Genomic DNA, 450,850 nt, shown 5'->3' with positions numbered 1-450,850 from the left:
CGAACTCGTGGTCGCGCTCATCGTGACCGGGCACGGCCATGATCGCGCCGGTACCGTAGCCGGTGAGCACGTAGTCGGCGATGAACACGGGTACCTGCGCGCCGTTGACCGGGTTTGTGGCGTAGGCACCGGTGAAGACGCCGGTCTTCTCCTTGTTCTCCTGGCGTTCCAGGTCGGTCTTGGCCGCGATCGCGGACCGGTAGGACGCCACGGCGTCCGCCGGCGTCGCCGCGCCGTACGTCCAGCGCGGGTCGACGTCGTCGGCGTAGGACGCACCGGCGACGAGCGCGTCGACGAGCTCGTGCTCGGGGGCGAGCACCATGTAGGACGCACCGAAGAGCGTGTCGGGGCGGGTGGTGAACACGCGGATCCGGGCCTCGGACTTCGGTCCGGCCAGGGAGACGGCGAAGTCCACCTCGGCGCCGCGGGAGCGTCCGATCCAGTTGCGCTGCATGGACTTGACCTTGTCGGGCCAGTCCAGGTCCTCGAGGTCGTCGAGCAGGCGGTCGGAGTAGGCGGTGATGCGCATCATCCACTGCGACAGGCGCTTGCGGAAGACGGGGAAGTTGCCGCGCTCGGAGCGTCCGTCGGCGGTGACCTCCTCGTTGGCGAGCACGGTGCCCAGCCCGGGGCACCAGTTCACGGTGGAGTTGGAGCGGTACACCAGGCGGTGTGCGTCGAGTTCGGCCTGCTGCGCGGCGGCGTCCAGGTCGGCCCAGTCGTCGCGCTCGGCGGCGAGCTTCGCCTCGAGTTCGCTGATGGGGCGGGCCTTCTGGGCCTCCACGTCGAACCAGGAGTTGTAGATCTGCAGGAAGATCCACTGAGTCCAGCGGTAGAAGTCGGTGTCGGTGGTGGCGACCACGCGGCGGCGGTCATGGCCCAGCCCGAGGCGTCCCAGCTGACGCTCCATGTTGTCGATGTTCGCGCTGGTGGTGGTGCGCGGGTGCGTGCCGGTCTGCACGGCGTACTGCTCGGCGGGCAGGCCGAAGGCGTCGTAGCCGAGGGTGTGCAGCACGTTGCGTCCGAGCATCCGGTTGAACCGGGCGTAGACGTCGGTGGCGATGTAGCCCAGCGGGTGGCCGACGTGCAGGCCCACGCCGGAGGGGTAGGGGAACATGTCCTGGACGAAGAGCTTCTCGGATCCCTGCAGGTCGGCGCCCTCCTCAGCGAGGTCGCCTACCGGGTTCGGCGCGTTGAAGGTGCCGTTGTCCCGCCAGTACCCCTGCCAGCGACTTTCGATGTCGCCGGCGAGTTGCGGGGTGTATCGGTGGGAGGTGGACTCGCTGGAGTTAGTCATGTCCAGTCATTGTAATAGACTGGTCACCATGATCGTTCTCTCTGTCCTGCTGTCCGTCCTGGGTGTCGCCGTGCTGGTCACCGGTGTGCTCGCCGTCACCGGGAAACTGCCGGGTAACCGGTGGGTGGGCCTGCGCGTCCCGGAGGTGCGCAAGAACAAGGAGATGTGGGACACCGGCCACCGAATTGCCGGTCCCACCTGGGCGGGAGCTGGCGTGGCACTGATCGCCGCGGGCGTGGTCAGCCTGCAGGGCGGCTGGCTGTGGGCCGTCACGGCGCTGCTGGTCGTCGGCGCACTGTTCCTTATTGGTGTGGGCGCGGCGCTGGCGGCGCAGACCCTGGCGAAGATCGACCACGTCAAGGCGCAGCAGGCCGAGCAGACGCGTGCGGCGGCGGGCTGCTGCTCCTCGGGTAAGACAGAATCGGCCGAGACCTCCGGAGGCTGCGGCGGCGATTGCGGCGGCCATGACTCCGCGCCGTCCATCCCGGTCGAGCTGGACCTGGACGCGGCCCGCCGCGCCGTGGCGTCCCGCGACGACAGCTAGTATCGGTGCCCATGAAAACAATGGGCACCGTGGTGGTCTGCGGCAGCGTCAACATGGACACCTTCGTCGGTGTCGACAGGTTCCCGTCGGCGGGGGAGACGGTGATCGCCGCCCCGAATGGGCAGGCCCTGGGCGGTAAGGGGGCGAACCAGGCCGTCGCGGTCGCGCGCTACCAGCAGGGGCAGGACGCCCGGGCCGTCCTGCTGGCCACCGTCGGGCAGGACGCCGACGGAGACACCGCCCTCACCGGCCTCGACGACGCCGGGGTGGACGTCTCGGCGGTGGCGCGCACCACGGACGCACCGACGGGCCGGGCGTTCATCATGAACGACCCCGACGGGGAGAACATCATCGTGGTGACCTCGGGTGCCAATGAGCTCACCGATCCGACAGCCCAGGCCGACGGGACCGCGGACGTCCTGCTCGCCCAGGGGGAGCTGACCCCGGAGCACTCCGCGGCCTTACCCGGCCTGGCGGAACGACTGGGAGCCCGGCTCGTGCTGAACCTCGCACCGGTCACCACGCGCGATAGGGACCTGTTGGCCGCGGCGGACCCGCTGGTCCTCAACGAGTACGAGGCGGAAGCACTCGGCGATCTCAGTGATCTTGCCCGCTCCGTCGTCGTCACCCTCGGCGCCCGCGGCGCGGTGCTGTACGAGGGCGCGGGACGCACCGAGGTCGCGCCGGTACCGGCCGAGGACGTGGTGGACACCACCGGCGCGGGCGACGCCTTCTGCGGCACGCTGGCCGCCGCGTTGGCAGAGGGGGAGTCGTTGGCGGACGCCGCAGCGATCGCCACGGCGGCGGGCAGCCTGGCGGTGCGCTCGCGCGGTGCCGCGGCGTCCTACGCGGGGAGGGACGCTGTGCGCGGGGCGACCGTCCTCTAAACTGTCCCACCATGAGGAACTTCATCAACCGTATCGTGGGATATCGTCCGGACCTGTTGATCGTGCTGATCGTCCTCGGTGTGGTGCTCGCCCTCATCTTCCCGGCGCGCGACGGTTTCGCCGAGGTGATGGACTGGGTCGTGAAGATCGCCATCGGCCTGCTGTTCTTCCTCTACGGTGCGCGGCTGTCGACCCGCGAGGCGCTCAACGGGCTGAAGCACTGGCGTCTGCACCTGCTGATCCTGGCATTCACTTTCGTGGTCTTCCCGCTGATCGGGCTGGCGCTCACCCCGCTGAAGTACGCCATCGGCGACGAGCTCTACCAGGGCATTCTCTTCCTGTGCCTGGTGCCGTCCACGGTGCAGTCCTCGGTGGCGTTCACCTCTATCGCCCGCGGCAACATCCCCGGCGCGATCGTCAGCGCCTCGGCATCAAACCTCATCGGCGTCTTCGCCACCCCGGTACTGGTCCTGCTGCTGATGAGCGGTGCCGACGGCGGCCTGCACGTCGACACCTCCGTCTTCCTCAACATCGCCCTGCAACTGCTCGCCCCGTTCGTCGCTGGCCAGGTGCTGCGCAACGTGCCCGGGGTGTCGAAGGTCGCCGGCGCGAAGCCGACGAGTTACGTGGACAAGATCTCCATCGGGCTGGTCGTGTACGTGGCGTTCTCCGAGGGGATCGTGATGGGCGTGTGGAGTTCGGTGTCGTGGGTGGCGATCGTGGGTATCTGCATCGGCTCGGTCATCGCGGTCTACGCGATGCTCTGGCTGACCTCGTTCACCGCTCGCCGCCTCGGCTTCGACTACGGCGACCAGGTGGCCATCCAGTTCTGCGGCACGAAGAAGTCGCTGGCCTCCGGGCTGCCCATCGCCGCGGTGCTGTTCAGCGGGGGAGCGGGGCTGGTGATCGTGCCGCTGATGATCTTCCACCAGGTCCAGCTGATGATCTGCTCCGGACGCGCGGCGACCTACGCCGCCAAGCGCCCCGAGAACACCTGGTAGACCGCTAAACCGTCCCCGGCACCAGCGCGGCGACGCGGTCGGAGAACCGCCACTCATCGCGCCGGCGGGCGGTGCGCTGCAGCACGCCGCGCTGCGCCAGCCACGTCATCAGCGAGCGGGCGTCCGGCTCGCTGGCCTGCTGCAAAATCGCCGCGACCTGCAGGTCCACCGTGCCGGCGGACATCAGGTGGCGCAGCACGACCAGCGTCGCGGCGTCCCGGGCGACCCCGCGACCGTACTCGGCGCGCACCGCGGTGAGCAGGCCGACGAACTCCATGTCGGCCTCCCCGTTGAACAGGGTCACGTCCACCGCGTCGTCCTTGGCATCCACCACCGGCGGCTCGAAGCCGGACGAGAGCATCGCCAGCCACATCCGGTCGAAACCGCGCGAGGACCAGCGTTCCAGACCCAACAGCTGCATGGCGTTGAGCAGCGTCGGGTTGCGCGGCTGCGAGGGCCCGGACAGCAGCCGGTCATCGGCGGTGCCATCGGGCAGCCCGCCGGGGGAGTGCACGCGGATCAGGTCCGGCGACTGAAAAACCACCACCGGGTCCGGACGCATCCAGTCGCGGTGCACCAGGGCATTGGTGATCGCCTCATCGGCGGCCGCGGCGGGCACCGAGGAGTCGTCGTGGGCGCGCACCAGGTCGCGCAGGCCGCCGGCCTGCAGCACCAGGGGCAGGTCAAGCACGGTCTCCGTCGGCGGATTCGCCGCATCGGTCGCCCCCGCGCGGTAGAGATGACGCACCCCCGGCGCGCGGTGGAACAGCAGTTCAGCGGCCACGGTGGGCCGTCCATCGGCAGTGAGCAGGTCCAGTGCGGACAGCAGATCCGGGCCGGACGCCCCGTTCGGCAGCGTGCCGGCGCGCTGCGCGGCGGCCAGCAGGGAGCGTCCGGCGTCCAGCGCCTCGGCGTCGAAACGTTCCACGGGCACGCAGGACGCCGCGGACGTGGCGTCCGGGTTGCCGCGGGCGCGGCCCAGCTCCGCCAGCGGCTCGCCGGCGAGCGGCAGGCAGGCGTCCCCCACGCGGTGGCGCACCACCTGATCCGGGCCGGTATACACCGCCAGACCGGCGGGCACGCGGATCACCACGATGCGCGCCCCATGGGCATAAGCCGCCCAGGCGTCCACCGTCAGGTGCGGGCGGGTGGCGGTGAAGATCTGGTGCGCGATCTGCGCCGGGTCACGCTCGGTGCCGTTGAAGGCGTCCGGCCCCGGAGTGCGGTCGGCGATGCCGAAGACGATGAAGCCGCGTCCGGCAGAACCATTGGCAAAACAGCACGCCGTCTTGACCAGCATGTCCGCCGCCTTCTCATCCGGCCGACGAGTGGGGGTGTGCGACGGGTCCTCCTTGAAGTCCAGCACGCCGGACTCAAGGTCATCGGCCACCGCGCCGTCCAGAATCCGGTCCAACGCCTCGGCCACATCCCGGGGGAGGGCGCGCTGACGACCGGCAGGTTCCATGACCGAAAGACTATATCCCGCGCAGGTCCCCGGCGACCGGACGCGAGCGCTTGACGTACCCCATCCGCGGCCGGAAGCCCGCCGGATGCTTCAACTGCGCCACGCAATCGGCCACCACCAGGCGGAACCGTGGATCCATCGCCGGCAACTGCGCCACCGGGAACCAGCCAACCTCCACCGACTCCTCGTCATTCACCCGCGGCTCGACGGCACTGTCCGCGGTGACGACGCAGCGCACCGTGGTGTCCATGAAACTGCACTCGTCGCCATTCGGGTAGGTCACCGGCCCCACCGCACCGGTACCGATCAACGCGTCGACCTCCACGGTCAGCCCCGTCTCCTCGGCGACCTCGCGCACCGCGGCGGCGGCGACCTCCTCGCCCGGATCGATGATGCCGCACACCGGCGTCCAGCGGCCGTCGTCGGCGCGCCTGACAAGCAGGACGTCCGGCGTCGCATACGCCGGGGCGTCCGGCGGGACGTCACGCACCACAACGGCGGTCACGCCCGGCAGCCACAACGGCGCATGGCCGATCTGCTCGCGGAGCTCCACGATAAAAGAGGGTGTACCCATGGGAGAGGAGTCTAATACCCACGCGCTGTCCGTGCTGTTCACGCTGTTCATGGGGCTACTCTTACGGTATCTTTACACCATGAGACGCTCACTGCTGCGCATCGCCGCCGCCACCACTGCCCTGGCCACGGGCATCGCCCTGGCCGCCTGCTCCTCCGACGACAACGACGGCGACAGCACGAGCGCCACCGCGTCCGACGGGGTCTTCCCGACCTCGGTGGAGACGAAGTTCGGCGAGGTCACCGTCGACGAGGCACCGCAGCGCGTGGTCGCCCTGGGCTGGGGCGACGCTGAAATCGCCCTCGACCTCGGCGTCCAGCCCGTCGGTGCCACCGACTGGCTCGGCTTCGGCGACGACGGCGTGAGCCCCTGGAACGACAACTCCTACGACGAGTCGCCCGAGATCCTCGGCACCGACGAAGTCGAGTACGAGAAGATCGCCGCCCTGGAGCCCGACCTGATCCTCGACACCCGCTCCGCCGGTGAGCAGGACGTCTACGACCAGCTCTCCGACATCGCTCCCACCGTCTCCGTGCCCGAGGGCGGCGAATCCTTCACCACCTCCTGGGACACCCAGGTCGAGATGATCGCCGCAGCCCTCGGCGTGCAGGACAAGGGCGAGGAGCTCGTCGGTTCGGTCAACGACCGCATCACCGAGGCCAAGGACGCCAACCCGGAGTGGAGCGACAAGACCGCCTCCGTGGTCACCAAGTTCGGCGCCGGCTGGGGCATCTACCCCGAGGGCGATGCACGCATGGACCTGCTGGTCGCGCTCGGTTTCACCCAGACCGACGAGGTCACCGAGATGGCCGACGGCAGCAACTTCTACATCGACATCTCCGAGGAGAACATCGACCGGGCGGACGCCGACGTGGTCGTCGGCTTCCCGATCGGCTTCACCACCGAGGAGTTCGAGAGCGACAGCACCTGGGAGCGCATCAGTGCCGTGCAGGATGGCCGGGGCATCGTCGCCGACGACGACCTGAGCCAGGCCATCTCCGTGGGCACGCCGGACGCCATGATCTGGGCCGTGGGCGAACTCGAGCCGAAGCTCGCCGAGGCCGCCGCGAAGTAAGCTCCCGCCGCGCCCCACTCACCACCTCCGTGACCCCCACATTGCGGAATAGTCGCCCTCCCAGGCAGCGAATCACCCCGATTCGCTACCTGGGAGGGTGATCCTCTTAAATAGGGCGACGCTGGCGCGTGCAATCGTGTTTGATCGGGGGCATGGGGAATTTCGGGGGACCCGATTGGGACGCAGCTCAACGCGCGCACCGCATCACACCGGGACGGGGACCGCTGTACGCGCGCCGCGTCCTACCGACACGCAAACCGGAGCTGCGGGTGGATGCCCTGGCCCGCGGCGTCCCGCGCTCTGCCGTGGACACGTGGGACGCACCGGTGCGTCGGGTCGTCCTGCCGCCGGCGCCCGACTACGGCGGGAATATCCGGCTCGGCCCGGGCGGCTACGGCGACGAACCTGGACCGTACCGCTGGGACATCATCACCCGACTACGCGCATCGTGGCTGATCAACCAGCACACCGTCGTCGCCGGGTGGGCGGCCGCCGCACTGCACGGACTGCCGTATTGGGCAGACAGCGAACGCGTCGTCCTGCTGTCCTCGCGCACCCGTCGCAACGCCACCGGGCCCTCCACCGCGGTCTTCCGCACCCTGAAACCCGACACCACCACCAACCCCGCCGACCCACTGTTCCCGCAGATGAGGGTGCTGGACGCCGCGACCGCCACCGCCCAGTGCCTCGCCACGATCCTCCAGGGGAAGAAAACCTGGCACGTCCCGCACGTGCCCGGAATGGTCGAGAAGCACGTGCGCGCGGTGCAACTCATCGACGCGATGTTCCAGTGCAGCTTCCTGACCGCGCGCCAGATCCTCGACGCCGCGCACGGCATTGTGGACCGTCGGGTGCTGACCCGGCTGCTGGCGATGGCCGACGAGGGTGCGCAGTCACCGATGGAGACCGTGCTGCGCCTCATCGTGCGCGACGAACTGCCGGACGCTCACCAGTGGACTTCGCAGGTGCGGATCAACCTCGCCGACGGGTCGGTCGGCAAGGGTAATGGCGATCGGCGCAAAGGGGGCGGGCCGCGCTCGACGGTCCCTGACCTGGCCTGCAAAACTCTCGGGGTGGCGTTGTACTACGACGGACGACACCACGACGAGCTTGCTCAGACCGACACAGACTTCACGTTGTTCCAGAAACTCAGGGGAGTGGGGTGGGAGGCGGTGCGGGTCAACCGGAAGCTACTCGCGGACCTGCCGGAACTGTTGGAGCAGCTACGCGCTGCGGTGCGTCGGGCCTGCGAGGCTCGCGCGCGCTCGCGGTCCGCAACGATGTAGCCCGATCACCCTCCCAGGTCGCGAATTGGGCAATTTGCCTACCTGGAGGGGCGACTATTTCGCTCTCGAGGGGCGCAACCAGGGTCAGAAGACCAGGTTCACCAGCACCATGTAGACCACCGTGCCGAAGAGGATCGACATCGTGGCCGAGCGTCGCCACAGGTGCAGTGCGGCGGTGGCGACCACGGCGATCAGTGCGGCCCACACGCCACCGGGGTTCTCCGTGGAGCCGGCCAGCGTGTACATCACCAGCACCGTCATCACTCCGGCCGGCATGGCGATGCCCAGCCACGCCACCAGCGCAGACTCGCGGAAGTACCGCATCGCGGCGAAGGGCAGGGCGCGCAGTAGCACGGTCACCAGACCCACGGCACCGAGGATGAGCAGGGTGTTGGTCAGGTCCACACCCGCGGGCAGGCCGCTAGACATCGCGACCACCCCGAGCACCCAAACCACCCCGCCGCTCCCACAGGAACCGCGCGACCAGGTACACGAAGTACAGCGACAACCCGATCAGCAGCATCTGCTCCTGGCTCACCACGTAGCCCACGGCACCGGCGACGACGGCCACCACGGGCAGCCACACGTCGCGGCTCACGTCCAGCGCCTCGATCGCCAGCACCACGAACAGGGCGGTCAGCGCGAAGTCCAGGCCGACGAGGTCCAGCGGCAGCGCGGAGCCGACCAGGGCACCGACCACGCCGAAGACCACCCAGGCGGACTGGCAGAACATCTGCACCGCCATGACCCGCGGCTGCGTCCACACGGACTTCTTCTTCGTCGACAGGATCGCGTAGGTCTCGTCGGTCAGCGAGTAAATGCCATAGGCCTTCGCCGCCGGGGAGCGCACGGCGTCCACCGGGTAGCTCAGGCCGTAAAACACGTGGCGGAAGTTCACCAGGAAGCCGTACAGGGCGGCAGACAGCGGGGCGACACCCCCGGTGACCAGGCTGATCGCGAGGAACTCCATGGATCCGGCGTAGAGCACGATGCTGAACACCGGCGTCCACCACCAGGCGAACCCGGTCTGGGTGACTAGCAGTCCGAAGGCGAGGCCCAGGGGCACGAGCCCCAACGCCACCGTCCAACTGTCCTGGATGCCTTTCCTGAACTCCGCCGGGGCGGTGGGGCTCACTGCTGCGCCTCCCACCAGCGGGTCAGCTCGGCGACGGCCTCGTCGCGGTCCATGGGGCCACGGTCCAGGCGCAGTTCCTTGAGGAACGCCCAAGCCTTGCCGACCTCGGGTCCGGGCGGCAGGCCGAGGACGGTCATGATCTCGTTGCCGTCGAGGTCGGGACGCACCGCGTCGAGGTCCTCCTGCTCGCGCAGCTCGACGATGCGCGTGTCCAGGTCCTCGACGGCGTGCGCCAGGCGTCCGGCCTTGCGCTTATTGCGGGTGGTGCAGTCGGCACGCACGATGACCTGCAGCTGGGGGAGCAGGTCACCGGCGTCGGCAACGTAGCGGCGCACGGCGGAGTCCGTCCACGCGCCTTCGCCGTAGCCGTGGAAACGCATGTGCAGGAACACGAGCTGGCCGATGTCCTGGATCTGCCGCTTGGGGTACTTCAGCGCCTTGAGCCGGCGGCGCGCCATGCGCGCGCCCACGACCTCGTGGTGGTGGAAGGTCACGGCCCCGGTGTCGGTGAAGTCGCGGGTGTCGGGCTTGCCGATGTCGTGCAGCAGGGCGGCCCAGCGCAGGACGAGACGATCGTCCTGCGTCGCGTCCTCCATGCGTCCCTCCAGCTCGGTGGCGTTGCGCAGCACCTGCAGGGAGTGGGCGTAGACGTCCTTGTGCTGACGGTGTTCGTCCTGCGTGAGTTTCAGCGCGGGCAGTTCGGGCAGCACGTGGTCGGCCAGCCCGGTGGCGGACATCATCTCCAGGCCGGTCCACGGTTCGGCGCCGAGCATCAGCTTGTTGAGTTCGGTGGCGACGCGTTCCACGGTGATCCGCTCGATCTGGGCGGACATCTCCGTCATCGCCTCACTCACCCGCTCAGCCACGGTGAAGCCGAGTTGGGAGGCGAAACGGCAGGCGCGCAGCATGCGCAGCGGGTCGTCGTGGAAGGACTGTTCGGGGGCGGCCGGGGTGTCGAGCACGCCGGCGACGAGGTCGTCGAGCCCGTTGAGCGGGTCGCGCAGGTCGTGGTCGCCGTCGGCGGAGAGTTCCAGGGCGATGGCGTTGCAGCGGAAGTCCCGACGCACCAGGTCGCCGTCCAACGTGTCACCGAAGGTGACCTCGGGGTTGCGGGACGCCCCGTCGTAGGAGTCGGCGCGGAAGGTGGTGATCTCCACGACCAGTCCGTGGAACATGGCGGAGACGGTGCCGAACTCGATGCCGGTGTCCCACACGGTCTCGGCGACGTCCTCGAGGATGCCGGTGACCACGTCGGGACGGGCGTCGGTGGTGAAGTCGAGGTCAAACTCGGCGCCGTCGCCGAGGCGTCCGAGCAGGGCGTCGCGGACGGATCCGCCGACGAGGTAGAGGCTGTGGCCGCGCGCGGCGAAGGCACCGGCGAGCGCGGTGAGCGTCCGGTCCGTCCTATCGCCGTCCTTCACCGCCGACCACGCGGTGGCGAGCATCGTTGCGGCGTCCTTGTTCTCCTGTGTCACCCCCCGGATTTTACAGTTCCCACAAACCGCCCCGCAGGCACTACCCTTGTTCTCCATGAACCAACGGCGTCGCCGCTCCAACGGGAGCCCTTCACGGCCGGACCAGCGCCGGTCTCCGGCACGCTCCGTTCAGCAGCGTGACCACAGTGAATTGCCGACCTCGGTGGAGACCAGCGCCGGCGGGCTGGTGTTGTCAGGTCTGGCGGAGGCGGTGCGCGGCGACGGGTCGGTGGACCTGTCGCGCATGTACGTGGCGTTGATCGGCCGGCTGGACCGTCGTGGGCGGTTGCTGTGGTCGATCCCGAAGGGTCACATCGAGCCGGACGAGTCGCACCACACCACCGCCGAGCGTGAGGTGTGGGAGGAGACCGGTGTCAGCGGCGAGGTGGTCAGCGACCTCGGCACGATCGACTACTGGTTCGTCTCGGAGGGTCGGCGCATCCACAAGACGGTGCACCACCACCTGCTGCGCTACGTGGACGGTGACCTCAATGACGAGGATCCGGAGGTCACGGAGGTGGCGTGGTTGCCGGTGAGCAACCTGGTGGAGCGTCTGGCGTACGCCGATGAGCGCAAACTGGCCCGCCAGGCCCATGACCGGCTGCCCGACCTCGCCCGCGCCGAGGCGAAGGCCGGTCGGCGTACGCCGCGGTAGCGATGGGGGGTTTCTCGGGAGCGGTCCGGACGCTGGCCTGCGTCGCTGTGGCGGCGGTGGGTCTCGCCGCCGCGCCGCTGGCGGCTGGGCAGGACGGGCAGGACGCACCGGACGCGCCGGACGCGCAGGGGGCCCAGGCCGCCGCGTGGTCGAATCCGGAGGCGCGGTCGGCGGACCCGGACAGTGGTGTGGAGCTGGAGATCCTCGGCCAGCAGCCCGCCACGGTGACCGGCGACGGTGCCCTCGACCTGCGCATCCGGGTGACGAATAACTCGGATCAGGACGTCTCGGGCCTGCAGTTGCGCACCCAGCACCAGAATGCGGTGGCCGCCCCGGAGGGCGTCGCGACCTCGCTGATCGCGAACCAGGGCGAGTACCCGTGGGTGGGTGCCTTCCAGCAGTTGGACGGCCAGCTGTCCCCGGGTGAGAACCGACAGTTCCGGCTGACCGTCCCGGTCGACGGTCGGGCGGGCAGTCTCAGCGGCCTCGGCCTGGACGGGCCCGGCGTGTACCCGCTGCTGCTGAACCTGAACGCGGATCTGGGGGACGCCGGGACGTCCTTCGTGGCGGCGACGCGCACCACGGTCACGGTGACCGGCGAGAACGCCGAAAATAATGAGGACGCCGAGCGTCCCTCCGGGCTGACGGTGCTGTGGCCCCTGTCGTCGTCGGCGACGGTCTCCGCCGGGCAGGTCGGCGACGCCCCGGAGCCCAATGAGCTTTACCTGCCGGACGAATCCTTGGCCGAGGAGCTGCAGCCGGAGGGCCGGCTGAGCGCGCTGGTGTCGTCCTACCGCACGGCGGCCAGCGAGTCGGATGACCTGCGGCAGGCGACCTGCATCGCCATCGACCCGGATCTGCTGGAGACGGTGTCCCGGATGAGCCAGGGTTACCGGGTCGGTGAGGCACCGAGTCCGGTGGAGGAGCCGGTGCGTCTGCGTGACCGCTGGTCGCAGAATCGCAGCACTGACGATTCCGTGGAGGGCACGGGCGCGGATGATGCGGCGTCGTGGTTGGCGGATCTGCGCGAGGTTGTTGACGGCCAGTGCACCGTCCCGCTGCCCTTCGCCGGGGTGGACGTGGACGCGGTCACCGAGTTGGACGACGAGTGGGTCGAGGAGTTGGCCGCCCGCGGGGCGGAGACGATCGAAGATGTGCTGGACACCGACACCGCCGACGGTGTCGTGGTGCCGGGTTCCGGCTACATCACTGAGGCGACGCTGCAGCGCCTCGGCGACTCCGACCGGGAGACTCCGGCCACCGTCGTCGTCGCCGACGACACCGTAGAGGGCACAGAGAGCACAGAGAACAGCCCCGTGACGACGCTGCCCGGCGGCACGCGCGCGCTGCGTTTCCCCGCGGCCCTCGGCGCCGCGCTCGCGGCGACGGGGGAGGCGCCGGCGACGGCGGCGTACGGGGCGACGTCCTCCCGGCGTCCCCTCGCCGAGGACAGTCCCGCCGAGCGCATGGCCGCCGCTGTCGGCGTCCTTGACCTGGAGCTACGCGGCGACAGCAATGTGCTCGCGGTGCCGCCGGCGGAGTGGTCGGTCGACGGCGCCGACGCGGAAACCTGGCTCGAGGCCGTCGCAGGACGCCTGGAGGACGGTTCGGCGCGCGCGGTCTCCTTCGGTGCCGCGCTCGGCGGCGCGGCGTCCGACGGAACCTTGCGCGACACGGTCGCCGACCCCGCACCGGTATCCGACAGCGAGATTGCGGCCGGCCGCGGGCTTGTCGAGGAACTGCACAACTTCACCAGCATCATGGTCGACAATGACAATGTGGCGCTGACCCCGGCAATCTTCACCCGGCCCATGTTCGACGACCTGCTGCGGTCGTTCACGGACAACCGGCGTCGCGTCGCCGTGGAGGCCGACCGGGCGCGGGACGCCGCGGAGCAGCGTCGTGGCCGCGTCCGGGGCCTGTCGGAGGAGTTGCGCGCCTCGGTGTCGCTGCTGCCGCCGGGGAGTGTGTTCACCCGCACCAGTGACTCCTCACCGCTGATCGTGGTGGCGCGCAATGGTCTGCCGCTGCCGGTGCGCGTGAGTGTGGACTACGAGTCGCAGGACGGGGTCACCCTCAACACGCCCGGGATGCAATTGATTCCCGCACAAGGCAGCGTGACCCTCCAGATGACGACGACCTTCCCGTCCGAGGTGACTGGAACGGACCTGACCATGTTCCTGGAAACCCCGGATAACCTGCAGATATCCGAGCCGGTGACGATCCGAATCTCCTCCGGCCCGGGCTCCGGGGCGCTGGCGGTGACAGTCGGTGTGGCCGTGGTGTTCGGCCTGTTCGCGGTCATCCGAACGGTGAAAAGACGCCGACAGTTAGCGAACGGCCGGGGGAGTGCACGAAGATGGAGCGGTGACTGAATCTCGAGAAGACTCCGGCGACGCCGCCCATAGCGGCGAACGGGGGCGGTTCCGCGCCGCAACCCCGCCGGCGAAGGCACCGTCCGCCCGTCCCTCACGCGCCCAGGACGGTGGCGACGCCGTCGGCACCGACTCCGGGACCGACCACTCGAAGCTGAACCTCTCGCCCGCCGAGCGGGCGGCGACGGACCCCCGGCAGGAGAAGGCGGGCGGCGCGTCCGGCACGTCCGGCGCGACCACCACCGCCACGGACGGCAGTGGCGGGAACGGCGGCGGTAACGAGGGCTCCGGGGCGACGAACGCCTCCGACACCGACGTGGTGCGCGCCACCGGGTCGATGGCCTTCGCCACCCTGCTGAGCCGCATCACCGGCTTCGTGCGCACCGTGATGATCGCCTCCGCTCTGGGGCTGGGGGTCTCCAGTGCGTTCAACACGGCGAATACCCTGCCGAACCTCATCACCGAGCTGGTGCTCGGTGCGGTGCTCACCAGTCTGGTGGTGCCGCTGTTGGTGCGCGCCGAGAAGGAGGACGCCGACCGCGGCGCGGCTTTCATCAGACGGCTGCTGACCATCACCTTCACCCTGATGATGACGGTCACGATCATCGCGGTGATCGCCGCCCCACTGCTGACCCGGATCTCGCTGGACTCCCACGGCGAGGTCAACATCGGCATGTCCACGGCCTTCGCCTATCTGGTGCTGCCGCAGATCGTGTTCTACGCGATGTTCGCCGTGATGATGGCTGTGCTGAACACCAAGGGCATCTTCAAACCAGGCGCGTGGGCGCCGGTGGTCAACAATGTGGTGACCCTCGGCGTGCTGGGCATCTACTTGATGTTGCCGCAGGACACGAAGCTCAGCCCGAGCGACACGGTCACGATCACCGACCCGCACATCATGCTGCTGGGCCTGGGCACCACCCTGGGTGTGGTTGTTCAGGCCGGAATTATGGTGCCCTACCTGCGTAAGGCCGGGGTCGACATCCGCCCGCTGTGGGGTCTGGACAAGCGACTCAAGCAGTTCGGCGGCATGGCGCTGGCGATCGTGGTGTACGTGCTGATCTCCCAGATCGGCTGGATCCTGAACAACCGCATCGCCTCCGGCTCGGGCCCTGGCCCGACGATCTACATGCAGGCCTGGCAGTTGCTGCAGGTGCCCTATGGCGTGATCGGCGTGACCTTGCTGACGGCGATCATGCCGCGCCTGTCGCGCAGCGCCGCCGACGGCGACGACAAGGCCGTGGTCAAGGACCTGACGATGGCCACCCGGCTGACGATGCTGGCGTTGATCCCGGTCATCGCCTTCTTCACCGCCTTCGGCACGCTGATCGCCCCGGCCCTGTTCGCCTTCGGCCAGGTCGACATGGCCAGTGCGAACGTCCTGGGCTGGACGATCAGTTTCTCGGCATTCACCCTGATCCCTTATGCCATCGTGCTGCTGCACCTGCGCGTGTTCTATGCGCGTGAGGAGGTGTGGACGCCGACGTTCATCATCGGCGGCATCACGGTGACCAAGGTCGCGCTGGCGTACCTGGCCCCGCATATCGCCAGCGAGCCGCGCCTGGTCGTGGTGCTGCTGGGTGCCGCGAACGGCATGGGTTTCGTCGCCGGTGCGATCATCGGCCACCGTCTGCTGCGCCGCTCGCTGGGGCATTTGGGCATGCGCAGCGTGCTGAAGACGTCGCTGTGGACCGCCGGTGCGTCCGCCGTGGCGGCGTTGATCGTGTGGCGCCTGGACGCGCTGCTCGATCGATTCCTGATCCCGGACGGCTTCCGTTTCGGGCACCTCGTGCGCCTGATGATCATCGGCGTGATCTTCCTGGTGATCGTGATGCTGATCATGTCGCGCTCGAAGCTTCCCGAGGTACAGACGATCGGTGCGTCCTTCGCACGCCTGCCCGTCGTCGGACGCTTCTTCGCCGGTGCCGTGCCCGAGGACGGGCAGGACGCCCCGTCGGCGCTCATCACCGAGATGCCCATCGCGGGCATGGGTGGCATCACCGGGCAGGACGTCGCGGGCCCGGCGATGCCGCCGCTGTCGGCGGGTCGGGTGCGCGGGCCGCGCCTGGTGCCCGGTGCGCCGATCCTGCAGGGCCGTTTCCGGCTGCTCTCGGACCACGGCGGCTCGCCTGCTGCGCGTCTGTGGCAGGCCCGCGACAACGAGTCCGGTGACCTGGTGGCCCTGACCATCCTCGACCCGCAGGTCGCCGGCGTTGGCTCGCGCGAGCTGCTGGACCGCAGTGCGACGCTGGCGAAGGTCTCCTCGCCGGGTGTGGCCCGGGTGCGCGAGATCTGCGATGCCCGCACGCTGGTCGTCGTGGTCGCCGATTGGACCGAGGGCGCGCCGTTGACCCGCGTGGCGGAGTCCGGTCCGGACCCCTTGGCCGCCGGCTACGCGATGTCGGACCTGGCGGACGCGGCGGCGGACGTCGCCGAACTCGGCGGCTCCTTGGGCATCGACCACCGCAACCGGCTACGCATCAGTTCCGGAGGACGCGCCGTGCTCGCCTTCCCGGGCGTGCTGCCGGGCGGCTCGGCCCGGCAGGACGTCCACGCCGTCGTCGTATCCCTCGATATGCTGCTGGCGGCGGTGCCGTCCGACCGGATCCCGGCGGAACTGCGCACAATCATGGAGGACGCCCGCAGCGCCGACGGCGTCGGCGCCCGGCAGCTCGCCTCGCGCCTGCGCGCGGCGACGACCTCGGAGTCCCCGGACTCCGACCTGGTGACCAGTGCCGATGTGGCGCCCGATCCGGAGCAGCGCGCCGGTTTCGGCGCCGCCCCGGAGAAGCCGGGGCGCACCGCCCTGGCCGTCGGTCTGACGATCGGTGGGCTGCTGCTCGCCGTCGCACTGATCGTTGCAGCGGTGGCGTACTTCGGCGGGGATCGTCCGGATTCGCCGGTGACCACGGACTCAATCCGTGGTGGACAGTCGAGCAGTGCGCAGGCCGCTGCCCCGGAGCCGGAAGTCATCGGCGTGACCGATGCCGCGGAGTGGGCCACCGCCGACGACGGCGGATCTCTCGACAACCCGGAGGACGCACCGCTGGTCATCGACGGCGACACGGGCACCACCTGGAGTTCCGCGCAGTACCTCGACCAGCTGGGCGACGGGCCGTCCTCCCTGAAGCAGGGCATTGGCCTGCTGCTGTCGCTGGACGGCGAAACGTCGGTGACTTCGGTGGATCTCGAGGGCGTGCCGGAGGGCACGCGGATCGAACTGCGCACCGGCTCCGGCGATATCACCTCGATCGACCAGACCGAGGTGCTGGACGCCGAGACCGCCTCCGGGGACACCTTGACGCTCACCGGTGAGGACGCCCCGGCCGGCGACCGGGTGCTGCTGTGGATCACCGAACTGCCCATGCCGGACGCCGCCTCCGTCGGCGAGGTCGTGGTGCACGGCGTGCGGGAGTGACGAGTGACGGAGTGACACCGTAGCCGAGATCACCCAAAGTATCGTGCCGTATCCAGTTTTTTGGATACGGCACGATACTTTGAGAGTTATCCACAACCCCGCCGCCGGGGCGCGCGGCAGGCTAGGGTTGTGCACAGAGGCTTCCTCCGCGGGGACGGCAGGGGGCCAGGGGACACAATTCACCGGGGGACTTTTCCGTGACAACATCGACCGCGCCAGAAACCACGCCAGAAACCGCACCGTCGGACGCCGAGCTGCTGCGTCGGCACCTCGCCGGCTGCGCCACCTCCTTCACCGACCTACTCACCCGGCATTCCGGGCTGCTGGGCTGGGCGCTGCACCAGGCCGGCGTCCCGCCGGAGGATCGTCCGGACGTCCTGCAGGACGGACTGCTGAAGGTGCACCGCACCGCCGCGTCCTTCCGCGGGAAGGACTCCGCGGCGTCCTGGCTGCACACCATCATGCGCAACACCGCGCTCACGCATCTGCGTGACAGCCGTCGACGTACCGACGAGCTCGCTCAGTCGGTCGACCTGGGGGAGCGGTTGCGCACTCTCCCGGACAACCGCAATGTGGACGCCGTCCGCACCATCCACCGCATCCTGTTGGATGAGGCAGTCAATCAACTTCACCCTGGCTTGCGCGACGTGATCGTCCTCACCGACGTCCGCGACTGGTCACTCAATGAAACGGCCGCTCACCTGGGAATACCCACCGGGACGGTGAAGTCGCGTCGAGCGCGTGCCCACCGTCACCTGCGCGAGCGCCTCGCAGAGGCCGGGGTAGCACCTGCGGTGTCCGTGGCGTCGCTAGAATCGTCGGCATGAGTGATACCACCCCGTCTGTCCACGACGTCGTCATCATCGGTTCCGGCCCCGCCGGCTACACCGCCGCCATCTACGCCGCCCGTGCCGAACTCAAACCCCTGGTGTTCGAGGGGATGGACTTCGGTGGGCTGCTGATGCAGACCACCGAGGTCGAGAACTACCCGGGGTTCCCGCAGTCGATCATGGGCCCGGCGCTCATGGACGACATGCGCAACCAGGCCGAGCGCTTCGGTGCCGATCTGCGCATGGAGGACGTCGTGAGCGTGGAGCTCGATGGCGACCTGAAGAAGGTCGTCACCGACGATGAGGAGTTCCTCGCTCGCACCGTGATCCTGGCGACGGGTGCCGAGCCGCGCTACCTGGGCGTCCCCGGCGAGGAGGCCCTGCTGGGCCACGGTGTGTCCGCCTGCGCCACGTGCGACGGCTTCTTCTTCAAGGAGAAGCAGATTGCCGTGATCGGTGGTGGCGATTCCGCCATGGAGGAAGCCGACTTCCTGACCAAGTTCGGTGACCGGGTGACGATCATCCACCGCCGCGACGAGTTCCGCGCCTCGGCGATCATGGAGGAGCGGGCCCGCAATAACCCGAAGATCGACATGATCATGAATTCCCGCGTTGTCGAGGTCCTGGGCGAGGGCACTGTGCAGGCTCTCAAGCTTGAGGACACGGTCACCGGTGAGGTCCGCGAGGTGCCGATGGACGCGATGTTCGTCGCCATCGGCCACGACCCGCGTACCGCCGTCTTCGACGGCCAGGTCGCGCTGCAGGACAATGGGTACGTGAAGGTGGACGAGCCCTCCACCCGCACCTCACTGCCCGGCGTCTTCGCCGCCGGTGACCTGGTGGACTCCCATTACCAGCAGGCGATCACCGCCGCCGGCTCGGGCTGCCGCGCCGCGCTGGACGCTGAGGGCTATCTGGCCGCTCTCTGAGTGTCGCACTCGGTTGCGCCTTATCCGGAACGTGACCGTTCCGTGACCCCTCCGTGACTGTTCAGCGCATGTTTCCGCGCTGCTACTCCCGCGGGTATTGTGGTGTGGACACTCTAGCTCCCACCACCCCCCAGGAGATTGCGACCATGGCTGACCCCGTGACCGTCACCCAGGACACGTTCCGCAGCACCGTCATCGAGTCGGACGTTCCCGTCCTCGTGGACTTCTGGGCTGGCTGGTGCCAGCCATGCATCCAGATGGAGCCGGCGCTGAACAACATCGCCGACAAGTACGGCGACTCGGTGACCGTGGCGAAGGTGAACGTGGAGGAGGAGCGTGGCCTTGCCGCCATGTTCCAGGTCATGTCCATCCCCGCCCTGTTCATCTACCATGAGGGCCGCAAGGTCGTGGAGCTCCACGGCCGACAGTCCGAGGCCGACCTCTCCGACGCCCTCGACGCGCTCGTCTCGGCGTGACCTCCACCAACCACAACCGACCTGAGCCGGCAACGAGAGGATGACGTGCACCGTAATTCACTGAAGATGGGCGACCGGAGTCCACGTGTGGCCGAGGTCCGCGGAACGCTCGCCCGGCTCGGTTTCATCGACGGCTTCACCGGGGACACCTCCGGGGATGCCGGCCAGCGGTGGACCGCCGAGGACGAGCTCTTCGACGCGCACCTGGACATAGCCCTGCGCGCATTCCAGCAGGGGCGCGGCATCATCGCCGACGGGCACATCACCGACGGCACACTGCGGGCTCTCCGGGAGGCGTCCTACACCCTCGGTGCCCGTGTGCTGTCCCTGCAACCCCCGGGGCACTTCTTCGTCGGTGACGACGTTGCCGAACTGCAAGGACAGCTGCACGACCTCGGCTTCTACACCGACCGTGTGGACGGGCAATTCGGTCCTTATACCCACGAGGCAGTTCGCAAGTACCAGCTCAACTACGGGCTCACCAACGACGGTGTCTGCGGTCCCGTCACCTTGCGCGCCCTGAGCTACCTGGGCCGCCGCATTACCGGTGGGTCGCCACAGGCGCTGCGTGAGAAGGAGCAGATCCGTGCGGCCGGCCCGCAGCTGACCGGCAAGCGCATTGTCATCGACCCGGGCCTGGGCGGGGACGTCTCAGGACGCACCGTGAATGGCCCGTACGGCACCATCACCGAGGAGGAGATCCTCTGGGACCTGGCTACCCGTACTGAGGGCCGCATGATCGCCGCGGGGATGGAGACCATCCTCTCACGGCCCCGCAGCGGTAACCCTTCGAGTCTGGATCGTGCCTCCCTGGCCAACGCCTTCGGGGCGGACCTCGTGATCTCCCTGCGTGCCGATGTCTACCCAAATGAGCTGGCCAATGGTGCGGCGTCATTCTACTTCGGCTCCGAGGCCGGCTCCTCGTCGGTGACGGGGGAGAAGCTCTCCGGTTTCATCCAGCGTGAAGTCACTGCGCGTACACCGCTGACGAACTGCCGGGCCCACCGACGGACGTGGGACCTATTGCGCATGACGAAGATGCCGGCAGTCCAGTTCGTGGCCGGCTACCTCACCAACGGGGACGACGTCTCGGTGCTCACCGACCCGGACAATCGTGACACCATCGCCGAAGCGCTCGTGGTCGCCGTCAAGCGGCTCTACCTGCTGGACGCGGATACTGCCCCCACGGGCACCTTCCGGTTCTCCGACGTGCTGGAGGCCGAGAAGCTGGCCTGAATCACACTGCTGTGATTCAGGCCTTCTGACCACCAAGGACCGTGCTCAGCGGTCCTCTGCCATTCATCAGCTCATGCGCGTCGGTCGCGAAATTGCTGAACAGGGATGAGCCTTCCGCGAGTTTCTTGCGGTATCGGGGGAAGCGGGGGTGCTTTCCTACGATCGTGAACCCCTGCTGTTCGAGGATGTCAGCGGAGAGTACTGGTGCTGCCTCAAGGTCGGCGTCCGGACCATCAGGACGCTCCTCCCACCCGTGGTAGCCCTCCGGGAAGTAGCCGGACGGTACCCCGTCCTCGTCATTGCGCCCATAGGCCTCGACGGCCGCAATACCGCGGCGCTCCGCCTCGGTCAGGATCGTGTCGATCAGACTGTGCTCGAGGTAAAGGCCCATATACGGCGGCTCCACGAAGACCGTGGAGATCTGAATGGCGTCACCAGACACCGGGCCCGACGGCATTGCCGCAGAGCCGGGGAAGTTGGGTGGGGGAGCGAAGAATGCTGTGGCGGCCGGACGCTCACCGCTACCCTCGTCGCCCGTCCCGACGAATGCGGTGTATCCACAAGTGCCCCAGCGATAGAGGACCGACTGGATCCACATTTGTTTGTCGAACGCTGAGTCGGCGCTCGTCACCCTCGGCGACAGTTCCCAGAACATGTCTCCACCTGCAGAAGGTGCCACCACATCACCGCTGTCGTGCCGCAGTGCGCTGTACCTGATCTCCACCGATGTCCTCCTTCGTCGGTGGCGATTCTACCGTGCCGACACCTGGGTCGCCGGGCTACGGCGTAACCCGGCCTGGTTTCACGTGAAACCTAGCGATCTCAGCCCTCCTTGGGGAGCTTCAGCAGGTCCGTAATACGTGAAAAGTCCTCCTCATCGCCGAACTCGACGACGATCTTCCCCTTCTTGGCGCCCATCTGCACGGTCACTCGGGTGTCCAGAGCATCTGCGGCGGACGATGCCCACTGCGTGACCGCCTGAGGCTGTTCCCGCGGCGCCCGGGGTGCCTTGGGGGCGACTTCGTCCCCGCGATTCAACAGGACAACGGCCTCTTCAGTGGCACGGACGCTCAGGCCCTCGGCGATAATACGATCGGCAAGGCGGTCCTGGGCCTCGTGACCAGCCTTAACGCCCAGAAGTGCCCTCGCGTGCCCCGCGCTCAGCACGCCTGCGGCGACCTTGCGCTGTGCCCCAACGGGCAGCTGCAGCAAGCGAATCATATTAGTGATGAGTGGGCGCGAGCGTCCGAGCCGTCGGGCGAGTTCCGCCTGAGTCACATCGAACTCCTGCAGCAACTGCTGGTAGGCGTTCGCCTCCTCCAGCGGGTTGAGCTGAACACGGTGAATGTTCTCGAGCAGGGCATCGCGGAGCATGTCCTGGTCGTCCGTCTCCCGGACGATCGCCGGGATAACCTCGAGGCCGGCGAGCTTGGAAGCGCGAAGTCGGCGCTCGCCCATGATCAATTCATAGGATGACTCACCCAGCGGACGGACGACGACCGGCTGGAGAAGCCCGAACTCCTTAATCGAGTGGACAAGTTCGTTGAGGGGCTCCTCCTCGAAAGTCTCCCGCGGGTTCTTTTGGTTCCGCGTGATCAGGTCGAGAGGCAGTTCCTGATAGCTCGCGCCGACGCTCTCGACACTTTCCTGAGACCTGTCGACGGCCTTACTCGACCCCTCGTCCTTTACGTCACTGTGACGCTCGTTCGCGGGTCCGTTGGGACGCTGGCCGGCAGGGCCAAGAATCACGTCGGCGGCACCTGCACCGAGACGCGGCTTAGAAGGACTCGTGGGAATAAGGGCCGCGAGACCGCGACCGAGTCCGCCGCGTTGGGTTTCGGTCTGAGGGAGCTGGGGGAGGGTCGGCTTCTTCTCTGACATCAGTTGTTGCTTCCTGTCCGGAATTCAGGTGCCACACCGATAGGGGCGGTCTCGGGGAGGGGGAGGTAGTCGCCACGTTTCGCGAACTCCACGGCGGCATCGAAGTAGGCCAAGGCCCCACGGGAGCCCGGATCGTACTGGAGGACGGTCTTGCCGTAGCCCGGAGCCTCGGAAACCTTCACACTGCGGGGAATCTGGTTGTCCAGGACCGCGCTGCCGAAGTGATTGCGCACCTCTCCAGCAACCTGCTCCGAGAGTTTCGTGCGTGCGTCGTACATGGTGAGCAGGACGGCGGACACGTGAATCTCCGGGTTCAGGTGCTCCCTGATCATGGAGATGTTGTTGAGCAACTGCCCAACACCTTCCAGCGCGTAGTACTCGCACTGGATGGGAATCAGAACCTCAGAGACTGTGTTCATCGCGTTGATGGTCAGCAGGCCGAGCGAGGGCGGGCAGTCAATGAAGACGTAGTCGTACCCCTGGCTCGCGAGGTAGTCGGCACTGAGCGCGTCGCTGAGACGGTACTCCCGGCGAACCATGGAGACCAGTTCAATCTCGGCACCGGCGAGGTCGATCGTGGCCGGGATGCAGAAGAGATTCTCGTTCTCCGAATTCTGCTGGGTCACTTCGGAGGCCGACTTCTCGCCGATGAGCAATTCATAGCTGGAGGGGGTACCCATCCGGTGCTCCGCCCCGCACGCGGTGGACGAGTTCCCCTGGGGGTCGAGGTCGACGACCAGAACCTTCATCCCGTGCAGCGCCAGAGCCCATGCGAGGTTCACCGCCGAGGTGGTCTTGCCTACGCCACCCTTCTGGTTCGCGATCGTAATCCTCCGCGTCCGGGGCGGGCGGGGGAGGGACAGTCGCTCCGGGTTCTGAATTCGCGCAGCGCGACGTGCCGCGTCGGCGATAGGGGTGTCATCCCAGTCGGGAGGAATCATGTACTTCCTTTGCATGACGGAGTGGGCGGTGCGGCGGAGCGGGTTTCACGTGAAACACTGTGCGGATCACCCTGCACAGTCAGTTTAGTCTCCCCGGGTCCGTGTAACAACGGAGGTTTCACGTGAAACCCCGGGGCGAATCAGATCGTTGTGATTCAGCGTAGGCGTTCGACATCCACCACGAAAGTGGGACTTCCGAGCGCGCGACGTCCGACCTCCAGGACCTCTCCAGGGGAGCCTCCAGCCCGTGTGAGGTCCTTGGCGTCCCGGACCAACTCCTCACCCGCAGAAGAGCCCTTGAGAGCCTTCACATGGCCTCCCACGCGCGCCAGAGGCAGGGACCACGTAATAAGGCGCCCGACGGGCGCGACGGCGCGGGAGGTGACGACATCAGCTCGTCCGACCGCCGAACGAATGTCCTTCTCCTCGGCACGCCCACGGAAAACCTCGACATTGTCGAGCCCAAGGGCTTCGACGACCTCGTTCAAAAAAGTGACGCGCCGAAGGAGCGGCTCAACCAACTGCACTCGGAGATCCGGGCGGGCGATCGCCAGGGGGATCCCAGGAAGGCCGGCACCCGAGCCGACATCGACAACACGCTGCCCGTCGTCGATAACCTCGGCCAGCACCGCGCTGTTGAGGATGTGACGGTCCCAGAGTCGCCCGACCTCACGCGGACCGATAAGGCCACGGACGACTCCGGCGTCCCCCAGCCAACCGGCATAATCAACCGCGAGGCCGAGGCGGTCTCCGAAGACCGCCTCGGCTTCCGGGGGAGGGGAGGGGACGTCGTTGGACGGGAGGTTCTCTTCTGACTGGCTCACACTCCCAGTGTAGCGAGCGGGCGGACATGAAAAAGACCCCGCTCCCTCAAGGAGGGAACGGGGCCAAAACGAGAGGGGAACTACTTCCCGTCGCGCTTCTTCTGGTTCTTCGGTTTAGCACCGGGCTTGGGGGCGGTGGAGCGCTTGGCCTCGATCTTGGCGGCCTTCTCCTCCTCCTCTTCGCGGTCCATCTTGTTGAACACGAGGCGCTGCTGGACGTACATCCAGGTAGTGTTCGCGGCCATGTAGACGGCGAGACCGACCTGCCAGAGGAAACCACCGGCGAACATGAACACAGGGAGGACCCAGAGCATCAGCTTCTGCATCATCATCATCTGGTTCTGCATCATGTCTTCTTGCGCAGTCGCGTTCTTCTTCTTCGGCTGCTCAGCCTGACGCTTCTTCTGGCGGTCCATCGACATGCGGGCGTTGAAGTGCATGAGCACGGAGGCGATCAGCATCAGCGGGAGCACCACGACCACGATGTTCCACTGGGCGAAGTCCACGTTTCCGTCACTGGAGAACGCACCGTAGGAGTCCTTCTCCATGGTGATGAACGCCGAGAGCGGGGTACCAAAGAGTCGCGCATCCAGGAAGGACTGAACCTCGTCTACTCCGAAGAAGTAGTTCGGGGTTTCCCTGGTCTCCTGGATCGACATACCGAGCTGGCCCGTGCCAGTTCCGGTGCGGTTGAAGGAGCGCAACACGTGGAACAGACCAATGAAGATCGGGATCTGAACCAACATCGGCAGGCAGCTCGCCAGCGGGTTGACGCCCATCTCCTTCTGGAGCTTGCGCATCTCCAGAGCCTGGGTCTGCTGATCCTTGGCGTACTTCTTCCGGATCTCCTGCATCCGGGGCTGCATCTCCTGCATCTTCCGACTGGAGCGCAGCTGCTTGATCGTAGGTCGGACGAGGAGGCCACGGATCGTGACGACCAGGAAGATGATCGCCAGGGCCCAGGACAGGCCGGAGTCTGGACCGAGCACAAAGCCGAAGACTTTGTGCCAGAACCACAACACCGCCGAGATGGGGTAGTAGATGAAGTCAAGCACTTGTGGTGCAATCTCCTTGTTGTAGGTGGACGGTCACCTGCGTGGCCGTGTCCGGAGTGGGGGAACCGGATCCCAGCCGCCGGGGTGCCAGGGACCGCATTTGGCGAGGCGGGCAACGCTGAGGACAAAACCCTTCACCACGCCATGACGAGAAAAGGCTATCAGGGAGTAGGCGCTGCACGACGGCTCAAAACGGCAGGACGCTCCCAGTTTAAGGGGTGAAAGATAGTTCTGGTAACCCAGAACCAACCTTCGCAACGTCCGCGCGCGCCCATGGGACACGTCCCAGGCGTCAGTCGGTGAGGCGTCGGAGTGCTCGGCGCACATCAGAATCCAACTCCGCGGACGTGGCATCCCCCGAGGCGGGCAACGCCCGAATCACCACGGTGTGCCACGGTTCCAGAGGAAAGTCCGCCAGTAGACCGGCTGTGACATGGCGAAGCCGACGTGAGACGGCGTGCCGAGTAACGGCGTTGCCGACCGCCTTGGAAACCACGAGGCCCATTCGCGGGCCCCCCGTGACCACGTGGTCCGTGCGGGCATATAGATAAACCACCACCGTGCGAGACCCCTTCTTCCGACCTCGTCGGACGGTCTCACCGAAGAGTGAGGTCGACCGGAGCCGGTGTTCCGAGGGAAGCACGGTGGTGGTTTGTGTGTAGCGGCGCGTTACGCGGTGACGCTGTCACGGCCCTTACGACGACGGGCCGACACGATTGCGCGGCCGGCGCGGGTGCTCATGCGGGCACGGAAACCGTGCTTACGCGAACGACGACGGTTGTTGGGCTGGAAAGTACGCTTGCCCTTGGCCACGGTACTCACTCCTTCTTTGTTCTACGCCGCGGTCGACCGAGTTCGGTCCGCTCCGCGGACCGGGCCCGGCCCATCCACCGCGACTGCGGTCTGGTGGGTCGGAAGACCGGATAGGATCATGCGATCCCAGGCCATCCATCCGTTCTATGACGGGGGTGAGAGTCAGGGACGCCGGAATCCGGGTTCAGTGACACTCGAAGACGGTGACGAGCCTACGTGCTCGGCCACGTAAATCAAAATCCCGGTTCATCACAGGCGTGTCATTCAACGCTCAGCCCGGTGCAGGTCACGGTCCCAAACGCTCAGCACGCACATCCCCGCCTCCCGCGCAAGGTGCACAAGCTTGTCCACAGGAAAACTGCCAGGTCGCTGGCAATCCTTGCAGCTCACGCAAAGGGGCTGTGGACAACTCTATCCACCCCCGAACCCTCGACTGGAGATTCACCCCGGTCTTTGCAGGTCAGGACACTGACCGCGCGATTGTTGGGGTTGTCCACAGCACTGCAGTAACCTGTTGACAACTAGCAGGACAGAGTTATCCACAGCTGTGCACAACACTGTGGATACGCAGGCCAACACCGCTTCGGTGTTGTGCACATGAACGTCAGATTCCTGCGCATGAACAAGAGACGAACTCCGAGACCCAACCCACCCACCGAAAGGTGACCCGACATGCCCGATGCTGTGGACTTCAAGGAGGTCTGGGGCTCCCTCCTCGACAGGTGGATCAACGCCGACGAGGACTCCGCAGAGTTCCCCCGACTGAGTTCTCGGTCACGTAGCCTGCTGCGCCAACTCAGTCCTGTGATCGTCGTCGACGGCATCGCCGTCCTGAAGACTCCGTCGAAGTGGGCGCGCACCGAGACCGAGAACAATCTCTCCGGTCTGATCTGCGACGTCCTGGAGGAACAGCTCGGACACAGCGTCTCCCTCTCCCTCAGCGTCGACGAGTCCGTCACGGAAGCAGAGGCCGCACCCACGCCGGCTCCGGCACCGACGCCCACGCCCGCGCCGTCCCCCGAACGTCAGCGACAGCACTGGGAGGACCTCACCGGCGGCGGCTACCAGCAACGACAGGTCCCCGCGCGCAAGGAAACGGTGCCGGAGGCACCGAAGAAGGCGCAGGACGACGCCACAGAGAACCGTCTGAACCCCCAGTACACCTTCGATACGTTCGTCACCGGGTCGTCCAACCAGTTCGCCAACGCCGCCTGCCGCGCGGTCGCCGAGAAACCTGCCTACGCCTACAATCCCCTGTTCATCTGGGGGGAGTCCGGTCTGGGCAAGACTCACCTGCTCCACGCCATCGGCCACTACGCCCGGGAACTGCGCCACGGGATGAAGGTGCGCTACATCTCGAGTGAGGAGATGACGAATGAGTTCGTCAACGCCCTGCGTGACGGCCGGGGCGAGCAGTTCAAGCGCCACTACCGCAACCTCGACATGCTGATCGTGGACGACATCCAGTTCCTCCAGGGCAAGGAGAGCACCCAGGAGGAGTTCTTCCACACCTTCAACGCGCTGCAGCAGAACCACCGGCAGATCGTGCTGTCCTCCGACCGTCCTCCGAAGCAGCTGACCACGCTGGAGGACCGTCTGCGCACCCGCTTCGAAGGCGGGCTGATCACCGACGTGCAGACCCCGGACCTCGAGACTCGCATGGCGATTCTCTCCAAGAAGGCGCAGATGGAGGGGACCTACCTGCCGGACGACGTTCTGGAACTCATCGCCAGCCGTTACGAGACCTCCATCCGCGAACTTGAGGGCGCGATGATCCGCGTCACCGCCTACTGCTCGCTCAGCAAGGAGCCGGTAACCCGCCAGGCCGCTGAGATCGCGCTGCGCGACATCATGCCGGACCCCAAAGACGTCGAGATCACGCCGCAGATCATCATCGAGGTGATCACCGGGTACTTCGACGTGACCGTCGATGAAATGGTGGGTAAAGGCAAGGTGCGCCGCCTGGTCACCGCACGCCAGTTCGCGATGTATCTGTGCCGCGAGCTCACGGAGCTCTCCCTGCCCCAGATCGGCAAGGTTTTCGGTGGCCGTGACCACACCACGGCGATGTACGCGGAGCGCAAGATCCGTAAGTCCATCCAGGAGGACCGCAAGACCTTCCAGCAGATCCAGGAACTCACCCAGCGCATTAAGTCCCGCGCGAGACAGTAGTACACAGCGCCGCCGGGCTGTCACCAGCCGGGGACGGAAGTTGTGCACAGTTTCCACAGCCTTGTCCACAGCCGTGTAATTACAGTCTTGTAATTCAGTGACCTTGATCACATTTCCGGTCCATCGGACGTTTTCCGGAGTCTCTCCACCTGCGGTTCTTTCCAGCGACCTGGGGATTACACTCTTGTCATTTCGCAGGTCAGCGCCGCATCCCCGAGCTTGGGACTCCGGAAAACCCCAGGTCGCTCCTGTGGATAAACTCCACAAGGCGGGGGAGTGGCGGTGCAGCCGATGTGGACAACTCACACCCACGGAAAGTTATCCACAACCGCCCACAGTTATCCACAGATTCATCCACCGGCTGTGAACAACTTACAACAATGTCGTCCGCCGCTCCGACCAGCACACCACCGCCCATTCCATCGTTCCTCCACAGACTGCACACCCCCTACTGCTACTACCGGTTTCATCCATGGAGAATCCAAAGAAGAAATAACCGGTGTGCACAACCCTCACCGACCGGTACGCCGGACCTCCGGCGGACGAGGTGAGCACCGGTACCGTCCGACCTCGGCGTCGGCTAGGGTTACGACCTAGATTCACCAAGAGCCAGCACCAGCGAAAGGATCCCAGGCGTGGACCACCCGTCCGTCAGTTTCACCGTGTCCAAGGACGAATTCTCCTCGGCACTGGCCTGGGTCGCTCGCACCTTGCCGAGCAAGGCCTCCCAGCCGATCCTCCGGGGCGTGCTCATCGAGGCCACCGACGACGGCCTCCTGCTCTCCGGCTTCGACCGCGAGGTCTCCACGAAGGTCCGCGTCTCGGCGGACGTCTCCGAACCCGGCAAGGTTCTCGTCGCCGGGCGCTTGGCGTCCAACATCATCGGTGCTCTCCCGGACAAGCCAGTCCGGCTGGACTACGACGGCACCAAGGTCCTGGTCAACTGCGGTAGTTCACACTTCGAGCTCCCCGCCATGACCATCGACGACTACCCCGTCCTCCCTGATTTCCCTCAGATCGCCGGATCCCTGGATCCGCACCTGTTCACCGAAGTCATCAGCCAGGTCGCCATCGCCTCCAGTCGTGACGAAACCCTGCCCATGCTGACCGGTATCCGCATGGAGATCGACGGCGAGCACCTCGTCCTCGCAGCTACCGACCGCTTCCGCTTCGCCGTGCGCACCCTGGACTGGGTTCCTGCCCGGGCCGACATCTCCGGCGAACTGCTGATCCCGGCCCGCACCCTGGCCGAGACTGCACGTTCACTGGACTCCACCGGCGACCCGGTCGAGATCGCCCTGGATCAGGACGGCGGACGCCTGTTGGGCATTTCCACCGCCGACCGCAAGACCACCACGCGCCTCATCGACTCCGACTTCCCGAAGTTCCGGTCGCTGTTCCCGAAGACCCATACCTCCCTGGCCAGCGTGGAGATCACCCCGCTGCTGGACGCCATCCGTCGTGTCTCCCTGGTCACCGACGGCAACTCCCCGGTGAAGATGGACTTCGAGGAAGGCACGCTCACCCTCTCCGCCGGCGGCAGCGACCTCGGTGTAGCCAAGGAGCAGCTGCCCTGCGCCTTCGCCGGTGAGCCCCTGGTCATCGCCTTCCACCCCGGCTACTTGAAGGACGGCCTGGGCTCCGTGCACACCGACCGGGTGGTCTTCGGCTTCAACCAGGCATCCCGCTCCGCGGTGCTCGTCCCCGAGCCGGACGAGCTGCCGGAGGCCTCCGCCGACGGAACCTTCCCCACCCCGGAGAGCTCCTTCACCTACCTGTTGATGCCTGTCCGCCTGCCGGGCTGACCGGATGTACATCCGCTCGCTCCACCTGGGTGACTTCCGCTCGTGGCGCCAGCTCGACCTCGAGTTGGCCCCCGGGGTCACCGTCTTCACCGGCCCCAACGGCAACGGCAAGACCAACATCGTCGAGGCCGTCGGCTACCTCGCCCACCAGGGCTCCCACCGTGTCAGCACGGACGCGGCCCTCGTCCGCGAGGGATGCGACTCGGCCCGCCTGTCGGCTACCGCGGTCAACCATGGCCGCGAACTCACCGCCCACCTCGTCCTCAATGCCCGTGGGGCGAACCAGGCGGCGGTGAACCGGACGCAGGTCAAGAACCAGCGCGGCATCGCCGGCATCGTCCGAACGACGTTGTTCGCCCCCGAGGATCTCGCCCTGGTGCGTGGGGAACCCGAACAGCGCCGCGCCTTCCTCGACCAGACCATGATCGCGCGTTATCCGCGCCTCGCCGGCGTGCGCACGGACTACGACAAAGCCCTCAAGCAGCGCAATGCGCTGCTGCGCCACGGCGTCGACTCCGACACCCTGCCCACCCTCGACGTGTGGGACGCCCGCCTGGCTGCCCTCGGTGGCCAGATCATGTCGGCCCGCGCGCAGCTCGTCCACGACCTGGAACCGCATGTGCGCGAGACCTACGCGCGTCTGGCACCCGGGTCGCGTCCTGCTCTCATCACCTACGCCACCAGCATCGACCTCGGTGAGCCGGGCAGTCCGCAACTGCTCGACCCGGACGTGGCGGAAGCCGTCCTGCTGGAGGGCTTCGCCCGACGGCGCGACGCGGAGATCGAACGCGGCACCACACTCACCGGCCCGCACCGCGACGACCTCACTCTCGTGCTCGGCACGCAGCCGGCGAAGGGCTTCGCCAGCCACGGCGAGTCCTGGTCCTTCGCGCTCACCCTGCGCCTCGCCGCGCACCGCATGCACCGCGCCGACGGGACGGAACCCGTCGTGATTCTCGACGATGTCTTCGCCGAACTCGATCGCCACCGCCGGGCCGCCCTCGTCGACCTCGCCGCCGAGGCCGAGCAGGTGCTCATCACCGCGGCGGTGGGGGACGATATCCCCGCTGACCTGCGCTCGGTCGCCGCGGTGCACACCGTCGTTGCGCACGACACCGACGATGGCCGGGTTTCGGAGCTCGACAGTGAGTGAGCAGGGGGGCGAGCCCGAGTCCGGACCCGAGCCTGAGCGCGACCCCGTCGCCGAGCGCATGGAGATGCTGCGCGCCGCGGCAGGACGCCCCGGGCGTCCCGTCCGGCGCAAGGGGCGCCGTCCTCGCACGATGAAGACCCGCTACGACGGGCGCCTCGACCGCAGCTACCGCGACCCCGGCGAGTTCAGCGAACTCGTGCAGCGCGAGATCAAGCGCAATGGCTGGGGACGAAACTTCGCCGCAGGGTCGTTGCGCAGCGCCTGGCCGGAGATCGTCGGCGAGAACATCGGCCGGCACACCCACGTGGTGATGTACAACGAGAAAAAGCGTCAGCTGCACGTGGAGAGCGACTCCACGGCCTGGGCCACGAACCTGCGGCTGATGCAGTCGACGATCCTGAAGACCATCGCGGCACGCATCGGGCCGGACGTCGTCGCGGAGCTCAAGATCTACGGGCCGAAGGCCCCGAGCTGGCGTCACGGGCCGCTGCACGTGAAGGGACGCGGCCCCCGGGACACCTACGGCTGAGCCCTTTCACCTGGTACAATGTGGGGGTTAACCCATTTGCCGAGAAGGAGCTGAAGCGACTGTGGCCGAGGCCGATAACATCCCCGCCGAGAACACCCCCGCCAACGGAGAGTACGGCGCGGACTCCATCACCATCCTCGAGGGCCTGGAGGCTGTCCGCAAGCGCCCCGGCATGTACATCGGCTCCACCGGTGAACGAGGGCTGCACCACCTGATCTGGGAGGTCGTGGACAACTCCGTGGACGAGGCCATGGCAGGCTTCGCCACCCACGTCGAGGTCATCCTCCATGACGACGGCTCCGTGGAAGTCACGGACAATGGCCGTGGCATCCCCGTGGAGATGCACCCCACCGGGCGTCCCACCGTCCAGGTCGTGATGACCGAGCTCCACGCCGGCGGTAAGTTCGACTCCCAGGCCTACGCGGTCTCCGGCGGTCTGCACGGTGTGGGCATTTCCGTGGTCAACGCCCTGTCGACCCGTGTCGAAACCCAGATCACGCGCGACGGCGTCATGTGGCGTCAGGTGTTCGACCACGCCGTGCCCGAGGAACTCGAGCAGGTCAAGAAGGCCCGCGGCACCGGTACCCGGCAGCGTTTCTGGGCCGACCCGGACATCTTCGAGACCACCGACTACAACTTCGAGACGGTCTCGCGTCGACTCCAGGAGATGGCCTTCCTGAACAAGGGCCTGACCATCACGCTCACCGATGAGCGGGTCAAGGTCATCGAGCAGGACGTGGAGGCCGAGGTCGCCGCGGAGTCCGTGGAGGACGCCGCCGCACCGAAGCCGGACGAGGACAACCGTCCCGTCCCGAAGGAGCGCAAGAAGGTCTTCCACTACCCGGATGGCCTCAAGGACTACGTCACGCACCTTAACCGGACGAAGACCGCGATCCACCCCTCCATCGTCGGCTTCGACGCCGAGGGCGATGACCACGAGGTCGAGATCGCGATGCAGTGGAACTCCGGCTACTCCCAGTCGGTCCACACCTTCGCCAACACCATCAACACCATCGAGGGTGGCACCCACGAAGAGGGCTTCCGCGCCGCGCTGACGTACCTGATGAACAAGTACGCCCGCGACCACAAGCTGCTCAAGGAGAAGGACACCAAGCTCTCCGGCGACGACTGCCGTGAAGGTCTCGCCGCGGTGATCTCCGTGCGTGTCGGTGACCCGCAGTTCGAGGGCCAGACCAAGACGAAGCTCGGCAACACCGAGATCAAGAGCTTCGTGCAGAAGATGGTCAATGAGCACGTCTCCGGCTGGTTCGACGCGAACCCGGCCGAGGCCAAGGCCATCATCAACAAGGCCGTCTCTTCGGCTCAGGCCCGCGACGCCGCCCGGAAGGCCCGCGACCTGGTGCGTCGTAAGTCTGCCACTGACGTCGGCGGACTGCCCGGCAAGCTGGCCGACTGCCGGTCCAAGGACCCGGTGAAGTCCGAGCTCTACATCGTGGAGGGCGACTCCGCCGGTGGCTCGGCGAAGTCCGGCCGCGACTCGATGTACCAGGCGATCCTCCCGCTGCGCGGCAAGATCCTCAACGTGGAGAAGGCGCGCCTGGACAAGGTGCTGAAGAACAACGAGGTCCAGGCGATCATCACCGCCCTGGGCACCGGCATCCACGATGAGTTCGACATCACGAAGCTGCGCTACCACAAGATCGTCCTGATGGCCGACGCCGACGTGGACGGCCAACACATCGCCACCCTGCTGCTCACGCTGCTTTTCCGCTTCATGCGCCCGCTGGTCGAGGAAGGCCACGTCTACCTCGCACAGCCGCCGCTGTACAAGCTGAAGTGGGGCAAGGGCGAGCCCGGTTTCGCTTACTCCGACGCTGAGCGCGATGCACAGCTGCAGGAGGGCCTGTCCAAGGGCCGCAAGATCAACAAGGACGACGGCATCCAGCGTTACAAGGGCCTTGGCGAGATGAACGCCAAGGAGCTGTGGGAGACCACCATGGACCCCACTGACCGCATCCTGAAGAAGGTCACCCTGGAGGACGCCGCCAGCGCCGACGAGACCTTCAGCATCCTCATGGGCGACGACGTCGTCGCCCGCCGCAGTTTCATCACCCGCAACGCCAAGGACGTCCGGTTCCTCGATGTCTGATCTCGCGATGCTCGATGTCGCGATGCCCGACGGCAGCACCTCCCCGGTGCGGCTCTTTCCCGGCGCAGACCGACCCCTGGTCATGGTCTGGCCGGGTCTCGGCATGGGCGCGCGCTACTACCGTCCTATCGCCGAGGACCTGGCGGCACGCGGGTTTCCCGTGGCCGTCGGCGAGTTGCGCGGCCAGGGCGACAGCACCGCCCACGCGAGCCGGACGGCGAGCTGGGGCTACCACGACATGGCGTCCGGCGATTACCCGCGGACGATCCGCGCGGCGAAGGAGGCGCTCGGCCTGCCGGTCGAGCACCCCACCGTCCTGCTGACGCACTCGATGGGTGGGCAGATCGGCTCGCTGTTCCTGGCCCGCCCGGAGGCGCGTGAACTCAACGTGATCGGCATGTTCGGCGTCGGTAGCGGCTCGCCGTACTACCGGACGTTCGACAATCCGGAGCGCTCACGCCTGCATTTTGGCGGCTACCTCATGGGTGGTGTCAGCCGGCTGCTCGGCTACTGGCCGGACGGACGCCTCGACGTCACGAATTACGGTCGCCAGTCCGGCGTCCACATCGGGGAGTGGGCCCGTTTCGGGCGTCGCAATGAACTGCGCAAGCTGCGCGGTGCCGACCTGGACTACATGGCGGCAATGCGGGACGTGACCGTCCCGGTGCTGCTCACCCGCTACAGCGACGACACCTACTGCACCCTCGCGTCCTGTGAGGCTCTAGGGGAGCTGCTTCCGGCGCAGGTGGAGGAGTTCCCCGGCACGCTCGGGCACAACCGCTGGGCGCGGGAGCCGCAGGACGTCGGCGAGCGCCTCGAGCGCTTCGTCGCTGCGCTGTAAGTGCTCTATGCGGCCAGCGGGTCCTGCCACAGACGGTGCAGGGCGGTGACAGCTGCGGCGCGCGAGAGGATGCCGTCGCCGGCGCGTTGGATGCTGAGCTGACGTCCCGTCCCGCGCAGCCCCTCGGCGATGATGCGCACGGTGCCGGGGTCTGCGGTGAACGTCTCACCGGCGAAGACGACGGTGGACGGGTCGACCACGTCGACGGCCAGCGAGATGATCCGGGCTAGCAGCGCGGCACGTTCATCGAGGATCTCCCGGCCCACGGGGTTGCGCTCTGCGAGCGCAACCAGGTCCGGCACAGTAGACACGTTCAGGCCGCGCCGCCGCGCGACGTCCAGCACCGCCGTCGACCCCAGGGGGTGCCCGTGGCGGTCCGAGAAACTGCCGGACGCCGCGATGTCATTGAACGCCGACGGCGCGGATCCCGTATACGGCTGGTGCACGGCACTGCCCACAATCCACGCGTGGCCGACGAGCTCACGGGCGTAGACGTACAACGTGGAGGCCAATGGGTCTCGGCCCAGGGAGAGGGGGGAACTGCTGAGCTCGGAGCCGGCCATCGCGCCGACACCGGTGGAGACCGCGACGGGAATGTCGGTGTCGAGGTGGGCGACAGGGTCGACGTCCTGCCAGCCGTAGGACGGTGAGGTGATGCGTCCGGCGTAGTCCACGTGCGCGGAGAAGGCGACACCGAGACTGACCGGGGCGGGGAAGTCGCGGCCGAGGGTCATCAGGGCGTGATGAACGGCCTCCATGGCGTCCTCCGGGCCGAGTTCGGCGACCGGGAGGCGCAGGGTCCGCTTGCGGAGAGGACGGCCCACGCCGTCGACGGCGACGAGCTGGGTGCTGCGCAGGCCTACGTGCGCGCCGAGCGCGGTGAGATTGCGCCCGTCGGGTTGCAGGGTGGAGCCGGGCCGGCCCACGCCGCCACCGCTGGTGGGGGAGACCTGTTCGACCAGCCCAGCGTCGATGAGGGCGCTGACGTGGCGGGTTACCGTGGGTTGGGACATGCCGAGATCTTCGTGCAGGCGTCCACGGGTGATGCCGGGGGACGTGCGGATCTGGTGGAGGCACTTCGCCGGGCCGGTGGCGGGGGCGGTGAAGTGCGCAGTCGGAGAGAGTTGGACGGCGGTCATGGCACTCAGCGTAATTCAGATCACGCTGAAAAGACAGACCGCTCGGTCTATCAATTCGTGGTGAGTAAAACGTTCGCCGCGCCTGCAGACTGGATGGTCTACTCAGCGGTCATGACACAGAACATCACACTGCACTGGTTCCTACCGACCTCGGGCGATTCCCGGAATATTGTGGGCGGCGGGCACGGTGCCGGCCCGGAACGGGGGGAGCGGCCCGCTGATCTGGACTACCTCTCCGAGGTGGCGCACGCTGCCGAGCGCAATGGCTTCGAGTCCGTACTCACCCCGACCGGCCGGTGGTGCCAGGACGCCTGGGTGACCACGTCTGCGTTGTTGGCCACCACCAGCCGTCTGAAGTTCCTCGTGGCCATCCGCCCGGGCCTCATCGGTCCTTCACTCACCGCGCACCAGGCCGCGACCTTCCAGGATCTTTCCGGGGGACGCCTGCTGCTCAATGTGGTGGTCGGTGGAGAGGACTCCGAGCAGCGGGCCTTCGGCGACTACACCACCAAGGCGGAGCGCTACGGCATCGCCGATGAGACCCTCGCCGTCGCCGACCACCTCTGGACGTCCGATGAACCGTTGACGTTTCACGGGAAACATCTCAGCGTGGACGAGGCTGCACTGAAGCAGCGTCCCGAGGTGGTCCCTCCGGTCTACTTCGGTGGATCCTCGCCCGAGGGAATCGAGGTGGCGGCGAAACGATCGGACGTCTACCTCACCTGGGGCGAACCTCCGGAGCAGGTAGGCGAGAAGCTGGAGCGCGTCCGGGAACGGGCCTCCGCCCACGGTCGGACGCTGGAGTATGGCGTGCGTCTTCACGTGATCGCCCGGCCGACCGCCGAGGAGGCGTGGTCGGTGGCCCAACGACTCTTCGACTCCCTTGACCCCGAACGTGTGCGGGCCGCACAGGAGGGACTCGCGACCTCACAGTCCGAGGGGCAGCGGCGCATGAGCGAGCTCCATGGCCGCGGCGCAGACTTCGCCCCGGGGCAGGACGCCCGGACGTTGGAGGTCTCGCCGAACCTGTGGGCCGGTATCGGTCTAGTTCGTGGTGGCGCGGGTACCGCTCTCGTTGGATCCTACGAGGAAATCGCCGAGCGGATCGACGACTACCGTGCCGTCGGTGTAACCCACTTCGTCCTCTCCGGGGTTCCTCATCTCGAGGAGGCCTATCAGGTGGGGGAGGGGGTCGTCCCCGCCATCCGTGCTCGCGGCGTCACTGTGACGAATTTCGACGCATGAGGAGGGTACCTCTCCATCTCCTGACATTCGCCGGAGTTCTCGCTATCTGGTGGCTCCTCGCACGTTTCACGGGAATCGATCCGGTCCTGCTACCCGGCCCCGACGACGTAGCCCGACAACTCGTCGACACAAACTTATGCACAAGCACCTGTGGAGTTCAGGACTACTTCCTCTGGCAGCATCTCCTCGCCACCTTGCAACGTATCGCGGTGGGCCTCACCGCCGGCATCGTCGTCGGTGTGCTGCTGGGATGGTGGCTCGGTTCCAATGCGACGGTCCGCAGTCTCGTGGAGCCATACCTCTCCTTCCTCCGGGCATTGCCGCCTCTGGGCTACATCGGTCTGCTAATCGTGTGGTTCGGAATCGGGGACCTGTCGAAGGTGATCCTGCTCTTCCTCGCGGCGTTCCCGACGGTGGCCGTGGCCACGCTGCTCGGTGTCACCGGTGTGCGCCAGGACTGGATCCGTGCGGCGACTTCTCTGGGCGCTTCCCGGGTGCAAGTGTTCCGCACCGTATTGCTGCCCGCCGCCCTCCCGGAGATCATCAGTGGCTCCCGAGTGGCCGCCGGACTGTGCTGGTCCGCCATCGTCGCCGCGGAGATGAATGATGGCATCCCCGGCATCGGCGGGCTCGCCTATATCTCGGGCACGCAGCTGGACACCTCTCTGACGATCGCCTGCATCATCGTCATCGGTGTCGCGGCACTGATCGTGGACAAACTACTCCTGGCCGTCGAAGCCCGGTACTCACCCTGGAGGACGAAACAGTGACCATCCGCAGAACGGCCGCGCTGTGCGCGGCGCTCCTCCTCACGTCCGTCGCCGGATGTGTGGGCCCGCCGGCGAGCGAGTGGGACGACAGGGGAGAGGACGCAACGTGTCCCGTGAAACCCTCCGATGCCTCCGGCTCGGTCCGTGTCGCCTACCTCGGGGGCCCGGCCACGGACCTCTATACCGAAGCGACCGGACTCGCCGAGGCGTGCCTGCCGAATGCGGAGATCGACTGGACGCGCTACCCGACGGGTCAGGACATCGTCCAGGGATTCGCCGCCGGCTCAGTGGACGTTGCCGCGTTGGGTTCGACCCCCACCACGAAGGCGCTCAGCGAGCCGCTCGATCTTGATGTATCGGTGGTCCAGGCGAACTCGGTGATCGGGACGACTGAGGCTTTGGTGGCGAAGGATGCCAACTCGATCAAGGACCTCAAGGGCGCTCGTATCGCCGTGCCGTTCTCCTCTACGGCGCACTATTCGCTTCTCAACGCGCTCATCGATGCCGGTCTTGACCCATCGCGGGACGTGGAGATCACCAACATCTCGCCGGACAAGTTGCCGGCGGCGTGGAAGTCCGACAGGATCGACGCCGCCTATGTGTGGGATCCGACGTTGCAGGAGTTGAAGGACGGTACCGGTGGAACGACCCCCGGTACGGTGCTCACGGACTCCGAGGAGCAGGCGGCTGCGGGCCATGCGACCTACAACGTGTCTCTGGCCTCCAACCCGTGGGCCGAGGCGAATCCGGACCTCCTGGCCACATGGTTGGAACTGGAGTCCTGGATCGCCGATCGTACTGGAGAATTGGATGACTTCGTGTCGGTGAATGCGACTGCGTCCGGGATGGACGAGGACGCCGCGGAGCTTCAGGTCGACGGTCAGCAGTTCATCCGTGGAGACGAACAGACCGACTATCTCGACGATGTCGCGGAGGCCTTGCATTCCACCGCTCAGTTCCTCGTGGAGCAGGGCGACATTCCGAGTGCGAAGCAGGACTACTCCGACGTGGTCCGCACAGACCTGTGGGAGGACAGCAAATGATCGAGTTGAAGAGTGTCGGTGAGATCTACCGGACGCAGAGTGGGGGTGAGGTCGAGGCATTGCGGGACATCTCTCTGCGCTTCGAGGACGGCGAGATTGTCTGCCTCGTGGGGCCGTCCGGCTGTGGCAAGTCGACGTTGCTGCGACTGCTGGCCGGATTCCTGGATCCGAGTTCCGGGGTGGTGGAGGTCGACGGGAGCAAGGTTCGTGGACCGGGTACGGAGAGGGGAGTGGTCTTCCAGCAGCCCACGTTGTTCCCGTGGTACTCCGTACGGGAGAACACGAGGCTGGCCCACCGTTACTCAGGCAGTGAGGAGCAGTCCGCGCGTGCCGATGAGTTGCTCGCACTTGTCGGTCTCGAGGATGCGGCCGATCGGCTGCCTCATGAACTGTCTGGCGGCATGCAGCAAAGAGCCCAGCTCGCCCGGGTTCTGGCGGCTGGACCGGAGCATGTATTGATGGATGAGCCTTTCGGCGCGCTTGATCCCTTCACCCGCGAGCAATTGCAGGCAGAGCTTCTCCGGGTGTGGGCCACGGCGTTCCCCTCTGTTGTCTTCGTGACGCACAGTGTGGAGGAGGCGCTCTTATTGGGCCATCGTGTGGTCGTGATGGCGGGCGGTCCGGGCAGGGTGTTGGAGGAAGTCGCGGTCCCTAAATCGCTCCGAGCCGATGTGGACGCAGATGTTCCACGTGAAACCATCCAGGCTCGCCTTCGGGAACTGTCGACGAATCCGGAGATCGTGGATCTTCGCCGCCAGGTCACCGAGCTCATATCCTCGGTCAGTCAGATCTGATTCTCAGAACTGGTCCGCCAGCGGTAGTGGTGTAGTGGCCGTTGTCTGGGCCGATCCAGTGGATGGTGATCCCGGCGTCCTCGGTGGAGCACGTCCACCGTCTCTGCGTTTTCAACTTATGGTGGTGTCGGCAGAGCAACTGTCCGTTCGCCACGGAGGTGGGACCATTGCTCGTGGAGTCCGTGTGCGGACTGTTCTCGATATGGTCGAACTCGCACTGGGATGCGGGCACGGTGCAGTTGGGGAAGCGGCAGTGAGTATCCCTCCCCATGATTGCGGCCTTGTGTTTCACGGGAAACGTGTAGGCCTCCACTGGGTCAAGAGTTCCGGTGAGGAGTCGTGGGGTATGAGCCCGGGACTCCAGCATGTCGGCCGCCGCGGTGGACACCCAGCCGACTCCGGGGACGAATCCGGGGCCGTAGCCCGTGTGATCGTCCTCGGTCAGACGGTAGAGGTTTACCGTCACAGTGATGTTATTCGCCCCATCTCCAAGTGCCTCGAAAATGACCTTGGCACGGCAAGCTGACAGTGATTCCCGGACGTCCGAGATCTCCGTGGTTTTCTTTAGCTCCTGGAGCTCTTTCCAGCCGGCCGTGTTGACTGCATCCCAAATACGGGTCGCGGCGGCCTTGCTGCCGCAGTCGAGCACGATCCGGTTGTCTCGGCGGAAGACGCGGGCCTGGCCGGTCTCGAACTCCTCCGTCTCGGTGACGAGGTCCGAGTCGAGAGCGAGGATGACTTCCTCGACGAGGTCCCCAAGTGCCTCGAGCGGCACGGGGGAGGGGTAGGTGATTCCCTCGATCCACTCGACGACCGCGCACTCGACGGCGAGGTCCAGTGCCCGGCGTACTGGCTCGGCCTCCCGGGAGGTGAGGGGCCGGAGATGGCGGTTAATGATCAACCACACGAGATCCAGGTGTTCGACACTGAGCCGCCCGTCCTCGCCGGCGATGTCGAAGAGATCAGGCATACGCACGCCGAGTTCGCCAGAGTGAGCGAACCGGCGTGCTTCACCACGTCCCCGTCCTCGGCGGGCCAGTGCGGTACTGTGGCGTTGATCCCCGGCAATGGTGGCCAGGTAGGCAACCAGGGCCATCTCGGCCCTGTTGATAGGATAGACCAGTAATTCAGCGTCCGTCGGCATCTCAACCAGGTCAACTGCCATGGTCCCCACCCCTTGTCCGGAACTGCACTTCGGAGATATTTTCCTTTGTTGGTGAACACTCTACACAATGACTCGGACATGGTCAACCACCTGTTCGAATAGATCGCACAAGGGGTCAAAATGGGGGCACCCGCAATATAGACCGCTTGGTCTGTATAATATTCATGGTGTGACCTGCGCAAATACTTCCCCGCCATGCAATGCCCCTTGCGCTTCTGCAGACAGACTGGTCTACTGGTCATCATGATCACAGCACACACGGACACCGCGTCCACACCCCGTCTTCCCCTGGCCGTCCTGGCAGCAGAGGTCAACGGCACCATGATGTGCGTGGTCATCGACTCCTACTTCGACGAGAGCCTGGCCCCCGGACTCGTCTCCGTGCGCATCCCCTCCGACGACCTCACCTGGCGCCAGCTGCGAACCGCCCCCCGCCTGGGCATTTCCGTACTCAACCCGCTGCAGACCATGGGCGTGGCGAACATCGCCCACTCACTGTCCGCCGAGGACGGTGCGGGCGTCGTCGACGGCGCGGCGGTGCACCTGACCACCCGTCTCTATCAGGAGTTCGACGCTGGCGACCACATCGTCGCCCTGATGCACGTCACCGGACGCCGTACCGGCGACATCGCACCGGAACAGCGCGACTACCTGTTCGCCGCCGCCTGAGCCTCGTCCGCCTCGATCTCCTCGGTGAACTCCCGCTTGCTCGCCTGCCACTCGTCCTCGACCATGCCGAGACGCCAGTAGCCGGAGATCGAGACGTCCGACTTCGGGACACCGCTGTCCACGAACAGGTGACGGCGCAGGTCACGGATCATTTCCGCCACCCCGTGGATGAACCACTGGGTCTCGCCGGACGGTACACCCGCCGCGACGACGGCGCGGACCAGTTCCGTGCCGTGCGTCGCGCCATCGCGCTCGACCCAGTGGATCGTCGTACCCGGGTGTGACGGGGCGGGCAGGTGCGCGTCGGCGTCCGACACCTCGACCCACGCCTCCGCCGTGACGTCCTGCGGCAACGCCTCGATACCGGCGAAGATTGCCGGGGCGGCGGCCTCGTCGCCGGCGAAAACGACGTGCTCACCCTCGGGGCGCCACGCGCCGCCGGGGCCCATGAAACCGATGCCGTCGCCCGGACGGGCAGCGTCCGCCCATGGCCCGGCCAGTCCCGAGTCTCCGTGGGAGACGAAGTCGATGTCCACGGTCTGTGCCTCAGCGTCCCAGGAACGCAGCGTGTACGTCCGCGTCACCGGCCACTCCTCCCGCGGGAGCTCCTCGCGCACCTGCGCCGGGTCGAACGGCCAACTGTAGGACGCCCCCTCCGGCGGGAAGAGCAGCTTCACGTAGTGGTCGGTGTGCGCCAGGTCGGCGTAGGGCAGGGAGTCGCACGCGAGCGTGACGCGCACCATATCGCGTGAAATCCGGGAAGAACCGGTCACGGTGGCGGAGTGGACGGGACGGGCGGGACGGGGCATGGACAGGCTTTCCTTCTACTGCGGTGTCGGTGGTCGTCGACCATGGTACGCACCTGACCCGGATATGGGTCATGAGGTGGTAAGATTGCCAGGTCTATACCTAGTCTTCTGGAAGGGATCGCACCGAAGTGAGCGACGACAACTACGGCGGCGGCGAGACGCTGTTCGACCGCATTACCCCCATTGACCTCAATGAGGAGATGCGGAACAGCTACATCGACTACGCCATGAGCGTCATCGTCGGCCGTGCGCTGCCCGAGGTCCGGGATGGGCTGAAGCCCGTCCACCGCCGCGTCCTGTACGCGATGTACGACTCCGGCTTCCGCCCGGACCGCAGCTACGTCAAGTCCGCGAAGCCGGTCGCCGAGACGATGGGTAACTACCACCCCCACGGCGACACGGCCATCTACGACACCCTCGTGCGTATGGCGCAGCCCTGGTCGATGCGTTATCCGCTGGTCGACGGGCAGGGCAACTTCGGTTCCCGCGGTAATGACGGCCCCGCCGCCATGCGTTACACGGAGTGCCGGCTGACCCCGCTGGCGCTGGAGATGGTCCGCGACATCCGCGAGAACACCGTCGACTTCTCCCCGAACTACGACGGGAAGACGACCGAGCCGGACGTCCTGCCGTCGCGCGTGCCCAACCTGCTCATGAACGGTTCCGGCGGCATCGCCGTCGGCATGGCGACGAATATCCCGCCGCACAACCTCAATGAGCTCGCTTCGGCCGTCTTCTGGCTGCTGGAGAACTTCGAGGCGGACGAGCAGACCGCGCTGGACGCCTGCATGGAGCGCGTCAAGGGCCCGGACTTCCCGACCTCGGGCATGATCGTCGGCGACACCGGCATCAAGGACGCCTACACCACCGGACGTGGCTCGATCCGCATGCGCGGCAAGACCACCATCGAGGAGGAGGGCAACCGGCAGATCATCGTCATCACCGAGCTGCCCTACCAGGTCAACCCGGATAACCTCGTCGCCTCGATCGCCGAGCAGGTCCGCGACGGCAAGATCGCCGGCATCGCGAAGATCGACGACGAGTCGTCCGACCGTGTGGGCATGCGCATCGTCGTCACCCTGAAGCGCGACTCCGTGCCGCGCGTGGTGCTGAATAACCTGTACAAGCACTCGCAGCTGCAGACCAGTTTCGGTGCCAACATGCTCTCCATCGTCGAGGGCGTGCCGCGCACGCTGCGCTTGGACCAGATGCTGCGCTACTACGTGAAGCACCAGATCGAAGTTATCGTCCGGCGCACCCAGCACCGGCTCGACGAGGCTGAGAAGCGGGCCCACATCCTGCGCGGTCTCGCCAAGGCGCTGGACGCCTTGGACGAGGTCATCGCGCTGATCCGTCGTTCCCACACTGTCGACATCGCCCGTGAGGGCCTGCGCGACCTGCTCGACATCGACGACGTGCAGGCGGACGCGATCCTGGCGATGCAGCTGCGTCGCCTGGCCGCCCTGGAGCGCCAGAAGATCGTCGACGAACTCGCCGAGATCGAGAAGACGATCGCGGACCTGAAGGACATCCTGGCGTCCCCCGACCGTCAGCGCACGATCGTGCACGACGAGCTCGCCGAGATCGTGGAGAAGTTCGGCGATGAGCGCCGCACCGAGATCGTCGGCGCCACCGGCGACGTGTCCGAAGAGGACCTCATCGCCCGGGAGAACGTGGTCGTCACGATCACCTCCACCGGCTACGCCAAGCGCACGAAGGTGGACTCCTACCGCTCGCAGCGCCGCGGCGGCAAGGGTGTGCGCGGAGCCGAACTGAAGCAGGACGACATCGTCCGGCACTTCTTCGTGTGCTCCACGCACGACATCATCCTGTTCCTCACCAACTACGGACGGGTCTACCGGCTCAAGGCCTACGAACTGCCTGAGGCCAGCCGGACCGCCCGCGGCCAGCACGTGGCGAACCTGCTGGAGTTCCAGCCAGGCGAGCAGATCGCCCAGGTCATCCAGATCCAGTCCTTCGAGGACGCTCCCTACCTGGTGCTCGCCACACAGCAGGGCCGCGTGAAGAAGTCGCACCTCACCGACTACGACACCGCCCGCTCCGGCGGCCTGATCGCCATCAACCTCAACGAGGGCGACAAGCTCATCGGTGCGCGCCTGTGCACCGGGGAGGACGACCTGCTGCTGGTCTCCGAGGAAGGCCAGGCGCTGCGCTTCACCGCCGACGACGACACGCTGCGTCCCATGGGACGCGCCACCGCCGGTGTGAAGGGCATGCGCTTCAAGGGCGACGACCAGTTGCTGGCGCTCACCGTCGCCGATGACAACTCCTACCTTCTGGTCGCCACCTCCGGCGGCTACGGCAAGCGCACCGCGGTGGAGGAGTACCCCGTGAAGGGGCGCGGCACGCTCGGCGTGATGACCTTCAAGTACGACCCGAAGCGCGGCAAGCTCATCGGCGCGGCGACGGTGGGCCTCGACGACGAGGTCTTCGCCATCACCTCCGCCGGTGGAGTGATCCGTACCCCGGTGAAGCAGATCCGCAGCTCCTCGCGGGCCACCATGGGTGTGCGTCTGGTCGATCTGGCCAAGGGTGTGGAACTACTCGCCATCGACCGCAACGTCGAGGACGAGGGTGAGGAAGCCGTCAACCAGACGGCGGAGCAGTCATGAGGGCCTCGCTCCGGGAGATCGCGCCGCTGAGCGCGCTGAAGATCGGTGCGGTCCTCAGCGCGTGCATATTCGCCGCCTGGATGGTCGCTGCAGCCCTGATCTACATCTTCCTGGGTCTCGGTGGCGTGTGGGACCGGATGAACAACCTCCTGGCCGACCTCATCGGTGCGGACCGGATCTCCGCCGGCCTGTACTTCGGTGTGGCCGCCGGTGTGGGGCTGCTGGAGTTCATTGTGGTGACTCTCTTCGCTCCCGTCACGGCGCTGCTCTACAACGCGGCGACCGGTCTCGTGGGCGGACTGCGCGTGACGATCACGCCCGAGTCAGTGGACGAGCGGCAGGACGCTGAAAACATAGCCTGACCACACGGTTTGTGTGTTCGGGGCTGTGTGGGTAAAGTTCTGTCTCGTTCGAGGGCCTATAGCTCAGGCGGTTAGAGCGCTTCGCTGATAACGAAGAGGTCGGAGGTTCAAGTCCTCCTAGGCCCACTAGTAAGACCCCCCTCGGGGCTGTAGCTCAATTGGTAGAGCATCTGCTTTGCAAGCAGAAGGTCAGGGGTTCGATTCCCCTCAGCTCCACTAGAGAAACAGCAGGCAACGGGCACTTTCCGATAATTCGGGAGGTGCCCGTTCTGTGTTTCAGTAAGCAGTCAGTAAGCACGGCATTCATGTCCGGCCGGTGCCGCGACTGTCGGATCGTTGCGGCTGTGCAGAACGGAGAAGTGGGACAATGCCACTGATACCGCCGTCGGACAAGCCCGTCTGGGTTGATGAATACGAAGACACCGCCTGGGCGTCCTCAACGACCGTGACCGGAGAGACAGCAAGGGAGGACAGGAATGACGCCGATCATCATCGATGCCGAGACCCGCAGGGAGCTGTGGCGCGTCAATGAGTGTGCAGGGCACTGCGACCTGACACCGTCGTCGTGGCGTGCATACAGCTCCAAAGGCCGCACGCCTGAAGCAGTCGGGAGCCTCGACGCGAAGACACCGTTGTGGGACGCCGAGGCTGTTCGTGAGTGGCAGGCGTCGCGTCCGGGGTCGCCGGGGCGGCCTCATCACCGACAGTAGGACGCTGGCCGCGCGGGGTTTTCTGGAAAACCACGTAGGCGCGCACCCGGGGGGTACGCGCCTACGGCGAAAGGTAGTGCACCATGCCAGGTGCGCCATCGGAGGGTTCATCACGCCCACCGCGATCAGTATAGAACGGGCGTTACAGAAACACAGGATGAGTAACTCCCCGTGAATAGAACTACCCCCGCACGGTGGTGAACTCACGACGTCCTTCACCGTAGGTAGATAATGTCCGGGTAGGGACCGCCGGAAAAGTGAGGGTGTGATGAAGCGTCTACGCACCACGGGCATTGTGCTGATTCTCTTCATCGTGCTTGCCGGCATCACGGTCACCGTGACGGCGAACTTTCAGCGGACCTTTAGTCCCGGTGCGTCCTGCGGTAGTTCCAGGGGCGTCACCGACGCGCAGTCGGCGAAGGGGGACGAGAACGCCGGTCTTGTTGTCACCCCGGACCGCTACGCCTCTGACATCGCTTGCCGCGTCCTGGCGGCCGGTGGCACCGCAGCGGACGCCGTCGTCGCGGCCCAGTTCACCCTTGGCCTCACCGAACCCCAGTCCTCCGGACCGGGCGGTGGGGCCGTGGCCGTCTACTACGACGCCGGGACGGACGAACTCAGGACGTGGAACGCCGCGGTGCCTGCCCCGCAGGACGGTGGCACCCGCTCGGGCGTGCCCCAGACCCCGCAGCTCATGCGCTCCATGCAGGACGACTTCGGGGTTGCGGACTTCGATACGGTCCTCGCCACCGTCGCCGAGCTGGCGGAGGACGGTTTCGTCGCCAGTGCTCGATTCGCCGGTGCCCTTGCTCGGCGGGTCGACATTCTTGAGGCAATGCCGTGGCCAGGGATCGACGCACAGAACCTCCCGCGTGCGGGGGATGAACTGACCAACCCCGACTATGCCGCTTATCTCCGCGATCTGGAGGTCACGGGGCGTATCGAGCCCGAGGAGCCACTGTGCACCGGCTACCGAGGGCACCAGGTCTGTGGGTCGGGTTCCACCGGCACAGGGATGATGGTTGTCGGGGAGGCGCTGGGAATCCTGGACCGCGCGGATATCGGCGATGACCTGCGGCACGTGGTCACCGAGGCCGAGCGTCTGGCCCTGGCCAACGGCAATACCTGGATGCAGGACCCGGAGGTCGACCCCGCGCTCTCGCAGGCCTATCTGGACTCGCTCGTCACCGACCCCGAGCACTTGCAGCGCCAGGCCGACCGGATCGATCCGGACGCGACACTGGGGCACATCGAACCGGACCGTCTGGTGGGCAACCAGGGGACGTACTTGCCGAATCTGGAGGAGGGCACCTCGCAGATCACGGTGCGTGACGGCCACGGCAGCATCGCCAGCGTCACAACCACGCTGCACCAGCACTTCGGTACCGGCGAGCTCGTCGACGGCTACTTCCTGAACAACTCGCTGAACAATTTCAGCCCGGGGTCCAAGACGACCAACCAACGGGCCCCCGGGGTGCGTCCCAAGACGGCGATGAGCCCCGTCATCGTGTTTGAGGACGGCGATCCCGTCCTCGCGCTGGGCAGCCCCGGCGGCGGGGCGATCCCGTCCTACGTGATCAAGACGATCGTGGGGTTCCTCGATGCGGGTATGTCCGCGCGGGATGCGGTGGATTCTCCGAATTACGGTGCTACTGGACGTGACGCGACTTACACCGAGGGGGATGGTGTGGGCCACGACAGTGGATTAAGTGTAATTTCACGAGAAGGGCGTTATTTTCGGGCTGAAGCCGATGAACGCGCAGGCGGAACGGCGCGCGCAGCAGGGTGATAGAAGTCGGATTTATGGACTATAAAACGGCTAGGGGAACTGTGAAATTGCTGCTGGTGTAATGCTCATATAAGTATTATTCTCGCAGGTAGACGGCGCAGACATCAGCATCATAGTTGCCACCACGGAAGTGGTTTGGTCATGCATGTCTTGAGGGAACATTGCCGTGTCCCCATTTAATTTCGGGTATCTGAAGGAGATCTACCCATGCTCGCTTTTTTGTCCCTGTCCGCACTTGCTGCGACCACTGGGATGGCGGCTTTTCATCGTAAGGAAGTCCGCCACCGGCGGCGAATGGACAGTCTGGAAATAAACGTCCACGTCAACGGAATTCGGGGCAAGTCCACGGTCACCCGCATGATTGGGGGAGTGCTTCGCGAAGCTGGAAAGACCACGATCTCCAAGACCACCGGAACCTACGCCTGCGTGATCGACAGTCAGGCCGGTGAGCACCCCATCAAGCGCACCGGCCCGGCGAACATCAACGAGCAGTACCGCTTCCTCGCTGAGTGGATCGACGGTGCCGACGACCCGGTCGAAGCCCTGGTCGTGGAGTGCATGGCGGTGAAGCCGAAGTACCAGACACTGTGCCAGGACGTGATCCTGCGCTCACCGATCACCGTGCTCACCAACGTCCGCCTGGACCACCAGGAGGACATGGGCGACACGCTGGAGGAGATCGCCGCGTCCCTGTGCTGCACTGTCCCGGAAAATGGACTGGTGATCACCGGCGAGCGCGACCCGAAGCTGATCGCGATCATCCGCGAGCACTGCGAAGCCCGCGGCTCCCGCCTCATCGTCGCCGAGGAGACGGACCTCTCGCGCAGCCTGTGCGGCAGGTTCGACTACCGCCAGTTCGAGGAGAACGTGGCGGTCTGCCTCGCCGTCGCCGCCGAGCTCGGTATCGACACCGACGCCGCAGTGCGCGGCATGATCGCCGCCGAGCCGGACCCGGGCACCACGCGGATCGCTCACGTCCGCGACACGGAGACCGGACCGTTCTACTGGGTGCCGATGTTCGCCGTGAACGATTGGGAGTCCACGACCCGTGTCTTCCGAGACGTTGTCGACGATGACCTTCCGTCCTGCAAGAAGGTCGTGGCGTTGAACAACCGCGCCGATCGCACCGACCGGGCGGCGATGTTCGTCGACCTCGTCGCCACCGACCTCGCCGACGACATCGATCGGGTCGTGCTCTACGGCGAGATCCAGGACGTGGTCCGGCAGAAACTGCTCAACGCGGGCATCGATGACGACAAGATCGTCACCACCAGCGACCTCGACGGCGAGCAGGGTGCGGACGGGCGCGACCTCGTCGCCCGCGCCCGGGCAGGTTTCGAGGGCGAGGACGTCGCCATCTTCGGCATGGTCAATATCCACACCGACCACGTCACCGCCATGGAGCGGTACGTCGGCGAGCTCGCCGAGGAGCAGGAGCGTCTCGAGGTCGTGGCAGCATGAGTTACCAGATCATCGGATCCACCGGATTCCTCACGGACTACGTGCACGTCACCTTCCTCTTCGGCCTGGTTATCAGCTACCTGTACTTCCGGCGTCGGCAGATCTCGGTCGGCGGTTCGCTGGCCGTGGGCTACCTGGCGTCCTCGCTCTACATGCCGCTCAATGTGTTGGCGACGCTCATCGCCGCATTCATCGGTTTCGTCTTCATCAAGTACGTGGTGCTGAAGGTCTTCCTGCCGCGTCCGCGCCAGATCTTCGCGATCGGCCTGGCCGTCGGCGTGGCCTGCGGCGCGCTGTGGATGGCGCTGTCCAGCTGGCTCCTCGGCGGACTCTCCCTCGACGGCCTTTCCCTGGTCGGCGTGATCGTGCCGGGCATGCTGTGCAACTCGCTGATCAAACAGGGCGTGGTCCGCACGGCGGTCCCGCTGGCCTGGATGGTGCCGGCCGCGGGCCTGGCAGGGCTCGCAATCACCATGCTGACCTCCACCATCCTGCCCTGGTCGTTGTCCTCTACTCTTGTTGACGTCAACGTCCGGCCCCTTCCGATGCTGTTCCTCATGAGCGCCCTGTCGGTGCTGTTCGCCGTCCTGGTGCAGGAGGGCACGGTGCGCTCGCGCAAGCTGCGTACCGGCGGGTACGTCACCGCCGGCGTTATCGTCAGCGTGTTGACCAGCCCCGAGTACCTCGTGGTGCTCGCCGCCGCCACGCTGCTGGTGCTCGGCGTGTACGTGCCGTACTCGCGGAAGGTTCCGCTGTTCGGCAAGGACCGTTTCGTGATCCTGTGCACCATCTCGTTCGTCATGGTCACGCTGGCTGAGCTGGTGATGGCGGCCCTGACGGGTATGCGGTTCAACGGCCCGGCGAATGTGGTGTTCTGCGTGCTGCCGGCGATCATCGCCAATGATCTTGTGCAGTACGGGGTCAAGCGCACGTCGGTCGGCATGGGACTGTCGATCGCCGGTTGTGCCTCGGTCGCGGTGCCGGTGATGGTGTGGGGCTGAGACGTCGGGCGGCGGTTGCTCCAGTCGCCCCGTTCGTGGTCCTGGCGATGGTCACGGGATGTTCAACGCCCGAACCTGAGCCGCTGCCAACCGCCTCGCCGGACGCCTGCTTCCACGGCGGGCTCGAGGCGCGTGGAGCCTCTCGCGGTGGCATGGTGTCCACCCCGGATCCGGACGCGACGCGCGCGGCGTGCACCGTCCTCGCCGAGGGCGGGACGGCGGCGGACGCCGTGGTCGCCGCCCAGTACGTCCTGGGCCTGACCGAACCGAACTACTCCGGCCCCGGTGGGGGCGGATTGGTGGTCTACTACGATGCGCAGACGGGTGAGACCTCGAGCTTCGACGGAACGGTCTATGCGTCGGACGCTGAGGGATCCATCGGTGTGCCGCAGACCGACCGGCTCATGGACTCCCTGCGCCAGGCACATGGCGTGAAGAGTCTGGCGGAACTCACGGAGCCGGCACGGACGCTGGCGTCCGACGGGTTCGTCGTGACCGAGCGTCTCGCCGCGGCGATGAATGCGCGCCACGGGATATTCGAGGAACTCCCGGCAGCCGGGGACGTGCTCACGAACCCGGAATACGCCGAGTACCTGGCGGACCTGGAGGGCACGGACGAGCCGATCGAGGCATCCGACCCGTTGTGCGTGGACTACCAGGGACATTCGGTGTGCGGGTCGCACTCCACGGCCACGGGCATGATGGTCGTTGCCGAGGCGCTTGGCATCCTGGACCGGCTGGATCTGGCCCGACTGACCCCCAAGGACGGGGTGCCGCGGGCGACCGCGCAGCACCTGGTGATGGAGGCCGAACGCATCGCATTTACCGACGCCAACACGTGGATGGGCGACGGGACTGAGCGGTACGTCGACCAGATCGTCACCGACGACGACCACCTTGACGACGCCGCCGATTCCATCCGGCAGAAGACCACGCTCAGCGACCTTGAGCCGACAGATCTGGACGGCCTCAGCGGTGAATACGAGGACAGCGATGACCAGGGAACCTCCCAGGTCACCGTGCGTGACTCGGCGGGGAGCATGGCGAGTCTGACCACCACGCTGCAGCGCAGCTTTGGCAGTGGGAAGCAGGAGAACGGCTACTTCCTGAACAACTCACTGGACAATTTCAGCGCCAACGCCGATGCTGGCGATCCGAACTACCGCGAGGACGGTGCGCACCCGCGCACGATGATGTCGCCGGTGCTCGTCTTCGACGGGGACGACCCGGTCATGGCGTTGGGTTCGCCGGGTGGACGGAAGATCCCGTCCTATGTGGTCAAGGCGCTGGTGGCGATGGTCGACTGGGATCTGAGCCCGGACGAGGCGGTGGCGATGCCGAATTTCGGTGCCACCAACCGCAACAGCGTGTACGCCGCGCGTGGGGATGCCGAGCAGGCCCGGATGCGTGGGCTGTTGGAGGACTGGGGCCACGACCTCGAGCCCGGACGCTTCGACTCCGGGCTTAGCGTGATCCGTGTCCGAGACGACCAGGTCGAGGGTGCTGCGGACCACCGACGCGACGGTTCCATTGCCGGGGTGGACCTGGACTGAGCCGGGGCGAGCCGGTTATGTGCTCCGGCTCGGCCGGGTGTACGATATCCGGTGTTGTCTCCACGTGAGACTTCGGGGCTATAGCTCAGTTGGTAGAGCGTCGCGTTCGCAATGCGAAGGTCTGGGGTTCGATTCCCCATAGCTCCACAGAGAGCGGTTCACGAACTGCAAGGGCCGGAGGTCACGAACTCGAAAGGGTTTGTGACCTCCGGGTTTTCGTTGTCGTGGTCGGGGTGCACCTGAGGATTGAAGGGTGTTGGGATTTCGGCGAAACACGGCAGTTTCCCTATGGAATCCCAACCGCCCGGCTCTCCCGAGGGGTTCCGGGTGGGCAGGTCACGAACTTCTCCGGCGGGCTCTGCGAAAGCGACCTTCCACATGCCATGGACGCAGTTGGGGATCCTCAGGGGCGGCCATACGTCCATGAGGATCGTCCATTTCAACCAGTGCAGGTCGTGGATGTTCTGGGTGCGGTTGAGGATGACCTTGAGGGGGATGTCGGTGGACCGCGGGTCGCTCAGGTCCACGGGGGCCGAGGCAGTGATGCTCGTCGAGCCGGTCCAGATGTTCGGGTAGGGTGACGGCCCAGTGGAGGCGCCGTCGAGATCATAGAGTGCGCCGGGAGGACGCAACCACACTCGGGAAAGGCGTAGGGAATCCGGAGGCGCTCACGGCCGACGTCCGTGCGCTACTCATCATGCGGAGACAGGGGCGGACTACCGCCTGGTCCTCGGGGCTGTGTTGTCCTTGGTGAGTTCCACATCGAGGATGTCGGGATGCTCGGCGAAGTACTGGTCCACCACTGGCGGGGTACCAGTGTCCGGGGTTTCGCGGTTGGTGGTCATGGGCTCTCATTTCTCGTCCGGGATCTCGTCGCGGATCCTGGCGACCGTGGCCAGTTGCTTGGGCGTGAGATCTTCCATCTGTTTACGGTCGGTCATCAATGCCCACCACACTGTGGCGTCGATCCCGCAGTGCCCGCAGGTACGCGGGGAGACCACACCCCACGCGTCCATCTGCGGCGGATAGTCCCAGCCGGCGTCGTGGGCCTCGGAAGAGGTCAGCGACTCGGTCTTGCCGCAGGCCTCGCAGGCGTGGTTGAAGGGGACGTCGGCCGGGATCAGGCGGGGATCGGGATAATCGGGGTGAACGCTCATGCCGATGCTGCGTTCCTGCGCAGGTTTTCGCGGCTGATGTTGAGCTCGTCGGCGACGCGGGACACCGCGCCGCGGGCGGCGTCGAGGTCCGCCTGGGCGTGCAGGGGCAGTTCGACGGCTCCGGCTTTGAGCTCGGAGGTGTACTTCGAGGGCACGGGGATAACTCCTTTCGCAATCTTGTTCCCTCTATTAAACCCGGGTCGAACCAAGTCAGACCGCGTAGGAAATGATGGGAGATCCTGATCATGCTGGAGGTACTCTAGGAGGTGCTCTTGGTGGAGCCGGGATGGGTACAGGCGGGTGCCTACGCTGGCGTGACCCTCGGAGCTTTCACCGGTCCAGCAGCACCAGTGATGATCCTTCTGGGGGCTGCATATCTCGGCTACCTTGGCAATGAAGTAGGGCAGAATATCTTCGAACCAGTCGGTCAATCCATACAAGATTTATTGAAATAGGGTCTATCTAGGAGCATAGGATATGGACGGCTTAAAATTATGGGCGATATTTACAGTGTCCGTATATACAATAGGAATCGTATCGGTGTTTTATATCTTCGGACAAAGAAAAAGGTGCCCCATAAGTCATCAGTTATCCGAAGCGGTATTCTTGAACTTTTCGATTCTTCTTTTTGTCCCTATCACTTTTTCGGTATTCACTGAAACATCTGTTGTGAGATATGCCGGTTTTTGTTTTGGGATGTTTCTGTTGTTTACGTTGTCCCGTTACTATGTAAGTATGACCGTAGTTCCACCATCGCCCAAGTATCTATGGAATGCAGAGAAGGTGCTTTGGAAATACATTTCCAGAAAGGCGTCTCGATGACTCGGCGGAACTCGTATCGGCGGGTCAGTGTCTAATCAACCATCGTATTCTCACATAAACCACCCGGCGGGGGAATGAACGGCTACAGCGGGGCGCCATGGCACTCGGCATGAACTGCGATATGGCAGTATGCGTTGACCACGTTGCGTAGCACTTCCTCGCTCTTCCCGCGTACTAGGATTCTCCCCGCCCTTCGCGGCCTACGGAATACATCGCAATATCAACGATCCATCCTCATTGTATCCTGCCCTAGTTGCGGCATTGGCCCTAGAACTCGACACTCCTGAATACCGCATCACCGCTGTCACGCCGGAGGGTTGAGTTCATTCCGATTCCACCGCTAGAAGGTCCACTTCCTATATGGCGGATGACAATTCAAAAGTTGAAACCAAACAGTACTTGTATCATGATGTCAATGGTCACGTAGTCTGGGTTGTCATGGAGATTAACGCTGCCGATGAAGGCAGGATTGTTCTGGACACATTACGCAATCCTTAAACACATACGGGCTGACCAGAAAATCGTGGACAGGTAATTGGGCGAAGAGCCGCTTTAATCTTCATTTTCACCTTCCTGCGAGGCGGTCAGTTTCCGGGTCAATTTCCGCCATCGGCGGGTGCGCTTATCCTGGATAATATCCCAACTTCTACTCGTTGGAGGTTTGTAATTTACGATCGGCCAGGGATTCGGAATCTTCAATGGAATTGCGCCGCCAGTGATGCGATGTAGCATCCTGTTAAACAACCATCCTACCGCATGAATCGGACCAGCCGTGACTGTGTAAATATCCGCAAACAGCCGAGGAACTGTAACATGGCTTCTATAGTTGGCGAAAATGAAGATCGGTAGGGATAGGTAAAATAAGCCAATGAACCCTAGTAATCCTCCTTCTGGGGCATTGTAAATATAAATTCCTATCGCTGCTGACATTGCTGCGAGGATCCACAGTAAGGTTGTCCAGAAGCCGAACATGTCAAGGCCTTGTGAGGCCAATAATCCAAATAGTAACATCGGAACTAGACAAGCTACCGCAAAATAATCCATTTGTTCTTCCTGGCGCTCCTCTTCGCCTAGCCAGTTTCACATTTTCTCGCCAGGCCGGTCACTATCCAAACCTCCGACACTACCTAGCCCGATTTGTCGCCGGACCGAAAAATACCTTTTCGCTGGCGTTTTCTATTCTCTTTGGTCGACCAGTAGTCGATGCCCCATAATGGACTGACGAAGAGAAAATATATCACGTTGAACGCTGAAGCGGGAGTTACTGACGAAAAGAGTTCATCGTCCGGTTCCTTCAGGGCGATCGATCTAACTGATAGAAAATGACCGAAGATGGCTGTGGCGGTGAGTGAGGACGCAATCCAGTTGGTTACCGGTATCGAGAAGAACAGTAACGCCACAAACAGGTAGATTGATTTACATGAACCCCTGATATAGCGACCGAGAAAGAAATCCTGGCCGCCAGCGATCGCGCTCCATACAGCGATCTTGTAGGTACGCGACTTCGTCCGTTGGACCCGTTGATTGCCGATGGTTTCCGGGTCGAGATCGTCGTACTGTTCTGGCTGGTATCCAAAGATTCCAATCGCTCCTTGGTGGTGTCACAGGGGTGGGCACCGGAGATACTACCGGTCTCCCCAACACCTGGGAGTGGCAGCTGTCATGATGGCATTGATTCGGACACCGTCACCGACGGCGAAGGCGCTGTCAGCTCGACGTCATTCGTTCTGTTCGGCCGCCTGCGAATCAGACCCACGCTGCTAGCCAATCAGCGCAGCGATCCCACCGCGGATGGAGCGGAGGACCGCGGAGAGCAGCGATGCCACGCCGATCAGCCAGAATATGACTAGCCCAAACACTGGCCCGTCACCCCGCAATGCGAAGAAGATAACCAGGGTGACCAGTCCGACGGCCAAGAGTAACGCTGACTGCCTAGCCCGGCGGGCTCGAGGGATGTTGTCACATGCTGCAGAGATGAGACACGCGAGGAAGCCGCAGATTGCGACGTTCCTGTTCCACCAATCGGCATCCCCGAACCCCGTGTTCTCCAAGGTGCCAACCAGACCATAGGCCCCAAGGAGCATCACGACCGCTTCAAGTACGGGCAGTCACAATAGCATCGAGGAAAAGGGGGAGCGTCTCATCACACACCTTCTGACATTCGACGCGATTCTTGGACCGTTCGCAAACAAAGAAACCCGCCGGTCAGCCGGCGGGTTTCTCTGTGCGTGGGGGCGTTGTTACTCGTTGTCCTCCACGTCGGCCTCCCAGGTGCCGTCCTCGTCCTGCATCCAGGAGATCGTGCCGTTCTCGAACTGCTGGGTCCAGCCCTGCATGGCGTCCCCGGACTCCGGGGCGGTAGGCAGGCCGATCTCGTTGTCCAAGCCGCCGTCGTTCGCCCAGGTCTCACCGATCATGCCGATGAGTGGCGTGACCTCGCCGCTGTCGTTCTCCACGGCCCACCCGTTCTCGAACGTGGCCAGTGTCGCGCCGTTGGCGCTCTCCACGCTCTGCACGGCACCCCACTCGCCCTGCTCGCCGCCCGCCTCGTCGTAGGCGGCCTGCAGGCCCTCGGGGAGCTCGGTGTCGCCTGAACCATTCGAGCCCTCGGCATCGTCAGCACCGTCGGTCTCGGTGGACTCCGCCTCTGTGGAGTCGGAGCCGCCCATGGCGTCGGACGCCTCGGCGGCGCCGCTCTCCGCGGCCGAGCTGGCGTCCGAGACGCTGTCGGAATCGTCGTCACTGCACGCCGCCACTCCGAGGAGGAGGCCGCTTGCGGCGACGGCGGCGAAGGTGCGTTTGAGATTGGAATTCATGATGGAACTGCCTTCCGTGTCAAATCGGGGGAGTAGTTCACCTCCCCTTTCTACCTGACAGCGACGTAGCCTGCACGGCTATGCTTGTCGCTGTCACGCCCCTCCCACGGAAAGGTCCCCTCATGGATGCCCTGTTCGAACCCATCCTCAACCTGCTCAGCTCCACTGTCGGCCTGGGCTCGTCGATCGCCACCGGCACCCCGATCGGTATCGGTTCCTCCACCCTGGAGCTCGGCTCCTCGGCGATCGAGCTGAGCACCGCCGGCTCCTCGGTCCTGGAGGCACAGGACTGATCGGGTGGGGGTGAGGGCGGCACGACTTTCGGTATTTTCCCTTTACGGGGGAAACGTTCGCCTAGTGTCATGCCCGTCACTGCGTCATAGGACGCTCACACTACCGAAAGGTCCTTCATGGAATCTCTCATCACCCTCATCGAATCGGTCTTCGCCTTCGGCTCCTCGGCGCTGGAGCTCGGCTCCACCGTGCTCTCCGGGGACGGCTCACTGGCCGTCGGTTCCGGCGTCCTCGACCTCGGGTCCTCGGCCGCAGAGCTCAGCGGGGCCGGTTCCGCTGTCATCGAGGGGAGCTGACTGACGGCGCACGCCTGATCAGGCAGGGGTGACGGCGCGGCGGTTCTTGAGCGCCGCCGCGCCGACCAGCGCACAGCCGATCGCGACCCAGGCGAGCAGGACCCACACGGAGTGGGCGATGCCGGCACCGTCGAAGAAGGCCACCGAGCGGGTCGCGTTGCCCGCCGCACCGATCGGCAGGTACTGGCCGATCGCGCCCCAGGGGGAGGGGAGCCACTGCCAGCCCGTGGCGATGCCGGACAGCGGGTTGGACACGAACAGGGTCAGCAGAGCGCCGATGCCCAGGCCCGGGACTCCGATGAGTGCCTCCAGGCCGAGGACGAACAGCGATGTACCGGCGATGCCGAGTGCGAGCACCCCGGCGGTCTCCCAGTAGTTGCCGTCGAAGGTGCCGAAACCGAACTGCAGGATCGCACCCACCGCCAGGCCTGCGGCCAGCGAGAACGCTATCGATCCGACGATGCGCAGGCCGTAGCGCTTCTTCATGGTGAGCGACAGGACTGCCGCCGACACCATGCCGCCGAAGGCCAGCGGCAACGCCAGGGCGCTGAGCCCGCCGGCGCTCGGATCGTCCTGCGTGGTCGGTGCGACGTCCTCCACCGTGGCGTTCATGCCCTCGGCGACGCCGGTGAGCACCTGCGTGTAGGGGGTGCCCGCGCCGGAGGCGGTGTAGACCGTCGCGCCGTCCGCCGCGACGGTGACGGCGCCGACGGCGTCGCGGGAGAGGACGGCGTCCCGGGCGTCCGACGGGTCGTCGTAGGTGGTGACCTCGAACTTCTCGTCGAGCTGGCTGGCGACCGCGTCGGGCGCGGAGACGGCGATGGGGATGTCGTCCGGGCCGGAGTTCATCTGCGGGGAGAGGAAGGCGAGCAGCATCAGTGTGACCGCGGCCGTGAGGCCGAGGATGATGCCGCCGAGCTTGAGCGTGGTCTTCATGAGGGACTCCTGCATGGTAGCGTGATAAATGGAACAAAGCGCTCCGTTTTTGTGGAGCGTAATCCTCCGGTTACCGAGATGCAAGAGGAGAGCCGATGCGAGCCGATGCACGGGAGAAACGGGCGGCCCTGCTCACCGCCGCCTGGGACCTATTCGCCGAGGACGGGCCCGAGGTACCGTTGCGCACCGTGGCCGCACGGGCCGACGTGGGCATCGCCACGCTCTACCGGCACTTCCCGACCCGGGAGGACCTCATGGTCGGGCTCATCGAGGACATGGCCGGACGCGTGCTGGCCATCATCGAACGCCACGTCGCCGACTGGGATGGGGGATCGGAGGGGTGGCGCAGCTTCGTGCATGAGATCGCCGCGCTGAAGGTCGCCGCGCTGGCAGAACGCTCCATCGCCGTGATCCCGGTGGACGGCCGGGTCTGGGTCGAGACCGAACCCGTGCGCGAGGGATTCATGGGGGCCTACCGCACCATCCTCGACCTCGCGGCGTCCAGCGGTTTCGTGGAGGACGACCTGTCGCCGTGGCGCTTCCACCTGGGCCTGGCGGCGGTGTCACGCCCCATGCCGGAGAAGGCCGAGCGCTTCGCGCCCGGTCAGGCAGACTGGCTGATCGACACCTTCATCGACGGGTTGCGGGGTAGGCGCGCAGCGCTCGGCTGACGTCGCGTTGCGCCGTCGCGCTGAGCTCCCGGAAGGGCTCCACGTTGGCGGAAGACGAGGACGACCACGTCGCGATGAATTTCCCGCCGCGCACCACCGTCCGGCGGAACACCCCGCGGTTGCCGGGGGCGACCTGCTCGTGGTGGTCGGACGCCAGGAAGGCCAACCGGTCGCGGTAGCCCAGCATGACCTCGTCGAAGGCGGGCAGGGCGAAAGTGCCGTGCGCCCGGCGGGAGACCGCGGCGAGTTCGTCGTACAGGCCCGGACGGTGGTGCAGCCCGTCGGTGGTCTCGACCTCGCCGGCGATCTCGGCGAAGGCGTCCTTCACCACCCGCTGCGGCAGCTTCGTCCACCACGCGAAGTCGCGCAGGTCCGCCGGGCCGTGGCCGGTGAGGTATCGCAGCAGCAGCTCAGCGGTGGGGGAGCGGTCCGCGGTGTACGGCACCGCCGTGGCCGGGACGATGAGCTGGTCGGCACCGTCGAACGGCCCGTAGACGGCGGTGCCGTGCAGCATCATGTCGCGGATCATCATGTAGCGAAAACCGCGGTCGTCCGGGAAACCGTGGCGGGCCCACAACTCGCCCAGCCCGGCACGGGTGAGGCCCGGGGAGCCCAGGAAGACGTCGTGGGCGCGGGTCACCTCAGCCTGGGAGATCCCCTCCTTCTCCCAGTGCCGGGCGGACTCGCGTCGCTGCTGGCCGGCGCACAGTTCGGTGACCCAGCCGACGTCGCGGGCGGACAAGGCGAACACGGTGGAACGCATCGGATAACCGCGAACGACCTCCCCGGCGTCGAAGGCGGCGCGTACGTCTGTGACGTCTGTACCTTTCGGCAGCCGCAACGCCAACGACGCCAACACCCCGGTGAGGTCCTGGCCCTGCATCGGGCCCATGGCCTCCAACAGGCCCACGGCGGAGTCCGCGGGGGAGAGCAACCCCTGCGCGACCAGCCGGGCCTCGACGAGCGAGGGCATTTAGACGGCGCGGGACATCCGGTCGGCGATGAAGGTGGAGCCCTTCAGCGACGGGTGAATCATCATGTTGTAGTTCGGGGTGGTGGTGTCGATGATGCCCGCCACGTACCGGTTCTGGTCGGGGGAGCAGGTCGCGTTGCCGGCGGTCTCGGTCTTCAGGTCCACGAAGGACGCACCGATCTGGCGGGCGGCCTCCTGTTGGTTGCCGCGCAGCCAGATCTCCACGTCGCTGAGCACCGGGATCGGCAGACCAGCGGGGAAGTTCGGGATCACGTTGGCGAAGCAGAACATGCCGTTGGAGGTGATCGACATCTGCCCGGCCATCACGATGCGCGCACCCGGGGCGGCGGAACGCACCTTCGCCGCGGCGGCGCGCACATCCGAGAGGTAGCGATTGCGCACGTCACCGGGGTTGAGGAAGTCAGCACCATTGTCGGTGCCGCCGGGGCCGAAGTTGTTCATCCCGTAGTTCAGCACCACGGTGCGGGTGCCGCGGTGGATGTCGCCGGCGTTGACGGCGCGGTCGATGCGGCCCAGGGCGCTGTGGGAGGTCATCCCGGAGCAGGACCAGTCGGTCACCGCGAGGCCGTGGCGCTGCTGCATCAGACGCGGCCAGTTGTTCGGTGCCTGCAGGCAGTTGCCGCCGACCGGGTAGTTGTCGGGGACGAAGCCGTCGATGCCGCGCAGCGTGTTGTAGTACTGGTCGGGGTTCGCCGCGTAGGAGTCGCCCATGATCACCACGTTGCCGGCAGGGGCCGCGGCCGCCATGGGTGCGGTGGCGAGCCCGAGGGCCACGGCGAGTGCACCGACCACCGCCGTCGTCGCTCGGAAGAGTCGGGTGCGGCGGGGCTTGGCACGGTGGGTCGTCACGTCATTGGTCCTCTCGAAACGCGTGCGGGCACGCGGGTGCGCTTGAAACAGTCTGCCTAGTTCTAACGGTTCGCTGTGAGTTGCCGTTACTTTTGCTGCCGACACTAGCAGGGTCCGTGGAACAATCAGCGGTATGACGGAAATCGCCGACGACACCACCACCGCCGACCGGGCGCTGCGGCACCTGCGCACCGGCGACACGCTGCTGTGGACGGGCGACTTCCACAACGCCCGCCAGCTGCTCAAGGCTCTCGACCGGCGGCTGACGAAGCGGGCCGGGAGACGTCGGGCCGGAAACGAGGGGGACGCCGCCGACGCCGCGACGCTGTTCCTGCGCCAGCGCGCCGAACGCGCCGAGCGGGCGGACGTCCTGGGCCGCGTCCTCGTCGATCTGGGGGAGGACTACAGCCTTGACCTGCGCCGGGCGCCGGACGTGCGCGAGGCGTGCCGGCACGCCTACGGGCAGGACGGCCCGCGGCGCGTGCCGTTCACCGAATTGCAGGGCGTCCTCGGCGCCTGGCAGTGGCACCTGCGCGGGGTGTGGGTCGAGGAGCTCGGCGACCACGTCCACCCGGACTACGGCGTCTTCTCGCCGACGCGCAGCGAGTACGTCGGCCTGGTCGACCGGCTCGCCGACGAGACGTCCGGACGCGACGTCCTGGAGATCGGCACCGGCACCGGAGTTCTCGCCGCCGTCCTGGCACGGCACGGGGCACGCGTGACGGCGACGGACGTCAGTGCGCGGGCCGTGGCCTGCGCGCGCGCCAACCTGGAACGCCTCGGGGTCTCCGCCGAGGTCGTGGAGGCCGACCTGTGGCTGCCCGGGCAGCGCGCGGACATCGTCGTGTTCAACCCGCCGTGGCTGCCGGGCACGCCGACCTCCGAGCTGGAACTCGGCATCTACGACGATAAGTCGGACGCCCTGCACCGCTACCTCGCCGGGCTCGCCGAGCACCTCACCGACGGTGGGGAGGGCTGGCTGGTGCTCTCCGACCTGGCCGAACACCTCGGCCTGCGCACCCGGGAGCAGCTGGAGGGGTGGATCGCCGACGGTGGGCTGCGCGTGGTCGGGCGGGAGGACACCGCCCCACGCCACCCGAAGGTCCGCGACGCCGACGACCCGCTGCACGTCGCCCGCAGTCGCGAGGTCACCTCGCTGTGGCGGCTGCGTGCCTAACGCTTGCGCCGGTAGTACACCTGGCGGCGGACCGTGGCGACGGTGTCGCCGGCCTCGTCGGTGACGTCCACCTCGAACCAGTGCAGGTACTTGCGCCCCTCGGTGGTCTCCTCGCGGATGCGTTCGTAGGTGGCGTCGTCGATGCGCATATCGGCGGTGAGGGTGCCGCGCCCCGGTTTGAGGAATGAGACCTCCGCGCCGACGTCCCACACGTTGAACCCGCCGCCCAGGCGCGCCATGGAGGCGAGCATGAAGAAGGGGTCGGTCATCGACATGATCGTGCCGCCGAAGGCGGTACCCACGATGTTCCTGGTCAGGCGGTTGGGACGGTGGGTGACGAGGACGCGCGAGCCGTCCTGCGCGAACTCGCGGATCTTCACTCCGGCGCCGAGCAGGGGCGGCCACAGGGGCATGAAACGTCGGAGCTGGGTGGTGTTGATGTCCATGCTCTCCGTGTCTAGCACGATAGGCAACTGGTTGCTTAAGTTTCGGTGAACCTTCGGCAACATCCCCTGCGGCGGGCGCGGCGGGCCGTTACGGTCAGATCGCCTACCGACACAAGCCCCCGACAACAGCCCAGGAGAACCATGCCCCGCACCCCTCACATCGCTGCCGCCGTCTCCGTCTCCGCCGTTCTGGCCGTGGGGCTCGCCGCGTCCCCCGCCGCCGCCTCGGTGACCGGCAGCCTCGGCCTGCCGACGGTGCCGCCGGCGGTGACCTCTCCGGCGGACAACCTGCCGTCCACCTTCGACCTGCAGGCCCACCGCGGCGGACGCGGCGAACACACCGAGGAGTCGGCCTCCGCCTTCGACCACGCCCTCGACCTGGGCGTGACCACCCTCGAGCTGGACGTCCACCTGTCCGCCGACGGCGTCCCCGTCGTCTGGCACGACGCCTCCATCCAGGACGACAAGTGCACCGGCGAGCACGTCGGCGAGGACGTCCACGACCTCACCTTTGAGCAGCTGCAGACCCTCAACTGCAACCTGGCGCTGGAGGACTACCCCGACGCCGTCCACGCCGACGACAACCGCATCCTCTCCCTCGCCGACGTCTTCGACCTCGCCGCGCGCGACCCGCAGGTCTACTTCAACATCGAGACCAAGATCGAGGCGGAGCAGCCGGAACGCTCCGCCCCCGCGCAGGACTACGTGGACGCGATCCTCGACGCCGCGCAGGACGCCGGGACCACCGACCGCATCGCCGTGCAGTCCTTCGACTGGTCCAGCCTGCCGCTGGTGCGCGAGCGCGCACCGCAGGTCCCGCTCATCGCCCTGTTCGACGCGACGACGTGGGTGCCGGACTCGCCGTACCTCGGCCCGGTGGACTACGGCGACGGTGACGTCGTCGCCGCCGCGCAGCAGCTCGGAGTCGAGGTGCTCAGCCCCGCCTACAAGGACGTCGACGCGGCGTCCTTCATCACCCGGGCGCACGACGCGGGCCTGCGCGTGGTGCCCTGGACCATCAACGAGGCCGCGGACATGCAGGAGTACATCGGCGCCGGCGCCGACGGCGTGATCACCGACTACCCCACGCGCCTGCGCGACATCCTCCAGGAGCGGGGTGTCGCCTACCGGTGATGGAGCTGCCTCGAACTACACCGATCCATGTTTGCGGGCGAACAGGATCCGGTACGGTTCTGGATCATGTTACGTTTCAAAACCAAGGGTGCCGTTGCTGCGGTGGCCACCGTCGCGGCCGTGACCGTCTCTGCCGCCCCGGCCGCGTCCGCCGCGCCTGCTGAGCCTGCTGCCCCGTCCAACTTCGTCGACGCCTTCGTGCAAAGCTTCCACGACCCGCTGCGTTCCCCGGCCGGGGCCAACGACTGGGACTGCACCAGTGACCACAACCCGGTCGTCCTGATCCACGGGACGTGGGAGAACGCCTACGACAACTGGTCGGCACTGGCGCCGGCACTCGCCGACGACGGGTACTGCGTCTTCGCCCCGAACTACGGGCGCGCGGAGATCCAGGACAAGGGCGGCGTCGGCACCGTCCTGCCGAACACCTTCGCCACCGGCGACATCGCCGAGTCGGCCGCCGAGGTCGGCGAGTTCGTCGACCGCGTCCTCGAAGCCACCGGCAGCGAGGAGGTCGACCTCGTCGGCCACTCCCAGGGCGGGCTGCTGGCACGCCAGTACCTCACCTTCAACGGCGGGGCGGACAAGGTGGACAAGGCCGTGACCCTCGGCGCTACGAACCACGGCACCACCCTGTCCGGCATCGCCAACCTCAACCGGTTCATCGGTGGCCTCGGCCTGGACCTCGATCCCGCGCTGGACTACGTGATCGGCGAGGGCGGCACCCAGCAGCAGTACGGTTCACCGCTGCTCGAACGGCTCAACGCCGCCGGCGACACTGTGCCCGGCGTGGACTACACCGCGGTCGGTACGAAGTACGACGAGGTCACCACGCCCTACGATTCGACTTTCCTCACCGCCGGTGAAGGCGCGAGCGTCACCAACGTCACCGTGCAGGACGGGTGCGAGCAGGACCATTCGGACCACATCTCCATGTCCTACTCGCCGCGGGTCGTCGACATCGTGCGCGACGCCCTTGACCCGGGCAGCGTCCCCGAAAAGCGCTGCACACCGAACTCACCGATCATGGGTGCCGGCACCACGGAGATCACCGAAGGCCTGGCCGGCCCCTTTGGCTGGTTGTCGGAGAATGCCCGCCCGCTCGCCTGATAATAAGGATTGCCTTCCAAAAGTTCTCCCCGTAGATTGAGATCGTCCGGATAGGCCGGACCGTTCCTCCGAGGAGAACCCCATGACCGTCACCTCCCGGCGTCGCACCGCTGCGGCCCTCCTGTCAGCCACACTCGCGAGCATGGTGCTCAGCGCCTGCTCATCTGACGACGGGGAGGACGCTGCGGCTTCTTCCTCCTCGTCGGACGGCAGCTACCCCGTCACCTTCACCTCTCCGTGGGGAGAGTCCACAGTGGAGGACAAGCCCGTGCGCATTGCCTCCCTCGGCTACAAGGATGCCGACGTGATCGCGGCGCTCGGCGAGACACCGGTGATCATGGCGGACTCCACGCAGAAGCAGGAGTTCTACACCATGGACGCCATGCCGGGGGAGCCCGAGTTCACCTTCACCTACGACGAGAGTGACATGGCGCCGATCGAGGAGATCGCCGCCGCCGAGCCCGACCTGATCGTCGCCAGCCAGATGGACCTCAGCGACAACTACGCGAAACTGAGTGATATCGCCCCGGTCATCGCGGCGGAGACCACGGAGGACATCTCCGGTAACTGGCAACAGACGATCACCAACCTCGGTGAGGCGCTCGGCAAGCAGGAGCAGGCGGAGGCCGTGATCACCGAGACGGCCGACACCGCCACGAGGATCCGGGAGGAGCACCCCGAATTCGACGGTCGCTCGATCACGATGGTCAACTACTTCGGTCTCGACCAGATGTTTCACCTCAATCCGGACGGCACCGACCTGGCCACCCTGCTCTCCGATATCGGATTCAGCGGCACGCCCGGCGACCTTCCCGAGGGGGCCATTCCGGAGGAGCGGATCTCCGATCTTGACGCTGACGTCATCGTCATCCTCGACAACTCCGACGGCCAGGCTGCGGACCTCACAGAGAATCCCGTCTTCGAAGGCTTGCAGGGGAACACCCTGGTCATCCGCAACCACGCCTTCATGACACCGTCGGAAGCGGCCTTCGACGTGGACGGGGAGAAGCACGAGGGCAACCTGGCCTGGGCCCTTGGCTACCCCGGCCCCCTGTCGACGCAGTGGGAGCTGGAGACGCTCGCCCCGCTGCTGGCGGAGACCGTCGCCGGTGAGTGATCGGCGACGGTGTGGCGTCCTGCTGCTCTGTGCCGCCCTGTGCACCGCCTCGTGGGCGGGCACGGTGCCCGCCGCGGCGGGTACAGCGGCGAGTACAGGGATAAGCACCGAGGACATCTCCGACGTGCCGGACGCCGGGCTGCGCGGCGCCGCGGCGGTGCACCGCCTCACCTACTCGTCGGTGGATGCCCAGGGCGCGGTGGTGGAGACCCAGGCGAACCTGTACGTGCCCGAGCGGGCGCGGGAGGACGGGACCGTCCGGCTGATGGCCTACAACCACGGCACCGTTGGGCTCGGCGCGGAGTGCGGCGTTGGTCTGCGACTGGGCACCGGCGGCGGGTACGACGACTGGTTGGGTCCCTGGCTCGACGCCGGATATGCGCTCGTCGTGCCGGAGTACGCGGGTATCGGACAGGAAGGTGTCGGTCACGCCTACAACCACGGGGAAACCTCGGCGATGAACTCCCTCGACGCCGTCCGGGCCGCCCGGTCCGTCTACCCGGGACTCACCGGGAAGGAACTCGCGCCGGGATTCGTCACGGACGGCGGCTCCCAAGGGGCGCATACCTCGGTGTGGGTCAACCGGATCGTCGCCGAGTACGCCCCGGAGGAGATACTGGTCGGCAGTTCCGCAGCCTCGCTGCCGGCGGATATCGGCGGGTATGTGGGGCTGCTGGCCCCCGGTGTCCCCGCCCTGCCCCAGGTGACGGCTCCGCTGGTGACCTACGTCAGCTACCTACTGGCGGGCATGGAGAACGCCGGCACGGGCATTGCCGATGGGGCGGTATTCACCGACCGGGCGCGTGACCTCGCGGACGTCGGCCAGGAACTCTGCTACCCACAGATGGTCGATCACGCCGAGGGCACCGCCCCCGGTGACCTCGTGACCCGGCCCTTGGCGGGGACCACGGAGCTCGACCGTCTCCGTGCCTACGCCGCGGTTCCCGACGACGGGTTCTCCGCCCCGTTACTCGTCCAGCAGGGCGACCTCGACGTGGTCACCCCGCGCGTCCAGGTCGACCCGTGGGTGGCGCGTGTGCGGGCAACCGGCGCCTCGGTGGACTTCCGGACCTACCCGGGGCTCGGGCACGGTCTGTCGGCGGATGCGGAGCAGGTGTCCTTGCGCTGGTCTGAGGCGCAGGACTGGCCTCTGTAGCGAGTTGGACCTTATTTTTCCGATTGCAATGTATCTATGTTCGACCCCTGATAGATTGCGCCCTATGAACAACACGAAGAGCATCTTCATCTCCGGCGGCGCCGCCGGAATCGGTCGTGAGGTCGCACTGAAGTTCCGCGACGCAGGCTGGACCGTCGGCGCCTACGACATCGACGAACAGGGCCTCGAGCTGCTCAAGGAGCAGTTCCCCGACATCATCACCGGGCGTCTGGACGTCACCGACTACGAGTCGTGGGAGGAGGCCCTGGCCGACTTCACCTCGCACACCGGTGGCCGTCTCGACGTCCTCGACAACAACGCCGGCATCATCGGCGACCACGACGTCGCCGACCAGGCCCCGGGCCTGATCGCCAAGCAGATCGAGATCAACTGCACCGGCGTCACCTTCGGCGCCCGTGCCGCCCACCCGTACCTCAAGAACACCAAGGGCTCGCACATGGTGTCGATGGGGTCGGCGTCCGGCATCTACGGTCAGCCGCACATCACCCCGTACTCCGCCTCGAAGTTCTACGTGCACGGTTTCACCCAGGCGATGAGCCTGGAGTGGCGCAAGGACAAGATCCGCGTGGTCAACATCATGCCGCTGTGGGTCAAGACCAAGCTCGCCGACGTCGAGGCCGCCTCCACCAAGCGTCTCGGTGTGCGCATCAAGACCGAGGACGTCGCCGATGCCGTGTGGAAGTCCGTGCACCCGAAGAACTGGCTGGAGCGTCAGCGCCAGGACTACTCGGTGTCCTTCCCCGACCTGGCCCTGCGTCTGGCCGCCCGGTTCTCCCCGGCCCCGGTCGCCCGCGAGTTCAACAAGATCATCGCCGGCTGATCACACATGACAACTGTCATGGTGATGTCGTGACCGTTGCCCCGGGCCTTCGGGTCCGGGGCACGGTTGTGTTGGGGGCATGGAGAACACAGTCACCACAACACCCACAGCCATCAACGCACAGGGGCTGCACAAGTCCTTCCGCGGCGGCGTCAGTGCCTTGCAGGACGTCAGCCTGACCATCACCACCGGGGAGATCGTGGCCCTGCTCGGCCGCAACGGCGCGGGCAAGACCACCCTGGTTGACCTGGTCCTCGGCCTCACAAAACCCACCGCCGGCACGGTCAGCGTGCTCGGCGGCACACCGCGCGCCGCGATCACCGGCCAACGGGTCGGGGCGGTGATGCAGACCGGCGGGCTGCTGCCCGATATGACCGTGGAGGGCACGGTGGCGATGATCGCCGCCACGATGCACCGTCCTCGTCCTGTCGCCGAGGTGCTGGAGCATGCCCGGCTCACCGACATGAAGAAACGCCGCGTGGGACGCTGCTCCGGCGGCGAACAACAACGCCTACGCTTCGCCCTCGCCTTACTCGGCGACCCGTGGCTGCTCATCCTCGATGAGCCGACCGCGGGCATGGACCCCGCCAGCCGCCATGACTTCTGGGAGGACATGCGTGTGCAGTCCGCCCGCGGGGTCACCGTCCTGTTCGCCACCCACTACCTGCAGGAAGCGCAGGACGTCGCGGGACGCATCGTCCTGCTCGACGGGGGTGCCGTCGTCGCCGACGGCACCGCCGAGGAGCTCGACGGCGGCGGGGACGTCGTCGTGGAGTATGACCTGGACGGCCACCACTCGGTGACCACCGGGGAGTCGGACGCGCTGGCGCGCGACCTGCTCGCCCGCGGCGCGTCCAACCTGCGTATCAGCGGGCGGACGCTGGAGGACACGTTCATCCGGCTGACCGGGGGTGCGCGATGACCACGCTACGTTTCGCCCTGCACGACCTGCGTCGGCTCTCCCGCGACGGCGCGATGCTCTTCTTCTCCATGGGACTGCCCGTGGTGTTCTACCTGGTCTTCGGCCAGGCGATGGGGTTCGGCGATGAGTCCGTGGGCCGAGGCGATGTCTCGGCGTACATCATGATCGGCATGGCGCTCTACGCCGGCGTGACCGGCGCGGTCGCCGCCGCCGGGCAGGTCGTGGTCGAGAGCACCACCGGCTGGGGACGCCAGCTCGCGCTCACCCCGCTGACCCACGCCCAGCTGGTGGCGTCGCGTCTGCTGGGCATCACCATCCGCGCGGTGCTGCCCGTCGCCGCGGTGTTCACCGTCGGTGCGGTGACCGGCGCGTCGATGCCGGCTGTGGCGTGGGCGGCGTCCTTCCTGCTGTGTGTCGTCGGCGCGGTTCCCTTCGGTTTCTACGGTATGGCCTGGTCGCAGGCGTGGCCCACGGAAACCTCGGTGAGCATCGCCGGGACCAGCGTGGTGGTGCTCGCATTCCTCGGCAACCTGTTCATGCCCCTGCCGGAGACGATGATGACCGTGGGACGCTTCAGCCCGATGTACGGGGCGGTGTCGCTGGCCAGGTGGCCGCTGAGCGAGGGCTACCAGTCCGTCTCGTACGAACCGTGGCTCGTGCACGACCCGCTATGGTGGGCGGTGGTGAACTTCCTGGTCTGGACGGCGGTCCTCGTCGCCGTGGTCCTGGCCCTGCACTCCCGGGAGAAGGGACGGCGATGAAGAACTTCGACGGCGCCTCCAGCCTGATGGCGTCCATCTGGTTGGTCGTGCTCGTGGTCCCGGCGGTGGTGCTGGTCGTCACCGAGGGATTCACGCCACGCACGGTGGCCGGTGTCACCCTGTTCGTACTCTTCAGCGCGGTGTATTCCATCGCCTTCGGCCTGGTCGACCACTGGCCGGCCGGGATGTCGATGCTGCGGCGTTACCTGTTCTGGTTCTCCCTGCTCGCCGTCGTGGCGGTGGTGACTGCCGTGGTCGTCGGCGCGTTGGCGGCCTTCCTCGTCCCCTTCTTCGTGGCGGTGCTGTCCTTCCCGCTGCCGGTGCGGTTCAGCCTGCCGGCCACCGTGGTGCTGGTGGTTGTGTCGACGGCGCTGGTGTGGCTGCTGGAACCGGCGGCGATGCCCGGGGTGCTGGGCGGCACGCTGGTCTCCCCGGCGATGGTCTACGCCGTGGCACTGGTGACCCGCCGCTACGAGGAGCGCGCGGAGCTCGAGCACGACCTGGAGATCTCGCGGCAACGCGAGTCCATCGCCGTGGACGTCCACGATCTGCTCGGTCATTCCCTGACCGTGGTGACCCTGAAATCCGAGCTCGCCGGACGCCTCGTCGACACCGACCCGGCGGCGGCGAAGGACGAGCTCGAGCAGATCACCCGGATCTCCCGCACCGCCCTGGCCGAGGTGCGCTCCACGGTGACGCGGATGCGCTCGCCCGACCTCGCCGGCGAGGTGGAGGCCGCGCGCCGGGCGCTGGGCACCGCGGGCATCCGCGCCGTCCTGCCCCACGATGTCTCGGTGGCCGGGGTGAACGCCCACCTGTACTCGTGGGTGGTGCGTGAGGCGGTGACGAACGTGGTGCGTCATTCGCGGGCGCGCACGTGCGAGGTGACGATGAGTGCCGACCGGGTCCAGGTCAGCGACGACGGTATCGGCGGGACGGACGCGGCCCGGTGGGGCAACGGGCTGACCGGGCTGGGGCGCCGCGTCGCCGATGCCGGCGGCATACTGACGGTGGACGGCACCGGCGGCACCACCGTGCTGGTGAGAATGGCAGGTCAGTCATGATCCGGGTACTTATTGCCGACGACCAGGACCTGGTGCGCGGCGCCCTCGCCGCGCTGCTCGGCACCGAACGCGACATCGACGTCGTCGCCGAGGTCGGACGCGGCGACGAGGTGGTCGACGCAGTGCGGGAGCACCGGGTCGACGTCGCCCTGCTCGACATCGAGATGCCCGGCATGACCGGCATCGAGGCGGCGGAGGCGCTGCAGGCGTCCTGCCGTTCGGTGATCGTGACGACGTTCGGACGTCCCGGCTACCTGCGCGCCGCGCTCGCCGCCGGCGCCACCGGTTTCGTGGTGAAGGACACCCCGGCGTCCCAGCTGGCAGAGACGGTGCGTCGGGTGCACCGCGGGCTGCGGGTGGTCGACCCCGCACTGGCGGAGGAGTCGCTGTTCACCCCGGACTCGCCGCTGACCGCGCGCGAGGTCGAGGTGTGCCGCGCGGCGCGCTCCGGGGCGGGCGTCCGGCAGATCGCCGCCCAACTGCACCTGTCGCAGGGCACGGTACGCAACCACCTGTCCTCGGTGATCGGCAAGACCGGGACGTCCAACCGCTTCGAGGCCGTGGGCGTGGCCGATCAGAACGGGTGGCTGTGACGTGCGGTGACGAGCACCGACACCGCGCAGACCGCCGCGCCGACGCAGAACACCGGCACGTAACCCACCGTCGGGGCGATCAACGAGACCACGAACGGCATGAAGAAGCCCAGGTACGTCAGGGCGTAGAAGACCGCGGTGAGCGAGCCGAGTTCCCCGGGCCCGGCGATGCGCTGCACCTCGCGCAGCCCGGAGACCATCATGATGCCGTAGGCCGTGCCCAGCACCACCGCGGTGGGCACCAGGAACCACACCGCCTGGGTGGTCACCACCACGATCGAGGCGACCATGCCCAGCCCGGCGGTGCCCAGCGCGTACATCGGCGGGGTCACCCGCGTGTGCACCGGCAGCCGCCCCGCCCACGGCTGCACGAACGTGCCGGTCAGCATGGTGACCCCGGCGATGAGCCCGGTGTAGGCCACCGGTGCCGACACCTGTGCGGTGACCAGCGGGGGCAGCACGGCGAAGGACGTCGTGGCCAGGCCGAACGCCCACGGCGCCCACAGTGCCACCGTGAACAGGAACCGCGGTGAGCGCGCCGAGGGCGGGATGCGCAGCCGGGCGTCCGAGCGTCGGCCGGCCTCCGGGGTCACCCACACCAGCGGGGTGACGACCAGCGCCATGACCAGGTGCAGGATCAGCGGGGTGGTGTCCGGCCCCGGCAACCACTCGGCGACCGGGCCGCTGACCAGCGGGCCGACCCCGAAACCGGCGGACGTGGCGGCGGTGGCGCGCCGGGCGGCGGCCCCGTCGGTACCATCTGCGTCCGGCGTGACCTCCTTGAGCCACGACGCCCCGGCGGCGAGGACCAGGCCCACCGCCACGCCGGTGAGCATGCGTCCCGCGCTGAGCAGGACGGGGCCGGCGGCTGAGCTGGCACCGGTGGTATCGGTTGCGAGGTGCGCGGCGAGGGTGACGAGCGTGCCCGCCACGGAGAACAGCAGCGCGGGACGCACCACGGCGCGGCGTCCACGACGGTCCGACAGCGGCCCGCCGACCATGAGCGCGGGGATCAGGCCGAGGACGTAGACGGCGAGGATGAGGTTCACCGGTGCCTGCGCGAGACCGTGGACGTCGCGCATCACCGGCAGCAGCGGGGCGAAGAGGTTCGCGCCGTAGGAGACGGCGAACATGCCCAGGGCGATGCGAACCCAGGGTGGCAGTGTCATGAGTCACATTGTGGCATGCGCTTCGCGGGCTTATGGATACCGGGCTGTCTCTGACGCAGAAAGGTCCAGTAGAACAGCGCTGAAAGGTACAGTAGGGGAGGTAAATGCAGGTCAGGCGATTTCATCAGTGACACGTCCGATGGGGGATCAGGGCCTCACGGAGCGGCTCACCGCACGACGAGGCCGGTCGTGGAACCGCCCGTGGCGCACTGCTCGGGAAGGCCGTCCAGGTCCTCAAGCTGCACCGACACCGCCTCAACACTGATCGGCTCGCCGACGTAGACGGTGTCCTGCCCCGGTGGGGTGACCGACGGGCGGCCCTGCTCGGTCACCGACTCCGTCCCGGTGGGGAAGACCACCGGCCGTGGAGCCTGGTCGGTGGACCCGTCGACGATCGCGAAGCAGGAGCCCTGCCCGGTGACGAGGCGGCCGTCGATGCTCTCCGCTGTGCCGTCGGTGCCCTCTACGCCGTCTGCGCCGTTGGAGGTAGACAGCGCGATCGGGCCGCGGCCGGCGGCGTCGATGGTGAGGGCGCTGGTTTCGGTGGTTGTCTCGGCGGCTGGCTCGGCGTCCTCGCCGCAGGCGGTGAGGGGCACCGTGACCAGGACAGCCAGCGCGCCGAGGGCGGTGCGTCGCGACCTCATGCGTCGTCGCGTAGGTCGACGGCGACGGCGCGCACGGCGTCGGCGAAGCTGCCGGCGACGTTCGTGGCGGGCACCGCCATCATCAGGTTCACCGCGAAGCCGAAGTCCTCCACGAAGCGGCCCTCCGGGTCGGTGGGGCGCTCGCCGGGCGTGACCGGACCGTGGAAACGCTCCACCCGCTCCACGGTGGTCGCGCCCTCGGAGTAGACGTACAGTTTCTTGCCCAGGGCGTGGGCGAACCCCAGTTCGAAGCAGGTGCCGGAGTCCGGTTCGGCGCCGCGGAAGTGGTTGACGTTGGCGATGACCGCGTCCGCGCTATGGATCTTGGCGATGTTCTTGTCGAAGATCCGCGTGGCGTCCGGTGCTGCCGGTTCTGGTGCTGCTGTTTCGTCCAGTCCGGCGTCCAGCGGGGCGATCGGCGTCAGCCCGTTGTCGCGGCAGACCTGCTGCATGCGCGCGACCACGTCGGCGGCATCCGGCAGGAACACCTCCGGCCCTGCCAGGTAGACCCTGTACTCCTGCGTGCTCAACTATCCTCCTGTGATCGGTATCTTGCGGCCCTCTGATGGTAGTTACACTGGCCGGATGACCGCGAACCCCGTATTTCTGGACTGTGACACCGGCATCGACGACGCTCTCGCCCTGGGCTACTTGCTCTCCGCGCCCGCCGGTCTCGTCGACCTGGTCGGCGTGGGGACGGTGCACGGGAACGTGAGCGCCGCCGGCGGTGCCGAGAACACCCGCCGCCTGCTGGCCCTGGCAGGACGCGACGTGCCCGTCGCGACCGGTGCGTCCGACCCGTTGGTCGGGGCCTTCGCCGGCGGCGCGGTGGAGGTGCACGGCACCGACGGGGTGGGGGAGGTGCGCGAGCGGCTGCTGCCGCCCGTCAGCGGGCAGGACGCGCAGGACACCGCCGCGCAGGACGCCGCCGACCTGCTGATCGACCTGTCGCACCGCCATTCCGGACGCCTGCACGTGCTGGCGATCGGGCCGCTGACGAACCTCGCCGTGGCACTGGAACGCGACCCCACGCTGGTCGACCGCGTCGCCCACGTCACCGTGATGGGTGGCGCGGCGATGGTCGCCGGCAACATCGGCCCGGTGACCGAGGCGAACATCGGGCACGACCCGGAGGCCGCCCAGGCGGTCGTTGCTGCCGGTTGGCAGGTCACCCTGGTGCCGCTGGACACCACGATGGAGAACACCTTCGAGGCGTCCGACATCGCTGCGCTGCAGGCGTCCGACGTGCCCTTCGTCGCCGCAGTAGGGGAAATGCTGAACTACTACTCCGACTTCTACCGCGACATTTACGGACGTCAGTGCTGTGCGCTGCACGACCCGTTGGCCGCGGCCGTCGCTCTCGGCGAGGTGGAGCTGCTGCGCGCGCCGAAGGTGCCGGTCGTCGTCGACACCACCGACGGGCCGGGGCGTGGGCAGACCGTCTGCGACCTGCGGCACCAGCGTCCCGCGGCAGGACGCTACGACGTGGACGTCGACGGTGCGACCGTGCGTGTCGTGATGCGCTGCGCCGACGGTTTCGCCGACCTGCTGCGCACCCGGCTGCTGGACATGTGACACGGCGGGGCCGGTACGACGGTTTCTGTCGATTGCGGAGGGCGAAGTGCCTACTTCGTCGGTGATTCCCGACAGAAACCGTTCAGTGTTGGCTGCGGAACCTACCCCAGCAGCCGGCGCAGCACCTGCACCACGCCGTCCTCGGTGTTCGCAGGAGCCACGTAGTTCGCCGCGGCGGTGATGCCGGGGTGGGCGTTGGCCATGGCGAAGGACAGGTCGCCTTCGCCGACCATCTCCAGGTCGTTGAGGTAGTCGCCGAAGACGGCGGTGTCCGCCCGCGAGATCCCCAGTTCCTCCTGCAGGTTGTGCAGGGCGGAGCCCTTGTTCGCCTCCGGCAGCATGATGTCGATCCAGTTCGCCCCGGAGATCACGACGGCGTTGTCGGCCTCGACCTGGCTGGCCAGCGCATCCTCGCCGGTGAAGAGCACCGGGGCGGCGTCCTCCGCGGAGCCGAAGGCGAAGACCGCGACCTTGACCACGGGGCCCTCCACCGTGGTCAGGTCCTCGATCTGCTTCAGGGAGTGGTAGTACTTCGCGGCTTCGTCGAGGAACTCGCGGTCGGTGCTCTCCACGTAGGCGACCTCCGGGGTGCACACGACCAGGCCCAGACGACGGTCCGTCCCGCGTACCGCGGCGATGCACTGCTGCACCGTGTCGCCGGACAGGGGAGAGGTGGCGACGACCTCACCGTCGTGCACGACCACGGTGCCGTTTTCGGCGAGGTAGGTGCGGATGCCGCGGTCGCCGAACATGTCGTGCAGGGTGGCGTACTGGCGTCCGGACGCGGGCACCACCACGATGTCGCGCTGCTGCATCACCGGCAGCAGGTCCCAGAATGCCTCGGGGACGGTGCCGTCCTCGCGCAGCAGGGTGCCGTCCATGTCGAGGACGACGAGGCGGAGGTCGGGGGTCGCGGCGAGGTCGGTCCAGGGGCGCGTGGTGGTGTCGGTCATGGGCACCATGGTTTCACATGACCCCTGCGCACCGGGCACAGCAGGTGGCCGCAAGCGGTGGGGGATCCTTCTGTGATCCGCGGGGAGGGCGCCACGGACCCGGTAACCGACGGCGAGGATGGCGTCCAGGTTGTAGTGGGCGATGTCCCGACGGATGGTTCGGTCGCACTCAGGTCGAACTGTTTGGAGTTTTCTAACAGTTCGATCCCTGGTCAGCTCCCCTTCCTCGAAGATGTTCTTGAAGTGAGCGCTGATCGTAGGAACGCTTACCCCGAACAGTCGGGCAATCTGTGCCTGGGTCATCCAGGCCGTCTCGCCGACGCCGACCGCGTAGTTTCACATGAAACATCGCCGCACCGGCACGCACCTCAGAGTTGATCCGGGGTCTCCGGCGACTCCCGCCGCGCCGCCGCGCCCAGCGCGGTACGGAACACCCGCACCCCGGGATGGTCGGCGTAGCCTTCGCGCACCGCGGTGAACAGCTGGCGGTGCGGCGAGCCGGGCATCGCCAGCGCTTGGGTGTGGTCCAGGTGCGGGCCGGCCAGCATCGCCGGGATCACCGTGACCCCGTGCCCGGTGCGCGCCATGTGCGCGCGCAGGATCGGGTCGGCGGTCTCGCACTTCACCCGCGGCTCCACCCCGGCTTCGCGCAGGACGGTCCGCTCCCAGCGTCCCTGCGGCATCGTCGCCGGCTCCAGGATCCACGGGTATTCGGCAAGGTCCGCCAGTCCGTCCAGCTCCTCGGCGGGCACGGCCCACCGGCCGGTGGTGGGCAGGACCAGCAGCATCGGGTCGGCGAAGAGTTCCTCGCGGTGCAGGCCGGGACGCACCGGTTCCGGTTGGCCGGGGAATTCGTCGCCGATGACCACGTCGTAGGAGTGCGCCGCCAGGCCCTCGAAAGCCTCGGCGACCTCACGGTGGTAGACCTCCACGTTCAACGCGGGGTGACGCTTCTCCAGCATGGTCAGCGCCGTCGGCAGGATCGTGGCCAGCGCGGACTGGAAACTTGTGACCCGCAGCGTGCCCTCTGCCCCCGGGCGTGCGGACGCCAGTTCCGCCTCCGCGGAGTCCAGGATCGTGAGTACTTCTTCGGTGCGCGCCACGAGCCGCAGGGCCGCGCCGGTGAGCCGGACGCCGCGTCCCACGGTCTCCAGCAGCGGCACCCCAGCCTCGCGTTCCAGCTGACTGAGCTGGTGGGACACCGCGGACGGCGAGTAGTGCATCTCGCGGGCCACCGCGGCCAGGGTGCCGCGCTGGTGAACCTCGCGCAGCAGGGTCAGTCGTTGAATGTTGAGCACAATTCACCATTATCGTTCAGATACCTGAGATAGACGAACCATTGGTGCGGGCCCCACAATGAGTGCCATGAGCATCACCCGTTCCTCCGCACTCGTCCTGGCGTCCTGCGCATCCTTGCAGTTCGGCGCCGCGACGGCCGTCGGCCTCTTCGACACCCTCGGTACCTGGGGCGTGACCTTCCTGCGCCTCACCATCGCCGGCACGCTGCTACTGATCGTGGCCCGCCCGGCGTTACGCGCCTGGAATCGCGGCGACTGGCGCGCCGTCGTTTTCTTCGCGGTGATGATGGCCGCAATGAACGGGTTCTTCTACGCTTCTCTGGACCGCATTCCGATGAGCGCGGCGGTCGCCGTCGAGTTCATCGGCCCGCTGGTCTATGCCGGGCTGACCTCCCGACGACGCGGCGACCTCGTGTGGGTCGGCCTCGCCGCCGCCGGCATGGCCGTGCTCGGTTTCGAGGCCCTGTCGGACGCCGCCCTCGACCCGATCGGCATGCTGCTCGCGCTGATCGCCGGCGTGTTCTGGGTCGGTTACATCGTCGGCTCCGCCGCCGTCGGCCAGCGCATCCCCGGCACCGGCGGCCTCGCCGTCGCCATGCTCCTCGGCGGGCTCATGCTCGCCCCGGTCGGACGCGCCGGCGTGGAGGGCATCACCGCCGACCCGTGGCTGATCGTTCCGGCGGTGGTCACCGCCCTGATGGCGTCGGTGATTCCTTACTCCCTGGAACTCGCCGCGCTGCGTCGCCTGCCGTCGGCCGTCTTCAGCGTGCTGATCAGCCTGGAACCCGCCTTCGCCGCCCTGGCCGGGTTCGTGTTGCTCGACCAGGAGATGACCCCGCTGCGCGCGGTGACCATCGTGCTGGTGATCTCCGCCTCCGTCGGGATCACGTGGTCGGCGCAGCGGCGTGAGAATCGGCCTCTGCAGTCTGAACAGCAGACGCAGGAAGCACGCGGGCGACGGCCACGGCTGCGTCGTCGAACACCATCTCCTCAGTGAGGTCACCGCGCGCCAGCTCCGGCCATTCGCGCAGGTAGTCCTGCCGGTACAGCCACGGTGACCGGTCACCCTGGCGCGGAGTCACGTGCTGCGAACGTTTGATGTAGCCGGCGTCGAACTCCAGTAGCGCCCGACGCTCCACGTCCGCCCCGGGGAATACCGGTGCGGCCAGTGCCTCGCCCCGGTTCACCATGTGGTGCCACAGACGCACCATGTAGCGGGCCGTGAGGTCCGCCCGCGTAGTCCACGACTGGTTGAGATAGCCGACCGTGAAGCTCAGGTTCGGCAGCCCCGAGATAAGCACTCCCCGGTAGGCCACCGTGTTCGCCAGATCCACCGGTTCATCGTCCACGGTGAGCTGTGCGCCGCCGAACAACTGCAGCTGCAGCCCCGTCGCCGCGATCACCGTGTCCGCCTCCAGCACCGTGCCGTCCTGCAGGCGAACCCCTTGTGGCACCAGACGGTCGATCGTGGAGGTGACCACCTTCGCTCCGCCGTCCTTGATCGCGGCGAAGATGTCGCCACCCGGAGCCTTGCACACTCGCTGCGCCCATGGCCGGTACGGCGGGGTGAAGTCCCGGCGGATCTGCGAGGGGGAGAGCCAGCGCAGCTGCAGAGCATGCAGGAACCCGCTGAACAGGAACGGAGTGCCCTTGGCGAGGTACCACTGCACCATGTCGCGGGTGATGTGATTGGTGCGGGCGATCTTGTGTGCGAGCCGCTTATTCGGGATCAGCGATGTCCAGATGGTGGTGATGGTGTCGAACCGGGGCAGCGCGGCGACCCACGTCGGCGTGCGCTGCAGCATCGTCACGTCCGCACCGGCGCGCGCCAGCGCCGGCAGGAGGGTGACGGCGGTGGCACCGGAACCGATGATCACAATGCGGCGTCCGGCGACGTCGCCCTGCTCCTCAGGACGCCACTGCTGGGCGTGCACGAGCTGCCCGTCGAAGTCCTCCTCGCCATCGAAGTGCGGCTGGTACCCCGCCCGGTGGTCGTAGTAACCGCAGGCCAAGTGGAGACGCCGTGTGCGGGTGACCGTTTCTGCGCGGTCGGCGTCCGTGGCGTCCGGCCGGTCGTCGGGGCCGTGACGCCACGCGCGCACCGTGGTGACCTCCCAATGCGGGCCGTGGGCCTCGGCCGCGGGGCCGGTGGTGACGAAGTTCGCCCGCTTCACCCAGGTGCGCAACTGGATACGCTGCAGCACGCCATCGTCGCGGGCGGCATCGCGCAGGTACTCGCGGATGTCGGCGCCCTCGCCGAGCGTGCCCTTGTGGGGCCAGTGCCGATACGGCAGTCCGAAGCTGGCCATGTCCGAGTCGGAGCGGATGCCAGGGTAGGTGAAGGTGCTCCAGGTGCCGCCGAGATCGTGGTTGGAGTCGACGATCCGCCAGTTCCAGCCGGGGAACTCGTCGACGACGTGGTGGGCGAGGTCGATGCCGGCGACACCTGCCCCAACGATGAGCAGGTCCAGAACGGTGGAGTCGGTGGAGTCGGTGGTGTCGGTGGTCATGTGAGTCAGCCTACTGGCTAACTATCGTCTTCGGAATGAAATCTTATGTATCCAACGGGCCGCCGGGACGCAGAAAACCCCCGGACGTAACGTCCGGGGGTTCACGCGGGGTCAGGGGAGACTACAGGCGGTGCTTTCCGCCGTCGTCCTCCGGATCCTCGGGGTTGGTGCCCTTAGCGTCCGTGGCATCCTTCTTGTCTGCCTTCGGGGCGCCGGGAGCACCGGGGGCGCTGGGGGCCGCGGGCGCGTTCTTCTTCGCCTGCTTCTTGTCGGCCTCCTTCTTCACGTCCTCGGCCTTCTCCTGGACCTTGTCCTTGGCCTCCTCGGCCTTGTCGGCGACCTTATCGGCAGCCTCCTTGGCCTTCTCCGGGGCCTTGTCGGTAGCCTCGTCAGCCTTCTCCTCAGCCTTGGCAGCAGCAGCCTTCGGCTTCGCGGCGGCACCGGTGGCCGGGGCACCGTTGGTGCGCGGGGCCTTCGCCGGGGCGGACGGGGCGGCGGATCCGCTGCCCTTGGCCTTCTGCGCGACGAACGCGACCGCGGCGGCGATGATCGCCAGCAGCAGGATATTGCGTCCCGTGTGCTTCTTGCGGTTCGCCTTGGCGGCCTTCTTCAGCTCCTTGGCGCGGACCTTCTCGGCCTTCTTCGAGGCCGTCTTCTTGATCTTGCGCTGCGAACGGGAGAGCTGCTTGTTGGCGGTCTTCGCATTCTTCTGGGCGAACTTCTTCGCCTTCTTTGCCTGCTTGGACGCCTGCTTACGGCCCTTGGCACCCTCCTTCTTCGCGGTCTCGCCGACCTCGGAGGCCACCTCGGACGCCTGCGACCAGGCGCTCTCCAGGGACTTGCGGGCGGAGCTACCGGCCTTGTTGGCCTTCTTCTTCGCTGCCTTCAGGTCCTTGCCGTGGTTCTTCTTGAGCTGCTTCTTGGTCTTCTTGGCGGTCTTCTTCGCCGACTCCTCGGCGTCCTTGCTCGCCTTGCGACCGGCCTCGACACCGGTGGCGGCGAGGGCCGCACCGGCCTTGCCGAGGTGGTTGGCACGGTCACGCGCGTCGTCGAGAGCATCGCTCACGGCGTCCGACTCGAGGAAGGCCGAACCGCGCTCCTGCGCCTGGGAGAACAGCTCGCCGCCGCGCTCGGCGGCGCTGCGGCCCCAGCGGGTGACGGTATCGGTGAGGTCAGCGTCCGGCGCGTGACGCACCTGGTCGGCCAGGACGTTCGCCCGGTCACCGGCGGCCGAGGTGACCGCGGAAACCCGCTTCTCCACGAAGTCGCGCGGGGACTCCTTGCGACCGGCGGCCTTCTTGGCGACCTTGTGCTGACGCTTCAGGGCCTTGGCCTGGGTCTTGTCCGCCTTCGCACGACGCTTCTCGGCCTTCGAGGAGATCTTGTCGGCCTTCTTGGTGGCCTTCGACGCCTTCTTGCTGAGCTTCTCGGCCTTGCTGTCCTTCAGGGTGTCGAGAGCGTTCTCGGCGTCCTGAACGGCCTGGTCGAGGCCCTGAGTGGTGTCGTTCTTCGTGGCGTTGCTCACCGTTGTTCCTTTCGAGGCGGTTTTGCTGTCATCTTTGTCGGACGTCGGGGAGGCCGGCTGCCGGGCCGCTCGGTTCTCGGCGAGGAGCTGCTCCACGATCAACCGGTGGTGGCCCGGGGCTGAGGACAAGTCCTGCGGTCCCCGTGCACGTGCCCCGCTCCCGGCCCGGGGCCTCAGGGCGTTGAGGCCGGAGACGTCACGGACGTCCCCCTTCTTGCGCTTGCCGTTGCCGCCGAGACTCGACGAGACCTGCCGGGCGGCACGTAACGCGGTGAACGCGGTGTTGGGGTCCATGGACCGTGCATCTCCTTCAACATCCTCGACGGACCGGCCGGTAGTCGGTCACTTCTCTGGCACTTCACTAACGGTTCTTCTGTCGACACAAAATGGGTCGTCATCCAACGATAACCAAATCTGTCCCCGAGGGTAGTCGGAATCGGGCGATCAGGGGTGCCCGCCCAGCGTCCGGTAGCCTTGCCCCCATGACCGTTCAGAAAACCGCGACAGCGACCCTGCACACCAACCACGGCGACATCATCATCGACCTCTTCGGTGATCAGTCCCCGGCCACCGTGAACAACTTCGTCGGCCTGGCCACCGGCGACAAGGAAAAGGCCCCCTACACCACGGAGAACGCCTCCGGTAGCACCGAAGGCCCCTTCTTCGACGGTGCGATCTTCCACCGCATCATCGACGGCTTCATGGTCCAGGGCGGCGACCCGACCGGCACCGGCCGTGGCGGCCCCGGCTACGAGTTCGCCAACGAGAACCACCCGGAGCTCCAGTTCGACCGTCCGTTCCTCGTCGCCATGGCCAATGCCGGCCGCGACACCAACGGCTCCCAGTTCTTCATCACCGTCGGTGCCCACCCGCACCTCAACGGCGGCTACACCATCTTCGGCGAGGTCACCGACAAGGAGTCCCAGAAGCTGGTCGCCAAGATCTCCCGCGTCAAGGTCAACCGTATGGACCGTCCGGACGAGGACGTTGTCATCGAGTCCGTGGACGTGGCCTGATCCTCCGCAAGTTCTTCACCGGTGCCCCCGCCACGGCAGGCCTGATCCTGGCCTGCCTGGTGGTTTATGTGGTCACCGGTCTGGATAGTGGGAGCCTGGCGCGTCCCGCCTCGGCCCCAGGCGTGGCCTGGGACCTCATGGTCGACCCGCACGCCATCACCGCCGACGGTGAGTGGTGGCGTCTGCTCACTGGGGCGTTCATCCACCTGGACCCCGGCCATCTGCTGATGAACATGCTGCTCATCGGTCTGATCGGCCGGGAGCTAGAGCGGGCCTACGGCACGCTCACCATGGTGGTGTCGATGGTGCTCTGCGCCATCGGCGGGGGCTTGGCAGTGATGTGGCTCCAGCCCGACAGCCTTGTCGGCGGGGCGTCGACCATCGGCTATGGCATGTTCGCCATGCTGGTGGGACTGTCCCTGGAGCGCAGGACGGACGTACGGGCACCGTTGGTGCTCATCGTCGTCAACCTGCTGTATTCGGTGACCGCGGGCGGGGTCTCCCTGCCCGGTCACCTTGGCGGCCTGGCCGCCGGTGCGCTCGTCGCGGTCGTGCTGACCGTGGTGCGCCGGGGCCGTGGCGGCCGGTCGGACCGGGCTACTTCCAGCCCATGGTCATCAACAGACCCACGATGAACAGGCCGAAGCCGATCAGGTAGTTCCAGGCGTTGAGCTCCGCCATGAAGGGGATGTGCGGGCCGGCGATGTAGTTGACGACCAGCCAGGCCAGGCCCAGGATCATCAGGCCGAGCATCACGACGATGTACCAGCGCGGCGTGCCGGTCGCGTTCAGCTTGACCGGTGTGCGGCGGTCGGCGGCCGAGGAGCCGACGGCGCCGTTGTACTCCGGTGAATCGGAGATCCGAGACTTCGGCATGTATATCCCTCACTGACATGGTGACGTGTTCGAACTGAACCAACCCTACCAGCACGAACCCCGGATTCCCCTACGGGTTAGGATGAGCAGCATGCGCATCCTCGTCATCGACAACTACGACAGTTTCGTCTACAACCTCGTGCAGTACCTCGGGGAACTCGGCGAGGACTGCACGGTGTGGCGCAACGATGCCGAGCAGCTCGGAACGTCGGACGGTGACCTGGTCGGCGCGCTGGACGCCTTCGACGCCGTCCTGATCTCCCCGGGCCCGGGGGATCCGTCCTCGGCGGGGCGCACGCTGGAGGTCATCGCGCACTGCGCCGCCCACCGCGTCCCCCTGCTCGGCGTGTGCCTGGGCCATCAGGCGCTGGCGCAGCACTTCGGCGCGTCCGTGGTGCGCGCCGACGAGATCTTCCACGGCAAGACCAGTCCCGTCACCCACGATGGCACCGGGGTGCTCGCCGGGATCCCCAGCCCGTTCACCGTGGCTCGCTATCACTCCCTGACGGTCGATCCGGCGACGGTGCCGGACGAGCTGGTGGTCACCGGGCGTGTGGCGTCCGGCATGATCATGGCGATGCGCCACGCGAGCCTGCCGATGCACTCCGTGCAGTTCCACCCGGAATCCGTGATGACGGGCAACGGGCACCGCATCCTGGCTAACTGGTTGTCGGATGCAGGACGGCCCGTCGACGAGTCCGAGCTGGCGCGCCTGGCCGAACGCCACGCCGCCACGCTCGCCGGCGCTACCGCCACCGGCGTGTAGCGTCCCCCGCTGGTTCCCGCGACGACGAAACCCGGCACCCTGAGGGGTGCCGGGTTTCTCGCTAGTCACACAAGGACGGTACTCAGGAGAGTGCCTTGGCCTTGAGTCGGTCGAACTCTTCGCGGGTGATCACGCCGTCCTGCAGCAGCTGGCTAGCGCTGGAGATCTGCTCGGCGGGTGAGGACCCGGCGACGTGGCGGATGTAGTCCTCCGCGCCGCGCTGCGCCTGGGCGGCGGTCTCACGCTGGCGCTCGGCCATGCCGCGGCCACGGGTCACGAGGTAGACCAGGACGGTGATCAGCGGGATCAGGATCAGGAAGATGATCCAGACGGCCTTCCACCCGCCGCCGAGTTCGCGGTCACGGAAGAGGTCGGTGATGATCTGGAAAAGCACGATGAGGTACGAGATCAGGAAGAACGCGTAGATCATCAGCCAGAAAAAGTCCCAGAACTGCATGGGGTGGTTCCTTTCGTACAGGGGTGGAGGTTTAGGCCGGACGGGTCCAGTTCACGCTGCGGCCGCGGGGCACCGGGTGCACCTCGACTGGCTCGATGATGTTGTTGGTGATGGAGCCGATGCCCTGCACGGTGACGGTGACGGAGTCGCCGACCTTCACCGGGGCGGGCTCGAGTTCGCCGTTCCAGCCCCAGTGCTCGGCCAGGCAACCGCCGCCGCAGGTGCCGCTGCCGAGGATGTCGCCGCGGCGGATCTGCGCACCACGGCTGGCGTAGGACACCAACTCGGCGAAGGTCCACGCCATGTGGGCCAGGGTGTCCGTGGTGATCTTGCGGTCGTTGATCCACAGTTCCATGGTCAGGTCGTAGAACTCGCCGTCGCGGTACTGCTCCAGCTCGTCCTTGGTGACCACGACCGGGCCGATGCTCATCGAGGAGTCCTTGCCCTTCGCCGCACCGAGGCCGACCTTCATCTCCTCGGCCTGCAGGTCACGGGCGGACCAGTCATTCAGCACGGTGAATCCGCCGATGTGGTCCCACGCCTCCTCCACGGAGAGGTTGAAGCCGTCCTTGGAGATGACCGCGGCGACCTCGAGCTCCACGTCGAAGAGCTCACATCCCGGGGGCACGCGCACGTCGTGGCCGGAGCCGGTCGCGGCGTAGGGGTTGGTGAAGTAGAACGCCGGGGCGCGGAACCACTCCTCGGGGGCGTGGACCTCTTCGCCGTCATTGCCGGCGTCCGTCATCGACTGCATGGAACCGGCGGTGTGCTGCTCGAAGGTGATGAAGTCGCGCACGGTGGTGACCGGCAGCGGTGGCTCCAGGACGTCGAGCTCCTCGAACTTCACGGTCCCGTCGGTGGGGATCTCCGGTGCGTCCGGGTCGAGGGCGTCCAGCGGGTCACGGTCGGTGACGAAGAGGTGGACCACTCCCTCGTCGTCCACCCGCCCGAAACGCCGGGTGCCGTCGATGTCGGCGGAAACGATACGCATTATCTTTCTCCGATCAGGTAGTCGAGAACGATGACGGGCTCAACCCTTCTAAGGACGGGAGCCTGGTCACGCGGTACACGCCGCTGACGACGGAAAAGATGGAGAATGGCGGGAAGTCGTCGGACGTCTACATACGTTGGGGGACTCCGGCCGGTGTCGGGGAAAAACCCCGGTCGGGCTCCGTTCGTAGCGGAACCTGGCCTCACCTTTAGATTCTGCGGACTTAAGGTGTGCCTGTCAAGGGGAAACTACACCCTGCGATAACCGCAGATTCATTGACATATCAGCCGATAAGAGGGCTCACAGGTCACGGGATCCCCAGCGCGTTGACCCGCACGGTGATCGGCGCATTGCGGTCAATCGTCTGACCCTCTTCAACCGACTGTCCCACGACCCGGTCCACGGCGAGGGGGTCGAGCTGGTTGACGTTGGTGCGGTTCACTCGGCTGGCATTGCCGCGCCAGCCCGCCTGCTGCAGCGCGCTGTAGACCTCGTCGTAGTCCCTGCCCACCAGCTGCGGCATGGTGAACTGGTTGCCGCGGGAGACCTCCAGGGTGATGGTGGTGCCGGGGGCTTGGGTGCTGCCCTCGTCGCTCGCCGACAGCACCCGGTTCTCGTCCTCGTCGGAGTCGACCATGACCACGTCGACCTCGAAGCCGGCGTCCTCCAGGTTCTGTACCGCGTCGTCGCGGGACTGACCGGTCACGCGCGGCACGCGCACGTCCGCCGGCCCGGTGGACACCGTGATGCCCACCTCGGTGCCCTCGGCCACTTGCGCGCCGGACGGGTGGGTCTGCTCGATGACCTCGCCGGAGGGGACGTCGTCGCTGGACTGCTCCGAGACGTTCGAGCGCAGTCGCAGGTTCGCCTCCTCGAGTGCGGCCTGGGCGTCCTGCGTCGTCATTCCGCTGAGGTCGGGGACCTCGGTGACGGCGCGTCCGGAGGAGACGTACAGCGTCACCTCCGAGCCGGAGGGGACGGAGGAGTTCGCGCCAGGGGCGGTGCGGATCGCGTTGTCGCGGTCCACATCGGCGTCCGCCTGGTCCTCGACGGTGACGTCGAAGCCGGCGTCCTCCAGTGCACTGAGCGCCTCATCGCGCGGCTGACCGGCCACGTCGGGGATGTTGACCTGTTCACTGGTCTGGCTGTTATTGGAGTACCAGTTGACCGCCACTGCCGTTCCGCCGCCGATGAGAGCGAGGATGGCGATGATCCACAGGGCCACGACCCAGCCCCGACGGCGCTTCTTCTCCTCGCGCGGTGCCGGCGCGGGCGCCGGCGTGGGCACGGGCGCGGCGGCGGGCATGTGCGTCGTCGTCGCGTCCTGCACGGGTTCGTCGGTATAGGCCTGCGCGGCCAGGGGCATGCGCCCCTCGGAGATGCGCTGCAGGTCGGACGCCATGTCGGCGCTGTTGTCGTAACGGTCGGACGGGTCCTTCGCCATCGCGGTCAACGCGACGGCGTCCAGTGCGAGCGCCTGGTTCTGGTCCAGGTTCATGCCGTTGACCTGCGACGGCGGCAGCGGATTCTCCTGGACGTGCTGGAAGGCCACCGAGAACGGCGACTCTCCGGAGAACGGCGGCTGACCAGTGGAGATCTCGTAGAACACGCAGCCAGCGGCGTAGATATCCGAGCGGGCCTCGGCGGATTTGCCGCGGGCCTGTTCGGGTGAGAGGTACTGGGCGGTGCCGATGACGGCGGCGGTCTGCGTCATCGCCGAACTGGTGTCCGACAGGGCGCGGGCGATGCCGAAGTCCATCACCTTCACCGCGCCGGTGTTGGTGATCATGATGTTCGCCGGCTTGATGTCGCGGTGGATGATGCCGGCCTCGTGGGAGAAGCTCAACGCCCGGCAGACCTCGGCCATGACCCGGCCCGCCTCCTCCAGCGGGAAGGGGCCGGAGTCGCGCAGGATGTCGCGCAAGGTCTGGCCGTGCACGCGCTCCATGACGATATAGGGCACTGAACCGTGCGCGTCATCGGTCTGGCCGGTGTCGTAGACGGCGACGATGGCGTGGTGGTTCAGCTTGGCGGCGTTCTTCGCCTCTCGGCGGAAGCGCTCGAGGAAGGTGTCGTCGCGGGCAAGGTCGGCGCGCATCATCTTGACCGCGATATCGCGGCCGAGGAGTTCGTCGGTCGCCGCATAGACGTCGGACATGCCTCCGGTGCCGATGATCGGCCCCAGCAGGTACCGACCGCCGAGCCGGGTGTTGCTCAGGTCCATGCTGCTCCCTTCCTCAAATTACCGATGTGCGGACGGCCCCGATCCTGCGGGCGCTCTTTCCTTTGGAGAATACCGATCTCATGGGCTCCGGTGCGAATACCAGCCGTCCCAGTCGACACAGTTGTCACAGGCGCCCCATGGCGGGCCAGTCGTTGTCGGCGTCCCCGGAGTCACCGTTCGGGGAGGTCTCGGTGTTACCTCCGGGCTGCAGCTGCTCCTGGGATGCCTGGTCGGAGGTGTCGGGGTCCGTGGGCTCCTCGGTGGGGACGCTGGTCTCCGGGTTCGTCGGCTGGGAGGGCTCCCCGGTGCCCGTGGTGTCCGTCGTCCCGCCGCCGGAGGTCTCCGAAGGCGTGGACTCGTCGGACGTATTGTCCGGCGTGGACGTCTCCACCGGGTCGCTGGTCTCCCCAGGGTCGACCGGCTCGGGCACCACGGTCTGCTCCTCAGTGACCTCGCTGGTGATCGTGGTCGTCTGGGTGGGCGCGGTCGGTGCGTCCTGCTCGCCCTGGGTGAGGAACCACAGGAGGACGCCGAGGACGGCGACCAGGCCGATGCCCAGCCCCCAGATCCAGCCGCGCTTGCTGCGCGTGCGCGGGGCGGGGCCCATGTTCGCCTCGTCGGTGACCTCGCTCAGCCGGCTCTGGCCGGTGGGCACCCGGTCGGCGACGACGGTGGCCGGAGCGACGGCCGCGGCGGCGCCGGTAGGCACCCCGGCGGCGGGGTCCGGCGGCATCTGGCCATCGCGGACGGGCACGGTGGCCGCGGCGAGCGCGGCACCGTCGCTGTACCGGCTCTCCGGATCCTTGCGCAGGCAGATCGCGATAAGGCGACGCATCGGGTCGCTGACCGTATCCGGCAACTCCGGTGCGGTCTCGTTGATGTGCTTGAGCGCCACGGACACCGTGGAGTCGCCGGAGAAGGGTCGCTCGCCGGCGAGGACCTCGTAGCCGACCACGCCGAGCGAGTAGACATCGCTGGACGGTCGGATCGTGAGGCCCTGGGCCTGCTCCGGGGACACGTACTGGGCGGTGCCCACGACCATGCCCGTGCGGGTCAGCGGCACGGCGGACGCAGCCTTGGCGATGCCGAAGTCGGTGATCTTGACCACGCCATCGGCGGTGACCATGAGGTTGCCGGGCTTGATGTCGCGGTGGATGAGCTGGCGCTCGTGGATCTCCTGTAGCCCCATGGCTGCCTGGGCGATGAGGTCGAGGACCATCACTTCGGGCAGGGTGCGTTGGCGCGAGAGGATGTCCGCCAGGGACTCGCCCTGCACGTACTCCATCACGATGAAGCAGTAGGAGATGCCGTTGCCGTCGACGTCGGCCTGCTCGCCGTAGTCGAAGGTACGGACCACGTTGTCGGAGGTGATCGTCTCGGCGGCCTCGGCCTCCTGGCGGAAACGGTCGCGGAACTCCGCGTCGTCGGTGAGCTCAGGTTTGAGCACCTTGACGGCCACGTCCCGCTCGCCGATGGTGTCGTAGGCGAGCCAGACGGTCGACATGCCGCCGCGTCCGACGATGCGGGACACCTCGAACCGGCGGCCGGCCGCGGAGTCGTAGTGGGTGTCGAGGACGCGCTGCAGGCGGTCCGCCGCCGCGCGGTCCCGGGGCGTCATCTGCTCCGGGTCCACGGGCCCAGAGTGCTCCTCCGGGGTACTGAACACACGGGTGCCGTCGGGGTCGTTCGTGTTGTCGGGGTTATTGGGATCGTTCGGTCCGGTCACGCCATTCACCTCGCTACTGTGCTTCCTGCAGCGCCGCGTTGATCACGGCGCGACCGATGGGTGCGGCGACGGAGCCGCCGGTGGCGGCCTGGCCGGCGTCGCCGCCGTTTTCGACGAGGACGGCGACGGCGATGTCGGCGTCCTCATCCGGGTCGAAGGCGACGTACCAGGCGTGCGGGTTGGAGTTACGGGAGTCCTCGCCGTGCTCGGCCGTACCGGTCTTCGAGGCGATATTGGACGGGCCGCCGGCGTACTGCTCGGCACCTTCCATCAGCTCGGTGAGCTGGGAGGCGACGTCGGAGTCGATGGCACGTCCGGCCTCCTCGGGGCGGGTCTCCTGGATCACGTTGAGGTCCTGTCCGGTGACCTGCTTGATGATGTGCGGCTTCATCCGGACGCCGTCATTGGCGATGGTCGCGGCGATGACCGCGTTCTGCAGCGGGGTCAGCGCCACGTCGCGCTGGCCGATGGCGGACTGGCTCAGCGCGGCGGAGTCCGGGATCTCACCGATGGTGGAGTTCTGAATGGGCAGGCCGAAGTCCTCGTCGTCCTCGGCACCGATGCCGAAGGCATCGGCGGTGGAGCGGAAGGACTCCTCGCCGTGGCGGTTCACCAGGTCCACGAAAGAGGTATTGCAGGACTTCTCGAAGGCGGTGCGCAGCGGCACCTGGGAAGCACCGCAGGACGTCCCGTCGTAGTTCTCCAGCGTGGTGGTCGTGTCCGGCAGGGTGATCTCGGATTCGCCGGTGACCATCGTGTCGGCGGTGTCGCCCTCGGCCAGAGCCGCGGCGGTGGTGATCAGCTTGAAGGTGGAGCCGGGCGGCTGGGTCTGCTGGGTGGAGCGGTTCAGCAGGGGGGCGTCCGGGCTCGCCTGGAGTTCCTCGAAGGCGGCGTCCGCGGTGGCGGCATCGGAGCTGCTGACCACGGAGGGGTCGAAGCTCGGTGTCGACGCCATGGCGAGGACCTCACCGGTGGACGGGCGCAGGGCCACGACGGAGCCGGAGTAGCCGCGCGAGGAGAGCTGATCGTAGGCGACCTGCTGCACATTGGGCTGCAGGGTGAGCTCCACGTTGGCACCGCGGCGCTCCTTGCCGGTGATGGTGTCCCAGGCGCGGGTGGCGAAGAGGGAGTCATCCGTGCCGTCCAGGATGGAGTTCTGCGACGCCTCGATGCCGGAGGCACCGTAGCGGTCGGAGAGGTACCCCAGCACCGCCCCGTAGGACGCCGGGGCGGTCGGGTAGTCGCGGAAGTAGAGGTCGTCCTCGTTGGCTTCGGACTGGGCGAGGATCTGACCGCCAGCGGAGATCTGGCCGCGCGGGATCGACTTCATCTCGTAGTACTGGCGTGCGTTCAGGGAGTTCTCGGCGTAGCGGGACGTCTGGAACCCCTGGATCCAGGTCAGGTTCACCAGCAGGATGACGACCAGGACGAAGGTGAAGACCGAGACGTTACGGATGGACCTGTTCACGAGCGGGCCTCCTTGGGTGTCTGGTCTGCATGGGACTGATCGGGGTACTGATTGGGGTACTGGCTGTTGACCACCGGGTTGAGTGATGTCTGCGGGTCAGCCTGTGGGCTCGACTGTGGGCTCGGCTGATCCTGTGGTGGTCCGGCGGCCTTGCGGGTGTTCACGTCGTGCGAGATCTTCAGCAGGATTGCCAGCAGGACGTAGTTCGCCAGCAGGCTGGATCCGCCGTGGGACATGAACGGGGTGGTCAGGCCGGTCATCGGCAGGAGCTTGGAGATGCCGCCGGTGACCACGAACACCTGGATGGCGATCGTCAGGGACAGCCCGGCGGCCACGAGCTTGCCGAAGGAGTCCGGGGTGCGCAGGGCGATGATGAACCCGCGGGTGACGAAGACGGCGAAGAGCATGAGCACGGCCGCCAGGCCCACGAAGCCGAGTTCCTCACCGATGGAGGACATGATGAAGTCGGCGTAGGAGACCGGCACGTTCTGCGGATAGCCTTCGCCGAGACCGGTGCCGGTCAACCCGCCGAAGGACATGCCGAACAGGGCCTGGGAGAGCTGGTAGCCGGTGAGGTCGTAGTTGCCGATGGGGTCGAGGAAGTTGGTGAAGCGGTCCTGGATCTTGTCGGAGACCTGGAAGACACCCCAGGCGCCGATGACCGCCAGACCCAGGCCGAGGACCAGCCAGGAGGCACGGCCGGTGGCCATGTACAGCATGCCCAGCACGGTGCCGAAGAGCAGCAGGGCGGGGCCGAAGTCGTTCTGGAGTGCGGAGATCAGGATCGCCAGTCCCCAGACCAGTAGGATCGGACCGAGGTCACGCAGGCGGGGGAACTGCAGGCCGAGGAACCGGTAGCCGGCCACGGAGAACAGGGCACGCTTGTTGACCAGCAGGGCGGCGAAGAAGATGAGCAGCATGATCTTCGCGAACTCGCCGGGCTGGATGGAGAACGGCCCGATGCTGATCCAGACCTGGGCGTCCGCCGTGAGGTCCGAGGGGAAGACGCGGGCCCAGACGATCGGCAGGGCTGACAGGATCAGGCCGCCGAGTCCGAGGAGGAAGGCGTAGTTCTGCAGGCTGTTGTGGGACTTCAGGAACCAGATGACCCCGGCGAAGATCACCAGGGCGATCACGGTCCACATCACCTGGGAGTTGGACCGGGTGGTCTCTGCGGCGAGGTCGATCCGGTAGATCATCACCAGGCCGATGGCGTTGAGCATGGCGGCGACGGGCAGCATGATCTGGTCGGCGTTGGGCGCCTTCAGACAGAGCACCAGGTGGGCGAAGCCGAAGACGAGGATGTAGCCGCCGACGAGGATGCCGACCTCGGAGTCCAGGTCGTTGCCCTGGGAGAGCTGCAGGGCGATCAGGGCAATGCCGAGGATGACGGCGGAGAACACCAGCAGGGCGAGCTCCAGGCCGCGGGCGTGGGCCTCACGGAACATGTCAGTCCACCTCCCTGCAGGAGACGCCGGGGGTCGTGAGGTCGGACGGTTCGCCGCTGCGCGCGTCCGCCTCGGTGTCGCGGGTCACGCAGACCGGCAGGGTCTGCTCGGCGAGACGCCGGATCTGGCCCTGGATCTCCTCGTAGGAGTCGCGGGGCAGGTTGTCGAGAGTGCCGCGGGCCGCTGGGGTGAGGTCAGAGGTGGAGAACCGGTGGCAGTCGTCGTCGCTGCCGGCGGGCAGCAAGCGCACCTCGGCACTGTCGGAGAGGCAGACCTCCTGGTAGACCGACTGGGTGGAGATACCCAGGATGTTTCCGGGGGCACCCTGGTAGATCTGGATCGGCGGGCCTGCCTCAGCGGCGGGCTCTTCGGTGGGTGCTGCGGACTCGGAAGCAGAGGCCGACTCAGAGGCCGACTCGGAGGCAGACTCCGACGCCGGGGCGGGGTCGGTCAGTGAGGTCGTGGTGGATGTCGTCGTGGCGGCGGCGCCGGTCTCTGCGACGGCGATGAAGTACGACTGGCTCAGAGAGTCGCGGACGTACCAGACCGTCGCGCCGGCGGCGACGACGAGCACGAGCAGCGCGGCGAGCGTGATGAACAGTCCCTTGCCGCGCTTCTTGCGTTGTTCAGGCTCCTCGGTTTCCGGCTCCGCCGTGGTGGCGCCGGAGTCGGTCTGAGAGGAGCGGGGACGCTGGACTACGTTGACGGCGGAGGCGCGTCCTGCGGAGGTATTCGGGCGGGGGAGTTCGGGGGCGTTGGTGTTCACCGCGCCGGCCAGCGCGGGTGCGGTGGGCAGCACGGAGCCCTCGGGGAGACCGGCGGGGTCCACGACGTCGGCGACGACGACGGTGACATTGTCGGGCCCGCCGCCGCGCAGTGCGAGGTTGATCAGCTGGGAGCCGCACTCCTCCGGGGTGCCGGTGGCCAGCACGTCACGGATGGTGTCGAAGCTGACCGGGTCGGAGAGACCGTCGGAGCACAGCAGGTAGCGGTCACCGGGCTGCGCGTCGCGCAGGGTCAGAGTGGGTTCGACCGGTCGGCCGGTCAGCGCCTTGAGGATCAGCGAGCGCTGCGGGTGGCTGCTGACGTCCTCCGGCGCGAGCTTGCCCTCGTCGACGAGGGACTGCACGAAGGTGTCGTCCTTGGTGATCTGCGTCAGACTGCCGTCGCGCAGCAGGTAGCCTCGGGAGTCGCCGACGTGGCAGACACCCAGCGACGCGCCGTCGAAGACCATGGTGGTCAGCGTGCACCCCATGCCCTCCTGGGTGGGGTTGTCGTCGACGTGGGCGGCGATGGCACGGTTGCCGTCGTCCATGGCCTCGGCGAGCATCGTCAGCAGACGATCCCCGGACGGCTCCACGCCCTGGGAGAGGGTGTTCTCCAGGACGTAGAGCGAGGTGATCATCAGCTCGGAGGCGACCTCGCCGGCGGCGTGGCCACCCATCCCGTCGGCGAGCGCCAGCAGGTGCGGGGACGCGACGGCGGAGTCCTCGTTGTTCGTACGCACCAGGCCGCGGTCCGACAGGGCCGCGTAATTCAGGGCGAGGGGCGTGGCGGTCGTCTCTGTCATGCTTCCAACCTCACCGTGGTCTGGCCGATGCGGATCTCCTGACCTGCGGAGAGCTGCTCGGGCTGGTCAATTCGCTGGCCATTGAGGAAGGAGCCGTTACGTGAATCCAGGTCCTCGAGCAGCCAGGTGCCGCCCTGGTGGAACAGCCGTGCGTGGGTTCCGGAGGCGAAATCGTCCTCCAGGACAAGGGTGCAGGACCCCGAGCGGCCCAGGGTCACGTCCTGGTAGCCCTGCAGATTCAGGGTCGTTCCGTTTAGCGGCCCGGAGGTGACCGTCAACGATCCTGGGGGAGTGGCACGTCGGAAACCGCGGCCGCCGGACGCTTTATGCGCCGGCGCTGCACCGACGGGCGCGCCGGTGGACGGACCAGCGGCAGGTGCGGCGCCTGCCGTGGCTGCCATGGTGTTCACGTCCTTGCGCATGGCGCGGACGGCCACCCAGATGAACAGCCACAGCACGACGAGCAGGGCGATCTTGGCGAGCAGCACCAGAGTCGTCTGCATTCGGGTCATCTCCTTCGTGCCGGTGGGTTGACCGGTCGGTCAACGTTTGATCCTACCGGCTGAATCTACCTTCCGGAGGCCCCGTCAACTGAACCGAACGTCGATCTCACTGTGCCCGATGGTGATCACGTCGCCGTCGGCGAGCAGCCAGCTGTCCACGGGGATCTCGTTGACGGTGGTGCCGTTGGTGGACTTCAGGTCAGTCAGGACGGCGTCGTAGCCGTCCCAGGTGATCTCCGCGTGCTGACGGGAGACGCCGGTGTCCGGCAGGCGGAAGTCGACGGCGTTACCGCGTCCAATCACGTTCGTTCCGTGCTGGAGCAGGAAGTTGCGTGCCGAACCGTCCTGCAGGAACAGGGTGACGGTGGTCTGTGGGGCCTGCTCATCACCTGCGGCGTTGGCGGCGCCGGTGGCTTCGTCGGCGTTGTTCGCCGGGGCCTGGGCGTTGTGGGAGATGACCTCGGTGCCGGGGTAGCTCTGCAATGGTTCGCCGAGAGCTGGTTCCTCTGCCGGCTGCTGTGCCTGCTCGCCGGCCTGGCGGGCCTGCGCAGCCTGGGGAGACTCCGAAGGACGTGCCAGCCCCACGAGGGGGTTGGGGTCGGCTGCGGGGGCTTCCGGAGCATCTGAGACCGCAGGGGAGTCGTCAGCATCATAGGGGTGGGCGACGGAGCTGCGACCCGAGTCCGGTTCGCTGCGCGGCCAGTGCGGTTCGGGCTGCTCGGTCTTCTCGAAGGAGGAGCGTGCCTTGAGCTGGCCGGTGTGCAGGCCGTCGTCCTTGACGATCTCCACGGCGACCGGGTGGCGGCTGTCCCATCCTTCGTTGCGGATGAAGCGTTGGAGCCGGCCGCGGAGCTCGTTGGCGAGGTCGGGCCGGGCCTCGAGCAGGGCGGCGTGGTCGTGCTCGGAGACGTGGACGCGGTAGGAGGAGGGTGCGAAGACCGTTCCGGTCTGGTCCTCCATGAGGGTGTCCTCGACCTCCTGCTTGAGGAGTTCGTCGATCTCGGCGGGGACGACCTCGCCGCCGAAGACGCGTGCGAAGCCGTTGTCCAGCCCGCGCTGCAGGGAACTGTCGAGCTTACGGAAGCGACCGAAGAGGTCCATTGTGGTTGCGCCTCACCTTTCGTTCTCTCGTCCCGCGGGCCGGTATGTGTGGCGGGGTCGCCGGCTGCCGGGGTGCCGACAGGAGGACGGCACACGTTGTCGGCCCACTATACGGACTGCGGCTGTGAAGTGGGTGTCGTCGACGGCGTGTGGGGCTACCGTGCAATGTTGGCGGGTATTGGAAGGATGCAGGACCGCAGTGAAAAGGCGTTCTGTGCTGCGACTTTGTGTGTCCGGGGTGCCGGTGCTAGTGTTACTCTCCGTTGCAGACGCAACTCACGTCGATGCTAGATATCGATGCCACGGGCGAGTGGCGGAATGGCAGACGCGCTGGCTTCAGGTGCCAGTGTCCTTAGGGACGTGGGGGTTCAAGTCCCCCTTCGCCCACAGCGAGCGGTTCACGAACCGCACGGACCGGAGGTCACAAACTCGAAAGGGTTTGTGACCTCCGGTTTTTCGTTGTCTGGGTGACGTGAGGGGGGTTAATGGTCAAAATGTGTGTCTGCCCCGGGCGTGCCATGACCAGCCTTCAGTCCTTCTCGACCTGCAGGGGACCAGGTCGTACGGCTAGATGAGGAAGCGATGACGCGGACCTGCGGCGACTCTATGGGGTGATGGATGGCTGCGACAACGCCGCTCACGCAGGCGAAACCCGTGCCGAGAGCCGGTTCCGAGCCCCGGCCCCGAGAGGGACGGACGCAGCCTCCTGGGACGGCATGGCGGGGGCCATGGCGGCACCGCGAGGCCCTGCAGGTGTCAAGCACCTCGGCTCAATAGCTCCCGAAGAGCTATTCGAGCCTCATTTTTCTATCCTGACCTGCGCCGGAGTGACGATCCCGGACACACATTTTGTCGTTTAACCCTCACCGTCGTCGTTGACGGGGTGGTCACCGGCAGTTACAGATACACCACGCTAGAGGACGTAACCCCTACCGGCTGTAAACAAACAGCCACCAGCAAGGCAGGTGGTGCCGCGGCCCGGATTCTGTCGGGCCTGTTCGATACACTGGCTGACAAGTTCGTGCGTTCGTCCGCGCGAAGAAGTACCCCGCGGAGTCTCGAACCTCACCGGTGGTCGATTGGTGAGGAGATGGACATGGCAGGCGATGGTCGTCGCGGTCGCATCAGCGACACGGAGCGGCTCAAGGTGTATCTGCGCTCCGGAGGCCGGTGCGCCATGTGCGGGAAGTATCTACTTGAGGGCACGGTGACGCGGCGGCCGATGCAGCTCGGCGAGCTGGCCCACATTGTGGGCGCCAAGCAGACACCCGGTTCTCCGCGTGGCATGGCCCCACTCCCCAAGAGCGAGCGTGAGAACGCTGAGAACCTGTTGCTGGTGTGCCGTGACGAGCACACCGAGATAGACCGCAAGGGCGCACTCGACGTGATGACGGTCGAGAAGCTCCGCACCATCAAGCAGGACCATGAGGCGTGGATTTACCGGATGACGGGCCTGGACCGGAGCCGCGGCACCGCGGTCCTACGAATGCTGGGCCGGATTCGTGGCAACACGGTCGAGCTTGCCCGGCCGACCGCGTCGTCGGCGATCCTTGAATCCGACGATCGGTTCCCGGACTTCCCGCTGAGTCACGACCTCCACGGCATCGAGATCGACCTTCAGCGGCTGCCTGCTGAAGGCACGAACGAGTACTGGAAGACCGGCATGGCCGCCATCGACGAGGTCATCGAGCACAAGCTCAAGGACGCCGTTGCAAACGGCACCTTGCAACACGTCAGCGTGTTCGCGTTTGCAAGGCTTCCGCTGCTGGTGTACCTGGGCAGCCGCCTCGACGACACGTACGGCGTCGAGATATACCAGCGCCATCGGCCCACGGACACGTGGGCTTGGCCGAAAACGGATGCGCAGACGCCGCGATTCGAAGTGATGTCCGAGCGCGCGAATGACGCACTCGCCAGCTCACCCGCCGTCCTGATCCTGAACGTATCCGGCACCGTGCACCCTGATGAGCTCCCAGAGGACCTGCGGGGCCTCAACCGTCACGTCCTAGCTCCCGTTGGAAGCACCCAGGCCGGCGTGGACGTCATCAACTCGCCGAAAGCAGTCGCTGCCTTCCAACACGCGGTCCGGTCCCTTCTGTCGGACCTCGAGGTCTACGACAAGAAGATGCCCGTCCTGCACGTAGTTGGTGCGCTGCCGAATGCGGCCGCTGTCGCGCTCGGTCAGGCCCGCGACCCGCACGTCCATCCAACGTTCGCCATCTACTGGCGCACCGACGACGGCGCCTACGAGCACGCCCTGGACCTGGCATGAAGCTCATCGCGTACCACGAGGCGTTCCTCAAAGACACCGTAAACCTGAACCGCAGCCGTCTGGACCAGCTGAGCACCCACGTCAGCAGCATCGTGTCGGCCCTAGAGAAAGACGATGCGGTCGGCGACATCCTCATTGGCCACATTCCACAGGGCTCATGGGCGCACAACACGATCATCAAACCATTGAACAACCACGAGTTCGACGCCGACATCCTCGTCGAGCTCGAAGAGCAGGCCGACTGGTCCGAGCGTGACTACATCACTGCTGTCCGGGACGCGTTTAAGCGGTCTACGACGTACAAGCCGCTGGTCCGCAAGAAGAACCGATGCGTCCGCATCGGCTACAACAATGACTGCCACGTCGACGTTGTTCCATACATCAAGCTCTCCGACGGACGCCAGGTCATCGTGAACTGGGCCGAGGAGAAGTTCGAAGACACCAATCCCGACGGATTCACCGCCTGGATGAAGGAGCGCGACGACTTCGCACTGAAGAACCTCCGCAAGGTCTTGCGCCTACTGAAGTATCTGCGCGACTACAAGCAGACCTTCACCATCCCGTCGGTCATCTTGACCCTGCTGGTCGGCGAACGAGTTACGTCGTGGAACGCTGACCAGCGGTACAAGGACGTGCCAACGGCGCTGAAGAACATGCTCAACGACCTCGACCAGTGGCTCGACGTGTACCCGATGATGCCGTGGCTCGAGGACCCGGCGTGCCCGGGCACCTACTTCAACCACCGCTGGAGCGAGGACCAGTACAAGAACTTCAAGGACATGGTGAAAAAGTACGCCGCGTGGGTCAACGAGGCGTACGACGAACCGGACAAGGCGACCAGCCTCGCCGCCTGGCAGAGGGTACTCGGCGACGGGTTCAAGGCGCCCGCTGTCGCTATGTCGGCGTCGGCGTCCGAATCGGCGCCTCCGTCCCCGGTGCGTATGGATCGAGCCCCAAATGAGCAGTACATAGAAGAGCTCGGGTTCATCATCAACCTGACTCACGTCGCCCACATCGACGCAACCGCCCTAATGGATGGGTGGCGCAAGCAGGACTTGCGTCGGCTCCCCTGGTTGGCCCGCAACTGTCAGCTCGACTTCAAGGTCACGACCGATGTCCAGGAACCGTACGACGTGTTTTGGAAGGTCCGGAACGTGGGCGTAGCCGAGCACCGTCTGCGCGGCGAGATCACGCCCGACGCCGGCCGTCGGACCAAGCGGGAGAACACTCTCTACCCGGGTCGTCACTACGTCGAGGCGTACATTGTCAAGGATGGGCAGGTGCGTGCCATGAACCGCCACGGCGTGCCCATCGAGTAGCTACGGCCCCTCCACACACACGCCCCTGGCCCTGCGCCCATGAGCGGCGCCCGTCGATCACTGCCACACTCGTACAGTTAGTCGTACTCTACTTCGTCGTCGTAGGTGCCCTCGGCGTAGAACGACGGGTGGAGCCCGGAACAGTACGGCGACTATCTCGAAGCAGTGGAAGAACTGCGGGATCGGTGTTGCCCCGCAGTCACCGGTAGATGTAGTGGAGTACCAGCTGTTCGTCACCGGTGGCCGTGGTAGCTGACCGGCGGGGTAGCTTTCGAAGCCGGAGTGTTGCCGTCAGCCAGCTGCGTTGCCCCTCTAGGCTGTCCGTCAGGGCACGCTGTCGCCGGCGGCGCACTGGAGGTCAGTGCATCTCCAGGGCACCTTCAGTCAGATAGCGACCCGCGTCGAGCGCCATCGCTCAATCTCCTAAGAGGGCGACAAGATGCTCCCCGTGGTTGCCTCATTCCCTTCCCGTGTCTTGGGAATTCTGCGGCTCAGACCACGGTTCTTGATCGAGAAACCGGTCGCGGAATTACTCAATGATGGCGCGGACGACATCTTCGATGGTGACCATGCGTTGATCGAGGCGGCAGTCACGCCCAAACCCAGGAACGGCGTCGTCAACCCAGTCGGGGAGGTCTGGCTGAACCGTGTATGCGATGTCGAGGTCGTGCGCACTCAGTGCGCCAGACCCCTCTCAACCGATGCGGGCTTCAACTACAGAACATGGGCGGCACCGGTGGTGAAGACGTCTACGCTATCGGTACAGCACCGCTTAGCCCGTCCCGTCCTCCCCGGGTAGCTGGTCAGATCAAGCGTTACGCGCCAGACGGAGAACCCATTGGCCGCGAGCCTGTCGCCTTGTTCCAGCGCGATGCCCAGACCAAGGGAGCTGAAAGAGCAATTCTTGTCACTCTCAGTAGGTTGACCGAGGCCGCTCGCAAAGCAGCCACGATGACCACCCCGACCGTCGACCTTATCAACGGCGACCGACTAGCCGACCTGATCAAACAGGACGGAGAGTCGGGAGTACAGGTCGAAGCCGCCGTTAACGTCCAGAGGTTCAGAAAAATCGAGTAGAGGGGTCCACCTTTCGAGAACAAGTGGGCGTAGCGCCGCCGCCATTGGCAGATACGCCTGGGCCGATTGGCGCCGGTGGAGTACGAGATGATGAGCGTCACGGTCTCATCTGCAAAGCGACTACATTTGGCAGACTAGCTGCGCAGCGGACCCCGCCGTCTATTCCTATTTATGAGCCTCGAGAGATACTCAGGAGATCAGTATGAGCAAAGGCCAATCCATCGACTGTCAGCGGGAATCAACCGGCGTCGACCTTGCAGTCTTGGGCGTGCAGGATCTACTCCAGCTCGACGCTGAGATCATCGCCGAGCTGCGCCGACGCAATCTTGTACGCACCAACAACAAGCCGTTAGGAGACATCGCCGAGGCAGTGGTCCACGCGGCACGCGGCGGTACCCTAGAGAACAACAGCACCAAGTCCCACGACATCACCACATCTGACGGACAGCGTATCCAAGTCAAAGCAGTGTGCGTACGATCCGCTGGGGCTGCATCCAAGTTCAGCGTGTTCCGTTCGACCGATTTCACCACCGCCGTGTTCTTGGTATTCGATATCGACTTCGACCTGCTCGAGGCGCGCGAAATTGACGCTTCCGACATTGAGAAGCTTCGCCTCATCTCCCATACCAACGGACGACAGCCCACCCTTCGCTGGGTCCAGACATCCGGCACGAACGTCACCGTCGAGATGAAGGCCGCGTGGATGAAACTCAACGAAACCCCTGTTTGACTTGGCCCCTACGCGCACCCGATCACGCCGGCGGCCTGGGGCGATCAAGCAATGCGGGCGGAACAGGCAGTTGGTGTCTATCCGGAGAATCTGGTGCATGGTTCATCACTCTGTGTCTCACGCCATGCACCATATCCGGCTCTTCGCGATTAACAGTGAGTTGATCCCCACTTCGATCCCCCGCCCACGAGTTCGCCTTCACGCCGCGCAGCACTTTCCAGCCCAAGGCATCAAGGCGGCTCCGGCCGATCAACCCTCGGCGGCCATGTCCTCGGTGAAGAGCATGGTCAGGTCCGGCATGGGGCCAAGGATGGCCGTATCGAGGCGAGCCACCTGCTCGCGTGGCCGTTTGATGTTCTCGTTGTACTTGCCGGCGTTGAGCTTCGTGGTGATGTGCTGTTCCTCGGTCTCCCGGAGTTCCCGGACGAGATCGGCGGCAGCCTCGGGGTCAACGAACTCGGGGATCGGGGTGCCCATCAATACGCGCCGCGGCAATGTGACTCCGCCGTCAAGGCCACGCCACCACACGTACGGGATCGACGAATTCAGCACCACGGCGGCACGGTTGCGGTCGGCTTCGTTGGAGAAGTACAGGGTCGCCTTGGACCCTCGTTCCAGGTTCCGGAAGGCCGCGGAGATGTAGTACCTGGGGGTCAGCCCAACGGTGAGCACGTGGTCCGTCTCCTCCCGGACGACCAGGTCCTTGAGTACCCTCGGGGCCGCAGCCAGGTGCTTCCACAGATCTCCGAGACCCGGGGCCAGTTTCACCCACTCGTCCTCCGGCCCGGTCTGGCGCGGTGCCAGCAGCTCGGGGGCTAGGGCGAAGATGCGCGAGCGGCTGGCTGAACGCCAACGGATGATAGGCGTGATGGTCCAGGTGGAACTAGTAGGTGAGCACACCGTCACACAGGCGCGGACGAAGTTCGTGCTGGAGGTGTTCGCGGAGCCGAACTTGTAGCCGCGGAACAGGGTGTCCGGCACGTTATCGAAAACGTAGGCTTGCCCGCCAGTACTGTGCTTCTCGATGACCTCACGCAGGATGCGGAACTTCGGTGCGGCCAGGTACGACGCCGGGGTCACCGAAATGAACCCCTTGGAAGTGGTGGCGATGCGCTCCAGGAAGTAGGCGAATAGCTCGCGGCTGGCCTGGGTCGCGAAGCGCGGCACTGCCTCGGTGCGTGCGTAGGGCGGGTTCACGATCACGAAGTCGTGGTCGGGTAGCTGGGTGGGAGACAAGAAGTCGCGGCGGGTCGCACGCGCGTGCAGGGCCTTCAGCCCCTCGGTGTCATCCTCGGCGAGGCAGTCGGCACCGATCAGCGCGACGGCGGAGCGCAGGGCAATGTCGTCGATGTCGATCAGCACCAGGCGATCGCGCACGAACTCGGAGGGGTCGGCTTGGGCAAAGGCCAGGTGCCAGGCGAGATTACCCACGCCGCAGCAGGGGTCCATCCAGATTCCCTTGGGGAAGTCGGCGGACTGCTGCGCCATGAAGTGAGCGGCATCGTCCGGGGTGAAGAATTGGCCGGCAGCCTTGCGCGAGGTTGCGTCGGACATGGCGACCAGAGCCTCGTAGCAGACCGCCACTTCGCCGATGGTCCGGTCAGCTAAGGGGTTGTGCTCCGGTTCGAACGGGGCGACACCGAGGATCTGCTGCAGCTCATCGGCCAGGTCGGGCCTTTGGGTCGTGACCAGGGTGGCGACGGCCTTCAGCCAGTTGATCCGAGTCTGCTTAGCCGAGGTCGCCAGGAGGTCGCGGATGACCGCTGAGACGGCTGGTGCCGAGAAGGGTGCTCGGGTTGCCGAGGGGTCGTACGCGACAGTCAAAAGGGCCTCCACACATAGAATTTTAGCTGTGAGCTATTTTGCGAATCCTACACGTCGGCGATCCCAGAACCTATCGGGGGGAGGCGGCAGCGGTTTTCCACACAATGGCTCGCGGTGACCCCGCCGCGTACCCTATAGCCAACAGCTAGCGGAACATGAACGTACGGACGAATGGAGGGTCAGGCCGTGGGAAAACGTCGCCGATCACAGGCCGGGATGACGGGGAACGCATCCGACCAGGTACTCGTCGGACTGCAACGCATGGACCACGATGTCTTCGAGGCGATCGCCGGGGAGGACAATCCCACCCTGGACGCCGTGCTGCCGCGCCTGACCACCGCGGCGAATAACTCGAAACTGTGGATCGGTCTTGCCGGGGCGATGGCAGTGACCCGCAGGACGCCACTGCAACGCGCCGCCGCGCGTGGGCTGGTCAGCCTGGCGTTCTCCAGCCTCATTGCCAACCAGTTCGCCAAGCGCTCCTGGAAACGCGACCGTCCCGGCCACGCCTCCGTCCCGCTCGCTCGCCGGATCCGGCGCTACCCCACGTCCAGTTCCTTCCCCTCCGGGCATTCCGCCAGCGCCGCCGCCTTCGCCACCGGGGCGGCCCTGGAGAGTGCGCCGGCGGGCACCGTCCTCGGCACCCTCGCCGGGCTCGTCGGCCTCTCGCGCGTGTACACCGGCGCGCACTACCCCAGCGATGTCCTGGTCGGATGGGGTCTGGGAGCCGGTGTCGCCCTGCTCGGCGGCAAGTTGGTCCCCCCGCTCAGCGCGCCCGCCGCCCCCACCGCCGAGCACCATTACGTCGAGGAGCCGTCCCGCGCGCAGGGGGAGGGGCTCGTCCTGGTCGTCAACCCGGCGTCCGGCAGCGGCACGGGGGTGCGCGTCCTCAAGCACGTCGAGAAGGCCCTGCCGGCCGCCGAGATCGTCTCGCTGACACCGCAGGACGACGTGACCCGCGTCCTGCAGGACGCTGCGTCGCGCGCGGAGGTGCTGGGCATCGCCGGCGGCGACGGGACGGTGGCCACCGCCGCCGGCGTCGCGTTGGCGGCGGACAAGCCGCTCGCGGTGTTCCCCGCCGGGACGTTCAACCACTTCGCCAAGCAGATCGGCTGCGCCACCACCGAGCAGACCGTCGCCGCCCTTCGCGCCGGCACGCTGGAGATGGTGGACGTGGTCACCCTGAACGGCGACACCACGCTGCTCAACACCGCCAGCATCGGCGCCTACCCCCGCTTCGTGGAGACCCGCGAACGTTACGAGGGCAAGATCGGCAAGAACCTGGCCGCGGTCGTCGCCGCGTGGCAGGTGCTCAAGGACGAGCACGCCGTGAAGATCCGCTACGACGACAGGACGCTGACGACCTCCCTGTTCTTCCTCGGCAACTCGCTGTACCGCCCGTCCGGTTTCGCGCCGGTCGATCGCTCCGGCGTCAGCGACGGGTTGATCGACGTGCGCATCCTGGAGATCGGCAAACCCTTCGCCCGGCTGCGGATCACCGCGTCACTGCTGACCGGCCGGTTGAGTCGCAGCCCGTTCTACCACGAGCTGCGTCGGCCGGAGTTCCGCTTCGACGTGCTGGGCGCACCGTCCGCCGTGGCGTACGACGGCGAGGTGGGCGAGAAGATCTCCCACGCCGACTTCGTCTCGCACTACCGCGTGCTGCCGGTGTACCGCCCGCGCGCGAGCAAGCGGTAGAACACCAGACACAGCACCAGCCAGGCGAATCCCAGCGCCCAGCCGGCCAGCACGTCCGAGGGATGGTGCACGTTCAACGCCACGCGCGAGACACCGACGAGCAGGACGAGCAGGACGCCGCCAGCGCCGGCGGCGCGTTGGCAGCGTCCGGCGAGGTGTCGGTAGGCGATAAGCAGGGCGCCGACGGCGACGAGCACGCCGAGGGCGTGGCCGGAGGGGAACGACGTGCCGGACGCCTCGACCATGCGGGTGACCGGCCGGTCCCTGTCGGCCAGGTGCTTGGCGGTCTGGGAGAGAAGCCCACCGCCCCACACGCTGGCCGCCAGGAATGTGGCGAGCGGCAGGTCCCGTCGGTACAGGGCCAATCCCACCGGGATGATCACCAGCACCCGCCACACCGCGGGACCGAGGACGGTGCTCAGGGTGTTCCACGCCGTCACCCACCAGCCGTGGCGCGCGGCCATGTCCTGCGCGGCGTCCAACGCGCGGGCGTCCGGCACGTCCACCCACGTCCAGTGATGCACCCACCCGGCCCACAACACGGTGTAGAGCAGCAGCGCTGCACCGGCGGCGCACAGGACGCGCCGGGATACCGGCGCTGCGGGCTCAGTCACCGTCTGTCACCGAACACCATCTCGCGGCGCTGGTCGCCGAGGGTGAACTCGGCCAGTTCGCGGAGGTAGTTCTGGGAGTACACCCACGGGGAGGAGTGCCCCTGGGTCGGGAACCGGTCGGCGCTGCGCCGCAGGTAGGCGGCGGCGAAGTCGAACAGGGGGCGTCCGGCGTCCGGCGGCGGGGTGGCGGGGCGGTAGACCTGCACGCCGGTCTTCCACAACTTCACCATGTAGCGCGACACCAGGTCGGAGCGCAGCGTCCACGAGCCATTGATGTAGCCCACGGTGAAGCTGAAGTTCGGCAGGCCGGCGAGCATCATGCCACGGTAGAAGACCTGCTCATTGACCTGGAGGGGGCGTCCGTCCACGCTGAGGGTGCCGCCGCCGAACGCCTGGAGATCCAGGCCGGTGGCGGTCACGATGACGTCGGCGGTGAGTTCCTCGCCGGAACCCACCTGCACACCATTGGCGGTGAAGCGCTCGACGGTGTCGGTGACGATGCGCGCATTGCGTCCCAACGCGGTGAACAGGTCACCGTCCGGTGCCTTGCACACGCGCTTCTCCCACGGCATGTGGTGCGGGGTGAAATGCTGGTCGATCTGCTCCTCGTCCAGGTAAGGCCGCTGCATCCGGCGCAGCGCACGGGTGAACAGCCCCGGGGCACGCTGGCCGACGAGGTGCTGCACGATGTCGCGCGTGGCGTGGTGCAGACGCGACACCGGATAGGCCGCGCGGTCGGGCAGCACCCGACGCCAGAAGGCGCTGATCCGGTCCACCGCCGCCATCGGGGCGACGTAAGTGGGGCTGCGCTGCAACATCGTCACGTGCGCGCCGGCGCGCTCCAGCGCGGGCACCAGCGTGACGGCAGTGGCGCCGGAACCGATGACCACGATGCGGCGTCCTGCGCAGTCCAGATCCTCCGGCCACTGCTGCGGGTGGATGATGGTGCCGGTGAAGTCCTCCTCGCCGGGGAAGGTGGGGCGGTAGCCCCGGCCGTGCACGAAGTAGCCGGAGGCGTAGTGCACGCGCCGGGTGTGGACGCTGCGTTCGCCGTCCTGCGTCACCGTGGTGATCCGGTACATTCCGCGGTCGCTGAGCCAGTTGGCGTCGCGCACCCAGGAGCCGGTGCGCAGGTGCCCCAGGGCACCGCAGTCGGCGGCGACGTCGCGGATGTACTCCTTGATGTCCGCACCCTGCCCCAACGTGCCCTCATGCGGCCACGGGGCGAAGGGGAACCCGTAGGTCGCCATGTCCGAGTCCGACCGGATGCCCGGGTAGGTGAAGGTGTGCCACGTTCCGCCGAGGTCACTGTTGGCATCGTGCATCTCCCACGACCAGGTTGGGAAGGCGCGGGAGACATGGTGGGCGAGGTCCACGCCGGACAGGCCCGCACCGACGATCAGCAGGTCGAGGGGGTTTTCCGGCGAGTCGGGGTGGGGTGACATGCACACAGCGTACAAGCGCGGCACCCTGCCTGGGGGCTGCACGGGAACACATAAGCGGCGATGAGATTTCCTGAGCAGTGAGTATGGTCAGGCGACCCTGTGTGCCGGATGTGGCTACTCTCGGCAGTGGTACCAGCTCTTCCATTGCAGCACCCCATTGCACGAGAAAGGTTCCACCATGTCTGAGATAGCGAAAGACGTCTTCTGTTTCAGTGGCACGGAGGTCAACGTCGGAATTCTTCGTGAGGGCAGCGACCTCACGATGATCGACGGCGGGTGGCCGGGCGACGTGGAGGCCATCGAGGAGGCGATTCGGTCGATCGGGCACAAGCCTGAGGACGTCCGCGCCATCCTGCTGACCCACGCCCACATCGACCACCTCGGCGCGGTGGATTCCTTCCACCGCCGCTTCGGCACCCCGGTGTACTCCGATCCGATCGAGGTCCACCACGCCGCACGCGACTACATGGAGCAGGCCGGGGTGAAGGAGGTCCTGCACGGGCCGAAGCCCGAGGTCCTGAAGTGGTGGGAGGAGGTAAAGAAGGTCGGCGCGGCCTCCGACATCACCATCACCGACGTGCAGCCTGTCGGCGACGGCCCGATGGACATCCCCGGACGCCCCGTGCCGGTGCCCACCCACGGGCACACCTCCGGGCACAGCGCCTTCCTGATGCCCGAGGTCGGTGCGATCGCCACCGGCGACGCCCTGGTCACCGGCCATGCCTGCTCACGCCAGTTCGGTCCCCAGCCCTGCCCGTGGTTCTTCAACCACTCGCGCACCGAGGCCCTCGAGGCTCTCGACGCCCTGGAGAGCATTGAGGCGGAGGCGATTCTGCCGGGTCACGGAAACCCGCTGAAGATGAACCTGGGCGAGGCCGTGCGTGCCGCACGCCTGTTCGCCGAGGAGTCCGGGTTCACCGACCACTAGGCGCAGGTCCCGGGATACCGGGAGGACACGTCAGTCGAACCTGATGACGTTGTCCTCCCGGTTGATCTGTCCCTGGGCGCCCCAGTTGATCCATCCACCGTCACCGTCGTTCGTGAGGGAACCGGCGTTGGAGTAGAAGTACAGGACGTAGTTCCCGCCCTTGATGTCGATCGGTTCGGCCCAGATCTGGCCCTCGGAGTTGATGTCCTGGTTCTTGTTGGCGATCGCCACGGCCGTCACGGGACCTTGGCCGTCGATGTTCTTGCCCTCGGTCTGCGTGTAGGCGATGTCCAGGCCGGCGCGGACCGCGCCGCCCCTGTCGTCCTGGTCGTTGACGGCGTCCCTGATGGAGTCCACCACCGTGACCGGGTCGATGCTGACACCGACATCGACCTTCTGCTCGACGCCGGGTGCCGGCGCCTCCTGCGCCACCGCGGGGGACGCTGCCCCTGCTGCGACGGTTCCCGCGATGCCCACGGACAGGGCTGCGGTGACGAACTTCCTGCTGACACGTGTGTGTCCCATGATGCGCTCCTTGGAGAGTTGAGGAGTGGGTGTTGTCTGGTGGTGTGCCCCGGATGCCCGGGGGAACCACCACCGATGGAAACATATTTCTGCGGGTTATGCCCGGGTTCGGCTCGGAGTGAACGCGTTGCGGTAGCCGCTCACCCGTCGACGAGCACGGAGTCCGTGAGCGGTCGGCGGGTGCGCGGTGCGTTCTCCCGCTCCAGCACGGCGGGGTCCACGGCGGGGTCCACTTCGGTGTCACCGAGGACGCCGACGGCGACGACGGTGAGGGGCACCAGCCCCTCGTCCAGGGAGAAGGCCTCGGCGACCGCGGCGGGATCGAAACCGCTCATCTGGTGGACCAGCAGGTCGTTGGCGTGCGCCTGGAGGGTGAAGTACGCGGCCGCCTGGCCGGCGTCGTACTGCGCCTCGGGTAGGACGTTGCCCTCGGCGTCGGTGGTCTCGGCGACGATGACCACCAACGCCGCGGCGTCCTGCGCCCACCCGCGGTTGAACTCGATGAGCGAGTTCAGCACCGTGGCGTGGGCAGCACCGCCGCGGCGGGCGAGGAGGAACCGCCAGGGCTGACGGTTGAACGCCGACGGCGCCCACCGGGCGGCCTCCAGGGCGCTACGCAGCGCGTCCTCGTCGACGGGGGAGGAGCGGTCGAAGATGCGCGGGCTCCACCGCGTGGCGACGACGTCGAGGACGGGGGCGTCGGTGGGTGCTGTGCGGTCTGTTCGCTGTGTCATGACCAGAGTCAACCATCACCGCGCGCGCATTGTTCCCTTTCCATTCAGGGGGTATCGGAAGCGGACCGGCAGTGTGGACGTCACCGGTCGATGTCGTCGACCTGGGCCCCGTCGAGGGCCCCGTCGAGGACCACGTCGAGGACTACGTTGCGGGCCAGCGGGATCTGGTGCGAGGCGCTCTCGAGAATGTGCATGAAGTAGCCGGCGGTGTTCGGGATGACCAGGGTGTCGCCGGTCGAGATTCCCTCCGGGAAACGCATCCGTCGGCGGATGATCACCTCGTCCTCGATGCAGTACGCGCCGACGAGGAAACCCTCCGCGCCGGGACCGCGTTCCGGACGGCCGGGGGGTCCTGTGCCCGACGTCCGCTGCCGGACGAGCAGGGGGTCGACGAGGATGTCGTCCGAGGTGGTGCGGCACTGCGTACGGTTCATCTCCACCCCGACCAAGGGCACCCCGTCGCTACGGTCCTTGAGGAAGGCCACACGTGCCAGGATCATCCCGCAACCGTCGAGCACCGCGCGCCCCGGTTCCAGGTGCAGCCGCAGGCCACGGCGGATCAGCGCGTCGGCGGCGGATCCGTCGAGCAGTCCGCGCAACCAGTCGCCGCGCACCGGCGACTGGTGGAAGGGGTAGGTGTTCGCCAGCGGGTCCGATTTCCACGTGAAAGGGGCCCCGGTGCCGTCGACCATTGCGCGGCGGGCGTCCAGGAACGCCTCCCACCGGGACTCGTCGTCGAGGTAGCTCATCGGCACACCGCCACCCAGGTCGACGAACTCTGGACGGTGCCCCAGCTCCGTCGCGGCATCGGTGACCTGTAGGGCGTCGGTCAGGGCGAGCCGCCGGTCCGCGGCCGAATAACCGTGCAGGTGAACGTGCGCGCCGACGACCTCCACCGTGGTCCCGACCTCCACGAGTGCGTCCCGCCAGGTCGCGGGACGTTCCCCGAAGCGGGTCGGTGGCAGATGCGCGGGGTCCGGCGACACCCGTGGGGCGACGCGCGCCCGGACCGCGGGACCGCCGTCACCGTGCTCGCCGAGGCGGCCGAGACGGCTGAGACGGTGCAGTTCGGCCAGGTTGTCCACGGACACGGTCACCGCGTTGTCCACCGCCAGTCGCAGCAGTCGGTCCGGTTTCACCGCCGCGCTGAGGATCACGCGGTCCCCGGGAACACCACGGTCGAGGACCTGACGCAGCTCGCGTTCGCTGGCGACGTCGACCCCGTGACCGGCCCGGACCGCGGTATCCACGAAGCACAGGGCTTTATTCGCCTTGCGGGCGTAGAACACCCGGGTCTCCACCCCGGAGTCGGTGCCGGCGTCGCGCAGCTCCGCCATGTTGCGCACCATCGGTGCGGTGCGCAGGACGTTGACCGGGGATCCGTGCTCCTCCAGCAATGCGCGGCACGCCCCGGCGTCACCCAGCAGCTCCACCATCCACGGCTCCAGCCGTGCGGGCAGCGGTACGGTCCCCTCGGCACCGGGCTGACCGGGCTTTCCGGGACGGCGGGGGCCGTGGGCCTTGACCACGCGCCGTGCCCACCGTGGCACCATGTCGTGCAGGGAGCGGTTGAGGGAATCGGCCCCGGTCAGTGCCGCGTCGGCGTCTCGTCCGACCACGGAGAGACCCGGCCGGCCCACCACCTGCCCCGCGGCGCCCACCCACCCAGGGCCGGTGCCGTCGCCGGTGACATTGCCGATGCCGGACGCCAGGGTGCCGGGAACGTCCCCGGCCGGGGCGAGGACCGCGTCGACCACCACGTCGGCCGGCGGCATCAGCGTCCTGACCTCCGCGTGTGCCGGGGCGTGGACGATTCCGGCGTCGATGAGGGCCAGCAGCCAGGCGGCGTTGTGCGGCGGCAGTCCGAACGCCACGCGCTCCAGGGTCCGGGCCAACGCCGCGAATCCGGGCAGTGTGCTGCGTCGACCGTGGGACGTACGCCACACGATCGCGGGATAGAGCGAGCGCCACGCGTGGCCGACCGCCCAGGTGGCGTCGGGGGTGGCGGTGCCGGTGGCGACCGCGTGGGAACGGCGGAGTTCGGCCACCGCATCGGTTCCGGTATCGGTACCTGCGATGATGCGGCGCACGAGAGCCCCATCCTCCGCGCCCTGGGCCGTGGCAAGCAGACGGTCCGCCGCGCACGCCACCGCCTCCCGCAGCTCCCCGAGGTCGCGGCTCACCCGCACCCGACGCTCCTCGTCAGCCAGGCCGCCCGACGGCAGCAGACCCGCCAGGAGACTGCCCGGCTCCGGCTTCACCGACATGAATCGGCCGGTGCGGCTGAACGGCCGGATGGACGCAGGCTCGGACCCGCCGCGACGGTAGACCCACCCACCGTCGGCGGGGACCACGGTACCGCCGCGTCCGAGGGTGAGCTCCAGTGCGGCGTCCACGAACGTCAATGCCGCGCCGCGCACGTCCACCACCGCGCCCGCGGCGATCCGGCGTAGACCGTCGGGCGGATAGACCCCGACGACCGGTACGGCAGGGATCTCCTGCGACTTGATGGTCGGGGCCAGGGCCCCAGGCCAGGTCCGTGCGTGCCCGGTGGCCAGCAGCACTTCGTCGTACCCGTCGAGTTCGCCCAGGTCGGTAACCCGGGAGGCCACGAAGCGCAGCGTGCATCCCGAGTCCGGGTGCCGCGTGGAGTCGAGAAGGGCCTGCCAGGACTCGGCGAAGAACCGGCCCACCAGCGCCCGTGGAGGGAAAGGGTTGGCGTCGGATTCGTGCTCGACCTGCCGCCGCCACCCGTCGAAACTGCCCAGGGCGCTGGTGACGATGTGCGAGGACACGTTCATCGTCCAGTAGTCGGGCTGCTCCGTGTCATAGGCCGACCCGGTACCGGGGGGCCGGTCGTCCCACACGTCCACGGCCACCCGCACCCCGTGCGTTCGCGCCTGGTCCAGGAGTTCCTCGGCGGCCCACAGGCCCCGCGGCCCGGCCCCGACGATCGCGACCCTCAGGTCGGGAGAGTTCACGGCCATGATGGCACCTCCCCGATGTGGTCGGCGACCCAGTCGTCGTCGTAGAGCGTGTCCAGGTAGGCGGTACCGAAGTCGTGCAGCACCAGTACGGTGTCCGTCGGCTGCTCCGCATCCCGGCTTTGGTCATGTTCACGGGCATGTTCACGGGCACGGCCCGCAGCCGCCGCGACGACCGCGCCGCCGGACGCCCCGGGCAGGATCCCCTCCCGACGCGCCAGCGCCCGGGCACCGGCCACCGTCTCCGCCGCAGACACCCGCACCACGTCCCCGACGTCTGTGAGCCCGGCGAGATCCGGGACCACCCCGGCACCGAACCCCGGCAGCAGACGTTCCCCACGCCGACCGCCGTAGAGCACCGACCCCTCCGCGTCCACCGCAGTGACCTGGGTTCGCGCACCGATCTGGTGCAGGTGCCGGATGCACCCGCCGATCGTTCCGGTGGTGCTCACCGCCACGAACAGGGCGTCCGGGGCGCGCCCGAGCTGGTCGACGATTTCCCGCATTGTCCCGGTGGAGTGCGCGTCGAACGCCGCCTGGTTGGAGTACTGGTCGAGGTTCACCGCGCCCGGGAGTTCACGGAGCAGGCCAGCGACCCGGACGCGCCGGGCGGCGAGCCAGTCCCCGGTCGCCGGGTCGGGGGAGTCCACGTGGTGCACTGTGGCACCGAGGGCCGTCATCGCCGCCACCGTTTGGCGGCTCGCGTGCGGGTCCACCACGCAGTGGAAGTCGATATCGTGCAGTACGCAGTCCCTGGCCAGGGCCACGCCGAGGTTGCCGGAACTGGACTCCACCACGCACCCGCCTGCCCGCACGGTGCCCGCGGACAGCGCGGAGGCGAGCAGCGCGGCGGCCGTGCGGTCCTTGGCGCTGCCGCTGGGGTTGAACCCCTCGAGTTTCGCCCACACCCGTGCCGGGCCGGGGAAGAGACGATCGAGCAGGACCAGAGGGGTCCCGCCGACCGTGCCGCGGATACCTGTCGTGATGGGGGAGCCTTTCGTCGACGGCCAGTTGCTACGACGCTACGCCGCGGACCGGCTCAGTGGTGGAAGCCTGGATGCGACTGCCCGGCGGCGGAGTCCGCGGCATTGAGGTGGTCGACGCAGGCGTGCAGGTCGCGCACCAGGAAGGACGCCAGGTCGCGGCTCATGCCGTTGCGCACCACGATGCGCTGGACGGTGACGTCGGAGAGGTCGTCGGGCATCGGGTAGGCGGGCACCTGCCAGCCCTTCATCCGCAGCCGGTCGGAGAGGTCGTAGAGCGTCCAGCCGCGTGCGGCGGCACCCGCGAGGCGCCAGGCGAACACCGGGACGTCCTGCGCGTCGTTCCACAGGTCGAACTCCGGCATCGCCCCGATCTCCCGGGCCAGGTACCGGGCCACGTCGATGGTGTTCTGCTGGACCCGCCGGTACCCGTCCATCCCGAGCTGCAGGAACAGGTAGTACTGCAACAGCACCTGCGCGCCGGGGCGGGAGAAGTTCAGCGCGAAGGTCGGCATGTCCCCGCCGAGGTAGCTCACGCGGGAGACCAGGTCCTCCGGAAGGTCCTCAGCCTGACGCCACACGACCCACCCGAGCCCGGGGTAGACCAGCCCGTACTTGTGGCCGGACACGTTGATCGACGCCACCCGCGGCAGCCGGAAGTCCCACTCCATCTCCGGCTGCAGGAACGGGGCGATCATGCCGCCGGACGCGGCGTCCACGTGGATGCGCACGTCCAGGCCGGTGTCCGACTCGATCCTGTCGAGTGCGGCGGCGATGTCGGCCACCGGCTCGTACATGCCCGTGTAGGTCACCCCCAGGATCGCCACCACACCGATGGTGTCCTCGTCGACGTACCGTTCCAGGTCGTGCCCGTCGAGGACCTTGTGCTCCTCGCTGATCGGCACGTAGCGCGGTTCGACGTCGAAGAAGTTGCAGAACTTCTCCCAGCACACCTGCACCGCCGAGGACATCACCAGGTTCGGACGGGCGGTGGACGCGCCGGCGGCGCGGCGGCGGTGCTGCCAACGGCGTTTCAACGCCAGTCCGCCCAACATGCAGGCCTCGGACGAGCCCACCGTCGAAGTGCCGACCGCCCCGCCCCTACCGTCTGTACTGCCCGTGCCGTCTGTACCGTCTGGGTCGGGGGCGTTCCACAGGGCGGCGATCATGCGCCAGCAGCGTTCCTCGATGTCCGCGGTGGCCGGGTACTCGTCCTTGTCGACCATGTTCTTGTCGAAGGCCTCGCGGTAGAGACGGTCGGCGTAGTCGTCCATCCACGTACCCACGAAGGTGGCCAGGTTCATCCGGGCGTTGCCGTCCAGCATGGCCTCGTCGTGGATGACCTGGTAGGCGGTCTCGGGGAGGGACTCGGACTCCGGGATGCGGTTCCGGGGGAAGCTGGTGGTCTCGCCCACACGGGCGAACAGTGGGTTGAGTTCGACGTGCGGGCGGTCCTGGGTCATTGCTGAGGTTGCCTTCCTGGCGGTGGGGCCTGCGCTCTCCCCGCCGAGGGTACGCCGGGGAAAGGGCGGGGGAGCGTGGCGCGGAAGGTGACCTAGAGGTAACTCAGAACCCTTCCAGTACCTCCGCGGTCGTGGCGATGCGGTGCGCGTAGGTCGGGCCGTTGAGCTCGTGGGCGGCGTGCATCATCTCCGGGGTGAACGCCGCGGTGGCGTCGCGCACGAGGGTCACGTGGTAGCCGAGCTCCATGGCGTAGCGTCCGGTGGCCTCGATGCAGGTGTTGGCCAGCATGCCGACGAGTACCACGTGCGTCACCCCGTGCTGCTTGAGCTGCAGGTCCAGGTCGGTATTGGCGAAGCCGTTCTGTGCCCAGTGCTCGGCGACGACCACGTCGTTGTCTCCGGGCTGGAAGTCCGGGTGGAACTCGCCGCCCCATTCACCGGCCTCGAACAGCTTCATCTCCAGGGCGGCCGCCTGGTTCGGGTTCACGAACTGCCAGTCGTGCATATTCGTCGGCGTCCACCGGCGGTGGGGCACGAAGACGATGGGGACGTCGTGGTGCCGCGCGGCGTCGGTGAGGGTGCGCAGGTTGTCGAGGAGGTCGACGTCCTCGGCGACGTCCTGCACCATCGGCCAGACCTTGCCGCCCTCGGAGAGGAAGTCGTTGTAGGGGTCCACGACCAGGACGGCGGTGCGTCCTGCGTTGGTGTTGGTGCTCATGCTGCTTCTCCGTTTCGGGTGTTCTGGATGGTGACGAGCATCTTTCCGGTGTTGACGCCGCGCATCATGTCGAGGAAAGCGTCGATGGTGTTGCCGATGCCGTCGACCACGGTCTCGTCCCACACGATCTCGCCGGTGCCGATCCAGCCGGCCATGCGCGTGGTGAACTCTTCGACGAGGTCGAGGTGGGCACCCACGGTGAACCCGCCGACGGTGAGGCCGCGGGTGATGATGTTCTGCAGGTTGTCGGGGCCGGGTACGCGGTCGGTGGTGTTGTAGCCGGTGATCGCGCCGCACAGGGCGAGGCGTCCGGCATCGTTGATCACGTCGAGCGCGGCCTCGAGGTGGTCGCCGCCGACGTTGTCGAAGAACACGTCCACCCCGTCCGGCGCGAGCGCGGGGAGCTGCTCGCGGACGGGGGCGTCGCGGTAGTTCAGCGCGGCGTCGTACCCGTATTTGCTGGTCAGCAGCTCGACCTTCGCGTCGGTGCCGGCGGAGCCGATGACGCGTCCGGCGCCGAGCAGGCGGGCGATCTGGCCGACGGCGGTGCCCACGGCCCCGGCCGCCCCGGAGACGAAGACGGTGTCGCCAGGTTTCATCCACGCGATCCGGGTCAGGCCCACGTAGGCGGTCAGCCCGGTGAGGCCGAGGATGTGCAGGTGGGCGGAGAGCGGCGCGCCGGGGATGTCGGGGACGGGCCGGAACGTGGAGGCGTCGTCCTGGATGATGTCCGTCCACCCGTGCTCGTGGAGCACCGCGGTGCCGACGGGCAGGGCGTCGGACGCTGAGGCGGTGACACGTCCGACGGCGCCGCCGGTGATGGTCTCGCCGAGTGCGAAGGGCGGGACGTAGCTGCGGCCCTCGTTCATCCGGCCGCGCATGTAGGGGTCGACGGAGACGAACTCGTTGGCGACGCGGACCTCGCCGGGGGCGGGGTCGGGGTAGTCGACGGTGACGGTGCGGAAGTCGTCGTACGTGGGCCAGCCGGTCGGTCGGTGGACCAACTGGATCTGGGTGCTTGTTGCCTGCGGCATGGTTCTCCTGGTTGGGTACGCTGGTGGCGGCGGGTCCGGTGGTGTCATGTGGTGTCAGATGGAGCCCGGCCAGAGTTTTAGTCCGGCCAGTACAGTATATACTGTACTGACCGATACGCAACTGCGGAAGGATGACGAGGCCCGACGATGGGACGCCCACAGACATTCAGCACCGAGACCGCCGTGCGCGATGCGCGCGCGGTCTTCTGGCGCCACGGCTTCGACAACGCCCCGCTCCCCGAACTCGAACGCGCCACCGGCCTGGGCCGCTCCAGCATCTACCACGCCTTCGGCTCCAAACGCGGCCTCTTTGACGCCGCCGTGACCAACTACCTCGACGAGGTCATCCGCCCCAGCCTCACCCCCCTGACCGGCGAAACCGTCGCCCCGGACGCCTTCGGACGCTACCTCGACATGCTCAAAGACGCCTTCGGCGCGCAGGACGCCGCCAGCGCGGCTGACGGTTCCGACGGGTGCCTCATTCTCAACGCCGCCACCGCCCCCATCGGCAGGGACGCGACGATGGCCCGCGTCGTCGACGACTACCGCGCCGAACTACGCGCCGCCTACCTGCGCGGTATCCGCGCCGCCCGACCGCAGCTGGAACCGCGCCGCCAGGAGATCCTGGCTGATGCGTGTACCGGGCTGGTGATCTCGGCGTCCGTGCTCGTCCGGGTCTCCCCGGACGCCGCCGTCACCTCGGTGGTCACCGCGCGCGAGCTGCTGGACGCGGCGTAGGGGTCCTACCTAGTTGCGGGACGTTCTTCGGTGGTCGCGGGGGACTCCTCGACGGACGCGTCCTCGCCGTGGTGGATGAGCTCATTGAGCCTGTCATTGTCCGCGTCGCACTCGTCGATGGCGGCGTTCAGCTCCGAGTCGAGCGCGGGGTCGCCCCCGTCAGTCTCTCCTTCGCCCTGTCCCCGCTCGCTGACGATGTCGGTGATCCGGTCACGCCGGTCACGCTCGCGGGCGATGCGCACCCGGGACTTCACCCACCAGCCGACCAGGAGGATGATCATCGCCAGGCCGGCCCAGCCGATCAATGGGTAGAACACCGACATCAGGCCCTCGAAGCCGATGAAGCTCACGGCGTACCCCAGCAGTGACACCCCGATCAGGGACGGGACGTACCACTCGGGACGGCGCGAACTGACCCGCTTGCCCAGGGCGTAGAACATCCCGATCGCCGTGTTGAAGATCATGGCGAAGATGATGAACGTCATGAGCAGTCCCAGGGTGGGGTGGATCGAGGTGTAGAGGCTCTGCGTGGGCACGGAATCCTCGTGCACGTCGGCGATGTTCGCCAGCAGCGTGATCGACGACATCAGGATCAGCACGCTGAAGAGTAGGCCGCCGAAGAAACCACCGCGACCCGCCGTGCGCAGGTTTACGTGGGAACCGCCGATGACCAGGCACATCGAGACGCCCAGCAGCAGTGCCATGCCGCAGTAGTTCAACGCGGAGAGCCACCAGGGCCGCACCGGCGAGTCGAGGCTGACCGCGATCTCGTTGAGGTGGGTGAAGTCCGAGGGGAAGTTGAACAACGTGTAGACGAACGCCCCCACCACCGCGAGGACGAGGAACGGTGTGATGCCACCGATGATGGCGCTGACCTTCTCGACGTCCAGGAGGCCGGTGGCGATGACCAGCACGAGCATGATCGTGGACCCCACCCACGTCGGGACATTGAACTGCTGTTCGAGGTTCGACCCCGCCCCGGCAAGCATCACGAACCCCATGGCGAAGAGGGTGAGGGTCACCGACCAGTCGAAGGCCCTCGAGACGATCGGGTGGAGGATCTTGGTGAAGACACCACCGTGCTCCTTCGCCAGGAAGTAGCTGCCGATCTGAAAAATCACGGCGCCGGCCACGCACATGATCACGCTGGACAGCAGGACGCCCCATATCCCGGATACTCCGAACGAGATGAAGTACTGGATGAGTTCCTGGCCGGAGGCGGTACCGGCACCGACGAGTAGACCGACAAAAGCGAGCGCGATCTTTATTTGGTCTTTCAAGGGATGCAACCTTTCCGACGTGGTGATCGGGGCGACCGTCAACGTGACGCCATCACCACGCCTATGGGGACTGTGTTGTGGAACACAGTTCTTTGACCCGCTCCTATAGTTTCATCCCCCATAGGAGGTGGGCAGACTGTGAATGTATGGATCTTCCGGAGGGGCTCATACACATGGATGATAGGTTTCGCGGGTGCTGGCGACCCTGCGTTTCGCTCGATCGTCCCGGCGCACGGCGACGCCCCCGGCGATGACCTCGCGGGCTCTGGCGGTCATCTCCGGGGGCGGTGCGGTGGGTTCAGCGATGGGGTTAAAGGTCGCCGACGAGGAACTGTGCGCGTCCTCCTCCGAACGACCAGTCGGCGTCGCCGTTCTCGGTGACGGCGACAATCACGTCGTCACCGTTGATGCCGAGTCGGTCGTGCAGACGGGCCACGACGAGTTCATACAGGCGCTGCTTGGCCTTCGTGTCGCGCGTCTTGCTGATGACCCTGATCACCGTGAGGTTCTCACCCCTGGTGTAGCCGAGCCCGGTGTCGAGCATCCTCATCTCAAAGGGTTCGTGCTGGTTGAGTATCTGGTAGCGGTCAGTGTCCGGCACCTGGAAGGCGTCGACCACCGCCTCGTGGATCCCGTCGAGCAGGGCGGTCAGGTAATCCTGGTCGTGGCCCCGCAGGACATCGGTGATGATCAGGGGCATGGGGCGTCCTCCGGTCGTTTCGCTAGTCGTTCTCGGGGAACCCGAGGTTCAACCCGCCGTGGCTGGGGTCCAGCCACCGGCTGGTGACAGCCTTGGTGCGGGTGAAGAAGTGCACGCCCTCCATGCCGTGGGCATGGCTGTCTCCGAAGAGGGAGTTCTTCCAGCCACCGAAGCTGTAGTAGGCCACCGGCACCGGGATCGGCACGTTGATGCCGACCATGCCGACCTCCACCTCGTTCTGGAAACGGCGGGCGGCGCCGCCGTCATTGGTGAAGATCGCCGTGCCGTTGCCGTACTCATTGGCGTTGATCAGCTCCAGGCCCTCGTCGTAGGACGCCACGCGGACCACCGCGAGCACCGGTCCGAAGATCTCGTCGCGGTACACCGTCATGTCCGGTGTGACGTTGTCCAGCAGCGTCGGGCCAAGCCAGAAGCCGTCTGCACCGCCGTCCGGGTCGACCTGGCGTCCGTCGACGACGACGGTGGCGCCCTCGGCCTCACCGGCGTCCACGTAGGAGGAGACCTTGTCGCGGTGCTGGCGGGTCACCAGGGGGCCCATGTCGCTGTCGCGCGTGCCGTCACCGGTGCGGATGGTGCGGGCCTTCTCGGCGATCCTCGCCACCAGCTCATCGGCGACGGAGTCCACGGCCACGCACACCGACACCGCCATGCAGCGCTCGCCAGCGGAGCCGAAACCGGCGTTGACCATGGAGTCGGCGACGACGTCGAGGTCAGCGTCCGGCAGGACAAGTGCGTGGTTCTTCGCCCCGCCGAGGGCCTGCACACGCTTGCCCGCGGCGGTGCCGGTCGAGTACACGTACTGGGCGATCGGCGTGGAGCCGACGAAGCTGACGGACCTGATGGCCGGGTTGGTCAGGATCTCGTCCACGGCGGTCTTGTCGCCCTGGACAACGTTGAACACGCCGTCGGGCAGGCCTGCTTCCTTCCACAGTTCGGCGACCCACAGGGCGGCACTCGGGTCCTTCTCGGACGGCTTGAGCACCACGGTGTTGCCGGTGGCGATGGCGACGGGGAAGAACCACATCGGCACCATGGCCGGGAAGTTGAACGGCGAGATGATGCCGACCGGACCCAGGGGCTGCAGGATCGAGTAGGCGTCCACCCGGGTGGAGGCGTTCTCGCTGAACCCGCCCTTGAGCAGGTGCGGGATACCGCAGGCGAACTCCACGACCTCCTGGCCGCGGCTGATCTCGCCGAGAGCGTCGGAGAGAACCTTGCCGTGCTCGGCAGTGATGATCTCGGCAAGCTCGCCCTTGCGCTCGTTGAGCAGTTCTCGGAAACGGAAGATGATCGACACTCGGCGGGCGAGGGAGGTGTCACGCCAGGCAGGGAAGGCTGCCGCGGCGGCGTCGATGCCTGCCCGGGTGTCGTTGACCGAGGCCAGCAGGACGTTTCCGGTGGTCTCGCCGGTGGCGGGGTTCGTGACAGGGGCGGTGCCGGTGGCGTCCCCGGTGTAGGCCTCGTTGTTGACCCAGTGGGTGATCGTGCTCATGGTGGTGTTCCTTTCAGGAGAGCGTTGACGGGGGCTTCAGAAGATCGTGTAGGCCTTGCGAACGGTCTCGGTCACGTCCCAGCGGCCCGTCCACCCGACCGGGAGGATGACGAAGGACCCGGCACCGATCTCGGTGGTCTCACCGGTGTCGTCGTCGGTGAGGGTGGCACGGCCGGACAGGATGAAGCAGACCTCGGTGTCGGCGCGGTCGACGACGGGCCAGCCACCGGGCTGGCACTCCCAGATGCCCGTGCTCGCGTCCGTCCCGTTATCTACGGGCAGGGTGTTCAGTTGAGGGTCGCCGGAGTCGGCGCCGGCACGCTGTCCGGCAGGGTTCAGGGGGCCGTTGACGATGTTGGCGGGCAGGTGGGTCAGGGTGGTCATGAGGTCTCCTTGATGTGGGGTGGCGAGGTGTTGTCGGGGAATAGGCTCAGTGGGCGCCGGTCAGTTTCTCCAGGAACGCCGACACGGTGGAGGGACGTCGGGTGAACCTCTCCTCCAGGTCACCGACCTGTGCGGCGGCGAGTCCGGCGTTCACGCCGGCCCAGCGGAAGGGTTCGAACTCCCAGCGTGGGGACCTGTGGTCGACGATCGGGAGGCTGTTGATCCCGTCGTCGCGGTTGAGGATGAGGTTGCGCAGGATCCGTCCGGAGAGGTTGCTCGTCGCCACTCCGTCGCCCACGTAGGGCCCGGCCCAGGCGAGTTTGTGGCCCCGGTCGAATCCGACGGAGGGGAACCAGTCGCGTGGCACGCCGAGCGGCCCTCCCCACCGGTGAGTGACGGCCACGTCCCGCAGCTGCGGGAAGAAGTCGTGCATGGTGTCGACGATGCCGTCGTGGATCCGGTCGTTGTTCTCGAAGGCCCGGTCGACGCGCGAGTTGAAGTGGTACGGCGCACCGCGGCCACCGAAGATCAGGCGGCCGTCGGCGGTCGGCTGGGCGTAGATCCGTAGGTTGCGCATGTCGTTGAAGGCGGTACGGGTGGTGAACCCGAGCTCCTCGCGCAGCTCCTGCGGCAGCGGCTCGGTGGCGACGACCAGGGAGTACAGCGGGGCGACGTCGCGGCGGAACCGCGGGAAGCAGGGGGTGTAGCCCTCCGTCGCACGGACCACGACGTCGGCGGTGACCGTGCCACGGTCCGTGCGGACGGTGCCTTCGCCGATGTCGGTGACGGTGGTGTCCTCGTAGATGGTCCCGCCGTTCTGGTCGAGCCAGGTGGCCAGGCCACGCACCAGGTGGTCGGGCTGGATCACCGCGCAATGCGGTGTGTACGTCGCGCCGAGGACGCCCTCGGCGTTGATGATGGAACGGGCCTCGTCCGCACCGAGCAGGCGCGACTGGCCGGTCACGCCGAAAGCCTCCGAGCCGGCGACTGCGGCCTTCGCCCTGGTGAGCTGGGCCTTCGTGCGGGCTAGCCCCAGGTGGCCCTCCTTGGCGTAGCTGCAGTCGATGCCCTCCTCGGCGGTGACACGGCCGATCTCGTCGACGGCACCGTTCATCGCCTCCTGCAGGTCCAGAGCTGCGCGATGGTCGTAGAGTTTCGCCACACGGCCCAGGGAGACCGGGAAGATCGCCGACGCCCAGCCGCCGTTGCGGCCGGAGGCGCCGAAGCCGGCACACTCCTTCTCGAGGACGGCGATGCGCAGCGAGGGCTCCGCCTTGCGCAGGTAGTAGGCGGTCCAGAGCCCGGTGTACCCGGCTCCGATGATGGCGACGTCCACGTCGATGTCCGCCGACAGCGCGGGGCGGCGGGCGGTGTCCCGGTCGTCCTTCCACAGCGCGGTCGCGACTGTTCCTGGGGTTTTAGAAGTGTTCATGGAGCTTCTCCTTGTGGGGTGTGCGGCTCCCTTCAGTGTGCGGTCGGAATGTGACGGCCACCATAGTTTGGATGCAAAGGTTTACCACCAAAGGTTGTACATTTGGATAGTTGGCGGATCGTGGCGGCAGATGGAGGATGGACACCGTGATTTCCGTGGGAGACCTCGTTTCGTTGGCGGCACCGGGACTGCGGTACCGCGCGGGCGAGGTCGGTGCACAGCGTCTCGTGACCTGGGCCCACGTCTGTGATCTCGAGGACCCGTGGAACTGGATCGCCAGGGGGGACCTCATGATGACGACGGGTCCCGGCGTCCCCCGCGCGCCGCAGGATCAGGCGTGGTGGCTGGGACGTCTTATCGATGCCGGGGCGAGCGCACTGGTGGTGGCACCGAAAGAGGGCAGCCTCGAGCTCGGGTCGGAGATGCTTGAGCTCGCCGACGAGCGCAGCTTTCCGGTCCTCGACGCAGAGTTCGGGCTGCACTTCGTCGCGCTCGCCCGCGCGGTCATCGAGAGCACCGTCGACGCCGAGCGGGCGCGTGTCGCCGCAATCAAGCGGTTGTATGAGATCAACGGGAGGGCCATCGAAGAGGGGCACGACCTGGACGAACGTTTGAGCGCACTGGAGAAGGTCAGCGGGTGGAACCTGCGGATCTGGGACGACGCGGATGCGACGGTACTGTTCACCGGCCGCGGCGCCCGCCGCGCCGGGCTCGACGGTGCGCCCGGCACCGGAGAGGGTGAGGATGCCGAGCAGACCGTGGCCCTGTACGGCGATCCGGACATCCGGCTGGTTGCCAGGGCGCGGCCTGCACGGGAGGGGGACACGGGGGACGGCGCGTTGCTGGCCCATGTTGTGGGCCTGCTCGGCATGGAATTTCGCTACCGGGCGGCAGGACGCGACCAGCTCCGGGCGTCCGGCGAAGGTCTTTTGTCGGGGCTCGTCGACGAGTCGATCACCGTGGCCGCAGTGTGGCCGGAACTGCGTCGCCGCGGCATGATCGACGGCGTGGCGGTGGTCTGCTGGTACACCGGTTCCGACACCCCGCTGGACCACCACGATCTGCACCGGCGCGAATGGTTGCGGGGGACTGCACCGCTGCTCATGCCGCTGGGCGGACAGCTGCTCGGACTCGTCCCCGCTGATGGCGTCGTCGCCGAACGGGCATCCGCATTGCTCGGAGACACGGTGGTCGCCGGGGTCAGTTCACCGCTGACGGCGAATTCGTCCTTCCCTGAACTCGTCCGCCAAGCCCGACTCGCCGCGTCGCGCGCGATGGAGTCCGGGCAGGTGTGCGTGCGCTACGGGTCGGCGTGGGACGACTCCGACCTCTTCCCGGCGTCGGTGGAGGGGGTACGGGGCCTCGTTCGACGTGTGCTCGGTCCCCTCATCGACTACGACCGTGATCACGGCACCGACCTAGTCAACTCCGTGTGGGTACTTCTCGACCACGACGGCAACTGGAGTCGCAGTGCCGAGGAGCTCCATGTCCATCGGCAGACCTTGGTCTATCGCATGAACAAGGTCGCCGAACTGTGCTCGGTGAGGCCCACCAGCACGAAAGGCGCGGCCTTGATGTGGTTCGCGTTCGAGAGCGCGCGTCGCGCGGGGCTGGACGTCGCCGCGGTCCGTGACATCGAGGGATCAGCAGGTCCGTTGTAATATGGACCAATGATAAAACGCCTCATCGCCAGTGCGTTTTGGTTCGTCAGCAGGTGGCGGCTGGCACCCCGGCCCGCGCCTGAACGACCCACGATCCTCATCGGCGCACCGCACACGTCCAACTGGGACTTCATCCTCATGCTTGCCATCGCCTGGAAGCTGGGGATCAGGATGCGGTGGCTCGGCAAGACCAGCCTCTTCCACGGCTGGCAGGGCCCGGTGATGCGCGCGCTCGGGGGGATCGCCGTGGACCGGGAGTCCCCCGGTGAGGTCGTGGGGAACCTGGTCTCCCAGCTCAATGACGACAAGGGCCTGGCCATCGTCATCACGCCGGACGGCACCCGCGGTGCCCACGAGTACTGGAAGTCTGGCTTCTACCGCCTCGCCGAGCAGACCGGCCTGCCGCTCACGCTCGGCTACGTGGACCGTCCCACCATGACCACCGGCCTCGGTCCCACCTTCGAGGTCACCGGCGACGTGGCCGCCGACATGGAGAAGATTCGGGAGTTCTACCGCGACAAGTCCGGGTTCATCCCCGCCTCCCGGGTCGAGCCGCGGCTGCGCAACGAGCCGGGCAGCGAGCCGGGCAATGAGCCGGGTGCGGTGTGAGGGGCACGTCATGACCACCGACCCCGGCACCTCCACCCGGCGCACCGTGTTCTACCGCGGGCCTCGTCCCGTCCTGCGCGGTTACCTGCACCTGTTCGCGTTCTGGTTCTTCCTCGGCACCGGCACCAGCCTGACCGTCCTGGCGTTCGCCTCCACCGGGTTCTCCTGGCTGGCCGTGGCCACCGCCGTCTACGCGCTCTGTCTCGCCGGCATGCTCGGCGTCTCCGCCCTGTACCACCGCGTGCCGTGGAAGAGCGAGGGGTCGGTGCAGGGGTGGCGTCGGGCCGATCACTCCATGATCGCCATCTTCATCGCTGGCACCTACGGGCCGGTGTTCCTCGGGGCGGACGCACCGGGCAACCGGGCCGCGCTGCTGGTGCTGTGCTGGGTCACGGCGATTGCCGCGGTGGCGGTCAATATCCTGTGGATCACGCACCCGAGGTGGTTGTCTGTCACGATCTACCTGGTGCTGGGGTGGATCGCCGTATTCGGCATGAACATTCTGTGGCACGGGCTCACGGCACCGGAGCTGGTGCTCATCATCCTTGGTGGGGTGATTTACAGCCTCGGCGCGCTGGGGTACGCGCTGAAGTGGCCGACGATCAGCGAACACTGGTTCGGCTTCCACGAGGTCTTCCATGCCGGCACGATCATCGCCGCCGGCCTGCACCACATCGCCATCTGGATGATCGTGCTGAACGCCGCGTAGCCCGGCACGCACAGGAAAACCCCGGCACCCTCGCTAAGCGATGGTGCCGGGGTCGGGAAGTTCTTCCTAGACCACCGTGACGGAGACAGCGGCCGGGCCCTTGCGGCCGTCCTCGGTCTCGAAGGTGACCTTCTGGTTCTCCTCGAGGCTACGGAAACCGTTGCCCTGGATCTCCGAGTAGTGGACGAAGACGTCGGCGGAGCCGTCCTCGGGGGAGATGAAGCCGAAGCCCTTTTCAGCGTTGAACCACTTGACAGTTCCGTTGATCATAAGATCATCCTTTCTTCAGTGTCAGCGTCCGGACCATTCCGTGCGCTGGGTCGACCGAATGTTCCTTGAGGAATCAGTTCGCGTCCAAAAGACAACTTCCGTGAACTTGATTCCTTCCGGGGAACCGAAAGGGAAAAACAACTCAGAAACTGTAACCGGCATCCACACTACACGGGCGGGGCCGAGGTTCCAAGGGTGCTAGCTACGGCACCAGGACGATGCGTCCGGCGACCGTGCCCGCACGCAGGTCGTCGAACGCGCGCGGCGCGTCCTCCAGCGGGTACGTCGTGGTCTCCACGTGCAGCTTTCCCTGCTGGACGAGCGCCACCGCCTGGCGCATATCGGCGCGAGTACCGCCGTAGGAGCGCTCGATGTTCACGCCCCACTCCAGCGGGGACGCCGCGGTGTTGTAGCCGAACTCGCCGCCGCCGAGGCCGACGAAACGGATTGCTCCGCCCACGCCGATGACCGACAACGCCAGGTCCACCGTCGGCTGCACGCCGACGAAGTCCAGGACGACGTCCGCGCCGCGCCCGCCGGTCTCCTCCAGGATGCGTGCGGCGGCGTCGCCGTCGCTGGGCAGCGCCAGGTCCGCGCCGTGGGACGCGGCGTACTCCACCTTGGAGGCGTCGGTGTCCAGCGCGATGATGCGGGCACCTGTCGTGGCCGCGAGGATCTGCAGGCCCACGTGGCCCAACCCGCCGAGACCGATGGTGACCACCGTGGCACCACCCACGAGCCGGTCACGGATGCTGTTGATCGCGTGCATCGGGGTCAACGCGGCGTCCGCCAGCGGGGCGGACGTGGTCGGATCCAGGTCGCCCAGCGGGTCGAGGTGGTGGGTCTTCACCGCGATGTACTCGGCCATGCCACCGGGCGAGCCGATGCCGGGGGACACCGGCGCCATCGCGCCGCGCGGGTTCGCCACCTCGCACTCGTTGTCGCGTCCGGCGAGGCACTTGTCGCACTCACCGCAGCTCAGGACGAGGGCGACCAGGGCACTGTCGCCCTGCTCCCAGCCGGTGACGGCCTCGCCGGTCTTCTCGACCACACCGGCCACCTCGTGGCCCAGGGTGGCGCCCATCAGCGGGCTGTCGTCAGTGCCGATGATGTGCAGGTCGGAGTGGCAGAGTCCGGCCCCGGACACCTTCAGCAGGACCTCGTCGGCCTGGATCTCTGGCACCGGCCGGTCCTGTACCTCGACGGTGTCCTTGGCGGTGAATGTCACTGCACGCATGCGTGCTCCTTCTTCTTGTACTTCTGGGTTGTGGTGTTTTTTGAAACAGCCTCAGGGCTGCAGGGCCTCAGGGCCTCAGGGCATGGTCAGCACGGCCTTGACGGTCTTCCCGTTGACCGTGTCTTCGATGGCCTGGTCGATCTGCTCGAAGGGGTAGGTGGTGACCAGTTCGTCGAAGGGGAACCGTCCTGCCTTGTACAGCTCCACCAGGTGCGGGATGAACACCTGGGGGACGGAGTCGCCCTCGATGGCACCGATGATCTGCTTGCCGGACGCCGAGATGCGCTCGAGGTCGATCATCGCCCCCGGCTTCGGCGCGCCGATCAGCGCGATCCTCGCGCCGAAGGACGTGGAGTCGATGAGCTGGGAGACCACGCCGGGCACGGCGGTGGTGTCCAGCGCGTAGTCGGCCCCGCCGCCGGTGATCTCCAGGATCTTCTCGACCGGGTCCTCGTTCTTGGAGTTGATGGTGTGCGTGGCGCCGAGGCGACGGGCGAACTCCAGACGCTCGTCAATGATGTCGACGGCGATGATGGTCGTGGCCCCGGCGACGCTGGCCGCCATGATCCCGGCCAACCCCACCGCGCCGGTGCCGGTGACCACGATCGACTCGCCCGCCGGCACGTTCAGCGTGTTCAGGACGGACCCCGCGCCGGTCTGGATGCCGCAGCCCAACGGGCCGGCGATTTCCACCGGTGCGCCTTCGGGCAGCACGACCACGTTCTTTTCCGAGGCGATCGCGTGCGTGGCGAAGGACGACTGGCCGAAGAAGCTGCCGTGCACCCCGTCGTCCTCGAACGTGGTCGAGCCGTCCTCACGGGCGCCGCCGAAGTTGAGGTACGTGAAGTTGAGGCAGTAGGCCTCCCGTCCGCTCCGGCAGTTGCGGCAGTGGCCGCAGGCCGCGTACGACATCGCCACGGCGTCGCCCACCTTCACGCCGAGGACGGCGTCCCCGACCTCTTCCACGATCCCGGCGCCCTCGTGGCCCAGGACGATGGGGTACGGGCTTTCGATGTCACCCTGCCGCACGGCAATGTCGGTGTGGCACAGCCCCACCGAGGTGACCTTGACGAGCATCTCATCGGGGCGCAGGTCCCCGAGTGTGAGATTCTCGAAAGTGAACGGCTCGTTGACTCCACGGACGACTGCAGCCTGAACTGGTGTTGACATGATCTACTACCTGTTCTTTCTCACGGTTTTCGCTTATGCCTCCAGGGTAGACCCGTTCAGGCGATCGCGGCACGGTAGTCTCGGCGGCTCCGCTCAACCGACCCCTCACGGAAAGTCCCCGCATGCCTCCACGCAACCCGGCCCTCGGCCCGTACCACGACCGTCGCGAGATGAACCTCGGCATCGTTCTCGCTGGACTTGCCGGGGCCATGGGCGCGGCCGCCTGGCTGCACAGTTCCGGCTGGTACGTGACCTTCATGACCGGCAACACCGAGCGCATGATCCTGGAGCACTTCAAGGACAACCACCTGCTCGGCCTCGGCGCGCTGGCCACGGTGGCGGCGTTCCTGGTGGGCGTCATGGTCGCCACATTCGCTCGTATCTATTGGTGGACGAAGTCCCGGCACGCCGCGACGTTGGTCACCATGGTCGCCGCCTACGTCGCCTGGTTCTTCGACGTCCTCACCGACGAGGCCGGTGCGTCCTTCGGCGTGATCCCGATCCTGTCGCTGGCCTTCGGCCTGGGTGCGTTGAATACCTCCATCAGCCGCGGCAACCAGGTGGCGATGCCGTTGTCGTATGTGACCGGCACGCTGGTGAAGATGGGCCAGGGGTTCGCCCTGCACCTGTCCGGGGTGCAGCGGTGGGTGTGGGTCGCCCAGGTGGTGACGTACGCCGGCTTCCTCGTGGGCATCGTGCTCGGCGGGGCGGTGTTCCACTCCATCGGCACCCACAATTCCCTGGCCGCCCTGGCGGTGATCACCACGGTGATCGCCGTGGTCACCTGGAAGCTCGACCACCCGCGCTTCGCCGCGAAGGACGCCGCCTAACGCGCTGACCCCGCGTCGCGTACAGGATCCGCTCGGATCGTGGCACGCGACGCCCGGATCTGGCACGCGACGCGGGCAGCGTCCGGACGCAGCGCCGGACGTCACGCAGGACGCTGCGCAGGACGCTGTGTTGTCGGTCACGTACTGGCGTTCACCGGCTGCGCGCCGCGCGCGTCCGTGCTATCACAGAGACCAGCATCAAGAGCGCCCAAGAGCATCAAGAGCACAGACGGCACCGATCGTGCCCCGTCTCCCTTCCGTCCCTCACCTCTGCCCCCGGAAAGGACCCTGCCATGGAGTACACCGAACTTTCGGCGTACCGGCTGCACGCCGGACACGTCACGACCTGGACACCCACCGCGACGACGCCCACCGCGACGACCCCCACCACCGATTCAGGCGACGCCTGGGCCGTCGACCCGCGCCCGCTGTCCTGCAACCACGAGGCGCACGTGCGCGAGGCCCTCACCGCAACAGCCACCGCGCCGCGCTCTGACGCGTCCGACACCACCGACCCCCGCGGCGACAACTGGATCGGCACTGCCTTCCGCATCCACCACACCTTCGACGCCGAGGTCTTCGCCGCCGCCCTGCGCGCGTGGATGGTGCGCCACGAGGCCTACCGCACCACCGCCGTGGCGGGCACCGTCGGTGACTCCGCGGTGGAGGACCCCGCCCTGCACCGCAGGACGCTGCCCGCCGACGCCGTCGATGTGACGTCCCGCAGCGTCGGGCACCTGGCGGACGCCGCGAGCGTGCGCGAGGTCCTTGAACGACACTTCGCCACCGAGGTCTCCGCCCTGCAGTGGCCGCACCTGACCGTGGCGACCGTCGGACCGGACGCCGAGGCGCCGGACGACTCCCTCGGCAGTCAGGACGGTCCCTGGTTCACCGTCGTCTTCGCCGCCGACCACGCGGTGATGGACGCCTACACCCAGATCGTCTCCATCGCCGAGCTGCGCGAGATCTACGCCGCCGAGCTCGCCGGACGCTGCCCCGAGCTGCCGCTCGCCGGCTCGCACGTGGACTACAGCCGCGTCGAGCGCGAACTCGCCGACGAGCTCACCGTGGAGCACCCCGTGGTGCAGCGGTGGCGCGACTTTTTGGGACGCTGCGACGGCACGCCGCCGGCGCTGCCGCTTGCCGCGACGCCTGCGGCGCCCGAAACGTCCGGCGCCCCTGCAGCGTCCGCACCGTCCGACACCCCCGAGCCCCTGCAGGTCAGCACGTCCGTCTGGCTGCTCGGCGAGGTCGACGCCACGGTCTTCGGCCAGCTCGCCAAGAGTTACGGCGGCAGCCAGGTCACCGGCCTGCTCGCCGCGCTGAAGGTCGCCGTCGCGCGCGCCGACCGCACCGGTGTCTGCGGCGACGCGCTGCGCTACGTGATGCCGATGCACACCCGCACCTCCCCGGAGTTCGCCCTGTCCGCCGGCTGGTTCGTGGGGCTGATGCCGGTGGAGGACCCGATGCCGCGCGGTGCGGACTTCTCCGAGGCCGTCGCCGCCACCACCGCGGCGGTGAAGGCCAACCGGGACGTGGTCGCCCACCCGTACCCGCGCGTCGCCGAGCTGCTCGGCGTCACCCGCCCGCCGCGGTTCGTGGTGTCCTACGTGGACACCCGCTTCATCCCCGGCGCCGACGACTGGACGCCCCACGACAGGACGCTGCGCGCCGTCGCCCGCAGCGCCAGCGACGTCTACGTGTGGGTGGTGCGCACCCGCGCCGGGGTGAACATCTCCATGCGCTACCCGGACGACCGGGTGACCCGCGACGCCGTGCGCGCCCTGATCGCCGAGTACTTCGCCGTGCTGCACAGCGTGGTCGACACCGGCGACGCCTCCTCGGAGCCCTTCGAGGTGCCCTTCGAGGTGCCGACGACCCCCGTGGCCGTGTCGGAGGGCTGAGCCGGTGGAGCGTCTGACCGCCGACGACCACCTCTTCGTGGTCATGGAGCAGGTGACGGGCATGCCCGTGCTGCCTCAGGTGATCTGGCGGATCGGCGCGGCTGGCAATACTGGTGTAGTGCTCGACCACGTCGCCGACGTCGGACGTCACCTGCGCGCCGGACGCCTCTCCCGCCTGGTCACCCGCACCCGCGGCCCGGTGCGCGACCGTTGGACGTTCACCCCCGAGGCCGGACGCGTGCTCATCGATCGTGACCCGCTGGCCTCCGACGCCGTCACCGCGTGGCTCGACGACCGGCTCACCACCGGCATCGACAGCGTGCACGGCCCCGCCTGGGAACTGTGCGCCCGACCCACCACCGACGGTGACGTGGTCGTCTCCCTGGTGCGCAGCCACGTCGTCGCCGACGGTGCCGCGCTGATCAGCGCCGTCACCGAGGCGGTGACCGGCACACAGCACGCCGCCGGGTCCCGCCGCACCCCCGGCGACACACTGCGCGACGCCCTCTCCCTCACCCGCGCCGCAGGACGCGCCGCGGTGGGCCTGCTGCGCGGCGGCAGCGGCGGCAGCGGTGCTGCGCCCGCTGCGTCCGACGCTCCAGTGGACATGGTGGGGGACGGCCCCGCCGTGGTGCCCACCGTGGCGGTGCGGGTGGACGCCGCACGCTTCGACGAGGTCGCCGTGGCGCTCGACGGGACGTCCAATACGCTGTTCCAGGCCGTGACCCTCGGCGTGCTCGCCGGCTCCGGGCGGGTGGGTGAGGGGGACGCCGTGCCCGTCGCCGTGCCGATGTCGGTGCGCGATTTAAGCGTTGACCTGCGTGCCAACGCCACCACCGGGGCGACGGTGCACACCACCGTGGACCCGGGGCGCTACCGTGACCTGCGTCCGCTGCGTGAGGCGGCGAAGGTGGCCTACCGTCAGGTCGGTGACCGGGCGGAGCACGGCGGCCTGGACCGGGTGGCGGCGATGGCGCAACTCGCGCAGGTGCTGCCGGACGCCGTGGTGCGTCGGGCCGCGGCAGGGTCCACCACCCCGCTGTGCCTGGCATCGAACCTCGGCGAGCCCGATGCCGCCTTCGCTCGCCTCGGCCTGGGTGCCGGGTCGACTGCGACCAGTGACGTTGCCCTACGTTCCGTGATCCGGGCGGACTCTGCCCGGGAACTCGCGGCGCGACGGGGCGGGGTCAGCGCCTGGGCGGTGCGCAACGGGGAGACGCTGTCGTTGTCCTTCACCTCCCTGGACCCGGTCCACGTCCGCGACGCCGACCATCTGCTCGACCTGGTGGCCGAGGAGCTGGACCGGTGGGGGCTGCGCTGGGACAGCGACGTGGTGCGGTGGCTGTAGCCGGTGCCGAGCGTGATCTCTGCCGGTTCAGCGGGAGTGCTTGCGCAGCATGTACCCGAGGTCGGTGAGCACCCGGTCCATCAGGGCGCGGGCGGCCGGGGTGTCCGGGTACTTCGCGCGCAGGTCCAGGCCCGCATCTGAGCGGGAGAACCACAGTTGCACCGTGTCCGTCGGCGACGACGAGGACACGTAGCGTGTTCCCTCCGGCAGAAGCGGACCATCACCGGCACCGCCACGGAAGTCCATGTAGGAGACCATCGGCACCACACCGTCCGGCAGGGTGGGGGCGAGCTGCTCCATCATCGTCTCCAGGGGCAGGCCGGCCACGGCCACCGCGTCGCGCAGCCACCCTAAGGTGGCGTCTACGTCACCGGCACTAGCGATGACCGGGGCGTTGCCGACCATCCATCCGACCACGTTGTGGCGCGGATCGGCGCGCCGGCCGCGGGTGTGCACGGGGATCACGGTGGCGAACTCGGACGCACCGGTCACCGGTTCCAACGCCCCGGCCAGGGCGGTGAGAACCACGGCGAAGGTCCGGGCGTCGAGCTGCCCGGTGAGCTCGGCGGCGTCGAGCAGGTGGCGGACGTCGTGCACGGGCTCCACCGGTCCCGTCACCCCGAGGTCGACGGGGAAGGCGGGGACGCGTCCGCCGGTGGTGTCGAGGAATCCGCGCCACACGTCCAGCGCCGCATCCGGGTCGGGCGTCTCGGCGGGGGAGGTGTCGAGGAAGGACGCCCCGGGGTCGAGGGGACGTCCGGTGAGTTCGCCGTGGATGCGGCGCAGCAGGAGCCACACGCTGAGCATGTCGGCGTGGAAATGGTCCACACCGACCACCAGCTCCCCGCCGCACAGGGCGAAGAACAGGCCGGGCACCGCGCCGGGCCGGCAGCGTCCGGCCATTCGCGCTTCGAGCGCGCCGGGCGTCGGGACGTCCTGCGCGGTGGGGCCCACGGTGACGCTCACGGCGTCCGGCGCATAGGCGTGCTGACGGTCCCCCCGGGCGACGCTGCGCAGCGCGTCCGCCCCGGCGATCACCGTCTGCACGGCCTCTGCCACGCCGGACGCAACAGCGCCGGACGCTGCACCGGACGGCACGGGCAGGGTGCCGCCGATCCACGTGGAGCGTCCGGACGCCGCGGCGGCGGCCAGGTGGTTGCGCTGGTTGAAGGTGAGCGGTGCGCCCGTGCCGCCCGGCTCACCGCGCCAGTCGACGTGCAGTTCGGTGAACGGGCCGGTCAGGGCGACGTGGTCGAGGTAGGTGACGTGCATCGTTACTGTGCGCTCTCCACGGCAGCCGCCTCGGCGAGGACCTCGCGCACGGTGGCCACGTAGGTGCGCACGGACTCCCGGGCGGTGGGGTTGTCCGGCGCCTGGCAGGCGAGTCCGAGCCCGGCGTCGTTGCGGGAGATCCACAGATTGGCGTTGGCGGTGCGTCCGACGCCGGTGAACAGGCGCACGTCCGCGTTGGCGGGCTCGTCGAACCAGCCGAGGTCGAGGTAGGTCACCATCTGCGGGCTGCCCATCACCGACGCATCGACCTGCCCGGTGCCGATCAGGTGCCCCAGCGAGGCGTGCACCGGCTCGTCGAGGGCCTCCTTCATGCGCGCCTGCGCGGCCGCGGCGTCCGGCAGGACGGCAGTCACGCCGTCCGTACTCACGGGGAAAAACAGCGGCGTGAAGTTGCAGAACCAGCCCTGCGAGAGGGCGTAGATCCGCCCGCGCGTGGCCGCGACGACCACGGTCGCGTAGTGCTCCTGCCCGGTCAGCCGCGCGTGCGCCACCCCGAGCGCGGCATAGACCACGGTGCTGAAGCTGACCTGGTGGGCCCGCGCGAGGTCACGCAGGCGGGCGGTGGTGTCCCGGTCGGCCAGGGCCCCGTCGGACGCCCACCCGACCGCCGGCTGCGGTACACCGTCGACGACGCCGGTGGGCAGCGGGAAGCCGGGGACCCGCCCGTCGGTGACGGCGAACATATCGCGCCAGGCGCGCACGCCGGGGGAGTCGTCGTGCACGCTCGCCGCGCGGGCGTACTCGTCGCGCACATAATCCAGGAAGCTCGGGGTGGTGTCGGGCGTGGCCCCGTTGTAGCGCGCGATGAGTTCCAGCAGGCCCGTCATCTGCGAGAGCCCGTCGCCGGAGGCGTGGTCCAGGGCGAACAGCAGGTCGAAGGACGCCGCGTCCTCCCGCGCCACCGTGGCCACCACCAGCGCCGGGACGTGGTCGAAGACCGCGGTGGACGCCAGCAGCTCGGTGATCGCGCCGGGGACATTGGGGACGCCGGGGACGCCGGGGACGCCGGTGGCGACGAGATCGACCGCCGCGGCGGGCAGCGTCCTGCGTTCGATCGGTTCCTGCGGTGCGTCGCCGGCGACGGACAACCCCGAACGCAGCCCCTCGTGCGCGGCGACGAAAGCGTTGACCGCCCGCGTCATGCGCGCAGCGTCCGGCACGCCGGGCAGCGTGGCCACCGAACCGGTGTAGGCGTGGTGCGTGCGGCCCTGCCCGCGTGCCGCGAGCACGCCGCGCACGTGGTCGGACTGCAGGAACGACGCCGGCGTCGGGTCGTCCTGCGCTTTTTGCGCGGTCTCCTTCATCGCGTCGGACGGTAGCCACGTGGTCACGGTGCCCTCCGGCGCCCAGTCGCGCGCGTCGATGATTCTCATTCGTGCGACTATAGGACACCGCGCCAGGCGGTACCGGGTGATACCACGAGCGTGGTAGCGCAGTGTCCACGACAGGGGGATGTGGGCGGGTGCGGAATCGACGAACATGGTGGACACGACATCGGGCAGCAGCCCGCCCCGCCCGAGAACCCGCCCCCACAGGAGGACCACCATGACCACCCCCACCACGCGCCGCACGAGGATGCGCCGCCACACTGCCTGGATCACCGCGACGCTTATGTCCGCCGGCCTCGTGCTCGGCGCGTGCTCCACCGAGGACGCTTCCACCAGCGCCTCGGGCACTTCCTCTGCCACCGCGAACACGTCGGTGAGCACGGCGAGCAGCACTAGCGACGCCGACTCCACCTCCGGCACCATCTCGGACACCGCCACCGCCGCCGAGGCCTTCCTCGACACCCTGTCCGACGAGGAGCGCGAGACCGTGCTCTACGACTACGACGACGAGACCAAGACCACCTCCTGGTCCAACTTCCCGGTCACCTTCGTCGAGCGTGCCGGACTCAACCTCACCGACCTCACCGAGGAACAGCAGACCGCCGCACTGGCCGTGCTGGAGAACCTGCTCAGCGACGAGGCCTACGAGACCGTCTCCGGCATCATGGGCGGCGACGAGTACCTGCTGGAGAACAGCGACTCCACCGAAGACTCCCTCGGCCAGTACTACATCGCCTTCTTCGGTGACCCCTCCGACACCAGCGCCTTCGAGGTCCAGTTCGGCGGCCACCACCTGGGCATCAACGCCACGCTGGACGGCTCGACCGACTCCATCACCTTCGCCCCCACACACCTCGGCGTGCAGCCGGCCGTGTACAAGGACGAGGACGGCAACGAGGTCCAGCCCTTCGACGGCATCTACACCGACGCCTTCGCCTTCTACGACAGCCTCACCGAGGAGCAGCAGGAGACGCTGACCTCCGGCGACGTGAGCATGTGCGCCCCCGGCGACACCTGCGACTTCGAGTCCGGCGAAGGGCTCACCGGTGCCGACCTCACCGATGAGCAGAAGGAACTCCTGCTCGACCTGATCGCAAACTGGTCCGAGATGGCCGACGACGAGAGCAACGCCACCACCCGCGCCGAGATCGAGGCCACCCTCGACGACACGGTGATCGCCTGGTCCGGTGAGACGACCTACGACATGAGCACCGGTGACGGCATCTCGTTCTCGATCTCCGGCCCGAACGTCTACGTCGCGCTGGAGGCCCAGCAGGGTTCCGCCGGCGCCGACGTCGACGGGGTCAGCACCTCCGGCTGGGGCCATGTGCACACCATCTACCGCGACCCGTCCAACGACTACGCCGGCAGCGTGGAGCAGCAGGAGGCCAGCGGCATGAGCGGCGGCCCCGGCGGTGACATGGGCGACATGGGCGACATGGGCGGTGAGCCGCCGAGCGGAGCGCCGGGCCAGTCGGACTCCAGCGACACTGACGCTGCCGCCGACGCCGCGTAGTAGTTGCCGCCTCGTCCGCCCCGTCCGGCGAACCCCGCGTGGCGTACAGGATCCGGTCGTTTCGTGCCAAGAAACGACCGGATCCGGCACGCGACCGTGGCTCGCCGGATGCGCGTCGTCGAACTGTGTTCCTACCGGCTCCTCGAAAGGCGCCGGGAGATCATCTGACTACCGCTCGACAGGAGGATTCCGGCCGCGATGATCGGAATGTACGCGGTCAGTATGCCGTCCCTGTTGTTGGCGACATAGATGAAGCCGGCGATGAAGGCGAGCGCGGACACCGCCAGGACCACCATCACCACAGCGCTGGACAGACTGCGCGTCGCGGCGGTGGTGACAAAAGCAACCGCCCCCACCAGCACGCCCCAGATGCCGATGACAAACGCCTGTGGCGAGCTGGATGCAAACGGAAGCCCGACGATCAGGCAGATAAAGCCAATCACGATGAAAGAGAGTTCCACCGTGGGGGAGAGTTTCACTTTTTTCACACCGGACTCCATGCGTAATCGATGCCTACGGCAGTTCGGTGAGGCGACTGCCGCGGACCGTGGTCATATGCGAATGCAGTGCATTGTTGCATACGACGTGGCCGCTGTCGCGGGCATCAGGGCAGGTTCCGGCCGCTGAGCGAGAACGCGTGGCACGTCTCCGACACCCACCGGTCGACGAATTCCTTCCCGAACTCCCTGATTTCCGGGCCGAGCTGGCCGAAGATCTCGGCACTGATCGTCCCGATGAGGCTGGTCCATGCCTCCACCCCGGCCGCCAGAAGGGCAGGTTCCAGGTGAGAGGCTCCAAGGTCCCCGGCCTCGGTAATGAGCTGGCCGGCCAGTTCTGAGGACGGGGCTGGCCTGTCGTTCCGGATGGTGCCGCGCGCGAGGACGGAGAGCAGCTCCGCCATCACCCGTGTGCCGGGGGCGGTTGTCTCGTCGGGCGGGGCGGCGTAGCCGGGGACGGGGGTCCCGTAGATCAGCGCCCACCGGCTGGGGTTGGCCACCGCCCACCCACGTATGCGGTGTGCGAGATCGTGGATCGCTATGTTGGCCTCGGGGTTCTCGGACGGGCGGCCGACAACGGTAGCGAGTTCGGTGTAAGCGTCGATGACCAGCAGAGTGACCAGTTCTTCCCGACTCTTCACGTGACGGTAGACGGCGGAGGAGGCGACCCCGAGGTCACGTGCGATCTCCCGCACGGAGAGTTCCCCGGCGCTCCGTGTCGATAGTTGTTCGCGGCCTAGCCGGAGGATGCCGTCACGCATCTCTGCCCTGGCCTGGGCGTGGGTGCGGCGGGGTGGGGTCATGGTGATGATTTTTCCACGACCTCGCGCCAGCAACAACAAAAGTGAGCGGTGCTCTTGAAAAATCGGGGAGCGCGCCGTAGCCTCACAGGCATATAGAGAGCACCGCTCACAATATGGAGGGATGAATATGCGATACGTCATCACGGGCGCGGGCCAGATCGGAACACAACTGGCGAAGGTCCTCGTCTCGGCAGGTCACAGTGTCACCGTCGTTCGACGCGGGACAGGTGCGGTCGACGGAGCGGACCTTCTCCGGGGAGATGCGGGCGACCGTGATCTGATGCGACGAGCTGTGGAAGGAGACGGGGGAGCAGGTCGGCAGGCCGGTCCGGCGACCGCGGTCTTCCATTGCATCCACACGTCCTACGACTCGCGGGCCTGGCGAGAGCACCTACCGTCACGGGAGCAGGTGGTGATGGACGTCGCCGCGGACGCCGGTGTCCCCGTCGTCTTCCCGGAATCCGTGTACGCCTTCGGTGCCGCAGCACAAGAACTTCAGGAGCCATTGAATCAAGGTCTGCTCTCGCCGGCATCACCGCTCGGCGAGGTACGGGCTGAGCTGCTGACTGCCCGTCGTGCACACCGTGCGCGCACTCTCTCGGTCGTGGCGGCGGATCTCGTCGGCCCCACGGCCGAACCGAAGTCCTCCGTCTTCCACCTGCTGGTCCTCGGCCCGGCGATGTCGGCCAGGACCGCCTGGGTTCTGGGCGACTCGGACGCCAGACGGTCTGCGACGACCATACGCGATCTCACGACCGCGATGGTGGTCGCCGCCGAGCACGCCTCGGCTCTCGCACCGGACGGTGACGTCGTGCTCACCGCGCCATCCACCGAGCCGTTGTCGCAACGCGAAATGGTGGGGAGTGCCGCCGTGGCGTCCGGGGTGTCGCCGCGGCCGGTGAGAAAGATCCCGTGGTGGGTGATCCGCCTCGCGGGGTTCGCGTCACCGACGATGAGGGAACTCCGAGCAAACCGCTATCTCTGGGATATGCAGGCCATCATGTATCCCGGTGCGCTGGAAAGCCGCTTCAACGTGCAGGCGTCCAGGTGGGACGACGTGCTGCAGGAGCTGGTGACGGCGCGCGCGAACGCCGCGTAGTTAGCCGCGCCAGGCGTTGAGGAGCTCGCCGGCGGTGTCGGCGAGTGCGGCCTGCAGCAGCGGCCCGAAGGAGATGCGTCCCACGCCGGCCCGCGCGGCGTCCTCGAGGCTCATCGCCCCGGGGATCGCTCCGTCCCGCGGGTGGGCGGTGACGTTGAGCGGCACGCTGACCTGGTCGAGGATCTGCGTGAGGACGTCCTGCGACGGGATCTTCACCGGGTAGAGCGAGTCCGCGCCGGCGTCCTGCATCAGGCGCAGGCGGGTGAGCGCGTCGTCGAGGAGTGCGGCGTCCTCACCGTCCTTCGTGAAGGCGTCGGTGCGGCCGTTGATGACGAGGTGGACGTCCTGCGCGTCGGCGGCGGCGCGCACCGCGGCGATGTACGCGGCGTGCTCCTCGGGGCTGCGGTAGCGGTCCTCGGTGTGGACGGTGTCCTCGATGTTCACGCCGACGGCGCCGGCGTCCAGCACGTTGCGGACGAGTTCGGCGGGCTGCAGGCCGAGGCCGGACTCCACGTCGACGGACACCGGGACGTCGACGGCGCCGGTGACGCGCGCGACGGCCTGGAAGTAGAGGTCGACGGGGGTGTTTTCCCCATCGTCGTAGCCGAGGGAGTCGGCCACGGGGTGGGAGCCGACGGTCAGTCCGGCGAAGCCGGCGTCCTCGGCAAGGCGGGCGCTCCAGGCGTCCCAGACGGTGGGCAGGACGACGGGGGCGTCGTCGTGGTGGAGGTCGAGGAGGCGGGTGGCCTTCCGGGCGAGTTCTGCGGTGGTGTTCGACATGACGCCACGCTACGCCGATGGTGGGCCGGTACGGCGCTCCAGCTCAGTGACCCTCGCGCGAAACGCCTGCGCGGCGCGGGACGCCGGGGCGTGCAGCGCCGCCGCGACGTCCTGCCGGACGGCGTCCGTCCGCACGTCCTGTCGGACGCCCCACTCCCGCTTCGTGCGTTCGGAGCGGCGGTGGTTGCGGATCGCCACGACCCCGATACCGATGCCGATCAGGACGGGCACCCACACCTTGGAGTACTCCGCGAGGATCCCGATCCACCACGGTGCGTCCCAGCTCGGCAGGCTCGGCAGGGTGATATCCGGCCAGGGGATCGACGGCAGGGTGATGTCCGGCCAGGGGATCGACGGGAGGGTGATGTCCCAGTTCGGTAGGAACTGCGACACCCACCGCCAGAGCCGGCGTAGCAGCCCCACCACCAGGGGCCCGAGCACGATGACGCCGAGCGCCCAGCCGCCCTTACCCACCCCGGCGAGCAGCGGGTACGCCCAGCGTTTCACCCGGGAGCGGTCCATGGCGTCCTGTCGTTTCGCCGCGCGCGACCCGGCCGGGGCGTCGAGCTGGACCACGGTGTCGCGGGAGCGGAGGGTGACGGTGCGCACCCAGGAGTCCGCCCAGTTCGACTCGATCTCCAGCAGAGGTTTGAGGACGGTCTCCTGGTGCCCGTACTCGCCGGGCGCCGGGCGCTTGTCCGGGTCGGCGACGGTCTTCTCCGAGAGATCGACCTTGGTGTTGTTCAGGGACTTTCGACGCGCGATGACCACGCCATCGACCCGCACGAGAAGCCGGGGAGAGTCCGAGGCGCTCTTGCCCTGCGGGAAGTGCGGGTCCAGGGCGGGAAGCTGAGTCTCCGGGCCGGTGGATACCTCGATGCGTCCCAGTGAGGGGTGGGTGATGCGCCAGGTTTCTACAGTCATTTGGCTCTGACTGTATCGCGGACGGTGACGCCCATCAGGGGCACAGCAACCCCGCGTCGCGTGCCGGATTCGGTCGTCCGGCGCCAAGAAGCGAGCGGATCCTGTACGCGACGCGGGGTCGCCGGACGCGCCGGAGGTCCCGGACGCATGCGCTCGCGCCGGACGCGCCGCGCTACCGGAAGTTGCCGGCGTGCAGCGCGTCGGCGAGCGGGGCGAGCTCCGGGACGTCGGAGGCGGCGTCCAGCGCGTCCTCCAGCGTGCGGTCGTGGGTGGGGCGGGCGGCATTGAGCAGGTCGCGTCCGGCGTCGGTGAGTTCGGTGTAGATGCCGCGGCGGTCGTCGTCGCAGAGGATGCGGCGCAGCAGGCCGCGGCTCTCCAGGCGGCTGACCAGGCGTGTCGTGGCGCTGGGGGAGAGGGCGGCGGCGCGGGCGAGTTGGGCCATGCGCATGTGCCAGCCGTCCTGCCGGTCGAGGGAGTCCATGACGGCGAACTCGACGACGGACAGGTCGTGGCCGTCCTTCAGCGCGCGTTCCAGGGAGGTGTCGATCGCGCTGTGCAGGGCCGCGAGGGTGCGCCAGCCGCGGGTGCGGACCTCGACGGCGTCGTCGGAGATGCTCATGGACCCCACTATAGCCGACTTGCGCGCATATACCGCGTGTGCAACTATCTAGAACATTGCGCGTGCAACTAATGCACACACAACTACTGCAGACGCAACAACATGAAAGGATCCCGCCATGCCCGCAGCCCTCTACGCGCTGGCCCTCGGAGGATTCGGCATCGGCCTCACCGAATTCGTGATCATGGGCCTGCTGCCCGAGGTCGCCGCCGACTTCGGCGTCACCGACACCACCGCCGGCTACCTGATCTCCGGCTACGCACTCTCTGTCGCCGTCGGCGGCATCATCCTCACCGTGGCGCTGCGTCGCATGGAACGGCGCACCGCCCTGCTCGGCCTGCTCGTCCTGTTCATCGTGGGCAACATGATGTCCGCCCTCGCCCCGACCTACGGCCTCATGCTGGCAGGACGCATCGTCGCCGCGTTGTGCCACGGCGCCTTCTTCGGCATCGGTGCCGTCGTCGCCGCCGACCTGGTCACCCCGGCCCGGCGTGCCGGCGCGATCTCGATGATGTTCGCCGGCCTCACCGTCGCCAACGTCGCCGGTGTGCCGCTGGGCACCTTCATCGGCCAGGCCTTCGGCTGGCGCGCCACGTTCTGGGCCATCACCGCCGTCGGCCTCGTCGCCTTCGCCGCGATCGCCGCGCTGGTGCCGGCGTCGCCTGCACCGTCCGCAGCGGGTGCTGCGTCCCCTGCGTCCGGAGGCGGTTCCGTGCGCGAGGAGTTCGCGATCTTCCGTTCCGGCCAGGTCTGGCTGTCGATGGCGGTCACGGTGCTCGGCTACGGCGGCATGTTCGGCGCCTTCACCTACATCGCCTTCACCCTCACCGAGGTCTCCGGATTCTCCTCGGCGACGGTGCCGTGGCTGCTCGTCCTCTTCGGGGTCGGCCTGTTCGTCGGCAACCTCGCGGGAGGACGCGCCGCCGACCGTAATCTCGGCGCGACCCTCGCCGTCCTGCTCGGCGTGCTCACGGTGATCCTCGTGGGCTTCGCGCTCACCGCCACCAGCCAGATCGCCACCGTCGTCGCGTTGGTGCTGATGGGCGGGGTCGGGTTCGCCACCGTGCCCGGCCTGCAGATGCGCATCATGAACCACGCGTCGGACGCCCCGACGTTGGCGTCCGGGGCGAACATCGCCGCCTTCAACGTCGGCAACGCCGTCGGCGCATGGCTCTCGGGCCTGGCCCTGTTCGTCGCGGCGTCCCGCGCCCGTGGCGGCGAGTTCGCCCGGACGCCGGGCGCTGCCGCCGCCACCGACGCCACTGTTCCTGCCGACCCCGCACACGTCTAATCCATCTCAAGGAGAACACCATGATCCCCGCCATGATCCCCACCGTCACCCTCAACGACGGCACCGCCATGCCTCAGCTCGGCTTCGGCGTCTTCCAGGTGCCCGACGACGGCGCGCACCGCGCCGTCGCCACCGCCCTGGAGACCGGCTACCGCAGCATCGACACCGCCGCGGTCTACGGCAACGAAGCCGGCGTCGGACGCGCCGTCGCAGCGTCCGGCATTCCCCGCGAGGAACTCTTCGTCACCACGAAGCTCTGGCTCGACGGCCTGTCGCGCGACGGCGTGCGTCCCGCACTGGAGGCCAGCCTCGAACGACTCGGCCTGGACCAGGTCGACCTGTTCCTCATCCACTGGCCCGCACCCGCCACCGACAACTACCTGGCGGCCTGGGAGGGCATGCAGGAGGTGCGCGACGCCGGGCTCACCCGCTCGGTCGGGGTCTCGAACTTCCTGCCCGAGCACCTGCGGCGACTCGTTGGATTGGGCGACCCTGCCGGGACGGTGCCCTCGGTCAACCAGGTCGAACTGCACCCTGCGCTGCAGAACCGCGACACCGTCGCCGCCGACGCGGCCCACGGCATCGTCACCGAGGCGTGGAGTCCGCTCGGGCAGGGTGCGGCGCTCGCCGACCCCGTCATCACCGACATCGCCGCCGGCCACGGCGCCACCGCCGCGCAGGTCGTCCTGGCGTGGCACCTGCAACAGGGGCGCGTCGTGATCCCCAAGTCCGTCACCCCGGCACGTATCGCGGAGAACCTCGCGGCCACCGACGTCCACCTCACGGCGTCCGACCTCGCCCGCATCGACGCCCTGGACCGGGGCATGCGCACCGGGCCGCACCCGGTCGAGTTCAACGGATAACAGGTATCGTTTCGGAGACTTCACTACGGTGTATCCATGACTACAGAATCTGGCACCGTCGACCACCCCCTCGATCTGCTGATCGTGGGGGCGGGCCTCTCCGGTATCGACCTCGCCCACCACGTGGCCCAGAACTTCCCTCACTGGTCGTGGGAGATCCACGACACCCACGCCGACATCGGCGGAACCTGGCATACCTTCACCTACCCGGGCATCCGCTCCGACTCCGACATGGCCACCTTCGGGTTCCCCTTCCGCCCCTGGCCGCACAAGGGAACGCTGGGGCAGGGCGCGGACATCAAGGAGTACATCCGCGACGTCGCCCGCGACTGCGGCGCCCTGGAACGGCTGCACACCGGATCCTGGATCAGGGACGCGGACTGGCGGACCGACCTGAACCTCTACGCCGTCACCGCCGTCACCGCCGTCACTGCCGGGGGCACAGAGGGAACGGAAGGGGAGCGCACGATCTACGCGCGCCGGGTCCACTACGCCTCCGGCTACTACTCCCACGACAAGGGGTTCCGGCCCGACTTCCCCGGTGAGGAGGACTTCACCGGGCAGATCATCCACCCGCAGGAGTGGCCGGAGGACCTCAACGTCGAAGGGTCGAGGATCGTGGTCATCGGCTCCGGCGCCACCGCGATCACGCTGGTCCCGGCCCTGGAGCGCGCCGGGGCGGACGTCACCATGCTGCAGCGCAGCCCCAGCTACGTCGCACCGCTGCCGGACGTCGACGTCATCAGCGGCATCTGGAACAGGCTGCTGCCCGCCGGACCCGCCCACCGGGTCGCGCGACTCAACCACGCCGTCCGTGACATGGCACAGTACGTGCTCGCCCAGCGGGCCCCGTGGCTGTTCCGGAACGCGCTGCGGCTGATGCAACGTCCGTACCTGTCCGGGGACCAGATCGACGAGCACTTCACCCCCCGGTACAACCCGTGGGACCAGCGGGTCTGCAAGGCGCCCAATGGCGACATCTTCTCCGCGCTGAAGCGCAATGCCCACGTCGTCACCGACACCATCGACCATGTCACCGCCGACGGTGTCCGCCTGGACTCGGGCAGGGAGCTGGCCGCCGACGTCATCGTCACCGCCACCGGCCTGGAGTTAGAGGCCTTCGGCGGTGGCACGCTGAGCGTCGACGGGCGGGAACTGGCGCTCGACGAACAGGTCTTCTACCGGGGGATCATGCTGGCCGGCCTGCCGAACTTCAGCTTCACCGTCGGCTACGTGAACGCCTCCTGGACGCTGCGTTCCGACATGGTGTCGCGCTACATGGTGAAGCTGTGGAAGACCGGGGAGGAGTACTACAGTCCGGAACTGCCGCCGGGGCGCAGCGACCGCCCGCTGCTCGACTTCGACGCGGGCTACGTCCGGCGCGGCGTGCACAGGTTCCCCACCCAGGGGGACGCCTCACCGTGGCGGTACACGCAGAACTACCTCACCGAACTGCCCGGCCTCGCCTTCGGTGACCAGCGTCGGGACATGGCCTTCGGCGACCGCTGCCTGTCGCGCGTGGGACGGGCCCGACCCGGTCCGGCGATCCAGACCGTCGAGGCCGACGGCCCGTTCGTGGCGACCGACCTCCGGGCGCTCCCGCCCACGGAGACGGTCACCGTGGGCGGCCGGACGGTGCGGTTGCGCCGAGGCGGGCCGGGCGCGCGGCAGGACGGCCGGGACGTGATCGTCATGATCCACGGCATCGGACGCTCCCTGGAGGACTGGGACGACCAGGCCGTCCTCGTCGGGGAGAACAGCCGCTACATCGCCCTCGACGTCCCCGGCTTCGGGTTCAGCGACCCTGCCGCACGCGTCACCCTCGCCGACACCGCCGAACTGCTCTGGAAGGTCCTCGACGACCTCGACGACCTTGACGAGCTCGGGGAGACCCGGGTCAACCTGGTCGGGAACTCCCTGGGCGGGGCGCTGTCGATGGAGATGACCGCGCAACGTCCCGACCAGGTGTCGAGCGTCTCCCTGGCGGACCCGGTGGGCTTCGGTGACAGCACCACACCGCTGATCCGGTTGATCGCCATTCCCGGGCTGGGACGGTTCAACGCCGCGACCACCCGCCTGCGGGCGGTCTACCAGCCGGTCGAGCACGTCGTCCTGCGCCGTCCTGGTGCCGTGACCCGCCACCGTCTGGAGGTGCAGCGCCGGATCGCCCGCCACCCGCACCGCTCCGCGACGTTCCACTCCTTCGTCCGGCACCTGGGATCCCCGCTGGGTGTCGCGGAGCGGTGGCGTCGCGACCTGCTCGCACGGTTCAGCGACGCCACGGCAGGGCGCATCCCGGTCATGCTGACCTGGGGCAGCAAGGACGCGATCCTGCCGTACCGCGACTTCCGGGCGGGGCTCGAGCAGATCGACGTGCAGGACGCCGTGGTCTTCGACGACTGCGGGCACATGCCCCAGCTGGAGTACCCGCAGGAGTTCGCCGAGCACTACCAGCGCTTCCTGTTCGGCGTGTGGGCGACCCACGGTGACGCCGACACGGGCGTGCGCGACAGGACGGGGAACTGATGATGACCAGGAAGAAGGACGCCGGCCCGCGCACCGTGCTGGTGACCGGGGCGGCCTCGGGCCTGGGTCTGGAGATCTCCCGGCAGTTCCTGGGCAAGGGCGACCGGGTGATCCTCACCGACCTCCACGAGGACGTTCCGTCCGAGGTCCGGTCGCTGGCGGGGGACTGGACGTACCGCCGGCTCGACGTGACCAGCGACGAGGACTGGCAGGCCGCGGCCGCTGACCTGGACTCGTTGGACATCCTCGTCAGCAACGCCGGCATCGCCGTCGGCGGACGGATCACCGAGACCACGGTGGACACCTGGCAGAAGGCCCTGGACATCAACCTCCTCGGCTCGGTGCGCGGACTCCGGGCCGTCGTCCCCAAACTCGCGACCGGCGGACGCATCGTGCTCACGGCGTCCGCGGCCGGGCTCGTCCACGCCCCGGCGATGTCGACGTACAACGCCACGAAGGCCGCAGTGGTGGCGCTCGGGGAGACACTGGACGCCGAACTGAGGCACCGGGGGATCAGCACCACGGTGATCTGCCCGCAGTTCTTCAGGTCAGGTCTCGCCGATTCGCTCGTCGGGGACGATGACGCGATGGACGCCGTGGCCCGCGTCCTCCTCGGCCGGACCTGGCTGACCTCCGAGATCGTCGCGCGCCGGGCGGTGAAGGGTGTCGAGGCCCGCCGGACCGTGGTGACCCCGGACGCGGTGGCGACCCTCTCGTGGTACTCCAAGCGGTTCACCCGGATCCCGTACCTGCTCCTGCTGCGCGCCGCCGGGTGGGGTGTCGCCCGGAAGGTCGGGCGGTAACTGGGGGCACATCTCAGGGTCTTCCCGGAGGTGCCGGCGGGTCCCAGGCCCTACGCTCTAAAGGGTAATGACAGGGAGAACCGTTCTCCCCACCGTGAGAGAGGACAAGACCCAGTGGCAACCGCAACCGCACACTCGGCAGCCCGCGCAGAGGGCCTGACCAAGACCTACGGGGCGGGCGACACCCGCGTCACCGCCCTCGACGACGTCAGCGTGGACTTCACCGCAGGCGAGTTCACCGCGATCATGGGGCCGTCCGGCTCCGGCAAGTCCACGCTGATGCACTGCATGGCCGGCCTGGACAGCCCCACCTCCGGCTCCGCCTTCCTCGGTGACACGGACATCTCCGGTCTCGGCGACAAGGCCCTGACCAGGTTGCGCCGCGACCGGCTGGGGTTCATCTTCCAGTCCTTCAACCTGGTCCCCACCCTCACCGCCGCGGAGAACATCACCCTGCCGATCGACATCGCCGGGGACAAGGTGGACAAGGAGTGGTTCGCCGAGATCACCTCGCGGCTGGGCCTGACCGACCGGCTGGGGCACCGCCCCTCCGAGCTCTCCGGCGGCCAGCAGCAGCGCGTCGCCTGCGCCCGCGCACTGGTGGCGCGTCCGGAGATCATCGTCGGTGACGAGCCGACCGGCAACCTGGACTCCAACTCCTCGGCGGAGGTCCTCGACATCCTGCGTACCGCGGTGGACCGGGATGGCCAGACCGTGGTCATCGTCACCCACGACGCCAAGGCCGCCGCCTACGCCGACCGAGTCGTCTTCCTCGCCGACGGGCGCATCGTGCACGAGCTGCGCGACCCGGACGTGGAGCAGATCCTGGGCACCATGACCGGTATCGAGGGGTTGTAAGGGCCATGTCCTCTCGATCGTCCTCCGCCACCACCATGCGCCGGGTCTCGCTGCGCAACCTCGCCGCCCACAAGGTCCGCCTCGTGCTCACGGTGCTGGCCGTGGTGCTGGGCACCGCGTTCATCGCCGGCTCGTTGATGTTCACCTCCTCGCTGCAGAAGACTTTCGACACCCTCACCGAATCCACGACCCGTGGCATCGACGTGGTCGTGTCCGCCCCGCCGTCGTCGACGGCGCTGCCGTTGGATCTCGCCGATGGGCTTGAGGACGTCCCGGGCGTCGACCGGGTCACCGTCAGCGACGAGGTCACCGTGGTCGTCGCCACCGCCGGGGCGGACGGCACGCAGGAGACCCTGCAGACCGGCGGCGCGCCCGCCTTCGCCATGCCCTGGTACGCGCCGGACGCCGCGGTCGGCCCGGACACCACCATCGTCGACGGCGCGGCACCGCAGGGCCCCGGCGAGGTCGTCGTCAACAGCACTGCCGCCGAGGAACACGGGCTCAGCGTCGGTGAGGAACTCACCGTGGTCGACACCGCCGGCTCGCACCCGGTGACCGTGTCGGGCATCTACGACATCGACATCGACGGCGGTGGATTCCTCGGCCTGATGATGGACGAGCCGGCGTTCGTCGACACCTTCACCGACGGTGCGACGACCGGCGGCTTCTCGCTCGCCGCGGCGTCCGGCACCGGTGCGGACGCCCTGGCGGACGAGGTCGGCACGTACCTCGCCGCCGAGCACCCGGAGCTCGGCGACGTCGAGGTGAAGACCGGCGAGCAGGTCGCCGCGGACCAGGCCGCCGAGATCGACCAGGCGCTCAGTTTCGTCAACTACTTCCTCATCGCCTTCGGCCTGATCGCCCTGGTGGTGGGCACGTTCATCATCGCCAACACCTTCTCGATGATCGTCGCGCAGCGCATGCGCGAGTTCGCGCTGCTGCGCTCCCTCGGCGTGGCCTCCGGCCAGCTGACCGTCTCGGTGGTCTTCGAGGCGGTCGTGGTCGGCATCGTCGGCTCCTTGCTCGGCGTACTCGCCGGGGTGGGGCTGACCCAGGCGATCTACGCCGTCATCGGCGCCACTGGTGCCGGCCTGCCGAACGCCGGCGTGCAGGTCACGGTGGGTTCGGTGCTGCTGCCGCTGGTCCTGGGCGTGCTGGTCACGGTGGTCTCCGCCTGGGCCCCGGCCCGACGCGCGGGCGCGGTGCGTCCGGTCGAGGCGATGCGCTCCGGCGACCAGTCGTCCAGCTCGCCGCTGCGCGGTCGCACGATTGCCGGTGCCGTCGTGCTGGCCGTCGGCGTGATCGCCGCGGTGGTCGGCGTCCTACTGGACGGGGCGTCCACCGGTCCGCGCGCCTCGCTCGTCGGCGTCGGCGCGTTGGCGGTGATCCTGGGTACGTTCCTGGTGTCCCCGGCGCTGTCGGTTCCGGTGGTGCGCGGCATCGGTGCGGTCGTCGGCGCACCGTTCGGCCAGGTCGGGCGCCTGGCGGCGACGAATTCAGGACGCAACCCGCGCCGCACGGCGACGACCGCGTTCGCCCTCACCCTGGGCGTGGCGCTGGTCGCCTGCATCGGCATGCTCGGCGCGTCGATGAAGGCCTCGATCAGCGGCTTCATCGGCGACTCGGTGACCTCGGACTATGTGCTCGCCGGGCCGTCCAACGGCGCCTTCCCCGTCCCGCAGTCCGCGCTCGACGCGGTCCGGGACGTCGACGGCGTGGCGGACGCCGCCGGGTTCGGATTCCTGCCGGTCACCGTCGGCGGCTACAGCGGCGGCACCGGCGTCATCGACGGTGACCCCACGGTCTCCGGCGGGCTCGTCGGCACCGCCGGCGACGTGACGTTGGACGCCCCGGGCGTCGTCGCCGACGAGGACGTCGCCGCGTCCGAGGGCTGGGACGTCGGTGACGTCCTGCCGCTGACCGTGCGCATGCCCGACGGCCCCGAACGCGAGGTCGGCGAGGTCACGCTGCAGGGCACCTATGAACCCAATGAGCTCTTCGGAGCGCACCTGGTGTCCTGGTCGGCGCTGGAACCATTGGCCTCCCAGCTCGGGGCAGGGGCCTCGCCGAACCTCTACGCCGTCTTCGTCGACGGCGATGGCTCGGTCAGCACCGACACCCTGCGCGACCGGCTTGAGGACGCCACCGCCGACCAGATCGTGGTCCAGGTGATGACGCCGGAGGAGTACGCCGGGCAGCAGGCCGTGCTCGTCGACCAGATGCTCAACGTGCTCTACGCGCTGCTGGCGCTCGCGGTGGTGGTGGCGGTGCTCGGCATCATCAACACCCTCGCGCTCAACGTCATCGAGCGGCGCCAGGAGATCGGCATGCTGCGCGCCGTCGGCACCCTGCGCGGCCAGGTGCGGCGCATGATCACCCTCGAGGCCGTGCAGATCTCGCTCTACGGTGCACTGCTCGGCGTGGTCGTCGGGCTGGGCCTGGGCTGGGCGTTCCTCCAGGTGCTCGCCGCCGAGGGGCTCAGCGAGACCGCGGTGCCGTGGGGCCAGGTCGTGGGCATGGTCGTGGCCTCGGGCGTTGTCGGAGTGGTGGCCGCGGCATGGCCGGCGGTGAAGGCGTCGCGGGTGCGGCCGCTGGAGGCCATCGCCGACTGAGGAGGTTGGTGGAATACTCGCCGGAGGTGGCAGGTTACGTATTAGTTCCTGAATATTTTTGCCCCCTGCGGTCGAGGAGTACACCATCGTGAACGACAGCACCGGACGCGCGTCCCGACGCGACGCCAGACAGGCCCGCAACGCCGAGCGCAAGGCGCTGCGGGCCGGACCTCAGCCACCGAAGGCGGGACCGCCGAACCGTCGCTTCTGGGCGGCGGTCACCGTCCTGACCCTCGGCGGCCTTCTCTTCGGCTACGACACCGGCGTGATCAACGGCGCGCTGCCGTCGATGACCGCCGACCTCGGTCTGGAGGAACGCTTCGAGGGGATCGTCACCTCCGCCCTGCAATTCGGTGCGATCTTTGGTGCGATCTTCGGCGGGCGCGTCGCCGACCGCGTCGGACGCCACCGCACCATCGCCGTGGTTGCGGTGATCTTCATCCTCGGCTCCCTGGGTTCGGTGCTCGCGCCGACCTGGGTGGTGCTGATGCTGTGCCGCATCGTACTGGGCGTGGCCGTGGGCTCCGCCTCCGGCATCATCCCGATCTACCTCGCCGAACTCGCGCCGACCCACCTGCGCGGCAGGGTGGTGAACCAGAACGAGTTCATGGTGGTCTTCGGCCAGTTCCTCGCCTTCAGCTTCAATGCGTTGATCGCCCGTGCCGGTGGTGCCGATGAGGGCGGCACGTGGCGCTGGATGCTGGCGGTGTGCCTCATCCCGGCCATCGCCCTGTGGGTCGGCATGACCATCGTCCCGGAGTCCCCGCGCTGGCTCGCCGGCCACGGACGTATCGAGGATATGCTCAACGCCCTGCGCACCATCCGGGAGAAGGTCTACGGCTCCCCGGACTACGAGACCTCGCGCTACAGCGACAACTCCCCGCAGCCGGACAGTGACGAGATCACCCACCCGGTCGCCGGCGACGTCGAGGGCGTGCGCTCGCTCGCCGACCACGACGCCGGGGCGTCCTCCCGGCGGTTCCGCGACCTCTTCGCCGAACCGTGGATCAGGCGCGTGATGCTCATCGGCTTCGGCATGGCGGTGATCAACCAGATCTCCGGCATCAACGTGATCCAGTACTACGGCGTGACGATCCTCACCCAGTCCGGGTTCGAGGGAAACACCGCCTTCACCGTGAACCTGCTGATCGGTGTCGCCGGGGTGGTCGGCATGCTGCTGTCGATGTTCCTGAACACGCGCGTACGCCGGCGGCGCATGCTGATGAGCGGACTCACCGGCACGGTGATCACGCTGACGCTCATGGCGCTGGTCTCGATGCTGGTGCCGGACGACGTGGAGGCGAAGAAGTGGGTCATCCTCGCTGCGATCGTCGCCTTCGTGGGCATCATGCAGTGCGCCGTGGGTGCGATGACCTGGCTGTTCATGTCGGAGATCTTCCCGATGCGCGTGCGCGGCGAGGCGATGGGCCTGGCCGCGGGTGTGCAGTGGTCGGTGAACTTCTGCGTGGCCCTGTTCTTCCCCTACCTCATGGATGCCATCGGTTTCGGCCCGACGGTGTTCATCTTCGTCGGCCTGCAGCTCATCGCCCTGGTGTGGGTGTACCGGGTGGTGCCTGAGACCAAGGACAAGACACTGGAGACCATCGAGCAGGAATTCCGGGACTCGGTGGGCCAGTAGTGCCGCGAAAGAATGTATAGCCCGCTGTTCTATCTGCGCTACGGGGGACTAGAGTTTCACGGGTCCCACAACTGAACCGATGACGTTCGCGGCCGACGAAGCGACGCTGCCGTGGCGTCCGTGAAAGCGAGCCAACGACATGGCCGACGACAATAACGCCGCGACCACAACCCAGGGTAAGACCCAGAAAAGTGCACGTTCCCCGATTCGGGAGCTGACCGTCCGCGCGGTCATCCTCGGTGGTCTGATCACCCTGGTGTTCACCGCCGCGAACGTCTACCTGGGCCTGAAGGTCGGGCTGACCTTCGCCACCTCCATCCCGGCCGCGGTGATCTCCATGGCGGTGCTGCGGCGAATGCAGAACCACAGCATCACCGAGAACAACATCGTGCAGACCATCGCCTCTGCCGCCGGCACGCTCTCGGCGATCATCTTCGTGCTTCCCGGCCTGATCATGATCGGCTGGTGGACCGGCTTCCCCTACTGGACGACGATGCTGGTCTGCCTCATCGGCGGTGTGCTGGGCGTGATGTACTCCATCCCGCTGCGACGCGCGCTGGTCACCGGTTCTGACCTGCCCTTCCCTGAGGGTGTGGCGGCGGCCGAGGTGCTCAAGGTGGGGGAGGACGACCCCCACGGCCACGGTGATGACGCTCAGGGCGAAGCCGAGGGCGACGACAGCGACGACAATGCCGACAACCGCGACGGCCTGCGGGCCATCGTCGTCGGCGCGCTCGCATCGGCCGGCATGTCCCTGCTCTCCGCGCTGAAGGTCGGTGCGTCCGAGGTCGCCGGCACCTTCCGCATCGGTGCGGGCGGCACGATGGCCGGCGGCAGCCTGTCGCTGGCGCTGATCGGCGTGGGCCACCTCGTGGGCCCCACGGTGGGTATCGCGATGATCGTCGGCCTGGTGATCTCCTTCGGCGTGCTGCTGCCGGTGTTCACCAGCGGGGAGCTCCCCGTGGTCGGCGACATCTCCGAGGTCGTCTCCGATACCTTCGCCAGCGATGTGCGGTTCGTCGGTGCCGGTGCGATGGCCATCGCCGCGGTCTGGACCCTGGTGAAGATCATCGGCCCGGTCATCCGCGGTATCGCCGCCTCCTTGGCGGCCTCGCGTGCCCGAAAGCAGGGTGAGCAGGTGGCCCTGGCGGAGCGTGACATCCCGGTGAAGGTCCTCGTGGTCACCGTCCTGGCGCTGATGCTGCCGATCGGCTGGCTGCTGTGGTCCTTCCTCAGCGGTACCGGCGTGAGCCACCACACCGGCCCGCTGATCACCCTGAGCATCCTGTTCGTGCTGGTCCTGGGCCTGGTCATCGCCGCGGTGTGCGGTTATATGGCCGGTCTGATCGGTTCGTCCAACAGCCCGATCTCCGGGGTCGGCGTGATCGTGGTGCTGCTCGCGGCGCTGCTGATCAAGCTGGTCACCGGCAACGACGACGGCGGCAATCCCACCGCACTGGTGGCCTATACGCTGTTCACGGCCACGGTGGTCTTCGGTGTCGCCACGATCTCGAACGACAACCTCCAGGACCTCAAGACCGGTCAGCTCGTTGGTGCCACGCCGTGGAAGCAGCAGACCGCCCTGATCATCGGTGTGGTCTTCGGCTCCCTGATCATCCCGCCGGTGATGGGCCTGATGGCCACGGCCTTCGGTTTTGCCGGCACCCCGGGTGCGGGTCCGGACGCCCTGGCCGCCCCGCAGGCCGGCCTGCTGTCCTCGGTCGCCGAGGGCATCTTCGGTGACTCGCTGGACTGGGGTCTGATCGGCCTGGGTGCGTTGATCGGCATCGGCGTGATCATCGTCGACGAGGCGCTCACCCGCACCTCCGGCAAGCGTTTCAGCCTGCCGCCGCTGGCCGTCGGCATGGGCATGTACCTGCCGGTCAGCCTCACTCTGATCATCCCGATCGGTGCGTTCATCGGCTGGTTCTACAACCGCTGGGCGGACGGACGCTCCAACGCCGAGTCGGCCAAGCGCCTGGGTGTGCTGGGTGCCACGGGCCTGATCGTGGGCGAGAGCCTCTTTGGCGTGCTCAACGCCGGCATCATCGCCGCCTCCGGCGACTCCAATGCCCTGGCGATCATGCCGGAGGGCTGGGAGGGTGCCTCGAACTGGGTCGGTGTGCTGCTGTTCGTGGGCATCGTCGTGGCCCTGTACCGGTGGGTGTGTTCGCGCGCAGGGCGTCAGCACGCGCAGAAGTAGTTGACGTGTCAACTATGGTATCGTCGTTCAGGTAGAACAACCCCGTAAGAACCTCAAGGAGCACAATCATGACCAGCATCGGCATCATCGCAGGTTCCAGCCGCCCCGGCGCCTTCAATCCCCAGGTCGTCGCCTGGGTCAAGGAGCAGCTCGACGCCGCGGACGTTGACAGCACCGTGGTCAACTTCGCCGACTACAACCTCCCCGTGCTCGACGAGGAGATCCCCGGCGGCGCGCACAAGTACGCCAACGAGCACACCAAGGCCTGGGGCGCGGCCCTGGAGCCCTTCGACGGTTACATCGTGGTCACCCCCGAGTACAACCACTGCGTGCCCGGTCCGCTGAAGAACGCCATCGACTTCGTGGGCTCCGAGTTCGCCCACAAGCCCGTCGCCTTCGTCTCCTACGGGGCCGACAAGGGTGTGCGCGCCGTCGAGGCGTGGCGCTCCGTCTTCGCGAACTTCAAGGCGGCCACCGTACGCGACACCGCCTCCTTCTCCATCTTCACCGACGCCACCGACGGTGAGTTCACCCCGCAGCAGACCTCCACCGCCCCGTTCGCCGGCCTGCTGCGTGACCTCCTGGCCTGGGCCGAGGGCTTCGCCGTGGTGCGTGACCGCCTCTCGGCGAAGTAATCGGATCACTCACATACTGCAGCTGACGGACGGATCCTTGCGTCCGTCCACGGCCTGGCGCAAGCCGTCCTCCACCGCATCGGTGTAGTAGGACCGGCCGGCGTCGTTGGGGTGGACGCCATCGCCGAGCAGCCCCTCGGGGTGGGCGAGCGCCTGCTGGCACCACGGTGCCAGGTACACCTGCGGCGTCGCGGCGGCGTAGTCGATCGCCTGCTGCGCGGCCGGGGCGATGCCCTCCACGTAGCCATAGGGCACCACCATAATGATCTTGTGACCAGGTCCGATGGTCTCTACGATGCGGTCGAGCTGGCCGTCGAAGGCCTGCCCGTTGGTGCCGAAACCGAGCACCACGTACTTTCCGAGCGTGCCCGCCGACGCCATCGCCGCGATCGGGCCCTCGCCGCCGGAGTAGTGCCGGGACGTCTCGGCGTCCACCGTCATACCGGGGAAGCGCGACTGCAGTGCGGGAGCGGATGCCAGCATCACCGAGTCACCGATACCGGTGATCTCCCGGCCGGACGGCAGCCCCGGCTCCCGCGTCGGTGCGTCCTGCGCGGGTGCGGCGTCCTGCGTATTGGCGGTGTTGGTGCTCTCTGCGATCTCGGCGAGTTCGATCTCCAGCTCCGACTTCGCCGGGCTCTGACCCAGCGCCACACCGGCGAACATCATCGCCGCCAGCGCGGCGGCGCCTACCGGCAGCAGCGTGCGGCTGCGCAGCGATGCCAGCGCCCGCAGCGTCCCGCGATAGCCGTGCCGGCGCAGCGGCGTCTCCACCCGCCGGTAGGACGCCTCGGTCAGCGCGAGACTCACGACCACGGATACCGCGCCGACCAGCGGTATTGATGCCTCCGGCATCAGCTCGGTGGCGAAGACGACCACCGGCCAATGCCACAAATACAGGCTGAAGGAACGCTCGCCGAACCAGCGCAACGGCCGCCACCGCATCAGTGCGGCCACCGGGCCCGCCCGGCGCAACGCCACGGCGATCAGCGCCACCGTCAGCAACGACGCCACGAACAACCCGCCCCGATAGGTCAGCGCGGCGGTGTCCGGTAGCAGCAGGAACATCGCCGCCAAGCCCACCAGCGCGAGTGAACTACCCACCCACGCCAGCGCGGCGGAACGACGCGAACCGGTGGGGGAAAACGCCGGCCAGGAATCGGTCGCCGCAGCGTCCGGCGAGGTCGCCAGCAGGGCCAGGACCACGCCGGCGAGCATGCCGAAGGCGTGCGTGTCCGTGCCGAAGTACACGCGCGACGGGTCGGCGTCCGGGTCGTGCAGCACCACCATCGCCACCAGCGAGGCGACACCCAGCGCCGTGGCGACCACTGCGGCGACCCGGAACGGGCGCCCGGTGCGTCCTACCCGATTTCGCCGCAGGCGGCGGGCGACGGCGAGGCAGCCCAGCAGCAGCAACGGCCACAGCACGTAGAACTGCTCCTCGATCGCCAACGACCAGTAGTGCATGAAAATCTGCGGCGTGGTGTCCGCGAAATAGCTGTTCGACTCGGCGATCTGCACCCAGTTATTCACCGAGAACAGGGAGCCGAGGAACTGCGGGACGAGCCCCACGGCCACATCGCCGCCAATGATCCCCGCCACCGCGGTGCAGATCAGCAGGACGGTGACGGCGGCGGGGAGGATGCGTCGGGCACGACGGCGCCAGAACTCCCGCAGGTTGATCCGCCCGGTCGCGCCGATCTCGCGGACGAGCAACGAGGTGATGAGGAAGCCGGAGAGCACGAAGAAGACGTCCACGCCGAGGAAACCGCCGGGCAGCACGTCGCCGAAGAAGTGGTAGACCACCACCGCGAGCACCGCCACGCCCCGCAGGCCGTCCAGACCGGTGACGCGGCGGATGCGGCCTGGTTTGAGGGGTGGGGTGGTTGGTGTGGTGATTGGTGCGGTGGGGGTCTGGGGTCGCGCGGGTGCCGGAGGTGCGCCGCCGGGGGCGGTGAGCACGATGGACGGGAGGGGTCTGCTGGACATTGCGCGCGTGGGGGACTTTCCTGGGAGGCCGGTGATGACCTCATCACGCTAGACCGCGGATCTTGGGTGTCCCAAAGAATGTGGGGAATTCTCCCGATGCCCCGGGGTGCATGCGCTGTCGCCGGTGGGCGAGATTGGTCGCGACCTGCGGATTGTTAGATTAGCACCCCTCTAATCTAACAAGGTTTCGGTGATTCGGCGGATCCTTGTGAGATTAGGGGTGCTCGTATCTGCTCGACCGTCCCGCCCCGACGTTCACCAGTTCGCCTTCGTCGACGAGGCCGTCGAGCGTGCGCTTGACGGTGCCGCGGGCGGTGCCCGTGAGCACGTGCAGATCCCCTGTCGTCACCGAACCGAACTCATCAACCCAGTCCTGCGCCGCCTGCGCCTGGTTCGTCGCGTCCGTGGACAAGTAGGGGACGATGGGGAAGGCGCTGTGGGGATCGTAGGCGTCGGTGAGTTGCTCGCGGGCGGCGGCGCCGAGGATCCAGGCATCCTTGTGCCGGAGGATGAGCGGCTCAGAACGCACTGTCGTCTGCCGCGCTGCCTCGAGCGCCACCGCAGCTGACTCCTGCGTGGACTGCAGTGCGGCGGCGGTGGACCGGCGCGTGATGAACGCCCGGTGCAGGAGCTGGTACAGGATCACCGCGATCCGGAAGTCCTGCTGCCTCTGTTCAGGCAGGATCGCCCGGACGCAGTCCAGGACCGGGTACACGGGGCTGCCACCAGTCAGCGTGCACTGCACGTACTGCCCCGGTTCCTCGGTGATGTCCGGCGGGCGGTGCCCCACCACGATCATGTCCCGGTACATCCGGTCGACCCCCACGCCCTGCTTGTCCACCAGGCCGAGAGCTCGGAACAGGTCGGCAAGTGCGGGGTAGCGGGCCTCCCGGTTGCTGAGGATGTTCTCGGGTGTGACCTCCCCGGGGAACCCGCCGGGGCTGCGCACCGTCAGGGAGCTGTCCAGGTCCGACCAGCGGACGTCCGTCGGCTCCGAGCGATTCCAGTCCCGGTGGATGAGGCCGTTGAGCAGTGACTCGCGGACCGCGCGTTCGGGGATGCGCCGTAGCTGCTCATGGTGGAGGCCCCGCTCCAGTGTGAGGCGGGTGTTGACGCTGGAGAGGACGGTCTCAAGACTGCTGAGCTGTTCAAGAACCGACGTGTCTGGGCGGGGACGGGAGGTGTTCGACACGGTGCCGCCGGGAACATCGAACTCCGTGAACTCCAGGACCGTCCGATTGGCGGAGGTGAACAGCAGCGCGCCGGCCTGGGTGAGGTTGCCGTCGGAGCGGAGTGCTCCCAGGGCCCGCAGCAGTTCCTCGTCGGTACCGGCCACGTGACCTTCGGTTCGGTCGGTCTCTCGTCGCCACTGACGGGCCAGGTCCACGGAGGGCGAACGGACATCGTCCATGGTGAGTCCGGAGGACTGGGCCATGGGGTCCGTGGACGATGCCCGGTCACGGTGCTCCCACCACTGGGCCCGGTCGATGGGACGACAGTGGTCACCGACGCGCCACCTGATGCGACCTCCGGTGTCCTCGACGGGTTCACGGGCCTCCGCCGCGTAGACGACGAGGATTCGTAGTCCTTCGAGGTGTTCCTCGACGATGTCCGGTGCGATGCCGACGCCACTCCAGATCCGGCTACGGAGCCAGTCGACCCCGAGCTCGGTCCCGATGATCCGTCCGGTGCAGTTCTCGAAACCGACGATGAGCGCCCCGCCGCCCGGAGAGTTCGACATGCACGCAACCTCGTCGGCGAGTGCAGTTGCGGCCGTGGGGTTCTCGGGACGGCCGGGCTCGATGTCCGGCCCGTTCCTCCTGCCGGCCTCCTCCTTCAGACCGACCGACTTGGTCTTGTCAGTCAGGGTGATGCGTCCGCCCGTGGCGGTGTCGAGAACCAGTCGCACCTGCTTCTCGAGTTCCTGACGACGTTCAATGCCTGTGGAGTTCATCCCAGCCTTCCTCGCGACCTGCGGATTGTTAGATTAGCACCCCTCTAATCTAACAAGGTTTCGGTGATTCGGCCGATCCTTGTGAGATTAGGGGTGCACGGTCGCCCCACACCCGCGCGGTAGGCTTCGGGACATGCAGCGCACCGACCTCGCCCGTCTGATCGACCACACCCTGCTCAAGCCGGAGGCCACGTCCGCCGATGTCGCCGCCCTGGCCCAGGAGGCGGGGGAGCTGGGCACGTACGCGATCTGCGTCTCGCCGTCCCAGCTGCCGGTCGCCACGCCGGACGGCGTGCGCGTGGCCACGGTGGTCGGCTTCCCGTCCGGTGCGGTGAAGGCCGAGGTCAAGGCCACCGAGGCGGCACGCGCGGTCGCCGACGGCGCCGACGAGGTCGACATGGTCATCAACCTCGCCCTGCTCAAGGAAGGTCGCGACGAGGAACTCGCCCACGAGATTGCCGTGGTGCGCGCCGCGGTGCCCGCACCGGGCGTGCTGAAGGTCATCATCGAGTCCGCCGCCCTGACCGATGGGAAGATCCTGACCGCCTGCCGCTGCGCGGAGGACGCCGGGGCCGACTTCGTGAAGACGTCCACCGGCTTCCACCCGGCGGGCGGGGCGAGCGTGCACGCCGTGGAACTGATGCACGGGGCCGTCGGGGGACGCCTCGGCATCAAAGCGTCCGGCGGGATCCGCACCCGCGACGCCGCCGAGGCGATGGTCGCCGCCGGCGCCACGCGCCTGGGCCTGTCGTCCTCCGCGGCGGTGCTCGGCACCTGTTGAGGGCATGCTTCCTGGCAGGTCAGGCATATAATCGCCTATACTGCCGGGGTGCAACTTCTTCGCCTCGTGGGTAGGTACGCCCGTCAGTACCCGGGGCTGTTGGTGGCAGTCCTCCTTCTTCAGATCGTCTCCACCTTTGCGACGCTCTATCTCCCCCGTCTCAACGCCGACATCATCGACCAGGGCGTGTCCCGTGGCGACATCGGCTACATCTGGTCCACCGGCGGCATCATGGTCGCCGTCGCGTTTGTGCAGGTCATCACCGCCGTCGCGGCGACGTGGTGCGCCGCGCGTTTGGCGATGTCCGTGGGACGCGACGTCCGGCGCGACGTCTACCGCAGCGTGGACCGCTTCAGCGCCCAGGACATGGGCACTTTCGGGGTGCCCACGCTGATCACCCGCGGCACGAACGACGTGCAGCAGGTGCAGATGGTCTTCGTGATGTTCCTGAGCTTCATGGTCACGATGCCGATCATGTGCATCGGCGGCATCGTCATGGCGCTGCGCGAGGACGCCGGCCTGTCGTGGCTGGTGTGGGTCTCCGTCGCCGTGCTGTTGGTGGTCGTGGGCACGATGGTCGCCCGTCTGGTGCCGCTGTTCGGCTCGATGCAGGACCGCATCGACACCATCAACGGCGTGATGCGTGAGCAGATCACCGGCATCCGGGTGATCCGCGCCTTCGTCCGTGAGAAGTTCGAGACCAAGCGTTTCGAGGACGCCAACCAGGCCGTCGCCTGGGTGTCCGAGCGCGTGGGACGCGTATTCGTCCTGATGGGCCCGGTGATCATGGTCGTGCTGCACGGCGCGACGGCGGCGGTGCTGTGGTTCGGCGGCCACCGCGTGGCCGACGGGGCGATCGAAGTCGGCTCGCTGACCGCGTTCATGCAGTACCTGCTGCAGATCCTCGTGGCGGTGATGATGGGTTCGTTCATGGCGATGATGCTGCCGCGCGCGATCGTGTGCGCCGGACGCATCCAGGACGTCCTCGGTCACGAGCCGTCCATCACCGAGCCGGAGGCCGATCCGTCGGTGGAGACCGTGTCGCCGACGCAGGTGCGCGGCGAGCTGGAGTTCCGCGACGTGTCCTTCACCTACCCGGGCGCGGACAAGCCGGTGCTCACCGACGTGAGCTTCACGGTGCGCCCCGGGCAGACCACCGCGGTGATCGGGGCGACCGGCTCCGGCAAGTCCACGCTGGTCAACCTCATCCCGCGCCTGTTCGCGCCGACGTCCGGCGAGGTGCTCATCGACGGGGTGCCCGTCGCGGCGATGCCGCGTAAGGACCTCGCCCGCGCCGTCGGCCTGGTGCCGCAGAAGGCGTTCCTGTTCTCCGGGACGGTGGCGTCCAACCTGCGTTTCGGACGCACCGACGCCACCGACGACGAACTGTGGGACGCGCTGCGCGTCGCGCAGGCCGACGGTTTCGTGCGCAATCGCGGCAAGGGTGAGGGTGACGGCGAGGCCGCAGGAGGCCTGGCGTCCCCGGTGGCGCAGGGCGGCACGGACGTCTCCGGCGGCCAGCGCCAGCGCCTGTGCATCGCCCGCGCGCTCGTCGCCGGGCCGAAGGTGTACGTCTTCGACGACTCCTTCTCCGCCCTGGACGTGCGCACCGATGCCGCGCTGCGCGCCGCACTGCACCCCGGGACCAGGGACGCGGCGGTGGTCACCGTCGCACAACGCGTGTCCACGGTGCGTGACGCCGACCAGATCCTGGTGCTGGACAAGGGGCGCATCGTCGCCCGCGGGACGCACGACGACCTGCTGGCGTCCAGCGACACCTACCGCGAGATCGTCGAGTCGCAGATGGAGGCACAGCGATGAGTGACACAGAAGTTACCGACCGGGGCGCGGAGTCCGCGCCGCGGTCGGCGAAGGCCTTCTGGCCCTCGGCGCTGCGCATGGTGGCGCTGATGGCGCCCCGCAAGATCGCGCTGACGTGGGTCTTCGTCCTGCTCGTGGTGTGCGTGGTGCTGACCGTCTACGCGCCGAAGGTCCTCGGCGACGCCGTCGACGTGATCTACGACGGCGTGCTCGCCACCTGGAACGGCGAGCCCGGTGCCGGCATCGACTTCAGTGAACTAGGCCGGCTCATCGGCATCGTGCTGGGCATGTACGTGGTCGCCTCCGTGTTCAACTGGGCGCAGGGATTCATCCTCAACAAGATCGTCGTCGCGGTGATCGTGGAGCTGCGCACCGACGTGGAGCGCAAGGTCCACCGCCTGCCGCTGAGCTTCTACGACTCGCGGCAGAAGGGCGACCTGCTCTCGCGCACCACCAACGACGTGGACAACGTCCAGCAGGCCCTCCAGCAGGCGCTGAGCCAGTTCGCCTACTCCGGCATGATGATCATCGGCGTGACCGTGATGATGTTCCGGGTGTCCTGGCAGCTCGCGATCGTCGCGCTGCTGGCCCTGCCACTGACCGCCATCGTCGTCGGCATCGTCGGCACCCGCGCGCAGAAACAGTACGGCGCGCAGTGGGCCGGCACCGGCAAGGTCAACGGGCATGTCGAGGAGGCCTTCACCGGCCACGAACTGGTCGTGGCCTACGGCCGGCAGGACGAGATGTCGGTGACCTACGACGAGCGCAACGAGGAGCTCTACCAGGCCAGCGCGAAGGCGCAGTTCCTGTCCGGCATGATGATGCCGCTGATGCAGTTCCTCAACTACCTCAGCTACGTGGTCATCGCCGTATTCGGTGGCCTGCGCGTGGCGAACGGACAGATGAGCCTGGGTGCGGCGACGGCGTTCATCCAGTACTCCCGCGAGTTCAATCAGCCTCTCGGCGAGCTCGCCGGCATGATGACGATGGTGCAGTCCGGCGTCGCCTCCGCCGAGCGCGTCTTCGAGCTGCTCGACGCCGAGGAGCAGGACGCCGACCCGTCCGCCACGGCCTCGCCGCAGTCCGTGCGTGGCCGCGTGGAGTTCCGCGACGTCTCCTTCGGGTACTCGCCGTCCACCCCGCTGATCGAGCACCTGAACCTGGACGTGGAACCCGGGCAGACCGTGGCGATCGTTGGGCCCACCGGTGCCGGCAAGACCACGATGGTGAACCTGATCATGCGGTTCTACGAGGTCACCGGCGGTGCGATCTACGTCGACGGTGTCGACTCGCGTGCCATGGGGCGCGCCGAGCTGCGCTCGCGCACCGGCATGGTCCTGCAGGACGCCGTCCTGTTCGACGGCACCATCCTGGAGAACATCCGTTACGGCCGGCTCGATGCCACCGACGAGGAAGTTAAGGACGCGGCGAAGGCCGCCTACGTCGATCGCTTCGTCCACGCCCTGCCGGACGGCTACGACACCGTCATCGACCAGGACGGCGGGTCGGTCTCTGCAGGTGAGCGCCAGTTGATCACCATCGCGCGCGCCTTCCTCGCGGAACCGGAGATCCTGATCCTGGACGAGGCCACCTCATCGGTGGACACCCGTACCGAGGTGCTGGTGCAGAAGGCGATGAACGCCATCCGCGCCCGGCGGACGTCCTTCGTGATCGCCCACCGTCTGTCCACCATCCGCGACGCCGACCGCATCCTCGTAATGGTCGACGGCACGATCGTGGAGCAGGGGTCGCACGACGAACTCCTGGCCGCCGACGGTTCCTACGCGGAGCTCTACCGCAGCCAGTTCGCCGCCGGCGGCGCGGTGTAGGTGGGCAGGTAGGAGCGCAGGTAGGGGCGGCGGGGGTCACTCGTCCGTGTCGTCGGTTTCCCAGTAGTGGAAGTCGACGGTGTCGTCGGGCAAGGCGGCGACGACGTGTTCGTGAAGGCGTCGTCCCTGCTCCTCGTGGGAGCGGGCCATGTCCCTGGAGGGCCAGCCGGTCTCCCAGCTGAAATGCTCGTTGAACTGGCGTGCCCACCGGCGGATCTCCTGCGACAGTTCGTCCGGCAGGTACGGGAGAGGCGGATCCTCCTCCGCGCAGAGGTAGGGGTGCTCACTTGTCGTGGCCGAGACATTCCAGAACGGCCAGTCGACGGTGTACTCGTTCATCATCTTGAAGTGCATGGTCAGATCACGCAGCCCCGAGTCAGCGGCATCGTCGTCCTCATGACTCCACGGTAGCGGTGGCGGGGTGGGTGCGTTGGGGAGGTAGGGGAGGCGGGGCGGTGCCATCCGTGGCAACCCCGCGCCACGTGCCGGATCCGGTCGTCCCGCGCCGCGACGAGACCGGATCCGGCACGCGGCGCGGGGTCTGGCCGGGCTCGCCGCGCGTCCGACTACGCTGAATCTCATGGCCTACGAGATCAGCGACTCCGTCACCATCCACGCGACCCCCGCGGAGGTCTTCGACCTCGTCAGCGACATCACGCGCACGGGGGAGTGGAGCGCCCAGTGCCACCGCGCACAGTGGGACTCCGAGGCCCGGGGCGATGGCGCGACGTTCACCGGACACAACCGCACCGCGGAACGCGAGTGGTCGACGGTCTCCGAGGTTGTCTCCGCACGTCCGGGTCAGGAGTTCTCTTGGAGGGTGACTTCCAGCGGCACGCGGTGGGGGTTCCGCATGGAGCCGGTGAACCGGCGGGAGGACGCCACGGTGCTCACCGAGTACACCGCCTTCACCGCCGACGGCGAGCAGTACTTCCGGCAGAAGTTCGGCGACGACGCCGCCGCGCAGGAGGCTGACCGGAAGGACGCCGCCACCTACGGCATCACCGAGACCCTCCAGAACATCAAGGGGATCCTCGAGGGGTGAGGCGCTGTTTTGTCTAGTGCCCTTGACTAGATAACCGCAGGTAGATCGGCTTATGATCAAGATGCAATCGGACCTGCGCGCGAAGGAGCATCATGATCCAGGAGTATGAGGTCACGGTGACCCGTGACGACAAGTGGTGGATGATTCGGATCCCCGGGCTTGACGGTGTCAACGGCAACATCGAGGGGCTCGCGCAGGCGCGCCGTTTCGCGGACGTGGAGCCTGAAGCCAGGAGCTACATCGCCACTGTGGCGGACGTCGATCCGTCCACGGTGTCCTTGAACTTGGCGGTGTGACTGGACATCAGCGCACAGGGGCAGTTTTATCCCCAGGCTCCAGGGGAAACGCCTATGTCGGCCCGGGCTGCCGGATTCGAGGAGTCTAGCTTGGCGAGGAATGAAACATTCTCCGGCAAGACCGCAGGGCAGGGTAAGGTATGGACCATGAACCGACGGAGCCTCAGAAAGGTGCGGCAGGAGCTGCTGACCGGAGTGGGGAGTCTCTTCGACCTGGAGGGTACAACTACCCTCCGGAGGATGCAGGAGATGATGCCACCGCCTCCACCGCGCAGGAGCGTCAATCAGATCCTGGTGGACGCGAGCATAGTCGCGTTCTCGGAGACCGGCTCGCAGAACAACTCCGCGACAACCCAGTCCTCTTCACCCAGGTAACCGCTCTCATCGCAGGTATCGAGATCGATTCGTTGCCCACGGTGGACCTTCCCGGCATGTGACGCTATGCTCGATCCCATGCGGAAGTAGAACCCCTGAATCGTCCTGCGCCCGAGGCGGCCGACCGCCCGGCGGGACATCTCATTATCTCCACTCAGGGAGTTCCCCCATGTCTACCGTTCCCACGCCCGGCTCCATGTCCGTTCCCACGCCCGGCTCCGCGTCACAGTCCCCGCTGCAGATCGACGGTCTCTCCGTCCAGATCGCCGGGACCCGGATCCTCACCGATGTCTCCTTCGTCGTCCCGCCTGGTCAGCGCGCCGGCCTGATCGGCGAGAACGGCTCGGGCAAATCCACCCTGCTGCACGCCGTCCACGGTTCGCTGCCGGAGGCGGCAACCACCGCCGGTGCGGTGGACGTCGGCTCGTCGCGGGTCGGCCTGCTTCACCAGCAGGCGCCGTTCGCCGACGACGAGACCGTCGCCGGCGCGTTGGAGTCCGCCGTCGCCGCAGAGCGGCGCGCAGCATCCGACCTGGAGCGCGCCGCCGACCCCTACGATGCCGAGGCCTACGCCGAGGCGCTGGACCGCGCCGAGCGTCTCGACGTGTGGGGCACCGATGCGCGCATGTCCGCGACGCTCGCGGGCCTCGGCCTCGCCGCGGTGCCGCCGGAGCGTCCTACCGGGGAGTTGTCCGGCGGCCAGCGGACGCGCTTGTCGTTGGCGTGGCTACTGCTCAATCGCCCGGACGTGCTGCTGCTCGACGAGCCCACCAACCACCTCGACGACACGGCGACGGAGTACCTGGTCAGCGTGCTGAACGCGTGGAAGGGGCCGGTGTTGTTCGCCAGCCACGACCGCGCGTTCCTCGACCGCGCGGCGTCCTGCGTGGTGGACCTGGACCCCGCGCCGACGCAGGTCGGCGCGCAGGGCGGCGTGACCCGCTACACCGGCAACTACACCGACTACCTCGCCGCGCGTCGGGACGTCCGGCAGCGCTGGGAGCGGCAGTACCGCGACGAACAGGCGGAGCTGAAACGCCTGCGTGCCGGGGTGCGCGACAACCACCAGTTCGGGCACACCAACCGTGACATCCAGGTGGAGAACAAGATCACGAAGAAGTTCTACGGCGACCGCAACGCGAAGGTCGTGTCGCGCCGGGTGAACGACTCGCGCTCGCGGCTCGAGAAACTCGAGGAGTCGCAGGTCCGCAAGCCGCCGGCCGAGCTGACGTTCGCCGGACTCACCGCCGCAGGACGCGACGACACCGTAGGACGCACCGGGCCGGTGCTCGTCGCCGCCGGCGTCGAGGTCGCCGGGCGGCTGCCGCGCACCAGCGTCACCGTGAACGGTGACGAAAAACTCCTGGTCACCGGGCCGAACGGCTCGGGCAAATCGACCCTGCTGGAGGTGCTGGCGGGCACGTTGGCCCCCTCGGCGGGTGCGGTGACGGCGACCGGGGTGACCGTCGGGCACCTGACCCAGGAGGTCGTCCTGCCGGACCCGGTGGGACGAGGCCCGGGTCGCACGGTGGAGCGCGCCTACCGCGACGCCGTCGGTGACGAACTTGCGGACGCCGTGCCGCTGTCGACGTTCGGGCTGATCCACCCGCGCGACGAGTCGCGGCCGTTGGTTGAGCTGAGCCTCGGCCAGCAACGACGCGTGTCCCTGGCGGTGTTGCTCGCCGACCCGCCGGACGTGCTGCTGCTCGACGAGCCCGACAACCATCTGTCGTTGTCCCTGGTCACCGCGTTGGAGGAGGCGATTCCCACCTACCCGGGTGCGGTCGTGGTCGCCTCGCACGACCGGTGGCTGCGCCGACGGTGGGCGGGGGAGCGCCTAGAACTGTAGGTGTTGTGCCGTGTGCTGTGACCCGGGGGCTCGCGCACTACTGCCGCACGTCCGGCGGTGCCAGTCCCCCGGGGCCTTCGGTTCACTCGGAGCGGAACCTTCCAGTCTTCCAGACTGAGCGGTCTACTTTGATTCAGGTGCCTTCCAGCACCACTGACGTAGACCGAGAGGACCCACCGACCATGACTCCCGCACGCGGGCTAGCTGCCCCCACCGGCAGGAACTTCAGGAGGGGACGGGCGTTGGCCGCAGTCCTCGTCGCCGTCTCCCTGGCGGTGACCTCCTGCTCCAGCACCGAGGATACGCTCAACGACGCCGGCGGGGAGGACGTACTCACCGCCGCCGACGAGCACCACGAGGCGGAGGACCCCACGGCCGTGCCCGCTGCGGTGACGAAGCGTCCTGACACGTTCGTCACCACCATCAACAAGCCCGGCGGGGTCTTCCTCCCCGGCTTCTACGACAACGGCTGGGACGGCAACGCCGTCGCCCCGATCTTTGCCGGACTCGTCGCACAACAGGAGGATGGTTCCTACGTCCCCGACCTCGCCGAGTCCTGGGACGTGTCCGACGACGACCTGACCTACACCTTCCACCTGCGCGACGGCCTGACGTTCAGCGACGGCACGCCGCTGACCGCGGATGACGTGAAGTTCACCCTCACCCTCTTCAACGACCCCGCCTTCGACGGCGGCATCGACTTCAGCAAATTCGGCATCGTCGGCGGTGACGACTACAAGAACGGCGACGCCGACGAGATCAGCGGCATCCGGGTGCTCGACGACCAGACGGTGGAGATCGAGACCGAGACGGTCAGCCCCCTGGCGCTGTCGACGCTGGGCGGCGCCGTCCTCCCGGAGCACTACTACGGCAAGGACTACCGGAAAGGCCAACTCGACTACCTCCGCGACCTCTACGCGGAGCCGGTCGGCGCCGGGCCTTTTACACTCGACCGGCATGTGGTCGGCCAGGAGGTCAGGTACCTGGCCAATGAGCACTACTACGGCGGCGAGCCCGCCGTGGAACACGTGATCTTCAAGATCATCGACTCCGACAACCGGCTCGCGGCCTTCGAGAACGGCGACATCGACCACAGCGGATTCGGCACCGGACCCGAAACCCTCCAGGCCCTGCAGGACCTCCAGTTCGCCGACACCAGCTCGCGGACCGTGGGCGACATCGGGCAGATCTGGATCAACAACCGCAACCCCAAGTTCGCCGACACCCGGGTACGTCAGGCCCTGCACCACGGGCTCGACCGTGACCAGATCGTCCAGGCCAAGTACAAGGGGGAGGGAGGTGTGGCCGACATCTACGCCGCCCCCACCCAGTGGTCCTTCGACGACGAAGGTGTGACCACCTATGACTTCGATCCTGGACGGGCCGGCGAACTCCTCGACGAGGCCGGGTGGACCGAGGGGGCCGACGGCGTGCGTGAGAAGGACGGCGAGCGCCTGAGCCTGAACTACATCACCACCGATCCGGACGACCCGGTGATCCCGATCGCCACCGAGAACTACCGCGACATCGGCATCGACTTCACCCCGGAGGTCCTCGACTCGAACACCGCGTTCGCCCGCTTCAACGACCTCGACTACGAGGCGGTCTCCTTTCGCACCGACTCCCTGTCCGACCCCGACGATGCGGTCTCGGAGTTCGGGACGGACGACCCGAAGGTGAATGTCACCGGCTACGACAACGCCCGCGTCCGTGAACTGGTCAAGGAGGGGCAGTCCACCCTCGACGAGGACGAACGGCAGAAGATCTACTCCGAGCTCTACAAGGAGCTCAGTCAGGACCCGCCGACGATCCTGGTGGACTACCGCCGGTCGATCACCGCCTGGAACAGCCACATCAACGGCACCGGCGACTTCCGGACCGGGGCGGGGGACTCCTCCATCGCCCTGGCGAAGCTCACCCCGAAGGAGGACTGAGCGCGGTGCCTCCCACCCCACGGACCGGCCACGGCGGTGAACGATGAACCACAGGAGCTATCTCGGCTACACAAGCTACACAGCGAAACGAGTGGCGGTCGCCCTGGTGATGATCCTCGCGATCAGCGCCCTGGTCTTCTTCCTCTTCGCGGTGATGCCGGGAGACTACTTCTCGTCCAACCGCACCCTGACCCCTGAGCGCATCGCCGAGCTCCGCGCCCGCTATGGCCTCGACAAAGGGGTCGTGGAGCGGTACTGGATCTGGCTAGGCAACGCCGTGCGCGGCGACTTCGGCTACTCCCTGCAGTACAACCAGCCAGTGACGGAAACCATCGCCCCGTTCCTGCGGAACTCTTTCCTGGTGGCGGCGGTGTCGATGGTGCTGACCTGGACGATCGCGGTGGTCGCCGGTGTACTCGCGGCGACCCGTCAGTACTCCTGGTTCGACAAGTTCGTCACCGCGATGCTCTTCGCCTCGCTCTCCATCCCCGCCTTCTTCCTCGGTCTGGTCCTGATCAAGGTCCTGTCCCTGGACCTCGGCCTGCTTCCCACCGGCGGCATGTACGACACCGGCAGCAATGCCACGGGCCTGGCCGCGGTGATCGAGGTCGCCCACCACATGGTGCTTCCGGTGTTGATCCTCACCTTCCTGTCCGCAGGTTCGCTGACCAGGTACTTCAGGACGGGGATGCTGGAGGTCCTGCGGGCGGACTACATCAGGACCGCACGGGCCAAGGGGCTCGGGGAGAAGGTGGTGGTGATGCGTCATGGTCTGCGCAATGCGCTGCTGCCGGCGATCACCCTGCTGGCCTTCGAGCTTCCAGGGCTGTTCTCCGGGGCGATCATCATCGAGCAGGTCATGAACTGGCCGGGCATCGGACGCATGCAGCTGGAGGCCGTCCAGGTCCGCGACTACTCGGTGCTGATGACCGTCACCGTCCTGTTGGCGGCCCTGACGATCCTGGCCAACCTCGTCGCCGACCTCCTCTACGCCGCCGCCGACCCGCGGATCCGCCTCGTGGAGCACGCGCGGCGCGACCCGCGCCGTCCTGCGCGCCGGGCCGTCCGGCGGAGCGCGGTGGTGACTTCATGACCGCCACGCTCACCGAGGCGCAGGCAGGATCACCGCGGCATCGCCACAGCCTGTGGCGCGAGGCGATCCTCAGCCTCCGGGGCAACCGGGTGGCCGTCATCAGCGCCCTCGTGCTGCTCCTGATGGTGCTCGTCAGTTTCATCGGACCGCTGGCCTCGCCGTACATCGGTGACGAGATCAACCTGCGTATCGCCAACCACCCGCCGGCGACGGACCACTGGCTGGGGACGGACAAGTACGGGCGAGACGTCCTGACACGGCTGATGCTGGCCGGGCGGATCTCGCTGACGGTGGGACTGGTCTCGATGGCCTTGTCCCTGGTGCTCGGGACGTTCCTCGGCCTGGTCGCCGGCTACTTCGGTGGGTGGGTCGACGCGGTGGTGATGAGGGTCGTGGACCTGCTCATGTCCATCCCCGGGCTGCCCTTGCTCATCGTGCTGGCGGCGATCCTCTCCGAGTTCAAGGTCGCCCCGGAATCCCGCCTCTACCTGGTGATGCTGATGTTGAGTCTGATCGGTTGGCCGGCCCTGGCACGGCTCATCCGAGGCCAGGTGCTGACCCTCCGGGAGCAGATGTTCATGCGTGCCACCGACGTGCTCGGCCTGGGTCTGAGGTCGAAGATCCTCCGTCACCTGCTGCCGAACGTCCTGCCGGTGCTGATCGTCGTGGCGACCCTGGGTACGGCGTCGTCGATCATCAGCGAGTCCTCGCTGAGTTTCCTCGGGCTTGGAGTGATGGAGCCGCACGCCTCGTGGGGGAACATGATCAACTCCGCGAACAACCTCGTCGACTTCCGCAACCACTGGTGGCTGTGGGTTCCGCCCGGTGTGGCGGTGCTGGTCACCGTCGCCTCGATCAACGTCCTGGGGGACCGTCTCCGCGACGCCCTGGACCCGAAGTTGTAAGGAGAGAAGGTCATGGAGTTTGTGGATCGCCACAGGGAGGAACCCCTGCTCGTGGTGGAGGATCTGACCACCGTGTTCGCGCTGCCGGACGGAGGGGTCAGGACCGCGGTCGACGGCGTTGGCTTCACCGTCCGGCGTGGCGAGATCCGCGGTGTGGTCGGGGAGTCCGGGTCGGGCAAGAGTGTGACGGCGATGTCGTTGCTCCGGCTCGTCGACGAGCCAGGACGGATCGTCGGCGGCGACGTGAGGTTCGACGGCACGGACGTCCTCACCTTGGACAGGTCGGGGCTGCAACGCCTGCGGGGCAGCGGTATCGGCGTCATCTTCCAGGAACCGGGCAGCGCCCTGAACCCCGTCCTGACCGTCGGGGACCAGGTCACCGAGTCATTGCGCATCCACCGGGACGTCTCCCGGCGGCAGGCGCACCGGGACGCGGTGGCCTGGCTCGACCGCGTCGGACTGCGGGAACCGGAGGCGTTGATGCACCGCTACCCGCACGAATTATCCGGCGGCATGCTGCAGCGGGTGATGATCGCGATGGCCTTGTGTGCGGGCCCGAAGCTGCTGATCGCCGACGAACCGTCCACCGCACTGGACGTGACGACCCAGGCGCAGATCCTGGACCTGCTCCTCGACCTGCGCGATGAACTCGGTCTGGCGATCCTGTTCATCACCCATGACCTGGGCGTGGTCGCCCGGATCGCCGACACGGTAACGGTGATGTACGGCGGACGGGTGATGGAGCAGGCGGACGTCCTCACCCTGTTCGACGCCCCGGCGCACCCCTATACCCGGGCGTTGCTTGCGACGTCCCCGGTCATCGGCCGGACCGTCCGACGGCTCCCGACCATCCCGGAGGACGTCCGGCGCTTCGCCGCCGGGGACGGCGGACGGACGCGGGAGGACGTCGCGTGAGCGCGCAGGACGCTGCGCAGGACGTACCGTTGCTGCAGGTGGACGGGCTGGTAAAGCACTTCGGCGCGACGCGTGCGGTGGACGGCGTCGACCTCGTCGTCCGGCGCGGCGAGACCGTGGGGCTGGTGGGTGAGTCGGGCAGCGGCAAGACGACGCTCGGCCAGGCCGTCCTGCGGATGACCACGCCGACGGCGGGACGTGTCCTGTTCGACGGTCGGGACCTGGCGACGTTGTCGCGGCGGCAGCTGCAGCGCACCAGGCCGAGGATGCAGTACATCTTCCAGGATCCCTATGGTGCGCTGAACCCCCGGATGACCGTCGGTGACGCCGTCGGCGAACCGCTGCTGCAGCACCACCTGGCCACCAGATCCACCGTGGATGCCCTGGTGGCGGAGGTGTTGGACATCTGCGGCATGCCGGCCGACGCCGCCCGGCGCTACCCGCACGAATTCTCCGGTGGCCAGCGGCAACGCGTCGTGATCGCACGCGCCATGGCGTTGGGTCCGGAACTGGTCGTCGCCGACGAACCCGTCTCCGCCCTGGACGTCTCGGTTCAGGCGCAGATCATCAACCTATTCAGTGACCTGCGTGAACAGCGGGAGACGGCCTTCCTGTTCATCTCGCACGACCTCGGTGTGGTGTGGCACCTGTGTGACCGTGTGGTGGTCATGGAACGCGGTCGGGTGGTGGAGTCCGGGACCCGTGGCCAGATCTTCACCGACGCCCGGCACCCCTACACTCGCGCGCTGATCGCGGCGGTGCCCGTGCCGGACCCGCGGGATCGTCGCCGACACGTTGTCGCCGACCTGCTCGGACGAGACCCGGAGCGCGACCCGGAGCGCGGCACGACGGCGGGGCAGGACGCTCCGCGCGCGGAACTGCGGGACCTGGGTGACGGGCACCTGGTCGCCGTGTCTGACGAGGTTGGGTCCGGCGAGGTCAGGGAACTCAGTCGATCGGCGGGAAGTTCGGCTCCGGGACCCAGTCCGGTAGGGGCGACCAGAAGCGGGTGACGTGGCGGGCGGCCATGAAGATGTCACCACCATTCGCGCTGGCGAAGCCGTATTCGTCGTTGGTCTCCACCCTCACTTCGTAGTCGCCGACAGCGAGCTCGGACTGAGGGCCGAGGGGCTCCGCGCCTTCGGCGGCGGTGGTGAACAACTCCTGGATGTCCGGATCAGCCAGCGCGGAACTCGGGGCGAATAGGTTGTCTTGGTACTCGACACCGGTGGTTGGGTTCCCGTCTTCGGTCTCCATTGGCTCATCGAGGATGAGCAAGCAGGCGAAGTTGGAGCCAACCTGGTCGTTGAGTTCACCGTCGACGGAGCAGACTCCTCCGTCGGGAAGGGTGAATAGGTATCCGCCGTCGTCGACGGCGAAGCGTTCGGGGTCCTCGGTGGACGGTGTGCCCGGAGGTTGCGCGGCGGCGGACGCTGATGCGGACGCTGATGCCGATGCTGCCGCGGGCGCAGAAGCGTCCGTCGACGTAGCGGCGTCCCCCTCGCCGCCGCAGGCGCTCAGGGCGGCGATGGTGCCGAGTGCGATCAGGCCGGTGGTGGTCGTCGACGTTCTCATCGGGGACCGTCCTTCCGTTTTGGAGTTGGGCGACGTGTTCCTTAAGGAAACTTTGTCTGGTCGAGACTACACGCCGCCCACGCGCGGCCACGGCGGCATCAGGGCCGACGGGCGCTCCTCGTGTGTGCCGGGCGATGCCCGCGCCACGTGCCGGATTCGGCCGATCATTGGCACGAAAAGGCCGAATCTGGCACGGGGCGCGGGGAGGGACGCGGGGAGGAGCGTGGGAACCCCTAACCCATCCCGAGCGCCGTCGCCGGCACGATGACCAGAGTGAAAGCGATGGCGAAGACAATAAGGACGGCGATGCTGAGGACGGTGAACCGGAGACGGTCGCGGATCACCCCGACGAACTCGCGCAGCACCGCGCTGGGGAAGTAGTACCAGGCGGTGGGCGCGCCGACGACGTGCGCGCGCATCCCCAGCGTCCTCGTGAGGAGCGCGGCGCGGAATACGTGGTAGCTGCTGGTGGCGACGACCACTGGTGAGGACGGGTCGGAGAGCATTTTCCGGGAGAAGCGCAGGTTCTCCTCGGTGGTGCGGGACTCGGTCTCCGCGGTCACTGCGGCGGGGTTGGCACCCTGCGCAAGCAAGTAGTCGCGCATCGCTTCGCCCTCGGGCCGTGGTTCGTCCGCACCCTGCCCGCCGCTGGGGATGAGCACTGGCTCGCCGTGGAACTGCTGCTGGACGGACAGTCCACGGTCCAGCCTGGCGGCTAGCAGCGGCGGGACGTTGCCGTCGATGAGGCCGGACCCGAGCACGATGATGGCCTCCGGGGCGGTACGGATGCGTCGTCTCCGGTAGAGCCACGAGGCGGCGATGAAGGCGGCGAAGACGAAGCCGAAGTAGAACACGACGAGGAGCACCGACAGGTGTGTGGCGTAGCGGAACATATAGGCGGGGTCGGTGCGAGGGGTTTCTGGCGGGGCGAGGATCCCCAGCGTCGTCGGGAGGAACAGCAGTGCGAGCCCGGCGAGCAGCGCCAGTGCATTGCCCAGGGAGCGGCTCTCCTTCCGCAGCACGGTGGCGCCGGAGTACAGCAGAAAGAGCGTCAGCAGCGGATAACCGACCACGTTGCCCAGGATGAACAGCGCAATCGTCGAGATGCCGACGACGATCAGTGGCCCCGGGTGTCCCTGGTTGGCGAATAGCATGCCCACCCCGATGGCGAGCAGGCCGAGGCCCATGGTCGCGTAGACCGGTGTCGCGAGGCGTCTGCCGTCGCGAATGAGGCCGACCATCCCGACCGCCAGAAGTATGGCCCCGAAGATGATGACGCCGATGACGAGCGCGGGCGCGATGGTCATCTGAACTCCTGCTGCATGTCCTGGATCCTATCGGACGGAACTCCGTTCCCAGGTCGACGCGCTATACATAGCCTGTTCCAGCGGCCCGCGGCGGAAGAAGCGCTTCCACACCGCGCAGAATACGAGCGAGACGCCGAGGTAGCAGGCCAGCGGCACCAGGGACACGCCCGGTTCGTCCGCCACGTCCGGCAGCCAGTGGTTGATTCCGGCGGACACCAGCGCCTGGCCCACGTACACGGTGAAGGCGCAGGAGCCCAGGGCGACGAGGGGGAACAGCCACCGTCCAGCCAGGTCGCCGAGCCACAGGCACAGGGTCACGACCACCAGACTGATGCCCGTGTTCAGCAGCAGGTCCGGCGTGGAGCCGGAGTGCGCGCCGGCGACCAGCAGTTCACCGGGGGAGGAGGTGGTGCCCATGGACATGCCGTAGATCCGCCAGGCGGCGAACACGGAGATGTCGGACGCCTCGGCGAGTTCGTGCAGGTCCACCCCCATGAGGTCCACGATCAGGGGTTGCACGTCGAAACGGGCGACCATCACCCAGGTGAACGCGGCCGAGCCGAGCGCGGCGACGAGCCCGGTGACCAGCCACACCACGCGCCGCATCCCGTCCACACCCATGGTCATCACGCCCATGCCGAGCACGATGACGGGTAGCCAGGTGATCACCGGGTACATGCCGTCCAGCAGTAGCGCGCGTAGCGCGGTGGCGATGCCGTCCAGCGAGGTGAGGTGGTCGAGGCGGGGGACCACGGCGAGTTCGATCTCGCCGCCGTCCCCGCCGCTGCCGCCTGCGGCGGGCAGGACGTCCCGAAGCCAGTACGACAGTTGCGGCAGGACGATGGCGCCGCCGGCGCCGAGGGCGAGCAGGGTGGTGCCGCGCAGCGTCACCAGTGCGGTGCAGATCAGGAAGGACGCCCCGAGCGTGGCGAGCACGACGATCATGTCGGGCCCGGTGGACGCCAGTAGCACGCCGATGACCAGCAGGATCGCCCCGCGGATCGCGATGCGTCGGCGTACCTGCGAGGCAGGCGCGCCGGATGCCAGGCCGTGGGAGGTCATCAGCGCCATGGACATGCCGGAGAGGAAGGCGAAGAGGATGGACGGCCACCCGACGAACCACGCGGCCCAGGAGGCGGGGCCGAAGTGGTCGACGCTCATGCCGACGACGGCGACGGCGCGGGCGATGTCGAGCCCGAGGATGCGGTTCTGCTGATTCTTCACGTCCTAGAGCATGCCGGGGTGTGTGCCGGGGGTCGTCAGTCTCGAGTATGACTTCGGCGGTATGACATCGGCGGTAGCCTTGTGTGTCATGAGCGACAACCCCGGCGACAGCCCTGAAGCACCCCGCAGCAACTGGTTCACTGGCGGCGCGGAGTACGCGTCCTTCCGGCCGTCCTACCCCACGCAGGTCTCGGGATTCCTGGCGGAGCACACGCCGGGCACGGGCGTGGCGGTGGACGTGGGCTGCGGCACCGGGCAGTTGTCGGTGCAGTTGGCGGACTACTTCGACCGGGTGCTGGCGTTCGACCCCAGCGAGTCGCAGCTGGCCTCGGCCACGGAGCACCCGAACATTGCCTACGGGGTGGCGTCGGCGGAGAAACTGCCGGTGGAGGACGGCTCGGCGGACTTGGTCACCGCGGCGCAGGCGGCGCACTGGTTCACGCTGCCCGACTTCTACGCCGAGGCCCGGCGTATCGGCCGGGAGGGCGCGTTGATCGCGCTGGTGAGTTACGGGGTGCTGCGGATTTCGGATGCGGACGTGCAGGAGCGGTTCGGCCGGTTCTACTACGACGAGATCGGTCCGTACTGGGATCCGGAGCGTCGCTACGTCGACGAGGGGTACCGCACGATGCCGTTCCCCTTCGAGGAGCTGGACGTCCCGGAGCTCAGCATCGACGCCGACCTGGACCGGGAGGCGTTCCTGGGGTACGTGGGCACGTGGTCGGCGGTGCGTAAGGCGGAGCAGCAGGGGCGCTCGGACCTGTTCCAGAACTTCGCTTCGGACCTGGTGGACATCTGGGGCGACAACGGTCGGCCGCGTCAGGTGTCGTGGCCGGTGGCGGTGCGCGCAGGGCGGTTGTGAGGCGCACATCACGAAAAGGTTGACACGTCAACCATCTCCGTTATTGTGGACACGTCAATCACTTCTCCAACCGGTAGCGAGGTTCCCTCATGTCCACCGTCTCCACCGCTTCCACGAGCGTTATTAGCAACGTCGTTATCCTGCTCGCCCGCATTGCGCTGGGCGTTACCCTCTTCGCCCATGGCTGGCAGAAGTTCGTCACCAACGGTATCGACGCCACCGCCCAGGGCTTCGAGTCCATGGGCGTGCCCGCGGCGACCGCGGCGGCGGTCTTTGCCGCGGCCGTGGAGCTCGTCGGCGGCGTCCTGCTGATCGTCGGCCTGCTGACGCCGCTGGTCGCCGTCCTCGTCGTCGCCGACATGGCCGGCGCGTTCTGGTACGCCCACAGTGAGGCGGGCACGATCTTCGTGTCGGACGGCGGCTACGAGCTCGTCCTCGTGCTCGCCGCGGGCGCGGCGCTGGTCGGCGCAGTCACGGGAGGTCGCTACGGCGTCGACGGCCTCCTGCGCCGCCGTCGCGTCGCGAAGTGATTGAGGTGACTCAGGCCACATTATAAAAAAATAGTGGTCGCCCTCACGCGGTGGAGGCGCTAGGTTGGTCGTGGCACGAGAACCAACCAGACGACCCCTGCATTGGGAGGCATCGCACCATGACCACCACAGCCACCGCCAGCAACGCTTACGCCGCCCCGGGTACCGAGGGCTCGCTCGTCTCCTTCAAGCCCCGGTACGAGAACTTCATCGGCGGCCAGTGGGTCGCCCCCGTCGACGGGCAGTACATCGAGAACATCAGCCCGGTCGACGGCAAGGTGTTCACCGAGGTCGCACGCTCTCAGGCCGCTGACATCGATAAGGCGGTGGACGCCGCCCACGCCGCCGCGCCCGCCTGGGGTAAGACCAGTGTGCAGGATCGCTCCCGCGTCCTGCTGAAGATCGCCGACGTCATCGAGGAAAACCTCGAGATGCTCGCCGTCGCCGAGACCTGGGACAACGGCAAGTCCGTGCGTGAGACGCTCGCCGCGGACCTCCCGCTCGCCGTCGACCACTTCCGCTACTACGCCGGTGCGCTGCGTGCCCAGGAGGGCTCGCTCTCGCAGATCGACGAGAACACCGTGGCCTACCACTTCCACGAGCCGCTCGGCGTGGTCGGCCAGATCATCCCCTGGAACTTCCCGATCCTCATGGCCGCGTGGAAGATCTGTCCCGCCCTCGCCGCGGGCAACGCCATCGTGCTCAAGCCCGCCGAGCAGACCCCGGCATCGATCCTGCTGGTCGCCGAGCTGATCTCCGACATTCTGCCGGATGGGGTGCTCAACATCGTCAACGGTCTCGGCGAGGAGGCTGGTGCGGCGCTGACGCAGAATGACCGCATCGCCAAGATCGCCTTCACCGGCTCCACCGAGGTCGGCAAGATCATCAACAAGGCAGTCGCCGACAAGCTCATCCCGGTGACCCTGGAGCTCGGCGGTAAGTCCCCGAACGTCTTCTTCGGCGACATCATGGATGCCGACGACTCCTTCCGGGAGAAGACCCTCGAGGGCCTGGCCATGTTCGCCCTGAACCAGGGTGAGGTGTGCACCTGCCCCTCGCGTGCGCTGATCCAGGAGGACATTGCCGACGAGTTCCTCGACCTCGCCGTCGAGCGCGTCCGCTCGATCAAGGCCGGCAACCCGCTGGACCCTGCCACGATGATCGGCGCGCAGGCCTCGCTGGAGCAGATGGACAAGATCACCAGCTACCTGAAGTCCGGTCCCGAGGAGGGCGCGGAGGTTCTCATCGGCGGCGGTGTGCGCACGGTCGACGGCCTGGAGAACGGCCTCTACGTGGAGCCCACGATCCTCAAGGGCAATAACAACATGCGTTGCTTCCAGGAGGAGATCTTCGGCCCGGTCCTCGCCGTCACCACCTTCAAGGACTTCGACGAGGCCATCCAGATCGCCAACGACACCGACTACGGTCTCGGCGCCGGCGTGTGGGCCCGCGACGGCCGCACCGCCTACCAGGCGGGCCGCGCCATCGAGTCCGGCCGAGTGTGGGTGAACAACTACCACTCCTACCCGGCACACGCGGCCTTCGGTGGCTACAAGAAGTCCGGCATCGGGCGCGAGACGCACCTGATGATGCTGGACCACTACCAGCAGACCAAGAACCTGCTGTGGTCCTACGACGAGAACCCGAACGGCCTGTTCTGATCCACGCGCGTAACGTAGGTGGGTGCCAGAGAACGACTCTCGTCAAGGAGGTACCCCACCCATGTCCGACCAGAAGAAGCTCACCGGCCGCACCGTCGTGGTCCTCGCCACCGACGGGTTCGAGGACTCCGAACTGACCTCCCCGCGCGATGCAGTCTTGGACGCTGGGGCCGATGTCGTCATCGCCACGCCCGGCGGTAAGGCGATCACCGGCAAGAAGGGCACGGAGGTTCCGGCGGACGCCCGCACCGCCGACGTTGACGCCGCCACGGTGGACGCCGTCCTGCTGCCCGGCGGGACGTCCAACGCCGATGCGCTTCGTCTCGACGCCGACGCGGTCGAGCTCGTGCGCGCGGTCGTGACCGGCGGCAAGCCGCTCGGCGTGATCTGTCACGGAGCCTGGATCCTTACCGACGCCGACGTGCTAAAGGGCAGGACGCTGACCTCCTACCCGAGCCTGCGCACCGATCTCGTCAACGCCGGTGCTACCTGGGTCGACGAGGAGGCGCACACCTGCGAGGGACCCGAGGGTGCCGGCACCATCGTGTCCTCGCGCACCCCGGCTGACCTGCCCGCCTTCGATGATGCGGTGGTCGCCGCCTTCGCCGCGTCCTAACTCGGTCGCGGGTTACGCCGTCGACCCCGTCGATTCGGTGGCGCCGGCCCACTGGTTGATGCCGCGGTCCACGGCCCACCGGTCGATCTCGGCGAGCTCGGCGTCGGTGAAGTCCAGGTTGTCGAGGGCGTCCAGCGAGTCGTCCAACTGGGCCACCGAGGACGCGCCAATCAGGGCGCTCGTGACCTCTGGGCGGCGCAGCACCCACGCGATCGCCATCTGCGCCAGGCTCTGACCTCGCGCCTCGGCAATGGTGTTCAGCGCTCGGACCGCCTCGACGGTCTCGTCGGTGAGGAAGGATTCCGACATCTTCCCCGCGCCCAGCCGCGACCCCTCCGGCACGCCGTCCAGGTATTTGCCGGTGAGCAGCCCCTGCGCCAGGGCGGAGAAGGCGATCACGCCAAGGCCCTCGTCGGCGCAGGCGGCGAGCAGGCCGTCCTCCACCCACCGGTTGAACATGGAGTACGAAGGCTGGTGGATCGTCAGTGGGGTGCCCAAATCCTGCGCGACCACGGTCGCGCGGCGGGTCAGTTCGGGGGAGTAGGAGCTGATGCCCACGTACAGGGCGCGCCCGCTGCGCACGAGATGGTCGAGGGCGGCCACGGTCTCTTCCACGGGGGTCTGCGGGTCGGGCCGGTGGTGGTAGAAGATGTCCACGTAGTCCAGGCCGAGCCTGCGCAGCGAGGCATCGCAGCTGGCCACGAGGTATTTTCGTGAGCCGCCGAAGCCGTACGGGCCGTCCTGCATCCGCCAGCCCGCTTTCGAACTGATCACGAGTTCATCGCGGTACGGGCGGAAGTCGGACGCCAGGAGCCGTCCTACGTTCTCCTCCGCCGCACCGGGCGGCGGACCGTAGTTATTCGCCAGGTCGAAGTGGGTCACGCCGCGGTCGAAGGCGCGGCGCAGGATTGCCCGCTGGGTGTCCAGCGGCCGGTCGTCGCCGAAGTTGTGCCACAGGCCCAGGGTGATCGCCGGCAGCTGTAGCCCGGAGGTGCCCGAGCGGCGGTAAGGCATGGTGGCGTAGCGGTCGTCGGCGGCCCGGTAAACGTCGGGGAACTCTGCGGTAGTCATGGGGGCCGAGGGTACCTGTGATCGTGTATCCTGCGTATCACTTACATTCACCGCATGAAGGAGTTGAGCGTCCACCATGGACGATGGTCCGTGTCCGAGTACTAAGGGTGGCACAAGCTGCAGGAACAGCCACAGTCACCCGCCCCGCGCAGGGAGCGCACCGGCCTTAGGGGGTGACCGGTGAGCCCGCTGCTGACGCTGCTGCTCGGCATCGTCGTCATCCTGGCCCTCATCGTCGCCAACGCCTATTTCGTGGCGCAGGAATTCGCCTATATGTCGGTGGACCGGGCGCGCCTGCGCGCTCTCGCCGCCGACGGGGATGCTGCGGCCGGACGTGCCCTGGCCGTCACCCGCAGGACGAGTTTCATGCTCTCCGGCGCGCAGCTGGGCATCACCGTCACCGGCCTGCTCGTTGGTGAACTGGCCGAACCGATGATCGGCGGGTCTATCGGGGAGATCCTTGGCGGGGTCGGCACCGCCGCCGTGGCCGCCACGGTGACGCTGGTGGTGGCCACGGTGGTGCAGATGATCTTCGCCGAGCTCTACCCGAAGAACCTCGCCATCGCCGCCCCGGAGCCGCTGGCCCGTGCGCTGGCCCGGTCCACGCAGGCCTACCTGTTTCTCTTCGGTTGGCTCATCGCCTTCTTCGACTGGTCCAGCAACGCCTTGCTGCGACTGGTGGGCGTGACCCCGGTGGAGGACGTGGACTCCACCGCCGACCGCAAGGACCTGGGACGCATCGTCGCCGACTCGCGTGCCTCCGGTGACCTGCCGCGGGAGTTGTCGATGCTCATCGACCGCATCCTCGACTTCCCGGAGCGCACCGTGGAGCACGCGATGGTGCCCCGGGCGCGGCTGGGGGAGATGGACCCAGGCACCACGGTGGCCGAGGCACGCGTGCGCATGGCCGGCGGACACACCCGCTACCCGGTGCTCGGCGCGGTGGAGGACGAGGAGTCCCATGAAGAGGAGGAACATCTCTACGGTGTGCTGCACCTGGACGACGTCCTCGATCCTGACCTCGACCCGTCCACTACGGTGGAATCGCTGGTGCGTGAGCCCGTGGTGCTGCCCGAGGTGATGGCGCTGCCGGATGCTCTGGTGGAACTTCAGGAGTCCGACAACCGGCTGGCCTGCGTGGTCGACGAGTACGGCGGGGTGTCCGGTGTGCTCACCGCCGAGGACCTGGCCGAGGAACTCGTCGGGGAACTCACCGACGAGCACGACGCCCCCGAGCACCACATCAGTGCGGAGGAGACCACCTCCGACGGCGTGCAGCGCTGGCGCATCGCCGGCGACGAGCACCTCGACGAGGTGTCGCGTGTGCTCGATGTGCGATTGCCCGACGGCGAGTACGAAACCCTCGCCGGCCTGGTCATCGATGAGCTCGGTTCTCTGCCGGAGGTCGGCGAGATCGTGCCCGTCGCCCTGCCGCGCGACCCGCGGGAGGTCGTCGACGACCGCCCGCAGGACCGCGTCCTGGTCGCCGAGGTGACCGAGGTCGGCAATCACGTCCCCACCGAACTGCTCGTCCACCTGGAGGTGAGCGACGATGAGTGATCTCACCGTGGTCCTGGTGACCCTGCTGCTGCTCGTCGGCAGTGCCTTTTTCGTGATGATCGAGTTCGCCCTGCTGGGCGTGCGACGTCACCGGTTGGAGGAAACCGCCGACGGGAGCCTCACCGCCCGCGCCGCCCTGCGCGGCGTGAACGAATTGACCGTGATGCTCGCCGCCGCGCAGCTCGGCATCACCGCCTGCACCTTCGCCCTCGGCGCGGTGACGAAGCCGGCGGTGTCGTCCTGGTTGAATCCTCTGTTCACCGCCTGGGGCATTCCGGACGGTGCGGCGTACACCGTGTCCTTCGTCCTGGCCCTGCTGGTGGTGACGTTCCTGCACCTGGTCATCGGCGAGATGGCACCGAAGTCCTGGGCGATCGCCTTCCCGGAGCGCGCCGCCCGTCTGGTGTCCGTGCCGGCGAGGGCGCTGGCGTGGGTGCTGCGACCGCTGCTGCTGTGGATGAACCGGGTGGCCAACCGGCTGGTGAAGTTGTCGGGTGTGGAGCCCGTCGACCGGGCGGCCGCCGCCGGGCACGACGCCGCCACCCTGCGCCACCTCGTGGAACACTCCGCCGAGGAGGGTGCGCTGGAGGCCGAGTTCCAGTCCCAGATCGCCGGCGCCCTGGACCTGCAGCAACGCACTCTCGGCGAGTTGCCGGGCACGGAGGTCCCGCATTTGACGGCCGCGGCGACGGTCGGGGAGGTGCAGGACGCTGCCCGCCGCACCGCGCAGATGCGCGTCCTGCTGGAAGGGCCGGACGGTGCGTCGACGTCGGTGCTGCATGTGCGCGACACCCTGCCGGAGGCACGCACGGCCCCGGCCGCCCCGTTGGCCCGGGACCTGCTGGTGCTGCCGGCGTCGATGCCGGTGTACGAGGCGTTCCGCCGGATGCGTGAGGCCAGCGAGCAGCTCGTGGGCGTGAGCGGCTCTGGTGCTACAAGCACCCTGCTGCCGCGGGTCGTGACGCTGCCGGAGATCCTGGCGTTCGTCCTGCCGCGCGAGGCAGGGCAGGGGCAGGACGCCGCGTCCTAAGCGGACACGACGGCGCCTGCTACGGCAGCAGCTTCTCCGGGATGCGCATGCCGATGACCTCGTCGCGGGTCATCGCACCATCGGCGAGGACCTCGGCGCACACGTAGCGCGCGCGGTCCTCCGGTACCGGGATGCGTCGGGCATGGCTGAGCACGGAGTTCAGCCGGCCGTCGCCGCTGGCCCGGTCCTCCGGACCGCCCCAGGCCTTCCAGGCCACGGCGGTGACAAGGGAGGCCAGGGTGATGCCCGTCGGGTCGTACGGCGGGGCAGACTCGTCGGACGAACGCGGTGTGGAGGATCCGTCGGTGGCGAATTCGCGGCTGGCCTCACGTCCCTTGCGGGGGCGTACGTGCAGGTCCTGCTGGCCGATGCCCACCACGGTGCCGTCGGGGTTACGGATCACCGAGGTATAGGCCACGTTGAGGTAGCCGTCGTCACGCACCCGCTGGCGGATCATCTCGACCATGTCGTCGTCGACCTCGACCTGCAGCAATGCGCCGTTCTGCCCCGGATTGAGGAACTGGAAGGTGCCGGTGCGCGTCCACGCCTCGTAGTCGGAGCCCAGGCGACGCATCACCAGGGTGCCGAAGAGGATGTCGGTCATGGCGAACAGGGTGCCGCCGAAGGCGGCGTTGTTCGGGGTGCGGGTCATCGGACTCAGCCGCAGGACGACCTCGCCGTGGGACCAGTCTTTGGCGATATTGCGCAGCCGGATGCCGGAGCCCGCCAGCGGCGGCCACAGGCGCGTGACCTGCTCCATCCCGCGTGGGGTGGAGAACACGTAGCGGGTGATGTAGCTCTCCACGGAGCGGTAGACCCGCACGGGGAGGGACCGTCGCCGGCCGGTGCCGCGCTGAGCCCGCTCTGCCCGCTCGGCCTGCTCAGCCCGCTCGGGCGGGGAGTGCGGTGAGTGGGGAGGGGTGGGCGCGCTCATCCTTCGCTCCCTTCCGGCAGCACCGGCAACACCGGCAGCAGTCGTTCGGGGATGTGCAGTTCCAGGATCTGCTCGCGGGTCAGCGCGCCGGTCTTCAGCGCCTCGGCCGCCACGTAGCGTGCCTGGTCCTCGGGCTCGGGGATCCGACGGGAATGGCTGAGCGCGGAGTTGAGCTGCCCGCCACGGTCGGACGCATCGTCCTCGCTGCCCCATGCCCGCCACGCCAGGGCGGTGACCAGCGATGCCAAGGTGATGCCGCGTGGCTCCAGCGGCGGGGCGGACTCCTCGACGGCGCGCGCGGTCGTCGAGCCGTCCTGCGCGGTGGGACGCTGCGCCTCGCGCCCCTTGCGGGGGCGCACGTGCAGGTCCTGCTGGCCGATACCGACCACGGTGCCGTCCGGATTGTGGATCGTGGAGGTGAACGCCACGTTGTAGTAGCCGTGCTGCTCGACCTTGGCGATGATGTCGTCGATCATCTCATCGTCCGCATCGACGATGAGTTTGGCACCATTGCGCCCCGGGTTCAGGTACTGGAAGCTGCCGGTTCGGGTCCAGGCCTCGTAGTCGGAGCCGAGCCGCTTCATCACCAAGGTGCCGAAGAGGATGTCGGTCATGGCGAACAGGGTGCCGCCGAACGCCGCGCCGTGCATGTTTCGGTTCAACGGGCCGAGTCGCAGGACCACGGTGCCGTGTGACCAGTCATCGGCGACGCCGCGGACCTTCACACCGGCACCGGCGAGCGGCGGCCATACGTCCAGCGAGCGTTCGAAGGACTGAGGGCCGGAGAACACACGCTTCATGACCTGCCCCTGGGCCTTGCGGACGAGCTGTCGGGCGCGGGAGGGATTCTTTCGAGAAGTCATAATATCCGTAACACTACATTCCGTTGGGGGTGCACGAGAACGATTATGTGAACATGGCGGCCTCGGCAGTCCGGGCGTACTCTGAGGTGGTGAAAGGAGAGATTCACATCATGAGTAACTTCACTGTTCCGGGCCTGTCCGAGGGCGACGCCAAGCAGGTCATCGACATCCTGCAGGAGCGCCTTACCGCGTACAACGACCTGCACCTGATCCTCAAGCACGCACACTGGAACGTCGTTGGTCCGACGTTCATCGGTGTCCACGAGATGCTCGACCCCGAGGTCGACCGTGTCCGTGGCGATGCGGACGACGTAGCCGAGCGCATCGCCGCCCTCGGTGGCGAGCCGGTCGGCACCCCTGATTCGCACGCGCCGGGCCGTGACCCGCTGCAGTACCCGATCAATAAGGGAACTGTGCAGCAGCACCTCAGCGCGCTGAACGAGATCTACGACAAGGTCATCGTGGACACCCGCGAGGCCGACTCCGCCGTGGATCAGCTCGATCCCGTCACCGAGGACCTCATCGTGGGCCAGGTGCGCGAGATGGAGAAGTTCCAGTGGTTCATCCGGGCACACCTGGAGGACGGCAGCGGCAACATCTCCGGCGGAGCCTAGTTTCCCCGTAGTTCCCTGTCGCGAGTTCTCTGTCGCGTTTTCTCCTGAAACCGCTGTCGGCCCCCAAGGGCTGACAGCGGTTTCACAGTGTGCGGGAGTGGTGTGTCCAGCGCCGTCCCCTACGCTTGTTCCCCGACCTGACCACCTGCGCTGATCAACTGAGCCCCGTACGGAAGAGACCGCCTGCCATGACCCCTGCCGCACCGTCGCGCCCCGAGCCCACCAGTGACCCGGGGACGGTGCCGGACAAGCCACCGCGCAGGACGCCACGCAGGACGCCACGCAGGACGCCCCGTACCACCGCAGGACGCACCGTCGCCGTCGCGGCCGCGGCGGTGGGCGTCGTCCTGCTGGTGTGGCAGTTGGTGGGCATCATCGGGCACGTCAGTTCGAGTTACCTGCTGGACGTCGGCGTATTCCGCGACGCCGGCAGGGCCGTCGTCGAGGGCGGCGGGCTCTACGGCGAGGACTTCGACTCCCGCAGCGGGTTCGCCTTCATCTACCCGCCGCTCGCGGCCGCCTTGTTCGTGCCGCTGACCTGGTTCGACGAGAACCTCATGGAGGCATTGTGGACGGCGACGAGCCTGCTGGCCTCCTGGGGTGTGCTCGCGATGGTCGCCGATCGGCTGCGCCTGTGGCGTCCGATGCTGGTGGCGCTGCCAATGTTGGGCTTCGCATTGTGCCTGGAGCCGTTGCAGACGCACCTGATGTACGGGCAGATCAACGTGTTCCTCGTGCTGCTGGTCACCGCGGACCTGCTGGGCTACACGCCGCGGTGGTTGCGTGGTGCCGGGGTGGGTTTGGCCGCGGGCATCAAGATCACCCCGGCGGCATATGCGCTGGTCTTCCTCGTGTCGCGACGCTGGGGCGACCTGGCTCGTTCGGCTGGGGCATTCTTCGTCACGGTGGCGCTTGGCTGGGCGATGCGTCCGGCGGAGTCGCTGTTCTACTGGACGGAGGAGTTCTTCAACGGCGACCGCGGCGGCCCGCCGGACTATGAGGCGAACCAGGCGTTGACCGGGCTGATCTCCCGGGCCGGGGTGGACGGCGACCTGGCGCAGACGATCATGCTGCCCGGGCTGCTGGTCATCGCGGTGCTGGCGGGCTGGGGTGCCTGGCAGTTGGGCCGGGCGGGACGTCCGGTGTCGGTGCTGCTGCTGATGGTGCTGGCGGTCAGCATCTCCGCGCCGGTGGCGGTCACGCACCACTGGTCGGGCATCATCGTGGCGGTGGGGTTGCTGGTCGCCTTGGTGCTGGGCCGTGAGGGTGCCTCGCGCGACTGGGTGACCCTGGTTGGGGTGTTCGTGCTGCTCGCGGCGAATGTGCTGCCCCGCAACGACGTGAGCGTGGACGCCACGGTGGAGCCGTACTACCGGGCGTTCGAGGGCAACTGGTTGCTGAGCAACGTGCAGGGTATCGCCGGGATCGTGTGTTTCGTGCTGCTGCTGGTGGCCGCCTGGCGCTGCCGCCCACGAGCCTGAGTAACACCCGTGTGAGTTATCCCCTTAGTATGTGAGTGGCAACGACCACATCAGACTCAGGGGTCACATGAGCTTCACCGGCCGGGCGTCCGTACTCGCCGCCGTCACCGCCACCGCACTGCTCCTCGCCGGCTGCGCCGGCACCACGCAGGACGCCACGACCGCCGCGCCTTCCGCCTCGTCCGCGCCGGCGGCGGCGTCCAGCGCGGCGTCCGAAGCGTCCTCCCCGGAGCCGACGACGGACGCGGCCGCGACCGAAGACGCCGGCGACGGAGCCGACGCTGCGTCCGGCGAACCTGCCGTGCAGGACATGGTCGACATGCTCGGCACCCTGGAGGTCAAGGGGCGGGCTCCGAAGACGGGTTACAGCCGTGACGAGTTCGGCCAGCGGTGGAAGGACACCGACCGCAACGGCTGTGACCAGCGTAATGACGTCCTCGCCCGCGACATGACCGACATTGACCGGGAAGGCCCGTGCACGGTGCTGACCGGCACCCTGGACGACCCGTACACGGCGACCACGATCGACTTCCTGCGTGGTCAGGACACGAGTACCGCGGTGCACATCGACCATGTTGTGGCCCTGTCGGACGCGTGGCAGAAGGGTGCGCAGCAGCTGTCGGCGGATCGTCGTGAGGAGTTCGCCAACGACCATCTCAACCTGCTGGCGGTCGACGGTCCGGCGAATATGCAGAAGGGCGACGGGGACGCCGCAACCTGGCTGCCGGCGAACCGCGCCTTCCGCTGCAGTTACGTGGCAACCCAGGTGCAGGTCAAGGCGAAGTACGCGTTGTGGGTGACCGCCGCCGAGCATGACGCGATCGCCCGGGAACTCGGTAACTGCGACTCGGACGGTTCCGCCGGGCTCGCCCCGGTCGAGGAGGCTCCTGAGCAGGCACCGGCTCCTGCCGCTGAGCAGGCCCCCGCCGCCGAGCCGGCGGGGGAGGCCGGCGGCGAGGTGTACTACCAGAACTGCACCGCGGCACGTGCGGCCGGAGCGGCTCCGCTCTACCGTGGGCAGCCGGGCTACCGGCCGCAGATGGACGGCGACAACGACGGCATCGCCTGCGAGTGAACCTCGTATCGGCGCAGGTTAGAGCAGCTGCCAGGCCGCGGCTGCGGCGAGCGCGCCGACCGCGTTGAGGGCCCAGTGCAGGCCGATCGGGGCGATCACGCTTCCGGTGTGGTGGCGCAGCCAGGTCAGTCCGGCACCGGCCCCCGCGGTGGCGACAACGGCGGCGCCCACACCCAACCACTGTGCTGCCGTCCCGGATCCCAGGAAGGCGGTCAGGCCCGCATTGCTGGCCGTCAGGTTCAGTGAGCTGGCGATGTGCCACAGGCCGAACAGCAGCGAACTACCGAAGAACACCAGTTTCGTGCCGCCCATGCGCGCCAGCGTGCCGTGCAGCACTCCGCGGAACGCCAGCTCCTCGGGAAGGACGGTCTGCAGCGGGATGATCACCAAAGCGGCGATCAGCGCGGTACGCAGGCTCGCATAGGACTCGTTGAAGAAGAACTCCCTGGTGAACGGCATCGCCAGGCCGATGCCGACGGCCAGCACCACCAGGCCGGCCGCGCCGAGACCGTACAACAGGCCCTTGCCGTGGGTGTGGCGTCCTAATCCGAGGTCCCGCCAGGTCATCCCGTTCGCACGCGCGATGACCAACAGGATCGCCACGCCCACCGGCACGGTGGTGGCGACGGCGGCGAGTTGGGAGAAGTGCGCGGTGACGTTGATCACGGCCAGTGCGGTGACGACCGCCAGGACGTTGAGGACGTCCCGCGTGTGGACTCCTCGCGACGGGGCGGCGGTGGTCGCGGTGGCGGCACCGGCGGCGGTGCCGGCGGTGGTGGTGGAACGCCGGCGGAACAGCGCGGATGGGGTGAATCGTGTGGTGGTCAGGCTCATTACGGATCAACGTTATACCGCCCGTGGCATGCCCCGCGAGCTCAACGGGCGGCTGTGGACGGATCGACATGGACTCCGGACACGACTGCCAGCCAACGGTCAGGGACGCCGCCCGGACCCACCCGGGAATGGAATCGGGGGCCTGTGGCGTTAGAGTATGGACACCAAGAATAGACAGATGAGTCTGTCCGTAACCCGTGCAGCGAAGAGAATCAGGAACACGCGCATGTCGACTACACACGACCAACGGAGCAGCCGCATCCCAGGCTGGCTCACCGGGTTCGGCGCCCAGGTTATCGCCGGTCTCGTCATCGGCCTCATCCTCGGCTTCATCGCCCGCGCCCAGGGTGCTGACCTCCCCGAAGACGATCAGAGCTGGCTCGGCACCCTCCTCAACGAGGTCGGCTCCACCTACGTTAGCCTGCTGAAGCTGATGATTCCGCCGCTGATCATCGCCGCGGTGATCACCTCGGTGGCGAATCTACGCAAGGTTGCCAACGCCGCACGTCTGGCGGTGAGCACCCTGATCTGGTTCGCCATTACCGCCTTCTTCTCCGTGCTTGTCGGCCTCGGCGTCGGCCTGGTGATGAAGCCGGGCGAGGGCACCTCGGTGGACGCGACCAGCGCCGCCGAACCGTCCAGCTCCGGTTCGTGGCTCGGATTCCTCGAGTCCATCGTCCCGGACAACATCCTCGGCCTGGCGGCCTCCGCCAACTCGGACGGAGACATCGGGCTGAGCTTCAATGTGCTGCAGCTTCTGGTCATCTCCATCGTGCTGGGCGTGGCCGCGGTGAAGGCGGGCAAGTCCGCTGAACCGTTCCTGGCGGTCACCGAGTCCCTGCTCACCGTGGTGCAGAAGGTGCTGTGGTGGATCATCCGCCTGGCCCCGATCGGCACCGGTGCCCTGATCGGCCACGCTGTCTCCGACTACGGGTGGGATGCCCTGGGTTCCCTCGGCAAGTTCGTCCTGGCCATCTACATCGGCCTGGCGCTCGTGATGCTGGTCATCTACCCCGCGGTGCTCGCGTTCAACGGACTGCCCGTGGTCGGTTTCTACCGCCGCGTGTGGCCGGTTACTTCCCTGGGCTTCATTACCCGCTCCTCGATGGGCGTGATGCCGGTGACGCAGCGAGTCACCGAACGCTCCATGGGTGTGCCCACCGAGTACGCCTCCTTCGCCGTGCCGCTGGGTGCGACGACGAAGATGGACGGTTGCGCCGCGGTCTACCCGGCCATCGCCGCCCTGTTCGTCGCCCAGTTCTACGGCATCGACCTCGGCTTCACCGACTACCTGCTGATCATCTTCGTGTCCGTGATCGGTTCGGCTGCGACCGCCGGCACCACCGGCGCGACCGTGATGCTGACCCTGACTCTGTCCACGCTGGGCCTGCCGCTCGCCGGTGTGGGTCTGCTGCTGGCCATCGAGCCGATCATCGACATGGGCCGTACCGCGGTCAACGTCACCGGCCAGTCCCTGGCGGCCACCGTGGTGGCCAAGCGGTCCGGCATCTGGGACAAGGACATCTGGGACGCCGCACAGGAAGGTGGGTTCGAGGCCTCCGCCGGCGAAGACAGCCACCGTGCGCACCTGCCGGAGGACGCTGAAGGCGCTGAGAGCACTGAGAGCACCGAGGCCACTGAAGATTCTGAGGCCTCTGATCTCACCGGTTCCACCGTGCGCGGCTGACCGATAGGCACGCGCTACTCCCACTGCGCGCTCCACGCGCACTGCACGCACCGCACGCACCGCACGCACCGCACCTTGAGCCCTCAGGTCGCTGATCACCCCGATTAGCGACCTGAGGGCTCAAGGTGTCACAGGGGGAAGGGGAAAAGGGGCAGTGGCACAGGGGAAGTAGAACAGCCGCTACCCGGTGAGCCGGACCCGCGACCACGCCTCACGCAGCTCCGGTACCGGATCGTCGACGGTCTGCTCGCCGGCGTCGAAGACCTGGGTGGCGAAACCGTCCCGGTAGGGGGTCCAGCCCGGGTCACCCCGGTGGATGAACTCACGCCAGCGCTGCTGCATCACCGCCGTCGTCGCCGACATCCGGTCGCGCCCACCCAGGGCCAGGGCACCCGGGCCGCGTCCGGAGTCGTAGCGTCCGAAGAGGATCGGCAGGTCCAGGGCGTGCGTGGCCCCGATGCCGGAGATGTTCAACGACGGTGTGGTCAGGTCCAGCCGGTACATCCAGGCGCGCCCGGACGGGTGCTGGTCGGCCAGCCGCATGGAGGGGGCGGTGAACAAGGCGTCGCCGACGAAGCGTCCGGCATCCCCGCGCCGCCGCCCGCCGGAGTAGAACGTGGACAGCACGTCCGGCCCATGCTCATCGTCGATGAGGCCGGCGAAGTCGCGGGTCTGGCCCTGCAGCGTCCTGCGCGATACCCGGTTCCAGCGCATCAGCACGTACTCGTCGAGGTTCGTGCCGACGAGCAGCGGCACGTCCAGCTGTGCGCCGGGTTCCAGGGGGTGGCGCGGCAGCAGGTCGTCGATGACCGGGGCGAAGGCACCGGCGATCCCGGCGGCACCCCAGGACGCGGCGTTGAGCTTCTCCGTCAACCAGGCGAGGTCGCGGTGGTCGGCGTCCAACGGGGTGGCGTCGGTCCGGGCGGCGAGCAGTTCCAGCGCCCCGTCCGAGAGCTGCCCGGCCTGGGCGGGGGAGTGCACCATCGCGCCGGCGGGGGACTGGGCGATGAAGCCGGCGACCAGACCGTCCATCCGTGGTGACGCGCTCAGCGCGGTCACCATCGCGCCACCGCTGGACTCGCCCATCACGGTGATCCGTGACGGGTCGCCGCCGAACGCGTGGGCGTTGGCGTGGACCCACTCGACGGCGGTGATGATGTCGGACAGCCCGGCGTTGGTCTCGAAACGGTCGGTGTTGAGGCCATCGGCGTGGCCCAGGGCAAGTTGGCCGAGCACGCCCAGGCGGTAGTTCACCGCCACGTACACCGCGTCGGTGGCGTTGGCGAAGTACTCGCCGGACAGCAGCGGCTCGCGGGCGGATCCGTGGATGTTCGAGCCGCCGTGCAGGTAGACCACGACAGGACGCTGCGAGTCACCGTCGCGGGGTGCGTCGCGCGGGACGACGATGTTGAGCCAGAGGCAGTCCTCGGAGCCGATCCACCCGTGGCGAGAGTCGCGCCACTGGCTGCAGTACTCGCCGGGACGGTCGGCGACGAAGGTCCCGTCCCACGGGGTCTTCGGTCGTGCACGGCGGAAGCGCAGGTCGCCGACGGGAGGTTCGGCGTAGGGGATGCCGCGGAAGGCCACGCCGTGGTTCACGGCGTGGCCCCGGATCCTCCCGGTGGTCGTGGTGACGGTCCACCGGTCGGCGACGGTTGTGCGGGCGGTGCGTGATCCCTGGTGCATGCCGACAAGCCTAACGCCCGGCCCCCGCGTGGGGTGGCCGGGCGTTGAGGACGGAGGGTCACGGTGGGCCCGTGCGGGCGGCACTCAGGTCGCCGAGGAGATGAGCGCCCCGTCGGTGAAGAACTCCGCCTCGACCTCGTGCAGGGTCATGCCCAGGGCGTTCTTCGCCTTGCGCACGACCGGGCTGCGGCCCACGGTGGTGACACCGGAGACCACGGACTCGCCGCCGGAGCGGGAGACGAGGCTGAACACCACGAGCTCCTCGTCCTCGTTGAGCAGGACGAGCTCGTGGTCCGCCGGGGTGTCGGACGGACCGGGCTGGCCGCTCTGCACCGGTCGGCCGGTGGCGCCGGCGAGGTTGAGCATCAGACCGTACTGGCGCGACCACCCCTTGGGAGGGGAGAGCAGGAAGGACTCGGCGTCCTTACCTGCCAGTGCGGCGCCGACGATGCCGCCGAGCAGACGGGCGGACCCCTCGTCCTCCGGGAGGTTGACGGTTCCGTCTTCGGCACGGATCTCCACGCAGTCACCCGCGGCCCAGACGCCGGGGGTGGAGGTGCGGCCGAACTCGTCGGTGACGATGCCGCGTCCGACCTCCAGCCCGGCCGAGCGGGCCAGGGAGATGTCGCGGTCGAGACCGACGGAGACGACCATGACGGCCGGGTCGAGTTCGCTGACCGCGGCGTCGATCTGCGCGTCGCTCAGACCGCAGCGGATGTCGATGCCGTGCTCGGTGTGGCGCTGCCGCAGCCAGCTGGCCGCGGCGGCGGGCAGGATGCGCCGGCAGATATCGTCCTGCGCCTCCAGCACGGTGACGCTGGCCTCGGTGAGGGAGGACGCGGCGGCCGCGGCCTCGAGTCCGAGGATGCCCGCGCCGACGATGACGACGTTGTCGCCGGCACCGAGGCCCTGGAGGGATCCGCGCAGCGACGTGGAGTGCTCGGGGGTGCGGATGTAGTGGACGTTGCGTCCGGCAGTCCACCCGGTCTCGAGCTCACGCGGGGAGGCCCCGGTGGTCAGCACGAGCTGGTCCCAGGGACGCTCCTCGCCATCGACAGTGAGGGTGCGGGCCGTGGTGTCCACAGCGGTGACCTCGCTGGACAGGTGCAGCTCGACGTCCACGTTGTCGGAACCGTCGAAGACCGCGCCGGGCAGGGAGACGTCCTGCGGGCTCTTGCCGTCGATGAGGATGTCCTTGTTCACGGACGGGCGACGGTAGGGGCGGTGCTCCTCACGGGTGTAGATGTCCACGGTGGTGGAACCGACCGTGTCCCCGGCCGCAGCGAGGAAGGCCTTGAGCGCCGAGTGGGCGGCCACACCGCCGCCGATGACGGCGATGCGCTGGTGGTCGGGTTCAGTCATGAGCAGGATCCTGTCTGTGAAAATCGGTGGTAGGTCAACGTGAGGGTGTGCGGCTACTTGCGGCTGATCTGGACCATCTCGAAGTCGGCTTTCGCCGCACCGCAATCCGGGCACTCCCAGTCATCGGGGATGTCGTCCCAGAGGGTGCCCGGGGGGAAGCCCTCCGCCGGGTCTCCTTCAGCCTCGTCGTAGATGTACCCGCACTGCAGGCATTCGTAGACTTTGTAGTCGTCCATGGTGAGCTCCTTTCCTGAGCTGGTGTCCGGTGCTGCCGTTGCGGTCGGCACCTAGCTGACCTTGTCGAAGTCGACCTTGTCGCGGACTCCGCAGTCGGGGCAGAACCAGTCCTCGGGGACCTCCGACTCCCAGTCGAATCCGGGGGAGAACCCTTCGGCGTCGTCTCCTGCATCGGTGTCGACTCGGTAGTCACACAGGGGGCACTGGTAGACAGCCACAGTGGTCACCTGGCCTTTCTCTTCTCAATGGTGTGTTTTATGGGGTTGCAGATAGGGAACCGCCGCCGGTGACGGCGACGGGTGGGCCAGCGGGCTCGTCAGACCGCGGGAGCCGGGCCAGCGGCGCCACCGGCACCGGCGGCGTAGTCGATGGGCTTGCGGTTCTTCGGCCGGGGGATCACGTGGGTGGACGGGACCCCGGGGCCGCGGATGAGACCGACGAGGCCGGGCAGGAGGAAGAACAGGGAGATCAGGACGAGCCACGGGCTCACGGCGTGCAGGTAGGCGGCACCGTACGCCCCGAAGATGCCCAGGGCCATTGCCACCGCGCCGATGACGGCGATCGCGGTGCAAAGCATGTAGTGCACCTTCGGGTTCGTCATCTTCTGCGGCGGAGCCTGGTTTTCGGGGATATCAGCCCCGCCGGTCGCGCGGATCGCGGCGATGTCGGAAGCGCCGGATGATGCGTTGTTCGTGGAGGCGGTCATTGATCAGCCCTCCTTGGTGGCGGCTGCCGGTGCTGCCGTGCCCCACTTGGCACGCAGCTTGGCGGCCTTCGCCGGGTAGAGGTTCGCACGCTCGGTGTCGTTGTTGTAGTACTGCATCAGACGCTTGTCCATGATCTTGAACCACAGGGGCGGGAACGAGGCGACGGCGATCATCGTCGCGTAACCGCCGGGCAGCTCCGGAGCGAAGACGTCCGAACGCAGGGACTGGTAACGCCGGGTGGGGTTGGCGTGGTGATCCGAGTGGCGCTGCAGCTGGTACAGGAAGATGTTGGTGGTGAGGTTGTCCGAGTTCCAGGAGTGCTCCGGGGAGCAGCGCTCGTAGCGGCCATCCTCGAGCTTCTGGCGCAGCAGGCCGTAGTGCTCCAGGTAGTTGACGAACTCCAGCAGTGCGATACCGATGACAGCCTGGATCAGCAGGTACGGCAGGATGTTGATGCCGAACACGGCGAGCAGCACGCCCCAGATCAGGACGGTGATCAGCCAGGCGTTGAGCACGTCGTTGTCCAGGTTGAACTGGCCCTTGCCGCCGCGGGCGAGACGCTTCTTCTCGATGTCCCAGGCGCGGGGGATCTGACGGGGGATGGAGCGGACCAGGTAGGCGTAGACGTTCTCGCCCATACGCGAGCTGACCGGATCCTCCGGGGTGGCGACCTTCACGTGGTGGCCCTTGTTGTGCTCCACGTAGAAGTGGCCGTAGGCGGGGACCGCCAGGACGATCTTGCCGAGCCAGCGCTCGAAGCTGCCCTTCTTGTGGCCGAGCTCGTGGGCGGCGACGATGCCGATACCCGAGGTCATGCCCATGGTCCAGGCCAGGCCGACCTTGTCGTACCACTCAAGCCCGCCGTAGGTCCACTGCCAGCAGCACATGATCAAGCTGGCCAGCATGAGCGGGAAGTACAAGTAGGAGATGATCCGGTAGTACTTCGTCTCCTCCAACCAGGGCACGAACTCTTCAGGAGCGTTCTCGCCGTCACGGCCGAGGACCCAGTCCCCGATGGGGACGATGATGAACACGGCGATGGGCCCGAGGAACCAGGATGCGGAGACCAGGACATCGGGAGCGCTGATGGCCCGCATCCACTCCACGATGCCCCAGATGATCAGCGGCATGGCACCGGGCACCATGCTGAGGATCCAGGCGTACTTCTTCTTGTCCACCCACTGCTTCTCTTCTGGGGTGAACGACTCTTCTGCGGTGACACCACCCTCGGCGGGTGCTGTCTTCTTGTTTGTTGTCGTCATGGCTAGGCGACCTCCATCTGGCTGGCGCGAAATGTGTTGTGGAACACACACTATGTAAAGTGTGGTTCACAGTACAATATGTATTCGAGGAACACAATGTTTATCGAGAAAAAACTGGATGGCGCGCTACAGATGGCTGTGACCTGCGCGTATCTTCCCAAATTGGGGTAAGGGGGGAAGGGGTGATGCCTAGCAGAGGTGGCGGTCGGCCCCCTAGCCGGGTGGGCCTACTCCGTCTCCCGTCCGGCGAATACCGCACGGCGAGCCCGACCTGCGGCGACAAGGCTCCAGTACCGTGGGCCCATGCCGTCATGGTCAGAACTGCTCGCGCTCATCGATCACGGTCTCGCGGTACCGCTGCGTGCGTCCCTGACCTTGTGGGGCGAGCCCGATGGCTCGCAGCGCGAGTGGGTGACGGGAGGTCGGACGTTCACCGCGCTCGTTCTCCGACCGGGGCGGTACCACGTCAGGAGCCACGGACGTTCGCGACTGATCAGCGAGACGGACGGCACTCCGCGACTCGTCGACGACGGGGACTCATTGGTCTCCATGTCTGAGCGGGGACCGGAGGAGGTGACCGGCAGGCTGGTACTGACCACGTCAGCGTCGGTACTGATCAGTTCCTCACACCTTGAGACGACCCTGCGCGAGGGATACCCCGCGGGTGACATAGCACCTGCTCGCCATGACGGGCGCGCGTGTTGGCGGGTTCCGGGGCTGCCGATGAGCCGGCACGGTGAGACCGGTACCGCTCCGTCGCTCCTGGTGGACGCCGAGAGCGGGGTCGTGGTGAAGGTCGACAACGGCAGTGGCGGTGGAGAGCTCACCGACCTCGAGTTCGTCGGGTCTGCGACCGCAGGGCCAGTCCCCGCCCCGGACGGGCAGCCTCCTGTTGAGGAGTTCCGGACAACCGTGGAACGCTTCTCCCGCACCTGCCCGGCACCCGTTCCGGACGGGCACCGGTCCCTCCTGGTCGTGGGTACCGTCCTGGACCGGCCGTACACCCGGCCCGGGTGGAGCCGGTCCTGGGTGCGTGGAGATCCGGGGGAATTCGCACTCGGGTTCGTGGAGGCCGGGGACAGTGGCTCCTTCGACGAGATGGATTACTCGACGGTCGTCGAGCCTGCCGTGGTGCGGGCATGGGCAGAACCTGTCCGGGACGGTGAACCCGTGGACCAGCGGATGAACGGGAAGGGGTTTCGTTGGCAGACCGTCCTCCGCGGGGACGGATGGACGGCGCTGTAAAGTGCCGACCGGCCGGCCAAGGGCTACGTCGAGCTCACGGGTGTCTTCTACGCGGAGTCGAGCTACGCACAGAACTATTCGCCCACCAGGGGTGTGGTCAACAGGATCCGAGTCGACTGTGCGCTGCGCGGCGAGGGGAGCAGAACACCGCTGGCGACGCAGCGAATCGACGTGGACCGTTCCGATGCGCTCCCGGACTGGGGGCACGGGCAGTGGTACGGAGACGTCGACTACCTGTTCTTCACCATCGATCTCGACGGCGCTGGTTCGCCACCGGTGGAGCAGGTACGCCAGCCGACGGAGATCGAGGAATTCGCACTGTCCGGAACCGGGGCCGATGTGGTGCTCTGGCGTCCCGAGGCAGAGTCGTTCCCGGCGGTGTGGCGGACGGATCTGGCGACTGGAATGAGTCGGAGGATCATGATCCCGGTGCCGGTGGATACACGGTGGGAGATTCAACCGGGGCCGGACAACACCATGGAGGTCCACTGCCGCGACAGGATCCTGCGCATCAACGATGACCGGGCAGACGCCGATATCGAGATGGTCCGTCCGGCTGAACCGACGGAGACGACGGAGACGACGGAGACGACGGAGACGCCGGGGTTTTCCGCGCCGCCGGGGGAGACGCTCCTCGTCGTCGGTGACCGGGTCTTCACCGGAAGCGGGCGGGTCCTGACCCTGCGGGACCGCAACCTGCAGGTGGTTCGACGTTTCCGGGTGGACTGTCTTGTCGAACGGCTGGAGGTGGTCGGACCGTGGCTGGGGTGCAGCACCTCCGTGATCGTGGGAACGGAAAGGAGGCGGCTCTACCGGATCTTCGACCCGGCGGAGATGACGGTCGCCGTGGAGATCCCGGTCCAGCGACCCATGCCGTGTCTGCGGTGGTTCAACGGGGAGCTGTGGATCGCCGACGGCCGGCTGCGCGCGTTCGCCCCGCGGCCGGACGGCACATGGATCTCCAGGGAGGTGGACGTGCCGGGATAGCGGCCGGCCCCGTAGCCGACTGTGCCTGGGAGGACGCGGCGAGCGTATGGTGCCTATCCATGACAGCGCTCGAGATCACCGACGTCACCGTCCGCCGCGGCGGCAGCCACCTCGTCGAGGACGTACGCCTCGCCGTAGCGTCCGGCACGCACTGGGCCGTGCTCGGCCCCAACGGGGCCGGCAAGTCCACGATCCTCAAGCTCGCCGGCGCGCGGCTGTACCCCACCACCGGTGAGGTGCGCATCCTCGGCGAGCAGGTGGGACGCACCGACGTCCGCGAACTGCAGAAACGCATCGGCTACGTCGACCCGAAGCAGCGCCTCGACGACATCAGCGCCGAGGAGGCCGTCCTGTCCGGGGTGTCGGCGTCCAATGGCTACGTCCAACGTTTCGACTACGACCCGTACCGCGCGCGGGCCGCCGAGCTGCTCGACCTGGTGGGCATGGCGGACAAGGCCGACCGGCGCTGGAGCCAGATGAGCCAGGGGGAGAAGGCGCGCACGCTCATCGCCCGTGCGTTGGCCACCGACCCGGAGATGCTGCTGCTCGACGAGCCGTCCACCGGCCTGGATCTGCCCGGACGCGAGACGCTCCTGCGCGTCGTCGATGACCTGCGCGCCTCCCATCCCCGGCTCACCACGGTGCTGATCACCCACCACGTCGAGGAGGTCGCCGCCTCCACCACCGATGTTCTCATGGTCAAGGACGGCCGCGTGCTGGACGCCGGGCCGGTGGAGCAGACGATGACCGCGGAGAACCTCGGCGTCCTCTATGACATGCCCGTGCAGCTGCAACGCGTCGCAGGACGCTGGTTCGCCGTGGCAGGACCGGCTGCGGCGCCGACCGTGGGATAGGCTCTCAGGGTGACTGACTCCAGTGAAACCGCGGAAACGCCGGGAACGACGGACGCGACGGAAACGCCCAAGAAGCGTCCGGCGTGGCTCGAGTACCTCGTGACCTTCCTCATCGCGATCCTGCTGCTCGGGCTGTTCAACACCTTCGTCGGGCGGCTCTACCAGATCCCGTCGGAGTCGATGGAGCCCACGCTCGTCGGCTGCGACGGCTGCACCGACGACCGCATCTTCGTGGACAAGGTGTCCTACCACTTCACCGACGTCTCCCAGGGCGACGTGGTCGTGTTCACCGGCACCGAGGCGTGGTCGGAGGACTATGTGTCCACCCGCTCGTCCCAGCCGCTGGTCAAGGGTCTGCAGACCGGCCTGGAGAAGATCGGCATCCTGGCCCCGGACGAGTTCACCCTCGTCAAGCGTGTCGTCGCCACCGGTGGGCAGACCGTGCAGTGCCAGGAAGGCGACCCCGGGATCATGGTCGACGGCGAGAAGGTCGACGACTCCTTCACCGAGGAGCCCATGGCCTACCCCGTGAACCAGACCACCGGCTCGGACGCCTGCCAGGGCGAGTACTTCGGCCCGGTCACCGTGCCGGACGACAAGGTCTGGCTCATGGGCGACAACCGCACCAACTCCAAGGACTCGCGCTACTACAACCTCGCCGGTGACCCGGAGGAGGGCATGGTCCCGCTGGACAACGTGGTGGGCAAGGTGCAGTTCAAGGTCTGGCCGCTGAGCCGGATCGGCTCGGTGAACTAGCTAGCCGGCCAGGTGCCGCCCAGGTGCCCGGTCTGGTTGAGGCTGACCAGGGTGCGGTTGTGGAAGTAGTCGTCCTCCCGCAGCACGCTGATGCTGCCGGGCGTCACGCCGAAACGCGCGTACCCCAGGGCCTCGACGGGCAGGCGCAGCCAGTGCGCGATGACCATCGTCGCCGTCCCACCGTGGGTGACCACCACCGTGTCGGGACGTCCCGCAGCGAGGACCTCGTCCATGCACGCGTGGACGCGCCGCGCGAAGTCCCCCATGGTCTCCGCGCCCAGCCCCTCATCGTGCCCCAACCGCTCGCCCACGGCGGGCGGCGGGGTGAACCGTTCGCGGAACCATGCGTCGGGGCGTCCCTCCCCCTCGCCGTAGGACTTCTCCCGCAGCGCGGGCAGGAACGTGGCCTCCACGCCCAGGGTCGCGGCGACGGGCGCGGCGGTCTCGCGGCAGCGCGTCAGGTCGGACGCGACGAGCGCTGTGCCGTCCCCGCCGTCCCCGCCACTTCCTTCAACGCAGGACGCCACGGCGTCGGCGATGCGCGCGGCGTCCTGTCGTCCGCGGGCGGTGAGACGCGAGTCGAACCAGCCGCCGACCAGACCGTCCACGTGGTGCGTGGCCTCGGGGTGGGTGACGACGATGAGCCGGCGCATCAGGACTCGTTGGTGTTCAGCACACCCTCGGTCTCGATCTCGTCGTCGGTGGTGCCGATACGGCCCTTGGAGAGCTTGTTGACGACCATGGCGATCGCGCCGTCGCCGGTGACGTTCGCCGCGGTACCGAAGGAGTCGATGGCGATGTAGGCGGCGATCATCAGGGCGATCTGGTCCGCATCGAAACCGAGGTTGGACTGCAGAACGCCGACGGCGGCCATGATCGCGCCGCCGGGCACGCCCGGGGCGGCGATCATCATGATGCCGAGCAGCAGGATGAAGCCGATGACCTGTCCGGCGTTCACGTCCAGGTCGAACATGTGGACCACGGCGAGGGCGAAGAGGGCGATCTTCATCATCGACCCGGCCAGGTGGATCGTCGCGCACAGTGGGACCACGAAACCGGCGACGTTGTCCGGCACGCCGTTCTTCTTCGCGCTGGCCAGCGTCACCGGGATCGTCGCCGCCGAGGATGAGGTGCCCAGCGCGGTGGCGTAGGCCGGCAGCATCGTGACCAGGGCCTTGAACGGGTTGCGTCCGGTGAGTGCCCCGGCGACGAGGTACTGGGCGATGACCAGCAGGACCGTCATCACCACGGCGAGGACCAGCACCTTCGCGAAGGAGGAGATCACGTCCAGGAGGTGGCCGTTCATGCCCATCGACAGGAACACGCCGAAGACGAATACCGGCAGCAGGGGGATCACGAAGGCGCTGATCACCCTCATGACCACGCCCTCGAGCTCGCGGGCGGCACCGTGCAGGATGTCCGATTTCACCGCGGTCATCGCCAGGCCCACGCAGAAGGCCAGGATCAGCGCGGTCATCACCTCGAACGGCGCGGGCATCTCGATCTCGAAGTAGGGGGAGAGCGCGCCCTCGTCGATGTCCACCAGCGTGCTGATCTTCTGGTCGCCCAGGAGCCAGCCGTAGGTGGCGGTGGCGACGGCAAAGGCGATGAGCCCGGAGATGACGGTCGAGCCGTAGGCGATGCCCGCCGTCAGCCCGAGCCACTTCCCGGCCCCGCGGCCCACTCCGGCGATCGCCGGGGTGATCAGCGCGAAGATCAGCACCGGGATGAACAGGTCGAGGAAGTTGCCGAACAGCCCGTTGAAGGTCACGAAGACCCGGGCCAGCCACTCCGGGAAGAAGAGACTGAACACGATGCCGAGGATGATCGCCACCACGATCCGGAACAACAGGGAGCCCGCCAGCTTCTTGAAAGTCATGGTGGTGACGATATGCCACCACACATTCCCCGGCATAGCGGGGGGTGAAACTACGGCCCCGGAAACTACACCTAGAGGCCGAGCGCGTCGGCGATGGTGAAGTGCAGGTCCGTCTGGTCGGTCAGCCCGGAGACGTTCGCGGCGGACGGCCCGTAGGCGGCGATGCGCAGCTGGGTGCCGGTGTGGCCCTGTGACTCGGTGTCGACGTTGTCGGAGGTGGCGTAGGCGATGGTCATCTCCGCGCCCTCACGGGTGATCAGGTTGCGCGACAGACCCGGGTACACCGTGGCGCGGGCCTCCTCCACACTGATGTCCTTGTCCTCGGCGATCTCCTTGATGTCGTCCTCGTCGACGCCGCCCACGATCTGGCTGGTGTGCGCGTGGTCGGCGGTGACGAGCACCAGGGTCTCGCCGTCCTCCTCGGCGAAGGAGAGCGCCTCCTGGACGGCCTCGTCCAGGTCCACAGTCTCGCCGATCTGCCCGCAGGGGTTCGCGGCGTGGTCTTCCTTATCGATGGATGCGCCCTCGACCTGCAGGAAGAAGCCGTTCTCCTTGCCGTCGTCGTTGTTGCTCAGCAGGTCGATGGCCTTGTTCGTCATCGAGGCGAGCTTGGGGATGTCTTCGGTGCGCTCGGGGTTGTCGGTGCACTCCTGGGCGGGCTTGAGGTAGCCCTCCTTCTCGGCGGTGTCGCCGTCCCAGCGCACGGGCATATTGCCGTCGGAGAACAGGCCGAGGACGGGGGAGTCCTGGTTGGCCTCGGAGATGGCGTCGAGTTCGGCGGCGTTGGTGGGCAGCTGGTAGCCGCGCTCTTCGGCCTGCTCCAGCAGGGTCTTGTCCTTCCACTCGCCGGCCTTGGCCTTCTGCGCGAAGCTTTCCGCGCCGCCACCGAGGGTGACGTCCGCGCGCGACTCGAGGTACTGCTCGGAGATGGAGCCGTCGCCACCCTTGTCGAGGAGGTCGTCGCCGCAGGCGTCGGCGTCCTCCGGGCCGTAGCACTTGCGCTTGGCGACGTGGGCGGCCTGCACGGCGGGCGTGGCGTCCTGAATTTCGGCGGTGGAGACGTTGCCGGTGGCCAGGCCGGCGGACTTCGCCTTCTCGATGAGGTTCTGCTGGTTCTCGCCCTCGACGTCCACGCCGATGGCGCCGTTGTAGGACTTCGTGCCGGTGGCCCAGGCGGTGCCGGACGCCGCACTGTCGGTGACGTAGTTCGGCGTGCCGTCCTCGTTCAGCGAGTAGTGGGTGTACTGGCCGGTGACCGGCAGGGCGTCGATGCCCTTGAAACTGCCGGACGCCCCCTCGGCGAAGTTGCGGGCGGCGGTGATTTCGGAGTCGCCCATGCCGTCGCCAATGAGCAGGATGACGTTCTTGGCGCCGGTGGCGGCGACGGCGTCGCGGACGTAGTCGCCCTGGTCGCCGTCGAGGCGTCGGGCACCGCCGTTGGCGGTCAGGTCGCCGTCGGCTTCGCGGTGCTGGATGGCGGGGTTGCCGCCGGTGGCGCTGTCGTCGGCGTTGCTGTCGCTGCAGGCGACGGCGGTGGCCAGGAGGGATACGGTGCCGACGAGACCCAGTCCGGTCTTCAGGACGGCGACGGCGGTGCGGTTGTGGTTCACGGTCAACTCTCTCTAAACGAAAACGTCAGGAACAGATCGTGACGCTACGGAGCCGAGATGAATCCACGGTGAGATCCGCGGGCCCTGGAGGTGAACAGGTGGTGAAGCGTGGGGCCCGCCGGGTGCGGGTAGCCGTGCGGGTTACGCCGCCTCGACCTCCTGGCCGGTGTGCTCGGCGACCTCGTCGCAGTTCTCGCGGTTGTCGTTGCGGCAGACCATGACCCAGTCGCCGTCCTCGACCTTGCTGGCCTCGGCCCGGTCGAAGCCCTCGAAGAGGCCTTCGTCCTCCAGGTCGTCGACCGAGAGGTCGAACGCCAGGACGCCCGTCCCACACTGCGCCGCTTCGCCGGTGGGGGCGTTGAGGTTCGAGCAGGGGATGTCGAGCTTCTCGCGGATGGCGTCGCGCGCCTCCTGGAGGTTGTCCCAGCCGGAGTACGCCTGCATCTCGGTGGAGATCTCACCGTTGCTCTTGAATGTCCAGCCGAGCTCGTTGGCGAGGTCGGCGCAGGTGTCGTTTCCACCGGTGCACACGCCGCGGGCACCGTCGGCCTCGACGTAGCCGCCCATGTCGGCAGATGCCTCGAACTGGGTCCAGTCGAGCTCTACTCCGGCGGAGGCCATCCCGCCTGGGCGGTTGTGGTTCGCCTCCAGCGTGGCCTCCTGGTCGGGGACGTCCTCGTCCGTCCAGAGCATGACCTCGCTGAGCACGTCCTCGGGAGGTATGCCTTCGTTGTAGTCCCAGACGCATGACAGGGACTCGACATCGTCGCCATCGAAGACCGCGGGCCCCATGCAGATGAGGTCGGTGTTTTCGCTGATGAGGGTGGACGCTTCCTCGAGGGCTGCGCTGCCGGACCCGCCGGACGCTCCGGACGCGCTGGCGCCCGTGTCGGTGGCTGCGGCGCTGGTGTCCTCGTCGTCGCCGCAGGCGGTCAGTCCGGCTGCGGTGATGAGCGCCGCGGCACCCAGGGCCATGGCGCGTCGGATGCTCTGTGCATGTGTTCTTGTCAACGTCATGCCATACATATAATCATCTATGCATCAGTAATGCTGATTATGGGATGGCGCTGCGCTGTGAGGGGCCAAGATCGAGCGTGGGATGTTTGAACCTCCGGGTTCAGACATCCCACGCTCGATTTCGGCCCCTGTGTTGCCGGTGTAGGGGTACCAAGTTGGACCTGGGAGCGCTGAGTTGGTCGACTCAACGCTCCCAGGTCCAACTTGGTACCCCGCCGCCCGCAGGACGTCCCGCGTAGAAGGCCGCGTAGGACGCCGCGAGCGCGGCCGGCGGTTACGGCGCGAGCGCCTCCGCAACGTCGGCGCCGTCCCCGGCACCCGACTCCCCGCTGCCGAGCAGCTCGCTGAGCCACACGATGTCATCGATGAGGGTCACGCTATCCAGCCAGTTGGCGAAGATGATGTCCGGGCGGGTCAGGTCGTCCAGCGCAACGGTGCCCAGGCCGAAGGCGTTGTCCCAGGTGACGAGGCTGACCTTGGGGAGCAGTCCGGCGTCGGCGTCGTCGGCGACGGCCTCGATCTCCGGCAGGCTGAGGTAGTTGGGCCGCTCGTCACCGTTGACCTCGACGGCGGGGAAGAAGACCACCCGCTGTCCGAGCCATTCCACGGTGATCGGGTCGCGGAAGCCGTAGTCGCTGGTCAGCCAGGCGGCGCTGGTGGTGCGCGTGGTCATCTCGGTGACGGGCTCGCCGTTGTCATCGAGGACGGGGTTGCCGTCGTCGTCGAGCACGGGGGTCTCGACCTCGTCGGTGTAGGTGTCGGAGGTCAGGCGCACGAAGTCCTTGGCGAACTTCAGGCGGTCGTCCTCGGAGGTGACGTTGTGCATCAGGTCGTCGAGGAACGGGGTGTCCTCGGTCTCGCCGGTGAGCTGCTTGAGCAGGGCGTCGTTGCCGAGCACGAGGGAGGTCACGTCGGTCAAGCCGACCTGGCTCTGGCGGCTCTCGCCGACCTCGGGGTCGCGCAGGTCCTGGTAGGTGTCGACGGTGCCGAGGATGTTGGTGCACTTGCCGAGTCCCTCGGCGGTGGCGCGGGAGTTCAGGCCGAAGCAGCTGACCTCCTTGAGCGCGGGGACCTCGAGGTCGTCGACGGTGTCGAGCATGTCCGCGACCTCCTCGCCGGCGAACTCGACGATGCCGTCCTTGCGCAGGCGGTCGAAGTCGAGGGCGCGTCCGAACCAGGTCAGGCCGATTTCGTCGGTGTCCATGTTCATGGCGGAGGCGAAGCCGAGGCGGGTGTAGGCGATGGAGCTGCGCTCCTCGTCGGCGGCGGCGAGGGCGATGCCGGGCAGGCCGAAGAGTTCATTGGCTTCGGCGGTGGCGTCGCCGCCGCGCATGGACGCGGCGACCTGGGTGCCGTCCCCGATCACGGTGGACGTGCCACGCGGCGCAGGACGCTCCGGCAGCTCGACGGGCTGCGTGTAGTCGTACGTCTCGCCGGTGAGGTACCCGGCGATCTTGAGTGCCTCGGTGCGCTGGGCGAGGTTGGTGTCGTATTCGACCTGGATCTTCTCGTATTCGACGCAGAGCCCGAAGATGCGGCGCTTACATTCGCCGTTCTCGGTGCGGTAGGCGGCCTCGTACGGCAGCGCAGCGTCCTGCTGGACCTGCGCGTAGGTGCTGTAGGCGCCGAGGCGGCGTGGCTCGATGTTCGGGTAGTCCAGGGCCGTGAGAGTCCGCCTGATGAGGGGGCTGAGGCTGTCCTGGTCCAGGACCACAGCGCTCAGGATCTCGATGAGGTTGCGTTCACCGAGCTCCAGGGTCATTCCCAGAATGGAGATGTCTTCCCCGAGGTCGATGGTCATCTCTTCGGCGGCGGAGCCGACCTCGATGTTCTCGGGCAGGACGACGGCGATGCCATTGCCGGTGGACTGGCTGCAGTCGGCGACGGCGGTCACCTCCGTCGCGTCGGAGGGCTCGCCGTCGGCGTCGTCGCCGGACTGGCAGAGCTCGACGTAGTCGAGGATCATCTCGTTCTCGAGGAGGTCCTGGAATCCGCCGAGGTCGACGTCCACGTTGGACGTATCGATCTGGACGTCCTGCTGGGCGTCCGGTGCGTCCTGCGCAGTGGCGGTGGGGAGCAGGGCGGCGCCGAGCGCGAGCGCGGTGGCGACGGCGGTGGTGGTTGCGGCGATGCGACGCAACGGGCGGGGGCGGCGGGGACAGGTCACGGTGGGGCCTTCGGGGCTGCAGGGACGGACGGATGCGGCAGGAGAGGAGGTTTCTCCTACGCAACATACGTCACTTCAGTCACATAAGTAACACTGGTAACACCAGTACCCCCGTGGGTATCCACCTTCGCGCGGTCTCAGGCCACGCTCAGAGCTCCCGCACCACCGTCGCGGGCGTCCCCACGGCCAGCACATTCGACGGCAGGTCACGGGTCACCACAGAACCCGCTCCGACCACCACGTTGTCGCCGATCGTCACGCCCGCGCACACCGTCACCCGACCGCCGAACCACACGTTGCGACCCAGGGTGATCGGCGCGCCGTACTCCCAGCCGGTCGCGCGCAGCTCGTGGTCTTCCAGGGGGTGCAGCGGGGTGAGGAACTGCGCGCCGGGGCCGATCTGGCAGTGGTCGCCGATGCGCACCGGGCAGACGTCGAGGATCGTGGCGTCCACGTTGATGAAGACGTCGTCGCCGAGGTGCACGTTCGTGCCGTAGTCCACGCGCAACCCGGCCCACACCTGGCTGCGCTCGCCGACGTGGCCGAGCAGGTCGCGGACCTGCGCGTCCCAGGAGTCCGCGTCCGCCGGGTCGGTCTGCGACAGCCGGAAGCACGCCGAGCGTGCGGCGACGGACGCCGCGGCGATCTCCGGGTCGTCGGCGAGGTAGTACTCGCCGGCGACCATGCGTTCCCACATGCTGCGCGGGTCGGCGTCGACGGCGGCGCGCAGAGAAGCGGCTGTGGCTGTGGTGTTGTCACTCATACGCCCAGCGTGCCACACCCTGGGGCGCGTCCTGAGGTAGACCGCTCGGTTCGATAGGATGGCCACGCGAAATATTTTCAGCAGCCGACCAGCACAGGAGAGCCCCCATGAGCAGCGACGACCACTCCAACGAGCACGAGTCGCGTGCGGACGCCGGCACCGCCGCACGCCGCGCCGCTGCCCTGCAGGCCGGCGACCGCCTGACGGACGCCGCGGGACGTCCTTTCGGCTTCGACACCAACGCCATCCACGCCGGCTACGAGCCGGACGGTCAGACCGGCGCGATCAACGCCCCGATCTACGCCTCGACGACGTATGCGCAGGACGGCGTGGCGCAGCTGCGTGGCGGCTTCGAGTACTCGCGCTGCGGAAACCCCACGGTCACCGCCCTGGAGGAGACCGTCGCCGCGCTGGAGGGCGCGAAGTTCGGCCGCGCGTTCTCCTCGGGCATGGCCGCCACGGACACCGTCCTGCGCGCGCTGCTGCGTCCGGGCGCGCACGTCATCCTCGGCAACGACGCCTACGGCGGCACCTTCCGCCTGCTCGACACCACCTACCGCGACTGGGGCGTGGAGGTCTCCGTGGTCGACACCGCCGACACCGCGCAGGTCACCGCCGCGCTGCGTCCGGAGACCGCGCTGGTCTGGCTGGAGACCCCCACCAACCCGCTGCTGGGTATCACCGACATTGCCGCCACCGCGGAGGGGATGAAGGACCACCCGGCGAAGCTGATCGTGGACAACACCTTCGCCAGCCCGTACCTGCAGCGCCCGCTGGCGCTGGGCGCGGACGTGGTCATGCACTCCACCACGAAGTACCTCGGCGGGCACTCTGACGTGGTCGGCGGCGTGATCGTCACCGACGACGAGGACCTCGACGGCGAACTGCTCTTCCTGCAGGGCGGCGTGGGTGCGGTACCCAGCCCCTTCGACGCCTACCTCACCTACCGCGGCATCAAGACCCTCGGCGTGCGCATGGACCGCCACTGCGCCAACGCCCAGGCCGTCGCGGAGTTCCTGGAGGGCCGCCCGGAGATCTCCCAGGTGCTCTACCCGGGTCTGCCCGAGCACGTCGGTCACGACGTCGCCGCACGTCAGATGGACGGTTTCGGCGCGATGGTCTCCGTGCGTTTTACCGGCGGCGAGGCCCCGGCGCTGCAGTTCTGCGAGAATACCCGCCTGATCTGCCTGGCGGAGTCCCTCGGCGGCGTGGAGTCGCTGTTGGAGCACCCGGCGAAGATGACGCACCAGTCCGCCGCCGGCTCCGCCCTGGAGGTGCCGGACGACCTGGTGCGCATCTCCATCGGCATCGAGAACATCGACGACCTCCTCGCCGACCTCGAACAGGCGCTGGACGCCCTGTGACGCCCGACCCCGCCCTCTGCCGCATCGGCGTCACTGCAGGTCACACCGTGTTGCACGTGCAGGTATGGCACCCGAACTGGGGGTCTGTGGCCACCGCGGCGATGCGCCGCTCCCTGTTCGGTGCCGAGGCTCCCGCGCAGGACGCTCCGGCCACGCAGGACGCTCCGGGCGTTGCGGGCGTTGCAGCCGTGCCGGACGTGGCGCTCGCCGCGCGCATGCTCGACGACGTCCTCGGCGCCGACCGCGCCGCCGCCTGGCTGGGACGCGTCACCGTCACCGACCACAGTCCCGAGGGAGCCGTGTCAGTCGACGAGCTGCGCCGACGCGTGGACGGCATGGCCGCGGCCGCGCTGGACCCGGACGGGCGTCCCGCCCGGGGCGTCCTGCGCGTGGAGCGTGACGGGACCCAGGGCGTCGCCCGGGTCGTCCTGCCGCTGTCGCCCGTCGTTGCTCCCGGCTGTGACCTGCACGTTCCGGTCACGTTGGGTACGGACCCGCTCGCGGCGTCCGACCTGACGATGGCGCAGATCGAGGACCTCGCCGCCGGCGTGCAGGACGCCCTGGTCGCCACCGTCGAGGAAAACGACGCGGGCGTGCTCGCCGTCGCAGAGACAACGGAGTCGCAGGTCACGCTGCACTTCTACCTGGACTCCACCGCGCCGACCGTGGCGGACCGCTCGTTGCTGAACACGCTGCGCACCGTCGCTTCCGCCTGGGACCTCGGCGACGCCGCCGTGACGGACGAACCCGACCCGGCCTGGACCGCGGTGCAGGACTTCCGCGTGTGATCGAATGATTCAATCCTGAGAACGTCGGATGCGTGAATGATCGAATGTGAGCGAATGATTCGAATCAGCGATTGAATGCCGGTGGGAGTAGCGTCAGTGCCATGACCGACACCACAGGCACGACCCCCACCGACACCGCGGCAGAAACTGCGGCGGTCCCCGGAGCTGTCTCCGGCGGTGTGGTCCACGACCTGCCCGATGACCTGCGCGATGCCATCCTCGGCGGCGACCGCGGCCCGGGCGACGACGGTGCCCCGGCGATCGCCCGCAGCGTCCTGCCGCTGTGGGAGGACATCACCCCGCTGGCGCGCAATGAGTTCATCTGCTGGGTCGAGGATGCCCGCCAGGCTCCGACCCGTGCCCGTCGGATCCGCCGCACCTGCGAGGAACTCGAGGAGGGCAAGCGGCGTCCCTGCTGTTGGCCCGGCTGCAAGCACCGGTGAGACGTCGGCGGCCGAAGGCAGTGCAGGATCTTCATCCCTCCAGGCAGGGATTCGGGCCGATTCGCTACCTGGAGGGGTGATCTCTCGAACGGTGGGGCGCGCGGGGGATCCTAGGTGGCGGGATTGAGCACCAGGAGAGTGGCGGTGGCGGGGCCCACGGCGCGGAGTTCGTGCACGCGGCCGGCCTCGATGTGGACCGCTGAACCGGGCGACACCACGACCACGTCGTTCTCCGCCTCCTCGTTCCGGATCTCGACCTCGATGGTGCCGACCTGCCCGAGGATGAGGATCGGGTCGGCGGCGCTGTGGTCGGCCATCACGTCGCCGTCGCGGAAGGCCAACCGGACCACGGTGACCCCGTCCGTTCTGGCGAGCCGTTCCACCGCGGGTTTGGCCTGCGTGTAGTCGGTGCGGGGGATCTCGTAGTCGGACTTCACGGTGCCGGGGTGGGCGTCGGCGAGGCCGTCGACGCTGGTCCAACCGTCGCGGGAGTCGGTGTTCGCTGAGGCGGAGCGTGGTGTGGGTGTCATGGTGGGCCCCAGCCTACGTGCGAAACTGCGGGAGGACGTCGGCGAAGTCGCTGACCTCCGTGGCGAGGTCACGCGCGATTTCCTCCCCCTCGTCGAGCCACGCCTTCTCGTTCTCCGCGGAGTCCCAGCTGCCGAACTCGACAGTGTGGTCACCCCAGAATTGTTGCCAGGACCTCAACCGTGTGGAGAGCTCCGTGGAGAGCCCGTACGTCTCAGCGGACGGGAGGTTGCCAATGGCCCAGATGACCCGGGGACCTTCGGGGGTGTCCTCGAAGACCGTGTTCTCCCACAGTGGGTAGTCGCGCCCATAGTCGGGAAACAACCTGATCTGCCGGCGTTCGGGAGGGGTACCTTTAGTGTGCTCGTAATTCGGTCTGCCCATAGTCAGAGGATAGTAGGTGCCGGGATCGCGGAGCTGCAGCCTCTTCACCCTTCCAGGTAGGGAATCGGGATGAAATGCTTCCTGGGAGGGCGACTATTTCGACGGTGGGGAGGTGGTGGGGAGGCGGCCGGACGCTAGGGGGTGCGTGGGCGGCTGCGCGGGGTGGTGACCGTGCGGTCGCCGGGGATCCAGAAGCGCAGTGGTGCGTCGACGTTCTTCGAGATCCCGATCCGCGGCCCGGCGACCTGCTCGACTGGGAAGGACGCCGCGGTGAGGGTGAAGCCGGGAGCGTCCACGGCGGCACGGGCACTACCGGCACGGGCACCGTCCTCCGCACCGTCCTGCCTGATCACCGAGCCGTTGAGGTCCAGGTCGAGGCCGAGGACGGCGCCGAGGTTGCCGGGGCCACGGGCCAGGCCGTCGTCGGTGGGTTTCGGGCCGCGGCGGGAACGGGCCAGGTCAAGACCCTCGACGACGCGTCCTGCTCGCATCAGGATCCCCGCACCGGTGCCCTCGTCGCGGCACACGAGGTTGCCGGCGCGATGGATGCCGTAGCTGGCGTACACGTAGAGCCGTCCGGGCGGGCCGAACATGGTCACGCACCGCGGAGTCGGGCCGTTGTAGGTGTGCGACGCGGGGTCGCCCACCCCGGGGTAGGCCTCGACCTCGGTCAACTCCACGGCGACGGTGCCCTCGGCCGTGGTGCGTCGCAGGGTGGCCCCGAGCAGCTGTGGGGCCACGGTCTCCGGTGCCTGGGAGAAGTCGATGTGCACGGGCTATTTCCCGGCGGAGTCCAGCACGCCCAACGCCGACACGGCCGCGGCGTCGGTCTCCTGCAGCATCAGCGGGTCGGTGCGGGGCATGGGGGAGATGGTCATGTCGGCGCGGACCTCCTGCAGCGGGATGCCGAGCATGTGCACGCGCGGGTCCAGGCTGCCGTCGACGTGTACCAGCCGGGAGGTCGCCAGGTCGACCTCCGGGGCCTTGGACGCCACCTCGGCGGGTTGCCCGGTCTCGTCGGCGCCGCCGGTGAAGACGAAGGGGCGCAGTCGGGCGTCGCGCACCAGCGCGGCGGTGATGGGCGAGGCGGTGTCGCGCACGGCGGGTTTGTGCAGCCAGGCGTCGACCAGCGTGGTGGAGGAGACGTTGACGTCCCCGGTGGTCTCGGAGGCCATGAGGAACGCGGGTGCCTCGGGGTCGACGACCACGGTGGGGTGGCCGCCGAGGAAGCGGACGTAGCCGTCGTCGACGAGGCAGAGCAGTTCGGCGGTGCGGAACGCCGGCGGCCCGGAGCCGACCATCTGGCCCACGCGTCGTAGTTCGGCGTAGGCACCGCGCCGGGACTCCAGGGTGAAGCGTCCGGGCTGGTCGGCGACCTGAGCGGGTTTGCGGGCGGAACCGATGACCTGCAGTCCGGCCTTGACCGCGGAGGCGGTGCCGAGCGACGCCTCGTGCAGGTCGGCGGCGAGACGGTCGCCGATGTGGGCGGTGAGTTCGTCGATGGTGGGCGCACTGTCGCGCGTCCGGACGTAGGTGGCGACGGGGTCGGCGTAGCCGGGAATGTCGAAGCGGTCGGCGGCGTCGGGGACGAGGGCGGCGAGCGCGGGGTCCTCGTGCAGGTTCCAGGGGTCGTCCGAAGCATCGATGATATCGGTGACCTGCGTCATCAGGTCCGGAGCGTCCTGCAGCAGGACGCGGTAGTAGGCCTCGTGGGCATCGCGCAGCAGCGCGGGCCACAGGCGCTCGCCGAAGTCGATGGAGCCGGCGGGCGCGTCGGACGGTACGGCGGCGAGTTCGGCGCGGAAGCGCGGCATCCGCGCTGCCGGCGGCAGCGCGTCGTAGACGGGTTTGGGCTGGTAGGGGTAGCCGTGGTGGGAGGAGACAACCAGGCGCGGTTCGTCGCCGGAGGCCTCGTAGCGCAGGCCGGAACGCGCCGAAGCGTCCGGCACGAAGCGTCCTGCGCGGTCGATGGTGACCATGGCCATGAGGTCGAACAGTCCCATGCCGAGGCCGCGGACGAGCACGTCCTGCCCCGCGGGCAGTGCGGAAACGTCCTGGTCGGCGGGGTTTCCGGGGCGCACCCACGTCAGCTCGGGGTAATGCTCCACGGACTGGGCGGTGAAGGTTTCCAGGGCGTCGGGTTCGGTGTCGGTCCAGCCGAGGGCGAGCACGGTGGCGTCGGCGTCGAGGGTGGTGCCGTCGGCGAGGGTGATGCGGTCGTGGCCGTCGGACGTGGCGCGCACGTCGGTGGCGCGGGTGGTGTGCGTGCGCAGGACGAGGCCCTCGGGCAGGCGGGCGACGACGACGTCGTACACCCACCGCAGGTAGTGGCCGTAGAGCGCGCGCGAGGGGTGGGACTCCGGGCGGCTGGACGCCAGTTCCGCGGCGAAGTCGACGCCGACCTCCTCCGGAACGAGGCCGGGGTGGGCGTGGAAGAGCTCGGACTTCGCGGTGCCGGCCGGCCCGGTGAGTTCCTCGCCGCGCAGCAGGCGGATCCACTCGTACATGGTGGGGCCCTCGAGTACGGGCGCGGTCACGGTGGAGCCGGGTTCGGTGAACAGGGTGACGGCGTCGGCGAGGGTGTTCATGCACAGCGTGCGTGTCTGGTCGGTGCGCCAGACGCGGCCGGTGCCGACGGCGACGTCGTCGACGAGGTGCACGGTGACAGGTTCGGACGTGCCGGACGTGCCGGACGTGCCGGACGTGCCGGACGACGCTGCGTGCCGGTCGCGCACCAGGGCGCTGAGCCGTTCGAGGACGGAGATGCCGCGCGGGCCCCCGCCGATGACTGCTATGGCGTTCATGGCCACCATGGTATCGGTCGCAAACTGTTGTGTTACGGTGGGCGCACCCTGGAAGAACAGACAGATCTGTTCAGTTCTGTTGAAAGCACTAAATCGCCCATGTCGCCGCTGCATCCGTCACGCCGCACCACCCGCACGAACCGCAGGAACCGCACGATCTTCGCCCCGGTTGCCGCCGCCGTGACCGCCGTCGCCGTCGCGGCGTCCCTCGTCGCCTGCGGGTCGTCCGGCGACCGCGATGCCGGCGCACGGGAACTGGTGTACCTGGAGTCCCTGCCGTTCACCTCCCTGTACCCGCCGGCCGCCGGTTTCTACCCCAACGGCGGCATCCTCAACAACATCACCGACCGGCTGCTGTGGCAGGACCCGGAGTCCCTGGAGCTGCACCCGTGGATCGCCACCGACCTGCCCGAGGTCAACGACGACGCCACGGAGTACACCTTCTCCCTGCGCGACGACGTGACCTACTCCGATGGCACGCCGCTGACCGCGCAGAACGTGGTCGACAACTTCGACCTCTTCGCGCTCGGTGATCCGGACCGCGGCCTGGCGTCATCGGAGCAGATCAGCAGCTACGAGCGCGGCGAGGTCCTCGACGACACCACCGTGCGCTTCCACTTCGCCGACCCGGAGCCCGGCTTCGCCCAGGCCACGAGCTCCTTCAACGCCGGGCTGCTCGCCGACTCCAGTCTGGCGCAGTCGGACGAGGGCTTCGCGCCGGGCAGCGCGTCGTCCGTCGTCGGCTCCGGACCGTTCGTGGTTACCGACGAACAACTCAACACCGAGGTCACACTGGACGCCCGGGACGACTACGACTGGGCGCCGCAGGGCCGCGACGCCGCCGACGACCAGCAGGGTGCCGCACAGATCGACCGGGTCAGCGTGGTCATCACCCAGGAAGACAGTGTGCGCGTCGGCGGGCTGAAAACCGCCCAGGGCGATGTGGCCCGTCAGATCGAGGCCCCGGAGGAACAGCACCTCGCCGATGAGGGCATCGAGGTGCTGTCCGCGCCGACGAACGGGGTGAACAACCAGCTCGCCCTGCGTTTCCGCCACCCGCTGCTCAGCGACATCCGGGTGCGTCAGGCGATCATCGCCGGGGTGAACCGCGACCGGATCCTGGACTCCCTGTTCAGCGACTCCTACACCAAGGCGACGTCCTCGCTGGCCAGCACCGCGGCGGGCTACCGTGAGCAGGAGGACGCCTACGTATTCGACCCCGACAAGGCCCGCGACCTGCTCGACGAGGCCGGCTGGGTGCCGGGCTCTGATGGCGTGCGCGTCAAGGACGGCGAGCGGCTCAGCCTCACCGCCAACGACTCCGCGCAGCAGCCGCGGACCCGGGAGGTGGTGACCATGGTCCAGGAGCAGCTGCGTGACATCGGCGTGGAGGTCAACCTGTACCCCGGCGACGTTGCCGCGCAGAAGGCCGCGCAGGTCAACCAGGACCTCATCCAGCTCAACGTGACCATGGTCGGACGCGCCGACTACGACGTGATCAAGAGCCAGTACTACTCGCAGAACCGCAACCAACTGCTCAACTTCGACGCCGATGACGAGTCCATCGGCGATCCGGAACTTGAGGAACTGCTGCTCAAGGTGTCCAGTTCGGTCAACGAGGAGGACCGTGCCGCGGCCAGCGGTGATGTGCAGGACTACCTGACCGAGCAGGCGTACGTACTGCCGTTCTTCGAGGAGCCGCAGGTCTACGGCGTGCAGGACTACGTGCATGGCTTCACCACCGACCCGATCGGGCGACCGTGGTTCTACCCGGTCACGCTCGACACCGAATCCGACGCCGCCGAAGAGCAGGAGGGCTGACAGACACCATGGATTCCCTGACCACCGGTGCCGTACTGCGGCGCATCGGCCAGTCCCTGCTGGTCCTCTGGGCCACCTTCACCCTGGCGTTCATCCTGCTCACCGCCCTGCCGGGGGACGCGGTGCAGACCCGCTACGCCAACCCCGAGCTCGGCCTGTCGCCGCAGGAGATCGCGCAGATGCGTGAGTCCTATGGCGCGGACGAACCGGTGCTCACCCGCTACTGGAACTCGCTGACCGGCATGCTGCGCGGCGACTTCGGCTTCTCCATGGAGACCGGCACCCCGGTGTCCACGATGCTGGGGGAGGCGCTGCCGAGCACCCTGACCCTGGCGCTCACCGGCTTCATCCTGGCCGTGGTCGTGGCCGTGGTGATTGCGGTGGCCGCGACGTCCTCCCGGTTCGGTTGGGTGCGCGGCGCCTTGCGCGCGCTGCCGCCGCTGTTCATCTCCCTGCCGGCGTTCTGGCTGGGCATCATCCTGATCCAGACGTTCAGTTTCCAGCTCACCTGGGTGCCGGTGATCCACGCCAGCGCGGTGCAGGAACTCATCCTGCCGTCGATCGCGTTGGCGTTGCCGTTGTCCGCGCCGATCGCGCAGGTGCTCATCCGCGGCATCGACGATGCCTCGCGTCAGCCCTATGTGACCGTGGTGCGGGCGCGCGGCGCCGGGGAGCAGTGGATCCTGTGGCGCAATGTGATGCGCAATGCCGCCCTGCCCGCCCTGACCATCGCCGGGGTGACCTTCGGTGAGTTGGTCGGCGGCGCGGTGATTACCGAGGCCGTCTTCGACCGGGCGGGCCTGGGCGCGGCCACCGTGTCCGCGGTCTCCACCCGTGACACCCCGGTGCTCATGGCGGTGGTCGTGCTCGCCGCCGCGGCGTTCATCCTGGTCAACCTGATCGTGGATCTGCTCTACCCGGTCCTCGACGCCCGACTGCGCAGGACGGTGACGGCATGATGGGCACGAACCTCAAGACCCTCAAAACTCTCAGAACTCTCAGAACTCTCCGCCCCGGCGTGTGGCTCTCCGGCGCGGTGGTGCTCATCGCCGTCGCCTGGGCGCTGGTGCCGGGCGTGTTCGCCTCCGGCGACCCGACGTCCTCCGGGGAGACCGCGCCGCTGCTCGCCCCGTCCGCCGAGCACTGGTTCGGCACGGACGCGGTCGGACGCGACCTCTACACCCGGGTGGTGTGGGGTGCGCGCCAGTCGCTGGCCGGCGCGCTGCTCGCCGTGCTCGTCGGCATGGTCGCCGGCTCCCTGCTGGGCTTGCTCGCCGGCGCGCGCCGCGGCTGGTTGGACGCCCTGGTCATGCGCGTGGTCGACGTCCTGCTGTCCATCCCGTCGCTGCTGCTCAGCCTGGCGGTGATCATCCTGCTGGGCTACGGCACCTTCAACGCCGCGGTCGCCGTCGGTGTCACCAACGTCGCCGTGTTCGCCCGGCTGGCGCGTTCCCAGGTGCTCAGCGTGGCCGGCAGCGACTTCGTCGAGGCGGCCTATGGTTCCGGCGGCACGGCCATGCAGGTGTTGTGGCGTCACATCCTGCCGAACTCGCTGACCCCGGTGATCGCCCTGGCGGCACTGCAGTTCGGCAGCGCGATCCTGCAACTGTCCACCCTGGGCTTCCTGGGCTACGGTGCGCCGCCGCCCACACCGGAGTGGGGCCTGATCATCTCCGAGGGCCGCGACTTCATCGCCACCTCCTGGTGGCTCACGGTGCTGCCGGGCCTGGCGATCGTGCTGGTCGTGCTGGCCACCAACCATCTGAGTCAGTCGTTGCGGAAGGAGTCCTGACCATGGCGGAAGTGACGGAAGCAATGGACTGGGACGACGGCTCCTGGCATGACGAGCGCGCACGCGCGCCGCGTCCTGCCGAGCCGCCGCTGCTGGAGATCCGCGACCTGGCGGTGTCTTATCGGACGCGCCGCGGCGAGGTGCACGCCGTGAAGGACGTCAACCTCACCGTCCGGCGCGGGCGGGTGACCGCCATCGTCGGGGAGTCCGGCTCCGGCAAGTCGACCTCGGCGATGGCCACCCTCGGCCTGTTGCCGGACAACGCCACGGTGTCCGGCGAGATCCTGCTGGAAGGACGCAGCCTGCGCAATCTGGGTCGCCGCGAGTGGCGCACGATACGTGGAAAGCGCATCGGCCTGATCCCGCAGGACCCGAACAACTCGCTGAACCCGGTGAAGACCATCGGCGAGTCGGTGGGCGAGGGGTTGCGCATCCATGGCGCCCACGGCCGTAGCTCCCGCTCAGAGCGTCGCGCGAAGGTCGTCGAGCTACTGGACACCGTCGGCATCGACGATCCGGAACGCCGCTACTCCCAGTACCCGCACGAACTCTCCGGCGGCATGAAGCAGCGCGCGCTCATCGCCGCGGCCCTGGCGCTGGAACCGGACCTGCTCATCGCCGACGAACCGACCAGCGCGCTGGACGTCACGGTGCAGCGCACCATCCTGGACCTGCTCGACCGCATGCGCGATGAGCTGGGCCTGGGCGTCCTGTTCATCACCCACGACCTCGCCGTTGCCGGCGACCGCGCCGACGAGCTGGTCGTGATGCGTTCCGGGGAGGTGCGGGAGGACGGCCCGACCGACCGCGTGCTCACCGACCCGCGCGACGACTACACGCGCCGACTGCTTGCGGACGCCCCGTCACTGGTCAGCGCCGTGGAGGCGGCGAGTTACCGTCCCGCGACGCCGCAGGACGGAACCCCGGCGTTGCTGCAGGTCACCGGCCTGCGCCAGGAGTTCGGGGACGCCGTCGCGGTGGACGACGTCTCCTTCTCCGTCCTGCCGGGCACCACGCACGCCATCGTCGGGGAGTCCGGCTCGGGCAAGTCCACCGTGGGCCGGGCGGTGACCGCCTTCCGGCGTCCGACGTCCGGCGAGGTGCGCCTCGGTGACACGCGCGTGGACACCCTGGATGCGAAGGGGCGTCGTGAACTGAGACGACGCGTGCAGATGGTCTACCAGAACCCCTATAGTTCGCTGGACCCGCGCCAGAGCATCGGACGCATCATCGGTGAACCGCTGCAGAACCTCACCGACCTCTCGCGGGCGCAGATCCGTGAGCGGGTGGACGGGATGCTCGACCGTGTCGCCCTCGGCACACCGGGCTCCGGCATGGCCGAGCGGCGTCCCGCGGAACTCTCCGGCGGTCAACGCCAGCGCGTGGCGATCGCCCGCGCCCTGATCCTCGACCCGGAGTTGGTGGTGCTCGACGAGGCGGTGTCCGCCCTGGACGTCACCGTGCAGGCGCAGATCCTGCACCTGCTCGACGAGCTGCAGCGCGAGCTCGGCCTGACGTACGTCTTCATCTCCCACGACCTGGCGGTGGTGCGCGAGATCTCCGACACGGTGTCGGTGATGTCCGGTGGCCGCCAGGTGGAGTCCGGGCGCACCGAGGACATCTTCGAGCGTCCGACCAGCGACTTCACCATCCGACTACTCGACGCAATCCCGGGGCGGCGCTACCGCTCCGGAGGACTTAACCTGGGACTATGAGCCTCGTCGGCGTCCCGGACGAGAAGCGCGACCTGGAGACGATTCGTCACGCCGAGCTTCCTGAAGATTCCGCTGACGTGGGTCTTCACGGTCGGCACCGAGATGTGCAGGGAGCCGGAGATCTCGCTGTTGGAGCACCCGCGCCCCAGCTCCTGGGCGATCCGTGACTCCTGGTCGCTGAGCGAGGCGAGCTTTTTCCTCGCCTCCTCCATCCGCCCCGTCGTGCGCTGGATCATGGTGACGAGTTGTCGGGTAACGGTGGGGGACAGGATGGTCTCCCCGCGGGACACGGCCTTGATGGTGTCGACCACGGTTTCAGGTGACTCGCCTTTGAGGAGGTAGCCCGCGGCGCCGGCCTGCAGCGACCGTGCGACATCCGCGTCGAGGTCGAAGGTGGTGAGCATGATGACTTTCGGCGGGACCGGCCGTGACATAAGTACCTCGGTCGCGGTGATGCCGTCGGATCCGGGCATCCGGATGTCCATGAGTACGACGTCACCGACGTCCGCCTCCGTCCCGGCTACCTCGTCTCCGCTCGAGTAGCAGGCAGACGGGACCACGCCCGGTGCCGCTTGGAGGAGAGCTGTCAACGCGCTGCGGACATACGGGTCGTCATCGACGACGGTGACCCGGATGCACGTCTCCTCAGGAGGGTTCATACCGACCACGGTGCCCTAAGTTGGACGGAGAAGACATTCTCCGTCGTCCGGCTCGTTTTCAAGGTTCCTCTGTAGACCTGTATCCGTTCGGCGATTCCTGAGAGTCCTGTACCCTGTCCTTCCTGTTCAGCGTGGTTGCCGCCGTTCCCCTGGGACAGTGAGCCCGTTCCTGCCAAAGAGTTCGAGCATTCCACCAGGATCCCGGATTCTCGGTTCGCCAGGACCGTTAGCCTCACCGGGGACCCTGGAGCATGCTTCCGGGCATTCGTGAGGAGTTCCCGGACCGCGCGGAAGATGATCGACGACAATCGGACACTGAGGCCGCGATCCGTGTGCACGCTGAGCTCCACCTTCTGTCCGGCACTGCGAACCTCCTCCACAAGGTTCAGGATCGCCGCGCCCAGGTCTTCCCCGGCGTGCAGTGTGTCGGAGTCCTCGAGTGTCCGGAGGGTACGGAGGTCCCGCAGCGCGGAGCGGAGGGAGTCGAGGGCTGTCGTGGACTGGTGTTGGAGAGTTTCGACCAGCCCCGCTAGCTCCTCGGGGATCTCGTCCCTTCGGTAGCGCAGAGTGCCGGCGCTCATGCTGATCAGCGTGAGTTGGTGGGCCAGGGAATCGTGGAGCTCACTGGCGACGGCCTCCCGCTCGGCCCTGCGCACCTGTTCGTCCACGAGGTCCCGTTCCCGCACCAGTTGTGCCGCCCGCTCCCTCAACGAATCCACCAGTTCCCGACGCGACTTCAATGCCAGGGCCCAGCCAACCGCGAGCAGGATGAATGCGCACAGCAGTACCGTTCCGATCGGGATGACATCCCGGGGCAGCGGTGTTCCTACGGAGATCTGGAGGGGCACTGTTGCGAGTGCGAGAAGAGTGACGGCTAGTACATGACGCAGCGGCCGGTATCCGGCGACGGTGAACAGGGCAACGAGACTTGGGCCAGCCACGACGCCAAAGAAAACCGACAGGACGATAAGCGCCGTCGCTATGAGGGTGGCCAGGCTTCTCCTCCACCACAACACCGCGGTGCCGAGAATTCCCAGTACGATACTGGCGGCGACATAGGAAGAAGAGGTGTACGCCGGTGTCGGTTCTGGGTCGATGAACCAGAGCGTGACCATGATGGCGGCAATTGCCACGGCCGCGACATCGCTCCAGCGACGTCCTTCACGTCTCCCCAAGGGATCAGTAGGGCAGGTCAGGCTGAAAGCCACGACAGCAGCTCTTTCTCCCAGCTCGGGTTGGTCGTCTTCTCCAGGAAGGCCTTGTGGTCGAAGAGCAGGTAGACGGCAGTGCCGTCGGTGAACTCGATGATCACCGGCGCACCCCAGGCGCTGGAACCCCCGCCGACGAAGGCTCCGTAGAAGTCGTCGAACTGCCGGGTGATCCGGGATACGGAGTCCCGGGTGATCGTCAGGTCGGTGTTGTCGGTCCAGGTCGACAGGTGCAGTGCTTCCTCGTCGAGGACAGCTTCGCCGCGATGGGGGAAGAGAACCCTCTGGTTGAGGAGGGCCGTGGCGCGCCGGGCGGCTCCGTTCTCTCCGAGTTCGGAGCGGAGTGCGGCGAGGTAGGGTGAGCGTCGGACGGGGGCAGAGTTCGATGTGGCTGACATGTTTTCCAGTGTGCAGCGCACCAGGCGGGCGAACAATCGTCGTAAGGTATCGCTCGTCCATACCGAAGTATGAGGCCCGAGTGGGCAGTGCGGGCGGCGCTACCGCTCCGGAGGACTTAACCTGGGACTATGAGCGACAGCACAGACAGCACAGACATCATCGAACTCCTCGCCGGCATTAAGCCCGGAGAGCCAGTCGCACAACTGCGGCGCAACCGGTCGCAGGCCCGGACGAACGCTCAGCACAGTTTCCGGGTGCTGCTCGAGGCCGGCGACGGCGAGGGCGACGGTTCCGGCTTCACCGACACCGAGCGCTATGTGGTCGCCGCCTTCGTCGCCGGGCTGCACCAGGGCCAGGCCGCTAAGTTCTATGCCGACCTGCTCGGCGACGTGGTGGAGGACGCGGTCGTCAACGCGGTGGCGGAGTGCGTGGAGACCGGGCTCACCGTCGGGCCGTACGGCACCTACCGTGAGCCGGATCTGGCCGGGGAGTCCGTGCCCGGACCGGAGTTCAGCGTGGACCCGCGTGTGCGCGGCGTGCTCGGTGAGAAACTCGCCGCCGCCCTGGAGTTCGCCCACCTGCTGGTCTTCCATCCGCGCGACAGTCGACCGGAGCGCCTGGCACCCCTGGCCTGGTGGGGGTGGACGCCCACGCAGGTGGTGAGCCTGGCGCAGTTGATCTCCTTCCTCTGCTTCCAGATACGCGCCGCAGCGGGGCTGTCCGCCCTGAAGGCGGCGGACGCCGGATACTGGCCGCTCGCCGACGGTCCCGTCCGCCGCCGCGGGGAGGCACAGGAGCGAGCCCAGGAACCGGGCGGCCCCGCGCCGCTCACCGGCGGCGCTTTCGACGTCCACACCTACCCGGACCTGCACCGTCCCACCCGGTTCGTCAGCCACAGCCTGGGCTGGCAGCCGTGGGTGCCGCCGGTGGAGGAAGCCGAGCTCACCGAGCGGCAGCGCACCGCGCTGGTCGACCCGATGCGTGCGAAGTCGTCCTACTTCCGCCTCCTCGCCCGCGACCCGGACGCGCTGGAAGCGCGCACCCTGACCGACAAGGACATCTTCTACAACGTCACCGACGGTGCCGGACGTGCCGAGCGCGAGATCTCCGCGGCGGTGACCAGCCGCTACAACGGCTGCGTCTACTGCGCCTCGGTGCACACCGGGCGCGCCCTGCAGGAGTCCAGCGGCCGGGAGGACGACGTCCAGCGCCTCTGCGACGAGGCCGTCGGCCCCGACTCCCTGCCGGAGCTGGGATCCGAGGCGTGGAACGCCATCGCCGAGGCCTCCGTGGCGCTGACCAGCACTCCCGTGGACTTCGGTGTGGGCCACGTGGAACGACTGCGCGCCGCCGGGCTGGACGACGCCTCCATTATCGACGTGATCAACGGCGCGGCATTCTTCAACTGGGCGAACCGGTTGATGCTGTCGCTCGGGGAGCCAGAACTTCCGGCGCGCTTCCGGTAGGGCGTACCGTGGTCGCCATGACAGAGACAAAGCGTATTACCATCCCCGGCACCGATCTTGAGGTCACCCCGCTCAACCTCGGCGGCAACACCTTCGGATGGACCTCGGACACCGAGGAGTCCTTCGCGGTGCTCGATGCGTTTCTCGCCGCCGGCGGCAACTTCATCGACACCGCCGACATGTACTCGCAGTGGGGCGAGGGCCACTCCGGCGGCGAGTCGGAGACCGTGCTCGGCCAGTGGCTCGCCGAGCGCGGCAACCGCGACCAGGTCGTCCTGGCCACGAAGGTCGGCGCACTCCAGGGCGCCGAAGGCCTGGCGCACGACACGGTCGTGTCCAACCTCGACGACTCGCTGAAGCGGCTGCAGACCGAGGTCATCGACCTCTACTACTTCCACTACGACGACGAGTCCGTGGCGATCGCCGACCAGGTCCGCACCGCCGCGGCCCTGGTGGACTCCGGCAAGGTCCGTTACATCGGCCTGTCCAACTACTCCACTGAGCGCATGCGCGAGTTCTTCGAGACCGCCCGCGAGCTGGAGCTCGACCACGCCATCCCGCTGGCGATCCAGCCGCAGTACAGCCTGCTGTCGCGCGCAGGTTACGAAGACGGCTACATGCAGGTCGCCGAGGAGTACGGCGTGGGTGTGTTCAGCTACTTCTCCCTGGCGTCCGGCCTGCTGACCGGTAAGTACCGCAGCCGTGAGGATCTGGAGGGTGCTGCCCGCGAGGGACAGACCGGCGGTTACTTCGAGAAGGACGCCGACCCGTTCAGCGTGGTCGAGGCCGTGCTCACGGTCGCTGAGGCGCATTCCGTGGAGCCGGCATCGGTGGCGCTGGCGTGGCTGCTGGCCAAGGGCGTCACCGCCCCGATCGCTTCGGCGCGCACCCCGGAGCAGGTCGCCCCGCTGATCGCGGCGACGACCCTGGAGCTCACCGAGGACGAGGTCGCGACGCTGGACGCCGCGTCGAGTAGTTTCTGAGTAGAATCCGTGGCATGAACCACGGCGCAGGCAACGGAACGGATGACACGCACGGCCTCCCGGTGATCCGCCCGGAGGCCGCTGATGGTGGCGACGCTGGCGAGATCCGCTCGCTCACCGCGGCAGCTTTCGAGGGCATCGAGCACTCCGACGGGCGCGAGCCGGCCATCGTCGATGCCCTGCGCGCCGCCGATGCACTCACGTTGTCGCTGGTCGCGGTGCGTTCCGGCTGGGTGATCGGACATGTGGCGGTGTCGCCGGTGACGCTGGAGGCCGATACGTCAGGTGGCGCGGCAGGGGAGGACGCCGGGCGCTGGTTCGGAATCGGCCCGCTGTCGGTGTCCCCGGCGCACCAGGGGGAGGGGATCGGTGCAGCGCTGATGCGCAGCGCCCTGGAGTTCCTCGACACCACGCAGGACGCCACCGGTGCGGTCCTTCTCGGCGACCCCACCTACTACGACCGTTTCGGTTTCGCCGCCCGCGAGGGCCTGGTGATGGAGGGGCTGCCGCAGGAGAGCGCGCCCTACTTCCAGGCGCTGCGGCTCGACGGGGAAACGTCCTACCCGCGTGCGGTCGTGAGCTACCACCCCGCGTTCGGGGCGTAGTCGGAACGACAAGAACCATGGAGTCACGCCAATAATTGGTCATGGTGTACACCATGTACATGGTGTACATTAGTTGCCATGGATACGAAACCGGCTGTGCACTTCGGGACCGTCGCTCAAGGGCGACAGCATTTCAAGGAGCTCCTCGACTCCGCCGAGTTGGGTGTGCCCAATGTCGTCCGACGGGACCGGTTGCGCGCGGTCGTCGTCGATGGAGAGCGGCTGCGCCGCACGCTCATGGATGCCCGTCCGGCACATGCCCAGGCAGTCGCCGAGAATGACGGCTGGAGCATCATGCTCCCCGGGTTGCCGCTGGCCGCCGACGGCGACTCGTTTGATGGGGCCATCGCAGACATGGTCGATGCCATGCGTGACTACGCGATCGACTGGGTCGATCACCTCCGCTTCGCCGTCAACCACCGTGACAACTGGCAACTTGTCCAGCTGACGGACCTGTCCACGGATGAGCAGCTCGCTGAGTGGCTCACTGCATGAGCGGGCACTACCCGTCCCCCAACAGGAAAGACCACCGCACCTTCTGCATCACTGAACTCTGGTCGGAGGTGCGCAACGCCCGGGGGAGGACCAGCCACCATCTCACCTTCGAACTCTCGTTGCCGGACGGGCGGGTTCTGCGAACTCGAATCTCCCATCCGCCAGGACGAAAGACCTATGGTGATTCGATGTGGGGCCATATCCTGCGCGATCAGCTAGAGGTCACGCAGGAGGAGTTCTGGCGGTGTGTGAAGGACGGCATCCTTCCGGATCGTGGCCGTGCTGTCGCACCGGAAAACTCTGTGCCGGCCGGGGTTGTCGGTCAGCTGCTCGCCCACGGCGTGCCGGAGAATGAGATCCGCGGCATGAGTCGGGAGCAGGCCATCGCCAGGCTCAACGACATATGGTCGCAGTAGCGTCACCACGTACGCAGGGACTCCATGTCGTGGAGGACCTGGGAGGCTTCCGCCTTGTCCCCGGAGTCGTCGGCGAGCGCCGCGGCCTCCTGGCGAAGGTGCTGCCTGGCCTCATCGTCCGGGGGATAGGCATGTAGCGAAGTCATTGAAACAGCATCGCACAACAGATAAGACAACGTAAGGCCCTGTGCCTGCCATAGGTCGCAGACCCCCACCGACCCACCCCGCCCCGGCGGGCCTTCGTGCTGTAGGGCCCCGGCGGCGATACCATGTGATCGCTATGGATTCGACACACACGCGACGCCAGCCCGGTGCCAGTTCACAGGCCGGCCCCCGGACGGGCAGCAGGTACCGGGGCCACCGCAGGGATATTGACGGCCTGCGCGGTCTGGCGATCGCGCTCGTCGTCATCTTCCACGTCTTCGTTGGACGGGTCTCCTCCGGCGTGGACGTGTTCCTGCTGCTCGGCGGCATCTTCTTCTTCTCCCCGCAGATCCGCAATGCGCTGAACCCCGCCGGGCTCACCGTGGTGCAGTCCTTCCTGCGCATCTTCCGTCGCCTCTACCCGGCGCTGATTACGGTCGTCACCGTGGCTGTCATCGCCTCGGTGCTGATCTTCAACCGGGTGCGCTGGCCGGAGGTCGGGGAGGACGCCGGAGCTTCGCTGCTCTACATGCAGAACCTGCACCTGGCGAACCTCGGCCAGGAGTACACGGCGGTGAACCGCGAGGTCAGTGTGTTCCAGCACATCTGGTCGATGTCGGTGCAGATGCAGATCTACCTCGGCTCCCTGCTGGTCATCGCGGCGGTGGCGGCGATGTTCCAGCGCCACGTACGCTCCAGCTCGCAGGTGCTGCACTGGGGTCTGGTGGTGGCCACGGTGGCCAGCTTCGGTTACGCCACCTGGCTCGGCGGCCATGACCAGGGCGCGAACTACTACTCCCCGTTCTCCCGCTTCTGGGAGATCGGCCTGGGTGGCCTGTTCGGCATCTGGCTGCTGGGCCGCGCACTGCCGGCGGTGTGGGCACGCCTGCGCCTGGGCGCCGGCATCGTGGGCCTGGTGCTGATCATCGGCACCGGCCTGTTCTTGGACGGCGCCGCGCAGTTCCCCGGCCCCTGGACGCTCGTGCCGTTGGCCGGCGCGATGCTCGTGGTGCTCGCCGGCAACCCCGTCGTCGGGGAGGACGCTGCGAGCATGCAGGACGCCGCGACCTCGCAGGCCCCGGCGTCCGGCGTGACGGCGATGCTGTGTGCCGCGCCGTTCCAGTTCCTCGGCCGCATCGCCTACAGCCTGTACCTGTGGCACTGGCCGGCGTTGGTGCTGGTCACCTACCTCATGTCGCAGGGTGCCGAGGTCGCCGCCCCGGGCGGCGGCACCGGTTTCCTCAACGGCATCACCGCCACCCTCGGCAACGGGGAGGGTTTCCTCGTCGGCTCCGTGGTGGTGATCGTGTCGGTGCTGCTGGCGTGGGCGACCTACCGCTTCATCGAGACCCCGCTGCGCCAGCAGGCCAAGCCGGAACGCGCGACGGCGCTGTCGGCGTCCTACGTGCGCTCGTCCGTGGCGGGACGCCGCGGCACCGTCGGCGCGGTATGCGCGCTGGTGATGGTCGTCGCCACGGCCGCCGTGGTGTCCTTCGGGCCGGTGATCGATCACCGTAACCAGCTCGCCGCCGCCGTCGATTCCGATGACATCGACCCCGCCGAGTACCCCGGCCCCGCAGCCTTCCTCGCCGACGCCAACGCCCCAGACGATGTCCCCGTCGAACCCGACCCCGCCGTCGGGGAGGAAGAGATGCTGCCGCAGACGCAGAAGGACGGCTGCTTCTCCGGCTTCGCCGAATCCAATGTGATCTTCACCAAGCAGTTCAACTCCTCCGACGAGCCGTGTGTGTACGGCGACGTGGACTCCGACCGCACCATGTACCTCGCCGGCGGCTCGCACTCCGAGCACTACCTCACCGGCCTCGAGGAGGTCGCTGAGCAGCAGGGCTTCAAGATCGTGCCGCTGCTGAAGATGGGCTGCGTGCTGGGTATGAACCTGCCGCACCTCAGCGGCGACCCGTACCCGGAGTGCGCGGAGTGGAACGACAACGTGCAGCAGTTCATCTTCGACAACCCGCCGACCGACGGCGTGTTCATGCCCTCCACCAGGCCCACCATGATCGAGGGCGACGGCCCGGACGTGGTGCCGCCGGAGTACGTGGAGATGGTGCAGCGTCTCACCGACGCCGGCATCCACACCTGGGGCGTCCGCGACACCCCGTGGCACATGGCGGGCCCGGGCGTGCAGGGCAATGCGCGTCTGTGCGTCGCCGAGGGCGCCGAGGACGATACCGAGGACGCCGCCGGCGGTGACTGCGGCATCGCCGAGGAAGCCAGCCTGTCGCCGGTGAACCCCGCGCCGGAAGCCTACGAGGGCCTCGACATCACCAATATCGACCTCACCGCGGCGCTGTGCCGTGACGGGCGCTGCCCGGCGGTGGTCGGCAACGTGCTGGTCTACCGCGACGGACAGCACTTCACGTCCCTGTTCTCCTCCCTGCTGGCGCCCGAGATCAGCCGGCAGATGTACGACGCCGCCTGATCGCCGTGGCAGAAACTAGAACAAAAACGAAATCCACCGTCCGACGCATCGACATCGACGGCCTGCGCGGCCTGGCGATCGCGCTGGTGGTGGTCTTCCACGTCTTCGTCGGCCGGGTGTCCGCCGGCGTGGACGTGTTCCTGCTGCTCGGCGGGCTTTTCTTCTTCGCCCCGCAGATCCGCAACGCCCTGAACCCGGTCGGGCTCACGGTGGTGCAGTCCTTCCTGCGCATCCTGCGTCGCCTCTACCCGGCGCTGGTCACCGTGGTGACGGTGTCGCTCGTGGCCGCGCTGGTGGTCTACGCGCCGGTGCGCTGGTCGGATGCGGGGGAGGATGCCGCGGCGTCGTTGCTCTACGTGCAGAACCTGAACCTCACCGCGCAGGGCGACGACTACGCCGCGATCAGTGCGGACGTGAGCCTGTTCCAGCACATCTGGTCGATGTCGGTGCAGATGCAGGTCTACCTCGGCTCGCTGCTGGTCATCGCGCTGCTCGGGTCGATGTACCGCAGGTGGCCGAGGGTCGGGACGGCCCTGCTGCGCGTGCTGCTGGTCCTGGCCACGGTGGCCAGCTTCAGCTACGCCGTGTGGCTCGGCGGCGTGGACCAGGGCGCGAACTACTACTCGCCGCTGTCGCGCTTCTGGGAGATCGGCCTGGGCGGGCTGTTCGGCATGTTCGTGCTGGGCCGCACGCTGCCCGCGGTGTGGGCGCGCCTGCGCTGGCCGGCCGGGGTGCTCGGCCTGGTGCTGATCGTGGCCACCGGCCTGCTGCTCGACGGTGCCGCGCAGTTCCCCGGACCCCTCACGCTCGTGCCGCTCGCCGGCGCGATGCTCGTGGTGCTGGCGGGCAACCCCGTCGCCGAGCGGGACGCCGCGACCACGCAGGACGCCCCGACCTCGCAGTACGCAGCGTCCGGCGTGACGGCGCTGCTGCGCACCGCGCCGCTGCAGTTCCTCGGCCGCACCGCCTACGGCCTGTACCTGTGGCACTGGCCGCTGCTGACCCTGGCAACGTTTCTGGCCACCGACACCACGCAGGCCGCGGCGGAGGAGACCGGCGCCGAGGCGTCCGACGCGGGTCTGCAGGGCGTGACCGCCACCCTGGGTGCGGGTACCGGTGTGGCGGTCGGCGTCGGCGTGATCGCCGCGTCCGTGGTGTTGGCCTGGCTCACGCTGCGGTTCATCGAGGTGCCGCTGCAGCAGTCGGTGCGTCCGCCGCGCTCGATGGTGCTCGGCGACCACGACTACCTGCGTGCCGCCCTGCGCAGCCGCGGTAAGACGACCGCGGCGATGGTGATGGTCGCCGCCAGCGTCGCCGTACTGGCCTTCGGGCCGCTCGTCGCGCGCTACAACGAGGACCGGGCGACCACCCTGGCCACCGAACCGGTCGACCCGCGCGACTACCCCGGCCCCGCCGCCTACCTGGAGAATGCCCCGGTACCCGAGGATGTCGACATCATCCCGGACACCACCGAAGTCGAGCCGATGATGCCGCAGACCCAGGACGACGGCTGCTACTCCGGCTTCGACGAGACCGACCTCGTGCTGACCAAGGACTTCAACGAGTCCGACGAACCCTGCGCCTACGGCGACGTGGACTCGACGCGCACCATGTACCTGGCCGGCGGCTCACACTCCGAGCACTACCTGCCCGCCCTGGACCGCATCGCCGCCGAGCGTGGCATCCGGATCGTGCCGCTGGTGAAGATGGGCTGCGTGCTCGGCGAACCGCTGACCCGCGACACCGGCGAGGATTACCCGGAGTGCGCGCAGTGGCAGGTCACCGCCGAGCAGTACATCCTGGACAACCCGCCGACCGACGGGGTGTTCATGACCTCCACCCGGCCCAGCACCATCGCCGGCGACGGGCCCGACCAGGTGCCGCAGGGCTACGTGGACGTGGTCTCCCGCTTCACCGCCGCCGGCATCCACACCTGGGGCGTGCGCGACACCCCGTGGCTGATGGCGGAGGAGGGCACGCAGCTCAACGGGCGTCTCTGCGCCGCCGAGGACGGCGGGAAGGACGCCGGGGCCGGCGACACAGAGGACGCCGGGGCGTCCGACTGCGCCATCGCGCAGGACGAGGCGCTCGCCGCGTCCAACCCGGCCACGTCCGCCCTCGCCGGGCTGGACGTGACGCACCTCGACCTCACCGCCGCGGTGTGCCGCGACGGGCAGTGCCCGGCGGTGGTCGGCAATGTGCTGGTCTACCGCGACTCCCAGCACCTCAGCAACCGCTTCGCCGGGATGCTCGCCCCGGAGATCGCCCGGCAGATGTTCGGGGCCTGAGCGGGTCCTCCGGTGTGTCGTGGGAGGTAATGGACTGAGAGTCGTCTTAATATCGACGACGAGATGACGCCCGCCAATCCCGACCGCGCAACCCCGACCGCCCCAGCACCAGGCACAGCACAAGCCCCCGTGCTCGGCGGGCGGCGGTCGTCGCGGCGTACCCACCGCCGCGACATCGACGGGCTGCGTGGCCTGGCCATCGCCCTGGTGGTCGTCTTCCACGTCTTCGTGGGCCGGGTGTCCTCCGGGGTGGACGTCTTCCTGCTCATCGGCGGGATCTTCTTCTTCGCCCCGCAGATCCGCAATGCGCTGAACCCGGCCGGGCTGACCGTGGTGCAGTCGGTGGTGCGCATCGTGCGACGCCTCTACCCCGCACTGCTCACCGTGGTCGGCCTGGTCATGCTGCTTGCGCTGGCGGTCTACCCGGTGTCGCGGTGGACGCAGGCCGCGGGCGACGCGGCGTCCTCCCTGCTCTACGTCCAGAACCTGCACCTCGCCGCCGAAGGCAAGGAGTACTCGGCGATCAACCGGGACGTGAGCCTGTTCCAGCACATCTGGTCGATGTCCGTGCAGATGCAGATCTACCTCGGATCCCTGCTGGTCATCGTGGTGCTCGCGGCGGTATTGCGGCGTCGCCCGCGCACCGGCACCCGGCTGTTGCACCGCGCGCTGTCGGTGGCCACGGTCGCCAGTTTCGCTTATGCGGTGTGGCTGGGCGTGCACGATCAGGCGCTGAACTACTACTCGCCGCTGTCGCGCTTCTGGGAGATCGGGCTGGGCGGCCTCTTCGGCATCTGGATGGTCCACCGCAGCATCCCGTGGGTGTGGCGTTGGCTACGCTGGCCCGCCGGGGTGGTGGGCCTGGTGCTGATCGTGGCCACCGGCCTGCTGCTCGACGGCGCCGCCCAGTTCCCCGGCCCCTGGACGCTCGTGCCGCTCGCCGGCGCGATGCTCGTCATCGTGGCCGGCACGCCCGTCGCCGAGCCGGACGGCAACCGGGCGCGTGCAGCCGCGGAAGGACGCACCGTCGCATCGGTGGGGGTCACCCGCCTGCTCGACGGGCGCGTCTTCCAGTTCCTGGGGCGCACCTCCTACGGGCTGTACCTGTGGCACTGGCCGCTGCTCGTGCTGGCGACCTATATGTTCGCTGAGGCGGGTACGGCTGGCACAGGGGAGACCGGCGGGACCGGCGAGGCGGCGTCGGACGGTCTGGCCGGCATCACCGCCACGCTGGGTACCGGGCGCGGCGTCGCCGTGGGTACCGGCGTGGTGGTGGTCTCGCTGCTGCTGGCGTGGGCCACCCACAAGTTCGTGGAGACCCCACTGCGTCAGCACGGCAAACCGGCACGCTCCTGGATGTTGACCGACCGTCGCTACTGGGCATCGCTGCTGCGCTCCCGCGCGAAATTGGTCACCGTGACCGCCATCGTGCTGGTCAGCGCGGTCGTTCTGTCCTCCGAGCGTATCGTGCAGGATCGCGTCATCGGCCCCGCCGTCGCTGTCGGCGACGACACGAGCGGTGCCGACGGCGTCGGCGGCAGCGTTGCGTCCTACCCCGGGCCGCGCGCCTTTCTGGAGGACGGCACCGCCGTCCCCGACGACGTGCCGGTGCGTCCTGCGCCCGTCTGGGACAAGACCGTGATGCTGCCGGAGACCTCCCTCGACGGCTGCCTTGTGGGCATCGAGGGCGAGGACCTGGTGCTGACCAAGGAGAACAACACCTCCGACGAGCCCTGCGCCTACGGCGACGTGGACTCGACGCGCACCATGTACCTCGCCGGCGGCTCGCACTCCGAGCACTACCTGCCCGCCCTCGACGCCATCGGGCGCGAGCGTGGCATCAAGATCCTGCCGCTGGTCAAGGTCGGTTGTGTGCTCGGCGCACGGATCGAGCGGATGAACGGCGAGGACTACGACCAGTGCTACGCCTGGCAGGACAAGGTCGAGGAGTACATCCTCGACAACCCGCCCACCGACGGGGTGTTTCTGACCTCCACCCGCCCCACCGCGCGCAACGGTGCCGGGCCTGACCAGGTGCCCGACGGGTACGTGGACACCGTGCGCCGGTTCAGCGACGCCGGCATCCACACCTGGGCGGTGCGCGATAACCCGTGGCGTCAGGTAGACGGCACACTGGGCAACTCCATGCTCTGCGTCGCCGACGGCGGCTCGCCCGAGGACTGCGGCCCCTCGGCCGCCGAACTGCTGGAGACCAACCCCGCGCAGGACGCCTACCGTGGGCTCGACATCACCCACCTCGACCTCACCGCCGCCTACTGCCACGACGGGGTGTGCCCCGCGGTCGTCGGCAATGTGCTGGTCTACCGCGACGGCAACCACTTCACGCCCACCTGGTCGGCGATGATGGCCCCCGAGATCGAACAGCAGATGTACGACCCCGCCCCGGCCGACGAGCAACGCCGCGTGGTGGCGGACGCCGTGCGCGCCAGCGGCGACGCGGCGTCCGCTGGGTCCGGCGGTTCCGGCGGGGCTACTGCCCCGGCGCTGGCGCCGAAGGACATCTTCGTGCTGCCGCGGCCGGAACCTGAATCTGTGCCTGAGCCGGAGGTTGTGCCAGTTCCGGAACCTGCGCAGGAATGGGTGGATCCGGGCTGGGTGGATCCGGGGTACGTCGATCCAGGCTGGGTGGACCCGGGGTGGGTCGAACCGGGGTACGCTCCGCCTTACTGAAGCATTACCTTGCCCGACACCCCCGTGTAACGCTCCGGGGCCACGGCGTGTTCAGTAATCCGGGTCGGTGGGCGGTATGCTGTAGCGCGCCATGAACTCTTCCTCCTCGCAGCCAGGGACGTCCACCGCGTCCGCAGGGCGTCCCCGGGCCTCACACCGCCGGGACATCGACGGGCTCCGTGGACTGGCGATCGCACTGGTCGTCGTCTTCCACGTCTTCGTCGGACGGGTGTCGTCGGGTGTGGACGTGTTCCTCCTCGTCGGCGGCATCTTCTTCTTCGCCCCGCAGATCCGCAACGCGCTGAACCCCGCCGGCCTCACCGTCGTCCAGTCGTTCCTGCGCATCCTGCGGCGCCTGTACCCGGCCCTGATCACCGTCGTCGCCGCCACCCTGCTGCTCGCCGTGGTGGTCTACGCCGAGGTCAGGTGGGTCAACGCCGGCAACGACGCCTCCGCCTCGCTGCTCTACATCCAGAACTTCCACCTGGCCAGCGAAGGCCAGGAGTACACCGCCATCAACCGGGATGTGAGCCTCTACCAGCACATCTGGTCGATGTCGGTGCAGATGCAGATCTACCTCGGCTCATTACTGGTCATTGCTCTGCTGGCCACCTTGTTCCGCAAGAAGGCGAAATTCGGCACGAATCTGCTGCACCTGCTGCTGATCATCGGCACCGCCGCCAGCTTCGGCTACGCCACCTGGCTGGGCCAGCACGACCAGGCCGTGAACTACTACTCGCCGTTCTCCCGCTTCTGGGAGATCGGGCTGGGTGGCCTGTTCGGCATCTGGCTGCTGGGCATCGCCATCCCGCGCTCCCTGCGGTGGGTGCGCTGGCCGGCGGGCCTGGCGGGCCTCGCCCTGATCATCGCCACCGGGCTATTCCTCGACGGTGCCGCCCAGTTCCCCGGCCCCTGGACGCTGCTGCCGCTGGCCGGCGCGATGCTGGTCATCTTCGCCGGAAACCCGGAATCCGATCCTGCTGCGGCGGGGGAGAAGCTGCCCGCACCAGCCACCGGCGTGAGCCGTCTGCTGGACGGCCGCATCTTCCAGTTCCTGGGCCGCACGTCCTACAGCCTCTACCTGTGGCACTGGCCGCTGCTGACGCTGGCCACCTTCTGGTTCTCCACCTCGCAGGCCTCGCAGGCCGGCGGGCTGCGCGGCATCACCGCCACGCTCGGCCCGGTCAACGGTGCCCTCGTCGGCACCGGCGTGATCGCCCTGTCCCTGCTGCTGGCATGGCTCACTCACCGCTTCGTGGAGACCCCGCTGCGGCAGAAGAAGAAGCCGCACCACTCGTGGGTGCTCTTCGACCGCGGCTACTGGCGGGCGTCGCTGCGCTCGCGCGGCAAAGTCGTCGCCACCCTGGTGATCGTCCTGGTCACCGGCGCGGTGTTCGCCTTCGGGCCCATCGCGCAGGCGCGCATCGACAACCGCGCCCGCGAGCTCGGCGTGCAGGACGTGGATCCCGCCGAGTACCCCGGCCCCGATGCCTTCCTGAACGACGCCGACGTGCCGGACGGACTGCCCGTCCTGCCCGATCCGTCCGACGACGCACCGATGCTCGCCAACACCCTGAAGGACGGCTGCCTCGCCCACTTCGGCCACACCGACCTGGTGATGACCAAGTGGTTCAACGAGGAGGACGAGCCCTGCGCCTACGGCGACGTGGAGTCCGACCGCACGATGTACCTTGTCGGCGGCTCCCACTCCGAGCACTACCTGCCGGCCCTGGAACGCATCGCCAAGCAGCGCAACTTCAAGATCGTCCCGATCCTGAAGCTCGGCTGCGTGATCGGCATGGACATCCCCAAGTGGGATGGCTCGGACTACCCCGAGTGCCGCGAGTGGCAGCAGAAGGCCGAGGACTTCATCTTCGAGAACCCGCCGTCAGAGGGCATCTTCATGACGGTGACCCGCCCCACGACCATCGAGGGCGACGGGCCTGACCAGGTGCCGAATGAGTACGTGGAGATGGTGCGCAAGCTCTCCGACGCGGGCATCCACACCTGGGGCGTGCGCGATACCCCCTGGGTGCTGGACTCTCCCGGGGTGCAGGGCAACGCTCGACTGTGCGTGGCCGAGGACCGTGGTGACGGCGACTGTGGTGTCGACGAGGAAGAGTCGCTGGCACCGGTGAACCCGGCGCTGTCGGCCTATCGCGGGCTCGACCTGACCAACATCGACGTCACCGACGCGGTATGTCGTGATGGACGCTGCCCCGGGGTGGTCGGCAACGTGCTGGTCTACCGCGACGCGCAGCACTTCACGAACCTCTTCGCCGCGATGCTCGCCCCGGAGATCTCCCGGCAGATGTACGACCCCGAGGCGTTGGAAGAGACCCGCCGCGAGGAGGAGACGTCCCCCGGACCCGAGCCGTCGGACGGTGAGGTGCAGAAGGACGTCTTCCGCCTGCCGAAGCCCGGCGAGGAAGACGGCGCTGACGGTGCCGACGGCGACGGTGGTGCCGACGGCGGTGCGTCCGACCCCGTGCCGGACCCCGCGCCCGACCAAGGCTGGGTTGACCCCGGCTACGTCGATCCGGGTTGGGTCGATCCGGGGTACGTCGACCCCGGCTACGGCTACCAGGATCCGGGCTACGTGGACCCGGGGTACGGCTACGCGCCCCAGTGGTAACCGCCTGACCCCGCGCCACGTGCCCGATCCGTCCTTCCCGCGGCACGGAACCACCGGATCCGGCACGGGACGCGGGGTCGCCCGGTAGCGTGAGGGGAACGCGGGACGGCAGGGGGCCGTCCTACCCGGGGGAGGGGACCGCTCATGGCGGGAAACGACAAGAAATTCTGGACGACCACCGAGCTCATCGCGTCCGGCAGGACGCCCGACTCGCTGCGCGGGGAATGCGCGCGCGGCGAGATCCACCGCATCGTCCGCGGCCTGTACAGCACTGAGGAACCCACCGACCTCGTCGTCCTCGCTGCCCTGGCCTGGGCGCGCGACGGCCTGGTCTACACCGGACGCACCGCCGCGTTCCTGCACTCCATGGTGCCCATGGCCTGGCCGGCGCAGGCGAGCGTGCCCCGCGGGAAGAGCCGGGACGGCGGGACGTTGCTGCAGCTCAGCACCGCACGCCGCGGCACCACCGAGTACCGCCGCAGCGTGCCCACGCTCAATGGGCTGGCCACCGCCGTCACCGTCGAGGGTGACGATATTACTGAGAAGATGCGCGGCTCCCTGCTGATGCGCAACTACGGCGGGTTCCGGGGAAACCGGCGACTGGCGCAGGATCTTGCCGCCCTGGAGCCGTCGCGCAGGGCGCGAGCGGCGGAGCTCGCCGGCAGCGTGATCACCGGCACCGCCAGCGAACTGGAGTACAAGGCCGTGTGCATCATCGTGGATGCCCTCGATCGCGTGGACGTGACTGTGCAGGTCAACGCGCAGATCCGCGGCTACTACTTCGACATCGTCATCCCGGAGGCGCGGGTGTGCATCGAGATCGATAGTCGTCAGTACCATGCGGCCGGCTCCGCACGACGCGAGGACTTCGTGGCCGACCGGTGGAAGGGCAATGCGGCGGTGCGGTGGGGCTGGACGCTGCTGCGCTACCCGGATGCGAGCGTGGACCACGCCGCCCGCGAGATCGGCGCGGAGGTGCTCGACACCGTGCTGTTCAACCTGGCCAACCCGCGCACACGCAAGTTACGGGTCGAGGAGATCCCCACGGACCGCAGGGTGCACGACTGGCACCGACGGTAGGACGCCGCGGTTGCCGTAGCCTGGTGCAATCCCGTAGCGGCCCCAAGCGTGTGCAACAAGCGTGTGCGATGAGGAGTGTGACATGAGCCAGGAAGAGATGGTGTGCCCGTTGGCGGGCACCGTCATCGAGATGTCGGAGGTTCCCGACCCGGTGTTCGCCCGCGAGGCGATGGGAGTCGGCTTCGGCATCACGGACACCCCGGGCGGCGAGGTCTGCTCCCCGGTCACCGGGACGGTGGTGATGGTCGCCAAGACCGGCCACGCGGTGGGGATCGCCACCGATTCCGGCCTGCAGTATCTGGTCCACTTGGGGCTGGACACCGTGGAGCTGGAGGGCCGCCCCTTCACCGTCGACGTCGCCAAGGGTGACACGGTGACCGCAGGTCAGAAGATCGCCACCATGGACATCGAGGCGATCACCGAGGCCGGCAAGTCCACCACGACCGTGGTGGTGGTGACGAACTCGAAGAAGATGGTCGACCACCTCGACGTGACCGTTGGCGAGGCAGGACGCGGCGACGTGGTCGCGCAGGTGTACCTCGCCGCTGACGAGGCCGCTGACGAGGCCGCCACGCAGGACGCACCGGCCGCCGCGCCTGCGGCGTCGGAGCGTCCTGCGGGTTTGGACGGTTTCGACCTCACCGCGTGGGAGATCCTGGACCATATCGGCGGCGCGGAGAACGTCCGCAGCGTCACGCACTGCATCACGCGGGTGCGCTTCTATCTGAAGGACGCCGACCTCGCCGACGACACTGCCGTCGCGGACCTCGACGGGGTCATCGACGTGGTGCGCGCCGGCGGGCAGTACCAGGTCGTCATCGGTGCCGACGTGGAGGACGTCTACGACGCCGTCGAGCGGCGGCTCGAGGCGTCCGGCGCAGGTGGCGCGGGCGCGGGAGGCGGGGGAGACACGGACGCCGGTGCGTCCGACGCGGAGCCGCGCGAACGCCCCACCACCGCGTTGGGGTGGGTGAAGTACGGGTTCTCCGAACTGATCGGCGTGATTACTGGGTCGATGATCCCGGTGATCGGGCTGCTCGCGGCGTCCGGCATCATCAAGGGCGTCCTGTCGCTGCTGCTGAACTTCGACCTGGTCGCCGAGGACTCGAACACCTACCAGATCATCAACGCGATGAGCGACGCGGTGTTCTTCTTCCTGCCGATCTTCGTCGGCTTCACCGCCGCACGCAGGCTGGGGGCGGACCCGATCATCGTCTCGATCATCGGCGGCGTGCTCTGCTATCCGAGCCTGGTGGACATGTCCGAGACCGAGGGCGACAGCGCGCTGCTGGGGATGTCGCTGAACTCCGACTTCTTCGGCATCCCCTTCCACGTGGCGAGCTACTCGTACTCGATCTTCCCGATGATCGTCGCCGCCTGGCTGGCGTCGGTACTCGAGCCGTGGCTGAAGCGGGTGATCCCGAACATGGTGCGCATGATCTTCGTGCCGTTGTTCGAGGTCGTGATCGTGTCCCTGGCGATCCTGCTGATCCTGGGGCCGGTGGTCATGTTCGTGTCCACGGGTATCGCGAACCTGATCCAGGGGCTCTACGATCTTTCGCCCACGGTGTCTGGCACGGTCATTGGCGCGCTGTACCAGTCGCTGGTGATCTTCGGGCTGCACTGGGCGGTGATCCCGCTGGTGGCGCAGGACATCGCGTCGAACGGGAACTCCTACCTCAACGCCATTATCTCCGTGACGATGGTCGCCCAGGGTGGCGCGGTGCTCGCGGTGTTCCTGCGCACCCGGATCGAGAAGATCAAGACCCTGTCCGGCCCGGCGGCGATCTCCGCGTTCTGCGGCATCACCGAGCCGGCGATGTACGGGGTGAACCTGAAGTACGGGCGCGTATTCATCATGGCGTCGGTCGGTGGTGCGGTCGGTGGACTGCTGACCGGCCTGTTCAACGTGAACATGTGGGGCTTCACCGGGTCGCTGATCGGCTTCACCTCCTTCGTCAACCCCGACGACGGGGTGGACGCCAGCTTCTGGGGCTACCTCATCGCCTCCGCCGTGGCACTTGCGGTGGCGTTCACCCTGACCTGGTTCTTCGGGTTCAAGGACTCCGACGTGGACAAGGGACGCGAGGTCGAGAAGGTCCGGTTGGGGAGCCGGGAGCCGAAGTAGGACGGCGCGGCGGGGTCAGCCCTCCACGACCCCGTCGCCGTCGCTGGCGTCCATGAGGTCTTGGACGGTGGCGAACTCGTCCAGGCCGAAGCGCTCCAGCATGCCGGTGGATCCGTCGGTCGGCCACACCTCGGTGCCGGCGACGGGCAGGAAGCCGAGGGAGTCGCCGTCGGGCAGGCAGAAGATCACCGTGTCCATCGCGGTGAGGTTCAGCAGTGCGTCGCCGAGCAGGTCGTGGGGGAACAGGGTCACGAGGATGACGTCGGACGGTCCGACGGCGCCGTCGTTCCCGTCGGCGGCCCCACCCACGCCGTCCTCATCTGAGTCGTCTTCGCCGGTGTCACCGGCGACGAGCGCGGGCAGGGTGCTGCGGATCTCCGGGGTGGAGCGGATGCCCTCGAGGTAGGCCTGCGCGAGGTTCTGCCGGTGGAGGCGCTGGTTGGTGTCCTCGTCCTGCAGGGAGCGCACGAACATACTCGCCCCTGTGGGGGACCCGCCGTGCGGCATGCCCTCGGGGCTGGTCTCCTGATCCACGGCCCATTCGGCGTAGCTGCGCATCGCCGGCTTTTCCTCGCCGGAGAGGAACTGCAGGTCACGGTTGGCGGCGTACTTCGCCTCGGAGAGTTTCTGCGCGCTGCCGGTCATCGGCGCGTTGATGCCGTAGTAGGTCCACTGCGGCGCGGTGGTGGGGTCATGGCGGAACACGACCTGCGCCACGGAGTTCGACACGGGGGTGGGCTCACTCATCGTGCTCACCTCCGGCGGGCTCGGCGAGCTGCAGCACGGCGACCATGAAGTCGCTCGCGTCAGTTCCCTCTGCGCCGTCGGTGAACGGCTGCAGCTCCCACGAGGAGAAGCGCTGGACGAGCCGCAGGCCGGCGGCGCTGACGTCCTGCGCGAACTCCTCGACGGAGCGCCCGCGCGACAGGCCGAAGCCGACGACGAGGCGTCCTGCCGGGGCCAGGCGGGACGCCAGGACGCCGAGCGCCTGGCGGTGCGCGGCGTCGGGGATGAACGCCAGGACGTTGCCGGCGGAGACGATGATGTCGAACGGGCCGGACGGCACCTCCTCGTCGGAGGCCAGGTCGCCGACCGCCCACTCGACGCCGGAGCCGGCATAGCGTTCGCGCGCGTACTCCACGAGCTGCGGGTCGATGTCGACGGCGGAGACGAGGTGGCCGCGGGCGGCCAGTGCAGCGGCGACGCGTCCGGTGCCCGAGCCGGCGTCGAGGACGCGGGCGTGGCGCGAGGCCATGGCGTCGACCAACCGGGCCTCACCGTCGATGTCCTTGCCCTCGTGCTCGAAGCCTTCCCACCGGGCGATGTAGCGCTGCGAGTGGGCGGGGTCCGCCCCGGTGACGGACGCCCAGGTGGTGGTCGCGTTACCCGCGGGGCCGGGCTCGGGCGAGGGTTCTGACGGTACTGGTGGTACTGACATGGGCTGGATCGGACTCATGCTCACCAGTATGCCAGTCGACCGGTGTGGTGGGGCCGCATGAGGTGGCCGGGTAGTTCTTTGGAAGTTCTTCAAACAACTCGAAAAGAACTCTGCAAGAACTTCTCGGCACCCAGGGGGCCGACAACGGACTAACGGTGCAGGTCAACCAGTTCTTCGGGAGTTCTTTTAAGTTCTTTCGAATTCTTTCGCGGGTTGTTTCTACCGCGCCGCGGCGAGGATCTCCTCGGCGGCGGGCAGGCAGGCATCCCGGTCGGCGGTGACCAGGCCGATGCGGGAACGGCGGTCGATGAGGTCCTCCACCGTCAGCGCGCCCTCGTGGGTCACGTGCCAGGCGAACTCGGCGCGCACGGTGTCGATGCCCGGGGCCACCGGCTCCAGCGGGCGCTCCACCGGGCAGGTACGCAGCACGGCCGGGGCCTCGTGGCCGAAGCGTTCCACCATCGAGGCGGGCAGTCCGGCGAGGTCACTGGGGTGAACGTAGCGCACGCCGGGGGATCCGGGCGCGCCGACCAGGGGGGTGGTGGCGGTCACGCACGGTCCCGGTGTGGACCCGGAGTCGCGCAGCATGCCGGCGACGAGGTCCATGGTCTGCTCCGCCATCAGCCGGTATTCGGTGAGCTTGCCGCCGGTCACGGTGACGAGGTTGGCGTCGTCCCCCTCGCCGGTGAGGATCACGTGGTCGCGCGAGAGGTCCGCGGTGGACCCACCGGAAGCATCAGAGGAGTCATCGTTGAACTGCACCAGCGGCCGCAGTCCGGCGAACGCACCGAGCACGTCGTCGGTGGTGAGGTCCACGGCGAGGGCCTGGTTGACCACGTCGAGGATCCAGCGCACGTCGGAGTCCGGCACCTCGGGCACGTCCGGGATGGTCTTCGTGCCCAGGTCCTCGTCGGTGATGCCCACGTAGCAGCGGCCGAGCTGCTCGGGCAGGATGAAGCAGAACCGGCTGCTGTGGCCGGGCACGGGCACGGTCAGCGCGCCGGTGGGGTTGCCGACGGCGGCGGCGTCGATGACCAGGTGCGTCCCGCGCGAGGGACGCACGGTGACCTGCGGGTCCAGGTGCCCGGCCCACACGCCGGTGGCGTTGACGACGGCCCCGGCGGAGACGCCGAACGTCGGGGCGTCCGGCGAGAGTTCATCGCGCAGGACGACCCGATCGCCGTGGGCCTCCACGGCGCGGCAGTGGGTCACCACGCGTGCCCCGTAGCCGGCGGCGGTGCGGACCAGGGCGGTGACCAGGCGGGCGTCGTCGACGAGTTGGCCATCGTGGTTGACATAGCCGAAGCGCAGGTCGGAGGTGTCGACGGCGGGGCACAGTTCGGCGACGGTGCGGGCGCTGACGGTGCGGGAGGCCGGAAGGGTGGACGCCGGGGTACCTGCGGCGACGCGCAGTGCGTCGCCGGCGAGGAAGCCGACGCGCGGGGTGGTCTTCTGCCCGCGGGTGTAGCGGTCCTGCACGGGCACGACCTGGGTCACGGCGTGGGTGAGGTGCGGGGCGGTGGTGCCCATGAGGATGCCGCGTTCCACGGCGGAGCGCCGGGCGATGCCCACATTGCCGGTGGCGAGGTAGCGCAGTCCGCCGTGGGCGAGTTTCGAGGACCAGCGTGAGGTGCCGAAGGCGATGTCGTGGGCGTCGACGAGCAGGACGTCCAGCCCGCGGGTCGCCGCGTCCAACGCCACACCGGCGCCGGTGACGCCGGCACCGATGACGACGAGGTCCACGTGGGTGCGTCCATCGCGCAGGCCGGTGACCTCACCGGTGCGGCGGGCGGCGTCGAGTCGGGTGGCGTCCGGCCGGAAGGTTGTCATGACCTGCAGTCTATCGGTGTGCGGGATTCCGCGTCGGGGACTCGGCAGAGCGGGTATCTTGTGTGGTCATGGACACGTTGCCGATCCCGCCGATGAAGTTCAACCTCTGGGGCACCGTCGATGAGGCGAAGCCGCTGGGCTCCTCGACGCGCTCCATGCTCGGCACCCTCATGGGCGTGCGGGAGGACGCCGCGACCGCCGCGCGTGATGTCGACCTCGACGCCGTCACGCTCAGCCCGGTACGGCTGCAGGACGCCGACCTGCAGGCCTTCGCCGATATCGTGGGCGCCGCCCACGTCTCCACCGACGATGCCCAGCGCGCGCCGCGCGCCCGCGGCAAGTCCTCCCTGGACCTGCTGGAATGGCGCGCCGGGGCGTCCCACGTGGTCTCCGCGCCGGACGCGGTGCTCGCGCCCGGCACCGAGGACGAGGTCCTCGCCGTCCTGCAGTTCTGCTCCCGCGAGGGGATTGCCGTGGTGCCCTTCGGCGGCGGCACGTCCGTCGTCGGCGGGCTGACCCCGGGCGACACCGACGGCTCGCGCCGTTTCCGCGCCGTGGTCAGCCTCGACCTGGTGCGCTTCGATCGTCTCTCCGAGGTGGACGCCGAATCCGGCCTGGCCACCCTGGGGGCGGGGCTGACCGGCCCGGCCGCCGAACTGCTGCTCGCCGACCACGGACTGCAGATCGGCCACTACCCGCAGTCCTTCCCCTATGCGACCATCGGCGGCTATGCGGTGACCCGCTCGTCCGGGCAGAACTCCGCCGGGTACGGACGCTTCGACGACATGGTCCGTGAACTCACCCTGGTCACCCCGGTTGGTGTGATGACCGTGGGCCACGCCTCCCCGGCCTCGGCCGCCGGACCCGACCTGCGCGAACTGGTGATGGGCTCGGAAGGGGTCTTCGGCGTGGTCACCCGCGTGCGGCTGCGCGTGCACCCGGTGCCGCAGGTCAAACGCTATGAGGCCTTCACCTTCCCCGACTTCGCCACCGGCGTGGCCGCGCTGCGGGCCGTGAAGCAGACCGGCACCGGGCCCACGGTGATCCGGCTGTCCGACGAGATCGAGTCCTCGATCAACCTGTCCTCCGGCGATAAGGCCGGCGAGTCCAGCTCCCCGCCCGGGTGCATGTGCATCACCATGTACGAGGGCACCGCGGAGCATACCGCCTCCCGGCACGCCGAGACCCGTGACCTGCTGCTGTCCAAGGGGGCGACCAGCGTGGGGGAGGAGCCCGCACGGCACTGGGAGCAGGGCCGGTTCAACGCCCCGGTGCTGCGCGACTCCCTGCTGGACGCCGGCGCGCTGTGCGAGACGCTGGAGACCTGCACCGACTGGTCCAATGTGCCCCGACTGAAGAAGGCCGTGGGCGAGGCGCTGGCCGGCGCGCTGAACGGCTCCGGCACCATGGCGCTGATCATGTGCCACGTCTCCCACGTCTACGCCGAGGGCTGCTCGTTGTACTTCACCGTGGTCGCCGCACAGAAGGGTGATCCGGTGGCACAGTGGCGCACGGCCAAGACCGCGGTGACCCGCGCACTGACCGAGAACGGCGGCACCGTCACCCACCACCACGCCGTGGGCGCCGACCACCGCCCCTTCATGGCCGCCGAGATCGGCGAACTGGGGGTCGCCGTGCTGCGCGCGGTGAAAGACCGCCTCGACCCCGACGGTGTGATGAACCCCGGCACGCTGATCGGAGGCGACGATGAGTGAACACCAGCGAGCCTACGAGGTCGGCCACGTTGACCTGCGGCGCATCGCCCTGCTGACCAACCCCCACGCCGGCAAGGGAGGAGCCGGGGCCGCCGCCGACATCGCCCGCGACCGCTTCGCCGACCACGGCATCGACGTGGTCAGCATTCAGGGAGCCTCACCCGAAGGAGCCCGCGAACTCGCCGCACGCATGGTCGCCGAGGAAGGGATCGACGCCCTCGTCGTCTGCGGCGGCGACGGGCTGATCAACCTCGCCCTGCAGGAACAGGCCGGCACGTCCACCCCGCTGGGCATCATCCCCGCCGGCACGGGCAACGACCACGCCCGCGAGTACGGCATCCCCACCCACCCGCGCCGGGCGGCAGACGTGATCGCCCGCGGCTTCTGCACCACCACCGACCTGGGCCGCATGCGCGACGACGCCGGCAACGAGCACTGGTTCGGCACCATCGCCTGCGCCGGCTTCGACTCCCTGGTCTCCGACCGCACCAACCGGATCCGCTGGCCGCGCGGACAGATGCGCTACAACGTGGCCATCGTCGCCGAGTTCCTCAACTTCCACTCCATCCCCACCCGCCTGGTGCTGGACCCCGGCACCGACGAGGAGCAGGTCATCGAGGAGAACATGACGCTGGTGGCGATGGGCAACACCCGCAGCTACGGCGGCGGCATGGTCATCTGCCCGGACGCCGACCACCACGACGGCATCCTCGACGTCACCGTGCTCGAACGCATGGGGCGGGTGAAGGCGGCGACGAAGTTCATGAAGATCTTCGACGGCAGCTTCGTGGAGGAACGCGGCGTGAACACCTACCGGGCGCGCCGGGTGCGCATCGAGATGACCGACCGTGGCGGCCAGCACATCAACGGCTACGCCGACGGCGACCGCTTCGCCCCGCTGCCGATGGAGGTCGAGGTGGTTCCGGGCGCGGGACGCTACCTGGTGCCGCGGCCGTAGGTGCGGGGTCGTGTGCTGCGCCGTGTGCCGCGGGTGTTCTGAAACCCCACGCATTGGTTGGCGATCGGAGGCTGGACCACCAATCGCGAGGGGTTTCAGGACATGGGGTGCAGGCTCGGTGTCGGGCTCAGTGCTCGGCGGGGATACCGGCGGCGAGCTTCGCGGCCTCGATGCCGTTGGTCCGCGTCGGTGTCGTCGGTGACGCAGCAGGGGAAGATATAGAGGACACGGCTTCTTCTGTCGCGTCGGTCGCGCCCGTCCCCTTCTTCCCGCTCGAGCCGGTCAGCCGGCGGATCACCTTCGCCGCGACCACGGGATGGTCGATCTGGGCGCGGGTCACGGGGCCGTTGAGCATGCTCGGGAGCTTCATAAGGGATGAGTCTATGCCGTCGGAGCTACTACGCTCTGGCGTATGAGCAATAAAGCACAGACATCAGACCGTCGTCTCGCCGTGGTGACCGGAGCGTCCGCCGGCATCGGGGAGGCCACCGCGGTGGCGCTGGCCACGGACGGGTGGGACGTGGTGCTCGCCGCGCGGCGTCCGGAGATGCTGGAGCAGGTCGCCGCACGCATCGCCGCGGACGCCCCGGAGGCGTCCACCCACGTGGCGACCGTGGACGTCACCGACCGGGAGAGCGTGGATGCCCTAGCGTCCACCGTGCATGAGCTCGGCGGGGCGGACCTACTGGTCAACAATGCCGGCGGTGCCCGTGGTCTCGACGCAGTCCTCGACGGGGATGTCGAGGACTGGCGCTGGATGTACGAGGCGAACGTGATCGGCACGCTGCAGGTCACCCAGGCGTTGTTCCCCGAGCTGCAGCGCACCGCCGCGCCGCAGGTGATCAACATTGTCTCCATCGCCGGACGCAACGCCTACCGCGGCGGGGCGGGTTACAACGCCGCGAAGTTCGGCGAGACCGCGCTGAGCGACGTGATGCGCATGGAGTTCGCCGAGAAGGGGGTGCGCGTCTGTCAGGTCGATCCGGGGCGCGTGGCGACGGACTTCAGCCTCAACCGGTTCAAGGGTGACACCGACCGTGCGCAGCAGGTCTACGAGGACGTGCTGAACCTCACCGCGCAGGACATCGCCGAGACCGTGCGGTGGGTGGCGGGACGTCCGGCGCACATGGACGTGGACACCATCATGATCCGGCCCACCGACCAGGCCTGATTCAGATCACATCAGCCCGCGGCGGTGACGCGGGCGGCCTCGCGGGCGGCGTCCGGCGGGGCGACACCGGCCTTCATGCCGGCGAGTTTGGCGTTGATGTTGTCCGCCACGGTGATCGGCGGGTAGCCGGCGCCCTCACCGCCACCCTCACCGCCACAGCCGGGGAGCGTCTCGATGAGCGCGTCGTGGTTGCCGTCGAAGAAGAAGGCGGCGGAACGTCGGCGGATGATGCGTCCGTCCACGACGGGCGGGTCTACCCGGTGCACGGTGGACATCCATCGGTCGTTGGTCCAGCGGGCCATCGCGTCGCCGAGGTTCACGATCAGTGCACCTTCGGCCGGTTCCACGGAGTGCCACGTGCCCGCCCGGTCGAGAACCTGCAGGCCAGGCACTCGATCGGCCCACAGTACGGTGAGGATGCCGAAGTCGGTGTGGGCTCCCATGCCGGTGAGCTCGCCGGCGAGCTCGATGTCGCCCTCGGGCAGGGTGTAGTGGTTCATCTTCAGCGCGTCGATGGAGTGGTCCACCATCTCGTCGAAGTAGCCGGACGGCAGGGCGAGGGCGTCGGTGAAAGCGGTGAGTAGGGCGCGGGACACGCGAGCGGCCTCGGCGAACCAGGTCTCCACCGCAGGACGGAAGGACGGCGCGATCGCCGTTGGCCAGGTGTTGTCCGGGTAGCTGGTTTCGGGGAGGTCGAGGCCGGGGAACCAGGAGCGTTCGGAGCCGACGGTGATCGCCTCGTAGAAGTCGTTCATCTGGTTGGCGGCGGCCACGCCGAGGCTCATACTCAGCGACTCGCTCTTCGGCGGGCTGTAGCCGCGATTCTCGCCGGTGCGGGTGTAGGCCTTCTTGGCGTCCAGCGGTTGGGCGAAGAAGTCGTCGAGCGCGCCGGCCAGGCCGTCCTCCACCTCGGACGGCACGCCGTGGCCGGTGATCTGCAGGAAGCCGACCTCGGAACAGGCCTTGTCGAGCTGGCGGGCGACCTCGGCGCGAGCGGCGTCTTGCGAGGTGCCGGCGTCGGTGAGATAGGGCGAAATGTCGATGACGGGGATGGTGCTCATGAGCTCTCCGTAATGTCGGTACTGATGAAGCGGGGGTCGAAGAGGTCGGTGGCGGCGATGTCCTCGGGCAGGCTGGAGCCGGAGGAGTTGAGCACGTCGACGAGCATGGCGGTGGAGTCGGCGGCCTTGTCCATGTCATAGCTGCCCCAGACACCGTCGTCGCCGGGGGCGATGATGTCCTCGTCGCGCAGGACTTCGGCGGAGGCGGCGGCCTGCTCGGCGGTGTAGGGGTTGTAGGCGTTGTCGCTGCTGACCCAGTCGATGATCAGCTGGTTGGTGGCCTCCGGGTCGGCGACGTAATCGGCCCCGGTCTGCTGCACCATGGGCACGAGTTTCTCCAGGCAGTCGGACATGTCGTCGAGGCGGTCGGGGCGCACGGTGAGGTTGGCGCCGTAGGTGTCGTAGCCGGTATTGCCTGCACTATCGCCGCCGGTCATGTCGCGCACGAGCTGGTAGTCGACGGGTTTCATCCAGGACTCGACCTCGTGCTCGTAGCGGTAGGGCTCGGAGTTGGCGAAGCCCTGCTGGGCGATGGACGGGTCGGAGACGAAGCGTGCGGGGGCGCCGTCGTAGCTGGTGTCGATCTGGTCCTCGTCGAGGAGGCCTTCGGCAACGAGCCAGCGGGGGAAGACCTGGTCAGCGGAGACGACCACGGTCTCGCCGGAGTCGCGGATGTCCTCGACACCGTCCCAGTCAGGGTGAGTCTCGGGGTCCCACATGAGGATCGAGGGGTTGGTTTTCAGCAGCGGAGTCAGGCCGATCACGCGTTGGGTGTCGGCGGCGGCGACCATCTGGTCCTGGTGGACGAGCCCGAGGTCGATGCTGGTGTCGGTGTACATCTGGTCGGGTACGGATTGGAAGCCGATGGACGCCCCGCCGGCACGCAGGGTGAGGTCCACGCCGGTGTCGCCGTCGTCGAAGACGAGGGAGCCGGTGGCGGACTTCGATGCAGCGTCGATGGAATAGTCGGCACCGAGCAGTCCGATGATGCCCGCCTGGTCGGACTGCGGCTGCCACTGCAGTTGCACGTCGATATTCTCCGGGCAGACGTCGTCGAGGCGGTATTCTTCGGCGGCGGGTTCGATGGTGATGTCGGCTCCGCCGGTGTCGTCCGAGCCGCAGGCGACGAGGCCGCCGGTCAGAGCGGCGGCGCCGAGGGCGGCGGCGATGGTGCGTGCTGTTCTCATGGTCTCTCCTCGTGGTGGTGACTGCATGTAGGAGCTAAGCGCGTAGCGCTCCACTGCGCTACCGCAGGACGCCGCCAGCGCGCGCCCGCCTCGCGGCGTCCTGCGCCGTGCGCGGCGCGAACGCGCAGGTTAAGGTGGTGGGAGCGGCAGGAGCGACGGACGTAGCGTCCTGCGTATTGAGACGCAGAATTAACCCAGGAAATGGTCCCGTAATACATGTAATCGGCGATGGTGCTGCCGAAGGAAGCGAGAAGTGCATGACGCAGGACGGTTCGGGAGGTCTGCTGGCGGAGTCCGTACGGCAGCGGTTGCGCGAGGAGATCATCACCGGGGCGTTGCCGCCGGGTACGTCGCTGAGCGTGCCGGGCATCGCATCGCGCTACGGGGTGTCGCGCAGTCCGGTGCGCGAGGCGGTGCAACAGCTCACGGTGGAGGGGGTGGCGGAGTACCGGCCGCGAGCCGGCGCGCGTGTGGCCGAGGTGGACGAGACGACCTTGGAACAGGTCTTTGACCTGCGTGAACTGCTGGACGGACGCGCCGCCGAGCAGGCCACGCGGCGGGTGAGTTCGGCGGATATCGCCGGGCTGCGCGAGCTGGTGGAGGAGCAGGCGGCGAACCTCGCCGACGGGCCGGACCCGGTGCGCGACTCGCGGCTGGACCTTGAATTCCACACCAGGATCCGCGAGGCGTCCGGCAACAGACCCTTGTGTGATGTGCTGACCAGGCTGGACGCCCAGGCCTTCCTGTATCGGACGGACGCCTGGTACTCCGGGCTGAACGCGACGGCGTCGCTGCAGGAACACCGCCGGATCGTCGATGCGCTGGAGGCGGGCGACGCCCACGGCGCGGCGGCCGCGGCGTCCTCCCATGCGGCTGCGGTGTTCGTCCGAATTATCCGCGATTGAGGCGGCCGTCACCTAGCCTCGTTATACTGGGACGGGTATTCCTTATGGATAATGTTTTATAATGCTGGCCAGCGGCAATAGGATGAAAACACCATGAATGCCAGACTTACACTCGAATCCCTTCGCTACGCCGACGCGGTAGCGGACGCAGGGTCGTTCAGCTCCGCCGCGCGTCGTTTCGGAGTCACTCAGCCGGCACTGTCCATCAGCATCGCCAAGCTCGAGGAGCACCTCGGCGGGCGTATCTTCCTGCGTAACCCGCGGGGCACGTCGCCGACGGCCTTCGGTGCGGCGTTGCTGCCGCGGATCAAGCAGATCATCGCGGACATCACCCGCATGGAGGTCGAGGCGGAGTCCTTCACCTCCAGCAGGTCGGGCACCGTGCGGGTCGGGATCTCCCCGAAGATCGACAAGGAGATCGTCGCGCAGCTCAAGGACGCCATCCACGGGCCGCACGCCCTGGCCGTGGGCCACGACGCGATGCTGCTCGAGGCCGAGCTCGACCCGCTGGAGGAGTTCCTGCAGGCCGGCAGCCTGGACAGGATCATCGTGCCCGCGCTGGGCTCGCTGCCGGGCTACAGCCACCGGCTCATCGACTCCGACTACCTCGTCCTGGTCGAAGAGCCCAATGAGGGCGACGGCGACGAGATCACCGTGGACGAACTCGCCGAACGCGAGCTGATCCTGTGCCGTCACGGTTGCGGCATCACCCGCATGGTCTCGGACATGTTCGCCGAGGCCGGACGCGAGATGAAGCGTGCCGAGATGGAGGTCACCCACTGCACCGCCCTGCCCGGTTGGGCGAACAAGGGCATGGGCTCGGTCGTGCTGCCGGAGCGCCACGTGCGTGAGGGCATGTCCTCGCGCCGTATCGTGCGCGAGGACGGCACCCAGGTCGAGATGTTCTACGAGCTGGTCTGGGACCCGGGTTCCGCCAGCGCGGTGTACCTGGAGTCGTTGGCGAAGTACCTCACCACGGTGTCCTCGTGGTCGCATAACGGCAAGTGATTACCCCATAAGCGCAACGGCTTCACCAGGGGAAATGCGCCAAACCTATAGTCGGAATACCGACACCGTGTGACGGCCCCGGTTGACGACCGGAGATGAGTCCGCCACCGACGCTTCAGGAGGTTTGGACCATTGACTGCCGTTGCCCCGTCCGAGGAGACGCACGCCCCTCATGCCCGGCCTGACCGTGGAGAACCACACGGCGGCCGGTCGAAGAAGGGTGGTCATGCATGGAGCATGCTGACCACAACCGACCACAAACAGCTCGGCATCATGTACATCGTGATGGCCTTCATCTTCTTCTTCATCGGCGGCCTCATGGCACTGCTGATCCGCGTGGAACTGTTCCACCCGGGCCTGCAGTTCCTGTCCAATGAGCAGTTCAACCAGCTGTTCACCATGCACGGCACGATCATGCTGCTGCTGTTCGGCAGCCCGCTGGTCTTCGGCTTCGCCAACTACGTGATGCCCCTGCAGATCGGTGCCCCCGATGTCGCCTTCCCCCGGCTCAACGCCCTCGGTTTCTGGCTGACCACGTGGGGCGGCATCATCATGCTGTCCGGCTTCCTGACCCCCGGCGGTGCCGCCGACTTCGGTTGGACGATGTACATGCCGCTGGCGGACGCGGTGAACTCGCCGGGTGTGGGCTCGCACCTGTGGGTCATCGGTGTCGGTGTCGGTGGCGTGGGCACGATCGCCTCGGCGATCAACATGATCACCACGATCCTGTGCCTGCGCGCACCGGGCATGACGATGTTCCGCATGCCGGTGTTCACCTGGAACATCCTGGTGATGTCCCTGCTGGTCCTGCTCATCTTCCCGCTGCTGACCGCCGCTGCCCTGGGTGTGCTCTACGACCGCATACTGGGAGGCCACATCTACGACTCCGCCAATGGCGGCGCGATTCTGTGGCAGCACCTGTTCTGGTTCTTCGGTCACCCCGAGGTCTACGTCCTGGCCCTGCCGTTCTTCGGCATCGTCTCGGAGATCTTCCCGGTGTTCTCCCGCAAGCCGATGTTCGGTTACGTCGGCCTGGTGTTCGCCACCCTGTCGATTGCCGCGCTGTCCCTGGCTGTGTGGGCGCACCACATGTTCGTCACCGGTGCCGTGCTGCTGCCGTTCTTCAGTTTCATGACCTTCCTGATCGCCGTGCCGACCGGCATGAAGTTCTTCAACTGGCTGGGCACGATGTGGAAGGGCCGGATCTCCTTCGAGACCCCGATGATCTTCGCCATCGGCTTCTTCGCCACCTTCCTGTTCGGTGGTCTGACCGGTGTCATGCTGGCGTCGCCGGCACTGGACTTCCAGCTCTCTGACTCCTACTTCGTGGTGGCTCACTTCCACTACACCCTGTTCGGCACTCTGGTGTTCGCCTCGTACGCTGGTGTGTACTTCTGGTTCCCGAAGATGACGGGTCGCATGCTCGACGAGCGTCTGGGCAAGATCCACTTCTGGCTGACCTTCGTGGGCTTCCACATGACGTTCCTGGTGCAGCACTGGCTGGGCAGCATGGGCATGCCGCGTCGTTACGCCGACTACCTGGACCAGGACGGGTTCACGCTGCTGAACCAGATCTCCACCATTGGTGCGCTGCTGCTCGGCGTCTCGGTCCTGCCGTTCGTGTGGAATGTGTTCAAGTCCTGGCGCTACGGTGAGATCGTGACCGTGGACGATCCGTGGGGCTACGGCAACTCCCTGGAATGGGCGACCTCGTGCCCGCCGCCGCGCCACAACTTCACTTCGATGCCGAAGATCCGTTCGGAGCGTCCGGCCTTCGAGCTGCACTACCCGCACATGGTGAAGACGGCCCGCGAGGAAGCGCACGTGGGACGCCACTTCTAGTCGGCTCCTGCTGACTGTTTGAACGTCTGACAGACAACGGCGGCGCCGGTGGTCAACTGAAACTGACCACTGGCGCCGCTGCTTCGTGCGTGGGGGAGGGTTCACTCAGGGAGTGGTACGTTGCCCCATTGCTCGAGGACTGCATCGTGCCACCAGTCATCATTCTCGAATAGATCAAAGTAGAGATTGAATGCCTCTATCGGGAAACCTTCGGCTTCGACCCTGGAAAGAAGTGCGAGAGCCCAGGTTGGGTACTCCATGGTTTCCGGTACGTCAGGAATTTCGCGTTCTTCCGGGCCGTCGATGTATCCCCGGTCGCGTAGGTCGTCGAATAGGTCCTGTTGGCCTTCTTCGGTGTCGTTATTGAACCGTGAAACCTCGTTTAGAAGGAAAGCTGCAGGGAAGCCCTCGGTCGCGACGAAATAGACAACGTACCCAAGCCATTCCGGATATGTTTCAACTTCCGGGGCAGTGCTGGAGCCGCTGCTGCTGAGGGAACCGAGGGAGCCGAGGCTTCCGGTGGAGTTGCCGGATCCGGGGAGCTCGGCGGCGACTGCGTTGGGGGCGACGACGAGGGCGGGTGCGATGACGGCTGCGGTGAGGCAGGCCTTGATGCGGAAAGAGAGGCTCATGGGGAGTCACTTTCATGCGGAAAACAAGAGTGGCCTGAGGGTAGCTCCACATAGGACGGCCGGATATTCCCGAGTACTGGTGCCACCAACTTTGGGGGCAGGGCGACAGAGTCGGAGGAGCGGAGCTCATGCAGCAACCCCGCAGGTAGGTTGACTCAACCTGCGGGGTTGCTCTCTGTCGACGATGGTGCCGCCGCGCTGTGCGTGGGGGAGGGTTAGTCGATGACGCCCGTTGTTCGCAAGGCTTCGAGAAATAGTGCCTGGTCCTCTGGGCTCATCTGGTCGAAGAACCGGATGGAGAAGGCGAAGTACTCGGGAGGGAAGTCGGAGGTTTCGAGCAACCCGAGTAGTTCATCTACCCATCCCGGGTAGACGGTTTCCGGAGTTTCGGTCTCCCCTGGAGCCTCGGTGTCGTCCGGGGTAGTACCGCTTCCGCTGCTGCCCAGGGAGCCGAGTGAGCTGAGCGAGCCGAGGCTTCCGGTGGAGTTGCCGGAGCCGGGAAGCTCGGCGGCGACGGCGTTGGGGGCGATGACGAGGGCGGGTGCGATGATGGCGGCGGTGAGGCAGACCTTGATGCGGCGTGAGAGGCTCATGGGGAGTCACTTTCTGGAGGGAAACTGAAGTGACCTGAGAGTAACGCCGCGAAAGCTGGCCGCCTATCCACTAGTTCTGGTGCCACCTTCTCTGGGGGCAGGCCCTATCGGATCAGGGGATCAGGTCGACGATCGTGCCGACGAGGCCGGCGTCGATGAGTCGGAGCACGAGATCCAGGGCACCCGGGGTGTTGGCGATGAACGCGAATATGGCGATCATGTCGGTGATGCTCACCCCGGCATTCTGCAGGGCGGTGAAAATGGTGATGATGTCCCCGACGCTCACGCCTGCGTCCAGCAGGGCGGTGACGACGGTGACTACGGTGCCGATCTGGCTGCTGGAGATGCTGCCCAGGTCGCCCAGGTCACCTATCTTTTCGGTGATGTCGCTCGGCAGTGAGGAGGTGGGGGCGGTGTCCTGAGTGTCGGCCACGGCGGTGGGCGCGAACACGAGGGCGGGGGTGACGACGACGGCGGCGAGACCCGCCTTGATGCGGCGGGAGACGGGAGGGAGGGTCATGGCCCCTACTTTCATGCGGTGAAGTGGACGGGTTCACAGACTAGCAGTGTCACCGAAGCGTCGTCCACGCTAAATACGCAGCGCACAGTCGTACGCCTAGCGCCTCGAGGCGGACAGTCCCGTCCCCACCACCCCGGCGCACACCAGGGCGCAGGCCGCGACGACGACCAGTGAGACCGCGTAGTCCTGTCCGCCGGTCACCGCGGCGAGCACCGTGGGCAGCAGGAACCCCGGGTAGGCCACTGAGTGGTAGATGCCGGTCATCGCGGCCAGTTCGTCCGGCCGTGCCAGCGCCTGTGCCAGCAGTAGTCCGGACACCAGGCAGATGCCAAAGGCCGTGCCCAGCACCACCGCGGTGACGAAGGCCAACGGCAGGCTCCCCGTCGCCGCCGTCACCGCGGCCAGCGCCATGCCCAGGAAGATCAGCAGCAGCCCGGTCGGCAGGGCACGGCCGCGAGTCACTCGGTTGAGCCAGCCGACGGCGGGCTGGACCGCTGAGCCGGTGCCCAGGGTGAGCACGGTCAGCACGGTAGCGAAGATGGTGGTGTTGTCGCCGAGCCGGTGCTCGAAGACGGTCGGCAGCACCGCGTAGGCCACGCCCGCCGCGGCGAAGACCCACGGTGCGGCGGGCACGATGATGCGCAGGAACGGACGCCGGGCGTCCGGCGACAGGCGCAGGTCGGCCCACCAGGGACGCGACGGGGCGTCCTGCGCGGACGCGTCGGACGCACCGGACGCGGCACGCGCCGGTACCGTCTCCGGGCAGCGCAGCGTGGGCGCCAGCGCGATCAGGCAGAGCAGCAGGTGCAGCACGTACGGTGTTTGCGCAGGCCACGGGCCCCACTGCGCCAGGCAGCCGGTCACCCCGGCACCAATGGCGAAGCCCAGGGTGATCGTCAACGAGGAGCGCTGCGCGCCGGCGGTGATCTTCGCGTCCGGGTCGTATTGGCGACCGGAGAGTTCCTTGATCCAGCTGGAGCCCACGGACATGCCCACGCCCACGCCGACACCGGCGAAGAGGCGTCCGATGCACAGGACGGTGAAGGACGTCATGCCGCAGGCCAGGATTACGCTGCCGAGGGCGGCGGCGGCCAGGCCGACGAGCATCACGCGGCGTCGGCCGTAGCGATCCGACAGCGCCGCGGCGACGAGCAGGCCCGGGATCAGGCCGAAGACGTACATGCCCAGCAGCAGGTTGACCTGCCAGGCGACGTAACCGCCGAGCGTCTCGTAGAGGTGCAGCAGCGGGGTGAAGTGATTGCCGCCCCACGCGAGGAGGAAGACGGCGGGGACGGGCAGCGTCCAGAAGCGGTTCGGGCTCACCGGGCCACCTCGTAACGGCCGTGCATCCCGGTGAGGTGCGCCTGGATGAGGTCCTCGAAGGCGCTCACGTCGCCGCGGGAGACCGCGTCTGTCAGGGCGGTGTGCTCGTCGATGACGGCGTCGAGATTGCCGACCATCGAGCGCACGGCCAGGAAGGTCAGCCGGGCCAGGCGCGGGGCCAGCAGCCCGGAGATCTCGGTGACCACGCGGTTGTCGTCGAAGTGGATGATGTGCGAGTGGAAGGCGAAGTCCAGGTCGGCGAAACGCTCGGGGTCGTCGGTGCTGTCGCGCTGCTCGGCGACGGTGTCGGCGAGCTGGCCGGCCAGGCGGGTGCGCGCGTCGGGGTCGTCGGCGGTGCGTCGCACGATGTCGGTCTCGAGCATGGAGCGCACGGTGAGCAGCTCACGGCGTTCACGTTCGGTGGGCACGGTCACGGTGGCGCCCTTCTTCGGGGCGATGCGGACCAGGCCCCAGGCCTGCAGGCGCAGCATGGACTCGCGCACGGGGGTGCGGCTCACACCGCAGCGGGCGGCGACGTCGACCTCGGTGAGGGTGGTCCCGGCCTCGAGGGTTCCTTCGACGATCTGGCACGCGAGGTCGTCGGCGACGCGGCCGGCGATCGAACGTTCTGGTGTCGCCGGTATCCACGCCGGCGGGTTCTCGCGTCTGTAATGCATGCATCAAAGAATACAACGTATGGTTATGGTTTTGCGGAGGGGGTCGTGGTGCGGGGTGCGGGACGCGAAAAAGGGAGGTCACCGCGCTGCGCGGTGAACTCCCTTCGGGGTAGGACGTGCCGAGGTGGCTACTCGGCGGCGTCGGTGTCGCCCGAGTCGGTGTCGTCGTCGCCGAGGGAGCCGGTGACGGAACCGATCACGTCGCCGACGGTGGCGTCACCGTCATTGACCACGGAGATGATGTCGAGGATGGTCTGCAGCGACACGTCGCCGCCGAGCACGTCGCCCAGGATCGAGGCGACGGCCTTCCAGTCGGCGTCGGCCAGCGAGGAGGCGGCGTCCGAGGAGCTGATGTCGCCGGGCAGCGAACCCTCGGCAGAACCCTCGCTGGAGCCTTCGCCCTCACTGGAGCTGGAACCCTCGCCAGAACCCTCGCCTTCACCGCTGTCGTCGGAGAGTGCGGGTGCGGAGGAGTCGGCGGCGGGGGTTTCGACCTCGTCGGCGACGGCGATCGGGGCGGCGAGTGCCAGGGCGGGGGCAAGGGCGACGGCGGCAATGCCGGTGCGCGACAGGCGGGTGAAACGACGAGTGGAGATGCTCATGGTGGAACCTTCCGTGTGAGGGGTGGCTTATGTCTGCGAAGTGTAGGGCACGCTACCGATCGATGTCTAGGGGTTGTTTTTGTCCCTTATCTAATCCCCTGGCTAGTCCCCTGGAAGGACGCTTCGGCGGTGGCGGGCAAAACGTCGCAGGTCGGGTACCACGGGCGGTCGTCGCGTGCGAGGACGACGGCACCGTCGATGTCGCCGTAGGCGGCGATCACGCGGCGCGCGGGATCCCCGAAACCGTGGGGGAGACGCTCGCCGTAGCGTCCTACTATTTCGTCGCCGGCGGCGGCCACATCGGTGACGCCGCGTCCTATCTCGGCGACGCCGAGCAGCGTCGGGGCGTCCTGCGTGGCAGGCCGGTCAGCGTGCTCGATGAGTTCGAGGACGCAGTTCTCCGGGCCGGCGAAGTAGATCGAGCGGCTGGCCCAGTTCCCGCCGCGCTCGATGACGGTGGTGCCGTCGTCGTCGAGCAGGGGGTGGCCGGTGGCGGTGACGATGGAGCGCGCGGCGTCCTCGATGGTGGCGGTGGGGATCGCGAAGGCGAGGTGGTGGCCGCGTTCGCCTGCGTCGGACGCTCCGGCGGCGAAGTGCAGTGCGGTCCAGCCGAGCTGGACGGTGTCGCCGGTGCGCGTGGTGCCGAGGGTGGTCTCGAACCAGGAGGACCACCGCGCGGGGTCGTGGACCGGGAGGGTGATCTCGTGGAACTTCATGGGCCCGAGTGTAGGGGCGCGGGCACTGCCGCCGCCGTGACAGTTGATAACCGCTGTGAACTGCAGTGACGCATGATGTTGGCGTTCGCTGGCAATTCCCCCGTGGGTATCGCTATTTGCCGAGGGGCCCTTGTAGCGTCGCCGGCGGACAGGAGGATTCCCCGAATGAAGAAGCTGCAGAAGCCGAAGAACATGAAGAAGAGTCTCAGCGCCCTCGCCCTCAGTGCTGGCGTGGTGACGTCGCTGACCGTGGCGGTGGCCCCGAACGCCGCCGCCGATCCCGAGAGCTGCACGCCCTACGGCGACACCGCCGCACTGTCGTGCTCGGTGCACTCGGAGTCGATGGACCGCGACTTCAACGTGGTCGTGCGCCCCTCCCACACCGAGGGCAACCCGAAGGTCGCCCAGTTCATCGATGGTGCGGACTCCACCGACACCAACGCCTGGGTCACCGCCGGCGGTGCCCTGGAAGCCCTGGACGGCGAAGACGCCACGTTGGTCTTCCCCGCCATGGACCCGTGGAGCTGGGTGCAGGACTGGGACGGCGTGCCCGCCGCCCAGTTCGAGACCTTCATGAGCCAGGAACTGCCGGACTACCTGGAGTCCGAGTTCGGCGTGCCGAACGGCGGACGCGGCACCACCGGCGTGACGGGGTTGAGCTCCGGGGCGTACGGGGCGATGAATCTCGCCGCCAAGCACCCGGACATGTACTCCTCGGTGTACGCGCTCAGCGGGCTCTACGACCCGGGCATGCCCGTGCAGCGCGCCGTGGTCGACGGAACCTCCACGCTGAACAGCGGCAACGACGAGGCCCCGTGGGCCAATGAACAGGTCCGCGCGGAGAACAACCCCACGCTGAACATCGACAACCTGACCATGCCGGTCATCGTGAGTGCGTCGACCGGCATCACGAACTTCGCCGGCGACCTGGGCCCCGACCCCGTGGCCACGGTGGTGCGCGGCGGACCGTTCGAGGCCGGCTCGATGGTGATGACCGCGGAGTTCCAGGCCCGCGCCGCCCTAGCCGGACGCGACAACATCGAGTTCAACTACGACATCATCGGTGCCCACGCCTGGGACACCTGGCGCCGGGCGGCCTTCGAGCAGGGCAATATGTACACCTTCATGGACCGGATCTGAGCCGGATCTGAGTCTTCCGGTCGCGCGGGTGCCGCGGCGTTCGTAGGATCCCTGGGGTAACTCTCCTCCTCTCCTTCCCCTCAGGATCCTCACTGTGCCCCTCGCCATGCCCCTCACCATGAAGAAATCCCGCAGGACGTCCCTCTCCGCCCTGCTCGTATCGATCGCCGCGCTCGTCACCCTCGCGCCGCCCGTTGCGGCGGACCCTGCCGCCGATATGTCGGACGCCGCGGACGCTGCGGCGGCCGCGCCGCGCATCTCGCCGGACGGCTGCACGCGCATCGCGGCGTCCGACGCCTTGCGTTGCACCGCCCACTCCGAGGCCATGGACAGGGACATCCCTGTACTGGTCAGGCCGTCTCTGACGGAGGGGAGTAGGGAGGTCGCCACGTTCCTCGACGGGGCGAACAACAGCGGTTCCAACGGCTGGCTGAGCACCATCAAGGTGCACCGCGAACTCGCCGACGACGACGCCACCCTGGTCTTCCCCGTGATGGACCCGTGGACCTGGACGCAGGACTTCGACGACGTGGACGCCGTGCGCTACGAGACCTTCGTCGCCGAGGAACTGCCCGACTACCTGGAGGGCACCTTCGGCGTGCCGGACGGCGGACGCGGCAGCACCGGCGTGGCCGGGTTGAGCTCCGGGGCGTACGGGGCGATGAACCTGGCCTCGAAGTACCCGGGGCAGTACAACGCGGTGTGGGCGATGAGCGGGCTCTACGACCCCGGCATGCCCGCGCAGAAAGCGGTCGTGGACATCTCCGCGCGCGGACGCTCCGAACACCACGCTGTGCCGTGGGCGTCGGGCGACAGTGTGAAGGACAACAATCCCACGCTGCGCCTGGAGAACCTGACGATGCCGGTGATGATCAACGCCGCCAGCGGGGTGCCGAACTTGGGCAACCTCGGGCCCGACCCGTTGGCGGTGGTCTTCGAGGGTGGTCCGTTCGAGTTCGGCTCGATGGTGTTCACCCGCGAACTGGAGCTGCGCACCAGGCTGCGCGGCATGGACAACGTGCACTACCGCTACGACCTCCTCGGCGCGCACGACTGGGACACGTGGATCCGCGCGGCGCTGGACGACGACGGTGCGCGCCGCTTCATGGATGCGGTGCTGGGGGAGGACGGTGCGGGTTCTGGTGCCGGGAACGGTTCCGGGGACGGCTCGGCGGACGGCTCCGCCGCCGGGAGCGCCGGCGGCTCGAGCGTGTCGAGCGGGCCGGGGGCATCGTCGTAGGAGGGGCGGAGGTGAGGCCGCAGGGCGGTCGGGTTCCTCACTGTCCTGTCACTGTATGCAGAGACGGCGTCAGTGAAGTTCACTGACGCCGTCAGTGTATAGAGTGACGCTCTCACTGCATATAGAGACGCTGTCACTGTATAGAGTGACGCCCTCACTGTATGTAGTGACGCCGTCAGTGATGGTTATCGCAGTGTCACTGCAGTGCCGGAGGCGCAGACCATCATCATGCCGCCCTGGCCGAGGTTCTCGTAGTCCAGGTCGACGCCGATGATGGCGTGGGCGCCCAGCTCGGAGGCGCGCTGGACCATCTCGCCGAGTGCGGTTTCCCGTGCCCGAGTCACCTCGCCCTCGTAGCTCTTGCTCCGGCCGCCGACGAGGTTGCGGAAGCCAGCGCCGATGTCCTTGAACATGTTGATGCCGGCGATGGTCTCTCCGGAAACGACGCGAAGGTACTCGGCGACCTCGTGGCCTTCGATGCTGTTGGTTGTGGTGACGATCATGGGACGGCTCCTCGGGGTCGTGGGGGAGGGATATTGAATCCGGCTCTTCGAAGCCGGCGGTGCGCGTGGGTACAGCGAGGTCTCCAGCATGAGGTTACCGAGGTCGGTGAGGCGGCCATGGTGAAGGCGCGTGAGACGGGGGTGGCGTCGAGTGGCGGTTCCGCGGTGCCGCCGAACCGACACGTGGGCTGAACCGCAGATCGTGGACAGGTAATTAAGTGGCCTTGAGTTCCTCAGAAGCAGGTTCAACGACGAGATTAATCTCGAACTCGACCGGCGGGATGTAGTCAAGCGCGGAGCGAAGACACCGACGGTTGTACCGCGACTCAATCCAGTTCACCTCAGCTTGCTTCGCCTCGACCCAGGTGGACCACCTACACGGGCCGTAGAACCGAAGTCTTCAACATTGCCCACGCACGTTGAAGCCATCGCGTTGCCCCAGCGCACACCTGTACGGCCCACGATTGCCGCACCTTCAGCTCCTGACGCTCCGCGAACGTGGCGTTGCTGGTGAATTCACTGCCTCGGTCGGCATGGAACACAAGGTCATCGGGTCCTTTTTCACGCAGTGCGTGCGCCACGTGAAGAGCACACTCGAACAGGAACGTCCCCATTCGTGAGTCCATCGCCCAACCCAGGATCCGCCGCGAGTGCGCATCGGTGATCGCTGCGAGGCAAGACCATCCTTAACCGGTGCGAAGCTAGAAGATGTCCGATAGTCAGACAGCACTAAGCCGCACCGTGTCCCACTGCCGTGTGACTAGGTCAGGGCCTTTGTAGGGGTGCAGTCCATGGATGGTCGTCACCGGGGGTGTCCACTACTCGAGGGCAGGTGCACATTGTATATATTAAAATGTACTCCATTAGCTCGGTGCAGGTGACTAAACAGCTGGTTCGTTCTGTACGTCTATTCCATAGGCAAAGGCGACCGATTCGCCAATGAACTGGCCCAGTCGCACTGGGACGGCGTTTCCGATCAGCTGTTCCTGGTTCGTTCTGGCACCTTCAAACTTGAAGCCTTTAGGGAATGTTTGAACCCTAGCGCGCTCTTCGGTCGTCAAGGGCCTGGCTTCCGACACTGGAGCAGAATCGCCTTTGTGCCCAGGATAACCGGCCGGAATCGGCCGGTTCACGCCACGTATTGTGGGTGAAGGTTCGTCGACCGAGAATATGCCACGCCTCTGATAGCTGCGCGGATGCCTGTAGTAGTGGTCTACATCCAAATCCTCACCAAACCATTTACGTATGGTCGTGGGGGATTCATCTAGCTCCGTTTCCCAAAAGTCCAGAACTTTGTCAGACTTGTGAGGGTCTAGGGAGCCGAAAGCTATCAAACGCTTGCGAGTCTGGGGAACTCCACAGTACGCCGCATTCAGTACCTTCTTAACGATGTGGTAGCCACTTTCCTTCATCACCTCCAAAGCACGGTTGTACGCACCTGCGCCAGCTGCCCGTGCAACGTTCTCCATCACAAAGAACGGAGGCATGAAATGGGATACGATCTCAGCATACTTTTCAGTAAGATCAGCACGGTCTCCCTCCGTGCGTTTACCGGCCGACGAAAAATCCTGACACGGTGGCCCCCCAATGATGGCAGGGAAAGAACCGTCGGGGTTGCGGTGGCGCTCGAGCTTCTGGATGGTGAGATCCACATCGCCAAGGTCGAGAATTTCAGCTTCATGGCCAAGGTTATTGGCGTTATATGTATCAACCGCCGGCTTCCAGTTGTCATATCCCGCAATGATGTTAAACTTGGCGAACTGAAAGCCCAAGGACATACCGCCACAGCCCGAAAATAGATCGACCACGCCGGGGAGCGCTGAGAGTGGTTCGACACCTGACTCGAATCCGGGTGCCCCTGAAACATGTGCCCGAATGAGCTCCGAAGCCCAGACGTTCCCCCCATTTATGTCGTCCGATGTCGGCTCGGGGAGCTGGCCCCTTGCTCGCTTAGTACGGATTGTGTCGACGCTGACACCCAAAAAATCCGCCAACCGCTTGACATCGAAGAGTCCGGTTGCAGGGTCAGCGCCATCGAGTGGGGATTCTAGATTGGCCATGCTGGGGATCCTACCAGCCGGGGGCCGCAAACTGAAACGCTAGGGCGCCAGAAGAGGACCCCTAGCTATCCCACTCGTCTTCAGTGCGTAGTTTCTCCAGCGTGAAGCGCAGTGAAAGTGATGCGTCCAGCCTCCGCTCGGGCAACAGATATTCACTCGCCTCTGCGCTCAGGATCTCATCTATTTCATCGGCCTTTACCCGCGGGTAGAGGTACTCATCCGACATCATGATGTCGCGTGCCCCAGTGGTGAATGAACCAGCCTTATCGGTCTGCTTCCCGTAGCCAGTGTCCTCCTTGACTCGGTTGAAGTCCAGGTTTCGCTGTGTTGAGTAGTCCCACAGGGAGCGAATCAGCCAGATTAATGAACGAGCTGGCCTGGATATCTTCGTGGGCCGGCCGTTTTTAAGATCCCCGTGGGAATCTAGGTAGTCCTTACGTGTCGAGTTCAGGTAGAGCTCTACGAAGCTGAGTTCAGTCCAGATGAATGTGTCGAAAGCATGATCGTCCAACAATGGCTTTTGTCCTTGTGAACGCCATACCGCAACCATGATCAATGGGCGTTGCACCTCAATACCTTTGGCAATCAATGCTTCCGTAGCGCGGACGATTTTGGGGAGGTTTCGGATCATTGCAGCCTCGTCACGCCATTCAAAGTCGTTCGGCAATCCAAGCTCTTGTTGTAGCAAGGTCTGCATTTCGTAGCGACGAGTCGAGGTATATCCGTATGCAATTGAGAAAGCGATTTGTTCAATGGTCGGCGGACGTGACACGATCTCGCAGGCCTGCTCTTTACGCTGGCGGTGAGCAGTACCGGAGTTCGGGACAACGACGAGTTTTAATTCAAGCGGATGCAATGGCTCACGAGTTGTGTTGTCGAAGATGACAACATCGGAAGGCTGAATTGACTCCGCATTTGTGTACTGCCGATACGGTTCGAAGCCAGCTTCGAACTGGAAATACGCATTGCTCGGTTCAGTGTGAATGATATCTTGCCAGGGAATCTTCACATGCTCGGTCGTGGGATGTCCGTCCTCTCCCACCGTCGCACGGATTACCGAAACCGGCAGGCCCTTCTCCTTAGCCAGATACTGAGTTAGTGCCAGCGGAAAGGCGTTAGTGAATGTGTTCTTCCCGTAGCTCTTTTGCTTGGTGAAGTCCTTGTTCGCATTCTCAAGACCATATAGATACGTCATGATGACCCACCCTACATATCCTGTTCGGAATACCGGCGTGACACGCCGGCATGCCCCGCTCAAAATCGGTGCTTAGGGCCTTGACCTGCGAGCGCCCCGCGACGCTCGGGGATCAATACATGATGGACGTGCCTGTATACTCGACGGGGAACGTGGTCTCACGATTTCGGAAAATTCATCTGAGCGTCGAAGATGGCCCCCGAGAACATGAAGAAAGTGGCCCTGACCTGCCACCATTCATAGTGGCATAGCCGGAATCTGTAACAGGATAGAGATCACTCTCGAGGCGAAGAATGTCGACACCCTCATCGATATCACCACTGAGCGCTCCGTGTTCTCTAACGCCGGCACACTCCTGCTCGCCGACGACCAACGTCGAACTTGTCCGCACTGCGTGCCGCTGCCTGCCCGGATCCTAGAAGGGCGGAAACATCGCCTGGAATGATCTCGGTACGACCTCTCGCTGGTGGACTCCGTGTCCTGGGTGACTACGGAATCTCAATTCGTACTCCTGATGGCAGATCTCCAATCATGAACAACATCTACCCGCTCCATGTCTTCGTGAAGAAGGATGATGTCGAAGGTTCTGACTTCTTCTACCTCGGGGAAGCCCGCGCCCGAGATGCGCGTGACACGCATATCCCGGATAAAAACGGCAACGATGTCTCGATCGTCAACATGAAGCTCGCTCTCGGGACTCCCGTTGACCCGGCGCTGTACGGCTACTTGACCGCGCCCCTGGCTCGGTAGCCACAGGCGCCGGTAGTCAGGCCGCTACTTCAACTCCTCGTATGCGTCCCGAAGGGCCTCTGACGCGGGAGCATCCCGCCAGACCCTGTGAGTCGAGATGTTGGTGTACGCGGAATGCAGGTCAGTGATGCGCAGCAGCATCTCGCCTCGCAGCGCATCCCTCGCATTAGCGACCCATTCCGTCCGTTCCTCTGCTGTGAGCTCGTCCATGGCATCCTCGATTCGTAGTGGCGCTTGGTCTCGTCACTTTATCGCTGGCCACGGACATGGAATCGGCTCCGTTCGAACACCGCCCGCCCCAGCCCGACCTGACAGCTCCCGTTTACCTGCAGTCCGGGTTGCGTCAACCTCCGTGTCCTATCGTCACTCCCCGTGAAGCCTCCCTACTGTAGAGCGGCCCTGGCCGTCGTCCCCGTCCTGATGCTCGCCCCACTGCCCGTTGCCTGCGCGGCGGACTCCGACGCAGGCTCCGGCTCGGCCACGACGTCCAGCATCACCCCGGTGCCTACCGACGGCACCGCCGGCAGCGGCGACACCGACTCCACCGTGGTGATCAACGAAGTCGAATCGGACGGTGATTCTGAGGGCGACTGGGTCGAACTTGCCAACACCGACCCCAACAACCCCGTCGACGTCGCCGGCTGGACCGTCATCGACGACGATGACTCTCACGACCCCATCGTCCTGCCCGAGGACACCGAGATAGAGTCCGGCGGCTACCTCGTCGTCTTCACGGACGATTCCTTCGGCCTCGGCGGAACCGATTCCGTGACCCTCTCCGACTCCTCCGGCACGCTCATCGACGAGACCAGCTGGTCCGGCCACGCCGACACCACCTGGGGCCGCGTCCCCGACATGACCGGCGACTTCACCACCACCGGCGAAGCCACCAAGGGCCTGCGCAACGTCGCGTCCGACGAGACCGACGGCGCGCAGGCGGATACCGAGCCGTGGCCCTTCGACCCGCAGGACGTCGCCCCGGTCACCCTCACTGACGACCACGACGGCGAGTTCACCGAGGACTTCACCGACGAGGACATGTCCGGCGTCGACTTCGGTGCCGACGGCACCGCCTACGTCGTCAACAACGACGAGGGCGTCCTCTACGTCCTCACCCCGCAGGACGGCAACAGCTACCACGTGGACGCCCGCCACCAGCTGCGTTATCCGGACGGCACCGGCATGCCGGACGCCGAGGGCGTCACCGTCGGGTCGGACGGCGCGGTTTACGTCGCCACCGAACGCGATAACTCCGACGACACCAAGAACACCTCGCGTCCTTCCGTCCTGCGCTATGAGGTTGGGGAGGAGGACGAGGACGCCGAGCTCGCGGCCACCGACGAGTGGAACCTCGACGAGTTCACCGGCGACGTGGAGGCGAACGGCGGGCTGGAGACCATCGCCTGGATCTCCGACTCCCTCTTCGCCGTCGGCGTGGAGGACACCGGCGAGGTCCTCTTCGTGACCCTGGATGCCGGACAGGACGCCAGCCTCGAGCAGCGCTACGACTCACCCTTCGATGGGGTGATGGCCAGCGACTACGACGCCGACACCGGCGAGCTGACCATCCTGTGCGACGAGGCCTGCGACGGTGAGTCCCAGGTCCTGGTGGCCGGTGACGGTGAGGAGTTCTCGCCGAAGGACGACAGCATCAGCGCCCGCCCCGCCGGCACCGACAACCTGGCCAACGAGGGGTACGCCCGGTACGTCGGGCAGGACGGCACCGAACGCTTCCTCTGGGCAGACGACGGCGCCACCGACGGTGTCGGCCTGCGCGGCGCGGTGGGCTGAGGGGGAGAAATCACCGGGCCGCAATCATGGTGAAACACCCGGGGTGTTCCATGGTGGGCATGAGCGAACACCCCGAGCACCCCGAACACTACGACTACGTGGTCGTGGGCTGCGGCTCCATCGGCTCGATGGCCCTGTGGCAGCTCACCGAACGCGCTCCGGACGCCCGCATCCTCGGCCTCGAACGCTTCGGCCGCATCCACACCAAGGGCTCCTACTCCGGCGAGTCGCGCCTCTTCCGCGTGGCGCTGAAGGAGGGCGGCATCTACATCCCGCTGGTGCAGCGCGCCCGCGAGATGTGGCTGGAGCTCAACAAACGCACCGGACGCGACGTCTTCCTGCCCATCGGCGCGGTCAGCGTCGCCCCGGCGGACTTCGCCACCATGCGCCAGACCATGGAGGTCATCGCCGAACACGACCTCGAGCACGAGGTCCTCGACGCCACCGAACTCGCAGGACGCTACCCTGCGTTCGCCGCGCCGGCGCCCGGGGCGTCCCCCGACGTCGCCATCGTCGACCCCGCCGGCGGCGGGATCCGTCCCGAACTCGCCGTCGCCCTGTCCCAGCAGCTCGCGCTCGACGCCGGTGCCGAACTGCGCGACCACACACGCGTGCTCGCGATCGAGCCGGGGGAGGGGCCGGACGGCTCGACGTTCATCCGCCTCTCGCGGCAGGACGGCACCGTCGGTACCGTCATGGCGGACAAGGTCATCGTCGCCAACGGGTCCTGGGCAGCCGACCTGTACCCCGACCTCGCCGAGCACATCAGCGTGCAGGCGATCCCCCTGACCTGGTATCTGCCGTTGGAGATCACCGACTTCTTGCCGGAGAACCTGCCGATCTTCATGCGCGACGTCACCACTTCCACCGGTGAGGTCTGGCACTGCTACGGCGCGCCCAGCCTCGACGGCTACAGCGTGAAGATCTCCCACGGCGACTTCGCCGGCGGTGCGTCCACACCCGACGGAATCGAGGAACTGCGCACGGGCGTTCTGCCCGAGATCCTCACCACTCTCTTCGCCGAACGCACCTCCGCCTTCTTCGACGGCATGCTCGACGATCCTGTCCGGCTCACCATCCACCACGACGGTTTCACCGCCGACCACGTCCCGGTCCTCGGCCTCGCGCCCGGCAGCGACGGCGTCGTGACCGTGGCGACGGGGATGAGCGGCAACGGCATGAAGTTCGCCCCCGTCTACGGTCGCATCGCCGCCGACCTCGCCGTCGACGGGACCTCGCCGCTGCGTCCCGATTCCTTCGATTACCCCACCACCGCCCGCAGGTCAGCGGCGGATGTCACCTGAGTCATGCTCCAGGTTGAAAAATCGCCCGAAACTGCCCTGGGCCATGACTCAGGTGACATCGCGGGGTTTGCTGACGAAGGGCAGCGGGGAGGCTGCTACACCTGTGAGGCCAAACGGGTGACGTGTAGCGCGAGGTAGCTCTGCTCGTCGTCCGAGAGTGGGGTCCCCAGCCGCAACGACAGGACGGTGCTCAGTCGGTCAGCACAGTTCACCGCGTCCGGATGAGATTGGCTAAGTGTGTCCCTGAGTGGGAATCCGCCCTCATCCAGCTGCTTTCCGTCGTGTACCCGGACGAACAGGTAACGCATGTGCGTGATGAACCTGGCGGCGTTCACCGAGTGGCGATCGACCGTGATGCCGTACGCGGAATCCACGACATCAAACAGCTGGGAGAAGATCCCCGTCATCTGGTAGGTCGCGCTGAGGTCACCGGAGTGAAAACCTGCGTTGACGAGGTGCAATGCGATGGAGACTGCTTCGGCATCGGGGAGCGCCGATATATTTTTCTCTGCGAGGCGGAGATTCGCCCTCGCCAGAAGTGTCCGCGAGGTCGCGTACTCCTCGGGGTAGAGATGCCCGACCTCGGCGGTCAGCGGGTGCGCGTCGTGCATTGACTCAGGACGGCCCTGCTGACTGGTGGCCAGTTCCATCCGTTGAACCGCCATATGCAGGTGATCGGCCAAGGCCAGCACCGTGGGGGAGGGGATCTCAAGCGACTCGGTCAGCGAGCCGGCGAGTTCAACGAACCAGAGCGGGACATCGGCGGCAAGAGCGGCGACATGGTCAGGGTCCCGACTGTCCTCCGGGGAGAACACCTGTGAGATCTTCTGCTCATCGACCACGTCACCAGGTGCCGCGCCGAACCCCAGGCCACGACCCGTCAGCACCACCTCGGTGCTGTCTGTGTCGTCGCGTGCGGCCAGAACAACATTGTTGTTGAACACGCGGAGGATCCTCATGCCGCCAACCCTATGCTCTACTCGGCCAGTCCGGAGCCGGAGGTGAGCACCGCGCCGTTGCTCGCGATGACCTCCTTGTACCAGTCGAAGGAGCGCTTCCGGTACCGCTGGAGTGAACCTGAACCGTCGTCGTTGCGATCGACATAGATAAATCCGTAGCGCTTCGACATCTGGGCGGTCGACGCGGACACCAGGTCGATGCAGCCCCAGGCGGTGTATCCCATGACGTCCACGCCGTCGGACAACGCTTCTCCCACCTGGACGAGGTGGTCGTTGATGTAGGAGATGCGGTAGTCGTCCTCGACGGTCTTCCCGTCCTCGACATCGGGGGCGTCGACGAGCACGTCCTTCGCGCCGAGGCCGTTCTCCACGATGAACAGGGGACGCTGCCAGCGGTCCCAGTAGTCGTTGAGGATGATGCGGAGCCCCGCGGGGTCAATCTGCCATCCCCACTCACTCGACTCCAGGAGAGGGTTGGGAATACCGCCGACGATATTGCCCTCGCCGCTGACCTGCTTGCTCGGGTCGGCCGTCTCACACACCGACATGTAGTAGGAGAAGGAGACGAAGTCGACCGTGTTCTTCAGTGCTTCCCGGTCAGCGTCGGTGATGGACAGGTCGATGCCCTTCTCCTGCAGAAGGCGGCGGTAGTACCCCGGGTACTCGCCCCGGACATGGATGTCGCCGAAGATGTAGTCCATCTGGGACTCGTACTGTGCCTTGCGCTGGTCAGCGGGTGCGCAGGACAGCGCGTACCGCGGCACCGCAAGAATCATGCAACCGACCTGGTTGTCTGCCGAGATGTCCTTGGCAGCCTTGGTCGCCAGGGAAGACGCCACGAGTTCGTGGTGGACCGCCTGGTAGAGCTCTGCCTCGCTGATCTCACTACGAGGAACGTCGATACCCCCCGCCATGAAGGGCTGGTGCAGCACGGCATTGACCTCGTTGAAGGTCAGCCAGTAGCGGACCCTGCCCTTGTACCGGTTGAACACCGTCGTGGCGAAACGCAGGTAGAAGTCGATCATCTCCCGGTTGCGCCAGCCCCCGTGCTCCCGTGCCAGGGCCAGCGGGGTCTCGTAGTGGGACAGGGTGACCAGAGGCTCGATGCCGTACTTCTCCAGCTCGTCGAGGACCCGGTCGTAGAAAGCGAGTCCTTCCTCATTCGGCTCGTCCTCGTCTCCCCGGGGGAAGATTCGTGACCAGGCGATGGAGAAGCGGAACGTCTTGAACCCCATCTCGGCGAAGAGAGCGATGTCCTCGGCGTAGCGGTGGTAGAAGTCGATGGCGACCTGCTTCAGGTTGTCGTCGGTCGGACCGTCTTCAGGTGGTGTCTGAAGACCGTGGGGCATGACGTCCTGGATGGACAGGCCCTTGCCGCCCTCCGCGTAGGCGCCTTCGATCTGGTTCGCGGCCGTCGCGCCGCCCCACAGGAATCCGTTGGGGAATGCAGTCATGATCGTTCCTTTCTTAGAGAGTTCAGTAGAGATCAGTGTTCTTACTTCTCGACGTCGATGATGGTGTCGCCCTGGGCGATCTCGCCCGTGGCGACAGGGGTGACCGACGTCAGTTTCTTGGTGTTCGTGACGATCACCAGGGTGGTGGCCGGGTGCCCCGCCTTATCGACGGCCGCCAGGTCCACGGTGCCTAGGGCATCGCCCGCGGTGACGTGTTGACCGCGTTCCACCAGGGTGGTGAAACCTTCGCCGCCCATCTTCACGGTGTCGATTCCGATGTGGACGAGGAGCTCGACACCGTCGTCCCCGAGCAGACCGAGTGCATGGCCCGACTTCTGGACCGCGATGACCTTCCCGGAGATCGGCGAGGACACCGTCGTTAAGCCGTCGGTACGGTGCGGTTCGATTCCGATTCCTGACCCCATTGCGCCAGAGGAAAAGACCTTGTCGTCCACGGTCTCGAGTGCCACGACCGTCCCGGCGAGGGGGCTCTGGATGGTTGCCTGGCCGGGTGCCTCCGTTGACGTGGAGGCACTCGACGCAGGCTCGGACGCCGTGGAGGGCTTGCCCGTCGTTACGCCGAGTTTGCGTTCTGCCATGGGGACGACGAACCACGTGCCCACGAATCCGATCACGGTGGCGATGATGCAGGCGATCACCGTCAAGGTGAAGTCGCCGACATTGGTCATCGCGGGCAGCGACAGCACGGAGGGGAAGACGAAGGTGTCGTAACCGCTCTGCCCGATGCCGATGAAGATGCCGCCGATCGCGCCACCGGCAATGCCGACGTAGAACGGGTATTTCAACGGCATGTTCACACCGTAGATAATTGGCTCCGTGACTCCGGCGAGGAAGCCGGAGATCACGCCGGGGCCGGCGACCTTCTTGCGCTCCGGATCGCTTGAACGGATCCAGACCGCGGCTGCGGCCGCCGCCTGAGCCAGCACAGCGGCGACAGCCGGCCCCAGAATGGTGCTGTAGCCCATGACCGCCAGGTCGTTGATCGACAGCGGGATGAATCCCCAGTGGAGTCCGAAGAGTACGAACACCTGCCAGAGTCCGCCCATCACCGCACCGCCCAGCCACGGGACACTCTCCATGGTCCACGCCAGTCCTTCCGAGAGCCAGGTGCTGAGCTGCATGGTCACCGGACCAATCGTCAGCAGGACCACGGGGACCATGATGAAGACGACCAACAGGGGGGTGAGGAAGTTTCTCACTGCTCCCGGCAGTACCTTCTCCAGCCATCGTTGGAGGTATCCGGCGACCCAGACCGTCACGATCGCCGGAATCACGGAGGAGGTGTAGTTCATTGAGTTCAGCGGGATGCCGAACAGGTGGACCCCCTCAGCGTCCGAGAGCGCGACGATCTGCGGGAGGACAAGCGGAGCCACGACCGCCAGCGCGATGTACTGATTGACCTTGAACCTGCGTGCAGCGGTCAGCGCGAGGAACATGGGCAGGAAGTAGAAGACACCGTCGAACGTGGCATCCAGAATCAGATAGGTGTCGGAGGCCTCGTCGAGGAGCCCCGTCGTTTCCGCCAGAACCAGGAATGCCTTGCCCAGTCCCAGGCCGGCGAGGACCCAGAGCAGCGGACTGAACAGCGCCGAGATGAGGTCGATGAACTTGTTGAAGACGTTCTTGTCGGAGTCCCCGTCATCATCTGTCGAGGGGCCGTCGGCTTCGGCGTCGTCGCTGCCACCGGTGTCTCGAACACCCTTGGCGGCCATTCCGTCGAGGGCGATGACGGCTTCGTAAGCCATGGGCACGTCATTGCCCACGACCACCTGGTGCTGGCCACCGGAGTGAATCGCGGTGATGACCCCGGTCACCTCATTGGCGGCCGCGAGGTCGGCCTTGTCCTCGTTCTTCACCTTGAACCGCAAGCGGGTGGCGCAATGTGTCACGGTGCGGATGTTGTCGTTACCGCCTAAGGCGGTCACCACATCTCTCGCCAGCGGGGCGAAGTCCTGCTTCGTCGCCATCTCAAACCGTTCCTTCCGTCTCGCCGGGGCATCGGGTGCCACGGTTCGTCCTTCTGATACGCAGAAAGACCCGGCACTCCATCTGCTCAGCGAAGCGCTGAGAGTGGAGTCCCGGGTCTTGCCCCCGTTGCTGATTCCGGTTCACGGTGACGGGGTTACAATCCTGCGGCCCCCAGATCGAAGGGGGCGGACTTAGTGTCAAGTATCGACCACGGCAAAGAATTTGGCAAGGGAAAATATTCGACTGGCTACGGTCGGGTTCGTGCGCTGCAGCGGAAAGGCCTCACCCCTGCGCCGCGCGACGCCAGGTGCCGTCCAACGCCTCGTGGAGGCGTCCAGTGGTGGCGTCGTCGAAGAAGGTGGTGCGCAGCTGCTCGTTGAGCCCGCCCGGGGTCTCGTGGGAGCGGATCACCTCGGGCATCGGCGTCGCCGTGTCCACCAACGACGGTGCCAAGCTCGCCGCCATGCCACGGATGAACGGTTCGGCCACGTCCTGCGGCAGCCCGCGTCCCACGGTCCAGTCCACCAGCGAGGAGATGTACTGCAGCAGCCCGGTGCACGCGCCGGTGGTGGCGGAGAGCACGGCCATCTGCGACTCGTCCGGCACCACGAGCGCCCCGCCGATGCGGTCGAACAGTTCGACGGCGGCGGGGACGTCCGGGGTGACGGGCACCTCGATGCCGTGCTCGGCGACCGGCGGGAGCGGGATCGCGCGGGCGACCGGGACGTCGTCGCGTCCGACAGCGCGGCGCACTGCCTCGATGCTCACCCCGGCGAGCACGCTGACCACGGTCTGACCGTCTCGGAAGGGGGCCTCGGCCAGGGCCTCCTCGAGCTGGTCGGGACGCACGGCCACGACGACCACGTCGGACTGGCCGACGACCTCCGCGTTGGACGCTGCGACGCTGACCTGCGGGAACCGCTCGCGCAGCCGCGCGACGTTGGCGGAGCCCCGCGGGGAGAGGACGACGGGTGTGGGGTCGTCACCTGAGCCGTCACCGTCACCGGTGCCGCGCAGGAGCCCCTCGACCATCGAGACGGCGATGGACCCGACGCCGACGAAACCCACGGTGCCGAGCGTGCTGTTCATGGAGTTGTTCATGATGCTCACCGTGCCAGGAACTTGTCGTCAGTGCCACAATGGGCGCATGTCTTCGAGCCCCTCCAGAATCACCGTCATCGGTGCCGGCGTCACCGGCCTGTCCTGCGCGCATGAACTCGCCGACGCCGGCCACGAGGTCACGGTTATCGCCGATCACGGCCCCGGCGACACCGTCTCCGCTCTGGCTGGGGCGTTGTGGTTCCCGTACAGCACAGGCGTGTCGGACGAGGTGCTGGAGCGTTCACTGGTGCGTTTCGCCGAACTCGCCGCGCTCGGCGACGGTGCCGCCCAGGCAGAGGACGATCCCGACGCGATTGAGGACTTCGACGACGACGTCCCGCCGGTGCAGATGCGCACCGGCATCCTGCACGAGCGTCTCGACCCGCCGGACCGCTCCTGGGTCGCGCCGGTGGTGAAGGTGCTGGGTGAGGACGCCGTCCGCCCGGTCGAGGGAGGAGTGCAGGCCACCCTGCCGATGATCATGACCTCGGCCTACCTCGCCTGGCTGATGGACGCCTGCCGCATGGCCGGGATCACGTTCCAGTGGCGGAAGGTGGAGTCCCTGGACGAGTTGAAGGACGCGGCGGACGCTGTCGTCGTCGCCGGGGGTCTGCGTGGCGGCGAGCTGCTCGGCGGCGACGACTCGCTCACCCCGGTGCGCGGCCAGCTGATGCTGCTGGCCAACGGCGACGGCGGGGAGGACGGCCCGCGACTCACCGACTGGGTCGTGGATTCCGATGACCCGGACCAGCTCACGTACGTTTTCCCGCGTGAGGACGAGATCGTCGTCGGCGGGACGGCGCAGGCCGGCTCGTGGGACGAGACCCCGGACCAGGAGACCGCCGAGGCGATCCTGGCGCGCGCGGAGGCGCTGGTCCCGGAGCTGCGGGAGCTACCGATCCTGGGTCATGGCGTGGGGCTGCGTCCGGCGCGTCCGACGGTGCGTCTGGAGCGGGTGGACGGCCTGGCCGTGCCGGTCGTCGCCGCCTACGGGCACGGCGGCGCGGGCGTGACCTTGTCGTGGGGCACCGCCGAGCGCGTGGTGGAACTCATCGCCGAGTTGTAGTTATCCACAGACCCGGGGCGGGTGCTTTCGCCGACCCCGCACCATCAGCTTCAATGATGCGATGGGGGAGAACAACGGGGAAAACAAAGATGCTGCACAACGCCGCCGAGAATTCCGAGAAGCCAAGCAACGGCGCAGGACGTGGCTGGCGACGGCGCGGAGGCAGGGTCGCGTGCCGGACGGCCCGGGCCTGGAGCATTCGATCCGGGTGCTGCCGCGTCCGGTGCCGGAACGCAGGACGCAGGTGCTTGCGTCCGGCCGGGCTTCGCGCACGAACCTGACCTCGCGCTACCAGCACGTGACCAGGACGATCGTGGTCAGCACCGTGCCCGAGGACATGCCGGAGGAGTTCCGGGTGCGGGCGGAGGACTGCGGTGCCTTCGGGGTTGATGCCGTCACCCGCGCCCGTGCCCACGTATTGAACAGTGCTGCTGTCAGCGTGGTGGGTTTCTGGGCGGCCGCGGCGTTCCACGGACTGCCGTACTGGTGTGACGATGCCCCAGTCGTCCTGCTGCGCGATGCGTCGCCCAGCGGGGACGCGCGTTCCTGGGTCGCCGGGGCAACACCGCAGAGACCGGTGTTCCGGCGGCTGCGTCGAGGCACGCCGACGCTGCGTCCTGACCCGGAGTTCCCCGACCTGCAGGTCGTCGGTGTGGAGGTTGCCGCAGGTCAGTGCCTCTATTCGGTGTTGAACGGCACGCACACGTGGGATGTGCCGGACGTGCCCGGGCTCACCGTGCGGGAGGTGCGTGCCGTGCAATTCATCGATGCCTTCCACCAGTGCACCGGGCTCAACGCGAACGGTTTCCGCCGCGGAGCACGCTTTTACGTGAACAGTCGGTGGCTCGACCGGCTACTGCGGTTGGCGGACGCCGGGGCGCAGTCGCCGCGCGAGACGCTGCTGCGGCTCTTCGCCCGCGACGTCCTACCCACCGGGAACATGTGGACATCGCAGGTCACCGTGCTGCTGGACCCGAAAGGGCGGCCGTGGAAACACCTCGTTGCCGACCTGGCGTGCGAGGAACTGAAGATCGCCCTGTTCTACGACGGCTCGTACCACCGCGCGGAGGAGCGGCGCGGCATCGACTTCGACCAGGTTCACCGGCTGCGGGCGTTGGGCTGGGAGTTCGTGCGAGTGGGCGCGGCGTTGATGGCGGATGTGCCGCAGATGTTGGAGGACGTGGATGAGGCGGTGGGGCGGGCGGTTGCTGCCGCGGCCGGTGATGTCACCTGAGTCATGCCCCAGGTAGAAAAATGGCCGATTCTTTACCTGGGGCATGACTCAGGTGACATGCGCCCGGTAGTGCACCTACAGCCCCGGCCTGCCGCCCCGTCCTACAAGGCCGGGGTGAACCCGCCCGCCGCCGCCGAACGCACCATGCCCTCGTCCGCCATCCGGTTGACCTCGGCGTAGTCGGCGCCGGCCGGGGATTCGGCAGAGGAGTCCCACACCACCTCGCCGCCCACGTACACCTGCCGCAGGTGACGCAGCCCGCACGCGAGCACGTAGGTCGCCACCGGGTCCCACACGGGCCCGGTCGCCGGGTCGCGCGGATCCACCACGACCAGGTCGGCGAACTTGCCGACCTCCAGAGAACCCACTTTGTCGCCCACGCCCATGGAACGCGCGGAGCCGAGGGTGTGCAGGCGCAGGACGTCGTCCACCGCCATGATCGATGCGTCGGAATGTACCGCACGCTGGGTGAACAAGCCGGTGCGCATGTTCTCAAAGGGGTCGGAGGTGTCGGTGCAGGATTGGTCGTCGACACCCATGCCCACGGTCACGTCGCGCCCCAGAAGCGTCACGATGTCGGCGATGCCGGAGCCCAGGCGACCATTGGACATGGCCTGCCACACCACGGAGGTGCCGGACTCGACCACGCGCTCGACCATCTTCTCGGTGGGGTGCACGAAGTGGCCGAAGGCGAAGTCGTCGCCGAGCACGCCGGCGGCGTCGTACCAGTCGAACTTGGACTGCTGGATGTCGATCTGTTCGGCGGTCTCCACGAAGTGCGCCTGGTTGGTGATGCCCCACTTCTCCATGAGGGTCTTCTCGCGTTCGGCGGTGACCGCGTCGGACGCCCACTGCACTGCCCCGTACACCGAGCCGCCGAGGTCGAGGCCGGGCGCGACGCTGTCGAGGTGTGCCATGGCGACCCCGAAGGCGTCGAAGGCGTCCTGCTCGGGGAGTTGTTCATCGTCGACGCGCACGGAGGTGACGAAGCGGATGCCGGCGTCGGCGACACCGTCGATCTGGCGGGTCACGAAGTCCGGCTCGTGCACCTTCACGGCCTTCAGCGTGGAGGTGTCGTAGTCGAAGCGGCAGATCACGCGCGACTGGGTGAAGTTGTAGACCGACGTGATGCCGGACGCCAGGTGGTCCAGCCCGCCGGCACGGGAGAGCCAGTACATGGTCTCCGGGTCGGCGTTGGCGAGCATCGCACTGTTCTGCGTGACCCACTTGTACAGCGGTGATGAGTGCTCCACCCCGCGCATGCCGCCGGTGTAGATGTGGCTGTGCGCGGAGATGAAGCCGGGGGCGAGGAAGGCGCCGTCGAGGTCGACGACACGCACCGCGTCGGACGCTGCGTTGGACGCTGCGCTCGCCGCGTCCTCCGGCGGGGTGCCTTCGCCGAGGCCGCTGATGCGTCCGGCATCGTCGACGCTGAGCCATCCGCTGAACCAGCGGGGACTGTCGGGGTCGGCGCTGACGGGCAGGATGACGGCGTTGGTGAACAGTGTGGGCATGACGGGGTGGAACCTCCTGGTCCGGCTGGGTTGTGGTCAGTCGGCGGTGTGCAGGAATGCTCTCTTGTGCCGCGCGGTGGCGTCACAGTGACGCTTCCCCACGCGGCAACGGTCGTGCACCGCGGTACGGCTCTGAGTCTAGGGCGCGGGTGTTTCCGCGGTGTTGCTTCGGCGAGTCCGCTCCGGTGCGGGGGTGCGCGAGGCAGGCGAGTCGCTGCTCGCGGTGCGCGGTTCCCAGAACCCCACGCGATTGGTGGTTTCCGGAGCGCAGACCAACAACAGCGTGGGGTTTCAGGACCGGGCTGCCGGATGTGGACGGGGGTCAGCTGGTCCAGAACGGGTCATCACACCAGGTGTCAGGGAAACCCATTTCTGAAAGGTGGCGCCCAAAGAGTGGCTTGAATGAGTCAGAGACTAGGCCATGGACTTTGATACGCCAGGTGGTCCCCGGGGAGGCGGTTTCAAGCAATAGCCCCATTACACAAAGTGCGCCGTATAGCCGTTCACTTTGTCCCTCGGGGAGGGCGCTTAATTCAGGAACGGTACGGAGGGCTGCTGTGCCCGCCGGCGCAAACGAGCGGTTCCATAGCCGGGCATGGTGCGCGCTCGTGTTGCGGACGATGGTCATCTGTTCGAACCATCGGACGAGCGGATGGATCTTTCTGGCACGGGTTCTCTGGCTTCTGGACAATGCGGCGAGTTCGACATGTACCCCGAGCCGTTCGGCGATGTTCCACTGTATTTGCGCTGGCAGACCCTCGTAAAGACGCGAAACATCGGCGAAGTCCAGGAGTTCCGAGAGCGCCCAGATCGGAAGCTGCCCGCCATAATGAGTGTCGTGGTGCTTGACGGCATCGTTGCGGTGCCGAGCGCGGTTGATTCGACGGTTCACTGTCTGTAGCCAGGCTGCGTGATCGAAGGTCGGGCGGAAGTGCGTCGCGTCCTGGTATGCCATCGGCCCCAGCTCGCCGAGCGCTTCATTGAGTTGCGTTCGAAGCATAATCTCAACGCGTTCCACACCGTCGTGGACGAGTGTGCGGAGCTTTCGGTCGAACTCATAGAGGGCTACTACGTCATCGATCGTCGCTCCGGATGTGAAGATATCAAGGCGATGGCCATGCGAAAGCTGGCGAAATGGGTACCAGTAGCCGCTCAGACGGTAGTAACCGACATTGGCGAGCCACTGTGCAGCTAGTTCGCGGTTTAGCGTCATCCCCCGCTGTTCCAGCGTGGAAAGGTGCACCTCCAGTGGCCTGTACGGCTTGAGCGATCTCATCACTTGAATCTCCCCCAGACAGAGATCCAGCCCACACCAGCGAACTGGGCGGGCTGAACGGTTGACTACAGAGTACCTCAAGCCAGCTGCCCCGTCTACCCCTAAAAGTCTCCGCCACTATGACGACTCGTCCCGTGCGAGGCATGGTTCCCAGAACCCCACGCGATTGGTGGTTCTCGGAGGGCAGACCAACAACAGCGTGGGGTTTCAGGACCGGGCTATCTGGCGGGGCGGCTCATCCGGGCAGGACCTCGCGGACCCAGCCATCTTCACTGCCCGATTCGCCCCCTTCAGGCTCACTAGCCGCTCCGCCCACGCCACCCACGCCACCCACACCGCCCACGCCGCCCACGCCGCCCACACCACCGGCCCGCGTGTACCGCACGCGGCGGGACGGTCCGGCGTCGTCGGCGGTCCAGAACAGGTACTCGCGCGGCACCACGGCGAAACCGGCCCACGTGTCCGGCGGGTCGGAGGACAGGTCCTGGTGTGCGGCGTCGAACGAGGCCCACACGCGGCGCCGTTCCTCGACATCAGACACCGCCAGACCCTGGTCATTCAGCCAGGCCAGCAGCTGCAGGTACCGCGATCGCCGGGCGAAGGCCTCACGTGAGCCGGCGGCGGTGTCGGCCACCACGTCGCCGACCACGGTGACCTGCCGTCGCCGGTCGGGGGTCAGCACCGTCAGCGAGGCCTTCGGGCATTCTTCCACGTCCCGTACCTTCTGCGAGCGGGAGTCGGTGTGGAAGCGCACGCGCCCGTCGTCGCCGACTCCGGACACCATCACGGTGCGGGTGCGCGGGTAGCCGTCGGCGTCGACGGTGGCCAGCGTCATCAACGTCGGCGGCTCGGGAGGAGGCGCCAGGTGCTCGAGGAACAGACGCGCCGGGGTCATGAATGACCTCCCGGGAGGAAGGAGGCGATCTCCGGCAGGGCTGCCACGATCTCGGCGACGCGTGCCTCGAACAGGTCGCGTCCGGCCCCGGCGGTGGCCCCGGTGGGGTCGCCCACCACCCCGGACTCCGCCAGGTCGGTGGACAGCCACCCGAAGGTCACCGGACGCCCCGGTGTGCCGAAACCCACGTGGGAGCAGTCGGCCACACCGTCGGCGACCTGCGGGCCCAGCTCGGCGGCGGCGGACATGTCCACCAGCTCCGGGGCGACGTGCAGCATCATGGAGGTCTCCGCCCATCCGGCGTGCACCCCGATGCCGCGTTCGGTCTCCCCGGGCAGCGCGGGGCCGGACACCAGGAAGGTGTGCAGGTCGAAGCGTCGGCGCAGTTCGCGCAGGGCCACGCCGAGCAGCGCGGAGTTGCCGCCGTGGCAGTTCACGAACAGCAATCGCCGAGCCGGGGTGGCGGCGATGGAGCGTCCCAGGTCCACCACGGTCTGCAGGAACGTCTCGGGACGCAGCCACATGGTGCCGGGCAGCAGGGCGTGCTCGTCGGACTTGGTGTACGCCAGCGACGGCAGCAGCCACACGTCGGTGCCCGCGGTGGCGGCCTGGGCCACTGCCGCACCGGCCACGGCCTCGGCCATGGTCAGGTCGGTGGACAGCGGCAGGTGCGGGCCGTGGGGTTCGATCGCCCCGGTGGGCAGCACCAGCACACTGTCCTCGGACAGCGCGGAGCCCACCTCCGCGGTGGTCAGGTCGGCGAACCGCCGGGACGCGCCGATCACATCCACCTCCCGGGGTTGAGGATGCCGGTCGGGTCGGTACGCGCGGCCAGGGCGCGCACCCGCTCGGGCTCCAGGTCCACGTACCACTGGTGCGGGGAGTGCACGCCCACGCCCAGGGCCGTGAGTTCGGGTACCCCGGCCAGGATGCGGGCACGCAGCTCGTCGATCGTCTCGTGCTCACCGATCGGCCCGTTGAGCATGCCGAACATCATGTTGTTGCCGACCTCCAGGTGGAACAGGCCGCCGAAGACCGCCTCGACCTCCTCGAGCCGCTCCACGACCGCGTTGCCCTGGCACTCCAGGTGGAACCAGCGGCCGGGTTGCCGGCGTTGCAGCCACCAGGTGGGGTGGTTGTAGGAGATCGTGGACAGCCGCACGGACTGCGCCGCGCCCTCGCGCACGTCCTCGACGTGCCCACCGTAGGACGCCACGAGCGCCGTGACATCCCCCACCTCGTCGGCGTCGACGATGCCGCGCAGGCTGGCGCGCCCGCGCACCAGCGCCGGGTCGTCCGGCAGGGCGGCGACGACCTCGGGGCCATCGGCGGACATCAGGCGGGGACGCAGCCCGGCGTCCATCACCGCACGCGCGGCGTCGAAGGCCCCGCGGGTGGTGGGGAAGGACGCGTACAGGCAGCGCCAGTCCTGCAACGGTTCCACGCGCACGGTGGCGCGCACGATGACGCCGGCTACGCCGTAGGTGTGAACGAACGGCTGGGCCGCCTCGCCCTCCAGGTGGATGATCTCGGCGTCGGCGGTGGCGGGGACCACGTCCACGGCGGTGACGAAACCCTGGTGGTTGCGGCCGTGCACGATGGTGCCGGTGCCGGCCGAACCGCCGCCGAGGAACCCGCCGAGGGAGGACTGCACGGTGGAGGGGTACATCCACAGCTGGTGGTCGTGTTCCCAGGCGTACTGCTCGAGGGTGAGCATGCGCGCCCCGGCGTCGGCGGTGATCTCGCCGGTGGCGGGGTCGAGACCGTGGATCGTGGTCAGCGAGGTCATGTCCAGCACCAGGCCGCCGAAGCGGGGCAGCACCTGGCCGTAGTTGCCGGTGCCCTTGCCGCGGGTGGTGACCGGCACGCCGTGGCGCACCGCGGCGCGCACGATCTGCGGGACCTCCTCGACGTGGCGCGGGTAGCAGACCACGTCGGGGGTGCCGAGTTCACCGGCGGCGAGCTGGGCGGACAGCACCGGGCTCATGCCGGAGCCGTCGCGAGAGGCCCGCCCGATCGCGCGCGGCAGCTGGGTCACGCCGCGGGGGCCGAGGACGCCGATGAGGTCGTCGACCAGGGCGTCGACGTCGGCGGCGGTGAAGTCGGGGCGGGCGTCCTGCGTGGCGGTGGCGAAGACGTGGTCGACGTCGGTGTCCACGCGCACACCGAGTTGCTGGGCAGGGGCGGCGGGGGCAGGTGCAGCCGTCACAGCGCGACGCTCTCGTCGAGGAACTCGTTGGTGGCGAGCTCGTCGGTGGCCACGCCGTCCTTCACCGGGGTGTTCTGCTCGGCGAAGATGGGGGTCACGATGTCGAGGACCTCGCTGACGCGTGCCTCGTCGAAGGAGCCGAGCACACCGTCGGAACCGTTGGCGAGGAGCTCCTCGTCGCGCATCCGGGCGTGGCCGAACTCGGCGTTGCCGTCGCCGTAGACCCAGCCGGCGTTGAAGTCCTCGACGGCCTGCACGATCAGCTCGTTGGCCGCCGACGGGTCCTCCAGGTAGTCCTTCTCGCCGCGCTGCAGCACCGGGACCAGCTCGGACAGGCAGTCGGTGGTCGCCGAGTCAGCGGAGTCCTCGAGGTCCCCGCTCCGGGCGGCGAGTGCGGACTTGTAGGTGGGGAAGCCGGCGTCGTGGATGAGCTGGTAGTCCACCGGCTTCATCCAGCCCTGGACCTCGTTCTCGTAGTTGTAGGGCTCGGAGGAGGAGTAGCCCTGCTGGGCGTTGGCACCGTCGGCGGCGACGAAGGTGGACGGTGAGCCGTCGTAGCTCTCGTCGATCTGCGACTCGTCGAGGATGCCGGCACCGGTGAGGTACTTGATGTAGGACATGTCGGAGAAGGTCAGCACGGTGGCGTCCTCGTCCTTGAGGTCGGCGATCTCGTGGACGTCGGGGTAGGTCTCGGGGTCCCACATGATCATCTGCGGGCTCTTGTCCAGGGTGGACAGCACGCCGGTGGTGGGCATGGTGTCGGAGTTCTGGATGGACTGGTCGGTGTCGACGTAGCCGAGGAGGATGTCGGGGTCCTGGTACAGCTGGGAGGTCACGTTCTGGTTGCCGATGGCCGGCCCGCCGGAGCGGATCTCCAGGTCGACGCCGGTGTAGCCGTTGTCGCCGTCGAACAGGGGGCCGCTGACGACCTTGCCGTCGGCGTCGATGCTCACCGCGTCGCGTCCCTCCCCGTCGTAGTCGAGTTGTTCGTAGAGGTGGCCGTGCTCGGCCTCGGGGAACCAGTCGGTCTGCACGACCACGGTCTCCGGGCAGGCCGACGAGAGGTCGGTGGAGCCGATGTCGCCGTCGTAGTCGGACGCCGCGGCGCCGTTTCCGTCGCCGCAGGCGGCGAGGGCGAGGAGGGTGGCCAGGGAGGTGGACGTGGCGAGTACGGTTCGGACGGTACGGCGGGTGCTGTTCATGGTGTTCTCCGGGGTGGTGTGAAAGGTAAGAGGAAAGGGGATCAGGCGTTGTACCAGCGGCCGACGACGCGCCTGCCGATCCAGCCGAAGATCAGGAACACGACCACGCCCAGCAGGGAGGCGAGGATGATCGCGGCGAAGAGTTCGGGGGACTGCAGGCGGGAGCGGTAGTTGTCGAGCAGCACGCCGATGCCGGGCGTGCCCTGCTTGAAGAAGAAGTCGCCGACGATCGCGCCGACCACGGACAGTCCGGCGGAGGTGCGCAGGCCGACGAAGATGGACGGCATCGCCGCGGGCAGTTCCAACTTTCGCAGCACGGTCAGCCGGGAGGGCTTGTGCAGGGCGAAGAGGTCGCGCATGCCCGGGTCCACGGACTTCAGGCCGAACAGGGTGTTGGACACCAGGGGGAACAGGGCGATGAGCACGCACACGAAGACGCGGGCGGAGAAGCCGAAGCCGAACCAGAAGCCCACGAGCGGCACCAGGGCCAGCACGGGGATGCACTGCAGGAACACGGCGTAGGGGAACAGGGCGGCCTCGGCGCGCTTGGACTGGGACATCACGATCGCCCAGGTGATGCCGACGACCGCGGCGATGGCCAGGCCGGTCAGCGCCACGGTGGTGGTCTGCATGAGTCCCTGCCACATCTCCGGGGCGGAGGCACCGAGCAGCCCCTCGGTGATGACCTCGTGCGGCGGGGGCATGAGGAAGCGGCGGGACTCGTCGAGCAGCAAATAGCTCACGGCGTACCAGGCGGCGATGACCGCGCCGAACACCAGAACGGGCAGGACGATGCCAGCGAAGGGCATGCCGCGCCGCGTCCTGCGCGCCGGGGAGGACGTGCCGGACGCTGCGGCGGGTGCTGCGGTGCCGGACGTACGGGACGTGCCGGACGGCCCGGCGGCCGTCGCCGCGGCGGCGCCCGTGGCGTCCTGCGCGGTGGTCTTTTTGGCGGTTTTTTCGGTGGTCGGTGCGGTCATGAGTGGGCCTCCATCAGTGAAGTCGAGACGCGTTCGGTGAGGGCGGTGAACTCCGGGGAGAACCGCAGTTTCGGGTCGCGGGGGAAGGGGAAGGGGACGTCGACCTCGTCGACGACGGTGCCGGGGCGCCCGGACATCACCGACACGGTGGTGGACAGGAACACCGCCTCGGTGACGGAGTGGGTGATGAACAGGCCGCCGAAGCGCTTTTCCGCGAAGAGTTCGGTGAGTTCCACGCCGAGGCGTTCGCGGGTGATCTCGTCGAGGGCGGCGAAGGGTTCGTCGAACAGGAAGAGCTCCGGTTCGATGGTCAGGGCGCGGGCCAGCGAGACGCGCATGCGCATGCCGCCGGACAGTTGGTGGGGGAGGTGGTCCTCGAAGCCGTCGAGTCCGACAGTGGCCAGGGAGTCGGCGCAGCGGGCCTCGCGATCGGCCTTGGACAGGCCGTCGAGTTCGCCGAGGAGCATCACGTTCTCCTTCACGGTGCGCCACGGCAGCAGTGTGGCGTCCTGGAAGACGTAGGCGATGCGGTCGGTGGAGGTGCTCATCGTGCCCTCGGTGGAGGTCTCCAGGCCGGACGCCAGGCGCAGCAGCGTGGACTTGCCGCAGCCGGACGGGCCGACGACGCTGATGAACTCGCCCGGTGCGACGTCGAAGGACACGCCGTGCAGGGCTGTGGTGGCGCCGTCGGTGCCGGTGTTGAAGGTCATGCCGGTGTCGTTGAAGCTCACCAGCGGGGTGGTTGTGGGTGCAGTGGGTGCAGTGGGCGCAGTCGGTGCAGTGGTGGTCACGGTGTTCTCCGGAGGTGGGGGAAGGTTGTCGTGGATGTGGTACGGGCGACGAGGCGGCCGGCGGTGATGACGACGCGGTCGCTCGGCGCGGCGGCAATGAGGGAGGTGGCGGATGGCGCTGTGGTGGTGGGGTTGGCGGGATTCCGGACGCAGAGCAGGTCGGCGACCGCTCCGGTGGTGGGTCCGGCCGGTGGTAGGCCCATGACGTTTCTGGCGTCGCTGGTGACCAGGTCGAGGGCTTCGGTGGGGGTTTGGTGGGCGGCGGTGACGAGCAGTGCCGCGGTCTCCAGGGCGTCGCCGCGTCCGGTGGGGTTGAACGGGTCGGCGACGTTGTCGCCGCCGGCGGCGACGCGCACACCCTTCGCCCGCAGGACGGACAGCGGTGCGATCGCGCGTGAGGCGGCGTCCTGCAGGTAGAGGTTGGTGGCGGGCAGGGCGATGACCGGCATGTCCGCGGCGAGCAGCTCGTCGGTGGTGGCGGCGAGTTCTGCGAGGTCGGCGAGGTGGCAGCAGTGCCCGGCGGCGCGGTCGCGCCCGGCGGGCCAGCCGGTGACCCGTTCGGCGTAGCGGTGGATCGTGGCCGTGCGGTGGGTGCCGGTGTTGGTGCTGGTGTATTCGTCGATGTGCAGGTCGCAGCCGACGTGGTGGGCCTCGGCGGCGTCGACGAGTGCGTCGGTCTGCGCCAGCGGGTCCCCGGCGAGGTGCGGGGCACCGCCGACGAGGTCCGCCCCCGCCTCGAGCGCCCCGGCGACCAGGTCGCCGACGGCGGTGACCGGGGTGGACGGCGGGGTGAGCGCGACGATCTGCAGCGTCATCACGCCGGAGAGTTCCCAGCGCAGACGCTGCAGTGCCCGCACGCCGCGGAAGGCGTCCGATGTGGTGTCGGTGGTGCTGCCCGATGTGGTGTCGGGGTAGACGTCGACGTGGGTGCGCACGGCGGTGGTGCCGGCGGCGAGCATGCTCAGGGCGGTGTCGCGAGCCCGGGCGAGGATGTCGTCCTCGGTGAAGCCGGACGCCGCGGCCGCCCACGCCGCCACCGCGCCGGGCAGGTCGCCGACCGGCGGGTCGACGAGGTCCCAGGAACGGGACTTGTCCAGGTGGGCGTGCGGGTCGGCGGTGGCGGGCAGGACCGTGTAGCCACGTAGATCAACGTGACCCACCGGGACGGTGCCGTCCACGTGGGAGCGGATTTCGTGCACCAGCGGGCCGTCGAAGGTGATGTCGACGGGGGCGCCGTCGAGCAGCACGCCGGCGATACCGGCGGTCTGTGTCTTCTGTGTCTTCATCTTCGTCACGGTCATCTGGAGCCTCCTCTCTCTTCGTCAGGGTCGTGACCGCTGCGTGAGGGATGTCATCGCCGGCGCGCAGCAGTCGGGTGTGCCCCCGGCGTGCGGGGACAGGGGAACTGTCGGTCGGCGGTGTGCAGGAGTGCTCTCTTGTGTTCCGTTCCGAGGGGAGTACCTCGCCGGGCTGGGGCCAGGTGGGGGATCGGGACATCGGTCGTGCACCGCGGATATTCAGGATTTTTGTCGTGCACCAATGGAGATTATGGGGCGGGTGTTTCCCCGCTGTTTCTCCCCAGGATCACTTCGGTGACGCTTCGCACCCCTGCGGAGCCGCTGGGTACGGCCATGTTTCGGGCCGGTGAAAGGTTGTGTGAATTCCTGCGTTCTGCCCCGCCGGACGCTGCGCGTGGGGTCGGCGGTGCACTATGGTGGGCCGCGTACGCGCCGGGCTGGGGTACGTCACGACGGAGGTATCCCCGCATGATGACCGAGCTGAACGAGCTCACTGAATTGACCGTGGCCGCGCGGCGGTCCCTGACCCCGCGGGTCGACGAGTTCACCCTGGCGTTGCCCGACGGCGCGCCGTTGCCCGGTTGGACGCCCGGGTCGCACGTGGACGTCAGCGTCCCGGGCTCCGGGCTCACCCGCCAGTACTCCCTGTGCTCCCGGCCGTCCGACCCGTCGAGCTACACCGTCGCCGTCGACCGGCAGGACGTCACCAGCGGCGGCCGCGGCGGTTCGGCGGGCCTGCACCGCGACGCGGGCGTCGGTGCGTCCGTACTGGTCGGTGCGCCACGTAACCACTTCCCGCTGACCCGCGCGCTGAACTACGTCTTCATCGCCGGCGGTGTCGGTGTCACCCCGATGGTGTCGCTCGTCGCCGAGGCGCAGCGTACGGGCCGTCCGTGGCGCATGCTGTGCCTGGCGCGCACCGAGGCGGATATGCCGTACCTCGCGCACCTGCGTGACGAGTACGACGACTGCGACGAGTACGGCCCGGCAGGTTCCGGGCGCATCAACTTCCATGGCTCGGCGCAGGCCGGACGCCTCGACCTCGCGGTGGCGTTGGCCGGCCTGCCGCGTGGTACGGCCGTATACGTGTGCGGGCCCGGGCACCTGGCCGACGACGTCGCCACGGCGGTGGCCGACCAGCCGGCCGTCGACGTCTTCGCCGAGCAGTTCACCGCCCCCGACCTGTCGGACGGCACCGCGTCGTCCTTCGACGTCACCCTCGCCACCAGCGGCGAGACCGTCACCGTCGCGCCGGACGCCTCGCTGCTCGACACCCTCGAGGCCCACGGGACGCTGCTGGCGTCGTCCTGCCGCGAGGGGGTGTGCGGCACCTGCGAGGTGGGCGTGGTCTCCGGGGAGGTCGACCACCGCGACAACGTGCTGACCCCGGAGGAACGCTCCGAGAACGAGTCGATGATGGTGTGCGTCTCACGCTGCCGCTCCGGGCGTCTGGTGCTCGACCTGTGAGCGCCACGCTGCTGAGCGGTGCCCTGGCGGGGCCGGACGTCCTGGTGGTCGACGGCGTGGTCGCCGAAACCGCCGAAACCGCCGAAACCGCCGAGCCTGCCGATCGTGCCGCGCCGGCACCGGAGACAGTCGACGTCTCCGGCTGCCTGGTCACTCCGGGCCTGGTCAACGCCCACCACCACCTGCTGCAGTCGGCGTTCCGCACCCTGCCCGGCACCCGCAACGTGCCCATGGCCCGCTGGCTGCAGGTCATGGCCGCGGCCTACCGCGACTACGCCGTCGACCCCGACCTCACCCACCGGGCGGCCTCGGTGGGGCTGGCGGAGTCCCTGCTCTGCGGGGTGACCACCGTCGCCGACCACCACCTGACCTGGCCCGCCGGTGTCGACCCGGTCGAGATGGCGCTGGCCACCGCCCGCGCCGCCGACGACCTCGGCGCCCGGCTGTGCTTCGTGCGCGGCACCGCCGGGGACTCCCCGGACGCCGCCGCCGACTCCGTGCGCGCGATCCACCGCGCGTTCGGCGCGTCCGGTGCGTCCGGCGCGTCCGGTGCGTCCGGCGCCTACGGGGAAGGACGCCTGCAGCTCGCCGTCGGACCGTCCGGCGTGCACGCCGACGGCCCCGAGACCTTCGCCGCCCTCGCCGAGGTCGCCCGTGACCTCGGCCTGCCGCGGCGCACCCAGGCCAATGAACAGGTCGACGTCGCCGTCGCCGCGCAGAAGTACGGGCGCCGGCCCCTCGAGCTGCTCGCCGAGTGGGGCTGGCTGGAACCCGGCGTGACCGTGGCACACCTCTGCGACGTCACCGCCGACGAGATCGCCGCGGTCATCGCCTCCGGGGCGGCCGTGACCCACGCGCCCGGCTGCGACGTGCCCATGGGCTGGGGCGTCGCCCCCGTCGCCGAGCTGTTGGCCGGCGGGGTCGACGTCGGGCTCGGGACGTCCGGCGGCGGCAGCAACGACGGCGGCCACCTGCTCGCCGACGCCCGCCTCGCCGTCCAGGTCTCGGGGTTGGTCTCCGGACCGGACGGTGCGTCCGTCACCGCGTCCGACGCGGTCACCATGGCCACCGCGGGTTCCGCCGCCGGACTGGGGCGTCCCGAACTCGGCACGCTGGCCCCCGGCACACCCGCGGACCTGTGCGTCTGGGACATGGGCGACGTCGCCGACGCCGGCGTCCACGACCCGCAGGGCGGGCTGATCTGGGCCTCTCCCGGACGACGTCCCCGCGACGTGATGGTCGCCGGACGCTGGGTCGTGCGCGACGGCGTGCTGCTCACCGCCGACTCCCGCGGCCTCGCCACCGGCCTCACCGACACACTCACCAACCGATCCACCCGAAGGAGAACACCGTGAACGACTTCCACGTACCCGTCATCGACATCAGTGCATATACCGGAGAATCTGCGGAGGGGGAACGTGACGCGGTCGCCCGGCAGGTCGACGACGCCGCCCGCGACGTCGGTTTCATCCAGCTCACCGGCCACGGTATCGCCACCGACACCTGGGACGGGCTCGCCGATGCGCTCGACGCCTTCTTCCTGCGCGACCTGGAGACCAAGAAACGCGTGGTCACCCCGCCCGAGGTCAACCGCGGCTACTCGCCGCCGAAGTCCGAACGGTTGTCACTGTCCCTCGGCGTGGAGTCCGCCACCGGCATGAACGACTTCTTCGAGGCCTTCAACATCGGCGCGCAGGCCAGCGACTTCCCGTCCCTGGCGTTGCCGGAGGCGGACTACCCGCAGAACGTCTGGCCAGAAGAGACACAGGAGCCGCAGGACGCGATGGCGTCCTTCCGCGGCAACCTGGAACGCTGGTTCGCCGAGGCGCAACGCGTCGCCGAGACCCTCACCGTGATCTTCGAGGACGCCCTCGACGTGCCGCGCGGCACCATCACCGGTCTCGCCGACCACTCCATCGACGTGCTGCGCACCATCAACTACGCCCTCGACCCCGGCCAGACCGTGGAACTCGACGGGGAGCTGACCGGCATGGGCGAGCACACCGACTACGGCATCGTCACCGTGCTGTGGGCCGACCGCGTGGCCGGGCTGCAGGTCCTCGGCGAGGACGGCGGCTGGCACGACGTGCTCCCGGAGCCCGGTGCTCTGCTGGTCAACCTGGGGGACGTGACCGCCCGGCTCACCAACGACCGGTGGCGCTCCACGCTGCACCGGGTGCGTCCACCGGTGGTGGACGGGACGATCATGCGGCGACGTTCCGCGGCGTTCTTCCACGACGGCAACGTCGACGCCGTCGTCGGCCCCCTGCCCGGCATGGTCGACGACGACCATCCGGCACGCTATGAACCGATGACCGTCGGCGAGCACGTGGCGCGCAAACTCGGCGGCTCACGCTCCCTGGAGTCCAACTCCGCCGACACCTCGCGCGAGTCCGGGCGGGTGCTCGCGTCGCGCAGGTGAGCTGGTTCAGCCGGGGAGGACGTCGACCTGCCAGTCGGTGACGTTGGTGGTGCTGGCGGTGCTGGCGGTGCTGGCATTGGTACGGGTGTACCGCAGGCGGCGCGAGGGCCCCTCGTCGTCGCCCTCCCAGAACAGGTACTCGCGCGGCACCACCGCGAACACCGCCCAGGCGTCCGGCGGGTCCTGCTCTGCCAGGTCGGGGTGCGCGTGGTCGAACTCGGCCCACCGTCGGCGTCGCGCCGCACGCTCCTCCAACGCCAGGCCCCGGTCGTTCAACCAGGCCAGCAGCTGCAGGTAGCGCGGCTGGCCGGCGTACACCGCGCGCTCGGTCTCCTCGTCGGTGCGCACCACGTCGCCGACCACGGTGACCTGGCGTGAGGCGTCCTGCGTGAGCACCGTCAGCGACGCCTTCGGGCGCGCGTCAAGGTCACGCACCTTGCGCGACCTGGCGTCCGTGTGGAACAGGACGCCGCCGTCGGCGCGTACGCCGTTGACGTTCACCGTGCGGGTGCGCGGGTAGCCGTCCTCGCCCACCGTGGCGAGCGTCATGAGCGTGGGCGAGTCCTCGAGATGGTCGATGAAGGTGCGTACCGGGTCAGTCATCGCCGCCCCCGACAGCGCGGACGTCGTACTTGAGCTGCACCATCCCGTTGCCGAAGCTGCGTGACGAGCGCAACGACAGGTCCATCGCGAGATCCGGCAGCATCGCCAACCCGCCACCCACCGTGACCGGGCAGACCAGCATGTGGACCTGGTCGACGACGCCGAGGCGCAGCGCCTCGGCGGCCAACGTCGGACCGTCGACGGTGATGTCGCCGTCACCGTCCTTCAACGCCAGGACGTCCTGCGCGCGGAGCTCGCGTTCCAGGCGGGTGCGGCCCGTCCACACCTCGTCCAGGGTGGTGGAGAAGACGACCTTCTGCGCCGCGCACCACAGCCGCGCCCACTCCGCCGAACGCGGTGACTGCCCGGCGGCCGCCGGATCGGTCTCCCAGACGTGCATCATCTCGTACATCCGGCGGCCGTAGAGGTAGGTGGTGACGTCGGCGGTGTCGGCGTTGATCGCGGCGAGGACCTCCTCGTCCGGCACCGCCCAGTCGAAGTTGCCGTCCCGGTCGGCGACGAAACCGTCGACGGAGACGAGCATCGAGTAGATCAGTTGTCCCATGGCGGGTCTCCCTGGTGTCTCGCGGTGGTGTCTCGCGGTGGTGTCTCGCGTGACCCCGAGCGTACGGGAGGGCGTCACCGTAGGATGAGGCCATGAGTGACGAAGACAGCGGACGCAACGAAGCAGCCACCGTCGTCCCCTTCCGGCGGCGGGTGGAGACCCCGGATACGACCCCGGCGAAGCTCTGGCGCGACGCCCTCGGCGAGGAGATCCACCGCCAACGCACGGTGCGCAGAGACCGGCTCGTGGACACCGCCGGACGTGCGGGGATCTCACCCCAGTACCTCTCCGAACTGGAACGGGGGATGAAGGACCCGTCCTCGGAGGTGCTCGAGGCAGTGGCGGGGGCGCTGGGAAAGTCGTCCTTCGAACTGGTGCGTTCGGCGTCGGTGCCTACCGGTCCGGTTCTGCTCGCCGCGTGAGGACCCGGTCGACCACGCCGTAGTCGACGGCCGCCTCCGGGGTCAGGACGAGCTGGCGTTCGGTGTCCTGCCGCACCTGCTCGGGCGACTTCCCGCAGTGGCGGGCGAGGACGCTCTCCTGCAGGCGCCGGATCCGCTCCATCTCCTCTGCCTCGATGATCAGGTCGGGTATCGTCCCGCGTCCGCCCTCCGTCGCCGGGGACGACAGGACGACCCGGCCGTTGTGCAGGATGCTGCGGTACCCGTGGTCGCCGCCGGCGAGCAGCAGCGCGGAGGACGCGACGGCCTGGCCCACGCACGTGGTCTCCACGCGTGGACGGATGAACTGCATGCAGTCGTAGATCGCCATCGTCGCCGACTGCGACCCGCCGGGGGAGTTCACGTAGAGGGCCACCGGGGCGTCCGGGTTGTCGCTCTCCAGGTGCAGGAGCTGTGCGATCACGGTGTTGGACACCCCGTCGTCGACGGGCGTGCCGAGGTAGACGATCCGTTCGTCCAGCAGTCGGCTGTAGATGTCCACGGTCTTCTCGCCGTTCGGGGTCGGGGTGGTGACGTAGGGGATGGGGTAGCTGGACATCTCAGTTCGCCCCCAGTCCGAGCGTGGTGCGCCGGGTGGTGAGCGCCTCAGGGCCGGTGATCACGGCGAGGTCGTCGATGACGTGGTCCACGAAGCCGTAGTCCCTCGCCTCGTTGGCGGTGAACCAGCGGTCGCGGAGGGAGTCATGGTTGACCTTGTCGAGTGGCTGGCCGGTGTCGTCGGAAACGCACGTCAGGACGGTGTCGCGCGTGTGGCGCATATCGGCGGCCTGGATCTCGATGTCCTGTGCGGAACCGCCGATGCCACCGGATCCCTGGTGCAGCAGCACCTTGGCGTGCGGCAGGGCGAAGCGTTTCCCGGGCGTCCCCGCCGACAGCAGGAACTGCCCGGCACTGTAGGCCATGCCGATGTTCACGGTGGCGACGTCGTTGGGGATGCCGCGCATGGTGTCGCGGATCGCGAGCATCCCGGGCACGGAGCCGCCGGGGGAGTTGATCAGCAGGACGACGTCGGCTCTGGCGTCGCGTGCGGCGAGGAGCAGCAGGGAGGTGCACAGTCGGTTGCTGGTGTCCTGTTCGAGCGCGTCACCGAGGACGATGATGCGGCGTTCGAAAAGGTCGCGGTATATCTCCTGGTCGAGGGTTCGGGTGGGGTCTTGTGTGTCGCTCATGTGGACCACACTGCGCAGCGTTGCGGAGCCCGGCAAGGCTGCGCTGCCGACCGCGGATCCGCTGTCAGCGGAACGGCCGCTGACCTTGGGGATTCGCCGTCTCGATGGGAGCCATGCCCGCGTGCCGGATTCGGTGTTTTCGTGGCGGCGCAGACACGAATCCGGCACGCGGCGCGGGGTCAGGGGGGGGAGCCGGCGGCCGGGGTGCGAGCCACGCTGCGGCGTCGGTGATGTCGCTAGATCCTTGGCGTCGGCAGTGGAGGAGTACCCTGACTGGTGTAGCCACCCTTTTGCGAAGGGGCTGGAAGTGAACCGCAGGATTACTCGTCGTAGACGAGGCCTGCGGTTCGCGTCGTCTCTGGGGGACGGTCGAATGCTCGGCTGCTTCGTTGCTGCGGTGCCTGTGGTCGTGCCGCCGTCTCGGTGGGATCCATGCCCGCGTGCCGGATACGGTCTTTTCGTGGCGGCGCAGACACGAATCCGGCACGCGACGCGGGGTCAGGGGAGAAGGCGGGCGGCCGTAGCCGCAACCGCACTCCCTACCGGTCGAGGTAGCGTTCCCAGCCGGGGGTCAGCAGGTCGAAGACGGCGTCGGTGAGGGAGGGGGACTCGCCGGATTCGGCGTTGAGGAGCTGGACCTGCAGGACGAAGCGGCAGAAGGCGCGGATGGTGTCGTCCGGCTCGTCGAGGCCGAGGTCGGCGGTGATGGCGTCGGCGAGGGAGCCCTCGTGGCGCAGCCACATCCGCTGGGCGTACTCGCTGAGGGACGGTGAGTCGTCGATGAGTTTCACGAAGCGTTCGTGGGAGCCGGCCGGTGCGTCGCCGTGCCAGGCATCGTCGCGGTAGAACTGCCGCAAGGCGTCGGGGATCCTCGTGCCGTCCGGCCGGTCGGTGACCGCGGCGATGAGGTCCTCGCGCATCTCGTCGTCCTCGTCGACGGCGATGGCCTCCTTGCAGGGGAAGTGGGCGAAGACGGTGGTGGGGGAGACGTCGGCGGCGTCGGCGATCTCGCGGACGCTGACGTTGTCGAAGCCGCGGGCGAGGAAGAGTTCCAGGGCGGCGTCGGCGATGGCGCGTCGGGTGGCGGCCTTCTTGCGCTCGCGACGGGTGGGTGCGGTACCGCTGCTGTCTTCTGCCATGAGCACCACACTAGCGCCGGAAGTGTAATTGATACAACACTGGATTGACTTCGAAACTGTACCGAGTACAGTTTCGAACCATGACAACCAATGACACCGCGGCGACCTCCCGCTGGGCCTGGCCCATGCTCGTCACCGTCACCATGCTCAACGTGATCGGCATGACCATCGTGCTGCCGATCCTCCCCTTCGTCGTGCGCGACGCCATGCCGTCCTTCGGCACCCTGGCCCTGTGGGTCGGCCTGCTCGAGGCGGTGAACGCGTTGTGCGCCTTCCTCGCCGCCCCCGTCCTCGGCGGGATATCGGACCGGTGGGGACGCCGCCCCGTTATCGTGATCGGGGCCTTCGGCGCCGCCGCGGGATTCCTCATCTTCGCCCTCGGCGGATTCCTCGCCGGCTCACTCAGCGGGGCGATCTGGCTGTTGCTGCTCGGACGTGTGGTCCAGGGCGTCACCGCTGGTGACATGCCCGCTCTGTTCGCCTACGTCGCCGACATCACCCCGGCCGAGCAGCGCGCGAAGCGTTACGGCATGCTCGGTGCCCTCACCGGCATCGGCTTCATGATCGGGCCGGCCCTCGGCGGTCTGCTCGCCGCGCACAGCGTGGACCTGCCCGTCCTCGCCACCGCCGCGGTCGCGTTGACCGTCGGCGTGGTCACCCTCGTCGCCCTGCCCGAAAGTCACTCCCCGGAGAACAGGACGGACCGGCTCACCGTGGAGCAGATCCACCCGCTGCGCGTCTTCCGGCAGGCCTTCGCCCGTCCGTCGCTGCGTATGCTGCTGACCGGGCTGCTGCTCGTGGCGATCCCGTTCAGCTTCTTCGTCAACAACTACAGCGTGCTGGCGATGGACACGGTCGACTGGTCACCCACGCAGATCGGACTGCTGAACTCCTGCATCGGGGTGCTCGACATCGTGATCCAGGGTGTGCTGCTCGGCATCCTGCTCAAGCGGGTCGGTGAGCGCGGGGTGATCCTCGGCGGCATCGTGGTGCAGGCACTCGGTGTGCTGGCCCTGGCGCTGCTGGCGTCGGTGCTGCAGCAACCGTGGCTGCTGATCACCGGCACCCTGATGCTGGGCGCGGGCGAGGGCCCGATGACCGCCACGCTCAACGGCGTGCTCTCCACCTCCGTCGGCGACGACGAACAGGGTTGGCTCGCCGGGGTGACGCAGGGGATGCAGAACGCCGTCGGCGTGGTCGTCCCCCTGGCCGTCGGTGTGCTCTACGGCATCGGCGCCGGCGTTCCCTACTGGATCGCGCTGGTGCTGCTGTGCGCGGCGTTCGTGATCCTGTCGCGCGCCTCCTTCGCCAGCCCGTCCCGCGTGACCCCCGCTGCGCCCGCAGCGTCCTCGGACGCAGCGGAAGCGGGGACGCTGAGCGGGGCCGCAACTACCGCGTCGTGAGGGGTGAAAGGAATTCCCCGCCGCGCATGACCGTGGACACCTGGAGGGCGGTGTCGAGCACGACGAGGTCCGCGCGTCCGCCGACGTGCAGGCCGACGGTGGGGAAGCCGACGGCACGGGCGGGGTTGACCGAGGTCTGCCGGACGGCCTGCAGCAGCGCGGCGTCGGCGCTGCCGTCATCTGCAGCCCCGTGTTCCACGGCGAAGCGGAACAGCTGGTCCATCGTCGCGGTGCTGCCGGCGATGGTGTCGGTGCCGGCGACGTGCGCCACGCCGCCGGTCACGTCCACGCCGAGGGTGCCGAGACGGTAGGAGCCGTCCGGCATGCCCGCGGCGGCCATGGCGTCGGTGACCAGGGTGACCCGGTCCGGCCCGACGAGGTCGCAGACGCCGCGGTAGAGCGAGGGGTGCAGGTGGACGCCGTCGCCGATCATCTCCACGGTCACCCGCGGGTCCTCCACCAGGGCGGTGACGGGGCCGGGTTCGCGGTGGTGGACCGGGCGCATGGCGTTGAACAGGTGGGTTCCCACGCGCGCGCCGGCGTCGATGGCGGCGAGGGTCTGTTCGTAGGACGCATCGGTGTGGCCGACGGCGGCGACCGCGCCGGCGTCGACGGTGCGGCGCACCGCGTCCAACGCCCCGTCGAGCTCGGGGGCGAAGGTGACCATGCGCACGGTGCCGCGCGCGGCGTCGAGCACACGGGTGAGCTCGCCGCCGTCAGGCTGGTCGGGGTGGCCGGGATGCCTCAGGGCGGTCGGGTCGTGCGCGCCCTTCTTCGCCGGGGAGAGCCACGGCCCCTCGAGGTGGATGCCGCCGACGAGGCCGTCGCGGACGTGGGCCGACAGGACGTCGACCTCGCGCAGCAGCTCGTCGGGGTGCGCCGACACCAGCGACGCCATGATCGTGGTCGTGCCGTGGGCGGCGTGCATCGCCACGGCCGTGGCGGTCTCCTCGTCGGTGGCGACGGGGAACGCCCCGCCCCCGCCGCCGTGGACGTGCATGTCCACGAACCCGGGCACGACGGTGACCTCGCCGAGCGCCAGCACGTCCTGCGCCGTCGCGGCGTCCTGCACGTCCTGCGCTTTCTGTGGCGGCGCGCCGGCGCCGAGGGCGCTCACCGTGTCCCCGGTGACCTCGATCCAGCCGGGACGCAGGACCTCGTCGCCGGTGACCAGGACGTCGGCGGTGATGAGCGTGCTCACAGGCCCTGCCAGACGGGCTTGGCGGCGTAGGTCGCGCGGTAGTAGTCGGCGAGCTGCAGGCGTCCGGCCGCGGCCTCGTCCACCAGGACGGAGACGTGCGGGTGGTGCTGCAGGATCGTCGCCGGCCACAGGGCGCTCACCCCGCCCTCGGCGAGCTGGTGCACGGCCTCGGCCTTGTTCTGGCCGGTGGCCACGAGCACGATGTGGCGGGCCTCCATGATCGTGCCGAGCCCCTGGGTGAGGCACTGGGTGGGGACATTGGCCAGGTCGTCGTCGAAGAAGCGGGCGTTGTCGACACGGGTCTGGTGGGTCAGCGTCTTGATGCGCGTGCGCGAGGCCAGCGAGGAGCCCGGCTCGTTGAAGCCGATGTGGCCGTCGGTGCCGATGCCGAGGATCTGCAGGTCAACGCCACCGGCGGCGCGGATGGCGTCGTCGTAGGCGAGGCAGGCCGCGGGGATGTCTTCGGCCAGGCCGTCGGGGCCCTGTACGGCGTCGTCGGCGAAGTCCACGCGGGAGGTGAACTCGCGCCGGATCACGGTGGCGTAGCGCTCCGGGTGCCCGGCGGCCAGACCCACGTACTCGTCGAGGGTGAAGGCGCGGGCGCGGGCGAAGGAGAGCTCGCCGGCATCGTGGCGGGCGACGAGGTCGTCGTAGACGGGCAGGGGGGACGACCCGGTGGCGAGCCCGAGGACGGCGTCCGGCTTGCGCTCCAGCAGCGTCGCGACGGCCCTGCCGGCCAGCGCGCCGGCGGCACCTGCGGCGTCCTGCGCGCTGCCGGGCAGGATGATGATCTCCATGGTGGGTTCTCCTACTTCTTGGTGACGGTGAACAGGGGACGCATCGTGGACACCGGGGCGGACGGCTCGGCGATCTCGTCGACGCTGGCGCCGCGGGCGTCCATCACGACGACCGGAACGACGGTGGGGTACCCGGCGGCCTCGACGGAGGCGACGTCGTAGGTGATCACCGGCTGGCCCTGGACCACACGGTCGCCCTTGGCGGCGTGGAGGGTGAACCCCTCGCCCTTGAGCTTCACCGTGTCCAGCCCGAGGTGGACGAGCACGGCGGTCTTGTCGTCGGTCATGATGGCGTAGGCGTGGGGCAGCAGCTGCATGAGCTTGCCGGACACCGGGGCGACGGCCTCGACGATGCCGTCGGTGCCGGCGGTGATTGTGGGCTCGATGGCCAGGCCCGGGCCGACGGTGCCGGCGGCGAAGGTCTTGTCCGGCACCTCCGACAGGGCGACGGTGCGGCCCTGGACCGGGGCGCGGACCAGCGTGGGGCCGGCGGGTTCGGCCTCTTCGGCCGCGGTCTCGGTCTCGACGACTGGAGCCGGTGCTGCGGCGGGCGCGGCGGCCGGCGCGGGGCCGGCGAGCGCGGCGTTGATCTCGTCCTTCAGGACGTCCGACTGGGTGCCGAACACGGCCTGTACGTTATTGCCGACCTCCAGGACGCCGGCGGCGCCGAGGGCGCTCAGCGCGCCCTTGTCCACCGCCGACTTGTCGGCGACCTCCATGCGCAGACGGGTGATGCAGGCGTCGACGCCGACCAGGTTGTCGCGTCCGCCGAATGCGGCGATGAGCCGCTCGGCACGCTGCGTGCCGGACGCTGCGCCGGACGTTTCAGCGTCCTGCGACTCCTGTGCGGCGAGGGACGCCTCGTACTCGTCGTCCGGCACGCGGCCGGGCAGACGCAGGTTCCAGCGGGTGATCGCGAAGCGGAACATCACGTAGTACAGCACCGCGAAGATCAGGCCCTGGGCCACCAACAGCAGGATATTGTGCGCCGCCGGTGCGCGACCGTAGAGCAGCAGGTCGATCAGGCCCGCGGAGAAGGAGAAGCCCAGGTGGATGTCCAGCAGGTGCGCCACCGCCAGGGACAGGCCGGTGAGCACGGCGTGGATCACGTACAGCGGGAACGCCAGGAACATGAACGCGAACTCCAGCGGCTCGGTCACGCCGGTGAGGAAGGCGGTGAGGCCGGCGGCGCCGAAGATGCCCACGGCCACCGTGCGCTGACGCGGCTTGGCGACGTGGATCATCGCCAGGGCCGCGGCGGGCAGACCGAACATCAGGACCGGGTAGAAACCGGAGGTCAGCAGGCCAGCGGTCTCGTCGCCGGCGGCGAAGCGGCTGAGCTCGCCGGTGACCAGGCCATTGGCACCCTCGTAGTCGCCGTAGATGAACCAGATGAAGGTGTTGAGGATGTGGTGCAGGCCCAGCGGGATGAGCATGCGGTTGGCGAAACCGTAGACGAACGCGCCCAGCGCGCCCGAGCCGGCGATGAACTGGCCGACGGAGGTCAGGCCGCTGTTGAACAGCGGGTACGCATAGGCCATCGCGAAGCTGACGAACAGCACCGTGAGGGACACGACGATCGGCACGAAGCGTCGTCCGCCGAAGAATCCCAGGTACGGGGGCAGTTCGATGTTGTGGTAGCGGTCGAACAGCCAGGCGGTGATCAGGCCGACGATGATGCCGCCGAAGACGCTGTAGTCGATCATCGCCTGGTCGCCCGCGGCGTCCTCCACGCCCTCCAGGACGACGGGGGACATGGAGTCGAAGACGGAGGTCATCACCAGGTAGCCGGCGACGGCGGCCAAGGCGGTGGAACCGTCGGCCTTCTTCGCGAAGCCGATGGCCACACCGACGGCGAAGAGGATGGCGAGGTTGCCGAAGATGCCGTCACCGGCGGCGCTCATCGAATCGAAGAACGGGCCGATGACGGGGATGTCGGTGCCGCCGAGCATGTCGTCCTGCCCGAGGCGCAGCAGGATGCCGGCGGCGGGGAGCAGGGCGATCGGCAGCATGAGGCTCTTGCCGAGCCTCTGGAGTTGGGCGAACCCGGGGATGCGCAGGCCGCCGCGCTTCTCGGCCGGGGTTTCGCCGGTGGGTGGTCGGGGAGTGAGGACGGGCATGGGATTCTCCTCGCGTGGGTGGGACCCAGGGTGGGCCAGTACCGCCCATATTGGACTAGACCAATTCATGGTGTCAAGGGTCACGTCGGCGGGTGGATTATTTGGGCTACACCCGCCCCCGGTACGGTGGTCGCATGAAGGTGCCCAAGTACTACCTGGTCAAGAGTCAGATCCTCGAGCTCATCGACGACCTTGACCCGGGCACCGCCGTCCCCACCGAACGCGAACTGGCCGAGCGTTTCGGCACGTCACGCACCACCGTGCGTCAGGCCATCGGCGAACTCGTCTCCGACGGACGCCTGGAACGCACCCAGGGCAGTGGCACCTTCGTGGCCTCCCCGAAGATGCTGCTGCTGCCGCAGGTGTCGTTCTCCAGCAACGCCGAGTCCGAGGGCTGGCGTCCCGGACGCGTGGTGCTCTCGGCGCGCTGCGAACAGGCATCCGACAGCGTGGCCGAGCACCTGCGGCTCGAGGACGGTGCACTGATCACCCGCTTCGAGGTGCTGCGCACCGTGGACGGTGAACCGCTCGCCCACGAGACCGTGCACCTGCCCGGCGACCTCACCGAACTGACCGACCGGTTGGAGGCGCAGGACTCGCTGTACCGCATGCTCGCCGAGGAGTACGAGATGGGGATCGTCGAGGTGGAGGACGTGGTGGAGACCGTGCCGTGCAATCCGGTGCGTGCCAACCTGCTCCGGGTGGCGACGGGACTGCCGCTGCTGCTGGTGCACCGTACCGGCTTCAGTGAGGACGGTTCGCGGGTGGAGTGGACGGAGTCGGCGTTCCGCGGCGACCGCTACCAGTTCGTGTCGCGGCGGCGGCTGGGTGATCGCTAGAAAGTGTTACCACTTTTCGACGGTGCCGTTTTCCGCGACCTGCGGTTTTGCGGTTCGGCGTCCCGGATAAGTGGTAACACTTTTGGGCCGCAGGCTAAGGCCTAAGGCGTCAGCCTTGGCGGCCCATTTTGTTGGAGCGCACCTTGGCCAGGATGCCCACGACCATGAGCAGCAGGCCGGCGATGAGGAACCGGTCGGGCAGCACGCTGAGTACACCGAGCAAGACGATGATCAGGCCGAGGATCTCGGCGACCCAGGCCAGCGCGTTCATTCGTCCGGCGGTCATGGTGGTCCTTCCAGCAGGCGGGGTCCGGCACAGACTGCCGGGGTGACTGGACCAGCGTAGCAAGGGAGGCTGCGCACACTTCATCACCTGCGCTTATGGTCGGGGTCGGGAACAACATCACCGACAGGCGCACCGACGGCGCGCTGGTGAGAATGTCTCCATGACTGGTTTCAAGGTTCTCCGTCGGGCAGTCGCACTGTCCCTTGCTGGGCTTCTCATCCTGTCCGGCACCGCCCACGCCGCCCCTGCTGTCCCCGCCTACTCCGACTACGCCGGGGGAGGACGCTACAGCGTCTCCGAGTCCGGCCAGTGGGCGCCGCCGCCGTTCGGCCCCGGCGGGGTGCCGGTGCTCCAGTTCGGCCACCGTGATTTCGTCCCGCGCTCGTCGGACCCGAACCAGAAGTTCCCCTTCGTCCTGATGACCGCCGGCGTGGGCGGCGACGGGCGGTACTTCGGGGAGAACTACGCGAAGAAGCTGGCGTCCCGCGGGTATGCGGTGCGTATCGGCTACGGTGCGGCGAATCTGACCTTCGTCACCCCGGAGGCGCACCTGAGCAGCCTCGGGCTGGAGATCACGCAGGGACGCGCCGGGGAGCTGGCGCGCCGGGCGGACTTCTCCCGCAGCGCGTTGGTCGGCTACTCCGCCGGTGCGGGGGCATCGATGTGGGCGTCGGCGACGCAGGGCGGGGTGGTCCCGGCCCTCGGCGCGCAGATCCCCGGGTTCCGCCTGGCGGGCGCGGTGGCGATGGGGCTGCCGGCGAACTACTACGCCGCGGAGCCGCTGGTGCCGGACAATCTGCCGTTCCTGATCATGTACGGCGAGAACGACGCCTACGGTCTGGGCGGGGTGTCGCACCAGGCGATGCACGCGCTCGCCGAGCACAAGCACCAGACCATCGTCGGGGTGCGCGGTACCGATCACCTGGGCCCGGTCACCACCGCACCGGTGGATTATCAGGGGCGGTTCTTCACGCTGATGACTGCCTGGTTGGACGGCAACCTGCGCGGCGACCAGGGTGTCCGTGAGGCTTTCCGGGTCCGGGATCGTGGCCTGGTGCGCGCGGACTACTACACGGTCTATGACCAGACGGCGCGGTCGCGACGCTAGATTCCGGCGCCTCGCCGGTTTGCGTCACACGCTCTAACAACTACAGTTAAGTATCTAAACTAGTTGTAGGAGCTCGAGTGACCTTTTCGCAGACGTTGTCCCTGGTGTTGTTGATCGTCGTCCTGTTGTTGGCGGTCTGGAAGAAGGTCAACATCGGCACGCTGTCCCTCGGGGCGGCTTTCGTGCTGGTGCTGGTCTCCGGCGCGGACGTGGACGAGATGTACGAGGCGTTCCCCGCCAGCCTCGTGGTGCTGATCATCGGGGTGTCCCTGATGTTCAGCCACCTGCAGCTCAGTGGTTCCATCCACTGGGTGATCGACGGGGCGTTCCGTGTCGTGGGCGACCGTAAGTCGCTGATCCCGTGGGTGGGGTTCCTGCTGGGCGGGTTCCTGTCCACGGTCGGCGTGTTCAGTACGGGGCCGATCGCCGTCCTCGTCCCGCTCGTCGCGTTCATTTCCGTGAGCTACCGGGGCACCTACCTGATCAATGAGCTGGGCGTCATCCTGGGCGCGGTCGCGCTCGGGATGTCCCCGCTGAACCCCACGGGTGCCACGATCAGCAGGCTCGCGTCGGACGCCGGGGTGACCTACTCCGAATGGGGCCTGTGGGCGGTCGCGGTCGTCGTGACCGCGGTCGCTCTCGCCGTCCTGCAGGTCGTCTTCGCCGCCCTGGGACGCAAGGGGAAGTTCCTCATCGAGCCGCAGGCCGCGCAGGTCGAGGAGGGCAAGGGTCCCGCGCAGGTGAAGAACAAGGTCTACGCCGTCAGTTCGCTGGTGGGCCTGGGTATCTTCATCGTCTGCGTGGTGGTGTTCGGTCTGGACGTGGGGCTTACGTCCATGGCGGTCGCCGCGGTGCTCCAACTGGTCTTCCGGCCGTCGCAGGGCGGGATGTTCGACCAGGTGCCGTGGAGCGCCGTCCTGCTGATCGGCGGTCTGCTCACGTACCTGGGGCTGCTGCAGTCGACCGGCACGATCGACGCGATTCAGGACGCCCTCGGTGGCGCGGCGGCCGGTGCGCTGCTGCTTCTGGTGCTGGCGTACCTCACCGCGCTGCTGTGCAATGTGGAGTCTTCGGCGCTGGGCGTGCTGAGCATGACGATGCCGCTGGTGTTCGGCTTCTTCGGCGATTCGCCGGCGATCTTCTGGGTCGTGGCCGCGGTCGCGATCCCCTCCGGGCTCATGGTCATGAACCCGATCCACATTGCCGGCACGCTGGTGGTGGGCAACGCCGAGGTGAAGCGGCAGAACGACGTCTTCCGGACGTTCTTGGTCACCGCCCTCTGCATGACGGCGGTGGTCCCGGGCGTGCTGTGCATCGTCCCGCTGGTCGCCGGGCTGTGACTCGTGCAGGATGAACACCATGGCAAATGAGATTCCCGTATCGGTGATGCGCGGTGGCACGAGTCGTGGCGTCTTCGTCCGGTTGCGTGACCTGCCGCGGGACGCCCGCGCCCGCGACGCCCTGTGCGTGGGCCTCACCGGCGGCCCGGATCCGCTGGCCGTCGACGGGCTGGGCGGCGGGGCGTCGTCGAATACGAAGGTCATGGCGGTCGGCGTGCCGGACGATCTGGCCGGCCTGCCGTGGCACGGTTCCTGCCCCGCCGACGTGGACCTCGTCAGCGTCTTCGCACAGCCCGCGGTCACCTCGACCACGGTGGAGTGGGCGGGAAACTGCGGCAACCTGAGTGCCGCGGTGAGCGCTTTCGCGCTGGACGAGGGGCTCGTCGAGCGGAGCGGCGACCGCACGACGCTGCGGGTCTGGAACGCCAACACCGGCGCGGTCTTCGTGCTGGACCACGCGCTGGAGGACGGGAGACTTCCGCGCGACGGCGACTACGAGATGTCCGGCGCCGGACGCCCCGGGCCCCGCATCGACCTGAGTTTCCTGGAGCCCGGCGGGGAGACGACCGGGTCGGTGCTCCCGCTGGGGTCCGTGACCGTGCTCGACAGCGGCGTGCGCGCCACCCTGGTGGACGTCACGAACCCGCTGGTCATCGTCGACGCCCACGAGGTCGGCGTGGACGTGACGCTCAGCCGGGACGAACTCAACTCCGACACCGGGATGCTGGAGCGCATCGAACACCTGCGGCAGGACGCCGCGAGGCGCATGGGGCTGCCCGAGAGTGCCGTCGTCCCGAAGGTCGCGTGCGTCGCACGCGGGACGCGCGGTGCCGACGATTCAGACGTGGTCGTGCGTGTGACCTCGATGGGCGTCGTCCATCATGCGATTCCGGCGACGGCGGCGCTCGCCCTCGGGTCGGCGGCGGCGATGCCGGGGACGGTGATGGACGCCGTCCTGCCGGACGGAACGCGGTCAGAGACGACCATCCGGCACCCGAAGGGGACGGTCACCGTCCTGGCGGAGACGTCCGACGGGGCGCTGGTGTCGGCCGGGATGGCGCGCACCGCGCGCACCATCATGACGGGGACGGCGTACCTGCCGGAGTAGGCGGATGCGCCGTCCGGCCTACTTCTTTACCGAGTACAGGCGCTTGTTCACGAACTCGTCCATGCCCAGCGGGCCGAGCTCGCGGCCGTAACCGGAGCGCTTCACCCCGCCGAAGGGCATCTCCTCGGTCTCCGGGGCGGGCTGGTTCACGCCGACCATGCCGGCCTCCAGGCCCTCGGCGAACTTCTCGGCGCGTCCCTCCTCGGTGGCGTAGACCGAGGAACCCAGACCGTACTGGGTGTCGTTGGCCAGGGTCAGCGCCTCCTCATCGGAGGACACCTTGTACACCTGTACCACCGGTCCGAAGAACTCCTCGTAGTAGATGTCGGAGCCGACCTCGATGTCGGTGATTACCGCCGGGGACACGAAGAACCCGTCGGCGTGCTCGCCACCGACACGCTCACCGCCGGTGCGCAGCGTCGCACCGGACTCCACGGCAGCGCCGATCTGCGAGACGATCTTGTCTGCGGCACCTTCCGAGGACATCGGGCCGAACGCGGTCAGCACGTCGTCGACCTTCGCCGGGTCGGACGGCTTCAGCGCGCCGATGATGTGCACTGCCTCGTCGACGAACTCGTCGTAGATGTCCTCGTGCACGATGATGCGCTTGTTGGAGTTGCAGGCCTGGCCGGTGTTCTCCAGGCGGATCTCCAGGGCGTTGCGCGCCGCGGCGCGGATGTCGTCGCTGGACAGGATCACGTAGGGGTCGGAACCGCCGAGCTCGAGGACGGCCTTCTTCAATGCCGCACCCGCCTGCGCGGCGATCGCGGCGCCGGCACGCTCCGAACCGGTCAACGAGACACCCTGCACGCGGGGGTCTTCGATGACCGTGGCGATCTGGTCATGGGTGGCGAAGATGTTGGCGTACACGCCTTCCGGCACGCCGGCCTCATCCATGATCTTCTGGATGGCCAGGGCGGACTCCGGCACGCTCTCGGCGTGCTTGAGCAGGATCGTATTGCCCAGCATCAGGTTCGGCGCGGCGAAACGGGCGACCTGGTAGTAGGGGTAGTTCCAGGGCATGATGCCCAGCAGCGTGCCGACGGGCCGACGCTGCACAACGCTGCGCGACTCGGCGGAGTCCTCGATCACGAGGTCCTCGGTGAGTTTCGCGGCGTGGGTGGCGTAGTAGCGGAAGATGTCGCCGCTGAACTCGGCCTCCCCGGGTGCCTCGGCGACGGGCTTGCCCATCTCACGGGTGATGATCGCCCCCAGTTCGTCCTGCCGTTCGGCGAAATGGTCGGCGACGCGGGTGACGATCTTTGCGCGCTCCTCGAGGGGCGTCTGCGCCCAGGACGCCGCGGCGGCGTGCGCGGAGTCCAGCGCGGAGCTGATCTCGGCGTCCGTGGCGTGGTTGTGCTCGGACAGGACGGTGCCGGTGGCGACGTCGATGCTGCGGTAGGGGTTGCTCATGGTGGATTCAGACATGATGTTCTCCTTCTGCTTGATCTGGCAGCGAGACTACCTGGTACGGAAAGGGGTCTGCAGTGGCTGCGATTGTGAAAGTGCCCTTGTCCAGGACGGTTCCAACGGGGGCATTGACGTCGGTGGAGACAAGCACACGTCCATCGACATGAGCGACCACCAGTGGGGACTCCGCGCCCGAGAGGTGGGGGAGCAACTCGTGCTCGATGGCATCGACGGAGACGTCAGCGACGAAAACGCCGGTGAATATGCCGTCATGGACTGCAGGCACGGACAGGGTCAGGGTGTATTCGTCTCCGCAGAGGAAGTCGACGTATGGCCCGACCACCGTGCTCTGACCACGCGATGCGGGCAGCGTGTACCAGTCGAAACCTCGGTAGCCTTCTTCTCCGGGTGCGGAGGCGGAGAGGTCCACGCCTCGACGCCGAATGCGCTCCGGTTGCAGAGCACCTCGCGGGGATTCGCGGACGAACCAGTCCACTGATTCTCGGCCGCTGTCAGGAGCGGCTGCCAGGCCTATTCCGGACAGCAGAGGGTGATTCTGCAGTTGTTCGGCGCATGCGTCGAAGAGCGCGGTGCCGAAATCATGATCCGGAACCCTTTCGGACACGGCGACGACAGCCTGCGTGATCGCGGTGAGCAGTTCGGCGAGCCGACCCGCTGCCGCCTGAGCGGCCTCCGGCGTTGTGACCCGTGGGCTGAGGGCCGGGGTCAGGTCTGTGAGTTGGCGAGCGATGTACTCCTCGACCTGGGTTCGGGCCTTGGCTCCGTCGCGATGGAGCACTGCATCGGCGAGGCCGTCGAACGCCTTCTGGTGCTTGTCGGTGCGTCCGGCCTGCAGTGTGCGGGCTTCCGCGGCGCGGACGGCCCAGGGGATCCATTCGATCTGAGAAGCGATGACCTCTCTCGTGAGTCGGGGGGATTGCGATGCGCGGGCGAGTTGAACTGCAACTTGTGCTGCAGCCTGGGCTGCCGGCAGAAGTGTCGGTTCGTGCGCCGACATCTCGTCGAACCGGGCTGCAGCTGCCGCAAGGTCACGGACCTCCTCGGCAGAAGCGCGCTCAGCGGCGAGGGCCGCGGCCTTGCCACTGATAGCGCTGACGTGGTGCGCGACCTCGGTGGCGTCGAACATGGACGCTGTGGGATCCACCATGACCAGCGTGGTGGATGCATCAGCGGAGACGAAGCTCCCGCCGGATCTACCGCGCCGGGTGACGATCAATCCATCGGCGCGCAGGGACGTGAGCGCTTCGCGAATGGTCATGGGTGCGACATCGAAAATCCGGGTCAGTGCGGTTTCGTTGGGTATCTGCTGCCCTTCGGTGAAGATGCCGAGGATGATCGCGTTGCGTAGGCACGTGGAGATCGCCGAACTGCGGGACACGCCCGGGACGGGACGCAGCACGGTGTGGGTGAGCGGATCGATGGGCCTTGTGGACGGAAACCTTGACACGCTTCCACATAGTAGTAGGGTGAAAGTAAATCTAACACCTAGAGGTTAGATGTTTTCCACGCCACACCTTCGAACACCACTCCCAGGAGGTCGTCATGACCACGGACACCACTCTCAAGAATTTCATCGGCGGGAGCTACGTTGCTGCTTCCGGTAACGACACCTTCGACCTTGTCAACCCCGTCAGCGGGGAGGTCAACGGCACATCGCCCATCTCCAACAGCGCCGATGTCGATAGCGCCTATGCCTCCGCGGCCGATGCCGCGAAGCAGTGGGGTCGGGCCACTCCCTCCCAGCGCCAGGAGGCAATTCTCGGGATCGCAGATGCGCTCGCCGCGAACAAGGACAAAATCGTCGAGGCACAGTCGCGGAACACCGGTCAGCCAAAGTATTTGGTGGCCACTGAAGAGGTCGATGTCTCTGTCGACCAGCTTCGATTCTTCGCCGGCGCGTCACGGATCCTCGATGGACGTGCATCGGGAGAGTACATGGAGGGGCTGAACTCCCAGATCCGACGCGAGCCAGTCGGCGTCGTCGGTCAGGTGACACCGTGGAACTACCCGCTCATGATGGCCGTCTGGAAGATCGCGCCTGCTCTGGCGGGTGGCAATACGATCGTTCTCAAGCCCAGCGACACTACGCCGGAGAGCACGCTCCTGTTGGCTGAAATCGCTGCTGAGTTCCTCCCGGCGGGCACGTTCAATGTTGTGCTCGGAAATGCGGAAACCGGGTCGCTGGTCGTCGGCCACAAGACGCCGGCACTTGTCTCGATCACCGGTTCCGTACGCGCCGGCGTGCAGGTTGCGACCTCTGCGGCGGCCAACCTGACCCAGGCGCACCTTGAACTTGGCGGTAAGGCCCCGGTCGTCGTCTTCGATGACGCGGACATTGCGGCCGCAGCGTCCACCACGGCGGAGGCAGGCCTTTTCAATGGAGGGCAGGACTGCACCGCAGCAACCCGCGTGATCGTCCACGAGTCGGTGCATGATGATTTCCTTGCTGCGCTCAAGAAGGAAGTTCAGGAGGTCAAGGTCGGCGAGCCCGATGAGGACGACATCCTCTACGGACCGTTGAATAACGCCAACCAGCTTGACCGGGTCGCCGGTTTCATTGATCGTCTGCCGTCCCACGCCACGGTTGTCACCGGTGGTAAGCGGATTGACCGGGCTGGCTTCTTCTTCGAGCCGACTGTTGTCGATGGTCTCAAGCAGGACGATGAGGCCATCCAGGACGAGATCTTCGGACCGGTGATCACTGTGCAGACGTTCAGCGATGAGGACGATGCTGTGGCGAAGGCCAATGGTGTCGAGTACGGACTCGCCTCCAGCGTGTGGACCAAGGATCATGCCCGTACCCTGAGGCTCTCCCGAGACCTTGAATTCGGAACCGTCTGGATCAACACGCACATCCCGCTGACTGGGGAGATGCCCCACGGTGGCTTCAAGAACTCCGGCTATGGCAAGGATCTGTCGATGTATGCCCTCGAGGAGTACACCCGGGTCAAGCACATCATGAGCACAATCGACTAGCACCGGATCACGAAAAGGAGATAGAGACATGTCAGGAACACACGGACAATTTGTCCTTGATACCCACAATGCCCTCTTCGATCGTGGTGAGGTCGGTGTGCTCGAGTCGGCCTTCGCCGATGATTTCGTGGAGCACTCACCGCTGATCGCAGGCGACCGTGATGGTCTGCGCACGATGGTGGAGGATGCAGGCGATGCCATCGGCTACGAGAACGCCAGGCTCCTGGAGGACGGAGACTTCGTCGTCCTCCATGGACGATTCTCGGGCCTTGATGAGACCGATCTCGTCGGGTTCGACATCTACCGCGTGGAGAATGGGAAACTCGCCGAGCATTGGGACTCACTTGTCCCAGTTGCGGAAGCGAATGCCAGTGGGCGCACGCAGCTCGACGGCCCCACCGAGGTGAATCGTTCGGAAGACGCGGAGGCCAATCGGGAACGAGCAGTGCAGTTCTTCACCGAGTCCTTGATCGGCGCTGACTACGAGGGGTTCCGTCGGTTCACCGAGGATGGAGTGTTCCGCCAGCACAGTCCGGACATTGCGGATGGCACGGATGCCGTCATCGACTTCCTCAGCGAGCTGAAGGCGAAGGGGGAAGGCCTGGTCTACGACCAGATCCACCGCACGGTGGCGGACGGCCAGTTCGTGTTCACCCACTCGGAGGGCTCCATCGCGGGAAGTCGGCACTCATATGCGGAACTCTGGCACTGGGAAAATGGAGTGCTCACCGAGATGTGGGATGCCATCGCCGAGGTGCCGAAGGATGAGGACGCCTTGCACGATCACGGGATCTTCTAATTGGAGTCCATGAAGTAGCGCATCGGCCCTGGGGTGTTCTCACCCCGGGGCCGCATGTCATCTGAGCCACCAGCCAGCACCGCAAGTTTCCTGGCGGCATCGGACCCGGGCGCGGCGGTGAAGATCACCAGGTGCAGCCCGGCACCGCCGCCACTGTTGACGTCCACGACGTCGCAGTCCAGCTCCACGGCTCCGACGTCCGGGTGCACCACGGTCTTGCGCTGATCGCCGTGGTCACCGACCTCGGCGGTATCCCACATCGTGGCGAAGGTGTCGCTGTGCGCGCGCAGGGTGGCGACCAGGGTCGTGAGGTCCGGGTCGGTGGGGTGCAGGGAGTGCACGCGGCGCAGGTCGGCAGTGAGCGAGGCACGGTAGGCATCGAGGTCGGGGTGGAGGACGCGGTCGCCGTCGCCGAGGAAATGGCGCCACACCAGGTTGTCGTTCATCGCCGGTTCGCCAGCACCTCTCCCGTCACCCGTCCCGTCACCCGTCCCATCCCCGGTCAGCGCGGCCCAGGGGGCGTTGTGGTCGAGCCGGGTCCAGGTGGCGTCGAAGACGCCGACGGGTGTGTCGTCCAACCGGTCGAGCAGCCTGCGCACGCTCGGGGTGATCGTCCGGGGCACCAGGGCGCGCACGTCCCCGGTGTGCCCGGCGACGCGTAGCGCCACTGCCGTCTCGTCGTCGGACGCTTGCAGCGCGCGTGCCAGGGCACGCACTACGTCCGCGGTGGGGCGGGCGCGTCCCTGCTCGATGCGTTTGACGTAGTCGGCGGAGACTCCGGCGAGCCAGGCGACCTCCTCGCGGCGCAGCCCGGGAGTGCGGGTGGAGTGGTCGCCGAAGGGGGAACCGACGTCGGAGGGTTGCAGTCGGCCCCGCCAGGCGCGCAGCAGTGCGCCGAGTTCGTCGGTGCTGTTCATGGAGTTCAGGGTACCGCGCGAGAGGCCGGTCGAAAGGGGGACGAACGGGGCCAGGCTGTTCCATCGCGCGGCGGGCAGTGTGGAGGAGGTACAGGGAACAGAGACACCAACACCCAAGGAGCACCATGTTTCTCATCACCGGGGCCACCGGCAACGTCGGCGGCGAGCTCGCCACCATCCTCGCCGGGCAGGGCCACGCCGTGCGCGCCTACGTGCGCAATCCTGCCCGGGCGTCGCACCTGCCGGAGGAGGTGGAACTTGCCGTCGGAGACCTGGACGACGCCGAGGCGCTGCGCGCCGCCTGCGAGGGTGTCGACACCGTCTTCTTCATGCAGGCCACACCATCGCCGGCCCAGGCGGAGACGCTGGTGGACGCGGCGACGGCGGCCGGGGTGACCCACGTCGTGGTGCTGTCCTCGATCGGTACGGTGCTGCACCCGATGCCGGTGATCGGGGCGGCGATCAATGCCCGCGACGAGGTCCTGCGCAGCTCGTCGTTGGAGGTCACCTACCTGCGTCCCAATACGCTGACCACGAATGCGCTGTGGTGGCGCGAAGCGATCACCGCCGGACGGCCCGTCCCCAATCCGACCGACGAGGGCCTGACCGGACCGGTCGACCCGTACGACATCGCCCGTGTCGCCGCGGTGGTGATGACCGACCCGACGCACCGCGGCCACGGCTACATTCTCAACGGTCCGGAGGCGTTGAGCACGCGTGAACAGGTGCGGATCCTCGCCGACGTGCTCGGACGCCAGATCGACGTCGCCGACTGCACCCCCGGCGAGCTCGCCGAGGCGTCCATCGCGGCCGGCACCCCCGGGCCGCAGGCCCGTGGCCTGCAGGACCTGCAGGAACTGTTCCGCGCAGGACGCTCCGGCGTGCTCACCGACGATGTCCGCAACGTCACCGGCGTCGCACCGCGCACCTTCCGTCGGTGGTGCGAGCTCCACCGCGACGACTTCGGTGTGTAGGCGGTCCGGGCACCGATGTCATCTGTGTCATTGCCCAGGCAGGAAAATGCCCGAAAAGCTGCTTGGGCAATGACTGAGATGACATGGCGCTGGCTCGTAGCTCTCCGCCTCTACGACTTGGATGCCTCTGCAGTACGGGTGACAGTGACGAGCAGGAGCTCGGCCCGCACGACCGGGTCGTCGAGATCGACCTCGCAGATCTGCGCGATGCGGTCCAGGCGGGTGCGGACCGTATGCCGGTGCACGCCCAGGGCGTCGGCGGTGGTGGCGACCTTGCCGCCGGCGCGGAGCCAGGCCAGCAAGGTGTCCGTCAGCTCGTTGCTGGTCTGGCCGCCGGATCCCTCGACGCGCAGGCGGTCGATGGTCTCGCTGGCACGTCGGTCCAGCGCGTCGCGTACCGCCGGTTGCTCCAGCCAGTCCGCACCCGCCCCGTACGGGCCCACGTGGCTGCCGGGTGTCAGGGTGCGGGCGGCAGTCTCGAGGCGTCGCACACGCTCCATGGTCACCTCGCCCCAGGCCACGGGTTCGCCCACGGCGACGCGGACGCGCGCGGCGGCCGGGCCGAAACCTCCGGCGATCTCGTCGATGCGGCGCGACCCACGGAACAGCAGCAACGCGGTGGTGGCGTCCAGCCCGGTGACGAACAGGTGGCGTCCCGCCCGCGCGGAACGCTCGTCGGCCTCCGCCAGGGCGGCGTCCAACTCGCGGGGTCGGTCGGCCGTGACCACGGTGGGGCGGACCCGCCCGTCGCTGTCGGACGCCTCGTCGAGGATGCCACCCACCGGCCTCGTGCCGTCCTCCCCGCGCACGCCCAGCAGCAGCTGGATGGCCAGGGTGTTCAACTCCGTGCGGCTGCGCCGCAGGTAGGCGGGGCGTTGCAGCAGGATGTCCGCCAGGCCGGCGGCGTGCTTGAGCACCGCCCGGTCGTGCGGGGAGAACGGGTGGGACGCCAGCACCGTGATCAGGTGGAAGCGTTCGCCCTGCGGCGTCATGCGCTGGGTCAGACGCCAGCTGTCGGAACCTGCGTCCGTCCCCACGTCCGCACCACTGTCGCGTTGCCGGCGCGCGGTCGCGACCGCGGACAACGCCCCGGCGTCCTGCCGGCCGTGCAGCCGACCGTCGTCGTCGGTGACCGCCACCGCGGCGTCCAGGTGGCGGGAGGTCGCGGCGAGCAGGGCGTCCAACCCGCCGTCGACGGCGGCGGTGCTCAGCTTCTCCTGCACGACGACCAGGCGTTCCTGCTCCCGGCGGCCGCGCCGGGCGCGCTCCTCGAGCACCGTGTTGAGGATCGAGATGAACGCGGTGTGGCGCGGCACCTCGATCACCGCGATGCCGTGCTCGCGCGCGGTCGTGACCAGGGAGGACGGCACGGTGGGGAAGAAGAGGCCGGTGCCGAAGCCGATGGCGGTGACCTGTGCTTCAGCGAGGCGTCGGACGTAGTCGGGGAAGGGGTCCTCCCGGCCCACGCGATCCGGGGTGAGGGCCACGCCGACGGTGAGCACCACGGCGCGAGGCTGCAGGAACTCGCGCGGGTCGGTCAGCTCGGTCGGCTGGATCACCGAAAACTCGGCTCCTGGTACACCCGTACCGGCAACGGGGCGCAGGTCGAGGTCACGTTGGGCGTGCAGCCAGGCCAGAGTCAGATCGTCGGACATGGCCATATTGTACATTCTGCAACGCAAAATTCGCCTGTATGGCCATGTCGTCCAGGTCACGTCGGCACGCATAATGGCGGCAACGGAAGAACGAGACAGACGAGACAGAAGAGAGAAGGAGCCTCCCCATGCAGGACCTCACCTACCGCCTCCCGCAGGAGCGCACGACCACCACCACCGCGCCCGGCCCGAAGAGCGAGGCGCTGGCCGCTCGCCGCGACGCCGTCGTCCCGCGCGCCGTCACCCCGAACCTGCCGCACTACGTCGTCGACGCCGACGGCGGCGTCCTGCTCGACGCGGACGGCAACTCCTTCGTCGACTTCGCCTCCGGCATCGCCGTGACCACCGTCGGTGCGTCCAACCCGGCCGTCGTCGAGGCCGTCAGTGACGCCGCGGCGCACTTCACCCACACCTGCTTCATGATCTCGCCCTACGAGTCCTACATCCGCGTCGCCGAGAAGCTCGCCGAGATCACCCCGGGCGACCACGACAAGCGCACGGTGCTGTTCAACTCCGGCTCCGAGGCCGTGGAGAACGCCGTGAAGATCGCCCGCAGCTACACCGGACGCAACGGCGTGGCCGTCTTCGACCGCGCTTACCACGGTCGTACCAACCTCACGATGGCCATGACCGCGAAGAATATGCCCTACAAGTCCGGCTTCGGGCCCTTCGCCTCCGAGGTCTACCGCGCGCCGGTGTCCTACCCGCTGCGCGACCACCTCACCGGCGCCGAGGCCGCCGAGCGCGCCATCACCGCGCTGGAGCAGCAGGTCGGCGCGTCCAACCTGGCCTGCGTGGTCATCGAGCCGATCCAGGGCGAGGGCGGGTTCATCGACCCGGCCGAGGGCTTCCTGCCCGCCATCGTCGAGTGGTGCCGCGCCAACGACGTCGTCTTCGTCGCCGACGAGATCCAGGCCGGCATGTGCCGCACCGGCGACTGGTTCGCCTCCGACCACGAGGACGTCGTCCCCGACCTGGTCACCATCGCCAAGGGCGTCGCCGGCGGCATGCCGCTGTCCGCGGTCGTCGGACGCTCCGAGATCATGGACGCCCCGCACCCCGGCGGGCTCGGCGGCACCTACGGCGGCAACCCCGTCGCCTGCGCCGCCGCGCTGGCCTCCATCGACCAGATGGAGGAGCTCGACCTCAACGGCCGCGCCCGCGAGATCGAGCAGATCGTGCGTGAGGTGCTCGAGCCGCTGGTCGGCGAGTCGGCCGGTGCCGGTCTGGCCGAGGTCCGCGGCCGCGGCGCGATGATCGCCCTGGAGTTCGTCGACGCCGACGGGCGTCCGGACGCCGCGACGACCAAGGCCATCGCCGAGGCGTGCAAGGCCCGCGGCGTCCTGATCCTGACCTGCGGGATGGACGGCAACGTCGTGCGCCTGCTGCCGCCGCTCGTCATCGGCGAGGACCTGCTGCGCGATGGGCTCGGCGTGCTCGCCGACGCGATCCGCAATAACGGTGTAGGCAAGTAGACGAGAAGAATACAGGAGGAACAACCATGAACAACCGCGTACTCCCGTCCGACCTGACGGACCTGCTCGCCACCCAGGCGAAGGATGCCGCAGCCACCTTCGACGTCGAGGACCCCGCCACCGGCGAGGTGCTCGTCACCGTGCCCGACCGCTCCGCCGACGACGCCGTCGACGCGCTGAGCGCCGCCGTCGAGGCGCAGAAGATCTGGGCGCGCGTCGCCCCGCAGCGTCGGGCGGACGTCCTGACCCGTGTCTTCGACATCGTCAACGAGCGCGCCGAGGACTTCGCCACCACCATGACCTTGGAGATGGGCAAGCCCCTCGCCGAGGCCCGCGGTGAGGTCACCTACGGCAACAGCTACTTCCGCTGGTTCGCCGGCGAGGCCGTGCGCATCCCCGGCCGGTTCACCCAGGCACCCGCCGGCAACGGCCACATCCTGGTGTCCAAGCACCCGGTCGGCCCCGTCCTGGCAATCACCCCGTGGAACTTCCCGCTGGCCATGGCCACCCGCAAGATCGCCCCGGCGCTCGCCGCGGGCTGCCCCGTGGTGGTCAAGCCCGCCAAGGAGACCCCGCTGACGATGATCCTCGTCGGCGAGGTCATCAAGCAGGCACTCGCCGAGGTCGCCAGTGACCTGGGCGATCTGTCCGGGCTGGTCACGATCGTGCCGTCCACCCACTCCGGGGCGATCTCCGAGACGCTGATGGCCGACGACCGGCTGCGCAAGGTCACCTTCACCGGCTCCACGCCGGTGGGTGCCACCCTGGTGCGCCAGTCCGCCGACCAGCTGCTGCGCACCTCCATGGAGCTCGGTGGCAATGCGCCGTTCGTCATCGCCGCCGACGCCGACCTGGACCTCGCGCTGACCGGCGCGATGGCCGCGAAGATGCGCAACGGCGGCGAGGCCTGCATCGCCGCGAACCGTTTCCTCGTCGACGCCTCCGTTGCCGAGGAGTTCACCCGCCGACTGACCGAGTCGATGTCGCAGGTCTCCATGGGCCACGGCATGGACGAGGGCACCACGCTGGGGCCGATGATCACCGCCAAGCAGCGCGACGGCATCGCCGCCCTGGTCGACGAGGCCGTCGCCGCCGGCGCGACCGTCACCACCGGCGGGCAGGTACCGGACGGCCCGGGGCACTTCTACCCGGCCACCGTCCTCACCGACGTCCCGGCGGATACGCGCATCATGCGCGAGGAGATCTTCGGCCCCGTTGCCACCGTCACCACGTTCTCCACCCTGGAGGAGGGCGTGGCGATGGCCAACGACACCGAGTTCGGCCTTGCCGCCTACGGTTTCGCCGCCTCGTTGGAGAACGCACAGTACCTGTCCACGAACCTCGAGGCCGGCATGGTCGGCATCAACCGTGGTGCGATCTCGGACGCCGCCGCCCCCTTCGGCGGAGTGAAGCAGTCCGGCTTCGGCCGCGAGGGCGGCACCGAGGGCATCGAGGAGTACCTCGAGGCCAAGTACGTCGCGCTGAACTAAGGCCCGGTCCCGTAGAGGGGCCTTCGTCGGGGACTATGAGTCCCCGAGCTTCTCCGCCAGGCTGGGAACCAGAATATTGGACACGGCCCTGATCGACAGGGGGCCCTGACCGGCCATCGCCCAGCCGATGTTGCCGGTGAACCCGGCGTCCTCTCCGTCGACGATCGCGTCGCGGCTGCCGTCGGCATTGTCCCTCCACTTGATCTGGATGACGCGGTCGTCCTGCGCAGCCGAGGTGCCCTGGAAGGTAGGGCTGTTGATGAAGTCGTCGAATTCGCTGTCATCGGTCTGGTTGACCATGATGATCACGTCGGTGTCCAGGTCATTCACCCGCTCGTTACTGACACTGCCCTTGACCTCGGCGAACTCCTCGCCGTGCGGATGATCGTCGAAGCCGAGGCTTGCGAAGTAGCGTTCCGAGAGGTGACCGGGGTAGTTCAAGATGGTCAGGCCAGTGGGTTCAGCGTAGTAGTTGACGAAAGAGACACTCTTGCCCTGGAATTCGGGGTGCTCCGAGCGGACGTCCTCGAGGTAGTCCTCGGTTTCGGTGATCTGTTCCTCTGCGCGGTCCGTGAGGTCCAGGGCCTCACCGATTGCGCGGATGTTGGCCTCCCAGTCCTTGGTCAGGCCTTTCTCTGACGGGGCGAGCACGGGCGCGATGTCGGACATCTGGTCGTAGGCCACGTCAGCGTCGCTGTCGTTGAGCATGATGATCAGGTCGGGGTCGGCCTGGGCGATGTCCTCGGCCGGCATGGGGTCGTCCGCGGTGGCGGCGAACGTGGACTCGATAGCGGTCGGAAGCGCATCGAGCGCCCATCCGCTGTTGACGTGGGACTCTGCAGCCATGACGGGAGCGACATCCAGGCTCGTCAGGAGCTCAATATCGTGGCCACCGCCGCCGAGGACGATGCGTTCGGGGCGCTCCTCAAGGACGGTCTCGCCCCAAGCTGTCTCCAGGGTCAACGGGTATTCCGTCGCACCCTCGGCGGCGGGGAGACGTTCGCTGGTTCCACCAGCGGAACCGTCGCCGTCTGCCCCGTTGTCGGCGTCGTCGGTGGCGTCGGTGGAGCAGCTGGACAGGACGAGGACGCTGGTCAGCAGTGCTCCGATCAGGGGCGCGGTCCTAGACCTGGGGGATGTCAAGAATGTCATTGGTTCTCTCACGTCAATAGGTGGGGTAGGTCAGGTAGATCAGATGGGAGGCGTCGCGCACGGTAGCGCCAATCAAGGTTAAGTCAGCGAAACCTTGCCAAAGTTCCGAACCTGCCAGTACCTTGACAAGCTGTGATGGATTTCTGGACTGATGGTGTGGCGGCGGGGCCGCCGGAGGTTCCGTCCGCGCGGCATGAGGGACGACTGAACCCCGGACATCATGTGCTGGTGTGGGTGTACGTCGGATCAATGACCACGAGATCGCCGTCGGGTAAGGAACTCCACCTGCATGCGGGGGAGGGGATGTGGCTTCCGGAGGGTGATCGTGTGCACTGGGAGATGAGGTCGGCACCGGGAACCGTCGCGCTGCCTTTGTGGGTGAGGTCCCAGGACGTTCCGAATGCGCCAGCGGAGGCCAGGAAAGTCACCATTCCAACACTGTGGCACGCATGGTTGATTCAGCATTTCTGCATCCAGGTCACGCCGCTCATCGGATGGGGACACACGCAGCGGGAGCTGTCGCGACTGGTGCTGGAGGCACTCCCGGACCTGGCCGCAGATCCTCCCGGGACGAATGCGATCGCCGGGTTACTCGTTGTCCCGGCGGTTCCGGGCGCACCTGGGGCGCGCGTCGTCGCCGAGGCGCTCATCGAGGATCCGTCCCTGTCCTACTCGGTGGAGGACTGGGCCTCGTGGGCGGCGACCAGCCCCAGGACGCTGCGGCGCGGTTTCCTCAGGGACACCGGCAGCACGTTGGAGCAGTGGAGACTTCGTTGCCGGATGATCAGCGCCGTGGGGTATCTCATCGCGGGAAGCGACGTCGACTTTGTCTACGGGCGGGTCGGATACACGACCCCCAGCGGTTTTCTCCGGGCATTCCGGAGATACTTCGGGGCTGGTCCAGGCCATGTACTCGCCATCGTTCACGCGTCCGGCCTGCTTCGACGGATGGTGGGGAACGGCGTCTCCGGCACCGCCCCGCCAGATCTGCAGGTCACCCAGTCGAAGTTCCACTCCAACCCTCACCACGTATTGCTCTGGATGTACCAGGGCAGCGGCTTTTTCGAGACCCGGGAAAAGACCGTCCCGCAGCCGAAGGGAACAGCAATCTTCGTTCCGGCCGGGACGGAACACCGCAGCAGCCTTGAGGCTGGTGCGATTCTCCTGCCCATCGCGTTTTTCGACGCGGCGGACGCCGACATTCGACACCCCATGTCCGCGACCTTCCCGCCGGCGTGGGACGACTACCTGCTGCACTGTTGTGTCACGGCGAAAGGATTTCTGCGGCCGGAGGATTGGGACCGGATGCACGTGCTGGACCTATTCCGGGAGCAGGCCGCGGCTGGGAAGGAGCGTGCCGTACCGATGCCGACCGACGCTGCAGCTCTCCGGGTTGCGACGGACTACCTCAGGACGCTGGGGACGCCGGCGGTGACGGGCGGTGGGTCTGCCGCCGTGTCCCGCGCGTTCAGGGCGGAGACGGGGATGACCTTCACGCGGTGGTCTTCGATGGCGAAGATGCGTCTTGCCCGGGACTCTCTTGCGAAGGGAAAGTCCTCGACCTCCATCGCACACCGGCTCGGATACTCATCCCTGTCCAGCTTCAGCAGAGCTTTCCAGGGGCATCACGGGGTATCGCCGCGTCAGTGGTCGCAGCGGGAGGGATACGCGGGGTAGAGGAGGCTCTCCGCGCGCGCTGCGACGGCCAAGCCAGTAGGAACGCTTCTGGACGACCACAAGTATTGATAATGGGTATTCCTTTTCCCCTGTGCACGGTGTTAGTTAGTAGAACTACCGACCGACATCGGGTCGGTGCCGCACCGGCAACGGTTCAACAACTTAAAAAAGGAGTCACCATGCCCACCCCTCCCATGTCCAAGCGCCTCTGGGCCGAGTTCCTCGGCACCTTCTGGCTCGTCTTCGGCGGCTGCGGTTCCGCCGTGCTCGCCGCGAAGGTCCTGTCCGACGAGTCGGGCAGCACCATCAACATGGGCATCGGCTTCGTCGGTGTCGCACTTGCCTTCGGCCTGACCGTGGTGACCGCGGCCTACGCCGTCGGCCACATCTCCGGCGGCCACTTCAACCCGGCCGTCACCCTGGGCTGCGCGGTCGCTAAGCGCGTCGAGTGGTCCGCCGTGGTGCCGTACTGGGTCACGCAGATCGTTGGCGCCACCGTCGCCGGCGGCGTCCTGTGGGTCATCGCCGATGGGAAGGACGGCTTCAGCGCCAGCGGTTCCGGGTTCGCGACGAACGGTTACGGCGAGTTCTCGCCGGACGGCTACTCGATGCTCGCGGTGCTCGTCACCGAGGTCGTGCTCACCGCCGTGTTCCTCTGGGTGATCCTCGGGGTGACCTCGAAGAAGGCCCCGGCCGGGTTCGCCCCGCTGGCGATCGGTCTCACACTCACGCTGATCCACCTGATCTCGATCCCGGTGTCCAACACCTCGGTGAACCCGGCCCGTTCGTTGGGTGTGGCGTGGTTCGCCGGCGGCGACGCGCTCGGCCAGGTGTGGCTGTTCATCCTCGCACCGCTGGTGGGTGCGGCGATCGCGGGCGTGAGTTACGCCTTCCTCACCGGCGACGAGGACGATGAGCACGCCGAGGAGGAAGCCCGCGTCGGCGCGGGTGCCTGATCAGCACTCTGAAGAGGGGCCAAGATCGAGCGTGGGATGTTTGAATCAACGGATTCAACCATCCCACGCTCGATTTCTGCCCCTCCCTTTGGACCTGACGGGGTACCAAGTTGGACCTGGGAGCGCTGAGTTCGCCGACTCAACGCTCCCAGGTCCAACTTGGTACCCCTATCGCCGTGTCCCCGCGGCGTGCAACAGCCTGCGCCCCGTCGGGCCGCCTGATAGCCTGCCGCCAGAAGCCGACCGACGCCACCAGGAAGGACGCCATGAGCGAGCGCTCCCGTCAACGAGACTCCCTGCTCTTCCCGTGGGCGCTCCTCGCCCTCTCCGTGCTCCTCCTGATGTCCGGACTCTCCTTCATGTTCCCCGTGCCGGCGCTGCTCGGGGCATGGGCGGTCTGGCGTGCGCGCAAGACGCCGGACGATCGACGCCCGGTGGTACTCGCCGTCCTGTCGTTCGCGGTGGCCGCGCTGATGTTTTTCGTGCTGATGGTCCTGACACCTATGGACTACGTCGACACGGAAGAGTTCCCGTCGACCGGCTGGGTGGAGCAGGAGTAGCGGGTCCGCCGAAAGCGGCGGCGAGGGGCCAAGATCGAGCGTGGGATGGTTGAATCGCCCGGTTCAGACATCCCACGCTCGATTTTGGCCCCTCGTCCGTGAGGGGTGGCGTCAGAGGTCGGCGGCGTCGCCGAGGTAACCGACCAGCGGGCGCGGTTCGTCGATGACGGAGAAGTCCGTGGCGTCGCCGGTGATGATGCGTGACCTCTCGCCGCCGACCGCGGTCGGTACCGCGCCGGCCAGCGTCACACGTCGGATCTTGCGGTGGTGGTCGCCGAAGTCCTTCACCCCGTAGTGCTGGGTGGCGTGGTTGTCCCAGAGCACCACGTCGCCGTCGTTCCAGTTCCAGCGGAAGGTGTTGTCCTCCTTGGTGATGCGGTCCTGGAAGGCGGAGAAGAGGTCCTGGAACTCGCGCGGCTTCAACCCGGTGAAACCCTTCACGAAGTGGCCCAACAGCAGGGAACGCTCGCCGGTCTCCGGGTGGACGTGGACGACCGGGTGCTCGGTCTCGAAGACGTTGCGGGTGAACTCGCGGCGGTGCTCGGAGTTGTCCTCGGACTGGTGGCCGGCGGCGTAGTCGTACTCGTTGGAGTGCGTGGCCCAGAGGTTGTCGGCGAGGATGCGCAGGGGTTCGGGCAGTGCCTTGTAGGCGGCGGTGGTGTTCGCCCAGATCGTCGCCCCGCCGTAGGGAGGCAGGTCGATGGCGCGCAGGATCGAGATCTTCGGGATGCGGTCGACGAAGGTCACGTCGGTGTGCCAGGAGTTTGCCGCGCCCTCGAGCGTGAGACGTTCCAGGCCGGTGGAGTGCACGGTGGGGTGCGCCTGGGTGGGCGTGCCGAGTCGTTGGGCGAAGGCGTACTGGGACTCGTCGGTGAGGTTCTGGTCCCGGAAGACCACGGCCTTGTGGGCGGCCAGGGCGGTGCGGATGAACTCGACCTCGTCGTCGGTGATGTCGCCGCCGAGCCGGATGCCGTCGACCCGGGCGCCGATGTTCTGGCCGAGGCGCGTGACGGACGGGGCGGGTGCGGCGTTCCGGACGGCTTCTGCGTTCTCGGTGGGTGCGGTGAGCGTACTGGTCATGGTGGTTCCTTCTTTTCGTGGTGGACTCGAATAGACTGCTCTGTCTATTCCGGTACGCTACGCAAGCGCCACCACGTGCGGCCAGCCTTCGCTTCACTGTGATCGGTAGTGCCACGCTCGATCTTTACCCCTCTACCCGGACATGAGGGGTACCAAGTTGGACCTGGGAGCGTTGAGTCGGCCAACTCAACGCTCCCAGGTCCAACTTGGTACCCCTGGCGCCGCGTCTCCGCCTCGCCGCGGTGCGCGCAACGGCCTGCGCCCCGTCGACCGGCCGGGCGGCTCAGTCGAAGGCCTCCGCCGCGTCGCGGGCCAGTTCGGCGAGGACGGCGGGGCTGTACGGTGCGCGTTCGCCGGGCACGTAGCGCACCGAGTGCAGGTCACCGCTGTACCGGTGGGAGCCGTGCGCCTCGTAGAGTCCCCAGTGCACCGGCCCGCCGCGGTTCACGCCCACGTCGATGCCGCTGAACGGTGCCATGCCCACGAACGCCCACAACCCCGCCAATGTGCCGGACGTGCCGGACGCGCCGCGCTCCGCCTCCAGCGTCCACGTCGTGCGGAAGTCGGGCAGCGCCGTCGAGCGCAGCAGGACGCTCCGGCGTCCCTCCCGCAGGACGCCGGCGGCTACCTCGTGCAGCCGCCCGTACTCGTTGACCGCCAGGCGCACCTCGCCGGACCCGCCGTCGACGTAGACCACGTAGCCGCCGCCCTGGTCGCCGTGGGCGAGCAGCACCCCGGCGTCCCCCGGCGTGTACGTCACGTCGATGACCACCTCGAAGGAGCGCAGCTGGGTCAGCGCCGAGGAGCGGTAGCGCTCGAGTTTCGGGGTGCCGGGCAGCAGCGTCACCGGGTCCGACAGGCGGGTCTCGGCGGGACGGCGCAGCGCCGCACGCGGGTCGCTGTGGTCGTTGAGCGGGAAGACCGTGTTCTCCCACGCGGCCTTCTCCCAGCGTGCGGCGAGGTCGCGCAGCACGTCCGGGTGTCCGGCGGCCACGTCGTAGAGCTCGTTGGGGTCGGACGCCACGTCGTAGAGTTCCCATTCACCGTCGTCGAAGGGGGTGCCGGGGCGGTGGTCGGCGACGATCTTCCAGCCGTCGGCGTAGTAGCCGCGGTTGCCGCCGAGTTCGGCGTACTGCTCCGGGTGGGTGGACGGGTGCGCGGCGTCGCGCAGCACCGGGGCGAAGCTCACGCCGTCCGGCGTCTTCGCCGGACGCCCGCCGCGGGTGCCCGGGTGGGGCACGCCGGCGAGGTCGAGGATGGTGGGTGTCAGGTCGGTGACGTACTGGTACTGGTCGCGGAGTGCGGCACCCTCGGAGCGTCCCAGGCCTCCCGGCCACGACACCAGCAGCGGCACCCGTACGCCGCCGGCGTAGGTCTGCCCCTTGTAGAACCGGAAGGGCGTGTTCGACGCGTGCCCCCAGCCCTCCGGGTAGTGCGCCATCGAGCGCGGCCCGCCGATGAAGGACGGGTCGACGTCCACGTCGCCGTCCCAGTCGGACGGCAGCCCGGCGACGTGGGCGAAGCGGCTGAAGTAGGAGCGTGTGCCCTCCGGCCCGCCCTCGGCGGTGCCGCCGTTGTCGGAGGTGAACACCACGATGGTGTTGTCGCGTTCGCCCAGCTCGTCGAGCAGGTCGAGGACGCGGCCGAGGCTCTGGTCCACCGAGTCGACCATCGCGGCGTAGACCTCCTGGTAGCGCGCGTAGATCGACCTGGTCTCCTCGTCGAGGGAGTCCCAGGCGGGGATCTCGCGGCCGAGCTTGCCCTCGCGTTCGGGCAGCGGCGTGCCGGCCGGGATCACGCCGAGCTCGACCTGCCGGGCGTGACGGTCCTGCCGGACGCGGTCCCAGCCCACGTCGTAGCGTCCGCGGTGGTTCCCGATGTCGGAGTCCTTCGCCCCCAGCGGGCCGTGCATGGCGGTGTGCGCGAAGTAGAGGAGGAAGGGTTTGTCCGCGTCCGAGGCGCGCAGCGCCTTGATCGAGCCCACCGCCTCCTCGGTGTAGTCGTCGGTGAGGTAGTAGCCGTCCGGGGTCTGCTCGTGCTGGACGACGGTGTTGTCGCGCACCAGCTGGTTGGGGTGGAAGAAGGAGTTCAGCGCCTCCATGGAGCCATAGTAGTGGTCGAAGCCGCGCTGGACCGGCCAGGACGACTGGTCCGCCGCGGCGTTCAGCAGGGCGTCGCGGGTGAGGTGCCACTTGCCCACGCCGAGGGTGGCGTAGCCGGCGTCGCGCAGGATCTCCGGGAGCGTGGCCACGTCGTCGCCGAGTTCCAGGCGGACGCCGGGGAAGCCGGGGTCGGAGTTGGCGACGTGGGCGAAGCCCGCCCGGTGCGGGTTCAGCCCGGTCAGCACCGCCGCGCGCGCCGGGGAGCACACCGGGGTGGTGTGGTAGTTGGTCAGCACGCGTCCCTCGTCGGCGAGGCGGTCGAGGTTCGGGGTGGGGATCTCGGAGCCGAAGGGGCCGATGTCGGAGTAGCCCATGTCGTCGACGAGCACGACGACCACGTTCGGTGCCCCGGGTGCGGCGCGGTTCTCCGCAGGCCAGGACGGTTCGGAGTCGGACAGGGTGCGTCCCACGCGGCCGTCGAAGTGCTCGTAGCCGCGGGCGTCGGCAGGGATGTGGTCGGGTGTTCCCATCACGCACCCACCGTCGCGGGCCGCACGCGGGCGTCGCCGATGGACGGCACGGCCGCCAGCAGCTCACGGGTGTAGTCGGCGTCCGGGTGGGCGAACACGGCGTCGGTGTCGCCGTACTCGACCAGCCGGCCGCGGCGCAGCACGGCGACGGTGTCGCTGACCTGCGAGACCACCGCCAGGTCGTGGCTGATGAACACCATGGCGAACCCGAGGCGACGCTGGGTCTCGCGCAGCAGCCCGATCACCTCGGCCTGCACGCTGACGTCCAGCGCACTGGTCGGTTCGTCGGCGATGACCAGCGTCGGGTCCAGTGCCAGGGCGCGGGCGATCGCCACGCGCTGACGTTGCCCGCCGGAGAGTTCGGCCGGGTGACGCTCGGCGGTCCCGGGCGGCAGGTGCACGGCGCGCAGCAGTTCCTCGACGCGGTCGCGCCGGGCGGCCCGCGTGCCGACCCGGTGGATGTCCAGGGGCTCGCGCACGCTCCACCCCACGCTGTGGCGCGGGTCCAGGGAGGACGCCGGGTCCTGCGGCACCACGGCGACGAGCGCGTCCGTGGTCACCGTGCCGCCGGTGGGGTGCTGGATCCCGGCGATCACACGCCCCAGGGTGGACTTGCCGGAACCGGACTCGCCGACCAACCCGAGCGTGGCCCCGGGGGCCACGGACAGCGTCACCGCGTCGAGCGCGGGGGAGGACGCCCGGGGGTCGTAGACCACGGTGACGTCCTGCACCGCCGCCGCCGGCGGCACTGCGCCGGACGTGCCGGACGTGCCGGACGCAACGGACGCCGATACCGTGCCGGCGTCGGGGCGTCCTGCGGCGAAGCGGGGGACCGCGGCGATGAGCGCGCGGGTGTAGGGCTCGCGCGGGGCGTCAATGATGCGGCGGGTGGGGCCCTGTTCCACGACCTCGCCGTGGCGCAGCACCACCACCCGGTCGGCGTGCTCGGCGACCACGCCCATGTCGTGGGTGATCAGCAGGACGCTCAGCCCGCGGGTCTCGCGCAGTCGGTCGAGCAGGGTGAGGATCCCGGCCTGCACGGTGACGTCCAGCGCGGTCGTCGGTTCGTCGGCGAGCAGGACGTCCGGCTCGCCGGCGAGCGCCAGGGCGATGGCCACGCGTTGACGCTGCCCGCCGGAGAGCTGGTGCGGGTAGGCGTCGAGCCGGGCGGCGGCGTCGGGGATCTCGACGGTCTCGAGCAGCTCCACGGCGCGGCGCCGCACGGCGGCCCGCTGCGTCCTGCCGTGTTTTCGGCCCTGTTCTCGGCCCAGTTTTCGGCCCTGCGTGTGCGCGGTGATCGCCTCGGCGAGCTGCCAGCCGACGGTGCGCACCGGGTTCAGCGCGGACTGCGGCTCCTGGAAGACCAGGCCCACCCTCGCGCCGCGCACGGCCAGCAGGTCGGACTCGTCGGCGTTGAGGATCTCGGTGCCGTCGAGCGTCACCGAGCCGGACGCCCGGGCGCCGGCGGGCAGCAGGCCCAGCACCGCACGCGCGGTCATCGACTTGCCCGAGCCGGACTCGCCGACCAGGGCGAGCAGTTCGCCACGGCCCAGGTCGAAGGACACCGAGACCACCGCCGGACGCGGGTGGGAGAAGGAGATGGACAGGTCACGGACGGAGAGGACGGGGGAGTTGTTCACGGTCGCCTTTCGGGACATTTCAGGACGTCAGGGGTTGCGGGTTGCGCCGGACAGCGCCCGGGAGATGAGCAGCAGGCCGAGGATGAGCACCACGACCACGGCCAACGGGCCGACGGCGAAGAAGGGCGCGTGGTAGGCGTAGGCCACGCCCTCCTGGATCAACGTGCCCAGCGACGGGGTCGGCGGGACTACACCCAGGCCGAGGAAACTCATCGCACCCTCGATGAACACGCCCACCGACATCGCCAACGCCAGCTGCACGACCAGCGGCTCCAGACTGTTCGGCAGCACGTGGTGGCGCAGGATCCACGTCTCCGAGGCGCCCGCGGTCCGGGCGGACTCCACGTAGCCACGCTCGCGCACGGACAGCGCCACCGAGCGGGCCAGACGCCCGAAGACCGGCACCTCCGCCAGGGCGACCACGATGAACACGGTGGTCAGCCCCGGGCCCAGCACCATCGTCAGCGCGATCGCCAGGATGATCGTGGGGAACGCCAGCACCAGGTCGAAGGAACGCTGCAGCACCGTGTCCGCCCAGGGGCGACGCCGGGCCCACTGCGCGCCGGCGAGGCCAGCCAGCGTGCCCGTCGCCGCGCCCAGCGGGACGGCGAACACGATGATCAGCAGGTTCACCCGGATGCCGTACAGGGTGCGCGAGAGGATGTCCTGGTTGGCGGTGTCCGTGCCGAACCAGTGCGCGGAGGACGGGCCGAGCAGGTTCGCGCCGGGGATCTGCTCGTCGGGGGCGTACGGGGCGATCAGCGGGGCGAGGAGCCCGGCGAGCACCACGGCGCCGGTCAGGAGCACGCCGACGAGTCCGCGGCCGTGCGTGAGCGCGCGCAGGAGGGGACGGTCGGTGCCGCCGGAGCGTCCGGAGCGTCCGGAGCGTCCGGCACGTCCGGTGCGGCGCGCGAGTGCCGGGTCGTCCGGCGTGAGGTCGGGGCGGTTGAGCGTGACAGTCATCGTGCGCCCTCCAGTCGGATGCGGGGGTCGAGGTTGGCGTGGATCAGGTCGGTGACCAGCTGGATCACCACGAACAGCACCACGGAGAGCAGCAGCAGGACCTGCACCACCGGGTAGTCGCGCACGGCCACGGCCTGGTGGATGAGGTGGCCCAGGCCGGGCCAGGCGAACAGGGCCTCGATGATCACCGCGCCGCCGAGCAGCTGGCCGATCTGCAGGCCCAGCACGGTGATCGCCGGGGGTAGGGCGTTGGGCAGGACCTGCGTGAGCAGGATGCGCCGCCGCGGGATGCCCAGGGCGCGGGCGGTGGTGGCGTAGGGCTGGCCGAGTTCGGTGCGCACCGACTCGTCGAGGAAGCGGGTCAGTGCCGCCGCGGACGGCAACGCCAGGCACACGGCGGGCAGCAGGAGGTACTGGGCGGTGATGTCGGGGCGGTCGAGCAGCCCGTCGCGCGGCACGCCGCCGGCGGGCAGGACGACGAACACCACGCCGAAGACGATGATCGCCAGCGCGCCGGTGACGAACGTCGGCAGGGCCACGCCGAGGGTGGCGAAGGCGGTCGCGGCGGAGCGCGCCCACCGTCGGTCGACGAGTTCGGCGCCGACGCTGACCACCAGGGCGAGGACGACGGCCAGCAGGACGGCGGTGGCGGTCAGCAGCAGGGTGCGTCCTGCGGCCTCCCCGACGAGGGTGGCGATGTCGCCGCCGATGACCAGCGAGCGCCCCGGGTGCAGGGTCAGCAGGGAGCCGATCCAGGAGAAGTACTGGCTGACGGGGGAGGCGGTCAGCCCGAGGTCGTCGCGCAGGGCGGCGACTGCCTCCGGCGGGGCGTCGGACCCCGCGAGGGCCTCGGCCGGGTCGCCGGGGATCAGCCGGAGCAGGGCGAAGACCACCACGGACCCGGCGGCGACCACGGCGATGGCGGAGGGCAGGCGGCGCAGGAGGAAGGGCAGGACGGTCGGGCGGGTTCTGGTCGGGGCTGTGGTTGCGGTTGTCACGGTGGGGTTCCTCACGGGGTCAGGAGGTGAAGGTGGCGTCGGCGAAGACGGGTTCGGAGCGTTTGGTCCAGGTCACGCCCTTGAGGTTGGAGGCGGTGACCAGCGGGGCATCGGGCCGGATGAGTTCGACGAGGAAGGCCTCGTCGAGCAGGATGTCGTTGAGCCGGCGGTAGGCGGCCTGCGCCGCGGGGGAGGACGGGTCGCCGGCGAGCCAGGCGTCGGCGGCCGCGGCGGAGTAGGCGTCGCTGCGGAAGTTGGAGGTGTTGTGCTCGGAGTTGAAGGGGAAGGCGCTCACGGTCAGGGTGGCCGGGGTGTACTGCACGAAGTCGTGGCTGAGCAGCCACATGCCGTCGAAGCCGGCGTTGCGCAGTTTCTCGCCGTGCACGCCGGCCTCCAGGGGCTGCAGGTCCACGGTCACGCCGATCTCGGCGAGGTCGGCGCGGATGATCTGGGCGGTGTTCTGCTCGGTCGGGTCCGCCCCGCGGTAGGACAGGGTCGCACTCGGCAGCGGGCCGTCCTCCTCCTCGACCTGCCCGACGAGCTCGCGGGCACGGTCGAGGTCGCGCTGGTAGGTGTCGTTGCGCTCCTCGTCGTAGGCGGCGGAGTCGGCGGGCCACGGCAACGACTGGGTGTAGCCGCGGCCCTGGTAGACCTCGTCGAGGATGCGGTCACGGTCCACGGCGTAGGCCACGGCCTGGCGCACACGCCGGTCACGGAACGTCGGGGCCTGCACGTTCATGCCCGTGTAGTAGGTGGCCCCAGTGCCGGACTTCTCGGTGACGTCGAAGAGGTCGTTGTCCTCCAGGGCCTCGGCGTCGCGGGGTTCGACGGCGGGCAGGACGTCGAGCTGTCCGGAGCGCAGCTGGGCGAACTGCGTCTGGCTGTCGGGGACGACCACGACCTCGATGCCGTCGATCGCGGGCGCGCCGGTGCGGTATCCCTCGTAGGCACCGAGGCTGAGGTGGCTGCCGCGTTGCCAGTCGTCGAAGCTGAAGGGGCCGGTGCCGACGAAGGCGGTGCCGTCGTTGAAGCCGTCGATCGTGGAGTCCTCGATGACCGGCACGAACTCGAAGAGGTCGAAGACATTGTTCACCGCACGGGCGAACGTGAAGTCCACGGTGAGGGGGTCGGGGGTGTCGATGCGCTCGATCTGCTGGGCGGTGCGGGCGAGCTGTCCGGAGCGCGCCGGGTCGGAGTAGTTCTCGAAACTGGCCTTGACGTCGCCGGAGTCCAGGTCGGCGCCGTTGTGGAAGGTGACGTCGTCGCGCAGGTGCACGGTCACGTCCGTGCCGTCGTCGCTGACGTCCCAGGACTCGGCGAGGACGGGCTGCGGCTCGAGGTCACCGTCGTCGTTCTCCCCTGCGGCGTCTTGGGCGTCCGCGGCGTCGTACTTGGTGAGGGTCTCGAAGACGTTGCCGGTCACGGTGAGTTCGGCGATGCCGCCGCCGGAGTACAGCGTCTTCGGGCTGAGGTCGTTGGGCGTGCCGACGCGGGCGGTGCCGCCGTCGACGGGTTCGCCGTCGGCCGCGGCGAGGCGTTCGCCGACCGCGGAGGAGCAGCCGGCGAGCACGGCGAGGACGGTGACACCGGCGAGGAGCGTCAGGACGGGGGAGTGGCGGGTCACGGCGGGTGGCCTCATTTCATTCCGGTCAGAGCGGATCGGTTGCAGGCGGGACCTGCGGGAGGGGTGTACTGAGCCAGAAGTAGACCATGCTGTCTATGTGGGTTCACACCGTTCCATTCCCGGTGAACCGATCGGGCCCGCCGTCGCGGCGGTGCGTGCAGACGGCGAGGGGCCAAAATCGAGCGTGGGATGGTTGAATCGCCCGGTTCAGACATCCCACGCTCGATTTTGGCCCCTCTCCCTGAACCCGTAGGGGTATCAAGTTGGACCTGGGAGTGTTGAGTCGGCCAACTCAACGCTCCCAGGTCCAACTTGGTACCCCGGGCCCGGCGGTCGGCGCTTACCGCCGACCGAAGCGGCGTCGAAGCGGCGCCGAAGCGGCACGGAAGCAGGACGCCTCGCCGGGGGTGGCGCGCGCAGGTGCGCTCAGCGGCGGCGTCGGCGTCCGGCGGGGGTAGTTGCAGGGAAGTTCTCGGCCGGGAAATTGAGCTTTAACCCGCGAGAAACAGAAAACGTCGACACTGTTACCTATGACAACATCAGTGACACCTATACCGGCCACCGTCACGCCCGAGGTCTTCAACGCGGCACCCGCCGCCGCCCTCGTCGACCGGGTGGCGGAACTGTTCGCCAGCAGGACGCTCGCCGCGTCCGTCGTCGACGCCCGCCCGTTCGCCTCCGTCGACGCGCTCTGCGAGTCGGCGTCCGACCTGCTGCGCGCGCAGGACGACGCGGGCGTCCTGGAGTCCGTCAACGCCCACCCGCCGATCGGCGGCACCGTCGCCGCCGGCAGCCTGTCCGCCGCCGAACAGGCCACCGCACAGGACGGCGACAGCGAACTCCAGGCACTGCGCAATCTGCAGCCCACCTACCGGGAGAAGTTCGGCTGGAACTTCCTCATCCGCGCCGCCGGACGCGACAGCCGCCAGATCCTCGACAATCTCGTCGAGCGCCTGGCCCGGGAGCCGCAGGAGGAGTGGCCGACCGTGGTGGACAACCTCGACGCCATCAACCAGCTGCGCCTGCGCGGCTTCGTCACTGAAGCGGTCACCGAAGCAGCCACCGAGACCGAGAACACGAAGGAGGCCCAGGCATGAGCCTGTCCACCCACGTCCTGAACACCACCACCGGCCTGCCCGCCGCGGGCCTGGAGATCGCCCTGGTCACCGACCAGGGCGCGCCGGTGGAGTCGGGTGCGACCGACGCCGACGGCCGTCACCGGTTCAGCACCCCGCTGGAGCCGGGCACCTACCGCCTGCGTTTCGAGACCGGCGACTACCTGGACGCCGAGCAGACCGCCTCGTTGTACCCCTTCGTGGACATCACCTTCCACGTCACCGCGCAGCGCGGCGGGGCGGACGGGCACCTGCACGTCCCGCTGCTGCTGTCGCCGTTCGGCTACTCGACCTACCAGGGGAGTTGAGGCGTTAGATGAGCACCACCGACGAGTACATCCCCGGCACTATCGGTGCCGTCGCCCCGGATGGCACCCACCCGGTCGACCAGAAACCACCGTTGCTGCGCACGTTCATCCTGGGCCTGCAGCATGTGCTGGCAATGTACGCCGGGGCGATCGCCGTGCCGCTGATCGTCGGTGGTGCACTCGTCGCCGCCGGCGAGTTCGAGGCGGAGCACATGCACCACCTCATCGTCGCCGACCTCTTCGTCGCCGGCATCGCCTCGGTGATCCAGTCGTTGGGTTTCTGGCGTTTCGGCTCCCGGCTGCCGTTGATCCAGGGTGTGTCGTTCGTATCCGTGGCGCCGATGATCTCCATCGGGTCCGAGCACGGCATCACCGCGATCTACGGGTCGGTCATCGCCACGGGTGTGCTGATGATGCTCATCGCACCGTTCTTCGCCAAGGTGGTGCGGTACTTCCCGCCGCTGGTCATCGGCACGGTGATCACGGTGGTGGGGCTGTCCCTGCTGTCGGTGGCGGCGGGATGGCTGTTCAACCAGAACGGTCCGGCGAGCGAGCAGGGTACGGGGCAGAACTTCCTGCTGGCCCTGGGCACGCTGGTCGTGGTGGTGTGCATCCACCGTTTTGCCCCGGCGGCGTGGAAGTCGATGGCGGTGCTCGGCGGCATCGTGGTCGGCACGGTCGCGGGCGTGTTCGTCGGCGCCAGCGACTTCTCGGCGGTGGGCGAGGCCGACTGGGTGGGTGTGCCCATGCCGTTCCAGTTCGGTACCCCGACGTTCGACATCGCCTCGATCCTCACGATGCTGCTCGTCGGCCTGGTGATCATGACGGAGACCAGCGGTGACATCGTCGCCGTCGGCGACATCACCGGACGCCGCGCCACGCCGCTTAGCCTCGCCGACGGCCTGCGCGCCGACGGTCTGGCGACGCTGCTCGGCGGCGTCTTCAACACCTTCCCGTACTCGGCATTCGCGCAGAACGTCGGGCTGGTGTCGTTGTCGCGGGTGGCGAGCCGCTACGTGGTCACCGCCGCGGGCCTGATCCTCATCGTGCTGGGCCTGCTGCCGAAGGTCGGCGAGATCGCCACGGGCATCCCGTCGCCGGTGCTCGGCGGTGCGGGCGTGGCGTTGTTCGGCATGGTCGCGGCGTCCGGCATCAGGACGCTGGCCACGGTGACGTGGACGGAGACGCGCGCGCTGATCGTGGGCGTCTCCGTGGCGCTGGCGATGCTGCCGGCCGTGTTCGACGGCCTCTACGCAAACCTGCCGGACAGCCTGGAGATGATCCTGGACAGCGGCATCACCGTGGGCGCGGTCTCCGTGATCCTGCTGAACCTGCTGCTCAACCGGCAGGGCGGCGGCCACCTCGCCGAGGACACGCTCGAGGAGGAATTGCAGGACGAACTGCAGGACGCGCAGGACGCCCCGGCCGTGCCGTCCGGCCTGCGCGCGGTGCCCGCGCCCGCCTCGTCCAGCGAGGTCTGAGCGGTGAACGCGCGCCCCACCGTCGTGCTCGGTCACGTCGTGACGCCGACGGCGGAGGGCACCACGCTGGACGTAGCGTCCGGCGCGGTCGCGCACGCGGGCGGACGCATCCTCGACGTCGGCGCGGCCCGCGACGTCCTGCCGCGTCACCGCGGCGCGCTCGTCGAGGACCACGGCGATGCCCTGCTCATCCCCGGTTTCGTCGACGCCCACGTGCACTTCCCGCAGGTCGGCATGATCGCCTCGCCGGGACTGCAACTGCTCGAGTGGCTCGACAACTACACCTTCCCGGCGGAGGCCCGCTTCGCCGACGACGCCCATGCCGACGCCGTCGCGGACTTCTTCACCGACCAACTCGTCGACAACGGGGTGACCACCGCCTGCGTGTATGCCACCGTGCACCCGGGCAGCGCGGAGGCGCTGTTCCGTCACGCGGAGCGCAAGAACCTGCGCATCATCACCGGCAAGGTCTGCATGGACCGCAACGCCCCCGACGACCTGCTCGACACCCCCGATTCCGCCGTGGCGGACAGCGCGGCACTGCTGGAGCGCTGGCACGGCGTCGGACGCCTCGAGTACGCGATCACCCCGCGGTTCGCGCCGACGTCCTCGGACGCACAGCTCGCCGCGCTCGGCGAGCTCGCCGTGTCCTACCCGGACGTGGTGGTGCAGACGCACCTGTCGGAGAACACCGGCGAGATCGACTGGGTGCGCTCCCTGTTCCCCGACGCGCTCGATTACACCGACGTCTACGACCGGGCCGGGCTGGTGCGCCGGCGCGCGGTGTTCGGCCATGGCGTGCACCTGGGCGACCGCGAACTCACCCGGCTGGGGCAGGCGCAGGCCTCCGTGGCGCACTGCCCCACGTCGAACTTCTTCCTCGGCTCGGGCATATTCGGTGTGACCCGGGCGCAGTCCTTCGACGGCCTGCGCGTGGGGCTGGGCTCCGATGTTGGCGCGGGGACGAGCCTGTCGCCGCTGGTCACCCTGGGTTCGGCCTATGCGGCGTCCCGCATGCTGGACGCTCCGCTGGACGTTGCCGCGTTGCTGCGCCTGGCCACGCTGGGCGGGGCGGAGGCCCTGCGCGTGGAGGCGTCCGTGGGGTCCCTGGAGACCGGGAAGGACGCCGACCTCGTCGTCCTCGACCCCCGCGCGAGCGCCAATTCCGACGTCCTGCGCCGACGCGCCGAGGCAACCACCACCACCGAGGAGCTGCTCTTCGCCACGATGGTGCTCGGCGACGAGCGTGCGGTGGTTCGTACTATCGTCGCCGGGGTGTGAGGCTCGCGCGGGTTAGCGGGGTGCCAAACGGGTGAGTGTGAAGCCCCATCCCACGGTCGACTGATCGGTGACCTGGAGGCCCGCCTCGCTGAACAACTCCCGGTTCTGTGCATCCGTGCGCACCCCACTGCGGTACAGGGCGAAGTTCAGCAGATCATCTTCGTAGTCGTGGTCGTGCGCGAGTGTCTCGTTGAGGTCCTTGCCGAAGACGAGGATCTCATGCCCGCGGCGGGTGGCCTCGCGGAGCGTGTGGACGGCATCGGCGTCGGGGAGGGTGTTCAGTCCGCCGGCGAACAGCGTGGCGTCCACGGCAGTAGCCGGTGGTGTCAGGGGACTGCCGGCCTCGGCGACGATCCTCGGGTGCCCGGCGAGCGTGGGGTGCACCGTGATCGCCGCTTCGATCTCCGCCGGTGTGGCGAGCAGGTGCACCGTGAGGTTCGGGTGGTTCTCGGTGAGCCCCAGCGCGATGTCCGCTGCGGAACGTCCGGAGACACGGATGCTGCTCAGGGGTGCGAAGACGGGGTGCTGCGTCATCGGTGCGGTGGACCAGCCCGCCGTGTCCGACCACTGTTCGGTGCGTTGCCGGAGGAGCTCGGGATCGTCCTGGACGATGCTCTCAAAGTCGTCACCGAACCAGCGGGCGTAGTCCCCGGTCCCGGTCTGCACGGCGGCCAGCAGGGACAGGACGCCCGCCTCGCGGCGTCCTGCCACCCCGGTCAGCGAGAGATGGTCGATGGTGTGGTCAGCATCCATTTCGGCGCCGAGGCGGGTGAGGGTGTAGCCGTCGGCGTTGACGTCGACGAGGTCGAGCGCGGCGAGATAACGCAGCAGTTTCTCCAGGCCCGTCCGGTCGGCACCGGTCTCGGCGACGACATCGTCCAGCGTGGCGCGCCGGCCAGTGAGGATCCCGCCGAGGCCCAGGGTGACAGCCACCCGCACGGCGACTCCGGGGAAGATCTCGGTGAGTTCGTGGAATACCGCTGCGGTGTTTTCGGCGGCCCCGGAGATCTCGCCGGAGTCATCGACGACCGGCTCGGTGTAGCGCCAGTATCCGGCGACATCGACCTGCTCCTTGGCCAGGCCCTTTTCCCTGCGTAGCCAGCGACGGATCGGGGTGAGGGTCAGTGTCTCGCCGGCGACCCAGGCGAAGCAGATGCCGTCCCACCAGTCAGTACCGGTGATGGCGTCGTACAGCGCCGTGGATTTTCCGGCCTCGACGCCGTTGCGCGGCAGCCAGGTGACCGTGATCCCGTCGGGATGGTCAAGGTTCTGGACGTGGTCATCCTGATCCACCTCGATGAAGACTTGGCCCGTGGTGTCCGGGGACATTTCTTCGAGCCACCGCCCGATGGCGGGCAGTGCGGTCTCGTCACCGGCGATGAGCACCCAGTCGGCACCCTCGGGCTGGGTGGCACAGGACTTTGGCCCGGCGATCTGGATGTTTTCCCCCGGTTCGGTGGTGTAGGCCCAGGTGGTGGCGGGGCCGAAGCCGTGCTTCACGAAATCCACGTCGACTTCGCCGTGTTCCCCGGCATCGGGCCGCCAGGCGCGGATCGTATAGGACCGCACGCACAGACGCTTGTCCTCGGGCCAGTTCAACACCCCGTCTGCCTGGCTGGGGATCACTGTTGGTTCATCGGGGCCGAGATCGGGGTCGCGGAACATCATCTTGATGTGGTCGTCGAAGCCGTCGCAGGGGATCGCGTCGACGGGGAAGCCGTTGTCAGCGGTGTGTGCTTTGAGCTGCGGCCCACCCAACGTGACTCTGCGCATGCCTGGGGTCACGTCCTCGACGCGCAGGACGGTGAGGTTCCGCGTCGTGATCGGGTGGATGGTCAGCGGGCGCATGCTTTTGGCCACGGGGTGCTCCTGTGTGGTGGTCGGTTCTTCGCCGGAAGTGTTCAGCAGTGTTCAGCCTATGAGGTTAGCCGATGCTTAGGCAGTGAGGTGTGCAGGTCGCATTGCTGAACTCCTGTGAAGACGGCGGCTACGACGACGGGTACGCTGACTGCACATGGCGACACGTTCAGACAGCCTCATCACCCCGGTCTTCCGCGCGCAGTATCAGTCCGCGATGGCCGGCAAGGTCCCCTCACCGGTGCGCGTGAGCACCGTCGACGGGGAACTGTGGGTACGCGCGGTGCCGATGCCGGGCGCGGGTGTGATGAACAGCGTGCTGTCCACCGTGCACCTCGGCGACAGCGGCGTGACCGTCGTCGACCCGGGCTGGGCCGGCGGCAAGGCGCAGGACGCCGCGGCGAACGTCCTGCGCCCGCTGGACGCCTTCCTGCGCGAGCACGGCCGACGTCTTGAGGACGTCACCGACGTCGTCGTCACGCACGCGCACCCCGACCACGTCGGCGCGGCCGCGGAAATGCTGGGCGCCACCGGCGCGCGCTACCACCTCGGCGCGGTGGAGCAGCGCAGCGTCGACGCCGCGCGCACCGGCACCTCGCAGGACGACTACGCCGTCGAGCACCATGCGGTCGGCGCGCCGGACGGCGTGCTGGAGAGGTTCCCCTTCTCGGAGCGGGAGCGGCGGCTGCCGCCGTTCATCCCGCGGCAGCGTCCGGACGTCCTGCTGCAGGACGCTGACCTGCTGCCCGACCATGGGGTGACCGGGGAACTCGGCTGGCGGGCGGTGCTCACGCCCGGGCACACCCCTGGGCACCTGTGCTTCGCCGACGATGCCCGCGGGCTGCTGATCGCCGCTGACCAGGTGCTGCCCGAGATCTTCCCCGGCATCGGCCTGGGGGTGGGGTCGCTGGGCGGCAACCCGGTGAAGGACTACCTGGCGTCCGTGGAACGCCTGGCGGAGTTCGACGACTACACCGTGATCCCCGGGCACGGGTTCTGCTTCACCGGGCTGGCCGAGCGGCGCGCGGAGACCACCGCGCACATCATGGAACGTGCCGAGGAGGTGTCGCGCGTGCTCGAATGGAATCCGGGCATCAGCGTGTGGCGCCTGGCCGGACGGCTCACGTGGAGCGGCGGCTGGGACTCGCTGGCGGACTCGCCGATGGTGTGGTCGGCCGTCCGGCAGACGATGATGTACCGCGACCTGGTGCTGGAGAAGGCGTAGCTTTTCCTCGCTGTCCGCTACAGCGCTGCCTCGATGGCGGCGACGACCTCGGGAGCGTCCGGCACAGTGGCGGGGCGGAAGCGGGCGAGCACCGCGCCGTCCTTGCTGACGAGGAATTTCTCGAAGTTCCACTCGACGTCGCCGGCCTTCCCGTCGGCGTCGGGGGTCGTGGTGAGCTCGGCGAAGAGCGGGTGGGCGTCCGGCCCGTTGACGTCGAGTTTCTCGGTCATCGGGAAGGTGACGCCGTACGTCGCCGAGCAGAACTCCGCGATCTCCTCGGCGCTGCCCGGCTCCTGGCCGTTGAACTGGTTGCACGGTGCACCGACAACGGTCAGGCCGCGGCCCTGGTAGTCCTGTGCGAGTTTCTCCAGGGCGGTGTATTGCGGGGTCAGCCCGCACTTGGAGGCGACGTTGACGACGAGCAGCGGGCCGTCGAACGCGGCGAGGTCGAGCTCGCCGCCGTCGAGGGCGCGGACGGGGATGGTCTTGATGTTCGTGGAAGCCATGTCCGCGAGGGTACTGCCGATGCGCTGACGCCGTCACGCATTGTGACGGTCGAGCAGCGCCTTCGCCTGCGCCGCCACCAGCGCCCGGGCTTCGGGAGGTTGGATGACTTGGATGGCGTTCCCGAACTGCAACAGCTGGCGGACTCCGCCGATCTCGGAGTATGCGACCGAGATCCGAACGCTGCCGTTGCCGGAGTTGTCCCGCTCGGTCACCTCGGTCAACCTCGACCCCAGGATTCGGCGGGCGATGTCCAGTCGGCTTCGCTCGAGGTCTGCGGTGACGATGATCTGCTCCCTGGGTTGTTCCAGCGCCTCTGACATGTCCGTCACCACCGAATCGAGAGTCTGCCCGGGGCGTAGCCGTCGTGGTTCGTCGAGGACAGCCCACGACTCGAGCCTGCTCGTGGTGTAGAGGCGGGGAATGCTGTCGCGGTCAGCCACGAGGTACCAACGGCCACCTCTACCGAGTAGCCCGTAGGGGTCCACGATGCGATTCTCCGAGGTGTGCTCACCGCTTCGGCGGTACGCGATGGACAGTCGTCGAGCTTTGCGGACATCATCCGCGAGAGCCGAGACATCGCCGTGGTCTGGACGTTCCGTGAACCACGGGTGATTGTCGATGGTGACTACCTCGGACAAGGACAGGGGGCCGAGGCGGTCTCGGGTGCGGGCCGTCCCCAGTTTTCCGAGTGCCGTCGCCGCCAGTGCAGCCACCCCAAGTTCTGCTGCACGGTCGACATCGAGTCCGGTAACCCGGAGGAGGTCCTTCTCCCTCGTGGAGAGACCGGAGACCGGGAACCGACCGCCGGGGAGGAGGGTGACCCCGCCGTACCGTCCTGGCTCGGTGACGATCGGCGCACCTACGTCCTGGAGTGTGACGAGATCCCGGTGGATCGTCCGGGGCGAGACACCGAGGTCATCGGCAAGGCGAGCCACGGTGGTGCTTCCTGTCGACTTGAGGATGCTGATCAGGTCGAACAGCCGTTGGGGGCGGGACACTACTCATCCTTCCGCAGGGTGGTCGTGGACTGTATCGGGTGCAGGGACGAAACCCTGACATGTTCTGTCATGGTATCCGTTCATGCTGGGTTTCAGAGGCGAAGAGAACTGATGCCTCGTCAACTACGACCGAAAGGAAGCCACAATGGCAGAGCTCAACCCCTACACCTTCATTGTCTATGTCCGAGATGCCCAGGCATCGGCGATGTTCTACGGAGACCTCCTTGGCAAGACCCCGGTATTCGACTCGCCGCGGTTCATCGCTTTCGAGTTGTCCCCAGGCGTTCAGCTCGCTGTGTGGAGTGGATCCGATGTCTACGGCAGCACCTTGCCTTCGGAGTCGGCACTGCCTCGTACCAGTGAATTCTGTCTGTCGCTGGGTAGCGCCGCCGAGATCGACGCACGTTTCGTCGACTGGCGTGACCGTGGGATACAGGTGGTCGAGGAGCCCTACGATGATGTTTTCGGGCGGACATTTGTCGTGGCAGACCCGGACGGGAACCTTATTCGGGTCGCTCCGGTGGACTGATGGGAGGTGGACCGTCCCGGGACACTCAGAAGTTCTGCAGCAGGAAGTTCAGCACCGTGGCCACACCCTGGGAAACGAACCAGGACAAAAAGAACACGCCTTGCCGGTCCAGCACTGCGTGCCGGATGACCCGGTCGACGACGGCGGCGGTGAAGCACAGAACGTAGGTGACGGTGCAGCCGGTGCCACGAGTGCTGCCGGTGATCACGGGGCCGACCCCGCGCCACGTGCCGGATCCGGTGTTCCCGTGCCACGAATCGACCGGATTGTGTACGGCACGCGGGGTGGGTGGGGTGGTGCGCGCCGGAGCCGGCTCCGCGGCCCCGCGTCATCGGTCGCGGGCGCCCTACGTCGGGCCGAGCTCCAGGACCTCGACGCGTCCCATCCCTACCCAGCCGATGGAGTCGGAGACCATGCGCGGCTGGTGCACGTGGGCCAGGATCCACCGGTCGTAGCGTCGTGACTGCAGCTCGGCGAGGGTGGTCGGCAGGCACGGTTTGCGGCTGAACTCCCCGGTGAGGCTGGTGTGCAGCACTCCCAGGTGCACCTCGCTGTCTGTGCTGTCTGTGCCATCTGTGCCGTCCGCGCCGCTGCCGCCGTCCCCGGCGATAGGGAAGCGCTCGACGATCCGCCGCGGGTCGGGGTCGTCGGCCACGGAGATCGTGTGCACGGTCAGCGCGCCGACACGCATCTCGGACGGCCCGTCGGCGGGGGCGACGGTGAGCCCCTCGATGTGGGGCAGGCGTCGGGGAAGGTCGGCGGCGACGTCGTGGTTCCCCCAGGTCACCAGGACGGGGACGCCGGTGGCGACGGCGGCACGCAGGAACGTCTCGGCGTCGGCGACGACCTCGTCGGTGGCGTAGCCGCGGTCCACGAGGTCCCCGGCGAAGACCAGGAGGTCCGCGCCGCCGCGCTCGGCGTCCTGCAGCGCCGAAAGCGACGACAGCGACGAAAGCGACGAGAGTGCCCACCGGAGTCCGGGACCGGTAGGAAGTCCTAGGTGCAGGTCGGCCAGGGCCACGACGATCACGAGGCAACCTCCCCGGCGGGGCGCGGCGTGGTGCGTCGGGCCAGCCAGGTCTGCACGACCAGCAGGACGACGGTGGAGCTGAACACGCCAATCAGCGTCATCGCCATGGCCTCGGTGCGGTGGCCCTGGTCGAACTGGCCCATGATCCAGGGCGACAGCAGCGTCATGTCACTCGGCCGGATCAGCGAGGCCATGACCAGCTCCCGGATCCCGGTGAGGAAGGCGAGCAGCCACCCGGCCACGAGCCCCGGGATGAGTAGCGGCACGGTGATGCGTCGGAAGGCCAGCCAGGAGGACGCCCCGGCCACCGTCGCCGCCTCGAACACGGCGGGGGAGACCGCCTGGGCGGAGGTCTTGATGTTCTGCACCGCCATCGGCAGGAACAGCGCGGTGTAGCCCAGCACCAGGATCCAGGGGGTGTTGTACGGCGTCCACGGCAGCCACCGGGCGTTCCACAGGAAGATGAACCCGATGGCCAGCACGATGGCCGGCACCGTCTCCGGGGAGACGGCGAGGAAGTCCGTCACCCGCGACCGCAGCCGGCCGGACGTGGCGTCCTGCGTGCCTGTCGGCGTCCTGCGCAGGGCCGTCACCAGCGTGACGGCGAGGGCCAGCAGGACGGCGGACGTGGCGCCGACCGCGCCGAGGAGCGCGGACGTCGTCAGCGCCTCCCGCGCCTGGTCGCTGGCCAGCACGATGGCGAAGTAGTCCAGGGTGAGGTTGTCCGGGGTCGGTGGCCTGGAGCGCAGGATCGTCGTGGCGCCGAGGATGATCGACACGTACGGCACGACCACCGCCACGAGCGCCACCACCCCGATCCACGCCCAACCCAGGGCCAGGACGCTGCCGCGCAGCGTCAGGGAGACGGGACGTCCCGTCCGGCCGTCGGCGCGTGCGTCGCGGGAGAACCACTGCTGGACGCACCACACGCTGATCCCCAGGGTGAACAGCAGCGCCGCGCCGACGGAGGCGGAGGAGAAGTCGAGCGGGTCGATCGTCACGTCCCGGTGGATGCGGGACACGAGGACCGGGTAGCCGATGGCGTTGCCGAGGGTGACCGGGGTGCCGAACTCGCCCGCCGCACGGACGAAGAGGATCAGCGCGCCCAGCGACCACGGGCCCACGACCTGCGGCAATACGACCCGGGCGAGGATGTGCCCGCGCGATGCGCCGGTCACCGACGCCATCTCCACCGAGGAGGAGGGGATCGCGTCGAGGCAGGTCCGCAGCAGCAGGTAGAGGAAGGGGAAGAGCTCGCAGGACATGACCAGGGCCATGCCCCACACGGAGTTCACCGTGCCGCGGACCGCGCCGCCGACGACGGAGCCGAAGAGCATGTCGGCGACGCCGCCCAGCCGGGTGATGTCCATCCACGCCATCGCGGCGACGAAAGGAGGGGTCATGAACGGCACCATCACCAGCAGGTCGATCCACCGGTGCCGACGCAGATGCGTCCAGCTCGTGAGGAAGGCCAGCGGTGCGGCGAGGACCGTGGAGAACACGACGACCAGCACCGACAGCCACACGGTGTTGCCGAGGATCCTGGGCAGGTCGCCGTCGCCGAGGCTTCCGAGCGCAGACGGGGAGGCGCCGTAGCCGGTGACGGCGGTGAGCAGCACCATCGCCAGCGGCGCGGCGACGACGACCAGCAGGACGAGCAGGACGGCGGTGGGGCCCGCCGGCACCGTCCAGCGACGGGGACGGCGACGGGGACGGCGGCGGGGACGCGGCGCCGGAGCGTCCTGCCTGGCGTCCTGCCCGGACGGACGCCGCAGCAGGTCGGTCACGACAGGTACCGGGAGACGAACTCCTCCGAGACCGCGGAGGACTTCTCGGCGAGACCGTCGAGGTCGTCGGTGAGCAGCTCGGTGGAGTCGTAGTCGGTCGCGCCGTCGGCGTCGGTGTCGGCGTCGGCGGGGATCATGTGATTGTCGGCGCTGATGGCCTGGCCCTCCGGGGAGAACATGAAGTCCACGAACGCCTGGGCGGCGTCCTTGTTGCCGGACTGGTCGGAGACCAGGACCGGGCGCGGGGTGACGGTGGTGCCGGACTCCGGGAGGATGACGTCCAGCGGCTCACCCTTGTCCACGGCCGAGCGGGCGGAGTAGTCGACACCGCCGAAGACGACGGCCTTCGACCCCGAGGTGACGGCATCCAGCGCCGGGCCGTTCGCCCCCTGGACCTGCATGCCGTTGTCGAAGAGCTTGTCGAAGAGAGCCCAGGTGTCCTTCTCGCCCCACTTGTCGACCATGGCGGTGACCAGGTCGGCGGCGGTGCCGGACTCGCGCGGGTCGGGCATGATGACCTTGTCCTTGAAGGCGGCGTCGGTGAGGTCCTCCCAGTCGGACGGGGATTCGGCACCGCCCAGGGCCTCGGTGTTCACCACGAGGGCGAGGGCGGAACCGTCGCGTCCGGTGAAGTCGCCGGTGGACGAGGCCCAGCCTTCGCGCAGGTCACCGCTGGTCTCCGGGGTGTACTGCTCGAAGGCGCCGGTGTCGGCCTGCTTGAGCGCGGCGGACCAGGACGCGAGGTACACGAGGTCGGCCTGCGGGTTGTCGGCCTCGGCCGTGAGCTTCGCGGTGATCTTCCCGGTCTCGCCGGAGAAGACGTTCACGTCCACGTCCGTCCTGTCCTCGAATGCGGCGACGAGCTCGTCGGTGAGGCCCTGGGGGTTCGCGGAGTAGTAGGTCAGCGAGCCGGAGAGCCCCTCGGGGGCCGACCACTCCTCGACCTCCCCGGCGCCGCCGGCGCCGCCGGCACTGCCGGAACCGCTGCCGGACGCGCTGCCGGAGTCGTCGACGGAGCCGCAGGCGGTGAGCGCCGCGGTGACGCCCACGGTGGCGGAGAGGAGGAGAGCGGAGGTGCGGATGTTCACGGGGGTCCTTTTACTTGGAGTGGGTGTTCGGGTTCGGCGGGGTCAGCAGGCTGATGCCGGAACCGGGGAGGTGCTCGACGTCGTCGTAGACGAGCCACGGGCGGGATGCACCGTCGACGGCGCAACGCAGGTCGTAGCGTCCGCCGACGTAGTGGCAGGTCTCCACGCGGGCCTCGATCCGCGGCGTTCCGGGGCGGTCTGCGCCGGTGGCTGCGTCGGTGGCTGCGTCGGTGGCGATGCGGACCTGTTCCGGACGCAGCGACAGGTCACCGCGACGGTTCATGGTGCCGACGAAGTCGGCGACGAACTCGTCCGCCGGGTTCTCGTAGATCTCGGCGGGGCGGTCGAACTGGGCGACCTCGCCGTTATTGAGCACCAGGACGCGGTCGGCCATCGACATGGCCTCCTCCTGGTCGTGCGTGACGTACAGGACGGTCAGTCCGAGACGTCCGCTGAGCTCGGTGATCTCCCGGCGGATCTGGGTGCGCAGCACCGCGTCCAACGCGGACAACGGCTCGTCCATGAGCAGCAGCGAGGGACGGCTGATGATTGCCCGGGCGATGGCGACACGTTGCTGCTGGCCACCGGAGAGCTGCTGGGGACGCTGGTCCGCCTTGGCGGCCAGGCCCACGGTCTCCAGCGCCTCGGCGACTCGCGCCCGACGCTCCGCGGCGGAGACCCGGGACGCGCCGGGGACGCGCACGGTGAGCGGGAAACCCACGTTGTCGGCGACGCTCATGTGCGGCCACAGGGCGAGGTCCTGGAAGACCATCGACAGGCCGCGGCGGGAGGGGGAGAGGGTGCGAACCCGGGCGCCGGTGGCGTCGAAGACGTCGCGCTCATTTATGCGGATCCGGCCGGTCAGCGGTGTCTCCAGCCCCGCCACGCAGCGCAGCAGGGTCGACTTCCCGCAGCCGGAGGGGCCAAGCACGCTGATGAACTCGCCGCGCCCGATGCTGATGTCGGTGGGACGCAGCCCCGTGCCGTCGGCGAAGAGGCGCGACACGTTCTCGAGGGAGACCATGGGGGAAGCGTCTTGGAGGCCTGGCATTACACGCAGGTGCCGGTCGTCGGTGCGGACGGACGTCACGGGGCACCGTCGAGGATCAGCCCGGTCATGAAGGTGTCGCGGGACGAGGCTGGGGAGGAAGATTCCTTGTTCACGCGCGGGAATGTTACGAGCGCAAGGTGGACGCGACGTGAACCCACGGCCAACGTGGCACGGCGGTCTGAGGTACATCTGGAGAACTACGTCCCGCTCGGCGACGTCCTGCGGAACACCCAGAAGTTCTGCAGCAGGAAGTTCAGTACCGTGGCGACACCCTGGGACACGAACCAGGACCAGAAGAAGACGTTCGGCAGTTCAGGGACGAGGACGCCGACCAGATGGTCTACGAGCACCGCCGCACTGAAGCACAGCAGGTAGGAGACCGCGGCGCGAGTTTTCTCCGCCCGCGTCCGCTCACCGTTGAAGGTGACGTGGCTGTTCAGGTAGTAGGCGACGGTGCTGCCGACGATGTAGCTGCCCGCCCGGGCGAGAGGTTCAGGAAGCCCCAGCGCGTAGAGCAGGGCCTTGGTCGAGAAGTCGACGATGGCACCGACGACACCGACCATGCCGAAGCGCAGGATCTTCCGGAACAGAGCGGCCTCCGCTGAGGGTCTTGGGGAGTGGAGAGGACAACCGGTTCACGGTAGCAGCCGGTGATCACGGGCCGACCCCGCGCCACGTGCCGGATCCGGTGTTTCCGTGCCACGAATCGACCGGATCGTGTACGCGGCGCGGGGTGCGGCGGGAACGGCGGGCCCGACGCAGGCCTACCGCGTCAGTGCTCGGTCAGTACCGCATCAGTACAGCATCAGTACCGCGGTGCCTGGGCGAACCACGCCTCGCCCTCGCGGTGACGTCCCACGTTGCCGACCTCCTGGTGCTCGAAGGAGGTGAAGTCGGCGAAGAAGTCCGACCAGTTCTCGCGGGTGATGTCGGTGGCGATGCGGCTGCTCATCCGCGTCAGGCCCGCGTAGATGCCGGACAGTTGGTTGCCGGCCACGCCGTGCGAGGCGCGCGCACCGGTGGACAGGTGGAAGAGACGCGACACGTAGGACGCCCCGGCGCCGGTGCCGTCCCCGGCACCGTCGGCCGCGGCGCCGTCCTTCGCCTGGAACTGGAAGCCGTCGCCCAGGTACGGGCACTGGCCCAGCGGGTGGTTCTCGGCGGGGCCGAACCGGTCGGACCACAGGGCGATGTCGGGCAGGAACTCGCCGAGTTCGGGACGCAGCCCCAGGTCCACGGTGTACCCCGTCGCCGAGATCACGTAGTCGCCGACGTGCTCGGCACCCTTGTCGTCGGTGACCACGACCTCGCCGTCGCGGACCCCGGCGTCCGCCCAGCGGGTGTCGGTGGACAGGTGGAAGTTGTCGTGGGAGAAGGCGCGCCACACCGAGGGCTGCGTCGGCGGCTGCGGGAGACCACCGTTGAACAGGGAGAACTCCCACTTCTGCTCGTCGGTGAGGTCGTAGAAGTGCTCCTGCATGCCGGGGAACTCCATCCAGCGCAGCGAGTTCTGCCGCGGGATGTCCGCGCGGCGCACGTGCATCTCCACGCTCGCGGCACCGGCCTCCAGGGCGGCGGAGGCGTTGTCGAAGCCGCTGGCACCGCCGCCGAGCACGATCACGCGCTTGCCCCGCAGGGCGGTGAAGTCGATGTCGTCCTCGGTGTGGGCGCGCAGGTTCTCCGGCAGGGCGTCGACCAGCGGCGGCAGGAAGGTTCCGCCGCCACCAACGAGGCCCATGGCGAAGACGATGCGTCGGGTACGGTACTCGACCGGCGTCCCGTCCTGCGTGGCGGTGACGTGGAAGCACCCGTCGGCGTCCGGCCGGGTCACCCCGGTGATGCGGGTGCCGAAGTCGACGTCCGCACCGGTCACGCCGCGGTACCAGGTGAGGTACTCATTCCAGTCTTCACGCGGGGTGAGGTCGGTGGCTGCCCAGGCGTCCACGCCGTACTTGGCCTCGAACCAGCGTCCGGTGTGCAGCGAGGGGATGTCGAGTTCGATGCCCTTCATGTTCTTCGGGCTGCGCAGCGTGTGCATGCGGGCGTAGCGGGTCCAGCAGCCGACCTCCTGCTCGGGGCCGGCCTCGATGACCTTCACCCCGCCGATGCGGTGGCGCGACAGGGCGAACGCGGCGCCGAGTCCGGCCTGGCCGCCGCCGATGACCACCACGTTGTAGGCGTCCTCGGCGGGGGCGGGGACCCAGTCGTGGTTGTGGCCGATCAGCGCCATGTCGGCGCGGGCCTGCGCGGCGAGGGCGTCCAGGTTGGCCTGGGCGACGTCGGCGGGCAGGGGCTCCGGGCGGTGTCGCTCGGGCAGGGTGGTCTCGTTGCGGGGGATCACGCGGGTCATCGCGAGCTCGGCTCCGTTCTCGTCATCGGCGCCTGGAGGCAGGCGGTCGTCCGAAGGGGAATATTAGGGGTGCACTATTTCTGGCAGGTTTCGCACAGAATGCGGCGCGCGATGCGCCGCAGGAGAGGTTGTCTACCAGCGGCTTTCGATGTCGAGCTGGCCGTCGTCGGTGAGTTCGCCCCACACGCGCAGGCGGGAGATGCCGCCGTCGGGGTACACGTCGGCGCGTACGGCGACGATCGGGGTCGGCCCGGTGGTACCCTCGGCGGCGTCCGAGATGGCGAAGCGGTGGCGGGTGTCCGGCAGTACGCGGGTCTTGCCGACGAGTTCGAACTCGGAGCCGTCGGCGGTGATACCGGTGAGTTTCACGTCGCCGGGGGCGTTGAAGACGAAGTAGGACGTGTCGAATTCGATCCAGCGCACGCGGCCTTCCCCGGCGAGCTGCACGGTGACGGAGTCGTTGCCGGCGTCGCGACGTCGGGCGTTCTCCCAGCCACCGCCCATGTTGTGCGCGCGTCCCAGGGAGATGATCTGGTTGGGATGCGAGTAGAACATGTTCGTGCACTCGGTGACGCGTCCGCCGTTCTCCACGGCGGCCAGGTCGATGGTGCCGGTGATGAAGCGGGGGTCCGGGGCGGGCTGGCCGTGGACGCGCAGGCGGGCGATGCCGCCGTCCGGGATCATCTCCAGCTTCACGTGGGTGACGCGCCTGGCGGCGGCGTCGCCGGCGGGGAAGATCTCCACGTGGTGCTTGTGGTCGCCGGCGGCGTCCATCGGGGCGACGAGGGTGAACCACCGGTCGTCGGGCAGGGCGGCGAGCTCCTCGCCGGAGAGGTACTCATCGCAGGTCAGGCCGTGCACGGCGAAACGGGGCGGGTAGTTGCCCTTGAACCAGGCGGTGTCGACGACGACACCCTTGACCTGGCCGGGGACGCCGAGGCGCACGATGGCGGCATCGTTGGAGCCGATCTCGTCGTGGCGACGGCGCCGGGTCTCCCACCCGTCGTAGACTTTGCCCTTGTTGCCGAACTCATTCGGGTCGAAGGCGGGCTCGTGCGGCATGATGAGGTTCTCGCGCTCGGCGAAGGACTCGTCGGACGCCCACACCACCGAGCCGGCGAGGGCGCGGCTGGCGAGGTCGGGGTAGGAGAGGAAGTCGTGCTGCTCGTGCTGGTCGTTCTGCGCGTTCATCGGGGGTTCCTGATTCTTAAGCGGTCGGGCGGAGGGTGAAGGGGCGCACGGCGGCGGGGAAGACCACGTCGTCCTGCAGGTCGGACGCCGGGACGTGCGCGGTGGCGGGACGGACGTAGACCGGCTCGCCGCCGATCCAGGTGCGCGTGACCACGCCGGCCAGGGCGCGCTGGGCGTAGGCGGTGACCTTGTTGCGCTGGTGCAGTTCATCGGGCAGGACGACGAAGGCGTCGTCGGCGCTGACGGTGGCCACGTCGGCGCGGCGTCCCTCCTGGATCGCGCCGCGGTCGGCGAGCCCGGCCCATTCGGCGGGGGCCTGGCACATCCAGCCGATGACGTCGGCCAGGGCCAGTCCGCGCAGGCGCGCCTGGGACCACACGACCGGCAGGCCCAGCTGGACGGAGCCGATGCCGCCCCAGGCCTCGCCGAAGGAGCCGCCGGAACCGCGCCCGTCGGCGCCGCCGGCACCGAGGTCGTTGCCGGTGGCGGCGAGCGCGGAGAAGGCGGTGAGCTCGTTGTTCTCGTTGGCGGACGCCTGGGCGTCGGCGACCTCGGCGAACTTCTTGAGTTCGGCGGTGCAGGGGGAGTGGTCGGAGACGACGGTGGAGATCACGCCGTCCACCAGGCCCTTCCACAGGCGTTCGCGGTTGCCGGCGGTGCGGACCGGCGGGCAGCACTTGTACTGGGTCGCGCCGTTCTGGATCTCCTCGGAGAACAGGGCGAGGTAGTGCGGGCAGGTCTCGGCGGTGATGCGCACGCCGCGGTCGCGGGCGGCGGCGATCTGGTCGATCGAGCCGGAGTCCGACAGGTGCAGGATATGCGCGCGACAGCCGGTGGCCTCGGCGGCCCCGATGACGGTGGCGATGGCCTTGGCCTCGGCGGAGGACGGACGCGACGCCAGGAAGCTGTCGAAGGTCTCGTCGATGCCGCCGGCGGCGTCGGCCTTCGCCTCACCGGCGGCGATCTCGTCGGCGTCCTCGGCGTGGACGATGAGCAGGCCGTCGAACTCGGCGATCTCGGTCATCGCCTGGTGCAGCTGCGCGGTCGACAGGGGCTGGAACTCGTCGACGCCGGAGTGCAGCAGGAAGCACTTGAAGCCGAATACACCGCGGTCCCACAGGGCGCGGAGCTCGCCGGTGCCGATGTTCTCCGGCACCGCCCCGCCCCAGAAACCCACGTTGACCTTGGTCTTCGGCGCCGCGACGTCCTGCTTGGTGTCGAGGGCGTCCACGGTGACGGTGGAGGGGATCGAGTTCAGCGGCATGTCCAGCAGCGTGGTCACCCCGCCGGCCGCGGCGGCGCGGGTGACGGAGGCGAAGCCCTCCCACTCGGTGCGTCCGGGCTCGTTGACGTGCACGTGGGTGTCCACGAGGCCGGGGATGAGCACCTGGTCGTCGGGGACATTGACCACGGCGGCGTCGGTGTAGTTGTACTCGGCCGGCACCTCGGCGTCCCGGCCGTCGAGCACGGCGATGATTCGCTGGTCGGCGACCAGCACGGTGGCCGGTGCCTGCACCGGTGTGCGCTCGTCCTCGGGAAGGACCACGGCGTGTTCGGCGCGGTAGATCGTGGTGATGATGGTCATGGGGTTACTCCTTGAAGTCGGCCGCTCACCTGGAGGGTACGCAACTGCGCGTCGTCGAGTCCGGTGATCTCCAGTTCGGTATCGGTGACTGCGCCGCAGGCCCGGGCGCGCACCAGGTAGCCGGCCATCGCCTTGGCGGTGGCGGGTTCGTCCATCCAGCGGCTCGTGTCGCCGGCGACGTAGGCGCGCAGACGTTCCGCGCTGACCCGCCAGTCGGCGCGGAAGTAGGCGATGGTGGTCAGGTGCCGGGTGACGAGCTGGTTGGCGTGCAGGTCCCAGCCCTGCCGGACGCCGCGGCGCAGGTGGCGTCCCACCAGGTCGTGGTGGATGCGCCAGCCCTCGAGGATCTCGGTGGCGGTGCCGACGGGGACGCGGTTGGTGGAGCCGTCGGACAGTTCCACGCCGACGGCGGTGGTCGCGACCTGCAGAACGTCCTTGGCGTGGTCGGCGACCGGGTGCTCCATGGACTGCTCGGCGGCGTCCACGCCCAGCGACGCGGAGTAGTCGTAGGTGCCGTAGTGCAGGGACAGGACGCGGCCCGCGCCGGCGGCGATGAGGCGGGCGGGTTCGGCGGCACCGTCGGCGGCGAGGATCGCCTGCGGGGTCTCGACCTGCACCTCGAAGGGGATCTCGGGTACGTCGAGGGCGCGCTCCAGGGCCTGGAGCACTTCGACGAACACCTCGACCTGACGGTGGTGCTGCACCTTCGGCAGGGTCAGACGCAGCGCGCGGCGGTCGCGTTCGAGCACCCGGGCCAGCACACCGTCGCGGGCCAGGCCCTGCAGCACGATGGTCAGCGTGCGCAGACCACGATCGCGGACGGTGGGGTCGAAGGACTTGAAACGGATCCCGGCGAAGGCCGGTGCGCCGGCACCATCAGAACCACCACCGAGCCAGGACGCCAGGACGTCGGCGGCGCGCGCCGCCAGCGCGTCCTCGTCGGCGTCCCGGGCGTCCTGCGGGACGCCACGCTGGGTGAAACCGTCCTCGAAGTCGATGCGCAGGTCCTCGATCGGTTCGCGCTGCAGCTTGTCGAGGGTCAGTTCGCCGACGGTCTCGGCGTGCTCGGCGGAAACGCCGAGGTCGCGGGCCAGCGCGGCGGCACCGCCGTGCGCCGTGACGGCGTCCAGTGCGTCCTGCGCCCAACGCTGCGGCAGGTCAGTGCCCGGAGCAGCGTCGCCGACGATGAGGTGCGCGGGCACGTAGACGGTGTGCACGGGCTGGCGCCAGGTGACCGGGGTGGCCCAGGGGCCGGTGACCAGGGGGTCGACCTCGGCGAGGCGGTCGTCGGCGAGGGTGGTGATCCCGGTCAGGATGTCGGGATCGGCGGGCACGGGCACAGGTACTCCTAGCTCGGGGAGGTGCGGACGTCACAGGATGTTACGTCATCGTCCGGACCTCTGACGGGGATACCGGGAACGTGCCTGGTGAGCCGTCTCACAGGAGTTGTAACTGTAACGTACGTTCGGTACAGTTCCGGGTCGTAGATAGAACTAATGCAGGAGGTAAGGAAAAGTGAGCGACACGACCACGGCGACGGGACGGACGGTGGGACGTCCGTCCGGCGGCACCGGCGGCACCGGGAACGCCGCGGCCACCACACCCGCCCAGCGCTGGAGCTTCCTGGGCATCATCAGCCTGGGCCTGTTCCTCGTGGGTGCGGACAACTCCATCCTCTACACGGCCCTGCCGGTGCTGCGCGATGAACTGCACACCACCGCGCTGCAGGGACTGTGGATCATCAACGCCTACCCGCTGGTGCTCGTCGGGCTGCTGCTCGGCACCGGCACCCTGGGCGACAAGATCGGCCACCGGGTCATGTTCCTCACCGGTGTCAGCGTCTTCGGCCTGGGCTCCCTGCTCGCGGCCTTCTCCCCGAGCGCGTGGATGCTCATCGCCGCGCGCGCCGTCCTCGGCTTCGGTGCGGCCACGATGATGCCCGCCACCCTCGCCCTGATCCGGCAGACCTTCACCGACGTGCGCGAACGCAATACCGCCATCGGCATCTGGGGGTCGATCGCGGTCGTCGGCGCGGCATCCGGCCCGGTGCTCGGCGGATTCCTGCTCGAGCACTTCCACTGGGGCACCGTCTTCCTGATCAACGTGCCCGTGGTCGTGGTGATCCTCGTGGCCACCGCCGTGTACGCCCCGGCCAACCAGGCCGACCCGTCCCGGCACTGGGATGTGCTGTCCTCGGTGTGGGCGATGCTGACCATGGTCGGCGCCGTGATGGCGATCAAGGAGCTGGCGAACTCCGAGGGTGCCGGTGGACTCGTCCTGGCCTCCGCTGCGGTGGGCGTTGTGGGCGCGGTGCTGTTCGCGCACCGTCAGGGGCTGCTGCGCCGGCGTGGGATGCCCGCCCTGCTGGAGTTCGGCATCTTCCGTGACCGCATGTTCGCCGGCGGCACCCTGGCGGCGATGTTCGCCATGTTCGTGCTGGCCGGCACCGAACTGATGACCACGCAGCGCTTCCAGACCTCAGGCGGCTTCAGCCCCCTGGAGGCCGGGCTGCTGGTGGCCTCGGCGGCCGTCCCGGCGATCCCGGCGTCGATCCTCGGCGGCATGAACCTGCACCGGCTGGGCTTCCGCACGCTGATCAGCGGTGGTTTCGCCGCAGTGGCGCTCGGCGTGGCCGTGGTCGTGTGGGCCGTGCCGGACCAGCCGCTGTGGGCCGCGGTCATCGGGCTGGGCCTGGTCGGTGTCGGTTCCGGCTGCGTGATGTCGGTGTCGTCCTCGGCGATCATCGGGTCCGCCCCGGAGAGCAAGGCGGGCATGGCGTCCTCGGTGGAGGCGATCTCCTACGAGTTCGGCACGCTGCTGTCCGTGGCGATCCTCGGTAGCCTGATGCCGATGTTCTACTCGCTGCGCGCCCCGTCCGAGGTGGCCGGCGACGTGGACCACGGGGTCGACCACCCGGTGTTCGGCGCGGCGGCGTCCAGCGCCTATGACACCGGCTACCTGCTGGTGCTCGTGATCGCGGGTATCGTCGCTGTGGTCGCCGCCCTGGTGACGGCCTGGTGCTTCCGTGGAAACCCGAAGGAGGCGAAGTACTCTGCGCACGAGTAAGAAGGACGTGATCCTGCGCGCCGCCGTCGGGATCATCGAGTCCGACGGCCTGGACGCGGTCACCTACGAATCCCTCGCCGAGGCGTCCGGCATGTCGAAGTCAGGGCTGATCTACCACTTCCCCTCCCGCCACGAGCTGATGCTGGGGGTGCACCGGTTCCTCGCAGAACAGTGGGAGGACGAGCTGGTCGCCGTCGCCGGCGGCCCGGCGTCCGAGGTGTCGCAGGCCGACCGGCTGCGGGCGATGGTGCTGTCGCTGAGCCGCTCTGCGACCCGCGCTGACCTGCTGTTGCAGGTGGACTCGCGCACCCACCGCGACTTCGCGGAGGTGTGGCGCGATGTGGACCGGCGCTGGTTGCCGCCCGTCGACGGGGTGGACGGTGACGGTGGTATCAGTGAGCAGGACGCCGCCCTGGCGCGCGCGGCGTACCTGGTGCAGATCCTCGCCGACGGCCTGTGGCTGCATGACCACGTGCACGACGACGCCCTGACCGATGCCCAGCGCAAGGCCCTGACCGCCGCCATCCTGGAGCTCATCCCGTAGGTGGTGTGGTGGGGCGAGGGTGAGTGCGGGGGCGAGTGCGGCACCTTGAGCCCTCAGGTCGCTGACGGGGCTGGAAAATGACCTGAGGGCTCAAGGTGCGGCGCGCAGTAGCTGCCTCCGGCCTCTGGCACCCCTGCGAAGAAGCGTGATCGCCGTCGACAGGGCGAACGCGCCGCCGAGGTACATGAGGAGGGCCCAGGAGAAGACCTCCGGGGAGTCCGCGGTGGCGTTGGCGGAGAAGACCCCCACCGCCCCGATGATGATCCCGGCCGAGAACAGGATGACCTGCACCTTCGTGCTGGCGCGGGACAGTGTGAGCGTGACGAACGCAGCCAGGGGAGAGCACAGGGCGAGGACGATCCCGAGGATGAACAACCATCCGAGGGACAAGAGGTGGGCCACGATCGCAAGTGCGACTCCCGCGGCGAAGGATGCGAGTTCCGGGTAGAGATTCCTGCCTGGGCCGAAGGTCATGGTCGGCCTTGTTCCTGCGTTTGCGGTCACGGTAACTCCTTGGAGAGGGAAGAGTTCCCGGACACCACATCATGGTCTGGCCCCTCCTGCAACCCCGCTATCCCAGAACCTGCCATCCCAGAACCCGCTATCGCAGATCCCGCGGCACCTTGAGCCCTCAGGTCGCTGACGGGGGAGGAAAACGACCTGAGGGCTCAAGGTGCGGGAGGATTCGGGAGGGATTGGGAGGGATCGGGAGGGGAGGGGAGGGGTGTCTCTACCTCCGGCGCAGCAGGACGACTCGGTCCGGGTGCCCGCCGATCTCACCATTGAAGCCGATGACCGCGCGGTCCACGGTCTCATCGCGGACGAGTTCCCAGGCGTCGAGGTCGAAGCCCAGGGCATCGACGGCACCGGACTCCTCGGGCGCAGCGTCGGGCATCACGTGCGACAGGATGAACAGGTGGCCGCCGGGGGAGACCAGTTCACCGGCATTGACCAGCAAGGAGGAGCGCCGATCCTGCGAAGGGGCGTGCAGGTAACTGGCGGTGACCAGGTCGAAGCGTTCCCCGTCGGGGATCCCCAGCACGCCGGTGTCGGTGAAGCGCACACTGGCCGCACCGTCTGTACCATCCACACCGCTCAAACCAGCGGCGACAGCGGCGTCCCGCGAGCGCTGGGCCGCGGTGGATGACACCTCCACGCCCAGGGCGTCCCAACCCTGCCTCGCGAGCCAGATCGTGTCCGCGCCCTCGCCGCAGCCGATGTCCACGGCACGGCCACGCGTGTCCCCAAGTTCCTCGGTGAGCACCCTGACCAGGGCAGAATTCGGGCGTCCGGACCAGCGTGGCGGGGCCTGGGCGTAGGTCTCCTCCCAGAAGTCGTCGTCGGCGACGTCCGGCCAAGCGTCGTGGGAGGACGGCATCGTGAGCGCGTGCACGGCGTTGTCGGTGTCCTCGGTGACCAGCGTGGTGTTGAGCATGCCGGCGGTCATCGACGCCTGCCCGGTGGAGGCGGGCACGTTCAGCCGCGGGTCGATCACGTTGCCCGCGGCCCACACGCGCGGGTGGCTGGTGCGTCCGAACTCGTCGGTGGCGAGGAAGGATCCCATGCCGGGCAGCTCGGTGCGCTGCAGGTCGAGCGGGGCGAGGAAGGTGTCCCGCGGCCGGGCTTCCGGGTGCAGCCCGATGGCGTCGATCGCGTGGACCGAACCGTCCTGCGTACGCACGCCGGTGAGCGCACCGTCGGTGGAGAGCACCTCGGCGATCGGCGAGGTGACGATGGTGGCGCCGCGCGCCTCCAGGCGCTGGCGCGTGGCGTCGTCGAGGGCGTCCGCGACGTCCTGCGCGGTGACGAAGACGGTGAGTTCCGCGGTCCAGTTCCGCAGGAGCTGGGCGTACCCGAAGAGCATGGGGGAGGACGCCAGGACGCCGATGCGCTGGTCGCGGTGCTCCCACCCGTGGCAGTAGGGGCACTGGAAAACGCTGTCGCCCCAGTGCTCGGCGAGGCCCGGGATCTCCGGGAGGACGTCGTCGATGCCGGTGGCCACGAGGACGGCGCGGGCGTACTCCACGGTGCCGTCGGTGCAGGTCACCTTCAGGCCGCGGACGATCTCGGTGACCGACGCGATGTCGTTGGTGGTCATCGAGACGCCGTAGGACGCCAGCTCCGCGCGTCCCTTCTCCAGCAGGTCGAGCGGCGGCAGGCCGTCGTGGCCGAGGACGCCGTGCATGTTCGTGGCGAAGCGGTTGCGCGGGGCGCCGGAGTCGATGACGAGGACGTCGCGGCGGGCGCGTCCCAGCAGCTCGGCGGCGCTGAGACCGGCTGCGCCGCCGCCGATGATGATGATGTCGTGTGCTCTCATGACCACGATCTTGCTGCGCCGCCGGCGGGGCGGCAACACAGGTTGCCGGAACGGCACACGCGGGAATCAGTGCTGATGCGGAGCCGGGACGGAAGGATGCGTCGTACCGCTTACGAGGGCGATAAACTTATCATCCTTCGCTCGCGGCGATAAGTTTATCAACGGCCCCGGCGAGGGGAGGGCGTGTCAGCGCTTCTGCCGCCACACCGACGACGTCGTCACCGCCGCGATCGCGGTGGTCAGCGGCACCGCGGCGACCAGCGCCAAGGAACCGATCACCGAGCGCATCAGCTCGGTGGCCATGATGTCGGAGGTCAGGATGTGGCCAAGGTCGCGTCCGGACACGCTGAGCAGCACCAGCAGCGGCAGCGCGGCACCGGCGTAGGACAGCACCAGCGTGTACACGGTGGACGCCAGGTGGTCGCGTCCCACCCGCATCGCCGTGCCGAAGAGGCGCAGGTTCGAGGCCGTCGGGTCGAGCTGCCGCAGTTCGGCGATGGTGGAGGCCTGTGCCACGGTCACGTCGTTGAGCACACCCAGGGTGCCGATGATGAACCCGGCGAGCAGCAGTCCGCTGATCGACAGGCCGGGCAGGTACAGCATGATCTGCATGTTGTTTTCGTCGGCCAGCCCGCGCAGTTGGTTGGTGTCGATCGCCAGCCACGCCAGCGCGGTGCCCACCAGCATCGCCGCCAACGTCCCGCCGAGGGAGGACGCCGTCTTCCAGCTCATCCCGTGCACCAGGAACAATGCCAGGTACAGCACCGCCGAACACGCCGTGACCGCCAGCAGCACCGGGTCACCGCCGCGCGCGAGGGCGGGGAGCAGGAAGACCCCGAAGATCCCGAGCGTGACCCCGAGCCCCAGGATCGAGCGGAAGCCGCGCCACGCACCGACCACCACGATCGCCACCACGGTGAGCAGCAGCCAGATCCACACCGGGGTGGTGCGCTCGTAGTCCTGGAAACCGTAGGTGCGCGAGCCGTCCTCGGCGGTGCCGGTGGTCATCAGGATGTCCTGGCCCACGGGCAGATCGGCGGACCCCTCGGAGTCGGTGACGGCGAGCAGGGTGCGGCGTCCTTCCTCGGGGCCGGACGTGATGTCGACGATGACCTGGTCGCATGTCGTGGCGTCCGCACCGTTGGCGCTGGGATGCGCCGACGGTGGGGAGGTGTCGAAGGACCGCCCGATCGATGCCGAGTTGCACGCCCCGGTGGTCTCCAGGGCGACGGTGCCGGTCGACACCTCCTGCGCCAGGCCCGAGGTCTGGTGGAAGCTGTCGCCGGTCTCCGGCTCACCCCGCGGCCACTGCACCACCACGGCCACGGCGGTGGCGATGAAGCCGGCCACCAGCACGATGAACAGGATCGAGCGCGGCAGCGTCCACACGACCGCGCGCGGGTCGAGGTTGCGTGGGTGCATGCGTTCGCGCAGCGGACGGTCGTCGGACGGTCCGTGGCTGTGCACATGGCTGTGACCGTGCGCGCCGTGCGGCGCGTGCGGCGCCGCAGAGGCGTCGGACGCTACGTCGGACGCTGGGGCGTCCGGTGCGTCCTGCGCGTTTCTGCTCTTCCTCGCGGGGGCGGGGGCGTGGTGGCGTCCCAAGGTGTCGGCTGCTTTCTGTCGCGGGGATGGTGGGGTGTTCCGCACCTGAGGATAGCCGGGAGCGGGGCGGGTGGGTGCGAGGTTGCTAGACGACCTGGCGGGAGATAAAGCCCGCCATGCCCGGCACGGTGAAGGCCACGACACCATGGTCCGGGGCGAATATCAGGCCCTTGTGAATGAGGTTCACCCAGGTGGGCGTACTGAAATATAGGGAAGTATATCGGAACGGTAGTCGGGGATATAGCCTTCAAGACTTCGCTACATTCCGGTGCAGGACAGGGGCACGGAGAGCCGGACGGGGAGGGGTGGCCCGTTCTCGCGCTGGGCTGATATGACCCTGCCCACCGGAGACGCTAATCTGGGAGCATGTCCACAATCAGCCACGTCCCGGCCACAGCGGCCGACGGTGTCGGCGAGCCCGCTGCGCCCGCTGCGACTGCTGCGTCCGGCACGTCCGGCGCATCCAGCACTCCTGCCGCGCCAGCACGGGAGCGGTCCGTGTCCGCCGCGGACCGGTTCATGCTCCGGCTGCTGCGGGTCAAGGAGGTCGACCGGATCGACATGGAGGCCCTGGCCGGCGCGCACCGCGCGTTCCGCTGGGCCATCGTGTTCTCCGCGGTGCGCTGCACGATCACCTACCTGCTGGTGCCGATTCTCGTGCCCGTCATCAGTGCGGCGGGGATGGTCGCCACCCCACTCAGCATCACGTTGTGCGTGCTGGCCATGGTGAATGGGACGGTGAGCATGCGTCGGTTCTGGAAGACCGACCACAAGGGTAAATGGGTCTATACGTGGTTCATGGCGGCCATGTTCGTGATCCTCATCGGCACGGTCGTCTACGAGGTAATTGGGTTGGTGTCGTGATGTCACAGTCGCAGTCGAAGTCTTCTGACGCGGAGTACGCAGAGGATCTGGAGAATGCGGGGAACGTCGACAACGTTGACGGTGTTGACGGTGTTGAACTCTATGGCGACGAGTGGGAGGAGGACGAGCGCCAGGAGATCCCCGGTTCGTCCACCGCCGACGTGGTCACCCTGCTGTTCATGGCGGCGATGATCATTGCCACGGTCTTCTGTTTCGTCTTCCTTATGTGAGTGATGCCCCGGGGGACGGCGTCAGTCGTTGAGCAGCTCCCGGCACTGCTCGGCGGTGTTGGTCTCCAGGCACTCCGACCAGGCGATCTGCCCGTCGACCCAGGGGTGGCTCGGCGTCTGCCCCTGGTTGAGCTGCCACATGTAGTTGTCGCACATGATCGCGGTGCCGTCGGCGGCGACCGCGGTGCGTCCGATGTCGGCGCCGATGCACTGGTCACCGAGCTGCGGGCCGGTGACCTGGGGGACCTGGGGTACCTCCGGGACAGGGGCGGGAGCTGGCTGCGGTGCAGGTTCAGGATCCGGCGCGGGTTGGGGCGCCGGTTCGTCCACGACCCCGCCGGTCGTCGGGTTCGGCTGCGCGGTAGAGGTGGCACTCGTCGCACTCGTACTGGACGGGACGCTCGTGCTGGTCGCGCTGGTCATGGAGGACGTCACGGTCCGCGGAATGTCGTCGCCGGTGGAGCAGCCGGCGAGCGGGAGGGCGAGCAGGGCGAGGCCGGCGAGTGTGGTGCGTCCGGCACGAAGTCTGTGGCGCATATGAGAATCGTACATGTTCACCCTGATCCCGCGTCGCGTGCCGGATTCGGGTCTTCCGTGCCGCGAGATGCCCGGATCCTGTACGCGACGCGGGGTCGGCCGGAACAACCCCAACCCCGCCGAACCCAACCCCACCGGCCAACGAACCCCACTCACCCCAGCAGCGACTCGCCCCAGTACTCGTCTTCGGTCGTCCCGCCGGGCACGTGGAACACGGCGGAGCCGACGTGGGTGATCCATTCGTTCAGCCGGTCGCCGTCGGCGAGGCGGCGCTGCACCGGGATGAACGCGGTGTCCGGGTCGCGTTGGAAGCAGGTGAAGATCAGCCCGGTGTCGGAGAGGTCGATCAACGCGGCGTCCTGCAGGCCGGCGGGCCCGGCGGTGACGGGCAGGTCGTAGTTGTAGGCGCGGCGCAGCATGCGTTCGGCGTCGCCGTTGCGTGAGGTGGCCATCGCCACGTGGGAGTGGGCGTCGATCAGGGGCAGGCCGTCGTGGCCGATTTTGTTGATGTCGACGTCGCTGAACTCGTCGCCGCCGCTCAGCGGTGCGCCCTCGACGATGGTGCGTCCCATCGCGAGCTCACGGGTGCCGCGGTCCACGGATTCCCATTCGGGCATGTCGAAGGCCACGCGGCGCACGATCATGCAGGTCCCGCCGTCGTCGTTCCATACTTGAGCGTCGAACTCGGCGTCGGAGCGCGGGTTGACGGTGCCGTCCTTGAAGCCGAAGAGGTTGCGTGGGGTGCCGGGTTCGCCGTCGTGCACGGGCACGTCGAGGAAGCCGGTCTGGCTCCAGGACGGCCGGGCGTGGTCGGCACCGCCGCGCACGAGGACGCGCAGCGCGTGGGAGACGGTGGTGCGGTCGTCGCCGCAGATCTGCAGGACGACGTCGCGTCCGCCCCAGGTGTCGTCGAGGGCGTCGCCGGTGAAGTGGGGCAGGGGTTTCAGCCAGGACGGTGCCTTGTCGGCGATGCCGGCGGCCTCGTAGAGTCCGCGGCCGAAGCCGCAGGTCACGGTGAGGTTCCCGGGGTCGCTGGCGAGCTCGGGTTCGAGGTCGGCGAGCACGGGGTCGCCGGAGCACAGGCGTCGGGCGTCACCGGTCCAGATGCGCAGCAGGCGTTGCACGGTGGTGCGGTCGGCACCGTCGCGCAGGGTGAACGCGACGGTGGTGTTGTGCGCCTGCGGCGCGGTCGCCACGCCGGCCTGGTGCGTGCCGTCGAAGGGCACGGAGGACGGCCCGGCCGCGCCGGACGCCGCGGCGTCCTGCGTGCTGCCGGCGTCCTGCGCGCAGGACGTCGTGACGGCGGCGGACGCGCCGAGCACGCCGAGGGTGCCGAGGCCTCCGAGGAAGCCGCGGCGGGTGACGCGGTGGGAACTAGTGCCCGGCATGCTCATCGTGCTCAGCTGAATCGTCGGTGGCCCCGTCGCTGTCGCCGGTGCCGTAGTCCTCGTGGGCGGACTGCTGCACGCGCACGGGGATGTCGGCGATCTCGTAGGTGGTTCCGTCCTCGGCGGTGAGGGTGAGGGTGAGGGCGTCGCCGGCGGCGATCTCGTCGTTGTTCTCCATGATCATGATGTGGTTGCTGCCGGGCTCCATCGTGACGCTGCCGTTGGCGGGCACGGTGATGCCGTCGTCGGTCTCCTGCATGATGCCGTTGACGGTCTCGTGGAACTGGTAGACGCCCTCCAGGTCACCGGTGACGCGGGTGAGGTGGATGTCCTCGTCGGTGGTGTTGGTCAGCTCGCCGAAGACGGCGGTCATGGAGGTCTCGGTGTCCTTCGCGCCGACGTAGCCGTCGCTGAGGGTGAGCGCGTCAGCAGACTGCTCGGCCGACTGGTCCGTGGTCGTCGACGCTGCACCGTTGTCGTCGCCGTCGCTGTCATTTCCGCAGGCAGTGAGGCCGAGGGCGAGGACGGCGGCGAGGGAGGCGGCGGCGAGGCGTCGCGTCGTGGTGACGGTCATGGGAACACTCCTGGAAGGTGTGGAGGTAGTCGCTGTTGCGGGTCACACTACTAGTCGGTTCTATCGTCAGAAGAGTTCCGTATCGTCGTCGGGATCACGTCCGGGGGTGGGGTGGTGTGCCCGGTGACACCCCCACGCCGGGAGGGATCGGAACCGGAGGGGCTGCAGATCCGACAACTGCACCGTGACCTCAACTCTCCACGGAACTCCACCGGACTCTCCTCGCACGTCAGGACGTGCCCCGTCGCGCGCCGACGACCGCCAGGTGAACGGCCTGCTCAAGCGCCTGCACTTCTTCGCCGGGGTGCTCTGCGCCCCGTTGATCCTCATCGCCTCGGTGACGGGTCTGCTCTACGCGTTCGCCCCCACGGTGGAGCAGGTGATGAACCATTCGATGCTCACCGCCGAGGCACCGGAGGGTGCATCAGCGGGGAATCGGCTGCCGGTCAGCGACCTGGTGGACACCGCGCAGGCCGAGCACCCGGACCTGGCGTTGTCCGGGGTGCGCCTCGGCGATAACGACGAGACGACCCGCATCCTGTTCACCGACCCGGAGCTGCCCGAGTCCACGGTGCAGGCGGTGTTCCTCGACCCGTGGACCGGCGAGGTCACCGGCGACACCACCCAGTACGGCAGTGCCGGGTCGTTGCCGTTGCGACAGTGGATCGCCGAGGGCCACCGCACGGCGTGGCTGGGCGAGCCGGGCCGGCTGTACTCGGAGACCGCGGCGAGCTGGTTGGGTGTGCTGGCCGTCGGCGGTGTGGTGATGTGGTGGCGGCGCCAGAAGTCGGGCCGGGCGTCCACCGCGAGGCTGCGGGCCATGCTGCGCACGGGCGGTCGGGGACGCACGCGCACGATGCGCCTGCACGGGGCGACGGGCACGCTCGTGGCCGTGGGCATGGTGTTCCTCACGGTGACGGGTTTGACCTGGTCATCGGTGGCGGGCACCACGATCGGGGACGTGCGGGAGAAGTTGAGTTGGGGCACGCCGTCGGTGTCTGCGTCGTTGCCGGGAATGCAGGACGCACCGGACGCGCAGGACGCTGCCAGCGCCGCCGCCGCTTCCGGCGGGCACGCCGGCCACGCCGGGCACGGCGGCGCGGCCGGGGCGTCCTCCCCGGTGCGGGTCAGCGGCTTGAATCAGGGTTCGGTCGACCGCGTCGCGGCGACGGCGGTGGAGGAGCTGCGCACGCCGGTGACGATCACCCCGCCGAGTGCGGAGGGGCAGGCGTGGACGGCGACGGAGGATCGGGTGGCCTACCGGCTGACCAACGACGCCGTGGCGATCGACTGGGCCACCGGTGAGGTGACCGAGCGTCTGGACTTCGCCGACTGGCCGGTGGCGGCCATGGCGACCGGCTGGCTGATCCAGCTGCACATGGGCACGCTGTTCGGCCTGCCGAACCAGCTGGTGCTCGGTGCGTTGGCAGCGGCGATCATCGCGATGGTGTGCTGGGGCTACGCGATGTGGTGGCGGCGCAGGCCCGCCGGAGGCCTCGCCGGACCACCGCGCAGGAACGCAGGACGGACGGGCAGCACCGGCTGGGAGCGTCCGACCGCAGGGACCGTGGTGCTCGTCGTCGCGCTGGTGGCCTACGGGTTCATCGCCCCGCTGTTCGGGGTGACGTGCCTGGCGTTCGTGGCGGGCAGCGTGATCTGGGACAGAGTGAGCGCGGCGCGTGCGGCGCGCGCTCTCAGCACTCCACCACGTTGACGGCCAGGCCGCCGCGGCTGGTCTCCTTGTACTTGTCGTTCATGTCCGCACCGGTCTCACGCATGGTCTGGATGACCGCGTCGAGGGAGACGATGTGGGAGCCGTCGCCGGCCAGCGCGAGGCGGGCGGCGGTGACGGCGGTGGACGCGGCCACGGCGTTGCGTTCGATGCAGGGGATCTGCACCAGCCCGCCGATGGGGTCGCAGGTCAGGCCGAGGTGGTGTTCCACGGCGATCTCGGCGGCGTTCTCCACCTGGGCGGCGGTGCCGCCGCGTACGGCGCAGAAACCGGCGGCGGCCATCGCGCAGGCGGAGCCGACCTCGGCCTGGCAGCCGCCTTCGGCCCCGGAGATCGAGGCGTTGGCCTTGATCAGCGAGCCCACGGCGGCGGCGGTGAGCAGGAAGGTGCGCACGTCGCGCAGGGTGGCGTCCGGCGTGGTACGCCACATGTAATGCAGGACGGCGGGGATGATGCCCGCGGCCCCGTTGGTGGGGGCGGTGACCACGCGTCCGCCGCCGGCGTTCTCCTCGTTGACGGCCAGGGCGTAGACGTGCAGCCAGGCGTCGACGGCGGAGGCCGGGTCGTCCTCCAGGCGGCGGCGCATCGCCGCGGCGCGTCGGGGGACATGCAGGCGTCCGGGCAGGACGCCGTCGGTGTGCAGGCCGGCGTCCACGCAGGTGCGCATCGCCGCCCAGATGGCGTCGAGTCCGGCGGTGACCTCGTCGGGGTCGCGGCGGGCGCACTCGGCGGCCCAGGCGACGTCGGCGACGCTGCGCCCGTCGGTGCACAGGGCGAGGAGTTCGGCGGCGGTGCGGAAGCCCGGACCGGTGGGGGTGCCGGACGTTTCCTCGGCGGCCTGCTCGCCGACGCGCTCGATGAACCCACCGCCGACGGAGAGGTAGGTCTCCTCTAGAGCCGGTGCCTCCCCGTCCGTCCACGCCTGCAGGACCATGGTGTTGGGGTGGCGCAGGCCGGCGGACGGTGGGTTGAGGACCACGTCGTCACGGGTGAAGGGCACGTCCACGGAGCCGTCGACCAGCAGGTGGGAGTCGTTGTTCAGCCTGCCCCAGGCGCCGCGGACGGCGTCGGGGTCGCACGTCTCCGGCTGCGCGCCGGCGAGCCCGGCGACCGCGGCGTCCGGCGTCCCGTGCCCGTGTCCGGTCGCCGACAGCGAGCCGTAAAGCTGCACGCGTACCCGCGTGAGGCCCGGCAGGGCGGCGGCGCGGCGTGCGAAGTCCGCACCGGCGCGCATCGGACCCACGGTGTGGGACGACGACGGGCCGATGCCGATGGAGAACAGGTCGAGTGCGGAGACGTACACCGACGTGATCGACGTGGCTGACGTGATCGACGTAGCTGACATCGTCAGGACTCTACCGTGGTGGCCCCCACGGGCCGCGCCGCCTGGCGGGCCAGCAGGTCAGCCCTGGTTTCGGGGGTAGTGGCCACGGTGGCGGCGGCCAGGGCGAGGCCCTTGGCAGCCACGATCGCGGCCTCGTCGCCGGCGGGGGTGGCCGCGGCGGCGGCGAAACCGACGGTGTGCGGCGGGGCCTCGTGGCCGAGCAGGGAGATCATCGGGTGGATCGAGGGGACGACCTGGGAGACGTTGCCCATGTCGGTGGAGCCGCCGACGTTGCCGGGGTGCGCGGCGACGGTGCGTCCCAGGTCGACCAGGGCGGTGTTCCAGGCGTCGGCGAGCAGCGGCTCCTGCACCAGGCTGGCGTAACGCGGCTCGGTCGGCTCGCACTCCCACGAGCAGCCGGAGGCCAGGGCACCGGCCTCGAAGCAGTTCATCACCCGGCTCTTGGCGTCCTCCAGGATGTCCATGTCGAAGGCGCGGACCTCGGCGTCGACCTCGGTGTGGTCCGGGATGATGTTGGTGACGTGGCCGCCCTCGGTGAGCACCCCGGCCACGCGCACGGAGTCGGCGAGCTGCTGGCGCAGCAGGCCGATGCTGGTCAGAGCGATCGTCGCGGCGTCGAGGGCGTTGACGCCCTTCTGCGGTGCGGCCGCGGCGTGGGCGGGCGTGCCGGTGTAGGTGACCTTGAAGCGGTCGACGGCCTGGCTGGTGAAGTCGCTGCAGCGGGAGTCGGCACCGTCGCCAGCGTCCTGCCCGCCGTGGACCATCAGCGAGATTGTGGCGTCCTCCCAAGCCCCCTCGCGCAGCATGAGCACCTTGCCGCCGCCGTGCTCCTCGGCGGGCGTGCCGAGGAGTTTGACCCGGATACCGGCCTCGTCGGCGATCTCCGCCAGGCCCAGGGCCGCGCCGAGCCCGGCGGTGGCGATGATGTTGTGGCCGCAGGCGTGGCCGATGGACGGCAGGGCGTCGTACTCGGCGCAGACGGCGACGACGAACTCGCCGGAACCGTAGGTGGCCTCGATGGCGGTGTCGAGACCGTAGGCGCCGACGGTCACGTCGAAGCCGGCGTCGCGCAGTTCCGCGGCGACGAGGGCGGCGGAGTCGTGCTCGGCGAAGGCGAGCTCCGGGTTGGCGTGCAGCGTGTGGCTGATCTCCAGCAGACGGTCGCGGTGGGCGTCGATGCGTGCGGTGACGTTCTCGTTCATGGGTGCTCCTGAGCGGTACGGCGGTCGGGCGGCGTTATGGGGCTAAGGTAGTGAAGACGATCAATTCCGACGATAATGAGCAGGGAAATGACGGAAATCGACCTTAGCCCGCAGGAAATGGGCCTCAGTACCCTCGATGAACGTATTGTTCACGCGCTCCAGGTCGCCCCGCGCGCACCGTGGGCGGCGTTGGCGCCGGTGGTGGGCGCCGACCCGGTGACCCTGGCGCGTCGGTGGGCGCAGCTGCGCGCCGACGGCGTGGTGTACGTGACCGGCTACGGCGGTGATGCGGACGCGGTCATCGCCCTGATCGAGATCGAGTGCCGTCCGGAACGCACGCTCGACGTCGCCGATGCGCTGGTGGAGGAGCGCAGCGCGTTCACCATCGACTTCACCGCCGGCGCGCGCGACATCATGGTCACCCTGCAGACCCAGGGCACCATCGGCCTGGCGGACTGGACGCTGGACCGGGTGCGCCGTCTCGACGGGGTGCGGCGGGTGCGCACGCACCTGGTGTCGCAGATCGTCACCGATGCGCGCGAGTGGCAGCTGCGTGCACTGTCGAAGGACGAGGTCGCCGAGATCCACCGCAGGGTGCGTCCGGCGACCTCACCGACGATGCCGCGGCTGAGCGCCGCCGAACGCGCCGGCGTGCTGGACGCCCTGGCGGTGGACGGCCGGGCGTCCACCGCCGACATCGCCGCGGCGGCGGGTATCACCGCCCGCAAGGCGCGCGAGGCCGTCGCCGCGCTGACCTCGACCGACCGCTACATCATCCGCGTCGATGTCGCCCGCTCCCGCACGCCGTGGCCGGTGTCGGTGTGGTACTTCCTGCAGGTCTCCGCCGATAAGTTGGCGAAGGTTGGACCGCTGCTCAGCCGCATCGACGAGGTGCGCCTGGTGGTCACCGCGACCGGTGAGTACAACGTGATCATGGCGGCGTGGCTGCGGTCCCTGCTGGACGTCAACCGCCTGGAGGCGGTGCTGGAGGAGCGGCTGCCGGGGGTGCGCATCGTGGACCGGTCGGTGGTGTTGCGCTCGTTGAAGCATCTCGGCCACGTGCTCGACGCCGACGGTGACGCGACCGGGCGTACCGTCCCCGTCCCATAAGGTGATTACGTCCTGATCCTGCATTTGTTCCTCGATTAATGGTCATATCCTGCATTACGGGAGTATTCGGGGTCATGGCCGAGTACTTTCGCGCCATCCCCGCGCGCCGGGGACGGAGCGGCCGTCAAGGATGACGACCACGACCGCCCCGCCGCAGGAACTCACCACGAGAAGAGACCGAAGCCATGAGCGAGACACCACCGACACCACCGGTAGATACGACGACGACCGACACCGCGCAGGACGCCCCGGCGCCGCCGCGCATCATCGCCCCACGGCTGCGCGACCGCGGCCTGTGGCTGGTCGGCGGGCTGATCGTGGTCATCGCCGCGATCGCCCAGGCCATCGGCACCCTCGAGATCTCCCTCGGTATCGCCGCTCTGACCCTGTTGCCGATGATCTGGGCGCTGGCGATGGGGGTTGTGGTGTCGGTGCAGCGAGTACGCCCGCTGCCGGTCGACCTGCAGCATGTGGCGAATGTGATCATGGGCGTTGCGGTGCTCGTCCTCGTTGCCCGGTTGTCCTTCACCCTGGGCCCGAACATCCCCTTCCTGTTGGACGCCGGCCCGGCGTTGCTGCTGCAGGAGGTGGGCAACATCATCGGGCCGATCTGCCTGGCCCTGCCGCTGGCAGTGATGCTGCGCATGGGCTCGGCGACGGTCGGTGCCACGTTCTCGGTCGACCGCGAGGGTGCCTTCGCCATGGTCACGGAACGTTTCGGCACGAACTCGCAGCAGTACCGCGGCGTGCTGTCGATGTATATCTTCGGTTCGGTGTTCGGCGCGGTGATCATCAGCATGATCGCGTCGTTGGCGTCGTCGCTGGGCATCTTCGACTGGCGGGCGCTGGCGATGGGTGCGGGCGTGGGATCGGGTTCGATGATGGCCGCCGGTTCTGCCTCGGTGACCGCGGCACACCCGGAGTTCGCCGACCAGATCCTGGCGCTGAGTACCACGGCGAATCTCATCGCCTCGATCGCTGGGGTGTACCTGGGCATGTGGGTCGCCCTGCCGCTGGCGGACCGTTTCTACCGTTTCCTCACGCGACGCCAGGGCGATAAGGAGCCAGGCGGGACAGCCGGGACAGCCGGGAAATCGTCGAAGGCCCTGAAGACCTCCGAGTCGCTGGCCACCGCGGTGACGGATGCGCCGCTGGTGAGACTGCCTTTGTGGGTCTCGCTGGCGATCATCAGCGTCGCCGGGATTGTGGTGTCGGTGGTGGCCTCGGGGAGCTTCTCCTGGGACATGGTGCTGACCTTTGTGGCGATTGGCCTGTTGACCGCCGCGGGTATTGGGGTGGCGAAGCTGACGCGCGGCAAGCTGCCGGCAATCATCGTGGTCATCACGGTGGGCACGCTGCTCACCGTGCCGGCCTCCCCGGTGGCACCGTGGCTGTTGGAGGTGTCCTCCAGCGTGGACTTCCTGTCGGTGATCACCATGATGCTGGCGGTTGCGGGCCTGAGCATCGGCAAGGACATCCCGCTGCTGCGCCAGATCGGCTGGAAGATCATCCCGGTGGGCATCGTCGTGATCGTCTCGACCTACCTGGCCTCGACGCTGATCGCCGAGGGCGTGCTGCGCTTTATCGGGTAGGGGATGTCGCTGACAGATCCTCTGACAGATCACCTGTCACCTAAGTCATGCCCCAGGGTGAAAAAACGCCATTTTTCACCCTGGGGCATGACTCAGCTGACATCGGCGGTATGGCATTTGTTGGGTCTAGCGACCCGCGGAGATTTGCGCCACTCTTTGATGGCTTAGTCCCAGGAGACTGCCGATGTCGCGGTAGCTGGTGCCTCGTTCATGGAGCCGGGACACGGTCGACCTGAGGGTGCTGGTGAGGTTCTCCTGCGCCTCTCCTGCAGCACGCCGGGCGCTGTCGAGTGACTGGAGTTCGACCAATATTTCAGCGGGCCAGGCGATGTCCAGGGTGATCTCGTCCGCTCCTGCCCCTGTCATGATCTCGATGAGGTCGACGGCCATTCCCTCCACGTCGCGGAGGTGGGGAGCATACGTTACGCGGTCAAGGTCGGGGACATGGACCATCCAGCCGGTGCCATCCGGTGAAACGGTGGCGGTGTACTCGGTCATATTCTCCATCACCTGAAGTCTAGTCAGGTTAGACAATCAATGTCTATGGGAGATAGACGGATGGAGTTAGCCCTCAACCCCGCGCCGTGACCACCACGTGCGGGCGTGACTCGTGTCCGGGTGCGACTCCGAATCGCCGGTCGAGCTCGGCGACCTCGGGCAGCGGGTCGACCTCCACGGAGGTGAACCCGGCCTCGCGGAAGACCGCACCGAATTCGGCGGTGTCGGCGGCGGTGGCCAGCGGTAACGCGTCCAGGGTGGTGGGGGAGTAGGTGCGGGTGAAGGCGTCCTCCCCGTCCTCCGAAGGCACCTTCATCGACGGGTCGACACCGTGGGGGAACCAGGTGGCGTCCACTGCGACGACGACCCCGCCGGGGCGCAGCATCCGTCGCCACGCCCGTGCTGCGGCGACCGGGTCGGGCAGCGTCCACAGCACATAGCGGCTCACCACGGCATCAACGCTGGCAACGCCAGCAACGCCGTCAACCTCTCCGACCTGCGGGTCGTGGGCGTCGCCGACCTCGAACCGCGCACCACCGCCGGACGCCCCGGCCACCGCGATCATCCCCGCCGAGCTGTCCAGCCCGGTCACCCGGTGCCCGGCGGACGCCAGCAGGTTGGCGAGGTATCCGGACCCAGTGCCTACGTCCAACACGTCCAGCACGTCGGACGCACCACCACCCCGAGCGCCTCCCAGGCGTGACCCGAACACCGTCGACCACAGTTGCCGGTCCAACGGCGCGCGCGGCCCGCTGACCTGGTGGTCGTGGTAGTCGGCGGCGCGGCCAGACCAGTACGAGTCCAGGTGGGACTGCAGGGTTTGAAGAGTCTGCGGGGTGGAGACGCTCATGGCCGACCCACCAGTCCGCGGTCGGCGGCACGGTCGGTGCTGCGGGGGAAGATCAGGGTGATCTCGCCGTCGATGTCCACGCGTGTCACGCGCCGGCCGTAGACGGGTTCCAGGACGGCGGGGACGAGCACCTCGTCCGGCGTCCCCTCGGCGACGACAACGCCACGGTCCAGGACCACGAGGTGGGTGCAGTAGCGCGCGGCGAGATTGAGGTCGTGCAGCACGACCGCGCAGCCGGGCAGTCCGGCGACGAGTTCGAGGATCTCGTGCTGGTAGCGCACGTCGAGGTGGTTGGTGGGTTCGTCGAGCAGGATGTGGCGGGTCTGCTGGGCCAGCGCGCGGGCGATGAGGGCGCGTTGGCGTTCGCCACCGGAGAGTTCGGCGAGGTCGCGCCGGGCGAGGTCGGTCATGCCGACGGCGTCGAGGGCGCCGGTGACCACGGCGCGGTCATGGTCGCTGGTGCGCGGCAGGCGTCCCTGGTGCGGCAGTCGGCCGAGGATGACCAGGTCGGCGACGCTCATCGGCATGCCGGAGGACGTCGCGTCGCGTTCCTGGGCGACGACGGCGACCGCGCGCGCGACGTCCCTCTGTCGGCTCCCGTGTCGGCCGCCGTGCAGGTCCACGCCGTCGAGCAGGACGCGGCCAGTGCTCGGCGCCACCGAGCCGTAGAGTGCGCGCAGCAGGGTGGTCTTGCCGGAGCCGTTGGGCCCGACCAGGCCCACGGTGCCCTCGTCCGGCACGGTGAGGTCCACGCCGGCGAGGGCGCGGGTGGCGCCGAAGTCGACGTGCACGTTCTCGGCGGTGATCACGGGTTCTCCTGCAGGTAGGTGGTGAGTTTCTCCAGGCCGTCCACGGCCAGCGGGGTGGGCGGTTCGGCGTAGTTGAGCAGCATCGGCAGGATGTTCTGGGAGCGTCCGGCGGTGGTGCGGTCGATGCCGGGTATCTGGTTGACGGCGTCGAGCACCTGCTCCTCCCCACCGTCGGAGTGCAGGGCGAGGATCACGTCCGGGTTGCGCTCCACGATGTCCTCGGCGGTGACCTCGAAGACGCGGTCGGCCTGGTCGCCGTAGACGTTGGACGCCCCGGTGGAGGCGACGATCGGGGCGGCCATCGACCCGGCGCCGTAGGCGTAGGTCACGCCGCCGCCGACGGTGGGGTACAGCACGGCGACGCTGCGTCCTGCCGCGGCGTGGGAAGCCGACTGTTCCTCGACGGCGGCGAGGCGGGCGCGCAGGTCGGCGACGGTGGACGCCGCGGCGTCCTGCCGGTCGAAGACGGTGCCGTAGAGCCGGACCTGGTCCCACACGTCGTCCCAGGTGACGGGGCCGTCGATGGCGTCGCAGAAGGCGGGTTCCTCGATCAGCGGGATGTCGGAGCTGGCCAGGGTCTGCCGGTTGACCGTGTCGGTCTCCCCGAGCACGAGGTCGGGGGCGGCGGCGACGACCTCCTCGCGGGAGATCTGCAGGTGGCCGGACTCGTCGGTCTTGTCGGTGATCGAGGGGATGTCCGCCAGCGCCTGGTTGGTGGCGTCGTCGAAGTACTCCTCGGGGTACTGGCCAGCGCGGTTGCCCACCCGGTCGAGCACGCCGAGGTCGGCGAGGGTGGTCACGGCGGCGGGTTTGAGCAGGGTGACGTTGTCCGGCGGGCCGTCGAGGGTGACGGTGTCGCCGCAGTTCTCCACGGATATCGCGGCGTCCCCGGTACCGTCTGCACCGCCGCTGCCGCAGGACGCGAGCAGCAGGGAGGACGCCAGGACCAGCGTGGTGGTCACGGTGGGCGCAGTGGTTGCGGGACGTTTCATGGGGCGACTCCGTGGTGCATGCGGCGGACGAGGATGAGCAGGAAGGGGGCGCCGACGAGGGCGGTGATGATGCCGACGGGGATCTCCTGCGGGGCGAGCAGGGTGCGCGAGCCGATGTCGGCCCAGCACAGCAGGATGGCGCCGAGCAGTGCGCTGACCGGGATCACGGCGCGGTGGGCACCGCCGACGAGGCGTCGGGCGAGGTGCGGGACGACCAGACCGACGAAGCCGATGGATCCGGCCATCGCCACCACGGTTCCCACCAGCAGGCACGACAGCACGAGCAGCAGGATGCGCATGCGCTCGGGGTTCACGCCGAGGGTGAGGGCGGTGTCGTCACCGGCGGTGAGGGCGTCGAGGCGGGGCCCGAGGACGAGCAGCAGTGCGGTGACCACCAGCACGACCACCACCACGGCGGCCAGGGGGCCGGCCCAGGACGCCAGGCCGAGAGAGCCGAGCAGCCAGAACATCACGGAGCGCGAGGACTCGGCGGAGTCGGAGGCGAAGATCAGGAAGCTGGTCAGTGCGGACAGCGCATAGCCGATGGCGACGCCGGCCATGATCAGGCGGGTCGGGGTGATGCGCCCGCCGGAGCGGGCGACGCCGAAGACGATGAAGGACGCCACGACGGCGCCGAGGAAGGCGCTGGTCTGCAGGATGTAGTCGCCGACGCCGGCGCCCATCCCCGTCCCGACGCCGGTGAGGATGGCGGTCGCGGCGCCGACGGAGGCCCCGGAATTCACGCCGAGGACGTAGGGGTCGGCGAGGATGTTGCGCACGGTGGCCTGCAGGACGACTCCGGCGACGGCGAGGCCGGCACCGACGGCGGCCCCGAGGACGGCCCGCGGTGCGCGGATCGTCCAGATGACGGCGTCGTGCCGGGCGAGGTCCGTGCCGTCCTGTGCCTCCAGCCCGGTGCCGAGGAGGTGGTGGGCGAGGATGCGTGCGGAGTCGGCCGGGGAGACGGACACTGATCCAAAGCCGACGCTGAAGACGAGCGTGACCAGTAGCGCGACGGTGAGAGCCGCGGTCCAGGAGAGCGCGCGCCGACGTGCGGCGGCGTGGCCGAGCACGTCGCTGGCGGCGCGTCCGGCGGTATTGCTCCCGGGGGATTCTGTGGTGCTCACGGGGGATCACGCTACCGGCCGGGAAGCCTCATTCGCATATTCAAGGGACTGTTTGAATGAAGGTTTTACGTGCGGGAAACACGGTGGGTCAGAGTTCCCGGGAGTCCAGTTCTTCGCGGACGAAGTCGGCGAAGCCGGGCGCAGTGAAGCTCAGTTCCCCGAATCCGCTGGACTGGATGATGCCCTTGTCCATGAGGGACCTGCGGACCATGCTGATGTCGTTCGTGGTCCGTCCCATCCGATCGGCGATGTCCCTGCGTCGCATCCCCGTGTCTCCAAGGGAGGCCATGGCCAGCAGCATCTGGGCCTCAGCGTCCGTGGCCTTCATCCACCGGGCGCGGAAGAAGTCGGCCTGTGCCGTGCGGTACTCGTCCATCGCCGTGTGGACATCCTCGGCGCTGATCCGTGAGTCAGGATCGGGGTAGTGGGCGGCCTTCCAGGACTCGTCCCCGAGCAGCTGGATGAAGTACGGATAGCCACGTGCCTCGTGAAGTGCCGTGGTAAGTGCGCCCTCGTCCCACTCGACACCACCGTCCGCCGCAGGGGCGATGAGGGCGGAGCGTGCGGCGACATCATCGAGGTCTTTGAGCCGCGGGTAACGGAAGCGTTCGGCGAAGCTGACCGCGTCGGTGATCACGTCCTGCGAGTGGCTCAGTCCGGCAGCAGCCGCGATCGCCGGGAGGTCGGGGTTCTCGGACTGCATGTGTTGCCACGCGTAGGCCAGGGCGCGGAGGCCCTCGACGTCGGCGGACTGGATTTCATCGACGAACAGGACGAGGCCGAGTGCTCCGTCGTCGACGGCGGACTGGGCGGCGCCGGAGATCACGTCCTGGAGCGCCCTGCCAGCACTGGCGGGCACACCTGAAGGCTCGCGCCCGGGGGAGGTGGACAGGCTGATTCCCCCGACGGTGACAGTCAGGTTGTGCAGCAGCTCGGCGAGTCGGCGCCGGCTGGTTTCCTTCCATCCGGCGGACAAGCGATTGAAGGACTCGATTAGAGAGGGGAGGAAGGCTCCGTCCCCGGCGGTGACCCACACCGTCTGAAAGCCGAGTTCGAGTGCCTCCGCCTGCAGGTAGCGCAGCAGGCTGGTCTTGCCGATCCCGCGTGGACCCACGGTCACGCTGATCTGGCCGGAGAGTCGGTGGAACTGACTCGTGTAGGCGAGCTGTTGCCGGAAATCCTCGATGTTCTTCCGTCGACCGGGGACGCTGGTGCTGACGGAACCGGGTGTGTATGGGCTCGGCTGCATGCCGACAGTCTACCGCGGTGCTCTTTATGACTCTTTATGACTCGCCAACTCATAAAGAGTCATAAAATCACCGGCTTATGGGTTCGATGGTCGCCTGTACCGCCGGAGCGTGGACGGCGACAACGGAATCGACGTCCGCCTCCGCCAGTGGCGTGGCCCGGACGACGTAGCGCATCAGGCCGAGGCCGATGAGCTGGCTGGCCACCGATGACGCCCTCAGGGCCGCGTCCGGACCGTCCAGTCGTGCGGCGATCCGCCCCGTCACCACGTCCTCGGCGAAGTTCAGTAGCGGGGGCTTGGTGGTAGCGGCAGTGCCACCGGCACCGCCGAGCGCGCTGCGCACCGCCGCGGTGAATACGTCGCGGTGCGGGTCCCAGGACTCACATAATGTGCGCACCAGCCGCGCACCGAGGTCCTCCAGTGGCCCGTCCAGTGCTGTCTCGATCCGGTCCACCGGGTCGAACGGCAGGGCCATCGTGGCCACGAGAAGCCGGGCCTTGTCCCCGAAGTGGTGGTTGATCAGGCTCGGGTCGACCCCGGCCTCCCGCGCGATGGACCGGACGGACGCGCCACGGAAACCGTGCGTGGCGAACTGCCGCCGGGCGGCATCGACGATGTCCCGGAGTGTCTGCTGCGTCCGCGCGGCGCCGCCACCACGGGGCCGGCCGCGACCGCGGCGTACCTCGGGGCGTCCTTCCTGGCGTCCTTCCCCGCTCATGCGGTGCGACGCCGCAGCGTGAGGGCGGCGAGCGCCACCGAGACCACCGTGAAACCGAGCACCACGGCGAGGTCCACGGTGAAGTCGGCATTCCAGCCCGACACGTGGGTCAGGCGGGTGAAGGAGTCGGCGGCGTAACTCAATGGCAGGACGTCGGAGACGCGGGTCAGCACCACGGCCATACTGTCGCGTGGGGCGAGCAGCCCGCAGAGCAGCAACTGCGGGATCACCACCAACGGCATGAACTGGACGGCCTGGAATTCCGTCCGGGCGAAGGCGGACGCCAGTAGTCCCAGCGACGTGCCCAGTAGGGCGTTGGCCACGGCGAATACGCCCAGCACCCACGGGGAGTCGACCTCCAGCCCGAGGAACAGGATGCCCACGGCGGAGGTTACTGTGGCCTGCACCAGCCCGGCCGCACCGAAGGCGACGGCGTACCCGGCGATGAACTCTCCACGACGCAGGCGGGTGGTCAGCAGGCGCTCCAGCGTGCCGGAGGTGCGCTCGCGGACCATGGTCACCGAGGTCAGCAGGAACATGAGGATGAAGGGGAACAGTCCGAGCATCTGCGGACCTACCTGCTGGAAGGTTGCCGGGCTGTCGTTGAAGACGTACTTGAACAGGCACAACAGTACCGACGGCAGGACGAGGATGAGGGCCAGCGTGCGCGGGTCGTGCAGGAGTTGCGCGGCCACACGGCGCGCGGTGGCGAGGGTGCGTGTCATGATGCTGCCCTTCCTGTGTCTTCGGCGAGTGTGAGGAAGGCCTCCTCGAGGTCGTCCTGCCCGGTGCGTCGGCGCAGTTCGTCCGGCGTGGCATCGGCGATCAGCTGGCCTTCGCGCAACAGCAGCACGCGGTCGCACCGGGCGGCCTCGTCCATGACATGACTGGAGACCAGCAGCGTTTTCCCCCGCCGGACGAGATCGGCAAACAGCGCCCAGAGGTCGCGGCGCAGGACGGGGTCCAGGCCCACGGTGGGTTCGTCGAGGAGGTACAGCTCGGCGTCGCTGAGCAGGGCGGCCGCCAGGGAGACGCGCGTGCGTTGACCGCCGGAGAGGCTGCCGGTCAGGTCGCCCTCCCGGCCGGTCAGCCCCACGCTGGCGACCGCCGCGTCCACGGCGTCCTGCCCGACCCCGCTGAGCCGGGCGAAGTAGCGGAGGTTCTGGGCCACGGTGAGGTCCGGGTACACGGAGCTGGCTTGGGTCACGTACGCCACGCGCGCGCGGTTCGTGGCGTTGCCCGCCGGTTGACCGAGCACGGTCACTGAACCTGATTGGATGATCTGGATTCCGGCGATGGACCTGATCAGGGTGGTTTTCCCGCAGCCGCTGGGGCCGAGGATGCCGGTGATGGTGCCGGCCGGGAGCGTGATGTCGAGGCCGGTGAGGACGCGGTGCTTTCCGCGGGTCACGTGGAGGTCGGTGACGGTGACGGCTGGTTTATTCACCATGTGTTTAATATATGCCACGCAATCACCCGCGGCAATGGTTCTTGCTGTGTCTTCTCGGTGTCTTCTCGGTGTCTTCTCGGCGTGTACTCCGCCGGGTTTCGCTACAGTACGGAGTCATGAGCGGGTCACAAGAGAGCAGCGACACCGGCGTTGCCCGCATGCGCGAACTCTCCGACGACTGGGCGGAGACGTTCCGTCTGCTCGGCGACCCCACCCGGCTGCGGTTGCTCACCGTCCTGCATTACGAGGGGCCCGGCACATTGAGCATGTCGGAGCTCGCGGAGCGCGCCGGGGTGCGTACGGCCACCGCCTCAGCGGCATTGCGGCTGCTCACCGCCGCCGGCATCGTGACGGCCACGCGGGACGGACGGATGATGCGCTACGCGCTCACCGATGAGCGCGTCCACCGGCTGCTGCACCACCTCGGCGGGACGCACGCGCATCACACGCACGCGCACCACACACACGAGGAAGACTGAGCACCTGTCGTGAGCTGGCTGCTGCTCCTCGCCGGTTTCGCCGTCCTCGTCGTAGGCGGGGAACTGCTGGTGCGCGGGGCTTCGGCACTGTCCGCGCGCCTGGGGATCTCCCCGATGGTCGTCGGGCTCACCGTCGTGGCGATCGGCAGCAGCCTGCCGGAGTTGGCCGTCGGCATCGACGCGGCGGTGCGTGGCAGTCCGGGTCTGGTGACCGGCAATATCGTGGGCACGAACATCGTCAACCTGCTGCTCGTGCTCGGATTGGCGGCGGCGATCCAGCCGATCATCACCGCTCGCCAGATGCTCCGCCTGGACCTGCCAGCCGTCGCTGCGGCCGCGGTCCTGCTGCTCGTGCTCTCCTTTGGCGGCTCGCTGACCTGGCCCGCCGGCGTCCTCCTGCTGCTCGTTGGGGTGGCGTACACCGCCTCGATCCTCTGGTATACGAAGCGGTCGCGCGCGCAGGAACTGTCGCGGCAGGCCGCCAAAATGGACGCAACCCGCGCCGCCCACGCAGAGACGCAGGACGCGCCGCCCGCCGGCTGGCGTCGCGGCGCGGTAGACGCCGTCCTGCTTCTCGGGGGTATCGCCCTGGTGATCCTCGGCGCGGACTGGCTGGTCACCGGTGCCGTCGATATCGCCTCAGAGCTCGGGGTGTCCGACGCCCTGATCGGCCTGACCATCGTGGCGATCGGTACCTCCGCCCCGGAACTGGTGACCACGGTGGTGGCCACGCTGCGCGGGCAGGCGTCCATGGCAGTCGGCAACCTCATCGGCTCCAGCGTGTACAACATCGTGTTCATCCTCGGCGCCACGGTGCTGGTCGCCCCGGACGGCATCCCGGTGCCGGACGAGGTGCTGCGCGTCGACATGGTTGTGCTGGTCGCGGTCTCGCTGCTGGTGGTCCTGATGTTCCGGACCGGCCGGAAGCTGAGCCGCTGGGAGGGGCTGCTGCTGGTGGTGTTCTATGCCATCTACCTGACCTACCTGGTGCTCGTGCGGGTGTGACCGGCACGGTCCGTCCTCCCCAGTCCTCACCCGTCTTCACCAGTCTTCGAGGACGCCGGTGATGTAATCCCTGATGACGGGGGCGTCGTGGGCCAAGGTATTCCACACAGCCGTGTAGTCGGTGCCTTCGTAGTGGTGTGCGAGCCGGTCCCGCATCCTTTTGATCTGTGACCAGGGGACGGAAGGGCGTGCGTCGATCGTTCGAGCGCTCAGCCGGGCGACGTTCTCACCGATCTTGATGATCACCGATTCGGCCGCCAGTCCGGGAATATTGCCGGGGTCGGCTTCGTACCAGTCGCGTCCGCGCGACACGATCTCGGCGCAAAGGTCACAGAGGCGGACGATCTCCTGAAGAGCGGCCATGTCCCTGCGCGGGGCCCGGCCGGTCATGTGGGAGTCGTTCATATGGGGGCTCACACCGCCCGAGCGGTGGTCAGGATGGGGTGGTCGGCAGCGAGTCCACCGTCGCTGACAACGTCGACCTCGACCCCCAGGAGGTCGGTGGCGGCCTCGGCGAAGGCCGCCACGCCGAGGAGTCCGGTGTCCTGCGGGAGGGTGACGAGGATGTCCAGGTCGCTGCCGGGTTGGTCCTCCTCCCGGGCGGCGGAACCGAAGACCCGGACGTTGCGGATGCCGAGCCGGTCGGCCAAGTACAGGAGGTCGTCGCGGTGGGTGGCCAGCGCCTCGTGGGGGAGCACCGTGGCGGCCCGGAGCCGTTCGACCATGGCGTCAGAAGGATCGCGGCGCCCGGTTTCGTAGGCCGCGATATTGGGTTGTGAGACACCGGAGCGCCGCGCGAGCTCGACCTGCGTCAGACCGGCCGAGGTGCGCAGTTCGCGGATGGTGTTCGTCATACCTCGAACATATCACGTGATATAACCCGGGTTCCGTATCCTCGAACGGGCAAAGCACTCTCGTACCGAGGAGGTCGAGCACCATGAGCACCATCACCACACGTGACGGGGTCACCCTGCACGTCGACGACAGTGGAGAGGCCGGTGACCTGGGACGCACCGTCGTGCTGATCCACGGCTGGCCGTTGTCCGCGGAGTCCTGGTCGGCGCAGACGGAGGTCCTGCGCAAGGAGGGCTACCGCGTGGTCGCCTACGATCGCCGCGGGTTCGGACGCTCCGGCAAGCCGGACACTCCGGAAGGTGCCTACGGCTACGACACCCTCGCCCGCGACCTCGAGGACGTGCTCACCGCCCTCGAGCTCACCGACGTGACCCTCGTCGGTTTCTCGATGGGTGGCGGCGAGGTCGCCCGCTACTTCAGCGTGGGTGACACCTCGCGGATCCGCAGTGTGGTCTTCGCCGCGGCGGTGCCGCCGTTCATGATGAGCGGCGACGACAATCCGGACGGACCGCTCACGCAGGACGCCGCGAAGGGTATGGAGGACGGCCTGCGCGCCGACCGCGACGCCTTCTTCGAGGACTTCACCACCGGTTTCTACTCCGTCGGCGACGACCTCAAGGTCAGCGAGGCGACCAGGAAGGACGCGGTGCGCCTGGCGCAGCAGAGCGATCAGGATGCCGCCCTGGGCTGCATGGAGGCGTTCGGCACCACCGACTTCCGCGATGACCTACCGAAGATCGAGGTCCCGGCGTTGATCATTCACGGGGACTCCGACGACATCGTGCCCTTCGAAGGGTCCGGCAAGCGCACCGCCGAGGCCGTCGCGCACAGCAGGACGACCGTGATTCAGGGCGCGCCTCACGGCCTGAACGACAGCCACACCGCGGAGTTCAACGCCTCATTGCTGGAGTTCCTCGCCGACTGAGCTACGCGAACTGCCGCTGCACCGACTCGACGAGCCAGCGGGTGTACTTCTCCATCGACCACCCCGAGCCCAGGACGAGCTGGCGGTGAGCCTCCGGGGACCACAGGAAGGACAACTCGTCTGCGAGCTCGTCGAGTTCCTGCTCATTGGCGCGCCAGGACACTAGCCCCCTGCTGATGAAGGAGGTCGCGAGGGCGCGGTAGTCGTCGCGCCGGCGGGCGAGCAGCGTGCTCACCGACTCGGCGATCTTGTCGTCGGAGTTGGCGGCGGAGAGCAGCTCGCCCCACAGCATGCTGGTGCGCGCGTTTGCCGCGGCAACGAAGGAGGCGACGGCCTCCAGGTACCTGCCCTGGTCGGGGACCGCGGCGATACCGGGTGCATCCTCGTTGTCTGCGGGGGAGTTCTGGCCTTCGGCACCGGCGTAGGCCTGTTGGAAGGCGGCGACCAGGAGTTCCCGCTTGCGGCCGACGGTCAGCACGGTGTCGATGGAGACTCTGGCCTCCCTGGCGATGTGCGTCAGGGTGGTTCCGGGGTAGCCGTTCGTGGCGTAGCAGCTCGCGGCGGCATCGAGGATGCGCCGACGGACCCTGGCTACGTGGTTGGTGCGGAGGGCCGAGCCGTAGCTGCGGATGCTGGGAGACATGTCGATTCACCTCAGTGGACAAGGCTTCGGGTGGCTACTTCAGGTGGAGATACATTCGACGCTAGCACCATCAAGGCCCTGACCTCACTACTCATCCTTTCCACTACCCCTGTGCGCAGCCACCCCACAGCACGCCGAGAGAAGCGTTTACTGGAGAGGGCACTTAAGGATCCCGACACCACAGGAGCTGACATGACAGACAACACCGAAAACACCGGCTGGACCGGAGGGCAGAACGCCTTCGGCGACTTCGCGCCCGGCATGGTGCACTACACCGACAAAGTCCTGTTCGACGAGGTCTGGGAGCGCGAGGGCCTGTCCAAGCGCGACCGCAGTCTGGTGACCATTTCTGCGCTGACCGCGCTGGGGAAGATGGACCAGCTGCAGTTCCACCTCGACTTCGCCCGGCAGAACGGCGTCACCGACGAGGAGCTCAAGGAGGCCCTGCTGCAGCTGTCGTTCTACGCGGGCTGGCCCAATGGCATGGGCGCGACGGGCGTGCTGAAGAACATCATCGAAGGGGACAGCTAGCTGTAGTTCCCCGCGTCCCCGTGGCCCCGTGTTTCCGCGGGGTTAAAATTCGGCGGCCCCGTCCCCGCCGACGGCCGTGCGCCGCTACCGTTGGGTGGGTACGCAGCACGCACTGACCCCGCGCAACCCCCGCACAAACACCTAGGACGCACCGTGGATCTCACCCCCCGGGAGCAGGACAAGCTCCTCATCTTCACCGCCGCCGAGGTCGCCCGCAGGCGCCGGGGCCGGGGGCTCACGCTCAACGTCCCGGAGGCGACGGCGCTGATCAGCGAGGCCGTCATCGAGGCCGCGCGCGACGGCCGGACCGTTGCCGAGGCGATGGAGATCGGCACGCAGGTGCTCGGCCACGCGGACGTGCAGGACGGGGTGCGCGAGCGCCTGTCGTTGATCCAGGTCGAGGCCACCTTCCCGGACGGGACGAAGCTGGTCAGCGTCCACGACCCGATCGGCCTGTGAGCGCGGGGATGCACTCAGCACAATCTGTCACGGTCCTCTACGCCGGCGCCGAGGCGCCGTCCCCGGCCGTCCTGCAGGACGCCACGGGCGTGCCGGTGGTCACCGGCCCGCGCGAGCTCGCGCGTCATGCCGAGCAGGCCAAGACGCAGGACGCTGCGCTGGTCGTCGTCCCCGCGGGGACGGGCCGGGCGCTGACGTCGGTGACGCAGGCGGCGCAGGCGTTGGCGTGGGAACGCCGCTCCGGCACGACGGTGGTGCTCGGACCGTCGTTGATCGACGGCACGCGGGCGATCGCCGAGATGCGCCGTCACCTGCGCGCCTCGGCCAAGGACCACGACGCGGTGCTGTTCACCGCGAACACGGTCGACCCCTTCGCCGATGCCGAGCTGCTGCGCCGGGTGCGTCTGGCCCAGCAGTTCTCCGAGGACCTGCTGGTGGAGGTCGCCTTCGAGGGCTCGTGGCCGTCGGTGGACACCGCCCGTGACCGGTTGCGGCTGCTCGGGGCGACCCGGGTGGCGCAGGTGCGCGCGGACCTGGGACAGGACGATGTGGCCACCCCGCTCTTCCGTCCCTCGTCGTTGGCCACGGCCGCATCACGGGCCGCGCACACCGCGCTGCACCAGTTGCTCGACCATCATGACGACGGCATCGCCGCCGGTCTGCTCGCGGATCACGCCACCGGGTTCGCCCACTCCCACGGCGACGAGGACGGTCACTCCCACGGCCACTCCCACTCGCACGGCCACCATCACCACCACTAGGAGACCCACATGTCCGGATCCGCCAGTTATGGCCTGGCCCCCGACCAGCCGGCCACCGTCGAGCTGAACGCAGGGCGCCGCACGACCACCCTGCGGGTGTCCAACACCGGCGACCGGGCGGTGCAGGTCGGCTCGCACTACCACTTCCTCGAGGTCAACCCGGCCCTCGAGTTCGACAGGGAGGCGGCCTGGGGCATGCACCTGGCCGTGCCGTCCGGCCTGGCGGTGCGTTTCGAGCCCGGCGACACCCGCGAAGTCGAGCTCGTCGACTTCGGCGGCCGGCGCGTCCTGCACGGTTTCGCCGGGCTCGTCGAGGGCCCGCTGGACGACCCGGCGGTGAAGGCCCGCGCCCTGGCGGACCTGCCGGGATTCCTCGCCACCAACGACGAGCTGGAGACACACCCATGAGCAGCATCGACCGGTCCCGCTACACCGAGATCTACGGCCCCACCACAGGCGACACCGTGACCCTGGCGGACACCTGCCTCACCGTGCGCATCGAACACGACCACCTGGCCGACGCCTACGGCGACGAGTCGGTCTACGGCGGCGGCAAGGCCGTGCGCGACGGGATGGCGCAGGACTCCACCGCCACGGCGGCGTCCGGCGCGCTCGACACCGTGATTACCGGCACCATCGTGCTGGACGCCGTCGCCGGGGTGGTCAAGGGCGACGTCGGCATCCGCGATGGCCGCATCGTGAAGATCGGCAAGGCCGGCAACCCGAACACCCAGGACGGGGTGGACCCGGAGCTGGTCATCGGCCCGGGCACCGAGGTCATCGCCGGTGAGCACCGCATCCTCACCGCCGGCGGGGTGGACACCCACATCCACTACATCACCCCGCAGCAGGCCGAGCACGGTCTGGCAGGCGGCATCACCACCTTCTTCGGCGGCGGCACCGGCCCGGCCGAGGGCACCCTGGGGACCACGTGCACGCCCGGGCCGTCCGGCGTGCAGTTCATGCTGCGTGCCGCCGAGGGGATGCCGGTCAACACCGGTTTCCTGGGCAAGGGGTCCGGCTCGTTGCCGGAGGCCCTGGCCGAGCAGATCCGCGGCGGGGCGGCGGGCCTGAAGATCCACGAGGACTGGGGCGCGACCCCGGCCACGATCCGCAACGCCATGGACGTCTGCGACGAGTTCGACGTGCAGCTCGCCATCCACACCGACACCCTCAACGAAGGCGGCTTCTTCGAGTCCACCGCGCGCGCCTTCAAGGGCCGCCCGGTGCACACCTTCCACTCCGAGGGTGCCGGCGGCGGGCACGCCCCGGATATCCTGCGCGTCACCGGCATGCCCAACGTGCTGCCGGCATCGACCAACCCCACGCTGCCCTACACGGTGAACTCGGTGGAGGAGCTGCTGGATATGGTGATGGTCTGCCACCACCTGTCCCACGACATCCCGGAGGACGTCGCCTTCGCCGACTCGCGTGTGCGCGCCGAGACCATCGCCGCGGAGACCGTGCTGCACGACCTCGGCATCATCAGCATTTTCAGTTCCGACTCGCAGGCCATGGGCCGGGTGGGGGAGTCGTGGATCCGCGCCTTCCAGACCGCCCACCACTGCCGCGAGCAGCTCGGCGCGCTGGCGGAGGACGTCGGCAGCGGCGCGGACAACGCCCGCGTCCTGCGCTACCTGGCGAAGATGACGATCAACCCGGCCATCGCCCAGGGCATCGGCCAGCATATCGGCAGCATCGAACCCGGAAAACTCGCCGACCTGGTGCTGTGGCCGGTGGACTCCTTCGCGGCGAAACCCCGCCTGGTGATGCGCCAGGGTCGTATCGCCTATGCGCAGATGGGTGACCCGAACGCCTCCTTGGCGACCCCGCAGCCGGTGATCTACCGCGAGCAGTTCGCCAACTACGGCACCGCCCTGCAGGCCACCCGGGTGACGTTCATGTCCGCCGCCGCCATCGAGGCCGGCGTGCCCGAACAGCTCGGCCTGACCTCCACCGTCCTGCCCGTCGCGGGCACCCGCGATATCGGCAAGAAGGACATGGTGCGCAATGACCGACTCGCCGAGATCGCCGTGGACCCGGACACCTACGAGGTCACCGTGGACGGCGAGCCCGCCACGATCGCCCCGGCGACCGAGCTGCCGCTGGCGCAGCGGTTCTTCCTGTTCTGATGCTCCCGTTCCTGCAGGCGTTGACCTACGCCGACTCCGCCTATCCGTCGGGGCGCTACACCCTGTCCCACGGGCTGGAGGGCCTGGTGCAGGCCGGACGGGTTCGCGGGACGTCCCAGGTCACCGATGTTTTGCTCGACCACCTGCGCCACACCGCCGCGCCTGGCGACGGGGTCGCCACCGCGGTGGCGGCGATGACGGACGACCTGCCCACCCTGGTCACCGTCGACCACGAGCTCTCGGCGACGAAGGTCACCGGCGAGCTGCGCCGGGCGTCCACCCGCGTGGGACGCCAGCTGCTGCTGGTCACCGGCCAGGTCGAGGAGCAGCTCGGCGGGACGCAGCCGGACGTCCTGCGCGCCTACGCCGCGGCCGTCGCGGCGAAGGAGGCACCCGGCAACCAGGCCGTCGCCGCAGGGGTGGTACACGCGTCCCACGGCATGGACGCGGTCACCGCGGTGGCCACCGAACTCACCGGCCTCGCCGTCGGCTGGGCCGGTGCCGCCCTGCGCCTGCGCCAGTGCGACCACGTCGGTGCGCAGGTCGCGATCACCGCCGCGCACCCGGTGATCGCCGAGCTCAGCGCACGCTGCGCCGACACCGCCGCCGGGCTGCTGGCGTCCGGCGACTGGCGGCTGCTGGGACGCGCGAGCCCCGGCAGCGACCTCGCCTCCGCCGCGCACGAGTCCGCCCCCGCCCGACTGTTCATGAGTTAGAGGAGACCCACATGAGTACACCCGACCCCGTTACCGGATCCGGTTCACCGCTGCGTATCGGCATCGGCGGCCCCGTTGGTTCCGGCAAGACCGCCCTGATCGAAGCGCTCGTGCCACGGTTCGTGGCGGCGGGGCGCAACGTCGGGGTGATCACCAACGACATCTACACCCAGGAGGACGCGATGCACGTCCGCCGGGAGCTCGAGGGCGTGATTTCACCGGACGTCGTCGTCGGGGTGGAGACCGGCTCCTGCCCGCATACTGCGGTGCGCGACGACCCGACGATGAACCTCATGACCGCCGCTGACCTGCTCGACGAGCACCCGGAGATCGACACCCTGTTCTTCGAGTCCGGCGGCGACAACCTCACGCTCACCTTCTCCCCGGCGCTGGTGGATGTGTTCGTGTTCGTGCTCGACACCGCCGAGGGGCAGAAAATGCCGAAGAAGCGTGGCCCGGGCATCACCGAGTCCGATATCCTGGTGATCAACAAGACCGACATCGCCCAGTACGTGCGCTGCGATCTGACGGTGATGAACGCCGACGCCGTCGACGTGCGCGACGGCAACCCCGTGGTGCTCACCGACTGCTTCTCCGGGCAGGGCGTGGAGGAACTCCAGCAGAAGCTCGAGGGCTTCAGGGCGTGAACAGGTCGCTGGATCCGGCGGACCTGACCCCGCCGGTGCCGCACGAGGTGGCGGCGGTCGCCGGGGAGGCCAGCTCCGGCGGCGTGATGCCGGTGGGACGCCCGGGCAAAGTCGGCGTGCTCGATGTCAGCCTCGGCGTGCGCGACGGTATGACCGGCGTGACCTCCCGGTTCGTCAAGGCGCCGATGCAGATCACCCGCCCGCTCTACATCGACCCGCGCGACCCCGGCGAGGCATTCCTCTACGTTCGTACCACCGGTGGTGGGCTGGCGCAGAACGACCGGATCCGTCAGATCGTCCGGCTCGAAGCCGGTGCCCGTGCCACGGTGACGACGCAGGCAGGCACCCCGGTGCACCGGATGAACGCTGGCATGGCCTCGCAGTGGGTCAGCCTGCATGTCGCCGACGGTGCGGTGTGCGAGTACCTGCCGGGCCAGACGATCCTCTTCGGCGGCTCGCGCCTGCTGCAGGTCACCGACGCCGACGTGGCGCCCGGGGGCACACTGCTGGCCGCGGAGGTGATGCTCACCGGACGCCTGGCGCGTGGCGAACGCGACGGTTTCGACGTCCTCGCCCAGGGGTTCCGGGTGACGCGGGACGCCCGGCCGCTGCTCTCTGACACCTTGTGCACCACCGGCGCGACCGCGCGCTCGGAGATGCTGCTGTCACGCTGGCCGGTGTGGGGCACGGTGCTGGTGGTCCCGGCACAGGGGGAGGACGTTGCGGGCCTGCTCGCGCAGATCCGCGCCGAGCTGCCGGCGGCCAGCGAGGAACTCACCGCCGCGGCGTCCACCATGGTCGGCGATGCCGGCATCACCGTGCGCGTGGCGGGGGAGGATCCCGTCAGCGTGCGTGCGCTGGTGGAGCGGGTGCACAGTCTGGCGCGGGAGCGGCTGCTGGGGCGTCCGGCCGTGGACCTGCGCAGAATGTAGCGCACAATGTAAAGGATCATGTACATTGTGACGTGTCAGTTATTCACGGAAGGTCCCGGAGGGGTCATGGAGACGGGCAATATGGTCCGCCGCTACCGACGGTGGGAGGAACTCTCCCAGGCGGAGCTCGCCGAGCGCGTCGGAGTGTCGCGGCAGACCGTGGCGAATATCGAGAAGGGGAACTACTCCCCGTCGGTACACCTCGCGCTCGACATCTGCCGGGAGCTCGGGAAGACCGTCGAGCAGATCTTCGGTCAGGAACAGGAGCAGTCATGAGCTACGGCGACACCGTCGTCCGGCGCGCCGAAGACGCCGTCGACGACGAGTACCAGGCACAGGTCACGCACAAGGCCTCGACGGTGGGGTTGCAGTACTGCCTGTGGTCGACGATGGCGGTGGCCGCCCTGCTGGCGTGGGTACTGCCCGGGGCGTTGTCCCTGTGGTCCTTCGCGGTGCTGGTCGTCCCGGGTGCGGCCGCCGCGCTCGGCGCCGGACGGTGGATGCGCCGCCATGCCCCGCGCCCGCGCTACACCGGCCCGACGGCGTCGGACTGGGCCGTCATCCTCCCCGTCGCGGCAGTGATGCTCGCGGGGATCCTGGTCCACGCCTTGGACGGCAATCCGGCTGCGGCGGCGGGGATGGTCACCGGCGGCGTCATCGCCGGCGTCGCCACCCCATGGGCCACCCGACGTCGCGCCCAGCGCGGGCGGCAACGGGACGAGCGTCGCCTCGACGCCGACCTGGAGGACTGAACACACCCGCCAGCGCCTCCAGCAGCGCGTCGACCTGGGCGCCGGTGTGCGTGGCCATCACGGTGACCCGCAGGATCGCCTCGCCACGCGGGACGGTGGGGTAGCGGATCGCCGGCACGTGGAAACCCGCCTGCCGCAGCTCCGCCGCAACGGCCATGGCCGCCCGTTCGTCGCCGACCGGCACCGGCACGATCGGTGTCCCCGGATGTCCGACGAGGCCGAGCCCGTCGGTGAGGCGTCGGACGTTGTCCTGCAGCCGCGGCACGAGTGACTCGTCGGCACGCACCAGGCGCACCGCCGCCAGCGCGGCGGCGACCGTCGGGACGGGGGAGGACGTCGAGTAGATGAACGGGCGGGCCTGGTTACGCAGCAGGTCGCAGGTGTCGCGGTCGGCGCAGATGAAGCCGCCCTCCGCGCCGAGCGCCTTGCTCAGCGTGCCGACCAGCACGTCCGGAGCGTCCTGCGCCCCCGGTGCGGCCCAGCCGCGCCCGTCGCCGACGGTGCCGATGCCGTGGGCGTCGTCGACCATGACCGCGCACCCGTTGTCGTGGGCCAGGGAGACGATCTCGGCCACGGGTGCCAGGGTGCCGCCCATCGAGAACACCCCGTCGGTGACGACGAGTCCGTGTTCGGTGGTGCGCCGCTCCAGCAGCCGGGCCAGGGCATCGGTGTCGCGGTGCGGGTAGACCTGCAGCCGGGCGCCGTTGGTGCGCGCGGCACGGCAGCCGTCGATGATGCTGGCGTGGTTGTGGGCGTCGGAGAACACCGTCACCGAAGCGTCCGCCAGCACCGTGAGTGCGGCGAGGTTCGCGGCGAACCCCGTGTTCAGCAGCACGCAGTCCGGGTAGCCGAGCCAGTCGGCGAGCTCCTCCTCGAGTGCGCGGTGCACGGGTGTGGATCCGGTGGTGAGCCGGGACCCGCCTGAGCCGGTGCCGTAGGTGAACGTGGCCTCGACCGCGGCCTCCACCACGGCGGGGTGGTGGGACAGGCCGAGGTAGTTGCTGGAGGAGAAGAGCAGCCGCGCGCCACCGTCGGTCTCGATCACGGGGTGCTGTCCGGTGGCGATGTCGGTGGTGTGGCGGCCGAGCCCGGCGTCGCGCCAGACCTGCAGGCGGGTGGCGGTGGGCAGGTGCGGTGCGCTCACGGTTGTCCCTTCATTGAACGGTGTATAGCCTGGTGTGATGACTATCCTAGAACACTCCCCGGAGGTGTGGGACGCCACCCGCGTGGCCGACGCCGACCGTCGGCACGTGTGGCACCCCTACGCCCCACGTCACGGCGCGACCGGGAACCTCGTGGTCGAGTCCGCGTCCGGCACACGCCTGCGGCTGGCCGACGGGCACCGTGAGGTCATCGACGGCATGAGCTCCTGGTGGGCGGCGTGCCACGGTCACGGTCACCCGGCGTTGCGGGAGGCTGCGCACGAGCAGGTCGACCGGATGAGCCACGTGATGTTCGGCGGGCTCACCCACCGCCCGGCCGCGGAACTGGCCGAACGCCTCCTCGGCCTGATCAATAGCCCGGACCTGAACGGCGACCCGCTGACCTCGGTGTTCTTCTCCGATTCCGGCTCGGTGTCGGTGGAGGTCGCGCTTAAGGCCGCGCTGCAGTACCAGCGGGGTGTGGGTCATCCGGAGCGCACCCGCTTCCTGACCTGGCGCGGCGGCTACCACGGCGACACGCAGGGGCCGATGGGGGTGTGCGACCCCGACGGCGGCATGCACTCGCTATGGACCGGGGTGCTCACTCCACAGGTCTTCGTGCCTGCCCCGCCACCGCGCGGCAGCACCCCGGAGGTGCTGGAGCGCTACCTCGCCGAACTGCGCGCGGCGGTGGAGCACAACGACGTGGCCGCGGTCATCGTGGAACCGGTGGTGCAGGGCGCCGGCGGCATGCGCTTCCACGACCATGCCCTGGTCACCGGGTTGCGTGAGGTCTGCGACGAGACCGGCGCACTGCTCATCCTCGACGAGATCGCCACCGGCTTCGGACGCACCGGCGACGTGCTCGTCGGCGCCGCCGCCGGGGTCACGCCCGACATCCTCTGCCTGGGAAAGGCCCTGACCGGCGGGTTCATGAGTTTCGCCGCCACGGTGACCACCGACCGTGTCGCCGCGGCCGTGGACTCGCCGGACGGCGGCGGGGCCCTGATGCACGGGCCCACGTTCATGGGCAACCCGCTGGCCTGCGCGGTGTCCCTGGCCGCACTGGACCTGGTGGAATCCGGCTACTGGCGTCCCCGCGTGGCCCGCACCGAACAGCTGCTGCGCGAGGGCCTGGAACCCCTGCGCGGGCACCCCGGCGTGGCGGACGTGCGGGTCCTCGGCGCGATCGGCGTGGTCGAGACCATTGACCCGCTGGTCTCCCCGGCGGTCACCGCGGTGCTGGTGGAGTGCGGCGTGTGGCTGCGTCCCTTCGGCCGGCTGCTCTACACCATGCCGCCGTTCACCTGCACCGACGAGGAGATCGTGCGCATCACCGACGCGATGGTCGCGGCGGTGGACGCATGATCCTGCTCGTCACCGGCACCGGCACGGACGTGGGCAAGACCATCGCCACCGCCGCCCTGGCCGCCCGGGCGGAGGCGGACGGCCTGCACGTCACCGTGGTCAAACCCGTGCAGACCGGCGAGGCGCCCGGCAACGGCGACCTGCGTACGGTCACCGCCCTCACCGGCGTCACCGACACCCACTGCTTCACCTACTGCCCCGAACCCCTGGCACCGGTCGCCGCCGCGCGGCGCGCGGGTGTCGTCCTGCCCGGTCTGCAGGAGACGGCCCGCCGGATACTGGCGCTGGACGCACCGGACCGTCTCGTGCTCGTCGAGGGCGCCGGCGGTGTACTCGTCGACCTCGGCGGATTCACCGTCGCCGACCTCGCCCGGCGCACCGACGCCCCGGTGGTCGTGGTGACCACCACCGGCCTGGGCAGCCTCAACCACCACGACCTCACCCTCGAGGCCCTGGCACACCGGGGCGTGGCCTGCGCCGGCGTCATCGGCGGCTCGGTACCGGACGCGCCGGACGCCGCGACGTCCACCACACTCGACGTCTTGCGCGGCGGTCCCCGCTGGCTGGGCGACATCCCGGCCGGCGCGGGAACCCTCGACACCGCGGCGTTCCGCGCCGCGGCGGCGCGGTGGATCGCTCTGCCGCAACCGTAACCTCGCCGAAACCCCACGGGGAGGGTGCCGGAAAAACGGCGACCGTAGCGTCCTGCTCTATGACACAGACAGTGACCACACCGACCACCACCGCGGAGGTGCCCGCCGCCCAGCCGGCACAGACCCCGTCGAGCCCCGTCGGCACCGAAGACTTCTCGCTGCGCTTCGCCCCGCGGCACTACCGAAAGTGGACGCCGGCCGCCGTCGCGGCCAGTGCCCTCGGCGGCATCGCCTACCTCGCGGACTTCTCCATCGGCGCGGCCATCGGCGTGGAGCACGGCACCACCAACGCCGTCGGCGGCATCCTCATCGCCGCCGTGCTGATCTTCGTGTCCAGTGCCCCGCTGGCCTACTACGCCGCGCGCTACAACGTGGACCTCGACCTGATCACCCGCGGCTCCGGCTTCGGCTACAAGGGCTCGATCATCACCAACCTCATCTTCGTGTCCTTCACCTTCATCCTCTTCGCCACCGAGGGCGCGATCATGGCCCAGGGGCTCAAGGTCGGCCTCGGCATCCCGCTGTGGGCCGGCTACGCGGTCAGTTCGCTGATGATCATTCCGCTGGTCATCTTCGGTATGAAGCTGCTGTCCAAGCTGCATTCCTGGACCAACCCGCTGTGGCTGGTGATGATGTTCGTGCCGCTGGTGGTGCTCATCGTGCAGGAGCCCTCGTCGGTGGGCACCTTCCTGGAGTACACCGGTGAGAACGACTCGCCGGTGTCCTTCGCGGCGATGATGCTCGCCGCCGCCGTCTGTCTGTCACTGACCGCGCAGATCGCCGAGAACATCGACTACCTGCGGTTCATGCCGCCGAAGACGGACGCCAACCGCCGCTCCTGGTGGGCCGCGGTGATCTGTGGCGGGCCCGGCTGGGTGGTGCTCGGTGCGACGAAGCAGATCATCGGCGTCTTCCTCGCCGTCTACATGATCTCGGTGGTGGGGCAGGGCTCCGACATCGCCGTGGAGCCGGTGAACCAGTTCATGACCGAGTACCGCCAGATGATGCCCGGCTGGCTCGCCGTGACCCTCGCGGTGGTGCTGGTGGTCATCTCCCAGATCAAGATCAACACCACCAACGCCTACTGCGGCTCCCTGGCCTGGACGAACATCTACTCGCGCACCACCAAGCGCTACCCGGGCCGGGTGTGGTTCGTGGTGCTCAACGTGTCGATCTCCCTAGCGTTGATGGAGTTCGACATGTTCAGCGTGCTCAGCTTCGTGCTGAGTTTCTACTCCAACCTCGCCATCGCCTGGATCTTCACCGTGGCCGCCGACATCGTGGTCAACAAGTACCTGCTGGGGATCTCGCCGAAGCGTCCGGAATTCCGCCGCGGCATGCTCTTCGACTACAACCCGGTGGGCATCGTCTCGGTGCTGTTGTCCGGCGGGGTGTCGATCGCCATGTTCTTCGGTGCCTTCGGCGACACCATCGCCCCGTTCTCCCCGCTGTTCGCCGCGGTCATCGCCGTGGTCACGACCCCGCTCATGGCCATCGTCACGAAGGGGCGCTGGTACCTGCGCCGCGACTCCGACGGCATCGACCTGCCCATGACCGACGCCGACGGCAACCCCTCGGACGCCCGTCTGACCTGCGCGGTCACCGGCGAGTCCTGTGAGCGCCCGGACATGCTCGCCTCCGCGGTGCCCGGCCCGGACGGACGCACGCAGTACATCTCCTCGCTGGCGCTCACCCTGGACGCTTCCGGTGAACACGTCCTACCCTTGGAGCATGAGCCTGGCACAGACCGTCCGTGACGCCCGACGTATCGAGGTCTTCACCGGTGCCGGCATGAGCGCCGACTCCGGGCTGGACACCTTCCGCGACGCCACCACCGGGCTGTGGAGTCACGTCGATCCGCAGGCCATGGCCAGCGTGGACTCCTGGTCGCGCGACCCGGACCCCATGTGGGCGTGGTACCTGTGGCGGGCGGCGAAGGCCCGCGCCGCCGCCCCGAACGCCGGTCACCGGGCGGTGGCAGCCTGGCAGGACGCCCCGGGCGTGCACGTGCACGTCACCACCCAGAACATCGACGACCTGCACGAACGCGCCGGCAGCCGGGACGTCTCCCACCTGCACGGCAGCCTCTTCGACTTCCGCTGCGCCGGCTGTGGTGCCCCGGCACCCGAGCCGGAACTGCCGTCGCTTCGGGAAACCGACACCCGCCTGCGCCCGCCGCACTGCGCCACCTGCGGCGACCTCGTGCGACCCGGCGTCGTCTGGTTCGGCGAGGCACTGCCGCAGGACACCTTCGCCGCCGCCGAGGCATCCATGGAGACCTGTGACCTGCTGGTCATCGTCGGTACCAGCGGGGTGGTTTATCCCGCGGCCGGCCTGCCGCACATCGCCGCGGCGCGCGGCGTACCCGTCGTCGAGATCAGCCCGGAGGACACCGACCTGACGCCGTTGGCCACCCGGTCGCTGCGTACCACCGCGGCGGTCGGGCTGCCTGACCTGGCGGACTTGCTTAGCTGAAGCGCACCTCGTCGATGCTGATCGCCTGCTCCGGTGCCGCCTGGCCACGGGCGATCTCCACGTAGTGCCCGGCGTGGGTGATCAGGCCGGCGCGCTCCTCGTCGGTGAGCTCGCGGCGCACCTTCGCCGGCAGCCCGGCGGCGAGCACGCCGTCCGGTACGTCTTGGCCCTCCAAGACGGTCGCCCCGGCGCCGACGAGGGTGCCCGCTCCCACCGTGGACCCGCTGAGCAGGGAGGAGGACATGCCGATCAGGGTTCCGTTACCCACGCTGGCACCGTGCACCAGCGCCTGGTGGCCCACGGTGACGTCGTCGCCGAGCACGTTGGAGACCCCGGTGTCCACGTGCAGCACGGAGTTGTCCTGGATATTCGTGCGCTCCCCGATACGGATCGACCCCACGTCGCCGCGGATGACCACGCCGTAGAACACCGAGGAGTCCGCGCCGATCTCCACGTCGCCGATGATCACCGCCGTCGGTGCGATGTAGGCGGAGGCGTGGATGCGCGGCACGCGGCCGTTGAAGGGGAGGATCAGTGGTGAGTTCATGTTCCCCACTGTAATCAGTCGATCAGCCCCACGATGCGTAACCAGCCCAGCACCATCTGGCGCGAGGGTTCGACCAGTCCCGGGCCCTCCTGCGCGGTCGCCCTGCGCAGTTCGTCGACGTCCACACCCTGTTCCTGCAGGTCACCATGGTGGCCGATGAGCCAGCGCTCGAAGGTGTCCGGGTCGATCTCCGGATGGAACTGCAGGCCGAGGGCGTGGTTGGAGCGGAAGGCCTGCACCGGGGTGTTCTCGTCGTGGGCGAGGCGCTCCACGCCGGCGGCCGCGGCCGCGCGGCCAACGGGGAGTTCGATGCGGTCGCCGTGCCAGTGCAGGACGGGACGTCCTTCCAGGGCACGCAACGGGCCGGACGCCCCGGCGTCGGTGAGCGTCACCGGCGACCAGCCGATCTGCATCGGTACGCCCGCCGGGGCGGGCACGACCTGCCCGCCGAGCGCCAGTGCGAGCAGCTGCGCGCCGAGGCAGATGCCCAGCACGGGCCGTCCGGCGGCGTGACGGGCGCGGATGAGTTCGATCTCGTCGGCGAGGTACGGGTAGTCGGGGTCCTCGGCGTTCACCGGCCCGCCCATGACGACCAGCAGGTCGGCCTCCAGCGGGCCCGGCGGGAAGTCCACGCCGGCGTCCACGTGGCGGGGCTGCAGCAGTTCCTCCCACGTGCCGGCGTCCTCGAAGGAGACGTGCCGCAGGACCACGGTGCTCAGGGTGTCGTCTGTCGTGCCTGTCATGACCCCCAGGATACGTGCATCATGGGGTCCATGGCCTACCTTCTGATCGTGCACCACAGTCCGACCGAGAAGCTGCGCACCATCGCCGACACCGTGCTCGACGCCGCACGCGCGGCGGCGCGCGAAGCGTCCGGCGAACTCGATGAAGCGTTAGAAGTGCGCGAGCGTGAGGCGTTGGAACCCGACGCCGGTGAACTCCACGACGCCGCCGCGGTGATCCTGGGCACCAGCGCGAACTTCGGCTACATTTCCGGCGCGCTGAAGCACTACCTCGACTCCACGTACCTGGAGAACCAGGGCCGCGAGAAGCCCTTCTCCTACTGGATCCGCGGCGGCTACGACACCACCGGTGCCGAGAATGCGCTGGAGAAAATTGCCACCGGCTTCGGCTGGACCACGGCCGCCGACCCGGTGACCTTCACCGGCGACGTGGAGCCGCATCTCGACGCGCTACGCGCCCTCGCCGAGAACACGGTGGGTGCCTACTTGCTGTCCGCCAGCAGGTAGGACGCACCGGCGACGCCGGCGGTGACGGTGAGCACGGCCGGCCAGGAGCCCATCTTCTTGGCCAGCGGGTGCGACAGACCGAAGCCGGCGACGTAGGCGGTGCTCAGCCCGGCGGTCAGTGCGGGGCCGCCCTTGGCCAGCCAGGTACGTCCTGCGTACACGCCTGCCGCGGCGAGCAGCACGCCGCCGAGCGGGCGGATGCCGGTCTCGCGCGCGCTGACCCAGCCCCCGATCAGGCCGAGGGTGGTGACGGCGGCGGTGTTGACGTCCTTGGCGTTTTTCAGTGTCATGTCCATGGCCGCCAGGCTACCCTGGGGACACCACCGCGACGTAAGGAAGGACCACCGTGACACAGCTACCGCACACGCTGCTGACCAGACTGTGGGGCATCGACCTACCGGTCATCGGCGCGCCCATGGCCGGGCGTGCCGGTGGTGAACTGGCCGCCGCCGTGAGCCGGGCCGGCGGGCTCGGCATGATCGGGGTGGGGGCCTCGACGTCGCCGGAATGGATCCTGGAGCAGTCCGAGATCGCCGGGGAGGGCGGAAACTTCGGCATCGGCCTGATGGTGTGGGCGCTGACCGACGAGATCTTCGACGCCGCGGTCGAGGCCAACCCCACCGTGATCTCCCTGGCCTTCGGCGACCCGTCGCCGTGGGTGCCGCGGGCGCATGCCGCGGGGATCAGCGTGGTCGCGCCGGTCAACGACATGCCGCAGGTGCGCCAGGCTCTGGAATCCGAGGTGGACGTGCTCTGCGTGCAGGGCACCGACGCCGGCGGGCATACCGGACGCATCGGCACGATGCCCCTGATGCAGCAGGTCCTGAACCACACCGCCTCGCATGCCCCGGGCGTGCCCGTCGCCGTCGCCGGCGGAATCGGCACCGGACGTGGCCTGGCGGCCGTGCTTGCCGCGGGGGCGGACGCCGCCTGGATCGGCACGGCGCTGCTGGCGTCCCCCGAGTCGATGGGCTCGACGGAGCTCAAGGCGGCCGCCGTGGCGGCCTCGGCGCGCAATACCGTGCTGACCGGCATCTACGACCGCGCCGAGCAGGTCGGCTGGGACACCACCACCTGGCCCACCCGCACCGTGCGCAATGACTTCGTCGACCGCTACGCCGATGACCGGACGGTGGACGATGCCGAACTCGTCGCCGCCCGCGCCCCGGGCGGACGCTACGCCGACGACCAGAAGCTCCACGCCGGGCAGGGCGTGGGCCTGGTCCGGCAGCAGGAACCGGCGGGCGAGGTCATCGCCCGCATGGCGCAGGAGGCCTACGACCTGCTGAAACGGTTCTAGCCTGTTTTAGCCTGGCAGGTCGGCGACCATCGCGGCAACGGTGGCGCGCGCGGCGTCTTCGGTGACACGTCCGGCCATCAGCAGCGAGCCGAGGCCGTGGCCGAGGGCCATCGCCGTGTCCACGATGCTGCCGGCGGTGTCTTCCCCGAGTTCCGGAATGGCGGTCAGGCAGGCGTCGGTGAACTCCGTGCCCGTGGCTGCGAGGTGACGACGGTAGGCCGAGGCCGCCGGCTCGGTGCCGGTGACGGCCATGAGCTCCATCGACACGCTGATGCGGTGGAAGGCGCAGGTCTCCTCGTCGACGGGCAGGGTGGCGGCGAAGTAGCCCTCGATGACCGCGCGTAGGGAGTCATCGGGGTGGCGTTGCTCGCGCCACCGCAGGATGCTGCGGTCGGAGAGACGCTGTAGAGAGGCGGCGACCAGCGTGTTCTTGTCGGTGCCGTAGTACTGCACCAGGCGCAGGGACACGTTGGCCTCGGCGGCCACGGTGCGCATGCTCACCGCCGTGATCCCCTCCCGGCCGATGAGCCGGTCCACGGCGTCGAAGATCTGGTCCCGGCGGGTCATCGTACGCATGTACCAGATCGTATCCTGTGACTGGTGGGACGGGAGAGCAGGGTTGGTGTAGGGTGGATGATGTCATGACTGCTGCACCTGAGCACGCGCCCTGCCTCGACGTCGACCTGACGGCCACACCGTGGCTGTACCCCGGACCCTGGCCCACCGCCTCCGGGACGCTGACCGCCGAGGGATACTTCCCCGGTGAGGTCGGCATGGTCGGCATCGCCGACGACCTGGAACTCACCCCCGTGGTGGCGGTGGGGTCGAATGCCTCGCCGGGGGTGATGCTCACGAAGTTGGAGTCGCACGGGGTCTCGCCGATGGTGCCGTTCATCCGGGCGTGCGTGCCGGACACCACCACCGCCTTCACCGCGCACGTGAGCCCGCGCGGTTACATCGCCGCCGCGCCGTACCGGCAGCCCGGGGCGCAGACCACGATGTGGGTGAGTTTCCTCGACGAGGAACAGCTGGCATGCGTGGATGAGACGGAGTCGCCGAACTACGACCGGATCCACGTGGCGGATACGGTGATGCTCGACAGTGGGGAGGAGCTCGAGGGCTACGACATTTACCGCAGCTGTTGGGGGCTGATCCCGGACGTGCAGCACCACACCGGCCGCGACGTCGAACCCGTGCCTTTCGTGCACCGCGAGGCGCAGTGCCGGGTGTTCCGTCACGTCCGTGAAGACTTGGTGGGCGGGGTCCCCTCGCTGCCGGACGGGGACAGTGAGTCCGTGGTCCGGATGATGTGGGAGGACCGGAACCTGGCGGGGCGTGTCTCTGAGGAGTTGCACGACATCGCCATGGCCGATGGATTCTCGGTGTAGTTCTCCTATTCTTTCCTCGTGTCTGGACGGCTGGCCTCTGCACCTTTGTTGGTGCGGGGGTTAGTTCTCGTCGGGAGGTTCCTCGGTGGTGGTGTCTCCGGCATCGTCTGTGTCGTCGAAGGTGGGGGCCGGGCCGGTGTCCTTGACGTCCGGACCATAGACCTGGGCCAACGGGCCGGTCGCGTGCGTGGTGTAGCGCACCCCGCCCGGGCCTTGCCAGTGGATCGTGAACCCGCCATCGGGGGAGGAACACCGCCAGCTCCCCTCGGTTTTCAGCCGGTGGTGCGGGCGGCACAGCTTCTGCCCATTGCTCGGGTGCGTCGCCCCGTCGCTGGTGGGGTCGGTGTGCGGGGAGTTGATGATGTGGTCGTTGTCGCAGAGTGTGGCCGGCACGTCACAGTACGGGAACCGGCAGGTCGCGTCCCGGCCCTCCATGTACGTGCGGTGGCCCAGTAGGAACGGGTAGCCCGGCGACTCGGGGTAGTCCTGCGGGTCAATGGGGATTTCCTTGACCTTCTTCGGGTCGCAGGCTCCTTCGAAGCGTTCGGCGGTGGCCGGGTTGATCCACCCGACCCCGGCGACGTAGCCCGCCCCGGTGCCGTGCACCCCATCGATCGTCGCGCGGTAGAGGTGCACCCGGATTTCCATCGAGATCGGGTTGTCGCCGAGCTGTTCGAGCATGACCTGTGCTTTGAGTTGGGAGCGGGTCGGTAGCTCGGAGCGTTCTTCTTCGGGGAGGTTTTCTTGAAGGCGGCGGGCGTCGGCGAGCATGACGCGGGCTTTCTTGTCGAGTTCGTCGTCGATGGCGGTCAGGGTGACGATGTCGCCGCCGGTGAGGATCATCTTGTTGCCGCGGCGCTTCAGGGTGACGGTGTCTTCCTGGGCCAGGGCGGTGTTGTCGGCCAGCACCGGGGCGGCATCCAGTATCGCCGCGCGCACGCGGTCGCGGAGTTCTTGCAGGGTGACCAGTCGGGTGGTTTCGCGTAGCCACGGGGTGACGTGGGTGTTGACTGCGGCATCGAGGCAGGCGGTGATCTCGTCGTGGCGACCCTTGGGCACGGTGGATAGTTGGGCGTTGATCATCCGGCGGATCAGGGCGAGGTGGTCGGCGGCGAGGATGCCGGTGGTGACGACGGCGCAGAAGAGTTCGAGGTTGCGTGCGGCGAGTTCGCCTGCGTGTGCGAAGCGGGTGGCGTCGTGTTGGGAGCGTCCGCGTAGGGCCAGTGCTGAGCTGAGACGTTCGCTGGCCGGTAGTTGGCGCAGGTGGATGATCAGGCCCATTTCGACGATGTTGATATGGCGCTGTAGAGCGTCGATATCGACTGTGGGTGGTTCGTCAGTGGTGGTCATGTCCCCGGTTCCCCCTTTTCCGTTTGTACGGTGAAGTGTACACTGGGGTCCGGACACCAGTCAATAGAATGTTCGAATAGGATGGTGGATGATGGGCAGGATCGACATAGCCAGGGTCTATGACGTGCAGGGGGACGCGCCGCGTTTCCTGGTCGATCGGCTCTGGCCGCGCGGGGTGTCGAAGGACAGTCTCGGGCTCACCGGCTGGCCGAAGGAACTCACCCCGTCGACGCAGCTGCGCAAGGACTTTCACGACGGCACGCTGGGCTGGGAGGAGTTCAGTGAGGCCTATCGTGCCGAACTCGATGAAGCCGATAGTGAGGACATAGAAGCCGCCGTCGCTTCCATCGGCGAGGCGGCGGCGCAGGGCGACGTCGTGCTCCTCTTCGCCGGCAAGGACACCGAGCACACCCACGCCGCGGTCCTGCGCGACTGGCTGGAGGAAAAGCTCAGCGCGACGGCAGGCGAGTGAGCAGGTCCGCCGCCACACTGACCGCGATCTCCGCCGGGCGGCTCCCACCCAGGTCAGGCAGCCCCACGGGGCACTTGATCCGCGCGATCGACTCCGGGGCGTGACCGGCCTCGGCGAGCTTCGAACGGAACCTGGCCCACTTCGCCGAGGAACCGATCAGGCCCACGGACCCCAGGTCATCGCGGGCGAGTGCGGCATCGCACAGGTGCAGGTCTTCGGCATGGTCGTGGGTCATCACCAGCACATGCGCACCGGCGGGCAGCTCGTCGACCACCGCCTCGCCGAGCACCGCCAGGCGCGTGACCACTGTCGCCGGAGCGTCCTGCGTCACGGCCTCGGCCTCGCTCAGCTGTGCGGGGCGCGAGTCGCACAACCACAGGTCCAGGTCATGGCGCGACAGGATCCGCGCCAACTCCAGGCCCACGTGCCCGCATCCGAACACGGCCACGCACGGCGGCACATCCAGCATCTCCAGCAGCACCGTCACCTCGCCGCCGCAGCACTGGCGCCCGTGGTCGTAGGGAACCTTGTCGTTCAGGGCGAAGTCCATTGTCTCCGGGGAGGACGCACCGGCGGTCAGCATCTCGCGGGCGCGCCGCACCGCCCCGGCCTCCAGGTTCCCGCCGCCGACGGAGCCGGACGTGGCGTCGGCGGTGACCAGCATCTTCGCGCCCGCCTCCCGCGGGGCGTGGCCGCGACGGGCCACGACCGTCACCAGGACCGATGGCACGCGGCGGGCACGCAGGTCCGCGGCGTCCGACAGCCAGCTCATACCCGAACCCGGGACCGGGCCCGCTCGACCGCCCAGTACACCGCCTCCGGCGTCGCCGGGGACGGCAGTTCCACCTGCTCGGACAGGCCCGCGCCGAAGGCGGCAACCGCCTGGCGTAACGCCTCGCGCACGCTGAAGGCCAGCATGAATGGTGGCTCACCCACCGCTTTGGAGCCGTACACCGCACCGGACTCGTGCGCCTTGTCCAACAGTTCCACCCGGAAGTCGCCGGGCAGCTCCGAGAGCGAGGGCAGTTTGTACGTGGAGGCCCCGGCCGTGGCCAGGCGTCCGGTGCCGCGGTCACCCGGGCGCTCACCGGTGTCCCAGCGCAGGTCCTCCAGGGTCAGCCAGCCCAGGCCCTGCACGAACCCGCCCTCGATCTGGCCCAGGTCGATCAGTGGTGAGAGGGAGTCGCCCACGTCGTGGACGATGTCGACCCGGCGCACCTCGTAGGAGCCGTCGAAGCGGCTGACCTCGACCTCGGCGGCGGCGACCCCGTAGGCGAAGTACTTGAACGGCTCGCCCTGCATCACCGAGGCATCCCAGTGCAGGCCCTCGGTGCGGTAGAAGCCGCTGGCGGAGAGCTGCACGCGCTGCATGTACGCCGTGGACACCAGGGACTGCCAGGTCACGGACTCTTCGCTGCCGAGGGCGGTGACCAGGCCGCGGCTGAAGCGCACGTCGTCGGCGCTGACCCCCAGCACGGAGGCGGCGACGACGCGCAGGCGCGCCACGATCTGCTCGCAGGCGTCCTTCACCGCACCGCCGTTGAGGTCCGCCCCGGAACTCGCCGCGGTGGCGGAGGTGTTCGGCACCTTGTCGGTGCGGGTGGGGGACTGGCGCACCAGCGTCATCGGCACGCCCAGCGTGGTCGCGGTGACCTGCATCATCTTGGTGTGCAGGCCCTGGCCCATCTCCGTGCCGCCGTGGTTGACCAGAACGGATCCGTCCTTGTACACCAGTACCAACGCCCCGCCCTGGTTGAAGGCGGTGAGGTTGAAGGAGATGCCGAACTTCACCGGCGTCATCGCCAGCGCCCGCCGGCGCGAGGGGTGCGTGGCATTGAACGAGGCGATCTCGGCCTCGCGGGCCTCCACGTCACCGTGTTCGAGCACCTGCTCCCACGCGGCGACGGCGCGCTCGGGGTGGCGCACCGGCATGGCGTAGGGCGTGGACTGCCCGGCGGAGTAGAAGTTGCGTCGGCGCACCTCACGGGCCGGCAGGCCCAGCACCTGGGCGATACGTCCCAGGATGTCCTCGATCACGAGCATGCCCTGCGGCCCGCCGAAACCGCGGAAGGCGGTCTGCGAGGTGCGGTGGCACTGCGCGATGCGCCCGTGCACGGCGATGTGCGGGATCCAGTAGGCGTTGTCCACGTGGCACACCGCGCGCGCCAGCACCGGCTCGGACAGGTCCAGTGACCAGCCGCCGTCCGCGGTGAGGGTGGTGTCCAGCCCGGTGATCAGGCCCTCGTCGGTGAAACCGACGCTCCAGGTGGAGTGGAAGCCGTGGCGTTTGCCGGTCATGGTCATGTCCTGGGTACGGGTCAGCCGTACCCGCACCGGACGCCCGGTCAGCGTGGCACCCAGGGCGGCGACCGCGGCGTAGCCGTGCGGCTGCATCTCCTTGCCGCCGAACCCGCCGCCCATGCGCAGCGACTGCACGGTGACCTCGTGCGCGGGCACACCGAGGACGTGGGACACGATGTCCTGGGTCTCGGTGGGGTGCTGGGTGGAGCAGTGGATGAGCAGCTGGCCGTTCTCGTCGAGCAGTGCCAACGAGGCCTGGGTCTCCAGGTAGAAGTGCTCCTGCCCGCCGAACTCGAAGGTGCCCTCGAGCACGTGCTCCGCCTCGGCCAGGGCCGCGGCGGCGTCGCCGCGCAGCATGGTCGGTTGTGCGCCGTGGAAACTGCCGGCCTCGATGGCGTCGGTGAGGCTGAGCACGGCGGGCAGTTCCTCGTACACCACCTCCACCGCGGCCGCGCCGAGCCGGGCGGCCTCGTGCGATTCGCCGAGCACCCAGCACACCGCGTGGCCGTGGAACATGACCTCGCCGCCGGACGCCTCGGGGAACAGCGGCTCGTCGTGTTTGGTGCCTGCGTCGTTGACGCCGGGCACGTCGGCGGAGGTGAGCACGCGCACCACGCCGTCGAGCGCCAGGGCGGCCGTGGCGTCCAGCGAGACGATGCGCGCGTGCGCGTGCGGCGACTGCACCGGCTCGGCGTGCAGGACGCCGGGGTACCGGTTGACCAGGTCGTCGGTGTACAGGGCGGTGCCGGTGACGTGCAGGGACGCCGACTCGTGCGGGTGCGACTCGCCGACTACCGGGTCGGCGGGGCGCTGCGAGAGGAAACTCATCGCGATACCTCCCCGGTTTCTTCGTAAAAGCGTTCCAGGGAGGTCGCCAGCATCGCCGAACGGTAGTCCGCGCTCGCCCGGTGATCGGACATCGGCGTGCCTTCGGCGCGCAGGACGTCCGACGCGGCGACGACGGTCTCCGCAGTCCACGGCGCGCCGATCAGCGCATTCTCCGTCGCCAGCGCGCGCAGCGGGGTGGCGGCCACCCCGCCCAGGCCGATGCGGGCGCGCGTCACCGTGCCGTCCTCCACGGTGAGCGCGAAGGCGATGGCGACCGAGGAGATGTCGTCGAAGCGTCGTTTCGCGATCTTGTGGAAGGCCGTCAGCGGGGCCAGCGGCAGCGGGATTCTTACGCGCGTGATGAGCTCACCGGGCCGGCGCACGGACTGGCGGTAGCCGGTGAAGTAGTCCGCCAACGCCACCTCACGCACGCCGTCCGCACTGGTCAGGACCAGGGAGGCGTCGAGGGCGAGCAGGGCGGGTGCGGCGTCGCCGATGGGGGAGCCGGTGCCGAGGTTGCCGCCGAGGGTGGCGCTGTTGCGGATCAGGCGGGAGGCGAACTGCGGCAGCAGCTGGCCGAGCAGCGGCACCTCGCCGCCGATCTCGCGTTCGATCTCGGTGAGCGTCTGCGCCGCGCCGATGTCCAGGTGGGTATCGGTGCGCAGGATGCCGCGCATCTCCGGCACCCGGTCCACGGCGATGATGTCCGCCGGACGCTCCCCGCGCAGGTTCACGCCCACGCCGTGGTCGGTGGAACCGGCGACGACGATGGTCGACGGATTCTCGGCGAGGATCCGGCAGGCCTGCTCCAGGGACTCCGGACGCCGGAAGCGCGAGGCGCCAGCCGCGCCGCCGGTGAGGTCCGTGCGCGTCGCGCAGGGCGCGGGGGTCTCGCGGCGGTGCGCGAGAGGATCAGGGGAGTCAGGCGTGCCGAGCGCGAGGGCGGCATCGCGGATCGGACGGTAGCCGGTGCAGCGGCACAGGTTGCCGGACAGCGAGTGCAGGTCGAAGGGCTTCTCGGCCTCCGGGCGGTAGTATTCCGCGGTCATCGAGCAGATGAAGCCGGGCGTGCAGTAGCCGCACTGCGAGCCGCCGCGCACCGCCATCTCGTGTTGGACGGGGTGCAGGTCACCGGCGGTGCCGATGCCCTCGGCGGTGACGACCTCCTGCCCGTCGAGGGCTGCGGCGGGCAGCAGGCAGGCGTTCACCGGCGTCCAGCGGGTGGTGGCCCCGTCGGTAGCTGTATCCGGGCGGGCGACCATCACCGCGCAGGCGCCGCACTCGCCCTCGGCGCAGCCCTCCTTGCAGCCGGTCAGGCCGTTGTCGCGAAGCAGGTCGAGGAGGTTGACGTGGGGGTCGGTGCCGTGGAGTGTCGCTCCATTCACCGTCACCGAGATTTGGGCTGAAGTCTGTGCTGAAGTCACTGGTGGATCTCCTGGTGACTCGCGGTGGGCAGGTCGCCTGGGTCCGGACGCCCCGTCACGGGGCCGTATAGCAACCGGCTGTCCACCTGTTATCGCTCAGATTATTGCACCGGGAGATTTCGCGCAGGTTTCACGGATTCTCCGGCCACGGATGTTTCGGGTAGCGCCCCCGCATCTCGGCGCGGACCTGCGCGTACGCCCCGGACCAGAAGCCGCCCGGATCGTCGGTCACCGCCACGGGGCGTCCGGCCGGCGAGAGCAGTTCGAAGCGCACGCGACGTCCGGCGACCTCGGGGGAGTCGTGCAGGCCGAAGCAGTCCTGCAACCTGGTCGACACCACCGGCGGGGTGTCGGGGGAGTCGTCGACCTGCGGGTAGGTCAGCCGGACGGTGCGCCCGGACGGCAGGGGCAGCGCGGTTGGCGCGTAGGTGTCGATAGGACGGTCCCAGGGGATCAGCCCGCGCAGCAGCCCGGCGAGGTCCGGGCGCCTTCCTGCGGCCAGGTCCGGGACCACGAAGTCGAGGAGCTCGCTCTCCCCGCCGCGCACGTCCGGGTAACCGTCGACCCCATTGACATGCAGGTACTGGATGCGTTGGCGCAGACTGCGCGCATTGTCCGACCAGGTCAGCACGTCCATACCGTGGGACGCCAGGGCACGTCGCACCGCCGCAGTACGGGCGTCCTCGGAAAGGTCCGCGGTGGCCACCGGGGTGGACGACAACTCGATCGCCCCGAGGGCGCGCACCCGCCGGGCCTGCAGCTTCCCGGTGGGGCCACCGGGGGTCCAGGTGCAGGTCAGCTCGTCGGTGAGCAGCGGGGAGGCGGCCTGGAGGGCGAGTTCGCGCGACAACGGCACCGCCGTATGCACCAGCGCCTCGGTACTGCCGGTATTGCCGGTGTTGCGTCCAAGGTCGGCGATGGCGATCCAGGCAGAGGAGTGCGCCTTCGCATCGCGCCACACCACCCCGGTGCCGGACGCGGTGAGGTAGCGGTTGGAGTCGCCCACCCGGTGCGCCACCAGGCCCGGAAATGCGCAGGCCACGGTGTACGACACCGCGTCCTCGCCGCGTAGATCGGGGGAGGACGTCCCGGCGTCCAGCAGGCGTTCGAGCCGGCGCGCCCCCTGGGAGCCACGCGCCTGACGTACCGCCGCCGGCAGGTCGCTCACGCGCGACCCCTCGTCGACGGCGTGCAGCACCGCGGCGACGGTGCGCACGTCGACCCGCCGGGACGCCACCGTCGCGCCGCGCGCGAGCCGCGGGTCCGTCGGCACGGCGGCGAGGCGGCGTCCGACGTCGGTCACCCGGCCGTCGGCGTCCACCGCGCCCAGGGAGTGCAACGTGGCCTCGGCGGCGTCGGCGGCGGGGCCCGGGAAGGCGTCCGGCAACGGCAGGTCCGCGCCACGCGGCGAACCCCAGCACGCCACGTCCAGCATCGCCGAGGTCAGGTCGCTCGTCGTCACCGCCGGCGGGGCGAATGCGGGGGCCTTCGCGAACTGTTCGGCGGTGATACAGCGGTATACCGTGCCGGGCCCCTCGCGTCCGGCACGTCCGCCGCGCTGCGTGCAGGACGCTTGGCTCGCCACCTCCGTCACCAGCACGGACATGTCGCGGGAGGTGTCGCGTCGGGCGGTGCGCGCCAGGCAGGAGTCCACCACGACCCGCACGCCGGGCACCGTCAGGGAGGACTCGGCGACGTCCGTGGCCACGACCACGCGCCGGGTGTTCCCGCCACCGCGCACCACGGCCGCCTGCTCGGCGGTGGACAACCGGCCGTGCAGGGCGAACGTCTCAACACTCTCACCGGCCAGCCTGTCGGCCAGGGTGGTGGTGTCGCGGATCGTCGGCACGAAGACCAGCACGTCGCCGTGCGTCTCGGCCAGCGCCCGACGCACCGTGGCCAGCACCACGTCCTGCACGGCGGTGCGCGAGCGACGGTCCCGGTTCACCATCGAGGCGGCGGAGTCGGCGTAGCGCACGTCGAGGGCGTGGATGGGGGAGGGGACGTCCACCACCGGTGCCGGCGGGTCGGCGAGCAGCCCGGCGAAGCGGGCGCCGTCCACCGTCGCCGACATCGCCACGACCACCAGGTCATCGCGCAGTTCGCGCAGCTGGGCCAGCATCGCGAACACCAGGTCGGACTCCAGCGCGCGCTCGTGCACCTCGTCGACGACGACCGCCGCCACCCCGTCGAGGTCCGGGTCGCGCAGCATCCGGCGCAGCAGCACCCCCGGCGTCACCATCTCGATCAGGGTGGACGCCCCGGCCTTCCTGTCACCGCGCACCGTGTAGCCGACCTCGTCGCCGAGCCGGACGCCGCGGAGTTCGGCGACACGCGTCGCCGCCGCGCGGGCCGCCACCCGCCGTGGCTGGGTCACTATGACTTTGGCTGCTCGCCCCTGCGCCGTCTGCATCCCCTGCACCGCCTCGGCGACGTACTGCGGCGCCAACGTGGTCTTACCGGTGCCCGGCGGGGCCTGGACCACGGCGGTGCCGCGGGTGCGTACCGCGTGGATCAGGGCGTCGCGTCCGGCGGCGAAGGGGAGGTCGGTCACCTCACCACCGTAACCCCTCGCGCAGTCCGTCCTGCAGGGTCACCGCCAGGTACGGCACCGCGACGGCGAGGTAGCAGACCGCGGTCGTCGCCGCGATGGTCAGCCACGTCCACGCATCCTCGGGGGCCTGGCCAGCTTGCAGCCTATTCAGTCCGATGGTCGCCTGCGCCAGCGCGCACAGCAGCAGCGCGACCTGAACGAGAATGATGTAGCCGCGGGCCGACGGGGCGCGGAGGTTATCGTCCTGCCACTCCGGGCGCACCAGGTGCGGACGCGAGCGCGTGGCGAGCAGGCACACCAGGATAATCTGCCCGACGATCGGGATGAAGCCGTACAGCAGGCATACCCCGGGGTAGCCCGCGTCGTGCAGTCGGCGCCAGGTCAGCGCCAGCGCCGGGATCACCAGCAGAAGCTGGGCGAGGGAGGCGATGGTGGAGTAGGCCTCTTGCGGAACTACCCCGACGCTATAGCGCAGCAGCCGGTAGAACATCATGACCAGGACGTACGTCAGCGCCATCCACCAGAAACCCCTCCGGGAGGTCAGCCCGCTGAAGCGGTTCCAGCGCACGAAGAAGTCTGCGAGGGCCTGCAGGTAGGTGTGAGGGTGAGACCGGTGGGGGAGAGGTTCTCGGGTTATTTCTCGAGTTTTATCTTGGAGAGAGGAAGTCGAGGATGTCACGGTCGCCCATGTTAGGTCACGACCCCCGGCCCACGGCAGGGTTTCCACAGGAGGGCTACAGTGGCCACCTATGGGACTGAAGGAGAAAGCGGTCTCCGTCGCCGGCAGGATCACCGACGCGGTACGCATAGGAAACGGACTTGACCAGCGAGATCTCGCCCCGGTGGGGTGGTTCGCCCACGAGCAGGCGGTGCAACGCCTGAAGGACAGCTTCGACGCCGTCCCACCCGGCAGCCGGGTACGGCTGGCGAAGAAGACGTCCAACCTGTTCCGGGGACGCTCTAGCGACGCCGTCGGGCTGGACGTCTCGGGCCTGCACGGCGTGATCGCCGTGGACCCGGTGACGTGCACCGCCGACGTGCAGGGCATGTGCACCTACGAGGACCTCGTCGACGTGCTGCTGCCCTATGGGCTCGCGCCGACGGTGGTGCCGCAGCTCAAGACCATCACCCTCGGCGGGGCGGTCACCGGCATGGGCGTGGAGTCCACGTCCTTCCGCAACGGGCTGCCGCACGAGGCCGTCCTGGAGATGGACGTGCTTACCGGCACCGGTGAGATCCTCACCTGCTCACCCACGCAGAACACCGACCTGTATCGCGGCTTCCCCAACTCCTACGGGTCCCTGGGCTACAGCGTGCGGCTCACGGTGCGGTGCGAGCGGGTGGAACCCTACGTGGACCTGCGGCACGTGCGCTTCGACGACGTGACGTCGCTGACCGAGGCGCTCGACCGCATCGTGATCGACAAGGAATACGACGGCGAGCGCGTCGACTACCTCGACGGCGTGGTCTTCAGCCTTCAGGAGAGCTACCTGGTGCTGGGCCGCGCCACCGATGAACCGGGTCCGACCAGCGACTACACCCGCGAGCGCAGCTACTACCGTTCGTTGCAGCACCCGGCCGGCGTGCTGCGCGACAAGCTGACCGTGCGCGACTACCTGTGGCGCTGGGACATCGACTGGTTCTGGTGCAACCGGGCCTTCGGTGTGCAGAACCCCACGGTCCGCACCCTGTGGCCCCGCGACCTGCTGCGCTCCAGCTTCTACTGGAAGATCATCGGCTGGGACCGTCGTTTCGACCTGGCCGACCGTATCGAGGCACACAATGGGCGTCCGCCGCGCGAGCGGGTGGTGCAGGACATCGAGGTCACCCCGGACAACCTGCCGGAGTTCCTGACCTGGTTCTTCACCACCTGCGAGATTCAGCCGGTGTGGCTGTGCCCGATCCGTCTGTCGGATTCGGACTCCTGGCCGCTGTACCCCCTGTCACCGGGGGAGACGTGGGTGAACGTGGGTTTCTGGAGCTCGGTGCCGGCCGACCAGATGGGGCAGGACGCCCCGGAGGGCGCCTTCAACCGCGAGATCGAGCGCGTGGTCTCGAACCTGGGCGGGCACAAGTCGCTGTACTCCGAGGCGTTCTACACCGAGGAGAAGTTCGCCGAGCTCTACGGCGGTGAGCGTCCTGAGGAGCTCAAGGCGGTCTTCGACCCCGACGGGCGGTTCCCGGGACTGTACGAGAAGACCGTGCGCGGCGTGTGAGCGGCACCGACCGCCGGCGCGACAAGACGACAAAGATGACACAGACGACAAAGATGACACAGAAGAAAACACAGAGGAGAGAAATGAACAGGGGTTTCACACCGCTGACCGTGGGAGAGATCGTCGATAAGGTCATCACGCCGCCGGCACCGTTCCGGGTGACCGCCTTCGACGGGTCGACCGCCGGGCCGGCGGACGCGGAGCTGGTGCTGGAGATCACCTCGCCGGACGCGTTGGCCTATATCGTCACCGCCCCCGGCGACCTGGGCCTGGCACGCGCTTACATCACCGGCAGCCTGCGCATCAGCGGGGACGAGCCGGGACACCCGTACCTCGTCTTCGACCACCTCCAGCACCTCTACGATCAGATTCGTCGCCCCTCGGCGAAGGAACTGCTGGACATTGGCCGCTCCCTCAAGGCCATGGGTGCGATCAAGTTGCAGCCCGCCCCGGAGCAGGAGACGCTGCCCGGCTGGAAGCGCGCCATGCTGGAGGGCCTATCCCGGCACTCCCCGGAGCGGGACAAGGAGGTCGTGAGCCGCCACTACGACGTGGGCAACGACTTCTACGAGCTCTTCCTCGGCGACTCCATGGCCTACACCTGCGCCTACTACCCGGAGTTCGAGGGCGAGGACCAGGTCACCGGCCCCGACGGTGGCTGGGGTTACGCCCAGTGGGAGAAGGGTGCGGTGGCGAATGGGCCGCTGACCCAGGCTCAGGACAATAAGCACCGACTGGTCTTCGACAAGCTGCGGCTCAACCCGGGCGACCGGCTGCTGGACGTGGGCTGCGGCTGGGGCGGCATGGTGCGCCATGCCGCGCGCAATGGTGTGAAGGCCGTGGGAGTGACCCTGTCGCGCGAGCAGTATGAGTGGGGCAAGGCAAAGATCGAGGAGGAGGGCCTGCAGGACCTCGCCGAGGTCCGCTGCATGGACTACCGCGACGTGCCGGAGTCCGACTTCGATGCGGTCAGCGCGATCGGCATCCTGGAGCACATCGGTGTGCCGAACTACGAGGACTACTTCTCACGCCTGTACGCCAAGCTGCGCCCGGGCGGCCGGATGCTCAACCACTGCATCACCCGTCCGCACAACCGGAAGACCAAGACCGGCCAGTTCATCGATCGCTATATCTTCCCCGACGGCGAGCTCACTGGCTCCGGACGGATCATCACGATCATGCAGGACACCGGTTTCGACGTGGTCCACGAGGAGAACCTGCGCCCGCACTACCAGCGCACCCTGCACGACTGGTGCGAGCTGTTGGCCTTGAACTGGGACGACGCCGTCCACCTCGTCGGCGAGGAGACGGCCCGACTCTTCGGCCTGTACATGGCAGGTTCGGAGTGGGGCTTCGAGCACAACGTGATCCAGCTCCACCAGGTTCTGGCGGTGCGCCCGGATGAGTCGGGGCACACCGGGGTGCCGGTCCGCCAGTGGTGGAGGTCCTGACGGTAACCTCGTCACGATGAGAACGATCACGAGAGGTGCGGTCCGGGCGGGTGCTGCGGTGGTGCTGTGCACGCCGCTGCTGCTGGGGGCCTGCACCATCGGAGACCCGGAGCCCGACGACGACGCCCCAGGCGGGTCTGTGGGCACCGAACTGCCGCCGGACAAGCCCGTGCCCGAGTCCGACGCCGCCGGCGAGGAGGACGGGGCAGAGGATGGCGACGAAGACGCCGTGCCGGACGACGAGGATCCGAACCAGCCGGATGTGGACCCCGTGGAGACCGATCCGGGCTCCCCGGGTGCCCGTGGCCTGGCCATCGGTGACTGCGTGGCGGACATGGGGCAGCTCGAGGGCACCGGTGACATCGACCTGGTCGACTGCGCCGAGCCCCACGCCGGTGAGGTGTTCGCCCAGGCGGACATCGCCGGCAAGACCCTCTTCCCCGGCAACGAGCAGCTCGGCGAGGAGGCCGGCGGCATCTGCGGTGGCGATGCATTCACCACCTACGTCGGGCTCGACTACGCCTCGTCAGGATTGGACGTGGTCACCATGATGCCGTCGAAGGAGAGCTGGGCGCAGGAAGACAGGACGGTGACCTGCGTGGTCACCGACCCGAACCTGGACGAGATCGACGGCAGCCTGGAGCAGAGCTGGCGCTAGCGGGGACGAGGGAACAGAACCCGGGTGCTGCAGATTTCGCACCTCATAAGCATCTGACTCTTGCATAAGGCCAGGTCAGATTTAAAGAGGCTTCTAATGAGGTGCGAAATCTGCTGCGGGCAGGGTGCTGCCGGGGACACCCCGTCCAGGGAAGCGCCCCTACCGCTCCAGCAGGGTCACCAGCTTCTGGCGGTTGGAGTCCACCAGGTGCGCGACGGTGAGCTCCCACGCCTGCGCGGACGGCAGCCGCAGGCGCCGCTCGACGTCCTCGAGGAGGGCGTCCACCAGGGCGGGGACGGCAGGGGCGGTCGTAGTGTCCTGCGCGGGGATCATGGTCACCGCCTCCGGTGAGCCCCACACCGCCGGGTCGGCGATGAAGAGGTGGCCCTGCGCCGCGGCGTAGCCGAGGGCGGCGTCGCGCAGGTCGGAGAGCTGGTCGTCGGTGATCTCACCGGCCGTCCAGGCGTCCTCCACCAGCGGGACGCGGTCGACGGGCTGGTGGGCGTCCACGATGCCCTCGATGAGTTGCGTGGGCAGGGTGACCAGGGCGCGGGAGGCGGCGGAGTAGACGTCCGCGGCGTCGAGGTAGGGCCGTCCGACCACGATGGTGCGGGCCAGCTCGCGGCTGGCGGTCATGAAGGACAGCAGGGTGGTCAGCTGCTCCACCGGGGCGGAGTTGAAGCTGCGGACGTCGCGCACGGCCGGCGAGGACGCCGGGCGGGTGGCGAACAACGGGGAGAAGGATGGCGTGTACATGACCCCATGCTGGACGCCCGGTGTTTCCGTGTAGTTACCGTTCCGGGAAGAACTCGGACGCCAGGGCGTCCAACGCCTGGACGACGACGTCGGTCTCCGCCTCGTCGGTGACCGTGATGCGCACGCCCTCACCGTCGAAGCAGCGCACCGCCACGCCGAATTCGCCCATAGCCTTCTCGAAGGCGGCGGCACGCTCGTGCAGGTCCAGCCACACGAAGTTGCCCTGGGAGGGGATCCGCCAGGCCTCGGGGATGTGCTCCAGCACGCGCGTACGCTGGGTCACCGTCTCCTCCGTGCGCTGGAGCAGCTCGTCCTTGGCGGCGATGCTCGCCACCGCGGCGGCCTGGGCGACGGCGCTGACGCTGAAGGGGATGCAGACCTTGTTGACCGCCTCGATGAACTCCGGGCGGCCCACCAGGTAGCCCACCCGCAGGCCGGCCAGCCCGTAGGCCTTGGAGAACGTCCGCGCGATCGCCAGGTTCGGGAAGTCCGCGAGCAGGCCCAGGCCGTCGGGGAAGTCGTCCTCGCGCACGTACTCGATGTACGCCTCGTCCAGCAGCACCTGGACGTCCTCCGGCACCGCGCGCAGGAACGTGATGAGCTCCTCGCGTGACACCGTGGTGCCGGAGGGGTTGTTCGGGTTGCACACGATGACCAGGCGGGTGTGCTCGTTGATCGCCGCGGCCATCGCCGGCAGGTCATTGCCGTGCTCGGCGGTGAGCGGCACCTCGACCGGCGTCGCGCCGGCGACGCGCACCAGGATCGGGTACGCCTCGAAGCTGCGCCACGGGTAGACGACCTCGTCCCCGACGTCGCCGCCGCGGCACGTCGCCAGCACGGCCTGCTCGATGAGGGAGGACGACCCGGCGCCGACGGCGACGTTGTCGGCGTCCAGCAGCAGGGAGGACGGCCCGGCGAGCCACTCGGAGATGGTGGTGCGCAGCTCGTGGGAGACGATGTCCGGGTACCTGTTGGCCGTGGCCAGTGCCTCGGCGGCGGCCCTGGTCACGCCAGGTAGCGGCCCCTGGGAGGACTCGTTGCTCGAGAGCTTCACGGGGTGTCCGTGGAGGCTGCCGGGGACGTACGTGGGGAGGGAGGTGAGGTCGGCGCGGATCATGCGGTCAAGAATAGTCTCCGGCAGGTTTTGATCTGGTGCGGGGGGCTGATGTATGGTTCGAGTCGTCCGTCACGCACGTGGCGGCATGGAGGCGTGCCAGAGCGGCCGAATGGGACTCACTGCTAATGAGTTGTCTGCTTAACGGCGGACCGGAGGTTCAAATCCTCTCGCCTCCGCCACTTCAGTTTCCTCAGGCTTTTCGTGAGGACGTGTCGTTAGCCGTCCGGTTCTTGTGGTGAGTTACCGGACATTCAGGGCGTGGTCCCGCTATATGGGGTGTGTGGTGTACCCCGGGATCGCGTGACACGTCCCGTCTGGTGGTGTGCCGAGGAATCTGGAGTCGCTGGAAACAGCGTCGCGCCCGTAGCTCAACGGATAGAGCATCTGACTACGGATCAGAAGGTTGGGGGTTCGAATCCCTCCGGGCGCACGCTTTTCTTGGGTGAGCCCCCGCTCACGGTGTTCTTCACCGTCGGCGGGGGCTCACTCGTTTCCGCCATAAGAGTCGTGACGTGCTGATACGGTCGGCTCATGACCTTCACCACGCTCATCACCGGCGCGAGCTCAGGCCTCGGTGCCGAACTCGCCCGCCAGTCCGCCGCCGCCGGCCACGACCTCGCGCTCTGCGCCCGCCGCACGGAGCGGCTGGACGCCCTCGCCGCGGAGATCGCGGCGTCCTGCCCTGCGGTCACCGTGCGCACCTACGCGCTGGACGTCACCGACCCCGACGCGGTGCGCTCGGTCTTTCAACGTGCGGACGCCGAGGCGGCGCTGGACCGCGTGGTGGTCAATGCGGGGCTGGGCAAGGGGCGCAAGGTCGGCTCCGGCAAGCCGGAGGCCAACCGCGAGACCGCCACCACCAACGTGCTCGGCGCGCTGGCGCAGGCGGAGGCGGGTATGGAGATCTTCCGGGCCCGCGGTGCCGGGCACCTGGTGCTGGTGTCCTCGGTGACGGCGCTGCGCGGCAACCGCAAGGCGATGACCACCTACGGGGCCACCAAGGCCTTCGTGGCGAGCCTGGGGGAGGGGCTGCAGTCGGAGCTGCTGGTGTCGGGGGCTGGTGGTATTGACGTGACCGTGCTGCTGCCCGGCTACATCCGCTCGGAGATGAACGAGAAGGTCGAGCAGAAGACCCGGTTCATGGTCGACACCGAGACCGGGGTCCGCTCGATGATGGCGGCGATCGAGGCGCGGAAGCGACGGGCGCTGGTGCCCGGGTGGCCGTGGCGGCTCATCGGCCCGCTGCTGAAGGTGCTGCCGTTGAAGGTCGTTTCGAAGCTGGTGTGATCGGCGATCTACCAGGCGCTTTGCTGCTTTCCGGGGTGGCGTGTAGGCTATGGTCTCGTTGCAGAGATGCAACGGCGCGCCCGTAGCTCAACGGATAGAGCATCTGACTACGGATCAGAAGGTTGGGGGTTCGAATCCCTCCGGGCGCACCATTTCAACGGCCCCGTCATCCTCCCGGATGGCGGGGTTTCGTGCTGCGCGGGGCAACCCCCGCTTCGCGTGCCGGATTCGTCCCGTCGGTGGCAGGGGGTCGGACGGAGCGCGGGGTTCGCGGGGTTCGCGGGGGTCGCCGAGGAGGCTGAAGCGTGGAGGGCTCGGCGGCGGGTTATACGACAAAAAGTGTGTCTGCTTCGGGCGTGTCATGACCAGCGTTCAGCCCTTCTCGACCTGCAGGGGACCAGGTCGTACGGCTAGATGAGGAAGTGGCGACGCGGACCTGCGGCGACTCCATGGGGTGATGGACGGCTGCGACAACGTCGCTCACGCAGGCGAAACCCGTGCCGAGAGCCGGTTCCGAGCCCCGGGCCCCGAGAGGGCGGATGCCGCCTCCTGGGGTCGGCATGGCGCGGGCTACGGCGCCACTACGAGGCTGTGCAAGTGTCAAGCACCGCGTCGCAATAGCTCCCGAAGAGCTATTCGAGCCTCATTTCCCTATCCTGACCTGTAGCGGAGTGCCGATCCTGGACACGCATTCTGTCGTTTAACCCTCGGCGGCGGCCCCGCGAGGCCGTGCCGGTGTCAAGCATCCCGGCTCAATAGCTTCCGGAGAACTATTCGAGCCTCATTTACCTGCCTTGACCTGCTCTGAAGCGGCGATCGCGAGCACACATTTTGACCATTAACCCGCCGGTCGGCTGCTGCGTTTTGTGAGATGATGAAGCAACTCGCGACGTTCGCCCCTGCCTGTCTGGCTGCGTCGCTCCACTCCAGGAAAGAAGGGAGGCGCCGTGATAAACGCCATCGACGTCGGTCAGTACATCCACTCGAAGAAGGGGTGGGTGGATGCTTGGCGTCTTCAGAAGCTTACGTACTACGCCCAGGCATGGTCGCTCGCCTGGACGGGGCGTCGACTTGTCGACGACTTCCAGGCGTGGCCGGATGGACCTGTGGCTCCCCGGCTCTGGCAAGCGAACAAGTACGGTCGCGACGTGGGGGACAGCGGTGATCTCCCGGGGGCGCGCCCGGAGAACCTGACTCCGGAGCAGAGGGCGATTGTGGACTCGGTGCTCGACTTCTACGGTGAGATGCCGAAACAGGAGATCATCGACCGTACCCACCGTGAGGCACCGTGGCGCACGGCCCGCGGTGAACTGGAACTCGACCAGAAGTGCTGGAACACCATCGACGTGGATGAGATGAAGCGCTTCTACTCCGTTCAGCGGTTTGCAGGCACGGACGTTCCCGCTCCCCCGGGCCGGACGATGGAGGACCCGGGCTCGGCGGCCTCCGGAGACCAGCAGTACGCCGCGATGATGAGAAACAGCGTCCGATGGTCCGAGACCCTGGAACTCCTCGCTGACCGGTGATCCCGTGGGATTGCCTCGGCTCGGAGGCGGTCATCATGGTTGACGCGAGTGCCCACTGAGGGTGACCCCGCGTCGCGTGCCGGATTCGTCCCGTCGGTGGCAGGGGGTCGGACGGGGCGCGGGGTTCGCGGGAGTCGCGGGGTTCGCAACAGGATGGGCCCGCCGGAACCTCACCGCCCCAACGTCACCGCCGGAACTTCGCCGCGGTGTGGATGAAGGAGCCGATCATGTCCGGCCAGCGCGCCACGTCCTGCGGGGAGTACGCCGTGGCTATCTGGGAGCCCGGCAGTAGCGAGTGCAGTTCCTCGGCCACCGCCACCGGGTGGGCGGGGTCACCGATCCACGCCAGGATCAGGGTGGGGATCCGTCGTTCCCCCAGGGCGGCGATACGCTCCCGGGAGGGCAGGTCGTTGCCCGCCGCCCCGCGGAATACCGTGGGCAGCAGTTCCTCCGCCACGTCCGGCATGGTGAACGGCACCTCGGTGCTCCGCGCCGGCGGCGCGGGCTCGGCACGGGTCGTCTCGGCGAAGGCGGCCAGGCCGTGCTCCTCGACGAACTGTGCGGAACGCTCGTACATGCCCGCCCGGTCACCGCGCAGTTCCCAGGCCGTCGGCGGGATGCACAACGTCATGGACGCGTAGTCGCGCCCGGCCGCCGCGGAGGTCAGGATCGTCGCCGCCCCCATGGACTGGCCGACCACGTGCACCGGCGCGTCCGGCGAGAACTCGGTCGCCACGTCCTCGAGGTCGCGGGCCAGGGAGGTCCACCGGTAGGCCGCCGGGTGCTCGGGCCCTGGCGACTGGCCGTGGCCGCGGGCGTCGTAGCGCAGCACGCGCAGTGCGTCCTGACCTGCGGTGAGGTCGAGGCCGAGGGCCACGTCGCGGGCGCGGCTGGAGGTCAGCCCGTGCAGCTGGACGACCGGGGTGCCGTCCACGGGACCCCAGATGTCGTGAGCGAGGGAGGTGAGGGCGTCTGTCTTGTCAGGTGTGCGACTCATGCAGGAAATCCGTGTGTAATCCCACGGCCCTATCGTCCGTGGGTATGAGACTGACAACTGTAGCCCGTATGGACCTCGCCGCCGGACAGGTGCACGTCTTCGACCAGACTGTGTCTGTTGTGCCTGCTGCGTCTGCTGTCGCGCAGGACGGCCACGCCCCGTCCTTCGACCAGGCGCGCCACGCCGCCGCGGGCTCGCGCCCGGGCAGCTGGATGGCCGTGGCTTTCGCCGTCCCGCCGGTCGGACGCGGACGCCTCGCCGCCGCGTGGGGCAGGGTCGTGGCCCGTCACGGCACGCTGCGCACCGTGCTCACGCAGGACGCCGGACGCATCCGCGTGCAGGACGTGCAGGTCACGGGCGGCCGCTGGCGCCGTGCGGGCGATGGGATGCAGGACCCGCGCGCCGTGCTGCGTGGGGTCTTCGACGAGGCGTGCGAGCCTTTCGCCGCCCCGTCGCACCGGCTCAGCGTGGTCGATCACGGCGACGGCACGTGCACCGCCGTCATCGGCCTGGACCACAGTCACACCGACGCCTGGTCGCTGCTGGTGCTGGTGCGCGACATGCTCGCCGCGCTGGAAGACGCCCCACTCCCGCCCGTCCCCTCCTTCGGCGAGCACGTCCGCGAGCTTGAGGGCCGCGACGCCGCCCCGGCGCATGTGCGTGAGCGGTGGCGCAGGATCATGGAGGAGGGCGACGGCGACATGCCGGTATTCCCCCTCGACCTGGGCGACGTCTCCGAACCCCGCGACGAGGTCGTCGAGGTGCTCGACGTGCTGGACGCCGCGGGCGTGGCGCGTCTGGAACGCGCCGCCGAGGCCCGAGACATCCGGCTGCTGCCGCTGGCGGTGAGCGTGCTCACCCAGGTCAACCGGGATATGGGGGCGGGGCGGCTGCGCGCGGTGTTCCCCGTGCACTCCCGGCGCGGACCGGCCGACGACCCGGCGCGGTGGGCGGATTCGGTGGGCTGGTTCATCACCAACTCCGTGCTGGACTGCGACTCGGTCGACCCGTCCGCGTGCGCCACCGCGGTGCGCGAGGCGATCACCCTGGGGTCCTACCCGTTGGAGCCGTTGCTGCGCCCGTGGGGCGGGATGCCGAACACGCCGGGCATGTTCGCCCTCTCATGGTTGGACAACCGCCGGTTGCCGGTACAGGTGCCGGACGCCGCACACCCGCAGCACGTCTCGGCGTGGATCCGCACCGACGGGGTGATGGCGTGGTTCGTCCTCAACGACGACGGCATGCACCTGCGGGTGCGCTACCCCGGCACGCCGGAGGCGGTGGCGACGGTGGGGCAGTGGGCGCGGCGGGTGGCCGACGGGCTGCGCGAGCTGAGCTCAGACGACCCCGTTCTCGTAGGCGAAGACCACGACCTGAGCCCGGTCGCGTAACTGCAGTTTCTGCAGCACCTTGCGCACGTGGGTCTTCACCGTCTCCTCCGAGATGAACAGCACCTCGGCGATCTCGGCGTTGGAGCGTCCCGTGGCGATCTGTTCGACGGTCTCGCGTTCCCGCGGGGTCAGCGAGGCCAGTTCGGTGGACGCCCGGCGCGGGGCGGCGCGCGGGGAACGCGCCACGGCGTCGGCGATGAGGCGTCGGGTGACGGTGGGGGCGAGCAGCGCCTCGCCGGTGACGGACAGGCGCACGGCGCGGGCGAGTTCGTCGGCCGGGGCGTCCTTCAGAAGGAACCCGGAGCAGCCGATGCGCAGCGCCTCGTAGACGTAGTCGTCGAGGTCGAAGGTGGTGAGCATGATGATCCGTGGGGCGGGGTCCAACCCGGAGGACAGGATGCGCCGGGCTGCCTCGAGCCCGTCCATCACCGGCATGCGCACGTCCATGAACACCACGTCCGGGTGCAGGCGGGTGGCCTGTTCCACGGCCTGGGCACCGTCGGCGGCGTCGCCGAGCACGGTGATGCCCTCGCGCGAGTTCAGTAGCGCGGCGAAGCCCTGGCGCACCATCGCCTGGTCGTCGACCACGAGCACGGTGGTGGGTGCCGGGTTGTCGGTCATGGGGGTCACGTTACCGGGTGGGTGCGGGCACGGCAGCGGTGACGGTGAAGCCGCCGTCGGCGGCGGGCAGGGCGGTGAACGTGCCACCCACGGCGCGTACCCGGGCGGACATGCCCTGGATACCGGCCCCGCCGCTGTGCTCCGGGGGGACGATGGCATCCGGCGCGGCCGGGCCGTTGTCCACCGTCAGGGTGACCCAGACTTGATCCCCGCCGTCACCATCCAGCTCCAGCCCCACCAGCACCGCGGAACCCGGCGCGTGGCGTGAGGCATTGGACAGCGACTCCTGCAGCACCCGGTGCAGCACCACGCCGGTGGTGTCGTCGAGGCGGGCGGACACCGCCGTGACGTCCTGCGGGGACCAGGACACGTCCACCCCGGCGCGCCGGGCGGCCTGCAGCGTGGGGCCGATCTGGTCGGTGCCCACCGGGGTGGTGGCGCCGTCCTCGGCGTCGCTGCGCAGCACCCCGAGCAGTTCGCGCACCTGGTTGAGGGCCTCGCGGGCGGTGTCGGAGAGGGAGTCGAACTCCGCGTGGATCGCCGGGGTCACGCCCTGCAGGCGGTAGGGGGCGGACTGCGACTGCACCACGATCATCGACATCTGGTGGGCGACGACGTCGTGCAGGTCGCGCACCAGACGGTTGCGTTCCTCGGCCATCACCCGCATCTCCGACTGCTCGCTGGTGCGGGTCTCCTCCAGGCGCAGGTCCCGGCGGGAGGCCAGCAGCCAGCGCACCAGCAGGAACAGCACCGTCCACACGGTCACGCCCACGAGCCAGCCGACGCGAACCTCCTCCGGGTTCGTCAGCATCAGGACCCCGGTGGCGGCCACGGCGAGGATCACCGCGTTGCGTGGGGCGCGCACCACCACGACCGCCAGGGTGAACGCCAGCGCCAGGTGGAAGGGCACCGGCCAGCTGAGCATGTAGGTCTCCTCGGTGCGCAGCGGGGCGCTGATGAGGCAGGCCAGCACGACCGCCAGCCAGGACGGCATCGGGTGCCACAGGCTGGTCAGCACCGGCAGCGTACCGACGGCGGCGAGCAGCGGCACGATCGCGGCATTGAGTCCGTGGGTGACGAAGTAGGTCGGCCAGGCCACCGTGAACAGGACCGCGGTGAACAGCGCCACGAGCAGCAGCACCTGCGGGGGCACGCCGGCACGCGAGGCGGGGCCGGACACGGCGCGGACCGTCGTGCCGGTGGCACGTGCGATTGCACCGCGAAACGGTCGGGTGGGCTGCTCACTGCGTCTCATGCCTGTGACGCTAGTCGGCGGTGCGGCCACCCGGATCCCCCTGGAGAGTGAGATCCACAATCACCCTGCGGAGGGATCCGCGCGGGGAAGGACGCTGCCTAGCGTTCCGGGACATGTCACGTCGTAGAAAAGTTGCCGCCACCACCGTCCTGATGTCCGCCGCCGTCGTGCTCCTCACGGGAGCCACCGCCACCCCGACCGCTGGGTCCACGGTGGTGACCCCGCAGCCCGTGGGCGCGGTGGCCGCCGCCGAGACGCTCGCCGCGGGCGAGCCCGGGACGTCCTACTTCCCCGCCGCGCTCGTCGCGGAGCTCGGCTACCAGCCCGGGACGCAGGAAACCCCCCAAGAAGGAGACGGTTCCGCCACGAACCCCACCGGCGACTGTTCCTCGCCGGTGCCGTTGCCGGAGTCCTTCGAGCCGGCGTGCATGACCCACGACCTGGGCTATGACCTGTTGCGCGTGGCCCACCACACCGGCGAGACCATCCCGGAGCACACCCGCGCCGCACTCGACCGGCAGATGGCCGCGCAGATGGCGGCGTCCTGCGACGGGGCAACCGGGTGCCGGGCTGCGGCGGGTATCGCCTACGCCGGCGTGGCAGTCAACACCGTGCGCCAGCACAACGGCGCACCGGTGGAGGAGTGGTTCCCGTGGTGAGCCGAGGCAGGAGATTGCCGAGGTTGCTCACCGCGGCGGTGGTGCTGGCGGCGTTGTCGCAGTCGGTGGCCCCGGCCGCGGCGGCGACGTGGTGGGCCTTCGACCGTGGGCCGCTGGCCCAGCACCCGCGCGACGTGCTCACCGAGCCCGCCGCGTCCGGCGCGGTGCGTGTCTACGGCGACCACCCGGGGCAGGACGCCACGGCCGCCGCGCGCGACACCGTCGACGAGCTCGTTGCCGCCGGTGGGCTGGAGCGCAGCATTGTGCTGGTCACCCTGCCCACCGGTTCCGGGTGGGTGGACCCCGAGCAGGTCGAGGCGGTGGAGGACTGGGCCGGTGGGGACGTGGCGAGCATCGCGGTGCGTTATGCGCGCACCCCCTCGGCCGTGGCGTACCTGATGCGTCCGGAATTGGCCGAGGCGTCGGCGACGGCGCTCTTGCGCGAGGTCACCGAGCGCGTGGCGGAGCTGGACGCCGCGCGGCGCCCCGCGGTGGTGGTGCAGGGGCAGAGCCTCGGCGTCGGCGCGGGGCTGGCGGCAGTACGGCAGTTGGCGCAGGACGGCGCGGCCGCGCCGGACGCCCAGTTGTGGCAGGGCCGTCCCGGTACCGTCGCCGCTCCGGCGGAGGACCGGTGCACCGTCGATCAGATCAACGATGATGACCCGGTGGCCGCCCTCGGCCCCGGCCTGCTGCTCGACCCCGTCGCCGCGGTCGGGGTGCTGGCGGACCTGCCCGGCTCGGCGTCGTCGACGGCCGGCACCCGGCACAGTTATCGTCCGGTGCTGCCGCCGCAGGGATGCGTGGGGGATCAGTCGGCGGATGCATCCCCGAATGCGTCGCCGAACAATTCGCTAAGGAAGGCGAGCTGGTCGGCGACGACGGTCTCGAAGTCTGCTCCGGAGTAGATGTCGAAGTGGCCGGCGTCGTACTCCTTGACCACGCCGTGCGGCGCGCGGGACACATGGCGACGGCTCGCCGCCACCGGAGCCACGGTGTCCTCCCGGCACAGGCAGAACAGGGCGGGCACGGGCAACTTCCGGGCGTACCCGCCGGGGCGGGAGGTGAGGATGCCGGGCACGATCCGGGCGGCCACTTCATTGCGGAAGGTGGAGTCCGGTGGCACGAGGCCGAGGTAGCCATCGATCACGTCGTCGGCGGTCATCAGGGCGGTGTCGCCGGCACCGCCGGCCGTCGCCACCATCACCGGATCACGGCCCAGCAGGGACGCGGCGATATCGCGCACCGCCCGCAGCGTCAGCTTCGCCGAGACCAGCGGCGGGATGCGCAGCACCGAGGCCACCCCGTCGGTGAACGGGCACTGCGCGATCACGGCGTCCACTGTTCTCTTTGTGCCTGCCGCGCCCGACTCCGCCGTGGCCCCGACGTGGATCGCGTGCCCACCAGAGAAGGACGTCCCCCACGCGACCACGGGGGACGCGCCGGGCAGGGTGCGGGCGAAGGCCACCGCCGCCGCCCAGTCCTCACGCTGACGCCGCACACTGAGCAGCTGACGAGGCGTGCCATCGCTGGCACCGAAATACCGGTAGTCGAACACCAGGCAGCGGTAGCCGTGCGCCACGAAACGCTGCGCGAAGGCGTCCAATCCCATGTCCCGGACCGCGCCGAGACCGTGGGCCATCACCAGCGTCGCGCGTGGTGGTGTGTCTGGTGCGGAGTCTGGCGCAGTATCTGGTTCATAGAGCCAGGCCGCGCAGGTCACCTGGCCGGACAGGAAGGTCACGTCGGTGCGTTGGTCCATGAAACAAGGGTGCACGGGCCCGGCCGGATCCGCAACGGTGTTCTACACTCAATAACGGACAAGAGGACCGTGTGAGGAGAGCTAATGACTAACAGCGACGGCTGGGGCAGCGGCCCCGGCGATCGGGACCAGACTCCGCAGTGGGGACAGTCCGCCGGTGGGCAACCTGACTGGGGACAGTCGCCCCAGCAGTTTCAGCAGTACCAGGATCAGCAGCCTCAAGAACTCCAGCACCAGCAGGGTTCGGGGGCCGGGCGCATTCTGCTGGTCGTCATCCCCCTGTTGATCATCGTCCTCGTCGCTGCGTTGCTGGTGTGGAAGTGGGATGACCTCTTCGGCAGTGGCGATGACGGCAACAACTCGGCACAGTCACCGACCATCAATCAGCAGACCACGCAGCCGGAGGAGACCACGGAGTCAGCAGCCTCTTCGCCGGAGGAAACGACGGACTCCTCAGTCCCGTCAACGACGGAGAACCAGAGCCGCCCGGACCGCGCCGATCTTCCCAACGGTTCCGAACCGGTCAACGCCGCCGCCCGCGCCAACGAGCCCACCGGCGACTTCAACTCCGTGTACAAGTCCCCGCCGTCGGGCAATAACTACACCAGCGACGAGTTCGCCGAGGCCGTCCGTGATGCTTTCGTGGAGGCCTACCTCGAGGACCGGGAGACCGACCAGTCACTCGAGGTGACCAGCCCGGCCAACGGCATCACCTACCAGATGCGCTGCACCGACCAAGGGAGCTACGTGCACTGCTCCGGCGGCAATAACGCGAATGTCTACATTGCTTAGCCGCACTAGCCGCACTAGCCGCGTCAGCCGCTTCCGCTTGCTGGCCGCGGCCGTGCCGGTGACCGCGGCCTTGGCGCTCGGCGGCTGCGTGATCGGCGAGGTCGACCGTGACGGGGATCCGGCAGGGCAGACGGCACAGGAGAGCAGCGTCGTAGAGTCGCCCGATCCGACGACGGGCTCGACGGCCCCGACGGCGTCTGCCACCTCTGACCCGGCTGCGCCCTCCACCTCATCCTCACCGCAGCCAGGCTCCCTCGACGTCCCAGAGGTCTCCGGCAGCGCCGGGGTGGCCCTGCTCGACGACGGTGCCCTGCGCACCGGCGGCTCCCTGGCAGACCTCGCCGACGCCGCCTGGTCGACCAGCAAGGTGCCCGTCGCCATCGCCGCACTCACCAACGCTGGTGGCGATGGTCAGAATGATCTTGACGGGCTGATGCGCCAGGCGATCACGGTCTCCGACAACGACGCCGCCGAGGCGCTCTGGGCGTCCCTCGGCGATGAGGCGGCCGCAGCCGCCGCCACGCAGGACGTCCTACGCCAGGGCGGCGACACCACGACCACCGTCCCGGCGCAGAAACTCCGCGCGGAGTTCAGCACCTTCGGCCAGACGACCTGGACGCTGGGCGACCAGGCCAGGTTCGCCGCCGGACTGCGCTGCGTCGCCGGCTCCGCCCCGGTACTCGAGGCAATGGGGGAGGTCGCCGCCGGCCAGGACTACGGCCTCGGCCGGCTCGACGGAGCCCGCTTCAAGGGCGGCTGGGGCCCCGGTGAGGACGGCAGCTACCTCGTCCGCCAGTTCGGGCTCATTCCCGCGCAGGACGGCACGATGGTGCCCGTCGCCGTCGCCGCCACCGCGCCTGACGGCAGCTACGCCTCCGCCCAGGTGGTGCTCGACGAGGTCGCCGAGTCCCTGCGCGAGACCATCGCCGGTGCTCACGGTGTGCCCGCCGAGGGTGGTTGCTGACCGGCTGCCGCCGGTTTGTGGCCAGTCTGTGGCCGGTACGTGGCCGGTACGTGAATCGACAGGAAACCGACAGCTGGCGGACTGCGGTAATTGCCGATCCGTCGGCTAATGTCGGTTGCTGTGGTACCCAGGTCAAGGAACGCAACGAGAGCATCCGGAACGCATCACCGCGCGTCATCCGGCAGCACAGGTGGCGATGTCGGGAGGAAGGCTAACCAGTTCAGCCTTTGGATCGTCGGCGCCCTCCTGCTCTGCGTCCTGAGCGTGGCGGTGTTCCTCAACGGGTTCGCCGGAGATGACGGTGACGAGGCCGAGCGCGACCGCCGTGCGTTGGAGCAGGACGTCGCGGCGTCCTCCGAACCGACGGCGCAGCAGGAGGCCGACGACATCCGCGTGGAACTCGCCTCTATCGTCGACGACATTTCCGCCGAGTTCGGCGTGACCGCCGGGGCGACGATGCGCGCCGGTGGCGGCATCGTGCACGTCGGTGACCTGCAGGACGGCCCGGGGTTGTCTTCGATCAAGGTGCCGGTGTCCATCGCCGCGGTGCAGGCAGCCCTGCAGGAGGGCACGCCCGTGGAGGACCTGGCCGAGGATATCGAGGCTGCGATCACGGTCTCTGACAATGACGCCGCTCTGCGGCTGTGGCAGTCCCTCGGCGACGACGACGAGGCCGCCACCGCGCTCGGCGCGGTGCTGGCCCAGGGTGGCGACCCCACGGACACGAACGTGGACCGCGACAGCGACGACTACGAGGGCTTCGGCGACATCGGCTGGACCCTGGACAACCAGACCATCTTCGCCAACCAGATGGCGTGCGTGCTTGGCTCCGAGCAGACCATCGACGCGATGGGCCGGCTCGCCGAGGAGCACGCCGGTGGGCTCGGCCAGTTGGAGAACGCCCACGTCAAGGGCGGGTGGGGTGATACTGCTGAGGGCAGTTTCATCCTGCGCGAGTTCGGTCTCGTCGGACCCGCCGGCGCCCAGGTCCCCGTCGCCATCGGGGTCATCCCCGAGGACGGCAGCGAGGAGACTTCCCGTGCCGCCGTCGCCGAGCTGGCCCGGCGTATCGCCCCACTGGTGGAGGAGTCCTCCGCCACCGGCGGTGCGGCTGAGTGCCAGGTCGGGCAGAGCTAGGGGACCAGGCTAGGGGGCTAGAGAATCCCGATCTGCGCGCCGAGGCTCTCGGCATAGTGCAGCTGCTCGATCCAGCCCGGATCGCCGGGGCGCACCCGGATGAACGGGCGGTTGGACGGGGCCTCGCGGGTGCGTCCGGCGCGTGCCTCGTAGCGCAGCCGGGCGTCGTACCCGTCACCGGTGAGCTGGCTCAAGTCCCCGTCGGGGTCGCCGAGGGAAGCGCGGGCGGCGCTGAGCAACTCCACCGCCTCGTCGAGGGCGGTGACCAGGGCGTCCCGGTTGTTCTCGCACATCGCCTGCACCAGCGGTGGGGCGGTGCCGGCCACGCGGGTGCCGTCGCGGAAACTCGTCGCTGCCAAGGACAATGCCAGCGCCCCGCCCCGGTCGGCGGTCACCGCCAACGCCTCGGCGAGCACGTGTGGCAGGTGGGAGACCCGGGCCACCGCGTTGTCGTGGTTCGTGGTGCGCGCCGGCACCACCGCCGCGCCAGTGGCAGTGGCGGTCTCGACGACCCGTCGCCACGTGGTCACCCAACCATCATCCTCGCCAGCATTGTCGGGGGCGTTGTCGTGGGTGACAACCCAGACAGCGTCGTCGAAGAGGCCGGTCGTCGTGGCGTCCCACCCGGAGTCGGCGGTGCCGGCCATCGGGTGGCCGCCCACGTAGCGGCCAGCCAGCCCGTGGGCGCGCACCAGCTCCAGGACCTCCGCCTTCACGCTGACCACGTCCGTCAGCCCGCAGTCCGGGGCGTGGACGGCGACCTCCTCCAACAGCGACGGCAGTGCCGGCACCGGCACGCCCAGCACGATCAGGGCGTCCTGCGCGGCGGCGCGGCGCAGCGTGGCGACGAGGTCGGCGGAGACGTCGAAACCGTCGGACGCCGCGGCGTCCACCGTGGCCTGTGACCGGTTCCAGCCGAACGCGGGGCGTCCTGCGCCCTGCAGGTCACGCAGCAGGCTGCCGCCGATCAGGCCCAGCCCCAGCACACAGACCGGGAAGGGGTCGGCGGGGGCGGGGGACGCTGCTGTGTAGTTCACCTTTCAAGTGTGGCACAGGGCGACTACGGTTAGCGAGCATGAGTGGATTCGTCGTCGCAGCCGAACTCGCCGAGGGTGACGCCGGCGGCGCGTCCTGGCACCTGCGCATCCTGGAACGAGATGTCCCCGACGGGCTGCGGCCCCTACTGACCGAACTCGGACGCCTGCGCGCAGCCGGCGTGCTGTTCGCCATGGTCTGCGTGGAGGACGACTGGTGCGCCCTGGTGCGCCCCGGCCCGCGTGGCCCCCAATTGCTGCTCAGCGACGCCTCCGTGGTCGTCGAGGACGACGACGAGCCCGGCATCGGCCTGGCACGTGACATCCTCGACGAACTCGACGTGGACGGGCCCACCGACGACGACATCGATGACGCCGATGACCCCGATGCCCCCTGGCCCGAGGGCGACTTCGACATCCTCGCCGACCTCGGGGTGAGTGACCAGGTGTTCTCCGTGATCCTCGACGACGGGGAGATGCTCGCCACCGAACAACTCATGCGGCTGGCAGAGGAACTCGGCTTCGACGATGACCTCGCTGACATCCTCGACAAACTCGGGTACAGCGGGTGGGAGTGACCGGTTCGGGTCTGCCGGCCACCCTGCGCGACAGCCGGGACGACGCCCTGATGCGCCGCGCCCTCGCCGTCGCCGCCACCACGCCCGATGGTGACGTACCCGTCGGTGCCATTGTCGTTGACCCCGAGGGGCGTGAACTCGCCGCGGCGACGAATCGTCGCGAAGCCGACGCTGACCCCACCGCCCACGCCGAGGTCCTCGCCCTGCGCGCCGCCGCGGTCGCCCACGGCGATGCCTGGCGGCTGCAGGACTGCACCCTCGTGGTCACCCTGGAGCCCTGCGCGATGTGCGCTGGTGCCGCCGTCGGTGCCCGGGTGGGACGCATCCTCTTCGGCGCCCATGAACCACGCACCGGTGCGTGCGGGTCCGTGGTGGACGTGGCACGCGACTCTCCGCTGCACACCGTCGCCGTGCGCGGCGGGGTGCGCACCACCGACTGCGAGGAACTTCTCTCCGGGTTCTTTCGCGACCGGCGCTAGTTCTCTATCCTGGGGCGGGTCAGATGCAGTACCCCTTTCCAGAATTTTCACGGAGGTTGAACACCATGGATCTCGGAGGACTCGGCGACAAGGCCAAGAAGGCCGTGAACGACAACCGCGACCAGGTCGAGGATAAGGCCGGCGAGGCCATCGACAAGGTCACGGACGGAGACAAGGCGGACAAGGCCAAGAGCTCCCTGAAGGACGGGCTGGACAAGCTCTCCGATAAGTGACTGGCCTGCCGTCCCGAGGATTCGTTCGCGGGTTCGTTCACGGGCATTTTGCTCGCGCGGGGCGGTTGCTGCTAACTTAGTCGGCGGTGGCGTGTCCGAGCGGCCGAAGGAACTCGCCTCGAAAGCGAGCGTCGTGTAACAGCGACCGGGGGTTCAAATCCCTCCGCCACCGCCACAGAGAAACCCTCCCGGGAGACCGGGAGGGTTTCTCGCATTGCGGGGTGGGACGGGCTGGGCTGAGCGCTGTGGCGGTACGGGGGATGGAGCACATTTCGCACCTCATAAGCAGCCTGTGCGAATCTGACCTGGCCTTATGTGATGATCATCCTCTTATGGGGTGCGAATGTTGTCGGTTCACGCCGTGCGCTTAGCCCAGCTTCGCCTTGAGCGGGGTGTAGATCTCATCCACGGTGCCGCTGGTGAGCGAGGCCCGCAGGTTCTCGTCCATCAGCGCCCGGGACACCTTGGCCAGCAGCTTCAGGTGGGTGGTGCCTGCCTGCGCTTCGGGGATGAGCATGGCGACGGCGGCGGTGACCGGTGTTTCATCGGTCGGCCAGTCCACCGGGGTGTCGAACCTGACCACCAGCAGGGCAGGTTCGGTGACTGCCGCGTGCTTGGTGTGGGGGATGGCGATGCCGTCCATCAGGGCAGTCGTCATCTGTGCCTCGCGGGCCTTCAGCCCGTCCAGCACACCGGCGGCGTCCGTGGCGTAGCCACGCTCGGCAGAGAGTTCGGCGACCTTCGTGAGGGCATCCTCCTGGGAGGAAGCATGGGCATCGATCCGCACGTTCTCCCGGGTGAACATCTCGACCAGGGTGGCGGTGGACGTGGCGGCACCTGAGGTGGACGCGGCGGATGCCGTGGGCTCAGTGGTTGCAGTGGCTGTGGCAGGCTCGGTGGCCGTGGCGGACGTCTCCTCCGCCGTCTTCTGCTCCTTCTTCTTCGCCTGGTTGAGGCGGTAGAGGCCATAGAGGACGCCGGAAATCAGCGAACCGATGAGGATCGCAGCGATCCAGCCGAACGGGTTGCCCACGATCGGCAGGACGAGGAAGCCACCGTGCGGGGCGGGAGAGGTGACGCCCCACATCAGGGTGAGGATCGCCGAGATCGACGAGCCGAGCATGATCAGCGGGATGGCAACCAGGGGGTTGCGTGCGGCGAAGGGGATCGCACCTTCGGTGATGTGGGTGGAACCCAGCAGGTAGTTGACGTAGCCGGCCTTGCGCTCGCCGGGCTCGAAGCCCTTCGGGAACAGCGTGACGGCGATGGCGGTGATGATCGGCGGGGCGATACACGCGGCAGACACGGCGGCCATGAACTCCATGTTGCCCTCGGCGAGCAGGGCGACACCGGTGACGTACACGGCCTTGTTGACGGGGCCGCCCATGTCGAAGCCGGCCATGCAGCCGATGATGATGCCGAGCACGATCGGGTTCGCACCCTGGAAGTCGGACAGGAAGTTCTGCAGGCCCACGGAGATGGACTCCATCGGTGCGGCGATCACGAAGGTGATACCGCCGAACACCAGTGTGCCGATGACCGGCAGCAGGAAGATGGCCTTCAACCCACCAAGTGCCTTGGGGAGCTTGTCGAAGAGTTTGCCCAGGTAGAGCATTCCGTAGCCGGCGAGGAAGCCGGTGACGATGCCACCCAGGAAGCCGGTGCCCATGTCCGCGGCGAGCAGACCGGTGATCAGGCCGACGGTGAGTCCGGGTCGGTTGGAGATGGAGAAGGCGATGAACGCGGAGAGCACCGGGACCATCAGGCCCAGGCCGGTGGAGCCCACGGTGTTGAGCATTTCGGCGAAGCGGTTGTATTCGCTCGAGGTGGGGTCGGCGGAGTAGATGCCGAACAGGAAGGACGCGGCGAGCAGCACGCCGCCGCCGACGACGAACGGCAGCATGTAGGACACGCCGTTCATCAGGTGCTTGTAGATCGCTCGGCCGGCCTTGCGCCAGCCGTGGTCGGCGGAGGTGTCGATCGCGGCGACGTTGAGGAAGTCGTTCTCGTCCTCGGGCTCATCGCTTGAAGAAGACGCAGCGGAGGCTGCTCCGGCACCGTCTGCGGCGCGGGCCAGGACGCGGTCGATGAGCTCATCGGGGTGATGGATGCCCTCCTTGACCCCGACGTCCACGACGACCTTGCCGGCGAAGCGGCGGGCGTTGACCTCCTTGTCGGCGGCGATGATCACGCCGGTGGCGCGTTTGATCTCCTCGGTGGTCAGTTCGTTCTCCAATCCGACCTGTCCGTGGGTTTCCACGCGGATCTCGATGCCGCGGTCGGCGGCGGCTTTCTTCAGGGCGTCCTCCGCCATGAAGGTGTGGGCGACCCCGGTGGGGCAGCCGGTGGCGGCGACAATGAACGTGCCGGACTCATCAGCCATGATTCTTCCTCTCTCAGGTGTTCGGTGTGGTGGTGTTGGTGGTGTCGGTGGTTGGGACGAGCGGCACCGAAGGTTCGGTGAGCACCACGTCGCGGGCGGTGGGGGTGGTGTCCAGGTCGGTGACGGTTATTCGGTCACTGAAGTCCGGACGCACGGGGAACAGGGTGGAGGCGTGGGCGACGGCGCTGGACGCCCAGAGCACCGCGTTGTGCAGCCGCGTTGCAGGGGCACCCTCCACGGCCATGAAGCCGGCGAGCAGGGCATCTCCCGCGCCGACGGAGTTGACGAAAGGGATGTCGCGTCCGGTGGCGTGCAGCGTATGGTCACCGTCGACGTAGAGGGCGCCATCGGCTCCGAGGCTGGCCAGCACCGCCTCGGCACCGTCCTGTCGCACTTGGTGTGCGGCCTCGACGACCTCGCCGACGGTGCCAATATCGCGCCTGACGAGCTCAGAGAGTTCGTGGACGTTCGGCTTGATCAGCGACGGGCGGGACGCCAGCGCGGCGGTCAGTGGTTCGCCGGAGCTGTCGACCACGACCTCGGTCCCGGCGGGGGAGGCACGTCGCAACTCGGTGACGAGTTGAGCCAGATCGGCCGGGGTCATGGTCGGCGGGAGACTGCCGCAGACCAGGACCGCCCGTGCCTGGCGGGTCGCTGTCACCGACTCGTCGGTGAGCTGGCGGAGTTGGTCGTCGGTGAGTGCCACGCCGGGCTCGTTGATCTTGGTGGAGTGCCCCGGGGTGACCAGCGTGATGTTGGTCCGGACTTCCTGGTCGGTGTCGACCCGGGTGAACTGCATACCTGCCCCGGTGAGGGCATTTTCCATGAACTGTCCGGTCTGTCCGCCACCGGGGAAGACCGCCACGGTGGGCACGCCCGCCCGGTGCAGGGCCCAGGAGACGTTGACGCCTTTGCCGGAGGCTTCCCGGGTGGACGGGTTCGCGCGGTTGACCACGTCGAGCTCGAAGCTGTCGGCGGACACGGTCCAGTCGACGGCGGGGGAGGGGGTGACGGTGACGATCATACGAACTCCATTTCGGTGTCGGTGTCTGTGAACGGTTCGCGCAGGGTGGCGTCCAGTTCGGTGCCGGTGATGATCACGTCCAGGTCGTCGACGTGGGCATAGGTCATCAGCGAACGTTGGGAGAACTTGGTGTGGTCGGCGAGAAGCACCACGCGTTCGCCGTGTTCGATCAGTGCGCTCTTGATCGCTGCCTCGGCCTCGTCGGGGGTCGCCAGCCCCCGCTCGATGGAGATCGAGTTGGTTCCGACGAAGGAGACGTCGAAGTGCATCCGGTCGATGGCATTGAGTGCGAGAGGGCCGACCTGGGTGGTGGTGTTCGGGCGGACCAGGCCACCAAACGTGGAGATCCGGATGTGCCGGTGATTGGCGAGCGCACCAGCGATCGAAAGGGCGGTGGTGTACACGTTCAGGGGGCGGTCGGGGAGGCACCGGACGAGCTCCAGGGTGGTGGAGCCGGCGTCGATGGCGATCGCCCCGCCGTCCGGCACTCGGTCGAGTGCGGCACGGGCAATCCGAGTCTTCTCTGCGAGGTTGTCGGCGCGGGTGGTGACATCCGGTTCGAAAGTCATCGGGGTGACCGGCAAGGCCCCGCCGTGGACCCGGTGCAGCTGGCCCCGTTCTTCCAGGTGGATCAGGTCCTTGCGGATCGTCTCCACCGACGTGCCCAGGTCCTCGGCCACGGCCGCGGCGGTCAGGCGACCGTAGGTCTGCAGCTCGTGAAGCAGGTGGCGTTGGCGTTCAGATGCCAACAGGGGGCTTTCCTTCATGTCCGCACCTCCGTGGTTTCTCGCATGAACCAACTGTAGATCGTTGGATTAAGTTGCACAAGAGTGGAGATGGTTGCGAATAAGTGGAACTACTGGCAAAGTCGGTGACATGATCATCAACGCCACTGACCTCCTCGGGCAGCCGCGCGCCACCGGCGCGGCCGCCGATCCCACGTCCCCCACTGCGGTCACCGCCTTCAACGTGATCACCCTCGAGCACGCCGAGGCCATCACCGCTGCAGCGGAAGCAGAGAACCTCCCCGTCATCCTGCAGCTTTCCCAGAACGCCATCGCCTTCCACCGGCGTCCGGAGGCTATCGCCGCGGCGATGGTCGCCGTCGCCGAGACGTCCTCCGCGCAGGTCGTCCTGCACCTCGACCACGTCACCGACGTTGACCTTGCGCTGCGCACCAAGGAGCTTGGTTTCTCCTCGGTGATGTACGACGGTGCCGAACTGGACTACGCCGACAACGTCGCCACCACCCGCCGCGTCGCCGACTGGGCGCACGCCAACGGGATCTGGGTGGAGGCCGAGCTCGGCGAAATCGGCGGCAAGGACGGTGCCCACGCCCCGGGTGTGCGCACCGATCCGGCCGAGGCCGCGCAGTTCGCGACCGACACCGGCGTCGACTCCCTCGCTGTGGCCGTCGGTTCCTCCCACGCCATGACCACCCGCTCTGCCAGCGTTGATATCGACCTGGTGGAAAGAATCGCTGCCAGCGTCGACGTCCCGCTGGTCCTGCACGGTTCCTCCGGGGTGCCGGACGGTGACCTCGCCGCCGCGGCGAAGGCCGGGATGCGCAAGATCAACATCGGCACCGCGCTGAACATTGCCTTCACCGGTGCCGTGCGCGACTGGCTCGCCGGCAACGAGGGAGTGGACCCGCGCAAGTACATTGCGCCGGGCCGTGAGTCGATGACCGAGACCTGCCGCCACTTCATGGGAGTGCTGCGATGAAGGGCGTGATCTTCGACCTCGACGGGACGCTGATCAACTCCGAGCCCCTCTGGGAGCAGGTAGAGACCACCGTCGCCGCCTCCGGCGGGGTGGAGTGGACGCAGCAGGACGCATTCTCCTGCTTCGGGCGTCCCCTCGCGGTCACCGCGCAGACCATCATCGACCGCGGACTCGATCTCACGGTGGACGAGGCCATCACCGCGATGACCGACGAACTCGGCGAGATCTACCGCGTCGAGGTTCCCTGGCTTCCCGGGGCCCAGGAACTGCTCGCCGCATTGCGGCAGGGGGATGTCGCCACGGCATTGGGCACGCAGAGTGTGCGACCGCTCGCCGCGATCGTCGCCGCGGCGGCACCGGACGGCACGCTGACCGAACTGGTCACCGGCGATGAGTTGACCAACGGCAAACCCGACCCGGAGGTCTTTCTCACTGCCGCCGAGCGGTTGGGGCTTGCCCCGGGCGACGTGGTCGTGGTGGAGGATTCGCCGACTGGTGTGGCCGCCGGCGTCGCTGCTGGGGTCCCGGTGCTCGCCGTTCCGCCGACCGAGGAGGTCTACCGGATGTACGCCGGGACCGCTGGGGTGAACGTGGCGCGCTCACTCACCCAGGTGAATCCCGAGCTCCTGGCCCGGATCCACGGTGGGGAGACGGTGGACCTCTGGTAGGAGGGGTCCTTGCCCGGAGAGGTTCCGTCCACAGGTCGACGGGTTAGGATTGGCGTTCGCACTGTGCTCCTACGTGGAAGGCGGGCCTCTCCGTGGCTCTACTCTTGTTCCGGCTCGGCCGGTGGTCCTACCTGAGACGGTGGCTCGTCATCGGGATCTGGGCGGTCCTGCTCGCCGCCGTTGGCGGCGGGTCGCTGGTCATCCAGAAGGGCTACAACGACGTCTTCAGCATCGACGGGGTGCCGTCACAGCACGCCACCCGCATGCTGATGGACGAGTTCCCGGGTACCGACAACCCGGCCATGGCCTCGGACGTGAACCTGGTCTTCCAGGCCCCGGAGGGCGAGAGCCTCGCCGACGAGAAGTACATGGGTGTGCTCGACGAGGTCGTCGACACCGTGCGCACCACCGTCGACGACTTCGGCGACGACTCGTCCTTCGGTAACCCGGTCACCTACAACGACGAGCAGACCGACCTGGTCATCAACACCTCGACGGAGATGGGGCTCTCGCGTGAGGTCGCCGAGGCGGACGCGGCCAACGTCGCCACGCTCAGCCCGGACGGGCGCACCGGCACCACGTCCTTCTCCTTCGACGTGGACCTGCCGGCGGACGTGACCACCGCCGACAAGGACGCCGTCAATAGCGCCCTCGACATCGCCCGCGATGCCGGGCTGAAGGCCGAGGCCGGTGGTGCCGGTTTCGGCGACCCGATCGTGATCGAACCGATCAGCGAGGCCGTCGGCCTGCTGGCCGCATTTATCATCCTGTTCATCACCTTCGGCTCGCTCATCGCCGCGGGCATGCCGCTGATCAGCGCGATCGTGGGCGTGGGCCTCGGCGCGCTCGGCATCACCGGCGCCACCGCCTTCGTGCCGCTGAACAACATCACCCCGGTGCTCGGCATCATGCTGGGCCTGGCCGTGGCCATCGACTACGCCCTGTTCATCATGAGCCGCTACCGCGACGAACTACGTCACGGCAGATCGCGGGCGGACGCCACGGGCCTGGCGGTGGGTACGGCCGGTTCGGCGGTGGTCTTCGCCGGCCTGACAGTGATCATCGCACTGGTCGGCCTGCGCGTGGCGAACATCGAGTTCCTCTCCTACATGGGTTATGCCGCGGCGGCGACGGTGCTGCTGTCCGTCTTCGTGGCGCTCACCCTGGTCCCCGCACTCTTCGGCGCCTTCGGCGACCGCGTCTTCCGGAAGGACGCCGCGACGGGTGCGCGCGTGCGCGAGGGCATGAGTATCGAGGAGGCGGACGCGGCCGTCGCCGCGTCGTTGGCGTCCGGCTCGCGCGGGAAGCGCGGGAAGCGCGGGAAACGTGGGGGACGCAGCAAGCGCGGGAAACACGGCCAGCACGAGAAGCCGACGCACGCAGCGTCCGGCACGAAGTCCGGCAAGCCGCTCGGCACGCGCTGGGTGGAGCTGGTGCACCGCGCGCCCGGCGGGTTCCTGCTGCTGGTGGTCGTGTCGCTGGTGCTGCTGACCCTGCCGGCGATGAACCTGCAGCTGTCCCTGCCGTCGGACAAGACCTCCACGCTGGACACCACCCAGCGCCAGTCCGCCGAGATGCTGGAGGAGGGTTTCGGTGCCGGGCGTAACTCCCCGTTCCTCGTCATCGTCAACACCGACAATGTGGACCCGAGCTCCTCGGCCCTGTCGCCTCTGGTGAGGGGTGGGGTCGAGCCTGCCCAGGCCGCGTTCGTCACGGTGAAGGACCGGTTGGCCAATAACGTCGGGGTGAAGCACTCCCAGCTCATCGCCGCCTCCGAGGACGGCTCGACCGCGCAGATCCTCGTCACCCCGGAGACCGGGCCCACCGACGAGCGCACCGCCCAGCTGATCCAGCAGCTCCGCGCCCAGCAGGAGGTCCTGGAGAACGAGACCGGCGTGGACATGGGCATCACCGGGCTCGTGCCGATCCAGCAGGACGTCACCGACCGCCTGGCCGACGCCATGCCGATCTACCTGGCGTTGGTCGTGGGGCTGGCGCTGGTGCTGCTGCTGATGGTCTTCCGCTCGCTGATGGTGCCGGTGATGGCGGCCGCAGGCTTCCTGCTGTCCGTCGGCGCGGCGTTCGGCGTGACCGTCCTGTTCTGGCAGGAGGGACTGTGGGGCCTGATCAGTTCGCCGGGCCCGCTGATCAGCTTCATGCCGATCTTCCTCATCGGCGTGACCTTCGGCCTGGCGATGGACTACCAGGTGTTCATCGTGTCCCGGATGAGGGAACGGTTCACGCTGCACAGCCACGAGGCGGCGAAGACCAGCAAATACAACGCCGTGGAGGACTCGGTGATCGGCGGCTTCGGCCTCGGCGCGAAGGTGGTGACCGCGGCGGCGCTGATCATGATCTGCGTCTTCGCCTCGTTCATCGCCCAGCCGTTGCCGTTCATCCAGATCTTCGGCTTCGCCCTGGGTGTCGGTGTCCTGTTCGACGCCTTCTTCATTCGCATGACCCTGATCCCCGCACTGATGTTCCTGTGCGGGCGCGCGACCTGGTACATGCCGCGCTGGCTGGACCGCATCCTGCCGTCGGTGGACGTCGAGGGCGCGAAGCTGGAGGAGGCCTACGCCTCCGGCAAGGTCGAGCGCATGGAGGACTGAGCAGGCGACGTCCTGATCTTGTGGGGGTTCTGCTGGACCTGGATGCCGGTAACTCTGCCCGCCTCACCGCCGGCCTCACCGGTCTCCAGGACCACGATGCGGGTCATGTCCGGTGAGGCCGCGTGGAATACCGGCCCGGCCACTGTGTCGACCACGGAGACCTGGGGCATTCCGTACTTGCCGACCAGCCCGGCGAGGAACCGGGAGACCCGGTCGTGTCCGCGTACGGCATTGCGTGCTGCCGAAGTCAGCCCGCCGGAGTCCGTCCACAGGACGCAGCCCTCGGAGAGTTCGTCGACGAGGGTGCCCAGGTCGCCGTCGTTGAGGGCGGCGGCCAAAACGTCGAGGCGGTGGCGCTGTACGACGTGGGGGACCGGCACGTCGCCGGCGGACAGCGACACCCGCGCCCGACGCAGCCGCTGCCGCGTCGCCGACGGGGTCGTGCCGGTGACCGCCGCGATGTCATGGTGGGACATGCCCGCGACCTCGGCGAGGACCACGATCACCCGGTCCACCGGACGCAAGGTCTGCAGCATCCGGAGGAACGCCAGGTCGACACCCTCGCCGAGCACGGCGTGCTCGGCCGGGTCGTCCTGCACGGAGATCTCGGGCAGCCACGGCCCCACGTAGCTCTCGCGACGCTTCGCGGCGGACGTCGCGGCGTCCAGCGCCAGGCGCGCGACGACGACCGTCAGCCACGCCGGGACGTCCTGCGGTTCCTGCCCGGTGCCCGTCACGCGGTCCAGGCGCAGCCACGCCTCGGAGACGGCGTCCTCGGCGTCCTGCCAGGTGCCGAGCACCGTGTGGGCGAGGCCGAGCAGGCGGGGACGTTCGTGGGCCCAGACGTGTGAGTCCGTCATTTCTGCGAGAGTACGCCCAGGCGGTTCCACATGTTGATCGCGGCGATCTCGCTGATCAGCGCGCCGGTGGTCTTCTCGCCGAACTCCGCGAGGACGCGTTCCTGCAGGTCGACGTCGAAGTCGGCGTCCTCGCTGAGGCGGGTACCAGCGGTGGTGAAGGCCAGGACCAGGGCGTCGGACGCGCTGAACGGGGTGCCGGTGGCGTCCGGCGTCCAGTCGCGGATCGCGTCCACCCAGGCCTGGCCGAAGTCGTGCTTGAGCGCCTCGTCGGAGTGCATGCCGATGCAGTAGGAGCAGTTGTTCAGGAAGGAGGCACGCAACTCCACGAGCAGCCGCGTGCGACGGTCCAGGCCGCTGCGCGCGGCGAGTTCGAATGCCCCGGCGGCGGCGTAGGTGCGCTTGCGGGTCTTCATCAGGTCGATGTGGGTCATGGTCGTACTCCTGCGGTCCGGTTGAGAACGGGGGACACAGGAGAGACGACGTTGCCCGGGTTAGCGTGACAACGCGCAGGTCAGGGCTGGCGGTGCGGAGCAGAGAGGGATTAGGATTAAATCCTGTTCAACGAGGAGGTCATGATGCGCAAGCGAGCAGTTGAATCCTGGCTCCGTGAGGAGGTCGGCAGCGTCTACGACGAGTTGCGGGAGGATCCTTCTCGTGTGGTCACGGCGGCCGAAGTGCGCTCGGGTCTGGCCCAGCGCCATGAGATGCGTATTCGGCGCGGCTCGGACTGACTCAGTGGTCGGTGGCGCGATCCGCACAGGTCAGGGCTGGCGGCCGCGCAGCTCCGGGGGAGTGTCGGCGTAGTAGCGGCCGAGGAACTCGTCGCGGTACTCCTCGAAGCGTCCGTCTTCGATGGAGCGCCGGATGTTGTTCGTCAGCGTCACCATGAAGTGGATGTTGTGCAGCGTGCACAAGGTGCCCGCCAGGAACTCCTTCGCCCGCAGCAGGTGGTGGATGTAGGCGCGCGTGTAGTTCTCGCACACGTAGCCGCCGATACCGGCGTCGATCGGGATGAAGTCGTGGCGGTGGCGTCCTGCCATGAGGTTCAGGCGTCCGTCCAGCGTGTACACCCCGCCGCGGCGGGCCAGGCGGGTCGGCGCCACGCAGTCGAAGGTGTCCGCACCTGCGGCGATGGCGGTGAACAGGTCGTCCGGCTCGGAGATCCCCAGCATGTGGCGGGGCTTTTCCTCCGGCAATTCATCGCACACCCAGCCGGTGATGGTGCCCAGGTTTTCCTTCTCCAGTGCACCGCCGATGCCGAAGCCGCCGAAGCCGCGGCGTCCTGCGTCCTCCGCCTCCCGCGACAGGTCCACGAGGCCGCGTGCGGCCTTGCGACGCAGGTCCTCGTACTGCGCGCCCTGCACCACGCCCCACAACGACTGCAGCGGACGGTGGCTGCGCTCACGGGTGAGTCGGTCGTGCTCGAGCAGGCAGCGTCGCGCCCACCGGTGCGTGCGATCCACCGACTGCTCCTGGTAGAGGCGGGTGTCGACCAGGGTGGTCAGCTCGTCAAATGCGAACATGATGTCCGCGCCGAGGCCGTGCTGGATCTGCATCGACTTCTCCGGGGTGAACCGGTGCTTCGAGCCGTCGATGATGCTGCGGAAATCCACACCGTCCTCGTCGACCAGGGCCATGCGCTCTTTCTTCGCCGCACGGATATCGCCTTCAGTGAGGTTGGCGACGTCCATCGCCAGTACCTTCTTGAAGCCCACGCCCAGGCTCATGACCTGGAATCCACCCGAGTCGGTGTACGTCGGGCCGTGCCAATTCTCGAAGGCAGCTACGCCGCCGGCGGTGTCCACGATGTCCTCGCCGGGCTGCAGGTAGAGGTGGTAGGCGTTCGACAGTACGGCCTCCGCGCCGGTGGAACGGACCTGCTCGGGCGTGAGCGTCTTCACCGTCGCCTTCGTGCCGACGGGAATGAACGCTGGGGTGTGGATGTCCCCGTGCGGAGTGTGGATCACGCCGGTACGCCCGTGCGCCGGGGCCCCGTCCACGGTGCCGACGCGGCTGCCGAGCTCGAAGGTGGTGTCCGGTGCCGCGTGGTCGGGCGCAGGGGAGTCAGTCATGGTGAAAGAGTCTATCCGCCGGGTCCGCAGATGCAGGTCTCGGCTACGCCGTGCCGTGACCTCGCAATGCAGCCAGCTTCGCCGCCATGACGGGCGGGAGGTCACGGCTGGCGTCGCCGGGTGCGGGATCGTAGTTCTCGAAAGCGTCGGCGAGTTCGTCGGCGTGGTTGGTGATGTCGGCCAGTGTGCGTTCTGTCATGGGGATGCCTCCTCAGGTCCTGCTTTCACTCTAGCCGGAAACCTGTGTGCCAACCTGTGTGCCGTTGCCAGAACCGGTGACTACGCTCGGTCCACGGAGAACCAATTTTCGACCCTTTTCTAGGAGACGCCTCAATGACCACCGCACGACAGATCGTCCTCGCCAGCCGTCCCACCGGCGCGCCGACCGCGGAGAACTTCCGCTTCGAGGAGGTCACGTTGCCGCAGGTGAAGGACGGGGAGCTGGAACTCAAGGTGCAGTACCTCTCCCTCGACCCTTATATGCGCGGACGGATGAGCGCAGCGAAGTCCTATGCCGCGCCGGTCCCCATCGACGGGGTGATGCAGGGTGAGACCGTCGCCGAGGTGACCGTCTCACACCACCCGGACTTCGAGGTCGGCGACCTCGTCCAGGCGCACACCGGCTGGTGCACCCACGCGGTGCTGCCCGCCACGCACGTGCGCACCCTGCAGACCCACGGCGCCCCCGCCACCGCCGCCCTCGGCGTGCTGGGCATGCCCGGGTTCACCGCCTACTCCGGCATGAAGGTCATCGGCCAGCCGAAGAAGGGCGAGACCGTGGCCGTCGCCGCGGCGTCCGGCCCCGTCGGCTCGATGGTCGGCCAGCTCGCGCAGCTCGCCGGTGCCCGCGCCGTTGGCATCGCCGGCGGTCCGGAGAAGTGCGCGTTCGTGAAGGACGACCTCGGGTTCGATGCCGTGGTCGACCACCGCGACCCCGACTTCGCCAACAAGCTCGCCGAGGCCTGCCCGGACGGTGTGGACGTGTACTACGAGAACGTCGGCGGCGCGGTGTGGGACGCCGTCCTGCCGCTGCTCAACAAGTTCGCCCGCGTGCCGGTGTGCGGCCTGGTCGCCCAGTACAACAACGCCGGTGGTGGTGACACCGACCGGCTGCCCGTGGCGATGAGCACCGTGCTGTCCCAGAGCCTGCTGATCCGTGGGTTCATCCAGACCGAGTTCGCCGAGGAGTACTACCCGGAGTTCCTCGCCGAGATCGGACCGAAGGTCGCCGACGGCACCATCAACTACCGTGAGCAGGTCGTCGAGGGCTTCGATAATATGCCCGACGCCTTCGCCGGCATGCTCGAGGGGAAGAACTTCGGCAAGCTCGTGATCAAGGTCGACTGACATGTGTCAGCCGCCGCGGCCCCCGAACACCGCGTAGAGCAACGGCACCGCGGAGACCAGCATCATCGTGGTGCCGACGACCCCCGCCGCGCCGTCGGCCCCGCGCAGTACCGCGCCGCCGACGACCAGGCCCACGAAGACGATCGCGGCGACGATCCGCACCGCGGCGCGTTCCAGGCGCTTGAGCTGTCGTTCCACCTGAGGGGTGTTCACCGACAGGTTGCCGCTCTCGATCATGGTGATCGCGTCGTCGAGCCGTCGGGGCAGACGCCCCAGCACCCGGGCGGTGGCCAGCCCCGTCGTCACCGCACGACGCGCCATGTCCTTCGCCGAGGCGCCGGCACGCTCGCGCACCAGGCGGGCGGCGAAGGGCTCCACCGACTCCCAGATATTGAACTTCGGGTCCAGCGTGGAGCACAGTCCGGACAGCATCGACACCGCCCGCATGATCAGCAGGAAGTTCTCCGGCAGCTGGAAGGGCAGTGAGCGGATCACGTCGCGGAAGCGCTTGGCGAAGTCCTCGAACTCGCGCGGGTCCACGTACTGCAGGTCCATCACGCCCATCCCGCCGAAGCGGGCGAAGAGTTCGGTGACGGCGACCTCGAGTTCGTCGGTGTCGGCCGTGGGCAGCAGGACGCCGAGACGTTTCATCGCCGCGACCATGCCGGCCCCGTCCTGCACGCCGACGGCGACGACGAGGTCCTGCAGGCGCGCCTTCAGGTCCTCGTCGACGGTGCCGGTCATGCCGAAGTCGATGAAGGTCAGGCTGAAATCCCCGCCTCCGCGCGGCGTGACGAAGATATTGCCTGGGTGCGGGTCGGCGTGGAAGTGGCCGGTGTCGAAGAGCTGGGTGAACATCGATTCGGCCAGCCGGTCGGCCACCTCGGACGGGTCGATGTCGGCGGCGCGCAGCGCACGCACGTCGCTGATCTTGACCGCCGAGACGTCCTGCAGCGTCAGGACGCGGCGGGCGGTGCGTTCCCAGACGACCGCCGGTGCGTCCTGCGCGGGGCTCGCGAGGTTGCTGAACTCCGCGCCGAAGGTCTCGGCCTCGGCGCCCTCGTGCAGGTAGTCGATCTCCTCGGCGCTGGTGTGGGCGAACTCCTCGACCAAGGCCGGGACGTCCGCGCGCGCGGCGATGAAGCGGATGCGCGACAACCACCCGGCGATGCGCCGCAACGCGGCGAGGTCGACGTCCACGATCTCGCCGATGCCCGGGCGCTGCACCTTCACGACCACGTCGGTGAAGCCGACGTCCGTGGCGTCCTGCGGGGTCAGTTGCGCCTTATACGCCTGACCCAGGGAGGCGGCGGCCAGCGGGACGGAGTCGAACGCGGCGAAGGCGCGGGACAACGGCATGCCGAGCTCGGACTCCGCCAGGGCGCGGATCTGCGCGAAGTCCTCGGCCGGCACCTTGTCCTGCAGGCCGGAGAGTTCATCGGTGACCGCGGTGGGCAGCACGTCGATGCGGGTCGACATGAACTGGCCGACCTTGATCATCAGCCCGCCGAGGTCGGTGGCCAGCGCGCTGAACCGGGCGGCGGCGCGGACGATGCGTTGCTCCTGGTTGCGCTGGCTGAACCTGCGCAACCCCAGACGCGGTAGCACCAGCTCGAACCACCACATCACCACCATCAGCCGCAGGCCGAAGGTGGTGATGCGGCGGTAGCGGCGGCGCAGGTCAGGCGTCTGCGGCACCGTCGGCTTCTTCGGTTTCTTCGGCGGCTGCAGTGTCTTCGGCGAGGATGCCGTAGATCCGGCGGCGCGCCTCGTCCAGCAATGCCGTCGCCCGACGCCGCTGGTCCTCGCTCCCGCCGATACCGACCTGGTGGACGGCCTGGCCCAACTTCACGCCGGCCTTCGGCAGCTCACCGCGGCCCTCGAACAGGCGGGACAGCCCGTCCCACGGGGCGACGGCATCCGCATCGGAACTGTCGGCGGCCGCGGCCTCGTCGCGTCCTTCCTGGGTCAAGGTGAACGTGCGGCGCCCGTCGGTCTCCGCCACGGTGGCCTGCCCGTCGTCGACGAGCAACTGCAGTTCCGGGTAGATCTCGGCGGCACCGGGTGCCTCGGACGAGTCGTCCTGCGCGGCGATCTCGCGGACGATCTGCCCGCCGTGACGCGGTCCGTCGGCGAGCACGCCCAGCACCAGGGCGTGGACGCTGACCCGCGGGCGCTCCGAACGGGAGGGGCCAGTGGGCCGCGATTGTCGTGATTCGCGGGGGTCCTGCAGCGGGAACGGGAGGTACCCGCGCATGGTGTCGAGCATGGTCCACAGCGCGTCCGGGTCCGGTGCGCCGTCGAATCGATTGTGGTGGGTGTATCCCATGTCAGCGCCTCCAAGCGCCTGGTGACGAATAGGTGGACGCCACCAACGCTACCCGCGGTGCCCTGGCCCCGGCATGGGCTCGCAGCAACCCCACAGGCTGGTCGCACCGACCTGTGGGGTTGCGACCTGCCCGCGATATCCTGGGGATCATGAACGCCCCTGCCACCAATGGCCGCTACGCCCCCAGCCCCAGCGGCGACCTGCACCTCGGCAACCTGCGCACCGCGGTGCTCGCAGAAGCGTGGGCACGCACCACCGGCCGTGGGTTCGTCCTGCGCATCGACGACATCGACTCGTCCCGGTCCTCGGAGATCTCCGCCGACCGGCAGCTCGAGGACCTCGAGGCCGTGGGCGTGACCTGGGACGGGGCGGTGGCGCGCCAGTCGGAGTCGGTGGACCGCTACGCCGTCGCCTTGGAACGCCTGCAGGACGAGGGCCTGGTTTACGAGTGCTACTGCTCGCGCAAGGACATCCGCGAGGCTGCCCGCGCCCCGCACGCGGTCCCCGGCCATTACCCGGGAACATGCCGTGACCTGCAGGACGACGAGCGCGCAGGACGCCGCGATGCCCTTGCCGCCGAGGGCCGGGTGCCCTCCTTGCGGCTGCGCGCGCAGGTCGGGCAGTGGACGGTGCGCGAGGCCTTCGCCGTCGACGGCGGCGCCTACACCGGCGACGTCGACGACATGGTGCTGCGCCGTGGCGGGGTCGGGCAGGACGCCGGCTTCGCCTACAACCTCGCGGTCGTCGTGGACGACACCCTCGCCGGTATCGACCAGGTGGTCCGTGGTGACGACCTGCTCAGTTCCGCGCCGCGCCAGGGGTACCTGGCGCACCTGCTGGACCTGCCGGAGGTGGAGTACGTGCACGTGCCGCTGGTGCTGGGGCCCTCGGGTGAACGGCTGGCCAAGCGTGATGGTGCGGTCACGCTGCGCGAGATGCCGGGCGACACGCTCGAGGAGAAGGGCCGGGCGGCCCGGGAGTGGATCGAGACGTCGATCGGATCGGCTGCATTGGACGATCCGCGGTTGCTGTCACATGAGGCGGCGGTGTGGGGTAGCTGACAGGGGCGGTGACATTAGGTAACTCTTTACGCCGTGCATACACAGGGATAGTGTGAGGACATGCGCTCATACACTCCACGTGTGGACAAGGATGAGTCGTTGGTGGCGGCTTTCAGTGATGAGAGGCACTCAGCAAGATTCCGGGTGTTCAGCCCCGCCGAGATCGCCGACGATAGGTTTGTCTCCTGGGGAGAGCTGGCGGGCAGAGCAGGATATGTCCTGCATCCCGGCTCCACATGGCGGGAGATGTCGGACCGAATTGGGCCAGAAGAGTCCTCGAAATACCACCCGGCCAGTGGTGGCTGTGACGAAATCAGCCTGGAAACTCTCCTGCATATCCTGACCGGGGCGCTGCCGGATTTGCGTGCGTCCACGGAGGTCACCTTCGCCATGTGGCCGGGTTATGCGGGGGAGGTAGAGAACGTCGAGTCGGTCCGGGTTTTCGATTTCACGGCACCGCTGCCCTTTGGCCGTTTCGGGGGATTGGCAGTTGTACAGGCTCCGCTGGACTGGCTGCTCACCTTCGGCTCCGATCGGCCTGGACGGCCCCACATGCCGATCTACGTGTGGCCGCCGGACGGGGCCTGCCTGATCAGTTGTCCCATCTACTCCAACTCCCTGTTCATCAGCGCAGATGAGGAACTTGCCTGGAAACTCGAGGAATCCGCTCTGGACGTGGTCCGGGTGGACAGCCACAGTCCGCTGAATTGCCGCGACGACCTGGACTGACCCCGACGGCGCGGAGTCTCAGCGCACCGATCGTCCCCGGAACACCGGGGTGACCTTCTTCGCCGCGGCCTTCTGCGCGACCTGGGTGTTCTTTGCCACGAGCAGGCGGAACTGTCGGGCGCGTTCCAGCCAGAAGGTGGCTCGCGGGCCGCGGGTCCAGGTCTCGTCGACGAGTTTCTTGGCGTAGGCCACGGAGTCCGGTGATCGCGTGGCGACGAGTTCGGCCAGCGCCTCGGCGTCGGCGACGGGATCCTCGGAGATCTCGCTGGCCAGTCCGTAGTCGACGGCGGCGGTGCCGTCGAAAACCTCGCCGGTCATGGTGAGGCGCTTGAGCACGTCCGCCGGAAGCTGTTGTTTGAGGGTCTGCATGCCGGACATGTCGGGGATCAGCCCCCACTTGGCCTCGAGGATGCTCCACTGCGCGTCGGCGGTGGTGATGCGCCAGTCGGCGGCCATCGCGAGCTGCAGTCCGCCGCCGAAGCAGTGGCCGTGCACGGCGGCGATGACCGGCACGGGCAGACGCCGGAACCCCCAGCACGCTTCCTGGAACTGGTTGGTGCCGCGCCACGGCCGGGGCAGGAAGGACGCGACGAGCGCCGGCGGTTTCGCCATCGCCGAGGCGAAGTCGAGGCCGGCGCTGAAGGCGCGTCCCTCCCCGGAGATCACCACGGCGCGGATCGTACGGTCGGTCCGGATGCGCCGGGTGATGGCCACCAGTTCGTCGAGGACGCCCAGGGCCAGCGAGTTCAGCTTGTCCGGGCGATTCAGGCGGACGTGGGCGATCCGGGCGGGGCCGTCGGTGACGGTGAGGGTGGGGAGGTCGGTCATGGTGCCAACGCTAGAGGACGCGCCGCGCCGGCGTGGCTGGTTCAGGGAGGGTGGTTCAGCCGGTTCAGCTCCGGACCTGGTCCACCGCGGCGAAGGTGTCGTCCAGTTCGTCGAGGGACCAGGGCACCGACGTCACCGTCGGCTGGCTCAGCGCCATCGCCGAGGTGGCGTCCGGCAGGTAGGCGGACCCGTTCTCGACGGCGGTGAGCTGATCCCAGCCCTCGAGGTCGGAGGGGTCAATCCCGATCGCCCACATCGCCAGGAAGTCCGTGTTCAGCAGGCTGATGTTCTCTTCGGCGATGAAGGCGCGTGCACCGTCGTTGCTGGCGGCCAGGATGTCCTCGGGCAGGCTCATGCCCAGGTCGGTGAGGAATTCGTTGGCGGGGTCCTTGTCGTCGGTGACCACGGCGAGGCCCTGCTCGCTGATCTGGCCGAAGGCGGCGGAGGCGCCGTCGAGTCCGGGGTGGGCGTCCTTCGTCTCGTCGAATCGCTCGTCGACCTCCTTGACCAGATCCGCGGCCTCGTCGGACTTGTCGAGGATCTCCCCGGCCAGCTCGGTGACGGTGCGCCAGTCGTCGGACTGGGTGTTGTCGCCGACGACGGCGACGGTGGGAGCGATGGCGTTGAGCTTGTCGTAGGTCGCCTGGTCGGGGACGTAGCTGACGAAGATGACGTCCGGTTCCGCCGCGGCGATCTCCTCGCTCTGGTCGGCCCTGCCCTCCGCGCTCGCGGTGTAGGTCTCGACCGTGCCGGAGTCGCCGGTGGCCCAGGGCCTGTCGTCGTAGCCGTCCATGCGGTACTCGATGTCGACGGGGTCCCCGAGGGCGCTGAAGGCATCCGTCCAGGCAGGGGAGAAGCTCACCACCGTCTCCGGGGTGGTGGGAACGTCGGTGGTGCCCATGGAGTGGGTGACGGACACGGTGTCCGGGGCGTCGTCGGATCCGGAGGAGTCGTCGCTGTCGGAACAGGAGGTCAGGGCTGCAGCGAGACAGAGGACGGCAGCGGCGGCGCAGCGGCGTCGAACAACGGGGGAGGCGTTCATGAGAGCGAAGCCTATACTAACTTTCGCTGACGGGGAATGTTCACGGGGAATGTTTTCGGGGGAACACGTGACGGCCCCCACATGCCATGGTGTTGTGACCGTGTTCAGTATTCACTAAGTTAATGGCACTATGGGAACGTTGGAGGAGAACCGGAGCCTCCCGGTGTACCGGGCGGGGGAGTTGAGTTTCGGCGTCCGAGCGTTCGGGCGAGACGAGGTCCTCGACCACGACACCTCCTGGGGTGAGCACGCCCACCCCACCCACGAGCTGCTGTGGCACGACGCGGGCTCCGGGGTGGTGCGGGTGGGGCACCGCCTGTGGACGGTCGCCGGAGCCGTGGCCCTGTGGGTCCCAGCGGGTCTGGTGCATTCCGGACGCGCTTTCGCCGGGTCGAGGCAGCGTACCGTGCACTTCACCGTGGATACTCCGGCATTGGGCTCGGGTCCGGTGGCTGTGGAACTCACGCCGCTGCTGGGGTTGTTGATCGACCGGCTGGGCACCGAAGGCATCGGCGAGGAGTCCCGTGAGCTGACCGAGCGGATGATTCTGGACGTCCTGCGTCCCTCAGCCCACGAGCTCGTGCTCGCCGTCCCGCAGGCGGGGTTGATCAGTCCGATCGTGGAGACGGTGCGCGATGATCCGGCGGATCAGACCACACTGAGCGTGTGGGCGTCGCGGATCGGGGTGAGTAGCAGGACGGTGACCCGGACCTTTGAGGCGGAGACCGGCCTGGGGTTCAGTCGGTGGGTGGCGATGGCGCGGGTGAAGCACGCTGTGGCATTGCTCGGTGTTGGCCACGAGGTCGCCGAGGTCGCCGAGCGGGTGGGGTATCGCTCGGCGAGTGCTTTCATCACCGCCTTCCGTCGGGCGACGGGAGTTACTCCAGGGCAGTTCCGGGCGCCGGCCCTGGTGTCCGATTCGGTCAACTGACTGTCTTGAATGCGTTATTGCGGACCCGGGAGACACGGGATATTTTGTACAGGCATGCCTAAATTCTGGCATCCCTGACGTTTCATCCCCCGCGAAAGGCCCGTGACCCATGACCCGCACTCAGCGCGTCCCCCTCTCCCAGCTCCGTTCGCTGCGGACCCTGCTCATCGCCCTCGCGGCGGTCCTCGGACTGGTGCTGACCGCCTGTTCCTCCGACGGCGGTGACGACAGCGACGGCAACGGCGGTGGCTCCGGTGACACGATCACCGTCGAGCACGCCTTCGGCACCACCGAGATCGACGGCACGCCGGAGCGCGTCGCCACCGTCCAGTTCGAGAACCAGGAAGTTCCCCTGGCCCTCGGCGTGGTGCCGGTCGGCATGGCCAAGGCCAACTTCGGCGGCTCCGACGTGCTTCCCTGGGTGCAGGAGAAGCTCGACGAGCTCGGCGCCACCGGCGACGAGACCCCCGTCCTGTTCGACGAGACCGACGGTATCGACTTCGAGGCCGTCTCCGACACCGCGCCGGACGTGATCCTCGCCGGCTACTCCGGCATCACCGAGGAGGACTACGAGAAGCTCTCCGAGATCGCCCCGACCGTGCCATTCCCGGCAGACCAGGTCGCCTGGGGTACCACCTGGCGCGAGAACATCGAGATCGAGTCGAAGGCCATCGGCAAGGAGGACGAGGGGCAGGACCTCATCGCCGACCTCGAGGAGCAGATCGCCGCGGCCGCCGATGAGCGCCCGGAGATCAAGGGCAAGAAGACGATGTTCCTCACCCACGTCGACCCGACCGACCTGAGCCAGGTCAGCTTCTACACCACCCACGACGCCCGCCCGAAGTTCTTCGAGGACCTCGGCATGGAGGCCCCGGATTCGATCCGTGAGTTCTCCGAGGACAACCCCGACTTCAGTGGCACGATCAGTGCCGAGCAGGCGGATGTCTTCGACGACGTGGAGATCATCGTCACCTACGGTGACCAGGAGATGCTCGACACGATGAAGGACGACCCGATCCTCGGCCAGATCCCCGCCATCCAGAACGATGCCGTCGTGCTGCTCGGCAATGACGAGCTCGGCACCGCCGCGATGCCCACCCCGCTGGGCGTGCCCTATATCCTCGACGACTACGTCGCCGCCCTGGCCGACGCTGCCGCCAAGGGCGAGGACTAAGGCTCCGCACGGTAATGACGAGTACGACCAGCACCACCAGTACGACCACAGTCGAGACCACGGCTGAGCGCCTGCGCCGTTCGACGACGCTGCGCACCCTCTGGCTGGTCGTGGCGGTGGTCGTGCTGCTCGTCGTCATGGCGGTCTCCACCGCCGTGGGCTCGCGCGATGTGGGGCTGGCCGACATCCTCGCCGCCTACGGGGGCTCCACCGATGGTTTCGACCAGGCCTCCGTCGCCAAACGCATCCCCCGCACCGTCCTGGCCGTTGTCGCCGGGGCGGCGCTCGGCGTGACCGGCGCGGTGATGCAGGGCGTCACCCGCAACCCGCTGGCCGACCCCGGCATCCTCGGTGTCAACACCGGTGCGGCGCTGGCCGTCGTTATGGGTATGGCTTTTCTGGGTCTGACCACCACCAACCAGTACATCTGGCTGGCGATGACCGGTGCGGCGGTGACCGCCGTGGTCGTCTACGTCATCGGCTCACTGGGTCACGGCGGGGCCACCCCGCTGAAACTTGCGCTCGCCGGCTCCGCCACGGCGGCGGCGTTGACGTCCTTCATCAGCGCGATCATGCTCACCCGCGCCGACCTCGTCGACCTTGCCCGCGACTGGCAGATCGGCGGCGTCGGCGGCGGCACATGGGACTCCATCCGGCTCGTCGCCCCGTTCCTGGTCGTGGGTTTCCTGATCTGCCTGCTGTCCGCACGCGGGTTGAACTCCCTTGCCCTCGGTGATGAACTGGCCGCCGGGCTGGGCGAGCGCGTGGCGTTGACCAGGGCGTGCGCCGCCCTGGGAGCAGTGATCCTGTGCGGTGCGGTGACGGCCGTGACCGGGCCCATCGGGTTCGTCGGCCTCGTCGTCCCGCACGCCTGCCGGCTGCTCGTCGGCGTGGACCACCGGTGGCTGATCCCCTTCGCCGCGGTGTCCGGCGCGGTGCTGCTCGTCGCCGCGGACATCCTGGGACGCATCGTCGCCCGCCCGTCTGAATTGGAGGTCGGCATCCTCACCGCCCTGATCGGCGCACCCGTGTTCATCGCCATCGTCCGACGTCAGAAGGTGCGTGCACTATGAGCGTAACCGGCACAACCAGCACAGTTCAGGCCGTCGCGGCGGAACGACGCGGCCGCCACCGGCGGTGGTGGACGCTCGTGGCCGTGCTCGCGGCCCTCGTCGTGGCGTCCTACCTGGCGTCCTTGAGCTACGGGCACACCGTGTACCCGCTCGCCGACGTGTGGCGCGTGGCCACCGGGGAGACCGTGCCCGGGGCGAGTTTCACCGTGGGACGCCTGCGCCTGCCGCGCGCGTCGCTGGCGGTGGTCTGCGGCCTGGCCTTCGGGCTCGGCGGGGTGGTCTTCCAGACGATGCTGCGCAACCCGCTGGCCAGCCCGGACATCATCGGCATCAGCTCCGGGGCGTCCGCCGCCGCGGTCTTCGCCATCCTCAGCCTGTCGCTGAGCCGGGCCGGCGTGTCCGCCTTCGCCATCGCCGCCGGGCTGGGCGTGGCGCTGCTCGTCTTCGCCCTGGCGTGGAAGGGCGGGGTGGCCGGCACCCGGCTGATCCTGGTGGGTATCGGGGTCTCGGCGATCCTCACCAGCCTCACCAACTGGCAGCTCTCCGGGGCGCAGACGTGGGACACCCAGACGGCGATGCGCTGGCTCACCGGTAGCCTCAACAACGCCGTGTGGAACGACGTCCGCCTCGTCCTGCTCGCCCTGATCGTGCTGGTGCCGGTGCTGCTGGCGCAGTGGCGCAACCTCTCGATCACCCAGCTCGGCGACGAGACCGCCGGCGCCCTCGGCGTACGTGTCACCCTGACCCGGCTGGTCCTCGTGGTCGCGGCGGTGGGGCTGATCGCCTTCGCCACCGCCGCGGCCGGGCCGATCGCCTTCGTCGCCTTTTTGTCCGGGCCCATCGCCGCACGGCTCGTGGGGCCGGGCACCAACCTGCTCATCCCCGCCGCCCTCGTCGGTGCGCTGCTGGTGCTCATCGCCGACTTCGCCGGGCAGTGGGCCTTCGACGCCCGCTACCCGGTGGGTGTCGTCACCGGTGTGCTCGGCGCGCCGTACCTGATCTACCTCATCATCCGCACCAACCGGCGCAACGCCACTGGAGGCGCACTGTGACTCGTGAACACTCCCTCGCCGTCGAGGACCTGAACCTGGGCTACGGGGACCGCGCGGTGATCCGCGGCATCGATCTCAGCGTGCTGCCCGGCAGGGTCACCGGCATCATCGGCGCCAATGCATGCGGCAAGTCCACGCTGCTGAAGTCCATGTCCCGGCTGCTCAAGCCCACCTCGGGCCACGTCCTGCTGGACGGCAAGGACGTGCACTCGCGTCCGGCCAAGGAGCTCGCGCGCACCCTGGGGCTGCTGCCGCAGTCACCGATCGCCCCGGAGGGCATCACCGTGGCCGACCTGGTGGGGCGCGGACGCCACCCGCACCAGGGCATCATGTCGCGCTGGTCGGCCGCCGACGACGAGGCCGTGGCCTTCGCCCTGGACACCACCGGCACCGCCGAGCTGGCCGACCGGGCCGTCGACGAACTGTCCGGCGGGCAGCGCCAACGCGTGTGGATCGCCATGGCGCTCGCACAACAGACCGACCTGATGCTGTTGGACGAGCCGACGACCTTCCTCGACGTGGCCCACCAGGTCGAGGTTCTGGACCTGCTCACCGACCTGAACGAGGCGTCCGGCATCACCATCGTGATGGTGCTGCACGACCTCAACCTCGCCGCCCGCTACTGCGACCAGGTGGTGATGATCGCCGACGGGGGAGTGGAGGCCGTGGGTGCGCCGGCGGAGATCTTCACCGAGGCCCGCGTGGAGAAGGTGTTCGGGCTGCACTCGCGCATCATCGACGACCCGGTGTCCGGCACGCCGCTGGTGCTGCCGATCGGACGGCACCGGGTGCTGTGATGTAGCCCTGTTCCGCTACATCCCCAGGTTCGCCCGCAACGTGGAGTGCGTGGGAAGTTCCGACGGGGACGGTCGGGCGCCGAGGGACACGAGCTCCGGCACGACCTCGTCGCACAGGAAGCGGAGGTCCTCGGGGATGAGCCGGGGCATCAGGATGAACCCGTCCAGGCCCGTCTCCTCGACGATGCGCACCATGTGCCCGGCGACATCCCGGCCGGACGGCGCACGCCCGCCGGTGGTGGGGGTGTGGAAGTGCAGTCCCGCCGGGCCCGGCTCGCCCGGGGTGCCGAACTCGGGGAACCCGGCGGCGGAGACGAAGTAGCCCGGCATGAGCCGCGGGGCGTCCTGCCCGGTGCGTCCCTCCTCCCCGGCGAAGGTGCGCAGGGTGCCGACGGCCCGGCGGGCGTCGTCTATGTCCCTGAGTGCGGTGAACACCACGTCGGCGTCGCGCGCCGCGGTGCGCAGGAAACCGTCGGACGCCCCGGCCATCACCACCGGCGGGTGGTCCTGCACGGACCGGTGCAGGGTGAGCGGGCCGGCGACGTCGAAGTACTCGCCATGGTGGTCGACGGGGCGCACCGTACCGGGGCGCGTCCACTGCCGGGCGTCGGCGTCGGCGACGACCGCGTCGGCGTCCCAGGACGTCCACAGCCGTTTCACGAGGGACACCGCCTCGGAGTGGCGTGCCTTCATCTCCTCGCGCGTGTCCGCCGGGCGGTGCGCGAAGTTCGGCTGCTCCAGGCCCGGGTGCGAGGACACCGCGTTCCAGCCGGCGCGTCCCCCGGACAGGTGGTCGAGGCTGAGGATCTGGCGGGCCAGCGGGAAGGGCTCGTACCAGGTGGTGGACAGAGTGGGGACCAGGCCGATGCGGGAGGTGACGGCGGCGAGGTAGCCGAGCAGGGTGAGTGGCTCGAACCAGCTGTCCACCATCGACGGGTCGGGACGCCCGGGCGGGGCGGCGTTGGCGACGTGCTTGTCGGGCAGGAAGAGAAAGTCCATGCCGGCGGCCTCGCAGTCCCGGGCGAGCCCGGCGTACAGCGTGGGGTCCATGGCGCGGGAGGTGAACTCCGGGGACTCCGGCCAGGCGTTCTGGAGCTGCCACGGGCTTGCGGGAAGGACGCCGAGGTACATGTGGGTGAGCCTAGCATTACCTCATGTCATGTGGTCGCCCCTCAGCCCGCGCGCACACGGCCTATGATGGTTTGCAACGTGAAGCACACCGGCAGGAACGGGAGATCAAGATGGTCAAGGTAATGGTCACAGGCGTGGACTCGAGCGAGACGGCGCTGCGGGCCGCGCAGAAGGCCGCCGAGCTGGCGGAGGGTTTCGGGGCGGAACTGCACGTCGTCACCGCGTACGCGGCGAATGACTCCTACAGTATCGAGACCGAGGGTGGCAGCGACGGCAGCAGCCCCGCGGCGTCCTCCACGACGCCGGACGGTCTGGCGTCCAACGCCCGCAGCAGCGCGGACGCCGTCGCCGCCGAACTGCGCGCGGCGCACCCGGAACTCACCGTCGTGGCGTCCGCCGGAGTGGGCTCCCCGGCGGAGGTGCTCGTCGGCAAGGCTGAGGCATTGGACGCCGATCTGATCGTGGTGGGAAACAAGCGCGTCCAGGGGCTCGCGCGGATCCTGGGCAGCGTGGCGCGCAAGGTCACCGCCGAGGCGGGCTGCAACGTCTACATCGTCAACACCGTGCATCGCTGACGCCGCGAGAGTAGGCTACAAGTAACTACTTGTACTACTTTGGAGGTGTCGGAGATGGCCACAGTTCCTGCTACAGAGTTCAACCGGAGCCCCAGCCAAATCAAGCGGCTCACTGCCGATGGTCCGGTCATCGTGACCGAGCGGGAACGTCCCACCTTGGTCGTGCTCTCCTACGAAGATTACGAGAGGATCACCGCAACGCCATCTGGTCTGGGCACGTGGTTGCAGATGGACGAAGACACCGATCTCGACATTGACGACGTCTCGGCAGATTACGAATTTGGTATTCGGCCGGTGGAGTTCGAGTGAGTCACCTGCTCGACACGAACGTCCTCAGCGAGCTGAGGAAGCCTCGGGGGGAACTTCGTGTTCGTGAGTGGGTTGATGCCCAGCCGCTCAACGGGCTTTTCATTAGCGCGATCACGGTCTTAGAGATTGAGACGGGAATCCTTCGGGTTGCACGCAAAGACGAATCGCAGGCATCCGCTCTTCGTCACTGGTTTGAGGGGCGAGTACTGACCGGGTTCGAAGGGAGAATCCTGCCGGTCGACCTGGGGGTGGTCAGGCATGTGGCACGGTTGCATGTCCCGGATCGTGCGCCGCAGCATGACGCCCTCATTGCAGGTACTGCACTCGCTCACGACCTGACAGTGGTCACGCGGAACACTCGGGACTTCGCGAACACCGGAGTAGAACTTCTCAACCCGTGGATCGCTCGAGATTAAATAGTGTGTTGAAAGGCACAGCCTCTTGCTGCTTCTGTGGCACACCCCGGCCATGAGGAGTGAAGGAACCCCCGATCCGGGTACCTGGCACACTGGACGCATGCCTGAACAGCAGCCCACCGCAGGGGCCTACGCGCACGGGTTCGCCCGCGTCGCCGCCGCCACCGTCCCGGTCGCCGTCGCCGACCCTGCCACGAACGCCCGCACCATCCTCGACACCGCCCGTGACCTGCACGGGCGTGATGTCGCCGTCGCTGTGTTCCCCGAGCTCAGCCTCACCGGCTACGCGATCGAGGACCTGGTGATGCAGGACGTTCTGCTCGACGCCGTCGCCGACGCACTCGCCGACATCGTCGCCGCGTCCGCCGATCTCTTTCCCGTGCTGGTTGTCGGCGCGCCGCTGGTGCACGGAAACCGGCTGTACAACTGTGCCGTGGTCATCCACCGCGGCCGGGTTCTCGGTGTGACCCCGAAGTCCTATCTGCCGACGTACCGGGAGTTTTACGAGCGCCGCTGGTACGCGCCGGGCGATGACGTTCGCGCGGCGAGCATCAGCATCGGCGGGCAGGACGTCCCCTTCGGTTCCGACCTGCTCTTCGAGGCGTCCGACGTGCCCGGGCTCACGCTGCACGCTGAGATCTGCGAGGACATGTGGGTGCCGGTGCCGCCGTCGTCGCTGGCGGCGCTGCAGGGGGCGACGGTGCTGCTGAACCTGTCGGGCAGCCCGATCACGGTGCAGCGCGCCGACGACCGTCACCTGCTGGCGAAGTCGGCGTCGGCACGCAACCTGGCGGCGTACGTCTACGCCGCCGCTGGTCAGGGGGAGTCCACCAATGACGTCTCGTGGGACGGTCTGACGATGATCTACGAGCGCGGCGTGCTGCTCGAGGAGACGGAGCGTTTCCCCGACGGCCCGCGCGTCAGCGTCGCCGATGTGGACGTCGCCGGGCTGCGCGCCGCGCGCCTGCGGCAGGGCACCTTCGACGACAACCGCCGGAGCGTGCAGGACGCCGCGGGCACGCAGGACGCAGCGTTCCGCACCATCTCCTTCACGCTCGACGCCCCGCGCGGCGACGTGGGCCTGTGCCGCGACGTGGCGCGCTTCCCGTTCGTGCCCGGCGACCCGGCACGTCTGGCGCAGGACTGCTACGAGACCTTCAACATTCAGGTGTCCGGCCTGGTCCAGCGGCTGCAGGCCATCGGGAACCCCCGTCCGGTGATCGGGGTGTCCGGCGGGCTGGACTCCACCCACGCGCTGCTGGTCGTGGCCCGGGCGATGGACCGTACCGGGCGTCCGCGCTCCGATATCCTGGCCTACACGATGCCGGGCTTCGCCACGAGCGACCACACGAAGTCGAATGCGGTGAAGCTCGCCGAGGCGATGGGGGCGACGATCGAGACCCTGGACATCCGGCCGGCGGCCACCGAGATGCTGCGGCAGATGGGGCATCCCGCCGGCGACGGCGAGCCGGTGTACGACGTCACCTTCGAGAACGTGCAGGCGGGCCTGCGCACCGACTACCTGTTCCGCCTGGCCAACCACCTCGGCGGGGTGGTGGTGGGCACCGGTGACCTGTCCGAGTTCGCCCTGGGCTGGTGCACCTACGGTGTCGGCGATCAGATGAGCCACTACGCGGTGAACTCCGGTGTGCCGAAGACGCTGATCCAGCACCTGATCCGCTGGGTCATCGCCGACGGTACCGTGGTCGGGGAGGACGCCGCGGTGGTGCTGCGCTCGGTGCTGGACACCGAGATCAGCCCGGAGCTCGTGCCCGCCGGGGCGGACGGGCAGGTGCAGTCGACCGAGGACACGATCGGGCCGTATGCGCTGCACGACTTCACGTTGTGGCACGTGCTGCGCGGGACGCGACCGTCCACGATCGCCTTCCTGGCGTGGCACGCATGGCGCGACGCCGATGCCGGCGAATGGCCGGCGGGGTTCCCCTCGCAGGACCGTTACACCTATGACCTGGCCACGATTGTGCGGTGGGAGCGCACGTTCCTGCAGCGCTTCTTCGGCTTCGCGCAGTTCAAGCGCACCGCGGTGCCGAACGGGCCGAAGGTGTCGCCGGCGGGTTCGCTGTCGCCGCGCGGCGACTGGCGGGCGCCCTCCGACGGCAACGCCCGCGCCTGGCTGGTGGAACTCGACGCCGCGTATCCGCAGGAGTAGTCGCGTCCGAAAAAACCTGCGGAACTGTCGACTAGAACCCTGCGTAATTGTCGAGTAGAACGCTGCGGAATTGTCGACTAGGCGGCATTTGTGCAGTACAGTGCACTGCATGGTCTCCTACCTTTCTCGCGCCGTAGACGACGAACTGGCAATGCTCATGCAGGGTGTTCCAGCGGTCGCGTTGCAGGGGCCGAAAGGTGTAGGTAAGACGGCGAGCGCCGGACGCCTCGCCCGATCGATCCTTTGGCTCGACCGTCCGGGACAGTTGGCGACGATCAAAGCTGACCGGGGCATGGTCGAGCGTCTCGACCCGCCGGTCCTCATCGACGAATGGCAGCTAGATCCGCCCGTCTGGGACGCGGTTCGGCGCTCTGTCGACGAGGACCGCTCGGCGGGGCGGTTCTTGCTGACCGGTAGTGCGAATCCACAGGGGGCAAGGGTGCATTCTGGTGCCGGAAGAATCGTGAACGTCCGGATGCGGCCGATGGGGTTCTCCGAACGACAACTGGAAGAACCCACTGTCAGCCTCGCCAGTTTGGCGGAGGGGGCGGCGGGTGGCGGGGC

418 protein-coding genes, 8 tRNA genes and 2 pseudogenes (2 of these 428 running past the window's edge) are annotated in these 450,850 nt (G+C 68.2%); 217 read left to right on the top strand and 211 right to left on the bottom strand.

Annotated elements, in window-relative coordinates:
* On the bottom strand, window positions 1-1,297 hold the 5' portion of the coding sequence (leuS, locus tag ACT3SZ_RS03975) for a leucine--tRNA ligase (protein WP_444616866.1). The gene continues 1,565 nt to the left of window position 1, outside the view; only the first 1,297 of its 2,862 coding nucleotides appear in the window; it begins with the start codon at window positions 1,295-1,297; its stop codon lies beyond the left edge, outside the window.
* A 28-nt stretch (window positions 1,298-1,325) separates the two neighbouring features.
* Between leuS and ACT3SZ_RS03970 the strand changes: the two genes are divergently transcribed.
* From ACT3SZ_RS03970 to ACT3SZ_RS03960, 3 genes are read left to right on the top strand one after another with little or no spacing between them, the layout of a single operon-like run.
* Window positions 1,326-1,841: an SdpI family protein gene (locus ACT3SZ_RS03970; RefSeq protein ID WP_444616864.1), complete on the top strand. Its 516-nt coding sequence runs from the start codon at window positions 1,326-1,328 to the stop codon at window positions 1,839-1,841.
* A gap of 11 nt (window positions 1,842-1,852) precedes the next feature.
* A complete protein-coding gene (locus tag ACT3SZ_RS03965; RefSeq protein WP_444616862.1) occupies window positions 1,853-2,728 on the top strand; it encodes a ribokinase in 876 nt (291 codons plus the stop codon).
* An 11-nt stretch (window positions 2,729-2,739) separates the two neighbouring features.
* Window positions 2,740-3,729: a bile acid:sodium symporter family protein gene (locus ACT3SZ_RS03960; protein WP_444616860.1), complete on the top strand. Its 990-nt coding sequence runs from the start codon at window positions 2,740-2,742 to the stop codon at window positions 3,727-3,729.
* 4 nt (window positions 3,730-3,733) lie between these two features.
* On the opposite strand, the gene ACT3SZ_RS03955 is transcribed toward ACT3SZ_RS03960, so the two are convergent.
* Together ACT3SZ_RS03955 and ACT3SZ_RS03950 are read right to left on the bottom strand one after the other, a co-directional pair.
* Window positions 3,734-5,194, bottom strand: coding sequence for an RNA-binding domain-containing protein (locus ACT3SZ_RS03955; RefSeq protein WP_444616858.1), 1,461 nt, complete (start codon window positions 5,192-5,194; stop codon window positions 3,734-3,736).
* A 10-nt stretch (window positions 5,195-5,204) separates the two neighbouring features.
* Complete coding sequence (locus ACT3SZ_RS03950; protein WP_444616856.1) at window positions 5,205-5,768, bottom strand: NUDIX hydrolase; 564 nt, start codon at window positions 5,766-5,768, stop codon at window positions 5,205-5,207.
* Between the two features lie 79 nt (window positions 5,769-5,847).
* Here ACT3SZ_RS03950 and ACT3SZ_RS03945 point away from each other — a divergent pair, with 79 nt between their 5' ends.
* On the top strand, window positions 5,848-6,843 hold the full coding sequence (locus ACT3SZ_RS03945; protein ID WP_444616854.1) for an iron-siderophore ABC transporter substrate-binding protein: 996 nt from the start codon (window positions 5,848-5,850) through the stop codon (window positions 6,841-6,843).
* A gap of 152 nt (window positions 6,844-6,995) precedes the next feature.
* Entirely contained in the window at window positions 6,996-8,129 is a 1,134-nt protein-coding gene (locus ACT3SZ_RS03940; protein WP_444616852.1) for a hypothetical protein, read from the top strand.
* A gap of 84 nt (window positions 8,130-8,213) precedes the next feature.
* Here ACT3SZ_RS03940 and ACT3SZ_RS03935 read toward each other — a convergent pair whose 3' ends face one another.
* Genes ACT3SZ_RS03935 through ACT3SZ_RS03925 form a run of 3 tightly spaced genes read right to left on the bottom strand, consistent with a single transcriptional unit; the run spans window position 8,214 to window position 10,709 of the window.
* Complete coding sequence (locus ACT3SZ_RS03935) at window positions 8,214-8,558, bottom strand: branched-chain amino acid transporter permease (protein WP_444616850.1); 345 nt, start codon at window positions 8,556-8,558, stop codon at window positions 8,214-8,216.
* A complete protein-coding gene (locus tag ACT3SZ_RS03930; RefSeq protein ID WP_444616848.1) occupies window positions 8,551-9,264 on the bottom strand; it encodes an AzlC family ABC transporter permease in 714 nt (237 codons plus the stop codon). The genes ACT3SZ_RS03935 and ACT3SZ_RS03930 overlap by 8 nt, the downstream gene beginning before the upstream one ends.
* A complete protein-coding gene (locus ACT3SZ_RS03925; protein ID WP_444617049.1) occupies window positions 9,261-10,709 on the bottom strand; it encodes a CCA tRNA nucleotidyltransferase in 1,449 nt (482 codons plus the stop codon). Before ACT3SZ_RS03925 ends, ACT3SZ_RS03930 begins: the two co-directional genes overlap by 4 nt.
* 187 nt (window positions 10,710-10,896) lie before the next feature.
* On the opposite strand from ACT3SZ_RS03925, the pseudogene ACT3SZ_RS03920 reads away from it, so the two are divergent.
* From ACT3SZ_RS03920 to ACT3SZ_RS03890, 7 genes and pseudogenes are all read left to right on the top strand, one after another.
* Window positions 10,897-11,394: pseudogene (locus tag ACT3SZ_RS03920) on the top strand (NUDIX hydrolase); the annotation flags it as partial.
* A gap of 2 nt (window positions 11,395-11,396) precedes the next feature.
* A complete protein-coding gene (locus ACT3SZ_RS03915) occupies window positions 11,397-13,769 on the top strand; it encodes a hypothetical protein (RefSeq protein ID WP_444616846.1) in 2,373 nt (790 codons plus the stop codon).
* Window positions 13,762-17,187, top strand: a complete 3,426-nt coding sequence (locus ACT3SZ_RS03910; protein WP_444616844.1) for a murein biosynthesis integral membrane protein MurJ — start codon at window positions 13,762-13,764, stop codon at window positions 17,185-17,187. The genes ACT3SZ_RS03915 and ACT3SZ_RS03910 overlap by 8 nt, the downstream gene beginning before the upstream one ends.
* 197 nt (window positions 17,188-17,384) lie before the next feature.
* A complete protein-coding gene (locus ACT3SZ_RS03905; protein ID WP_444616842.1) occupies window positions 17,385-18,014 on the top strand; it encodes an RNA polymerase sigma factor in 630 nt (209 codons plus the stop codon).
* Window positions 18,011-18,946 carry a thioredoxin-disulfide reductase gene (trxB, locus tag ACT3SZ_RS03900; protein WP_444616840.1) on the top strand — a complete coding sequence of 312 codons (936 nt, stop codon included), beginning with the start codon at window positions 18,011-18,013 and terminating at the stop codon, window positions 18,944-18,946. Before ACT3SZ_RS03905 ends, trxB begins: the two co-directional genes overlap by 4 nt.
* Window positions 18,947-19,092: 146 nt before the next feature.
* Complete coding sequence (locus ACT3SZ_RS03895; protein ID WP_444616838.1) at window positions 19,093-19,422, top strand: thioredoxin family protein; 330 nt, start codon at window positions 19,093-19,095, stop codon at window positions 19,420-19,422.
* Window positions 19,423-19,488: 66 nt separating this feature from the next.
* Window positions 19,489-20,658, top strand: a complete 1,170-nt coding sequence (locus tag ACT3SZ_RS03890) for an N-acetylmuramoyl-L-alanine amidase (protein WP_444617047.1) — start codon at window positions 19,489-19,491, stop codon at window positions 20,656-20,658.
* Between the two features lie 16 nt (window positions 20,659-20,674).
* On the opposite strand, the gene ACT3SZ_RS03885 is transcribed toward ACT3SZ_RS03890, so the two are convergent.
* The 8 genes from ACT3SZ_RS03885 to rpmH form a co-directional block, all read right to left on the bottom strand.
* Window positions 20,675-21,382 carry a hypothetical protein gene (locus tag ACT3SZ_RS03885; RefSeq protein WP_444616836.1) on the bottom strand — a complete coding sequence of 236 codons (708 nt, stop codon included), beginning with the start codon at window positions 21,380-21,382 and terminating at the stop codon, window positions 20,675-20,677.
* 98 nt (window positions 21,383-21,480) lie between these two features.
* Window positions 21,481-22,539, bottom strand: a complete 1,059-nt coding sequence (locus tag ACT3SZ_RS03880) for a ParB/RepB/Spo0J family partition protein (RefSeq protein WP_444616834.1) — start codon at window positions 22,537-22,539, stop codon at window positions 21,481-21,483.
* Window positions 22,539-23,480, bottom strand: a complete 942-nt coding sequence (locus ACT3SZ_RS03875) for a ParA family protein (protein WP_444616832.1) — start codon at window positions 23,478-23,480, stop codon at window positions 22,539-22,541. Before ACT3SZ_RS03875 ends, ACT3SZ_RS03880 begins: the two co-directional genes overlap by 1 nt.
* 155 nt (window positions 23,481-23,635) lie before the next feature.
* Window positions 23,636-24,304, bottom strand: a complete 669-nt coding sequence (gene rsmG, locus ACT3SZ_RS03870) for a 16S rRNA (guanine(527)-N(7))-methyltransferase RsmG (RefSeq protein ID WP_444616830.1) — start codon at window positions 24,302-24,304, stop codon at window positions 23,636-23,638.
* Window positions 24,305-24,384: 80 nt separating this feature from the next.
* Window positions 24,385-25,359: a membrane protein insertase YidC gene (gene yidC, locus ACT3SZ_RS03865; RefSeq protein WP_444616829.1), complete on the bottom strand. Its 975-nt coding sequence runs from the start codon at window positions 25,357-25,359 to the stop codon at window positions 24,385-24,387.
* Window positions 25,360-25,392: 33 nt separating this feature from the next.
* Entirely contained in the window at window positions 25,393-25,686 is a 294-nt protein-coding gene (yidD, locus tag ACT3SZ_RS03860; RefSeq protein WP_444616827.1) for a membrane protein insertion efficiency factor YidD, read from the bottom strand.
* Complete coding sequence (rnpA, locus tag ACT3SZ_RS03855) at window positions 25,652-26,002, bottom strand: ribonuclease P protein component (RefSeq protein ID WP_444616825.1); 351 nt, start codon at window positions 26,000-26,002, stop codon at window positions 25,652-25,654. Before rnpA ends, yidD begins: the two co-directional genes overlap by 35 nt.
* Window positions 26,003-26,028: 26 nt before the next feature.
* Window positions 26,029-26,172 carry a 50S ribosomal protein L34 gene (gene rpmH, locus ACT3SZ_RS03850; protein ID WP_075811958.1) on the bottom strand — a complete coding sequence of 48 codons (144 nt, stop codon included), beginning with the start codon at window positions 26,170-26,172 and terminating at the stop codon, window positions 26,029-26,031.
* A gap of 672 nt (window positions 26,173-26,844) precedes the next feature.
* Here rpmH and dnaA point away from each other — a divergent pair.
* From dnaA to ACT3SZ_RS03820, 6 genes are all read left to right on the top strand, one after another.
* Window positions 26,845-28,344 carry a chromosomal replication initiator protein DnaA gene (dnaA, locus tag ACT3SZ_RS03845; protein ID WP_444616823.1) on the top strand — a complete coding sequence of 500 codons (1,500 nt, stop codon included), beginning with the start codon at window positions 26,845-26,847 and terminating at the stop codon, window positions 28,342-28,344.
* Between the two features lie 635 nt (window positions 28,345-28,979).
* A complete protein-coding gene (dnaN, locus tag ACT3SZ_RS03840) occupies window positions 28,980-30,149 on the top strand; it encodes a DNA polymerase III subunit beta (RefSeq protein WP_444616822.1) in 1,170 nt (389 codons plus the stop codon).
* 4 nt (window positions 30,150-30,153) lie between these two features.
* Entirely contained in the window at window positions 30,154-31,302 is a 1,149-nt protein-coding gene (gene recF, locus ACT3SZ_RS03835) for a DNA replication/repair protein RecF (RefSeq protein ID WP_444616820.1), read from the top strand.
* Between the two features lie 58 nt (window positions 31,303-31,360).
* Window positions 31,361-31,831: a DciA family protein gene (locus ACT3SZ_RS03830; RefSeq protein WP_301442201.1), complete on the top strand. Its 471-nt coding sequence runs from the start codon at window positions 31,361-31,363 to the stop codon at window positions 31,829-31,831.
* Between the two features lie 61 nt (window positions 31,832-31,892).
* Window positions 31,893-33,941: a DNA topoisomerase (ATP-hydrolyzing) subunit B gene (gene gyrB / locus ACT3SZ_RS03825; RefSeq protein WP_444616818.1), complete on the top strand. Its 2,049-nt coding sequence runs from the start codon at window positions 31,893-31,895 to the stop codon at window positions 33,939-33,941.
* Entirely contained in the window at window positions 33,934-34,782 is an 849-nt protein-coding gene (locus tag ACT3SZ_RS03820; protein WP_444616816.1) for an alpha/beta fold hydrolase, read from the top strand. Before gyrB ends, ACT3SZ_RS03820 begins: the two co-directional genes overlap by 8 nt.
* A gap of 5 nt (window positions 34,783-34,787) precedes the next feature.
* Here ACT3SZ_RS03820 and ACT3SZ_RS03815 read toward each other — a convergent pair whose 3' ends face one another.
* The gene (locus tag ACT3SZ_RS03815) at window positions 34,788-35,921 is read right to left on the bottom strand and encodes a MarR family transcriptional regulator (protein WP_444616815.1); all 1,134 of its coding nucleotides are present in this window, start codon (window positions 35,919-35,921) and stop codon (window positions 34,788-34,790) included.
* Between the two features lie 111 nt (window positions 35,922-36,032).
* On the opposite strand from ACT3SZ_RS03815, the gene ACT3SZ_RS03810 reads away from it, so the two are divergent.
* The 4 genes from ACT3SZ_RS03810 to ACT3SZ_RS03795 all read left to right on the top strand — a co-directional run bounded on the left by ACT3SZ_RS03810 (window position 36,033) and on the right by ACT3SZ_RS03795 (window position 39,773).
* Window positions 36,033-37,166 (top strand): LLM class flavin-dependent oxidoreductase, encoded by a 1,134-nt coding sequence (locus tag ACT3SZ_RS03810; RefSeq protein WP_444616814.1) that lies wholly within the window; start codon window positions 36,033-36,035, stop codon window positions 37,164-37,166.
* Between the two features lie 194 nt (window positions 37,167-37,360).
* Window positions 37,361-37,936: an ABC transporter permease gene (locus ACT3SZ_RS03805; RefSeq protein ID WP_444616812.1), complete on the top strand. Its 576-nt coding sequence runs from the start codon at window positions 37,361-37,363 to the stop codon at window positions 37,934-37,936.
* Window positions 37,933-38,979 carry a taurine ABC transporter substrate-binding protein gene (locus ACT3SZ_RS03800; protein ID WP_444616811.1) on the top strand — a complete coding sequence of 349 codons (1,047 nt, stop codon included), beginning with the start codon at window positions 37,933-37,935 and terminating at the stop codon, window positions 38,977-38,979. Before ACT3SZ_RS03805 ends, ACT3SZ_RS03800 begins: the two co-directional genes overlap by 4 nt.
* Window positions 38,976-39,773 (top strand): ABC transporter ATP-binding protein, encoded by a 798-nt coding sequence (locus tag ACT3SZ_RS03795; RefSeq protein ID WP_444616809.1) that lies wholly within the window; start codon window positions 38,976-38,978, stop codon window positions 39,771-39,773. Before ACT3SZ_RS03800 ends, ACT3SZ_RS03795 begins: the two co-directional genes overlap by 4 nt.
* Here ACT3SZ_RS03795 and ACT3SZ_RS03790 read toward each other — a convergent pair.
* Window positions 39,760-40,743 (bottom strand): HNH endonuclease signature motif containing protein, encoded by a 984-nt coding sequence (locus ACT3SZ_RS03790; RefSeq protein WP_444616807.1) that lies wholly within the window; start codon window positions 40,741-40,743, stop codon window positions 39,760-39,762. The two genes, ACT3SZ_RS03795 and ACT3SZ_RS03790, sit on opposite strands and share 14 nt — an antisense overlap.
* 438 nt (window positions 40,744-41,181) lie before the next feature.
* On the opposite strand from ACT3SZ_RS03790, the gene ACT3SZ_RS03785 reads away from it, so the two are divergent.
* Window positions 41,182-41,607, top strand: a complete 426-nt coding sequence (locus tag ACT3SZ_RS03785) for a flavin reductase (RefSeq protein WP_444616806.1) — start codon at window positions 41,182-41,184, stop codon at window positions 41,605-41,607.
* Here the strand turns inward: ACT3SZ_RS03785 and ACT3SZ_RS03780 are convergent.
* The gene (locus ACT3SZ_RS03780; RefSeq protein WP_444616804.1) at window positions 41,586-42,416 is read right to left on the bottom strand and encodes a siderophore-interacting protein; all 831 of its coding nucleotides are present in this window, start codon (window positions 42,414-42,416) and stop codon (window positions 41,586-41,588) included. The two genes, ACT3SZ_RS03785 and ACT3SZ_RS03780, sit on opposite strands and share 22 nt — an antisense overlap.
* Window positions 42,417-42,544: 128 nt before the next feature.
* Here ACT3SZ_RS03780 and gyrA point away from each other — a divergent pair, with 128 nt between their 5' ends.
* From gyrA to ACT3SZ_RS03735, 9 genes are all read left to right on the top strand, one after another.
* On the top strand, window positions 42,545-45,049 hold the full coding sequence (gene gyrA / locus ACT3SZ_RS03775) for a DNA gyrase subunit A (RefSeq protein ID WP_444616802.1): 2,505 nt from the start codon (window positions 42,545-42,547) through the stop codon (window positions 45,047-45,049).
* Window positions 45,046-45,411, top strand: coding sequence for a DUF3566 domain-containing protein (locus tag ACT3SZ_RS03770; protein ID WP_444616800.1), 366 nt, complete (start codon window positions 45,046-45,048; stop codon window positions 45,409-45,411). The genes gyrA and ACT3SZ_RS03770 overlap by 4 nt, the downstream gene beginning before the upstream one ends.
* Window positions 45,412-45,463: 52 nt before the next feature.
* A tRNA-Ile gene (locus ACT3SZ_RS03765) sits at window positions 45,464-45,537 on the top strand.
* A 17-nt stretch (window positions 45,538-45,554) separates the two neighbouring features.
* Window positions 45,555-45,627 (top strand) — tRNA-Ala (locus ACT3SZ_RS03760).
* A gap of 762 nt (window positions 45,628-46,389) precedes the next feature.
* Window positions 46,390-47,910: a gamma-glutamyltransferase gene (locus tag ACT3SZ_RS03755; RefSeq protein WP_444616798.1), complete on the top strand. Its 1,521-nt coding sequence runs from the start codon at window positions 46,390-46,392 to the stop codon at window positions 47,908-47,910.
* 207 nt (window positions 47,911-48,117) lie between these two features.
* A complete protein-coding gene (gene pgsB, locus ACT3SZ_RS03750) occupies window positions 48,118-49,371 on the top strand; it encodes a poly-gamma-glutamate synthase PgsB (protein ID WP_444616796.1) in 1,254 nt (417 codons plus the stop codon).
* Window positions 49,368-50,372 (top strand): poly-gamma-glutamate biosynthesis protein PgsC/CapC, encoded by a 1,005-nt coding sequence (locus ACT3SZ_RS03745; RefSeq protein WP_444616795.1) that lies wholly within the window; start codon window positions 49,368-49,370, stop codon window positions 50,370-50,372. Before pgsB ends, ACT3SZ_RS03745 begins: the two co-directional genes overlap by 4 nt.
* The gene (locus tag ACT3SZ_RS03740) at window positions 50,363-51,925 is read left to right on the top strand and encodes a gamma-glutamyltransferase (protein ID WP_444616793.1); all 1,563 of its coding nucleotides are present in this window, start codon (window positions 50,363-50,365) and stop codon (window positions 51,923-51,925) included. Before ACT3SZ_RS03745 ends, ACT3SZ_RS03740 begins: the two co-directional genes overlap by 10 nt.
* A gap of 74 nt (window positions 51,926-51,999) precedes the next feature.
* Window positions 52,000-52,072 (top strand) — tRNA-Ala (locus tag ACT3SZ_RS03735).
* Window positions 52,073-52,641: 569 nt separating this feature from the next.
* Here the strand turns inward: ACT3SZ_RS03735 and ACT3SZ_RS03730 are convergent.
* The 5 genes from ACT3SZ_RS03730 to ACT3SZ_RS03710 all read right to left on the bottom strand — a co-directional run bounded on the left by ACT3SZ_RS03730 (window position 52,642) and on the right by ACT3SZ_RS03710 (window position 56,720).
* Window positions 52,642-52,770 carry a hypothetical protein gene (locus ACT3SZ_RS03730; protein ID WP_444616792.1) on the bottom strand — a complete coding sequence of 43 codons (129 nt, stop codon included), beginning with the start codon at window positions 52,768-52,770 and terminating at the stop codon, window positions 52,642-52,644.
* Window positions 52,771-52,776: 6 nt separating this feature from the next.
* The gene (locus tag ACT3SZ_RS03725; protein ID WP_444616791.1) at window positions 52,777-53,082 is read right to left on the bottom strand and encodes a hypothetical protein; all 306 of its coding nucleotides are present in this window, start codon (window positions 53,080-53,082) and stop codon (window positions 52,777-52,779) included.
* The gene (locus ACT3SZ_RS03720) at window positions 53,079-53,237 is read right to left on the bottom strand and encodes a hypothetical protein (protein ID WP_444616789.1); all 159 of its coding nucleotides are present in this window, start codon (window positions 53,235-53,237) and stop codon (window positions 53,079-53,081) included. Before ACT3SZ_RS03720 ends, ACT3SZ_RS03725 begins: the two co-directional genes overlap by 4 nt.
* A 1,219-nt stretch (window positions 53,238-54,456) precedes the next feature.
* Window positions 54,457-54,948 (bottom strand): hypothetical protein, encoded by a 492-nt coding sequence (locus ACT3SZ_RS03715; RefSeq protein WP_444616787.1) that lies wholly within the window; start codon window positions 54,946-54,948, stop codon window positions 54,457-54,459.
* Window positions 54,949-56,144: 1,196 nt separating this feature from the next.
* On the bottom strand, window positions 56,145-56,720 hold the full coding sequence (locus tag ACT3SZ_RS03710) for an LGFP repeat-containing protein (RefSeq protein WP_444616785.1): 576 nt from the start codon (window positions 56,718-56,720) through the stop codon (window positions 56,145-56,147).
* A 122-nt stretch (window positions 56,721-56,842) separates the two neighbouring features.
* Between ACT3SZ_RS03710 and ACT3SZ_RS03705 the strand changes: the two genes are divergently transcribed.
* Window positions 56,843-57,013 (top strand): hypothetical protein, encoded by a 171-nt coding sequence (locus ACT3SZ_RS03705; protein ID WP_444616784.1) that lies wholly within the window; start codon window positions 56,843-56,845, stop codon window positions 57,011-57,013.
* A 117-nt stretch (window positions 57,014-57,130) separates the two neighbouring features.
* On the top strand, window positions 57,131-57,310 hold the full coding sequence (locus ACT3SZ_RS03700) for a hypothetical protein (RefSeq protein WP_444616782.1): 180 nt from the start codon (window positions 57,131-57,133) through the stop codon (window positions 57,308-57,310).
* Between the two features lie 18 nt (window positions 57,311-57,328).
* Here the strand turns inward: ACT3SZ_RS03700 and ACT3SZ_RS03695 are convergent, their stop codons facing one another.
* Window positions 57,329-58,246, bottom strand: a complete 918-nt coding sequence (locus ACT3SZ_RS03695) for an ABC transporter permease (RefSeq protein ID WP_444616780.1) — start codon at window positions 58,244-58,246, stop codon at window positions 57,329-57,331.
* Between the two features lie 95 nt (window positions 58,247-58,341).
* On the opposite strand from ACT3SZ_RS03695, the gene ACT3SZ_RS03690 reads away from it, so the two are divergent.
* Window positions 58,342-58,917 carry a TetR/AcrR family transcriptional regulator gene (locus tag ACT3SZ_RS03690; protein WP_444616779.1) on the top strand — a complete coding sequence of 192 codons (576 nt, stop codon included), beginning with the start codon at window positions 58,342-58,344 and terminating at the stop codon, window positions 58,915-58,917.
* Here the strand turns inward: ACT3SZ_RS03690 and ACT3SZ_RS03685 are convergent.
* On the bottom strand, window positions 58,877-59,890 hold the full coding sequence (locus tag ACT3SZ_RS03685; RefSeq protein ID WP_444616777.1) for a DNA glycosylase AlkZ-like family protein: 1,014 nt from the start codon (window positions 59,888-59,890) through the stop codon (window positions 58,877-58,879). The genes ACT3SZ_RS03690 and ACT3SZ_RS03685 overlap by 41 nt on opposite strands.
* Window positions 59,891-60,760 carry a GDSL-type esterase/lipase family protein gene (locus ACT3SZ_RS03680; RefSeq protein ID WP_444616775.1) on the bottom strand — a complete coding sequence of 290 codons (870 nt, stop codon included), beginning with the start codon at window positions 60,758-60,760 and terminating at the stop codon, window positions 59,891-59,893. It abuts the gene before it with no gap.
* Window positions 60,761-60,893: 133 nt separating this feature from the next.
* Here ACT3SZ_RS03680 and ACT3SZ_RS03675 point away from each other — a divergent pair, with 133 nt between their 5' ends.
* Window positions 60,894-61,937, top strand: coding sequence for a methyltransferase (locus ACT3SZ_RS03675; RefSeq protein WP_444616774.1), 1,044 nt, complete (start codon window positions 60,894-60,896; stop codon window positions 61,935-61,937).
* On the opposite strand, the gene ACT3SZ_RS03670 is transcribed toward ACT3SZ_RS03675, so the two are convergent.
* Window positions 61,934-62,383, bottom strand: coding sequence for a DUF4442 domain-containing protein (locus ACT3SZ_RS03670; RefSeq protein ID WP_444616773.1), 450 nt, complete (start codon window positions 62,381-62,383; stop codon window positions 61,934-61,936). The two genes, ACT3SZ_RS03675 and ACT3SZ_RS03670, sit on opposite strands and share 4 nt — an antisense overlap.
* Before the next feature lie 141 nt (window positions 62,384-62,524).
* Here ACT3SZ_RS03670 and ACT3SZ_RS03665 point away from each other — a divergent pair, with 141 nt between their 5' ends.
* From ACT3SZ_RS03665 to ACT3SZ_RS03625, 9 genes are all read left to right on the top strand, one after another.
* Window positions 62,525-63,517 (top strand): glycerophosphodiester phosphodiesterase family protein, encoded by a 993-nt coding sequence (locus ACT3SZ_RS03665; RefSeq protein ID WP_444616772.1) that lies wholly within the window; start codon window positions 62,525-62,527, stop codon window positions 63,515-63,517.
* Between the two features lie 66 nt (window positions 63,518-63,583).
* Window positions 63,584-64,627, top strand: a complete 1,044-nt coding sequence (locus ACT3SZ_RS03660; RefSeq protein WP_444616770.1) for a lipase family alpha/beta hydrolase — start codon at window positions 63,584-63,586, stop codon at window positions 64,625-64,627.
* An 82-nt stretch (window positions 64,628-64,709) separates the two neighbouring features.
* Window positions 64,710-65,744 (top strand): ABC transporter substrate-binding protein, encoded by a 1,035-nt coding sequence (locus ACT3SZ_RS03655; RefSeq protein WP_444616768.1) that lies wholly within the window; start codon window positions 64,710-64,712, stop codon window positions 65,742-65,744.
* Window positions 65,737-66,900, top strand: coding sequence for a lipase family protein (locus ACT3SZ_RS03650; RefSeq protein ID WP_444616767.1), 1,164 nt, complete (start codon window positions 65,737-65,739; stop codon window positions 66,898-66,900). The genes ACT3SZ_RS03655 and ACT3SZ_RS03650 overlap by 8 nt, the downstream gene beginning before the upstream one ends.
* A gap of 64 nt (window positions 66,901-66,964) precedes the next feature.
* Window positions 66,965-67,741, top strand: coding sequence for an SDR family oxidoreductase (locus ACT3SZ_RS03645; RefSeq protein ID WP_444616766.1), 777 nt, complete (start codon window positions 66,965-66,967; stop codon window positions 67,739-67,741).
* Between the two features lie 79 nt (window positions 67,742-67,820).
* Window positions 67,821-68,663 carry an ABC transporter ATP-binding protein gene (locus ACT3SZ_RS03640; protein WP_444616764.1) on the top strand — a complete coding sequence of 281 codons (843 nt, stop codon included), beginning with the start codon at window positions 67,821-67,823 and terminating at the stop codon, window positions 68,661-68,663.
* On the top strand, window positions 68,660-69,424 hold the full coding sequence (locus ACT3SZ_RS03635) for an ABC transporter permease (protein ID WP_444616763.1): 765 nt from the start codon (window positions 68,660-68,662) through the stop codon (window positions 69,422-69,424). The genes ACT3SZ_RS03640 and ACT3SZ_RS03635 overlap by 4 nt, the downstream gene beginning before the upstream one ends.
* A complete protein-coding gene (locus ACT3SZ_RS03630; protein WP_444616762.1) occupies window positions 69,421-70,488 on the top strand; it encodes a sensor histidine kinase in 1,068 nt (355 codons plus the stop codon). The genes ACT3SZ_RS03635 and ACT3SZ_RS03630 overlap by 4 nt, the downstream gene beginning before the upstream one ends.
* The gene (locus ACT3SZ_RS03625) at window positions 70,485-71,081 is read left to right on the top strand and encodes a response regulator transcription factor (RefSeq protein ID WP_444616760.1); all 597 of its coding nucleotides are present in this window, start codon (window positions 70,485-70,487) and stop codon (window positions 71,079-71,081) included. The genes ACT3SZ_RS03630 and ACT3SZ_RS03625 overlap by 4 nt, the downstream gene beginning before the upstream one ends.
* Here ACT3SZ_RS03625 and ACT3SZ_RS03620 read toward each other — a convergent pair.
* The 3 genes from ACT3SZ_RS03620 to ACT3SZ_RS03610 all read right to left on the bottom strand — a co-directional run bounded on the left by ACT3SZ_RS03620 (window position 71,063) and on the right by ACT3SZ_RS03610 (window position 73,424).
* Window positions 71,063-72,250, bottom strand: coding sequence for an MFS transporter (locus tag ACT3SZ_RS03620; protein WP_444616758.1), 1,188 nt, complete (start codon window positions 72,248-72,250; stop codon window positions 71,063-71,065). The genes ACT3SZ_RS03625 and ACT3SZ_RS03620 overlap by 19 nt on opposite strands.
* 167 nt (window positions 72,251-72,417) lie before the next feature.
* Window positions 72,418-72,894, bottom strand: a complete 477-nt coding sequence (locus ACT3SZ_RS03615) for a hypothetical protein (protein WP_444616756.1) — start codon at window positions 72,892-72,894, stop codon at window positions 72,418-72,420.
* On the bottom strand, window positions 72,891-73,424 hold the full coding sequence (locus tag ACT3SZ_RS03610; RefSeq protein WP_444616755.1) for a nucleoside 2-deoxyribosyltransferase: 534 nt from the start codon (window positions 73,422-73,424) through the stop codon (window positions 72,891-72,893). The genes ACT3SZ_RS03615 and ACT3SZ_RS03610 overlap by 4 nt, the downstream gene beginning before the upstream one ends.
* Window positions 73,425-73,479: 55 nt before the next feature.
* On the opposite strand from ACT3SZ_RS03610, the gene ACT3SZ_RS03605 reads away from it, so the two are divergent.
* Window positions 73,480-74,469 (top strand): nucleoside hydrolase, encoded by a 990-nt coding sequence (locus ACT3SZ_RS03605; RefSeq protein WP_444616754.1) that lies wholly within the window; start codon window positions 73,480-73,482, stop codon window positions 74,467-74,469.
* Between the two features lie 101 nt (window positions 74,470-74,570).
* Here the strand turns inward: ACT3SZ_RS03605 and ACT3SZ_RS03600 are convergent, their stop codons facing one another.
* Window positions 74,571-75,422, bottom strand: coding sequence for an HAD family hydrolase (locus ACT3SZ_RS03600; RefSeq protein WP_444616753.1), 852 nt, complete (start codon window positions 75,420-75,422; stop codon window positions 74,571-74,573).
* Window positions 75,423-75,790: 368 nt separating this feature from the next.
* A complete protein-coding gene (locus ACT3SZ_RS03595) occupies window positions 75,791-76,720 on the bottom strand; it encodes a LysR family transcriptional regulator (protein ID WP_301441783.1) in 930 nt (309 codons plus the stop codon).
* A gap of 67 nt (window positions 76,721-76,787) precedes the next feature.
* Between ACT3SZ_RS03595 and ACT3SZ_RS03590 the strand changes: the two genes are divergently transcribed.
* Window positions 76,788-77,717: an EamA family transporter gene (locus tag ACT3SZ_RS03590; RefSeq protein WP_444616751.1), complete on the top strand. Its 930-nt coding sequence runs from the start codon at window positions 76,788-76,790 to the stop codon at window positions 77,715-77,717.
* Here ACT3SZ_RS03590 and ACT3SZ_RS03585 read toward each other — a convergent pair.
* Window positions 77,605-79,230, bottom strand: coding sequence for a flavin-containing monooxygenase (locus tag ACT3SZ_RS03585; RefSeq protein ID WP_444616749.1), 1,626 nt, complete (start codon window positions 79,228-79,230; stop codon window positions 77,605-77,607). The genes ACT3SZ_RS03590 and ACT3SZ_RS03585 overlap by 113 nt on opposite strands.
* A gap of 121 nt (window positions 79,231-79,351) precedes the next feature.
* Window positions 79,352-81,049 carry a hypothetical protein gene (locus tag ACT3SZ_RS03580; RefSeq protein WP_444616747.1) on the bottom strand — a complete coding sequence of 566 codons (1,698 nt, stop codon included), beginning with the start codon at window positions 81,047-81,049 and terminating at the stop codon, window positions 79,352-79,354.
* 188 nt (window positions 81,050-81,237) lie between these two features.
* On the opposite strand from ACT3SZ_RS03580, the gene ACT3SZ_RS03575 reads away from it, so the two are divergent.
* Both ACT3SZ_RS03575 and ACT3SZ_RS03570 read left to right on the top strand, forming a co-directional pair.
* Window positions 81,238-81,771: a peptidylprolyl isomerase gene (locus ACT3SZ_RS03575; protein ID WP_444616746.1), complete on the top strand. Its 534-nt coding sequence runs from the start codon at window positions 81,238-81,240 to the stop codon at window positions 81,769-81,771.
* Between the two features lie 68 nt (window positions 81,772-81,839).
* The gene (locus ACT3SZ_RS03570) at window positions 81,840-82,406 is read left to right on the top strand and encodes a rhomboid family intramembrane serine protease (protein WP_444616744.1); all 567 of its coding nucleotides are present in this window, start codon (window positions 81,840-81,842) and stop codon (window positions 82,404-82,406) included.
* Here the strand turns inward: ACT3SZ_RS03570 and crgA are convergent.
* Entirely contained in the window at window positions 82,369-82,647 is a 279-nt protein-coding gene (gene crgA, locus ACT3SZ_RS03565) for a cell division protein CrgA (protein ID WP_444616742.1), read from the bottom strand. The two genes, ACT3SZ_RS03570 and crgA, sit on opposite strands and share 38 nt — an antisense overlap.
* A gap of 91 nt (window positions 82,648-82,738) precedes the next feature.
* On the opposite strand from crgA, the gene ACT3SZ_RS03560 reads away from it, so the two are divergent.
* Window positions 82,739-83,413: an aminodeoxychorismate/anthranilate synthase component II gene (locus tag ACT3SZ_RS03560; protein WP_444616740.1), complete on the top strand. Its 675-nt coding sequence runs from the start codon at window positions 82,739-82,741 to the stop codon at window positions 83,411-83,413.
* A gap of 82 nt (window positions 83,414-83,495) precedes the next feature.
* On the opposite strand, the gene ACT3SZ_RS03555 is transcribed toward ACT3SZ_RS03560, so the two are convergent.
* The 9 genes from ACT3SZ_RS03555 to ACT3SZ_RS03515 all read right to left on the bottom strand — a co-directional run bounded on the left by ACT3SZ_RS03555 (window position 83,496) and on the right by ACT3SZ_RS03515 (window position 94,901).
* A complete protein-coding gene (locus ACT3SZ_RS03555) occupies window positions 83,496-83,870 on the bottom strand; it encodes an SHOCT domain-containing protein (RefSeq protein ID WP_444616739.1) in 375 nt (124 codons plus the stop codon).
* Between the two features lie 31 nt (window positions 83,871-83,901).
* Window positions 83,902-84,861 carry a fumarylacetoacetate hydrolase family protein gene (locus ACT3SZ_RS03550; protein ID WP_444616737.1) on the bottom strand — a complete coding sequence of 320 codons (960 nt, stop codon included), beginning with the start codon at window positions 84,859-84,861 and terminating at the stop codon, window positions 83,902-83,904.
* Window positions 84,862-85,168: 307 nt separating this feature from the next.
* Window positions 85,169-87,085, bottom strand: a complete 1,917-nt coding sequence (gene pknB / locus ACT3SZ_RS03545; RefSeq protein ID WP_444616735.1) for a Stk1 family PASTA domain-containing Ser/Thr kinase — start codon at window positions 87,083-87,085, stop codon at window positions 85,169-85,171.
* Window positions 87,086-87,209: 124 nt separating this feature from the next.
* The gene (locus tag ACT3SZ_RS03540; protein WP_444616733.1) at window positions 87,210-88,811 is read right to left on the bottom strand and encodes a serine/threonine-protein kinase; all 1,602 of its coding nucleotides are present in this window, start codon (window positions 88,809-88,811) and stop codon (window positions 87,210-87,212) included.
* Window positions 88,812-88,824: 13 nt separating this feature from the next.
* Window positions 88,825-90,279 (bottom strand): peptidoglycan D,D-transpeptidase FtsI family protein, encoded by a 1,455-nt coding sequence (locus ACT3SZ_RS03535; protein WP_444616731.1) that lies wholly within the window; start codon window positions 90,277-90,279, stop codon window positions 88,825-88,827.
* The gene (locus ACT3SZ_RS03530) at window positions 90,276-91,727 is read right to left on the bottom strand and encodes an FtsW/RodA/SpoVE family cell cycle protein (protein ID WP_444616730.1); all 1,452 of its coding nucleotides are present in this window, start codon (window positions 91,725-91,727) and stop codon (window positions 90,276-90,278) included. The genes ACT3SZ_RS03535 and ACT3SZ_RS03530 overlap by 4 nt, the downstream gene beginning before the upstream one ends.
* Window position 91,728: 1 nt before the next feature.
* Entirely contained in the window at window positions 91,729-93,297 is a 1,569-nt protein-coding gene (locus tag ACT3SZ_RS03525) for a PP2C family protein-serine/threonine phosphatase (protein ID WP_444616728.1), read from the bottom strand.
* A complete protein-coding gene (locus ACT3SZ_RS03520) occupies window positions 93,294-93,800 on the bottom strand; it encodes an FHA domain-containing protein FhaB/FipA (RefSeq protein WP_444616726.1) in 507 nt (168 codons plus the stop codon). Before ACT3SZ_RS03520 ends, ACT3SZ_RS03525 begins: the two co-directional genes overlap by 4 nt.
* Window positions 93,801-93,884: 84 nt before the next feature.
* Window positions 93,885-94,901, bottom strand: coding sequence for an FhaA domain-containing protein (locus ACT3SZ_RS03515; RefSeq protein ID WP_444616725.1), 1,017 nt, complete (start codon window positions 94,899-94,901; stop codon window positions 93,885-93,887).
* A gap of 304 nt (window positions 94,902-95,205) precedes the next feature.
* Between ACT3SZ_RS03515 and ACT3SZ_RS03510 the strand changes: the two genes are divergently transcribed.
* From ACT3SZ_RS03510 to ACT3SZ_RS03490, 5 genes are all read left to right on the top strand, one after another.
* Window positions 95,206-95,288 (top strand) — tRNA-Leu (locus ACT3SZ_RS03510).
* Window positions 95,289-95,997: 709 nt separating this feature from the next.
* Entirely contained in the window at window positions 95,998-97,173 is a 1,176-nt protein-coding gene (locus ACT3SZ_RS03505) for an SAVED domain-containing protein (protein WP_444616724.1), read from the top strand.
* Window positions 97,170-98,492 carry an SMODS domain-containing nucleotidyltransferase gene (locus ACT3SZ_RS03500; protein ID WP_444616722.1) on the top strand — a complete coding sequence of 441 codons (1,323 nt, stop codon included), beginning with the start codon at window positions 97,170-97,172 and terminating at the stop codon, window positions 98,490-98,492. Before ACT3SZ_RS03505 ends, ACT3SZ_RS03500 begins: the two co-directional genes overlap by 4 nt.
* A gap of 723 nt (window positions 98,493-99,215) precedes the next feature.
* Entirely contained in the window at window positions 99,216-99,569 is a 354-nt protein-coding gene (locus ACT3SZ_RS03495; protein WP_444616721.1) for a restriction endonuclease, read from the top strand.
* Window positions 99,570-99,771: 202 nt separating this feature from the next.
* Window positions 99,772-100,299 carry a DUF6998 domain-containing protein gene (locus ACT3SZ_RS03490; RefSeq protein WP_444616719.1) on the top strand — a complete coding sequence of 176 codons (528 nt, stop codon included), beginning with the start codon at window positions 99,772-99,774 and terminating at the stop codon, window positions 100,297-100,299.
* Window positions 100,300-100,548: 249 nt separating this feature from the next.
* Here the strand turns inward: ACT3SZ_RS03490 and ACT3SZ_RS03485 are convergent, their stop codons facing one another.
* Window positions 100,549-102,135 carry an N-6 DNA methylase gene (locus ACT3SZ_RS03485; RefSeq protein ID WP_444616718.1) on the bottom strand — a complete coding sequence of 529 codons (1,587 nt, stop codon included), beginning with the start codon at window positions 102,133-102,135 and terminating at the stop codon, window positions 100,549-100,551.
* Between the two features lie 204 nt (window positions 102,136-102,339).
* Between ACT3SZ_RS03485 and ACT3SZ_RS03480 the strand changes: the two genes are divergently transcribed.
* Entirely contained in the window at window positions 102,340-103,821 is a 1,482-nt protein-coding gene (locus ACT3SZ_RS03480) for a diacylglycerol kinase family protein (protein ID WP_444616717.1), read from the top strand.
* Here the strand turns inward: ACT3SZ_RS03480 and ACT3SZ_RS03475 are convergent.
* Window positions 103,776-104,435: a phosphatase PAP2 family protein gene (locus tag ACT3SZ_RS03475; protein WP_444616715.1), complete on the bottom strand. Its 660-nt coding sequence runs from the start codon at window positions 104,433-104,435 to the stop codon at window positions 103,776-103,778. The two genes, ACT3SZ_RS03480 and ACT3SZ_RS03475, sit on opposite strands and share 46 nt — an antisense overlap.
* A complete protein-coding gene (locus ACT3SZ_RS03470) occupies window positions 104,432-105,880 on the bottom strand; it encodes a flavin-containing monooxygenase (protein ID WP_444616714.1) in 1,449 nt (482 codons plus the stop codon). The genes ACT3SZ_RS03475 and ACT3SZ_RS03470 overlap by 4 nt, the downstream gene beginning before the upstream one ends.
* A 178-nt stretch (window positions 105,881-106,058) precedes the next feature.
* On the opposite strand from ACT3SZ_RS03470, the gene ACT3SZ_RS03465 reads away from it, so the two are divergent.
* Window positions 106,059-106,808 (top strand): MBL fold metallo-hydrolase, encoded by a 750-nt coding sequence (locus ACT3SZ_RS03465; protein ID WP_444616712.1) that lies wholly within the window; start codon window positions 106,059-106,061, stop codon window positions 106,806-106,808.
* Between the two features lie 30 nt (window positions 106,809-106,838).
* Here ACT3SZ_RS03465 and ACT3SZ_RS03460 read toward each other — a convergent pair whose 3' ends face one another.
* The 7 genes from ACT3SZ_RS03460 to ACT3SZ_RS03430 form a co-directional block, all read right to left on the bottom strand.
* Entirely contained in the window at window positions 106,839-107,333 is a 495-nt protein-coding gene (locus ACT3SZ_RS03460) for a hypothetical protein (RefSeq protein ID WP_441582912.1), read from the bottom strand.
* Window positions 107,334-107,473: 140 nt separating this feature from the next.
* On the bottom strand, window positions 107,474-108,067 hold the full coding sequence (locus ACT3SZ_RS03455; protein WP_444616710.1) for a nitroreductase family protein: 594 nt from the start codon (window positions 108,065-108,067) through the stop codon (window positions 107,474-107,476).
* A gap of 80 nt (window positions 108,068-108,147) precedes the next feature.
* Window positions 108,148-111,054 carry an FAD/NAD(P)-binding protein gene (locus ACT3SZ_RS03450; RefSeq protein ID WP_444616708.1) on the bottom strand — a complete coding sequence of 969 codons (2,907 nt, stop codon included), beginning with the start codon at window positions 111,052-111,054 and terminating at the stop codon, window positions 108,148-108,150.
* Window positions 111,045-112,037 carry a pyridoxal-phosphate dependent enzyme gene (locus ACT3SZ_RS03445; RefSeq protein WP_444617045.1) on the bottom strand — a complete coding sequence of 331 codons (993 nt, stop codon included), beginning with the start codon at window positions 112,035-112,037 and terminating at the stop codon, window positions 111,045-111,047. The genes ACT3SZ_RS03450 and ACT3SZ_RS03445 overlap by 10 nt, the downstream gene beginning before the upstream one ends.
* A gap of 53 nt (window positions 112,038-112,090) precedes the next feature.
* The gene (locus tag ACT3SZ_RS03440; RefSeq protein WP_444616706.1) at window positions 112,091-113,497 is read right to left on the bottom strand and encodes a glutamate decarboxylase; all 1,407 of its coding nucleotides are present in this window, start codon (window positions 113,495-113,497) and stop codon (window positions 112,091-112,093) included.
* Window positions 113,498-113,600: 103 nt separating this feature from the next.
* Window positions 113,601-114,215 carry an isochorismatase family cysteine hydrolase gene (locus ACT3SZ_RS03435; protein ID WP_444616704.1) on the bottom strand — a complete coding sequence of 205 codons (615 nt, stop codon included), beginning with the start codon at window positions 114,213-114,215 and terminating at the stop codon, window positions 113,601-113,603.
* Complete coding sequence (locus ACT3SZ_RS03430) at window positions 114,212-115,249, bottom strand: NADP-dependent oxidoreductase (RefSeq protein WP_444616702.1); 1,038 nt, start codon at window positions 115,247-115,249, stop codon at window positions 114,212-114,214. The genes ACT3SZ_RS03435 and ACT3SZ_RS03430 overlap by 4 nt, the downstream gene beginning before the upstream one ends.
* 147 nt (window positions 115,250-115,396) lie before the next feature.
* Between ACT3SZ_RS03430 and ACT3SZ_RS03425 the strand changes: the two genes are divergently transcribed.
* Window positions 115,397-115,987: a TetR/AcrR family transcriptional regulator gene (locus ACT3SZ_RS03425; RefSeq protein WP_444616701.1), complete on the top strand. Its 591-nt coding sequence runs from the start codon at window positions 115,397-115,399 to the stop codon at window positions 115,985-115,987.
* A gap of 5 nt (window positions 115,988-115,992) precedes the next feature.
* On the opposite strand, the gene ACT3SZ_RS03420 is transcribed toward ACT3SZ_RS03425, so the two are convergent.
* From ACT3SZ_RS03420 to ACT3SZ_RS03400, 5 genes are all read right to left on the bottom strand, one after another.
* Complete coding sequence (locus ACT3SZ_RS03420; RefSeq protein ID WP_444616699.1) at window positions 115,993-117,267, bottom strand: YkvI family membrane protein; 1,275 nt, start codon at window positions 117,265-117,267, stop codon at window positions 115,993-115,995.
* A 310-nt stretch (window positions 117,268-117,577) separates the two neighbouring features.
* Entirely contained in the window at window positions 117,578-117,967 is a 390-nt protein-coding gene (locus tag ACT3SZ_RS03415) for a tautomerase family protein (RefSeq protein WP_444616697.1), read from the bottom strand.
* Between the two features lie 22 nt (window positions 117,968-117,989).
* Window positions 117,990-119,480 (bottom strand): CoA-acylating methylmalonate-semialdehyde dehydrogenase, encoded by a 1,491-nt coding sequence (locus ACT3SZ_RS03410; RefSeq protein ID WP_444616695.1) that lies wholly within the window; start codon window positions 119,478-119,480, stop codon window positions 117,990-117,992.
* A 36-nt stretch (window positions 119,481-119,516) separates the two neighbouring features.
* Window positions 119,517-119,864: a cupin domain-containing protein gene (locus tag ACT3SZ_RS03405; protein ID WP_444616694.1), complete on the bottom strand. Its 348-nt coding sequence runs from the start codon at window positions 119,862-119,864 to the stop codon at window positions 119,517-119,519.
* 46 nt (window positions 119,865-119,910) lie between these two features.
* Window positions 119,911-121,296 (bottom strand): NAD(P)/FAD-dependent oxidoreductase, encoded by a 1,386-nt coding sequence (locus ACT3SZ_RS03400; protein WP_444616693.1) that lies wholly within the window; start codon window positions 121,294-121,296, stop codon window positions 119,911-119,913.
* A gap of 155 nt (window positions 121,297-121,451) precedes the next feature.
* Here ACT3SZ_RS03400 and ACT3SZ_RS03395 point away from each other — a divergent pair, with 155 nt between their 5' ends.
* Genes ACT3SZ_RS03395 through trhA form a run of 3 tightly spaced genes read left to right on the top strand, consistent with a single transcriptional unit; the run spans window position 121,452 to window position 124,275 of the window.
* Window positions 121,452-122,957, top strand: a complete 1,506-nt coding sequence (locus ACT3SZ_RS03395) for a PucR family transcriptional regulator (protein ID WP_444616691.1) — start codon at window positions 121,452-121,454, stop codon at window positions 122,955-122,957.
* 9 nt (window positions 122,958-122,966) lie between these two features.
* A complete protein-coding gene (locus tag ACT3SZ_RS03390) occupies window positions 122,967-123,566 on the top strand; it encodes a 1-acyl-sn-glycerol-3-phosphate acyltransferase (protein WP_444616689.1) in 600 nt (199 codons plus the stop codon).
* A 10-nt stretch (window positions 123,567-123,576) separates the two neighbouring features.
* A complete protein-coding gene (gene trhA, locus ACT3SZ_RS03385) occupies window positions 123,577-124,275 on the top strand; it encodes a PAQR family membrane homeostasis protein TrhA (RefSeq protein ID WP_444616687.1) in 699 nt (232 codons plus the stop codon).
* Window positions 124,276-124,341: 66 nt separating this feature from the next.
* Here the strand turns inward: trhA and ACT3SZ_RS03380 are convergent, their stop codons facing one another.
* From ACT3SZ_RS03380 to ACT3SZ_RS03370, 3 genes are all read right to left on the bottom strand, one after another.
* On the bottom strand, window positions 124,342-124,545 hold the full coding sequence (locus ACT3SZ_RS03380) for a cold-shock protein (RefSeq protein ID WP_301443614.1): 204 nt from the start codon (window positions 124,543-124,545) through the stop codon (window positions 124,342-124,344).
* 202 nt (window positions 124,546-124,747) lie between these two features.
* Window positions 124,748-125,782 (bottom strand): alcohol dehydrogenase catalytic domain-containing protein, encoded by a 1,035-nt coding sequence (locus ACT3SZ_RS03375; RefSeq protein WP_444616685.1) that lies wholly within the window; start codon window positions 125,780-125,782, stop codon window positions 124,748-124,750.
* 75 nt (window positions 125,783-125,857) lie between these two features.
* On the bottom strand, window positions 125,858-126,952 hold the full coding sequence (locus ACT3SZ_RS03370) for an NAD(P)-dependent alcohol dehydrogenase (protein WP_444616684.1): 1,095 nt from the start codon (window positions 126,950-126,952) through the stop codon (window positions 125,858-125,860).
* Window positions 126,953-127,074: 122 nt separating this feature from the next.
* On the opposite strand from ACT3SZ_RS03370, the gene ACT3SZ_RS03365 reads away from it, so the two are divergent.
* The 3 genes from ACT3SZ_RS03365 to ACT3SZ_RS03355 all read left to right on the top strand — a co-directional run bounded on the left by ACT3SZ_RS03365 (window position 127,075) and on the right by ACT3SZ_RS03355 (window position 131,034).
* On the top strand, window positions 127,075-127,782 hold the full coding sequence (locus ACT3SZ_RS03365) for a YoaK family protein (RefSeq protein WP_444616682.1): 708 nt from the start codon (window positions 127,075-127,077) through the stop codon (window positions 127,780-127,782).
* Window positions 127,783-128,075: 293 nt separating this feature from the next.
* On the top strand, window positions 128,076-129,686 hold the full coding sequence (locus ACT3SZ_RS03360) for a condensation domain-containing protein (protein WP_444616680.1): 1,611 nt from the start codon (window positions 128,076-128,078) through the stop codon (window positions 129,684-129,686).
* Window positions 129,687-129,690: 4 nt separating this feature from the next.
* A complete protein-coding gene (locus ACT3SZ_RS03355; protein WP_444616678.1) occupies window positions 129,691-131,034 on the top strand; it encodes a hypothetical protein in 1,344 nt (447 codons plus the stop codon).
* A gap of 27 nt (window positions 131,035-131,061) precedes the next feature.
* Here ACT3SZ_RS03355 and ACT3SZ_RS03350 read toward each other — a convergent pair whose 3' ends face one another.
* Both ACT3SZ_RS03350 and ACT3SZ_RS03345 read right to left on the bottom strand, forming a co-directional pair.
* Window positions 131,062-132,306: a hypothetical protein gene (locus ACT3SZ_RS03350; protein WP_444616677.1), complete on the bottom strand. Its 1,245-nt coding sequence runs from the start codon at window positions 132,304-132,306 to the stop codon at window positions 131,062-131,064.
* A gap of 2 nt (window positions 132,307-132,308) precedes the next feature.
* A complete protein-coding gene (locus ACT3SZ_RS03345; RefSeq protein WP_444616675.1) occupies window positions 132,309-133,700 on the bottom strand; it encodes a condensation domain-containing protein in 1,392 nt (463 codons plus the stop codon).
* 172 nt (window positions 133,701-133,872) lie between these two features.
* Between ACT3SZ_RS03345 and ACT3SZ_RS03340 the strand changes: the two genes are divergently transcribed.
* Window positions 133,873-135,171 (top strand): DUF3500 domain-containing protein, encoded by a 1,299-nt coding sequence (locus ACT3SZ_RS03340; RefSeq protein WP_444616673.1) that lies wholly within the window; start codon window positions 133,873-133,875, stop codon window positions 135,169-135,171.
* A 131-nt stretch (window positions 135,172-135,302) separates the two neighbouring features.
* Here the strand turns inward: ACT3SZ_RS03340 and ACT3SZ_RS03335 are convergent, their stop codons facing one another.
* Window positions 135,303-135,659, bottom strand: a complete 357-nt coding sequence (locus ACT3SZ_RS03335; protein ID WP_444616672.1) for a hypothetical protein — start codon at window positions 135,657-135,659, stop codon at window positions 135,303-135,305.
* 116 nt (window positions 135,660-135,775) lie between these two features.
* Window positions 135,776-136,471 carry a TetR/AcrR family transcriptional regulator gene (locus ACT3SZ_RS03330; protein WP_444616670.1) on the bottom strand — a complete coding sequence of 232 codons (696 nt, stop codon included), beginning with the start codon at window positions 136,469-136,471 and terminating at the stop codon, window positions 135,776-135,778.
* A 121-nt stretch (window positions 136,472-136,592) separates the two neighbouring features.
* On the opposite strand from ACT3SZ_RS03330, the gene ACT3SZ_RS03325 reads away from it, so the two are divergent.
* The gene (locus ACT3SZ_RS03325) at window positions 136,593-137,570 is read left to right on the top strand and encodes an NAD-dependent epimerase/dehydratase family protein (protein ID WP_444616669.1); all 978 of its coding nucleotides are present in this window, start codon (window positions 136,593-136,595) and stop codon (window positions 137,568-137,570) included.
* On the opposite strand, the gene ACT3SZ_RS03320 is transcribed toward ACT3SZ_RS03325, so the two are convergent.
* The 3 genes from ACT3SZ_RS03320 to ACT3SZ_RS03310 all read right to left on the bottom strand — a co-directional run bounded on the left by ACT3SZ_RS03320 (window position 137,571) and on the right by ACT3SZ_RS03310 (window position 139,893).
* Window positions 137,571-138,350, bottom strand: coding sequence for an isocitrate lyase/PEP mutase family protein (locus ACT3SZ_RS03320; protein WP_444616667.1), 780 nt, complete (start codon window positions 138,348-138,350; stop codon window positions 137,571-137,573).
* A 9-nt stretch (window positions 138,351-138,359) separates the two neighbouring features.
* Window positions 138,360-139,274 (bottom strand): hypothetical protein, encoded by a 915-nt coding sequence (locus tag ACT3SZ_RS03315; RefSeq protein WP_444616665.1) that lies wholly within the window; start codon window positions 139,272-139,274, stop codon window positions 138,360-138,362.
* A gap of 172 nt (window positions 139,275-139,446) precedes the next feature.
* A complete protein-coding gene (locus ACT3SZ_RS03310; RefSeq protein ID WP_444616664.1) occupies window positions 139,447-139,893 on the bottom strand; it encodes a MarR family winged helix-turn-helix transcriptional regulator in 447 nt (148 codons plus the stop codon).
* A 118-nt stretch (window positions 139,894-140,011) separates the two neighbouring features.
* Here ACT3SZ_RS03310 and ACT3SZ_RS03305 point away from each other — a divergent pair, with 118 nt between their 5' ends.
* The 9 genes from ACT3SZ_RS03305 to ACT3SZ_RS03265 all read left to right on the top strand — a co-directional run bounded on the left by ACT3SZ_RS03305 (window position 140,012) and on the right by ACT3SZ_RS03265 (window position 153,323).
* Window positions 140,012-141,184 carry an MFS transporter gene (locus tag ACT3SZ_RS03305; RefSeq protein WP_444616663.1) on the top strand — a complete coding sequence of 391 codons (1,173 nt, stop codon included), beginning with the start codon at window positions 140,012-140,014 and terminating at the stop codon, window positions 141,182-141,184.
* A gap of 20 nt (window positions 141,185-141,204) precedes the next feature.
* On the top strand, window positions 141,205-142,047 hold the full coding sequence (locus ACT3SZ_RS03300) for an aldo/keto reductase (RefSeq protein WP_444616661.1): 843 nt from the start codon (window positions 141,205-141,207) through the stop codon (window positions 142,045-142,047).
* 36 nt (window positions 142,048-142,083) lie between these two features.
* On the top strand, window positions 142,084-144,573 hold the full coding sequence (locus ACT3SZ_RS03295; protein ID WP_444616659.1) for an alpha/beta fold hydrolase: 2,490 nt from the start codon (window positions 142,084-142,086) through the stop codon (window positions 144,571-144,573).
* Window positions 144,573-145,376 (top strand): SDR family NAD(P)-dependent oxidoreductase, encoded by an 804-nt coding sequence (locus ACT3SZ_RS03290; RefSeq protein ID WP_444616657.1) that lies wholly within the window; start codon window positions 144,573-144,575, stop codon window positions 145,374-145,376. Before ACT3SZ_RS03295 ends, ACT3SZ_RS03290 begins: the two co-directional genes overlap by 1 nt.
* Before the next feature lie 114 nt (window positions 145,377-145,490).
* A complete protein-coding gene (locus tag ACT3SZ_RS03285; RefSeq protein WP_441578855.1) occupies window positions 145,491-146,234 on the top strand; it encodes an ABC transporter ATP-binding protein in 744 nt (247 codons plus the stop codon).
* Between the two features lie 5 nt (window positions 146,235-146,239).
* Window positions 146,240-148,846, top strand: coding sequence for an ABC transporter permease (locus ACT3SZ_RS03280; protein WP_444616655.1), 2,607 nt, complete (start codon window positions 146,240-146,242; stop codon window positions 148,844-148,846).
* A gap of 88 nt (window positions 148,847-148,934) precedes the next feature.
* Entirely contained in the window at window positions 148,935-150,485 is a 1,551-nt protein-coding gene (locus ACT3SZ_RS03275; protein WP_444616654.1) for an MFS transporter, read from the top strand.
* A 139-nt stretch (window positions 150,486-150,624) separates the two neighbouring features.
* Window positions 150,625-152,688 (top strand): OPT family oligopeptide transporter, encoded by a 2,064-nt coding sequence (locus ACT3SZ_RS03270; RefSeq protein WP_444616652.1) that lies wholly within the window; start codon window positions 150,625-150,627, stop codon window positions 152,686-152,688.
* Between the two features lie 68 nt (window positions 152,689-152,756).
* Window positions 152,757-153,323 (top strand): NADPH-dependent FMN reductase, encoded by a 567-nt coding sequence (locus ACT3SZ_RS03265; protein WP_444616651.1) that lies wholly within the window; start codon window positions 152,757-152,759, stop codon window positions 153,321-153,323.
* 9 nt (window positions 153,324-153,332) lie between these two features.
* Here ACT3SZ_RS03265 and ACT3SZ_RS03260 read toward each other — a convergent pair whose 3' ends face one another.
* Together ACT3SZ_RS03260 and ACT3SZ_RS03255 are read right to left on the bottom strand one after the other, a co-directional pair.
* Complete coding sequence (locus ACT3SZ_RS03260) at window positions 153,333-155,312, bottom strand: acyltransferase family protein (protein ID WP_444616649.1); 1,980 nt, start codon at window positions 155,310-155,312, stop codon at window positions 153,333-153,335.
* 214 nt (window positions 155,313-155,526) lie between these two features.
* Window positions 155,527-157,266: a DUF5635 domain-containing protein gene (locus tag ACT3SZ_RS03255; RefSeq protein WP_444616648.1), complete on the bottom strand. Its 1,740-nt coding sequence runs from the start codon at window positions 157,264-157,266 to the stop codon at window positions 155,527-155,529.
* 133 nt (window positions 157,267-157,399) lie between these two features.
* On the opposite strand from ACT3SZ_RS03255, the gene deoC reads away from it, so the two are divergent.
* From deoC to ACT3SZ_RS03240, 3 genes are read left to right on the top strand one after another with little or no spacing between them, the layout of a single operon-like run.
* On the top strand, window positions 157,400-158,047 hold the full coding sequence (gene deoC, locus ACT3SZ_RS03250; RefSeq protein ID WP_444616646.1) for a deoxyribose-phosphate aldolase: 648 nt from the start codon (window positions 157,400-157,402) through the stop codon (window positions 158,045-158,047).
* A gap of 48 nt (window positions 158,048-158,095) precedes the next feature.
* Window positions 158,096-159,868 (top strand): ABC transporter ATP-binding protein, encoded by a 1,773-nt coding sequence (locus ACT3SZ_RS03245; RefSeq protein WP_444616645.1) that lies wholly within the window; start codon window positions 158,096-158,098, stop codon window positions 159,866-159,868.
* On the top strand, window positions 159,865-161,697 hold the full coding sequence (locus tag ACT3SZ_RS03240; protein ID WP_444616643.1) for an ABC transporter ATP-binding protein: 1,833 nt from the start codon (window positions 159,865-159,867) through the stop codon (window positions 161,695-161,697). The genes ACT3SZ_RS03245 and ACT3SZ_RS03240 overlap by 4 nt, the downstream gene beginning before the upstream one ends.
* Before the next feature lie 36 nt (window positions 161,698-161,733).
* On the opposite strand, the gene ACT3SZ_RS03235 is transcribed toward ACT3SZ_RS03240, so the two are convergent.
* On the bottom strand, window positions 161,734-162,159 hold the full coding sequence (locus ACT3SZ_RS03235) for a hypothetical protein (RefSeq protein WP_444616642.1): 426 nt from the start codon (window positions 162,157-162,159) through the stop codon (window positions 161,734-161,736).
* Between the two features lie 118 nt (window positions 162,160-162,277).
* Here ACT3SZ_RS03235 and ACT3SZ_RS03230 point away from each other — a divergent pair, with 118 nt between their 5' ends.
* The 8 genes from ACT3SZ_RS03230 (at window position 162,278) to ACT3SZ_RS03195 (ending at window position 171,122) form a co-directional block, all read left to right on the top strand.
* Entirely contained in the window at window positions 162,278-162,742 is a 465-nt protein-coding gene (locus tag ACT3SZ_RS03230) for an SRPBCC family protein (RefSeq protein WP_444616640.1), read from the top strand.
* Window positions 162,743-162,834: 92 nt separating this feature from the next.
* Complete coding sequence (locus tag ACT3SZ_RS03225; RefSeq protein WP_444616638.1) at window positions 162,835-163,038, top strand: hypothetical protein; 204 nt, start codon at window positions 162,835-162,837, stop codon at window positions 163,036-163,038.
* Window positions 163,039-163,582: 544 nt separating this feature from the next.
* Complete coding sequence (locus tag ACT3SZ_RS03220) at window positions 163,583-165,262, top strand: ABC-F family ATP-binding cassette domain-containing protein (protein WP_444616636.1); 1,680 nt, start codon at window positions 163,583-163,585, stop codon at window positions 165,260-165,262.
* A 182-nt stretch (window positions 165,263-165,444) separates the two neighbouring features.
* The gene (locus ACT3SZ_RS03215; RefSeq protein WP_444616635.1) at window positions 165,445-167,196 is read left to right on the top strand and encodes an ABC transporter substrate-binding protein; all 1,752 of its coding nucleotides are present in this window, start codon (window positions 165,445-165,447) and stop codon (window positions 167,194-167,196) included.
* 43 nt (window positions 167,197-167,239) lie between these two features.
* Window positions 167,240-168,289: an ABC transporter permease gene (locus ACT3SZ_RS03210; RefSeq protein ID WP_444616633.1), complete on the top strand. Its 1,050-nt coding sequence runs from the start codon at window positions 167,240-167,242 to the stop codon at window positions 168,287-168,289.
* Complete coding sequence (locus tag ACT3SZ_RS03205; RefSeq protein WP_444616631.1) at window positions 168,286-169,194, top strand: ABC transporter permease; 909 nt, start codon at window positions 168,286-168,288, stop codon at window positions 169,192-169,194. The genes ACT3SZ_RS03210 and ACT3SZ_RS03205 overlap by 4 nt, the downstream gene beginning before the upstream one ends.
* A gap of 12 nt (window positions 169,195-169,206) precedes the next feature.
* Window positions 169,207-170,109 (top strand): ABC transporter ATP-binding protein, encoded by a 903-nt coding sequence (locus tag ACT3SZ_RS03200; RefSeq protein ID WP_444616629.1) that lies wholly within the window; start codon window positions 169,207-169,209, stop codon window positions 170,107-170,109.
* A complete protein-coding gene (locus ACT3SZ_RS03195) occupies window positions 170,106-171,122 on the top strand; it encodes an ATP-binding cassette domain-containing protein (protein ID WP_444616628.1) in 1,017 nt (338 codons plus the stop codon). The genes ACT3SZ_RS03200 and ACT3SZ_RS03195 overlap by 4 nt, the downstream gene beginning before the upstream one ends.
* Here the strand turns inward: ACT3SZ_RS03195 and ACT3SZ_RS03190 are convergent.
* The 3 genes from ACT3SZ_RS03190 to ACT3SZ_RS03180 all read right to left on the bottom strand — a co-directional run bounded on the left by ACT3SZ_RS03190 (window position 171,058) and on the right by ACT3SZ_RS03180 (window position 174,215).
* On the bottom strand, window positions 171,058-171,684 hold the full coding sequence (locus ACT3SZ_RS03190) for a hypothetical protein (protein ID WP_444616626.1): 627 nt from the start codon (window positions 171,682-171,684) through the stop codon (window positions 171,058-171,060). The two genes, ACT3SZ_RS03195 and ACT3SZ_RS03190, sit on opposite strands and share 65 nt — an antisense overlap.
* A gap of 233 nt (window positions 171,685-171,917) precedes the next feature.
* Entirely contained in the window at window positions 171,918-172,991 is a 1,074-nt protein-coding gene (locus ACT3SZ_RS03185; protein ID WP_444616625.1) for a YdcF family protein, read from the bottom strand.
* Between the two features lie 27 nt (window positions 172,992-173,018).
* Complete coding sequence (locus ACT3SZ_RS03180) at window positions 173,019-174,215, bottom strand: DUF418 domain-containing protein (RefSeq protein WP_444616624.1); 1,197 nt, start codon at window positions 174,213-174,215, stop codon at window positions 173,019-173,021.
* A gap of 88 nt (window positions 174,216-174,303) precedes the next feature.
* Here ACT3SZ_RS03180 and ACT3SZ_RS03175 point away from each other — a divergent pair, with 88 nt between their 5' ends.
* The 4 genes from ACT3SZ_RS03175 to ACT3SZ_RS03160 all read left to right on the top strand — a co-directional run bounded on the left by ACT3SZ_RS03175 (window position 174,304) and on the right by ACT3SZ_RS03160 (window position 177,884).
* On the top strand, window positions 174,304-175,077 hold the full coding sequence (locus ACT3SZ_RS03175) for a class I SAM-dependent methyltransferase (RefSeq protein WP_444616623.1): 774 nt from the start codon (window positions 174,304-174,306) through the stop codon (window positions 175,075-175,077).
* 89 nt (window positions 175,078-175,166) lie between these two features.
* Window positions 175,167-175,607 (top strand): DoxX family protein, encoded by a 441-nt coding sequence (locus tag ACT3SZ_RS03170; RefSeq protein ID WP_444616621.1) that lies wholly within the window; start codon window positions 175,167-175,169, stop codon window positions 175,605-175,607.
* Between the two features lie 119 nt (window positions 175,608-175,726).
* Window positions 175,727-177,268 (top strand): acetaldehyde dehydrogenase ExaC, encoded by a 1,542-nt coding sequence (gene exaC / locus ACT3SZ_RS03165; protein WP_444616619.1) that lies wholly within the window; start codon window positions 175,727-175,729, stop codon window positions 177,266-177,268.
* A 61-nt stretch (window positions 177,269-177,329) separates the two neighbouring features.
* On the top strand, window positions 177,330-177,884 hold the full coding sequence (locus ACT3SZ_RS03160) for a type 1 glutamine amidotransferase domain-containing protein (RefSeq protein ID WP_444616618.1): 555 nt from the start codon (window positions 177,330-177,332) through the stop codon (window positions 177,882-177,884).
* A gap of 12 nt (window positions 177,885-177,896) precedes the next feature.
* Here ACT3SZ_RS03160 and mgrA read toward each other — a convergent pair whose 3' ends face one another.
* A complete protein-coding gene (gene mgrA / locus ACT3SZ_RS03155; RefSeq protein ID WP_444616617.1) occupies window positions 177,897-178,955 on the bottom strand; it encodes an L-glyceraldehyde 3-phosphate reductase in 1,059 nt (352 codons plus the stop codon).
* A 189-nt stretch (window positions 178,956-179,144) separates the two neighbouring features.
* On the opposite strand from mgrA, the gene ACT3SZ_RS03150 reads away from it, so the two are divergent.
* Together ACT3SZ_RS03150 and ACT3SZ_RS03145 are read left to right on the top strand one after the other, a co-directional pair.
* Window positions 179,145-180,515, top strand: a complete 1,371-nt coding sequence (locus tag ACT3SZ_RS03150) for a hemolysin family protein (protein ID WP_444617044.1) — start codon at window positions 179,145-179,147, stop codon at window positions 180,513-180,515.
* Complete coding sequence (locus tag ACT3SZ_RS03145; RefSeq protein ID WP_444616615.1) at window positions 180,508-181,545, top strand: CNNM domain-containing protein; 1,038 nt, start codon at window positions 180,508-180,510, stop codon at window positions 181,543-181,545. Before ACT3SZ_RS03150 ends, ACT3SZ_RS03145 begins: the two co-directional genes overlap by 8 nt.
* 19 nt (window positions 181,546-181,564) lie before the next feature.
* On the opposite strand, the gene ACT3SZ_RS03140 is transcribed toward ACT3SZ_RS03145, so the two are convergent.
* Both ACT3SZ_RS03140 and ACT3SZ_RS03135 read right to left on the bottom strand, forming a co-directional pair.
* Window positions 181,565-182,479, bottom strand: coding sequence for a PaaI family thioesterase (locus ACT3SZ_RS03140; RefSeq protein WP_444616613.1), 915 nt, complete (start codon window positions 182,477-182,479; stop codon window positions 181,565-181,567).
* Window positions 182,476-183,342, bottom strand: a complete 867-nt coding sequence (locus ACT3SZ_RS03135; RefSeq protein ID WP_444616611.1) for a PaaI family thioesterase — start codon at window positions 183,340-183,342, stop codon at window positions 182,476-182,478. The genes ACT3SZ_RS03140 and ACT3SZ_RS03135 overlap by 4 nt, the downstream gene beginning before the upstream one ends.
* A 110-nt stretch (window positions 183,343-183,452) precedes the next feature.
* Here ACT3SZ_RS03135 and dps point away from each other — a divergent pair, with 110 nt between their 5' ends.
* From dps to ACT3SZ_RS03120, 3 genes are all read left to right on the top strand, one after another.
* Entirely contained in the window at window positions 183,453-183,956 is a 504-nt protein-coding gene (gene dps, locus ACT3SZ_RS03130) for a DNA starvation/stationary phase protection protein Dps (protein WP_444616610.1), read from the top strand.
* Window positions 183,957-184,144: 188 nt separating this feature from the next.
* Window positions 184,145-185,437 carry a glycosyltransferase 87 family protein gene (locus tag ACT3SZ_RS03125; RefSeq protein ID WP_444616609.1) on the top strand — a complete coding sequence of 431 codons (1,293 nt, stop codon included), beginning with the start codon at window positions 184,145-184,147 and terminating at the stop codon, window positions 185,435-185,437.
* Window positions 185,438-185,504: 67 nt separating this feature from the next.
* The gene (locus ACT3SZ_RS03120) at window positions 185,505-186,512 is read left to right on the top strand and encodes a GmrSD restriction endonuclease domain-containing protein (protein WP_444616608.1); all 1,008 of its coding nucleotides are present in this window, start codon (window positions 185,505-185,507) and stop codon (window positions 186,510-186,512) included.
* A gap of 18 nt (window positions 186,513-186,530) precedes the next feature.
* On the opposite strand, the gene ACT3SZ_RS03115 is transcribed toward ACT3SZ_RS03120, so the two are convergent.
* Window positions 186,531-187,346 carry a CPBP family intramembrane glutamic endopeptidase gene (locus tag ACT3SZ_RS03115; protein ID WP_444616606.1) on the bottom strand — a complete coding sequence of 272 codons (816 nt, stop codon included), beginning with the start codon at window positions 187,344-187,346 and terminating at the stop codon, window positions 186,531-186,533.
* Window positions 187,347-187,572: 226 nt separating this feature from the next.
* On the opposite strand from ACT3SZ_RS03115, the gene ACT3SZ_RS03110 reads away from it, so the two are divergent.
* Window positions 187,573-189,033 carry a dicarboxylate/amino acid:cation symporter gene (locus ACT3SZ_RS03110; protein WP_444616604.1) on the top strand — a complete coding sequence of 487 codons (1,461 nt, stop codon included), beginning with the start codon at window positions 187,573-187,575 and terminating at the stop codon, window positions 189,031-189,033.
* Window positions 189,034-189,213: 180 nt separating this feature from the next.
* Here ACT3SZ_RS03110 and ACT3SZ_RS03105 read toward each other — a convergent pair whose 3' ends face one another.
* The 6 genes from ACT3SZ_RS03105 to ACT3SZ_RS03080 all read right to left on the bottom strand — a co-directional run bounded on the left by ACT3SZ_RS03105 (window position 189,214) and on the right by ACT3SZ_RS03080 (window position 194,287).
* Complete coding sequence (locus tag ACT3SZ_RS03105; protein ID WP_444616602.1) at window positions 189,214-190,719, bottom strand: carboxylesterase/lipase family protein; 1,506 nt, start codon at window positions 190,717-190,719, stop codon at window positions 189,214-189,216.
* Window positions 190,720-190,803: 84 nt separating this feature from the next.
* The gene (locus tag ACT3SZ_RS03100; protein WP_444616600.1) at window positions 190,804-192,081 is read right to left on the bottom strand and encodes an NAD(P)/FAD-dependent oxidoreductase; all 1,278 of its coding nucleotides are present in this window, start codon (window positions 192,079-192,081) and stop codon (window positions 190,804-190,806) included.
* A gap of 53 nt (window positions 192,082-192,134) precedes the next feature.
* Window positions 192,135-192,317, bottom strand: coding sequence for a rubredoxin (locus ACT3SZ_RS03095; protein ID WP_075816283.1), 183 nt, complete (start codon window positions 192,315-192,317; stop codon window positions 192,135-192,137).
* A gap of 51 nt (window positions 192,318-192,368) precedes the next feature.
* On the bottom strand, window positions 192,369-192,545 hold the full coding sequence (locus ACT3SZ_RS03090) for a rubredoxin (protein WP_441579309.1): 177 nt from the start codon (window positions 192,543-192,545) through the stop codon (window positions 192,369-192,371).
* Window positions 192,546-192,634: 89 nt separating this feature from the next.
* Window positions 192,635-193,024: a hypothetical protein gene (locus ACT3SZ_RS03085; protein ID WP_444616598.1), complete on the bottom strand. Its 390-nt coding sequence runs from the start codon at window positions 193,022-193,024 to the stop codon at window positions 192,635-192,637.
* A gap of 3 nt (window positions 193,025-193,027) precedes the next feature.
* Complete coding sequence (locus ACT3SZ_RS03080) at window positions 193,028-194,287, bottom strand: alkane 1-monooxygenase (protein ID WP_444616596.1); 1,260 nt, start codon at window positions 194,285-194,287, stop codon at window positions 193,028-193,030.
* A 303-nt stretch (window positions 194,288-194,590) separates the two neighbouring features.
* On the opposite strand from ACT3SZ_RS03080, the gene ACT3SZ_RS03075 reads away from it, so the two are divergent.
* The 4 genes from ACT3SZ_RS03075 (at window position 194,591) to lepB (ending at window position 198,129) form a co-directional block, all read left to right on the top strand.
* Window positions 194,591-195,532, top strand: a complete 942-nt coding sequence (locus ACT3SZ_RS03075) for a hypothetical protein (protein WP_444616594.1) — start codon at window positions 194,591-194,593, stop codon at window positions 195,530-195,532.
* A 93-nt stretch (window positions 195,533-195,625) separates the two neighbouring features.
* Complete coding sequence (locus ACT3SZ_RS03070; protein ID WP_444616592.1) at window positions 195,626-196,519, top strand: hypothetical protein; 894 nt, start codon at window positions 195,626-195,628, stop codon at window positions 196,517-196,519.
* Window positions 196,520-196,578: 59 nt separating this feature from the next.
* A complete protein-coding gene (locus ACT3SZ_RS03065) occupies window positions 196,579-197,373 on the top strand; it encodes an ABC transporter ATP-binding protein (RefSeq protein ID WP_444616591.1) in 795 nt (264 codons plus the stop codon).
* 9 nt (window positions 197,374-197,382) lie between these two features.
* Window positions 197,383-198,129 (top strand): signal peptidase I, encoded by a 747-nt coding sequence (gene lepB / locus ACT3SZ_RS03060; protein WP_444616590.1) that lies wholly within the window; start codon window positions 197,383-197,385, stop codon window positions 198,127-198,129.
* Here lepB and ACT3SZ_RS03055 read toward each other — a convergent pair.
* From ACT3SZ_RS03055 to ACT3SZ_RS03030, 6 genes are all read right to left on the bottom strand, one after another.
* Window positions 198,126-198,782, bottom strand: coding sequence for a histidine phosphatase family protein (locus ACT3SZ_RS03055; protein ID WP_444616588.1), 657 nt, complete (start codon window positions 198,780-198,782; stop codon window positions 198,126-198,128). The two genes, lepB and ACT3SZ_RS03055, sit on opposite strands and share 4 nt — an antisense overlap.
* Complete coding sequence (locus ACT3SZ_RS03050; RefSeq protein WP_444616586.1) at window positions 198,782-200,008, bottom strand: dicarboxylate/amino acid:cation symporter; 1,227 nt, start codon at window positions 200,006-200,008, stop codon at window positions 198,782-198,784. Before ACT3SZ_RS03050 ends, ACT3SZ_RS03055 begins: the two co-directional genes overlap by 1 nt.
* A gap of 71 nt (window positions 200,009-200,079) precedes the next feature.
* Complete coding sequence (phoA, locus tag ACT3SZ_RS03045; RefSeq protein WP_444616585.1) at window positions 200,080-201,618, bottom strand: alkaline phosphatase; 1,539 nt, start codon at window positions 201,616-201,618, stop codon at window positions 200,080-200,082.
* A 141-nt stretch (window positions 201,619-201,759) separates the two neighbouring features.
* Complete coding sequence (locus ACT3SZ_RS03040; RefSeq protein WP_444616584.1) at window positions 201,760-202,635, bottom strand: hypothetical protein; 876 nt, start codon at window positions 202,633-202,635, stop codon at window positions 201,760-201,762.
* Window positions 202,636-202,909: 274 nt separating this feature from the next.
* Window positions 202,910-204,802 carry a hypothetical protein gene (locus tag ACT3SZ_RS03035; protein WP_444616583.1) on the bottom strand — a complete coding sequence of 631 codons (1,893 nt, stop codon included), beginning with the start codon at window positions 204,800-204,802 and terminating at the stop codon, window positions 202,910-202,912.
* A 148-nt stretch (window positions 204,803-204,950) separates the two neighbouring features.
* Window positions 204,951-205,565, bottom strand: coding sequence for a sugar O-acetyltransferase (locus tag ACT3SZ_RS03030; protein WP_444616581.1), 615 nt, complete (start codon window positions 205,563-205,565; stop codon window positions 204,951-204,953).
* Window positions 205,566-205,672: 107 nt separating this feature from the next.
* Between ACT3SZ_RS03030 and ACT3SZ_RS03025 the strand changes: the two genes are divergently transcribed.
* The 3 genes from ACT3SZ_RS03025 to ACT3SZ_RS03015 all read left to right on the top strand — a co-directional run bounded on the left by ACT3SZ_RS03025 (window position 205,673) and on the right by ACT3SZ_RS03015 (window position 208,160).
* Window positions 205,673-206,929, top strand: a complete 1,257-nt coding sequence (locus ACT3SZ_RS03025; protein WP_444616580.1) for a cystathionine gamma-synthase — start codon at window positions 205,673-205,675, stop codon at window positions 206,927-206,929.
* A gap of 56 nt (window positions 206,930-206,985) precedes the next feature.
* Window positions 206,986-207,717, top strand: a complete 732-nt coding sequence (locus ACT3SZ_RS03020; RefSeq protein ID WP_444616579.1) for a hypothetical protein — start codon at window positions 206,986-206,988, stop codon at window positions 207,715-207,717.
* 101 nt (window positions 207,718-207,818) lie between these two features.
* Window positions 207,819-208,160, top strand: coding sequence for a YdeI/OmpD-associated family protein (locus ACT3SZ_RS03015; RefSeq protein ID WP_444616578.1), 342 nt, complete (start codon window positions 207,819-207,821; stop codon window positions 208,158-208,160).
* A 110-nt stretch (window positions 208,161-208,270) separates the two neighbouring features.
* On the opposite strand, the gene ACT3SZ_RS03010 is transcribed toward ACT3SZ_RS03015, so the two are convergent.
* The 4 genes from ACT3SZ_RS03010 to ACT3SZ_RS02995 all read right to left on the bottom strand — a co-directional run bounded on the left by ACT3SZ_RS03010 (window position 208,271) and on the right by ACT3SZ_RS02995 (window position 211,876).
* Window positions 208,271-208,690 (bottom strand): XRE family transcriptional regulator, encoded by a 420-nt coding sequence (locus ACT3SZ_RS03010; protein WP_444616577.1) that lies wholly within the window; start codon window positions 208,688-208,690, stop codon window positions 208,271-208,273.
* Between the two features lie 13 nt (window positions 208,691-208,703).
* Window positions 208,704-209,072 carry a hypothetical protein gene (locus ACT3SZ_RS03005; RefSeq protein ID WP_444616576.1) on the bottom strand — a complete coding sequence of 123 codons (369 nt, stop codon included), beginning with the start codon at window positions 209,070-209,072 and terminating at the stop codon, window positions 208,704-208,706.
* 134 nt (window positions 209,073-209,206) lie between these two features.
* Window positions 209,207-209,845 carry a DNA-3-methyladenine glycosylase gene (locus ACT3SZ_RS03000; RefSeq protein ID WP_444616575.1) on the bottom strand — a complete coding sequence of 213 codons (639 nt, stop codon included), beginning with the start codon at window positions 209,843-209,845 and terminating at the stop codon, window positions 209,207-209,209.
* A gap of 3 nt (window positions 209,846-209,848) precedes the next feature.
* Window positions 209,849-211,876: an FAD/NAD(P)-binding protein gene (locus ACT3SZ_RS02995; protein ID WP_444616574.1), complete on the bottom strand. Its 2,028-nt coding sequence runs from the start codon at window positions 211,874-211,876 to the stop codon at window positions 209,849-209,851.
* 99 nt (window positions 211,877-211,975) lie between these two features.
* On the opposite strand from ACT3SZ_RS02995, the gene ACT3SZ_RS02990 reads away from it, so the two are divergent.
* The 4 genes from ACT3SZ_RS02990 to ACT3SZ_RS02975 are packed head-to-tail and all read left to right on the top strand — an operon-like array spanning window position 211,976 to window position 217,204.
* Window positions 211,976-213,697 carry a TIGR04028 family ABC transporter substrate-binding protein gene (locus ACT3SZ_RS02990; protein WP_444616572.1) on the top strand — a complete coding sequence of 574 codons (1,722 nt, stop codon included), beginning with the start codon at window positions 211,976-211,978 and terminating at the stop codon, window positions 213,695-213,697.
* A gap of 17 nt (window positions 213,698-213,714) precedes the next feature.
* A complete protein-coding gene (locus tag ACT3SZ_RS02985) occupies window positions 213,715-214,656 on the top strand; it encodes an ABC transporter permease (protein ID WP_444617042.1) in 942 nt (313 codons plus the stop codon).
* Window positions 214,656-215,489, top strand: coding sequence for an ABC transporter permease (locus ACT3SZ_RS02980; RefSeq protein ID WP_444617041.1), 834 nt, complete (start codon window positions 214,656-214,658; stop codon window positions 215,487-215,489). The genes ACT3SZ_RS02985 and ACT3SZ_RS02980 overlap by 1 nt, the downstream gene beginning before the upstream one ends.
* A gap of 2 nt (window positions 215,490-215,491) precedes the next feature.
* The gene (locus tag ACT3SZ_RS02975) at window positions 215,492-217,204 is read left to right on the top strand and encodes a dipeptide ABC transporter ATP-binding protein (RefSeq protein WP_444616571.1); all 1,713 of its coding nucleotides are present in this window, start codon (window positions 215,492-215,494) and stop codon (window positions 217,202-217,204) included.
* Here ACT3SZ_RS02975 and ACT3SZ_RS02970 read toward each other — a convergent pair.
* Genes ACT3SZ_RS02970 through ACT3SZ_RS02960 form a run of 3 tightly spaced genes read right to left on the bottom strand, consistent with a single transcriptional unit; the run spans window position 217,171 to window position 219,469 of the window.
* Entirely contained in the window at window positions 217,171-217,863 is a 693-nt protein-coding gene (locus tag ACT3SZ_RS02970; RefSeq protein WP_444616569.1) for a response regulator transcription factor, read from the bottom strand. The two genes, ACT3SZ_RS02975 and ACT3SZ_RS02970, sit on opposite strands and share 34 nt — an antisense overlap.
* Window positions 217,860-218,996 (bottom strand): sensor histidine kinase, encoded by a 1,137-nt coding sequence (locus tag ACT3SZ_RS02965; protein WP_444616567.1) that lies wholly within the window; start codon window positions 218,994-218,996, stop codon window positions 217,860-217,862. The genes ACT3SZ_RS02970 and ACT3SZ_RS02965 overlap by 4 nt, the downstream gene beginning before the upstream one ends.
* A 59-nt stretch (window positions 218,997-219,055) precedes the next feature.
* Window positions 219,056-219,469 carry a hypothetical protein gene (locus ACT3SZ_RS02960; protein WP_444616566.1) on the bottom strand — a complete coding sequence of 138 codons (414 nt, stop codon included), beginning with the start codon at window positions 219,467-219,469 and terminating at the stop codon, window positions 219,056-219,058.
* A 129-nt stretch (window positions 219,470-219,598) separates the two neighbouring features.
* Between ACT3SZ_RS02960 and ACT3SZ_RS02955 the strand changes: the two genes are divergently transcribed.
* The 5 genes from ACT3SZ_RS02955 to ACT3SZ_RS02935 all read left to right on the top strand — a co-directional run bounded on the left by ACT3SZ_RS02955 (window position 219,599) and on the right by ACT3SZ_RS02935 (window position 223,435).
* Window positions 219,599-220,936, top strand: coding sequence for an alkylhydroperoxidase domain protein (locus tag ACT3SZ_RS02955; protein WP_444616564.1), 1,338 nt, complete (start codon window positions 219,599-219,601; stop codon window positions 220,934-220,936).
* A gap of 17 nt (window positions 220,937-220,953) precedes the next feature.
* Window positions 220,954-221,919 (top strand): aldo/keto reductase, encoded by a 966-nt coding sequence (locus ACT3SZ_RS02950; RefSeq protein ID WP_444616562.1) that lies wholly within the window; start codon window positions 220,954-220,956, stop codon window positions 221,917-221,919.
* A gap of 14 nt (window positions 221,920-221,933) precedes the next feature.
* Window positions 221,934-222,524 (top strand): GNAT family N-acetyltransferase, encoded by a 591-nt coding sequence (locus ACT3SZ_RS02945; RefSeq protein WP_444616560.1) that lies wholly within the window; start codon window positions 221,934-221,936, stop codon window positions 222,522-222,524.
* A 78-nt stretch (window positions 222,525-222,602) separates the two neighbouring features.
* On the top strand, window positions 222,603-223,019 hold the full coding sequence (locus tag ACT3SZ_RS02940) for a prevent-host-death protein (protein WP_444616558.1): 417 nt from the start codon (window positions 222,603-222,605) through the stop codon (window positions 223,017-223,019).
* The gene (locus ACT3SZ_RS02935) at window positions 223,016-223,435 is read left to right on the top strand and encodes a cytotoxic translational repressor of toxin-antitoxin stability system (RefSeq protein ID WP_444616556.1); all 420 of its coding nucleotides are present in this window, start codon (window positions 223,016-223,018) and stop codon (window positions 223,433-223,435) included. The genes ACT3SZ_RS02940 and ACT3SZ_RS02935 overlap by 4 nt, the downstream gene beginning before the upstream one ends.
* 2 nt (window positions 223,436-223,437) lie before the next feature.
* Here ACT3SZ_RS02935 and ACT3SZ_RS02930 read toward each other — a convergent pair whose 3' ends face one another.
* Complete coding sequence (locus tag ACT3SZ_RS02930; RefSeq protein WP_444616554.1) at window positions 223,438-223,581, bottom strand: hypothetical protein; 144 nt, start codon at window positions 223,579-223,581, stop codon at window positions 223,438-223,440.
* Between the two features lie 134 nt (window positions 223,582-223,715).
* On the opposite strand from ACT3SZ_RS02930, the gene ACT3SZ_RS02925 reads away from it, so the two are divergent.
* The 6 genes from ACT3SZ_RS02925 to ACT3SZ_RS02900 all read left to right on the top strand — a co-directional run bounded on the left by ACT3SZ_RS02925 (window position 223,716) and on the right by ACT3SZ_RS02900 (window position 236,844).
* Window positions 223,716-226,022, top strand: a complete 2,307-nt coding sequence (locus ACT3SZ_RS02925) for an acyltransferase family protein (protein WP_444616552.1) — start codon at window positions 223,716-223,718, stop codon at window positions 226,020-226,022.
* A 5-nt stretch (window positions 226,023-226,027) separates the two neighbouring features.
* Window positions 226,028-228,310: an acyltransferase family protein gene (locus ACT3SZ_RS02920; RefSeq protein WP_444616551.1), complete on the top strand. Its 2,283-nt coding sequence runs from the start codon at window positions 226,028-226,030 to the stop codon at window positions 228,308-228,310.
* A gap of 63 nt (window positions 228,311-228,373) precedes the next feature.
* Window positions 228,374-231,001 (top strand): acyltransferase family protein, encoded by a 2,628-nt coding sequence (locus ACT3SZ_RS02915; RefSeq protein WP_444616549.1) that lies wholly within the window; start codon window positions 228,374-228,376, stop codon window positions 230,999-231,001.
* Window positions 231,002-231,092: 91 nt separating this feature from the next.
* Window positions 231,093-233,636, top strand: a complete 2,544-nt coding sequence (locus ACT3SZ_RS02910; protein ID WP_444616547.1) for an acyltransferase family protein — start codon at window positions 231,093-231,095, stop codon at window positions 233,634-233,636.
* Window positions 233,637-233,780: 144 nt separating this feature from the next.
* Window positions 233,781-234,716: a hypothetical protein gene (locus tag ACT3SZ_RS02905; RefSeq protein WP_444616545.1), complete on the top strand. Its 936-nt coding sequence runs from the start codon at window positions 233,781-233,783 to the stop codon at window positions 234,714-234,716.
* An 82-nt stretch (window positions 234,717-234,798) separates the two neighbouring features.
* Window positions 234,799-236,844: a glucose PTS transporter subunit IIA gene (locus ACT3SZ_RS02900; RefSeq protein WP_444616543.1), complete on the top strand. Its 2,046-nt coding sequence runs from the start codon at window positions 234,799-234,801 to the stop codon at window positions 236,842-236,844.
* Window positions 236,845-236,859: 15 nt separating this feature from the next.
* Here the strand turns inward: ACT3SZ_RS02900 and ACT3SZ_RS02895 are convergent, their stop codons facing one another.
* The 3 genes from ACT3SZ_RS02895 to ACT3SZ_RS02885 form a co-directional block, all read right to left on the bottom strand.
* Window positions 236,860-237,591 carry a hypothetical protein gene (locus ACT3SZ_RS02895; RefSeq protein WP_444616541.1) on the bottom strand — a complete coding sequence of 244 codons (732 nt, stop codon included), beginning with the start codon at window positions 237,589-237,591 and terminating at the stop codon, window positions 236,860-236,862.
* A complete protein-coding gene (locus tag ACT3SZ_RS02890) occupies window positions 237,584-238,282 on the bottom strand; it encodes a class I SAM-dependent methyltransferase (RefSeq protein WP_444616539.1) in 699 nt (232 codons plus the stop codon). Before ACT3SZ_RS02890 ends, ACT3SZ_RS02895 begins: the two co-directional genes overlap by 8 nt.
* A gap of 219 nt (window positions 238,283-238,501) precedes the next feature.
* Window positions 238,502-240,112 carry an FAD-dependent oxidoreductase gene (locus tag ACT3SZ_RS02885; RefSeq protein WP_444616538.1) on the bottom strand — a complete coding sequence of 537 codons (1,611 nt, stop codon included), beginning with the start codon at window positions 240,110-240,112 and terminating at the stop codon, window positions 238,502-238,504.
* A 68-nt stretch (window positions 240,113-240,180) separates the two neighbouring features.
* Between ACT3SZ_RS02885 and ACT3SZ_RS02880 the strand changes: the two genes are divergently transcribed.
* Entirely contained in the window at window positions 240,181-241,827 is a 1,647-nt protein-coding gene (locus ACT3SZ_RS02880) for an FAD-binding oxidoreductase (RefSeq protein ID WP_444616536.1), read from the top strand.
* Entirely contained in the window at window positions 241,820-242,785 is a 966-nt protein-coding gene (locus ACT3SZ_RS02875) for a diacylglycerol kinase (RefSeq protein ID WP_444616534.1), read from the top strand. The genes ACT3SZ_RS02880 and ACT3SZ_RS02875 overlap by 8 nt, the downstream gene beginning before the upstream one ends.
* Before the next feature lie 127 nt (window positions 242,786-242,912).
* On the opposite strand, the gene ACT3SZ_RS02870 is transcribed toward ACT3SZ_RS02875, so the two are convergent.
* Entirely contained in the window at window positions 242,913-243,155 is a 243-nt protein-coding gene (locus ACT3SZ_RS02870) for a hypothetical protein (protein ID WP_444616532.1), read from the bottom strand.
* Window positions 243,156-243,197: 42 nt separating this feature from the next.
* On the opposite strand from ACT3SZ_RS02870, the gene ACT3SZ_RS02865 reads away from it, so the two are divergent.
* Entirely contained in the window at window positions 243,198-243,956 is a 759-nt protein-coding gene (locus ACT3SZ_RS02865) for an SDR family oxidoreductase (protein WP_444616530.1), read from the top strand.
* 11 nt (window positions 243,957-243,967) lie between these two features.
* Here ACT3SZ_RS02865 and ACT3SZ_RS02860 read toward each other — a convergent pair whose 3' ends face one another.
* Both ACT3SZ_RS02860 and ACT3SZ_RS02855 read right to left on the bottom strand, forming a co-directional pair.
* Window positions 243,968-245,017, bottom strand: a complete 1,050-nt coding sequence (locus ACT3SZ_RS02860; protein WP_444616528.1) for an isopenicillin N synthase family dioxygenase — start codon at window positions 245,015-245,017, stop codon at window positions 243,968-243,970.
* Window positions 245,014-246,204, bottom strand: coding sequence for a nitrate ABC transporter substrate-binding protein (locus ACT3SZ_RS02855; protein ID WP_444616526.1), 1,191 nt, complete (start codon window positions 246,202-246,204; stop codon window positions 245,014-245,016). The genes ACT3SZ_RS02860 and ACT3SZ_RS02855 overlap by 4 nt, the downstream gene beginning before the upstream one ends.
* Window positions 246,205-246,461: 257 nt before the next feature.
* Between ACT3SZ_RS02855 and ACT3SZ_RS02850 the strand changes: the two genes are divergently transcribed.
* The 3 genes from ACT3SZ_RS02850 to ctaD all read left to right on the top strand — a co-directional run bounded on the left by ACT3SZ_RS02850 (window position 246,462) and on the right by ctaD (window position 249,959).
* Entirely contained in the window at window positions 246,462-247,109 is a 648-nt protein-coding gene (locus ACT3SZ_RS02850) for a GntR family transcriptional regulator (protein ID WP_444616524.1), read from the top strand.
* 93 nt (window positions 247,110-247,202) lie between these two features.
* Window positions 247,203-248,117, top strand: a complete 915-nt coding sequence (locus ACT3SZ_RS02845; protein WP_444616521.1) for a LysR family transcriptional regulator — start codon at window positions 247,203-247,205, stop codon at window positions 248,115-248,117.
* 132 nt (window positions 248,118-248,249) lie between these two features.
* Window positions 248,250-249,959: an aa3-type cytochrome oxidase subunit I gene (ctaD, locus tag ACT3SZ_RS02840; RefSeq protein ID WP_444616519.1), complete on the top strand. Its 1,710-nt coding sequence runs from the start codon at window positions 248,250-248,252 to the stop codon at window positions 249,957-249,959.
* A 101-nt stretch (window positions 249,960-250,060) separates the two neighbouring features.
* On the opposite strand, the gene ACT3SZ_RS02835 is transcribed toward ctaD, so the two are convergent.
* The 7 genes from ACT3SZ_RS02835 to ACT3SZ_RS02805 form a co-directional block, all read right to left on the bottom strand.
* Window positions 250,061-250,591, bottom strand: coding sequence for a hypothetical protein (locus ACT3SZ_RS02835; RefSeq protein ID WP_444616517.1), 531 nt, complete (start codon window positions 250,589-250,591; stop codon window positions 250,061-250,063).
* A gap of 215 nt (window positions 250,592-250,806) precedes the next feature.
* Window positions 250,807-251,184: a hypothetical protein gene (locus ACT3SZ_RS02830; RefSeq protein WP_444616515.1), complete on the bottom strand. Its 378-nt coding sequence runs from the start codon at window positions 251,182-251,184 to the stop codon at window positions 250,807-250,809.
* Window positions 251,185-251,296: 112 nt separating this feature from the next.
* The gene (locus ACT3SZ_RS02825) at window positions 251,297-251,704 is read right to left on the bottom strand and encodes a hypothetical protein (protein ID WP_444616513.1); all 408 of its coding nucleotides are present in this window, start codon (window positions 251,702-251,704) and stop codon (window positions 251,297-251,299) included.
* A gap of 96 nt (window positions 251,705-251,800) precedes the next feature.
* The gene (locus tag ACT3SZ_RS02820) at window positions 251,801-253,027 is read right to left on the bottom strand and encodes an MFS transporter (protein WP_444616511.1); all 1,227 of its coding nucleotides are present in this window, start codon (window positions 253,025-253,027) and stop codon (window positions 251,801-251,803) included.
* Complete coding sequence (locus tag ACT3SZ_RS02815; protein ID WP_444616510.1) at window positions 253,024-253,704, bottom strand: GntR family transcriptional regulator; 681 nt, start codon at window positions 253,702-253,704, stop codon at window positions 253,024-253,026. Before ACT3SZ_RS02815 ends, ACT3SZ_RS02820 begins: the two co-directional genes overlap by 4 nt.
* Before the next feature lie 128 nt (window positions 253,705-253,832).
* Complete coding sequence (locus tag ACT3SZ_RS02810; RefSeq protein WP_444616508.1) at window positions 253,833-254,306, bottom strand: hypothetical protein; 474 nt, start codon at window positions 254,304-254,306, stop codon at window positions 253,833-253,835.
* Window positions 254,307-254,392: 86 nt separating this feature from the next.
* Complete coding sequence (locus ACT3SZ_RS02805; RefSeq protein WP_444616506.1) at window positions 254,393-255,022, bottom strand: VOC family protein; 630 nt, start codon at window positions 255,020-255,022, stop codon at window positions 254,393-254,395.
* 165 nt (window positions 255,023-255,187) lie between these two features.
* Here ACT3SZ_RS02805 and ACT3SZ_RS02800 point away from each other — a divergent pair, with 165 nt between their 5' ends.
* Together ACT3SZ_RS02800 and ACT3SZ_RS02795 are read left to right on the top strand one after the other, a co-directional pair.
* Window positions 255,188-256,162, top strand: coding sequence for an alpha/beta hydrolase (locus ACT3SZ_RS02800; RefSeq protein WP_444616504.1), 975 nt, complete (start codon window positions 255,188-255,190; stop codon window positions 256,160-256,162).
* 118 nt (window positions 256,163-256,280) lie between these two features.
* Entirely contained in the window at window positions 256,281-257,402 is a 1,122-nt protein-coding gene (locus ACT3SZ_RS02795) for an alpha/beta hydrolase (RefSeq protein ID WP_444616501.1), read from the top strand.
* A 185-nt stretch (window positions 257,403-257,587) separates the two neighbouring features.
* On the opposite strand, the gene ACT3SZ_RS02790 is transcribed toward ACT3SZ_RS02795, so the two are convergent.
* From ACT3SZ_RS02790 to ACT3SZ_RS02775, 4 genes and pseudogenes are all read right to left on the bottom strand, one after another.
* A complete protein-coding gene (locus ACT3SZ_RS02790; RefSeq protein ID WP_444616499.1) occupies window positions 257,588-257,905 on the bottom strand; it encodes a YbjQ family protein in 318 nt (105 codons plus the stop codon).
* Window positions 257,906-258,279: 374 nt separating this feature from the next.
* Window positions 258,280-258,579 (bottom strand): annotated as a pseudogene (locus ACT3SZ_RS02785) (DDE-type integrase/transposase/recombinase); the annotation flags it as partial.
* Window positions 258,580-258,786: 207 nt separating this feature from the next.
* Window positions 258,787-259,965, bottom strand: coding sequence for a DNA (cytosine-5-)-methyltransferase (gene dcm / locus ACT3SZ_RS02780; protein WP_444616497.1), 1,179 nt, complete (start codon window positions 259,963-259,965; stop codon window positions 258,787-258,789).
* A gap of 61 nt (window positions 259,966-260,026) precedes the next feature.
* On the bottom strand, window positions 260,027-261,160 hold the full coding sequence (locus tag ACT3SZ_RS02775; protein ID WP_444616495.1) for a HindVP family restriction endonuclease: 1,134 nt from the start codon (window positions 261,158-261,160) through the stop codon (window positions 260,027-260,029).
* A 531-nt stretch (window positions 261,161-261,691) separates the two neighbouring features.
* Between ACT3SZ_RS02775 and ACT3SZ_RS02770 the strand changes: the two genes are divergently transcribed.
* The 3 genes from ACT3SZ_RS02770 (at window position 261,692) to ACT3SZ_RS02760 (ending at window position 265,005) form a co-directional block, all read left to right on the top strand.
* The gene (locus ACT3SZ_RS02770; protein WP_444616493.1) at window positions 261,692-261,910 is read left to right on the top strand and encodes a DUF3427 domain-containing protein; all 219 of its coding nucleotides are present in this window, start codon (window positions 261,692-261,694) and stop codon (window positions 261,908-261,910) included.
* Window positions 261,911-262,282: 372 nt separating this feature from the next.
* Window positions 262,283-263,701, top strand: a complete 1,419-nt coding sequence (locus tag ACT3SZ_RS02765) for a lamin tail domain-containing protein (RefSeq protein WP_444616491.1) — start codon at window positions 262,283-262,285, stop codon at window positions 263,699-263,701.
* 59 nt (window positions 263,702-263,760) lie between these two features.
* Window positions 263,761-265,005, top strand: coding sequence for an FAD-dependent oxidoreductase (locus ACT3SZ_RS02760; RefSeq protein WP_444616489.1), 1,245 nt, complete (start codon window positions 263,761-263,763; stop codon window positions 265,003-265,005).
* Window positions 265,006-265,100: 95 nt separating this feature from the next.
* On the opposite strand, the gene ACT3SZ_RS02755 is transcribed toward ACT3SZ_RS02760, so the two are convergent.
* The 4 genes from ACT3SZ_RS02755 to ACT3SZ_RS02740 all read right to left on the bottom strand — a co-directional run bounded on the left by ACT3SZ_RS02755 (window position 265,101) and on the right by ACT3SZ_RS02740 (window position 270,508).
* Complete coding sequence (locus tag ACT3SZ_RS02755) at window positions 265,101-265,964, bottom strand: PRD domain-containing protein (RefSeq protein ID WP_444616487.1); 864 nt, start codon at window positions 265,962-265,964, stop codon at window positions 265,101-265,103.
* 17 nt (window positions 265,965-265,981) lie between these two features.
* Window positions 265,982-267,418 (bottom strand): glycoside hydrolase family 1 protein, encoded by a 1,437-nt coding sequence (locus ACT3SZ_RS02750; protein WP_444616485.1) that lies wholly within the window; start codon window positions 267,416-267,418, stop codon window positions 265,982-265,984.
* Between the two features lie 41 nt (window positions 267,419-267,459).
* Window positions 267,460-269,406, bottom strand: a complete 1,947-nt coding sequence (locus tag ACT3SZ_RS02745) for a beta-glucoside-specific PTS transporter subunit IIABC (protein ID WP_444616483.1) — start codon at window positions 269,404-269,406, stop codon at window positions 267,460-267,462.
* A gap of 283 nt (window positions 269,407-269,689) precedes the next feature.
* Window positions 269,690-270,508, bottom strand: a complete 819-nt coding sequence (locus tag ACT3SZ_RS02740; protein ID WP_444616481.1) for an NAD(P)-binding domain-containing protein — start codon at window positions 270,506-270,508, stop codon at window positions 269,690-269,692.
* Between ACT3SZ_RS02740 and ACT3SZ_RS02735 the strand changes: the two genes are divergently transcribed.
* On the top strand, window positions 270,450-271,574 hold the full coding sequence (locus ACT3SZ_RS02735) for an FAD-dependent oxidoreductase (protein ID WP_444616479.1): 1,125 nt from the start codon (window positions 270,450-270,452) through the stop codon (window positions 271,572-271,574). The two genes, ACT3SZ_RS02740 and ACT3SZ_RS02735, sit on opposite strands and share 59 nt — an antisense overlap.
* A 61-nt stretch (window positions 271,575-271,635) precedes the next feature.
* Window positions 271,636-272,808, top strand: coding sequence for a hypothetical protein (locus ACT3SZ_RS02730; RefSeq protein ID WP_444616477.1), 1,173 nt, complete (start codon window positions 271,636-271,638; stop codon window positions 272,806-272,808).
* A 101-nt stretch (window positions 272,809-272,909) separates the two neighbouring features.
* Here ACT3SZ_RS02730 and ACT3SZ_RS02725 read toward each other — a convergent pair whose 3' ends face one another.
* The 9 genes from ACT3SZ_RS02725 to ACT3SZ_RS02685 form a co-directional block, all read right to left on the bottom strand.
* Entirely contained in the window at window positions 272,910-274,322 is a 1,413-nt protein-coding gene (locus tag ACT3SZ_RS02725) for an amidohydrolase family protein (protein WP_444616475.1), read from the bottom strand.
* A gap of 322 nt (window positions 274,323-274,644) precedes the next feature.
* Complete coding sequence (locus tag ACT3SZ_RS02720) at window positions 274,645-275,598, bottom strand: Abi family protein (RefSeq protein WP_444616473.1); 954 nt, start codon at window positions 275,596-275,598, stop codon at window positions 274,645-274,647.
* Window positions 275,599-275,833: 235 nt separating this feature from the next.
* The gene (locus ACT3SZ_RS02715) at window positions 275,834-276,493 is read right to left on the bottom strand and encodes a pyridoxamine 5'-phosphate oxidase family protein (RefSeq protein ID WP_444616471.1); all 660 of its coding nucleotides are present in this window, start codon (window positions 276,491-276,493) and stop codon (window positions 275,834-275,836) included.
* Window positions 276,490-277,278 (bottom strand): creatininase family protein, encoded by a 789-nt coding sequence (locus ACT3SZ_RS02710; RefSeq protein ID WP_444616469.1) that lies wholly within the window; start codon window positions 277,276-277,278, stop codon window positions 276,490-276,492. The genes ACT3SZ_RS02715 and ACT3SZ_RS02710 overlap by 4 nt, the downstream gene beginning before the upstream one ends.
* Complete coding sequence (locus ACT3SZ_RS02705; protein ID WP_444617039.1) at window positions 277,275-278,651, bottom strand: FAD-binding oxidoreductase; 1,377 nt, start codon at window positions 278,649-278,651, stop codon at window positions 277,275-277,277. The genes ACT3SZ_RS02710 and ACT3SZ_RS02705 overlap by 4 nt, the downstream gene beginning before the upstream one ends.
* A gap of 47 nt (window positions 278,652-278,698) precedes the next feature.
* On the bottom strand, window positions 278,699-279,904 hold the full coding sequence (locus ACT3SZ_RS02700) for an ABC transporter substrate-binding protein (RefSeq protein ID WP_444616467.1): 1,206 nt from the start codon (window positions 279,902-279,904) through the stop codon (window positions 278,699-278,701).
* Window positions 279,905-279,945: 41 nt separating this feature from the next.
* Window positions 279,946-280,884 carry an ABC transporter permease gene (locus ACT3SZ_RS02695; protein ID WP_444616465.1) on the bottom strand — a complete coding sequence of 313 codons (939 nt, stop codon included), beginning with the start codon at window positions 280,882-280,884 and terminating at the stop codon, window positions 279,946-279,948.
* A complete protein-coding gene (locus ACT3SZ_RS02690) occupies window positions 280,881-281,594 on the bottom strand; it encodes an ABC transporter ATP-binding protein (protein WP_444617037.1) in 714 nt (237 codons plus the stop codon). Before ACT3SZ_RS02690 ends, ACT3SZ_RS02695 begins: the two co-directional genes overlap by 4 nt.
* A gap of 77 nt (window positions 281,595-281,671) precedes the next feature.
* A complete protein-coding gene (locus ACT3SZ_RS02685; protein WP_444616463.1) occupies window positions 281,672-282,976 on the bottom strand; it encodes an amidohydrolase family protein in 1,305 nt (434 codons plus the stop codon).
* Between the two features lie 465 nt (window positions 282,977-283,441).
* Between ACT3SZ_RS02685 and ACT3SZ_RS02680 the strand changes: the two genes are divergently transcribed.
* The 3 genes from ACT3SZ_RS02680 to ACT3SZ_RS02670 are packed head-to-tail and all read left to right on the top strand — an operon-like array spanning window position 283,442 to window position 286,862.
* Window positions 283,442-284,440, top strand: a complete 999-nt coding sequence (locus ACT3SZ_RS02680) for a PDR/VanB family oxidoreductase (protein WP_444616461.1) — start codon at window positions 283,442-283,444, stop codon at window positions 284,438-284,440.
* Complete coding sequence (locus ACT3SZ_RS02675) at window positions 284,437-285,795, top strand: amidohydrolase family protein (protein WP_444616459.1); 1,359 nt, start codon at window positions 284,437-284,439, stop codon at window positions 285,793-285,795. The genes ACT3SZ_RS02680 and ACT3SZ_RS02675 overlap by 4 nt, the downstream gene beginning before the upstream one ends.
* Window positions 285,792-286,862: an isopenicillin N synthase family dioxygenase gene (locus tag ACT3SZ_RS02670; protein ID WP_444616457.1), complete on the top strand. Its 1,071-nt coding sequence runs from the start codon at window positions 285,792-285,794 to the stop codon at window positions 286,860-286,862. The genes ACT3SZ_RS02675 and ACT3SZ_RS02670 overlap by 4 nt, the downstream gene beginning before the upstream one ends.
* 6 nt (window positions 286,863-286,868) lie before the next feature.
* On the opposite strand, the gene ACT3SZ_RS02665 is transcribed toward ACT3SZ_RS02670, so the two are convergent.
* Both ACT3SZ_RS02665 and ACT3SZ_RS02660 read right to left on the bottom strand, forming a co-directional pair.
* The gene (locus ACT3SZ_RS02665) at window positions 286,869-287,465 is read right to left on the bottom strand and encodes a pyridoxamine 5'-phosphate oxidase family protein (protein WP_444616455.1); all 597 of its coding nucleotides are present in this window, start codon (window positions 287,463-287,465) and stop codon (window positions 286,869-286,871) included.
* Window positions 287,458-288,030, bottom strand: a complete 573-nt coding sequence (locus tag ACT3SZ_RS02660) for a dihydrofolate reductase family protein (protein WP_444616453.1) — start codon at window positions 288,028-288,030, stop codon at window positions 287,458-287,460. Before ACT3SZ_RS02660 ends, ACT3SZ_RS02665 begins: the two co-directional genes overlap by 8 nt.
* A 92-nt stretch (window positions 288,031-288,122) precedes the next feature.
* Here ACT3SZ_RS02660 and ACT3SZ_RS02655 point away from each other — a divergent pair, with 92 nt between their 5' ends.
* A complete protein-coding gene (locus ACT3SZ_RS02655; protein WP_444616451.1) occupies window positions 288,123-288,452 on the top strand; it encodes a helix-turn-helix domain-containing protein in 330 nt (109 codons plus the stop codon).
* Here the strand turns inward: ACT3SZ_RS02655 and ACT3SZ_RS02650 are convergent.
* The 3 genes from ACT3SZ_RS02650 to ACT3SZ_RS02640 form a co-directional block, all read right to left on the bottom strand.
* Window positions 288,424-289,029 (bottom strand): ClpP family protease, encoded by a 606-nt coding sequence (locus ACT3SZ_RS02650; RefSeq protein ID WP_444616449.1) that lies wholly within the window; start codon window positions 289,027-289,029, stop codon window positions 288,424-288,426. The genes ACT3SZ_RS02655 and ACT3SZ_RS02650 overlap by 29 nt on opposite strands.
* Window position 289,030: 1 nt before the next feature.
* A complete protein-coding gene (locus ACT3SZ_RS02645; protein WP_444616447.1) occupies window positions 289,031-289,660 on the bottom strand; it encodes a ClpP family protease in 630 nt (209 codons plus the stop codon).
* A gap of 539 nt (window positions 289,661-290,199) precedes the next feature.
* Window positions 290,200-290,799: a TetR/AcrR family transcriptional regulator gene (locus ACT3SZ_RS02640; protein ID WP_444616445.1), complete on the bottom strand. Its 600-nt coding sequence runs from the start codon at window positions 290,797-290,799 to the stop codon at window positions 290,200-290,202.
* An 80-nt stretch (window positions 290,800-290,879) separates the two neighbouring features.
* Between ACT3SZ_RS02640 and ACT3SZ_RS02635 the strand changes: the two genes are divergently transcribed.
* A complete protein-coding gene (locus ACT3SZ_RS02635; RefSeq protein WP_444616443.1) occupies window positions 290,880-292,202 on the top strand; it encodes an MFS transporter in 1,323 nt (440 codons plus the stop codon).
* Here ACT3SZ_RS02635 and ACT3SZ_RS02630 read toward each other — a convergent pair.
* From ACT3SZ_RS02630 to ACT3SZ_RS02620, 3 genes are read right to left on the bottom strand one after another with little or no spacing between them, the layout of a single operon-like run.
* Window positions 292,189-293,403, bottom strand: coding sequence for an N-acetylglucosamine-6-phosphate deacetylase (locus ACT3SZ_RS02630; RefSeq protein WP_444616441.1), 1,215 nt, complete (start codon window positions 293,401-293,403; stop codon window positions 292,189-292,191). The genes ACT3SZ_RS02635 and ACT3SZ_RS02630 overlap by 14 nt on opposite strands.
* Window positions 293,400-294,200, bottom strand: a complete 801-nt coding sequence (gene nagB / locus ACT3SZ_RS02625) for a glucosamine-6-phosphate deaminase (protein WP_444616439.1) — start codon at window positions 294,198-294,200, stop codon at window positions 293,400-293,402. Before nagB ends, ACT3SZ_RS02630 begins: the two co-directional genes overlap by 4 nt.
* A gap of 11 nt (window positions 294,201-294,211) precedes the next feature.
* Window positions 294,212-296,320: a glucose PTS transporter subunit IIA gene (locus ACT3SZ_RS02620; RefSeq protein ID WP_444616438.1), complete on the bottom strand. Its 2,109-nt coding sequence runs from the start codon at window positions 296,318-296,320 to the stop codon at window positions 294,212-294,214.
* A gap of 134 nt (window positions 296,321-296,454) precedes the next feature.
* On the opposite strand from ACT3SZ_RS02620, the gene ACT3SZ_RS02615 reads away from it, so the two are divergent.
* Window positions 296,455-297,159: a GntR family transcriptional regulator gene (locus ACT3SZ_RS02615; protein ID WP_444616436.1), complete on the top strand. Its 705-nt coding sequence runs from the start codon at window positions 296,455-296,457 to the stop codon at window positions 297,157-297,159.
* A gap of 109 nt (window positions 297,160-297,268) precedes the next feature.
* Here the strand turns inward: ACT3SZ_RS02615 and ACT3SZ_RS02610 are convergent, their stop codons facing one another.
* Complete coding sequence (locus ACT3SZ_RS02610) at window positions 297,269-297,445, bottom strand: hypothetical protein (protein ID WP_444616434.1); 177 nt, start codon at window positions 297,443-297,445, stop codon at window positions 297,269-297,271.
* A 160-nt stretch (window positions 297,446-297,605) separates the two neighbouring features.
* On the opposite strand from ACT3SZ_RS02610, the gene ACT3SZ_RS02605 reads away from it, so the two are divergent.
* From ACT3SZ_RS02605 to ACT3SZ_RS02595, 3 genes are all read left to right on the top strand, one after another.
* Entirely contained in the window at window positions 297,606-298,553 is a 948-nt protein-coding gene (locus tag ACT3SZ_RS02605) for an alpha/beta hydrolase family protein (RefSeq protein WP_444616432.1), read from the top strand.
* Between the two features lie 77 nt (window positions 298,554-298,630).
* Window positions 298,631-299,893 (top strand): SLC13 family permease, encoded by a 1,263-nt coding sequence (locus ACT3SZ_RS02600; protein WP_444616430.1) that lies wholly within the window; start codon window positions 298,631-298,633, stop codon window positions 299,891-299,893.
* 19 nt (window positions 299,894-299,912) lie between these two features.
* On the top strand, window positions 299,913-301,001 hold the full coding sequence (locus tag ACT3SZ_RS02595) for a PrpF domain-containing protein (protein WP_444616429.1): 1,089 nt from the start codon (window positions 299,913-299,915) through the stop codon (window positions 300,999-301,001).
* Window positions 301,002-301,019: 18 nt separating this feature from the next.
* On the opposite strand, the gene ACT3SZ_RS02590 is transcribed toward ACT3SZ_RS02595, so the two are convergent.
* Both ACT3SZ_RS02590 and ACT3SZ_RS02585 read right to left on the bottom strand, forming a co-directional pair.
* Window positions 301,020-302,429, bottom strand: a complete 1,410-nt coding sequence (locus ACT3SZ_RS02590) for an aldehyde dehydrogenase family protein (RefSeq protein WP_444616427.1) — start codon at window positions 302,427-302,429, stop codon at window positions 301,020-301,022.
* Window positions 302,422-303,879 (bottom strand): GntR family transcriptional regulator, encoded by a 1,458-nt coding sequence (locus ACT3SZ_RS02585; RefSeq protein WP_444616425.1) that lies wholly within the window; start codon window positions 303,877-303,879, stop codon window positions 302,422-302,424. The genes ACT3SZ_RS02590 and ACT3SZ_RS02585 overlap by 8 nt, the downstream gene beginning before the upstream one ends.
* Window positions 303,880-303,974: 95 nt before the next feature.
* Between ACT3SZ_RS02585 and ACT3SZ_RS02580 the strand changes: the two genes are divergently transcribed.
* Window positions 303,975-305,408 carry a gamma-aminobutyraldehyde dehydrogenase gene (locus tag ACT3SZ_RS02580; RefSeq protein WP_444616423.1) on the top strand — a complete coding sequence of 478 codons (1,434 nt, stop codon included), beginning with the start codon at window positions 303,975-303,977 and terminating at the stop codon, window positions 305,406-305,408.
* Window positions 305,409-305,436: 28 nt separating this feature from the next.
* On the top strand, window positions 305,437-306,207 hold the full coding sequence (locus ACT3SZ_RS02575) for a nuclear transport factor 2 family protein (protein WP_444616421.1): 771 nt from the start codon (window positions 305,437-305,439) through the stop codon (window positions 306,205-306,207).
* On the opposite strand, the gene ACT3SZ_RS02570 is transcribed toward ACT3SZ_RS02575, so the two are convergent.
* Window positions 306,204-307,124: a helix-turn-helix transcriptional regulator gene (locus ACT3SZ_RS02570; RefSeq protein ID WP_444616419.1), complete on the bottom strand. Its 921-nt coding sequence runs from the start codon at window positions 307,122-307,124 to the stop codon at window positions 306,204-306,206. The two genes, ACT3SZ_RS02575 and ACT3SZ_RS02570, sit on opposite strands and share 4 nt — an antisense overlap.
* A gap of 125 nt (window positions 307,125-307,249) precedes the next feature.
* On the opposite strand from ACT3SZ_RS02570, the gene ACT3SZ_RS02565 reads away from it, so the two are divergent.
* Complete coding sequence (locus ACT3SZ_RS02565) at window positions 307,250-308,098, top strand: NAD(P)H-binding protein (RefSeq protein WP_444616417.1); 849 nt, start codon at window positions 307,250-307,252, stop codon at window positions 308,096-308,098.
* Between the two features lie 110 nt (window positions 308,099-308,208).
* On the opposite strand, the gene ACT3SZ_RS02560 is transcribed toward ACT3SZ_RS02565, so the two are convergent.
* Complete coding sequence (locus ACT3SZ_RS02560) at window positions 308,209-309,753, bottom strand: helix-turn-helix domain-containing protein (RefSeq protein WP_444616415.1); 1,545 nt, start codon at window positions 309,751-309,753, stop codon at window positions 308,209-308,211.
* Window positions 309,754-309,881: 128 nt separating this feature from the next.
* On the opposite strand from ACT3SZ_RS02560, the gene gabT reads away from it, so the two are divergent.
* The gene (gabT, locus tag ACT3SZ_RS02555) at window positions 309,882-311,228 is read left to right on the top strand and encodes a 4-aminobutyrate--2-oxoglutarate transaminase (RefSeq protein ID WP_444616413.1); all 1,347 of its coding nucleotides are present in this window, start codon (window positions 309,882-309,884) and stop codon (window positions 311,226-311,228) included.
* Between the two features lie 26 nt (window positions 311,229-311,254).
* The gene (locus tag ACT3SZ_RS02550) at window positions 311,255-312,718 is read left to right on the top strand and encodes an NAD-dependent succinate-semialdehyde dehydrogenase (protein WP_444616411.1); all 1,464 of its coding nucleotides are present in this window, start codon (window positions 311,255-311,257) and stop codon (window positions 312,716-312,718) included.
* A 33-nt stretch (window positions 312,719-312,751) separates the two neighbouring features.
* On the opposite strand, the gene ACT3SZ_RS02545 is transcribed toward ACT3SZ_RS02550, so the two are convergent.
* The gene (locus tag ACT3SZ_RS02545; RefSeq protein ID WP_444616409.1) at window positions 312,752-313,870 is read right to left on the bottom strand and encodes an ABC transporter substrate-binding protein; all 1,119 of its coding nucleotides are present in this window, start codon (window positions 313,868-313,870) and stop codon (window positions 312,752-312,754) included.
* A gap of 228 nt (window positions 313,871-314,098) precedes the next feature.
* Between ACT3SZ_RS02545 and ACT3SZ_RS02540 the strand changes: the two genes are divergently transcribed.
* The 3 genes from ACT3SZ_RS02540 to ACT3SZ_RS02530 all read left to right on the top strand — a co-directional run bounded on the left by ACT3SZ_RS02540 (window position 314,099) and on the right by ACT3SZ_RS02530 (window position 317,063).
* Window positions 314,099-315,547, top strand: coding sequence for a helix-turn-helix domain-containing protein (locus ACT3SZ_RS02540; protein ID WP_444616408.1), 1,449 nt, complete (start codon window positions 314,099-314,101; stop codon window positions 315,545-315,547).
* A gap of 179 nt (window positions 315,548-315,726) precedes the next feature.
* Window positions 315,727-316,503: an aquaporin Z gene (gene aqpZ, locus ACT3SZ_RS02535; protein WP_444616406.1), complete on the top strand. Its 777-nt coding sequence runs from the start codon at window positions 315,727-315,729 to the stop codon at window positions 316,501-316,503.
* 266 nt (window positions 316,504-316,769) lie between these two features.
* Window positions 316,770-317,063 carry a hypothetical protein gene (locus ACT3SZ_RS02530; RefSeq protein WP_444616405.1) on the top strand — a complete coding sequence of 98 codons (294 nt, stop codon included), beginning with the start codon at window positions 316,770-316,772 and terminating at the stop codon, window positions 317,061-317,063.
* 111 nt (window positions 317,064-317,174) lie between these two features.
* Here the strand turns inward: ACT3SZ_RS02530 and ACT3SZ_RS02525 are convergent, their stop codons facing one another.
* The 6 genes from ACT3SZ_RS02525 to ACT3SZ_RS02500 form a co-directional block, all read right to left on the bottom strand.
* The gene (locus tag ACT3SZ_RS02525; RefSeq protein WP_444616403.1) at window positions 317,175-318,143 is read right to left on the bottom strand and encodes a TauD/TfdA dioxygenase family protein; all 969 of its coding nucleotides are present in this window, start codon (window positions 318,141-318,143) and stop codon (window positions 317,175-317,177) included.
* Between the two features lie 283 nt (window positions 318,144-318,426).
* Complete coding sequence (locus tag ACT3SZ_RS02520; RefSeq protein ID WP_444616402.1) at window positions 318,427-320,775, bottom strand: sulfatase-like hydrolase/transferase; 2,349 nt, start codon at window positions 320,773-320,775, stop codon at window positions 318,427-318,429.
* On the bottom strand, window positions 320,775-322,433 hold the full coding sequence (locus ACT3SZ_RS02515; RefSeq protein WP_444616400.1) for a dipeptide ABC transporter ATP-binding protein: 1,659 nt from the start codon (window positions 322,431-322,433) through the stop codon (window positions 320,775-320,777). Before ACT3SZ_RS02515 ends, ACT3SZ_RS02520 begins: the two co-directional genes overlap by 1 nt.
* A gap of 9 nt (window positions 322,434-322,442) precedes the next feature.
* Window positions 322,443-323,378, bottom strand: coding sequence for an ABC transporter permease (locus tag ACT3SZ_RS02510; protein WP_444616399.1), 936 nt, complete (start codon window positions 323,376-323,378; stop codon window positions 322,443-322,445).
* Window positions 323,375-324,376, bottom strand: a complete 1,002-nt coding sequence (locus tag ACT3SZ_RS02505) for an ABC transporter permease (RefSeq protein WP_444616398.1) — start codon at window positions 324,374-324,376, stop codon at window positions 323,375-323,377. The genes ACT3SZ_RS02510 and ACT3SZ_RS02505 overlap by 4 nt, the downstream gene beginning before the upstream one ends.
* Window positions 324,377-324,395: 19 nt before the next feature.
* Window positions 324,396-326,000: an ABC transporter substrate-binding protein gene (locus ACT3SZ_RS02500; RefSeq protein ID WP_444616397.1), complete on the bottom strand. Its 1,605-nt coding sequence runs from the start codon at window positions 325,998-326,000 to the stop codon at window positions 324,396-324,398.
* 530 nt (window positions 326,001-326,530) lie between these two features.
* On the opposite strand from ACT3SZ_RS02500, the gene ACT3SZ_RS02495 reads away from it, so the two are divergent.
* From ACT3SZ_RS02495 to guaD, 4 genes are read left to right on the top strand one after another with little or no spacing between them, the layout of a single operon-like run.
* On the top strand, window positions 326,531-327,097 hold the full coding sequence (locus ACT3SZ_RS02495) for a 2-oxo-4-hydroxy-4-carboxy-5-ureidoimidazoline decarboxylase (RefSeq protein ID WP_444616396.1): 567 nt from the start codon (window positions 326,531-326,533) through the stop codon (window positions 327,095-327,097).
* Window positions 327,094-327,423 (top strand): hydroxyisourate hydrolase, encoded by a 330-nt coding sequence (uraH, locus tag ACT3SZ_RS02490; RefSeq protein ID WP_444616395.1) that lies wholly within the window; start codon window positions 327,094-327,096, stop codon window positions 327,421-327,423. Before ACT3SZ_RS02495 ends, uraH begins: the two co-directional genes overlap by 4 nt.
* An 8-nt stretch (window positions 327,424-327,431) precedes the next feature.
* Window positions 327,432-328,904 (top strand): nucleobase:cation symporter-2 family protein, encoded by a 1,473-nt coding sequence (locus tag ACT3SZ_RS02485; RefSeq protein ID WP_444616393.1) that lies wholly within the window; start codon window positions 327,432-327,434, stop codon window positions 328,902-328,904.
* 3 nt (window positions 328,905-328,907) lie between these two features.
* Window positions 328,908-330,185 carry a guanine deaminase gene (gene guaD, locus ACT3SZ_RS02480; RefSeq protein ID WP_444616392.1) on the top strand — a complete coding sequence of 426 codons (1,278 nt, stop codon included), beginning with the start codon at window positions 328,908-328,910 and terminating at the stop codon, window positions 330,183-330,185.
* Between the two features lie 12 nt (window positions 330,186-330,197).
* On the opposite strand, the gene ACT3SZ_RS02475 is transcribed toward guaD, so the two are convergent.
* Window positions 330,198-332,045, bottom strand: coding sequence for an SIP domain-containing protein (locus ACT3SZ_RS02475; protein ID WP_444616391.1), 1,848 nt, complete (start codon window positions 332,043-332,045; stop codon window positions 330,198-330,200).
* A 154-nt stretch (window positions 332,046-332,199) separates the two neighbouring features.
* Here ACT3SZ_RS02475 and ACT3SZ_RS02470 point away from each other — a divergent pair, with 154 nt between their 5' ends.
* Window positions 332,200-333,267, top strand: coding sequence for an MBL fold metallo-hydrolase (locus ACT3SZ_RS02470; protein WP_444616390.1), 1,068 nt, complete (start codon window positions 332,200-332,202; stop codon window positions 333,265-333,267).
* Between the two features lie 17 nt (window positions 333,268-333,284).
* Here ACT3SZ_RS02470 and ACT3SZ_RS02465 read toward each other — a convergent pair whose 3' ends face one another.
* Entirely contained in the window at window positions 333,285-333,773 is a 489-nt protein-coding gene (locus ACT3SZ_RS02465; protein ID WP_444616389.1) for a glutathione peroxidase, read from the bottom strand.
* A 33-nt stretch (window positions 333,774-333,806) separates the two neighbouring features.
* The gene (locus ACT3SZ_RS02460) at window positions 333,807-334,772 is read right to left on the bottom strand and encodes a helix-turn-helix transcriptional regulator (RefSeq protein WP_444616388.1); all 966 of its coding nucleotides are present in this window, start codon (window positions 334,770-334,772) and stop codon (window positions 333,807-333,809) included.
* A gap of 145 nt (window positions 334,773-334,917) precedes the next feature.
* On the opposite strand from ACT3SZ_RS02460, the gene ACT3SZ_RS02455 reads away from it, so the two are divergent.
* Window positions 334,918-335,301: a VOC family protein gene (locus ACT3SZ_RS02455; protein ID WP_444616387.1), complete on the top strand. Its 384-nt coding sequence runs from the start codon at window positions 334,918-334,920 to the stop codon at window positions 335,299-335,301.
* 25 nt (window positions 335,302-335,326) lie between these two features.
* On the opposite strand, the gene ACT3SZ_RS02450 is transcribed toward ACT3SZ_RS02455, so the two are convergent.
* From ACT3SZ_RS02450 to ACT3SZ_RS02405, 10 genes are all read right to left on the bottom strand, one after another.
* Complete coding sequence (locus tag ACT3SZ_RS02450; protein WP_444616386.1) at window positions 335,327-335,509, bottom strand: hypothetical protein; 183 nt, start codon at window positions 335,507-335,509, stop codon at window positions 335,327-335,329.
* Window positions 335,510-335,647: 138 nt separating this feature from the next.
* The gene (locus tag ACT3SZ_RS02445) at window positions 335,648-336,331 is read right to left on the bottom strand and encodes a metallophosphoesterase family protein (protein ID WP_444616385.1); all 684 of its coding nucleotides are present in this window, start codon (window positions 336,329-336,331) and stop codon (window positions 335,648-335,650) included.
* The gene (locus ACT3SZ_RS02440) at window positions 336,328-338,118 is read right to left on the bottom strand and encodes an ABC transporter permease (protein ID WP_444616384.1); all 1,791 of its coding nucleotides are present in this window, start codon (window positions 338,116-338,118) and stop codon (window positions 336,328-336,330) included. Before ACT3SZ_RS02440 ends, ACT3SZ_RS02445 begins: the two co-directional genes overlap by 4 nt.
* Complete coding sequence (locus tag ACT3SZ_RS02435; RefSeq protein WP_444616383.1) at window positions 338,115-339,206, bottom strand: ABC transporter substrate-binding protein; 1,092 nt, start codon at window positions 339,204-339,206, stop codon at window positions 338,115-338,117. The genes ACT3SZ_RS02440 and ACT3SZ_RS02435 overlap by 4 nt, the downstream gene beginning before the upstream one ends.
* 10 nt (window positions 339,207-339,216) lie before the next feature.
* A complete protein-coding gene (locus tag ACT3SZ_RS02430; protein WP_444616382.1) occupies window positions 339,217-340,230 on the bottom strand; it encodes an ABC transporter ATP-binding protein in 1,014 nt (337 codons plus the stop codon).
* 224 nt (window positions 340,231-340,454) lie between these two features.
* A complete protein-coding gene (locus tag ACT3SZ_RS02425; protein ID WP_444616381.1) occupies window positions 340,455-340,820 on the bottom strand; it encodes a GtrA family protein in 366 nt (121 codons plus the stop codon).
* 242 nt (window positions 340,821-341,062) lie between these two features.
* On the bottom strand, window positions 341,063-342,607 hold the full coding sequence (locus ACT3SZ_RS02420; protein ID WP_444616380.1) for an NAD(P)-binding domain-containing protein: 1,545 nt from the start codon (window positions 342,605-342,607) through the stop codon (window positions 341,063-341,065).
* Between the two features lie 132 nt (window positions 342,608-342,739).
* Complete coding sequence (gene alc / locus ACT3SZ_RS02415; RefSeq protein WP_444616379.1) at window positions 342,740-343,798, bottom strand: allantoicase; 1,059 nt, start codon at window positions 343,796-343,798, stop codon at window positions 342,740-342,742.
* Window positions 343,799-343,814: 16 nt separating this feature from the next.
* Window positions 343,815-345,383 (bottom strand): allantoinase AllB, encoded by a 1,569-nt coding sequence (gene allB, locus ACT3SZ_RS02410; RefSeq protein WP_444616378.1) that lies wholly within the window; start codon window positions 345,381-345,383, stop codon window positions 343,815-343,817.
* Entirely contained in the window at window positions 345,380-346,717 is a 1,338-nt protein-coding gene (locus tag ACT3SZ_RS02405) for a DUF6986 family protein (protein ID WP_444616377.1), read from the bottom strand. The genes allB and ACT3SZ_RS02405 overlap by 4 nt, the downstream gene beginning before the upstream one ends.
* 214 nt (window positions 346,718-346,931) lie before the next feature.
* Between ACT3SZ_RS02405 and ACT3SZ_RS02400 the strand changes: the two genes are divergently transcribed.
* Together ACT3SZ_RS02400 and ACT3SZ_RS02395 are read left to right on the top strand one after the other, a co-directional pair.
* Window positions 346,932-348,449, top strand: a complete 1,518-nt coding sequence (locus tag ACT3SZ_RS02400) for an MFS transporter (RefSeq protein ID WP_444617036.1) — start codon at window positions 346,932-346,934, stop codon at window positions 348,447-348,449.
* Window positions 348,436-348,993 carry a TetR/AcrR family transcriptional regulator gene (locus ACT3SZ_RS02395; RefSeq protein ID WP_444617034.1) on the top strand — a complete coding sequence of 186 codons (558 nt, stop codon included), beginning with the start codon at window positions 348,436-348,438 and terminating at the stop codon, window positions 348,991-348,993. The genes ACT3SZ_RS02400 and ACT3SZ_RS02395 overlap by 14 nt, the downstream gene beginning before the upstream one ends.
* A gap of 90 nt (window positions 348,994-349,083) precedes the next feature.
* Here the strand turns inward: ACT3SZ_RS02395 and ACT3SZ_RS02390 are convergent, their stop codons facing one another.
* From ACT3SZ_RS02390 to ACT3SZ_RS02380, 3 genes are all read right to left on the bottom strand, one after another.
* The gene (locus tag ACT3SZ_RS02390; protein ID WP_444616376.1) at window positions 349,084-349,497 is read right to left on the bottom strand and encodes a hypothetical protein; all 414 of its coding nucleotides are present in this window, start codon (window positions 349,495-349,497) and stop codon (window positions 349,084-349,086) included.
* A 226-nt stretch (window positions 349,498-349,723) separates the two neighbouring features.
* Window positions 349,724-351,310 (bottom strand): FAD-dependent oxidoreductase, encoded by a 1,587-nt coding sequence (locus ACT3SZ_RS02385; RefSeq protein ID WP_444616375.1) that lies wholly within the window; start codon window positions 351,308-351,310, stop codon window positions 349,724-349,726.
* A gap of 186 nt (window positions 351,311-351,496) precedes the next feature.
* The gene (locus tag ACT3SZ_RS02380) at window positions 351,497-352,915 is read right to left on the bottom strand and encodes a YibE/F family protein (protein ID WP_444616374.1); all 1,419 of its coding nucleotides are present in this window, start codon (window positions 352,913-352,915) and stop codon (window positions 351,497-351,499) included.
* Window positions 352,916-353,281: 366 nt separating this feature from the next.
* Here ACT3SZ_RS02380 and ACT3SZ_RS02375 point away from each other — a divergent pair, with 366 nt between their 5' ends.
* Together ACT3SZ_RS02375 and ACT3SZ_RS02370 are read left to right on the top strand one after the other, a co-directional pair.
* The gene (locus ACT3SZ_RS02375; RefSeq protein ID WP_444616372.1) at window positions 353,282-353,779 is read left to right on the top strand and encodes a hypothetical protein; all 498 of its coding nucleotides are present in this window, start codon (window positions 353,282-353,284) and stop codon (window positions 353,777-353,779) included.
* On the top strand, window positions 353,779-354,009 hold the full coding sequence (locus ACT3SZ_RS02370) for a hypothetical protein (RefSeq protein ID WP_444616370.1): 231 nt from the start codon (window positions 353,779-353,781) through the stop codon (window positions 354,007-354,009). Before ACT3SZ_RS02375 ends, ACT3SZ_RS02370 begins: the two co-directional genes overlap by 1 nt.
* A 21-nt stretch (window positions 354,010-354,030) precedes the next feature.
* Here ACT3SZ_RS02370 and ACT3SZ_RS02365 read toward each other — a convergent pair whose 3' ends face one another.
* The 3 genes from ACT3SZ_RS02365 to ACT3SZ_RS02355 all read right to left on the bottom strand — a co-directional run bounded on the left by ACT3SZ_RS02365 (window position 354,031) and on the right by ACT3SZ_RS02355 (window position 356,508).
* Window positions 354,031-354,546: a hypothetical protein gene (locus ACT3SZ_RS02365; protein WP_444616368.1), complete on the bottom strand. Its 516-nt coding sequence runs from the start codon at window positions 354,544-354,546 to the stop codon at window positions 354,031-354,033.
* A gap of 152 nt (window positions 354,547-354,698) precedes the next feature.
* Complete coding sequence (locus tag ACT3SZ_RS02360; protein ID WP_444616367.1) at window positions 354,699-355,934, bottom strand: Dyp-type peroxidase; 1,236 nt, start codon at window positions 355,932-355,934, stop codon at window positions 354,699-354,701.
* Complete coding sequence (locus tag ACT3SZ_RS02355) at window positions 355,921-356,508, bottom strand: copper chaperone PCu(A)C (protein WP_444616366.1); 588 nt, start codon at window positions 356,506-356,508, stop codon at window positions 355,921-355,923. Before ACT3SZ_RS02355 ends, ACT3SZ_RS02360 begins: the two co-directional genes overlap by 14 nt.
* A gap of 184 nt (window positions 356,509-356,692) precedes the next feature.
* On the opposite strand from ACT3SZ_RS02355, the gene ACT3SZ_RS02350 reads away from it, so the two are divergent.
* Window positions 356,693-358,222, top strand: coding sequence for a PepSY-associated TM helix domain-containing protein (locus ACT3SZ_RS02350; RefSeq protein ID WP_444616364.1), 1,530 nt, complete (start codon window positions 356,693-356,695; stop codon window positions 358,220-358,222).
* Here the strand turns inward: ACT3SZ_RS02350 and ACT3SZ_RS02345 are convergent.
* Complete coding sequence (locus ACT3SZ_RS02345) at window positions 358,203-359,585, bottom strand: L-serine ammonia-lyase (RefSeq protein WP_444616363.1); 1,383 nt, start codon at window positions 359,583-359,585, stop codon at window positions 358,203-358,205. The two genes, ACT3SZ_RS02350 and ACT3SZ_RS02345, sit on opposite strands and share 20 nt — an antisense overlap.
* Window positions 359,586-359,587: 2 nt before the next feature.
* Complete coding sequence (locus ACT3SZ_RS02340) at window positions 359,588-360,787, bottom strand: amidohydrolase (protein WP_444616361.1); 1,200 nt, start codon at window positions 360,785-360,787, stop codon at window positions 359,588-359,590.
* An 87-nt stretch (window positions 360,788-360,874) separates the two neighbouring features.
* Between ACT3SZ_RS02340 and ACT3SZ_RS02335 the strand changes: the two genes are divergently transcribed.
* Together ACT3SZ_RS02335 and ACT3SZ_RS02330 are read left to right on the top strand one after the other, a co-directional pair.
* Window positions 360,875-361,897 (top strand): AsnC family transcriptional regulator, encoded by a 1,023-nt coding sequence (locus tag ACT3SZ_RS02335; RefSeq protein WP_444616360.1) that lies wholly within the window; start codon window positions 360,875-360,877, stop codon window positions 361,895-361,897.
* A 185-nt stretch (window positions 361,898-362,082) separates the two neighbouring features.
* Entirely contained in the window at window positions 362,083-363,489 is a 1,407-nt protein-coding gene (locus ACT3SZ_RS02330) for a DUF3100 domain-containing protein (RefSeq protein ID WP_444616359.1), read from the top strand.
* A 126-nt stretch (window positions 363,490-363,615) separates the two neighbouring features.
* On the opposite strand, the gene ACT3SZ_RS02325 is transcribed toward ACT3SZ_RS02330, so the two are convergent.
* The 9 genes from ACT3SZ_RS02325 to ccmA form a co-directional block, all read right to left on the bottom strand.
* On the bottom strand, window positions 363,616-363,996 hold the full coding sequence (locus tag ACT3SZ_RS02325) for a hypothetical protein (RefSeq protein ID WP_444616358.1): 381 nt from the start codon (window positions 363,994-363,996) through the stop codon (window positions 363,616-363,618).
* Window positions 363,997-364,060: 64 nt separating this feature from the next.
* Window positions 364,061-364,837, bottom strand: a complete 777-nt coding sequence (locus ACT3SZ_RS02320) for a class I SAM-dependent methyltransferase (RefSeq protein WP_444616357.1) — start codon at window positions 364,835-364,837, stop codon at window positions 364,061-364,063.
* The gene (locus ACT3SZ_RS02315; protein WP_444616356.1) at window positions 364,834-365,646 is read right to left on the bottom strand and encodes an ABC transporter ATP-binding protein; all 813 of its coding nucleotides are present in this window, start codon (window positions 365,644-365,646) and stop codon (window positions 364,834-364,836) included. The genes ACT3SZ_RS02320 and ACT3SZ_RS02315 overlap by 4 nt, the downstream gene beginning before the upstream one ends.
* A complete protein-coding gene (locus ACT3SZ_RS02310) occupies window positions 365,643-366,638 on the bottom strand; it encodes an ABC transporter substrate-binding protein (protein ID WP_444616355.1) in 996 nt (331 codons plus the stop codon). Before ACT3SZ_RS02310 ends, ACT3SZ_RS02315 begins: the two co-directional genes overlap by 4 nt.
* Window positions 366,635-367,765, bottom strand: a complete 1,131-nt coding sequence (locus ACT3SZ_RS02305; protein WP_444616354.1) for a FecCD family ABC transporter permease — start codon at window positions 367,763-367,765, stop codon at window positions 366,635-366,637. The genes ACT3SZ_RS02310 and ACT3SZ_RS02305 overlap by 4 nt, the downstream gene beginning before the upstream one ends.
* Window positions 367,766-367,853: 88 nt before the next feature.
* Window positions 367,854-369,014 carry an ATP-binding protein gene (locus ACT3SZ_RS02300; protein ID WP_444616352.1) on the bottom strand — a complete coding sequence of 387 codons (1,161 nt, stop codon included), beginning with the start codon at window positions 369,012-369,014 and terminating at the stop codon, window positions 367,854-367,856.
* A 67-nt stretch (window positions 369,015-369,081) separates the two neighbouring features.
* Window positions 369,082-369,732: a TetR/AcrR family transcriptional regulator gene (locus ACT3SZ_RS02295; RefSeq protein WP_444616351.1), complete on the bottom strand. Its 651-nt coding sequence runs from the start codon at window positions 369,730-369,732 to the stop codon at window positions 369,082-369,084.
* Complete coding sequence (locus ACT3SZ_RS02290) at window positions 369,729-370,457, bottom strand: ABC transporter permease (protein ID WP_444616350.1); 729 nt, start codon at window positions 370,455-370,457, stop codon at window positions 369,729-369,731. Before ACT3SZ_RS02290 ends, ACT3SZ_RS02295 begins: the two co-directional genes overlap by 4 nt.
* Window positions 370,454-371,182: a heme ABC exporter ATP-binding protein CcmA gene (gene ccmA, locus ACT3SZ_RS02285; RefSeq protein WP_444616348.1), complete on the bottom strand. Its 729-nt coding sequence runs from the start codon at window positions 371,180-371,182 to the stop codon at window positions 370,454-370,456. The genes ACT3SZ_RS02290 and ccmA overlap by 4 nt, the downstream gene beginning before the upstream one ends.
* A 116-nt stretch (window positions 371,183-371,298) precedes the next feature.
* Here ccmA and ACT3SZ_RS02280 point away from each other — a divergent pair, with 116 nt between their 5' ends.
* Window positions 371,299-371,661: an ArsR/SmtB family transcription factor gene (locus tag ACT3SZ_RS02280; protein WP_444616346.1), complete on the top strand. Its 363-nt coding sequence runs from the start codon at window positions 371,299-371,301 to the stop codon at window positions 371,659-371,661.
* Between the two features lie 9 nt (window positions 371,662-371,670).
* The gene (locus ACT3SZ_RS02275) at window positions 371,671-372,666 is read left to right on the top strand and encodes a calcium/sodium antiporter (protein WP_444616344.1); all 996 of its coding nucleotides are present in this window, start codon (window positions 371,671-371,673) and stop codon (window positions 372,664-372,666) included.
* 36 nt (window positions 372,667-372,702) lie between these two features.
* Here ACT3SZ_RS02275 and ACT3SZ_RS02270 read toward each other — a convergent pair whose 3' ends face one another.
* Window positions 372,703-373,071, bottom strand: coding sequence for a HepT-like ribonuclease domain-containing protein (locus tag ACT3SZ_RS02270; protein WP_444616342.1), 369 nt, complete (start codon window positions 373,069-373,071; stop codon window positions 372,703-372,705).
* A gap of 8 nt (window positions 373,072-373,079) precedes the next feature.
* On the bottom strand, window positions 373,080-373,520 hold the full coding sequence (locus tag ACT3SZ_RS02265) for a helix-turn-helix domain-containing protein (protein ID WP_444616341.1): 441 nt from the start codon (window positions 373,518-373,520) through the stop codon (window positions 373,080-373,082).
* An 83-nt stretch (window positions 373,521-373,603) separates the two neighbouring features.
* Here ACT3SZ_RS02265 and ACT3SZ_RS02260 point away from each other — a divergent pair, with 83 nt between their 5' ends.
* Complete coding sequence (locus tag ACT3SZ_RS02260) at window positions 373,604-374,446, top strand: alpha/beta fold hydrolase (RefSeq protein WP_444616340.1); 843 nt, start codon at window positions 373,604-373,606, stop codon at window positions 374,444-374,446.
* Window position 374,447: 1 nt separating this feature from the next.
* Here the strand turns inward: ACT3SZ_RS02260 and ACT3SZ_RS02255 are convergent, their stop codons facing one another.
* Window positions 374,448-375,089, bottom strand: a complete 642-nt coding sequence (locus ACT3SZ_RS02255; RefSeq protein WP_444616339.1) for a TetR/AcrR family transcriptional regulator — start codon at window positions 375,087-375,089, stop codon at window positions 374,448-374,450.
* A 192-nt stretch (window positions 375,090-375,281) separates the two neighbouring features.
* Here ACT3SZ_RS02255 and ACT3SZ_RS02250 point away from each other — a divergent pair, with 192 nt between their 5' ends.
* The 10 genes from ACT3SZ_RS02250 (at window position 375,282) to ACT3SZ_RS02205 (ending at window position 382,019) form a co-directional block, all read left to right on the top strand.
* Window positions 375,282-375,620 carry a carboxymuconolactone decarboxylase family protein gene (locus ACT3SZ_RS02250; protein ID WP_444616338.1) on the top strand — a complete coding sequence of 113 codons (339 nt, stop codon included), beginning with the start codon at window positions 375,282-375,284 and terminating at the stop codon, window positions 375,618-375,620.
* Window positions 375,621-375,773: 153 nt separating this feature from the next.
* Window positions 375,774-376,079 carry an urease subunit gamma gene (locus tag ACT3SZ_RS02245; protein WP_444616337.1) on the top strand — a complete coding sequence of 102 codons (306 nt, stop codon included), beginning with the start codon at window positions 375,774-375,776 and terminating at the stop codon, window positions 376,077-376,079.
* An 8-nt stretch (window positions 376,080-376,087) separates the two neighbouring features.
* Entirely contained in the window at window positions 376,088-376,840 is a 753-nt protein-coding gene (locus ACT3SZ_RS02240; RefSeq protein ID WP_444616336.1) for a hypothetical protein, read from the top strand.
* Between the two features lie 9 nt (window positions 376,841-376,849).
* Window positions 376,850-377,248 carry an urease subunit beta gene (locus ACT3SZ_RS02235; protein ID WP_441579043.1) on the top strand — a complete coding sequence of 133 codons (399 nt, stop codon included), beginning with the start codon at window positions 376,850-376,852 and terminating at the stop codon, window positions 377,246-377,248.
* Entirely contained in the window at window positions 377,245-378,972 is a 1,728-nt protein-coding gene (gene ureC / locus ACT3SZ_RS02230; protein ID WP_444616335.1) for an urease subunit alpha, read from the top strand. The genes ACT3SZ_RS02235 and ureC overlap by 4 nt, the downstream gene beginning before the upstream one ends.
* Window positions 378,972-379,688 (top strand): urease accessory protein UreF, encoded by a 717-nt coding sequence (locus ACT3SZ_RS02225; protein WP_444616334.1) that lies wholly within the window; start codon window positions 378,972-378,974, stop codon window positions 379,686-379,688. The genes ureC and ACT3SZ_RS02225 overlap by 1 nt, the downstream gene beginning before the upstream one ends.
* An 11-nt stretch (window positions 379,689-379,699) precedes the next feature.
* Complete coding sequence (ureG, locus tag ACT3SZ_RS02220) at window positions 379,700-380,335, top strand: urease accessory protein UreG (RefSeq protein WP_444616333.1); 636 nt, start codon at window positions 379,700-379,702, stop codon at window positions 380,333-380,335.
* Window positions 380,332-381,267, top strand: a complete 936-nt coding sequence (locus ACT3SZ_RS02215) for an urease accessory protein UreD (RefSeq protein ID WP_444616332.1) — start codon at window positions 380,332-380,334, stop codon at window positions 381,265-381,267. Before ureG ends, ACT3SZ_RS02215 begins: the two co-directional genes overlap by 4 nt.
* Before the next feature lie 66 nt (window positions 381,268-381,333).
* Window positions 381,334-381,543 (top strand): helix-turn-helix transcriptional regulator, encoded by a 210-nt coding sequence (locus ACT3SZ_RS02210; protein ID WP_444614933.1) that lies wholly within the window; start codon window positions 381,334-381,336, stop codon window positions 381,541-381,543.
* A complete protein-coding gene (locus ACT3SZ_RS02205) occupies window positions 381,540-382,019 on the top strand; it encodes a hypothetical protein (protein ID WP_444616330.1) in 480 nt (159 codons plus the stop codon). The genes ACT3SZ_RS02210 and ACT3SZ_RS02205 overlap by 4 nt, the downstream gene beginning before the upstream one ends.
* On the opposite strand, the gene ACT3SZ_RS02200 is transcribed toward ACT3SZ_RS02205, so the two are convergent.
* Window positions 381,922-383,163 (bottom strand): aminotransferase class I/II-fold pyridoxal phosphate-dependent enzyme, encoded by a 1,242-nt coding sequence (locus tag ACT3SZ_RS02200; RefSeq protein ID WP_444616329.1) that lies wholly within the window; start codon window positions 383,161-383,163, stop codon window positions 381,922-381,924. The two genes, ACT3SZ_RS02205 and ACT3SZ_RS02200, sit on opposite strands and share 98 nt — an antisense overlap.
* 37 nt (window positions 383,164-383,200) lie before the next feature.
* Here ACT3SZ_RS02200 and ACT3SZ_RS02195 point away from each other — a divergent pair, with 37 nt between their 5' ends.
* From ACT3SZ_RS02195 to ACT3SZ_RS02180, 4 genes are read left to right on the top strand one after another with little or no spacing between them, the layout of a single operon-like run.
* The gene (locus tag ACT3SZ_RS02195) at window positions 383,201-384,529 is read left to right on the top strand and encodes an adenosylmethionine--8-amino-7-oxononanoate transaminase (protein ID WP_444616328.1); all 1,329 of its coding nucleotides are present in this window, start codon (window positions 383,201-383,203) and stop codon (window positions 384,527-384,529) included.
* Complete coding sequence (gene bioD / locus ACT3SZ_RS02190) at window positions 384,526-385,182, top strand: dethiobiotin synthase (RefSeq protein ID WP_444616326.1); 657 nt, start codon at window positions 384,526-384,528, stop codon at window positions 385,180-385,182. Before ACT3SZ_RS02195 ends, bioD begins: the two co-directional genes overlap by 4 nt.
* A 59-nt stretch (window positions 385,183-385,241) precedes the next feature.
* Complete coding sequence (locus ACT3SZ_RS02185; protein ID WP_444616324.1) at window positions 385,242-386,939, top strand: purine-cytosine permease family protein; 1,698 nt, start codon at window positions 385,242-385,244, stop codon at window positions 386,937-386,939.
* A complete protein-coding gene (locus ACT3SZ_RS02180) occupies window positions 386,914-387,657 on the top strand; it encodes an NAD-dependent deacylase (RefSeq protein ID WP_444616323.1) in 744 nt (247 codons plus the stop codon). The genes ACT3SZ_RS02185 and ACT3SZ_RS02180 overlap by 26 nt, the downstream gene beginning before the upstream one ends.
* Here ACT3SZ_RS02180 and ACT3SZ_RS02175 read toward each other — a convergent pair.
* Both ACT3SZ_RS02175 and ACT3SZ_RS02170 read right to left on the bottom strand, forming a co-directional pair.
* Window positions 387,650-388,204: a gamma carbonic anhydrase family protein gene (locus tag ACT3SZ_RS02175; RefSeq protein WP_444616322.1), complete on the bottom strand. Its 555-nt coding sequence runs from the start codon at window positions 388,202-388,204 to the stop codon at window positions 387,650-387,652. The two genes, ACT3SZ_RS02180 and ACT3SZ_RS02175, sit on opposite strands and share 8 nt — an antisense overlap.
* A gap of 14 nt (window positions 388,205-388,218) precedes the next feature.
* The gene (locus ACT3SZ_RS02170; RefSeq protein WP_444616321.1) at window positions 388,219-388,947 is read right to left on the bottom strand and encodes a glutamine amidotransferase-related protein; all 729 of its coding nucleotides are present in this window, start codon (window positions 388,945-388,947) and stop codon (window positions 388,219-388,221) included.
* Between the two features lie 30 nt (window positions 388,948-388,977).
* Here ACT3SZ_RS02170 and ACT3SZ_RS02165 point away from each other — a divergent pair, with 30 nt between their 5' ends.
* On the top strand, window positions 388,978-389,454 hold the full coding sequence (locus tag ACT3SZ_RS02165) for a flavodoxin family protein (RefSeq protein WP_444616319.1): 477 nt from the start codon (window positions 388,978-388,980) through the stop codon (window positions 389,452-389,454).
* Here ACT3SZ_RS02165 and ACT3SZ_RS02160 read toward each other — a convergent pair.
* Window positions 389,430-389,750 (bottom strand): hypothetical protein, encoded by a 321-nt coding sequence (locus tag ACT3SZ_RS02160; protein WP_444616317.1) that lies wholly within the window; start codon window positions 389,748-389,750, stop codon window positions 389,430-389,432. The two genes, ACT3SZ_RS02165 and ACT3SZ_RS02160, sit on opposite strands and share 25 nt — an antisense overlap.
* Before the next feature lie 50 nt (window positions 389,751-389,800).
* On the opposite strand from ACT3SZ_RS02160, the gene ACT3SZ_RS02155 reads away from it, so the two are divergent.
* Complete coding sequence (locus tag ACT3SZ_RS02155; RefSeq protein ID WP_444616316.1) at window positions 389,801-390,754, top strand: NAD(P)H-dependent flavin oxidoreductase; 954 nt, start codon at window positions 389,801-389,803, stop codon at window positions 390,752-390,754.
* A gap of 6 nt (window positions 390,755-390,760) precedes the next feature.
* Here ACT3SZ_RS02155 and ACT3SZ_RS02150 read toward each other — a convergent pair whose 3' ends face one another.
* On the bottom strand, window positions 390,761-391,330 hold the full coding sequence (locus ACT3SZ_RS02150) for a TetR/AcrR family transcriptional regulator (RefSeq protein ID WP_444616315.1): 570 nt from the start codon (window positions 391,328-391,330) through the stop codon (window positions 390,761-390,763).
* A gap of 65 nt (window positions 391,331-391,395) precedes the next feature.
* Between ACT3SZ_RS02150 and ACT3SZ_RS02145 the strand changes: the two genes are divergently transcribed.
* On the top strand, window positions 391,396-392,142 hold the full coding sequence (locus ACT3SZ_RS02145) for a hypothetical protein (RefSeq protein WP_444616313.1): 747 nt from the start codon (window positions 391,396-391,398) through the stop codon (window positions 392,140-392,142).
* Window positions 392,143-392,202: 60 nt separating this feature from the next.
* On the opposite strand, the gene ACT3SZ_RS02140 is transcribed toward ACT3SZ_RS02145, so the two are convergent.
* Window positions 392,203-393,492: an HNH endonuclease signature motif containing protein gene (locus ACT3SZ_RS02140; RefSeq protein ID WP_444616312.1), complete on the bottom strand. Its 1,290-nt coding sequence runs from the start codon at window positions 393,490-393,492 to the stop codon at window positions 392,203-392,205.
* A gap of 88 nt (window positions 393,493-393,580) precedes the next feature.
* Between ACT3SZ_RS02140 and ACT3SZ_RS02135 the strand changes: the two genes are divergently transcribed.
* Window positions 393,581-393,964, top strand: coding sequence for a DUF488 domain-containing protein (locus tag ACT3SZ_RS02135; protein WP_444616311.1), 384 nt, complete (start codon window positions 393,581-393,583; stop codon window positions 393,962-393,964).
* On the opposite strand, the gene xdhC is transcribed toward ACT3SZ_RS02135, so the two are convergent.
* The 5 genes from xdhC to ACT3SZ_RS02110 all read right to left on the bottom strand — a co-directional run bounded on the left by xdhC (window position 393,942) and on the right by ACT3SZ_RS02110 (window position 401,879).
* A complete protein-coding gene (xdhC, locus tag ACT3SZ_RS02130) occupies window positions 393,942-394,736 on the bottom strand; it encodes a xanthine dehydrogenase accessory protein XdhC (protein WP_444616309.1) in 795 nt (264 codons plus the stop codon). The genes ACT3SZ_RS02135 and xdhC overlap by 23 nt on opposite strands.
* Entirely contained in the window at window positions 394,733-397,093 is a 2,361-nt protein-coding gene (xdhB, locus tag ACT3SZ_RS02125) for a xanthine dehydrogenase molybdopterin binding subunit (RefSeq protein ID WP_444616308.1), read from the bottom strand. Before xdhB ends, xdhC begins: the two co-directional genes overlap by 4 nt.
* Window positions 397,090-398,517, bottom strand: coding sequence for a xanthine dehydrogenase small subunit (locus ACT3SZ_RS02120; protein WP_444616307.1), 1,428 nt, complete (start codon window positions 398,515-398,517; stop codon window positions 397,090-397,092). The genes xdhB and ACT3SZ_RS02120 overlap by 4 nt, the downstream gene beginning before the upstream one ends.
* Before the next feature lie 130 nt (window positions 398,518-398,647).
* The gene (locus tag ACT3SZ_RS02115) at window positions 398,648-401,071 is read right to left on the bottom strand and encodes an ATP-dependent RNA helicase (protein WP_444616306.1); all 2,424 of its coding nucleotides are present in this window, start codon (window positions 401,069-401,071) and stop codon (window positions 398,648-398,650) included.
* A 1-nt stretch (window position 401,072) separates the two neighbouring features.
* Complete coding sequence (locus ACT3SZ_RS02110) at window positions 401,073-401,879, bottom strand: DUF805 domain-containing protein (protein ID WP_444616305.1); 807 nt, start codon at window positions 401,877-401,879, stop codon at window positions 401,073-401,075.
* Between ACT3SZ_RS02110 and ACT3SZ_RS02105 the strand changes: the two genes are divergently transcribed.
* The 3 genes from ACT3SZ_RS02105 (at window position 401,821) to ACT3SZ_RS02095 (ending at window position 405,396) form a co-directional block, all read left to right on the top strand.
* Window positions 401,821-403,287, top strand: a complete 1,467-nt coding sequence (locus ACT3SZ_RS02105; RefSeq protein ID WP_444616303.1) for an FAD-binding oxidoreductase — start codon at window positions 401,821-401,823, stop codon at window positions 403,285-403,287. The two genes, ACT3SZ_RS02110 and ACT3SZ_RS02105, sit on opposite strands and share 59 nt — an antisense overlap.
* A gap of 83 nt (window positions 403,288-403,370) precedes the next feature.
* Window positions 403,371-404,738, top strand: a complete 1,368-nt coding sequence (locus tag ACT3SZ_RS02100) for a class I SAM-dependent methyltransferase (RefSeq protein ID WP_301442009.1) — start codon at window positions 403,371-403,373, stop codon at window positions 404,736-404,738.
* A 16-nt stretch (window positions 404,739-404,754) separates the two neighbouring features.
* Window positions 404,755-405,396 (top strand): septum formation family protein, encoded by a 642-nt coding sequence (locus ACT3SZ_RS02095; RefSeq protein WP_444616301.1) that lies wholly within the window; start codon window positions 404,755-404,757, stop codon window positions 405,394-405,396.
* Between the two features lie 159 nt (window positions 405,397-405,555).
* On the opposite strand, the gene ACT3SZ_RS02090 is transcribed toward ACT3SZ_RS02095, so the two are convergent.
* Both ACT3SZ_RS02090 and ACT3SZ_RS02085 read right to left on the bottom strand, forming a co-directional pair.
* Complete coding sequence (locus tag ACT3SZ_RS02090; RefSeq protein ID WP_444616299.1) at window positions 405,556-406,152, bottom strand: hypothetical protein; 597 nt, start codon at window positions 406,150-406,152, stop codon at window positions 405,556-405,558.
* Between the two features lie 34 nt (window positions 406,153-406,186).
* Window positions 406,187-407,269: a histidinol-phosphate transaminase gene (locus tag ACT3SZ_RS02085; protein ID WP_444616298.1), complete on the bottom strand. Its 1,083-nt coding sequence runs from the start codon at window positions 407,267-407,269 to the stop codon at window positions 406,187-406,189.
* Window positions 407,270-407,356: 87 nt separating this feature from the next.
* On the opposite strand from ACT3SZ_RS02085, the gene ACT3SZ_RS02080 reads away from it, so the two are divergent.
* The 5 genes from ACT3SZ_RS02080 to ACT3SZ_RS02060 all read left to right on the top strand — a co-directional run bounded on the left by ACT3SZ_RS02080 (window position 407,357) and on the right by ACT3SZ_RS02060 (window position 410,082).
* Window positions 407,357-407,448 (top strand) — tRNA-Ser (locus ACT3SZ_RS02080).
* Between the two features lie 178 nt (window positions 407,449-407,626).
* Window positions 407,627-407,699 (top strand) — tRNA-Arg (locus ACT3SZ_RS02075).
* 101 nt (window positions 407,700-407,800) lie between these two features.
* Window positions 407,801-408,556, top strand: coding sequence for an SDR family oxidoreductase (locus tag ACT3SZ_RS02070; RefSeq protein ID WP_444616296.1), 756 nt, complete (start codon window positions 407,801-407,803; stop codon window positions 408,554-408,556).
* 76 nt (window positions 408,557-408,632) lie between these two features.
* Window positions 408,633-408,708: transfer RNA gene (locus ACT3SZ_RS02065), tRNA-Arg, on the top strand.
* A gap of 795 nt (window positions 408,709-409,503) precedes the next feature.
* A complete protein-coding gene (locus ACT3SZ_RS02060) occupies window positions 409,504-410,082 on the top strand; it encodes a Panacea domain-containing protein (protein ID WP_444616295.1) in 579 nt (192 codons plus the stop codon).
* A gap of 184 nt (window positions 410,083-410,266) precedes the next feature.
* Here the strand turns inward: ACT3SZ_RS02060 and ACT3SZ_RS02055 are convergent, their stop codons facing one another.
* The gene (locus ACT3SZ_RS02055) at window positions 410,267-411,079 is read right to left on the bottom strand and encodes an alpha/beta fold hydrolase (RefSeq protein WP_444616293.1); all 813 of its coding nucleotides are present in this window, start codon (window positions 411,077-411,079) and stop codon (window positions 410,267-410,269) included.
* Window positions 411,080-411,123: 44 nt separating this feature from the next.
* Here ACT3SZ_RS02055 and ACT3SZ_RS02050 point away from each other — a divergent pair, with 44 nt between their 5' ends.
* Window positions 411,124-412,470, top strand: a complete 1,347-nt coding sequence (locus ACT3SZ_RS02050; protein ID WP_444616291.1) for a hypothetical protein — start codon at window positions 411,124-411,126, stop codon at window positions 412,468-412,470.
* On the opposite strand, the gene ACT3SZ_RS02045 is transcribed toward ACT3SZ_RS02050, so the two are convergent.
* The gene (locus ACT3SZ_RS02045; protein ID WP_444616290.1) at window positions 412,417-413,091 is read right to left on the bottom strand and encodes a response regulator; all 675 of its coding nucleotides are present in this window, start codon (window positions 413,089-413,091) and stop codon (window positions 412,417-412,419) included. The two genes, ACT3SZ_RS02050 and ACT3SZ_RS02045, sit on opposite strands and share 54 nt — an antisense overlap.
* A gap of 10 nt (window positions 413,092-413,101) precedes the next feature.
* A complete protein-coding gene (locus ACT3SZ_RS02040; protein ID WP_444616288.1) occupies window positions 413,102-414,346 on the bottom strand; it encodes a sensor histidine kinase in 1,245 nt (414 codons plus the stop codon).
* A gap of 113 nt (window positions 414,347-414,459) precedes the next feature.
* Between ACT3SZ_RS02040 and ACT3SZ_RS02035 the strand changes: the two genes are divergently transcribed.
* Both ACT3SZ_RS02035 and ACT3SZ_RS02030 read left to right on the top strand, forming a co-directional pair.
* Complete coding sequence (locus ACT3SZ_RS02035) at window positions 414,460-415,005, top strand: hypothetical protein (protein ID WP_444616286.1); 546 nt, start codon at window positions 414,460-414,462, stop codon at window positions 415,003-415,005.
* Window positions 415,006-415,019: 14 nt separating this feature from the next.
* Window positions 415,020-415,910, top strand: coding sequence for an alpha/beta-hydrolase family protein (locus ACT3SZ_RS02030; protein ID WP_444616284.1), 891 nt, complete (start codon window positions 415,020-415,022; stop codon window positions 415,908-415,910).
* Here ACT3SZ_RS02030 and ACT3SZ_RS02025 read toward each other — a convergent pair.
* A complete protein-coding gene (locus ACT3SZ_RS02025) occupies window positions 415,814-416,764 on the bottom strand; it encodes an alpha/beta hydrolase (RefSeq protein WP_444616282.1) in 951 nt (316 codons plus the stop codon). The two genes, ACT3SZ_RS02030 and ACT3SZ_RS02025, sit on opposite strands and share 97 nt — an antisense overlap.
* Before the next feature lie 84 nt (window positions 416,765-416,848).
* Here ACT3SZ_RS02025 and ACT3SZ_RS02020 point away from each other — a divergent pair, with 84 nt between their 5' ends.
* The 3 genes from ACT3SZ_RS02020 to ACT3SZ_RS02010 all read left to right on the top strand — a co-directional run bounded on the left by ACT3SZ_RS02020 (window position 416,849) and on the right by ACT3SZ_RS02010 (window position 419,657).
* Complete coding sequence (locus tag ACT3SZ_RS02020) at window positions 416,849-417,556, top strand: hypothetical protein (protein WP_444616280.1); 708 nt, start codon at window positions 416,849-416,851, stop codon at window positions 417,554-417,556.
* The gene (locus ACT3SZ_RS02015) at window positions 417,540-418,520 is read left to right on the top strand and encodes a hypothetical protein (protein ID WP_444616278.1); all 981 of its coding nucleotides are present in this window, start codon (window positions 417,540-417,542) and stop codon (window positions 418,518-418,520) included. Before ACT3SZ_RS02020 ends, ACT3SZ_RS02015 begins: the two co-directional genes overlap by 17 nt.
* Window positions 418,521-418,790: 270 nt before the next feature.
* Window positions 418,791-419,657, top strand: a complete 867-nt coding sequence (locus tag ACT3SZ_RS02010) for a hypothetical protein (RefSeq protein ID WP_444616276.1) — start codon at window positions 418,791-418,793, stop codon at window positions 419,655-419,657.
* Window positions 419,658-419,674: 17 nt separating this feature from the next.
* Here ACT3SZ_RS02010 and ACT3SZ_RS02005 read toward each other — a convergent pair whose 3' ends face one another.
* The gene (locus ACT3SZ_RS02005; RefSeq protein WP_444616274.1) at window positions 419,675-420,694 is read right to left on the bottom strand and encodes a prephenate dehydrogenase; all 1,020 of its coding nucleotides are present in this window, start codon (window positions 420,692-420,694) and stop codon (window positions 419,675-419,677) included.
* A 38-nt stretch (window positions 420,695-420,732) separates the two neighbouring features.
* Here ACT3SZ_RS02005 and ACT3SZ_RS02000 point away from each other — a divergent pair, with 38 nt between their 5' ends.
* The 4 genes from ACT3SZ_RS02000 to ACT3SZ_RS01985 all read left to right on the top strand — a co-directional run bounded on the left by ACT3SZ_RS02000 (window position 420,733) and on the right by ACT3SZ_RS01985 (window position 422,156).
* Window positions 420,733-421,269, top strand: coding sequence for a tRNA adenosine deaminase-associated protein (locus tag ACT3SZ_RS02000; RefSeq protein ID WP_444616272.1), 537 nt, complete (start codon window positions 420,733-420,735; stop codon window positions 421,267-421,269).
* The gene (locus ACT3SZ_RS01995; protein ID WP_444616270.1) at window positions 421,266-421,748 is read left to right on the top strand and encodes a nucleoside deaminase; all 483 of its coding nucleotides are present in this window, start codon (window positions 421,266-421,268) and stop codon (window positions 421,746-421,748) included. The genes ACT3SZ_RS02000 and ACT3SZ_RS01995 overlap by 4 nt, the downstream gene beginning before the upstream one ends.
* 65 nt (window positions 421,749-421,813) lie before the next feature.
* Window positions 421,814-421,981, top strand: coding sequence for a hypothetical protein (locus ACT3SZ_RS01990; protein WP_444616269.1), 168 nt, complete (start codon window positions 421,814-421,816; stop codon window positions 421,979-421,981).
* An 85-nt stretch (window positions 421,982-422,066) separates the two neighbouring features.
* Window positions 422,067-422,156 (top strand) — tRNA-Ser (locus tag ACT3SZ_RS01985).
* Between the two features lie 192 nt (window positions 422,157-422,348).
* On the opposite strand, the gene ACT3SZ_RS01980 is transcribed toward ACT3SZ_RS01985, so the two are convergent.
* Genes ACT3SZ_RS01980 through ACT3SZ_RS01970 form a run of 3 tightly spaced genes read right to left on the bottom strand, consistent with a single transcriptional unit; the run spans window position 422,349 to window position 426,155 of the window.
* Entirely contained in the window at window positions 422,349-424,364 is a 2,016-nt protein-coding gene (locus ACT3SZ_RS01980) for a fructose-specific PTS transporter subunit EIIC (RefSeq protein WP_444616267.1), read from the bottom strand.
* A 13-nt stretch (window positions 424,365-424,377) separates the two neighbouring features.
* Window positions 424,378-425,388, bottom strand: coding sequence for a 1-phosphofructokinase family hexose kinase (locus ACT3SZ_RS01975; protein ID WP_444616266.1), 1,011 nt, complete (start codon window positions 425,386-425,388; stop codon window positions 424,378-424,380).
* Complete coding sequence (locus ACT3SZ_RS01970) at window positions 425,385-426,155, bottom strand: DeoR/GlpR family DNA-binding transcription regulator (protein WP_444616264.1); 771 nt, start codon at window positions 426,153-426,155, stop codon at window positions 425,385-425,387. Before ACT3SZ_RS01970 ends, ACT3SZ_RS01975 begins: the two co-directional genes overlap by 4 nt.
* A gap of 109 nt (window positions 426,156-426,264) precedes the next feature.
* On the opposite strand from ACT3SZ_RS01970, the gene ACT3SZ_RS01965 reads away from it, so the two are divergent.
* The 3 genes from ACT3SZ_RS01965 to ACT3SZ_RS01955 all read left to right on the top strand — a co-directional run bounded on the left by ACT3SZ_RS01965 (window position 426,265) and on the right by ACT3SZ_RS01955 (window position 430,390).
* On the top strand, window positions 426,265-427,113 hold the full coding sequence (locus ACT3SZ_RS01965) for a class II fructose-bisphosphate aldolase (RefSeq protein WP_444616262.1): 849 nt from the start codon (window positions 426,265-426,267) through the stop codon (window positions 427,111-427,113).
* Window positions 427,110-427,781, top strand: coding sequence for an HAD family hydrolase (locus tag ACT3SZ_RS01960; RefSeq protein ID WP_444616260.1), 672 nt, complete (start codon window positions 427,110-427,112; stop codon window positions 427,779-427,781). The genes ACT3SZ_RS01965 and ACT3SZ_RS01960 overlap by 4 nt, the downstream gene beginning before the upstream one ends.
* 92 nt (window positions 427,782-427,873) lie before the next feature.
* Window positions 427,874-430,390 (top strand): MMPL family transporter, encoded by a 2,517-nt coding sequence (locus tag ACT3SZ_RS01955; RefSeq protein ID WP_444616258.1) that lies wholly within the window; start codon window positions 427,874-427,876, stop codon window positions 430,388-430,390.
* Here ACT3SZ_RS01955 and ACT3SZ_RS01950 read toward each other — a convergent pair.
* Both ACT3SZ_RS01950 and ACT3SZ_RS01945 read right to left on the bottom strand, forming a co-directional pair.
* Complete coding sequence (locus ACT3SZ_RS01950; protein WP_444616257.1) at window positions 430,354-431,250, bottom strand: sigma-70 family RNA polymerase sigma factor; 897 nt, start codon at window positions 431,248-431,250, stop codon at window positions 430,354-430,356. The two genes, ACT3SZ_RS01955 and ACT3SZ_RS01950, sit on opposite strands and share 37 nt — an antisense overlap.
* Window positions 431,247-431,681, bottom strand: a complete 435-nt coding sequence (locus tag ACT3SZ_RS01945) for a carboxymuconolactone decarboxylase family protein (RefSeq protein WP_444616255.1) — start codon at window positions 431,679-431,681, stop codon at window positions 431,247-431,249. Before ACT3SZ_RS01945 ends, ACT3SZ_RS01950 begins: the two co-directional genes overlap by 4 nt.
* A gap of 141 nt (window positions 431,682-431,822) precedes the next feature.
* Here ACT3SZ_RS01945 and ACT3SZ_RS01940 point away from each other — a divergent pair, with 141 nt between their 5' ends.
* On the top strand, window positions 431,823-431,981 hold the full coding sequence (locus ACT3SZ_RS01940; RefSeq protein WP_444616253.1) for a hypothetical protein: 159 nt from the start codon (window positions 431,823-431,825) through the stop codon (window positions 431,979-431,981).
* Between the two features lie 30 nt (window positions 431,982-432,011).
* On the opposite strand, the gene tgt is transcribed toward ACT3SZ_RS01940, so the two are convergent.
* Together tgt and ACT3SZ_RS01930 are read right to left on the bottom strand one after the other, a co-directional pair.
* Window positions 432,012-433,322 carry a tRNA guanosine(34) transglycosylase Tgt gene (tgt, locus tag ACT3SZ_RS01935; protein WP_444616252.1) on the bottom strand — a complete coding sequence of 437 codons (1,311 nt, stop codon included), beginning with the start codon at window positions 433,320-433,322 and terminating at the stop codon, window positions 432,012-432,014.
* 43 nt (window positions 433,323-433,365) lie between these two features.
* Window positions 433,366-433,521, bottom strand: a complete 156-nt coding sequence (locus ACT3SZ_RS01930; RefSeq protein ID WP_444616251.1) for a hypothetical protein — start codon at window positions 433,519-433,521, stop codon at window positions 433,366-433,368.
* Between the two features lie 134 nt (window positions 433,522-433,655).
* Here ACT3SZ_RS01930 and ACT3SZ_RS01925 point away from each other — a divergent pair, with 134 nt between their 5' ends.
* On the top strand, window positions 433,656-434,669 hold the full coding sequence (locus ACT3SZ_RS01925; protein WP_444616250.1) for an NADP-dependent oxidoreductase: 1,014 nt from the start codon (window positions 433,656-433,658) through the stop codon (window positions 434,667-434,669).
* A 6-nt stretch (window positions 434,670-434,675) separates the two neighbouring features.
* Here ACT3SZ_RS01925 and ACT3SZ_RS01920 read toward each other — a convergent pair whose 3' ends face one another.
* Entirely contained in the window at window positions 434,676-436,367 is a 1,692-nt protein-coding gene (locus ACT3SZ_RS01920; protein WP_444616248.1) for an ABC1 kinase family protein, read from the bottom strand.
* Window positions 436,351-436,998: a PadR family transcriptional regulator gene (locus tag ACT3SZ_RS01915; RefSeq protein WP_444616247.1), complete on the bottom strand. Its 648-nt coding sequence runs from the start codon at window positions 436,996-436,998 to the stop codon at window positions 436,351-436,353. Before ACT3SZ_RS01915 ends, ACT3SZ_RS01920 begins: the two co-directional genes overlap by 17 nt.
* 149 nt (window positions 436,999-437,147) lie before the next feature.
* On the opposite strand from ACT3SZ_RS01915, the gene gluQRS reads away from it, so the two are divergent.
* Complete coding sequence (gene gluQRS / locus ACT3SZ_RS01910; protein ID WP_444616245.1) at window positions 437,148-438,059, top strand: tRNA glutamyl-Q(34) synthetase GluQRS; 912 nt, start codon at window positions 437,148-437,150, stop codon at window positions 438,057-438,059.
* An 81-nt stretch (window positions 438,060-438,140) separates the two neighbouring features.
* The gene (locus ACT3SZ_RS01905) at window positions 438,141-438,788 is read left to right on the top strand and encodes a hypothetical protein (RefSeq protein ID WP_444616243.1); all 648 of its coding nucleotides are present in this window, start codon (window positions 438,141-438,143) and stop codon (window positions 438,786-438,788) included.
* A gap of 18 nt (window positions 438,789-438,806) precedes the next feature.
* Here ACT3SZ_RS01905 and ACT3SZ_RS01900 read toward each other — a convergent pair whose 3' ends face one another.
* Both ACT3SZ_RS01900 and ACT3SZ_RS01895 read right to left on the bottom strand, forming a co-directional pair.
* Window positions 438,807-439,616 (bottom strand): crotonase/enoyl-CoA hydratase family protein, encoded by an 810-nt coding sequence (locus ACT3SZ_RS01900; protein ID WP_444616241.1) that lies wholly within the window; start codon window positions 439,614-439,616, stop codon window positions 438,807-438,809.
* Window positions 439,617-439,680: 64 nt separating this feature from the next.
* Entirely contained in the window at window positions 439,681-440,658 is a 978-nt protein-coding gene (locus ACT3SZ_RS01895; protein WP_444616239.1) for an ABC transporter substrate-binding protein, read from the bottom strand.
* 130 nt (window positions 440,659-440,788) lie between these two features.
* On the opposite strand from ACT3SZ_RS01895, the gene ACT3SZ_RS01890 reads away from it, so the two are divergent.
* From ACT3SZ_RS01890 to ACT3SZ_RS01870, 5 genes are all read left to right on the top strand, one after another.
* Window positions 440,789-441,589: an AraC family transcriptional regulator gene (locus ACT3SZ_RS01890; protein WP_444616238.1), complete on the top strand. Its 801-nt coding sequence runs from the start codon at window positions 440,789-440,791 to the stop codon at window positions 441,587-441,589.
* A 109-nt stretch (window positions 441,590-441,698) separates the two neighbouring features.
* A complete protein-coding gene (locus tag ACT3SZ_RS01885; RefSeq protein ID WP_444616236.1) occupies window positions 441,699-442,763 on the top strand; it encodes an iron-siderophore ABC transporter substrate-binding protein in 1,065 nt (354 codons plus the stop codon).
* 14 nt (window positions 442,764-442,777) lie between these two features.
* On the top strand, window positions 442,778-443,836 hold the full coding sequence (locus ACT3SZ_RS01880) for a FecCD family ABC transporter permease (RefSeq protein ID WP_444616234.1): 1,059 nt from the start codon (window positions 442,778-442,780) through the stop codon (window positions 443,834-443,836).
* On the top strand, window positions 443,833-444,888 hold the full coding sequence (locus ACT3SZ_RS01875) for a FecCD family ABC transporter permease (RefSeq protein ID WP_444616232.1): 1,056 nt from the start codon (window positions 443,833-443,835) through the stop codon (window positions 444,886-444,888). Before ACT3SZ_RS01880 ends, ACT3SZ_RS01875 begins: the two co-directional genes overlap by 4 nt.
* The gene (locus ACT3SZ_RS01870; RefSeq protein WP_444616231.1) at window positions 444,885-445,685 is read left to right on the top strand and encodes an ABC transporter ATP-binding protein; all 801 of its coding nucleotides are present in this window, start codon (window positions 444,885-444,887) and stop codon (window positions 445,683-445,685) included. The genes ACT3SZ_RS01875 and ACT3SZ_RS01870 overlap by 4 nt, the downstream gene beginning before the upstream one ends.
* 15 nt (window positions 445,686-445,700) lie before the next feature.
* Here the strand turns inward: ACT3SZ_RS01870 and ACT3SZ_RS01865 are convergent, their stop codons facing one another.
* Entirely contained in the window at window positions 445,701-446,816 is a 1,116-nt protein-coding gene (locus ACT3SZ_RS01865) for an LLM class flavin-dependent oxidoreductase (RefSeq protein ID WP_444616229.1), read from the bottom strand.
* A 134-nt stretch (window positions 446,817-446,950) separates the two neighbouring features.
* Here ACT3SZ_RS01865 and ACT3SZ_RS01860 point away from each other — a divergent pair, with 134 nt between their 5' ends.
* The 5 genes from ACT3SZ_RS01860 to ACT3SZ_RS01840 form a co-directional block, all read left to right on the top strand.
* Window positions 446,951-447,391 carry a universal stress protein gene (locus ACT3SZ_RS01860; RefSeq protein ID WP_444616227.1) on the top strand — a complete coding sequence of 147 codons (441 nt, stop codon included), beginning with the start codon at window positions 446,951-446,953 and terminating at the stop codon, window positions 447,389-447,391.
* Window positions 447,392-447,445: 54 nt separating this feature from the next.
* Window positions 447,446-447,700, top strand: coding sequence for a type II toxin-antitoxin system Phd/YefM family antitoxin (locus tag ACT3SZ_RS01855; RefSeq protein WP_444616225.1), 255 nt, complete (start codon window positions 447,446-447,448; stop codon window positions 447,698-447,700).
* Window positions 447,697-448,116 carry a type II toxin-antitoxin system VapC family toxin gene (locus ACT3SZ_RS01850; RefSeq protein WP_444616224.1) on the top strand — a complete coding sequence of 140 codons (420 nt, stop codon included), beginning with the start codon at window positions 447,697-447,699 and terminating at the stop codon, window positions 448,114-448,116. The genes ACT3SZ_RS01855 and ACT3SZ_RS01850 overlap by 4 nt, the downstream gene beginning before the upstream one ends.
* Before the next feature lie 100 nt (window positions 448,117-448,216).
* Window positions 448,217-450,286, top strand: coding sequence for an NAD(+) synthase (locus ACT3SZ_RS01845; RefSeq protein WP_444616222.1), 2,070 nt, complete (start codon window positions 448,217-448,219; stop codon window positions 450,284-450,286).
* Window positions 450,287-450,395: 109 nt separating this feature from the next.
* On the top strand, window positions 450,396-450,850 hold the 5' portion of the coding sequence (locus ACT3SZ_RS01840) for an ATP-binding protein (RefSeq protein WP_444616220.1). The gene runs 838 nt beyond the window's last position; only the first 455 of its 1,293 coding nucleotides appear in the window; it begins with the start codon at window positions 450,396-450,398; its stop codon lies off the right edge, out of view.

Origin of the sequence: Corynebacterium sp. AOP40-9SA-29 (genome assembly GCF_052377405.1) — a bacterium.
Taxonomy (GTDB): domain Bacteria; phylum Actinomycetota; class Actinomycetes; order Mycobacteriales; family Mycobacteriaceae; genus Corynebacterium.
This window is presented reverse-complemented; position numbering and strand designations above follow the sequence as displayed.

Bases quoted from the DNA above. Each gene is read 5' to 3' on its own strand.
- ACT3SZ_RS03970 (WP_444616864.1), top strand. From the start codon at position 1,326: ATGATCGTTCTCTCTGTCCTGCTGTCCGTCCTGGGTGTCGCCGTGCTG.
- ACT3SZ_RS03965 (WP_444616862.1), top strand. From the start codon at position 1,853: ATGAAAACAATGGGCACCGTGGTGGTCTGCGGCAGCGTCAACATGGAC.
- ACT3SZ_RS03960 (WP_444616860.1), top strand. From the start codon at position 2,740: ATGAGGAACTTCATCAACCGTATCGTGGGATATCGTCCGGACCTGTTG.
- ACT3SZ_RS03955 (WP_444616858.1), bottom strand. From the start codon at position 5,194: ATGGAACCTGCCGGTCGTCAGCGCGCCCTCCCCCGGGATGTGGCCGAG.
- ACT3SZ_RS03950 (WP_444616856.1), bottom strand. From the start codon at position 5,768: ATGGGTACACCCTCTTTTATCGTGGAGCTCCGCGAGCAGATCGGCCAT.
- ACT3SZ_RS03945 (WP_444616854.1), top strand. From the start codon at position 5,848: ATGAGACGCTCACTGCTGCGCATCGCCGCCGCCACCACTGCCCTGGCC.
- ACT3SZ_RS03940 (WP_444616852.1), top strand. From the start codon at position 6,996: ATGGGGAATTTCGGGGGACCCGATTGGGACGCAGCTCAACGCGCGCAC.
- ACT3SZ_RS03935 (WP_444616850.1), bottom strand. From the start codon at position 8,558: ATGTCTAGCGGCCTGCCCGCGGGTGTGGACCTGACCAACACCCTGCTC.
- ACT3SZ_RS03925 (WP_444617049.1), bottom strand. From the start codon at position 10,709: ATGCTCGCCACCGCGTGGTCGGCGGTGAAGGACGGCGATAGGACGGAC.
- ACT3SZ_RS03915 (WP_444616846.1), top strand. From the start codon at position 11,397: ATGGGGGGTTTCTCGGGAGCGGTCCGGACGCTGGCCTGCGTCGCTGTG.
- trxB (WP_444616840.1), top strand. From the start codon at position 18,011: ATGAGTGATACCACCCCGTCTGTCCACGACGTCGTCATCATCGGTTCC.
- ACT3SZ_RS03895 (WP_444616838.1), top strand. From the start codon at position 19,093: ATGGCTGACCCCGTGACCGTCACCCAGGACACGTTCCGCAGCACCGTC.
- ACT3SZ_RS03890 (WP_444617047.1), top strand. From the start codon at position 19,489: ATGGGCGACCGGAGTCCACGTGTGGCCGAGGTCCGCGGAACGCTCGCC.
- ACT3SZ_RS03880 (WP_444616834.1), bottom strand. From the start codon at position 22,539: ATGTCAGAGAAGAAGCCGACCCTCCCCCAGCTCCCTCAGACCGAAACC.
- ACT3SZ_RS03875 (WP_444616832.1), bottom strand. From the start codon at position 23,480: ATGATTCCTCCCGACTGGGATGACACCCCTATCGCCGACGCGGCACGT.
- yidD (WP_444616827.1), bottom strand. From the start codon at position 25,686: ATGTGCGCCGAGCACTCCGACGCCTCACCGACTGACGCCTGGGACGTG.
- dnaA (WP_444616823.1), top strand. From the start codon at position 26,845: ATGCCCGATGCTGTGGACTTCAAGGAGGTCTGGGGCTCCCTCCTCGAC.
- recF (WP_444616820.1), top strand. From the start codon at position 30,154: ATGTACATCCGCTCGCTCCACCTGGGTGACTTCCGCTCGTGGCGCCAG.
- ACT3SZ_RS03830 (WP_301442201.1), top strand. From the start codon at position 31,361: ATGGAGATGCTGCGCGCCGCGGCAGGACGCCCCGGGCGTCCCGTCCGG.
- ACT3SZ_RS03820 (WP_444616816.1), top strand. From the start codon at position 33,934: ATGTCTGATCTCGCGATGCTCGATGTCGCGATGCCCGACGGCAGCACC.
- ACT3SZ_RS03815 (WP_444616815.1), bottom strand. From the start codon at position 35,921: ATGACCGCCGTCCAACTCTCTCCGACTGCGCACTTCACCGCCCCCGCC.
- ACT3SZ_RS03810 (WP_444616814.1), top strand. From the start codon at position 36,033: ATGACACAGAACATCACACTGCACTGGTTCCTACCGACCTCGGGCGAT.
- ACT3SZ_RS03795 (WP_444616809.1), top strand. From the start codon at position 38,976: ATGATCGAGTTGAAGAGTGTCGGTGAGATCTACCGGACGCAGAGTGGG.
- ACT3SZ_RS03790 (WP_444616807.1), bottom strand. From the start codon at position 40,743: ATGCCTGATCTCTTCGACATCGCCGGCGAGGACGGGCGGCTCAGTGTC.
- ACT3SZ_RS03785 (WP_444616806.1), top strand. From the start codon at position 41,182: ATGATCACAGCACACACGGACACCGCGTCCACACCCCGTCTTCCCCTG.
- ACT3SZ_RS03780 (WP_444616804.1), bottom strand. From the start codon at position 42,416: ATGCCCCGTCCCGCCCGTCCCGTCCACTCCGCCACCGTGACCGGTTCT.
- ACT3SZ_RS03770 (WP_444616800.1), top strand. From the start codon at position 45,046: ATGAGGGCCTCGCTCCGGGAGATCGCGCCGCTGAGCGCGCTGAAGATC.
- ACT3SZ_RS03755 (WP_444616798.1), top strand. From the start codon at position 46,390: ATGAAGCGTCTACGCACCACGGGCATTGTGCTGATTCTCTTCATCGTG.
- pgsB (WP_444616796.1), top strand. From the start codon at position 48,118: ATGCTCGCTTTTTTGTCCCTGTCCGCACTTGCTGCGACCACTGGGATG.
- ACT3SZ_RS03745 (WP_444616795.1), top strand. From the start codon at position 49,368: ATGAGTTACCAGATCATCGGATCCACCGGATTCCTCACGGACTACGTG.
- ACT3SZ_RS03730 (WP_444616792.1), bottom strand. From the start codon at position 52,770: ATGACCACCAACCGCGAAACCCCGGACACTGGTACCCCGCCAGTGGTG.
- ACT3SZ_RS03725 (WP_444616791.1), bottom strand. From the start codon at position 53,082: ATGAGCGTTCACCCCGATTATCCCGATCCCCGCCTGATCCCGGCCGAC.
- ACT3SZ_RS03715 (WP_444616787.1), bottom strand. From the start codon at position 54,948: ATGGATTATTTTGCGGTAGCTTGTCTAGTTCCGATGTTACTATTTGGA.
- ACT3SZ_RS03710 (WP_444616785.1), bottom strand. From the start codon at position 56,720: ATGAATTCCAATCTCAAACGCACCTTCGCCGCCGTCGCCGCAAGCGGC.
- ACT3SZ_RS03705 (WP_444616784.1), top strand. From the start codon at position 56,843: ATGGATGCCCTGTTCGAACCCATCCTCAACCTGCTCAGCTCCACTGTC.
- ACT3SZ_RS03700 (WP_444616782.1), top strand. From the start codon at position 57,131: ATGGAATCTCTCATCACCCTCATCGAATCGGTCTTCGCCTTCGGCTCC.
- ACT3SZ_RS03695 (WP_444616780.1), bottom strand. From the start codon at position 58,246: ATGAAGACCACGCTCAAGCTCGGCGGCATCATCCTCGGCCTCACGGCC.
- ACT3SZ_RS03690 (WP_444616779.1), top strand. From the start codon at position 58,342: ATGCGAGCCGATGCACGGGAGAAACGGGCGGCCCTGCTCACCGCCGCC.
- ACT3SZ_RS03685 (WP_444616777.1), bottom strand. From the start codon at position 59,890: ATGCCCTCGCTCGTCGAGGCCCGGCTGGTCGCGCAGGGGTTGCTCTCC.
- ACT3SZ_RS03675 (WP_444616774.1), top strand. From the start codon at position 60,894: ATGACGGAAATCGCCGACGACACCACCACCGCCGACCGGGCGCTGCGG.
- ACT3SZ_RS03670 (WP_444616773.1), bottom strand. From the start codon at position 62,383: ATGGACATCAACACCACCCAGCTCCGACGTTTCATGCCCCTGTGGCCG.
- ACT3SZ_RS03665 (WP_444616772.1), top strand. From the start codon at position 62,525: ATGCCCCGCACCCCTCACATCGCTGCCGCCGTCTCCGTCTCCGCCGTT.
- ACT3SZ_RS03660 (WP_444616770.1), top strand. From the start codon at position 63,584: ATGTTACGTTTCAAAACCAAGGGTGCCGTTGCTGCGGTGGCCACCGTC.
- ACT3SZ_RS03655 (WP_444616768.1), top strand. From the start codon at position 64,710: ATGACCGTCACCTCCCGGCGTCGCACCGCTGCGGCCCTCCTGTCAGCC.
- ACT3SZ_RS03645 (WP_444616766.1), top strand. From the start codon at position 66,965: ATGAACAACACGAAGAGCATCTTCATCTCCGGCGGCGCCGCCGGAATC.
- ACT3SZ_RS03640 (WP_444616764.1), top strand. From the start codon at position 67,821: ATGGAGAACACAGTCACCACAACACCCACAGCCATCAACGCACAGGGG.
- ACT3SZ_RS03635 (WP_444616763.1), top strand. From the start codon at position 68,660: ATGACCACGCTACGTTTCGCCCTGCACGACCTGCGTCGGCTCTCCCGC.
- ACT3SZ_RS03630 (WP_444616762.1), top strand. From the start codon at position 69,421: ATGAAGAACTTCGACGGCGCCTCCAGCCTGATGGCGTCCATCTGGTTG.
- ACT3SZ_RS03625 (WP_444616760.1), top strand. From the start codon at position 70,485: ATGATCCGGGTACTTATTGCCGACGACCAGGACCTGGTGCGCGGCGCC.
- ACT3SZ_RS03620 (WP_444616758.1), bottom strand. From the start codon at position 72,250: ATGACACTGCCACCCTGGGTTCGCATCGCCCTGGGCATGTTCGCCGTC.
- ACT3SZ_RS03615 (WP_444616756.1), bottom strand. From the start codon at position 72,894: ATGAGGTCGCGACGCACCGCCCTCGGCGCGCTGGCTGTCCTGGTCACG.
- ACT3SZ_RS03605 (WP_444616754.1), top strand. From the start codon at position 73,480: ATGACCGCGAACCCCGTATTTCTGGACTGTGACACCGGCATCGACGAC.
- ACT3SZ_RS03600 (WP_444616753.1), bottom strand. From the start codon at position 75,422: ATGACCGACACCACCACGCGCCCCTGGACCGACCTCGCCGCGACCCCC.
- ACT3SZ_RS03590 (WP_444616751.1), top strand. From the start codon at position 76,788: ATGAGCATCACCCGTTCCTCCGCACTCGTCCTGGCGTCCTGCGCATCC.
- ACT3SZ_RS03585 (WP_444616749.1), bottom strand. From the start codon at position 79,230: ATGACCACCGACACCACCGACTCCACCGACTCCACCGTTCTGGACCTG.
- ACT3SZ_RS03580 (WP_444616747.1), bottom strand. From the start codon at position 81,049: ATGGACCCCAACACCGCGTTCACCGCGTTACGTGCCGCCCGGCAGGTC.
- ACT3SZ_RS03575 (WP_444616746.1), top strand. From the start codon at position 81,238: ATGACCGTTCAGAAAACCGCGACAGCGACCCTGCACACCAACCACGGC.
- crgA (WP_444616742.1), bottom strand. From the start codon at position 82,647: ATGCCGAAGTCTCGGATCTCCGATTCACCGGAGTACAACGGCGCCGTC.
- ACT3SZ_RS03560 (WP_444616740.1), top strand. From the start codon at position 82,739: ATGCGCATCCTCGTCATCGACAACTACGACAGTTTCGTCTACAACCTC.
- ACT3SZ_RS03555 (WP_444616739.1), bottom strand. From the start codon at position 83,870: ATGCAGTTCTGGGACTTTTTCTGGCTGATGATCTACGCGTTCTTCCTG.
- ACT3SZ_RS03550 (WP_444616737.1), bottom strand. From the start codon at position 84,861: ATGCGTATCGTTTCCGCCGACATCGACGGCACCCGGCGTTTCGGGCGG.
- pknB (WP_444616735.1), bottom strand. From the start codon at position 87,085: ATGGACCTGAGCAACACCCGGCTCGGCGGTCGGTACCTGCTGGGGCCG.
- ACT3SZ_RS03530 (WP_444616730.1), bottom strand. From the start codon at position 91,727: ATGTTCCGTGAGGCCCACGCCCGCGGCCTGGAGCTCGCCCTGCTGGTG.
- ACT3SZ_RS03525 (WP_444616728.1), bottom strand. From the start codon at position 93,297: ATGACAGAGACGACCGCCACGCCCCTCGCCCTGAATTACGCGGCCCTG.
- ACT3SZ_RS03520 (WP_444616726.1), bottom strand. From the start codon at position 93,800: ATGCAGACGACTCTGGTGCTGCTCGCCAAGATCGCCCTGCTCGTCGTG.
- ACT3SZ_RS03515 (WP_444616725.1), bottom strand. From the start codon at position 94,901: ATGGACCTCTTCGGTCGCTTCCGTAAGCTCGACAGTTCCCTGCAGCGC.
- ACT3SZ_RS03505 (WP_444616724.1), top strand. From the start codon at position 95,998: ATGGCAGGCGATGGTCGTCGCGGTCGCATCAGCGACACGGAGCGGCTC.
- ACT3SZ_RS03500 (WP_444616722.1), top strand. From the start codon at position 97,170: ATGAAGCTCATCGCGTACCACGAGGCGTTCCTCAAAGACACCGTAAAC.
- ACT3SZ_RS03495 (WP_444616721.1), top strand. From the start codon at position 99,216: ATGGGCGGCACCGGTGGTGAAGACGTCTACGCTATCGGTACAGCACCG.
- ACT3SZ_RS03490 (WP_444616719.1), top strand. From the start codon at position 99,772: ATGAGCAAAGGCCAATCCATCGACTGTCAGCGGGAATCAACCGGCGTC.
- ACT3SZ_RS03480 (WP_444616717.1), top strand. From the start codon at position 102,340: ATGACGGGGAACGCATCCGACCAGGTACTCGTCGGACTGCAACGCATG.
- ACT3SZ_RS03470 (WP_444616714.1), bottom strand. From the start codon at position 105,880: ATGTCACCCCACCCCGACTCGCCGGAAAACCCCCTCGACCTGCTGATC.
- ACT3SZ_RS03465 (WP_444616712.1), top strand. From the start codon at position 106,059: ATGTCTGAGATAGCGAAAGACGTCTTCTGTTTCAGTGGCACGGAGGTC.
- ACT3SZ_RS03460 (WP_441582912.1), bottom strand. From the start codon at position 107,333: ATGGGACACACACGTGTCAGCAGGAAGTTCGTCACCGCAGCCCTGTCC.
- ACT3SZ_RS03455 (WP_444616710.1), bottom strand. From the start codon at position 108,067: ATGACACAGCGAACAGACCGCACAGCACCCACCGACGCCCCCGTCCTC.
- ACT3SZ_RS03450 (WP_444616708.1), bottom strand. From the start codon at position 111,054: ATGGCCGTGAACTCTCCCGACCTGAGGGTCGCGATCGTCGGGGCCGGG.
- ACT3SZ_RS03440 (WP_444616706.1), bottom strand. From the start codon at position 113,497: ATGACCCAGGACCGCCCGCACGTCGAACTCAACCCACTGTTCGCCCGT.
- ACT3SZ_RS03435 (WP_444616704.1), bottom strand. From the start codon at position 114,215: ATGAGCACCAACACCAACGCAGGACGCACCGCCGTCCTGGTCGTGGAC.
- ACT3SZ_RS03430 (WP_444616702.1), bottom strand. From the start codon at position 115,249: ATGCCGCAGGCAACAAGCACCCAGATCCAGTTGGTCCACCGACCGACC.
- ACT3SZ_RS03425 (WP_444616701.1), top strand. From the start codon at position 115,397: ATGGGACGCCCACAGACATTCAGCACCGAGACCGCCGTGCGCGATGCG.
- ACT3SZ_RS03415 (WP_444616697.1), bottom strand. From the start codon at position 117,967: ATGCCCCTGATCATCACCGATGTCCTGCGGGGCCACGACCAGGATTAC.
- ACT3SZ_RS03410 (WP_444616695.1), bottom strand. From the start codon at position 119,480: ATGAGCACGATCACCCACTGGGTCAACAACGAGGCCTACACCGGGGAC.
- ACT3SZ_RS03405 (WP_444616694.1), bottom strand. From the start codon at position 119,864: ATGACCACCCTGACCCACCTGCCCGCCAACATCGTCAACGGCCCCCTG.
- ACT3SZ_RS03400 (WP_444616693.1), bottom strand. From the start codon at position 121,296: ATGAACACTTCTAAAACCCCAGGAACAGTCGCGACCGCGCTGTGGAAG.
- ACT3SZ_RS03390 (WP_444616689.1), top strand. From the start codon at position 122,967: ATGATAAAACGCCTCATCGCCAGTGCGTTTTGGTTCGTCAGCAGGTGG.
- trhA (WP_444616687.1), top strand. From the start codon at position 123,577: ATGACCACCGACCCCGGCACCTCCACCCGGCGCACCGTGTTCTACCGC.
- ACT3SZ_RS03380 (WP_301443614.1), bottom strand. From the start codon at position 124,545: ATGATCAACGGAACTGTCAAGTGGTTCAACGCTGAAAAGGGCTTCGGC.
- ACT3SZ_RS03375 (WP_444616685.1), bottom strand. From the start codon at position 125,782: ATGCGTGCAGTGACATTCACCGCCAAGGACACCGTCGAGGTACAGGAC.
- ACT3SZ_RS03370 (WP_444616684.1), bottom strand. From the start codon at position 126,952: ATGTCAACACCAGTTCAGGCTGCAGTCGTCCGTGGAGTCAACGAGCCG.
- ACT3SZ_RS03365 (WP_444616682.1), top strand. From the start codon at position 127,075: ATGCCTCCACGCAACCCGGCCCTCGGCCCGTACCACGACCGTCGCGAG.
- ACT3SZ_RS03360 (WP_444616680.1), top strand. From the start codon at position 128,076: ATGGAGTACACCGAACTTTCGGCGTACCGGCTGCACGCCGGACACGTC.
- ACT3SZ_RS03350 (WP_444616677.1), bottom strand. From the start codon at position 132,306: ATGCACGTCACCTACCTCGACCACGTCGCCCTGACCGGCCCGTTCACC.
- ACT3SZ_RS03345 (WP_444616675.1), bottom strand. From the start codon at position 133,700: ATGAGAATCATCGACGCGCGCGACTGGGCGCCGGAGGGCACCGTGACC.
- ACT3SZ_RS03340 (WP_444616673.1), top strand. From the start codon at position 133,873: ATGACCACCCCCACCACGCGCCGCACGAGGATGCGCCGCCACACTGCC.
- ACT3SZ_RS03330 (WP_444616670.1), bottom strand. From the start codon at position 136,471: ATGACCCCACCCCGCCGCACCCACGCCCAGGCCAGGGCAGAGATGCGT.
- ACT3SZ_RS03325 (WP_444616669.1), top strand. From the start codon at position 136,593: ATGAATATGCGATACGTCATCACGGGCGCGGGCCAGATCGGAACACAA.
- ACT3SZ_RS03320 (WP_444616667.1), bottom strand. From the start codon at position 138,350: ATGTCGAACACCACCGCAGAACTCGCCCGGAAGGCCACCCGCCTCCTC.
- ACT3SZ_RS03315 (WP_444616665.1), bottom strand. From the start codon at position 139,274: ATGACTGTAGAAACCTGGCGCATCACCCACCCCTCACTGGGACGCATC.
- ACT3SZ_RS03310 (WP_444616664.1), bottom strand. From the start codon at position 139,893: ATGAGCATCTCCGACGACGCCGTCGAGGTCCGCACCCGCGGCTGGCGC.
- ACT3SZ_RS03305 (WP_444616663.1), top strand. From the start codon at position 140,012: ATGCCCGCAGCCCTCTACGCGCTGGCCCTCGGAGGATTCGGCATCGGC.
- ACT3SZ_RS03300 (WP_444616661.1), top strand. From the start codon at position 141,205: ATGATCCCCGCCATGATCCCCACCGTCACCCTCAACGACGGCACCGCC.
- ACT3SZ_RS03295 (WP_444616659.1), top strand. From the start codon at position 142,084: ATGACTACAGAATCTGGCACCGTCGACCACCCCCTCGATCTGCTGATC.
- ACT3SZ_RS03290 (WP_444616657.1), top strand. From the start codon at position 144,573: ATGATGACCAGGAAGAAGGACGCCGGCCCGCGCACCGTGCTGGTGACC.
- ACT3SZ_RS03280 (WP_444616655.1), top strand. From the start codon at position 146,240: ATGTCCTCTCGATCGTCCTCCGCCACCACCATGCGCCGGGTCTCGCTG.
- ACT3SZ_RS03270 (WP_444616652.1), top strand. From the start codon at position 150,625: ATGGCCGACGACAATAACGCCGCGACCACAACCCAGGGTAAGACCCAG.
- ACT3SZ_RS03265 (WP_444616651.1), top strand. From the start codon at position 152,757: ATGACCAGCATCGGCATCATCGCAGGTTCCAGCCGCCCCGGCGCCTTC.
- ACT3SZ_RS03260 (WP_444616649.1), bottom strand. From the start codon at position 155,312: ATGTCCAGCAGACCCCTCCCGTCCATCGTGCTCACCGCCCCCGGCGGC.
- ACT3SZ_RS03255 (WP_444616648.1), bottom strand. From the start codon at position 157,266: ATGAACTCCACAGGCATTGAACGTCGTCAGGAACTCGAGAAGCAGGTG.
- deoC (WP_444616646.1), top strand. From the start codon at position 157,400: ATGCAGCGCACCGACCTCGCCCGTCTGATCGACCACACCCTGCTCAAG.
- ACT3SZ_RS03240 (WP_444616643.1), top strand. From the start codon at position 159,865: ATGAGTGACACAGAAGTTACCGACCGGGGCGCGGAGTCCGCGCCGCGG.
- ACT3SZ_RS03235 (WP_444616642.1), bottom strand. From the start codon at position 162,159: ATGGCACCGCCCCGCCTCCCCTACCTCCCCAACGCACCCACCCCGCCA.
- ACT3SZ_RS03230 (WP_444616640.1), top strand. From the start codon at position 162,278: ATGGCCTACGAGATCAGCGACTCCGTCACCATCCACGCGACCCCCGCG.
- ACT3SZ_RS03225 (WP_444616638.1), top strand. From the start codon at position 162,835: ATGATCCAGGAGTATGAGGTCACGGTGACCCGTGACGACAAGTGGTGG.
- ACT3SZ_RS03220 (WP_444616636.1), top strand. From the start codon at position 163,583: ATGTCTACCGTTCCCACGCCCGGCTCCATGTCCGTTCCCACGCCCGGC.
- ACT3SZ_RS03215 (WP_444616635.1), top strand. From the start codon at position 165,445: ATGACTCCCGCACGCGGGCTAGCTGCCCCCACCGGCAGGAACTTCAGG.
- ACT3SZ_RS03210 (WP_444616633.1), top strand. From the start codon at position 167,240: ATGAACCACAGGAGCTATCTCGGCTACACAAGCTACACAGCGAAACGA.
- ACT3SZ_RS03205 (WP_444616631.1), top strand. From the start codon at position 168,286: ATGACCGCCACGCTCACCGAGGCGCAGGCAGGATCACCGCGGCATCGC.
- ACT3SZ_RS03200 (WP_444616629.1), top strand. From the start codon at position 169,207: ATGGAGTTTGTGGATCGCCACAGGGAGGAACCCCTGCTCGTGGTGGAG.
- ACT3SZ_RS03190 (WP_444616626.1), bottom strand. From the start codon at position 171,684: ATGAGAACGTCGACGACCACCACCGGCCTGATCGCACTCGGCACCATC.
- ACT3SZ_RS03185 (WP_444616625.1), bottom strand. From the start codon at position 172,991: ATGACCATCGCGCCCGCGCTCGTCATCGGCGTCATCATCTTCGGGGCC.
- ACT3SZ_RS03175 (WP_444616623.1), top strand. From the start codon at position 174,304: ATGAGCGACAACCCCGGCGACAGCCCTGAAGCACCCCGCAGCAACTGG.
- ACT3SZ_RS03170 (WP_444616621.1), top strand. From the start codon at position 175,167: ATGTCCACCGTCTCCACCGCTTCCACGAGCGTTATTAGCAACGTCGTT.
- exaC (WP_444616619.1), top strand. From the start codon at position 175,727: ATGACCACCACAGCCACCGCCAGCAACGCTTACGCCGCCCCGGGTACC.
- ACT3SZ_RS03160 (WP_444616618.1), top strand. From the start codon at position 177,330: ATGTCCGACCAGAAGAAGCTCACCGGCCGCACCGTCGTGGTCCTCGCC.
- mgrA (WP_444616617.1), bottom strand. From the start codon at position 178,955: ATGACTACCGCAGAGTTCCCCGACGTTTACCGGGCCGCCGACGACCGC.
- ACT3SZ_RS03145 (WP_444616615.1), top strand. From the start codon at position 180,508: ATGAGTGATCTCACCGTGGTCCTGGTGACCCTGCTGCTGCTCGTCGGC.
- ACT3SZ_RS03140 (WP_444616613.1), bottom strand. From the start codon at position 182,479: ATGAGCGCGCCCACCCCTCCCCACTCACCGCACTCCCCGCCCGAGCGG.
- ACT3SZ_RS03135 (WP_444616611.1), bottom strand. From the start codon at position 183,342: ATGACTTCTCGAAAGAATCCCTCCCGCGCCCGACAGCTCGTCCGCAAG.
- dps (WP_444616610.1), top strand. From the start codon at position 183,453: ATGAGTAACTTCACTGTTCCGGGCCTGTCCGAGGGCGACGCCAAGCAG.
- ACT3SZ_RS03125 (WP_444616609.1), top strand. From the start codon at position 184,145: ATGACCCCTGCCGCACCGTCGCGCCCCGAGCCCACCAGTGACCCGGGG.
- ACT3SZ_RS03120 (WP_444616608.1), top strand. From the start codon at position 185,505: ATGAGCTTCACCGGCCGGGCGTCCGTACTCGCCGCCGTCACCGCCACC.
- ACT3SZ_RS03115 (WP_444616606.1), bottom strand. From the start codon at position 187,346: ATGAGCCTGACCACCACACGATTCACCCCATCCGCGCTGTTCCGCCGG.
- ACT3SZ_RS03110 (WP_444616604.1), top strand. From the start codon at position 187,573: ATGTCGACTACACACGACCAACGGAGCAGCCGCATCCCAGGCTGGCTC.
- ACT3SZ_RS03105 (WP_444616602.1), bottom strand. From the start codon at position 190,719: ATGCACCAGGGATCACGCACCGCCCGCACAACCGTCGCCGACCGGTGG.
- ACT3SZ_RS03100 (WP_444616600.1), bottom strand. From the start codon at position 192,081: ATGACTGAACCCGACCACCAGCGCATCGCCGTCATCGGCGGCGGTGTG.
- ACT3SZ_RS03095 (WP_075816283.1), bottom strand. From the start codon at position 192,317: ATGGACGACTACAAAGTCTACGAATGCCTGCAGTGCGGGTACATCTAC.
- ACT3SZ_RS03085 (WP_444616598.1), bottom strand. From the start codon at position 193,024: ATGACCGCCTCCACGAACAACGCATCATCCGGCGCTTCCGACATCGCC.
- ACT3SZ_RS03080 (WP_444616596.1), bottom strand. From the start codon at position 194,287: ATGACGACAACAAACAAGAAGACAGCACCCGCCGAGGGTGGTGTCACC.
- ACT3SZ_RS03075 (WP_444616594.1), top strand. From the start codon at position 194,591: ATGCCGTCATGGTCAGAACTGCTCGCGCTCATCGATCACGGTCTCGCG.
- ACT3SZ_RS03065 (WP_444616591.1), top strand. From the start codon at position 196,579: ATGACAGCGCTCGAGATCACCGACGTCACCGTCCGCCGCGGCGGCAGC.
- ACT3SZ_RS03055 (WP_444616588.1), bottom strand. From the start codon at position 198,782: ATGCGCCGGCTCATCGTCGTCACCCACCCCGAGGCCACGCACCACGTG.
- ACT3SZ_RS03050 (WP_444616586.1), bottom strand. From the start codon at position 200,008: ATGACTTTCAAGAAGCTGGCGGGCTCCCTGTTGTTCCGGATCGTGGTG.
- ACT3SZ_RS03040 (WP_444616584.1), bottom strand. From the start codon at position 202,635: ATGACGTTGACAAGAACACATGCACAGAGCATCCGACGCGCCATGGCC.
- ACT3SZ_RS03030 (WP_444616581.1), bottom strand. From the start codon at position 205,565: ATGAGTGACAACACCACAGCCACAGCCGCTTCTCTGCGCGCCGCCGTC.
- ACT3SZ_RS03025 (WP_444616580.1), top strand. From the start codon at position 205,673: ATGAGCAGCGACGACCACTCCAACGAGCACGAGTCGCGTGCGGACGCC.
- ACT3SZ_RS03015 (WP_444616578.1), top strand. From the start codon at position 207,819: ATGACCGACACCACAGGCACGACCCCCACCGACACCGCGGCAGAAACT.
- ACT3SZ_RS03010 (WP_444616577.1), bottom strand. From the start codon at position 208,690: ATGACACCCACACCACGCTCCGCCTCAGCGAACACCGACTCCCGCGAC.
- ACT3SZ_RS03005 (WP_444616576.1), bottom strand. From the start codon at position 209,072: ATGGGCAGACCGAATTACGAGCACACTAAAGGTACCCCTCCCGAACGC.
- ACT3SZ_RS02995 (WP_444616574.1), bottom strand. From the start codon at position 211,876: ATGAACGCCATAGCAGTCATCGGCGGGGGCCCGCGCGGCATCTCCGTC.
- ACT3SZ_RS02990 (WP_444616572.1), top strand. From the start codon at position 211,976: ATGTCGCCGCTGCATCCGTCACGCCGCACCACCCGCACGAACCGCAGG.
- ACT3SZ_RS02980 (WP_444617041.1), top strand. From the start codon at position 214,656: ATGGGCACGAACCTCAAGACCCTCAAAACTCTCAGAACTCTCAGAACT.
- ACT3SZ_RS02975 (WP_444616571.1), top strand. From the start codon at position 215,492: ATGGCGGAAGTGACGGAAGCAATGGACTGGGACGACGGCTCCTGGCAT.
- ACT3SZ_RS02970 (WP_444616569.1), bottom strand. From the start codon at position 217,863: ATGAACCCTCCTGAGGAGACGTGCATCCGGGTCACCGTCGTCGATGAC.
- ACT3SZ_RS02960 (WP_444616566.1), bottom strand. From the start codon at position 219,469: ATGTCAGCCACATCGAACTCTGCCCCCGTCCGACGCTCACCCTACCTC.
- ACT3SZ_RS02955 (WP_444616564.1), top strand. From the start codon at position 219,599: ATGAGCGACAGCACAGACAGCACAGACATCATCGAACTCCTCGCCGGC.
- ACT3SZ_RS02950 (WP_444616562.1), top strand. From the start codon at position 220,954: ATGACAGAGACAAAGCGTATTACCATCCCCGGCACCGATCTTGAGGTC.
- ACT3SZ_RS02945 (WP_444616560.1), top strand. From the start codon at position 221,934: ATGAACCACGGCGCAGGCAACGGAACGGATGACACGCACGGCCTCCCG.
- ACT3SZ_RS02940 (WP_444616558.1), top strand. From the start codon at position 222,603: ATGGATACGAAACCGGCTGTGCACTTCGGGACCGTCGCTCAAGGGCGA.
- ACT3SZ_RS02935 (WP_444616556.1), top strand. From the start codon at position 223,016: ATGAGCGGGCACTACCCGTCCCCCAACAGGAAAGACCACCGCACCTTC.
- ACT3SZ_RS02930 (WP_444616554.1), bottom strand. From the start codon at position 223,581: ATGACTTCGCTACATGCCTATCCCCCGGACGATGAGGCCAGGCAGCAC.
- ACT3SZ_RS02925 (WP_444616552.1), top strand. From the start codon at position 223,716: ATGGATTCGACACACACGCGACGCCAGCCCGGTGCCAGTTCACAGGCC.
- ACT3SZ_RS02915 (WP_444616549.1), top strand. From the start codon at position 228,374: ATGACGCCCGCCAATCCCGACCGCGCAACCCCGACCGCCCCAGCACCA.
- ACT3SZ_RS02910 (WP_444616547.1), top strand. From the start codon at position 231,093: ATGAACTCTTCCTCCTCGCAGCCAGGGACGTCCACCGCGTCCGCAGGG.
- ACT3SZ_RS02905 (WP_444616545.1), top strand. From the start codon at position 233,781: ATGGCGGGAAACGACAAGAAATTCTGGACGACCACCGAGCTCATCGCG.
- ACT3SZ_RS02900 (WP_444616543.1), top strand. From the start codon at position 234,799: ATGAGCCAGGAAGAGATGGTGTGCCCGTTGGCGGGCACCGTCATCGAG.
- ACT3SZ_RS02895 (WP_444616541.1), bottom strand. From the start codon at position 237,591: ATGAGTGAGCCCACCCCCGTGTCGAACTCCGTGGCGCAGGTCGTGTTC.
- ACT3SZ_RS02890 (WP_444616539.1), bottom strand. From the start codon at position 238,282: ATGTCAGTACCACCAGTACCGTCAGAACCCTCGCCCGAGCCCGGCCCC.
- ACT3SZ_RS02885 (WP_444616538.1), bottom strand. From the start codon at position 240,112: ATGACAACCTTCCGGCCGGACGCCACCCGACTCGACGCCGCCCGCCGC.
- ACT3SZ_RS02880 (WP_444616536.1), top strand. From the start codon at position 240,181: ATGGACACGTTGCCGATCCCGCCGATGAAGTTCAACCTCTGGGGCACC.
- ACT3SZ_RS02875 (WP_444616534.1), top strand. From the start codon at position 241,820: ATGAGTGAACACCAGCGAGCCTACGAGGTCGGCCACGTTGACCTGCGG.
- ACT3SZ_RS02870 (WP_444616532.1), bottom strand. From the start codon at position 243,155: ATGAAGCTCCCGAGCATGCTCAACGGCCCCGTGACCCGCGCCCAGATC.
- ACT3SZ_RS02865 (WP_444616530.1), top strand. From the start codon at position 243,198: ATGAGCAATAAAGCACAGACATCAGACCGTCGTCTCGCCGTGGTGACC.
- ACT3SZ_RS02860 (WP_444616528.1), bottom strand. From the start codon at position 245,017: ATGAGCACCATCCCCGTCATCGACATTTCGCCCTATCTCACCGACGCC.
- ACT3SZ_RS02855 (WP_444616526.1), bottom strand. From the start codon at position 246,204: ATGAGAACAGCACGCACCATCGCCGCCGCCCTCGGCGCCGCCGCTCTG.
- ACT3SZ_RS02850 (WP_444616524.1), top strand. From the start codon at position 246,462: ATGACGCAGGACGGTTCGGGAGGTCTGCTGGCGGAGTCCGTACGGCAG.
- ACT3SZ_RS02845 (WP_444616521.1), top strand. From the start codon at position 247,203: ATGAATGCCAGACTTACACTCGAATCCCTTCGCTACGCCGACGCGGTA.
- ACT3SZ_RS02835 (WP_444616517.1), bottom strand. From the start codon at position 250,591: ATGAGCCTCTCTTTCCGCATCAAGGCCTGCCTCACCGCAGCCGTCATC.
- ACT3SZ_RS02830 (WP_444616515.1), bottom strand. From the start codon at position 251,184: ATGAGCCTCTCACGCCGCATCAAGGTCTGCCTCACCGCCGCCATCATC.
- ACT3SZ_RS02825 (WP_444616513.1), bottom strand. From the start codon at position 251,704: ATGACCCTCCCTCCCGTCTCCCGCCGCATCAAGGCGGGTCTCGCCGCC.
- ACT3SZ_RS02815 (WP_444616510.1), bottom strand. From the start codon at position 253,704: ATGCATTACAGACGCGAGAACCCGCCGGCGTGGATACCGGCGACACCA.
- ACT3SZ_RS02810 (WP_444616508.1), bottom strand. From the start codon at position 254,306: ATGAGCATCTCCACTCGTCGTTTCACCCGCCTGTCGCGCACCGGCATT.
- ACT3SZ_RS02805 (WP_444616506.1), bottom strand. From the start codon at position 255,022: ATGAAGTTCCACGAGATCACCCTCCCGGTCCACGACCCCGCGCGGTGG.
- ACT3SZ_RS02800 (WP_444616504.1), top strand. From the start codon at position 255,188: ATGAAGAAGCTGCAGAAGCCGAAGAACATGAAGAAGAGTCTCAGCGCC.
- ACT3SZ_RS02795 (WP_444616501.1), top strand. From the start codon at position 256,281: ATGAAGAAATCCCGCAGGACGTCCCTCTCCGCCCTGCTCGTATCGATC.
- ACT3SZ_RS02790 (WP_444616499.1), bottom strand. From the start codon at position 257,905: ATGATCGTCACCACAACCAACAGCATCGAAGGCCACGAGGTCGCCGAG.
- dcm (WP_444616497.1), bottom strand. From the start codon at position 259,965: ATGGCCAATCTAGAATCCCCACTCGATGGCGCTGACCCTGCAACCGGA.
- ACT3SZ_RS02775 (WP_444616495.1), bottom strand. From the start codon at position 261,160: ATGACGTATCTATATGGTCTTGAGAATGCGAACAAGGACTTCACCAAG.
- ACT3SZ_RS02770 (WP_444616493.1), top strand. From the start codon at position 261,692: ATGAACAACATCTACCCGCTCCATGTCTTCGTGAAGAAGGATGATGTC.
- ACT3SZ_RS02760 (WP_444616489.1), top strand. From the start codon at position 263,761: ATGAGCGAACACCCCGAGCACCCCGAACACTACGACTACGTGGTCGTG.
- ACT3SZ_RS02755 (WP_444616487.1), bottom strand. From the start codon at position 265,964: ATGAGGATCCTCCGCGTGTTCAACAACAATGTTGTTCTGGCCGCACGC.
- ACT3SZ_RS02750 (WP_444616485.1), bottom strand. From the start codon at position 267,418: ATGACTGCATTCCCCAACGGATTCCTGTGGGGCGGCGCGACGGCCGCG.
- ACT3SZ_RS02745 (WP_444616483.1), bottom strand. From the start codon at position 269,406: ATGGCGACGAAGCAGGACTTCGCCCCGCTGGCGAGAGATGTGGTGACC.
- ACT3SZ_RS02735 (WP_444616479.1), top strand. From the start codon at position 270,450: ATGGACCCGACGCCGACGAAACCCACGGTGCCGAGCGTGCTGTTCATG.
- ACT3SZ_RS02740 (WP_444616481.1), bottom strand. From the start codon at position 270,508: ATGAACAACTCCATGAACAGCACGCTCGGCACCGTGGGTTTCGTCGGC.
- ACT3SZ_RS02730 (WP_444616477.1), top strand. From the start codon at position 271,636: ATGGGGGAGAACAACGGGGAAAACAAAGATGCTGCACAACGCCGCCGA.
- ACT3SZ_RS02725 (WP_444616475.1), bottom strand. From the start codon at position 274,322: ATGCCCACACTGTTCACCAACGCCGTCATCCTGCCCGTCAGCGCCGAC.
- ACT3SZ_RS02720 (WP_444616473.1), bottom strand. From the start codon at position 275,598: ATGAGATCGCTCAAGCCGTACAGGCCACTGGAGGTGCACCTTTCCACG.
- ACT3SZ_RS02715 (WP_444616471.1), bottom strand. From the start codon at position 276,493: ATGACCCCGGCGCGTCTGTTCCTCGAGCACCTGGCGCCTCCTCCCGAG.
- ACT3SZ_RS02700 (WP_444616467.1), bottom strand. From the start codon at position 279,904: ATGAACAGCACCCGCCGTACCGTCCGAACCGTACTCGCCACGTCCACC.
- ACT3SZ_RS02695 (WP_444616465.1), bottom strand. From the start codon at position 280,884: ATGACCGCACCGACCACCGAAAAAACCGCCAAAAAGACCACCGCGCAG.
- ACT3SZ_RS02690 (WP_444617037.1), bottom strand. From the start codon at position 281,594: ATGACCTTCAACACCGGCACCGACGGCGCCACCACAGCCCTGCACGGC.
- ACT3SZ_RS02685 (WP_444616463.1), bottom strand. From the start codon at position 282,976: ATGACCGTGACGAAGATGAAGACACAGAAGACACAGACCGCCGGTATC.
- ACT3SZ_RS02680 (WP_444616461.1), top strand. From the start codon at position 283,442: ATGATGACCGAGCTGAACGAGCTCACTGAATTGACCGTGGCCGCGCGG.
- ACT3SZ_RS02665 (WP_444616455.1), bottom strand. From the start codon at position 287,465: ATGACTGACCCGGTACGCACCTTCATCGACCATCTCGAGGACTCGCCC.
- ACT3SZ_RS02660 (WP_444616453.1), bottom strand. From the start codon at position 288,030: ATGGGACAACTGATCTACTCGATGCTCGTCTCCGTCGACGGTTTCGTC.
- ACT3SZ_RS02655 (WP_444616451.1), top strand. From the start codon at position 288,123: ATGAGTGACGAAGACAGCGGACGCAACGAAGCAGCCACCGTCGTCCCC.
- ACT3SZ_RS02650 (WP_444616449.1), bottom strand. From the start codon at position 289,029: ATGTCCAGCTACCCCATCCCCTACGTCACCACCCCGACCCCGAACGGC.
- ACT3SZ_RS02645 (WP_444616447.1), bottom strand. From the start codon at position 289,660: ATGAGCGACACACAAGACCCCACCCGAACCCTCGACCAGGAGATATAC.
- ACT3SZ_RS02640 (WP_444616445.1), bottom strand. From the start codon at position 290,799: ATGGCAGAAGACAGCAGCGGTACCGCACCCACCCGTCGCGAGCGCAAG.
- ACT3SZ_RS02635 (WP_444616443.1), top strand. From the start codon at position 290,880: ATGACAACCAATGACACCGCGGCGACCTCCCGCTGGGCCTGGCCCATG.
- nagB (WP_444616439.1), bottom strand. From the start codon at position 294,200: ATGGAGATCATCATCCTGCCCGGCAGCGCGCAGGACGCCGCAGGTGCC.
- ACT3SZ_RS02620 (WP_444616438.1), bottom strand. From the start codon at position 296,320: ATGCCCGTCCTCACTCCCCGACCACCCACCGGCGAAACCCCGGCCGAG.
- ACT3SZ_RS02615 (WP_444616436.1), top strand. From the start codon at position 296,455: ATGAAGGTGCCCAAGTACTACCTGGTCAAGAGTCAGATCCTCGAGCTC.
- ACT3SZ_RS02610 (WP_444616434.1), bottom strand. From the start codon at position 297,445: ATGACCGCCGGACGAATGAACGCGCTGGCCTGGGTCGCCGAGATCCTC.
- ACT3SZ_RS02605 (WP_444616432.1), top strand. From the start codon at position 297,606: ATGACTGGTTTCAAGGTTCTCCGTCGGGCAGTCGCACTGTCCCTTGCT.
- ACT3SZ_RS02595 (WP_444616429.1), top strand. From the start codon at position 299,913: ATGGCAAATGAGATTCCCGTATCGGTGATGCGCGGTGGCACGAGTCGT.
- ACT3SZ_RS02590 (WP_444616427.1), bottom strand. From the start codon at position 302,429: ATGTCTGAATCCACCATGAGCAACCCCTACCGCAGCATCGACGTCGCC.
- ACT3SZ_RS02580 (WP_444616423.1), top strand. From the start codon at position 303,975: ATGACCACGGACACCACTCTCAAGAATTTCATCGGCGGGAGCTACGTT.
- ACT3SZ_RS02575 (WP_444616421.1), top strand. From the start codon at position 305,437: ATGTCAGGAACACACGGACAATTTGTCCTTGATACCCACAATGCCCTC.
- ACT3SZ_RS02570 (WP_444616419.1), bottom strand. From the start codon at position 307,124: ATGAACAGCACCGACGAACTCGGCGCACTGCTGCGCGCCTGGCGGGGC.
- ACT3SZ_RS02565 (WP_444616417.1), top strand. From the start codon at position 307,250: ATGTTTCTCATCACCGGGGCCACCGGCAACGTCGGCGGCGAGCTCGCC.
- ACT3SZ_RS02560 (WP_444616415.1), bottom strand. From the start codon at position 309,753: ATGTCCGACGATCTGACTCTGGCCTGGCTGCACGCCCAACGTGACCTC.
- gabT (WP_444616413.1), top strand. From the start codon at position 309,882: ATGCAGGACCTCACCTACCGCCTCCCGCAGGAGCGCACGACCACCACC.
- ACT3SZ_RS02550 (WP_444616411.1), top strand. From the start codon at position 311,255: ATGAACAACCGCGTACTCCCGTCCGACCTGACGGACCTGCTCGCCACC.
- ACT3SZ_RS02545 (WP_444616409.1), bottom strand. From the start codon at position 313,870: ATGACATTCTTGACATCCCCCAGGTCTAGGACCGCGCCCCTGATCGGA.
- aqpZ (WP_444616406.1), top strand. From the start codon at position 315,727: ATGCCCACCCCTCCCATGTCCAAGCGCCTCTGGGCCGAGTTCCTCGGC.
- ACT3SZ_RS02530 (WP_444616405.1), top strand. From the start codon at position 316,770: ATGAGCGAGCGCTCCCGTCAACGAGACTCCCTGCTCTTCCCGTGGGCG.
- ACT3SZ_RS02525 (WP_444616403.1), bottom strand. From the start codon at position 318,143: ATGACCAGTACGCTCACCGCACCCACCGAGAACGCAGAAGCCGTCCGG.
- ACT3SZ_RS02520 (WP_444616402.1), bottom strand. From the start codon at position 320,775: ATGGGAACACCCGACCACATCCCTGCCGACGCCCGCGGCTACGAGCAC.
- ACT3SZ_RS02515 (WP_444616400.1), bottom strand. From the start codon at position 322,433: ATGTCCCGAAAGGCGACCGTGAACAACTCCCCCGTCCTCTCCGTCCGT.
- ACT3SZ_RS02510 (WP_444616399.1), bottom strand. From the start codon at position 323,378: ATGACTGTCACGCTCAACCGCCCCGACCTCACGCCGGACGACCCGGCA.
- ACT3SZ_RS02495 (WP_444616396.1), top strand. From the start codon at position 326,531: ATGACAACATCAGTGACACCTATACCGGCCACCGTCACGCCCGAGGTC.
- uraH (WP_444616395.1), top strand. From the start codon at position 327,094: ATGAGCCTGTCCACCCACGTCCTGAACACCACCACCGGCCTGCCCGCC.
- ACT3SZ_RS02485 (WP_444616393.1), top strand. From the start codon at position 327,432: ATGAGCACCACCGACGAGTACATCCCCGGCACTATCGGTGCCGTCGCC.
- ACT3SZ_RS02470 (WP_444616390.1), top strand. From the start codon at position 332,200: ATGGCGACACGTTCAGACAGCCTCATCACCCCGGTCTTCCGCGCGCAG.
- ACT3SZ_RS02465 (WP_444616389.1), bottom strand. From the start codon at position 333,773: ATGGCTTCCACGAACATCAAGACCATCCCCGTCCGCGCCCTCGACGGC.
- ACT3SZ_RS02455 (WP_444616387.1), top strand. From the start codon at position 334,918: ATGGCAGAGCTCAACCCCTACACCTTCATTGTCTATGTCCGAGATGCC.
- ACT3SZ_RS02430 (WP_444616382.1), bottom strand. From the start codon at position 340,230: ATGGTCTCCCTCGAGAACGTGTCGCGCCTCTTCGCCGACGGCACGGGG.
- ACT3SZ_RS02425 (WP_444616381.1), bottom strand. From the start codon at position 340,820: ATGGTCGGTGTCGTCGGTGCCATCGTCGACTTCTCGACCAAGGCCCTG.
- ACT3SZ_RS02420 (WP_444616380.1), bottom strand. From the start codon at position 342,607: ATGACCCGCGTGATCCCCCGCAACGAGACCACCCTGCCCGAGCGACAC.
- alc (WP_444616379.1), bottom strand. From the start codon at position 343,798: ATGAACGCGCAGAACGACCAGCACGAGCAGCACGACTTCCTCTCCTAC.
- allB (WP_444616378.1), bottom strand. From the start codon at position 345,383: ATGACCATCATCACCACGATCTACCGCGCCGAACACGCCGTGGTCCTT.
- ACT3SZ_RS02385 (WP_444616375.1), bottom strand. From the start codon at position 351,310: ATGAGAGCACACGACATCATCATCATCGGCGGCGGCGCAGCCGGTCTC.
- ACT3SZ_RS02375 (WP_444616372.1), top strand. From the start codon at position 353,282: ATGTCCACAATCAGCCACGTCCCGGCCACAGCGGCCGACGGTGTCGGC.
- ACT3SZ_RS02370 (WP_444616370.1), top strand. From the start codon at position 353,779: ATGTCACAGTCGCAGTCGAAGTCTTCTGACGCGGAGTACGCAGAGGAT.
- ACT3SZ_RS02365 (WP_444616368.1), bottom strand. From the start codon at position 354,546: ATGCGCCACAGACTTCGTGCCGGACGCACCACACTCGCCGGCCTCGCC.
- ACT3SZ_RS02360 (WP_444616367.1), bottom strand. From the start codon at position 355,934: ATGCCGGGCACTAGTTCCCACCGCGTCACCCGCCGCGGCTTCCTCGGA.
- ACT3SZ_RS02355 (WP_444616366.1), bottom strand. From the start codon at position 356,508: ATGACCGTCACCACGACGCGACGCCTCGCCGCCGCCTCCCTCGCCGCC.
- ACT3SZ_RS02345 (WP_444616363.1), bottom strand. From the start codon at position 359,585: ATGTCAGCTACGTCGATCACGTCAGCCACGTCGATCACGTCGGTGTAC.
- ACT3SZ_RS02340 (WP_444616361.1), bottom strand. From the start codon at position 360,787: ATGAACGAGAACGTCACCGCACGCATCGACGCCCACCGCGACCGTCTG.
- ACT3SZ_RS02335 (WP_444616360.1), top strand. From the start codon at position 360,875: ATGACGGAAATCGACCTTAGCCCGCAGGAAATGGGCCTCAGTACCCTC.
- ACT3SZ_RS02330 (WP_444616359.1), top strand. From the start codon at position 362,083: ATGAGCGAGACACCACCGACACCACCGGTAGATACGACGACGACCGAC.
- ACT3SZ_RS02325 (WP_444616358.1), bottom strand. From the start codon at position 363,996: ATGGAGAATATGACCGAGTACACCGCCACCGTTTCACCGGATGGCACC.
- ACT3SZ_RS02320 (WP_444616357.1), bottom strand. From the start codon at position 364,837: ATGAGCGTCTCCACCCCGCAGACTCTTCAAACCCTGCAGTCCCACCTG.
- ACT3SZ_RS02310 (WP_444616355.1), bottom strand. From the start codon at position 366,638: ATGAAACGTCCCGCAACCACTGCGCCCACCGTGACCACCACGCTGGTC.
- ACT3SZ_RS02300 (WP_444616352.1), bottom strand. From the start codon at position 369,014: ATGCAGCCGAGCCCATACACACCCGGTTCCGTCAGCACCAGCGTCCCC.
- ACT3SZ_RS02295 (WP_444616351.1), bottom strand. From the start codon at position 369,732: ATGAGCGGGGAAGGACGCCAGGAAGGACGCCCCGAGGTACGCCGCGGT.
- ACT3SZ_RS02290 (WP_444616350.1), bottom strand. From the start codon at position 370,457: ATGACACGCACCCTCGCCACCGCGCGCCGTGTGGCCGCGCAACTCCTG.
- ccmA (WP_444616348.1), bottom strand. From the start codon at position 371,182: ATGGTGAATAAACCAGCCGTCACCGTCACCGACCTCCACGTGACCCGC.
- ACT3SZ_RS02280 (WP_444616346.1), top strand. From the start codon at position 371,299: ATGAGCGGGTCACAAGAGAGCAGCGACACCGGCGTTGCCCGCATGCGC.
- ACT3SZ_RS02270 (WP_444616342.1), bottom strand. From the start codon at position 373,071: ATGAACGACTCCCACATGACCGGCCGGGCCCCGCGCAGGGACATGGCC.
- ACT3SZ_RS02265 (WP_444616341.1), bottom strand. From the start codon at position 373,520: ATGACGAACACCATCCGCGAACTGCGCACCTCGGCCGGTCTGACGCAG.
- ACT3SZ_RS02260 (WP_444616340.1), top strand. From the start codon at position 373,604: ATGAGCACCATCACCACACGTGACGGGGTCACCCTGCACGTCGACGAC.
- ACT3SZ_RS02255 (WP_444616339.1), bottom strand. From the start codon at position 375,089: ATGTCTCCCAGCATCCGCAGCTACGGCTCGGCCCTCCGCACCAACCAC.
- ACT3SZ_RS02250 (WP_444616338.1), top strand. From the start codon at position 375,282: ATGACAGACAACACCGAAAACACCGGCTGGACCGGAGGGCAGAACGCC.
- ACT3SZ_RS02240 (WP_444616336.1), top strand. From the start codon at position 376,088: ATGCACTCAGCACAATCTGTCACGGTCCTCTACGCCGGCGCCGAGGCG.
- ACT3SZ_RS02235 (WP_441579043.1), top strand. From the start codon at position 376,850: ATGTCCGGATCCGCCAGTTATGGCCTGGCCCCCGACCAGCCGGCCACC.
- ureC (WP_444616335.1), top strand. From the start codon at position 377,245: ATGAGCAGCATCGACCGGTCCCGCTACACCGAGATCTACGGCCCCACC.
- ACT3SZ_RS02225 (WP_444616334.1), top strand. From the start codon at position 378,972: ATGCTCCCGTTCCTGCAGGCGTTGACCTACGCCGACTCCGCCTATCCG.
- ureG (WP_444616333.1), top strand. From the start codon at position 379,700: ATGAGTACACCCGACCCCGTTACCGGATCCGGTTCACCGCTGCGTATC.
- ACT3SZ_RS02210 (WP_444614933.1), top strand. From the start codon at position 381,334: ATGGAGACGGGCAATATGGTCCGCCGCTACCGACGGTGGGAGGAACTC.
- ACT3SZ_RS02205 (WP_444616330.1), top strand. From the start codon at position 381,540: ATGAGCTACGGCGACACCGTCGTCCGGCGCGCCGAAGACGCCGTCGAC.
- ACT3SZ_RS02195 (WP_444616328.1), top strand. From the start codon at position 383,201: ATGACTATCCTAGAACACTCCCCGGAGGTGTGGGACGCCACCCGCGTG.
- bioD (WP_444616326.1), top strand. From the start codon at position 384,526: ATGATCCTGCTCGTCACCGGCACCGGCACGGACGTGGGCAAGACCATC.
- ACT3SZ_RS02185 (WP_444616324.1), top strand. From the start codon at position 385,242: ATGACACAGACAGTGACCACACCGACCACCACCGCGGAGGTGCCCGCC.
- ACT3SZ_RS02180 (WP_444616323.1), top strand. From the start codon at position 386,914: ATGAGCCTGGCACAGACCGTCCGTGACGCCCGACGTATCGAGGTCTTC.
- ACT3SZ_RS02175 (WP_444616322.1), bottom strand. From the start codon at position 388,204: ATGAACTCACCACTGATCCTCCCCTTCAACGGCCGCGTGCCGCGCATC.
- ACT3SZ_RS02170 (WP_444616321.1), bottom strand. From the start codon at position 388,947: ATGACAGGCACGACAGACGACACCCTGAGCACCGTGGTCCTGCGGCAC.
- ACT3SZ_RS02165 (WP_444616319.1), top strand. From the start codon at position 388,978: ATGGCCTACCTTCTGATCGTGCACCACAGTCCGACCGAGAAGCTGCGC.
- ACT3SZ_RS02160 (WP_444616317.1), bottom strand. From the start codon at position 389,750: ATGGACATGACACTGAAAAACGCCAAGGACGTCAACACCGCCGCCGTC.
- ACT3SZ_RS02150 (WP_444616315.1), bottom strand. From the start codon at position 391,330: ATGCGTACGATGACCCGCCGGGACCAGATCTTCGACGCCGTGGACCGG.
- ACT3SZ_RS02145 (WP_444616313.1), top strand. From the start codon at position 391,396: ATGACTGCTGCACCTGAGCACGCGCCCTGCCTCGACGTCGACCTGACG.
- ACT3SZ_RS02140 (WP_444616312.1), bottom strand. From the start codon at position 393,492: ATGACCACCACTGACGAACCACCCACAGTCGATATCGACGCTCTACAG.
- ACT3SZ_RS02135 (WP_444616311.1), top strand. From the start codon at position 393,581: ATGATGGGCAGGATCGACATAGCCAGGGTCTATGACGTGCAGGGGGAC.
- xdhC (WP_444616309.1), bottom strand. From the start codon at position 394,736: ATGAGCTGGCTGTCGGACGCCGCGGACCTGCGTGCCCGCCGCGTGCCA.
- xdhB (WP_444616308.1), bottom strand. From the start codon at position 397,093: ATGAGTTTCCTCTCGCAGCGCCCCGCCGACCCGGTAGTCGGCGAGTCG.
- ACT3SZ_RS02105 (WP_444616303.1), top strand. From the start codon at position 401,821: ATGGGACTGAAGGAGAAAGCGGTCTCCGTCGCCGGCAGGATCACCGAC.
- ACT3SZ_RS02110 (WP_444616305.1), bottom strand. From the start codon at position 401,879: ATGCGTACCGCGTCGGTGATCCTGCCGGCGACGGAGACCGCTTTCTCC.
- ACT3SZ_RS02100 (WP_301442009.1), top strand. From the start codon at position 403,371: ATGAACAGGGGTTTCACACCGCTGACCGTGGGAGAGATCGTCGATAAG.
- ACT3SZ_RS02095 (WP_444616301.1), top strand. From the start codon at position 404,755: ATGAGAACGATCACGAGAGGTGCGGTCCGGGCGGGTGCTGCGGTGGTG.
- ACT3SZ_RS02090 (WP_444616299.1), bottom strand. From the start codon at position 406,152: ATGTACACGCCATCCTTCTCCCCGTTGTTCGCCACCCGCCCGGCGTCC.
- ACT3SZ_RS02085 (WP_444616298.1), bottom strand. From the start codon at position 407,269: ATGATCCGCGCCGACCTCACCTCCCTCCCCACGTACGTCCCCGGCAGC.
- ACT3SZ_RS02070 (WP_444616296.1), top strand. From the start codon at position 407,801: ATGACCTTCACCACGCTCATCACCGGCGCGAGCTCAGGCCTCGGTGCC.
- ACT3SZ_RS02055 (WP_444616293.1), bottom strand. From the start codon at position 411,079: ATGAGTCGCACACCTGACAAGACAGACGCCCTCACCTCCCTCGCTCAC.
- ACT3SZ_RS02050 (WP_444616291.1), top strand. From the start codon at position 411,124: ATGAGACTGACAACTGTAGCCCGTATGGACCTCGCCGCCGGACAGGTG.
- ACT3SZ_RS02045 (WP_444616290.1), bottom strand. From the start codon at position 413,091: ATGACCGACAACCCGGCACCCACCACCGTGCTCGTGGTCGACGACCAG.
- ACT3SZ_RS02040 (WP_444616288.1), bottom strand. From the start codon at position 414,346: ATGAGACGCAGTGAGCAGCCCACCCGACCGTTTCGCGGTGCAATCGCA.
- ACT3SZ_RS02035 (WP_444616286.1), top strand. From the start codon at position 414,460: ATGTCACGTCGTAGAAAAGTTGCCGCCACCACCGTCCTGATGTCCGCC.
- ACT3SZ_RS02025 (WP_444616282.1), bottom strand. From the start codon at position 416,764: ATGGACCAACGCACCGACGTGACCTTCCTGTCCGGCCAGGTGACCTGC.
- ACT3SZ_RS02020 (WP_444616280.1), top strand. From the start codon at position 416,849: ATGACTAACAGCGACGGCTGGGGCAGCGGCCCCGGCGATCGGGACCAG.
- ACT3SZ_RS02015 (WP_444616278.1), top strand. From the start codon at position 417,540: ATGTCTACATTGCTTAGCCGCACTAGCCGCACTAGCCGCGTCAGCCGC.
- ACT3SZ_RS02000 (WP_444616272.1), top strand. From the start codon at position 420,733: ATGAGTGGATTCGTCGTCGCAGCCGAACTCGCCGAGGGTGACGCCGGC.
- ACT3SZ_RS01990 (WP_444616269.1), top strand. From the start codon at position 421,814: ATGGATCTCGGAGGACTCGGCGACAAGGCCAAGAAGGCCGTGAACGAC.
- ACT3SZ_RS01980 (WP_444616267.1), bottom strand. From the start codon at position 424,364: ATGGCTGATGAGTCCGGCACGTTCATTGTCGCCGCCACCGGCTGCCCC.
- ACT3SZ_RS01975 (WP_444616266.1), bottom strand. From the start codon at position 425,388: ATGATCGTCACCGTCACCCCCTCCCCCGCCGTCGACTGGACCGTGTCC.
- ACT3SZ_RS01970 (WP_444616264.1), bottom strand. From the start codon at position 426,155: ATGAAGGAAAGCCCCCTGTTGGCATCTGAACGCCAACGCCACCTGCTT.
- ACT3SZ_RS01965 (WP_444616262.1), top strand. From the start codon at position 426,265: ATGATCATCAACGCCACTGACCTCCTCGGGCAGCCGCGCGCCACCGGC.
- ACT3SZ_RS01960 (WP_444616260.1), top strand. From the start codon at position 427,110: ATGAAGGGCGTGATCTTCGACCTCGACGGGACGCTGATCAACTCCGAG.
- ACT3SZ_RS01950 (WP_444616257.1), bottom strand. From the start codon at position 431,250: ATGACGGACTCACACGTCTGGGCCCACGAACGTCCCCGCCTGCTCGGC.
- ACT3SZ_RS01945 (WP_444616255.1), bottom strand. From the start codon at position 431,681: ATGACCCACATCGACCTGATGAAGACCCGCAAGCGCACCTACGCCGCC.
- ACT3SZ_RS01940 (WP_444616253.1), top strand. From the start codon at position 431,823: ATGATGCGCAAGCGAGCAGTTGAATCCTGGCTCCGTGAGGAGGTCGGC.
- tgt (WP_444616252.1), bottom strand. From the start codon at position 433,322: ATGACTGACTCCCCTGCGCCCGACCACGCGGCACCGGACACCACCTTC.
- ACT3SZ_RS01930 (WP_444616251.1), bottom strand. From the start codon at position 433,521: ATGACAGAACGCACACTGGCCGACATCACCAACCACGCCGACGAACTC.
- ACT3SZ_RS01925 (WP_444616250.1), top strand. From the start codon at position 433,656: ATGACCACCGCACGACAGATCGTCCTCGCCAGCCGTCCCACCGGCGCG.
- ACT3SZ_RS01915 (WP_444616247.1), bottom strand. From the start codon at position 436,998: ATGGGATACACCCACCACAATCGATTCGACGGCGCACCGGACCCGGAC.
- gluQRS (WP_444616245.1), top strand. From the start codon at position 437,148: ATGAACGCCCCTGCCACCAATGGCCGCTACGCCCCCAGCCCCAGCGGC.
- ACT3SZ_RS01900 (WP_444616241.1), bottom strand. From the start codon at position 439,616: ATGACCGACCTCCCCACCCTCACCGTCACCGACGGCCCCGCCCGGATC.
- ACT3SZ_RS01895 (WP_444616239.1), bottom strand. From the start codon at position 440,658: ATGAACGCCTCCCCCGTTGTTCGACGCCGCTGCGCCGCCGCTGCCGTC.
- ACT3SZ_RS01890 (WP_444616238.1), top strand. From the start codon at position 440,789: ATGGGAACGTTGGAGGAGAACCGGAGCCTCCCGGTGTACCGGGCGGGG.
- ACT3SZ_RS01885 (WP_444616236.1), top strand. From the start codon at position 441,699: ATGACCCGCACTCAGCGCGTCCCCCTCTCCCAGCTCCGTTCGCTGCGG.
- ACT3SZ_RS01880 (WP_444616234.1), top strand. From the start codon at position 442,778: ATGACGAGTACGACCAGCACCACCAGTACGACCACAGTCGAGACCACG.
- ACT3SZ_RS01875 (WP_444616232.1), top strand. From the start codon at position 443,833: ATGAGCGTAACCGGCACAACCAGCACAGTTCAGGCCGTCGCGGCGGAA.
- ACT3SZ_RS01865 (WP_444616229.1), bottom strand. From the start codon at position 446,816: ATGTACCTCGGCGTCCTTCCCGCAAGCCCGTGGCAGCTCCAGAACGCC.
- ACT3SZ_RS01855 (WP_444616225.1), top strand. From the start codon at position 447,446: ATGGCCACAGTTCCTGCTACAGAGTTCAACCGGAGCCCCAGCCAAATC.
- ACT3SZ_RS01845 (WP_444616222.1), top strand. From the start codon at position 448,217: ATGCCTGAACAGCAGCCCACCGCAGGGGCCTACGCGCACGGGTTCGCC.